Below are 452,332 nucleotides of genomic sequence, written 5' to 3'. Positions count from 1 at the left end.
AGCCGGCGATCCAGGTGAAGGTATAGGCGTCGAAGACGTTTGCCTCGTTGCTGCTGCCCTTAGGTGTCACCTTGAAGGGCTTGCCGAAGGGCCTGACTAGGCTCGAAAGGACGGTCGGCAGCATGCGGAAGGTCGAGAAGGTACCGACGGCAGTGGAGACTAGCGGAAGGTAGCGCGTCGGGGTGAGCCAGAACATCAGCAGGAAATAGGCCGCGAGCAGGGGCCCCTGGTTCGAGACGTAGTCGGCGACGTCGGTGAAATAGAGCGGCAGGGCGCCGAACCACAGATAGATTATGGGAATGAGAAGCACGATGAAACGGACCAGATATTGCACGAGCCATGACATGGGGAGGAACATGACGCGCTGAAAGAGCGAGAGGCCCGGCCCGCGCAAGGGGCCGTTGTGCAGGTAGAGCGTCTGGATGCCGCCCTGGCACCAGCGCTCGCGCTGAACGAAATAGCCAGTGAGATTCTCGGCCGCCAGACCCATCGAAAGCCGCTCGTTGAGATAGCGCGTCTTGAAACCCCTGTTGAGCATCGACAGCGTCGTCAGCAGATCCTCGGTGATCGACTCGGTTGGAAAACCGCCGATGGCGTCTACCGCCTTGCGCCTTGCGATCGAACAGGAGCCGCAGCAGAAACTCACGTCCCAGCCGTCGCGGCTCGGCGCGATCTCGTCGAAAAACAGGCGCTGCTCATCGGGCCATAGGTTCTCCAGTCCGAGATTGGACTGGATCGGATCGACGTTGAAGAAGTGCTGCGGTGTCTGCACGATGCCGATCGTGTCGTCCATGAAGAAGGGCAAGGTGCGCCGGAGGAAGCTGCGATAGGGTACGAAATCGGCATCGAAGACGGCGATGAAATCGCCTGAGCTGACGCGCAATCCGTTGTTCATGTTGCCGGCCTTGGCATGCGCGTTGTCGCTGCGCGTCACATGGATCGCCCCCCGCCCCTCGCAGAACGTCCTGAGCCAGTCGCGCCGGCCGTCGTCGAGCACATAGACCTTCAGCTTGTCCTTGGGGTGATCTAGCGCAAGCGCTCCGACGATCGTCCGTTCGAGAACGTCGAGCGGCTCGTTATAGGTCGGTATGAAGACGTCGACGGTGGGGAGCTCCCGTTCATCTCGCTCAAAAAATTGCCGCTCGAGTCGATCCCCCTCGGCGCTGCGGTCGACGTAGCGGCTCATCAGGATGAGGAAGAGCACGACCTCCGAAAAGGCGAGGAACTCGACGATGAACACGAACCAGACCCAATAAAAATTGGCGCCGTCGTTCGGGTAGGGAAGAACGGTCTCGGTGAAGCGCCAGAGCATGTAACGCAGCGCGATGGCGGCGACGAATGCGCAGGTGACAACGCGCGACCAGCTCCTGTGGCGCGACCAGTTGAACGGGCCGAGGAGAAAAAAGGCGATCACGAGCAAGGTCGGCGCCAGCGCTAGAAGAGACTGAACCACAAGCTTTGAACCCACTGCGCCAGGTGAAGGCTACGCTTGGAGAAACGGACCTGCGCCGTCCGGCCAACCTGACAGAAATTCGCAAAATCGGTGTTGAGTGACGACGGCGCGAGCGTGACGCGGATGCGCGCATTTCGCTCCTCCGTCTCCGGCTCGTTGGCCGCCAGCGAGTCCTTTTCCACCACGGCGGACGATCCCTTGACCGCCTGTACGCGGCCCCGGAACACATCGCCGCGACCGAAGAGCCGGACCTCCGCCTCGCGGCCGGGATAGATCTCGTCATAATCGACTTCAGGGACCAGAATATCGACGAACAACTCGCGGCAATCGAGGATGCGCATCATCTCGTTGTTCAGAACGACATTTGAACCGCTGACGACATTCCGGCTCCACACGACGCCATCGAAGGGCGACGGGATCGTCGCGGCTTCCAGACTGAGAACCCGCCTCTCCTCCTCGGCTATCTGCTGTTCCGTCTGTTTTGCCCGTGCCTCGTTCTCCGCGATTCGCGTATCGAGATCGTGGATGCGGACGATCACCTCGTCCTGGCGCTGCCGGGAGTACGGCACGTCGTTCTGACCGTCGCCAACGAGGAATATCCCCTGACGCACGGCGTTGAGGCGTTGCTGCAGCAATTCCACCGTCAAATTGCTGATCTCGAGCTCGCCGCCGGCGGCCGCACCGGCGGCTTCCGCCGCCTCCACCATCTTGCGGGTGAATATCCCCTTGGACTCGAGGTCCTGCCGCCGGACGAGGTCGACCCTTGCCACGACGTCCTGCGCGCGAGACACCTCGACCCTTTTCTGCAGGATCTGGACCTCGCGCTCCAGGCTGGCGATGGTCGCGTTCCTGAAGATGTCGAGCCGCCCGGCAAGATCATCCCGCAACCGCGCGAGTTCATCCCGCTCCCGCCGCAGCGCCGCCACGCGCTCGACGGCGGTTCGATGATCGGTGCGCAGCGACGCCAGGATCGCCCTGTTGACCCGCTGGTTACGGATCGTCGCGAGCGTTTCACCCTCTGCCACCGGCGTTCCGATTCGAGGCGCCGGCTTCTCGATCTCGCCGTCGATCGGCGCATTTATGACGGCAAGGCGTGCATTTACTGTCCCATCCAGGCTGCTGTAGCCAGTCAACCCGGGCAGCAGGACGGCAATTGCAAGCGCCAGGAGGAGGATGCCGACGGTAATACGTGTGAGCCGATGATTGAGGATCATGTCCTATTACTCACTGAAGACAGCCGGTCCGGCTGATACGCTGCCGCAACTATTCCGCGATGCCGGTGCCCGGACTCGAGGCCGCCTCGCCGCATCCTGTCACGATTGAATGGTATTCTCTGCTGAGCAACCCTCAAATTTGCATGTTTCGGTGGTGAACTGCGCAAAACTTCGGCGAGCGACGGAGAGTACCCGCATTACTCTAAGGTTTAAGGATAGCGCGCCGGCGTTTTTCTGCGATAGGTCGGGAAGGCCGCTGAGCTTTGCCTCGCAAGAACGACGGAGATTGAAATGGGACAAGCCGTACGAATCCCCACGAACGAGCGTCAAAGGTTGCTCGCAGTCCGTTCGCTCAATTCAATCGGCAGCGCTCCCACGCCCGAACTCGCGACCTTGGCCGAGCTTGCCAAAGGCATCTTCGACGTCTCCTACGCCGCCATCAACATCATCGACGAAGACTGGCAGCGGATCGGCGGTCAGGCGGGCTTGAGGATCGGCGAATGCTCGCGCGAGATGTCCATATGCACGCGGGTCGTCTTCGCAGACGAACTCCTCATTGTCCCGGACCTGGCGGAAGACCGTGAGCTGAAGACGAGACCATATGTGGTCGGAAGCCCGCACTTCCGCTTTTACGCCGGCGCGCCCGTCTATCTCGAGAACCTGCCCGTCGGCAGCTTCTGCATCCTCGATATCCGGCCCAGGCATCTTTCCGACGGGCAGGCGCAGAACCTGCGCCGATTTGCGGCTGTCGCCAGTGCGCTTTTGAGCTTGCAGAAGGCAAATCTCGTGATGGGGCTCGCCCATAACCAACTACAGAATGCGGCCATTACCGATCCGTTGACCGGCCTGTTCAACCGCTCGGCCCTGTCGTCGATCGTCGACGGGGCTCTCCACAACGCCATCGCCGCGGGTCAGACCTTCGGCGCTCTTTATCTCGACATGGATGGTTTCAAGGCGATCAACGACGAGCTTGGCCATCACGCCGGCGACGAGGTTTTGTACGAAGCCGCCAACCGAATTCGCTCGGTCATCAGAGCAGGCGATATCGCGATCCGCATGGGCGGCGACGAATTCGCCGTTTTCATTCCAAATCCGCCCAACGCACCGGCCCTGGCAGCGGTCTCGCAGCGGCTGGTAGCGGCCTTTCGCGAACCCTTCCAGGTCGACGGCAAGGCGGTCCTTGCACGCATCAGCATCGGCGGCGCCCTTGCCCCGCTCAACGGGCAGCGACGAGCGGAGCTGCTGAACAGCTGCGACAAGGCTCTCTACTCGGCAAAGCGTGACGGCCGCGACCGGTTCGTCATCCTCGACGCCTGACGGAGACAACGACAATGAGAGCTGCATGGTACGAGAAGAATGGCGCCGCCCGCGATGTCCTTGAGGTCGGCGGGCTTCCCGACCCGCTTCCCGGCCCCGGAGAGGTCCGCGTCCGCATACATGCGTCCGGCGTCAATCCGTCCGATGTGAAGGCGCGGGCGGGACGGCCGCTCATTGCCCCGCGAATGATCCCGCACAGTGATGGCGCAGGCATTATCGACGCCGTGGGAACTGGCGTCGCAGGCGAGCGCATCGGCGAGCGGGTATGGACCTGGAATGCCGCATGGCAACGTTCGAACGGTACGGCTGCCGAATATGTCGTCCTTCCACAGGATCAGGCGGTTCACCTGCCCGATAGCACATCTTTCGAGGAGGGCGCCTGCCTCGGCATTCCGGCGCTGACGGCACTTCGCGCGGTGACCACGGACGGAGGCGTATTCGGAAAAACCGTGCTGGTGACCGGAGGCGCGGGCGCAGTCGGCGCTTACGCCATTCAGTTCGCGAGGCTTTATGGCGCGGCGCGTATCATCACGACCGTCAGTTCGTCGGAAAAGGCCGAAATCTGCACGAGGCTCGGAGCCGACCACACGATCAACTACAGAACGGAAGAGGTCGTCGACCGGATAGGGGGCATTACCCACGGGCGCGGCGTCGACCGAGTCATAGAGGTGGACGCCGCCACGAATGTCGCGATGCTGCCAGGCATCATAGCGCGGGACGGTCTTTGCGTGATCTACGGCTCCAGTAAGCCCGAAGTCTCATTCGAGTTCTTTCCGATGATACTCGCCGGCGCTGCGGCGCGGTTCTTCATCGTCTATGAGATGGCGCCGGAAGCGCGCACCGAGACCGTCAGCGCGCTTCAAGGGCAGCTCGCATCCGGGCTTCTCAGGCATCATATCGCCGGAACATACGCGCTGGATGACATCGCCGCGGCCCACGAGGCGGTCGAAAGCGGAAAAACCATCGGCAACGTCGTCGTTTCTCTCGGTCAGTAGGTCGCGACAGGGCCCGATGTAAACCACCGCCCCGGAGACCGGGAGGTGCGTCCGGGTCGGGGCTGACGTCCGAACCGTTCGGCTCGAACCTGAGCGCGTAGTGGAAGTGCTCCGAGAGCCTCTCGCCCGCAATTCCTAAAATTTGGCGCATTAAGTCGCGGCCGGCATTGAGCCTGGGCGCGACATTGGCTCGTCCGCGACGATGCTAGCTTCACAGTTCAAGCCGCTGAAAGGCTTCCGATTTTTCTGTTCATGAAGCGAGCACTAATTCGGCGCGAAAAAATACCCGTCGATCGCGCAGAACGAAGTTGACAGAGGGCAAATCTATGTCCAACATATACATACGATGTCTTCTAATAGAAGACAAGAGGTTATACGGAATTTTTGAGAAAATGTCGGTTCGCCCCTTATCATCGGTGCTCAAGACCCTCGCAGCGTTCGAGTGTATCGCCGCGGCACCGGAGCCGTTGCGCCTCGTCGACATCGCGCGCCAACTCGGCGAAGCGCGGGGTGCGGCGCATCAGCGCCTCGTCACTCTGGTGGAAGCCGGATGGATCGAGCAGACGCCCGACGGCCGCTATCGTTTGACGCTTCGCATCGTCGGACACGCGGCCATGGCGCTCGAACAATCCAATCTTGGCGTGCGCTTTGCCGGCGTCCTGGAAGAGATGGTCACGGAGAGCGGTGAGACCGCCTCGCTCGCCGTTCTCGACGGAAAATCCGCTGTCATCGTTCGGCGGGTCGAGTCGCGTGGCGTCCTTCGCGCGGACCTTCGGATCGGAACGCAGCTCCGCCTCGATCGCACCGCCTTCGGTCGGGTGCTCGTATCGTTCTCGCGTCCGGAAATAGTCGACCGGCTGAGGGCGCAGGGCGTCGAACTGCCGGATGACGAGACCATCACCGGGGTGCGCAAGTGCGGCTACGCCATTTCGGAGGTCGAGGGGCCACGGACCGTATCGGCGGTCGCCGCCCCGATCATCGATGCGCAGGGCGAATGCATCGGCGCGCTCGCGCTTTCCGGCCCGTTCACAGGTTTCGATACTGACAAGTGCGCCCGGATCGTCGTCGCAGCAGCGGCGGCAAGCGCCGCGCGCCTGCGAGGAGAACAATGAAATGAGCGCCCTGAAGAAACCCGCGCCGGAGTCGGAGGCTCACCGCATCGCGCGGCTGATGCGTTCCCCGGCCGACATCATGAAGCCAGAAAAGCTCGCCGCCATCCAGCCTTCGCGCATCAGCGCCTCACGCGCGCTGATGAGCCGCGCCGTTCGCCAGCGCTGGCAGATCCTATGCAAGCGCTTCGACATCGACGCCAAGGGCAACGGCGTCGCCGAATACCGCATCGACATCGGCGGCTGGCGCTTCAGCTTTCCCGTCTATTCATTCGAGCCCTCGCCGCACGGCCGTACGGGCCGCATCATCGGCCGGGCCTGGGATATGATGGGCGCTCTGGTTGAAGGCGACATGAGCGAGCGGGATTTCGAAACGACCCGAGCCGAGCTTCCGAAGCTCTATGAGGGCCGCGCCACACCCGCAACGCTGATCTGGTGCCGCTCCAACCGCAGCGGCCGCTTCTTCGAAGGCGCAAAGGCAGCGCTCCAGGCCGGCCGCCAGCCCAACGTCGCCGAGCTCGCCCAGACCTGCTACCTGATGCGCAATACCGGCCTCGACGGCAACGGGACCTTCGGGACCAAATCCTTCCTCGCCTATGAGGGCGATCACCCGCTGCGCTGGTCGCTCGCCGCCCAGATGCTCTGCGCTTATATGATGCGCGTCTTTGCCCAGGATCTCCTTGCCCATCTCGTCCGGCTCGAAGCCCCTGCCGCCCCGCAGATGGCGATCGAGCTTCGCCGCTTCCTCGGGGTCGGCAACGGCTCGGCGCTTGGCCTGATGCTCTTCGTCAACAATCACCCGCGCCTGATCGAGCGATGGCTGTTCATCCGCGAGGAGGCGATCGCACGTGCCAAGGCGCTCACACCGGACGAAGCGGGCTCGGAGATTGCCAAACTGCTGAGCCTTGTCGACAAGGCGATAACCTTCCGGTCCGAGGACCGCGTGCAGTACGAGAACGTCACGCGCTCCGATGTCGTGGCGCGGGAACTCGGCGTGATCCGCGACGCCGTTGCGAATTTGCTTGCCCGCTGGCAGAGCGGCAGCCGTTTCGAAAGCGAGCCCTTTGCCGAGCTTGCTGCGTCCCTCGAGTGCCGCGTCCATGCGGAAGCCATGGAAACCCTCCATTCCCTCCTCATAGAGCTCGTCGCCGAAGAGGCCGACCAGCTCGTGGAAGGCCTCGTCATCGATGAAGAGCTGACGGGCCGGCCGGAAATGCCGGTCGCCCGGCTGCGCGAGATCCTGAGAAATGACTACGCCTGGGCTTTCGGACTCGACCTCGATATCGAGTCCGCAAAGCGATACGTCTGGTACAAATCGGTGTCCGCCGAGGAGCCGCGCCGCGGCCCCGCTGCGGAAGTCGGCTACAACGTCGTCAATCTCGGCCTCGACCTGCCACGGCTCGTGGTTGCCCTCGACCGCGACCTCGCCGCCGCCGATCCGACCCTCAGCACGGCCCGCTTCCTGCTTGCGCATCCCCAACACCGGGCGATCGCCACGCGCGTGCAGGCGCTTGCCGGCACCGGCCTCCACTCGCCGCATGCCGACATCATGAGCGGAGCCTTCACCCCGGCTCATATCACCCGCCTTCTCAATGTCGGCATCCACGGCATCGACAAGACCCGCGATTTCCTCGACCGCAACCTGCGCGGCGTTCTGTTCCACGGCGCGCCTGTTCCGGAAGACATTGCCGCCGGCAGCGCCGACGACCTGTGGTTCTACCCTTCGGAGCCGAGCCTATGAGTTCCTGCCAGTCCAACCTTCCTTCGAATCTCACTGTCAGCCTTCGCGAACTGCGGATGGTCTTCGAGCGGTTGATACAGGTCACGCGGCTCGACGCGGGCCTCGTGCCCTCGCTCAGGGATTGCGCCCTTTATTCCGCAGCGCTCGGCCTCGGCGGCTTCGGCCGCCTGGCTCACAACCTCGAGGCGGTGCGTTCGGCAAATCCGCATGCGCTGAGGCTGACAGCGGACGCCGAGCGCCTAACTGTCGACTGCGGCGGGCAGCACGCGTGGATCGCCGCCGATGCGGTGCTCGATCTCGCAGCGGAGCGTCTGCGCACGCAGGGTTCGGGGACGGTCGAGGTCCGTAGCGCCACCGAAATCGGCGAACTGAGGGTTGTCGAGGCTCTTGCGCAGCGTTTTCGACTGCAAGCTGAGGTCGCCATCGACGAGACAGCCGGCTCTGCCGAGATCGTCGTCTCGCCCGCCCCGAAGGGAATGGATGTGACGGTTCTCGAAAGAATCCGGCGCAACGGGCTGACCGTCGATGCGGCTCTCTGGTGGCAGCTGTTCCACCGGTCCGCCGAAGCGCTCGCGCCGGATTCCTACGTGTCGCGCCGCCACGCCGGTCCGATCATCGTCGAGGCCGACGGCAAGGTCATCGGCCGGCAGGACGAGGACGAGACGGACCTCTCACTGCTGATCGCCGGCGCCGCACAGCACGGCACGACCGCAATCAATAACTGAGCTGGAAACGACGATGATCATCGATGCACTTCAATGCGGACATTTTAACCGCGAGTCCTTCGAGGCGCTGCGGCGGGGCGGCTACAGCGCGGTGACGCCGACGCTCGGTTTCTGGGAAGGGACGATGGAGTCTCTCGACTCGCTTGCCCGCTGGCGAGATATGGAGCGTGACAACGCGGACCTCATCCTTATCGCCAGAACGGCCGCCGATATCGAGCGCGCCGAAAGGGAGGGAAAGCTGGCGGTCGTGCTCGGCTACCAGAATTCCAACCTCTTCGAGGATCGCATCGCCTTCGTCGAATTCTTCGCCGAACTCGGCGTGCGCGTCGTGCAGCTGACCTACAACAACCAGAACGAACTCGGCGGCTCCTGCTACGAGGAGAACGACAGCGGGCTTGCCCGCTTCGGCCGCGATGTCGTGCGGGAAATGAACCGCGTCGGCATGCTGGTCGATCTCTCCCATGTCGGCGACCGGACCACGCTCGACGCCATCGAGTGGTCGGAAAAGCCCGTTGCGATCACCCATGCCAATGCCGCTTCGCTCTTCGCGCATAAGCGTAACAAGTCCGACAAGGTGATCAAAGCCCTTTCCGAGCGCGGCGGGGTCATCGGTTGCGTCGCCTATCGCAACATAACGCCCGATGCTGCCTGCGCCACCGTCGACGGCTGGTGTGAGATGGTTGCCCGCACCGTCGACATCGCCGGCATCGACCATGTCGGCATCGGCACCGACATTTCGCACAACCACACCCCGCGCGACTACGACTGGATGCGCAAGGGCCGCTGGACCCGCTCGGTCCAGTACGGTGCCGGCTCGCCTCAACGGCCTGGCGCCGTGGCGAAGCCGGAATGGCTGCTCAAGCCGGAAAACCTACAGGACGTGGCCCCGGCCCTGCTGCGCGTCGGCTTCAATCAGGAGGAGGCGAACAAGATCCTCCGGGGCAACTGGCTCCGCCTCTACGCGGAGGTCTTCCGGCCGAACTGACCGGATCCAAAATCCGAATTCAAAGAACAAGAAGAGCCGCCGCTTTAGGCGAGCGGCCACGGGAATAGCAGACAGACGACCATTCGACATCAAGGAGAACCACGAATGGAAATGTTCAAGAAAGCATCAGCCACGCCGCTATCGCGGCGCAAAGTTCTCGGCGCCGGGCTTTTCGGGGCCGCAATGCTGGCCTCACCTTCCATCCGGCGCGCCAGCGCGGAGGAAAACGTCCTCTACGTCAACACCTGGGGCGGCGACTGGGAGGCATCCGTCAAAAAGTTCCTGTTCGAGCCCTTCACGAAGGATACGGGAATAGAGATCCGTACCGTCTCGCCGATTTCCTTCGCCAAGCTCGCAGCGCAGAAGACGACGGGCGTCTACGAATTCGACGTGACAACGCTCGGCGTCGCCGATGTCGCGCGCGCCAATGGCGCCGGCCTCCTCGAGACGCTGGAGGGTCACGTCGACACCTCCAAGCTTTGGGAAGGCGCCATCTACCAAAATGGGCTGGCAACGCATGGCTTTGCCACGCAGATGGCCTACAATGCCGCTAAATTCCCGGAAGGCCTGAAGAACTGGTCCGACTTCTTCAATGTCGAGAAGTTTCCGGGTAACCGCAGCCTGCAGCGTCACGCCGCCCGCGTCCTTGCGATCGCGCTGCTTGCCGATGGCGTTCCAGCCGACCAGCTCTTTCCCTATGACCTCGACCGCGCCTTCGCCTCGCTCGACCGGATCAAGGACCACGTCCGCGTCTGGTGGACGGCAGGGCCGCAGGCGCGCCAGATTCTGACCGACGGCGAGGTGGACATGGCGGGGCTCTGGGACAGCGACGCTTTCGGCGCCAAGGAGGCTTCTAAGGATCCGATCGAGATCGTCTGGGACCAGGCCGTCGTCGACAAGGCCTGCTGGATCGTCGCCAAAGACAGCCCGCGTGCCGAAAACGGCTTCAAGCTGATCAGCCATATCGGCCAGAATGCGGAGGGACTGGCGAAGTTCTGCATTGCCGACCAGAACGGCCCGATGAACCCGAAATCCTTCGATTTCATTCCCGCCGAGGTCGCGGCCAGAATGCCGACCCATCCGGAGCATCTGGCCCGCGCCGTCATGCTGGACGGGGCGAAGCTGCTGCCCCAGCTCGACGAGCTTTCCACCCGCTTCGAAAGCTGGGTCGGCATCTAAGCCGCGCTCCGGTCCCGGTAAGTGCGGCCGGAGAATGCAATCTATCGGATAGGGTGCCGGCAATGCCTGCGCCGGTACCCGCCGTCCGCGACGGAGACCCTATCCGAGGGTAAAGGAGCAATGTCATGAAACTCCGGACGTCCCCGGTCCTCGTGGAAGGGCCCATGCCGCTGATGGCTCCGGCGGTGATCTTCCTTGCGCTCTTCTTTCTCGTTCCGCTTGGCTACGTGGTCTGGATGAGCCTATCGCAACCGGTGATCGGATTGCAGAATTTCGGCCGGCTGCTGAATTCCAGTCTGTTCGCCGCGGTCCTTTACAACACGTTCAAGACGGCGCTCCTGGTAACGCTGCTGAGCCTTCTCTTCGCCTATCCGCTCGCCTATGCCGCGGCGAACGGCTCGAAGCGCTTTGCGACCTTCCTGCTGACGGTCGTCGCGCTCTCCTTCTGGACCAGCTATCTGGTGCGCACCTATGCCTGGATGGTCATCCTCGGCAATCAGGGGCCGGTGACGGCGCTCCTCTCTTGGTTCGGTTGGGACCCCACACCGAAGATCCTGTTCACCACCTTCAGTGCCACCCTCGCCATGACCCACGCCCTTATTCCTTTCATGACCATGTCGCTCTTCGCCGTGATGAAACGGATCGACCCGCTCTATGTCCGCGCTGCGGAAAATCTCGGCGCGCACCCGTTTCGCGCCTTCGTCTCCGTCTATCTGCCGCTGAGCGCGCCCGGCATCGTCAATGGCTGCACGCTCGTCTTCATCACCTGTCTCGGCTTCTATGTCATGCCCGTCCTGCTCGGGAGCCCACGCGACCAGATGATCGCCGGCATCATCGGAGACCAGATCGAGCAGACCCTCGACTTCGGCCTCGGCTCGGCGATTTCGATGATGCTTCTGGCGCTGACGCTCGCGGTCTATGCGCTCTACAACCGCTTCTTCGGCCTCGACCGCCTTTGGGCAGGAGGTGACCGATGAACGTCTGGGTCCGTTCTCTGGCAATTCTGATCGCCACCTTCGTCGCGGCGCCGATGTTCATCGTCATTCCGATGTCGTTCAGCTCGGCGGCGTCGCTCGCCTTCCCGCCGCCCGGCTACACGCTCCAGAACTACGTCAACTTCTTCTCCGACCCGAACTGGACGCAGCCGTTGACCAACAGCCTGCTGATCGGCCTCGGCACGGTCTGCGTGACGATGACCGTCGCCGTTCCGGCCTCCTTCGCCCTGGTGCGGCACGTGTTCATCGGGCGCACGGTCTTTAACCTTCTGATCATGCTGCCGATGATCGTGCCCACCATCGTCATGGCGCTCGGCTACTACATCTATTTCGGGCAGCTCCGGCTGGTTCAGAGCTATCTCGGCGTGATTCTCGCCCACAGCTGCATCGCCCTGCCGATGTCGACGCTGATCCTGACCGCGGCGCTCAAGGGCTTCGACCGCTCGGTGGAGCGCGCCGCGATGAACCTCGGAGCTTCGCCGTTTGCGACCTTCCGGCTGATCACCTTTCCGATCCTGCGGCCGGCCTTCACCGTCGCCGGGCTCTTCGCCTTCATCGCATCCTTCGATGAGGCCGTCATCGCCCTCTTCATCTCCGGCCGCGACAAGGCGACCTTGCCGCGGCAGATGTTCAACGCCGTCCGCCAGGAGGCGGATCCGACCATCTCCGCTGCCTCGTCCTTCCTGTTCCTGCTCGTTCTCGCCGGCGTCTGCATCTGGCTCACGCCGCAACTCGTGCGCCGCCGCACCCGCGTGCTGGACCAGACCGACGGCAACGGCGCAGCCGAGCCGGCCGCCGCGGCATCCTGATTTTGGAGCATAGCCATGATTGCCCGTTCCCTCACCCTTCGCAACATCACCAAGACCTATGACGGCAGGCATATGGCTGCCGACGACGTTTCGCTCGACATCAAGGCCGGCGAGTTCGTCTCCTTCCTCGGCCCCTCCGGCTCCGGCAAGACGACGACGCTGATGATGATCGCCGGCTTCCAGCACCCGACAAGCGGCGAGATCCGCCTCGGCGAACGCGCGATCGACAACCTGCCGCCGCACAAGCGCAATATCGGCATGGTCTTTCAGAACTATGCGCTCTTCCCGCACATGACGGTCGCCGACAATGTGGGATTTCCGCTGCGCATGCGCGGCGTCGCCAAGCAAGACAAGGAGCGCCGTTGCCGCGAGGCACTGGCCAAGGTCGGGCTTCAGGGTTTCGAAGGGCGCGTGCCCGCCGAACTCTCCGGCGGGCAGCAGCAGCGCGTGGCGCTTGCCCGTGCTCTCGTCTTCGAACCGGACATCATTCTGCTCGACGAGCCGCTCGGCGCCCTTGACAAGGCGCTGCGCGAGCACATGCAGGTGGAACTGAAGCGCATCCACAAGGACCTCGGCGTCACCATGGTCTATGTCACCCACGACCAGTCGGAGGCCATGACCATGTCAGACCGGATCGCCGTCTTCAATCAGGGCCGGATCGAACAGGTCGGCACGCCGAACGAGATCTACCGCGCGCCGAAGACCCGCTTCGTCGCATCCTTCATCGGCGACAGCAACCTCATCGAGGGCTCCTCGCTGGGCAACGGAAGGTTCGACACGCCGGTCGGGATGGTCGAGGCGCGGAGCCGCCAAGCGGACCGCAACCGCCGGGCCGATCTGCTGCTGAGACCTGAAATGATCCGCATCGCCGAAACCTCACAGGACGGACGCCAGCCGCTGAAGATCGACAGCACGATCAACTACGGCGACAACCTGCTCGTCATCGGAAAGCTCGGCACGCAGCCAATCCGCATGCGGGTCCCCGGCGCCGATGCGCGCAGGCTCGAAGGCATTTCCGAATGCCACGTGACCTGGCGCGCCGAGGATGTCCACGTGATCGCCTGATCCGAACTCCGGTTGCCGATGGAGCCGCACATGAACGACCGTCCGAATTCCCTCCACGCTCTCGACAAGCAGAGCCTCGTCCACCCCTACACGAACCTGGCCGTGCATCAGGAAACCGGGCCGCACGTGATCACCGGCGGCGACGGCATCTATGTCGTCGACGACGAAGGAAAACGCTACATCGAGGGATTGGCAGGCCTGTTCTGCGCCGGTCTCGGCTTCAGCGAGCAGCGCCTCGTCGAAGCCGCGACGCGTCAGCTCAAAACGATGCCCTTCTATCATTCCTTCGCCCATAAATCGACGGAGCCGGGCATCAGGCTTGCGGAGAAGCTCCTGTCGATCGCGCCGGTCTCGATGTCGAAAGTGTTCTTCGCCGGCTCCGGGTCGGAGGCGAACGACACGGCGATCAAGCTCATCTGGTACTACAACAACGCTCTCGGGCGTCCCGAGAAGAAGAAGATCATCTCGCGCCGCAAGGCCTATCATGGCGTCACCGTCGCGACCGCGAGCCTCACCGGCCTGCCGTTCAACCACCGCGATTTCGATCTGCCGATCGCCAACATTCTCCATACCGATTGCCCGCACTACTGGCGCTTCGCCGAGACCGGGGAAACGGAGGAAGACTTCGCCACGCGGATGGCCAACAATCTCGAAGCGATAATCCTCGAAGAGGGTCCGGAAACGATCGCCGCCTTTTTCGCCGAGCCCGTCATGGTTTCAGGCGGCGTCATCACCCCGCCGAAAACCTATTTCGAAAAGGTCCAGGCGGTTCTCCGCAAATACGATATCCTGCTCATCGCCGACGAGGTGATCTGCGGTTTTGGCCGCACAGGCAACATGTTCGGCTCAGAAACCTACGGGTTAAAGCCGGACATGATCAGCTGCGCCAAGCAGCTGTCGGCGGCCTACATGCCGATCTCCGCCCTGATGATCAACGAGAAGATCGCTGACGCACTTGTCGACCAGAGCCGGAAGATCGGCACTTTCTCGCACGGTTTCACCTATGGCGGCCATCCGGTTGCAGCCGCCGTGGCGCTCGAAGCGCTGACGATCTACGAGGAGATCGACATCGTCGGCCATGTACGCTCCGTCGCCCCCGCTTTCCAGGATCGCGTGCGTAAGCTCGGCGAGCATCCGCTGATCGGGGAAGCGCGCGGCGTCGGCCTCGTCGCCGGCCTCGAATTCGTCAAGGATAAAGTGACCAGGGAGAATTTCCCGCCGGCTTGGCAGGTGGCAAACCAGGCCGGCAAGTTCGCGACCGCCCGCGGCGTCCTGACACGCGGCCTCGGCGACATGGTGAGCCTCTGCCCCGCGATGATCATCGATGACGAGCAGGTCGACGACCTGATGACGCGCATGGGGCTGGCGCTTGACGATACGCTGGCCTGGGCACGCGCGCAGGGACATGTCGGCTGAGGAAAGAGCATGAATCCGGAAACCACTGCAGTCCCCTATGAGCGCCTCGGCATACTGATCGATGGCCGCTGGATATACGAGGCAGAGCGGAGCACCGAGGTGGTGGATCCCGCGACGGGCCAGACGATTGTCCGGCTGCCTTTTGCGGCCGATGGCGAGATTGCCAAAGCCGTGGCCTCGTCGCAGAGCGCTTTCGAGAGCTGGAAGGATCGCTCGCCGCTCGAGCGGGGCCGGATCCTGCGCCGCTTCGCAGACCTCGCGCGCAAGCATGCCGACGAGATCGCCCGTAACATGACGCGCGACCAGGGCAAGCCGCTCAGCGAGGCGATCGGCGAGATCCGTTTCGCCGCCGACCATGCCGATTGGCATGCGGAGGAAGCGCGCCGCATCTACGGGCGGGTCATTCCCGCCCGCGATCCGCGCGTGCAGCAGATGGTCCTTCGCGAGCCGGTCGGGGTCTGCATCGCCTTCACGCCTTGGAATTTCCCCTTCAGCCAGGCGCTGCGCAAGGTCGTGGCGGCGCTTGCGAGCGGCTGCACCATTATCCTCAAGGGACCGGGGGAATCCCCCTCCTCCACGGTCGCGATCGGCCGGCTGATGCAAGAGGCCGGGCTGCCGGACGGCTGTCTCAACATCCTCTGGGGCGACCCGGCCCACCTGTCGGAGACGCTGCTGGCGGCGCCGGAAGTCAGAAAAATCTCCTTCACCGGTTCGGTCGAGGTCGGGAAGCATCTCGCGAGCCTTGCAGGCAGGCACATGAAACGGTCCACGATGGAGCTCGGGGGGCATGCACCGGTGATCCTCTTCGACGACGCCGACATCGAGGCGGCAGCCGATGCGCTTGCCGGCCAGAAGGTGCGTAATGCCGGCCAGGTCTGCATCTCTCCGACGCGGTTTTACGTGCAGGCGAAAGGGCACGACCGTTTCCTGGCACGCTTTGCCGAGAAGATCGCATCGACAAGGGTCGGCAACGGTTTCCAGGAGAGCGTACAGATGGGCCCGCTCTGCCACGGCCGACGCGTCGCTGCCATGGAAGGTTTCGTCCAGGACGCGCGCGAGCAGGGTGCCGAGATCGTCACCGGCGGCGAACGCGTCGGGAACGCGGGCTTTTTCTATGCGCCAACCGTGGTCGCCGCCGGCACCGACGAACTGCGCCTGATGAAGGAGGAGCCCTTCGGACCGATCGCCGTCGTCACGCCCTTCGGCGATTTCGACGAGGTGATCCGGCGCGCCAACAGTCTGCCCTTCGGTCTGGCGTCCTATGTGTTCACAGGCTCGAGCAGCCGCGCACAGAATGCCGCACGCGCTCTTGCAGCCGGAATGGTGAGCGTCAACCATTTCGGCCTGGCGTTGCCGGAGACTCCCTTCGGCGGAATCAACGACAGCGGCTACGGGAGCGAGGGAGGCTCCGAGACATTCGACGGGTATCTGAACACGAAGTTCGTCACGCGTTTCGACCAAATCCCGCAGTGAGCTATCCGACAAGAGAAACGAGCGAGGAAGAGCATGTTTGAAGTCATCGATACCGGCGCCGATCCGTCGGATGTTCCGGTCAGCGAAGCGGTTCACGCCGGCGGTCTTTTCTGGTCCGTTCACGTCTCGGAGGACCCGGTCACCGGCGAGCCGGTCTTTGGCGACATCGAGACGCAGGCACGCCGCACGCTTCAGAACCTCGAAATCGCGATCAAGGCCGCCGGCGGGTCCCTCGCAAATGTCGTGCAGATGCAGGTGTTTCTCACCGAAAGAGCCGACGCTCCCGGCATGAACAGGATCTATACCGAGTTCTTCAGGGAGCCCTATCCGGTGCGCGCGACCGTGGTCGTCAAGGAGCTCATCACCCCGGGCCTGCGCATCGAGGTCCTCGCCCATGCGGTGCTCGAGGGTGCTTGATCGCAGCGCACGGTCCGAATTCAGCAAGGCGGGAGGAACACGAATGTTCGAGAAAATCGAAACCGGAATTGCTGCATCCCGCGCTCCCTTGAGCGGTACCGTGAAGGTGGGCCGGATCGTGAGATCGGCTCACATAGCAAAGAACCCGGAAACCGGCGAACTCGTCACCGGGGACATCGAGTGCCAGGCGCGACAGGTATTCTCCAACCTCCGACAGGCGCTTGAAGCCGCCGGAAGCACGCTAGCCGCTGTCGTGCAGATACAGGTCTATCTCATCGACAGGGCCGATGCCCCGGGCATGAACAAGATATACCGCGAATTCTTCGCGCCTCCATTTCCCGTGCGGGCGACAGTCGTCACGGAGCTCCTTTCACCCGGCATCCGCCTGGAAATTCTCGCCACTGCGGTTTGCTCCCTGGATTGAGCAGTTCAAAGCGATAGCCCAAGCCGGCAGCACTCGTTGCTGCTGCAGCGCGGTCCCTCGCCGCATCTGAAATTCTTGTGATCCGCGCCCCTGCCCGGTTCGGTGCGCGACCATTCTCAACAAGTTTCCATAATTCAAGCAGCGCGTCTTGACGGGCAAACGTATGTGGTGCTTACTGGTAATACCAGTTGGGACCATTTGCATGAACCCTGTGCTATCCGACAGTGCCGACGAACTTGCGGGAACGGAAAAGGTTCTCTCCTTTTTCCGGGAGCAGCTGTTGTCCGGTGCGCTCAAGGTGGGAGACAGGCTGTTGGGCGAGAGGGAGCTTTGCCTGGCCCTCGGCGTATCGCGACCGGTGCTGAGGGAGGCTTTGCGGTCGCTCGCCAATCTCGGCTTTCTCGACATCCGCCATGGCAAGGGCGCCTTCGTGCGCAAGGCCGACGTGGGCGTCTTCGGCGATTTCCTGACGTTCTGCCTCGCCCAGCAGCCCGACATGCTCGACGACATCATGCAGGCCCGTGTCGCGATCGAGTGCCAGGCCATCCGTCTTGCCTGCATCCGCGCGACGGATAGCGACCTCTCACGCATCGGCGGCCTGCTGACCCGGCTGATGGACACGCTCCACAACGCCGAAGACGGGGGTGCTGCGGACTTCGCCTTTCATATGGCGATCGTCGAGGCCAGCCGCAGTCCCGCGCTCGTCACGGTCTACCGCTCGATATCCGACCTTCTGAAGCGCAGCCATGTCCAGAGGCGCGCCGAAACGAGCGACGCGCCGGGCATCACCGACTATCTCGTGGAAGCCCATCGGGAGGTCTTCCTGTCCATTCTCGCGCGCGACCCGGACAAGGCCGACAGGATGCTGCGCGAGCATTTCGCCATCGGCGACGAGCTTCGGCGCAAAAGCTACATAGCTGCCTTCACCAGGAAGGGAGCGCCGCAGGAAGAGGAAAAAGAAGCAGACAGCTAGTTTTATCCAGGGAGGAGGAGAGCATGCTGAACTTTCTGAAACATGGCCGGGTGGCCGGCGCCATGCTGGGAGCCGCATTGTTGGCCGGAGCCGCTTCCGCGACTGAATTGCGCTATGCGCATGTCGGCGCTGAGGGAGACATCCAGACGGTCTATGCGGCACAGGCAGCGGAGGGCATTGCGGCCGCGACCGGCGGCGAAATCACCGTCACAGTCTATCCCGCCAGCCAGCTCGGCGGGGTCGCGGAAATGGTGGATGGCGTGCGCATGGGCTCGATCTCCATGGGCCATCATGATTTCGCCTCCCTGGCCCGACTGGTGCCTGAGGTCGCGGTCTTCAACGCGCCTTTCATCTATCGCGACGGCGCCCATGCGCTCGCTGCGACGGATCCGCAGTCGTCGCCGGCCCTCCAGGCGATCAACGAGAAGCTCATCGCGCAGGGCGTGCGGATCGTCGGGCGCATCTATCGGGGCGACCGCCACATCTCCTCAAACTTCCCGGTAAAGACACCGGCGGACCTTGCCGGCAAGCCTTTCCGAGCGGTCCCGCTCGAACTGTGGGTTTCCATGGTCAAGGGCTTCGGCGCGATCCCCACCCCGGTCGAAGTTGCCGAACTTCCGACCGCGCTGATGACGGGCGTGGTGGTCGGCCAGGAAAATCCACTGACCATGATCGCCTCCAACAATCTCAACGAGGTGCAATCGCATCTGTCGATGACGGGTCACATGCGCGCCGTGCTCGCCGTCTTCATCAATGAGGAAGTCTGGCAGGGATTGAGCGAAGAGCAGCGCACGGCTTTGACGAAAGTCCTCGACGAGGAGGCCCAGAAATCGCTGAAGATGGCGACGGAATCCGAGGCTGATCTGGTCAAGGAACTCAAGGGCCGCGGCATGACCGTCATCACGGAGGCCGAAGGACTCGACGTGGCGGCCTTCAGGGAAAAGGTCGGCGCCCAGATCCGGCAGGACTTCCCGAATTTCGCTCCGCTCATCGAGCAGATTGAAGCGGTGAAGTAACCGACGAGCTGCAGGGGCAAGCCATTGTCCCTTGTCCCTGCAACGCCTGCATTTTTCAGTAAGAATGGGAGGGGAGAAGATGCGTCTGCCCGAACGTGTCCTGACGATTGTCGTGGTTGCCGTGATGGCGGGTCTGGTCATCGTTCCGACGGCTCAGGTCATCATGCGCAGCGTCTTCGGGCTGCCCTTCATCGGCGCGGAGGAACTGACGCGCTTCCTGCTCATCTGCCTGGTGTTCCTCGCCTATCCCCTCGTGGTCGGGCATGGCGAGAATATCGTCATGGGCGAGTTCAAGGCTGCAATGTCGAGGAAGGCGCGCGCAATCGTGAATGTCGCGATTTCGATCTGCGCGATCGGCGTCACGGGGTTCATCGGCTGGGTCACGGCCATGAATATCACCCGGAACCTGACCAACGCCACGCCGACCCTCGGCATCCCATTCTGGATATTTCTGGGCGCTACGCTTTTCGGTTTCGCGGGTGCGGCGCTCGTTCATCTTCTGCATCTGCGCAAGCCGCCGCAGGCGGACAAGAACGTCGCAGTCTGAGAGGTCGTTTCATGGGTTTTCTGGTCGTTGCGGCCTTCCTCGGTCTGTTCATGCTTGGCTTCCCGGTGGTTTACGCCATCCTGCTGCCGTCAATTCTCTACGTACTTGTCGAAGGCTTGCCGTTCGGGCTGCTTGCCCAGCGGATCACCTATGCGCTGGATTCGTTTCCGCTGGTGGCCGTGCCTCTCTTCATCTTCGTCGGCAACCTCATGAACCTTTCCGGCATTACCGATCGCATCTTCCGCTTCGCCTATACGCTCGTCGGGCGAATGCCGGGTGGCCTGGCGCAGGTCAACGTCTTCGGAAGCCTGATCTTTTCCGGAATGTCCGGGGCGGCGCTGGCTGATATCGGGGGCCTGGGGCGCATAGAGATCGATGCCATGAAGAAGCGCGGCTTCGATCCATCCTTCGCCGGCGCGGTAACTGCCGCTTCCGCGACGCTCGGGCCGATCTTCCCGCCTTCCATCCCGCTGATCGTCTACGGCTCGGTCACGAGCGTCTCGATCGTCCAGCTCCTCGTAGCCGGCATCATGCCCGCCGTGCTGTGCACCGCGCTGCTAATGCTCACCGTGCTGATCGTCGCCATCCGACACGGCCATGCACGTGCGGAGCGCTGGCCGACGGCAGGCGAGCTGGTCGGCACATTGGTGCCGGCGCTCCCGGCCATTCTTGCTCCGGCGCTCATGGTCGGCGGCATGACGGCCGGCGCCTTCACACCGACCGAGGCGGCCGCGATAACGGCCGTCTATGTCATCTTCATCAGCGGCGTCCTGTACCGCGAACTGACGCTGGCGCATCTGTGGCATTCGGCGGTTCTGACGGCTCGCAGCTCCAGCGCCATCCTCATCATCGTCGCCTCTGCCGCGCTATTCGGCTGGATTCTGGCGGTCGAGCAGGTGCCTCAGACCTTTGCCGCAGCGCTGCTTGGCTGGTCGAAGGACCCGCTGATGCTGCTGATCATCGCAAATCTGATCTTCTTCGTCGCCGGGATGTTCCTCGACTCGACGACCGCAACGCTGCTTCTCGTTCCCATCATCGCCCCGCCGCTCGTGATGGCCGGTGTCGACCCGGTTCAACTCGGCATCGTGACGATCTTCAACCTGATGCTCGGACTGCTGACGCCGCCTATGGGTTTGTCGCTGTTCCTCGTGTCGGATATCGCCAAAGTCTCGATCCGGCAGTTGCTGCGGGCACTTGTGCCTTTCTACATTCCGCTGGTTTCCACGCTTGTCATCCTCACCCTAGCGAAGGACTTCACGCTGTGGCTGCCCCGTCTGATCGCCCAGTAATCTTTTCTCCAGGAGACACCAATATGCGTATCGTCATCGGTTCCGACCATGCTGGCTTCCACCTCAAGGCCACGATCATCGACCATGTCACCTCGCTCGGCCACGAGGTGTACGACGCAGGCTCATACGATGCGAACCCCGTAGACTTCCCCGACATCGCAAAGATGGTCACTTCTTCGATCGTCGAGGGCAAGGCGGATCGCGGGCTGATGGTCTGCGGCACCGGCGTCGGCGCCTCGATCGCGGCAAACAAGGTGAAAGGTATCCGCGCAGCGGTCTGCCATGACGTGCATTCCGCCCATCAGTCGGTGGAGCATGACGACGTCAACGTCATGTGCATCGGCGCCCAGATCGTCGGCGCATGGTTGGCCAGGGATCTCGTTGCAGCCTACCTCGCTGCCGAATTCTCCACCGACGAGGACTTCCGGCGCCGCGTGCGCAAGCTTGCCGAAATGGACGAGCAGCGCTGAGCATCCGCCGGCCGGTTCCGCGCCGTTCGGCGAAACGCGCGCATCTATTCTTCCTTGCTGACCTCGCCGTCCACGAGGTGGATTCGCCGGTCCATTCGAGCAGCCATGTCCAGGTCGTGCGTCACCGCGACGACCGTCTTGCCGCGCTCGCGGACAAGTCCGTCGAGAATTGCGAATACCTGCTCCGAACTCCTGCTGTCGAGGCTTCCGGTCGGCTCGTCTGCCAGGATCAGCGGCGGATCGTTGGCAAGCGCCCGTGCGACCGCCACGCGCTGGCGCTGGCCGCCCGAGAGCTGATCCGGCCGCTTGTCGAGATGATCGGCGAGGCCGAGCGAGGACAGCAAGTCGGTCGCCCGCGCCCGCATCTCGTCGCGCCCGAGGCGGGCGAGCTTGCGCATGGGAATCTCGACGTTCTCGCGCGCGGTAAATTCCGGCAGGAGGAAATGGAACTGGAAGACGAACCCCATGGTAGCGAGGCGGGTCTCCGCCCGCTCCTTCTCGCTCATGGGCTCGGTATCGCGGCCGCGGACGCGCAGCCTACCCTCCGTCGGCCGGTCGAGCAGCCCCAGGAGATAGAGCAGCGACGACTTTCCCGACCCCGAAGGGCCGGTAACGGCCACGAACTCGCCTTCCTCGATGATGAGATCGATGTCCTTCACCAGCGTTACCGGAACCGTCTCATGCAATATACGCGTGAGGCCGCGAGCCTCGATCAGCGGACTCATGTCGCGCCCCTTATGATGTCCACCGGATTGACGCGTGCTGCGCGGCGGGCGGGGAGGTAGCCGGCGACCGCTGCCGAGGACAGGGCGAAGGCTGTCGCTACGGCGTAGTGAAGAATGCTCCACGCGATCGGCAACCTGGTCATTTCCTGGCCGGTTGCCGCAATTTCGAACCGCACCCGGGAAAGCGCGTAGGTGATCGCAAAACCGAGCGCCCAGCCGAGAAGTGAACCCGCGATGCCGATCGCCAGCCCCTCCATCACGAACAGACGGCGCATGTCGGTTTGCGAAAAGCCGAGCGACTTCATGATGGCGATGTCGCGCGCCTTCTCGTGCGTGATGGTGGACACGATGTTGAAAATGCCGAAACCCGCCACCAGCATGATCGCGGCGACGACCGTGTACATGATGACGTTGCGCACGACGAGCGCTTCGAGAATGGACTCGTTCGCCTCCTGCCATGCGACCGTCTTGTAGCCGAGTTCGGCCTCCACTCGGCGCGCGATGGTGGGCGCGGCGTTCGGATCGTCGAGCTTGATGCGGATCTCGTTGATTGCATTCGGTCGGTTGGACAGGATCTGGGCGTTCTTCAGCAGAACATAAGCCTCGCCTTCGTCGCGCGCCGTGGTGCCGGTATGAAACAGGCCGACGATCTTGAAGTTGCGGGCAAGGCCTTCCGACGACACGGCGGTAATCGTGTCGCCGAGACCGGCACCCAACCTCGAGGCCATCGTATCGCCGATAACGACGTTGTTGCCGCCGGCCGCAAGCGCGGCGAAGCTGCCGGACTCGAAATCCTCGACGATGGGCGAGACCTTCACCTCCTTCTCCGGCTCGATGCCGATCACCACGGCGCCGACTTCGCGGCCGGAGTAGCGGATCACGCCCTGCACGTTCAGGACGGCGGCCAGCCGCCCGGGCATCCATTCTTCGAGCCAGGAGACCGCTTTCGTCGGATTGATGATGCCGCGCCGATCGTCCCTCGGCCTCAGCCCGGATATGGCGACGGCTTCGAAGAGGTCTTCCGCCGGCTGCCGCCGCGCCGAGCGCTGCTCATCGGTCACATCGACATGCGGCATCGTGTCGACGAGCTGGCGAACGAAATCGTCCTGCCCGCCCTGCATCAGCGCCGCCATGGCGATCGAGAAGCCGACGCCGACAGCGACACCGATAACCGCAACGAGCGTCTGGCGGCCGCGGCCGGCGACGTGCGTCAAGGCGATGTCGAAGATCAGGCGCATGGCGTTCAATTCGTCGCTGTTTGCACCACATCCACCCGAGTCCCGTCGGCAAAATCGGGGGACAAGGGCGAGATTATGCGTGCGGTTTCTTCAAGGCCGGAAAGGACCTCTACACCGTCCGTGCCACGGATGCCGGTTTCGATCTCGCGCAGTTTCGCCGTTCCCCCTTCAACCACCGCGACTCTGGTCCCACTGACCGCTGCCGCGGGGATGACCAGAGCATTGCGCGACAGGCGAACCACCACGTTTACGTCGGTCGACATGCCGATTCTGAGCGGCGTGTCCTCCGGCAGGCGAAGGCGGACGCGGTAAGTCTTCGTAACAGGATCGCCTTTCGGCGTAATGCTGTCGACAACCGCCTCGAGCGCGCGCTCTGGAAAGGCATCCGACCGAAGATAGGCATTTTGGCCGACTTCGACCCGCGGAATGTCCTCCTCGTTCACCTCGGCCTCCACGATCAGCGGTCGCGGCTCTCCGACCCAGAAGAGAACTGTCCCAGGCTCGGCGACCTCGCCGATCTCACCGTCTTGCCGAAGCACCCGCCCGTCACTGGGCGCACGCAGCACGTAGGCGGCAAGCCGCGCCTCTTGTCCCGCGATCAACGCCTCCAATTGAGCGACGTCGGTGCGTGCCCTGTCCACGGTCTGCTCGCTTATCGTGTTTCTTTCTGCCAAGGCGAGCTTGCGGCGGTATTCTTCCTGGGCAAGCGACAGGCGCGCCTGCAGCTCGCTCAGAATCGCCCGCGCCTCCGTATCGTCCAGGCGCGCGAGCACGGCACCCTTTTCCACTCGTTCGCCCTCGCAGTTACACTGCTCGACGATCCGCTCGCGCACTGTCGAAGTGACCTTTGCCCAGACGCGCGGCTCCACGACCCCGCTGGCATAGACGATCTCCGCCGCATCGCCGCGCTTCGGCGTCACGATCGAAACGGGGACCGCCCGGGTCGCATGCCAGAAGGCAACCGCACCGACTGCGGCGGCTATCGCAATACCTGCCGCGTAGCGCCTCATCTGCTGCATCAGCCGCACGAACTACTCCTGAAATTCACCCGCAATCTATTGTTATGTTAGCATTAGACCGACCGTCGGTCTATAATTGCGAGCAGGACTTCGCGCAGCCTGCCAACACGTGTAGAACGTATTTCCCCGGTTCAGGACAAATCGATGCCACGAGTGAAGAAATCACCTGACGTCAGAACGAATGAGCTCATCGGTTGCGCTGAACGCCTCTTCTTCGAGCAGGGATACGAAAACACGACCGTTAACGACGTGATCCGGGAGGCGAATGTTTCCAAGGGGGCGTTCTATCACTACTTCGTTTCGAAGGAGGCACTGCTGGAGGCAGTCGCCGCGCGCATGGCACGCCACAGCCTGAAGGAACTGCAAACGGTATTCGAGGATCCCTCTCTCGATGCCGTCGGCCAGCTGAATGCCCTTTTCGCGGGTTCGCGGCGCCTGAAAGTGGAAATGGCGCCGCAGTTGAAGAATACATTCAACGCGTTTTTCAAGCCGGAGAACATCGTCCTCTATCATCGCATCGACGCAGCGGTCAGCGCGGTGACACTCCCCTTTCTGACCGAACTTCTGAGGCGCGGTCACAGGGAGGGGAGCCTCGACGCGCCCGATCCTGAAGCCCTCGCACCGATGCTGCTGTATTTGCGGCTTGGCGTCGCCAAGACGATGCATCGGGCCCTGCAGCAGACCGAAGCCGGGGACCTGGACGGTGCGGCGCGGACGTTGGATGGCTGGATGCGCACCTACGGGATGGCCGTCGAGAGGTTGCTGAAGATCCCTGAAGGGACGATCGAGGTAACGGAACCGGGCTTTTCGCGCGCATTTCTGGAAGCTTCCGTCTAGCTCCTTGAAGCTGCACACCTCCGGGCGGAAAACCGCTGCGCACTTTTCTTTGGAATTGCTCAGATATCCCCGATATTCACCGGTGGTAGCCCTGATGGGTCAGTGGAGCCGAAGCATTATGCGTGCTAGTCCTTCGTCAGCCGTCTCGAACGGGGGAAGACGGTCAGAGGCCTGGCGCTTCAGCGACTGGCCTCGCCGGGGCGGGGGCACCGCACGCAATTCGAGGCTCTGACGAAATCAGGGCTCACCGAGTGAAAGGCCCCGACCGGTGTCGGTCAGGGCCCCATTCATTTCCCACCAGCTCAATAAGACAGCACGGACACGGCAATACGTTCTCCCGCACAGCTCATTACAAGCCATAGCGATGCAAGAAGATGTGTCGGTGCAAGTGGGATATTACACAAACGTATTACTATAACCAGTAACAAATTGGGGGTATTCGCGTTAAAACGTCGCCGAATACCATCTGTTCTAAGGCGAGCCGGAGCTACCCTCCCCGAACGGATGAGCGCCAGACGAGATCGGGCCGAAAGCGGACCGAATGGTGGACCGGCTCCTGCCCGCTCTCGTTGACGAGCCACGCCACGGCCTCACGGGCTATCATCTCGACTGGTTGCGCGAAGGTCGTCAGGTCATAGGAGGACCAGGAGGCCTGCTCTATATCGTCGAAACCCGCGACACAGAGCTGATCGGGAATGGAGACCCGGAACTGGTGCCGCGCGGCATCCATGAAGCCGCAGGCGAGTAGATCGGTGGCACAGAAGACCGCATCGGGGCGCTCACCCAGCGTCAGCAGCCGCTGCGCCAGAACGCGGCCGCTCTCGTAATTTGTCGGCCCGTGGCGCTCGACCAGAACCGGAAGCCCCATCGCTTTCGCCGCCGCCACGAAACCGTGCTCGCGCGCCATCAGACTCGGGGTACCGGCCTGCGAATTTGCGAAGGCAAGACGCTGGCAGCCGGCCCGGATGAATGCGGTGACCACCCGCCCCGCCGCCTCCGCGTCATCGAGATTGATGCGAAGCGGGCCTTGCTGGTCGTCGTCCCGGTTGATGAGGACGAGGCGCTGGCCGTTCTTGAGGCAGAGTTGCGTAATCGACCGGTCGGGCATGCCGGACAGGATGATCGATGCATCGGCGCGGTACCGGATTGCCTGTCGCAAGGCGAGATCGACGCTTCCGTCGGAGCGGTCGGTGTTGATCAGCATGGCGATCTTGCCGGCATTCTGCAATTGCTGCGTCATCGCGCGGATCAGGTTGGCACGGTAGGGCGTGCTCATTTCGGATACGATGAGGCAGACGATGCCACTTTCGTTGCGCATCAGTCCGCGCGCGAGATGATTGACGTGATAGCCGAGCGCTTCCGCCGCCTCCACCACCCTCCGCCGTGTTTCGGACGAGACGCTCGCGCCGGGCGTAAAGGTACGGGAGACGGCTGAACGTGAGACTCCCGCCCGCTCTGCGACTTCCTGGGCGCTGACAAACGGCTTCTGCGGCATCACGATCTCTCCTCGACCTTGCACGAAGAATTGCACTATTTTGCAAATGCGTGCAACGCAGTCATATCGCGCAATATCGAACAATTTCATTGACACTCCCCGTATCCTCGTGCAGCATTTGCACGCGCTTGCAAAAAGCGTCCGGCACGGAGGCGCCGGCACAATCTGGGAGGAAACCGATGGGTTTGGTTAAACTGGCCGCGGCAGCGCTCGCCGCGGGCGCGACGTTCTTTGCCTTTTCCGCGCGGGCCGATGGAAATCTCAATCTGATCTGCTCGGCCGACGTGGTAATCTGCGAGCAGATGAAGGGCGCCTTCGAAAAGAAGACCGACATCTCCGTCAACATGGTTCGCCTGTCTTCGGGCGAAACCTACGCCAAGATCCGGGCCGAGGCGCGCAACCCCAAGACGGACATCTGGTGGGCGGGCACCGGCGACCCGCATCTGCAGGCCGCCTCCGAGGGACTGACGCTCGAATACAAGTCGCCGATGCTCGGTGAGCTGCATGAATGGGCCGTCAAGCAGGCCGAGAGCGCCGGCTATCGGACGGTCGGCGTCTATGCCGGCGCGCTCGGCTGGGGCTACAACACAGAGATCTTCAAGCAGAAGAACCTAAAGGAGCCGAAGTGCTGGGCGGACCTGCTCGATCCGTCCTTCAAGGGTGAAGTCCAGATTGCCAATCCCAATTCTTCCGGCACCGCCTATACGGCGCTCGCAACGCTCGTTCAGATCATGGGCGAGGACGAGGCTTTCGACTATCTGAAGAAGCTGAACGCAAACGTGTCGCAATACACGAAGTCCGGCTCCGCACCGGTGAAGGCCGCGGCGCGGGGGGAAACCGCAATCGGCATCGTGTTCATGCACGATGCGGTGGCGCAGACAGTGGAAGGCTTCCCGGTGAAGTCCGTGGCGCCCTGCGAAGGCACCGGCTACGAAATCGGTTCGATGTCGATCATCAAGGGCGCAAAAAACCTCGACAACGCCAAGAAATGGTATGACTGGGCGCTCTCCGCCGACGTGCAGTCCAGTATGAAGGAGGCGAAATCGTTTCAGCTTCCTTCCAACAAGACGGCCAAGGTGCCGGAAGAGGCGCCGAAGTTCGAGGACATCAAGCTGATCGATTACGACTTCAAGACCTACGGCGATCCGGCCAAGCGCAAAGAGCTCCTGGAGCGCTGGGATCGGGAGATCGGCGCAGCCGCGAACTGATCGCCAACGCGCCTTCCAGAGGGGATTCGAGCCGCCGGGAAACGGCCGGCTCGAATCCACAATCTCGGCCAGATGAGCTGTTCCCGTCGCGCTCTGTCCAACAGAAACGATCTCGCCTGAATTCAGGGCAACTCATCGCGACACGGCGGCACGGACAAGCCTATCCATGAAAACTCACAACCGCAGACTGGATATCGCGCTGGCTCTCGGGCTTGCCGCTTTCGTGCTCCTTCCCTGGTACAGGATCGACGGCGGCTTCTTCGGTTTCGGCTGGCTTTGGGTCTTTCCGGAAGATCGGGCCGCAGCGCCGGGTCTCGTTCAGATAACTTCCTTCGGTAAATGGTGGTTGATGCTTCCGGCTCTGACCATGATGGTTGCCGCGGCTGCCCGCTTCATCTCCGATCCAGCGCGGCGAGGAAGCCTTCTTGCCTGGGCAGGCGCCGGCGGTATCGTCGTCCTTGCCCTTCAGGGTCTCGCTATCGGCTTTTCCGGCTGGAACTGGACGATCAGCGAAGCGCTGTTCGGCGCGCTTGCGGAGGGCCAGCCCTCCATGGGAGCGGGAGCTGTGCTTGCGGCGCTCGTCTTCGTCCTCCTTTTCGCCTTCGGGCTCGCCGAACGCGGCGTGATGAAGGGCGACGCGTTCGTCGTCTCGGCCATCTCGCTCCTTGTCTTTCTCGTCGCCGTCTTCGTCTTCTATCCTGTCGGGAGCATGCTGGTCGGCGCCCTCCAGGATTTCGACGGCTCCTTCAATCCGGACGGCTTCACTCGCAACATCATCGATCCATCGATCTGGAGTCTCGACTGCGTCATCGGCGGCGGGCGTTGCGGGGTTGCCTGGCGAACTTTCTGGCTGGCGGTGATGACGGCCGGCGGCTCGACCATCCTCGGCCTTGCCTTCGCACTGGTCGCGACCCGTACAGGCTTCCGTTACAAACGGAGCCTCAGGCTGTTGACGGTGCTGCCGATCATCACGCCTCCCTTCGTGGTCGGCCTGGCGCTGACCCTGCTCTTCGGTCGGTCCGGCGTCGTCACCGAAGCCCTGTCCACCCTGACCGGCGTCGAGCCCGGCCGCTGGCTCTACGGCCTCACCGGCATCTGGATTGCGCAGGTCCTGTCCTTTACGCCGATCTCCTTCCTTGTGCTGATCGGCGTCGTCGAGGGCGTAAGCCCGTCGATGGAGGAGGCCTCGCAGACGCTGAGGGCAGACCGCTGGCGCACCTTCTGGCGCGTCTCGCTGCCGCTGATGAAGCCGGGTCTCGCCAATGCATTCCTCATCGGCTTCATCGAAAGCATGGCCGATTTCGGAAATCCCCTGGTGCTAGGCGGCAGCCATGGCGTGCTTTCGACGGAAATCTTCTTCGCCGTCGTCGGCTCGCAGAACGACCCCTCCCGGGCCGCCGTGCTCGCCATCATTCTCCTGTGTTTCACGCTCACGGCCTTTCTGGCGCAGCGTTTTTGGCTTTCGGGAAGGAACTTTGCGACGGTCACCGGCAAGGGCGACAGCGGCGCCCACGCCGCGCTGCCCCGCACTGTTTCGATCGCGGTCCATGCCCTGGTGATCCCATGGGCGCTCTTCACGCTCGTCGTTTACGGCATGATCCTCGTCGGCGGCTTCGTGAAGACCTGGGGGCTGGACAACTCGTTGACGCTCGCCCATTACATCAAGGCTTTCTCCGTCGAAATACGCGACGGCGGCATCGCCTGGACGGGCGTTGCCTGGAACTCCTTCTGGACGACGATGGAGATCGCCCTCATATCGGCACCGCTGACGGCAGCCGTCGGCCTCCTCACAGCCTATCTGATCGTCCGTCAGCGGTTCGCCGGCCGCGAACTCTTCGAGTTCGCCCTGATGATGAGCTTCGCCATTCCGGGGACGGTCATCGGCATCAGCTACATCATGGCCTTCAACCTGCCGCCGCTCGAAATGACCGGCAGCGCGCTGATCCTCGTTGCTTGTTTCGTCTTCCGCAACATGCCCGTCGGCGTGCGCGGCGGGGTGGCGGCGATGAGCCAGCTCGACCGAAGCCTGGACGAGGCATCTCTGACGCTCCGGGCCGACAGCTTCCGTACCATCCGCAAGGTCATTCTGCCGCTTCTGCGGCCGGCGATCACGGCCGCCCTCGTCTATTCCTTCGTGCGCGCGATCACTTCGATCAGCGCCGTCATCTTCTTGGTCAGCGCCGAGTACAACATGGCGACGGCCTATATCGTCGGGCTGGTCGAGAACGGCGAATACGGCGTGGCGATCGCCTATTCCTCCATGCTGATCGTGGTGATGATAGCGGTCATCGCCGGCTTCCAGCTTGTCGTCGGCGAACGCAGGCTTCGGCGCGAAAACCGCGTCCAGGCCGTTGCCCGCGCGCCCGTGCCCCTTCCCCAGGAGAAAACCGCATGACCGTCGTGGCTCCCGGTTCCGTCGTCTTTCGGAACATATGCAAGCAATTTGGTGCCTTCACCGCCATTCCCGACCTTTCGCTGACCATCGAGCCAGGCACGCTCGTCACGTTGCTCGGGCCCTCCGGCTGCGGCAAGACGACGACGCTTCGGATGCTCGCCGGCCTCGAACATCCGACATCCGGCCGCATCCTGATCGGCGGCAAGGACGTGACGATGCTGCCCGCGAACGAGCGCGACGTCTCGATGGTCTTCCAGTCCTATGCCCTATTTCCGCACATGAACGCCCTCGACAACGTGGCCTACGGCCTGGAGTCGTCAGGTATGAGGCGCAAGGAAGCGCGCGAAAGAGCCGAGGAAGGACTGGCCCTCGTGGGCCTGCCCGGCATGGGTCAGCGCCTGCCCGCCGAGCTCTCCGGCGGGCAGCAGCAGCGCGTCGCGGTCGCCCGTGCACTGGTGCTGGAGCCCCAGGTTCTTCTCCTCGACGAGCCGCTTTCAAATCTCGATGCAAGGCTGAGGCGCCGCGTCCGGACCGAAATCCGTGAATTGCAGCAGCGGCTCGGTTTCACCGCTGTCTATGTCACGCACGATCAGGACGAAGCCCTTGCCGTCTCCGACCGCATCATCGTGATGCATGACGGAAACATAGCCCAGGAGGGCGCCCCGCGCGAACTCTACGAAACGCCGGCCTCCGCCTTCATCGCCGACTTCATGGGCGAAGCCAACGTCGTTGCCTGCGACGTGATCGACGTAGACGGTCACGAGGCCACGATCCGCGTGGAACGGCTGACGCATCGCGTGAACGGCCGCGGAATGCGCCCCGGACCGGCGAAGCTCGCGGTGCGCCCGAACGCGATCACGCTGGAGCCGTCCGCGGCCGGCAGTTTTTCAGGCGAAATTACCCATACGGCCTATCTCGGCGATCATGTGGAATACGAGGTCAAGACGGCAGCCGGGACGCTCTTCGTGGTCGACCCGGCGGTGGAGCGGGCACTTGCGCCCCAAACGAATGTGGCAATCGCCTTCAAGGAGCGCGGCATTGCCCTCATCAACGGTTAGCCCCGGCAATTTGCAACCAAGGATTCCCTAATGACATCTCACGTCGTCCCCGGGCTCGAAGCCCGCCTGGCATTGGCCGAAACCATCGGGCGCGAGGCGGGCGCGATGGCGCTCGATTTTTTCGCTCGGCGCGAAACGCTGATCATCGAAACGAAGCGCGACCCGCAGGACCTGGTTTCCATCGCCGACCGCGAAGTCGAAAATCTCATCCGCGATCGAATCGCGGAGGCGTACCCGGAAGATGGCGTGCTCGGCGAAGAGTATGGCCTCGTTCCCGGCCGCTCAGGCTTCACATGGGCGGTCGATCCGATCGACGGCACGAGCCCATTCGTCAACGGCATGCCCAACTGGTGCGTCTCCATCGCCCTCATTCATGCCGGCATACCGGTTGTGGGGGTCATCGCCGCACCATGCCATGGTGAACTCTACGCGGCAGCACTCGGCCTCGGCGCACGGTTAAACGGCAAGGCGCTCACACTCGATGGCTCGCGCACCATTCGCAACCACGTGACCGGGCTCGGCGCCAACAACTATGTCAAGCCGGCCTTCGTCGGACAGATGGTCGAAAACCTGCTGGAGGCCGGCGGCACCTTCATGCGCAACGGTTCCGGCGCACTCATGCTTGCCTATGTGGCCGCCGGACGTCTGGTCGGCTATTACGAACCCTACATGCACGCCTGGGATTGCCTCGCCGGCTATTGCCTCGTCCAGGAAGCGGGCGGCTGGTACCTGCCCTTCCCCACTGAGGGAGAGAGTTTGATCCGCGGCTCGATCGTCCTTGCCGCCGCGCCCGGCGCAGTCGAGGACCTGAGGAAGCTCGCGGGCATCTGACACTCGCTCCGACGCTGACTTGGAATTGCAGCCTGAACGCCGCGGCTGCAACTTTGAGTTCGCCACGTTCCTCAGCCGCTAAGCCTGCTCCTTGACCCGGGATTCGGCGTCCCCTATTTCAACTCCATGGATATGACTGACCAGCCGCGGGCGCATTCGAAGTTAAATTCGACAAGGCTGGCGCTTCAGAGATTGGAACGCGGGCGGGATCCGTGGGCGCTGCGCTGGCAGGCGCTGCTTGCCATCATCGACCTCAGCATCCTCGCCTTTTTCATCCTCGGCCCCTATCTGAGAGCAGGTCCGTCCTATCTCATCATCGACTACATCATCGCCGCATGGATCGGCTGCGAACTCATCGCAAGAGCGTTTGCCGCGCCTTCGATCGGGCGTTTCCTCCGGCGGCCGATGACCTGGGTCGATGTGATCATTCTCGGCACGCTTCTCTTCCCCGACCTGCTGTTCAACTTCGCATTCCTCAGGGTGATGCGCATCTGGGCGATCGGCAAGAGTCCGCTCCTGCTGGAAGGTCTTCGCCGCGCCGGGTGGTCGCATCTGCAGGATGTCTTCCGTGCCTGCCTGAACTTTCTCGTGTTCCTCTTCGTTGTCACGGGCTTCGTTTACACGACGTTCTTCTATCACCGGGAAGGCGGCGAGGGTTTCGTCGATGCTCTCTATTTCACGGTGGCCACCATCACCACGACGGGCTTCGGAGACATCACCCTGCCGGGCACGCTCGGCAAGCTCACCTCCGTCATCACGATGATCGTCGGTATATCGCTCTTCGTCAGGCTAGCCCAGGCCGTCGTCAGGCCCTACAAGGTCAGTTTCCCCTGCCCTCAATGCGGCTTGCAGAGGCACGACACCGATGCCGTCCACTGCAAGGCCTGCGGTCATCTGCTCAACATACCCGATGAGGGTGACTGAGACGTTTCGAGGCGTGAGGCTTTCACTGTTTCAGTGAAAGCCTCTAACGCTAAAATACTGCGCATCTCCGCATGGAAAACCGCAGCACCTATCCATCCGTCTTGGCTGTCGCGACCGGCTCCGTGGTCAGATGAAAATCAACCAGCTCCTTTTCAGTAAGGTAATAGAGCCGGTCCGGCGGTGTTTCGAGAGCGTTGATCCAGAGGCCGGGGCCGACTCCCATCGTATCGAGATGGCGGGCGACTCTGGCCGTGGTGGATTGTGCGAAGGACATGGCCTGTGCCGGTGTCGGCCGTTCCTCGCCGCCGCTGAAAACCTGGTGCACGCCGATCAGCGCGTCCTTTTCCGCCACACGCGCCACGCCCCCGGCAAATACGATCGGGCAGGAAGACGCGCAGAGCGCCTTCGCTGCCACTTTGGTATCGAGCTTCTTCTCGCGGATCAGTTTCGACATCGCGAGCGCATCGTCCACCGAACCGCCCGGCGAGTTGAAGGTCACGGTCCTGACATATTCGCCGCGCGCTTCGATCTCTTCGGCGAAACGCGAACCGGCGCCGAGGTCGATCGTACCCTCGGCGAGCAGGACGCCGCCGGGTCGAAGATCGAACTTCATCGGCTGGCGCAGTACTTCGTCGGAGCTTCCGGGTTGGACTGGCGGCCCGTTGGGCGCAGCCTCGGTTACTGCCGGAGGCAGGACCGGCCGATCCTCGAGCATCGGATCGAAACGGGGCAGTCCGTCGTTCATCGCAGCGATCTCGCGCATGTCGATAAGCAGGAAGACCCCCGCGGCCGCCAGCATTGCGAAGAAGGCGCCGCGCATCAACACACCGTCGTCAATCCGAACCAGCGCCTTGAATGCTTCATCGATCCTCATGCGACCGATCCTTTGCACGCGTCCTCGGGTCGAGGCTGGTGATGTTGTTCGGCTCCTCCGCTTCTGCCTGAGCGGCTATGTCGCCGAGTTGCCCGCCGTTCGCCGTCACGGCACGCTGCACTTCCAGGGCCTGCAGAAGCTCGGCCGCCGTGATGCGCTCGGCAAAGGGCAGCTTCTCCTCCTGCTTTCGGATGGCGCTGTGAACCGCGGCCAGAATGAAGACCAGCACGCCCGGCAGCAGGTCGATGGAAATGGCCCCCGCCCAGGCGGGAATGAAATCGGTCGCATAGCGCAATACCGCCTCCGCGGATGAAAGCGGAACGAAACGCCGCTCCGCCACCGGCGCACGCGCAAGTATTTCGTCAGCCGCTTCGGAGAGAACCTTGGATTGCGCCGCCACCGAGGCTCGCACAGTCTCCATCACCCGGTCCTGGCGATTGACGAGATCGGCATCCCCGCCGTCGGCCACGGGTGCGATGAAGCCGAGCGACAGGTCGTCTGCGGCGCGGCGGATCGAAGGCGCGATCGAAGTCTGTCCGAGCGACGTTATGACGCCTGTGAGCGCCACCACTTCCGAGGAGAACTGATCGGCACGCGGTGCGACCGCACCCGGCGCGGAGACCAGCGTCCGCATCGTTTCGAGCCGCTTCTGTCCCTGATTGAAAAGCACCGTCACATGTTCGCGGGAGGCGTTTATGCCATTCTCCAGATCCTTCATCTGCGCCGACATCTGCGACAGAAGCTGCACCACGCTTCCGGACCCGGTCGTGCCGGTGAGCGCTCCCGATTGCCGCTCCGAGGCGGCAAGCTGAGCGAAGCGTTCGGATGCGCGCTGGATGTCGGGCAGCAGGCTCTGGGCCGCAAGCGCGTTCTGATGCGCCTGGTCGAGGTCGGCGGTATAATCCTCCACCGTTTCCGCGAGATGCTGTTCGAGCGCGGCGGAACCTGCCAGCGCCGCCGCATTGAGCCAGCTCGACATGGCGATGATCATGGCCGCACCCAGAGCCATCACGCCCAGCATGGCGGCCCGGCCCGTATGGGTGGTCACATGCGGATAGAAGCGGGCCATATAGGACCAGAAGGCGTAGATGCCGACGGAAACCGAGGCCGAGTAGATGATCGCCGCGAAGAAGACCGACGTCGGGGAGCCGTCGAGAATGCTGCGGACGCCGAGATAGGTATAGACGCCCGAGGCAAGCGCCAGCACCGCAAGTGCAAAACGCGTCATGGTTTCCACGGCCGCAACGCCGTCATGCAAACGTTGGGATGCGCCGAGGGCCATGAGCACCATCTCCTCAGAGGAATGTATTCCTTAACAGAGAATGAAGAAACGGGCGGAATAAAGGCTGCCCATGCGGCGAAGAGCCGGGATGCCAGGAGATCCGCCGCAGGTGGCGTCATCGAACGAGATAGGTCTCCACCGCGCCGATGCCTCGCAGCTCCAAGGCGCAACGACGCTCGAGCGTCCACGGACCGCGCAGCGCGCGCCTGGTTGCCTCAGAGATCTGTATTACGTCGGCGACCCCCTGGGATTCGAGCCTGCTCGCTATGTTCACCGTTTCTCCCCACACGTCGTAGACGAACCGGAGCCGCCCGATCAGCCCGGCTACGACGGGCCCCGTATGGATTCCGATCCGAACCCGAAAACGGTCAGGCCCGGCTTCCATGTCCTGCAAGGATCGAAGCATGGACTTTCCGAGAGCCACGATCCTGTCGGCATGATCCGGCGCCGGCTCCGGGATCCCGCAGGCGGCCATATAGGCGTCTCCTATGGTCTTGATCTTCTCGACACGGTGCTGCTCGGTCAGCAGATCGAACCTCCTGAACATTCCGTCCAGGCGCCTGACCAGATCGGACGCAGTCAACCTTGCTGCAATGGGCGAAAAGCCGACGATATCCGCAAAGAGAATGGAGACCTCTTCGAAGCGGTCGGCGATGATCTCTTCGCCATCCTGCAACCGTGCAACGATCTGGTCGGGCAGGATCGCGCGAATGAGGGAATCCGCCCGCAGCTTTTCCGTTTTTATCTGCTGGAGGTAGCGGTGCTCCCGGTCGAGCCAGCGCTTCTTCTCGAGCGTCGAGTTGATCCGTGCGCGCAGAAGTATCGGATTGAAGGGCTTCGTCAGATAGTCGTCGGCGCCGGCCTCGATGCAGCGGGCTACCGCCGTGACATCACTCAAGCCCGATATCATGATGACCGGGACGTGCTGCCATCGCTCCTCGGACTTCAATCGCGACAGCATCTCGATGCCGTTCATGTCCGGCATCAGAATGTCGAGCAGGATGAGGTCGAACTCGTCCTCGGCCAATTTGGCCAGGGCGGACAGGCCGGATTCGGCGGTGACCACGCGGTGACCTTCGCGGCGCAGCCGCCGGGACAGGAGATCACGATTGCTGGCCACGTCGTCGACGACGAGGATCCTGCCCCCCTGTTCCGGCCATGCGACCTCTTGCGCCTTGAACAGAAGTCGCTCGAGCCCTGCCGCGTCGATTTCGGCGCATTCCCCCGGTTGAAGCATCTCGACCGTTTCCCCGCGCGAAAGACTGGCGATGGCGTCGACCTGCCTCAGGAGCTCTGCCGCCGCTGACAGTATCACATGGAGGTCTTCCTTCAGCGCATGCTCCGGCGCATCGCTTGCCTCTTCGAGGATCATTTCGGAATAGCCTATGATGGCGTTGAGCGGCGTGCGCAGGTCGTGGCGGAGTCTTGCCTCCGCCTCCGCTTCTCCTTCCTCCAGAGCGCAGGCCGTGCCCTCGAGAAGGCGATCGATAAAGCCGTTCAGTTGCCGTGCTGCAGCACCGATCCGGTCGAGATCGCTCTTTATGTGGATCAAACCAAGATCCCGCGCCTGCTCGACCAGCAGTTCCTGGAAACCCAGGATTGCCCGCGCCGGACCGGCCAATCGCTGGGCCACGTGAGCGGCGATCGCCTGGTGCTGGAAGTCGTTGCCGGCGGTCATCTTCCCACCTATATCGCGAGCAGCTGCTCGATCTTGCGAACGAGCTGGGGCAAGTCGACCGGCTTGCTGTCGTAATCGTCGCAGCCGGCTTCAAGCGCCATCTCCCGGTCGCTTGCCATTGCATGCGCCGTCAGAGCGATGACCGGTATTCGGGATGTCAACGGATTGGCCTTGATCCGTCGTGTCGCTTCCCAGCCGTCCATCACCGGCAGGCTCATATCCATGAGGATCAGGTCCGGCTTTTCGGATGCGGCAAGTTCGACGCCGGCCTTTCCGTTTTCAGCTATTAGCACGTCGAAGCCCCGGCGGGACAGCCGCCGCGAAAGCATGTCGCGGTTCATTTCATTGTCTTCCACCAGAAGGATTCTCGTCATTTGCGGCTCTCCTCCTGCCTATGTTCAGCCGTCCGCGAGGGCTTTGCCGACCGAAGCGCCCGATCCGATCTGACGTTCGAGTGCCGCGACCAGCTGGGAGCGGCTGTTTGCGCCCTTGTTCACGACAGCGACCGCCCGGTCGCGCAACCATTTCAGCTCGCTTGCGGAGAGGTCTTTCGACGTGACCACCACCACCGGAATGTTCTGCAGCTCCGGAATCCTCTGCATTTCGCTGAGCGTCTGGAATCCATCCATTTCCGGCATCAGAAGGTCGAGCAGGACGAGACGCGGCAGAATCCGCTTCATCATTTCCAGTCCGCGGATGCCGTCGCCCGCTTCATGTACGGTCCACTTTCTCTTAACCAGAATGCGCCGGAGAAACTCGCGGGAGGCCTGGTCGTCGTCGACGACCAGAACGTCGTGCTTGCCGCCCCCGAATGTCTCGATCGTCCGGACCAGCTTGTCGGTATCGATCGGCTTCGTCAGATATTCGACCGCGCCGAGCGAAAGACCCAGTTCGCGATCCGCCAGGATCGTCGCCAGGATCACCGGGATCGTGCATAATTCGGGATCGTTCTTCAGGGCGCGCAGGACCGACCAGCCGTCCTGATGCGGCATGATGATGTCGAGAATGATCGCGTCTGGCCGGTGCTTGCGTGCGGCGGCCAATCCTTCCTGTCCGTTCGATGCCTCGATCGAAGCGAGGCCCGCTTCTGCCAGCGCCTTTGCGATAAGGCTGCGGGCAGCCGGCTCGTCGTCGATGATGAGTGCGGTGCGGCCCGACCCGACCTGCGGTACGGGTTCGGCCGGCGATCCCTCGGCCTCTCTCTCGCACTGCGCCGGAACCTCCATGGTGAACACGGAACCCTTGCCGACTTCGCTTTCGACGGTGACGACGCCACCGATCATGCGGCAGAAGCTGCGCGTGATGCTCAAGCCCAGGCCCGTGCCGCCGTAGTTTCGGGTGGTGGAGGCATCGGCCTGGGTGAAGGCATTGAAAAGCCGCTCCTGCTGCTCCGGCGACATGCCTATGCCGGTGTCGGAGACCTGGAACACAAGCCAATCGCGGTCCCCTCTTTGCTCCCGCCGGACCTTCAGGGTCACCCGCCCGCCATTCGTGAACTTCGCCGCATTGCTGAGCAGGTTGAAAAGGTTCTGGCGCAGCTTGGTCTGGTCGGAATGCATCTCGCCGAGATCGGCCTCGAAGTCCTGCGTGAATTCGTTTCCGTTCCTGGCCATCAACGGCGCGACTGTCGCGGCAACGTCACGGAGCAAGTCGGCAACGCTGAAGGTCTCGAGGAAAACCTCCATCTTGTTCGCCTCGATCTTCGACAGGTCGAGGATGTCGTTGATGAGCGAAAGAAGATGGCGACCCGCGGACGCTATCTTGTCGAGGTCCGGGACAAGCTCCTCATCCTCATGATCGCGTGCCTCCTCTATCAGCATCTCGCTGTAGCCGATGATCGCATTGAGCGGCGTGCGCAACTCGTGGCTCATGGAGGCGAGGAACTGGCTCTTGGCCTCGTTTGCCGACTCCGCGTGGCTCTTTGCGCGCTCGAGTTCGACCTGCCGCTGTTTGAGCTCGGTGATGTCGGTGTAGACGGCGACCGTTCCGCCGTCCGGAATCTTGCGTTTGCTGATGCGGACCCACTTGTCGCCGAACCGTTTCTCGTCGACGAGACCGGCTGGGTCCCGATGCAGCCTTACGCGCTCGTCGACCCACTCTTGCGGCGACTTGCCTTCGAGATCCACCTGGCCCATCTCGAGGTTCTGCTCCACGATTTCGCGGAAGCTCCTGCCGCGAAGCGTATTCGGCTTGTGGCTCGGGAAGATTTCGCAATATTTGCTGTTGGCGACCAGGATCCTGTCCTCGGAGTCATAGAGGACGAAGCCATCCGATATCACCTCGAGCGCGGCTGCGATCGTCCGGCGCTGCCGCTCCGCTTCGTCTTCGAGTTTTTTCTTTTCGATCGCGCTTTCCCGGAAAAGCGAAAGCGTCCTTGCCATTGCTCCCAGTTCATCGCCGCCCTCTTCGGGGATATCGACGTCGTAACGTCCCTCCGTCAGGTCGCCGATGACGCGATTGAGGCGCCGCAGCGGGCCGACGATCGAGCGCAGGACGAGAAGCGTGAGCAGCGAACCGATCAACACCACGCCGCCCACCAGGATGGCCGCGGTCGTGGCTGTCTTCTCGGTTTGCACGACAACCTCGTTGCGGGCCGCTTCCGCCTCGGCCTTTACCTGTTCCACGAGCCTGTTGAGATCCGCATCGACCTTGCCGCTGTGGGTGCGCGCCTTTGCCAGCAACGCGTTACCGACGATGCGGTTGTCCTGGGTGTAGCTGTCGGCTGCCTGCAGAGCCGTTTCGACATAGGCGTCGACTTCCGTACGAATCGCCTCCACCGCCTCGGGCGCGTGCTTTGCAAGGCCCGCCAACTGCTCCTGCAACCGTTCGCGGGCCTCATCGGCGTTGCGCTGGGAGTTCATCAGCAGACTGACGGAGAGATCGGTCAACCAATATCTGAGATCGCCGAATGCCACATGGGCCGATGCTGCCGATGCCGCCCGGTCGAAAAGCTCCCTTGTTTCGGCCATGCGCTCGGCGCTGCGATAAAGCGCCTGCGTGAGAAATAGGGATGAAAGGACAAGGCTGATCAGGCCGGCCGCTGTGAGCGCGGCCACGCGGGCAGAGATCGGCAGATCGGTGATCCGGCTGTCGAGCCTTTTCGCGGGCCGGGCGGCCTCTGTCGACCGGAGCTCATGCCCGAGCGCACTCATTTGAACAGGACGATGCTGATGGCACCGCCCAGATCGCCCGCCTTGCCGCCTTCCTTCGGATAGCCGGTGACGTCAATTTCACCCTTGGGCGAACCGTGACAGGAAAGGCAGGACTCCGTGTAATATTCCGGCAGCAGCATCCGGAAAGCCGGCCGGCCGTTCACCTGCGTCACTTCCGTATAGAGTTCACCCTTCGGCCTCTGCGGATCCGAGAAGACCTCGTTGATGACTCGCGCCTCCCAGGCATCGGGAAGCGACTTGCGGTTGCGCACCAGAACCTCCGGCGCCGTAACGCGGACCAGCGCCTCATTGCCCGCCTTGACAGCAAATTTCTCGTTCATCAGACGCGCGAAAATGGCCGGCACGAAACCTTTGAACCCGATCCCGGGGCGGTTTATGTCGTCCTGCTGCTCATTCACGACTTCCCGCATCGCCTCGACCTGCGCCTGCAGAAGCTTGCGGTCGCGATCGCCGAGATCATCCGAGATCAACGGATGGCCGGTGCGCTCGCCATAAAGGGCGATCGCTTCGGCCGTGAAACGCTCACCGTCGAGTTTCTTGTCTCCGAGGGCCGGGTCATTGATGAGCGACTGGTAATTCGAAAGGACGTTTCGAGCGGCACGCAACAGCTCGGCAAGCCGCGTCCCGGTCGCGACATCATCAGCCTCCTCGGCAGCAAGCGAAGGTGCGAAGAGCGCGCAACCGCACAACAGCGTGACGATGCAGTTTCGCGCCAGGGCTGCAAGAGCTTCCATTTTCTTACCCCCCAGAAGGAAGCGCAAGCAGAGATGATACCACAAGAGGGCACGTGGAAGGAGTCATCAGGAGTCATCGCTCTCGCGCTTTCGCGCTCAAGCCTTCATTCCACTGGCGTGAATCACAGGATGTCGATGCGGGCAGCCGCATAAGCGGGCAGGTCGAGACTGTCGCTTTGGTGCGCTATCGCCTCCGGTTCTCCCGCGCCATCGCGCAGCCAGGTCTCATCGAGAAGCGTGAGCCTACGCGCGCCGGCCTCGGGAAGCATCACTCGCTGCAGATCGGGTGTGAGATTGGCAAGCAACAAGGTGGTCGTTCGATTCAACGTCGCACCAAGGCCGGCAACGCATTCGGGCGCGGATGTTTCGACCGCGATCCGCAACCCGTCCGACAGCTGCGCGAGCCAGTTGAGAACATGAAACAGCGGCCTCGCCCGACCGGCTTCGACGGGCTCCCCGGCGCCGGCGATCAGCCCGGATGGTCCGGCAAGCGTCGAAAGCGTCAATAGCTCGGGCTCCGCATCGGCAACCGTCGCGGCATAGGCAAGCGTCCAGGCAGCGCCGAAGAGAGCGTTATGTCGGGGGTCCCTCGCCGCCATGGCGATCCGCTTGCCGAACGGATTGTCCTTCGTCGCACTGCCATAGGGGTTCTGGCGCATGGCGATCGTGGAAGGACCGATGCGATAGGGCTTCGCGCCATAGATCGCGCGCACGGACCGGGTTACGTCCCGCAACGCCTCGAAGGTCTGCATCACGCTCGTGTCGTCGGCCGCATGGACGATCGGGTTGGTGCAGTGGGTGACGTAGGAAAGTCCTTCGGCGGGCACCCGCTTACGGTTGAGCTCGGTGAAATAGCTGAACATGCCGCCGCCGAGCGGTACGCCTGGAAACGCTTTGCGAGCGGCCGCATAGATGTCTTCGAGCGGCGGGCATTCCGGCCAGACGCTACCGGGTGGGGTCGACTGCCGGTCGACCGAGGGAGAGACGGCCAGGCTTGCGAGCTCGATGCCGCTCTGGCGCACAAGCTGCGCGATCTCGCCGAGTTCCTCATCGAGGGGTCGCTTGCATGGAACGAAACATTCGAGCGTCACCGCGCAGCCCGACGCGTCGGCCACGCCTCGGAAGTGCCGAAGGTCAGCCAGGCCGTGACCGGCATCCGGGTCGAAATGGCAGACGAGATGCCGTGCGCCCACCTGCTTCAGAAGCCCCGCATTGCGTAGCTCTTCGGCGGCAGCGTCGGGACGCAGGCCGATGCCCATCTGAGGCAGCCTCCCTGCGTTGTGCCTGAGGGAGAGACGGATATTTTCCTGCCCTCGCTCTTCAAACGCAAGCGCCTCCCCCGACGTGCGGATCGACAGCATCACGCTCTGGTGGACCGTCTCTCTCGCCTGCAGCAGATAGGGCCAAGGCAGTTCCAGCGGGCGCACGTAGGTCTTGTAGGAACCGTCGGTCCAGTTCCGCTGGTCCTCCATCTCCAACACGTCGCCGGCGAAGCGGCACTCGGCCTCGATGCCCGGCGAAACTTCGTGGGTAATCGCCGCGATGTCCTTGAACGGCTGCCAGGGCTCGATGAGGTCCGGGAAGACCGATCGTTCGACCGTGCCGTCTCCATGCTCGACCTCGACCGGCCGCCCTGCCACACCGACGATCGGATGCAGGACTGCGAAGCCGGCGCGTGCCGTTTCGAAATCGCGGTCCGGCGTGAAACGCGCGTCGAATACGAGGCGGTCGGGATTCAGGTTAATGGTCGCGCTGCAATCGAGAAGAGCCCCGTCCGGCGACCGGAACCTGGCGGAGTACCGAACGACTGTCCCGGTCTGGCCCTCCTCCACCGTCAGATCGCCGATTTCGGCCTCGCAGGTGCCCCAATCCCGGTCCCGGACGAGAAAGGAGATGGCCCTGAGCACCTCCTTGCCGGCAAGACGGATCGTGCGCAGATTGCCGCCGGCGAAATCGGCGCTCAAGCGGCCTGCCTCGATCCTGCGCGCCTCGGGCTCCTTCTCGTCGGTACCTAAAAGGAGAAAGACACGGGAGACCGTCATCCGAGAACCTCCGCGAGTGAAACGGTCCGTCCTTCCGCCGCGCTCAGATAGGAGGCCTCCACCAGGGCGAAGGTCTCGAGATTGTCGCGGCCGGACGTATCCGGCTCGCGTCCGGCACGCAAGGCTTCGATCCAATGCTGCTGGATGAGCGCGACGCTCTCCTGGATGTTGTGCCAGGGAGGCGACGCCCAGGAAAGGGCGGGCGGTTCCACATTCGTCAATTTCGTAGCGCCCTTCGAGTGAACGGCAAGGTGATAGCCCTGCGTCAGCCGCAAGGTGCCCTTGCTCCCGTCCACCTCCATGAGGGTCTCGGGGAAAGGCTCGACCGGCAGCTTGGTCGCGTAGCTGCAGTCGACGAGCGATGTGATCCCCCCGTCATGGTCCAGGAGCATCGTTGCGACGTCCTCGCCGGCAATCGCCGGATTGACCCGGCGCGTGCGCGCGGTCACCGCCGTCGCATCGCCGAAGATGTAGCGCGCGACATCGAGCGCATGAATGCCGAGATCCTCGATGATGAAGCGCTTGCCCGTGGCGAGATAGGGCTGGCCCGAAAAGACGTCGTAGCCCGACCGGAAGCTTACCCGCCCCCAGAACACCTCGCCGATCGCGCCGCTGTCGATCGCCGCCTTTACCGCCCGTATCGGCGACTGCCAGCGGAAATTCTCGTGAACCATGAACGCCACGCCTGATTTCGCGCAAGCCGAGACCATTGCCTTGGCGTCTTCCATGGTGGGCGCGATCGGCTTCTGGCAGATCGTCGCGACCCCGTGTCGTGCGGCCATTTCCACCAGCCCCCGGTGACTTCGGACGGTCGTGGCGATGTCGACGAAATCGAAGCCGCCATCGGCAAAAAGATCCTCGGCCGAGGTGTAGCGCCGCTGGATGCCGAACGCGTCGCCGACGGCCTTCAGCCGCTCCGGATCGCAATCGCAGATGGCAACGATGCGCGCCCCTTCCGCGTCACGCCAGCCATGCATCTGGTTGACTGCGAAGAACCCGCAGCCGATCAGCGCGCCTTTGAGATCACCCATATGGTCGTCCCTCTAAGCTCAAAATGCCCCTCCCCAACCCTCACCCTTTTTTCGCAAGCTGCGTCAGCGTGACCTGTTGCTGCAGCCGGCGTTGCGCCTGATCCACCACGACGGCGACGATGATCACGATCCCCTTGATGACCATCTGCCAGAAGGACGAGATGCCCATCATCACGAGACCGTCGGAAAGAATGCCGATAACGAAGGCGCCGATGATGGTGCCGCCGATCGTCCCGCGGCCGCCGGACATCGACGTGCCTCCGAGAACCGCTGCGGCAATGGCATTGAGCTCGAAGGAATTGCCCGTCGCCGGGTGCGAGGCCATCAGTTCCGACGAGATGACCAGTCCGACGATCGCCGCGCAGAAGCCGGAGAACATGTAGACGAACATCTTCACCCGATCGACCCGGATGCCGGACATGCGGGCGGCACGCTCGTTGCCGCCGACGGCGAAAATGTGCCGGCCGATCGGCGTATACCTGGCGACGTACGCGGCGGCAAGCGCCACGGCGATGAGGATCCAGATCGAAACCGGCAGGCCGAGAAGCCGGCCGGAACCGAGGAAGGCGAAGCCCGTCGTCGCGAGTTCCGGCTTGCCGACGAGGTTGGGGAATGTCTGGCCGCCCGATGAAAGCAGCGCAAAACCACGCGCGACATAAAGCGTGCCGAGCGTGGCGATGAAGGGTGCGACGTTGAGCTTGGTGATCAGGAGCCCGTTCACCGCGCCGATGACGATCCCGACGGCGAGCGTGATGAGGCAGACCTCGACGACGTTGAAATAGACCGTGTAGCCGAACTGCAGATCGATGCCGTTGAGGATGAGCCCGCCGGCTACCATGCCGCAGAGCCCGACGATCGAACCGACGGAAAGATCGATGCCGCCGGTGATGATGACGAAGGTCATGCCCATTGCGAGGAAGGCGTTGAGCGCCACATGCTTCGACATCAGGATCAGATTGGCGGTCGAAAGAAAGTTCGGCGCGAAGATCGAGAAGAAGGCGATAACCGCGAAGAGGGCGATGAACGTCCTGAGCTTCATCAATGTGAGCAGCAGCGAGCCGCTCGTCGCGTCGGTTGCGTTGGTGGTCGTAGTTGCCGTCGTCATCAGGCGTGTTCCCTTGTCGTTTTATGGCCCTCGGCCGAAGCCTTTACGATCATCTCTTCCGTCGCGTCCGCGCGGTCGATGACCGTGACCAGCCGTCCGTTGCTCATGACGGCGATGCGGTCGGAGAGCGCCATGACCTCCTCGAGGTCGGAGGTGGAAAAGAGGATGGCGAGCCCCTCGCCGGCAAGCCGGCGCATGGTGCGGAAGACATCCGCCTTGGCGCCGACATCTATTCCGCGGCTGGGTTCGTCCATCAGCAGCACCTTCGGTTTCGTCATCAGGGCCTTGCCGATGACGACCTTCTGCTGGTTGCCGCCGGACATCGAGGTCACCTCGAAGTCCGGGTTGGGCGCCTTGATGGAAAGATCGCGGATGGCCGCCGCGATCGAGGCTTGCTCCCGCGCGCCGACAATATGGAAGCCGAAGCGGACGAAACGGTCGAGGCTCGCAAGCGTCAGGTTGCTGGCGATCGAAAGCGCCTGGACGAGACCCTCGCGCTGGCGATCTTCCGGTATGAGCGCCAATCCTGCGCTGATCCTCCCGGAAGTATCGCTGGCGTCGACCTCCGTCCCGCCGACGAAGACCCGCCCCGAGGAATGCGGGTGCTGGCCCATGACGCATTCGAAGAATTCGCTTCGGCCGGCCCCCATCAGCCCGTAGATGCCCAACACCTCGCCGGCACGTACCGAGATCGAGACATGATCAACCGCGAGCCCGCCGGTCCGGCGCGGTAGGCAGATCTCCTCGGCGCGGAACGCCTCCTCCCCGAGGCGGTGGTCGACCGATTTGGCGAAGTCCTTCGCATCCGAGCCGATCATCGACCGGACGATCCACTTGGTATCGATGTCCTTGACCATGGCATGGCCGGTGATTTGTCCATCCCTGAGCACGGTGATGTAGTCGCCGATCCGCATCAGCTCTTCGAGCCGGTGAGAAATGTAGACGATCGCCACCCCTTGCGCCTTCAGCTCCCGGATGACCTTGAAAAGGACATCCACCTCCGCCGCCGAAAGGGCTGATGTCGGCTCATCGAGAATAAGGATGCGGGTATCGAGCGAGATCGCCTTGGCGATCTCCACCAGCTGCTGCTGGCCGATCGGCAGGTCTTCGACGAGCGTCTCGGCATCGATCCCGGCATCGAGCCTGTCGAGGAACCCGGTAGCCCTCTCGACCTGCGCGCGATGATCGATGCCGCGAATGCCCCGGGTCAGCTCCCGCGTCGCGAAGATGTTCTCGGCAACCGAGAGATTGCCGAACAGATTGAGCTCCTGGAAGACCATGCCGATGCCGTGGCGCTGCGCGTCGGCCGGCGAATGGAACTCCACGTGCTGGCCGTCGAGCAGGATGCGCCCGAGTGACGGCTTCTCGACGCCGGCGATGATCCGCATCAGGGTCGACTTGCCGGCACCGTTTTCCCCGACGAGCACATTCACGGCGCCGCGCCGGAGCGAAAGGTTCGCATGGCGCACCGCAACTATACCCGAGTAGACCTTCGTCACGTCTTCGAGGCGCAGGACGCAGCTATCGTCGTCAGCTGGGTGCATGATCACTCGCCCACCGTCAGCTGAGCCGGAACGAACAGCGGCAATTGGCCCTTGGCGGGCAGCGGATAGGCGCCGACTGCGTCGAGCTTCTTACCGACAAGTCCGTCGCGGGACAGCTTTTCCAGAACCAGTCCGTTGACATGCGTGTTGAAGGCTTTGCCGAACTGCGCCCATTCGATCTGGTTCTTGAATTCGTTGAAGTTGACGAAGTCGAGGCTGTCGCGGATCGCCGTGCCGCGGATCGCCGGGCCGATCTGCACGCGCGCATCCGCCTCGCCGTCGCCGTTGGCGTCGACCTCCACATAGGCCGAGCGCGACTTCGTCTCGGCCTTAACGATTGTGCCGGAAAGACGCGCCGCAAAAGTCCAGGGGGCACTTCCCTGCTTTTCCTTGTGGCCGTATTTGGCACCCGCCGCCTGAGGATCGCTCTCGGCGAGAGCCGCCACCTCGGCGAACGGACCGGCCTTCCTGTCGAGATAGGGAAGCACCTTGGCGTCCCAGATCTCGGCGACCATGCGATTGGGATTGAAGCCGCCGGAGGCAGCCTCCGCGGCCTCTTCGGCAGTCGGCGTCTTGATGATCTTGCAGCCCGAGAGTGCCATCACGCCCGCAACCACAAGTGCGGCCGCGACCTTAAACTTCGGCATCGAAATTCACTCCATGACAGGACAGGCGCGCAGCGGATCGGCCGCGTGCCGAGCGCATCGGCCCGAAAAGCAGAATCGATTTTCGGAAAGCACGATGCGTGGATACAAAGGCTTAGCGGGTGCGGACGGTGTCCGCTCCCGCTCCAACTCCTTGGAACCGATCAATCGGCCAGCGCGAAGGTCTCGAGCTGGTCGGCGTTTTCGCTGTTGATCAGCACGCAGTCCATGAGCTGTTTTTCTTCCGCCGGCGCCTTGCCGGTGGTGATGTATTCGTGCGCCTGTTGCACTGCCATCTGCGCCTGGGCGTAAGCCGGCTGCAGAACGGTGGCCTTGATGCCGCCGGACTTAATGGAGTCGCGAACGTCGTTCGAGCCGTCGAAGCCGACGACGATCACGTCCTTGCGGCCGGCCGCCTGCAATGCGGCGATCGCGCCCATGGCCATCGTGTCGTTGCCGGAGATAACGCCCTTGATGTCGGGATTGGCCTGAAGGATCGTCTCCATCTTGCTGTAGCCCTCGGTCTGGCTCCAGTTCGCCGACTGCTGCGCCACCATCTTCATCTCCGGATATTCGTCGATGACGTCGTGGTAGCCCTTCGAGCGGATGCCGGCATTGAGATCGGCTTCGCGGCCGAGCAGCTCGACATAATTGCCGGATTCGCCCATCAGCTTCACGAATTCCTCGGCACCGAGCTGCGCGCCCTGATAGTTGTTGGAGACGATCTGCGAGACGGCGACCCCGGTCGCGTTGATCTCACGGTCGATCAGGAAGGACGGCACGCCCGCATCCTTCGCCTTCTGGACGGCCGCGATGGAGGCTTCAGACCCGGCATTGTCGAGAATGATCGCCTTGGCGCCGCGGCCGATCGCGGTGTCGATCAGCTGCGATTGCTTGTTCGCATCGTCGTCATGCACGAGGACCAGCGTTTCGTAGCCGAGCTCCTTCGCCTTGGCCTCGGCGCCCACCGCTTCAGCCTTGAAGAAGGGGTTGTCGTGCGACGGCGTGATAATGGCGATGAGATCGGCCGCGTAGGCCGGAATGGCGGAGCTCGCCGCCAGTACCGCCGCGAAAGCGGCGATGGTCATTCTGCGTGTCAGTTTCATCTGCTTTTCCTCCCAGGTTGAAAAACGTCGGAGCTGTCCTCACAGGCTCCGGTATTCCGTTCGCACGATCAGGTGATGCGGCGGATGCTGTCGGCGATCTCCTGCGGCTCGAAGACGCGTTTCCAGTCCTCGCGCATGAGCATCGGCTTGCCGAATTCGATGGCCTTGTTGCAGGCGTCGGAGAAGACGCCGGGCGTCTCTTCGAAAATCACTGCGCCGAGCACGTTCATGTGGCCGAGCAGGAAGTCGCGGGCTGCCTCTTTCGGCACCCCGCGCTTGACGCATTCCTCCATGGCCTCGCGCATGACGACCAGCAGCGACGCGCAGACCGTTTCCGAAAGGCCCGGCTCCAAAAGCGCAATCTGCTCGACCGTCACCCGGTGCGAGCGCATGACCGGCGCCCAGATGATCTTGGCGATCTCCTCGCCGAGCGCATAGGCCTCTTCCGGCCCCTGCATCAGCGCGGATACGATGTGCTGCTTGGCGGCGACACCGCCGAAGAAGTCGCGCTTGGCCGCCGGGTCCGTCTCGTCGTTGAAGATCGGCGGATGGCAGGGATGGGTGACGAAATAGGTAAGATCGCCGCGCTCCGGCAGATGACCGGCATAGGGTGCCGCCGCATCGAGAACGATGACCATCGTGCCGGGCTTCAGTTTATCCACAATCGCGGAAGCAACCTTGCCGATCGCCGTATCCGGCACCGCCAGAATGACCACCTCGGCACCATCCAGCGCCTCATCGGCGGCAACGTCCTGAAGCCCGAGCTCGTCGGCCAGCCGCGCCTTGCCCGCCTCGCTCACTTCCACATGGCGCACGTCGAAGCGCGAGCCTTTGAGGTTCTTGGCCAGGCGGCAGCCCATCTTCCCGCCGGCGCCGAACAGGGCAATCGATGTCATTTGCAACTCCTCAGCTATCTTGATGATCCGAATAGCGGAACTGGTATGATGAGTCAATGAGCATATCACTACGCGTAGAGTCCGCCGTTGCTGGCGACCGCGCAGGTCGGTGCAGTTGACAAGTCACGATTATCGGATTACGACTGACGAAATTCAAAATTCGTCACTCATCATCAGGAGACAGGATGAGCGATCTCGCAGACAACACCGTCGACGCAGTCCGCCAGGAAAACGTGACGCGTATTCTTGAGGCCGCCGAGCGGCTGTTCCGCCATTACGGCTACGCCAAGACAAACGTCGCCGATATCGCGCGCGAGCTCGATATGTCGCCGGCCAACATCTATCGTTTCTTCGCGTCGAAGACGGAGATCCATCAGGCGCTTTGCTCGCGCATGCTCGGCGCAAGCTACCAGCAGGCGCTGGAAATCGCGCGTCTGCCGCTTAGCGCTTCCGAGCGGCTGAGGCGCTACGGGCTGGGGCAGCACAAGCTCACGGTCGAGACAATGCTCGACGAACAGAAAGTCCATGAGATGGTCGTCGTGGCTATCGAGCGCGACTGGCACGTCATCGAGAAACATATCAGCCGTCTGGACGACCTCCTCGCAGGCATTATCCGCGAGGGGATCGAAGCCGGAGAGTTCGCCGAACAGGACCCCGCCATCGCCGCCAGATGCTTCGGCGCCAGCCTCGTCACCCTTTGCCACCCGCAGATCGTCGCCCAGTGTCTCGCCAAGGAAAACCGCGCGACACCCGAGGAACTGATCGAGTTCGCGATCCGGGCGCTGAAAAAATAAGGCATGCCGCCCCAAAAGTGTGGACCGGTTTCGGGCGAAGCCATGCACAAAAACGCCGCGCCGCCGCAGAGTGGCCAAGGAGAGTATGAGCGATGTTTTCAGGAAGTGCCCTCAACCGACCGTTCGTCGCCCGTCTCCTCACCGCGATCCTGCTCGGCGCCGTTCTCTCCGGCTGCTCGCAGGAGAAAGTCGAGACGAAGGAGACCATACGCCCGGTCAAGGTCGTGGAGATTGCCGCGGCCGGCGAGCCGCGGGAGCTTCACTATTCCGGCTCGGTTAGAGCGCGCACGGAAATGAACCTCGGTTTCCGCGTCGGCGGCAAGATAACCGAACGGCTCGTCAATATCGGCGACCGGGTTAAGCCTGGTGACATTCTCGCCCGCATCGACGCCACCGACTATCGGCTCGCGGTCACGAGCGCCGAGGCAAACCTGCTTGCTGCCGAAAAGCAGGTGCAGACGACGGCGCTTGCGAAACTCCGGGCCGAACAGCTCTTCACCAAATCGTTTTCCTCCCAGGCTCAGCTCGATCAGGCAACGCTTCTTTACGATCAAGCGGTATCGACGCGAGACGCCGCGGCCTCGTCGCTGAGCCAGGCGAAGAACCAGGTAAGCTATACGGACCTCAAGGCCGATCAGAACGGCATCGTCACGGCCGTAAACGCCGATATCGGCCAGGTCGTCGGCACCGGAACGCCCGTCGTAACCGTCGCAGTCGACGGCGAGAAGGAAGTCGAAATCGCAGTGCCGGAAATAGATGTTGCCGAATTCAAGCCCGGCAAACCGGTCGGGGTGCGCTTCTGGTCGAACGACATGCTTGTGCTCGACGGACATGTGCGCGAAGTCTCCGGCAGCGCCGACCAGCGCTCGCGCACCTTTTCCGTACGCGTCAGCCTGCCGAACGACGAGCGCGTGCTTCTCGGCATGACGGCGACGGTCGAGGCGGCTGCAGCAAGCTCGGCGCCGCTCGTTTCGATACCCCTGAGCGCGCTGTCGAAGAAGGATGGCCAGAATATCGTCTGGATCGTTGATCGTGACTTCTCGACCGTCCATGCACGCCCGATCAAGCTCGCCGATTTCGCCGACAACGGTGTGCGCGTCGTCGACGGCCTCGGCGCCGGCGACCTCGTCGTTGCCGCAGGCACACAGTTCATGGCCGAGGATCTCAAGGTGAAACTGCAGGCGGGCGAACAGCAATCCGCCGAGCAGCAGTCCGCTCGGGCCGAAACGCCCGAAATTCTCCGCTAACCTCCACCGATAGAACGGGACGACGGCCATGCACGCCTCCACCGAGGACAAGAAACCGTTCAATCTTTCGCGCTGGGCGATCGGGCATCCGAGCATCGCGCGCTTCCTGCTTGCGCTGATCATCATCACCGGTGGGCTTGGGCTCCTGCGCATGGGGCAACGCGAGGATCCGGAATTCACGTTCCGCGTCATGGTGGTGCAAGCCGTATGGCCGGGAGCTTCCATCCAGGAAATGGAAGACCAGGTCGTCAACAAGATCGAGCGCAAGCTGCAGGAAACGCCGCATCTCGATTTCGTCCGCTCCTATACGCGCGCCGGCAGTGCCATCATCACGGTCCAGATCGAGGGCGACACCAACGCAGACGAGGTCGCCGACGCATTCTACCAGGTGCGCAAGAAGGTGGGCGACATCGCCAACGAACTGCCCGAAGGCGTGCTCGGCCCCTATTTCAACGACGAGTTCGGCGACACCTTCATCACCCTGCATTCGATCAGCGGCGACGGCTTCAGCTATCCGGAACTGAAGCGCTTCGCGATCGAGGGACGCGACATGCTGCTGACGACACCGGGCGTCGAGAAGGTAGTGATCCTCGGGGACCAGCCCGAGAAAATCTATATAGACCTTTCCTCCAAGGTCCTCGCAGAGCGCGGCCTGACATTCAACGACCTGCGCAATGCGATCGCCGGTCAGAACAATGTCGATTATGCCGGCTCTGTCGACACCGGCACGCGCTCGGTGCGCATCTCAGTCGAAGGAGACGTCACCAAGGTCGAGGACATCCGCGAGCTGCGGCTGAGGGCGGGAGACCGGACCATCCGGCTTGGCGACATCGCGACCGTTACCTCCGGGCTGGAAGATCCCTATGCAAGGAAATTCCGATTCAACGGCCACGACAGCGTCCAGATCGGCGTCGTCATGGCAAAGGGCTTCAACGTCACGGACGTCGGCAAGGCAGTCGAGGCGACCTACGATCGCTTTGAGTCAGCCCTCCCCTACGGCGTGTCGGTCGATCAGGTCTCCAATCAGCCGGAGGTCGTGACCGAAGCGATAACCGAGTTCAGCCACGCGCTCATCGAAGCGCTGATCATCGTCCTCATCGTCTCCTTCCTGTCGATCGGCTGGCGCTCCGGTCTCGTGATCGCGATTGCCATTCCGCTCGTGCTCGCGGCCACTTTTGCGATCATGTACGAGCTCGGCATCGACCTCCAGCGCATCTCGCTCGGGGCGCTGATCATCGCCCTTGGCCTGCTTGTCGACGACGCGATGATCGTGGTCGAGATGATGGAGCGGAAACTCGAAGAGGGGCTGGAAAAGATCGACGCGGCGAGCTTCGCCTATTCCTCGACCGCTTTTCCCATGCTGACCGGCACTCTGATCACCACCGCCGGCTTCATCCCTGTCGGCTTCGCGGAATCGACCGCCGGCGAATATGTCCGCTCGCTCTTCTACGTCGTCGGCATCGCCCTGGTGGTCTCCTGGTTCGTGGCGGTCTATTTCACGCCCTGGCTCGGCTACATGATCCTGAAGCAGCGCCACCACGCCGGCACCCATCACGACGTCTTCGATACGCGCTTCTATCGCCGCCTGAGGACGACTGTCGGCTGGGCAGTGCGCCACCGCGTCGTCGTGCTCCTGATGACCCTTGCCATCTTCGTAACGAGCCTTTGGGCATTCCAGTTCATTCCGAAGAATTTCTTCCCGCAGTCCTCGCGCCCGGAAATCCTGGTCGATCTCTGGCTGCCTGAGGGAACGAGCATCAAGGAGGTCGAAAAGCAGGCGAAGGCGCTCGAGGAGCGGATGATGGACGATGAGGACAAGCGTTTCATCGCCACCTATATCGGCGAAGGCGCCCCGCGCTTCTTCCTGCCGCTCGACCAGCAGCTTCGCAATCCGAATTTCGCGCAGCTCCTCGTCATGGCGAAGGACGAGCCGGCCCGCGAGCGGCTGATCGCCAAGTTGAGAACGATACTCGCCGAGGACTTCCCCTCGATCCGCGCCAAGGTCGACCGATTGTTCCTGGGACCACCGACCGGCTGGCCGGTGCAGATGCGGGTGATGGGACCCGACCGCGAGGAAGTGCGTCGAATCGCCGACCAGGTGAAGACCAAATTCCAGGAAAACCCGATGCTCGGCGCGATTCATGACGACTGGCTGGAACCTGTGCCGGCGATGAAGCTGGTGATCGACCAGGACCGCGCCCGCGCCCTCGGCATCACGTCGCAGCGCATCCGCCAGATGTTGCAGGCGGCAATGTCCGGCGTCCCGCTCGACAGCTCCCGCGATGGCGAGGAAACGGTCTCCATCGTGGCGCGGGAGCCCGGCGGCAATCGCCACCTGCTCTCTGCCGTGCAATCAGTCTATGTGCCCACCGATTTCGGTGGCTTCGTCCCGGTCTCGCAGATTGCCAAGGTGGTTCCCGTCATGGAACAGGGTATCGAGTGGCGGCGCGACCGGCTTCCTACGATCACCGTGCGCGGAACGCTGCCTGACGGCGTGCAGCCGAACGACGTGGCGATGCAGCTCTTTGACAAGCTCAAGGGACTGAGGGACGGCCTTGCACCCGGCTACAAGGTGGAGATCCAGGGCGGCGCCGAAGACAGCGCCGAGAGCCAGGCCTCGATCGCCGCCAAGGCGCCGATCATGCTGGTGGTGATCGTCATTCTCCTGATGGTGCAACTCCAGCATTTCGGCAAGGCGATGCTGGTGCTCGCAACCGGTCCGCTCGGGATTATCGGTGCGGCGGCGGCCCTGCTCATCAGCGGAGCACCCTTCGGCTTCGTCGCCATTCTGGGGGTCATCGCGCTGCTCGGCATCATCATCCGCAATTCGATCATCCTGGTGGACCAGATCGACCAGGACATCGCGGCCGGGATGGAGCGTTCCGAGGCGATCATCGGCGCGGCGGTGCGCCGCTTTCGACCGATCATACTGACGGCGCTCACAGCGGTGCTGGCATTGATCCCGATCTCCCGCGGCGTCTTCTGGGGACCTCTCGCCTATGCGATGATGGGCGGCATACTGGTTGCCACCGTTCTGACGATCCTCGTGCTGCCGGCCGGCTATGCGCTCTTCTTCGGCAAGGAGCCGAAATCGCGCAAATCGGACCCGGAGCCTGCAGCCGCGCAGGACAATGCGGACGAACAGGAGCACTACTCGACCCCGCTTGCGGCAGAGTAAGCGGAGTCCGGTTATTAGCCGATTCTGCGCGAGCACGCAGATCGGCTACTCTTGCCCAATTCTGTCGAGATCAGAATAATGTGATAATGTGATCGGGTTCGATCTACATAAAAGGACACAGAGAGGCAGGAGCAGAATGAGCACGATCATGTTCCCGCAGAAGGACTTGCGCGAAGAGACCGCAGCCCTGCGCGCACAGATTCTCGACAGGCTGTCGAAATTACCCTGGGACGGGCTTTCCTTCGCGCATCCCGTTCCAGGCCTGTCGCTCTATCGCATCGTCGAGCCGGCGGGCCCCTTTTCGAGCGTATACGAGCCGAGCCTCTCCTTCATCATCAAGGGCAGCAAGAATGTCCGCGTCGGCAACGAGACGCTCGTCTACGATGAAGGCTGCTTCTTCCTGACCGCCATCGGGGTTCCCGTAACTGCGCAGATCTGCGCAGCGAGCGAAGGGGAGCCCTATGTCGCAGCCGCCTTGCGGCTGGACATGGAAAAAGTGCGGCGCATCATTGCTGATCACGACATACACCCGACCGACATTCCCGAACGCGACCTTGGTGTGGCTGTCGGTACCGCGACGCGCGAGCTCTTCGACGCCCTGTTCCGGCTGATTTCGCTTGCGAGCTCGCCGGACGACATTCCGTTCCTGGCCGGCCATATCCAGAACGAGATCCTCTATCGGCTTCTCACCGGCGAGCAGGGCGCGCGGCTGCGGCGCTTCGCGCTCGCGGGCACGCACAGCAACCGCGTCGCCAAGGCGGTCCTATGGTTGAAGGAAAACTACACCAAACCGCTTCGCGTGGAAGAACTCGCCGAGATCGCCAATATGGGCGTCTCCACGCTGCACCATCACTTCCGTGCGATGACCGCAATGAGCCCGCTGCAGTTCCAGAAGCATCTGCGACTGCATCACGCACGGGAACTAATGCTTTCCAAGTCGCTCGATGCGGCGACGGCGGCGCTGCAGGTCGGCTACGAGAGCCCGACTCAGTTCAACCGGGAGTATCGCCGGGCATTCGGCCATCCGCCGCTGCGCGACATCCGGGCGATTCTGAATTCCAACGATTCGACCAGGCGGAACTCCGCAGGCTGATTGCTGTCCCACCCGGCGGGATGATCACGATCCCGTTAACCTGGCAGTAATGGGCAATAATTCGGCAGGATTGAATCTATCAGCTCGGCGAATGGTCTTCTAAGCTCCAGGTCTCGTTCATGGTCTTAGATCAGGTTGCCCTGAATCATGACCGTGATCGAATCCAATAGTTTGAGCGGAATGTGGGCGGAAGACCTTTCCACATCCGCGCCATCGGCAGTCCGGCATGTGGCAGCGGCGTCCCGCATCCACGCGCCGAAACGCGAGGAGAGCACCATGGTGACTGTTAAGATCAACGGCGTCGAACACAAGATAGAGGCCGAGGCGGATATGCCGCTTCTCTGGGCGATCCGCGACCTTGTCGGGTTGACGGGCACGAAGTTCGGCTGCGGCATGGCGCAATGCGGCGCCTGCACGGTTTATGTCGACGGTTCACCCACTCGGTCCTGTCAAACCTTCATCGGCGACATCGAAGGCGCCGAGGTGACGACGGTCGAGGGCCTGAAGGGCAAGGTTGCCGAGACGGTACAGGCCGTCTGGGCCGATCTCGACGTTCCGCAATGCGGCTACTGTCAGTCCGGCCAGATCATGTCCGCAACGGACCTTCTGGCCAACAATCCCAAACCAACCGACGCGGACATCGACGCCGCCATGTCCGGCAATCTCTGTCGGTGCGCCACCTATCATCGTATCCGCGCGGGCATTCACGAAGCCGCGAAGCGTCTGGAGGCCTGACATGATACCGAAACTGATGCAATCGATCACCCTTCCCGTCGCCCGGGCCGAAACGTCGCGGCGGCAATTCCTGCTCGGTGCGCTTGCGGCCGGCACCGGCGTCGCAATCGGGTACCGGATCCTGTCCGCGTCGCCGGCACTGGCGGGCGAGGCGGCAACGGAGAGCGGCTCACACGCATTTTCCCCATACCTGACCATCGGCGGGGACGGAAAGGTCACCGTTCTCTCGTCTCAGTTCGAGATGGGCCAGGGCTCCTATAACGGCATTGCCACGCTGGTGGCGGAGGAACTCGACGCGGATTGGTCCGCGATCGACGTCATCGGAGCCGCCGGCAATATCAAGGCTTACGGCAATATCGCCTTCGGCGGCACGATGCAGGGCACGGGAGGGTCGACCTCCATGTCCACCTCCTGGGAGCGCTATCGCAGGGCAGGTGCCGCCGCCCGGGCGATGCTGGTTGCTGCCGCTGCAGCGGAATGGGGCGTCGACGCGGCCGAGATCGCGGTCGAGAACGGCGTTCTTTCGCATCCATCCGGCAAGAGCGGCGGTTTCGGCGCGTTTGCAGCCAAGGCGGCCACCATGCCGGTGCCGGCCGACGTGAAGCTCAAGGAGCCGGGAGACTGGAAACTTATCGGCAATGCCGAACTGAAGCGCTTCGACAGTGCCCGCAAGGCAAACGGAACCGAGCAATACACCATCGACGTCAAGCTCCCCGGAATGCTGACAGCGGTGATGATCCACCCGCCTCTCTTCGGCGCCAAGGCGAAGTCCTTCGATGCTTCCGCCGCCCGTGCGATCAAGGGCGTGGTCGACGTGGTGGAAACGCCCCGCGGCATCGCCGTGGTCGGCGAGCATATGTGGGCCGCGATCAAAGGCCGCGAGGCAGTCACGGTTGAGTGGGACGAGACGGGCGCCGAAAAGCGCGGAACGCCCGAGCTGATGTCCACCTATCGCGATCTTGCCGGCAAGACGCCGGCCGCATTCGCGCGCAAGGACGGGGATACCGACGCCGCATTCACATCGGCGGCAAAAGTCATCGAAGCGACGTTCGAGTTCCCCTATCTCGCGCATGCTGCCCTGGAACCCCTGAACGCGGTCGCGCGCAGGAACGACGACGGCACTATCGAGATCTGGGGCGGGCACCAGCTCCCCGACGTGTACCAGAACCTCGCCAGCGAGATTGCCGGAGTGCCGGTCGAAAAGGTCCGGCTCAACGTCATGAAGACCGGCGGCAGCTTCGGGCGGCGTGCGGTTTTCGACGGCGATGTCGTGGTAGAGGCCGTCCATGTGGCGAAGGCCCTCGGTTTCCGTGCACCGGTCAAGGTGCAGTGGACGCGGGAGGAAGACACCCGCGCGGGCCGGTATCGTCCGGCCTATGTGCATCGGCTGAAGGCCGGGATCGACGAGGCCGGGAAGCTCGTCGCCTGGAGCGATCACATCGTCGGCCAGTCGATCATGGCGAAAACGGCCTGGGACGGCATGGTCCAGAACGGGGTCGACCCGACCTCGGTGGAGGGCGCCAACAACCTCCCCTATGCCATTGCGAATCAGACCGTCGGCCTCACGACCACCGACGTCCGCGTCCCGGTTCTCTGGTGGCGCTCCGTCGGCTCGACACACACCGCATTCGCAGCCGAAGCTTTTCTGGACGAGGTTGCCGAGGCTGCGGGACGGGATCCGCTCGAGTTCCGACTGTCGATGCTGAAGCCGGACTCGCGCCATGCGACCGTTCTCAAGCTCGCAGCGGAGAAGGCCGAATGGCAGAAGCCGTTGCCCAAAGGCCGCTTCCGGGGCGTCGCCGTCGCCGAGAGCTTCGGTTCGGTTGTGGCACAGATCGCCGAGGTATCCGTCGATGGCGACGGTATCAAGGTCGAGCGCGTCGTGGCTGCCGTCGATTGTGGTCTCGCGATCAATCCGGATCAGGTCCGGGCTCAGGTCGAGGGCGGTATCGGCTTCGGGCTGAGCGCCATCCTGGGTGAGGAAATCACGCTGACCGACGGCAAGGTCGATCAGGGGAACTTCGACATGTACACACCACTCAGGATCGATGCGATGCCGAAGGTGGAGGTTCATATCGTCGCCTCCGCCAATCCGCCTTCGGGGATCGGCGAGCCCGGCGTTCCGCCGATCGGCCCTGCGGTTGCCAATGCCGCCTTCAAGGCGCTCGGCAAGCGGATCCGCGTCATGCCCTTCGCGAAATCGCTCAACGCCTGAGCGCGTGCCGGCCGCCTACTGCATGTTTCCTTTAATCGTGGCCGGTTAAAGGGCAAAAACAGCGCTTTGCGCGTCTGACAAGACGCGCGGCGCTGCAGGCGGCCGGCATTCTTCCCCAGCGGACCGGGGCAGAAACAGAATTGCCGTTTGGCATGTATTTCTCGGAACCATCCGCGGCGCAGAGTGTTAGGCGCCGTCGCTTTACCCAAAGCGGCTTGTCCAGAAGAACGGGTCGGCTCTTGTCCCCTCCGCTATGCCGGAATCGACCCGGGCGGCGTCCCTCCCTCCTCCCCTCCCCGGGGGCGCCGCCGTCGCTGCGGAAAGTGCCTCCTCCGCAGCGACGTCATGCAGCGGCAGCAGACAATGCGTCGTTCTGCCGTCGCGACATGCTCAGCCGAAGAAGAGAGACACGACCATGATCGCCGAAACCAGCCCGACGGCAGCGATGAACACGATCAGGTCGACCATTGGGTGATGGCGCAAACCGCGTCGCATGGCGAACTCCTCCACCCGTTGCGGGTCAAGCAGAACGCCTGCGATGAGGAATTGTTCATCCGAGGCAGTGGCGATGGTCAATGCCCGCCCTTGCGCCTCGCGTCGTGACTGTGGTGGCGGTCAGGCTCGCCTCCGCCGCCGGAAACCTTGCTGCGCGTGCGGCGCTCGGAGTCGGCTGGCGGCTTTGGTATTTCCAACGGCTCCTTTGCATTTTCGTGCCAGGCTCCCGGACCGCCCTGGCGGATGCTTGCTGGCGTCTTCTTGGATGTGGACATGCGCTCTGCCTCATCTGTCGTGTTGGTAGCCTTGATGGGTCGTATTGACCTTCGTGTTGCCCTGCTGGCCCTTCTTCTCGGGGTTCTCGGCCACGTCCGGCTTCTTCGACTCGGCCAACACGGTTCCAGGCTCTCCTGTTCCCTTGTCGCTGCGATTGTCCGGAGGGATTGGCGGTGGTCGGCTGCTCATTGGGGATCTCCTCACGCATGTGTCGTCGCGTTTCGATACCGACGTCTTGCTGGCACCCGGTCTAACCGGTCAGACCGGAGGATGTTCCTGGCCGCGCGCCGCCGCTGCGCCATGCAGGGATGCGCCCAACGCCAGGCCGATACCCATGGCCATATAGGCCGCCGCCAGGTCGGACTTCGGCAGGGCGAGTTCCCAGCCGGGCGTAAGACGCTTCGGTACCAGCCCATAGTCGACAAGGGCTGCCAGCACGGTGGTGCCGAAGGCGGCGGCCATCACCCGCTGCGGCGAAGGCCGCGCGCTTCGTCCGACCATGGCGGAGAACGGCAGCGCCCACCAGAGTGAGGCAAGCATATGCGTCACGAAGCCGGTGCCGGTGTGCGCGAGGTCGAGACGCGACTGCGAACCGGCTCGACGGCCGTGTATCCAGTGGCTCGTCGCGTTGATCGGCCGCCAGGGACTTTCGTTCCGGCGCTCGGCCGAGACGGTCAGCGCCGCCACCGCGGCAAGACCGGCGAATAATCCGCTTACAGCAATGAGTGATCCACGCGCCATCGGTTTCTCCTCTCGTGGTGACGGGCCGACGGATGAACCGGCGGTCCGCCTGTTTGTTCCGACCCGCCGAAGGTCGGCGGAGGTGCCGCTACTCGGCCGGTTGCGGAATGCTTCCCGCTACTGACGCCCCTTTATGGCCGGCAAGGCTACGCTGGCCCGTCGCTATGGTCGCAACGGTCGCTGTCCCGGCCGCCACGGATACCCAGAAGCCGTTCTGCGCACCGAAATTGTCTACGACCCAACCGGAGACGAATGCACCGAGCGCCATGCCGATGCCGATCCCGGTCATCACCCAGGTGACACCTTCCGTAAGCATCGACTCCGGTACGCGGCGCTCGATCAGGCCGAAAGCAGTGATGAAGGTCGGCGAAATGGCGATGCCGCTTACGAAAACCGCCAAGGCCAGGAGAGGCACGGTGTCGGCGAAGAGGAGGGGCACCGACGTGACGGCAATGATGCTTACGGCGATCAGAAGCTGCTTGTGCAGAGCCATGGTCGGGTTAAGGGCCCCAAGCGCCAGGCCCACCAGGAACGACCCGACCGCATAGACGCCGATGACGAGGCTCGCTGCCTGCGGCTGGCCGAGCTCTTTCGTGATCGCTACGGCGCTTACTTCCGCAGTCGCGAAGATCGAGCCCACGAAGATGAGGGCAAGCGTGATGATCTGCACCGGTCGTTGGCGGATCGCCGACGCTCGCGAGACCCCGGGCTCCAATGGGCGCACCTTCGGCTCCGTCGAGCGCTGAACGATAAAAGCTGCCGTCCCGAGGGCAAGGAAGATCGTGCTGATCAGCATGCCGGCTTCAGGAAACAGAGCTACCGCCAAACCCACCGACAGCGACGCGCCGGCAATATAGACCAGCTCGTCTGCCGAAGACTCGAAGGCGAAGGCGGTGTTCAGCTCCGGACGGTTGCGAAACATCTCGGTCCAGCGGGCACGGACCAGGGCGGGTATGCTCGGCATCGCGGCGGCGAGGAAAGCCGAGGCGAACAGCGTCCATGCCGGCCAGTCCCGATTGGCTGCAAGGATCAACGCCAGGAACGCAAGAACCGATACGATCGTCGTCGGAACGACCACGGCCGGTTGGCCGACGCGATCGACCAGACGCGATATCTGCGGGGCAACGAGCGCATTGGTGAGAGCGAAAGTCGCCGACACCGCGCCTGCAAGCCAGTATTCGCCGTGGGTCTGGGACAGCATCGCGACGATACCGATCGGGGCCATCGCTATCGGAAGGCGTGCGAAGAAGCCGGCTGCCGAAAAGCCCTTGGCTCCTGGAGCTCGGAATATTTCTCCGTATGGATTGGACATGAGACGCTCCTTGAAAATTTGTGCAGAATGACATACGCGGCGTATGGAATCTAATTAGTTGCATACGCCGCGTATGTCAAATAAAATACGCAACGTATGCAAACAGGAGACATGATGAACAAGCCCCGTAGGGAAATGATCGCCGAGACCCGCGCAAAACTGATCGCGGCCGCCCGGCGCGCCTTCGGCACCGTCGGGTTTGCGGAATCGTCTATGGACGATTTCACCGCCGAAGCCGGGTTGACCCGCGGCGCGCTCTATCATCACTTCGGCGACAAAAAGGGGCTTCTGCAGGCAGTGATCAGGGAGATCGACGCCGAGATGACGGCACGCCTGAACAAGGTCTCGTCGGAAGCACCGACACGCTGGCAAGGATTCGTCGACGAGTGCGTCGCCTATATCCGCATGGCACTCGAGCCGGAGATCCAGCGCATCATGTTCCGTGACGGCCCTGCCGTACTCGGGGACATATCGCAATGGCAAATGACCGAAGGTTGCATTGCAGCGCTGGGGGGAAGCCTGGACCGGCTCAAGGCCGATGGTGAGGTCATCGATATCGACACCGAAGCGGCCGCCCGTCTGATCAATGGCGCGAGCAGCCACGCAGCGCTGTGGATCGCCAATTCCGACGACCCGCAGGAAACCTCGCACAAGGCCGTGGAAGGCTTCCGGGCCCTGCTCGACGGTCTGAGGACAGCGAAGGATTGATGCGTCGCAACCGGTGACGCTCAAGATTCACGACGCTTGCCATTCGTGATATTGGTTTAGAAACGCACCACCAGCCCCAGGATCGGTCCCTGCTCGACCACGTCGAAGACAAAGCCGTCATCGCTGTAGTCGACGCCCAGCGCGCGGTAGCCGGCGACGGCGGAAATCGTGTCGCTGAACCGGTAACCGATCGCCGCGGCGACATCCCAGTCGAGATCCGCGCCACCGGCGCCCACCAGCCCCCATCCGGTCAGATAGATCTCCGGAGTGATCGAGTAGGTTCCGCGAAAACCTGCCATCCCGTCCGCCCAGGTGGCATCATCCGTTCTCGACCGTCCGTCGAGAAGGCCGCCGCTGAAGGAGAGCTCGCTCTCGACGGACCACACGCGCAGGCCGCCGACAATGTCGAGCCGAGAAGAGCCATCATCGTAAATCGCGTAACCGGCCCCAAGCAGTCCCGCGAATGTTTCGGTCGCAAGCTCGACATCGTCCGCAAGGATACCCCTCGGCGTCCCGCCCTGACCCGACAGTTTGATGTACATCGCGTCACCGAAGATGCTGTAGGGTCCGTTGCGCGCCTCTGCCGTGGCCATCAGAGCGAAATCCAGATGATCGAAGACGTCGCTGAAACTCGCGTCTACATCGACGGCGGGCAGACCGAACTGCTCGATATCGCCCGAAAGGCCGGCGGCCCAGAAATAGGGGGCAAAGGAAAACGTCCAGCCGCTCTCCGTCGTGGTTTCCTGCGCCTGCGGCGTCATCGGCGAATATATGTCCGCCGCCAACGCGCTGCTTCCGAGCAGGAAGCTTGCGGCAAATGCCAGATTTCGAACGAGCCAAGGCCTCATGTTATCCTCCAATAATATTTGCCGGCACAGCCAGGCTTGATTGCGGCTCCTATGGCGCTGCTCTTTGAGAGCGTTCGTCACTGGCGAGGGTTTCATCCAGCCGGACTTTCTTGGGCGGCGTGCCGCGGCCTTCTATTATGGTGACCGGCGCGGTGATCGTGGCAGCCGCGACGGTGCCGACATTCTTGGCCGTGCCGGCGACGACGGCGGTGATCCCCTCGCCCAAAGTGATCTCGGAGTCGGTCAGCGTCTGCCCCTTGATGATCCGCTGCCCGATCAGCTGCACGATCTCGGGGCTCTCGGCGAACTTGCCGTGGTGCAAGCCGTCATCCGTCTCGACCTTGGTGAGGTCGATCGCAGTAATGCCGGCTGTCTCCAGCTGCGTGCGATAGGGTTCGGCACTTGGGTCGATCGCGCCGAGCCGCGAGACATCTCCCGAGATCAGTCGCGAAAGCGCCAGCGCCCGGTCGTCCTGCGAGACGAAGATCGTAAATTTCGGCCGTGCATCGCCCATGTCGGTCCACTGCTTGGCGAAGACGTCGAGGTCGATGTCGGGCGAAGCGAGGATCACATTCTCGATCTTCGGCGCGATCTTCCCGTCGCGGATTCCCATCTGCCGCAGCGCCTCCATCGTGAGCCAGGTTCCCATAGAATGGGCAAGGATGGTGACGTCCTTGACGTTCGGGGCATTTGCCAGCGTGCGCAGCGTATCCTCGAGCGCGGTGCGCGAATAGTTGGTGCTCTCTTTGTCGTAATTATAGTCGAACACCCGCGCACGCGAGGGCCAGGTGAACAGCATAGGTGTCGCCTGCGCACCGGAATCATGGACGATCTGGGCCAGCCGGAAGACGCCGTCCTCGTAGCGGTTGTTGAAGCCATGCACGAAAAGAAGCACATGGCCGCCCTTGTTATGGGCGCGGAACCAGGTGCGCGCCTCGTCTTCGGACGCCATTTCGCGCACGCGCGTGACGGCGAAGTCGGTTTCCGGATTGGGCGGCAGCTTGCGCGGCCATTGCACCGTGCCCGGCGCGCGGCGCGAGTCCGGCGGAATCGAAACCGCCACATCGGTCATCGAAAGCGTCGGGCTGCGCTCTCCCGAAAACAGGGTCGCCGGGTCGCCCGAGGGCTGGCGCGTGGTCGCCACCAGCATGTCGACCTGCGAGGTGTTCGACGGCTGCGCCAGAGCCACCGGAGTCATCACGCCTTTCGCATGGCCTCCGCAGCCCGCCAGAAGAACGAGCGCGACAAGCGCGGAAGCAGTCGATATTCCTGCTTTCGGGATACGGAACCGGTCCCCAGAAGACCTCACGTCACTAGCCAATGCCACGCCTCACAATTTTAGCGCCGCTCGCGCTACGCTTCTTGGCACCGATCCCCGCGTGTGCGGCTATCCGTGCATTGATGCATAGAGGAACGGCCTCGATTCGCCCAGGCGACACGGCCGCAACCTCCCGTACAAACCTAAAAACTCCATCACAGGTGGAGCTTGCCCTCCCACACATCGAGATCTTCCTGCCCGAGGCTCAGATACCCGCCCGTCGCTTCGATCTGGAGATTGTCGTTGAGCAGCATTCTGAAGCCGGAGTGGAGCGAGAACGCCCAGGGGAAGGCGTTACTTCCGACAGATCGCCCCTCAGTATCTTTCCCGTCGTTCGGCCGCTCGAACTCGTATTGCGCGCCAAGCTCCGCGAAGACCGGAAAGAGCCCCTGCAGGAACATGGTACGGCAGCGGCGGAGCTTGGCGCTAGACACGTGCCCTCCAAACCTTAACGGACGCGCCTGACACATCGGAAACCGACATGGCTGGTACTCGTGTCGATTTCCTGGGCGTGCCTTGCCGCGGGACGGTACCGTCGGCAGTAGTCCGGCGCGCAGAGATGCGATCCGCCCTTGAGCACCCGGCGCGGGACCTTCACTCTCGCCGCCGGATCGATGCTCGCATCGGCATCCGCATTGCGGGGATTGCTCGGAATGCAGCAAGGCTTGGCGGCCGCTTCCGGGTGACGCACGGACCAGTAATCCGTAGTCCACTCCCACACATTCCCAATCATGTCGTAGAGGCCGTAGCCGTTCGGCGGATAGGACCTGACCGGCGACGTCCGCGCGAAGCCGTCGTCCATCGAATTCTCGACCGGAAAACTTCCCTGCCAGGTATTGGCCATGTGATTTCCGCCCGGCGCAAGCTCGTCGCCCCAGGCAAATTCAGCTTGGTCGAGACCACCGCGCGCGGCGCGCTCCCACTCGGCCTCCGTCGGGAGCTCCTTGCCGACCCATTCGGCATAGGCCCTTGCGTCGCTGTAAGCGACATGGACGACCGGATGGTCCAGGACCGCTCCGATGCTGCTCTTGCGCCCGAGCGGGTGCCGCCAGTTGGCACCCAACGTGAATATCCACCACTGCGATATGTCCGTTCCTTGCAGCGGGCGCTTCGGGGGTGTGAAGACGAGGGAGCCCGCCCTTAGATTGGACGGCGGGGCGCCCGGATAGTCTTCCGCGCGCGGCTTTCTTTCCGCGAAGGTCACATGCCCCGTCGCATTTACGAATTCGAGAAATTGGCGGTTCGTTACCGGTGTTTCGTCGATCCAAAACCCGTCGACGGTTACCGGGTGCACGGGCGATTCCTCCGGATAATGGTCGTTCGACCCCATCATGAAGGTCGCACCGGGAACCCAGACCATCTCCGCCGCGAGTTCAAGGTCAACCACGCTGTTCAAAGAAGGCTTCATCGGCAATCTCCCCTGCAACCAGTTCCCGCGTCTACCATGAAGGGGCAGCGCCATGCCAGTTCACTCCCGGGCATCTTGTACCAGGCTCGCAGTCTTGTCCGCATTCACCTGCTCGGTGAGCGGGCCGTCGGCGGAATAAAATTGGCTGATGTTGCCGCCGTACTGCACCGTTTGCCTTCCCGATTGCCACGGCTCCGCTTTTCGACGCTATCGAACCACCGATTCGAATCCGAATCCGTTTTCTCAGTCCTGGACGACCGCCCAGTCATCGCTCGGATTGAACGTGCGGATGGCGGCGGCAGTCTTCTCGGTGTCCTCGCCGAGATTCGCTTGGTAGACGATGCCGTTGCGATTCATCACCAAGGTCTTCACTCCGGTGACGCCGTATCTCACCGGCCCGGCAACCAGGCCGGACCCGGCGATCATGTTGCCGTTGATCACATAGTGGAATTTCCCCCTTCGCCGCCGCTCCGCCATCCCGGCGCGGTGCGTCAACGCGCCGCTGGACATTGCCGGCCCGCTCGCGGTCGGCCCGAACGCGGCTCGCATCGACCTTGCTCTTGCGGATGTCGTCGACGGAAACCTTTGCGGGCCTGCCGGCCATGTCCCGACGGTCACGGCTCACATCCTTCGCGCGGTTGGCGATGTTGTTGTTGCGGTTGGCCTTGAACGCGTTCCTGAACTTGGCGCGGTCGATATTGGCGAACTGGTTCTTGTCGAACTTGATCTTGGACCGATCGACGTTCTTCCAGTCGACGTCGTTCATTATGAACTTGTCCCGGTCGATATCGATGTCGTTGAAGCAATTGTCGATGTCGACGTCGCCGTCCCAGTGCCCGCCCGACGCCCCCAGTCGTCCCAGTCGACCGCCGCCCATATGGCAACACCGGTGATCGCAGCGGCAAAGTAGGGTGCCGGTGGATGATAGTAGTTCGGATAGGGATCGGGGTAATAGGCGATTGGCGCCGGCGCATAGCCGGCTCATATGAGACTGAACGGGCGTTGTGTGGTGGCGGCAGCGCCTGCCTGCCTTTAAAGAAATCGGGACAACCTTTGATGTCGTTACGGAGGTCCCGATCGATCAGGACAGACAATTCCTCCCAAACTTGCCCGCCGCCCTGCGGCGGGTTTTTTTATGCGCCGCGCCGAGCTCGAGAGCCTGCAAGGATATCCATTCGCTTGGCACCGTGGTCACGGGTCCGGACGAGATGGGAGGGCTCGAGACCTTGCAATCTGAGTATCCAGTGGAGGCGTGGCAAGGCAATCTTGCAACGGGCCGCTTCGAGCTTGGTGCCCTGGCGCGGCACACCACCCATGGAATTGCAGGCGACCGGCCCTGCGGTCTAGGACCCATTCTCGGCGCTTACGAATCTGCCTCATGCCCCCGCGTCGCATATATCATGTGCGCTACGGCACGGAACGGTGGGCAATTCAGCTCCGTGTCGCGGGCGTCAGGGTCCAGAATTCGTCCTCCCGTTTCGTTCTTCGCCGCCGGCGAAACCCGGCTGAGTGCGGATGGGAGAACGGGCCAAATCCGCGGGGTATTCCTGCTGCCCCGGCTTGCCGTCGAACGAGCCGCCGGATAACCACGCCACGGCTTACAGCGCGGTCATCGGAGGCCACCGTCCACGCCTGCCCCCGTGCTTGTCACAGGATTGGAGTCGGTGGGAAGCCTTGCAGTATCGCGACCGACGGGGCGCAGCCGGCGCTCATTGGCAAAACTTCGCATCCTGACGGATTGCTTGAAACACCCGCGGTTTGCGAGTAAAATTACAGCAGCAATTCAAAGCGTTACAGAACCGTTCGATCTGAAGCGAACGGAGTTGCAACGTAAGCTGCACGCGAGTGGTGACGCTTTGTCAAACTTCACATGTGGAGGTTGTCATGCCCAACACTCTGATGGCAGGAAGAAGAAGCCAGGACTGGGCAAATCTGGTCTTGGCAGCGTGCCTGTTCCTCTCTCCCTGGGTCATCGGCTTTGCGGCTGAAGCCGCGCCGACGTGGAACGCCTGGATCGCCGGCATCGTGCTCGGTGCCCTGGCGGTCGCAACCCTTTCGGCCTTCGCCGAATGGGAGGAATGGGCCAATATGATAATCGGCCTGTGGTTGATCGTTTCTCCCTGGCTGCTCGGCTTCATGGGAAATGTGAATGCGATGTGGACCCACGTCATTCTCGGCGTGCTCGTCGCCGCAATCGCGGCCTGGGCGGTCTGGGACTATCGTCACCACTCGCACGCCTGATGCACTGCCGGGAAATTGTGTAACGGTTTTCCGTCCGGAAGTGCGTCGGATCAAATGTCGGAGCATTTCAGTGTTTCCATGAAATGCTCTAGTTCACGATGACTCTAGGTCGGGTCGACCTAGAGTCATGAACGTGAACGATTCGAATAGGTTCAAAGTGCGCCGCAACGGTTGAATGCGGCGCGCAGGAATGCAGCGGGCTGTATTATCCCACAGCGCGTTCCTGCACCACCGCGTCGATGTCCGGCATGCCGAGTTCGCGGCGTGAGCGCTCTGTCTCGATGGCGAGATCGAGCACTCGCTGCAGGTCCGCGGCATGGCGGAAACCCGGCTCGACGGTGCGGCCGGCCTTCACCGCCTCGACGAAGCGCTGGTAGTTGGTGGGCACGGTGCCGGCCTCGACGGTGCGCCACACGGCCTTTTCGACATCGGGCCCCATGCAGCCGCGCAGGCTCGAGCCATCAGGCGTATGGATTACTTCCAGGGCTCCCCTGTCGCCGTGAAGCCTGAGCCTCAGCTCGTTGAGATGGCCTGTCGCCCACCGGCTGGCATGAATCACGGCCATCGCGCCGTTTTCGAACTCCGCCGTCATGGCGAAGCTGTCATTGGCGTCGAGGTCGTACTCGCCGATACGGTTGTCCGGCGCCTTGTCGAATGCCTTCAGGCGAGCGAATACCCGCTCGACCGAGCTGTTGGCCCCGTAGCCGGCGAAGTCCAGAATGTGGATGCCGACATCGCCAAGCACGCCATTCGATCCGTGTTTCGTCGACAACCGCCACAGCCATTTCGACTCGCTTGCCCAATCGCCCCAGGCCCGCGACACCAGCCAGCTCTGGAGATAGGAAGCCTCCAGATGCCGCACCCGGCCGATTTCACCGGCGACCACGAGTTCACGCGCCTTCTGCAGCGGAGCGACGTTGCGATAGGTCAGATTGACCATCGTGACGAGGCCGGCCCGCTCGGCCGCGGCCGCCATCTCGGCGGCCTTCTCATAGTTTTCGGCCAGCGGCTTTTCGCACAGCACATGCTTGCCGGCGGCGATGAGCGCCAGGGTCGTCGGGTGATGCGCCTTGTCGGGCGTCACGTTGGTGGCCGCGTCGAATTCTCCCCAGGCAATCGCATCATCGAGAGAGGTGAAGGTGTTTTCGATGCCGTGCGTGACGGCAAATGCCTTGGCACGGGACGGGTCCACGTCGACGGCGCCGACCATTTCGACGCCTTCGATCTCACCAAAGGCTTTCGCATGGCTGTTGGCCATGCCGCCGGTTCCGAGAATAAGCAAACGCATGGGGGTCCCTTTCATCGATATCCGGCCTCGCCGGCCCGATGCAGTCTCGGGCCGCGCTCGACGATCGGCTCCAGCGCCTTCTCCACCGGGACGTTCGGCGCATCGTGAATGGCCTTATACGTGCCCTGCGGGTTATACGCCCATTTCACTGCGTTCCGCAGCACCTTGTGCACGGTCGCGTCGTGATAGGTCGGGTAAGTCTCATGCCCGGGGCGGAAGTAAAAGATATTGCCCGCGCCGCGCCGCCAGGTGAGGCCCGAGCGGAAGACCTCGCCGCCGGCAAACCAGGAGATGAACACCGTCTCGAGCGGCTCCGGCACCGAGAATTGCTCGCCATACATCTCCTCGTTCTCGATGACGAAGTTCTCACCGAGCCCTTCGGCGATCGGGTGGCGCGGATTGACCACCCAGACGCGTTCGCGCTCGCCCGCCTCGCGCCATTTGAGCGCGCACGGCGTGCCCATCAGCCGCTTGAACACCTTGGAGAAATGGCCGGAATGAAGCACTATGAGCCCCATGCCTTCCCAAACGCGTTTGGCGACGCGCTCTACGACCGCGTCGTCGACGGCGCCATGATCCTTGTGGCCCCACCACAGCAGCACGTCGGCGGCGGCGAGCCGTGTCTCGCTCAGCCCGTGTTCCGGCTCCTGCAGCGTCGCCGTCGTCGCATCGATCCCCGGCTCGGAATCGAGTGCGGCTGCGATCGTGTTGTGCATGCCGTCCGGGTAAATCTCCCGAACCACCGCATTCGTCTGCTCGTGGATGTTTTCACCCCACACGATGGCATTTATAGACAAGGTCATTCTCCTCGTGATTTGGGGCACCCGCTGCCGGATGCCGACTGTCCGTGATTTGAAGTGTTGGCGCGGGGCCGGGCCGGGAAAACCGCGCGGGTCCCCGCCCTTTCCTGCCCTAACGTTTGAGGCTTTGGAATGATCCGAAATCCCTCGGATCAGCCTTGGTTTCGAGACTTTCCGAGCGAAATCGCGTGGCTGCGTTCTAGGCCGCACCCCGCATTTCCATCCGTCCGAGCGCCCGGCCGCCCGCATCGAAGCGGTGAACCTGGCCGGCGGCCGGCGAGATCCTGATCGTCTGTCCGGGCTCATGCTTGGCGATGCCGCTCTCGCGGACGATCACCGGCTCGCCGGTCCCGATGTCGAGATAAATATAGCTGTCGGAACCGAGCATCTCCGAATGGATGACGGTTCCACTCCACTCACCTCCCTGTTCATCGATCTCCAGGTGTTCAGCGCGGATGCCTATCGTGTCCGCCTTGTATGGCTCTGCGAAGGCGCCGGAAAGAAAATTCATCTTCGGCGAACCGATGAAGCCGGCGACGAACACTGAATTCGGCGTCTCGTAAAGCTCCAGTGGCGTGCCGATCTGCTCGACGAGACCGTCCCTCAGGACGCATATCCTGTCGGCGAGCGTCATCGCCTCGACCTGATCGTGAGTCACATAGATCATCGTCGTCTTGTGCATGCTGCGGTGAAGCTTGGCGATTTCGAGCCGGGTGGCTACACGCAGCGCCGCGTCGAGGTTCGAAAGCGGCTCGTCGAACAGAAAGACCTTGGGATCGCGAACGATCGCACGGCCGATTGCCACGCGCTGGCGCTGCCCGCCCGAAAGCTGGCGCGGCAGGCGTTCGAGATAGGGCGTGAGCTGCAGCATTTCCGCGGCCGCCTCAACCCGCTTGCGGCACTGCTGCTTGTCCTTGCCTGCAAGCTGCATGCCGAAGGCCATGTTCTCGTAGACTGTCATATGCGGATAGAGCGCATAGGACTGAAAGACCATGGCGATGCCGCGGCGCGAAGGCGTCAGCTGATTGACGACCTGGCCGTCGAAGGCAAGCGTTCCGGAGGTGATTTCCTCGAGCCCGGCGATCAGTCTCAGGAGGGTCGACTTGCCGCAGCCGGAAGGGCCGACGAAGACCATGAACTCGCCCGACTTGATTTCCATGCTGACGCCCTTGATCACATCGAAGGCGCCGAAGGACTTGCGGATATCGCGCAATTGAAGCTCTGCCATCTTGTTCTCCTATCCTTTGACGCCGCCGGCCGTGAGGCCGGAAATGATCCGCCGCTGAAAGATGAGCACGAGGACCACGAGAGGCACGGTGACGATCACGGATGCTGCCATGATGTTGCCCCAGGGAATCTCGAACTGGCTGCCGCCTGAAAGCAGAGCGATCGCAACCGGCACGGTGCGCTGCGTGTTCGACGAGGTGAATGTCAGCGCGAAGAGGAACTCGTTCCACGCCGCGATGAAGGCGAGAAGCCCCGTCGTCACCAGCGCCGGCCACATCAGCGGCATGAAGACGCGGGTGATCACCACCCAGGGAGAAGCGCCGTCGACGATCGCCGCCTCTTCGATCTCGATCGGCAGATCCCGCATGAAGGTGGTCAGCACCCATACGGTGAACGGCAGCGTGAAGATCATGTAGGAAAAGATGAGCGCGAGCGGCGTATTGAAGATCCCGACGAAGCGGATGAGCTCGAAGAGACCTGCAAGAACCGCGATCTGCGGGAACATCGAGACCGACAGGATCGTCAGGAGAAGCAGCCCGCGGCCGCGGAAGCGTACCCGGGCAAGCGCATAGGCGGCGGTTACGGCAAGAAGCAGCGATATGGCGACCACGAGCGTGGCCACGAGGAGCGAATTGCCGAGATTGCGCACGAAGGTCCCGTGCGAAAAGATGTCGGCATAATTGGCGAGCGAAATATCGGTCGGCCAGTATTCGACGCGAAACAGCGCCGTGCCGGACTTCAGGCTCGTGAGGATCGCGTAATAAAAGGGAAAGACGGCGACGAGGATGATGACGGCAACCAGCGCGTAGAACGCGGCCCGCTTTGCGATCGCGACGGCCATCAGCGTTCTCCTCCGCTCAAATTGAGGCGACCGAGCCACATGTAGAGGATCGTGATCGTCGCGATGATCAGGAACAGCATGGTCGAGGCCGCCGCGCCATAGGCGAACTTGTCGAAATCGAAAAGGTTTTCGCGCGCCATGACCGACATGGTCTTGGTCTGTGCGTTGTTGGGCGTCAGAACGTAGATGAGGTCGAAAATGCGCAGCGCGTCGAGCATGCGGAAGATGACCGCGACCATGAGCGCCGGCCGGATCAGCGGCAGGGTGATCCGCCAGAAGACACGTACCGGATGGACGCCGTCGATTTTGGCGGCTTCGTAAATATCGCCCGGCACCATTTGCAGCCCGGCTAGGATCAGGAGCGCCATGAAGGGCGTCGTCTTCCAGACGTCCACGATCAATACCGCGATCATGGCGGTATCGGGACTGGCGGTCCAGGCGATCTTCTCGCCGATCAGGCCGAGGCCGATGAGCATGTCGTTGAGGATGCCGAACTGGTCGTTGAGCATCCAGGCCCACATTTTCGCGGAGACGATGGTCGGGATCGCCCAGGGGATCAGGATCGCGGCACGGACAAGTCCGCGACCGGGAAACTGCGCGTTGAGCACCAACGCGACGATAAGGCCCAGCGCCGTTTCGATACTGACCGAAAGAACCGTGAATTTGAGCGTGTTCCAGACCGCATTCCACCAGGCGGGGTCCGCAAGCAGGCCCCTGTAAATCGTCCGCCCGCTCTTCAGGGTGATCCATGAGAGATAATTGGCGAAGCCGACGAATTCGGCGCCCGACAGATTGGTCAGCGAGGCGTTGGTGAAGCTGAAATAGATGGTTCTGATGAGCGGCCAGCCGGCGACGAGCCCCAGGACGAGGAAGGTTGGCGCGAGAAAGAGCCAGGCCGAACGGACCCGTTGCGCCTGCAGGTCCGAGCCTATCCTGCCGCCATGCGCAAGCGCAGCCGGCCGATCCGCGAGGGAGAGATCAGTCATGACGTGAGCCTACCGGTTGGCGCGGGTCCGCCCGTGCCGTTTGATCTTGACCCGGACGGCAGAGCTGCCATCCGGGTCTCGCGATTTTACCAGGCGTCGCCCTTGAGTTCGGTCAGTTCGACTTCGAGAAGCTCGAGGTTCTCCGCCGCCGTTCCGTTACCCGAAAGCGTGTTGTGCACGGCGCTCCAGAACTTGGAGGACACTTCGTTGTACTTCACCTTTGCCACGGCCGAGGGGCGCGGCACGGCGCTCTGGAAGATAGGCTTCCAATGCGGCATGAACGGCTGGGCGGCCGCGACTTCCGCATCGTCGTAAAGCGCCGCGATCGTCGGCAGGTTCGAAAGCTCGATGGCGCGCACCTTCTGGGTTTCGGCCGAGCCCAGGAACTTGACGAAGGCGATTGCCGCCTCCTGCTCGTCGGAGTATTTCGAGACCGCGAGGTTCCATCCGCCGAGGGTCGAGGACGGCTGATCGCCGTCGGTGGCGGCCGGGAGCGGGGCCACTTCGAACTTGCCCTTTACGGCGCTGTCGTCGCCGTTGCCAAGAGCGTAGGCATAGGGCCAGTTACGCATGAAGACGGCGTTGCCGGTCTGCCAGACGCCGCGTGATTCCTCCTCCTGATAGGCAAGCACGCCCTTGGGCGCGATCGCGCCGATCCATTCCTTGACTTTCTCGACGGCCGCCGCCGCCTTTTCGTTGTTGACGGAGATCGTGCCGTCGGGCTCGATGATCTGACCGCCGCCGGACGACTTGATCCACTCGAGCGCGTTGCAGGTGAGCCCCTCATAGGCATTGCCCTGAAAGACGAAGCCCCAGATATCGGCACTGCCGGCAGCACGCTCCTTGTCCTGAACTTCCTTCGCCGTCGCAGCCAGCTCATCCCAGGTCTTGGGTGGCGTCTTGCCGTATTTGTCGAGCAGGTCTTTGCGGTAATAAAGCGCCGGCGCGTCGGTATAGAAGGGCAAAGCGACCAGCTTGCCATTGACCGTCTGGGACTGGATGATCGAGGGGAAGTGCTCGCCGACCACATCCTTCGTCGCCTCGGTCAGGTCGACGAACTGCTCGGCGAGCTGCGGAGCCCAGATGACGTCCGTCTGGTAGACGTCGACATCCTTGTTGCCGGCGGCAAGCCAGAGTCGATACTGGCTGAACTGCTCGCTGCTCGAAGCCGGCATGGTCACCAGGTTGACCTTGTGACCCGTCTCCTTCTCGAATTTGGCGATCTGGTCCCGCAGAAAGCTCAGATTCTTGCCGGTCGAATTGGCCGCCATGGACAATTCGGCGGCGGCAGCAAGGTCGATTGCGCCGACGATCGCAGCGCAGGAAATCAGCGTCCTGACAAAAGGCTTCACGTTCATTGGTCCCTCCAAAACTCCCCCCGGTTCCGCAGGCTCCTCAGCAATTCGAAAACGGTTTGGGTGGGCAGAAGCTGTCAGAAGGCCAATCTGCTGTCAAGCCGTGGTTGCGCCGGAAGTATGCGCCGTAGCCATCGCGGGTTTTATGTCGTATATTCCGAATGTTAGTCGAAACTCGGCGCGTCGGCCCCACAACCTGACCCGGTGGCGAACCTGATTGCGAGAATACTTCATCCACAGGAATTTAAAACGATTTGGCTTGTACCCGGATAGCTCTGTCGATCAGGCCCTGGCAGTGCCCGCGACGCAAACGCGTGGATTGTGACTGCCGGCGAACCGCGTATAGTCCGGCGCGAATGTCTGCAGCGCTGCGCATCGCTTCGACGCGCAAAATTGAGCGAATGCAGCTTCTCGATTTGCTGCGTGACTTGCTTCGGAAGCGATCCCCGGACAATACGCAGAAGGGGCGCGGGGAAGAACAGTGAAGCTCAAGGAATTCGCCAAACAGTTGGGGCTCTCTCCAACGACGGTAAGCCGTGCACTGAGCGGCTATCCGGAGGTCAGCGAGAAGACCCGCAAGCGCGTTGCCGAGGAGGCCGTGCGCCTCGGTTACCGGCCGAACATCAACGCCGTGCGGCTCGTCACGGGCCGCGCAGGCGCGATCGGCGTCGTTATGGGTCGCAACGAATTCCAGTTCTCCGAATTCATGAGCGGCATGGCCGAACGGCTGGACAGCGAGGATATCGACATTCTCGTGAGCCCGGTTGCCGACCATGATATGAAAGCCGAGCTCCAGCTCTATAGCCGGCTGGCGACGAGCGGACGGGTCGACGCCGTGATCATCCATTCACCGAAGCCGAACGACGAGCGCATCCTGCTGCTCCACAAGCTCGGCATTCCCTTTCTGGTCCATGGCCGCTCCGAGACCAACGTGCCGCACGCCTGGCTCGACATCGACAACGAAGGCGCGATCCGCCGCGCCACCTCGCACCTTCTAGACCTCGGCCATAGGCGGATCGCACTCATCAACGGCCGCGATGGTCTCACTTTCACGCTCCACCGCGACAAGGGCTATCGCGAGGCGCTGGAACAGCGTGGGCTGCCCTTCGATCCGCGCCTCGTCACGCATGGCCAGTTCACCGACGAGATCGGTTTTCGCTCGGCCCGTTCCTTCCTCGAGCAGTCCCCCCGCCCGACGGCCTTCGTCGCCGGCTCGATGATGACGGCGCTCGGCGTCTATCGCGCCGTGCGTTCGGTCGGCCTTGTGGTCGGAAAGGACATCTCCGTCATCGCACATGACGATGTCTTTCCCTATCTCACGGCCGACAACATGGTCCCGTCCCTTTCGACGAGCCGGTCGCCCCTGCGCGCCGCCGGCGCGCGCTCGGCCGACCTCACCCTGCAACTGCTTACCGGACGGCCGGCCACGGAAATTCACGAGCTCTGGCCGGTCGAGCTCATCCTGCGCGAGTCGACCGGTCCGGCGCCTGAAGCATGACCATCCTTCTCCGTCGGGGCTCTACTCGCGTCCCTTCAACCGGAACAGCAGGTCCTCATGTACGGCCGTGAGGTGGAAGACCAGGAAACCGGCCGCCTCCTCGAAAACGCCCGCGCGGCAGAGGCGGATCAGCTCGGCGTGCTCTTCCATCGCTCGGGTCATCGCTGCGACGCTTGAGAGCTGGACGCGCGTGTAGCGGTCGCTCGTCTGCAGCAGCGACGCGACGATCTGCTGCGTCCGGGGCATCTCGGCGCGCCGGTAGAGGGCCAGGTGCAGTTCGGCATTGAGCTGGCCGTAGGAATCGATTTCCCCTGCGGCCGTCGCCTTGAGGAATCGGTTTTGAACCTCCTCCACCCGCGCGAAATCGTTGTTATCGAGAAGCGGCGCAGATTTGCGGAAGAGCCGCGGTTCCAGAAGCGCCCGCAGCTCGAAAACGTCGTTGATCTCGGCGAGCGACAGTTCGGAGACGATCGCCCCCTTCTGCGGCACGATCCTGACCAGCCCTTCGGCTTCGAGCTGAAAGAGGACCTCGCGCACCGGAATGCGGCTGACGCCGTAGGTTTCGGCCAACGCATCCTGCCGCAGCTGACTGCCGGCCGGATAGCGCCCGGAGAGAATCGCCTGCCGGATTTCCTCGATTAATGCCCCGGAGAGGGTGCGATGTTTGAGTTGTGACACCATGGACGCTCGCTACAGGAATACCGCCAAAAATGATATTGACTCCAAGAATGTATAAAATCTACTTTATACGTAAGCCAAGGGAACAGTCATGAACCAGTCAATCGCGCCGCCGCTTTATGCGCGCGCCATCGTCTCTCTCTCCGAAGCCATGCTCGCCCTCGAAAAGCGCGCGGTTGCCGGATTGATGTGCGTGCTTCTCGCGCTCATCCTCCTGAACGTCGTCACCCGCTACAGCGGACATCCGCTCTATTGGGTCGATGAAGCGGCCGTATACGCCATGGTCTGGCTCGCCTTCTTCGGAGGCTCGGCGCTGACGCGTCTCAGACTTGATTTCGCCGTGACGCTGCTCACGGATTACCTGCCGCCCGCGGCGGCGCGCTGGATGCGCGCGGCATCGACACTGCTCGTCCTCCTCTTCGCCCTGGCGCTTGCGGCATTCTGCTGGATGTGGATGGACCCCGTCGGCATCATCCGCGCCGGCTTCGACGCGAAGGCTTTCGCGGCCGAGAGCTTCAACTTCCTCTATACCGAGCGCAGTCAGACGCTGAATTGGCCGATCTGGGCGATCAGCCTCGTCATCCCCCTCTTCGCCGTGACGATGACCGTCCATTGCGCCGCCAATCTCGTCGAAGACCTGGGTCTGTCGCCTCAGCGTGAGCGGCGCGAACTTTCGAGCGCCGAGGGAGTGAACTGATGGTCACCACTGCCGCCTTCCTTGCCTTCATGCTCGTCGGCGTTCCGATCGGCGTCTGCCTCTGCCTCGGCAGCATCGTCTATATTTTCGCTTCCGGAAATCCCCTGCTGTTCCAGAGCTTTCCGACGCAGCTCTTCGGCGGCGTCGACAATTATGGGCTGATCTCCATTCCGCTCTTCGTGCTGATCGGCGAGATCATGAACGGCGGCGGCATCACCCGGCGCATCATCGACATGACGATGGCTTTCGTCGGCGCGATGCGCGGCGGGCTTGCCTATGTCAACCTGCTCGCCAACATGTTCGTCGCCTCGATACTCGGCTCGGCCACGGCGCAGGTTGCCGTCATGGCGCAGATGATGGTGCCGGAGATGGAGAAGAAGGGCTATGACAAGACCTTCGCCGCCGGGCTCACCGCCTATTCGGGCATGCTCGGTCCCATCATCCCCCCGTCGATCATGTTCGTCGTCTACAGCGTGCTCGCGCAGGTTCCGGTAAGCGATATGCTGGCCGCAGGAATTGTGCCCGGAATTCTGCTGACCGTAGCCTTCTGCCTCGTCATCGCGGCGATGGGTTTCGTCTACAACTATCCGCGCGGCGAGCGCATGAAGCTCAAGGAGCGCGTCCGTATCGTGCTGGATGCGCTGCCGACGCTTCTCATCCCCTTCGTCATCGTCGGCTCGATCCTCTCCGGCCTCGCCAACGCGACGGAGGCCGCAGCAGTCGGGGCCGTTGCAGCGGTGCTCGTCGGTCGCTTCTGGATCGGCGAGCTCAAATTCTCCGATCTTCCTCGAATGATGCTGAGGGCCGGCATCTATTCGGCCGTGGTCCTCTTCCTCGTTGCGGCCGCCGCGGTCTTCTCCTGGGTACTCGTCTACGGCATGGTGCCGCAGCAGGTTGCCGGCTGGGTTCAGACCGTCGCCTCGGATCCGGTCACCTTCATGCTGCTCGTCAACGTCATCCTGCTCATCATCGGCACGGTGATCGACGGCGCCCCCGGGCTCATCATGACGGTGCCCATCCTCCTGCCGATCGCGACCGAGGTCTACGGCATCGACCCGATCCATTTCGGCGTCGTCGTGGTCGTCAACCTCGTCCTCGGCTTCCTCTCGCCGCCGGTCGGGCTCTGCTTCTTCGTGGCGGCCGCGGTGACCGGCGCAAAGCCCGGCAAGATGTTCCTGGTGACGCTGCCGTTCTTCTTCGTCTCCTGCCTCATGCTCGTGCTCCTGTCGCTCATTCCCTCGCTCTCGACCTTCTTCGCCCGATAACCATAACGAACCAGCCAGAGGATCTTCCATGACATTCTCCCGCAGAACCTTCCTTGGCGGCGTTGCCGCCGGCGCAGCCCTCTCGCTCGCCACGCCGTCGCTCGTGCGCGCGCAGGAAACGCGCACCCTGCGCCTCGGCATCGTCACGCCGCCGGGACACCCCTGGAACAATGCCGCACTCAAGGTGGGCGAAGCCCTCAAGGCCGAGACGAACGGCCGCCTGTCGATCTCGGTCTTTCCGGCCGGCCAGCTCGGCAACGAGGCGGCGATGCTGCAGCAGATGCAGAGCGGCGCGCTCGATCTCGGCTGGATCATGACCGCCGAACTCGGCTCGCGCATTCCCGCCGTTGCCGCGATCAACGCGCCCTGGGTCGTCGATTCCACCGCCAAGGTCGCCAAGCTCGTGCGCGAACCGGTCGCCATGAAGCTCCTCGACGTTCTTCCGGCCGAGACCGGAACGGTCGGCCTTGCCTGGGGCATCACCACCATGCGCGTCGTCTTCTCGGCCAAGGAGATCGCCGGGCTCGACGACATCAACGGCATGAAGCTGCGCATCAATACGACGCCCGCCTATCGCGATTTCTACCAGCTCCTCGGCGCAGCGCCGACGCCGATCCCGACGCCGGCGGTTTTCGACGCCATGTCGAACGGCCAAGTGGACGGTCTGGAGGCGGACCTCGACTTCTCCTGGAACCAGCGCTTCGACAAGGTGTCCAAGACCATGCTGAAGATGAACGCCATCTTCATGCCCTGCGTGGCGCTGGCTTCCGGCCGCGTATGGCAGACCCTTCCCGAAGCCGACCGGGAGATCATCGCCCGCCTCACCAAGGCAGCGCTCGACGAGCAGATCGACGCAACCGTCGCCAACGAACCGGCCCTCCTCGAAAAGTTTGCCCGCGCAGGCATTCCGATCAAGGATGTCACCGTCGCCGACGCCGGACGGATCATCGCCGAATACGACAAGATCTGGCTGCCGAAGGCACCGGTTCTCGCCGAGCTTCGCAAGGTCGGCGCAACGCTCTGACGCTCCTGGATGGGGAACGCGGCCTCGCCGCCTTCCCCATCCGGTTTGCGGACATCGGCGCCGCAAATCGCCTCAATCTGCTTGCGCCCCGGCGCGCCGCAGGCCAAGAGAGCCTGAGGAGCTCCTCGGTGGTCCACAGATGGAAAGAAAAGAAATCGCAATTATCGGCGGCGGCCCCGCCGGTCTGATGGCCGCGGAAGTCTTGTCGCGCTCGGACCATGCGGTGACCGTCTACGAGGCTATGCCAACAGCCGCGCGCAAATTCCTGCTCGCGGGAAAATCCGGCCTGAACATAACCCATTCCGAAGACTACCAGGACTTCGCGACGCGCTTCGGCGATGCTTCGGCAAGGCTGCGCCCGGCCCTCGATGCCTTTACCCCTCGGGACGTGCGCGTCTGGGCAGCCGGACTGGGTGCGGAAACCTTCGTCGGCTCTTCCGGCCGCGTGTTTCCTAGGGCTATGAAGGCCTCGCCGCTATTGCGCGCCTGGCTCCGCCGGCTGGAGGCTCAGGGCGTCCGGCTTATTACCCGCCATCGCTGGTCGGGTCTTGCGGAGAACGGCTACATATTCGATACGCCGGAAGGGAAGACGGTCGTCCGTTGCGATGCGGCTCTCCTGGCGCTTGGCGGCGCAAGCTGGCCACGGCTCGGCTCCGACGCCGCCTGGGTGCCGTTGCTGCGGGCGCGAGGCGTCTCTTTCAGCGATTTCCGCCCCGCTAATTGCGGTTTCGACGTCGCCTGGAGCGAGATTTTCCGCGAGCGTTTTGCCGGCTTCCCGCTGAAAGGCGTCACCGCAACATCCTATGCGGGTACGGTACCGGGCGAATTCGTGGTGAGCCGCCACGGCATCGAAGGCAGCCTCGTCTACGCCCATGCGGCAAGCCTGCGCGGCCGGCTGGACCGAGATGGCAAGGCGGCGCTCCTGCTCGACCTTACGCCCGGCCGCACGGCCGAGAGGCTCGCGCGGGATCTCGGGCGGCAGGACCGCAAGGCGAGTTTCTCCAACCGCTTGCGAAAGGGCGCAGGGCTTGATCCGGTCAAGGCGGCATTGCTGCGGGAACTCTCGCCGGCGGCGGCCAGAGCCGCTCCGGAGCAACTCGCTGCTGAGATCAAGGCCTTGCCCGTTCCGGTGCTCGCAACACGGCCGATCGCCGAAGCGATCTCATCGGCCGGCGGCATCCGCCTGGACGCCATCGATGACCGCTACATGCTGAAGGCGCTCCCCGGCCTCTTCGCCGCCGGAGAAATGCTCGATTGGGAGGCGCCGACAGGCGGCTATCTCCTCACCGCATGCCTCGCCATGGGCCGCGCTGCGGCGCGTGGCGTCGAGGCATGGCTCGCCGATAGTCTGCGGTAACGTTGTGAATCACAGACGGTTTTGTCAGCACGTCCTCACATCCGTCAGCGCTCAGCTTTTCGGCCTGATCGAGAACATGGCACCGGCGGCGACAATGAAGAGCCCGATGATTGCGAGTTGCAGCGTGCTTGGGATGCCGACGAGGATCAGCACATTGTTGACGAGCGTGATCAGCAGCACCCCGAGAAGTGTTCCGAGCACCGTACCCGACCCTCCGGTGACGCGCGCGCCACCGAGGACGACCGCAGCGATGACGTCCAGCTCCGACCCCGCCAGATCGAAAGGGTTGGCGAGCCGATTGCTCGACACGTGCATGATACCCGCGATCCCGGCGAGCAGACCGGCATAGGAGAAGACGAACACGTGGACGGTGCGCAGGTTGTATCCGAGACGCGAGGCGATGCTGGCGTTTCCACCCACCGCATAGATGGCCCGACCGATAAGGGTACGCTTGAGGATGTACCAGGTGGCGAGTGCGGCGACGACCAGAACGAGGAAATAGGCGGGCAAAGTCGAGACTGCACCATTCGCCCCCTCATACCGGAAAAGCGCGAGCTTCCCGAAAGCGTCCATGGATTCGGGGATGTTCATGAACAGGGCCGTTCCGATGAACGTCAGCAGAAACCCGCGGATCGCGTATTGCGTGCCGATCGTCACGATCAGTGAGGGCGCCTGCAATGCGTGGACCAGCAAGCCGTTGCAGATGCCGAGGATCGCGCCGCCGGCGGCTGCGATGCCAAGGATAGGCCAGATGGACAGATCCGGCGCATAATTCGTGACCAGCATGGTGATGACGTACATCACCAGCGCAGCAATGGCCGTGAACGATACGTCGAGCCCGCCAGATGCCAGCACGACGAGAACGCCAAGCGCGAAGAGGCCGCGCACGACGGTGGAGCGTGCCATGTCGAACAGGTTGGAAACCTGCCAGAAGTCGGGATTGATCGTGCCCACGACGATGCAGACGATCACGACGAGAAGGAAGGTAACGGCCGGAGGGTGGCGGATAAACCAGCGCATGGTCCGGATTGCTGCGGGCACTTCCTCGCTCCCGCTGACGGGGGTCGCTGCGACATCGGCCATGTTATTGAACTCCCTGGCCGTCTTCGGCCATCATCGACTTGTAGATTGCGTCCTCCTCAAGCCCTTCGGCCGGAAAGATATCGGCGACCCGGCCTTTGCGCATCACCATCACGCGATCGCAGTTCTGTAGAATCTCGGGCAGGTCGTCGCTGATGATGACGACGCTCATGCCGTCTCCTGCAAGGCGCTGAATGATGCGGAATATCGTGTCCTTCGATCCGACGTCGACGCCGACGGTCGGGCCGTGCAGGATGAGCAGGCTCGGCTCGATCGTCAGCCAGCGGCCGATCAGGACCCTCTGCTGGTTGCCGCCCGAAAGGGACATGACGGGATTGTCGATATCCGGAGTCGCCACCTGCAGATCGTCGACCGTTTTCTGTGCCAGAGCCTTCGCCCGGCGGCTGTCGAGCAGGCCGAGAGCCCCCCGCAGTCGGTCGAGGACCGCCATGACGATATTCTCGCGGATGGATTTCCCAAGGAAAAGCCCTTCGGACAGGCGGTCCTCCGGAACATAGCCGATGCCGGCCTCGATCGCCGAGGCGGGCGACGACAGATCCACCCGCCTACCTGCGAGCAGGACCGAGCCCCGCCGCGCCGGTTCCACGCCGGCCAGCGAAAGCGCAAGCTCGTTCCGCCCGGAATCGAGAAGTCCCGTAATTCCGAATATCTCGCCCTTGGAAACCGTGAAGCTGACATCGTCGAAGCCGGCACCTCCGAGCCGCTCCACCGAGAGCAGCGTCTCGTCACCATGCGAATCCACGCGATAACGCGTGTCGTCGAGTTTCTTGCCCGTCATCCAGAAGCCGAGTTCGGTCTTCGACTGGGTGGCGACGTCGCATTCGGCAACCTTCAGGCCGTCGCGCATGATGATCGCCTGCCCGCCGATCGCCTTGCATTCGTCGAGCTTGTGCGTGACGAAGAGGACAGACACGCCCTTGGCGTGCAGGCCGTGTACGACGCGAATGAGGTTGTCCACTTCGCGCCGCGTCAATGCGGTCGTCGGCTCATCCATGATGACCAGACCGGCATCGGACGCGATCGCGCGAGCAATGGCGATGAGCTGGCGCGTTGCGATGGGGAGTTCTTCGACGGGGGTCGACAGAAAAGCGGGTTCCGTCGGCAGTCCGACGTCCTTCAGGGCACGGACGGCCGTCTCCCGCAGGCCCTTGAGGTCGAGACGCCGCGCGAGGCTGCCGTTCGAGGCAACCAGCTGCTGCGTCAGCGCGACGTTCTCCTCGACGCTCAGATTGGGAAGAAGCGACAGGTCCTGATAAACCGTCTCGATGCCGGCTGCCAAGGCGCCGATCGGCGTCAGCCCCTCGACCTTTTTACCGTTGATCGCAAGCTCACCGCCATCTGCCGGCTGGGCGCCGGAAATGATCTTGATGAGCGTGCTCTTGCCGCATCCGTTCTCGCCCATGAGATGATAGGTACGGCCGCGCTCGATCGTGAAGCTCACCCCCTTGAGCGCGCGAACGCCGCCGAAGCGCTTCTCCAGGTCGCGAACTTCCAGGAAGGGCGTCGCATCGCTCCGCGCCTTTGCGGAGGGCATCTTCTTCTCGGCAATGATAGTCGACTGCATTGGCATGGTCCGGAGTTGCGGTCTGTTCGCCGGCAGGGCCATCCCTGCCGGCGGATGCGGCTGCAGCCGCGGATCCGTTCGATGCGTGATCAGAACGGGTACTGGCTGTAGTTGGACTCATCGACGTCGACCCAGGCTTCGCCGACGACGATGATGCCGTCGCCAGGGCCCTTCTTCACGGACACCTTGTTGTAACCCGGCACCCCGAGATCCATACCGTCCGTGATTTCCTTGCCTTCGATCACGAGCTGGGCAACCTTGTTCATGACGTAGCCGGCATCCTTCGGGTCCCAGAAGGAGATGCTCTGTACGGCACCCGATTCGAGATACTTGGCCGTGTCCTTCGGCAGACCGAGGCCGACGACGCAAACCTTGCCGACGAGGCCGGCTTCCTCGACCGCGCGGCCGATTCCGATCACGTCAATGGCCGAACCGCCCTGGAAGCCCTTGATGTCGGGATACTTGCGAAGGATTTCGCGTGCCTTTTCGTAGGCTTTGTTGGCGTCGTTGAAGGACTCGTTTTTCTCCGAAACGAGTTCCATTTCCGGATATTTCTTGGCGTTCTCCGCACCCCCGTCGGCCCACTGCACGTGCGTGAGGCTGCCCAGGGATCCCACGAATGAGGTCCACTTGCCGGATTTGCCCATGCAGTCGGCGAGCTTCTCGTTGAAGCGCGCGCCAAAGACCTTGTTATCGAAGGCTTCGATATCGACCTGCGTGTTCTTCAGGCTATCGGCTTCGTGCGTGATGATCTTGATGCCGCGGTTCATCGCCCGCTTGAAGACGCCTTCGAGAGCGGAAGGGTCCATCGGCACGACGGCGATTGCGTTAACGTTCTTCGCGACGAGGTCTTCGATGAGGCGAAGCTGTTGGGCCGCGTCGGCCTTGGCCGGTCCGATCTGGCTCGTCGAAACAGCTGGGTTGTCCTTGCCATAGGCAACGACACCTTCCTCCATGCGCGTGAACCAATTCTCACCGGTCACCTTGACGACGGTCACGACGGAGGGGGCGTCCTGTGCGACCGCAAGCTGGGCAGCGCAAAGCGCGCCCAAGGCGACCGTGCAGGCGGCAATCTTCTTGTAGACAGACATGAGTGTCTCCTCATCACTTGTTGTTTGCCCGACCAGAAATCGACGGCGGGGGGCATTGCGCCGTTTAGGGACCTCGGGATCAGCGTCGCGGCGAAAGAAATGCGCGGAGATCGACGCGCGACGTTGCCAGGAACACGATCAGAAGCAGTCCCCAGGCGCAGTCGCGGAAGAAATTCGAGATATCGAGGAAATTGAACAGGCTGGACAGCATCTGAAGCGCCGTCGCGGAGAGGACGACGCAGACCGTGCGTCCATATCCACCGTCAGGCCGTACACCCGCCATCACGACGATCAGAATGGCGATGAGAACGTAGGAGCTGCCATAGTCCCATTTCACGCTGGAGGTGCGGGCGGCGATGATGATTCCAGCGATCGAAGCAAGCACTCCGCAGACGGTATAGGTCAGAAGAAGCATCCGGCGCTGCGGAATGCCGGCATAACGGGCGGCCTTGGCATTGCTGCCCATCAGGTAGAGCTTGAAACCGAATGGCGTGAAGCGGAGCACGACCCCGATCAGGACCGCGATGGCGACGAAGAGCGTGAAGCACATCGGCACACCGAGTACCGGGGTGTTGCCGAAATTGTCGAGGGGCTCGACGTAGCCGAGGGTGATCGCTGAACCGTTGGTGAAAGCGACGGCGAGACCTGTGAAAAATAGCTGCGTGCCGAGCGTGGCGATGATCGGCGTAAGGCCGGCGAATGCGATCAAGGCACCGTTCAGCAAACCGCCGGCGAGACCGATGATCAGCGCGACCACCGCGAACAGCCACGAGAAAGCGAGTGGCGCTTCATCGGCCGAAACCCAATCGCGCACCAGCAGGTAGGAACCTACCCCGGCAAGATTGGCGAGAGCGATGCCGGAAAGATCGATGCCGCCGCCTCCGGCGATCATGGCGAGCATGACGCCGAGAGCCAGCAGCGCAAGCTCCGGAACCTGAGCGGACATTGACTGAAAATTGTAGAGGCTGAGAAAGGTGTCTCCGGCGAACACCACGGCGAGCGCTACCACGAGAACATTGGTTGCCACAAGAAAGTTGAATTGCCGGTCGGCAAACACGCTTTTCATTTCAGCCTTCTCCCACACCGCATTTCAGGGGTGTCTCACGCCCCGCCGACTTCCCGCCGCCCCAAGCCGATCGCCGGAGCGACGACAGGAGGATAACGTCAAGTCTTTGATAAGAAGAAGAAATTGCGACACCATCCGCTTCCATCCTTCTCAAGTTTTCGGCAATCTAACGTGAATGTTGACATTTGTCGAGCCATGTTTGAATTATGTAGGAAATTCGCAGTACGGCATGATCCGGCTGTTCGCCAGGGAGGTGTTCTCCATCAAGATTTTCCAGCCGGCCTGGCATCCGAACTGCGCCGGCAGACCCCGGTCTGCTCCGGCAGACGATGTTAGATTCAACGTAGTGTTGCGCTGGGCCATATCGCCAGCGACGGACAAAAGAGGACTGCCATGCAGCGTTTCATCAACAATCCCGACGAAGTCGTCGAGGATACCGTCAAGGGTTTCGTCAAGGCGCATGCCGACATCGTTCGCCTCGGCGAAAATCCGCGCGTCATCGTCGCCAGGGGCGCGCCGGTTGCCGGCAAGGTGGGCGTCGTGACCGGCGGCGGCTCCGGCCATGAACCTGCCTTCATCGGCTACACCGGCCGCAACATGCTGGACGCGGTCGCCGTCGGCGAACTCTTCTCCTCGCCGACGGCCAAGAGCTTTCACGACGCGATGCACGAAGCGAACGGCGGCAAGGGCGTCGTCTGCCTCTACGGCAACTATGCCGGCGACAACATGAACGTGAAGATGGCGGTGAAGCTCGCGGCCAAGGCAGGGATCGAAGTCGCGACGGTCGTGGCCAATGACGACGTCTGCTCCGCGCCGCCCGAAGAGCGCGAGAAGCGGCGCGGCGTCGCCGGAGAAATCTTCATGTGGAAGATCGGCGGGGCCAAGGCGGCCGCCGGCGCGAACCTCGAAGAGGTCCGTGCGGTTGCCCAGAAGGCGATCGACAATTGCCGCTCGATCGGGGTCGGGCTCGGCCCCTGCACCCTCCCCGCGGTCGGGCATCCGAACTTCCGGATCGAGCCGGGCACGATGGAAGTCGGCATCGGCCATCACGGTGAGCCCGGCGTGCGCGTCGAAGCGCTGAAGACCGCCGAAGAGGTCGCGGTCGACATGTGCAAGATCGTGCTGGACGATCACGACCTGCCGGAGGGCACGGAAGTGGCTGTGCTCGTCTCCGGTCTCGGCGCAACGCCGCTCAACGAACTCTACATCCTGAACGACACGATCGAGCGCGAGATCACCGCCCGGAGCCTCAAGATCTACCGCACCTTCGTCGGTAACTACTTCACTTCGCTTGAAATGGTCGGAGCGACGCTCACGGTCATGGCGCTCGACGACGAACTCAAGGCGCTCCTCGATGTCGAGGTCCGCTGCACCGCCGTTCTCTGAGGAAATGGACATGCAGACGTTTGATAATGCAAAAGCCGGCGACATCGTCCTCACGCTTGCCGACCGGATCATCGAAAACCGCGCCTATCTGAGCGAGATCGACGGCAAGATCGGCGATGGCGATCACGGGGTGAACATGGCCAAGGGCTTTGGCCTTGCCGCAGAACGCCTGAAGGGCAAAGACGCCTCGCTCGCAGTGGCGCTCGATACGCTCGGCACCGTGCTGATGACGGAGATCGGCGGCTCGATGGGGCCGCTCTACGGCGTGATGTTCACCGAATTCGCCGAAAAGATCGAGGACGCCGATGCAATCGACGCCGCCGCCTATAGCCGCATGCTTCATGCGGGGCTCGAAGGCATCCGGTCGATCGGCTCCGCCAAGGTGGGCGACAAGACGCTGCTCGACACCTTGGTGCCTGCGGTCGACGCCTTCGATGCGGCGACTGCCAGCGGCAAGCCCTTCGCCGATGCGCTCGACGCACTCGTATCGGCGGCGGAGGCCGGCCGCGATTCGACGCGCGACCTGGTTGCGAAGATCGGCCGGGCGAGCCGCCTCGGCGAACGCTCGCTCGGCGTGTTGGACGCCGGCGCCACCTCCTGCGCGATCATCCTCAGGGAGTTGTCGCACGGGGCTCGCGCCCGGCTCACCTGAAGCCGCAGTCTCGCGATTGCGCGCAAAGGGGGTAGCGGCACCCGGCCCCCATTGCAAAAGCACGGCGTTGCTTCCATCCTCGCGGTCCGAAAACAGAAGAAGTACAGGACTGCATGGCGACCAAGACACCTTCGGCACGCAAGGGCGCCGCCAATCGAAGCGGTACGATCGATGCTTCGGACGCGATCCCCTTGCGCTACGGTGACGACCCCTATGTCTGGGCTTGCTGGCTTTATTACGAAGACGGCATGACGCAGGGCGAGATCGCCGAGGCCATGGGTGTGTCGCGGGCGACGGTAAACAGCTATCTCGCCGATGCCCGCGAAAAAGGCATCGTCAACATTTCGATCGAGCCGGCGCGGCTGGCATCGCTCACCATCGCCCAGGAATTGAAGCGGCATTTCGGCCTGACCGACTGTCTCGTGGTCCCGAGCGACGACAATGCAGGTTCGTTGATCGATCGCCTCGGAGCGGCCGCGGCGCAGGCGCTTCCAAAACTCCTGAAATCCGGCGATACGCTCGCCGTTGCCTGGGGCCGCACCGTGCTTTCGGTCGGCGAGCACGCCGGGATCGCTTCCCTTCAGGACATGACGGTGGTTCAGGCGACCGGCGGCACCACGGCCTCTTTTGCCTATACGCCGGAGCTTTGTGCCTCGGCGGTCGCGCGTGCAATTTCGGCCCGCTGCGTCAACATCACCGCGCCGGCCGTGGTCAAATCGCCCGAGCTCCTGCATATGCTTCTGGATGAACCTCTGGTTCAGGAGCAGTTCGCGACACTGGCGAGGGCAAACCGGGTGCTTTTCGGCATCTCCTCGCTTCGGCCGAATTCCACCATTCATACCAGCGGTTTCTTCGAATCGGTCTCGCTGCAGGACTATCTGGCAGCCGGCGCCGTCGGCGTCGTTGCGGGCCGTTTCATCGATGAACGCGGCCGTCCGGTCGCCGGCCCGCTCGACGATCGCACAGTCGGAATCTCGCTGGACCTGCTCCGCAAGATAGGCACGCGCATTGCGGTCGCCGGCGGCTTCGACAAGGTTCCGGCCCTGCTCGCGGCGTTACGCGGCGGCTATGTCAACGTGCTCATCACGGACGCGGCGACCGGTCACGGTATCTTGCGGGCCGACGGCGTCACGGCACTCGACGCCAAGCTTTCGCACCGGCCGAAGCTTGTCCAGACACCGAGCTCCTATCGCACCCACGTCAAGAAATTCCTCAACAACCCGAACGAAGTCGTCGAAGAGATGCTCGACGGAGTCGTCAGGGCGCATGAGAAATATCTGCAGCCGATCAACGGATCGCACCGGGCGCTCGTCGCGCGCAACGGCCCCAGGCCCGGAAAAGTCGGCTTGGTCATCGGCGGGGGTACGGGGCACGAGCCGTGCTTCCTCGGTTATGTCGGCAAGGGCCTCGCCGATGCGGTCGCCGTCGGCAACATCTTTTCCTCGCCGCCGCCCGATCCGATCGTGCAATGCGCCGAGGCCGCGTCCGGAGGCGAAGGCGTGCTCTTCGTCTACGGCAACTATGCCGGCGACGTGATGAACTTCGAGATGGCGGCTGAAATCGCCGAAGAAAAGGGCATCAAGGTAAAAACTGTCCTAACGACCGACGACGTCGCCTCCTCGCCGGTCGAAGACCGCGAGGGCCGGCGCGGCGTTGCCGGCAATTTCTTCATCTTCAAGATCGCGGGCGCGGCCTGCGATCGCGGCCTGTCGCTGGAAGCGTGCGAAGCCGTCACGCGCAAGGCGAACCTGCGCACCTATACGGTGGGCGTCGCGCTCGAACCCGGCTCGATGCCGCAGACGCGCCGGCACAATTTCGAGATCGGCCCGGACGACATGGAGGTCGGCATGGGCATCCACGGCGAACCGGGCGTGACGCGCGAGCGCATCCGATCGGCGGACGAGATTACCGACAGCATCATGGACCGCATCTTCAAGGAGATGAGGACGGCACCCGGCGAGCGCGTCGCCGTGCTCGTCAATTCCTTCGGAGCGACGCCCCTGATGGAGCTCTATATCCTGTTCCGGCGGGTCCAACAGCGACTGGCGGCAAAGGACATTCTGATCGAAGCGAACTGGATCGGACATTATTGCACCTCGCTGGACATGGCCGGCGCTTCGATCACCATACTCCATCTTGATCAGGAGCTGTCCGATCTGCTTCATCATCCTTGCGAAACGGCCTTTCTGAAGGTCAACTAGAACTGGGCGAAAGCCCTGGCGGGTGGCTGCGGATCCACTCAAAGACCGCGGGAGGAAAATGATGCCGGAAAGCGCGGTGCGCCGCTTAATCGAAATGTTCGAGGCGATCTCCAGCGTCATCGAGGCGGAGAGGGACCATCTGTCCGAACTTGACGGCGCGATCGGCGACGCCGATCACGGGATCACCATGGCGATCGGCTTTTCTGCCGTGACCGGCGAACTGGCGAGGACGGATGCAGGCAGCGCCGGGCTCAGCGGTGTCCTGACGGCGGCGGCAAGCTCCTTCCTGAATGCCGTCGGAGCTTCGACGGGACCGCTTTACGCCACCGCCTTCCGCCGTGCGGCCCAGGCCCTGAAAGAACGCGATACACTGGACCTCGAGGCTTGCTCCCTCCTCATCCAGGCGGTTGCCTCCGGCATAGGCGAGCGCGGCAAAGGGCAGCGCGGCGACAAGACGATGCTCGACGTCTGGCTTCCCGCCGCCGACGCAGCGGCGCAGGCGGTCGCAGCCGGCAAATCCGCCGCCGCATTCTGGTCGGATGTGACCGCAGCCGCCGAGAACGGCGCCAGCGCGACGCGTTCCATGGTGGCGACGAAAGGCCGTGCGGCCCGGGTCGGAGAGCGCTCGCTCGGCCACATGGATCCCGGCGCAGCCTCGGCCGTCCTGATCATTCGTGCTATGGCCCAAACCCTGCGCGACGGCTAGAGCGGGATGAGGAAAAGTGTGTGCGGTTTTCCGCTCGCATCCCGCGTCTCAATTCTTGGAATCGATCACGTTCATGTTTTTAGGTCGACCCGACCTAAAACATCGTGATCTAGAGCGTTTCATCACACGGTTTACCGGGAAGTGCTCTAACTAACCCGCTTCCGGTGCCGGCGGGGCCTCACCCGTCGTCAACATCTGCATCAGCGCGAGTTCGCTCCTCACGCCCTGCCTATAAAGGTGGAACAGCATCTTTCCCAATTCCGCACCGTGTTCACTTTCCGGCTCCAACTCCCTGGAAGAGCAGGCATAAACGTGAACACGTCGCAACATCAAGATTTCGTCGTCGTCAATGGCGAGATCCGAGAAGCGCACCGACATTTTCCTTTGACCCTCTAATCAAAGTGGCTTTGTTGATGATGACTTAATATCGGTGCGGATACGGCGCGAATCCAGACCCCCCATCATTCTTCAGTGAAGAGAGTTACGCGATCGCCAACGCCCTCCACCACTTGCCTTTTGCTCTGCCTCCCATAGTTGAAATAGAAGACTGCATCTTTCAACGAATGGGGCAGACAACATGTCGTTACTGATCAGCATCCTGATCACCTTTCTCGTCGTCATTCTGGTTCTTTATCTCGTCAACCGCCTTCCCCTCGACGGGCGCACCAAGCAAATCGTCCAGGCCATCGTCATCATTATCGGCATCCTGTCGCTGCTGCGGTATCTTGCCGTGTTCTGATCTCCGCACGTGCGGCGGCCCCCTGTACTTCCCTGGTGGCGGCAAAGATGTGAACCCGGCCTTGCGTATCTGCCGGGAACCTTGGCCCGGCTTCCCCATTAGGGGCCGAGTGAACAGTCTGGTTCGTGCAACGAACGGAGGCGGCCATGATGCGAGCAGCTGTTTTCCTGGCATTAGCGGCGGCGGTGGCCGTTGCGCGGCACGAGACCGCGATTGCGCAGGAATCGCCGCGTATGCTCGACACCGAAAGCGGGCCCGTCAGCGTCGAAGTCCTCGCGGGCGGCCTCGAGCATCCCTGGGGCGCTGCCCTTCTGCCGGATGGCGACATGCTGGTGACGGAGCGCCCCGGCAGGCTGCGCACCGTGTCGGCCGAGGGAGCTGTCGGCGAACCGATCGAAGGGGTCCCGGATGTCTTCGCCCAAGGCCAGGGTGGGCTCCTCGATGTTGCACTCGATTCGGATTTCGCTACGAACAGGACTGTCTATCTGTCCTTTGCCGAGGAACGCGAAGGCGGTGCGGCCACCTCGGTCGGCCGTGGCCGGCTGAACGACGACGCCACCGCACTTTCGGATTTCAAGATAATCTTCCGGCAGGAGCCGGCGGCTTCAGGCGAGAATCATTTCGGCTCGAGGTTGGCCTTCGCGCCGGACGGCAAACTTTTCATCACGCTCGGCGAACGCTTCGACATGCAGGAGGCCCAGAATCCAGCCAACCATCTCGGCACGATCGTCCGCGTCAATCCCGATGGCTCCATACCGGGCGACAACCCCTTCGTCGGCCGCGAGGGCGCCGACGAGATTTGGTCCTACGGCCACCGCAACGTTCAGAGCGCCGCCATCCATCCGGAAACCGACGTGCTTTGGACGGCAGAGATGGGACCGATGGGGGGAGACGAGTTGAACATACCCGAGGCCGGCAAAAACTATGGCTGGCCCGTGGTGAGCTGGGGCAGGCATTATTCGGGCGAACGAATTCCCGACCCGCCGAGCCGGCCCGAATTCGCAGGCTCCATCCATAGCTGGACGCCCGTGATCTCACCCTCGGGAATGATATTCTATACGGGCGACCTGTTTGCGGACTGGCGGGGCGACCTTTTGATCGGCGGCCTGTCGGCAGGCGGTATCGTCAGAGTGCAGACGGACGGCCAGAAGGTGACCGGCGAGGAAGTTCTTTCGCTCGAGGCACGGGTTCGCGATCTCCTCCAGGCCTCCGATGGCTCGGTGCTCGCGCTGATCGACGCCGCATCCGGCAGGATTCTGCGCTTGAGGCCCGCCAACTAGGTCCGTGATTGCGTGCGCGGGTGAAGGAAACCGCTCGTTACGTCAGGGGCATTTGCCTCGGCGAGCTGAGAAAGGAATTGCTCCATAAGCGCGGAGTCGCCGAAGCGGCGCATGGAGCGCTCACTTGCGAGCGAAAATTCGGGGTCCACCTCGGTCAGCCGCGCCATTGTGCGCTGCGCTCCCTCAACGTCTCCCCGCTGGCTCAGAACCGCCGTCCGTATCAGCAGGCAATCCGCCTCCTGCGGGGCGCGGATCAGGCATTCCCGCAAGACCTCGTCCGCCTCATCGAGACGACCGGCAGCATAGAGCGCCTGCCCGTAGACATAGGTATAATATTCCGGTGCCATGGGATGCAGCCGGCGCGCCCGCTCGGCGTTTTGCACTGCCTCCTCATAGCTGCCGAACCGGACCTGCGCCTTTGCCAGCGACATCAGGCTGTCCGGGTCGTTCGGATTGAGTTCGACGGCCCTTTGCGCCGCCTGCATGGCGCCGGGATAGTCGCCGGTTGCCGAAAGGCCGAAGCTGAGGACCTGGTAGCCGGCAGCGAGGTTCGGATCGAGGCGGACAGCCTGGCGTGCCTCGCTGAGGCCGGTTTCCGCATCGGTCGTCGTCGCCCTGCCGCTGAGGTTCTGCACGAAGTCGACGATATAGGTCATCCCCAGATTCGCGCGCGCCGCGGCGTAACCGGGGTCGAGCTCGAGGGCACGATGAAGCAGCGTACGGGCAGCGATCAGTGCCTCCGCATCCTTCGAGCCGTGCTTGTAGCGGTCACGCGCCTGGAGGACGAGGTCGTAGGCCTGGAGGTTTTCGGTCGGTCGTTCCGCCGCATTCGAGACCTCCGACTCGCGCACATAGGAAACCAGATGCGAGACGATTTCGGCCGTCAGCTCGGTCTGGACGGCAAATATGTCCTCGACCCGGCGGTCGTAACTGCGCGACCAGAGATGCGCACCGCTGCGCGCATCGATCAGCTGCGCCACCACGCGAAGCTGGTCCCCGGCGCGCCGGGCACTGCCTTCGACCACATAGCCGGCACCCAGCCTTTCGCCGATGAGGCGGATGTCTTCTGCCTGGCCGCGCAGGGCGAAGGTCGAATTGCGGGCAATCACCTGAAGCTCGGGGTTTCGCGCCAGATTGGCGATTATATCCTCGGTAAGCCCGTCGGCGAAATAGCTCTGCTCGGCGTCGCCGCTCATATTGTCGAAGGGCAGCACCGCAACCGTCGGCCTTGCATCGGCGAGTTCGCCGCCCGCCAGGCGCGCGAGGCTGCCGGCCAGGTCGGCGCCGACGGCTCTTACCTCCGGCGCCTGCGTTGCGGCAGCGGCGAGGACGAGTGCCGCGGCCCCGATGGCGTAGGGCAAGGCCGCGCGCCGGCCACGAGCGATCCGCCCAAGCCAGCCGCGACGGTTCTTTTCGTCCGCATCGAGCCGCACCGCGTAGACGGCGAACGGCTCGGGAATGTTCTTCGCCTGCCTCCGGCCGATGCTGTAGAAGAGCTTGCTGCGGTTCCGGTCGGCGCTGCGGACCACCGCCTCGCTCACGAAAATGCCGCCCGGCTCGGCCATGGCTTCGAGCCGCGACGCGACGTTCACGCCGTCGCCGAACATGTCGCCGTCGGCTTCTATGACGTCGCCGAGGTTGATGCCGAGGCGCATGTCGAAGGGCTGCTCGGAAAATCCGTTCTGGATTTCGATCGCGGCATCGAGCGCCTCGTTGACGCTCGGAAACGTCGCGAGAAAACCGTCCCCTGTCGTCTTGAAGGTGCGGCCGCCGTGCTTCTCGACCGAAGGTATGATCAGTCCGCTGAAAGTCGCCCGCAGGGCGGCATAGGTCGAGGATTCATCCTCGGACATCAGACGGGTATAGCCGACGATGTCGCCAGCGACGATTGCTGCGAGTTTACGTTCCATCACGAGCCTCGACAGTCTTCACGCGCATCTTTATTGGACCAATCCCACCCGTCCACTCAAAACTCCGTGTCCGCCGCATCGCCTGCGGAGTGCATGCTGCGGCGACGCGTGCGTTCCAACTCGCCGTTGACAAGGAACCGGGTGCTTGGCGTAAGGAGGTATGGCTACGAAGAAGGACGCGAACGGTCGCTCATACACTGCACATGATTGCGGCCTTTGGGTGGCGACAATTCCATTGCAGTCGGGTACCCGCGCGGAGTTAGAGCGCTTTAGTGTTTCATCAAGACACTCAACGCTCTAACCTCTTGAAATGGCGCACTTCCGGACGGAAAACCGTTACATGCTTTTTCTGGAAGTGCTCTCGCGCCACGCGAGGACCGGCGCTACGGCTTCGCGAAGGGCTGCGAGATCCGCCTCTTCGACCTTCCGGAAGGGGCGTCTGGAGGGGCCTCCGGGAAGGCCCATGATGCCGAGCAGCGCCTTGGACCCCGGCATGACGCCGACCTTGATCAGCACCTGGATCACGCGGTTCGCCATGGCCTGCAGCCGCCGGGCCTCCTCGATCCGCCCGGCCGCTGCGCAGTCCCTGAGCGCGACGAACAGATCGCCCATGAAATTATATGTCGTGCCTATCGCACCCTGTGCGCCCATCGCGAAACCAGCCAGGCACATTTCATCATAACCGTTGTATACGATGGCGTCGGGTACTGCATGACGGATGCGTTCGAGCTGGAACATGTCGCTCGACGTATGCTTGATGCCGATGATGTTGGGATGCGAGAGAAGCTCGACCAGTTCGGGCAAGGTGAAGCCGCTGGTGCGGGCGGGGAAGTTATAGACGATGAGAGGCAGGGCCGAAGCATCGGCGAGCTCCCGATAATGCGCCATGACTTCGGGCCGGGAGAAATCGTAGTAGAAGGGCGGGATCGCCGAGATCGCCTGGTAACCCGATTTGGCCGCATGCTGCGAAAGCCTGAGCGCATCTCTCGTCGCGATCGTGCCGACATGAGCGATCAGCGTCAGGCGGCCGGACGCTGCGGCCGCAACGTCGGAGAGGTAGTCCGCGCGCTCGTCGAGCGACTGCAACATCGCTTCGCCCGAGCTGCCGCCGACATAGACCCCATCGATGCCGAGACGGACCTGGAAATCGACGAGCGCCCCGATGGCCTGCCGGTCAATGCTTTCGTCTTCGGAGAACGGGGTAAGGAGGGCCGAATAGATCCCTTCGAGTTTCATCTTATGATCGCTTTCACTGGCTCGTGGAAAAAAGCTCGGGCAGTTGGCGGCGGGCAGCGGTGCCAAGCTCGATCACCGCTTCACCGGGGGCGGACCTATAGGGCCAGAGCAATTCCGGCCCGATTGGGCACCAGCGGCCGGCAGCAGCCATCGCCTTGTCGAGCGCGGCGTTGGACAGGCCATGGCGCACGGCAAGCGGCAGGACATGCTCGTTCATGAAGCCGACGATGCGGGCCTCGAAGGCAAGAGCGCCTGCCGGATCCTCCCGAAGCTGATGCCACCACCTGCCGGCCCCGGCGGGGCTCAGGCAGGCGACATTGGAATAGGAGCCGCGGCCGCCCCCGAGGCAGCCGCTCGCCATGAAATGTCCGGGAATGAAGACGGCGAGATCCGGCAGCTTGCGACGAAGCTCCCCGTACCAGACTTCGTCGCCGCCCGGCAGTTTGGCGCCGATGAGCATAGGGAGACGGGCCTTTAGCCTTGCGATCTCGTCAAGGTTCAGCCGGCGCTTGGCATGAGGCGGGTTATAGAGGATCAGCGGAGTGTCGGGCGCAGTTGCCGCCATACCGGCGAGGAAGACCTCCGCCTCGTCATAGCTCGGCGCCCACCAGTCCGGCAGGGTGATCTGAACGGCATCAGGTCGCAGAGAGGCGACGCGGGCCAGGCGTTCGCGCGCGACACGCGCATTCGAATGCGACACGCCGATCTGGAACGGCAGGGCGACGGAATGGCAAAACTCGGAGACCAACTGGCTCAGCCGGTCGAATTCACGCTCCGTCTGGCTGTGGAATTCGCCCGCGGTGCCGTTGGTGTAGACGCCCTGAATTCCGCTTTCGAGAAGCGCGGAAAGCTGCTCGTCCAAAGCGGACCATTCGATTTCCCCTCGTCGGTCCACCGGCAGGAGCACTGCTCCCCAGATGCCTTCGGGCGGCCTGGCTTGCAGGCTCATCGGGCGGCTCCGAGCATCTGGTCGGGGATGAAGGTGACGAGCGCCGGAAAGATGGTGATCAGCACCAGGACGACGACGAGCGGAATGAGAAGAGGCAGGATACCGCGTGCGAGCACGCCGAAGGGGATGTCGGCGACCTTGGACACGACGAAGAGCGCCACGCCCATGGGCGGCGTCAAAATGCCGATCATCAGGTTGAACACGACCATGACGCCGAAGTGGACGGGATCCACACCGAATTGGAGCGCGGTCGGGACCAGCACCGGTACGATGAGCAGCAGGATTGCCAGGGCCTCGATAAAGGTCCCGAGCGCAAGCAGCATGAGATTGACGAGGATCAGGAATGTCAGCGGGTCGTCCGCATATGTGAGAAAGAACGTGGCGACGTGCTGGGGTACCTGCTCTCGCGCGATCACATAGCCGAATAGCGACACGCCCATGATGAGAAGGCCGACGGCGGCCGTATGGCTGACAGTCTCGCGCAGTACGGTCACGAGTTTGGCGAAGGTGATTTCACGGTAGACGACGACACCGAGGAACAGCGCATAGCTGGCCGCGACCACCGCAGCCTCGGTCGGCGAGAACACCCCCGCAAAGATGCCGCCGATGATGATGAAGGGCGTGATGAGCGGAAGCAGCGCGTGCCAGAAGGTGGACCACACCCGGCGAAAGCCGGCGCGCTGCGCGGTCGCATAGTTGCGGCGCCAGGCGATCACGTAGACCATGATCATGAGCGAGGCCGCGCAAAGAAGTCCCGGTACGATCCCGCCGAGGAAAAGGCCTCCGATCGAGGTATTGGCGATCACGCCATAGACAACGAGGGGAATGGAAGGCGGGATGAGCGGGCCTATGATTGCCGATGCGGCGGTGATCGAACCGGAAAACTGCTCGTCATAGCCGGCGTCGCGCATGGCCTTGATCTCAAGCTGACCAAGGCCGGCGGCATCGGCGACGGCTGAGCCGGACATGCCGGAAAACAGCACGCTCGCCATGATGTTCACATGGCCGAGCCCGCCCCTGATATGGCCGACAAGCGCCTTGGCGAAGTCGAAAATGCGCTCGGTCACGCCCGAGAGATTCATCAATTGTGCGGTGAGGATGAAAAAGGGGACCGCAAGCAGCGGAAAGCTGTTGAGGCCGGCGATCATGCGCTGGCCGGCAAAGTTCAGGCCCGTCCCCTGCCAGAGCATGTAGGCGAGCGCAGCCACGATCAGCGTGAATCCAACCGGCATGCCGGCGATCAGAAGGGCAAACCATCCCCCGAAGAGCGTCGCCATCTAGAGATACCTTTCGAAAGGGGCATCGACCGACGGGCTGCGGGCGCCGAAAAGCAGCCGGACATCCCGCGCCATGACAAGCATGATCCGGACAGCCGCCAACAGGCCGAATACGGGCAAGGCGCCGTAAAGCCACGACTCCGGCACGCCGATCGCGATCGACATCACCTTGTGGGCGCGCATGGCCCCGAAGAAACCGTAGTAAACGAGAACGAGCAGCGCGGTGAGCACCAGGACGTCCAGAACGAGCCGCAGAAAGAGCTGCGCCCGCTCCGGGAGCATCCGTGGCACGATATCCATGGTGATGTGCGTCCGTGAGGTTACGCCCTCCGCGGCGCCAAGCGCCACCAGCCAGACGAAGGCATAACGCGCAGCCTCCTCTGTCCAGAACATCGGATCATGGAAGACGAAACGGGTGACGATCTGCAGTGCGATCACGACGAAGGCGAAGACCAGCAGTATCGCGGCCAGTGTCTCTTCGATGTGGGCAAAGCTTCGCCAGCGGCTTGGATTGGCCATTGCTGAACTCCCCGGAATGGAGGGTGCGGCCACCTATGGCCGCGCCCGCGGGTGGTTAACGGAGATCGAGCAGCGTCTTCACCGTGTCGGCACCGAATTTTGCATCGAGATCGGCATAGACGGGCTTCATCGCTTCCTGGAACGCTGCCTTGTCGGGTTCGACCACAGTGATGCCGCGCTCGCGAAAATCGCTGACGAGGTTCGCTTCCTTGTCGCTGACGAGCTTGTCGTTGAGCGCGCCACCCGCCTCGAATGCCTCCATCACGACCTTCTGGTCGGCGGGCTCGAGCGCATTCCACGTGTCTTCCGACATGAGGATGACCTGGTCCTGCACCAGATGACCGGTCAAGGAGACATGGGACTGCACCTCGGTGAACTTCATCGAGTCGATGATGGGTAGCGGGTTTTCCTGGCCGTCCACCTGATTGGTCTGGAGTGCAAGATAGACCTCGGCGAATGCGACCGGCGTGGGGCTCGCGCCCATCGCCTTCGCCCATGTAAGAAGCGGCGCGGAGTTCGGGACGCGCAGCTTCATGCCCGCGAAATCGGCAGGCTTTTCGATCGGTTTCTTTGCCGTCGTGTGCCGCGTCCCGAAGTACCAGGAGTCGACCATGCGCCACTTGTGCTCGGTCCGCATCTCGTCGACGATCCCCTTACCCCAGTCGGAGGCGATGATCTTCTGAAGGTGATCGAAGTCGCCGACGACATAGGCGGTGCTCGCCAACACGGCCCGCGGAACCCAGGCGTCCATACCGCCGAACGGATTCAGCGTGAAGTCCAGCTCACCGAGCGTCACCTGCTCCATCATCTCGGTGAATGTACCGAGCTGAGAATTCGGGAAGATTTCCAGCGTCAGCCGGCCGCCCGATTTTTCCTTGATGATGCGCGCGGCCTCGGTGACGCCCTCGAATTGCGGGTCCCCGGCCGTACCCTGCATCCCCAGGCGCAATGTGCGCGCCTCTTGAGCCATGGCTTGCGACGCCATCAGCAGCCCCGCAAGCGCGATCGAAATCAGTCCCGTTTTCATTGTTGCTCCTCCCATTATCGGCCCGATGCTACGGGCTCGTTTGCCTGTATTTGCGCGCCGCACTCTCCAGGTGCTCGCGCATGACCCGTCCGGCACGCTCCGGATCGCGGGCGCGGATGGCCTCCACGATCACCACGTGCTCCTCGAAACTCTCCCTGTTGGAAATCTCCGGCCTGGTCGGTAGAGGCCTTTGGCCGATCAGCCAGTCCACAAACGCGTCGTGGACCGCGACGAAAATGGGATTCGACACCATCTGGGTCAGCGTGCGGTGAAAGGCGACATCGGTGGCAGCAAAGGCGCGAGCCTTGCCGATAGCGGCCTCATTGCGCGCCAGCGCGGCGTCGATCGCCTCGATCTGCTCTGCTGTCGCATGGGCCGCGAGATGGCGCGCGCATCCCTCCTCCAGGAACAGGCGCGCCTGCTCGAAATTGGCCACACCCTCGGGGTGGCCGAGCAGCATGCGCGCGGCGCCTGCAAGCGAAGACAGGAAGTGATCCGGCGTCGGCCGCGTGACTTTGGCACGCTCGCCCGTGCTGACCTTCACCAGCCCCATGCGCTCCAGCGCATAAAGCGCCTCGCGGATCGAGGGCCGCCCGACCCCGAACAATTCCATCAGGTCTCGCTCGGAAGGAAGCGTCGCCCCCAGAGGATAGATCTCGTCGCGGATCATCTCCTCCAGTTTCAACCGGACTTCGTCGGAAAGCTTCTTGCGAACGGCGAGTGTGCTCATGGTGTGATTGTTAAGGTGTTATACCACGAGAGTCAAGAGCACGTCGGCTGCCCGGAACGCATTCGCCGCGCAACGGCAGCTCGCCGCCGCCGTCGGGACGGCGCATGTCGAGCCTCTGTGCTCAACTGGACTTAATGTCGACGAAGAAAATATCCGATCGCGAGCCCGAGGCCGGCAAGAACCAGGACGGTTTGCAAAGGACGTCGAGGCTCAGGGCTGTCCGGGCGTTCTGCCGCGTCCCGTGCATCCTGCGTATCGACGACCCTGGTATGCGGGCGATCGAAGCCGGAGGCGACCTGCTCATGCCAACGGCCGGCGGGATCCTGGAACTCGATGGCCTCGGTAGAGCCGGGAAGCTCATGATGGCGCGCCGCGATCTCGGCTGCGGCCAGTGCATCGTCATGGGTGGGGAAGGTCTCGGAGAAGACGTCGTCGACCTTGTAGGCCCAGCCCCCATCGTGTTCCACAATTTCATATCGTATCGTCGCCATGGCGATGCTCCCGTTTGAAGGAGGAAAACATCCGGCCCCCATTCTTGGTTCCCCAATAATCGGCATCCGCGAAGGCCCCCACCGTGGCGAGGCACCCGGCCGCTCCGATCGCCGGTTATTCCGACCGACCGATTTGCAAAGTATGCCCCTTGCTTGATAAAGCGCAACGATCGTAACATGCGCGGACGTGCCCTTCTGCGTGTAATACAAACTGCCGCTGCGACCTTTGCGCGTCCGACTGGACGCGTGGCGCTGCAGGCATAAATCTCGGGACGGCCTCAGTGGCACGCGAAGCACTATGGGAGAAATAGATGAAACATGAACGGATTACCCTGCGCGGAGCGCAGATCGCCGCCCTTTCGGCAGCACTGTTTTTCTCGGGCAGCGCCGCGGCGCAGCAGAAATTCGTGACGATCGGCACCGGCGGCGTCACCGGCGTCTACTATGCCGCGGGCGGCGCCATCTGTCGGCTTCTGAACAAGGACCGCAAGACGCACGGCATCCGCTGTTCGGTCGAATCCACCGGCGGATCGGCGTTCAACGTGAACACGATCAAGGAGGGCGAGCTCGACTTCGGCATGGCGCAGTCCGACGTCCAGTACAACGCCATGAAGGGTGAGGAATCGTTCAAGGAGGGCGGCGCACATGCCGACCTCAGGGCGGTCTTCTCGATTCATCCGGAGCCGTTCACCGTACTGGCGCATCCAAATGCCGGCGTAACGAAGTTCGAGGACCTCAAGGGCAAGCGCTTCAATGTCGGCAATCCGGGTTCTGGAACGCGCGCTTCCATGGAACGCCTGCTCGGCGCCATGGGCTGGACGCTCGCCGACTTCTCGCTCGCATCCGAACTCAAGGCGGACGAGCATGGCCCGGCGCTTTGCGACGGCAAGATCGACGGCTTCTTCTACGGCGTGGGGCATCCCTCCGCCAATATTCAGGATCCGACGACGACCTGCGCGGCGAAGCTGGTGCCGCTCACCGGCGAAGTCGTCGACAAGCTGGTCGCCGACAATCCCTATTACGCCAAGGCGACCATTCCGGGCGGCCTCTACAACAACAATCCGGAAGACACGGAAACCTTCGGCGTTCTGGCGACACTGGTCACCTCCGCCAATGTTCCGGAAGAGAGCGTCTACGCGTTGACGAAAGCGGTTTTCGAGAATTTCGACGAGTTCAAGTCGCTGCACCCGGCTTTCGCCAATCTCGAGCCCGCCAAGATGATCAAGGACGGCCTCTCTGCACCACTGCATCCGGGTGCGGAAAAATACTACAAGGAAAAGGGCTGGTTGAAGTAAGCTTCGCGTTCTGACGTTTACCGGCGGGCCGAAAGGCGGCTCGCCGGCAATATCGGCATGGGAGGGTGTCACGAGCGAACTTCAAGAACGGAAGGTCGATGTCGACCTCGAGCAACTGGTCGCCGAAGCGGATACCGGCGGACGCAACGCCAAAGGATTGACCGGGCAGATCTTGCTCTGCACCGCTGTGGCATGGTCGCTGTTCCAGCTCTGGTACGCGTCTCCCCTGCCCTTCGTCTTCGGCTTCGGCATCCTCAACGATACCGAAGCTCGCGCCATCCATCTCGGTTTCGCGCTGTTCCTGACCTTCCTTGCCTATCCCGCGCTGAAAAGTTCGCCGCGCGACCGGGTGCCGCTCGCCGATTGGGTGCTCGCGGCGCTCGGCGCCTTCGCGGGCGCCTATCTGTTCCTCTTTTATGGCGAGCTTGCCGGACGGCCCGGCCAGCCCTCGACGCTCGATCTCGTCACCGGCACCGCTGGCATCCTGCTCCTGCTCGAGGCCACGCGCCGCGCGCTCGGTCTGCCGATGGTGTTCGTCGCCGGCGTCTTCATCTTCTATACCTTCGCGGGGCAGTACATGCCCGACGTCATCCAGCATCGCGGCGCTTCGCTGGTGAAGTTCATCAACCATCAATGGCTGACGACGGAGGGTGTTTTCGGCATTGCGCTCGGCGTGTCGACGAGTTTCGTTTTCCTCTTCGTCCTGTTCGGAACGCTGCTCGAGAAGGCCGGTGCCGGCAACTGGATGATGCAGATCTCCATCGCGCTGCTCGGACATCTGCGCGGCGGCCCGGCCAAGGTGGCGGTCGTCTCGTCGGCCTTGAACGGCGTCGTTTCCGGCTCGTCGGTCTCCAACGTCGTGTCGGGCGGCATCTTCACCATTCCGCTGATGAAACGCACCGGGCTTTCCGGCGTGAAGGCCGGCGCGATCGAAGCCACGGCCTCGATCAACGGCCAGATCATGCCGCCCGTCATGGGCGCGGCCGCATTCCTGATGGTCGAATATGTCGGCATTCCCTACTCGGAAATCGTCAAGCATGCGCTGCTGCCGGCGGTCTTCTCCTACATAGCGCTTCTCTACATGGTGCATCTGGAGGCGGTGAAGCTGAACATGCAGCCGATCCCCCAGCGTCCGACTCCGATGCGCGAGCGGTGGCTTCGCATGGGCCTCGGACTTGCCGGCAGCGTGCTGGCAATCTGCCTTCTCTATTACGGAATCGTCGCCATTCGGGCCGCATTCGGAGAAAGCGCGCCTCTGCTGCTCGCGATTGCCGGCGTGGCGCTCTACATCGCGACGATCTGGTACTCGTCGCGCTATCCGGACCTGGAGCTCGACGATCCAGACGCGCCGATCCTGGAACTGCCGCGGGCATGGGATGTGACGCGGACCGGGCTGGATTTCCTCATCCCGATCGTCGTCCTGCTCTGGTGCCTGATGGTCGAGCAGCTTTCGCCCGGGCTTTCGGCCTTCTGGGCAACGCTGACGATCATCGCCATCGTCGCCACCCGCAAGCCGCTGATGGCGATCTTCCGGAAGGAGGATGTTGCTGGTTCGGTCCGCGCCGCCGCCTGGGACCTGACCGACGGCCTGGCGCTCGGTGCCCGCAACATGATCGGCATCGCGGTCGCCACTGCCACCGCCGGTATCGTCGTCGGAACGATCACGCTCACGGGCCTCGGCCTGATGATGACGGAGCTCGTCGAGTTCATTTCGGGCGGCAACGTCATCATGATGCTGATCCTCATCGCCGCGATCAGCCTGGTGCTCGGCATGGGAATTCCGACCACCGCCAATTACATCCTGGTGGCCACCCTCATGGCGCCGGTCGTCGTCGAGCTCGGCTCGCAGGCGGGCCTCGCCATCCCGCTCATCGCAGTCCACCTCTTCGTTTTCTATTTCGGAATCATGGCTGACATCACGCCGCCGGTCGGGCTGGCTGCCTTCGCCGCGGCGGCAATCTCCAAAGAAGATCCGATCGCCACGGGCTTTCAGGGGGCGCTCTATTCGCTGCGCACCGCGATCCTGCCGTTCGTTTTCATCTTCAACCCGGCGATCCTGTTGATCGGCGTCGACAGCTGGGCGCATACGATCTGGGTGGCGGCCATATCGCTCGCTGCCATCCTCATTTTCTCGGCCGCGACGATGAACTGGTTCGTGACAAAGAGCCGGTTGTGGGAGAGCGCGGTGCTGCTGCTCGTCTGCTTCACGCTGTTCCGTCCCGATTGGTGGCTCAACCAGATCTCGCCGCCCTATGAAGAACTGCCCGCCTCAGAATTCCTGCGAGCTGTCGAGGAGGCTCCGGCGAAAAGCCGGATCAACTTCGTGGTCCAGGGCTTCGATTTGATGGGCGACGAGGTCCGCAAGACCGTCAACGTGCCGCTCGGCGAGCCCGGCGAACCGCTTCAACGGCTGCAATCGATCGGGCTCACGGTCACACCGGCGGGCGAGAGTCTGATGATCAGCAATGTCGACTTCGGCTCCTATGCCAAGCGCATCGGCCTCGATGTCGGCTTTGACATCGTCGCAGTGCTGAGAAAAGCCGAGCAACCGTCAAGCGCCATCCCGGTGGGTATCGCGCTGGCTGTGACCGCGGGAATTGCCGGCTTACAGTTCGCGCGCAAAAGGGCCGATCGCAGCGAAGCCGGCCTGACGGGGGCCGCGCGCAAATGAGCGGCAGTCATGCCGCCGAGGATTCCCGCACGACAAGTTGCGGCGGGGCGATCGCGTGCGGCTGGGGCTCCTTGCCCTCCATCGCTGCGATCAGCAGGTCGATCGCCGCTTCCGCGACCTGATCCAGGTGCAGGTTGACAGCCGTCAATTGCGGCGTCGCGAGTTTTGCCCGCATCCCGTCGTATCGCGTCGCTAGTCGCAGCCCCTGCGGAACGGGACGGTCGAGCAACCGGGCGGCATCGAGCACGCCCCTGGCGAAAGCGTCGACAGGCACGCATAACGCGTCGATATCCGGATTGTTTCGCAGGAGCCTTTCGGCAGCCGCGGCCGCTTCGGGTTCGCCGCCGCTTTCGTCGACACGCAACGCAACCGGTGAATATCCTCTCTCCGCGGTGAAAGCCGCATAGGCTGCTTCGGTCTCGATATAGGAATTGCGCCGCTGCTCGCCGGTGATCAGGCCGACGCGGCGGCTGTTTGCGCCAAGGTGCTCCAGCATCAGCCGGGCCGTCGCTGTGCTCTGGATATCCACCGACGGAATGTCCTCCCTCCCCGGCGCCCGTCCGATCGAGACAACGGGTACGCCGCGGGAAGAGAAGAATTCCAGTAAGCGGTCTTCGACCATGGGTTCGACGATTATGGCGCCGTCGACTTCCAGCGCGTCGAGGTTGGAGTCGGGCTCCAAAGGCGGCACCAGGCAGAGGGCGAGATGCCGCGAAAGCGCCGTAACGGCCGCGGCGGCGGCGATCTCCATCAGAAAACCCAGCCTCGCCGGGCCCGCAGCGACCGCAAAGGGCATTGACGATGCCAGGGCGATGATCCCCGCCCCGCCCGTCCGGAGCCTGCGGGCCCGGGGATTGGCCCGGTAGCCCATCTTGTCGGCCAGCGCTACGATTCTGGCTTTCGTCTCGGGGTCGACATAGCGCCGTCCGCTGAAGGCGTGGGAAACCGTGGTCGGCGATACGCCCGCCGCCTTCGCCAATTCCACGATCGTCGATCTTGTCATCCGAACACCCCATCCATGAACCGGCCCGGATGATGGCATTGCGACGCGGCTTTTACAAATCGATTTGCTAGCGAGAAAAGATTGTGCTACCACGCACTATGCAAAACGATTTGCATCGCCAGCGGGAGAGAGGCTGGCGTGGAGGAGATCAAATGACCGGGAACAAAATCGATTCTATCGATCCGACGGACGAAGTGCTGCCGCCGCGCAGCCTGGTTCTGTTCGGTCTTCAGCATGTGCTGGTGATGGCTGCTTCGCCGATTACCGCCGTATTTCTCGTAAGCAAGGCGCTCGGGTTTTCCGACGCGCTGACGGTATCGCTGATCAGCGCGACATTTCTGATCTGCGGACTGGGCACCATCCTGCAGAGTTTCGGGCCGGCTGGCTTCGGCGCGCGGCTGCCGTTCATCATGGTGCCGGGTGGCGCTCCGATCGCGATCTTTCTGGCCATCGCCCAGCAGACCGACGTGCAGACGGCCGTCGGCGCGGTGATCCTCACCGCAGGCTTCTACTTCCTGACGCTGCCGGTATTCCGGCGGCTGCTGCGCTATTTTCCGCCCATCGTGGTCGGGACGATGCTCCTTCTCGTATCGGTAAACCTCGTGCGCATCTACGGCGGCACGATTACCGGCAAGCAGGGGAGCGAGGGCTTCGCCGATCCGATGAATGTCGGGCTTGCCCTTGCGACGATCGCGCTGACGGTGATCTTCGCGAGAGTCTTCACGGGCACGCTTCAGCGGATCTCGGTGATGCTCGGCCTCATCGCGGGTTCGGCCATCGCCATCGGAGCCGGGTATATGGACCTTTCCGGCATCTTCGACGGACCGGTGATTGCCATGCCCCAGCTTCTTCCGTTCGGAATGCCAAAGTTCGACTTTTTCGCCGCCCTTCCGCTGATCGTGTTTTCGATCATATCGATGGCCGAAGCGACGGGGCAGACCATCGCCACGGCCGAGATCGTCGGGCGTCGGGGCGACGCTCACGCGATCGTGCCCGCAACCATCCGCGGTGACGCCGTCGCCTCGCTCGTCGGCGGCCTGTTCGGAACCTCGCTTATCATCACCAGCGGTGAAAACGTGGGTATCGTCCGGGCAACCAACGTCAAGTCCCGCTACGTCACCGCAACGGCCGGCGTGATCCTCGTCCTCATCGCCCTGTTTGCGCCGGTCGGCCGTTTGGCGAATGCCCTGCCCGGCCCCGTCGTCGGTGGAACGGCCGTGATCGTGTTCTCGATCATCGGCGTGATCGGGATCGATCTTCTGCGTCGCGTCGATCTGCGCGAGCACGGCCCGATGTTCACTCTGGCAACTGCGCTTTCCATGGGGCTACTGCCGATCCTGGTCCCGGGCGTCTACAGCCAGTTTCCGCAATGGAGCCAGATGATCCTGGCGAACGGCCTTGCCGCCGGCACCATCACGGCGGTGATTGTGAACGCTATTTTTCAACACCTGCCTCTAGAGCAATTCCAGGAAAAGTGCGCAGCGGTTTTTCGTCCGGAATAGCGACAAAACAAAGGGTCAGAGCATTTCCGCGGTTCAAAGCGGGAATGCTCTCGGGCGCCGCCGAAAAGGCCGCAGCCAGCGTCGAAGCTGAAATTTAAGGGAATACAAAAGTGACGGAATTGCGCGACAAGTTACCCGGCAGCGGTGATTTCCTGCTTCACCCCGGCAAGGTTCTCCTGCCGGACGGGCCTCGATCCGGAATGGGGGTGGTGGTCCGGGACGGACGCTTCACGGACATCGGTGCCGCAGGGCTTGTCGGCAGCCGGAACCCGGATCTGACACCGATCGAGCTGCCGCATCATCTGGTGATGCCTGGCTTCATCGATACACACACCCATCTGACCCAGTCGCTCGGCAAATCGCTTGTCTTCGGCGAGCCTTCCGAGATCTTTCGCCGGATATGGGTGCCGCTCGAAGGCAGCCTCGACGAACGGATGGTTTATCTTTCCGCAAAGCTTGCGGCGCTCGAGTGCCTGCGCGGCGGCTTTACCGCCGCCGTCGATGCGGGCACGCGTTCAGCCGGCCACATCAATGCGCTGATACGGGCGGCGCGGCAAACCGGCCTGCGCAGCGTCATAGGCCTGATCTGCAACGACCTCGGCGGAGCCGCCGTCGTCCCCGAACGCGCGACGATCCTCAAAAATGCGGCCAGGCACCTGGCCGCATTCGAGGGCGACCCTCTCGTTCATGCCTCGCTCGCCATTTCCATTCCGGAGGCGGCCAGCGACCATATGCTGGCCGACGTTTCCCGGATGGCACGTGAGGCGGGAGCGGTATTCCAGACCCATGTCAACGAACACCTCGTCGCCGTCGAGCGCTCGCTGGTCGCAAACGGCCGCCGCCCGCTGGAGCATCTCGCCCATCTCGGCGCCCTCGGCCCGCATGTGTTGATCGCCCATTCCACGCTGGTGACGCCGCACGAGCTGAACCTTTTGCGCGACAGCGGCACGGCCGTCGCCTACAATCCGGTCGCGAGCCTCTGGAAGGGCAATGCCATCGCGCCCGCCCTGCAGATGGCCGCACTCGGCATCCGCTTCGGACTGGGAACGGACGGGACGCGCGCCGACGGCTTCCGTCTGATGGATGCCGCCGAAGGCTTGCAACGCGCCGGCTTCGGCCTTGCGACAGGCGACTCCTCTTGCGGCGGCGGCTGGCTCTGGGTCGAGCGGGCAACCGCTCAGGCTGCGGACGCCGCGGCTCTCGCCGGGGTGACCGGTGCGATCCGCGAGGGGCTTGCCGCCGATTTCCTTCTGGTCGACCTGGATCGTCCTGAATTCACCCCCTCCCACGATCTCATGTGGGAGCTCGTGCGCTACGGCAATCGCGACCAGATCGACGCGGTCTTCACCGCCGGGCAGCTCCGTCTCTGGCAGGGCTGGCCCGTCGGATGGGATGCACGGGCGCTTCTTGCAGAGGTGCGCGAGGTCACGGCCGATGCCATCGCAAGGGCGCCGATCCAGCGCGTCCACAAGCCATCGGCCGAGCATCGGGCGCTGGGGCATTTCGCATGACCCTCGGCCTTTTTGCAATCCTGAGCGCCGTCACGCTCGTCTCGTCGTTCATCCAGGGTGCGCTCGGCATCGGTTTCGCACTTATCGTGGCACCCGTCGTCGGCATCCTGAAGCCCGATCTCCTGCCGGTGACGCTGCTTCTTTTGATGCTGCCGCTCAACTTCCACGTCGCCTGGCGGGAACGGTCGGCGGTCGACTGGTCCGGCGCGAAATGGATCACGCTCGGCAGGTTCGCTGGCACCTTTGCCGGCGTGTGGCTGCTCGCCGCGCTCTCGACCCAGCAGCTCGACCTGGCCGTCGGCTGGTTCACGGTCATTGCCGCTGCCGCCGCGCTCTTCGCGCCGCCCTTCGAACCGGGCCGCCCGAGCGCGCTCGGCGTCGGATTGTTCACCGGTGTGACCGAAACGGCGACCGGCATTGGCGGACCGCCGCTCGCTCTCCTTTACCAGCATGCCCAGGGGCCGATACTCAGGGCAACCGTGGCGGTGTGCTTCTTCGTAGGCGAAATCATGTCGCTCGTGATACTCGCCTTTGCAGGGCGTCTCGGAGCGGACCAGCTACTGGCTGCGCTCTACCTCGCCCCGGCGGTTCTCCTCGGAAGCGCTCTGTCGCGGCTGACGCACGACCATATTCGCGGCCGCGCCCTGCGCTTGAGCGTGCTTACCTTCGCGCTGGCCAGCGGGGCTTTTCTGATCGTGAGATAGGCGCACGCCTGATGCCGTCAGGCCGTGAAACCCTGATCGCAAAGCTCTCTGAGGGCGGCGGGCGAGAAACTGTCGAGCGCAAGCTCCGGCAACAGGTCGTTATCGGCCGCGAGGTTGCGGTTCATTGCAGCGGAAAACAGGCTCGTTCCCGCTTCGTGCAGAACAGCGGGCTGGCCGGCGATCCGTCCAAGCAGACTGGTGGGGACGAGACCGAAGGGCACGTCCTCATAGATGTACCGGCTTTCGGCTGTCGCCGGGCCGAAACCGCCCCGCCCTTCGAGGTGCATCTGCTGGTTCATGTCCGAGACCGTGCCGATCGGCACATGGAAGGACAGGGAGAAATGTTCGCGTACGGTTCTGACCGACAGACCGAAGCTTTCGGCGATCTTCAGACGCTCCGCGTCGAGCGCTTCGATCAATTGTCCGACAGCCGGGGTCACATGCTCGCCCTGCCCCCATTTCTCGCCCTTCTCCATGCGGGTCAGGTTGAGAAGCGCGATGCCCAGGTGGTTCTGCGGGTTGAGGTTGGAAAGCGAGATGGCCAGAAGCCCGTCGCGCTCGACGAAGCGGTCGCCGAAGAGTTCGGTGCATAGCGCCTTCCCCTCGGCTGCGGCAGCCTTCGGCAAAGTGGCGACGTCGATTTTCTGGCGGACCGTATTAACGGAAACGCTTGCGCCGTCCGGCTGCTGGCGGCCGGTCAGAAGGGTCGTGCCCCAGACGATGATGGGAAGGGAAACGCCCCGTTCGGCCAGCCGCTTCGAAAGATAGAGCGCGCCGAAGGAGCTGTGCGAGCTGACGATCACGGGCTGGTCGGACTTCAGGTGCGGCAGCGCGGCATCGAACGCCGCGCGATGACCATTGGCCGGCAGGGCGACGATGACCGCGTCCACATCGGCGACCGCCTCGCGTCCGTCATGGGCAACCGCCACCGGGCCGGAAAACTCGACGGCGCCTGTCGCCGTCAGCGGCTCCCCCGCGGCCAGTTTGCGCGTGCGCGCACCCGAAGGAGACCACAGAACAGGGTGATGACCGGCTTTTGCCAGGAAAGCCGCCATGCCGAAGGCGATCGCCCCGGCGCCGAGAATACCAATACGCATCGTGGTTCTGTCTTCCTTTCTCATATGGCGTCGTGTTTGCCGCCTTGCCCGCAAGGTCGCCCAACGCCGCTCTTCGCGAAAGCATTCAGCCGGGGAACCGCAGATTTTTCACTGGATAGCACCGAAAAGAAAAATTGTCCTTTGTCACTGGCGCTTAAGATACGTTTTATGCAGTATGAGGCAGCTATAATGCACTGGGCGCATGATCGTCATGGAGATACGGGAACTCGAGGCCTTTCTTGCGGTGATGTCCACCGGCAGCATCACCGCCGCCGCCCGGCTGCTCGATCGCTCCCAGTCCCAGGTCACGCGCCTCATCCAGGACCTCGAAATTTCCGTCGGCTTCGCGCTCTTCGACCGCAACGGTCCGAAGATCGCACCGAGCGAAAAGGGGATCGCCTTCCATGCGGAAGCCGAGCGATTCCTGAGCGGCATCGGCCATTTGCGGGAGCGGGCAAGGACGATCGCGGAAAAGGAGCCACAGCCGATCGAGATCGTGGCGATCCCGGCTTTCGCCAGCGGGATCATCCCCTTGGCGCTCGCGGCGTTGCCGGAAAAACTGCTACCGCGAAAAATCCATCTGCGCAGCCTGCCGGCAGAGGCGGCGGTGCAATCGGTGTTGGCCCGCACGGCAGATTTCTGCGTCACGTCTCTGCCGGCCGACCAGCCGGGACTGGAAGTGCACGGGGTGTTTCAGGGACCTTGCGTTGCCGCCGTGGCGGTAGATGATCCTCTTGCCGCCTGCGAAGTGATTTCGATCGCCGATCTTGCCGGACGCAACATCATCACGATGGCCAATCCGTTCCGCCTGCGCCGCCGCGTGGACATAGCGTTGGAAGCCGCGAATATCCGCCCGGCCAGGATCATCGCGACCAGCGTTTCGGTCAATGCGGTACAGATCGCATCGACGGGGCTCGGCGTCGCAATCGTCGAGCCTGCGACAGCCTACGGCTTGAAGCTGGCCAATGTCGCGGTCCGTCCGCTCGACGTCGACATTCCCTTCCCGTGGGCGATCTTTTCGGCCGCCGCGCGTCCGTTGTCAGACAGCTCACGCGAACTGATCCAGGCGATCATCCAGATCGCTTCCGCCTGCATCCCGGGGTTTACCGCTCACGACCCGCGCAACGCCAATAGCGCCGCTGAAATGACCTTGGGAGGAGACCAGGCCGACGCACGCTAGCGGCGCGAACCGCTCTGCCAATGCCAAGAAAGTATCCACTGCATAACAACGAAACTTAGAACCAAAAGAGGAGAATGACATGAAAGACTTCACCGCAACCCGCCGCTCCACGTTGAAATTTCTGGCCGCCGGCACGGGCGTCCTGGCAGCGCCGGCAATCATTCGCCCGGCATTTTCCCAGTCCAAGGTCGTGAACATCACCACCTATGACAAGTTCGTTCCGCAGTCCTTTATCGACCAGTTTCAGAAAGATACGGGCATTGAAGTGCGCATTCGCCTGACCGACGACCAGGGCAAGCAGTACAACGTGCTGTCCGCCGAAGGCGAGACGCCCTCGACGGACATCGTCACGGTCACCGGCCATCGTCTGTCGCAGTTCATCGGCTCCAAGCTGCTCACGCCGCTCGACACCGGCAGGCTGAAGAACTGGGACAAGCTTGCCTCAGCTTACAAGGGCGCGCCGCAGCTTACCGTCGACGGTTCGGTCTACGGGGTGCCGCTTTTGGCGGGCTTCGAGGGCCTCGCCCGCAACACGGATTATACCAAGGCCTCCGACAGCTGGGCCATCATGTTCGATCAGGAATACAAGGGCCTGACGTCCTACATCATTTCCGACTTCCTCCAGATCACCATGCGCTATCAGGGCAATGACGGCGACTTCGTCACCTATGAAGGCAAGCCGGAGGAGGCGCAGGCCGCAACCAACAAGGCGCGCGACTACCTGATCCAGAACAAGGACATGGTTCGCAAATACTACGACGCCGGCTCCGAGGTTCAGCAGATGTTCGTCAACGAGGACATCTATGTCGCCCATAGCTGGTCCGGCCCCGCGGCGAAGCTGATCATGGACGGACATCCGATCGAAATATCGGTTCCGAAGGAGGGGACCTATGGTTTCCTCTACTCCTTCAACGTGGTGAAGAATGGCCCGAATACGGATGCGGCCTATACCTTCCTCGACGCTATCCTCTCGTCTCCGGAAATCGGCGCTGCGATGAGCCGCCAGTCGGGCTTCGCCTCCGCATTCGACGGCGTGGACAAGGTGCTGAACGACAAGGAGCGTGCGGCAATGACCCTGCCGCAGGAACAGACCGAGCGCATCCAGTTCTTCAGCTCCGTCAACCGCGACATGAAAAACGAGATGGTCGACAAGGCGGTCGCCGAGATCAAGGCCGCCTGATCGATCGCCGAGGCCCATCTGACACGGCCGGTCCCTTGGGACCGGCCGTGAGCAAGAGCATTTCCTGAGCCTGGAACGACGACAATGGTAGATACGACCACAATGCAAGCCCGATCCGCCGGTTCTCGACGGGTGCCCCGTTATGCCGGATGGATCGGCAAGGCCGTCGGTTCGGGTCTCTATCGTCACACCATCGGACGCCTTGCGGACAGCCGCCGTGCCCGGCTGGCGCTGCTTGCCGGCGTCCCTCTCTTCTGGATCGCGGCGCTGCACATCGGGCCGATCTTCCAGATGGGGCGGATCAGCTTCATGGCGGACTATCCGCAGGCACCGGACGGAGGCTCCCCCTACACGCTGGCCAACTACGAACTGTTCTTCTCCGACCAGCTCTATTTCATGCCCTTCATCCGCAGCCTCATCTTCGCGGCAGTCGTCACGATCTCGACCCTCGTGATCGTTTATCCGGTCGCCTACTATGTTGCGAAGATCGTTCAGCCGAAGAACCGCATGCGCGCGTTGCTGCTCCTGCTCATCCCCTTCTGGGCGGGAGAACTGATCCGCACCTTTTCGGTCATCATGCTTCTCGCCAATCGCGGCGCGGTCAACGTGGCGCTGCGCGAACTCGGCTTCATCGATCGGCCGATCCCGATGCTCTACACGTCGTTCTCGCTGAGCTTCGGCGTCATCTATCTGCTGGCGCTCTACATGTTGCTGCCGCTCTATTCGGCCATCGAGAAGATACCGACACCGCTCATTCATGCGGCGGCCGACCTCGGCGCCGGCCCGTTCCAGCGCTTCCGCCGCGTGATCCTGCCCTTGTCGAAGGACGGCATCGTCTCCGGCTGCAGCCTCGTATATCTCACCTCCGTCGGGGTCTTCGCGGCGCCGCTCCTGCTCGGCGGTCCGAATACGGTCATCTTCCCCGAAGTGATCGCGACGCTCTTCCACTCCTCGAACGACAAATGGCCCGAGGGTGCTGCCTTCGCCATGCTGCTGCTCGCGGTTTCGCTTTCGACCGTCGGCCTGTTCATGCGGGTGATCGGCGGCCGTTCCGTCCGGCTGATGTAAGGAGGCCACGATGCGACCATACTTCGCCGATCTCCCGAAAACCGCCCTCGGTGCCGCCTATTGGCTGTTTGCGGTCTATCTCCTGCTGCCGCTGGCGCTGATGACGGCCATGAGCTTCAAGGATGCGAGCTTCGTCGCCTTTCCGATCACGGACTGGACACTCAACTGGTATGCCCAGGTGCTCAACGACAAGCAGTTCATCGAAGCCTCGCTCTATTCGATAGGGATCGCGCTCGCGACCACCGCGGCGGCGACGGTCATAGGCGTCTGGATTGCGCTTCTGGTCTCGACCGAAGCGATTTGGGGCAAGGCGATCATCTTCGCACTCGCCTGCCTGCCGGCAGTCGTTCCGGGCCTCATCAATGCAATCTCGATGCGGATCTTCATCCGCACCGTCGACATCCCGACCGGCACGGCGGCGATCATCCTGTCGCATGCAGTCCATGCGGTGCCCTTCGTGGTGATCATGGTGCTCACGCGCCTGCGCTCCATGCCGGCCAATCTGGTCGACGCGGCTCGCGATCTCGGCGCCGATCGGTTCGTGGCCTTCCTCAGGGTCACGATCCCGTACCTCATGCCGGCACTCCTCGGCGGCATGATCTTCTGCGTGCTTACCAGTATCGACGACTTCGTCCGCACCTTCTTCCTCGGCGGCTACAAGCCCACGCTCCCGATGCTGATCTTCGCGAAGGTGCAGGGCGGCATGTCGCCGGAAATCAACGCCATGGCGACGATCGTGCTGGTCGTGACAGCCGCTGTCGGCGCTTACGCCGAGCACCTCACCCGCCGTTCAAGGAACTGACGCATGCAGCCTGTGGTCCACTTCAAAAACGTCAACAAATATTACGGCGGATTGTCTGCGGTCGATGACCTGGACCTCGCCGTAGAATCCGGACAATTCGTGACGCTGCTCGGCCCCTCCGGTTGCGGCAAGTCTACGACGCTCAGGATGCTCGGCGGCTTCGAACAGCCCTCGTCGGGGGAGATCTATCTGGAAGGCAAGCCGATCACCCATCTGCCGCCGAACAGACGCAACGTCAACATCGTCTTCCAGGACTATGCGCTCTTTCCGCACCTCAACGTCGGCCGCAACATCGCCTTCGGACTGGAGTTGAAAGGGCTGTCTTCGGACGCGATCCACAAGCGGACCATGGAACTGCTGGCTCTCGTCAAGCTCCAGGATTTCGCCGACCGCATGCCCGACCAGCTTTCGGGCGGCCAGCGTCAGCGCGTCGCGCTGATGCGCGCGCTGGCCCCCGACCCGAACGTGCTTCTGCTCGACGAGCCCCTTTCGGCGCTCGACGCCAAGCTGCGCCAGCAGATGCAGATCGAACTGAAAACCATCCAGCGGACCACCGGCAAGACCTTCATCTTCGTCACCCATGATCAGGAGGAGGCGCTGACCATGTCCGACGTCATCGTGGTGATGAACAAAGGCAGGATCGAGCAGATGGGCGGCCCGAACGAGCTCTATTCCCGCCCGCGCAGCCGCTTCGTCGCCAACTTCATCGGCCAGAGCAACTTCCTCGAAGGCAAGCTGCTTTCCCACGATGGAACGACCGCGGCCATCGACTGGAACGGAAGCATCATCCACGCCGACCTCAACGGGACGAAGCTGCCATTCGGCAGCGGCGCGACCGTCGCGCTTCGTCCCGAGGCGCTCTACTGCATGGCGGAACAGCCGAAGGACCGGTTCGCACTGAGGGGGCGCATCGTCCAGCGCGTCTTCAAAGGTGCGCACACCTCCCTCACGATCGAACTCGAAAATGGCGCGGAGCTGGCTTTGCAGCTCGACCCGGTAGCGCTTTCGCACCTGGAGAGGGACGAGGTGTGGGTGGGCTGGCGCGAGCGCGACGCGGTCGTTCTGGCCGACTGACGCGCCTGAATTTGGCGCGGTCATTTCAGGGGCCGCCGGCAGCGGCGGTCCCGAAAGCGGATTTCAGGAGCAAAGGCTATTATGACGAATGAACAGGATGGGCGGCTCGCGGAACTGAATGCGAGGGTCAAACAGGACCTGGACTATCTCAACTACCCGGCCGCCAACTGGTCGAAGCCGGTCACGACGGCTGACGGACAGCCGGTGAGCGACGTCGTCATCATCGGCGGCGGCATGTGCGGCATGGTCGCCTGGCTTGCCCTGACCCGGGCGGGCATCGCCAATCTGCGCATCGTCGACCGTGCCCCCAAGGGCCAGGAAGGCCCCTGGGTCACCTTTGCCCGCATGGAAACCCTGCGCTCGCCGAAAAACCTGCTGGGCCCGGCGCTCGGCATGGCCTCGCTCACCTTCCGCGCCTGGTACACCGCTTGCTTCGGCGAGGCGGCGTGGGAAACGCTGTTCCGCATTCCCCGCCCGATGTGGATGGACTACCTGAAATGGTATCGCGAGGTCCTGTCCATTCCCGTCGAGAACGACACGTATGTCACCCGCGTCCACCCTCGCGAGGATGGCCTCCTGGAGCTGGAAATCGCCGGCGGCAGCAAGCCTTCCATCGTCACGCGCAAGCTGGTTCTGGCCACCGGCCGCGAAGGCCTGGGCGAGCCGGTCGTTCCGGATTTCGTCAAGGGCATGAAGCGCCACACGTCCTGGGCCCACTCCGCCGACGACATCGATTTCGAGGCACTCAAGGGAAAGCGCGTCGTCGTCATCGGCGTCGGCGCATCCGCTGTCGACAATGCGGCCGAGGCGCTGGAGTCCGACGCGGGCGAGGTCCGCCTGCTCGCGCGCCGCAAGGAGATGCCGACCGTCAACAAGCTGATGGGCATCGGCTCCTACGGGGTGACTGCCGGGTTCGCCAGGATCGGCCCGGAATGGCGCTGGCGGATCATGGACTATTCCGTCAAGCAGCAGACGCCGGCCCCGCACAATTCGACGCTGCGCGTCAGCCGCCATCCCAACGCCTTCTTCCACTTCGACTGCGCCATCGGCTCGATGCGCGAGGAAGGCGGGGAAGTCGTGATCACCACCGAGAAGGGCCGCATCTTCAGGACCGACTTCGTCATCCTCGGAACCGGCTTCACGGTCGATCCGCTCAGCCGCGACGAGCTCGCGCCCTATCAGGACAGGATCGCCTGCTGGGACGACCGCTACACGCCGCCGGCCGGCGAAGAGAATGCCGGCCTCGGCCGCTTCCCCTGGCTCGATGACGATTTCTCCTTCACCGAGAAGGAGCCCGGCACCGCACCATGGCTCAAGGACATCCACTGCTTCAACTACGGCGCCTCGATCAGTATCGGCAAGGTGAGCGGCGACATTCCGGCGATCAGCGAGGGCGCGCTCTGGCTTGCGCGCGGGATCGCCGCCTCGCTCTTCATCCGAGACGTCGATTACCACTGGGAAGCGCTGCTCGCCTACGAAAAGCCGGAACTCGACGGCTCGGAGTGGACGGACGCCGACGCCCCCGAACCCGCGCACAGAACCGCTTGATTTGAACTCCTGCCCAAGCTGAAGGATTACGATGACCGTTCCCCCGAAAACCGATGTGATCGACGCCGTCCTCGGGCTGGATTCGTCCTCGCCCGTCCTCGCATTGCGCGAGCGGCGCGCCAAGCTCAAGCATTTCACGCAGAGCAGTCATGACGCCGCGCTTCTTCCCGCCGAGCCGGGTAATTTTTCCTACGCCATGAGGGCGGCTCTCGCGGCGCGCATCGCCGGCCTCTGGAAGTCGGCGGAGCTCCAGGACCATTACAAGGCGCAGCTTGAGGAGAAGGGATCGACACCCGACCTCCAATCGATCGCCGATCCGGCCTTCAGGCCCGAGGGCGACAAGCGGCTCGCAACGATGCTTGCGCATGTCGATCTGGTGACGCTCAAGCCGAAGGAGGCGACGCGCGCGAATATCGAAGCGCTCTACGCCGTCGGTCTCGACGACCGCGATATCGTAACCCTCGCGGGTCTCATCGCCTTCGTGAACTATCAGGTGCTGGTCGTGGCCGGCCTCAAGATGCTGAGGGACAACTGACATGTCGGAAGCCGTACACGAATTCACCCTGGAGCCGCTCGACTGGCAGCCCTATGTCAAGCCCGTAAAGCTCGACGAGGCAACGCCGGAGCAGCTCGAAGCGCTAACAGTGACGCCCTCGAACACCAAGATTTCGAACTATGTCCTGGTTCTGGCCAACGAAGCCGAGATGCTCGCCGAACGTACGCCGCTCTTCAACGACATCATGTATAGCGAAGGCGGGCTCTCGCGCGGTGGGCGCGAAATCGGCGCGCTGGCGGCTTCCTTCGTCAACCGCTGCATTTACTGCGCCTCGGTGCATGCCAACCGCTACATCCAGCTGGAAAAGCGGCCGGAGGTGGTGGACGAAATCTTCAGGCGCGGCCTCGACGCCGACCTGCCGGATTTCGAGCAGGCACTCTTCAATTTCGGCGTCGATCTGACGGCGCACCCGGACAATGTCGGCGTCTACCAGTTCTACCACCTGCGCGAGATCGGGCTCGACGACCTGGAGATCCTCGATCTGATCCATTCGATCGCGATCTTCGGCTGGGCGAACCGCCTGATGCACACGCTCGGCGAACCGCATCTGAAGGAGTGAAGCTGTTATACGCGATTGCCCCTCATCCCGCTGCCGCGGCCTTCTCCCCGCAAGCGGGGCGAAGGGATTCGCGGCACCCGCTCGCGGCCTCTCCGCAACCGGTTCGTCGGGGGCTGAGTGCATGCCGCGTGAGGGATAGGCAACGAGAAACAAGCGTGAGATCAAGCCTTCAGTTGCCTGGCCACATTGCCGAGGAGACGACCGTCAGCATTGGCCACAAGGCACTCTCCGCAAGTTCGGCAGGCGCATCGTCCGAGAGCAGCACCAGCAAGACGTGCGCCGAAGCACGTTGCGATGCCTGGGTATTGCTCTAACCCGCAGCTTTCGTAAGCGAGGCAATGGCCGCATCGACGGCATCGCCGAGGCGCTCCACGATCTGGCCGACATCTTCCCGGTTAAGGATGAAGGGCGGCGCCAGGAGGACGTGGTCGCCGCGTTGCCCGTCGATCGTGCCGCCCATCGGATAAACCATCAGGCCCCGTGCCATGGCTTCCTTCTTGATCCGGGCATTGAGCTTCAGGCCGGGATCGAAGGGGGACTTCGTCGCCCTGTCGGCGACAAGCTCGACGGCACGGAAGAGGCCGCGGCCGCGAATGTCGCCGACGTGGTGGTGATTGCCGAGCCGCTCGACCAGGCATCTTTCGAGATAATCGCCCATCGACACGACGTTTTCGAGCAGCCCGTCCCGGCGGATCACTTCCTGCACGGCAAGGCCGGCCGCCGCTGCCATTGGGTGGCCCATATAGGTATGGCCGTGCTGGAAGAAACCCGACCCTTCGGAGAAGGCCCGGAAGATCGCGGAGGACAGCAGTACCGCGCCGACCGGCTGATAGCCGCCTCCGAGCCCTTTGGCGATGGTCATGAGATCCGGGACGACGCCGTCCTGTTCGCAGGCATGCAGCGTCCCGGTGCGGCCCATGCCGCACATCACCTCGTCGAGGATCAGCAGCACGCCGTATTTGTCGCAGATCGCCCGAACGCGCTTCAGGTAGTCGGCGACGGGCGGGACCGCGCCGGCCGTGGCGCCCACCACCGTCTCGGCGACGAAGGCGATCACCTGATCGGCGCCCAATTCGAGGATCTTGGCCTCGAGCTGACCCGCGGCACGCGCGGCATAGTCCGTGTCGCTCTCGCCGGCCTGCTGCAGCCGGTAGGCAAAGCATGGATCGATGTGGTGCGTTTCGACGAGCAACGGCCGGAATTGAGCGCGCCGCCACTCGTTGCCCCCGGCCGCCAAGGCGCCAAGCGTGTTGCCGTGATAGCTCTGGCGCCGGGCGATGATGTGGCGGCGTTGCGGCTCCCCCTTCTCCACGAAATATTGCCGGGCCATTTTCAGCGCCGCCTCGACCGCTTCCGATCCGCCGCTCACCAGATAGACGTGATCGAGCCCATCGGGCGCATCGGCGACGAGGCGGTCGGCAAGCCGTTCCGCCGCCTCCGTGGTGAAGAAGCCGGTATGGGCATAGGCCATACGGTCGAGCTGCGCGTGGAGGGCGGCGAGCACATCCGGATGAGCGTGACCGAGGCAGGAGACGGCGGCTCCCCCGGAGGCGTCGATATAGGCCCTGCCCTCGGCATCGAAGAGCTTGATGCCTTCGCCGCGGACGGCGACCGGCAGCTTCGCGTGGATGGCGCGGTGGAGAAGATGGGTCATGGCGCTCTCTTGGAGTTGCGGGATTGGAGATGAGTGTTCAGCGCCACGAGCTGCCCGTCGAAGCGCTCCAGAGCCGCGAGCGTCGCTTCGCCGCCCCGGCCTGCGATGAGCGCGCCGAGCACTTCGGCGACGGCAAAGGCGGGCGCCATGGCGTGCAGGAAGGAAGGACTTTCGGTCGGCACGACGATGATCGCTTCGGCGATCTGCGCAAGCGGCGCCACTTCGCTGTCGGTCACCGCGACGACCGGTACGCCGTTGTCCCGAGCATATTCGGCAATTTCGATCGTCGCCCGTGTATAGGGAAGAACGCTGGCCACGAGCAGCACGTCTGCGCTCGTGGCACGTCCGACGGCATCCGCGCCGGTGCCGCCGATGCCGTCCAGCATCACGGATTTTTCGCCGACCAGCGAAAGAATATAGTGGAACTGCCAGGCGACCGCGTGGCTCGAGCGCAGCCCGAGGCAGTAGACCCGCCGAGCACGGGCAAGCCGCGTGGCCGCTGCAACGATGCGGTCGAGCACAGCCGGTTCTGCGAGCCGCGAAATCTGCGTCCCGATCGTGCGCAACATATCGGCTGCGAGCGCGTGGTCGCCCCTCAGCTTCTGGCTTCGGGCCTGCTCGCCGGCCTTTCCGGCAAATCCGGCATCACCCTCCCGCAACGCCTCGGCATAACGTTCGCGGATGGCATCGTAACCATCGAAACCGAGTTGCTTGGCAAGGCGGGTCATCGTCGCGGGTTGCACCCCCGCCTGGCGCGCCTGCTCGCGCATGGAGAGAAGAGCGACGTCGCGGGGATGGTCGACGATATAGCGGGCGGCCGTCCGCAATTGCGACGAAAGCCCGTCGAAGGCGGTGATGATCGCGTCGCTGAGCGGCCCCTTGTCCATGCTTCATTTAACAACGATCTCATGACCATTGCAACGAATGTTTCAGTGTGCAACTTTATGATTTCTGAAAATCATACTCGATGGTGCCCACATGAATGCAGGCGATGCTTTGCAGGGGATTTCGATCGCGGTCGCGCCGAATGGCGGGCGCCGGACGAAGGCCGACCATCCGGCCATACCGCTGACCCCGGAAGAACTGGCGTTTACCGCACGCGACTGCCTCGATGCCGGCGCGGCGATGATCCACGTTCACGTGCGCAAGGGGGACGGAAGCCATCTTCTCGATGCCGACGCCTACCGCGCCGCGACCGCAGCGATCCGGGCTGCCGTGGGCGATCGCATGGTGATTCAGATCACCAGCGAGGCGCTGGGCATCTATTCGCCGGGCGAGCAGATCGCCGTCGTGAAGGCGGTCCGGCCCGAGGCCGTGTCTCTGGCGCTCAGAGAGTTGGTCCCGGACGAAACGCACGAGGCTGCCTTTGCGGATCTTCTGTCGTGGGCGGCCCGGGAGAAGGTCACGCCGCAGATCATCCTCTACGATCCGGAGGAGGCGGTGCGATTGGACGGCATGCGGCGACGAGGTCTGCTTTCCCGCGACGACATTCCCGTACTTTACGTACTCGGCCGTTATACGCCGGGCCAGAGGTCCCTCCCCCGTGACCTGCTGCCTTTCCTGGCGCCGGACATGCCCGCCTTCACCCATTGGAGCGTCTGCGCCTTCGGCCGTCACGAGGCGGCCTGCGCCACAGTCGCGGCGCTCCTCGGCGGCCATGTCCGCGTCGGCTTCGAAAACAATCTCTGGCTTCCGGAAGGAACCGCCGCCGGCTCCAACGCCGACCTCGTCCGCACGGTTACGGCTGCGCTTCTGCCGCTGTCGGTCCCGTTACTCCAGGGGCCGGCGCTCGCAGAGATGTTTGCCCGTATCGGTTCTGCGGGCATGCCGGAAGACTGACCCGCCCTCATCTTTCCGTCGCCGGGTTTTGGAACCGGTGAACGCCGGTTTCGTTCTCCCATGATGACAGCGCCTCGCGCCTCATCCGGCGCGCAAGGTGCCTGTAACACTTGGAGTGCTACGTGCTTATCCTCAATCGCCAAATTTACGGAAGCATGCAGCCGTATGGGAGTGCACCATGTTGACCCATGATGATCGCAACATGCCCGAAAGGCGGGCCACAGCCGCATTTCCGATAGGTCTCATACTGCTCGCGATATGTGCCATCTTCGCCTATCTGGCGATCGGCGGCGCCATGCTGGAAGGTGAAACCGAAACGGTCGTCTACACACCGCCGATCGCCGACGCCCCGGAACCTCGTTGAAAGGGAGTTCTTCAATGACGCCCGATCCGATCGGCCCCGGCCCCGGGCCGGGAATAATTCCGCCGAACCCGGTTCCGCCACTCGGCATTCCCGATCCGCCGCCAAACGAGCCCCAGCCCGACAAGGGTCCCGAGGACGACTCGCAGAACCCGCCCGGCGAAAAGGACCCGCCCCGGACCGACGTGCTCCCCCGGTGAGGCTTGACTTTTATGAATCAGAATGAGAACATAACGTGAACATTCTGGAGAGTCTCTCATGACCCATGCAGAGGAAGTTATCGAGCGCGCCATGGCCGCCGTCGCCCAGGCAAGACGCCGGCGGGAGCGCGAACAGGAGTGGCGCAGAAAAACCTTCGGACGGATTCAGGTCGGTATACCGCTCCCGCCCCTCAAGCGCGGCGTGCAGCTTTCGCTGCAGCTCGACCGCCCCAGTACGCAATGAGGCCTGAAGCCGATCGGCCCATTCGGTAAGGGCGACGAGGAAAACCGTGGCACGGTTTTCCTCGCGGTTGCCTTAGGCGGCAGCCAGTGCCGGCCGTTCCCTGGGGAAGGGCTTGAAGGTCAGTGCGATCAGGAAAGCACCGATGCCGAGACCCCAGGCGCCGATATAGAGCCAGCCGTAGCTGGCAAAAACGTCGTAGATCAGTCCCCCGGCAACCGGGCCGATTGCCATGCCGAGGCTGCCGGCCATTGCCGTGCCGCCGATGACGGTGCCCATCATGCGCAGCGGGAAATTCTCGCGGGCGATCACGGCGTAAAGCGGCATGACGCCCGCATAGATGAAGCCGAACACGGCAGCCACCGCGTAGAAGGCGCCGAGATCGCGCACGAAGAAATAGGCGAGCGCACCGAAGGCCTGCAGCAGCAGCCCCGATACCAGAATGCGCTTGGCGCCGTAGCGGTCTCCGAGGATGCCGAAGGCCACACGGCCGCCCATTCCCGCCAGACCCTCGAGGCTGTAGATGGAAACGGCGGCCATTATCGGGATCCCGCAGCTCACGGCGTAGCTCACCGTGTGGAAGATCGGCCCGGAATGGGTGGCGCAGCAAAAGAAGTTCGTCAGCAGCAATATGACGAATTGCGGCGATCTCAGCGCCTGTCCAAGGGACATGTCCGGCTGTCCTTCGCTTGCGGAGACGGCATTCGGATCTTCGAGGACCGGCGGGCGGCGCAGCAGCAACGCAGCCGGAATCATCGTGACGGCGGCAAGGGCGGCTATGATCTGCAGCGATGTCCGCCAGTCGTAGATCGTAACCAGCCACCCGGCCAACGGCGACATGGTCATGGGCGCCATTCCCATGCCGGCCGACACCAGAGATACGGCAAGGCTGCGATGCGTATCGAACCAGCCTGTCACGCAAGCCATCATCGGTGCGAATATCGCCGCACAGGCCCCGCCGACGACCACCCCGAAGACGAGTTGGAATGCGATCAGCGATGTCACGAGGCTGGAAAGCGCCAGGCTCGCCGCAAGAAGCGCGGAACCGATCAGCACGACCGGGCGCGGGCCCCAGCGGTCCGAAGCGCTACCCCAGACCATACTTGCCAGGGCCATTGCGATGAAGCCCACCGTCATGGCACTCGATATACCGGTCACCGACCATCCGGTATCGCGCGAGATGGGCACAAGGAAAACCGGCAATGAAAACATGGCACCGATTGCAATGCAGCCGAGCAGGCCGCCGGCAGCAACGATCACCCAGCGATAATGCGCATCGATCATTTCTCGTGTCTCCGCTCAGGGCAATCCGGCGCGGCATTCATTTTCAGTCCACGCAAGGATTGCCGATCAAATCAAGGGCATTCTCCCGTCTGCGGCTGTGCCGCGCATACAATAGGACGAACGGCGCCTGAAGGCGCCGACATGGGAGTGGAAATTTTTGCACGCTGCATTGCGCTGGATGCGGTTGAATTCATGCGGCGCTCAGCGGAATTCTCGAATGCCCCCTCCTCGCAAGCGGCAAGGTTCCGGACCTATTCTGCGCGATGAGATGCGAGGAGCGACCCGCTTGTTCCTTCTCCCCGTGAAAACGTGTCAAAACGGGGAGAAGGTGCCGGCAGGCGGATGAGGGGCGGAGGCGCCCCGTCAGGCCGCCGTTTCCGTGTCGACCACCTCGAAATCATGCGTGATGGTCGCCGTCTTTGCGAGCATCGCGGATGCGGAGCAATATTTCTCGATGGAGAGGGCAACCGCGCGCTCGACCTTCTTGGCGGCCAGACCACGGCCCTTGACGATGAAATGCATGTGGATGCGGGTGAATACGCGCGGGTCCTGATCCGCCCGATCGGCGTCCATCTCGACCACGCAATCCTCGACGGCCTCGCGGCCCTTCTCTAGGATGTGGACGACGTCGAAAGCCGAGCAGCCGCCGGTGCCGATCAGCACCATTTCCATGGGGCTCGGCCCCGGTGTCGGGCTATCCGGGCCGGTGGCCGTGCCGAACACGACCTTGTGGCCGCTTCCGGATTCTCCGACGAATGTCCTGCCTTCGACCCATTTGATGCGTGCCTTCATCCGATTTTCCTTCCTGTCGTAATGCGTTCATCATAGTTCGAATGACGCAAAACGCTCCCGATTTCCACCCGCCGCCAAACCACTCAGCGCGCACCCCACGTGTCGGTCAGCCGGTAGCCCTCGGGCCACGGGTCCGACGGGTCGAGCATGTGCTGATGGGTGCCGGTAATCCAGGCGCGGCCCGAGATTTCCGGCAGCACGGCCGGCCGGCCGCCAACTTCGGTGGTGCCCAGGATGCGGCCGGAGAAGGTGGAGCCGATCAGCGAAACCGCCGTCAGCCGGTCCGAGAGCCCCATCTGGCCGCGCGCATGCAGCACGGCCATGCGTGCCGAGAGTGCCGTCCCGGTCGGCGAACGGTCGACCTTGCCGGGCTGGATCGCGACCGCAGCACCCGCCCGCAGGCCTTCCGCCGTGCGTTCCACGGGACCGGCAAAGAGGCAGAAGGAGAAATGCCGCCAATCGGGGTTTTCCGGATGATGGAAACCGAGCTGGGCATTGGCCGCATTGGTGATCCTCACGCCGAGCCGGGCGATGTCGTGCGCCTCATCCGGCTTCAGGGTGAAGCCCATTGCGGCAGCATCCACGATCACGAAACTGTCGCCCCCATAGGCGGTGTCGACTGTGAGGGTCCCGAGCCCCTCGACCTCCAGTTTCGCGTCCAGCCGCTCGGCAAAGCTCGGCAGGTTCTCGACGAAGATGCGTTCGGCCTTGCCGTCACGGCACTCCGCGCGCACGCGAACGAGACCGCCGGGCGCTTCGAGCGTGATCTCCGTCACCGGCTCCTTCATCGGCAGGATGCCGCTGTCGAGCAGCACAGTTGAAACGCAGATCGAGTTGGAGCCGGACATGGGCGGCGTATCTTCCGGCTCCATGATGATGAAGGCAGCATCCGCGTCGGGATGCTTCGGCGGCACCAGGAGATTGACATGGCGGAAGACGCCGCCGCGCGGTTCGTTCAGGACGAAGTTGCGCAGGGTCTGATCGCGGGCGATCCAGCGGCTCTGTTCCCAGACAGTATCGCCCGGCGGAGGCGCGACACCACCGACGATCACGTCGCCCACTTCACCCTCGGCATGGGCTGAAATGACATGAATGGTCTTGGTGCTGCGCATCGCGAATTCCTCGTTTCAAAAGCCAGCGCGTTTACGAACTCCGCCGCGCTTCAGGAAAGCCATTCCGGCAGCCGGGGCGGGACGCGCCCGGACAAGGCCGCCGAAACGCAATCGGCAAGACTGCCGAAGCGTATTGTGCGGCCTGAAAGACCGGGACCGTAATGGGCATATTTGCCGGAATTGGTCATGACCGCCCGAGTACGCGTCGGGAACACGGGCTCGGAGATCGAACACCAACAGAGGTCCGGCAGCAGCTGGACGCCGCTCTCCTGAAGCCGCGCGAGAATGCCTTCGCCGCGCGCCTCCGCAATAACCTCATGGCCGGCCGTGACGATCACTGCCACGTCCGGATGCCGCTTGCGGCCGCCCAGCGCCTCGGCCAGCGCCCGACACTCGGCAAGAGACGCATGCGGGCTACCGATCGCCACGAGTTCGACTTCGTCCGGCCCCTCGTTCAAGGCGGACCAAGCGGCCGTCAGTTCGTCGCGGGTAATGGTCGCATGATCCGCGTCCTCAGCCGCCGCACCGCCGGCCTCCGGCGTCACGCCCTCCACATGCAGCATCGGCGCGGCCGACGTGGTGCCGAAGGCGGCGCAAAGCGCCTTCAAGTCGTCGCGCGAAGGCTCCGCCGGGGCGAGCCCGCGGATGAGCGGGATGCGATCTGGGGCCGCCCGCCCAGCGAGATAGCCGATCAGCGGCCAGAAAGCGTCGTCGGCGCCCGCGGGCAGTTCGACGTCTATGATGCGCCGTGCCTTGCGGTGTTCGTCGAGATAGACGCCGGAGAGCGGCGCGCGTCCGGTGAGCGCGATGCAAAGGTCGAGGAAATCCGGGTGCTTTGCCGTCAGCGCACCGAGCACGCTGTTGGCGAAGATCACGGCATTGGACTCCGCCCAGGCGACGGCTTCGCCGGCTCCAGGCGCGCTGTCGAGCAGATAGGGCGAACAGGTAAAGGTCGGCCGGCAGCCCATGCGGACATAGGCGTCGGCGAGCCGCGCCGCAGGGTCGCCGAAGGACGGCGCCACACCTTGCCTCTGCCAGTTGGCATGGTCCACGGAAATGGCGTTCATCGTCGCCGGGATCCGCACCTTAGCCCCCATCTCCACCATCTTCTCGGCAAAGGTCAGGTTCGCGGGGCTGGCATAGATGCAGCCGTCGATATGAGCCTGCGTCACATCCACGAGCCCCTTTGCCCCCTGCTGTGCCGCCATGGCGGAAATGATGCGCATGGCCTGCGCAACCGCGACGCCTTCCGCTCCGTCTAGCATGGCGCGGTCGCCATCGGTGAGGTCGAGCGCGGCCGTCGCCGGCGAAACGACGGGGATCGTCAGCCCCTCAGCTTCAATCGTCCTGTCGCCGATCCGCGCCGTCTTCGCACGAGCGAGCGCCGCGAAGGCTTCCGGCGCAAGACGCAGTACCGGCAGCGGGCTGGCGAACATCTCGGAAGCGATCAGCGCGCCGAGGGTCAGCACATCTTCCGGTTCGGAAAATACGAGTGCGGCCGGCCCCCGGCCGGTCAGCACGAGGTCGAGCAGCACGCCCGAGCCCGTGCAGGAACCGCGGCTCGACGGCATCATCAGGATGGAGCCGGTGAGCGGGACGCCATGCAGCGGGTGGTGCACGTCGATCACGCAGCCCGTCGCGGGGTCGACCCCGCCCCAGAAACTTAGCGCCTCCCCTGTCGCGATGACCGGGCCTTCGGCCGATCCCTGAAGGATGCTGCAGGCGGGATCGAGGCCGCTCATTTTACGACGAAGCCGTGGGCGAAGGGATCGCGGTCATCGATGAAGATGGTGTTGATGCCGGTCATCCGCGCCCAGCCGGCGATCGACGGGATGATCGCGTCGCGATCGGCGACCTTCGCCGCTGCTTCGACGCGGCCCTTGAAAAGCGACCCGATGATCGACTCGTGGACGAATTCGTCGCCGACCTTCAGCTTGCCCTTGGCGGCAAGCTGCGCGATTCGGGCCGATGTGCCGGTGCCGCAAGGCGAGCGGTCGATGGCCTTCTCGCCGTAGAACACCGCGTTGCGGGCATGGGCCTCCGGCTGCGTCGGCCTGCCCGTCCACTCGATGTGGCTCAAGCCCCGGATCTCCGGGTGCTCGGGATGGACGAACTCGTATTTGCCATTCAGTGCGGCCCTGAGCTTGGGGCTCCAGCCGACCAGTTCTCCCGCCGTATGGTCGGCCATGTCGCGGAAGTTCTTCTGCGGCTCGACGATGGCGTAGAAATTGCCGCCGTAGGCGACATCCACCACGATCTCGCCGAGCCCCTCGACCTCCGCCGTCAGCCCTTCCGCATAAAGGAAGCTCGGCACGTTGGTAAGGCGCACTTCCTCGACGAAGCGGCCCTCCTGGCGGTAGGTGATGTCCACCTTGCCAGCGGGAGCATCGATCGACAGCTTGCCGGGCTCGCGCGGGGTGATCAGGCCGTTCTCGATGCCCATGGTGATGGTTCCGATGGTGCCGTGACCGCACATCGGCAGACAGCCGGAGGTCTCTATGAAGAGCACCGCCACGTCGCAGTCGGGCCGGGTCGGCGGGTAGAGGATCGAACCCGACATCATGTCGTGGCCGCGCGGCTCGAACATGAGGCCGGTTCGGATCCAGTCGAACTCCTTCAGGAAATGCGCGCGTTTTTCCAGCATGTTCGCGCCTTCGAGACGCGGGCCCCCGCCCGAAACGAGGCGGACGGGATTTCCGCAGGTGTGGCCGTCGATGCAGGAGAATGTGTGGGTGGCCATGGTCGAAACCTCTGTCAGAATCTTTGCGGCGAAAAGGGTGCAATGTCGATGGCCGGAGGCCGGCCGGTCAAGAGATCGGCGACGATCCTTGCGGTGCCCGCCGATTGGGTGAGCCCGAGATGGCCGTGACCGAAGGCGAAGATCACCCGCGTCGTCGCGCGGGCGTGGCCGATAGCCGGCAGGCTGTCGGGCAGCGACGGCCGGAAGCCCATCCACTGCACCCCGCCTTCCGGTTTCAAACCGGGCAGGAAGGCCTGCGCCTTCTTCAGCATCGCTTCGGAGCGGCGGAAGTTCGGCGGCAGATCCAGCCCGCCGAGTTCGACCGCACCGCCGACACGGATACCGGTCGACAGCCGTGTCACGACGAAGCCATGACCGCCGAAGGTGACCTGCGTTCGCAGGTCGAACGCGTCGGCGGGAAGCGTCGTATTGTAGCCGCGCTCGGTTTCGAGCGGAATGCTTTCGCCGAGCGTGCGCGCAACCCGGTGCGAGAAAGCGCCTGCCGAGAGCACGACCTGCGCCGCCCGCCGCGTCTTGCCGTCGGCGCTCAGGACTTCGACCCCGCCATCGACGGGCTTCAGCGCCGTGACCTCCGCGCGCTCGATCACCCCGCCGATCTTGCGGAAATGGTCGGCAAGCGCAAGCGTGTAGAGCTTCGGATCGGCGATCGAGTACCAGCCGGGCGTGAAGGTAGCATGCGTGAAGCGCGCCGCCAGACCCGGCTGGATCTCGGCAATGCCTGCGGCATCGAGATGGCGGAACTCGATCCCGTGATCCGCGCGCGCCTTCCAGCCGGCAAGCGACGCCTTGAATTCCGCCTCTCTCTCATAGACTTGGAGGTTGCCTTCCTTGCGCAGCATGGGCGCCGTGCCGGTTGCACCGAGGAACGGCTCGAGCTCCGCTTTCGACAGGTCCATCAGCGCGGTCTGGGCCGCGGTCGAATGCGCCACGCGCCCCGGCTGACAAGCGCGCCAGAAGCGGAACATCCATGGCGCGATCTTTAGCGCATAGGCGGGCGGCACGGTCAGCGGCCCGAGCGGATCCAGGAGCCATTTCGGCGCCGTTTTGAGGATGCCGGGCGAGGCAAGCGGAAGGATATCGGTGAAGGCGAATGCCCCGGCATTGCCGGCGGAGGCGCCGGCCGCCGGCCCCTCGCGGTCGAGCACGGTGACCGACAGGCCGCTGGCCACGGCGGCAATTGCAGCCGAGAGGCCGACGACCCCCGCGCCGATCACGATGACGTCCGGTTCGGCCATTTATCGTACGCTCGCCAGAAACTTCTGCGTTTCGGGGTTCTGCGGCGAGGCGAAAATCTGATCGGGCGAACCGATCTCGGCCATGATCCCCTGATGGAAGAAGGCCACGCGATCCGACACGTCGCGGGCAAAGGTCATTTCGTGGGTAACGCAGATCATCGTCATTCCCTCTTCCGCCAGCATCTTGAGGGTGTCGAGCACCTCGCCGACCAGCATCGGATCGAGCGCCGAAGTCACCTCGTCGAACAGCATATATTCCGGCGACATGGCAAGCGCCCGGGCGATCGCCATGCGCTGCTGCTGGCCGCCCGACATGCGGTTCGGATAGACCTTGAGCTTCTCGCCGAGACCGACATGGGTCAACTGCTTCACCGCGATCTCTTCGGCCTTGTCCTTCGAGAGGCCAAGCACCTTGCGTGGGGCGAGCATGACGTTTTCGAGCACGGTCAGATGCGGGAAGGCGTTCCATTGCTGGAACACGATCCCGACCTTGCGGCGCAGCCTGTTGAGATCGGTGCCTTTGGCATGGACATCGGTCCCGTCGATCACGATCCGGCCGGAGTCGATCGGCTCCAGCCCGTTGATGCAGGTGAGCAGCGTCGACTTACCGGAGCCGGAGCCGCCGATGATGGTGACCACCTCGCCCTTTTCGACGGTCAGGTCGATACCCTTGAGAACCTCCAGAGAGCTGAAGGATTTGCGGACGTTTTCGATCTCAATCATTGGGGGACCACCGTTTTTCGAGATACCCGCCAAGCCGGGCGACGGGGAAGCTGAGGAGGAAGTAGATGGCGCCGCAGATCAGCAGAATGAAGAGCGGCTCCTGCAGACGCGTGACCAGTATCTGCGAGGCACGCAGGAGCTCGACTAGGCCGAGCCAGAGCACCAGTGCGGAGTCCTTCATCACGCCGAGCGTCAGGCCTATCCAGGACGGAAGCGAGACCCGGGTGGCAAGCGGCGCCACGATGTAGCGCATGTCCTGCCACCAGGTCATGCCGAGGGAGCGCGCCGCACGGCGGGTCGTCACCGGCACCGAAGAAATTCCGCCGCGCACGATCTCCGCGCAGAACGCCGCCGTGTAGAGCGAGAGCACCACGCCGGAGGTCGTGAAGGCGCCCCAGCCGAGCTTGGCGATCGACTGGAAGGCATTGCCGAGCACGAGCTGGATCAGGAGCGGTACCGAGCGGAACGCGTCGAGCAGCAAGGTGAGCGGCGCCGACCAATAGGGTCCGATCTGGAACCGGATCACTCCGAAGAGGATGCCGAGAACGGTGCCGGCGGTGACGGCGACGGCGGTTACCGCCAGCGTCATTCCGGCGCCTTGCGCAAGAAAGGCGAGATCGTTCCAGGTGAGGGCAGTATCAAACATCTCTCACCCCTCTCAGTAGCGGAACATGCGCCAGGCGAAGGCCCGGGCTGCAAGCGTGACCGCCTTGGCGATCAGGTAGTAGATCACCGCAGCGAGCGCGAAGAATTCGAATGTGCGGAAGGAGCGGGCATTCAGCTCCTGCGTGATGCCGGCAAGGTCGGTGTTCATGCCGACGGTGACGCCGAGCGACGTCATCAGGATCGCCCAGACCATCTGGTTGGTCGCAGGCAGGAAGGCCACGCGCAGCATCTGCGGCAGAACGATCAGCCGGAACGCCTGCAGCGAGGTCATGCCGAGCGACCGGCCAGCACGGGCCTGCGTATCCGGAATGGCCTTGAGCGCGCCGCGGAAATTCTCGGCAAGATAGCCCGCATTGTTGAAGGCGATCCCGACCAGAAGCGCCGTATAGGGACTCAGGTGGATCCCGAAATTGCCGAGGCCGAAATGGGCCATGTAGATCTGGAACAGCGCCGGCGTGTTTCGCGCGACCTCGACCCAGGTCGTGGCGATGCCGCCAAGGATACGGCTGCCGGACAGGCGGAACACGGTGAGCGCGATCGCGCAGGCGACGCCGATGACCATCGACAGCACCGCGACCTGCAGCGTGACCACCGCGCCGTCCAGCATCTGCGGCAGCGCCCTCAGCGCCTGGTTCCAGTGGAAGGTGTAGTTGAACATTCCCGTCTCACCCCTCGGAATGCAGCGACGGCGCGGGTTGCCCCGCACCGTCAGACGATCCTCGGATCAGCGGTAAACGCCGTTCACCGCCAGGGACGGAGCCTCGCCACCGACCCACTTCTCGTAGAGTTCGGCATAGCGGCCGGTGCGGACCTGCTGATTGACGAACAGGTTGAGGTAGTTGAGGAAGCCGTATTCCTCGCGGTTGGTGAAGAGGGCCACGTAGTCGATGTCGAAGGGCGCCTTGTCGACCACGGAGATGCCGGGGAACTTGCCGCCCTTGACGTTGGACTGGGCGACCGTCGAGGTAGAGACGGTGGCGTCGAGCTGGCCCTGGCTCAGCGCCAGGAAAACGTCGGCCTGCGTCTGATAGGGGCGGAACTCGCCCTCGCCCCAGGCCTTGACCTGGTTTTCGAGTGCGATCGCCTCATAGGTGCCGGCGGTGGCGCCGACCACCTTGCCCTTCATGTCTTCAAAGGACTTGATGCCGGACTTCTCGTTGGCGGTTACCGCCATTTCGAAGGCGAAGTAGGGGACCGTCATGCCGACGGTCTTGGCGCGCTCGAGCGTATCGGAGGTGGAGGCGACACCGACATCGACGCGGCCGGACATCAGCGCCGGGATGCGCTCGGGAAACGGCGTCTCCACGATCTCGGCGGTGACGCCGAGCGCCTTAGCCAGATCGTTGCAGTAATCCACGTCGAAGCCGATCGGTTCGTTGTTTTCGTCGCGCGAGCCCATGGGCGGGAAGTCGAGCACCACGGCGCAGCGCAGCGTTCCCGAAGCGATGATGTCGTCCAGCTTGTCGGCATGGGCGGGGCTCGTCAGAGCGGTGGCGGCAACGAGGCCGAAGGCGAGGACCGAGGTCTTCATTATTGTTCTCTCCCTTGAGTTGGCCGAACGGTGTGACGGCGCGCGCACTATTCCGCGTCGGAGAGCACAAATCAATTTAAAAATACAATTAGTATACAAAAAGTATATAACAGGGCGCCTTTTGGCAATGGAAAGGGGCTTTCCCTTGTGGGAAAGCCCCTTTTATTGCGCGGCCGGCAGGCTGGATCAGCCGAGGAAGTCCTCGGGCAGCAGGTCTTCCGGCATGTTCTGGTAAGCGACAGGACGCAGGAAACGTCGAATCGACATGGTGCCGACGCTGGTTGCGCCGAAGTTGGTCGAGGCTGGATAGGGGCCTCCATGCACCATCGAATCCACGACTTCAACCCCGGTCGGGAAGCCGTTGACCAGCACCCGGCCCGCCTTGCGCTCGAGCACCGGACGCAGACGGCGCGCCGTCTCCAGATCGCCCGCATCCATATGGATGGTTGCGGTCAGCTGGCCCTGGAAGCCGCGCGCGAGCTCTTCCATTTCGGCCGGCGATCCCACCCGGACCACCAGTCCAAGCGGACCGAACACCTCTTCGCCGAGCGCGTGGTCGGCCAGGAACTGCGCGCCCGTCGTCTCGAAGAGATTGGGCGATGCCTCACGGCCGGACGACTCGGTCGCAAGCAGCGGTTTGACGGCGTTGCGCGTCGCAAAGCGCGCCTGACCGTCGCGGTAGGCCTTGGCGATACCGTCCGTCAGCATGGTTTGCGGTGCCACCTTGGCAAGCGCCTCGACGGCGGCGGTGGTAAAGCGGTCGGCGTCCGCACCTTCGGTGACGACGGCGATGCCGGGATTGGTGCAGAACTGCCCGGCGCCCATGGTGAGCGAACCGGCCCAGCCCTGCCCCAGCGTTTCCGCCCGTGCCTTCAGAGCTTCGGGCAGCAGGAACATCGGGTTGACCGAACCGAGTTCGCCGAAGAACGGGATCGGTTCGGGGCGCGCTGCGCAAAGATCGAACAGGGCACGCCCGCCGGCGAGCGAACCGGTGAAGCCTACGGCCTTGATATGGGGATGCTGCACCAGCGCATGACCGACGTCGCGGCTGCCGCCCTGGATCAGCGAGAATACGCCGGGATGAACACCCGTCTTGCGGATCGCTGCGTCGACGGCCTCGGCGACGATCTCGCCGGTGCCGGGATGCGCCGAATGACCCTTTACCACTACCGGGCAGCCGGCTGCGAGCGCCGCGGCCGTATCGCCACCAGCGGTCGAAAAGGCCAGCGGGAAATTCGAGGCGCCGAAGACGGCGACCGGACCGACGGGGCGCTGGATCAACCGGATCTCCTGACGGGGTGCCGGCTGGCGATCCGGCAGCGCCGCATCGACGCGCCGGTCAAGATAATCACCCGTTTCGATATGATCGGCAAAGAGCCTGAGCTGGCCGGTCGTGCGGCCCCGTTCGCCGTTGAGCCGCGCCTCGGGCAGGCCGGTTTCCTGGCTGCCGATCTCGGTAATCGCCTCCGCCCGGGCCTCGATCTCGTCGGCGATGGCGCGCAGGAAGGCGGCGCGCTCCTTGCGCGAGGAATAGCCATAGGTCCAGAAGGCTTCCTCGGCCGCCTCGCAGGCCCTGTTCACCAGCTCTACGGTGCCGACGGCAAAATCATGCGCCGGACCATGCGCCGGAGCCGAAGCGAAGGTGCCTGCCCCATCGAGCCATTCGCCCGCGACGAGGTGTTTTCCTTTGGGGGTGAAAATCATCTGACTTTCCTTTCTCTGGATCACGATGATCCTGGTCGATTCGGCACAAGATCATAAAACGCGTCGATTCCCGTAGCGAAGCGGGATTGCCGGCGGAAATTCGCATACACTCTCCTCGCCCGTTGCGGAACCGTATACCTTCCGGCGAACAGACGAATTGCACTTGCCGGGGGTTTGTATACTCTATGTATGCAGAACATCAACCGCCTGCCCCTGAATCAGGCCTTAGCATGAGAGAGACGACATGAGCGAGACAACCACCCTGACGACCACCGCGCTTCAGGAGCGCGTCGAGGCGATCTTCCGCAAGGGCGGCCTTAACGTGGTCCAGGCGGGCGCTCTCGCCCGGGTGATCGTCGCCGGCGAGCGCGATGCCTGCAAGTCGCACGGCATATACCGGATCGAGGGCGCGTTGCGCACGGTCAAGGCTGGCAAGGTCAAGCCGGACGCCGAGCCGGAAATCGTCGCGCAGGAAGCCTCGGCGATCGTCAAGGTGAATGCCGGGGGCGGTTTCGCCAATCCCGCCTTCGAACTCGGTCTGCCGGTGCTTGCCGAGCGTGCCCGCAAGCACGGCATCGCCGCACTCGCCATCAACGACTGCACGCATTTTTCGGCGCTCTGGCCGGAAGCGGAGGCGCTCACGGGACAAGGGCTTGCCGGACTCGTCATGTGCCCGAGCTATGCCACGGTCGCACCGACCGGCGGCAACAAGCCGTTGCTCGGCACCAATCCCTTCGCCTTCGGCTGGCCGCGCGCGGGCAAGCCGCCCTACGTCTTCGACTTCGCGACATCGGTGGCGGCACGGGGCGAGATCGAGCTGCACCGCCGGGCGGGCAAACCGCTGCCCGAAGGCTGGGCCATCGATGCGCAAGGCAATCCGACCACCGACCCGGAGGCGGCGCTCGCGGGCGCCATGCTGCCCTTCGGCGGACACAAGGGCTCGGCCATCGGCACGATGATCGAGCTGCTGGCGGGCATCATGATCGGCGACCTGACCAGCCCCGAAGTGCTCGACTATCTAGGCACCACGACGCTCGCCCCCTTCCACGGCGAACTCATCGTCGCCTTCTCCCCGCAGGCTTTCGCCGCCGGTCGTCCAGGCGACCCGTTCGCCCGGGCGGAGCTGCTGTTCGAAGCGATCGTCGGCCAGGGCGCCCGCCTGCCTTCGCAGCGCCGCTTTGCCGCCCGAGCGAAGTCGGAGGCCGAGGGCATCACGCTGAGCGCGGCCGAGATCGAGCAGCTCGATCGGCTGCTTGCGCTCGGGCTCGACGCCGTGGCGTGATCCCCAGCGGGCACTCTTTCACCCTCCTGTATAAGCACAGGAGGGATGCGGGGAATTCAGACGTGAAGTGGCTGGAACGGGCACGCCGATGGGCAAGGGGCATCAAGCGAGACGTCGTGGTCCTGTGGCTGGCGGCGCGTGACCGCCGTGTGCCCTGGTATGCGAAGCTGGCGGCGGGCGCGGTCGCGGCCTATGCATTGTCGCCGATCGACCTGATACCCGACTTCATCCCGATCCTCGGCTATCTCGACGACCTGGTCCTCGTTCCGGTCGGCATTATCGTCGTGCTGAAGCTCATCCCGGCCGATGTCCTTGCGGACCTGCGCGCCGCAGCAATGAAACACACCGAGCGGCCGGTGAGCCGGGCCGGGCTGGTGGCGGTCATTTCAATATGGGTCCTGCTGGCAGCTCTGCTCTTGTGGGTGGCGCTTGGCGCCCCTGCCGCCGTGCGGTAAAAGGAAGAGGCCCTCCTGACGGAGAGCCTCCTCCGTCTCCGGCCCGATCAGGCCTTGTACTTTTCGACGGCGCCCGGGAGCTTGCTCCACTCGGCATACCAGGTGTTGAAGAGCTTGAACTGCGCCTCGACATAGCCGCGCTGGCTTTCGGTCAGCGCGTCGGTCTCGTTGAAGTGAAGCGTGTATTCCTTGTCTCCGTTCAGCACCATCATGTGCTTGAAATAGAGGACGAGGTCCGGCCCTTCATCGAAGGAGGAAAGCACGGCAAGCGCCTGCTCCAGCTCCTGCGCACGCTGGCGTGCATCGACATCGCCGGCGGCTGCGGCCTGCGACAGGTTGCAGAGGTGAATCACTTCCTTCGGCAGTACGTTGCCGATTCCCGTGATGGCGCCGGTCGCGCCGCAGTTCACGAAACCGTGGAAGACGGCCGTATCGACGCCGATCATCAGCGAGACGCCGTCGTCACGGCTGGTGATGTGCTCGGCCGCGTAGCGCATGTCGGCATTGCCGCCGAATTCCTTGAAGCCGACGAGGTTCGGATGCTCCGCACGCAGCGCGAAGAAGAGGTCGGCCCGGGTGGCGAATCCGTAATAGGGGCTGTTGTAGATCACCGAGGGCAGGTCCGGCGCGGCAGCCAGGATTGCCTTGAAATGCGCCTTCTGCGCCACGATCGAGGGACCGCGCGACAGCACCCGCGGGATTACCATCAGGCCCTGCGCTCCGACCTTCTGGGCATGCGCCGCATGCGCGACGGCCAAGGCGGTGTTGACGGCACCGGTGCCGACGATGACGGGGACGCCCGCCTTTACCAGACGCTCCACGCCTTCCATGCGCTGCGCGTCGGTCAGGAGCGGCCAGTCGCCCATCGAACCGCAATAGACGACTGCCGACATGCCATCGGCAATCAACGCCTTGCCCTTGCGGACGAGGGCATCGAAGTCGGGCGTGCGGTCTTCCCTGCAAGGGGTCATCAGGGCTGGGATCACGCCCGAAAAAATCTTGGCCTTCATTTCAAACTCCTTTTGGGCTGTCGGATGGCAGAGACATGACGCCATAGCCGGCAACCCTGTCTGTGCTTCGGGATGAAAATACCATTTGTATTTTATTTGTCGACAAAAATTATCCTGAGATCACAGGGCAATTTCGAGCCGGTCGTTACGGGCAAAAAGCTTCTGGATCTGCTGGACGATCTGTTCGGCATGAGCGCGCGCCAGCCGATCGGCTGCCTCGGCGTCCCGGGCGGCGATGACGGCGATCATATCCTCGTGCTCGTCGACGAAGCGCTGCGGCAGCCGGTCGTCATAGGACTGATAATAGAGTCTGAGGATCCGCCGCCCCTCGTCGAGAAGCCTGTTGAACAGGCCGATGAAATAGGGATTGCGGCCTGCTTCGGCGATGGCCGAATGGAAGGCAGCATTGGTAGCGATCATCGCCAGCGCATCCTGCGCCTGGACCGCTGCGGCGAATTCCGCCTGACGGGCGCGGATCACCTCGAGATCCTCCGGTCGGTGGTGTTCGGCCGCCAGGCGCGTCGTGACGCGATACATCAGCACCAGCGCGTCGAAGAAGGTGTGCAGGTTCAGGAAATCGATATTCGACACCATCGTCGATCTGTTGGGCAGCGTAGCGATCAGCCCCTCTCCCGCCAACCGCACCAGCGCTTCACGGATCGGCGTGCGCGACATCTTGAACCGTTCGGCAAGCTGCACCTCGTCGATCGGACAGCCCGGCGGCAGAACCAGATCGAGAATTTCGTCCCGCAAGAGGTCATAGACCATCTTCACGCCGGAACCGCGCTTGCGTTCGGGAGCTAAATTGGTGTCCGTATCCTTGTTGGTCATGCGGTCTCCTTCTTGTCGACAAAAGAAATACTTCTCCGCGACGGTGGGATCAACGGGCTCCTCCGCACGTTTCGCGGATTTCAGGCCGTTTTACCGACAATCTTTCAGGTTTCCGGCAGGGTGAAGACGGCGCAGGGCGATGCGATGCCGCGCAGCGCGTGTTCGCCCAGCGACACCAGCGGGGTTCTGGTCTCGGCGGCAAGCGCGCCCGAAATCAGCACAGATCGCCCGAGCGGCCGACACAGCCCCTCCAGCCGGCTCACCAGGTTGACGGCGGGACCGATGGCGGTGAAGTCCAGCCTATCGATCGATCCGACATTGCCCCACAGTATCTCGCCAAGATGCAGCGCCGCGCCGAAGCGCAACGGCGGCAGTTGCTGTTCATGGCGCAGACCCTCGAGATGCGCCATGCCTGCGCGGGCGGCAACGACCGCGCGCAGCGCCCGGTCGCAGGCCTCCGCCGGCAAATCGTTGACCGGAAAGATCGCCAGCACGCCATCGCCGATGAATTTGAGCACCTCGCCGCCGAAGGCGTGTATCGCTCCTGCAAGCCGGTCGAACCAGTCGTTGAGCGCCGCGATCACGCGGGCCGGCTCATGTTCCTCGGAAAGGCCGGTGAAGTTGCGCAAGTCGGCATAGAGCAGCGCCGCCCGGATGCTCTCTCCGGTGCCGCGGCTCAGCGCCCCGGCCTGCACGCGGGCAGCACTGCGGCGGCCGAGATAGGCTTCGAGCAGCGCCGAGCGGGTCGCCCGCTCGGCCAGGACGGCCAAGGGCGCCGCTGCGAAGCGGGCGGTCTGGCGCAACCGCGTGACTTCGGCCGGATCGAACTGCCGCGTCCCGGCCCAGCCCAGCACCACCTTCTCTGCCGTCCGGCCGACCAAGTCCTCCTGCACCGAACCCAACCCCGCAAGCCAGTCGCGCCCGGCATGGTCGACCGGCCCTTCGGCAAAGCCGAGCGCCTCGATGACCGCGCCGTCCTCCGCCCGCCAAAGCCAGGTGCGCCGCGCGATGATCGGATGCGGCACCGCCAGCGTCAGGGCACCGCCGGCCAGCGGAAGGCCGTCGGCGAGGAGCCGGGTTCCAAGCTCTGCCAGGAACGGGTCGGGGCCGGACGAGGTACCGGCCTCGTCCAGAAGCCATGCGAGGGGTGCGGGCAGGTTCATGCGTTGATCATAGAGCAGTTGCAGGAAATGTGTGAACCGATCTCGTCTCGCGGCACCGGTCCGAAAATCGCCCCGGCTCCGCAGGCAGTGGCGCGGGCGCTCCCGTCGGGATATGATCGTTCCCGCCGGATCCGGCGCCCGGCCGTCCTTCTCGCCGGCGCTCGATGGCAACCGAAGGGGAGTCCGATGCAAGAAGCTCTCGTCGTCCGCCGCGAAACGCATGTCTCGGCACCGCCCGCGGCAGTGTTCGCCCTGCTTACCGACCCGGAGAAGATCCTGCGCTGGATGGGAACGGAGGCCGATGTCGAGCCGAAGCCCGAGGGGCTTTATCTCGTCAATGTAACCGGGGCCCGCTTCGCCCGCGGCTCCTTCCGCGAGGTGGTGCCGGTGCACCGCCTGGCTTACAGCTTCGGGTGGGACGACAGCGATGTCGTGCCGCCTGGCTCGAGCCTGGTCGAGATCGACCTGATCGAGCAGCCGGATGGAACGCTGGTTCGGCTGACCCACTCGGGCCTGCCCAATGCCGAGCAATGTGCCGGCCATGCCGAAGGTTGGGCCCACTATCTCGATCGGCTTTCGGAAGTTGCCGCGGGACGCGACCCGGGGCCCGACCCGTGGCACGGCCGGACCGGGTGAGCCTTGGCCCCGCCGCTGGCCAAGGAGCTTCCGCTTCGTCCTTCTCGCGCGGAACTTTGCGGAGCCTGACGTGTTTGCCGGTAGCCGCCGGCAACAAGGCGGTCCACAATGTGTCGCGAGTGTTCGAATGCCATCGAGAAGGAACAGCACCGAGGAAAGGTCGTCCGCCGCTCGAACCATGCCGAGACTCGAGCGCAACATAAACGCCATCCTGAAGCGGCGCGAGGAAGACGAACGCGGGCGAAGGGCGCACGACAGGGTCGCCCAGGCGATCACGAACTTCGCAGGCTCCATGACTTTCGTCGGTTTGCACGTCCTGGCGTTCGGCGCCTGGATCGCTCTAAACCTAGAGCTGGTTCCCGGCGTACCGGTGTTCGACCCGACCTTCGCCGTCCTCGCCATGGTTGCTTCGGTGGAGGCGATCTTCATTTCCACCTTCGTTCTGATCAGCCAGAACCGGATGGCTGAAAGGGACGACGAGCGCTCCGACCTCAATCTGCAGATCTCGCTCCTTGCCGAGCAGGAGGCGACGCAACTGCTCACGCTTCTTCGTGAGATAGCCGACCGGCTGGGCGTGAAGGTGGACGGTGAAGAGGACATCCGTGAACTCACCAAGGAGATCACGCCCGAAGAGGTCCTCAATCGGCTCGAGGACCAGAAGGTCCGATCGGGCGATTAGAAACACACCCATTTGCCGCAGGAACAATCGGCCGGGCCCGTCATTTGACGACTGACAGCAAAAGGAGACCGAGATGGAGGAGTCACAAGCCATTTCCCGTCCGCAACGCGCTTCCGACTATCCCGGTCGCCAGATGGACTGCATCGCCGCTCTGCGGCCGGCCGTTTCGGACCTGGCGGCGACATCCCAGGAAAGCATCGTGGCGGCGATGGGCGGGGAGCTGACCGACGATCTGCTGGCGCTCGCCCGTCGGGCCGAGGCGGCCGGTTGGGCGTTCGAGGAGGCATCGGCAGCGATCGAGGAGCTTGCGCGCGAATATGAGGGCGCGAAAGGAACCATCTTCGATTGAATCCGGTTGGACCCGGCGATCTGCTTCCATGGTCAGGAGATAGAGGCCGTTGGCAAAACTCGGCGTTTTGACCTTCCACCGCTGCATCAATTATGGATCGTTCTGGCAGGCGCGATCTCTTGTCCACGGACTTCGTTCGCTCGGCACCGACCCCATTGTCCTCGATCATCATTCCGCCCGTGTCACCCGGGCCGAGTGGCGCTGCGCGATGCAGCCGCTCCTGCCGGAGAGGACCTCGCGCGCGGACATTCCGCTCTACGCTTCCAAGATCAGAAAATTTCAGAGCGCCCTGGCGTCGGTGCCGATGAGTCCCCCCTTCACGCTGGACGCCCCGGCCGGCGCCGAAGAATGCGATATCGTCGTCGTGGGCAGCGACGAGGTCTGGAACTTGCGGCATCCCTGGTACGGCGGTTGCTCGCTTTTCTACGGGGAGGGGCTCTCGGCCAAGAGAACCGTTTCCTACGCGGCGACGTTCGGAAACCACCCCGCGGCCAATGGCCTCGAACCATACTGGGCTGAAAGGCTGCGGAAGTTCGATGGAATTTCAGTCCGCGACGACAATTCGAGGGCGATCATCGAAAAGGATGTCGGACGCGAGGCGACGCTCGTCCTCGACCCGTGCCTTCAGTTCCCCGAGACGATTTCCTTCGGCCCGAATACTCTGGCTTCGCGCCCCTACATAGCCGTCTACGGACATTCGTTCCCGTCCTGGTTTCAGCACGCGGTTCGCCATTGGGCGAAGACGCGCTCGCTGCCTCTCGTCAGCATAGGCTATCGCAACGAATGGGCGGACGAGCAGTGGCTCGATGCCGGCCCCTACGAGTTCGCCGCCTGCATGGCGGGTGCCGAGGCCGTCGCGACGAATTTCTTTCACGGCTGCATATTCTCCCTCCTCAACGCCAAGCCATTCGTCACGGTCCTTTCCGACTATCGTTCCAACAAGATCGCCGATCTGGCGCACACCGCCGGCGCGGAACGGCACGTGGTGTCGCAGGAGACGCCGCAAACCGGCTACGAGACACTTCTCGCAGAAGCCCCGAGCCCGGCCATCGCGCGAAGGCTCGCCGAACTCCGCCGGCAATCACGGACCTATCTGACAGATGTCCTCGCCTGAGCGCCCCTCACCCGCCTCGGCCAGCGCCTTGCTCTCGCCGGGGCAGATGGCGAAATCCGGGCTTTGCATCGGTTGCGGCACGTGCATGGCGCAATCGGGCGGCAGCGCCGCGATGCGTCTCGACCGCTACGGCCAACTCAAACCGGCCGCTACCTATCGCCCCGACGGGTTCGCCGAGCTGTGCCCCTTTTCGCCCCACGCCCGAAGCGAAGACCAGATCGCCGAGGCGCGCTTCGGATCGGCGCGATTTTACGACCCGCGGATCGGCCGCTTCGAGGCAGCCTATGTCGGCCATGTCAGCGAAGGCAGCTTTCGAGCGGACGGCAGCTCCGGCGGCATGGCCAGTTGGACCGCCGCGGAGCTTCTGAAGAGGAACCTCGTCGACGCGGTGGCGCATGTGGTTCCCTGTTCAGGCGCCGGCGAACGTCTTTTCCAGTATCAGGTCTCGCGGACCGCGGATGACCTGCGCAAGGGGGCCAAGTCGCGCTATTATCCGGTGGAGCTCTCCGGCGTCATCGCCGAAATGAAGCGGCATTCCGGCCGCTACGCAGTCGTCGGGATTCCCTGCTTCATCAAGGCGATCCATCTCCTCTGCCTCAACGACCCGGTGCTTGAAGAGCGCCTTGCCTTCACCCTCGGCCTCTTCTGCGGACACATGAAGAGCACCCGCTTCGTGGAAAGTTTCGCCTGGCAGATGGACACGGAAATGAACGCCGTGGCGGGCGTCGACTACCGCCTGAAGGATTCCGCAAGACCGGCAAACTGGTACACGGCCCATCTGCGGCTCAAGGACGGAAGCACGAGAAGCAAGGATTGGTGGCATCTGGTCGACGGCGATTGGGGAGCCGGGTTCTTCCAGAATTCCGCCTGCAATTTCTGCGACGACGTGGTGGCCGAAACCGCCGACATTTCCTTCGGCGACGCCTGGGTCGAGCCCTATTCGTCCGACGGCCGGGGAACGAATGTGGTCGTCGTTCGCTCACCCCTGCTGCAGGCGCTCGTGGCCGACGCGATCGACGAGGGAAGGCTCGAACTGAGCGCGGTCGACAGTGCCTTCGTCGTGGAGACGCAGGCTGCCGGTTTCAGGCAAAGGCGGGAGGGGCTGGCCTTCCGGCTGGCCTGGCCGCGTTACGGCATAAGACCGAGGAAACGCGTTGCGCCGAAGTGGAGCGGCTTGCCCCCACGGCGGATGCTGGTCTACTGGCTGCGCAGCGCGATAAGCGCAAACAGCCACGGTGTCTTCTGGCTTGCCAGAGCCCTGAACATGCCGGCCGCCTATCTCCGCTGGGCGTCGGCGATGCTCGCTCTCTACCAGGGCGTGACCTATTCACGCGGCTGGATCGGCAGGCTCGTCGACGCCATCGCGAGGCCCGGGCGCAAGGGCTCGAAGGACGACGGGGCGGGCGCATAGCGCGCCGTCATTTCGGCACAGAATTCGGCAAATTCCTCCGGAACGAGGGGCGCGCTCGTGTGGTGCGGGGCAAGCCCCCGGTGCTCGGGCGTGAAGCAGTAGGTGACGGTGACGTCGAAATCCTCGAGCGCCTCCATCTGGCGGTCGAACCAGTCGAGCGCGTTCGGCCGGAAGCGGTCGGCCCATGAGAGCCCGGTGCGCAGATATGTGACGCCGAGGCGCTTCATCCAGGCGACGGCATCGTCGAGGCGCGGGTCCTCGAAATGGAACCATTGTACGAGCCCGATCTCCGGCGTGTGGCGGGCAAACTCCTCGAACGCCAGTTTCGGCGAACCGTCCTCGCGCAGAAGACCCATGTAGAAATGCCGGTAATAGGACGAGCCCTCGGCCTCCCGGTGTCGCGTCGTCGCCGGCCAGGCCCGCGGCAGGTCGTAGAGGCTATACCATTGGATCCGATCCGCCCGGCCCTTCAGGAGTTCGGCGGTTCGCTTCAGTCCCCAAAGCTGCACCTCCTCGGCGCCGAAGGTGGATACGCCGACCTCGCTTACCCAGACCGGCAGTTCGGTGACGCTCTTCAGTTCATCAAGCTTCTGCGGCCATTCATGGATCTGCCAGAGGTTCCAGTCGAGCGGGAAACCATGGGCCGCAACGGCGTCGACATGGTCGAGCACGCCCTGCGATTTCATCAGAGCGAGGAAGTTCGGATCAATCGGCGAAATTCCGCCGAGCACGCGCGTGAGCCCGGGATTGACCTCCCGGATCGCAGCCGCCGCCAGCTTTGCCATATGGGCAAAGCGGCTCCAGTCCGGATCGATCTCCGGATCCCAATGCGACTTGTTGTTGGGCTCGTTCCAGATCATGGCGGCTTCGATCATGAGTACCTCCGAATTGCCGGAAACGCCGGCCGGCCTCCCGCGTTTGCGGCACCGGCGGACGGGCCGGCCGGCTACGACACGTTTTCGTTCAGCGTCAGGATTTTCGCGCCCCAATCGCCCATCACCAGCACCGAGACGGAGGCAGGCGCGATATCGAAGCGCGGCCAGGCGTCGGCGGAAAGGCCGAGGATATGAAAGACCAGGGTTTTGATGACGTCCGCGTGGCTGACCAGAGCGACCTTCTCCTGGCCGTGCCGCTGCGCAAGTGCCGCGACAAGTCCCACCGCCCGGCATTGCACGTCCAGCATCGTCTCGCCGCCGGGGGCACGCACGAGGCTGCGCATCGCGTTCCATCGGCGCCAGAGCGGGTCCGTATCGAGGACGTCAAAGGTCTTGCCCGACCAGTCGCCGAAATCCACCTCGTCGAGCGCTTCCGTGGTCACGACCTCCGCGACTTCCGACGCCGCGGCGATCGCCGCGGCCGTTTCCTGCGTGCGCTTGCGCGGGCTCGCATAGATCGAGCCTATGCCTTCGCCGGCCAGACGCGCCGCGAGCCGCTGAGCCTGCTCGCGGCCCGCGGTGCCGAGCGGCACGTCGCCGGTCCGCCCGGCAAGAAAGCAGCCGACCCTGTCATGGGCGGCATGGCGCACCAGAAGGAAAGTGGTCGTCACTCGGCCGCCCCCAGGAGTGCGTCGGTATCGCCGGCGATGAATTCCTCCAGGCGTCTGCGCGCTTCGGCATCGGTGAACTGCTGCGGCGGCGATTTCATGAAGTAGCTCGAAGGGGCAATCAGCGGACCGGCGATGCCGCGGTCGATTGCGAGTTTGGCGCAGCGAACCGCATCGATGACGACTCCTGCGGAATTCGGCGAGTCCCAGACTTCGAGCTTCAGTTCGACGTTGAGGGGAACGTTGCCGAATGTCGTGCCCTCGACGCGAATATAGGCGAACTTGCGGTCGGCAAGCCAAGGGACGTGATCGCTCGGGCCGACGTGGATGTCGCCGGCCGCGAGCGGAATATCCATCTGGCTGACAACCGATTGGGTCTTGGAAATCTTCTTCGATTCGAGCCGCTCCCGCTCGAGCATGTTGAGAAAGTCGGTATTGCCGCCGAAATTGAGCTGGTAGGTCCGATCTATGCGCACCCCCCGGTCGCGAAAGAGGTTGGCAAGCAACCGGTGCACGATGGTCGCGCCAACCTGGCTCTTTATATCGTCGCCGATGAGCGGCAGGCCGCGCTCGGCGAATTTGCGCTGCCACGACTTGTCCGAGGCGATGAAAACCGGAATGCAGTTGACGAAACCGCAGCCGGCGGCAAGCGCCTGCTCCGCATACCAGCGCGTGGCGACTTCGGAACCGACCGGAAGATAGGAGACGAGCACGTCCGTCCCGGTCTGCCGCAGGACCTCCGCGACATCGGCGGCGGACGCATCGGATTCCTCGATCTCCTCGCGCAGATAGCGGCCGATGCCGTCGAGCGTCCTGCCGCGCTCGACGACCACGCCGGTGGCCGGAACATCCGCAAAGCGGAACGTGTTGTTGGGAGCGGCGTAGATGGCTTCGGCGACATCGCGCCCGACCTTCGAAGCGGCGACGTCGAAGGCCGCGGAGACCTCGATATCGCCGACGTGGTATCCGCCGAGATTGGTATGCATCAGCCCCGGAACCGGCTCGTCCTCCTTCGCGTCGCGATAGAATGTCAGCCCTTGGACGAGGGAGGACGCGCAATTGCCGACACCGACCAGCCCGACCCGAATGGAGTTCGATCGCATCTCACCACTACTCCTGCGCAGTATCTACAATGCTTGCCAAACCCGCGCGCAACCGATTGGTTCCTTCTTCTTTCTCCCGTTTCTCGCGCATCGCGGATCGAATTCAGCCGCAGCGCGTTGAGGGGGCGAACAGGAAAGTGAGCGAAACTTCATGCTCGTATACGGTGACGCAAAGCGCCTGGAGCACGCCGACATGCTATGCGCAGAGATCGCCTCGCGCCTGCATGCGGCCCGACACCAGCCGGCGGGCATCGAGCGCCACACCGAACTCGTCGCCATCCTGCTCAGGGCCGGGGAACTGGTGCAGGGGCTTGCCGATCTGGAACTGGCGCAGATGGGAGCCGACGAAATCTCCTCATCGCGCCAGACGGGCGAGTGCCTCCTCCTCGATCTTGCCGGGCTCGTCGCCCGGTCCTGGCGCCAGGGCTTCGCCGGCCCGGTGGCCGTGCCGGCCCGTGTCGCAAGGTCGCTGGCAAACAGCCAGGCACCGCTTTCCCTCAGCATTCGCGAGCCGGAAGGCTACGCCTTCTATGCTCTTTACCCGGAGAGCTATCTCGAGGCCGCGGCAGGCTCCGGGCTTCCTGCCGACACGGTGGTGATCGGCCTGCGCAGCATCGGGACCACGCTCTCGGCGATTGTCGCGGCTTCCATCGGTGCCGCGCCTCCGGTCACGCTGCGGCCGATCGGCGATCCGTTCCAAAGGCGGCTTGCAGTCGCGTCGCAACTTGCGGAAAGGCTGCTGCGCGACCGGGCGGCGAATTTCGCGATCGTGGACGAAGGACCCGGCCTTTCCGGCAGCTCGTTCGGATGCGTCGCGGATTGGCTGGAGGATCACGGCGTCAGCGGCAGGCGCATTCACTTCTTCCCCGGCCACAAGGGCGGGCTTGGACCGCAATCCTGCGGCCGTCATCGCGAGCGCTGGGCGGCGAGGCCGCGCCATGTCATCGACGTCGACGATCTCCTGATCAGGCCGTCCCACTCTGCGCGCCACCTCGCCGATTGGATCGCCCATCTCGTCGGCCGGCTCGAGAAGCCGCTCGAAGACGTCTCAGCCGGCATGTGGCGCCAGACGCTTCCCGGCGATCGCTGGCCTCCCGTGGACGGCAGGTTCGAACGCCGGAAATTTCTGGCGCACACCGCCGACGGTCCGTGGCTCGTCAAGTTTGCGGGACTCGGCGACGCTGGGCAGCGCAAGCTCGTCAAGGCGCGCCTTCTCGCCGAGGCAGGCTTCACGCCCCCGGTCGCCGGATTGTGCCATGGCTTTCTGGTTCAGAAATGGGTTTCCGCAAGGCCGATGGCGCCGCCGGAATTCCGCCGGCCGGCCTTCATCGCGCATCTCGGCCGATACCTGTCCTTCCGGGCGCACAGCCTGCCGCCGCCAGCGGCGCAAGGGGCATCCATGGCCAAACTTTGCGAGATGGCAGTGATCAACACAGAAGAGGCATTGGGCAGAGCGGCAGCGTCGCGGCTGAAGACCAGGTTCGGCGATGCGGAGCGATACAATTCGACGATCCTGCCGGTCGATACGGACAACCGGCTTCACCGGTGGGAATGGCTGGTCGAAGGAGAGCGACACATTCTCAAGACCGACGCGCTCGACCACAGCAGTGCCCATGACCTCATCGGCTGTCAGGACATCGGCTGGGACATTGCCGGAGCGAGCATAGAATTCGACCTCACGCGGGAGGAGCGGGCGGAGCTGCGTGCGGCCGTATCCGAAGGCTGGTCGCGCAGTCCGAATGCCGGGCTGATGGAGCTCTTGGAAATCTGCTATCTCGCTTTCCAGCTGGGCCTGTGGATGTCGGCAAAGTCCGCGACCGCCCCCGAGGAAGTCCCCCGGCTGGAGGCCGCAGCCGCGCGCTATGCGAGGCTCCTTCGGCGCCGGATCGACGGGGATTAGGATGGAGTCGCAGCGCACCGCACGCCACCCTACCGCCCATAAATCCTGTCCAGCACATCCGCCACCGTGACCAGATACTCGTTGTCGGGATCGAAGCGCTCCCCTGCGGCCAGCCTCTCGGCCCAGCCGGCCGCCGCGCGTCCACCCCAGGCGTCGGGGGGAACCGCAAGCACCTCGCCTTGCGTGCCGCGATAGCGTTCGGCCGTGAAGTCCAGATACGATCCGTTGACGTTTCTCAGGCTGGCGCCGCCTTCGGTGCCGTAGAAGTCGGCGCTGATCACCGCATCGCATCCGGCCTGCAGATGCCAAGAGCAGGCGATCCGGGCGAGAACGCCGTTTGCCAGTTCGACTGTGGCGACCGCGTAATCCTCAACCTCGTCGCCGTCGCGGCGGATGGGCAGACCTTTAGCGAAGAGCCTGCTCTCCACCCGCACGACGTCCGGGAACCCGAGGACCCAGAGAAGGAGGTCGACCAGGTGCACGCCGAGATCTATGACGCAGCCGCCACCGGAAAGCGCCTTGTCGTAGAACCACGGCTTGCTTGGCCCGTAGGCGTTGTGAAAGGTGAGGTCCACGGCGAACACCGTGCCGAGTTCGCCCGACGCGATCAGGTCGCGGATCTGCCGCATGCCCTCGGTGTAGCGATAGGAGAGATCGACGCTCAAAAACCTGTCGACATGCCGGGCGGTTTCGACCACCGCCGCGGTTTCGTCGCGCGTGCGGCCGAGCGGCTTCTGGCAGAAAACCGCCACGCCCTGCTCCAGAGCCACGATCGATTGGGCGGCGTGGAGCGCGCTCGGCGAGGCGATCACGATGCCGTCGAGCTCCTGGTCGAGCAGCGCCTCGAGCGAGTTCACGACCGATGCCTCGGGGGTCAGCTCGCGGGCCGCCGCCGCCATTTCCGGCGAAGGATCGAAGATCGCGACGGTTTCGACGGATCCGGTTTCGACCACCGCCTTCATCCGGTGGAAGCCAATTCTTCCGACGCCGAGAAAGCCGACGCGGGGGCGGATGACGGCCTTCGGGCTCGTTGAAAGCTGCATTGCGTCACTCATGACAGATCACCAGCGCTTTGATGAAACCTTCCGGCCGGTCGCGCGTCATGTCGAGCGCGGCGCTGAGTTCTTCGAGCGGGAACCGATGGGTGTAGAGCCGCGAGGGAGAGAACCGACCCGCTGCGGTCGCTTCGATCGCCTCGTTCATGCCGCGCATGTAGACGGCAGGATCGCGTTCATGCGCGTTGATCACGTCGAGGCCGCGCCAGTTCCAGAGCTGCATGTTCACCTGTCGCGGGCCATCCTGGTGATAGCCTGCGACGACGAGCCTGCCGCGCTCCTTCGTCAGTTCGCCGGCAAGATCGAGCGGCCATTGCTTGCCGACCGCCTCGATGACGCAATCGCAGAAACGCCCGCCGGTCAGCTGCTTCACCTCTTCGATGATCCGCGAGTGATCGTCCATGGGGATCACTTCGCTGGCACCGGCCTGCTTGGCCGCAGCGAGCGAAGACGGCCTGCGCGATATCGCTATCACCCGCGCGCCGGCAGCGCTTGCGAGCTCGGTCAGAAGAATCCCGAGAAAGCCGATGCCGACGATCGCCACGGTCTCTCCCGATCTGATCGCGCTGCGCCGGAAGATGTTGAAGGCACAGCCGAGCGGTTCGCCTGGAAAGGGCTGATCTGCAAGAGACGCCGGCAAGCGCGTGATCGCGCTCTGATCGGCGATATCGTGCGTGGCATAGGCATGGTAGGAAAGCGCCGCCACGCGATCGCCCGGCGCGAAACCGTGCACGTCCTCGCCGACCGCGTCGATAATTCCCCAGCCCTCGTGTCCGAGCGCGCCGGGTTCCGTCGGAAACTGCATCCATTCCGGACCCGCCCAGGGAACGAGATTGGAGGCGCATACGCCGCAGCCTTCGAGCCTTATCCGCACCTGGCCGCGACCCGGTTGCGGCAACGGCAACGTTGCTATGCGCACCGTGCCCGGCCCGGTGACGATAGCGGCGGACATCGTGTCCGTCCGCTGAGATATGCTGATGTTCATGTCAGCTCCTTCCCTCGGTGAAGACCTGTCCGGCAGCCCGAAAAGGGTGTCGCGAGGTCCGCCGGACCCGCCCCTGCCCCCCAAAGAAAGCTCTGAGCAATATTCAAGAGCCTTCCGCCCTTAACTTGATGTTGCAGCTTTTGTTCCTGATGCCCGCAGTTCGCGTGGAACACTCCCGCGAAAGAGAGGTTTGTACCTTGGCACGGGCGACGCCCCGCGGGGGATCAAAGAAGAACATCAAAGAAGAAGAAGTCAAAGAAGAAGGAACATTTGCGACGCAGGTTTGTTGGAGGTTTGTCTCTATCTCTGATTGGTCATCATCAGGTGCATTATGACAAAAGTACTTGTTACCGGCGGCTGCGGCTTCATAGGGCGGCATGTTGTCGAAGAGCTTCTTTCAAGGAACTACGACCTGCGCGTCCTCGATGCGTTGAACGATCAGGTCCATGCGGATGCGCAGGTCACGCTGCCACCGGAAGTAGACATGCGGCGCGCCGACATATGCGACGCAGACGCGGTGAAAAGCGCGCTGAAGGACGTCGATCACGTCATTCATCTCGCCGCGGAAGTCGGCGTCGGCCAGTCGATGTATGAGATTTCCCGCTATGTCGGCGTGAACGACCTGGGCACCGCCGTCCTTCTCGAGGCGATGATCGGCACGACGATCCGGCGGATCGTCGTCGCCTCTTCCATGAGCGTTTACGGCGAAGGCTTGTACGAGACTACGGCAGGCGAGCGCCGTGCGCATATCCGGCGATCCCCCGCCGAGATCAAAGCCGGCGCCTGGAACCCGTCCGGTCCTGACGGCGAACGCCTGAGGCCGATCGCCACCGACGAGAACAAGCCCGTCGATCTCGCTTCGATCTACGCGCTCACCAAATATGCGCAGGAGCGTCAGGTCCTTATATTCGGGGAAGCCTATGGCACGGACGCGGTGGCGCTGCGGCTCTTCAACGTCTACGGCGCCGGCCAGGCACTTTCCAACCCCTATACCGGCGTGCTTGCCAACTTCGCTTCCCGGCTTGCCAACGGGCAGTCGCCGATGGTCTTCGAGGACGGCCGGCAGAAACGCGACTTCGTGCATGTCCGCGACGTGGCGCGTGCCTTCCGGCTGGCGCTCGAACAGCCGCACGCCGCCGGCCACGTCATCAATATAGGCAGCGGCAACGCCTACGCCATTGCGGACATCGCCTCGCTGCTTGCCGAAGCGATGGGTGTCCCCGAAATCGAGCCGGAGATCATGAACAAGGCCCGCTCCGGGGATATCCGCAATTGCTTCGCCGATATCGCCAAGGCACGCGACCTTCTCGGCTTCGAACCGACCCACCGGCTCGAGGATTCGCTTGCGGATTTCGCCCAATGGGTCCGCAGCGCCGGCGCGATCGACCGCGGTGCCGAGATGAAACGCCATCTGGAAGCACGGGGGCTGGTCCTATGAGCCGCCGGACCGTCGGCACGGACCGGCATCTGGCGGCGCCCGCTCTTTCCGGCAAGGCGGCGCCGATCCTGGTCGTAGGCGGCAGCGGCTTTCTCGGCTGCAATCTCGCCGACAGCTTTCTGCGCGACGGCGAGCACGTGATCGTTCTCGACAATCTCAGCCGTCCCGGCGTCGAGCGAAACCTCGAATGGCTGGTGGACGGCCACGGCCGCGCCGTCGAGGCCTTGATCGCCGATATCCGCGACCTCGGCGCGATCGAAGCTGCCTTCAGAGACGCCAAGGCCGTGTTTCACTTTGCGGCGCAGACGGCGGTAACCACCAGCCTCGAGCAGCCGACGGACGATTTCGAGACGAACGCCCGCGGCACGCTCAACGTGCTCGAAGCCACACGCCTGGCAGGGCGCCGTGCGCCAGTCATCTTCGCCAGCACAAACAAGGTCTATGGCGCGCTCGGGCACATGGAGATGCAGGACATGCGGGGCCGCTACACGCCGGCCGACGAGGCGACGCGCGAGCATGGCGTCGGCGAGACCCAGCCGCTCGATTTCTGTACGCCCTATGGCTGCTCGAAGGGCGTGGCCGACCAGTATGTGCTGGATTATGCCCGCTCCTTTGGCTTGCCTACAGCCGTGCTCCGGATGAGCTGCGTCTATGGACCGAGGCAGTTCGGCACCGAGGACCAGGGCTGGGTCGCCCATTTCCTCATTCGCGCGCTCGCCGGCGAGCCGATTTCGATCTATGGCGACGGCAAGCAGGTCCGCGACATTCTTCATGTCACCGATGCGGTCGCGGCCTATAGGGCGCTCCTGAACTCGATCGACCGCCTGAAGGGGCGCGCTTTCAATCTTGGAGGCGGACCCCGCAACGCCGTCAGCATTGTCGACGTGCTGAACGAGATCGAGCTTTTGACCGGCCGCAAGCTCGCGACGACAAAAAGCGATTGGCGCGCCGGCGACCAATTGTACTTCGTCGCCGATACGCGCGCGATCGCCGATGCGCTCGGCTGGAAGGCCGGAATGCCCTGGCGCGAGGGCTTGCGCGACCTCTACTCCTGGCTTCACGACGATCGGGGCGCGGTCAGCGGGATCCGGCGCCAACCGCGGAGGGTCACCGCATGAGCCTTCCCCCCCTTTCCGCCGCTGGATTTGACGACCGTCACAACGTCTCCGGGCCACTGCCGCGGCGGGTATTGATGACGGTCGATGCCGTGGGCGGCGTCTGGCGCTATGCTATGGATCTCGCTGTCGCCATGCGGCGTTCCGGCGTGGAGACGCTGATCGTCGGTCTCGGCCCGCAACCTTCCCCGGAGCAACGGCGCGAGGCGAACAGCATCGGCCGGCTCGAATGGCTCTCGGCACCGCTCGACTGGACGGTCGAAGACGAGAGCGAGCTCGACCACGTGCCGCAGCTCCTGTCCGAACTTGCGCTCAGGCATTCCGTCGATCTCCTCCATCTCAACCTGCCGTCCCAAGCCGCGCGAATAACGGCGGAGGTCCCCGTCGTCACCGTCTCGCATTCCTGCGTCGCCACCTGGTTCGCTGCGGTGCGCGGTTCCGGTTTGCCGGAAGCCTGGGCCTGGCAGAAACGCTTGAACCGGCTGGGATTCGACCGCGCCGACCTGGTGCTCGCGCCGAGCCGAAGCCATGCCGCGGCCCTGACGCGTACTTACGGTGAAATCCACGATCTCGCAGTGGTCTATAATACGAGCCGGAATCCATGCTTCGTCAGCGCCAAGGAAAACTTCGTTTTTGGCGCCGGTCGCTGGTGGGACGAAGGCAAGAATGGCGCCGTGCTCGACAGGGCGGCCGCCGACATAGACTGGCCGGTCGTGATGGCCGGTGCCTGCGAAGGGCCGAACGGGCAGCACCTGGCGATCATGCATGCCGATCACGAAGGCGAACTCAGCCACGACCGGACGATGACGCTGATGTCGAGGGCCGCGATCGTCGTCTCTCCATCGGTCTACGAACCCTTCGGCCTGGTGGCGCTGGAGGCGGCGCGTGCAGGCGCTGCACTGATTCTCGCCGACATCGAAACCTATCGCGAGCTCTGGGAGGGTGCCGCCCTTTTTGCCGGCCCCGGCCATCCCGCCGCCTTTGCTGAAGCCGTCAACCGGCTGACGGAGGATGCAAAGCTCAGGGACGACCTTGGCCGGCGGGCGCGGCTGCGCTCGGCCGATTTCACCGTCGAGGCCCAACGCGAAGCGGTGCTCGCCGCCTACCGGCGCGTGATGAGCGGGTCCGATCGATTGACGGCAGCGGAGTGAGCGGATGCGATTTCTCTTCTACACCCACTCCTTGGTGTCCGACTGGAACCACGGCAATGCGCATTTTCTGCGCGGCATCATGCGCGAACTCATACGGCGCGGCCACGAGGCCGTAGCGCTCGAGCCCGGCGATTCCTGGAGCCGGCGCAATCTCATCGCGGATCAGGGTAACGGAGCGATCGCAGCCTTCCGCAAGACCTTCCCGGATTTGCGGGTCGGGATCTACGGGACCGATTTCGAGCATGAAGCGGCGGCCCGCGAGGCCGACATGGTCATCGTGCATGAGTGGACCGATCCCGCTCTGGTCGCCGAACTCGGCCGCATTCGCCTGAAAGGCGGCCGCTTCACGCTGGCTTTCCACGATACCCATCACCGCGCCGTCAGCGCCGAGCGGGACATCGCCCGGCTCGACCTTTCCGGTTACGACTTCGTTCTGGCCTTCGGTGAGGCGCTGCGGGAGCGTTATCTGCAGGCGGGTTGGGGAAGGCATGTCCATACCTGGCACGAGGCTGCGGATACCTCGCTGTTCCACCCGATGCCGGAAGTGGAAAAGCGGGGCGAACTCATCTGGATCGGCAATTGGGGCGACGACGAGCGCAGCAGCGAGATCATGTCCTTCCTGGTCGAACCGGCGAAAAAGCTGAAGCTCACGACGACCGTCCGCGGCGTGCGATATCCCAAGACCGCGCTCAGGGCTTTGCGTGCCGCAAAAATCGAATACGGAGGCTGGCTCGCCAATGCCGCCGTTCCGCGGGCTTTCGCCGAGCATCGGGTCACGGTGCACATTCCGCGCCGGCCCTATGTCGAGGCCCTGCCGGGAATCCCGACAATCCGCGTCTTCGAGGCGCTTGCCTGCGGCATTCCGCTGATTTCGGCGCCATGGACCGATGCCGAAGGGCTTTTCCGGCCGGGCAAGGATTTTTGCCTTGCCAAGGACGGCAAGGAGATGACGCGCCTTCTGCGCCAGCTACTCGCCGAACCGGACTTCCCCGCGGAGATGACCGCCTCCGGATTGGAGACGATCCGTGCGCGCCACACCTGCAGCCATCGCGTCGACGAGCTGCTCGCCATCGTGGCCTCCTACAGGCCGCGCTCCAGCGCGCGACGGATCATTTCGGAGGAGGTCGAGGTATGAGACTGGCATTTTACGGATCGAGTCTCGTTTCGGCCTATTGGAACGGCGCGGCCACCTACTATCGCGGCCTGCTCCGTGCGCTTGCCGAACGCGGTTATCAGATCACCTTCTACGAGCCTGACGTCTACGATCGGCAGAAGCACCGCGACATCGACCCGCCCTCCTGGTGCAGGGTCGTCGTCTATGACGGGACCGTCGAGGCGTTGAAGCGAGTGGCGCAGGAAGCAGCCAAGGCGGAGATCGTCGTCAAGGCGAGCGGCGTCGGCTTCGAGGACGAGCTGCTGCTTGCCAAGGTGATGGCCGCGGCAGACCCGGCGGCGTTGAAAATCTTCTGGGATGTCGATGCACCAGCCACTCTGGCCGAGCTCAGGGCCGCACCCGACCACCCGCTTCGCCGCGCGCTTTCCTCCCTGGATCTCGTGCTGACCTATGGCGGCGGCGATCCCGTGGTCGACGCCTATCGCGCGTTGGGTGCCCGCGATTGCGTTCCGATCTACAACGCCGTCGATCCCGAGACGCACCATCCGGTGCCGCCGGATCCGCGCTTTGCCGCCGATCTCGCCTTCCTCGGCAACCGCCTGCCGGACCGGGAGGAGCGCGTGGAGGCCTTCTTCCTCGAGCCGGCGCAAAAGCTCTGGCAGCGGCGTTTCCTGCTCGGCGGATCCGGGTGGCACGACAAGTCTCTGTCCCCGAATGTCGCCTATATCGGGCACGTCCCGACCGCCGACCACAATGCCTTCAACACGACGCCGAATGCCGTCCTGAATATTTCACGCGCCAGCATGGCCGAAAACGGCTTCTCGCCGGCAACCCGCGTCTTCGAGGCCGCGGGCGCCGGCGCCTGCCTGATCACCGACTACTGGGAGGGCATCGAGCTCTTCCTGAAGCCCGGAGAAGAAGTGCTGGTCGCCAGAGACGGCCGCGACGTCGCCGAACTGATGCAGAAGCTGACGGCCGCCGGCGCCAGGGGAATCGGCGAGCGGGCGCTCCTCCGCGTTCTCGCCGAGCATACCTATGCGCATCGTGCCGAGGAGGTAGATCGCGTCCTGCGGCAGGCGCGCCGAATGGAGGCTGCCGAATGAAGCGACCGCTCGACATCGTCATTCTCGGTCTCTCGCTTTCCTCCTCGTGGGGCAACGGTCATGCGACGACCTATCGCGCTTTGCTTCGCGCCCTCGACGCTGCCGGTCACAAGGTGACGTTCCTGGAACGGGACGTGCCCTGGTATGCGAGCAACCGCGATCTGGCCGCCCCGGATTTCTGCGACCTCGTGTTCTACACGGACCCGGACGAACTCGTCTCAAGGCATGCGCACAGGCTTGCCGGCGCGGACGCCGTCGTCATCGGCTCCTATGTGCCTGATGGCGTGGAGGTCATCGACGCAGTCGCGGATCTCGGACCGAAACGCCTGTGCTTCTACGACATCGACACGCCCGTGACGCTCGCCAAGCTCGAGCGCGGCGACGAGGAGTTTCTCGCGCGAAGACAGGTTGCGACATTCGACATTTATTTTTCCTTCTCCGGCGGCCGAACGCTCGACCGGCTGCGGGACGAGTTCGCCGCGCGGCGGTCGGTACCCCTCTATTGCGCCGTCGACCTCGACGCCTATCGCAATACCGGCGCGGCTACGGAGTGGGACCTCGGCTATCTCGGCACCTTCAGCCCCGACAGGCAACCCGCGCTCGAACGCCTGTTGATCGAGCCGGCGCGGCGCTTGCCGGACATGCGCTTCGTCGTGGCCGGGCCGAGCTATCCTGACGACATCGACTGGCCGGCAAACGTCGAGCGCATCGAACATCTGCCGCCCGGAAAACATGCCGAGTTCTACAGCCGCCAGCGATTCACCCTGAATGTCACGCGGGCCGACATGGTGGCAGCCGGCTGGTCCCCGAGCGTTCGCCTCTTCGAGGCCGCCGCGTGCCGCACGCCGCTCGTCAGCGACTGGTGGGAGGGGATCGAAAGCTTCTTCCCGGCCGGCGAGGCCGTGATCATCGCGCAGAACAGCGCCGATGTCGTCACGGCATTGACGAGGCTCGGCGAAGAACAACGCAAAGCACTTGCCGATTGCGCCTATCGACGCGTCGCCGCCGCGCACAGTTCCGCGGCGCGCGCACGGACCTTTGTCGAGGCAATCGAAAGCGTCGCCGCCAGGACCGGTCTCGCCACCAGGCGTTCCGAGCGGCGGCTTCCGGTTTAACCCGAAAGGAGGACGGCCGATGGCTAAAGGAAACAAAGCAAGCCGAGGAAAGATCATCCTGGTTGCGGGCGGGGCCGGCTTTGTCGGATCGCACCTTTGTACAGCACTTCTAGGCGCCGGCAACCGGGTGATCTGCCTCGACAGCTATCTCACCGGCTCCCCTGCCAATCTCATCGGCCTGCAGGCGAACCCCTATTTCGCCATGGTGGAACAGGACGTCTGCGATGAAATCGACATCGATGAACCGGTCGACCAGATCTACAATCTGGCCTGCCCCGCCTCGCCGCCGTCCTACCAGGCCGATCCCATCCACACGATGATGACCAGCGTGACGGGGACGGGAAATCTCCTGCGGCTCGCCGAAAGGCACGGGGCCACGTTTCTGCAGGCCTCCACAAGCGAGATCTACGGCGATCCCGAGGAGCATCCGCAGCAGGAGAACTACTGGGGCCACGTCAATTGCACCGGGCCGCGGGCCTGCTACGACGAGGGCAAACGCGCGGCCGAAGCCCTGTGCTTCGACAGTCTGAGGGCGGGAAGCGTCGACACGCGGGTCGCTCGCATCTTCAACACCTACGGTCCGCATATGCGCCCCAATGACGGCCGGATCGTTTCGAACTTCATCGTCCAGGCGCTGAGGAACGAGCCGCTCACCGTTTACGGCAGTGGCGAGCAGACGCGCTCCTTCTGCTACGTCTCCGATCTCGTGGACGGACTGATCCGGCTGATGAACCGCAAGGAGAACCCTGCCGTACCGGTGAACCTCGGCAATCCCGGAGAATTCACCGTCATCGAACTGGCGGAGTTGGTCCTCTCCAGGATCGAGACGGCCTCGACGATCGTCCATGAGCCGCTGCCGGCGGACGATCCGCAGCGTCGCCGTCCCGATATCGCGCGCGCCAGGAAGCTTCTCGGCTGGGAGCCGAAAGTTCCTCTGGAGGACGGGCTGACGCATACGATCGCCTGGTTCCAGAGCGCACTTGCCGGAAGCCGCGCTGAACGCCGGTCCGGCCGCACCCGGCGCCAGCCGCAACTTTCCGTCGTCACTCAGGATCTGTGATCATGGTTCAGCAGACGAAAGACCGAACGGTCATCGCGCAAGAGATTGCGGCGCTCGGTCCCTGGTTCCACAACATGCGGATCGGGGGCATCGAGACAGCGCCCGGTCACTTCCTCGGCGACTATCCCGCAGTGAAGTGGAAGGCCTTCAGGCATGTCGTGCCGGAGGACCTCGAAGGAAGGAGCGTCCTCGACATCGGCTGCAATGCGGGGTTCTACGCGCAGGAGATGAAACGTCGCAATGCCGGACGCGTACTCGGCATCGACTCGGACCCGCACTATCTGCGGCAGGCGAAGTTTGCCGCGGAGCAGGCGGGGGTCGACATCGAATACAGGCTGATGTCGGTCTATGACGCGGCACGGCTGCGCGAGAGGTTCGACCTGGTCATCTTCATGGGCGTTCTCTATCACCTGCGCCATCCGCTGCTGGCGCTCGACCTCCTCTACGAGTACGTTGTCGGCGACCAGATGCTCTTCCAGTGCATGCAGCGCGGGTCGGATTCCGTTGCAAGCCTCAAGGGTGATTACGATTTCCGGGAGTGGGAGATCTTCGACCGGCCCGACTATCCGAAGCTGTTCTTCGTCGAACACCGCTTCGCGGATGACCCCACCAACTGGTTCATCCCCAACCGCGCCGGCGTCGAGGCGATGCTGCGAAGCGCTGGCTTCGTCATCGAAGCCAATCCCGAGCGGGAAGTCTATCTCCTGCGGCGCGGCGAGCGCCCGTATCTGGACGAGCCCACCCTGAGGATCCTCGGAGGTTCGGCAGATGCCGGGAACAAGGCGCGATTGGATTGAATGACGGTTGCGACTGAGGAAACCGAGCCTCTGGCCTGGAGGCCAGGGGAATTCACTGCTCCGTTGAACTTCACGACCCGTCCCTGCCGGACCTCATCCGAAGTGGCGAAGCTGCGCCGCTTCCTTCTCGAGCAGGTCGGCCACCTCCTGAAGCGTCATATGCGTCACGCAGAGATGGATCGCACATTCGAGAAAGCGCGTCGACGAGCGCCGCAAATACATGGCTTCCTCGCGAGCGGCCAGTTCCGATAGAGGATCTTTCGATGGGCGTCGACGGTCAGGCATTTGGAGACTCCTTCGATTCGCTTGTTTGAAGAACCGCTTTCACGGCGAGAGAAGCCCGCCGGCGTAAATCAAGGCGCCTATCACGATGGCCATGGCTATCATGGCCAGGCTCAGCCCCAGCCGTTGCTTGTTCGCTCCGGCGGTCTCCGCCGCTGCAAGCGGCCGCATCGCGTCGTTGTACTCGGTAGAGGTATCGGCCGGCCTCCCCTCCGTCTGCCCGGCCCTGGCGGTTCTGACCGCTTCACTGCCGGGAGGCATACCGCCTGCTTCGTCGTCGGTCTCGAGCGGCGCCGCCGCGGGGTCGAAGCCGCGCTTCTTGTCACCCGTCCTTCCATGCTGGATGTCGCCGCGCACCTGCGCTGAATTGCTTGCCTGCTTGGACATGGTCGCTCCTTTCCGGTTGGCGACTCAACCGGCTTTCACGGCATTTGTTCCCTGCTCCTCCTCGGCGTTACGGCCCGGTTCGACCGTGATCGACGCCTCCTGCTACCGCGACGTGAAGCGTTCCGGACGGAAGGTGGCGAGCATCGGATGCTCAGCACCCATTGCGACCTCGTAAGCCAGAAGCTCACCGACGATCAGGCCGAGCGTCGCACCGCTGTGGCTGAAGGCGAGGTAATAGCCGGGAATGGCCTTGAGCGCCCCCAGCACCGGTTCACCATCACCCGGAATCGGCTTGCCGCCGACGCCGATGGAGGCGATCTCGAGCTTAGGATTGCCCTCCATCACCTTCGATCCCTCCGCCAGCAGGGCATCTACGACCGCCGCATCGATGTCGCGACCACCGTCCTCGCGCATCTTGACGCCTTCATCCGCCGCCCAATCGGCATCCAGCGAGAAGGTGCCGCCCGGCGCGGGGCGGACGGCGACACGCGGCGTGTTCAAGACGGCACGCAAAGGATGGGCAAGCGGCTTCGTCTGCACCAGAAGCGCGACCGGCGTTGCATCCTCGATGATCTGCCCGGCTTGCGCCACCATCTTCGGCACGGCTGGGCCGGTGGCGAGCAGGACGGCATCCGCCGGGAAACGGTTGCCCGCCCCCGTCTCGGCGCCGACCGCCCTACCGCCTTCGACAACGACCCTTGCCGCCCCCTGATCGGTCACGAGCGTGCCGCCGAGCTTGGCAAACTCTTCGATAAGCAGATTGATCAGGATCGGCAGATCGACCCACCCTTCGCCCGGATTGAAGATCGCGCCCGGAGGCGTGATCGCGCGCGCGTCGAGACCCGGCGTAACTGCCGCGACTTCGTCCGCGGCGAGGCGCCTTGCATCATAGCCGAGCGAGACTTCATGGCGATAGGCTGCGTCGATGCCGTTGGTCGCGTCATCTGCATCCCAGGTCAGACCGCCGTCGAAGCGAAGCCAGTCCGCATCGGGGAAGCGCGCCGAGAGGGTGCGATAGCGATCGATGCCCGCCATGCGCAGCCGATGATAGGGTTCGGAGCGCATGCGCGACGAGTTCAGCCACGAGAGCGAGCGGCCGGAAGCGCCGCTGGCCGGCGGACCGTCGTTCAGGATGGTCACGCGAATGCCGCGCCGAGCAAGCTGCGCGCCCGTCGAGACGCCGAAAATGCCGGCGCCGATGATGACCGCCGAAGTGATGATGTTATCCGTCATGGTTACTTGTCTTTCGATCCGTTTGACAGGTCAGGTGGTGCGGGGATGGGCTGGCATCGTCGTCTCCTCCCCTTTTTTCGTTCAGAGCACTTCGGCAAGAAAGCGCTGAAGACGTGGGCTCTGCGGATTATCGAAGATCGCCGCGGGCGTGCCTGCCTCAACGATGCGCCCCTCGTCCATGAAAACGACCTGGTCGGCGACACGCCGGGCAGAGCCCATCTCGTGCGTGACGACGACCATGGTCATGCCGCCTTTGCCGAGATCGGCCATGAGATTGAGGACACCCTTGACGAGCTCGGGGTCGAGCGCGCTCGTCACCTCGTCGAACAGGATGACCTCCGGTTCCATGGCCAGCGCGCGGGCTATGGCGACGCGCTGCTGCTGCCCGCCTGAGAGGCCGCCGGGGCGATGATGCTGGCGGCTGGCGAGACCGACATCGGCAAGCCGCACTTTGGCGATGCGCTCGGCTTCGACCTTTGGCAGGCCCTTTATCTTTGTCAGCGACAACATGACGTTTTCGAGAGCCGTGTGATCCGGAAAGAGATTGAAGTGCTGGAAGACCATGCCCACCCGGCGGCGGAGCCGCTCCGGCTTCATCGCGAGAATGCTGTCGCCGTCGAGCAGGATGTCGCCGCGCTTCGGCTCTACCAGACGGTTGAGGCAGCGCAGAAGCGTCGACTTGCCCGAACCGGAAGGGCCGATGATGCAGGTGACGCTGCCGGGCCTCACCGAGAGGTCGACGCCCTTCAGCACGTCGAGCTCGCCATAGGCCATGCCGAGGTCGCGGACTTCCAAGCTGCCGCCCTTGAAGGCGATCGGCCTGGCGCGATCGGCGCGATCGAGTTCGCTGACTTCCTCCAGCCCGCTCGTAATGGCCGCCGATTGCTGCTTGCCAAGCCTGAGACGGCTGTCGATGGCGTTGACGAAGTGCGTCAGCGGCACCGTGACGACGAGATAGAAGACGCCCGCGAGAAGGAGCGGCGAGAGATTGCCGGTCACCACGGCCTGGTCCTGGCCAACGCGGAAAATCTCGCGTTCGGAAGCGAGCAGGCCGAGGAAATAGACGAGGCTCGAATCTTTCACATTGCCGATGAACTGGTTTACCAGCGCTGGGAGTACCCGGCGCACGCCCTGCGGCACGACGATGAGGCGCATGCCCTGGCCGTAGCTCATACTGAGCGCCCGGCACGCTTCCATCTGGCCGCGTTCGACGCTCTGGATGCCTGAACGGAAGATCTCGCCTATATAGGCGCCCGCTATGAGGCTGAGCGCGAGAATTCCGAGAGGATAGGGCGACGGGCCGAACAGTTCGCGGCCGATGCGCGCAAAGCCCTGGCCGATCAGCAGGATGGTGACGATGGCCGGCAGACCACGGAAGATGTCCGTATAGATGCGGGCCGGGATGCGCAGCCAGGGCGACCGCGAAATGCCCATGATGGCGAGCAACATGCCTATGATGACGCCGAGCACTGTCGAGGCGGCCGCCAGGATGAGCGTGTTTTTCAGACCGACCGTGATCATGGTCGGCAGGACTTCAGCCATCGCGCCCCAATCGAGGAAGCTGCGGCGAAGGTTTTCAAGCCAGTTCATCAGGCGGCCCCCTGAAGCAAAGGCCGGTCCGACCGACGACGATCGGACCGGAAAGCGGGATTAGGGCTTGGGGAGATAATCGGCTGGCATCGGCGTGCCGGGGAACCATTTTTCGTGCAGAGTCTTCCAGGTCCCATCCTGCATGGCGGCCTGCAAAGCCTTGTTCAGGGCCTCCCGCAGGGCATCGTTGCCCTTGCGGATGACGAAACCGGCCGGCGCGTCGAAGCTCGGAATATTCACCGCCACTTTCAGGTCCTGATATCGGCCCGCATAGTCTTTTGCCGCCTCGTAGTCGAGGAAATGCGCATCGATCGTGCCGTTGTTGAGTCCGGATACGGCAGAGTTATTGTCCGGGAATTTAACGAGATCGGTACTCGTGAAGTTCTTCTGTGCGTAGATTTCCTGGAGCGTGCCTTGCACGACCCCAAGCCGCTTGCCCTTCAGACCTTCGGCGCCGGTGATATCCTCGTCCGCGGTGAGCACGGAAAGGTAGCCCGCCAGATAGCCGTCGGAAAAGTCGACCGTTTGCTTGCGCTTCTCTGTCGTTCCGATCGCGGCCGCAGCCACGTCGAAACGGCCGTTGGCGACCGAGGGCATGAGGGCCGAGAAATCCTGTCCGGTGAAGATCACCTGTTCCTTCTCGAAGCCGATCCGCCTGGCCACGTCGAGGAGGAGTTCGATGTCGAAGCCGGTGAAATTGCCGTCGGCGGTGGAGAACGCATAGGGCTTGGCATCACCCATCGTACCGACGCTGATGACTGTGGGGTCGGTCAGACCATATGGATTGTCCTGAGCGGTGGCTGGCGGCAGGGCACCTGCCGCAAGGCCAAAGACTATCGCAGCGATGGCCACGCCCACTCCGGCGAGCGGCACTTGCAAGACTTGGAATGAGTTCATCGGTTTTTCTCCTCTGGTGGTGTCCGTTGCAATGTAGAAAGGGCAAGGTCCCTCCCAGGACGGCGGGATGACCCGCGTCCCGGCACCTGCCATCGCATCCCGGTAACGGAAGTCTCTTTCGTCTCGAGACCGGTCTCATTTTTGTTTGAGACCGGTCTCTTTGCTCATCGAAATTGTTATCTTCGTGTTTGCCAGTCGTCAATATCTCTTGTAAGGCTAGCACTCATGGACCAGAATCCGCCCCGATCCACCTCCGTCACCGTTGCCGATGTCGCGCGTCGGGCCGGCGTCTCGAAGGCGACGGCAGCACGCGTTCTGGGCGGCTATGGAACGGTCAGCGACCGCGTGCGCGAAGCCGTGACCGCCGCGGCCCGGGCGCTCGATTACCGGCCGAACGAGCTTGCCCGAAGCATGACGACAGGCCGCTCCGGTACGATCGGCGTCGTGGTAGGGGATATAGAGAACCCCTTCTTCAGCCTGGCCGTACGGGGAATCACCGACGTCGCCCGGCAGGCCGGCTTTACCGTCATCCTCATAAATTCGGGCGAGGACGTTACAGCCGAGAAAGCCGCGATCCGTACACTGCTTGCCAAACGGGTGGACGGCCTGATCGTGTCACCCGCCAAGGAAAGCGAACTCGACCACCTGCAAGAAGTGGCCCGCTCGGGTCGGCCGCTGGCTTTGCTCGACCGTGGCAGCGAGGCACTCGCCGTCGATACCGTGATTGCCGACGACAGAAACGCTGCCGAGGCCGTCACCCGCCGGCTCCTCGCACTCGGCCATCGCCGCATCGCTTATATTACCGCCTGCGACACATCCGACCATCTTTTCCGCACGCCGACCGACATCAATACCGGCTCGGTACGGCGACGGATCGAAGGGTTCCTGGATATTTGCCGAGAGGCGGGTCTGGCCGAGATGGAAAGATGGGTGCATGTGGGCGCGTCCTCGCCGGAGCACACGCGCCGTATCGCGACCGACATGTTGCGGGCGAGTGGGCGCCCAACGGCAATCATCGCCTCGGATAGTGTGATCGGACTTGAGGTCTTCAAGGCAAGCTGCGCGATCGGCCTTGCGATCCCCAGCGACCTGTCGCTCGTCTCTTTTCATGATGCGGACTGGACGTCCGTCACATCGCCGCCTGTCACGGTAGTACGGCAACCCGTCTACCGTCTGGGCGAGAGGGCTGCGCAACTGCTCGTCGAGCGACTGAACGGGGAGGGAATGGAGGCCCGCCGCGTCGTTCTGCAAACAGAAATAGTTGAGCGTGCCTCCGTCGCTGAAGCGCCGGCGTGATCCTTCGACGCTCGGCTGGAGAAGCTCCGCTCTCAACGGAGCGCGGAAATTCCCCAGGGAGGGCTACTCCCGGACCGACTGCTGCAGGCGATCCTTGGCTGCGTCATGCGCTTCCAGCGCCGCATCGCCGGCCTTGTCGAGGATTTCCTGCCCGGCCTCCATGACTTGCGCCACTCCGGCATTCGCCCTGGCCGCCAGATTGGACCGCACATCTTCCGCCATTTCGCCTATCGCCTCGTCCTCGGCCTCGCTATGGGGCAGCGCCGCCCCTATCGCTGCACCGACGGCAAAGGCGAGCGCTCCGCCGACAAGCGGCTGGTCGCGGAAGTGCCTCAGGATGGCCGCGTTGAGATGCGCGCCCTGTTCTTCGAGCGACCGGCCGGCGTCCTGCATGCTGCCGGCGAGAGATCTGCCGGCTTCCGTTACCGAATCGGACATCCGGCCCGCCGCGGCGCTCATCTGCCTCCACGTTCGGGACGCCCAGCCGGACGCCTCGTCGAAAAGGGCGCCGGTCTCGTCCCTGATATCTTCGATCTGCTTGCCTGCCGCGTCGGTAAAGCCGCGATAGACCTTTCCGGCGGGGTCGACGAAGTGGCCGGCCCGCCGGCCGGCTTCGTCCGTGAGGGCGCGGAAGCGGCTGCCGCTTTCATCCGTGAAGTGACTGTAGCGCTCTCCGAAGCTCGCCTCCACCGGACCCACTCGCCGGACGGAGCCCCTCACGGGTGCAAGCGGATAATCATCCGCGCCGTCATTCCCCTCCCCGTGTCGCGGCGCGCGCGAGGCGGGGTTGGCGATCAGCCAGGCGAGGCTCACTCCCATCAGGGCAACCGGGATCGGGTTTGACTTGAGCGCTACGCCGAGATTGCTCAGATATTCGGACCCGCCGCTCGTTTTTGCATATTCGAGCAGTTCGTCCATCAGTTCTCCCGGCGACATGCGCTCCTGAATTTCGTGGAGCTTTTCCTCAATTCGCTGGCGATCGGCCTCGATCTCTCGCTGCAGTTCGGCAGCGGAGTGCGTGTGTACGGAATCGTTCATTGCAGTCTCTCCTTCACCACGTTCGCGTCGCGCTGCAGGGAGGCGGCCGTCCGATCGAATTGGATGCTGCTGCCCTTGAGCGCTGAGAGGCCGCGCGAAATCATGGCCCAGGCAAGCAAGGCGACGACCACGCCGACGATGGCCGCTGACAACGCATCGGCATTCGCTTCGGTCATGCCCTGAGCCACGAGGAAGGCGCCAAGACCCTGGACGACGGCACTCAGCAGCACGCCGACGGCGCCTATGGCAAAGATCAGCCCGACGAGCAGCGTCTCGAGGCTGCCGACCGCTCGATTCAGATTCTCGGATGCCTCGGCTTTCGCGAGGTCGATTTCCTTCCGGAAAAGACCGGATATATCCGCCACCAGACCGGTCATCAGTTCCGTCAGGGGGCGCTCGTCCCGATGATTAGCCATTATAGGGTTCCTTCTCGCTTGATTGACGGGTCCGTCCCGAAGCATCCCGTCCGTCCCGGCGTGGAGGCGAAGCGGTGAGGAACCGACTTGCGGCCAGTCCTGCGATTGCGGCCATGCCGAGGAAGGCGAGTGGCTGCTTTCGGCCGAAATCTTCGACCATTCCGGCGATCTCACCAAGATTGCGGCCCTCGGCCTTGCGCGCGAAGCCCTGGAGCGACGTGCCGATCTGCTTTGCATAGCGGCCGATGGCCCGTTGATCCGATTGTTCTAGCTCGTTTCCGACCTTCTCGAGTGCCGCAGCAACACCGCTCAACTGCCGTGCAGCGACGTTCTTCTCATCCTCCACGGCGCGGCCGACCGCCGCCTTTGCCTGCTCCGTCTGTTCACTGGCGAACTCTTTGAACTCGTTCACGTCTTCGCGCACGGCGTTCTCAAGGCTGCGGTCACCCGCCTCGCCCTGTCCGCCCGTGTCACCAGCTTGCACGCCGCTTACGCGCTCGATGCCTTGCGCGGCCGTCAAAGGCCTGCCCAAGGGATCGCCGGACCCACGGCCGCTTGTGTCATTGGTCATTGTCGGCTCCTCCCATGCATAACGGGGATCGTTATCGTCTACGCAATCAAACGAGCCATTTAGAACCTTGTTCCCTGCAAAGCGCCGCAGGCCCTTTCCTCGCGTGCTTCGCTCGTTCAGGAAGCCTCCCGTGGCAGTCGTCTCGCCGCCCGGCGATCAGCGGGGCCGGTTCTCCGGCGACTGCTCGTAAAGTTCCTCGACCTTCTGCTTCTGCGCCTGCTTTTCGGCACGCGAGAGCGGCCTCTGCTTCAAGATGGCATAGGCGACCGCACCGCCGAGTATGAAGGCGCCACCGCCGGTGACAAAAAGCCAGAAATAGTTCGTCAACATCGTCGTATCTCCTCAAATGCAGCCAACCGTGTCGGCCGCCGAAGGTTCCGGACGGTCCTGCTTCCGCGACATGCCCCGGCCTGCGCCGGAGCTCTCATTACGCCGGAACCGAGTGACCGCTCGCGGGTTTGACCACGTCGACGAACCAAGCCAAGGAGGAGATCATGGCCAGGAACAGGAGCTGGAGCCACGACGTCTACGAGAGCTATCCCGAGTCGGACCGGCGCCGGCGCGGCAGATCCTACGAGGACGAGAGGCGCCGCGCCCTGACTGCCGGTCCGCGGCTTACGGATTACGGGAGCCCGGAGTATTTTGCCGGTGCCGAGCCGGGCCGTTCCGGCACATATCGCGGGCAAGATGACAGCTGGGAACGGGAACGCGCATACGGCCCAGGTTACTTCGGCGGTGGAGGCTATTACCGCGACGACGACTATGGCGAGGGGTATCCCTATCGCGGTAGGGGCTACGGGGAGCGCGGCTTTCTCGAACGCGCCAGCGACGAAGTCGCATCCTGGTTGGGCGACGAGGAGGCCGAGCGCAGACGCGAGCTGGATCAGCATCGCGGCAAAGGTCCCAAGGGCTACACCCGTTCGGACGCCCGCATCCAGGAAGACGTGAGCGATCGCCTCAGCGACGAAGGAATGCTCGACGCCTCCGATATCGCGGTCTCGGTCACCAATGGCGCAGTCCAGCTGAGCGGTTTGGTCGATACCAAATGGGCCAAACGCCGCGCCGAGGACTGCGCCGAAGCCGTCTCCGGCGTGAAGCATGTCCAGAACAACCTTCGCATCCGCCCATCGGGAGGATCACCCGGCTGGAATGCCGGCAACACCGACCGCAACATCGCCTGAGAGGCAGGCATCCGGGGAAAACGGCTCTTCCAGGAAAAGTGTGTACCGACTGTACGGCCTAGGAAACCTGTCGGAGGACTGCAATCTCTCCTCCTCCTCATCTCTGTGCTTTGTCACAGAGATGAGGGCAGCGCCGCGTCTGCGGCGCGGGAAGAGTTCCTTCAGCCCAAGGACTTGGTCTGGCTGGATTCCTGAGACGAGTGTTTAGCCCTGGGACATAACTGACGGGTGTTCGGGTCGACGGCAGGCCCACCTGGCAGGCCCACCTCGAACCCCTCGGGAACGCTCACTGGGATGTCATGGACTGAACCTGGAGCAAATGGGTTCTGACCGTCGGATAAGTGGACTCGGCAAAGGCTTTCAGCGCGCCGGCCTCCCCTTGCTCCGCGTAATTCTTGAGAAGCTCCAGAGCATCTTCATGCGCAGTAACCTGGGAGGACAGGTAGGCCGGGTCGAAGGCGGCACCGCTGAGCGCCCGCAGCGCGGCAAGCTTCTCCTCGCCGGCCTTGTCGAGCGACTGGGAAAATTCCACGCCATCCTTTCGTGCGGCTTCTGTCAGTTCCTTGCCGGCTCGCGCGTGATCCGCAAGCATCCGCTCGGCGAATTCCAGTACCTCGCGCCCTTTGCCGCGTTGCCGCGCGAGTTTTGCCGCCTCCATCTCGAAGAGGTTCGACATCGACATTCTCCGCGCGAATTCCTGGGGCTGCAAGGGCTCGCCCCGGGCGGACACGGCCAAGAAAGGCGCGAGGCACAACACTATCGCGGCGAGGGTGGCGTTGAGGGTTCTCATCGGGGATACCTCCGAAGGCCACCTAACCTGCGGCCTGAGTGAATCGTTCCGCACAGCACGAGAAATACCGGCTCGCCCACCAACCCTCATTTAACGAATTGCGGCACCCGGTCTCCGCTCTGCAGCTCGGCGTCCTCGCCAATGGTATTTCCCATTGCCGCAGATGCGAGGTCTCGGGCCTTAATATGGGGGATGTCGCCGCTGAGCGACTGCAGCCTTTCCTTGATCGCGGCCTACTGCAAGGAACTTTCTTGGGGCCATCCGGTTGTAAGAATCGAGAGGCCGCACGACGGCCGATAGGAGCGGTCACCCGCGTGACCGACAAAGCTTATGCAAACGGCATTGTTCATCGCTATCCCGGCCCTCCCGCTGGGAACGGCGCTCGTGCTTCTGTGGTTCGGTCCGCTGTGGCGCCAGCAAGCGAGCCCATGGAACCGCTCGTCGATCTGGTGCCCCGGATCGACCATCCTGGACCGCCAGGTGCCGTGGCGCAGCCTCGATCGGATTTGATGCGGGCGGGGCCGGCGAACAGCGGGACCATCGTCGGCGTCGCTGCGCGAAGGCCGTTCCTCCGCAATTGCTCGGCTGGCGCCTTCGCCGCTGACACATGCCGTTACAAAAGTCCCGCCCGGCCGACACATCGTCAATACACGCAGTCATTCAAATAGCCGCACTGGCATCGAGGACGGGCCTCGGCCAATGCGGGAAAGGATGACCACTATGAAAACGTCTCGGATCTTGGCGGCCGCGCTGCTGGTCGTTGGAAGTGGGTTGGCATTGCAAGCGGCTAAGGCTCAACAAGCGGGACTTCACCGCACCGATCTATTGCAGCACGATCTCGGCCAGCCGGGCCGCGAAACAGTGCAGGTGCGCGTCGATTTCGATCCCGGTGCAGTCTCCATCAAGCACTCCCATCCGGGCGAAGAGGTGGCCTATGTGCTCGAAGGCTCGCTGGAATATCAGCTCGAGGGGAGAGCGCCGGTCACGCTTCATGCCGGCGACGCCTTGTTCATTCCGGCCGGGGTGGCTCATCTCGCGAAAAACGTCGGCAACGGCAAGGCATCGGAGCTCGCGACATATATCGTCGAAAAAGGCTCCCCGCTTGTCGTTCCGGGCAAGTGAGCGTCCGTCATGGATGCTGAGAACCTCAGAGAAAGCGGCGCGACAAACGGCGGCTCCGTGCTCTCCCGCCGGTCTCTGCTCCTGAACGGAGCCACGGCGGCGGCCCTCGCGACGTTTCGCCCTTCGGCGGCAGTCGCCCAAGCGGGCACCGCGGTGCCATTCAAGGATGGCGACATCCGCCCGTTCCGAGTGGACGTTCCGGCGGCAGAAGTCGCCGATCTGCGCCGCCGGCTGGCCGCGACACGCTGGCCCGACCCGGAAACGGTCGAGGACCGGTCCCAGGGCGTGCAGCTTGCGAAGCTTCAGGCACTGCTGGGCTACTGGGAAACGGCCTATGATTGGCGTAAGGCCGAAGCAAAACTCAATGCCTTGCCGCAGTTCCTGACAGATATCGACCGCCTGGACATTCACTTCATCCATGTCCGCTCGCCTCATGCGAACGCATTGCCTCTCATCATGACCCACGGCTGGCCGGGTTCGATCTTCGAGTTGCTGAAGGTCGTCGGCCCGCTGACCGATCCGACGGCACATGGAGGGACCGCGGACGACGCCTTCCATCTCGTGCTTCCGTCCCTCCCCGGCTTCGGCTTTTCCGAAAAGCCGAAAGGCACCGGCTGGAACCCGGAGCGGGTCGCGCGCGCCTGGGACGTCCTGATGAAGCGTCTCGGCTATACGCGCTACGTATCGCAGGGCGGAGACTGGGGTGCCATCATTTCTGACGCGATGGGCCGCCAGGCTCCATCGGGCCTGCTCTGCATCCATGTGAACAGGGTCGAGCGCTCAACTACCATTCCGCCGGAAATTGCCAAAGCGCTGAGAAGCGGAGATCCTGCACCTGCGAATTTGACCGCGGAGGAACGGGCGGTGTTCGACGAGGCCAGAGCCTTCCTCAAGACGGGCTTCGGATATGCGGCGATCATGGGAACGCGTCCGCAAACAGTCGGCTATGGTCTTGCCGACTCGCCCGCCGGGCTGGCTGCATGGTTCTATGACAAGCTCGCGGACTGGGTGTTCACCCGCGGCGAACCGGAACGCGTATTGAGCCGCGACGAGATCCTGGACAACATCACGCTTTATTGGCTGACGAACACGGCGACCTCGAGCGGGCGGATCTACTGGGAGAACAATGCAGTCGGCAACAAGCTGGCCGAGATCGTAATCCCGGCGGCAGTGACGGTTTTCCCCGGCGAGGTCTACAGGCCGCCGAAGAGCTGGGCGGCGCGGGCGTACCGCAATCTCATCTACTACAACCGCGTGGACAGAGGCGGACATTTCGCCGCCTGGGAAGAGCCGGATCTCTTCAGCGCCGAGCTGCGTGCCGCTTTCCGGTCCTTGCGTTGACCCCTGCATTACGCCACAGGCACGAGCCGATGAATACTGCTGTCACGGCATTCTCGTTCTGATAAGAAATGGCGGTCAAAGGGGTGTCTTGCCATGGAGCACATAGATCACATCCTGATCGTCGATGACGATCGGGAAATCCGCGAGCTTGTGTCCGCTTACCTGAAGAAGAACGGTCTGCGGGTGACCGCCGTTGCCGACGGGCGGCAGATGCGGACCTTCCTCGAGGCGAATACGGTCGATCTGATCATCCTCGATCTCATGATGCCGGGCGACGACGGCCTCGTCTTGAGCCGCGAGCTGCGTGTCGGCAAACACAAGGCGACGCCTATCGTCATGCTGACCGCCCGCTCGGACGAGATGGACCGTATCATCGGGCTGGAAATGGGCGCCGACGACTATATCGCCAAACCCTTCTCGGCGCGCGAACTGCTCGCCCGCATCAAGGCGGTCCTGCGGCGCGCCCGGATGCTGCCAGCGAACCTGCAGGTCTCGGAGGCAGGTCAGCTGTTGCGTTTCGGTCAATGGAAGCTGGACACGACGGCAAGGCATCTCATCGATGCGGATGGTACTGCGATTGCACTCAGCGGCGCCGAATACCGGCTGCTGCGCGTCTTCGTCGACCACCCGCAGCGCGTCCTCAACCGCGATCAGCTCCTCAACCTCACACAGGGGCGCGAGGCCGAGCTCTTCGACCGATCGATCGATCTCCTGGTCAGCCGGGTACGCCAGCGCCTCGGCGACGATGCCCGGGAACCGACCTATATCAAGACCGTCCGCAGCGAAGGCTATGTTTTCTCGGTGCCGGTCGAGATCATGGAGCCCCGCTGATGGCGGCGCGGTCGATTCTCCATGGTATTCACCTATGGCCGCGCACACTCAGGGCGCGGCTTTTCGTTATCCTTCTCGCCGGCCTGACGATCGCCCACGCCATGTCGTTTGCGGCGCTGTTTTCGGAACGCTACATCGCCGCCAGATCGGTGATGTTCAATACGCTCGAAACCGACGTCGCGACGTCGATCGCCATTCTCGACCGGCTCCCCGCGACCGAACGCGCCGCCTGGCTGGGCCGGCTCGAGCGCGGGTCCTACCGCTTCGTCCTGGGGCGGGGCCTTCCGGGCAGTCGCGTGCTCAATGAGGCCGACGCCGAGGTCGCCGACAAGGTCCGGGCTGCAATCGGCGCGAAATACCCGATCGAGGTCGAATCCGTTCCCGGCGGCGTCCGCCGTCTTCAGGCCCACCTTCGCTTGAGTGATGGCGAGCCGCTGACGATAGACATCACGCCAAGGGGCGTCATGCCGGTTGCCGACTGGCTGCCTTACGTCCTCGTCGCTCAGCTTTCCCTTCTGGTCCTGTGCAGCTGGTTTGCCGTGCGCCAGGCCACCCGCCCGCTCGCCGATCTGGCGAAGGCCGCCGACACGCTCGATCCGAACAGCAGGACGCCGCGCCTCAGCGAGACCGGACCGAGGGAAGTCGCCTATGCGGCGACGGCATTCAATGCGATGCGGGATCGCATCGCGCAGTATCTGGAGGAGCGCGTGCAGATACTGGCCGCGATTTCGCATGACCTGCAAACACCGATCACACGGATGAAACTCCGCGCGGAAATGGCCGAAGCGTCCATCGAAAGAGACAAGCTGATCACGGACCTCGACGAGGTCGAACGTCTCGTCAAGGAGGGCGTTGCCTATGCGCGCAGCGCCCACGGCAAGGACGAAAAGGCTTCCCGCATAGATCTCGCCTCGTTCATCGAGAGTTTGGCGTATGATTATCAGGACACCGGCAAGGCCGTCACGGTCGCCGAATTGGGTGACGGCGCAATCGTGACCCGGCCGCACGCCTTGAGACGGATTCTCACCAACCTGATCGACAATGCGCTGAAATTCGGCGGCAGCGCCGAGATCGAGGTTCAGCGCCGCCCCGAGGGCACCGTGACCATAAAGGTCCTCGATCGCGGTCCCGGCATTCCGGAAGACCAGCTCGAAGCGGTTCTGCAGCCCTTCTTCCGCCTGGAGCAATCACGCAGCCGGGATACGGGCGGGACCGGGCTCGGCCTCGCAATCGCCCAACAGCTCGCGACGGTCATCGGCGGCTCCCTGACCTTGCGCAACCGCGACGGTGGCGGCCTTGCCGCGGAGCTCTCCCTAGAGAGTTTCACTGTTTCAATGAAACGGTGAAACTCTTTAGCCCTTTGAAACGACGCACCTGCGGACGGAAATCCGTTACACACTTTACCTGGAAGTGCTCGGAGCACTGCCTGAGGAACTATCGACCCCGGCCGGATCCGCAAGACCGGCGGCTTACCAAAACGAACGGGGCGGTCTCGGCCGCCCCGCTATGCACCATCGTTTCAGCCTGCAGTGTCTCAGGCTGGCTGCGCCTCGCCGGTCTGCTCCCGGACAATGTAATCGGCGTACCAGATGGACCAGTCCTCGTCCCTGTGTCCGAGCTGCTTCTCGTACTCGCCGTGGGCCGCTTCGGCGCGGCGGAACGCGGCTGCGAGATCGGCAGCCGAACTGAACGCCGTGCCGTCCGGGTCGACGCGCCCGGGCAATCGCGCGGTGACCTCCTGGAACAGCCAGCCATTGCCGTCCGGATCGCGGAACGATGCGTAGGAACGATAGCTGCGGCGCTCGGGATCACGGCCGCCGGCACGATGCGTCCCGAACAGATAGGGCTCGTCGCTGCCGGCATTCACGTCGCCCGCATGGAATACCTCGCTGATGTCGACGCCGCGACCGCGCAACTCCTCGCGGGCGGCCTCGATGTCGGAGACGATGAGGTACAGTCCCTGCGCAGAACCGGGCTCCGCATCGGTCACATGCCTTCCGAAGATGACCGAGGCACCGGATCCGGGCGGGGTAAATTGTATCACGCGGTAGCCGTCGGCACCGGCAAAGTCGGCGTCGAGCCTCCAGCCGAGGCTCGCGTAGAATTCCTTAGCGCGGTCCACATCCGATACGGGCACGACGATAACTTCGAGCTTCATATCGACCGGCCGGGCTCTTTCGCTGTTGATTGCGGTGGTCATGTCATTCTCCTCTTGTTTGGGAGGCGCAAGGCGCCATGGCCTTCTCCGTTGACGATGCGGGACGGAAGCTTCATGCCTCGTCCGACTGTCGAGAGACATATGCCGCCCCGTACGTGTATGGGATGTTTCGCAAGGGGCTGAAATTGTAAGCCAATCCTCACGGACCGCCTGCGGATACAGTTCGATACGAAGACATTGCTCCGCAGGCGAAGGCGATCAGAGGCGATCGACGTCGACGACCGCCTGGGCAAAGGCCTGTGGGGCTTCCTGCGGCAGGTTGTGACCGATGCCGCCCGAGATCAGCCGGTGCTCGTACTTGCCGGAGAACTTCTTGGCATAGGCCGCGGGCTCCGGATGCGGAGCGCCGTTGGCATCGCCCTCCAATGTGATCGTCGGAACATCGATCACCGGCAGTTCGGCAAGCCTGTTTTCCAGCCCATCATATTTGCTCTCGCCGTCGGCAAGACTGATCCGCCAGCGGTAATTATTGACGGTGATATCGACATGATCCGGGTTGTCCAAGGCCGCAGCGCTTCGATCGAAGGTGGCGTCGTCAAAATTCCACTTCGGCGATGCGAGCTGCCAGATGAGTTTCGCGAAGTCCTTCCGGTACTGTTCATAGCCCGCGCGCCCGCGCTCCGTGGCGAAGTAGAACTGGTACCACCAGGCAAGCTCCGCCTTCGGCGGCAAAGGCTTTTTATTGGTTTCACGGCTGCCGATCAGATAGCCGCTCACCGAAACCAATGCCTTGCAGCGCTCCGGCCAGAGTGCGGCGATGATATTGGCGGTTCGCGCGCCCCAATCGCAGCCGGCGATGACGGCCTTCTCGATGCCGAGCGCATCCATCAGGGCGACGATGTCGGCGGCGATCGCCGCCTGCTGGCCGTTGCGCGGTGTATCGGGGGAGAGAAAACGCGTCGTGCCGTAGCCGCGCAGATAAGGAACGACGACCCGGTAGCCCGCCTTCGCGAGCAGGGGCGCCACATCGACATAGGTGTGGATGTCATAGGGCCAGCCATGCAGCAGGATGACCACAGGCGCATCGCTCGCGCCCGCCTCCGCATACCCGATGTTGAGGACCCCCGCGTCAATCTGCTTTATCGCAGCGAAAGATGTATTCGTCCCCGGCGTTGTCGCCGGAATGCGAGCCTCACTCGTTGATTTTGCGAGGGCGGCGCGTCCGACGCCGAAATGCGCCGCAGCGACGGTCAATGCCGCCACTCCCATGAACCGCCGCCGCCGCAGATTGAATTCCCCTGTCATCGAACTTCTCCTGTGTGAACCACAGCTGCGGAATGCGATGGTGATGTATCTCGATTGTGAGCCCGCCCGACTGCAATTGAAAGCCCGTGTACAGTTCACGGGCGCCGATACAGTAGGCTACAATTCACTCGCGCCAGACCTCACGGCACCGACGCGCTCTCGCGGGCGTTCCGGCGGATCGTCTGAGGCGGCTGCCCGAGCGTGCGGAGAAAGGCCCGGCGCATGCGATCGGCAATGGCGAAACCGGTTTCCTCCGCAATCACGTCCATCGAGTGCCGGCCCTGCTCCATCATCAGCCGAGCCGCCTCGACTCGGAGAGTCTCCACCGCCTTGGCAGGCGACTGCCCTGTTTCGGCACGGAAGGCGCGGCTGAATTGGCGGGCGCTCAGGCCCGCCGCATCGGCCAGTTCCTCCACCGACAATCCCCGCCGGAGGTTCGCCTTGGCGTAATCGATCGACCTTTGGATACGGTCGGACTTCGGCTCCAGCTCGAGCAATGCCGAGAACTGCGATTGGCCGCCGGCACGCCGGTGATAGACGACCAGCTTGCGGGCGACCGAGCGGGCGACGCCCTGGCCGTGGTCCTTCTCGATCATCGCGAGTGCGAGATCGATGCTCGCCGTCATTCCGGCCGATGTCCACACGCTTCCGTCGACGATGAAGATCCGGTCCTCCTCGACTTTAACGGCCGGGAAGCGATCCTGCAGCTGGCGCGCAAAGGCCCAATGCGTCGTCGCCCGGCGGCCGTCCAGGAGTCCGGATTCGGCAAGGACGAAGGCGCCGGTGCACGGCGCCGCCACCCGCCTTGCGGTCTCGAAGGAACGACGCGCGAACTCCACCAGACTTGGTGTCATCGGCTCGATCTGCACGCCGGCGCCGAACATCACGGTGTCGTAAGCGGTATGATCGAAAGTCTTCGTAAGGACACCGAAGCCGGCGGACGACTTGACCTCGCCGCCGGCTTCGGAAAGCAGTTCTATCTCGTAGACCGTCTCGCCAAGGGCGAGGTTCGCCATCTCGAAGGCGGTTACTGCCGCAAAACCCATGAGCTGGAATCGTGGAAAAACGACAAAGCCGATTCTATGCATAGCCGACTTCCTTGCTGGAATTCTCCTGCGCACGATATTCCCGCAGGAGATAAACCGCTACACGGACTTCTCGACCCGCCACAGTATGGGCAGCGCTATGCAGCCGCAGCCCGATACCGCGCGGCGGGAACACTGAGAGAGAGGTTCGGGACGAGCTTCTGGCGCGCCGCTTCATAGGCCTCCCAATCAGCAGCGTCGGGAAGCGATGGAATGGTGATCGGTTCACCGAGGTCGAAGCCTGCGAGCGCGGCGTCGACCATATCCTCGGCGGGCATGACGATCTCGTTCGGCAAATGCTCGACAGGTGTGCCGGCAATTCCCCAGAAGTTGGTGGCCGTCGCGCCAGGGAGAACGGCCTGTATGCGGATGTTCCTCCCTTCAAGCTCCTTTTGAAGCGACAGCGTGAAGGCGAGGACGAACGCTTTGCTTGCTCCGTAGACGCCGTTCAGCACTTCCGGCGCGATCCCGACGATCGAAGCAATATTTATGATCGCACCCGCGCCGCGTGCGACGAAGCCAGGCACGGCGGCATAGGTCAGCCGCGTCAGCGCGTTGACGTTGAGCGCGATCATCTCCTCCATCTTGTCGACATCCGAGGCGAGCAATGGCCCGGTCGCACCGATGCCGGCATTGTTGACCAGCATGGTGATGCTGGCATCGGTGCGTAGCACCTTCTCGATGCGTGCGGCGTCGGTCCTCTTGCCAAGGTCCGCTGCCACGACTTCGACGGAGCGCCCGGTTTCGTCGGTAAGGCGCCTGGCCAGTTCGTCGAGGCGGGTCTGGTTGCGGGCGACGAGGATCAGATCATATCCCCTGCGCGCCAAGCGATCGGCATAGATCGCACCGATGCCGGAGGAAGCGCCGGTAACGAGCGCGGTGCCTTTTGAATGCTGGGTCATGTGAGGCTCCAATCGGTTGGTTTGAGTCTCGATAGTAGGGTGAAACCGCAATGTCTCAAATGACGTATATCCGTCAATTTAGGACATCGAACAGGATGGACGGAATGTCCGTCGTCAACGCCGCGCGGCTGCCGCCGGAGGTACCGGGGCGGCGGAGAGCGCGGCACTCGTGACGGTTCACGTGGATCCGTATCCCAGGCGCAGGTGCCAGTGCCACGATGGCAAAGCCGGTTACGGGAATGCGCATGAACTCTCCTCTCTTCTTCATCCGAATGTAAAAACGAATGCTTCGACGCCGGGCTCGAGAAAGCGGATCTCGAACGTCCGTTCCCGCACCTCGCCCGACTGCCGTACGAGCTGATAGAGGCGCGTCTCTCCCACCGTTCCATAGCCGTCGGAATCGATGTCCGAACCGTGATCCGGGCCCGGTGCAGCACCGTCGACCTTCACCTGAAAGCGTACCCTCCTGCCGTTTTCCCCAGGGCCGAGGACAAGGTGCAGATCGCGCGCGCTGAACCTGTAGGTGATTGCGCCCCCGGCCCGATTGAGTGTCGCCTGCTCTGCTCCAACCGTCCAGTTGCCGGCGAGGCTCCATTGATTGAGTCGAGGCTTGCCGGCGGTATACTCGTGCGCCGCATCGGCTGCGACACGCTCCGGCGACACGAAGTTCGAAGCACGCATGTAGCCGACATAATCCTCGCCGGACTGGAGATTGGCGAGATCGGGCGCGGCTTCGGCACCCGTCGCATCCGGCTGCACGAAACCACTGCCGCCGCGGCGGCTCCCCGCCGCTTCCGCCAGCAGCTCCTGTATGACGCGCTCCGACCGCGCATAATCGCCCTCGCCGAAGTGATGGTGTCTGATCCGTCCTTCTGCATCGATGAAATAGTGCGCGGGCCAGTAGCTGTTGCCGAAGGCGCGCCAGATCGCGAAATCGTTGTCGATCGCAACGGGATAGCGGATATGGAAATCCGCCACTGCGCTCTTGACGTTGTCAATGCGCTTTTCGAAGGCGAATTCGGGTGCATGCACGCCGATCACCACCAGCCCCTGGTCCCGGTACTTCTCGGCCCAGGCGCGGACATAGGGGATCGTACGGATGCAGTTGATGCAGGAGTAGGTCCAGAAATCGACGAGCACGACCTTGCCGCGCAGCTGTTCCACGCTCAAGGGCTTCGAATTCACCCATTCGACCGCGCCGTCCAGCGGCGGGAACATGCCTTCCACCGGCAAGTCGCTTCGGTAGGCCGGCCCCTCGCCGTCAGCCGCCGTTGGCGCGCTCGCCCTCTCTTCGACGGAGTCGCCCCGCACATGGTCGAGGAGCGACTGCTCGAGGGCCGCGGTGCTTGCATAGGAGAGGCGCGCAAGCTGCCCCGTATCGAGGCCAAGCACGATTGCGGCAACGCCTGCAAGCACGGCAATGCCGAGGCCCTGCCGGAGCCGCTCGCCAAGGCCGAGTGAGCGCTTCATCGCCGCAAACACTCTCCCTCCGGCAAGAACGGCCAAGGCCAGCGAAGTCGCCGCACCGGCAGCATAGGCCGCCAGCAGAAGCGTGGTCTCGACATTGGCACCCTGCAGGGCGGCGCCGGTCAGCACCAGGCCCAGAATTGGGCCCGCGCAGGGCGCCCAAAGAAGTCCGGTTGCAACACCGAGAAGGAGCGACGCTCCGACGCTCGGCGGCTGACCAGCCACTTTTTGTGAGAGCCGGCTGCCGAGTGCCACGGCCGGACGAGTGAACAGGGCCGCGGCCCGCGTCGAAAGCAGGGTCACGCCGAAACCGGCTAGCACTGCGATCGCCGCATACCGCCCCGCCACATTCGCCTGTACCGCCCAATCACCGCCAACCGCGGCGAGTGTGGCCACGCCCGCGAATGTGAGAACCATGCCGATGAGCATCGGAAGAACGCTCCTGGCGAAGGGCTGGCCGGCCCGCGAAAACACGAAGGGCAAGACCGGGAGGATGCAGGGGCTGAGGATTGTCAGCACACCTGCGAGATAAGCTATCGTGAAAAGGATCATTTTCGTCCCTCTGCATTGGACCTGCGCCTCTTGCGGCGGCGGTCGCGCTTGACACGCGGAGCATGGGACCAGAGCGAGGTATCCCGATTGTGTCTCGTAACAAGGGGATCTGTATCGAATTGCAGAAGGCCGCACGGGCCTTCTGCAGCGTCATGCCACCCGACGAGGAAGACTACTGCAGAAGCTTCAGCAGTTCGCTGGCAGCGGAAGTGGACGAAGACGGGTTCTGGCCGGTGACCAGCCTGCCGTCCACAACCGTGAAGTCGGCCCAATCCTCGGCCTTCTCGTAGCGCCCGCCGAGGCGCTTCAGTTCGTCTTCGACCAGGAAGGGCACGACATCGGTCAGTTGAACGGCCTCCTCTTCGGAATTGGTGAAGCCCGTGACGCGCCTTCCCTTGACGATGGGCTCGCCGAGATGAGTGACCTGCGTCAGGACAGCCGGGCCATGGCAGACGGCGGCGACCGGCTTGCCCGCGTCGTAGAAGCCTTCGATAAGGGCGATGGAATTCCTGTCATTGACGAGGTCCCACATCGGACCGTGTCCGCCCGGATAGAACACCGCGTCGTAGTCCTCCTGTTTGACTTCACCTAGCTTCAAAGTATTTGCCAATGCTTTCCTGGCGGCGGGGTCGTCCTTGAACCGCCCCATCGCTGCAGTCTGGCTGGCTGGCTCGTCGCTCTTGGGATCGATCGGCGGCTGGCCGCCCTTGGGCGAAGCGAGCGTGACTTCTGCCCCGGCGTCCTTGAACACGTAATAGGGCGCAGCAAACTCCTCCAGCCAGAAGCCGGTCGGCTTGCCCGTGTTGCCGAGCCGGTCATGCGAAGTCAGAACCATCAGGATCTTCATGGTCATTCTCCTTCGTTGAGGCGTTTCCAAACGCAGGATCGCGCGGATACGCAGCCTATTCTCGAGCCGTGACCGTATGTTGGCGAGGCTCCCGCAGGATGGCCGGCCAGTACAGCTTTGCCATCATTGCGTATTGCCGTTTTGGGGTGAATACTCGCTCTACAGCACTCACTATCCCGGAGATCGGCAGAATATGGACCGCATCGATGCAATGAAAGTTTTCGTCGCGGCGATCGACGAGGGCAGCCTCGCCGGGGCGGCCCGCCGCCTGAAGCGCTCGCCGACGGCGGTGAGTCGCGCCTTGAGCTTCCTGGAAGCACATGTGGGCGTCGAGCTTCTGCATCGGACGACCCGCACCCTCAAACTGAGCGAAGCAGGCCAACGCTATGCGGCCGCCTGCCGACGGGTACTGACCGATCTCGAGGAAGCGGACATGCTCGCAGGAGGGGAACGCTCCGCCCCCCGCGGGATGTTGACGATTTCCTCGCCACCAATCCTCGGGGAGGAGATACTTCGCCCCATCCTGGATGATTTCCTCGATCTCTACCCGACCGTTTCGGTCCGCCTTCTTCTCCTCGATCGCTTCGTCAACCTGGTGGACGAAGGCGTCGACATTGCGCTGCGCATCGGTCAACTGGCGGATTCGTCGCTCATCTCCACCCGGCTCGGCGGCGATGTGCGGCGCGTGGTGGTCGCCTCGCCTCGCTACCTCGCCAATCACCCCCGCATCGAAGAACCGGCCGACCTCGCCAAGCACCAAATCCTGGCCTTCACCAATTTCGGCCTGGAGTCCTGGAGCTTCACACCGGCGAAGGGCTCGTCCGTCCCCAGAACGATCCAGTTTACGCCGAGGTGCATAGTCAACAGCGTGCGCGCCGCCGCCGCGTCGGCGGCTGCCGGCCGCGGCCTGACGCGGCTTTATTCCTATCACGTCGCGGAATATGTAAGAGACGGGCGCCTCGAAATCGTGCTCGCCGATGCCGAGCATCCGCCCCTGCCGGCGCATCTCATCGCACCGCAGGGCCGCATGTCGGTCCCCAAGGTCCGCGCATTTGTCGATTTTGCGGCGCCGCGTCTGCGCTCCGAATTTGCGCGCATGGCAGCGGAGGCTGGCACGCTTACCTGATTGTGCCGATATTCGGTTGAGTGTCGATCAAGTAGCGGCAATTCTCCCAAGCGACGCATCGATCTAATTTCGATTGCACCAACTCCGAGGGCGGAGGGCGGACGCGGGAAGCGGCCGCTGCGATCGAGAAAGGATCACATCATGCGTAACGAACAGAAAGTCGTCGTCATCACCGGCGCCTCGCAAGGCATCGGCGCCGGACTGGTTCGCGCCTATCGTGACCGGAACTACCGCGTCGTCGCGACCTCCCGGTCCATCAAGCCGAGCGCCGACCCGGATATCCATACCGTCGCCGGCGACATCAGCAAGACGGAGACCGCCGACCGGATCGTGCGCGAGGGGATCGAGCGCTTCGGCCGCATCGACTCTCTGGTGAACAATGCCGGCGTCTTCCTCGCCAAGCCGTTCGTCGAGATGACCCAGGAGGATTACGACCACAATCTTGGGGTGAACGTCGCCGGCTTCTTCCACATCACCCAGCGAGCCGCGGCGGAAATGCTGAAGCAGGGTTCGGGTCATATTGTCAGCATCACCACCAGCCTTGTCGATCAGCCGATGGTGGGCATGCCCTCCGCGCTCGCGTCGCTCACCAAGGGTGGCCTGAACGCGGTGACCCGGTCGCTGGCGATGGAGTTTTCCAGAAGCGGCGTTCGCGTCAACGCGGTTTCCCCCGGGGTAATCAAGACCCCTATGCATCCGGCTGAGACGCATTCGACGCTCGCCGGCCTGCACCCGGTCGGCCGGATGGGCGAAATTCGCGACGTCGTGGATGCCGTCCTCTACCTCGAAAACGCGGGATTCATCACCGGCGAGATCCTCCATGTCGACGGCGGTCAGAACGCCGGACGCTGGTAAACGGCATATCGCCCCCGCGACGAAACACTAAACCAAAGCCGCAAAGGAGACTGCGATGCCTATCGTCACCGTACAGGTTACCCGCGAGGGAAGCGCACCCGGCCGCAACTCGGTCACCGCAGAGGAGAAGGCCGCGATCATCAAGGGCGTCAGCGAAGTGCTCCTCGATGTTCTGAACAAGCCGCTTGAATCCACCTATGTGGTTATCGAGGAAGTCGATCTCGATAACTGGGGTTGGGGTGGCCTCCCGACAGTGCAATTCCGCCGGCAACGCGCCGAGGCGGCCCGATCCTGAAGCCGGCAAGATCTACCCGCCGCTCGCGGTACGCTTCACTGTTTCCAACCAGTGAAGCGTGCCGGCGTCTTTATCGGCTATGCCCGGCCGCGATAATTCATCGGCACGACCGACGGTGCCGAAAGCTGTTCCACTTCGAGCGTCAGGCGATCGCGAAGCGGAGACCGGATGCAAACCGGGTCCGTTGCGCTCGCGTCGCCGGCAAGCGCCATCGCCTGGCAGCGGCAGCCGCCGAAATCCACCTTCTTGCGCTCGCAGCTCCGACAGAGCTCCGGCATCCAGTCCTCGCCGCGATAGGCATTGAACGCATTGCTCTCGTACCAGATGCTGGAAAGCGAGTTTTCGCGCACGTTCTCGAAAGAGAGGCTCGGAATGGTTTCGGCGGCATGGCATGGAAGCACCCGCCCGGACGGCGTGACGTTCAAGCCGACGCGGCCCCAGCCGCCCATGCAGGCCTTCGGATACTTCGAATAATAATCGGCGGGCACATAGTCGATCACCAATATGCCCTGATATTTCTCGCGTGCTTCGGCAACCGTTCGCGTAGCGCGTTCGACCTGCTCGCGGGTCGGCATGAGAACCTCTTTGTTGCGCTCGGCCCAACCGTGAAACTGCACGGTGGCGACTTCGATGCGGCGCGCCTTCAGCCGGATAGCCAGCTCGATCATCTCATCGATCTCGCCCATGTTCTGCCTGTGGCAGACGGCGTTCAGCGTCAACGGTATAGCGGCATCGGCCGCCCAGCCTGCAACCGCCATTTTCCGTTCATAGCCGCCTTTGTACCCGCCGATCCGATCGGCGCTTTCGGGAGAAACGCCCTGGATGGAAAGTTGGATGTGGTCGAGTCCGGCATCGGCGAGGCTGTTCATCCTCGCCTCCGTCAGTCCCACACCGGAGGTGATCAGGTTGGTGTAAAGGCCGAGCGAACTCGCCGCCTGCGTCAATTCGACGAGGTCACGGCGCGCGGCAGGCTCCCCGCCGGACAGGTGCAGATGCAGGACGCCGAGATCGGCGGCTTGCGCGAAGACGCCCGTCCATTCCTCTGTCGACAGTTCTTCCTTGGCTTGCGTCAGGGCGATCGGATTGGAGCAATAGGGGCAGGCGAGCGGACAGCGATGCGTCAGTTCCGCCAGCATGGCCATCGGCGGAAGAATGCGCGGCAAGGTGCGGGCAGTTTCGGCTGGCCGGGCGATAGTGTCGCTCATTGGACGATCTCCAGCATGCGCCGGACGGAGAGCTCCTGGACGAAAGTCCTGACATCCTCGGCGATCTCTTCGACGGGGGCGTCGAACTTCTCGGCAAAGTCGGCGGCGATCCGGTCGAGGTTCCGTTCGCCATCGAGAGCCTGAACGATGGCGACGGCGATGTCGTCCACGGCCATGGCGCGCTCCGGAGCCAGAAGCACGGTCTGGCCGCGGACCGGATCCTCATGCAGCCGGACCCCTCGTGCCAGCTTGACGACGCTCGATCCTGAAATCACGGGCGCGTCGGCCGTCATTCCGCCGCCTCCCGCGCTCTCGGCTCGCGGATCACCCCCTCCCGGCCGTCCCAGGCCCCCGGCGGAATGCGCCCCGGCGTGACATAGGCCGAATAAAGTGCATCGAGCTGGGCCCAGAGAGCATCCGTCTTGAAGGTGAGAGCCTGAGCGGCCGCGTCCTGCTTTTCCCGCGTGTCGGCATGGTCGAGGACATAGGCGAGGCCGAACTCGACATCCCGGGGCGCCTCCGCCAGCCTCTGGCGGAAGTAGGCGAGCGCCGCGTCATCGGCGAAGGCGTAATGCTCCAGCAGCCCGGCAATGCGCTCCGAGTGGATCTTCGGCGCAAAAAGCTCCGTCAGCGAGGAGGCCACCGCCTCGAGCAGCGGCTTCTCACGCACAAAGGAAACATAAGCGTCCACGGCAAACCGGGTCGACGGCAGTACGCCCCTTGCGGAGCCGACATAGGCTGGATCGAGTCCCACGGCCTCGGCGAGACGCAGCCAGCGCCGGATGCCGCCGCCCTCCTCGACGCCGCCGTCGTGATCTTCGATGCGGGAGCGCCAGGCCCGGCGCATATCCGGGTCGTCGCAACGCGACAGAAAGGCCGCATCCTTCATGGGGATGCGGCTCTGGTAATAATAGCGGTTGATCACCCAGGCGCGGACCTGCGTCGTCGTGCAACCGCCTCCATGGAGCATCGCATGAAACGGGTGCTTATCATGGTAGCGCTCCTTGCCGATCTCCAGCAGGCGGGCATGGAAAGCTTGTCTGTCAGTTGCCGTCGTCACAGCCGGACCTCCATGCCGTCATAGCCGATCTCGAAACCGCGGGCCTCGACGCGCTCGCGCTCGCTGCCGGCCCGCCAGATCGGGTTGGTGTTGTTGATATGGACATAGATCTTTCTGCGGATGTTCAAGAGATCGAGCGCGTCGAGGCTGCCGCCTTCCCCGTCGATCGGCATGTGGCCCATGCGACGGCCTGTCTTGCGGCCGGTCCCGGTCAGGATCATCTCGTCATCGGAAAAGAGCGTGCCGTCGAAGAAGACAGCATCGGCATCGCGCAGGCGCGCGGCGAGGCTATCCGTCACCACCGCGCAGCCCGGAACATAATAGACCCGCCTGCCGGCGGCCTCCAGTTCGACTCCGACCGTGTGCTCGCCCTCGATGCCCAGCTCGGGCTCGCCGTCCTCAAGAAAGAGCGGCACCTTGCCCGGAACGGCGAAGAGCCGCGCTACGAGGCCCGACAGCGGAGAGAACGCCTCATCGATTTCGATGGTCTTTCTTGACACCAGTTCCGGATCGAGGACCTGGAAGACCGGATTGTCGGAGACGATCCGGCCGACTGCGCCGGTCGAAAATAGGGTGAATGCCTGCTTCTCCCGCAAAACGAGAAGCCCTGCCAGATGGTCGATGTCGCCATTCGTCAGCACCACACTCTCGATGGGGCTGTGACGCAGCCGGCGTGGCTGAAGCGGGCAATTGTCTTGAACCTGCTGGCGGATGTCCGGGGAGGCGTTGAAGACGGTCCAGCTCTCGCCGTCGAGGCTCACCGCAAGCGACGACTGGGTTTGCGGTCTGAGGCCGGAGGCCGGATCGCGCGCCATCGCGCAGTTGCGACAGCCGCAATTCCATTGCGGGAGACCGCCGCCGGCGGCGGCCCCCAAGACGATGATGCGAAGATCGGACGTTTTGTTCACCGGGATACCTGATGCCTTACCGATCCTCGTCAAGCTGGCCTTCAGAAGAGGATCGGTTCATCCCCGTCCGCAGGAGCATAGCGGGTGATTTCCATAGCGCAGCTGACTTCGATGAATTTCGGTTTATGCCAGGCCATACTTCCTCCATTCGCCCGTGGGGTCGTTGTGCTCGCTCCCGTTCCGGCAGGCGCCCTTGCGGTCGGGGCGGGCATGAAACCAGGCAGGACCTGTAGCAGTCCTGCCCGGGTCAAGGCGCCGGAGCGGCAGTTCGCTGCTCCGGCAGAGCCCGGCGGCGCCGTGGCCGGGCTTTAGGCATCGTAAAATCTCCTCTTGGGCGCATGGTAGCAAGCGATGTGGTGCCCCACAATTACGACCTAGGTGTCGGTCGACGCCGCTTTCCGCCCACATGAAGCTCGCATCTAGCCAAATGCGTTGGCCGGATAAGGCTTACTGACCACAGGCAGATAGCGCGCGCCGGATGCCAGCACGAACCGCTCGAAAGCCTGCATGGCCGGGGTGGCGACACGGTCCAGGCGCGACACGGTGAACCACTGCCGGCGGATCGGCGTGTCGATCACATCGAGGATCATGAGCCTGCCGAGCTTTACCTCCTGTTCTATCGTATGCGCCGAGATGAAGGCGATACCGAGACCGGCAATGACGGCCTGCTTGATTGTCTCGTTCGAAGCGATCTCTGTGCCGAGCTCCTCGAGCTCGTGCGGTGTGTCGCTCAGGAAGATTTCGAGCGATATCCGGGTTCCCGATCCTTTTTCGCGCACCAGGAACTGTTCCTGCGCGATCCGCTCCCGTGAAATCTCCAGCACCCCTGCGAGCGGGTGACCGGCCGGGGCGATGAAGACCAGAGGATGATCGCCGAACACCTGCGCCCTCACCTCGAAATCGCGCGGCGGCCGCCCCATCAGAGCGATGTCGATCTCGTGGTCCCGCAGCTTGGCGATGATTTCGGCACGGTTGCCGATGAAGAGATTTATCTCCACGGCGGGGACCTGATCGCGAAAGGCAGCAATCAGCTGCGGCGCGAAATATTTGCCGGTCGACACGACCCCGAGGCGCAACCGCCCGGTTCTGAGTCCCTTGATGGCGTCGATCGAATCCTCGAGGGCGATGAGGCTGTCCTCGATCGCCCGCGCAGCCTCGAGAAAGGCGAGGCCGTAAGCCGTGGGCACCATGCCGCCGCGCGTGCGGTCGAAGAGCGCAATGCCGGCGTCCCTTTCCAGATGCTGGATCTGCAGGGTGAGCGCCGGTCCAGTCAGTCCCAATGCTTCGGCGGCAAGGTTGATCTTCCCCAACCGGCAAACGGCTTCGACGGTGCGGAGCTGGCGAAAGGTCACATTGCGCATGCACCAAAGTAAGGAAATTTAACTTATGAAGTCAAATGAATAAATTTTACAAACTCCCCTTTTGCGCCATCCTTCCCTCGACAGCGTGTGGAGGAGACATCATGTCAGGCGCGACTCTCGAAGCTTACCTCGCTTCATGCACGGCCCGCGGCGACGATCTTTCACGGGACGTCGCCGCCGTGATCCAGAGGCTGGCGAAGGCCGCCCTCGACATCCGCAAGCTCGTCAACCAGGGAGCGCTCGGTACCGCTTTCAACGGCACCCACGGCGGCAGCAACACGGATGGCGATCTGCAGAAGGATCTCGACATCCTGTGCGACGACCAATTCCTGACGTGTCTGCAAGGCGCCCCCGTCGCATGCTACGCCTCGGAAGAACTGGAAAATCCGGTTCTGCTCGACCCGTCGGCGCACCTCGCAGTTGCCATCGACCCGCTCGACGGCTCTTCGAACATCGATAACAACGTTTCCATCGGCACGATCTTCTCGGTGCTTCCCGCCGCCAAGGGGCCGGACGTGGACCCCTCCCAGTCCTTCCTGCAACCTGGAAACCGGCAACTGGCGGCGGGCTTCTTTATCTACGGACCGCAGACCGCTCTGGTCCTGTCGCTCGGCAAGGGGACGGAGATCTTCATCTTCTCCAGCAGGCTCGGATGTTTCGTCGAGGCCTACAAGTCGGCCATCATCCCGGAGCGCGCGCACGAATTCGCCATCAACATGTCGAACTACCGGCACTGGGAAGAAGCGATCCGGCTCTATGTCGACGACTGCCTGGCAGGCTCCGAGGGCCCGCGCGAGCGGGATTTCAACATGCGCTGGATCGCCTCGCTCGTCGCGGAAACCTATCGCATCCTCATCCGCGGCGGGATCTTTCTCTATCCCGCCGACGGCCGGAAGGGATATAGCCAGGGCCGGCTGCGGCTCGTCTACGAGGCCAACCCGATCGCCTTCATCATCGAGAATGCCGGCGGCGCGGCCACCACGTCCATCGACCGCATTCTCGATCTCGTTCCGGAAAATCTGCACCAGCGCGTGCCTCTGGTTTTCGGTTCGCGCCGCGAGGTGGCGCGCATCACCCGCTATCACGTCGACCCGAACATGATTGGCGAACGCGCTCCGCTCTTCGGCAAGCGCGGTCTGTTCCGGGCCTGAGGAGAAAAATATGTCGGCCAAATTCCCCATCATCTCCATCACGGGTTCGTCCGGCGCCGGAACCACGACCGTCAAGGACACCTTCGAGAAGATATTCAAGCGCGAGAACATTTCGGCGTCCTTCATCGAAGGCGATGCCTTTCATCGCTTCGACCGGGAAACCATGCGCAGCAAGATAGCGGAGGAGAAAGCCCGAGGCGTCGACTTCACGCATTTCTCCGCCGAGGCGAACGAACTGGAAATCCTTGAAAGCGTCTTCGCCGAATATGGCCGGCGCGGGGTCGGCCGCACCCGTCACTACGTGCACGACGAGGCCGAGGCCGCGAAGTTCGGTTCGGACCCCGGCACGTTCACCGACTGGGAAGAATTCCGCGACAGCGATCTCCTCTTCTACGAGGGGCTGCATGGCTGCGCCGTCACCGACACGGTCAATCTCGCCCAGCATTGCGACCTGAAGATCGGCGTCGTGCCCGTGATCAATCTCGAATGGATCCAGAAGATCCATCGCGACAAGGCGACCCGCGGCTACTCCACCGAGGCCGTGACCGACACCATCCTGCGGCGCATGCCCGACTACGTGAACTATATCTGCCCGCAATTCTCCCTGACGGACATCAATTTCCAGCGCGTACCGATCGTCGACACATCCAATCCCTTTATCGCCCGCTGGATACCGACGCCGGCCGAATCCATCCTGGTCATCCGCTTCGCCAAGCCGCAAAGCATCGATTTCCCCTACCTGCTGTCGATGCTGCACAACAGCTACATGTCGCGCGCCAATTCCATCGTGGTGCCGGGCGATAAGCTCGATCTCGCCATGCAGCTGATCTTCACCCCGCTCATCCACAAGCTGCTCGAGCGCAAGCACCGCATGTCGTGAGGAGGACATCATGAATGTTTCGCAGCAGATCGGACCGCGCGCCGCCGCCTCGGAGCGCAGCATGGCCGATGCCATCCGGTTTCTTTCCATGGATGCCGTCGAGAAGGCCAATTCCGGTCACCCCGGCATGCCGATGGGCATGGCCGACGCGGTGACGGTCCTCTTCAACCGCTTCATCAGGATCGATCCGTCACACCCCAACTGGCCGGACCGCGACCGTTTCGTGCTTTCGGCCGGCCATGGCTCGATGCTGCTCTATTCGCTCCATCACCTCATCGGCTTCGCCGATATGCCGATGGCCGAGCTTTCATCCTTTCGAAAGCTCGGCTCGAAAACGGCCGGCCACCCCGAATATGGCCATGCCCTCGGTATCGAGACCACCACCGGCCCGCTGGGCCAGGGGATCTCGACCGCTGTCGGCATGGCGATCGCCGAACAGATGATGGCCGCCCGCTTCGGCAGTGCGCTCTGCAACCACTTCACTTACGTGGTCGCGGGGGACGGCTGCCTGCAGGAGGGTATCAGCCACGAGGCGATCGACCTTGCCGGACATTTGAAATTGCGCAAGCTCGTCGTGCTGTGGGACGACAACCGGATATCGATCGACGGCTCGACCGATCTCTCCACCTCGATGAACCAGCTTGCGCGTTTCCGCGCCGCCGGCTGGGATGCGCAAGCAGTCGACGGCCACGACCCCGACGCGGTGGCAAAAGCCATCGAACGGGCGCGCCGGACCCGAAAGCCGTCGCTGATCGCCTGCCGCACCCGCATCGGCAAGGGTGCCGCCAGCATGGAGGGCTCGCACAAGACCCACGGCGCGGCGCTCGGCGAAAAGGAGATCGCTGCCACACGCGAAAAACTCGGCTGGCCGCATCCGCCCTTCTTCGTTCCGCCCGAGATCAAGGCCGCCTGGGAAAAGGTGGCGACGCGGGGCCGCACGGCCCGCGAGGCGTGGGAAATCCGCCTTGACGCTTCGCGCGCGAAAAAGCGCTACGAGCAGACCGCAGAGCGGCAGCTCGACGGCGAGGTCGGCGATCTGCTTGCAAGATTCCGGGCCGCGCATCGCACAAGGGCTACGAAGGTCGCCACGCGTCAGGCCTCGCAGATGGCTCTGGAGGTCATCAACGGCGCCACCGCTTTGACCATCGGCGGCTCGGCCGACCTGACCGGCTCGAACCTGACGCTGACCTCGCAGACCCAGCCCATCTCGCCGGGTAATTTCAAGGGCCGCTACCTGCATTACGGCATCCGCGAGCACGGCATGGCGGCCGCCATGAACGGCATCGCGCTCCATGGTGGCTTCATCCCCTATGGGGGCACTTTCCTGGTCTTTTCCGACTATGCCCGCGGTGCGATGCGCCTTTCGGCCCTGATGGGCCTGCCGGTCATCTATGTGCTGACCCATGATTCCATCGGGCTCGGCGAAGACGGCCCGACGCACCAGCCGGTCGAGCATCTGGCCATGCTGCGCGCCACGCCCAACCTCAACGTCTGCCGGCCGGCCGACATCATCGAGACGGCGGAATGCTGGGAGATCGCGCTTGGCGAGAAGAACACGCCGAGCGTCCTCGCCCTTTCACGGCAGGCCCTGCCGATGCTGCGCCGGACGGACGGGAACGAGAACCTGTCGGCGCTCGGGGCCTATGTCCTTAGGGAGGCGCGCGGCGACCGGGACATCACGCTTCTCGCCACGGGATCCGAAGTCGAGATCGCCGTCGCCGCAGCGGAGCGCCTGCAGGCCGAAGAAGGCATAGCAGCGGCGGTGGTCTCCATGCCGTGCTGGGAGAAGTTCGAGGCTCAGGACGCGGCCTACCATAGGCAGGTCCTCGGAGATGGACCGCGCATCGCCATCGAGGCGGCGGGCCGCCTCGGCTGGGACCGTTGGATGGGCCCCGACAGTGCTTTCGTCGGGATGACAGGCTTCGGTGCCTCGGCACCGGCCGGAGACCTCTACCGCCATTTCGGCATTACCGCCGACCATGTCGTCGCAGAAGCCCTGGAGCTTCTCCGCCGGGCATGCCCGGAAACGCCGCCCATAGGTGCCCGGACCGGCAAACCGGTCGCCCACATCGTCAGATCATCCGAGGAGGCATGACAATGGCCCGCATCACGCTTCGCCAATTGCTCGATCACGCCGCCGAACGCAGCTATGGCGTGCCGGCATTCAACATCAACAACATGGAACAGGGGCTTGCGATCATGGAGGCGGCGCGAGCCTCAGATGCTCCCGTGATCCTCCAGGTCTCGCGTGGCGCCCGCTCCTACGCAAACGACGTCATGCTCGCCAAGATGATGGAAGCTCTGGAAGAGATGTATCCGGACATTCCGCTCTGCATCCACCAGGATCACGGCAACAATGTCGCGACCTGCCTCACGGCGATCCAGCACGGATTCACCTCGGTCATGATGGACGGCTCGCTGAAGGAGGATGCCAAGACCCCTGCCGACTACGACTATAACGTCTCGATCACGGCAGAGGTAAGCCGCCTCGCGCACATGGTCGGCGCCTCGGTCGAAGGCGAGCTCGGCTGCCTCGGATCGCTCGAGACCGGCCATGGCGAGGCTGAGGACGGCCACGGCTTCGAAGGCGCGCTCGACCGTTCGCAACTGCTTACCGATCCGGACGAAGCCGCCCGCTTCGTCGCCGAGACCGGCGTCGATGCACTGGCCGTCGCCATCGGCACCTCGCACGGGGCATACAAGTTTACCCGCAAGCCGACCGGCGAAGTCCTCGCCATGGACGTGATCGAGAAGATCCATGAGCGGCTGCCGGACACCCATATCGTTATGCACGGCTCCTCCTCCGTGCCGCAGGAATGGCAGGACGTTTTCAACGCCCATGGCGGCCAGATGCGCGAGACCTACGGCGTCCCCGTCGAGGAGATCGTACGTGGCATCCGCTTCGGCGTGCGCAAGGTCAATATCGACACCGACCTGCGCCTTGCCGCGGCCGCTGCCTTTCGCCGCGTCGCCGACACGAGCCGCAGCGAATTCGACCCGCGCAAATTCCTGAAACCTGCCATGGACGCCATGTCCGCGGTCTGCAAGGCCCGCTTCGAGGCCTTCGGCACCGCCGGGAACGCATCCCGCATCAAGGTCGTGCCGATGTCGGAGATGGCCCGCCGCTACGCAAGCGGCTCCCTGAAACCCCAGTCTGCGCGGTCGGAAGCCGCCTGATCGCATCCATTCAGAGGAAAGGACCCCCTACTATGAACGCCGACGCAAAGACAGAGATCAAGGGCCGCGAACGTTACAAGGCCGGCGTGCTGAAATACGCCCAGATGGGCTATTGGAACGGAGATTACGAGCCGAAGGACACCGACCTGATCGCGCTCTTCCGGATCACGCCGCAGGACGGCGTCGATCCGATCGAAGCGGCCGCCGCCGTTGCCGGCGAAAGCTCGACGGCGACATGGACGGTCGTCTGGACCGATCGCCTGACGGCCTGCGATCAATACCGCGCCAAGGCCTACCGGGTCGATCCGGTGCCGGGAACGCCGGGGCAGTTTTTCTGCTATGTCGCCTACGACCTCATCCTCTTCGAGGAAGGGTCGATCGCGAACCTGACGGCATCGATCATCGGCAACGTCTTCTCGTTCAAGCCGCTGAAGGCGGCAAGGCTCGAGGATATGCGCCTGCCCGTCGCCTATGTGAAGACCTTCAGGGGCCCGCCGACCGGGATCGTCGTCGAGCGCGAACGGCTCGACAAGTTCGGCAAGCCGCTGCTGGGTGCCACGACCAAGCCGAAGCTCGGCCTGTCTGGCAAGAACTATGGCCGCGTCGTCTATGAGGGGCTGAAGGGCGGTCTCGACTTCATGAAGGACGACGAGAACATCAATTCGCAGCCCTTCATGCATTGGCGTGACCGCTACCTCTACTGCATGGAGGCCGTGAATCACGCTTCCGCCGTCACCGGCGAGGTGAAGGGCCACTATCTCAACATCACTGCCGGCACGATGGAGGAAATGTACCGGCGCGCCGAATTCGCCAAGGAACTCGGCTCGGTCATCGTCATGGTCGATCTCATCGTCGGATGGACTGCGATCCAGTCAATATCAGAATGGTGCCGGCAGAACGACATGATCCTGCACATGCACCGGGCCGGTCACGGCACCTATACGCGGCAGAAGAACCATGGCATCTCCTTCCGCGTGATCGCCAAATGGCTGCGGCTGGCCGGCGTCGACCACCTGCATGCGGGCACGGCCGTCGGCAAGCTCGAGGGCGACCCGCCAACGGTGCAGGGCTACTACAATGTCTGCCGCGAAATGAAGAACGAGGTCGACCTTCCGCGCGGTCTGTTCTTCGAGCAGGACTGGGCGGACCTCAAGAAGGTCATGCCCGTCGCCTCGGGCGGCATCCATGCCGGCCAGATGCACCAGCTTCTCGATCTTTTCGGCGACGATGTCGTACTGCAATTCGGCGGCGGCACGATCGGGCATCCGATGGGCATCCAGGCAGGGGCCACCGCCAATCGCGTCGCGCTGGAAGCCATGGTGCTTGCCCGCAACGAGGGCCGCGACATCGCCCACGAAGGTCCCGAGATCCTGCGGGCGGCGGCGAAGTGGTGCAAACCGCTGGAAGCGGCCCTCGATACCTGGGGCAATATCAGCTTCAACTACACCCCGACCGATACGTCGGATTTCGTGCCGAGCGTAACCGCGGCCTGACAGACCTGAACCTGACGGACAAGAAGAGAAGGAGAGACGACATGCGTATCACCCAGGGATGCTTCTCGTTCCTGCCGGACCTGACCGACGAGCAGATCACGGCGCAGGTGGAATATTGCCTTGGAAAGGGTTGGGCTATCGGCGTCGAATATACCGACGACCCGCATCCGCGAAACACCTATTGGGAAATGTGGGGCAACCCGATGTTCGACCTCAAGGACGCCAAAGGCGTGATGATGGAGGTGGAGGATTGCCGCAAGGCCCATCCGCAGGACTATATCCGCCTCAACGCCTTCGATTCCAGCCGCGGGCTGGAGACGGTGACGATGTCGTTCATCGTCAACCGTCCCGAAAACGAGCCGAGCCTCAGGATGGCCCGGACGGAGAGCAACGGCCGCAGCCAGCACTATATGTGGGAAACGCAGCGATAGGAGGAGCGACAATGCTGATGCCGGATGCTCCATCGAACACCGAAAGCCTGCCGACCTCGGTCGACCTCGCTGAGGAATACCAAGCCTCCGGCGTCGCCGAAATCCTCGACGAACTGGACCTGGAACTCGTGGGCCTAAAACCCGTGAAGCAGCGTATCCGCGAGACGGCGGCACTGCTTCTCGTCGAGCGGGCCCGCCGTGCAATGGGCCTCAGCCATGAGCCGCCATCGCTGCATATGAGCTTCACCGGCAACCCCGGCACCGGCAAGACGACGGTGGCGCTACGCATGGCCAACCTGCTGCACAGGCTCGGCTATATCCGCAAGGGCCATCTGGTCTCGGTGACGCGCGACGATCTGGTCGGGCAATATATCGGCCACACCGCACCCAAGACCAAGGAGATCCTGAAGAAGGCAATGGGGGGCGTGCTCTTCATCGACGAGGCCTATTACCTCTACCGTCCCGACAACGAACGCGATTACGGCCAGGAGGCAATCGAGATCCTGCTGCAGGTGATGGAGAACAATCGCGACGACCTGGTCGTGATTCTCGCCGGCTACGCCGACCGCATGGACCGGTTTTTCGAGAGCAATCCCGGCTTCCGATCGCGCATCGCCCACCACATAGACTTCCCCGACTATGATAACGGGGAGCTTCTGTCGATCGCCGAGAGCATGCTCAGCCGGCAGGGGTACCGCTTCGACAGCAAGGCGTCCGCGGTGATGAGCGACTACATCGCGCGCCGCCGGCGCCAGCCGCATTTCGCCAATGCGCGCTCCATCCGAAACGCGCTCGACCGGGCCCGGCTGCGGCAGGCGAACCGCCTCTTCGAGGAAAGCGCCGGACCGGTCGATGCCGAACAACTGTCGACCATCACGGCTCGGGACATTGCCGCGAGCCGCGTGTTCGCCACGGTCGAACCCAGTCATACGGAGACCTCGCCATGAATGAGAAGACCATCATAGCGCCTTCGGTTCTGTCGGCTGACTTCTCGCGGCTCGGCGAAGAGGTCGAGGCCGTGTGCCGGGCCGGTGCGGACTGGATCCATCTCGACGTGATGGACGGCCACTTCGTGCCCAACATCACCTTCGGCCCCCCGGTCATCAAGGCGCTGCGGGACCGCACGGACAAGGTGTTCGATTGCCATCTGATGATCGAACCACCCACGCCCTATCTCGGCGCTTTCGCCTGTGCAGGCTGCGACATCATCACCGTGCACGCCGAAGCGACCACGCATCTCGACCGCTCGCTGCAGGCCATCCGCGACGTCGGGTGCAAAGCGGGGGTATCGCTCAACCCCTCGACGCCGGAGAGCGTCATCGAATATGTGCTGGACCGGCTGGACCTCGTCCTCCTGATGACGGTCAATCCGGGCTTCGGCGGCCAGGATTTCATCCCGGCCGTGGTCGACAAGGTGCGGCGGGTGAAGTCGATGATCGGCGGCCGTCCGATCCACATAGAGATCGACGGCGGCGTGACGCCGGAGACCGCGCCGCTCGTTGCCGCGGCCGGGGCCGATGTGCTGGTTGCCGGCTCGGCGGTCTTCAAGGGCGGCAGCGAGGAGCACTACGCCAGGAACATCGCGGCTATCCGCGGCGCCTCCGATGGCGCCATCAGGAAGGCAGCGTGAGCCATGGCCGCTACACCACCCCTTTGTGATTTCGGTTGGCCCGCCATCGACGCCAGACTTCCGGGCGTCGATGCCTTCACCCACTCCATATTCGGCCAGGCCGGGCCGAAAGGGCTGGTCGTTGCCTTTATCTGCAATCACTGCCCCTATGTGAAAGCGGTCATCGCCCGGATCGTCCGGGACGCGATCGACCTCAGGGCTCATGGAATCGGCTTCGTTGCTGTTAACTCCAACGACGCTGGCAATTACCGGCAGGACTCGTTCGAAAACATGAAGCGCTTCGCTTCGCAAAATGCCCTGCCCTTTCCTTATCTCCACGACGAAGACCAATCCGTCGCCAGGGCCTACCGCGCCGTCTGCACGCCCGATTTCTTCGGCTTCAACAAGGACATGAAGCTGCAATACCGCGGACGGCTGGACGCCTCGCGCAAGGAGATCGGTCCTGCCGATCTCAGACGCGATCTCTACGAGGCCATGGTCATGGTCGCGCTGTTCGGCAAGGGACCGGCCGAGCAGCAGCCTTCCATAGGCTGTACCATCAAATGGAAGGTTTCGGCTTTTCAGGTTTGATGGACGTTCACCATCGATGCACGACGGCCGAGTAGGCTTCTTGATACTTCCGGCCCTCGTCTTCACTGACCGCACGGGTCTATGAACCCTATCGAGGGACTGCATCGGTCCCTCCTTCCACCTCATCCCTGTGCTTGTCACAGGGATCCAGCGGCGCCGCGTCTGCGCCGCGGGAAAGTCTTTTCAGCCCAACGACTTGGCCTGGCTGGATTCCTGTGACAAGCACAGGAATGAGGATCGAATGCTACGTCGGCAGACGTGGTGCCACAGGCTAAGGCCTGTTGCGAAAAGCGCGCGATTTCCGTCCTCAGTGCTCAGATGCGAACGCAGAAACGCCTCAGCCCCCGCCCGTCGAAATGCCTCTCCAATAAGAGGCGACGGGCGGGGTCCGAGGGAGGAGACGGTCGGCTGGTGGAGCGGTGTCCCCAATGTGCAACGGGTCAGGCCGGCAGGGCGCCGGTCTGTTTGGCGATATGCGTGGCGATCGCGTCCATCAGCGGCGGAGACAGACAATCATAGGGCTGCAGGCCGAGCTCGGTCAGCCTTGCGCGTATCTCCGGCATGCTGTCCGGGTTCACTCCGCTTTCGATGATCGAAGAAACGAAGGCTGCGAATTCGGGCGGCGACCAGCCCGTTTCGTCGCTGAGTTCGGTATGGACGAAATCGAGGCCGTAGAAGGGATGCTTGGTGTTTTCAATCCGGCCATACATGTGCGTGCCGCAATCGCGGCAGGCGTAACGCTGGATCGTCGCGCTCGGATCGACGACCTGCAGTTTTTCCGCACCTGAGGTGACGTTCACGTTGTCGCGGCCGACCACGGCGATCTGCGCGAAGATGGCACCCTCGGGTTTCCAGCACTTGGTGCAGCCGCAGGCATGGTTGTGCGCCGTCTGGGATCCGATCCGCACGGTCACCGGATTTGAGGCGCATTTGCATTTCAGCGTACCGCCGGCAAAGCCCGGACTGGCAGGCGGGAAGCCGTTGTCGATGGACGGATGTAGCTTGAGCATTGGTTCCTCCTCGGCTTTGAACGTCCTTCGTTCACAAGCAGGATCAGTGCAAATCCGGCTCGCGGCAATATAGCGGAAAGTGTCGGTTTTCGGCGGCGAACATCCGAACAAGGGCAGGGCTCAGCCTTTCGACCGGAGCATGGCGCGGGCCGGATTATAGCCCCAGAGGGCAGCGAGCATGAACAGGACGAAGCACGCGCCGACCCAGGCGAGAGCCGTCAGGTTGAGTTCGCCGTAAAGCGCGAAACGTATCAGTTCCACCGCGTAGGTAAACGGATTGAGAGCGCAGATGTCGCGCAGCAGCGGCGAACTCTCGGCCATCTTCCACAGCGGATAAAGTGCCGAGGAAAGGAAGAACATCGGAAAGATCACGAAGTTCATGACGCCGGCGAAGTTCTCAAGTTGCCGGACGGTCGAGGATATCAGCAGGCCGAAGGCCCCGAGCATCAATCCGCTGATGACCAGGGCGGGCAGCACCGCGACATAGCCGACGGGCGGCACGGTGATGCCGGTCAGCGCAGCAATGGCCAGGAACACTGCCACCTGCAGGATGGAGACGATCACACCGGCGAGAAGCTTCGAGAACAGCAGCCACCAGCGCGGCAGGGGCGAGGTCAGCAGGAGACGCATGGATCCCATCTCCTGGTCATAGACCAGCGCCAGCGATGATTGCATGCCGTTGAAGAGCTGGATCATGCCGCAGAGCCCCGGAAGGATGTAGACTTCATATGTAATATAGGTCTGGTAGGGCGGGATGATCGACACGCCGAGCGCCGCGCGGAAGCCAGCGGCAAAGACGATCAGCCAGACGAGCGGGCGCACGAGTGCCGCCAGAAACCGCCCGCGCTGGCGGACGAAGCGCAGATTTTCGCGGGTGACGATTGCGGAAAGCGCGACCAGCCATGCCTTCATGCCGGAACCTCCCGGCCCTCGGCCGTCATCGACAGGAACGCCTTGGCGAGCCCCTGGCCGCCCGCGAGTTCCGCGGCGGTGCCGTCGCTCAGCACCTTGCCGCGATGCAGAACGACGACCTGGTCCTCCGGCCGGATCTCGTCGACCAGATGCGTCGCCCAGAGGACCGCAAGCCCGCTCTCGGCAAGCAGATGCACATGGTCGGTGATCGCCTGCCGGGAGGCGGCGTCCAGTCCGACCGTCGGCTCGTCGAGCAGCAATATCTGCGGCTTGTGGATCAAGGCCCGCGCGATCTCCATGCGCCGCCGGTGACCGCCGTTGAGCGCACGCACCTGCTCGTCGGCCCGCTCGGCCATGCCGAGCTGCGTCAGCGCCGCCTCGATCGCCACAGCGGCCTGCCGCCCCGACAAGCCATGAAGCCCGGCGAAATAGCGCAGGTTGCGGCGCACCGACATGTCAAGATCGAGGGTAGGCTGCTGGAACACCACCCCGATGCGCGCGAGCGCCGCACGCGGCTCGCGCGCAATGTCGAAGCCGGCCACGCCGATCGTGCCGGCCCTTGTCGCGAGCAGCCGCGTCAGAAGAGCGAAGAGCGTCGATTTGCCGGCGCCGTTCGGCCCGAGCAGCGCGCAGAACCGGCCGGTCCTGACGGAGAAGCTGACATCGTCCAGCGCCCGGGACTTTCCGTAGCTGTAGCTGACATGGCTGATCTCGAGCCCGATCATGATGCCCTTCCCGGCGCCGCCGCAAACTCTTCTAAAATCGTCGCCGGTTTCCCGGCAAGGCGGAGGCAGCGCCGGGCGAGCCGCCGCGCCTCGGCCTCCGAATGGGTCACGAGAATGACGGCAGGGGCCGTTTCCGCGATCAGCGCCTCGGTCAGGGCCAGCATGTCCTCGGCCATCGCAGGATCGAGCGACACATAGGGCTCGTCCAGGACGAGAAGCTCCGGCCGGCCGGCAAAGGCCCGCGCCAGCGCCAGCCGCCGCTGCTGGCCGAGCGACAGCTGGCCGGGAAAGAGTCCGGCCCTGTCGGCAATGCCGGTCCGCTCCAGCGCTGAGAGTGCAGCTTGCGCCCCGAGTTGCGGATGCACCAATGTCAGGTTCTCGATGACGCTTCTCCACGGCAGAAGGACAGGCTCCTGGAAAACCATGGCAATGTTTTCCGGCCGGGTGATCTCGCCCTCGAAAGCGGTGTCGATGCCGGCGACGAGACGAAGCAGCGTCGACTTGCCGACGCCCGACGGACCGAGAATGGCGACCGTCTCGCCGATCTCCATCTCGAAGCGGATGTCGCGCAGGACCTCCTCTTTGCCGAATGCCTTTCGTCTGACATCGATCCTGATCACGCCGTCCTCCAGCGCCGCACCCGGCGTTCGGCCGGCTGCAGGAAGAAAGCCTCCACCAGCAGCATCACGCCGATGAAGGAAAGCGCATAGACAAGCACCATGGCGACGTTGAAAAGCTGGAAATAGAAATGGATCTGGAATCCGATCCCGCTGGAGCGGCCGAGAAACTCGACCACCAGCACGATCTTCCATATCACCGCGATGCCGGACCGGGCTGCAGCGGCAATGAAGGGCGCAAGCTGCGGCATGATCACGTGTCGCAGCCGCGCCAGCGGACGCATGCGGTAAACCGCCGCCATGGAGTCGAGGTCCGGGTCGAGCGCCCTCGCGCCCTCGCGCAGAAGCGTTGCGACATTCGGGATCTTGTTGAGCACCACCGCGGTAATGGCGGCCGTCTCGTTGAGGCCGATCCAGATGTAGCACAACACGATGAGCACGAGTGCCGGCAGGTTCAGAAACACGACGAGCCATGGGTCGAGCCATCGATCGACCGCGGCAACGCGTCCCATCAGAAAGCCGATCGCCACGCCGATCACCATAGCCGGCACGAATGCGCAGATCACGCGCCAGAGCGTCATGCCCAGGTGATAGGGCAAGGCGCCGGAACTGACCGCTTGCACGAAGGGTTCCCAGAGCGCCCAGGGCTGGGGCAGGACCGACGCGTCGTCCGTGAAGGCGGCGGCCGCTATCCACAAGAGCAACAGCAGCCCCAGCGACAATGCGCGCACCAAGGCAGGATGTTGCAGCGTCTTATTCAAGGTGCAGGAACAATCCACTGGGCAGGCTTGTCGCCTTGCCGACGAGCTCTTCTCCACCAAGTTCCGCCATCAGCCGCAGAAACCGGTCGGCGGCCGCCTCGTCGATCGGCTTGCCGCTCGGAATGCCGGCGCGATAGCCGTCGCGCAGGGCAATGAATTCAGCATCGTCGGCCGCATTCATCTTGTCCCGCAACTCCTCCCACACCTCGTCGTTCTCGCGCAGCAGATCCTTGGCCGCGCGCGAGGCCTTGTAAAGCCCCTTCACGATTTCCGGATGGGTCGCGGCATATTCGCCCTTCAACACGTAACCGAGGAGCGGCGTATCGGGATCGAGCTTGAGCGCCGCCGCAGCATCCGAGACGGAGACCAGTTCATGCATGCCCTTGGCCCTCATCTTCGCGAGGAAGTGCCAGAAATTGATCGTACCCGCCGTCTCGCCCGAAAGCGCCGACTTGAAGATCAAAGGCGGAGCGCCGAACACCTGCTCGGTTTCGGCTGCAAGGTCCATGTCATGCTGCTGCCTGGCATAGGCGCGCAGGATCAGCCAACTCTTGTCGAGCGGACCTCCGGCAATGCCGATCTTCTTGCCGGCAAGATCCGGCAGCGCCTTGATGCCGCTGTCGTCCTTGACCATCAGGCCGCCGACTGCCCGCGAATAGGGGATGAAAACATAGTCCTTGCCGGAGGCACGCTGGTTGGCCACCCAGATCCAGTCGGCCACCATCGTGTCGGCCTCGCCGCCCTCGAAGGCGACGCGCGTCGCGCCGTTGTCCGCATAGTCCTGGACCGTCAGCTCAAAACCGTTCTTGCGGTCGAATTCATGAGTCTTGATGGTAGATATTTCCCAGTTGACGGTTCCCGATGCCAGCATTACCGCCCGCAATTGCGGCAGCTCCTCGGCTGCGGCCGCTGCCGGTCCGAATGCGAACAGGCAAGCGGCCACGATCAGTCTCAAAGTCTTCATTTCTTCCTCCCCGGAACCGCCGCCCTCGGGCTCCCTGTCCCGCGGACTTCTCGGGCGACCGTTTCACTGTATGGAAATCGATACTTTCTGGCTGTCGCCGGAGGTTTCCGGAATCTTCACCTCGTAGCTGCCCGGCTTGACGGCGATGAAGGACACGGTTGCCGTCCCGGCCTCGTCGAATTCCAGACTGTCGATCGCCATTGGGCGAACTTCTATGCCGTTGACAACGATCTCGTTCATCCAGATCGCACGAAAGAACGGCGCACCGGTAATCGCCAGCTCCGCCGATCCGTCCGCCGTGATCTGCATTTCGTAGTATGCGCCGGACTGAAGCGTAATGGCACCCTTGCCGAGCGGCTTTCCGGACGCGAGCGTGATCTCGATCGGCTCGCCGCGGTTGCATTTGGCAAGCAGGCCGGCAAAGCCGAGGTCGCTGCAAAGCGGCGCGGCAACGGCCGGGCTCGCCAGAGAGAGCGCGGCGAGCGCCGCAAGAACCGATTTATGCACGATGAACTCCTCCCCGTTGATATTTGCAAATTGCACCGTTCAATCCGGCGCGACCACGACCCCCCAGGGCTGCTCGCCCACCTGAACCGAGCGGATCACCTTTTCCGCCTCCACGTCGATGATGCTGACATCATTGGAATTGCCGTTGGTGGTGATCAGGAATTCCTCGCCCGGCGTGAATGCCATCTGCCAGACCCGCTGTCCGACAAGGAGGTAATCGAGCACCTCGTCGGTCCTCCCGTCGATCACTGCGACGCGGTTTGCGGGTCCAAGCGCCACGAAGATGCGCGAGCCGTCCTTGGTGGCCTTGACGCCGACCGGCTGCAGCCATTCCGGCAGAACGCCCGGCACTTCGAAAGTGATCTTCTTGGTGATTTTCGGCTCGGCCGCCGACACGTCGATCACCGAAACCGTGCCGCCGATCTCGGCGCTGACGTAGAGCTTCTTGCCGTCTGCCGTGAATTCCGCATAGCGCGGCCGCTGGTCCACCAGCACGTTGTGCACGATCTTGTAGGTCGAGGCGTCGATGAAATGCGCCATATTGGTGGTTTCGGACGTATTGATGATCGTCTTGGCATCCGGGCTGACCGCGACGCCTTCCGGCTCGACCCCGACGGGCACCTCGGCCAGTACCTGGCGCGTCTTGACGTCCACGACGGTCACGAGATTGTCGTCCTCATTGGCGATGTAGAGCGGATTGCCCGAAGGATCGAGGGCGAAAAGCTCCGGATCCGGGCCTGACGGCAACGTGTGCAGTTCCTTATAGGTCTCGGGATCGAAAACCCGAACAGTGTCGTCATCCGACGCGCAGACGTAGAGTTCCTTGCCGTCCGGACTGATGGTGATGCCGCGCGGCCTGTTTCCGGCCGGAAACGTGGCGATCACTTCCCAGCTTTCACTGTCGAGCACGGTTATGTTGTTGCCGCGCTCGTTGCTCACGAAGACCTTGTTGGCCTCGGCCGAACCGGCAGACAGCAGAACGGCAGACACAATCGCCAGTGCGGGTCTGAGCATCTTATCCTCCAAATGCGTGACAGGCTGTCTCGGGCGCATCGATACCCAGCGTGTCGAGCGGCGAATGCTGGTGCAGGTAGCCGTCCTGTGGCGATACGGAAACGGTCACCCGGCCCTCGGTCAAAAGGACCGGCTGCCGCAACTGCCCGTTCCAGGTGCGGAAGGTCAATTTCTGGCCCTTGAACGCAGCCAGTTCGAAATCCTTGGAAAGGGCGTAGGCCCGCACGGTCCCGGGATCGGCCTTGCCGGACCGCGTCACCGCCTCCCCGATCACCCGCATCGCAAGCCATGCCTGGTAATCTTCCTCGCGCATGTAGCGGCCGGTGAGTTTTTCGAAGCGCCGCTGGAACTGGGTCGCACCCCAGGCCTCGTGAGCAGGATGCCAGGAGACCGGACGCAGGCCCGCAGAGCCGGCAACCGGCCTCGGGTCCCAGCTGTGATAGGGCAGATAGGGCGCGAAAACGCCCGCCTCGTCGGCCGCAACGATCACGTCGTATTCCTCGGCCTCCTGGGTGAAGACGGGAATCTGCTTTTGCACCATGACATGACCGGTATCCGTGCGCCGGCTGCCGCCGGTGTCGACGAACTCCCGCTCCTCGACGATCTCAGCACCGAACTTGGCGGCCGATTTGCGATAGCTGTCGGCAAGCAGCTTGTCTTCGGGATGAGAGCCATGGATCAGCAGGATACGCGGCCATTTCTTCCACATAAGAAACTGAACGATGCTGTCGCTGAGCATCGAACGGCTCGGCGAGACGTGCAGCACATTGGCCCGGCAGTCGGCATCGCGCAGCCCGTCGTCGCGAGCGCCTGCATTGAAAAGCAGAACTTCCGGTCCGGCCTTGTCGGAGATGGCCTTCAGTATGTCGCCTTCGGCGATCACCGCGATGAACCCGATGCCTTCCGCCTTCAGCCCATCGAGCGCCGCCACTGCCTCTTCCGGCGCAACCGCCTGCGTTTTCAAGGTGTAGTCCATGCCGGTGAAAGCGCCGGTGGTCCGGTTGTCCTCGTTGCCCAGCATGGCGCCGGCAAAGCCCAGATCGGCGGGCGGCGCATCGAGCCGCGAGATCGGCGGACCGACGACACGATCGATTCGCAGCACAGCCGTCTTCACCTCCGCCGCCTGCAAGGGAGACGTGAGCAGCACCGTCGCCCAGAAAACGGCAAGCAAAAGCTTTAGGTTAGGCATTGCCGGAACGACCTCCCAATCCTCCTGACACTCCCTCGGAATGGAGACTAACAGCGCAATATGGGTCGCAAAACCGATACTTAAGGAGCGTAGTTTAGCGACATGCGTGTGCTAGGCTGAATTTCATGCGGCACGTCCTAACAGTCCTTGTCTCCATCGTTGTCCTGGCACTGTTGCCGGCGCTCGCTCGTGCCGCGCTGGACAAGCCGCTGGCGCCGGGCGCCAAGGTAGCATTCCTCGGCATGACCTTCATCGATCTGTCGACGGAGGGCGCCTATAACGGAGTGCGCGCCGACGAGACCGCGCGGCTCGAGCTCATGGAAAGCGCCGCGCGCGACCGCTTCGTTCAGGAAGGCTTCGTCATTCTCACGAACGAGCCAGTGGCAGCCGAACTCGCCAGCACGGTCAATCCTGCCGACTGCAACGGCTGCGACCTGAGCATGGGCGAGCGGCTTGGCGCCGACTACGTGCTGGTCGGCGAAGTGCGGAAGATCTCCAACCTTATCCTATCGGTGGAGCTCGTGCTGCGCGACGTGGATTCCGGCGAGATGCTCCGCGGCCTTGCCGTCGACATCCGCTCGAATACCGACGACAGCTGGCTGCGTGGCATCCGCTACATCCTGAAAAACCACTTCTTCAAATCCTGAAGGATGCCCGATCAAGACCTTTGAGGTTCGGGATTACCCGCCGCGGCTTGTTTGATCTCCTCATCCCTGTGCTCGTCACAGGGATCCAGCCAGACCAAGTCCTTGGGCTGAAAGAACTCTTCCCGCGCCACGGAAGCGGAGAGATTGCAGTCCTCCGATACGTTACCTCATTTCACCGGCCGCCGGGCTCCGGATCGATGCGCTCCGTGGGGTAGCCGGCGGCCGTCCAGCCATCGGTGCCCTGCGGATACCAGAAGACACGTGTGTAGCCATATTCCAGGGCGCGCTTTCCGGCATTCCAGGACATCCAGCAGCCGTCGAGGCAAAAGAACAGCACCGGCTGGTCCTTGTCGCCACCGGTCGCCTTTTCCAGGCCCGCGCGAAAGTAGGCGTGCATGGCGTCGGCCAGCTGGCCATAGCCGACATTCGGCAGCCATAGGGCAGATGGAATGGACAGGCGCGGCTTTTCGTTCCAGACCGTCCCCTCCGGGAGATTGGTCGGCTTCGGCGGCCGCGGCAGGACGTCGATGAAAGCGACCTGACCGGTCTTCCACAATGCATGGGCAGCTTCGGTCGACACGACCGTCGCACCGGAAAGCGTCGCCGGCACCTCGGCGCGGTACTCGCTCTCGCGGTAGCCGGCAGGCTCCTCGGCGGCCGCCGCCGGGAAGGCGGCAAGCAGGAGCAGGACCAGCGAATGGAGCCGCAGGCGGGTCATTGCTGCGCCTCGAGCGGGCCGGTTCCCATGTCGTTCAGGAGCGGCACGCCGGCATCGGCGAGGATCGCGTTGATCTCGGACTGATTTCGACGAATGAGAGAATTGAGCTTGCGCTCCCAGACCTTCTCGCCTTGCCGCACGCCCATCGTGATGCGGTAGAAGAGCTTTGGCGGCGTGGTCTCCGACAGAAGAGGGGTCGCCTTCAGCTTCGGGTGGCTTGCCTTGACGAGCGGACCGCCGATCGGCCCCCAGAGGATGGCTGCGTCGAGGGCGCCGGATTCCAGGTCGGCGAGCATGTCGTCGGCCGGATCCTCGTAGCGCCGGTCGACCATCAAATGATAGCCTTTGGCCTTGGGCAGCAGTCCGTTTCTCGCCATATGCGTCGCCGGCGGCGTTCCCGCGACGATGCCGATCCGCTTGTCCTTGAGAAGAGGGTCGGCAAGCGTCGTGACACCGCCCAGGGGACCTTCCGAGGCAACGATCAGCACATAGGACGATGTATAGTAATGGTTGGTGTTCAGGACCAGCTCATCGCCCTGGGCAAAACCGATGACCACGTCGCAGGCATTAGCCTGCAGGGTCTTGCGCACGAAGCCCGTCGCCATCGGAAACCAGGTGTACTCCACCGGCAAACCGAGCTTGGATGCCATCAGTTCGGCGATCCTGTTCTCGTAGCCCTTACCCGAACGATCCGACATCGGCAGATTGGCCGGATCGGCACAGACTCGAAACGCCGTCTTCGAAACAAGATCCGATGTCTGGGCCGCCGCCTGCTGAGAGCCGGCGGCCGCCATGAGAGCGCCGGCGGCTACCAGGAGGCTACTCGTGACCGAGACAAGCCGTTTCAGCTTCCTTGATCGCATCGGATTTCGCTTCCTTCTTGGCCGGACGTCCCCGCGGCAGCGCATCGGCTCCGCGCGCTTTCAGATAGACGTAGATGTCGTCGAGATAACACATCACGTTGACGTTCTCGCCGAAGGCAGGCATCACCGAGTTCTCGGCCGCGTTCACCTTCTTGCGCCCGTTCGTGACGACATCGACGAAATCGTAGTAGTCCATGTTGATCGCGGAGGTCTTCAAGGCCGGCGCATAGCTCGACCCCTCGCCCTCCGGGCCATGACAGACGTGACATTCCGAGTGGTAGCGGCGAAAGCCCGAATAGGTGAGCCAGTCGACCGCGCCGTCCTCGGCGATCTTGAAAGTGGGAACGTCGTCGGCGGTGTAGTAGCGCCCGTTTTCGTCGCGCACAGCGGTGATGTTGTCCTTTGGCGCATCTTCTGCGCCTGCGGCGCTCGCCATAAACGTCAAAAAGGCGAGGATCATCGGTACTGCTGGTCTTGATCTGGTCATCTTGCGTCCTTTTGGGGGCTGGTATGAGTTGGCGCGGGCTTTATGAGCCCGCGCCAACTCCCGGGCGAAGTTTTGCCCCTTACTCCGGCAGCTTGAACACGGTGAGCGTGCCGCCGAGTGCGGTGTAGTTGCTGAGGGCCGAGTAGCCGCCGACGGCTCCCAGACCTTCAGTCGGGTTGGTCAGGCCCGCTGCCAGACCGATACCGGCCCAGCCGCCGACACCGGAGAGCACGGCCACGTACTGCTTGCCTTCACGGGCATAGGTCATCACGTTGCCGATCACCCCGGAAGGCGTCTTGAAGCGATAGAGCTCCTTGCCGGTTGCCGCGTCGACCGCCTTCAGATAGCCCTCGAGCGTTCCGTAGAAGACCACATCGCCGGCTGTCGCCAGAGCGCCGGACCAGACCGAGAACGGCTCCGGCAGAGACCACTTGATCTTGCCTTCCTTGTTGTCCCAGGCAATGAAATTGCCCATGCCGCCGTGGCTGTCCTTCGGCGGGTACATCGAAAGCGTGGCCCCGACATAGGGCTGGCCGGCGGTGTAGCTTACCCGGAACGGCTCGTAGTCCATGCAGACGTGGTTGGTGGGCACATAGAACAGCTCGGTCTTCGGCGAATAGGCCGCAGGCTGCTGGTCCTTGGTGCCGAGTGCCGCCGGGCAGACGCCGGTGGTGTTGGTGTCTTCGCCGTTTTGCTCGGTCGAATACTGTGCCACGACCTGAGGCCGACCGTATTTGTCAGACTTCGGATCCATGACCACTTCAGTTGCCCAGTTGACCGTGGGGTCGTATTTCTCGGCCACGAGCAGCTCGCCAGTGACGCGGTCCATCGTATAGCCGAAGCCGTTCCGGTCGAAGTGGGTTAGCAGCTTGCGGTCCTTACCGTCGATCTGCTGTTCGGTCAGGATCATCTCGTTGACCCCGTCATAGTCCCATTCGTCATGGGGCGTCATCTGATAGAGCCATTTGGCCATGCCGGTATCGACATCACGCGCGAAGATGGTCATCGACCACCGATTGTCGCCCGGCCGCTGGGTCGGGTTCCAGGTCGAAGGGTTGCCGGTTCCGTAATATACCAGATTTTCTTCCGGATCGTAGGAGTACCAGCCCCAGGTCGTGCCGCCGCCGATCTTCCACTGATCTCCTTCCCAGGTGGTGAGGCCGGAGTCCTTGCCGACCGGCTTGCCCAGATGGGTGGTCTTTTCAGGATCGATCAGCGTATCGCTGTCCGGCCCCATGGAGTAACCACGCCACAGGACCTTCCCGTCTGCCATCGAATAGGCCGTCACGTGACCGCGGACGCCGAACTCGCCGCCGGAAATGCCGACGAGAATTTTGTCCTTCACCGGCATGACGGTGGCGGTATTCGTCTCGCCCTTGGTAGCATCGCCGTTTTTGACGCTCCAGATGACCTTGCCGGTCTTGGCGTCCAGCGCCACGACCGTCGTATCGGCCTGATGCAGGAAGATCTTGTTATCCGCATAGGCCACGCCGCGATTGACGGTGTCGCAACACATCACCGGGATCACGTTCGGATCCTGTTTCGGCTCGTATTTCCAGACGATCTGGCCATCCTTGCTGAGATCCAGCGCGTAGACCGTGTTCGGGAACGGCGTATGGACGTACATCAAGTCGCCGATGACGAGCGGCGAACCTTCGTGACCACGCAGAACGCCGGTCGAGAAGGTCCAGGCAACCTGAAGTTTGCCTACGTTGTCCTTGTTGATCTGGTCGAGCTTGGAGTAGCGCAGGTTGGCATAGTCGCCGGTCTGGATGGCCCATTGATTGGGGTCATCGATGAGCTTTTGCAAATCATCGTTGGCGAAAGCGACCTGTGCACCGCCGCCTATCGACATAATGGCAAGCATTGTAAGAAGTCGTTTCATTTCATCCTCCTCTTGGGTGCTGCCGATAGGGCCGTTGAACCCGCTCGCTCCGGGAAAACCTCGCGGTCTCCTCATCTCCCGGTATCGGCTTGCGACTCTGCCCCTGCCGCTGGAGAAAGCTCCGTCTGCTGCAGGGGTACCTTGCTTCTGTCCTTGTTTTCGCCTCCTCCTCTTCGGTCAGGGAAAGGTTGCCAGATAAGCGATTATATCGGCGCGCTCCTGATCCTTGCGCAGACCCGCAAAGGTCATCTTGGTGCCGGGTAGGAAGCCCTTCGGACTCGTCAGAAACTCAGCGATCTTCTCCGGCGTCCAGGTAAGCCCTGCCTCGGCCGCCTTGCTCATCGCCGGCGAGTAGGCGTAGCCTTCGGCTTTGCCGGCCGACCGGCCGATTATCCCGTTCAGCAAGGGTCCGGTCTTCGATTTGGCATCCGGACCGACGGCGTGACAGGCCTGACACTTGCGGAAGACTTTCTCGCCTGCACCGGGATCTCCGACCGATGGATCCAGAGCAAGAGCCGGCGCAGCAGCGCCAAGAGTTCCACCGAACAGGACGAAAGCGGTCAGCAGGGCACCAAGTCTAAAAGCCATTCTTTCCTCTCCCTTACGCGGCGTTCAGCCGCTCTGCATGCCAGCGCACGTGGTCCTCGCCGAAGCTCGCCACGAAGTAATAGCTGTGATCGTAACCCGCCTGCAGCCGGACGACCCCGGCCTGCCGCCGCTCCGCCAGCAAGCGGGCCATCGCCTCGGGCTGCAGCTCGTCCAGAAACTGGTCCGCCGCGCCCTGATCGATCAGGATATCGCCATGCCAGCCGAGCTCGCCGAGAAGCAGGCAGGCGTCATAGCTGCCCCAGTCGGCCTCGTCGTCGCCGAGATAAGCCGAGAACTGCTTGCGCCCCCAGTCCGACCGGGTCGGATTCACGATCGGCGCGAAGGCTGACACGGAGCGGAACAGTTCGGGGTTGCGAAAGGCGATCGTCAGCGCGCCGTGGCCGCCCATCGAATGCCCGGTGATGCCGTTGACGCCGTTGAGCGGCAACTGATCCTGCAGAAGGGCGGGCAATTCGGTGACGATGTAGTCATACATACGATAGTGCGGCGACCAGGGCTTCTGCGTCGCATTGACATAGAAGCCGGCACCCTGTCCGAGATCGTAGGCCTCGTCGTCGGCCACGCCGTCGCCGCGCGGCGACGTGTCGGGGAAAACCAGCGCCAGCCCGTGCTCGGCCGCGTGCCGCTGCAGGCCCGCCTTGATCATGGCATTCTCATGGGTGCATGTCAGGCCCGAGAGATACCACAGGAGCGGCACCGAACGCGTCCGCGCCTGCGGCGGCATGTAGAGGCCGAATGTCATCTCGACGCCGCAAACCTCGGAGGCGTGGCGGTAGACCGACTGGGTTCCGCCGAAACATTGGCTTTGCGTTACGAGTTCCATCTTCGCGCTCAATAGAGGACCACGCTTCGAATGCTCTCGCCGGAATGCATGAGCTCGAAACCCTTGTTGATGTCCTCGAGCGGCATGGTGTGGGTGATCATCGGATCGATCTCGATCTTGCCCTCCATGTACCAGTCGACGATCTTCGGCACGTCGGTGCGGCCGCGCGCGCCGCCAAACGCGGTGCCCATCCAGGTGCGGCCGGTGACGAGCTGGAACGGCCTGGTCGAAATCTCCTGGCCGGCGCCGGCGACGCCGATGATCACCGATTTGCCCCAGCCGCGATGCGAGGCTTCGAGCGCCTGGCGCATGACCTTGGTGTTGCCGGTGCAGTCGAAGGTGTAGTCGGCGCCGCCGATCTGGTCGGCACCGCGCTTCGTCAGGTTGACGAGATAAGGGACGATGTCGTCGCCGACCTCCTTCGGATTGACGAAGTGGGTCATGCCGAACTTTTCGCCCCAGGGCTTCTTGTCGTTGTTGAGGTCGACGCCGATGATCATGTCGGCGCCGGCAAGGCGAAGCCCCTGGATGACGTTGAGGCCGATGCCGCCGAGACCGAAGACGATGGCGGTGGCGCCGATCTCGACCTTGGCGGTGTTGATCACCGCGCCGATGCCGGTGGTGACGCCGCAGCCGATATAGCAGATCTTGTCGAAGGGGGCGTCCGGATTGACCTTGGCGAGCGCGATCTCCGGCAGCACGGTGAAGTTCGAAAAGGTCGAGCAGCCCATATAATGGTGGATCTTGTCGCCGTTGATCGAGAACCGCGAGCTGCCGTCCGGCATCAGCCCTTGCCCCTGGGTGGCGCGGATGGCGGTGCACAGATTGGTCTTGCGGCTGAGGCAGGAGGGGCAGGAGCGGCATTCCGGCGTATAGAGCGGGATGACGTGGTCGCCCTTCTTCACCGAGGTGACGCCGGGGCCGACATCGACGACGATGCCGGCGCCCTCATGACCGAGGATCGCCGGGAACAGCCCCTCCGGATCGGCCCCCGACAGCGTGAAATCGTCGGTATGGCAGATGCCGGTCGCCTTCACCTCGACCAGCACCTCGCCGGCCCGCGGGCCTTCGAGCTCGACTTCGGTCACGACAAGGGGTTTTCCGGCCTGAACGGCCAGAGCAGCGCGAGTGCGCATGGATGCCTCCGGTACTACGTTATGTAAGCGGCCTTGTGAGGCCTTGTGCACAGATTACAGACGGGCCAAAGCACAAAGACAATTGCGACCTTAGTGTGTAAAACGCGACCTATGGCTTCTCCCCCGGTCCCCCTATACTGACACCGGTGAGAACACGGAGACATCAAGGATGAGAGTCGCCTGTCATGCGCTTCGCCGGATGCGCGGTTTGCCGCTCAACCTGGCGCTAGGGCTGGCGCTTTGCCTGACGCAAGCCCCCGGCATCGCAGGAGCAATGGATTTTTCCGATCCCGATTGGCCCTGTATCCAGCGCAAGGTCGAGAACCTGTCGGCGAGCCTGATGTGGCCCGCGCCGGTGACCCGCGTGGCGCTTTCGCCCGAAGCAAACGATCTCGTGGAAGCATTGTCGCTTCGCCGGGTCAGCCTGGAAGAGGCCGACGCGCATGTCAGGGCTTTCGTGGAGCGGAACAAGCAGGCCGACGGTCAACTTCTCGGCAACATCTTCTACGGCGTGTTCGACAATATTGCCGAGACCCGACAGCGGCTGATCGCCGGGATAGCCCGCTATTCCCGCAGCCAGATCGCGCTCTCGTCGCGCATCGAGGGCGCGCGCGTCGAGATGGCGAAGCTCTCGCGCGAGAAAAGCCCCGATTTCGACCGTATCGACAAGCTGGAGGAACAGATCGACTGGGACGAGCGCATTTATCGCGATCGCTCGCAGGCGCTCACCTATGTCTGCGAAACTCCGGTGCTTCTGGAAAAACGCGCCTATGCCATCGCACAGATGCTGCTGAAGCATGTGCCTGATTGACGCTTGAACGCATCGGATCTGCGCATCGTGCCTCCCGAGAGGGTCAATTCCGCTTTTGTAACCCCGCTAGCGCTTTGAAACTCCGTACTTCCGCACGGGAAACCGTCACACTTTCGCGGGAGTGCTCTAAGGATCCCATTCCATCTCCGTATAGGCAGCCGTGGCGTTTTGCGGGTTCAAGAGTTCGAACAGGCGCCATCGGCCCGATTCGCTTTGACCGATGACCTCGTTTGCTTCCCCGAGCGCCAGGCCGTCGTCGAGCGCTTTCTTCGTATCGGACTCCAGAACACGGAGGTAGCGTTCGAGCGGCGCGGCGGCCTGCGGCCAGTCGAGCAGCGGCCCTCCATGGCCCGGCACGACCTTCGGCGCGCCGAGGCCCTTCATTTCGGAAAGAACGGCGAGCCAGCCGCGCAACGAACCGTCGAGGGCCGGCGTGTGCATGTCGAACAGAAGATCGCCGGCGAAAAGGATACCGGACGTCCGGTCGAAGACAGTGAAGTCGGTAGAGGTGTGCGCCGTTGGCCAGGCGCGCAGCTCCAGCACCCTGCCGCCGAGGTCGATCGCCTCCTGCTGCGCTATCGTCCGATCCGGCGCGACTATGCGGCTGCCCAGGAAGGCCGCCTCGCCGATCCGACGGGCGTAGCTTGCGCGATAGTCTTCGGCGCGGTCGGAGAGCGCACGCGGCAAATTCGCCTGGCCGAGCACTGCCGCGCCTGCCTCGCGGAGCGGCTCGGCGCCGAAGACGTGGTCCGGATGCATATGCGTCAGGACCAGATGGCTGATCGGCAGGCGACTTCGTTCGCGGATCGCCAGATAGATCTCTTCTCCGAGCTTGCGCGCGCCGCCGGAATCGATCACGGCGATGCTGCGCGACCCTACGACGAAGCCGAAGTTGGACACGTCGCCGCCGTTTTCCGCATCCGGCTCCGCCACCCGGCCGCGATGCAGGAAGACCCCTGGGGCCGCCTGGCTGAAGGAAAGAGCCGACTTGGGCCTCGGGGCACAAAATGGCGGCTTCTCGGTCCAGTCGTCCGGCTTGCGTATGACGGAGTGCAACGCATGCTCGCACCCCGCTTTCGTCTCCGCCGCAAAGCCGGGCAGCAATGCCGCCCGGCACATCTCGCTCGGCCGCGCGTCAGGAACGGCTGCAGCAAGGATGCACATCGTCACGAATGCTTCGAACACCTCGAGCCCCCGGCATTTCGAAAAAGTGGGCGATACACGAACTCGGCGATCTACAAGATTGCGGCCGCCGGTCGCGCCAGACAACATATCCGAAAGGCTCGCTTCTGCTCCCGGGCATCTCGTTCTATGCTATAAGATACTCGCAGCCTGTCCAAAAGGGGGCTTTGAACCATGAAGCTCATTCTCGCGCTTATTCCCGTCACGCTGACTGCAAGCCTCGCACTTGCCGAGCCGGAGAAGCCGAACAACCCGCTAGCAGACGGCACGACCTGGCGCGATTTGAAGGGCGACGTCGTCGGCGAGGCGGCCATTCTCGACGGCTCCGCCCTGTTCTCCGTCACCGCGCCCTACCGCGCCAACGACGCCGCGACGGTGCCGGTCACGATCGAGCAGACGGACGCGGCGGCGGACCCGATCGAATCCCTCAAGCTGGTGATCGACGAGAACCCGGCGCCGGTGGCCGCCGAAATCCGCTTCGGCCCCGCAATGGCACCGCTGAAATTCGAAACCCGCGTGCGCGTCAACCAATATTCGAACATCCGCGCGATCGCCGAAACGCCGCGGGGCATTTTCATGAATGGCCGCTTCGTCAAGGCATCCGGCGGCTGCTCGGCGCCCGCCACAAAGGACCCGGTCGCCGCGCTGAAGGACATGGGAGAGATGCGGCTGAAGCTCTTCGACGGCAAGGGGGACGTACAGAAGGCCCGCCGCGAGGCGCAGATCATGATCCGCCATCCGAACTATTCCGGTCTCCAGCGGGACCAGATCACCCAGCTCTTCGTCAGTGCGAAATTCATCACCGAATTGGTCGTGAAGCAGGGAGACGAGCTTCTGTTCGCGCTCGACGGCGGGATATCGATCAGTGAAAATCCCGTGTTCCGCTTCAGCTATACCGACAATGGTGCCCCGGACTTCACGGTCCATGCGGTCGATACGGACGGCAACGTCTTCGACCGCGTCCTGCCGAAGACGCCGCCCGCCTGAATGGGAGCTGAATTAGCCTGAGGCCACGCACTTCCCGACGAAAGACCGCTACACACTTTTCCTGGAGGTGCTTTTAGAAACACAGCATCTCCGCCTCCGCCTGGGCGCGTCTCAGATCCGCGACCATGGTGCGTGGCACGACCGCCGACTTGAACATGGCCAGCTGTTCGCCGCTCCCCTGCTGGAGAGACAGCACCGTTTCAGCCTGGACATATTTGTCATAGGGCAGGATGGATGCGATCACATCGATCGAGCAGGCGCATTTGCCCAATACTTCCCGACTCTGGCCGTTGGCGGCCATGCAGCCGAACACATAGTCGGCCCGGGCCTCGGTGGGGTAATCGTTGAGGCGCTCGGACATGCTCTGCCCGCTTGCGGGGATTGCCGCCATCGCGATTGCGAGCGCTGCCAGGGCGGCGCGCATCATGGCCGGCCCTCCGCAGCTTCTTTCAAGGTGATCGCGTGGGAATAGCCGGCCCCGCCCGACGCCGAAGGAACGGTGGCCACCAGCGAATAATACCAGCCGGGAATCTCTTCCGACACGGTGACGGCGAGCGACAATTGCGAGATCCGCCCCATTTGCGCGCGCGCCTTGTCGTGTTCGAAAGGCCGGATCGTCACCTCGCGCGCGGTGATCTCCCGGTTCCGGTAGCGGAGCGATACCGGCTCGATCTGCGCATCGCGCAGCAGGGCTTCCTTGACGCGGTTGCGCATGTAGAAGGGACTGCCGCCGGATTGTGCCGCAAGATCGGAAAGCACGCTTTCGAGAAAATACATGATGAGCGGATTGCCGACGGAGGTTGGATAGTTGCCGAGCCCCCGGGACTGGCTGCCCTGATAGAGCGTCATCGCGACATTGTCACCAACCCTGAGACCGACCGTGAAGCTGCCGGCTCTCTGCCCCGCATCGGCCCCCGACACGACCTTGTCGTAAACGAGCGAGCTCTGCTCCTCTTCGGAACCCTCCTTCGCCGCGCCCAGCCCTTTCAACGCCGCCGAATGGAAGAGGAGCTCGTAGGTCTCCGCAGCGACGACGGGTCCGTGCCCCGGCCCCAGCAGGAATAGAGCGATCAGGAGAAAAATACGCATCGCAGATCCACCGTCCGATTGTGGCCCGTTCCGAGGCTCCGTTTACCGGCTTCGAGCCTAGCAGCGGCCCCGGCAATGTCATCGGAGACCTTTGTCTGTGTTTGTCTCACGCCACGCGGGCCCGGGTCTTCCAGTCGATCAGCGCCCTGAGCCGCACCAGCTGCACCGGCTTGGTGAGCACGGCGAAGGACATTTCGTTACAGAGCTGCAGGAATTGCCGCTGCCGGTTGGCGGAAATGATAATCGCCGGTATTTCGGCTCCTGCGAGCGCGCGCAGCGTATGGATGGTTTCTATGCCGTTGTCCTCATCGTTCAGCTGATAATCGACCAGCAAGATGTCGGGGGCCGTGCCTATTTCCTGCATCAGCGCCGCCGCATCCGCTGTCGAGTCCGCAGCCAGAACGCTGGCTCCCCAGCTTTCCAGAACCTGCGTCATCGCGTGCAGCTCGTCCGCATCGTTCTCGACGATCATCACGATCAGATCGAGGCTGCCGTCGAGCATCGACTCCATCCTCGGGTCCTCGCTGACGCTGGCATGGCCGGGCGCGGCCAGCGGCACTTCGATCGAGAAGACGGAGCCCCGGCCGGGCTGCGACGCCAGCCGGATGGGGTGATCGAGATGCCGGCATGCCCGCTCGACGATCGACAGGCCAAGTCCCATGCCCGGGCCTTTCGCCGCGCCACTTGCCCGGGTGAACTCCTTGAATATCCGTGTCCGGTCTTCCTCGGATATTCCGACGCCGGTATCCCACACTTCTATCCGCACGGCGTCGCCCGTCAGCCGGCAACCTACCAGCACACGACCGCGATCCGTATATTGAATGGCGTTCACGACTAGGTTCTGGACGCAGCGCATCAGGTAGCGCTGATCGCTGCTGACCCAGCGTGAGGAAGGCACGATCCGAAGGTCGATCCCCCCTTCCGTTGCCAAGGGCGCCAGATCCTCGGCCACCCCCTGCAGCAGGTTGCCGAGATTGAACGAGGTAACGTTGAACTCGGCTCCCGAACTGTCGAGGCGCGAAATGTCGAGAAGCGCCTGCAGGAGCGATTCGATCGAGGTGAAGGATCGCTTCAGGCGCCTGACCACTTCCTCCGTACCCGGCTGCCCCACCTTGTCCGTCAGCATCGACAGATAGAGTTTCGCGGCGTTGATCGGCTGAAGGAGATCATGACTGGCCGCCGCCAGAAAGCGGGTCTTGGATGTGTGGGCTGCCTCGGCAGACTCCTTTGCGTGCCGAAGCGCCGCCTCGATCTTGGTCTGCTCGTCGGCGTGTATCTGCAGCAGGCGATTGGCCTCGGTCAATTCGGCCGTGCGCTCCTGCACCCGTTGCTCCAGAAGCGCGGAGGCCTGTGTCTCCGCCGTCACGTCCATGATCGAAACGATGAAACCGTCATCGGGCAGGGAATGGATGCGGATGTCGAGGCTCATGCCGTCGCGCCGGCGGAAGCGCTCCTGCACCGCCTCGCCGCGGCGCACCGCCTTGAACCAGCCGGCGACCCGGGACCGGCGCCCTTCGCGGTCGAGAATCTCGTGACGCTCGACATGTTCTACGATGCGCTGGAAGGGACTTCCCTTTTTCAGGAGCGAAAGCGGCACGCCGAGAAGCTCACCGAAGCGCTCGTTGCGAACCAGCAACTCGCCGCCTGACGAAAACGTGCAGATGCCGAGCGACATGTGATCGAAGGCCGCCTGCAGCAGATGGGACTGCTGGTCGATCAGGCGGTTCTTCTCGCGCCGGTTCTCCCGCACGATGTCGGTGATCTCGGTCTGCAGGACCGTGATGTTGCCGGAACTGGTCTGCCGGTAGGAAATCTGGAACCAGCGATCGTTCCGCAGCACCATTACGAAGGACGAAAAGCGCTGGCCGGATCCCTGCTCCCTCGCCACCGGCTGAGGCCGGCCCGCCAACCCATTGTCTTCCCGGTTCAGATACTTGCTTGCGTTGACCGCCGCGAGATAGTCGTCGAAACCGAGGCCGGGCTTGATCAGCGGCTCCACATCGGGCAGCAAATTGCGGAATTGGGCATTACAGGCCTGCAGCCGCTCTTCGGAAAAGAGTGCGAAGCCGTCTTCCATCGCCACCATGGCATCGGCGAGGTTTCTCTGGATCCGCTCCTGCGCCTGGTAGGCGACCTCGAGCTCGCTCGAGGCCCGGTCGAGCGTATCGAGGGCCTTTTCGAGATCCTTGGTCTTTTCCCAGACCTCCGCCTGAAGGGCGATGGCGGATTCGAAGAGCGAATAGGCGGAGCCACCGACCTCGTGGCCGCGCTCGGCCCGGTTGACCAGCGCCTCGATGATCCTTGCCTGCTTAGCGATCTGAAGTTCGTAGGGCTCGGTCGGATCGATCATAGCGGCGCACCCGCCTTCGGCCGGAAAAAGGCGACGCCGACAAAGGTCTGGTTCACGTGCACGCCGAGATGCTGTTCTCCATAGGTGTTGAAGCCTACGACCCGGCGCTGCCGCAACTGCTCGGAAACCTCGCTGTCCAGACCCTTGCGCTCGATCTCGAGCTTGCGCAGATAGCAATCGAATCCGAGGATGAAATCCGGCGCCTCACCGTCATGGCCGCTGACCGCCAGCCCCGTCTCGAGCGTTCGGATGATTTCCTTGCCGCGGCCGAGGCGCAACAGCAAGCCATCGTCGATCGCCGATAGGAAGGTGAGCCCGTGCTCGCCTTGAATCTGCTGGATCGCCCGCACGTGATAGAGATTGCCGTTGCGCACCAGTACCGGATTTTCGGCGAAGACCATCGGCGACAATTCGCCGACCGGCACCTTGACCAGCCGGGCATATTCCTCCGCCGCCGGCGAGCCGTTGATCTCCAGGACCAGCCGCTCCTCCGGGACAGCGCGGGTAACCACCATGCGCTTGTCGGTGGGCTGAAAATGGTCGAAGCCGAGACCGCTGAACTCCAGATCGGTTTCGAGCAGCAGGAGGAGCGCGGCATTGCTGTGGAATTCACCGTTTCGAAGCACCTGGGTGCGCTGGAACCGCAGCCCGTCGCCGGCCGAACCGCCAAAGACGGGAATGTCCTTCAGCCCCGCCCCCAGGGCCGCCACCAGAATATCCTCCTGCTTGGACAGTCCGTCGGCAAAGATCAGCGCCAGCCGCTTCCGGCCAGGCGTCACGCGAAACTGCGTGGCGAGCCGCTCCGTCTGCGAAACGACATCGGCGATCGAAACCGGGGAAATCGGTTGGAACAGAATCGAGGCCACCCGAAAATGATGCCGCTGGAAGGCGACCGCCAGCAGAGTATCGTTTTCATAGCCGCGCGGCGTGATCTGGCCGGCTGTGGTGCAGCCGAAGACGACCGTGTTCGGCAGCGACTTTCTGAGCGCAGCGGCAAGGTCGTCCGGCTGCAGCCGGTTCGGCACGAACAGAAAGATGAAGCTCGGCCTCGCCGTGGCGAGCTGCCTTCTGATTTCGGCGAGGGCCGTGAACGCATCGTCGGCGCGTGATGTCGCGAGCCGCACCGCCTCGGCGGGTTTGCGGTCAAGATCGTCGACAGCCGTCATGCACCGTCACCTTCCAACTCCCATCCCGGCAGGCCGGACACACCTCACTGCAGGCTGTGGCGGATCGATACTTCGCGTACCAGCATCGCCGCCTGGGTGCGATTGTGGACGCCCAGCCGGCGCAGAAGCGCTGTGATATGCGCCTTGACGGTCGCCTCGGCCAGCTGCATCTCGTAGGCGATCAGCTTGTTCGGCATGCCTTCGCAGATCAGGCTCAGAATGCGGGTCTGCTGCTGCGACAGATGGGCGATCTTGCGCGAGATCGTCTCCACCGACTGGTCCGTGGCCGTCGCGCGCGCCGGCACAGCATAGCCCGGCGGCACATAGGTCTTGCCGTTCCAGATATCCTGCATCGCTTCCTGGAAATTATGACGGTCGATGTCCTTTGGGATGAACCCCGCGGCTCCGGCGGCGATGACCGATTGAACCACGTCCTTCGACGTGAAGGCCGAGATCACGATAACCGGAATATCGGGCATCTTTTCCTTGATTTTCAGAAAACCGCTTAAACCGGACGCATCGGGCAGGTTCAGATCCAGCATGATCAGATCGGGCGAGAAGCGCATCCTGAGCTGCTGCAGCGCTTCGCTCAACGAGGTCGCCGTTCTGATCCGGCGCGTATTGAAGGTGCTTTCCATCGTCGCGGCCAGAGCATCGCAATAGAGCGGATGATCATCGATCACCAGGGCCGACTTTATCGAAAGCGAATGAACGGGCAAGGCTGTCCGCGGCATGGCTCTCCTCCCGAGATACTTCCAAGCCAACAGAGCGACTCAAAGCCACTCCGAGTTCACCGAGAATATCTCTCTCTCCCAGGCCGTCGTACTCTCCCCAGCACGACGCGAATCGTTGTCGCACAGTTTTCCACCCCGGGCAATTCCGAGATTTGCCATGCGACGCTATACTGTCGGCGATACGCTTACGAGATTCAAGCGCCTCGTTCCGGGTGGGCCCAGGAACTCAGACGGGGCGGCTCGCATCCGCAACCCTGCATCGCCACTTCTTGACGCGAAGCGCCGGATGTTGCTCGGACCATTCGGCGATGTACACCGCAGACTGGAACATGCATTGATTCAACGACCTCAGGTCCTGAAACTGCAGCGTTTCCTCCCGGCACTTTTCGGGTGCCATTGAAAGGCATACGGTCAGTACGAGCGTCACCGGCTCCATGACTTCTCCCGTTTCGGATAAAGTTTACGCGCGGGCTAATGTAGCCGTCAACGCGTGAATGTGCCAGCCGCCGGCCAAAAGCGCTGGGCATGCACGGCGCGGGGATCATCGTGATCGAGGACACCAGCGGAGCATCCGTTGCTGTAAGGCGCGCGTTTCTTTCAGATGATCGCGAAACAGATTCTTGAAATCGCGGAACTTCCCGAATCCGAGGTGACCCGCCAGACGCACGACCGTGGCAGTGGACACACCGCACTCATTCGCTATCGAAGTCGCCGTGCCGAAGGCGATGATCTCGGGATGGTCGAGTATGGCGCGCATGACGCGCTTGCGTCCGCCGGGAAAGACCACCTGCTTCTTGGCGATCATGGCCTTGAGTTCGCGAAGGTTGGAGGGAGGCATTTTTCCGCATCGGCAGCTCATTGCCTTGCAATCGGCTTTTTCCTCGTCGGCCGTCGCGGGCGGCAAAGCCATCAACGGACACTCTCGATCAACCGCACCCACTCCGCCGCACGGCCTGCGGCCTCGATCAGGACGGATTTCGGTGCCTTGTACCACTCTGCGCGCGCGAGTTGGCGGCGCTCGCGAATATGCGTGACTGCGGCAGCGAGCGTAGCGAATTCCGAAGGGAGCGTCAGGTGCAGAAACAGCGCCATGACGATCACCGAACGCGACCGTCCTCCCCGGCAATTGACGAGGACGTTGCCCCGGTCCCGCCTCGGATAAGACGGCTTGTCTGGCAATATCTGCTCCAGCGCCGCACGCAGAATGTAATAGGCCGCGATCATCTGCGTGTCCGGGTTGCCGGCGCCGTCGATCAAGCCGATCTTGTAATAGCGCATCTCCCCCGGTCCGTAGGCGCTGCCTTCGTGATCGGATACCAGGTCCGCCTGCCGCACATAGTTGAAATCCAGGTTGACCGCGCAATTGACCACGGTGGTGACGCCGTTCCGGCGCAGGAGATCGAGATCGCTCGCGCCTTCCTTTCCGCTAATGAAGAGATCGACGCCATAAAGCGGATGCTTCTCGTAGATCAGGCTGAGCTTCGGAAGTTCGGCGGCGATCGATTGCGGGTCTGTTTCAAAATGCATACTTTTTCTCCGGCGCCGACATCAGGTCGTCGCGCTGTGTCCGACTGCGTTGAAACGCCTGCTACTGTCCGGCCTTTGCGATCCGGGACGCCGAGATCGATCGGGCGACCCGCTCGAGGGTTGGATAATCCGCCCCCCTTCCGGTGGCGATATAGCCCGGGCACATGAAATCCGCGGCATCGACCGCCACCTTGCCGAGGGTGAGCGGCTCGTATCGCCCGCCGGCATTCTTGAGGATGAGCGTTGCGGCGGCGACGTCCCAGGCGTTGACGCCGAAGCCGGCTGCGGCGTCCGCCCATCCGGCCGCCACATGGGCGATGCTGAGTGCCGCGCTTCCGGGCCGGCGCAGCGTCGAAAAGGTTTCGGTCAATGCTCCGAAATTGGCAAGCGCCGCCTCGCGGCCGTCGAGCCGGAAATCACGCGCAACCGGGTAGCCCGTGATGAGAGTGGCGCGCTTTTCGTCACCGGCGGCGCGCGAAGCGAGTGCCTTGCCGTTCAGCTCCGCGTTTTCGAGATCCGCCGAGAACATGAGGTCCGCCACCGGGTCGTAGACGGCGCCGGCGAGCACGGCCCCATCCCTGACCACGGCGACCGACACGCACCAGAAGGCAATCCCGCGAGCGAAATTCGCCGTCCCGTCGATCGGGTCGACATACCAATGGAACTCGCCGTCGCCCGTCTGGCCGCCCTCCTCGCCCATGACCGACGAGTTCGGCTCGTGCTCGAATATATAAGCGCGAATGATCGCCTCCGCCCGCCGGTCGTGGACAGTCACGATGTCGTGCAGATCGACCTTGTAGTCCACCGCCATTTCGGTGCGGAACGCCTCGAGGAGGGGCGCGCGAACCGCAAGGGCTGCTCCCCGCGCAGTCTCCGCAAGGCGCTGCGAGAGAGCGACGGCATGGCGATCGGCGATAATCGGCCCGGGAGGCGGACTCTGCTGCATTGGATATCCCAGTCTGTTGGAGGAAAGCCCGGCGCGATGCCCGCGCCGGAACAGTCACTTGCTGTAATTGGCGCGCCAGAAGTCCTGCCACTCCTCGCGTCGGTCGAAATCGCTGAGGCCGGTGGATGAATCGTACCCGAAGAGCCGATCGGACACGGCCATCAATCCGGACGGCTCGTCGGCGGGCATTTTGATGTCGGTGTTGGTCGGCAGCTTGCCGTCCTTCATCTGCGGGGCGATGCCTTCCTCCGTGAGGATATAGTGGACGAAGAGCCTGGCGGCGTTCGGGCTCGCAGTCTTGGAGGCAATCAGCCCGAGCTTGACGTAGGTCCAGCCGACCCAGGGGTCGAGATCCTTGCAGATGCCGAGCTTGTAGCCCTTTGCTTCGTTGTCGCGGAACTTGGCCGAACTCAGGAGACCGAAGAACGGCGCCTTCTGCCCCGGCGCGCCCACGGCCTCGGCCACGGGGTCGTCGCCGTCCGTCGCAAGCGGCGCGTTCTCAGCCAACGCCTTGATCCAGGCGGCGGATGCGCTTTTCTCTTCCGTCTGCAAATCCTGGCCGAAATGCGCCTTGTAGGCGGCGGCGACCTTGTCGTCGCCATGCGCCTCCATCTGGTTGAACCAGTCGGTATAGGTGCTCTTCGTCAGCGGGTCGACGAGCGCGACCTTGCCCTTCCACTTCGGCTCCGTCAGTTCCCATATGTTGGAAACCGGGCATTTGTCATAGGCTTCGGTGTTGTAGGCCCAAACATTGGCATTGGTCGAAATCGCCAGCGGATTTCGAAACTCCGCCGGTATCTTGGCAGCCATGTCCTCCGGCAGATAACTCTGCACGAATTCCTCCGGCAGGAGCTGCGCCAAGGCTGCCGGTGCATCGGTGATCAGGACAACGTCGCCCTGCACATTGTCCGCCTGCGCCTCACGGATGATCATTTCAAGTTGGCTGTTCGCCGACACCTTCATGCCGGTCGCCTTCAACCCGTACTTGGCGCTGAAATTTTCCGCCATCTCGACGATCTTGCCGGTGCTGTCATAGATAGTGATCGGTTTTTCGTTTTTTGCCGCCGCGATCACGCGATCGAGGTCGAACCCGTCTGCTGCAGCAGCCGTTGTCGAAATCACTCCGGCTGCGACTCCGAGCGCGGCCACCGCCGTCCGCCCTATTCTGTGAATATGCATTCTCATCATTTCCTCCCGCTTCTGGCCTTTATTTCTGATAGTTCACGCGCCAGAAATCCTGCCACGTCTCACGCGCGTCCCAGTCGTCGAGGCTGGTCTCCATGCTGTAGGGCAGAAGCTGATCGAGAACGGTCGCGATTCCCGACGGTTCGTCCGACGGCAGAGCCACTTCCCTGTTGGTCGACATCTTGCCGTCCACGGCCTGGGGAGCGATCCCTTCGGCGGTCAAGACGTAGTGGATGAAGAGGCGCGCAGCATTTGGGCTGTCCGTGCCCTTGGTGATCAGCCCGACGCCCGGATAGAGCCAGCCGACCCATGGCTTCAGGTCCTTGCAGAGGCCGAGCTTCATGCCCTTTTCCGCATTGTCGCGGAACTTCGCGGAGCTCATCAGTCCCATGAAGGGTTCCGATTGGCCGGGCGCCCCGACCGCATCGGCCGCGGCGGCGTCCGCATCGGTCAGGAGCGGCGCGTTGGCGGCAAGCGCCTTGACCCAGGCCGCGGTCGCGCTTGCTTCCTCGGTCTGGATGTCCTTGCCGTAGAGCGCCTTATAGGCGGCAGCGACCTCTGTGTCGCCGTGCTTGGCCATTTGGTTGAACCAGTCGACATAGGATGCCTTCCCGAGCGGATCCTGCATGGCGACCTTGCCCTTCCACTTGGGCTCGGTCAGCTGCCAGATATTCGTGACCGGGCACTTGTCGAAGAGTTCGGTATTGTAGGCCCAGACATTGGCGCTGGTAACCACCGTCAACGGGTCCTGGTACTGCGCCGGGATGTTCGCCGCGAGATCCGGGGGCAGCCAGCTCTCGGCAAATCCCTGCGGGATGAGCTGCGCCATGGCGGCCGGAGCGTCGCTGATGATGGAGACGTCGCCCTGAATGTTGTTGGCCCGGGCCTCGCGGATGATCATCTCGAGCTGGGCCGACGCCTTCACCTTCGAGCCCTCCGCGCCGACGTCGTATCTGTCGGCGAAGTTCTTGGCCATCTCGACGATCTTGCCGGTGCTGTCATAGACGGTGATCGGCTTTTCCTTGCGGGCCGCCTCGACGAGGGCGTCGATATCGAAAGGCTCCTCCGCCCGTGTTCCGGTACCAAGCACGTAAAGCATCGCAGTCGCGCAAAGCAAAAATCTGCCGCTTCTCACACTCCGCTTCATATTGTTTCTCCCTCCGCAGGTTTTTCCTGATGTTGTCGTTGTCAGTTGTAGGCTAGGCCTCTCAGTCGCGCGTCCGCCTCCGCAATCCGGCGGCCATCTGTATCGAAGACATGCAACGCCTCCGGCGGCGCGAAGAAGAACACTCTGGCGCCCTGCTCGATCCGCGGCAGAACATGGGTCGTCAGGAACAGGGTGTGGCTCTCGCTCCTGAGCTCCAGGATCCAGTTGCCCCCCGTCGGCAGAACGCCGGTCACGGTCGTCTCCCCGGAGAAGCTGCCCTTCGGCACGTCCTCGATCCGCGTTGCATAGCCGATCGCCTCCGGGCGGATTCCGACGGAGCCTACCCCCGCGAGGTGCGGACAACGGGCGGCAAGATAGGCGTCCGCCTTGTCGGCCACGTCGGACGTGCCCGTCTGACCGAAGGTCAATATGTTTATCGGGGGGCTGCCGACAAACTCTGCGACGAACCGGTTCGCCGGACGATCGTAGATGTCGTTCGGCGTGCCCATCTGCTGCAGAGTCCCCTCATTCATGACCGCGATGGTCGTCGCGAGCGTCATCGCCTCCCATTGATCATGGGTGACGAAGACGATGGTCGTCTTGAATTCCTTATGTAGCCGCTTGAGCTCCGCCCGCATCTCCAGGCGCAACCGCGCATCGAGATTGGAGAGCGGCTCGTCGAGGAGCAGCACGCCGGGGTTGATCGCCAGCATGCGGGCAAGAGCCACTCGCTGCTGCTGGCCGCCGGACAGTTGCGACGGATAACGGTCCCGGTATTTGGCGATATCGAGCGCCTGCATGATGCGCTCGACGCGCTCCTCCCTTTCGGCTTTGGGGAGCTTCCGCAGTCTGAGGCCGAAGTCCGTGTTGCGCTCGATCGTCAGATGCGGCCACAAGGCATAACTTTGGAAGACGAGGCCCATCTCCCGCTTCTCCGGCGGTACAAAGACCCCGCCGGCCACGCAGTCGACCACACATTCGCCGATCCTGATTTCGCCGCCCGACAGATTCTCGAGTCCGGCAATCATTCTGAGCGTCGTGGTCTTCCCGCAGCCCGAGGGGCCGAGAAGGCACATGAATTCGCCGTCGCGGATCTCGAGGTCGAGGTTGGACACGGCGTTCGCGGAATTCACGCCGTAGTTCTTCTGCGCACCGCGCAGGTTGATCGTGGGCATCAGCTTCCAAGTCCTTCTGCAAGATTTGTGCGGGTCAGCTTCTGGGCGATGAGCGTGCCGCAATAGGCGATGGCAGCGATGATGAGCACCACGGCGTTCGCGGCCTGCGTGTAGTGATAGTCGACCAGCCGCAACGAATAGGTGGTCAGCACATCCGTGCTCGGCACCGCCAGGATGACGAATAAGCTGAGCCCCTTGATCCCGGAGATGAACGGCAGCAGCACGCCGGTCACGAGCGAGCCCTTCTGGATCGGAATGACGATCGAGATCATCCGCCTGAGCCAGCCGGCTCCCGCGACCTGGGCTGCCTCCTCCGGGTCCTTGCCGAGCTGCGTCATGGCCGAGATGCCGGCGCGCGAGGCGTAGGGCATCTGGTCGGCGATGAGCGCCAGCACGAGGATGATGACCGTGCCATAGAGCGCCGGCAATGGGCCGCGGGGAACCGCGAACAGCGACAGATAGGCAGCAGCAAAGGCGATGCCGGGCACCAGATAAGGCAGGAAGGTCACCTGCCGAAGATAGACCGACAGGAGGCGCACCGGCGTGCGGATGACCACGTAGCCGACCAGCAGGCCGAGAATGCCGGAGGTTACCGAGGCGATCCCGACGATCGTCAGCGTGTTCCTTGCAGCGTCCCAGAGGTCGGGGCTCAAAAGGATGCCGGTCTTCAGGGCAATCGTGTCGAGATCACGACCGATCCAGTAGTCCAGCGTGAAGTTGTCGAGCGTAAACCTCGCAGGCATCTTCATGACCGTCGACAGCAACAAAGTGAGGAGTGGCAAGCCCACGCTCAACAGAAAGACCGTGGCGGCGAATCCCGCCGCCGGCAGGCGCATGCGGCCAAGCCGGCTCTGCCGGTTCATCGACCCTTTCGAACCAATCGTGACGAACCGGCGAGCCTCGCGCACCAGCCGCGCATCGATCCACAGAGTGATGATGCCTATCAGCATGATCGAGCCGGCGATTACCCCGGCGACGCCCGTCTGGCGCGAGGCGATGCTGCGGAAGAGCGACGTCGAAAGAACTTCGAACTTGACCGGCAGGCCAAGCACATAGGGCACGCCGAATTCTCCCAGGCACTTGGCGAAGATGAGCACCATCGAGGAGAGCAATGCCGGGCGCATCAGGGGCAGGATGATCTGCAGCGCCACCTGGTGGCGCTTGGCACCGAGGATGCGTGCCGAATCCTCGAGCTGGGAATCGAAGCGCCTGAGCGCCGAGCCGAACAGGAGAATGACGAAGGGCGTGTAGTGCAGCGCGAGGATGATGGTGATCGGAAACCGGCCATAGGCGAGCCAGTCGGGCGGTGTCAGCCCCGTCGCTTCCAGCCATCCGGGCTGGCCGCCGACCGTACGGTTCTTGAAGAGCGTCGTCCAGGCGAGCGCGAAGGTCCAGGCCGGCAGCATGTAGGGCACGATCAGCGCGGTCGCGAACCAGCGGCGCCCGAACATGTCCGTTCGGCTTATGAGCCAGGCAAGCACAGTGCCGACCAGCAGCGAGAGCGATATGGCGCCCACGGCAACGGAGAGCGTGTTGAAAAGCGGGCGCCAGAACAGGTCCGCCGACACCGGCGAGAACAGCGCTCTGTCGAGATAATAGAGCGTGAGATCGCCGACATCCTTGCTCAGGCGCCGCTCGTGCCCGAACTGCACGCGAACGGCGTCGAGCACGATGGAAATGATCGGAACGACGATCAGGTACGTGAACAGCAGCGCCGTCAGAACACCGATCAGGGTCGTGGGTTCACGCAGGGCAACCTTCAGCCGATAGCGCCATGCCTGCCAGGCCGAAGGCGCGGCAGACCGGGTTTCAGCCGCCGCCGCCTTTGCCGGTTCACTTAGAAGAGCCATTATTCCTCCCATGGCCGCTTATGCTTATTTCGCCGGCATCGATGTCCGCCACCGCGCGCTGAAGCCGAAAGCTCTCGCCTGTTGTACGGCACCGGCAGCCCGCCTCCGTTCCTCCCGGGCCATGCCGTTGCTGTGACGTCGCCGGCAGCAGCGTCGCGGCGTCTCCTCTCACTGAGACAAACCGCGATCTCGTCCGGCCCGTTGGCGGAATAAAAATTCCAAAATCCGCGTCTTTATGGAACGTATGATCGATTCAGACCGTCCGTTTGTCAACAGAAAAATGCACACGTGAGCAATCATCTATCATCTTGTATTTGCTACGTCTTTTTGATACGCACACGTGTTCAGTTGCGTTACCGGTCCGGAACAGGCCCGGTGTGGCTGCCGGGGTCCAGGAAAGACAGCTGGGAATGAGAGCCGACCGGCCGCGGCCCGCGCAATTTTCCGCTTGGAACTTTTCGCGGTTCATGGCCTCTGGTAGAGGGCTGATCGATGCCGAAAGGAGGACGGATGGCGAGGACTTTTGTGACGGCCGAGGAGGTCGCAAAGCGTGCGGGCGTCTCGCGCTCGGCGGTATCGCGTACCTTCACCCCCGGTGCCAGCGTCTCGAAGACGGTCCGGCGCAAGGTCCTAAAGGCTGCCCGCGAGCTGGGCTATCGCGTCAATCGGCTGGCCCAGGTCTTGAACAATGACCGCTCCAACCTGATCGGCGTCGTCGGCGCCAATCTCTCCTCGCCCTTCATTTCCAAGCAGCTGGACCTGCTGAGCATCGGGCTCTTGCGCCAGGGCAAGCAATGCCTCCTTCTGAATGCCGCCGACGCCCGCCAGGACATAGCCCCTCTGATCGAGCTTCTGTTCGAGTTTCGCGCCCAGGCGATCGTCGTTCTCTCCGGCGAGCCGCCCGCCTCGATCGTCGATGAATGCATCGCCAATGGCGTGCGTCTCATCCTCATCAACCAGCGTCTCGACCGCACGGATACGAACATGGTGCTGAGCGACGATTCCCACGGCGCCGACCTCGCGGCACTGCGGCTGATAGAGTCGAGGTGCAAAAAGGTCGCCGTCGTCACGAGCGGCAGCCAGACCCCCGCCCAGTTGCGCCGGGCGAAAGCGTTCACGCAGCGAATGCAGGCCGAGGGGGTGGACGTCGTCGCCTGGTCGGGCGGTCCGACGAGCTACGAGTCCGGGGTGCAGGCGGGGCGTGAGCTTCTGGTCGACAAGGCGATCGACGGCGCCTTCTGCGTGACCGACCTTTTGGCGCTCGGCTTCCTCGATGCGGCGCGGCTGGAAATGAACCGGCGGGTACCGCAGGACGTCTCGATCGTCGGCTTCGACGACATCCCGCAGGCCGGTTGGAAAAGCTACGGGCTCACGACGGTTGCCCAATCCTTTCAGGCCCTGACGGAAAAGGTACTTTCAGCTCTGGACAGCGACGAACCGGAAACCCGGATGCAAGTCGTGCCGGTGACCTTGGTGGAGCGGCAGACGGCGCGCTAGGTGTCGAAAACCCACTTCAGGACGGAAAACCGCTGTACACTTTTCCGGCTTCAGACGGGCTGGCGGATGCGGCTCTCGATCAGGAGGCCCCTGTCGTCGAGGATCGGGTGGGCGACCGAGGCGACATGGGCATTGATCCGCTTCAGGTCGCGCAGCATGTCGAGATGCAGCGAACTCGTCTGCATGCTGTCCAGCCGCCCTTCGCGCAGGCGCTGCAGATGGCATTCCGCCGATTGCTTCTCGAGCCGGCGCACCTCTTCCTTCACCTCCACGAGACGCCGCGCCAGCTCCGCGTCGCCAGTCGCGAAAACAGCCTGAGCCATGCGCATGTTGTCGAGCGTGATCGCGAAGAGCCTTACGAGTTCGCCCTGACCGTCCTCCGAAAAGCGCAGGCCGAGGCTGATCTTTTTTGCGATCTCGGGATGCAGCCCCTTCTCAATGATATCGCCGATATGCTCGAGGTTGATGGCATAGTCTACGATATGCCGGGCCCGGCGGTGGTCGTCTTCCGTCATATCGTCCTTGCCGACCCGCGACACGTAGAGCTTGATCTCATGCTGGATCCGGTCCACCCGCCCTTCGAGCATGCTGATATCGGCAAGCATTGAGAGGTCGTTCCCTTTGAGCGCGTCCAGGGCCCGCACCAGCATGCCCTCGATCAGGTCGCCCACCGCCATGACCTCGCGCCCGGCACCGGCAAGTGCGGCGACGGGTCTCGCGAGGGCCTCCATGTCCAGATAGCGTGGCCCGATGTCGCTCTCGGTCTCCTGCGGGATGAGGCTGGCCGTGAGCCGGTAAAGGAGAGGCGACACTGGAAAGGCGATCATCGCCACGGCCAGGTTGAACAGAAGATGGGCATCGACGGCGAGCTTTTGCGGCGAAAGCCGTGCTAGCTCCATGAATTCCGCACAATAGCCGGCCAGCGGCAGGGCGATGACGCAAGCAATAGCCCGGACGATGAGGTTGCCGATCGTTACGCGCCGCGCGCCTGCGGAAGCGCCGAGCGTCGCAAGCACCGGCGGCACGGCCCCGCCGAGGTTGGCGCCGAGGACAAGAACGACGACGAGCGCGGTCGAAATGCCGCCCGCAGAGGCCAGCGACAGGATGAGCACCACGATGGCGAGACTGGAGGAGGCGAGAACCGCAAGTGCGGCGGCGAAGAACAAAGCCACCGGCCAGGCATTGTCGAGCATCGCGAGGAAGGCGCCGAGTGCCGGCGACTGCAGAAGCGGATCGGTCGCGTTTGCGAGCAGATGCAATGACAACAGCATGAGGCCGATGCCAACGACAGCGCTGCCGGCACCGCTGCGCGCGCTGGACCGCGTTCGTCCGAGGGCAACTCCGGCGAGAATAAGCAGCGGCGACAGCCAGCCGAGGCCGAGCGCCACGATCCAGGCCGTGGCGGCCGTCCCGACATTGGCGCCCAGCAACACGACCTGTGCCATCGCCGGCGCGATCAGCTCCTTTTCCACGAAAGAGGCGACCATGAGTGCGGTCGCAGTCGAACTCTGAAGGGCCACTGTGGCGACGAATCCTGCAGCGAACGAACGCAGCCCGCCGCGCGTGCCGGCGGCGAGGCCGGTTCTCAGCCGCGCGCCCCAGGCCCTCGACATGCCGTCCTTGACCTGTGCCAGTCCGTAGAGCAGCAGCGCGACCGCGCCGAAAAGATTGATCCCGACAATGGCCGATTCCATGAGCCCACCTTAGCTGCCTGCCAACGCGGTTGACGCGACGGTGCGCCTCTCTTCCCGCGCGGCATAGCCCATCCGACTGCCACTCACGTGGGGGCGTCCTGCCGTACGGGATTCGAGACAACGACGATCTGCGCCTCACCATTTTCCGCGCGGTCCAGAAACAGACTCAACGCTCCCAGGAATATGGCGACGAAGCCTTTCACCGAACTGTGTCGGGTCCTCGGCTCGCATCCGAACCGTTCGGCCAGAAAGCGATAGAGGGGCAGCCGCGATTTTTCGATATGCGGCAAAGCGAGTGATGCCCCCTGCCGAAGACAGTACCAATCGGCGACGAGCTCGATCATCGGCAGGCTTCTCAGCTCGGCGATGTCGATCGCCGAAGCGTGCACCAAAGCGGAAAGCATCGGCGCGCCGCCGGCGGTCTCTTCGGTGAAGAGGCACGCGATCTCCTCGAGCGTGAGGTCTGCCACGCGCTCGACGACTGCCGGCGGCCATTCCTCGGGAAAATAGCGGTGACTGACCAGTGCCCGCTTGTGTGCCCTGAGAAAGGCTCCGTAAGTGGAGACCGAAAAGGCGGCCTCCGGCTCTTCGCCGTGCAGCGCGACTTCTCGTTCATAGGCGCTGCGGAGCCGATGGTCGGCAGGCAGTCCGGACAGCTCCACCGTCTCCACGACGACGCTCCCCTCTCCCGGATGCGCGATCTTGAGAGCCGGCGGAAAGGCGACGAGCGACGGGACCGCGATATTGGTCAGCGACCGGTCTCCGCTGCCGCGGCGCGTGACGCCTTCCACATGAAGATGCCCGCTGAAATGGAGCGACAGTCCGGCCGCAAGCAACGCCCGCTCGACATCTTTTCTGGGTGTACGCCGGGCGATGTTGGTCTCGCCGAACAGCGCTGCCTCTGCGCCAGTCGCACCATCGAAAGGGTCGAGCACCGGATAGTGCGAAAAGGCAAGCAGAGTTTTCCCGAGCCTCCGTGCCCGTGCGCAGACGTCGGCGATCCAGGAGACGACAAAGGGCTTGCAGCGGATCATCGCGTTCCAGCCGCCCGAGGTGCTGTCGATGAAAGCCGCTTCCTCACCCCATTCAAACGTCCCGTTCACAGGCTCGAAGACATTGGCATCGATCATCAGCAGCCAGAGGCCGGGCTCGGGTTCGACCAGATAGGATGCGTCCATCAGCTCGTAGTGGTTGCTGCCGTCCGGTGAGGCCACCCCGTATCGACGGTCTTCGACCGCATCGGAGGTGCCGAACGGGGTCTCCCAATGGAGATATTCGGACCTGCGGAAATAGCCGAAGGCCGCCATCGGATCGAGGCCCGCCGGATAGCCTTCGCAATACATGCGGTCACTGACGGCAGCGCCGCTGCCCGCGCTGTTCGCATCGCTGGTGACGAGAATGCCCCGGCCGTCGCGGCCGAGGAATTGCTTTGTGTGATGCCTGCCCCGCGGCCCGAAGATGTCGTGATTGCCGGGAAGCGCATAGAACGAGATGTCGAACGCATCGGCATGCTCACGGAGAATGTCCCGCAGAGCGCTCGTGGTGGCGCGCTGGCCGTCGTCCGTATAGTCCCCGAGCAGCACGACGTGTCGGATGCCGCGCCGGCGCACCTCGGCAAGGGCCGCCAGAAACGCTTCCGCGCTTTCGTTGAAGACGCGTGTGGATTGCCGGGTATCCGCCCAGCTGCGCATGGTGATTTCCCGACCCTCAACTTCCACTCTGGCGAAGCCGAAATCCGCTTTGAGATCGTGGAAATGCGCGTCGGCGATTACGGCGACGGCCGGCCGGGTGCGCTTCAACATGGCCTCTCCTTCTGCCGTTCGCGCTCGATCATGTCGATCCAGACGGAGGCTCTCCTTGCTGCCTCGTAGAGCATCGGCTTGGGCGTCTCGAACCATTCGTCCGGCATCAATTGCCTGCGCGCGCGGATCGCCGCCACGGCATGGTCAAGCGTCGGGTAAAGGTTCGGTTGCTGCTTGTGCAGGAAGAGTGCGACGAGCGAGACGGAACGGCTTCGTCCGCCGCGGCAGTTGACGAGAATGTTTCCGCCGTCCCGGAACGGATAGGTGGGCCGCTTCGGCATCGACTGGCGAAGCGCACCGTCGAGTACGTAATAGGCTCCCAGAATCATGGTGTCTGGGCTGCCCTCGTCATCGATCATGCCGATCTTGTAGTAGCGTATTGCCGCGAACCCGGACGCCCTGCGCTCGCCACCCGCCTTGTCGGAAGGCACCTCGACATAGTTGATGTCGAGGTTGATGGCACAATTGACGACGGCGGTGATGCCGTTTCGTCGCAGAAGCCCCAGGTCGCGCGCGCCTTCGCTGCCGCCGATGTAGAGAGCGGAGCCGTGCGGCCCCAATCCCTCGGCAATCAGGCTGATGGCCGGTCGGGTATGGACAGGTGCATCCATGCAGTCTCCTTTTCGCGGCCACGCCGCGTCAGTCTCCAAGACGATCGGCCGGTTCCGCGCGCTGGTCAGGCTGGAGCAATCTGCCGGTCCGCCGGCATCGCACATGCGGCCAAGGGTATGTTCGAGGCACGGCTCGTGTCCGATGCAAGGCCGGGCGCCACGGCAAGAGCCGGGCCGCCGGCGTCCAGGCTGCCGATCTCGAGATATGGGCAGACGACTCCGCCCGCCTCGCTCACGAGCAGTAGGCCGGCAAGGCAATCCCAGGAATTCATGTGCAGTTCAATATAGCCGTCCAAGCGGCCATCAGCGACGTAAGCGAGCGCCAATGCGCCGGAACCGGCGCGGCGAACATTGGCGCCCATGCCGAGCAGCGCTTCCATGACGCCGAGATAGGCCGTGTTCGGAACGCGCATCGACCAACCCATTTCCAGCGACGCAGCATCGAAGCGGATTGTTTGAGCGACCCGGATGGGAACCCCATTACGCGTCGCGCCCGCGCCTCGGCGCGCGAAGTAGAGTTCGTCCAGCGCCGGATTGTAGATCGCGGCGATCTCGGTCGACCCGCTTTGGACAAAGGCGATCGAGATGCAGAAATGCGGGATGCCCCGCGCGAAGTTCGCGGTGCCGTCGATGGGATCGACGACCCAGACCCGATCGCTTATCGCTCCCCCACCCTCTTCGCCAAAGAAGCCGTCTCCCGGAAAATGCGCGGCAAGCGCCTCGCGTATATGGGCCTCGGAGGCCTCATCCACCTCGGTCAGGAAGTCCTGAGGCCCCTTCATGGAAATATTCTGCCTCGCCTCGCCCTGAAATCCTTTCAGGATCAATGCGCCGGCAGAGCGAATGACCTCGCGACAAAGTTCTGCTCGACCATCGAGGTCATCGGAAAAAGACTGTCGACTCACTGACGCTTCCACTTCATTGCACACGCGCGCAATATTGCACACGTGTTCATTGCGTTCAAGACCCCTGAGCAGAGCCACTGCCGCAAGAGTTGGCGTCCAGGCAGGAGCGCGTGGCTCCGCAAGTTCAGTGGTCCGGCAGAGGATGCCACCCCATGCCAATCCATCGAGCGCGGTAACGCGATCGCGTTCCGGTGCCATGCATTCCATTGCGGCAAACCATCCAGAAAAATTTGTAAATTTAAATTTGCAAATCCCTGCAACACATGTAGAAAATACAACATGTAAGATAACAACAATCGGATTTTCAGCGTCTCCCCATGCTTGTGATTCTCGCCGATGATCTGACGGGTGCTCTTGATTCAGCTGCCCCGTTTGCGGGCCGCGGGCTTCGTACGGAAGTCGCTCTCGCGCTGGACTCCGTGGATGCTGCACTGGCGGACGCACCGGACATTCTCGTCGTCAACGTGAAGTCCCGCGAGGTTTCCGCGGATGAGGCGCGCAAGGCGACATCAGACGTCCTGAAGCACATCCCTGAAAGTGCGCGGATTTTTAAGAAAGTCGACTCACGGTTGAAGGGCAATATCGAAGCTGAGCTCGACGCCACCCCTTTTGCCTGCGCGGTCGTCGCGCCGGCTATCCCCGATTTCGGCCGCATCGTGGTGGACGGCCATGTCCGGGGGTTCGGCGTGGAAGCGCCGATCCCGGTCGCCGAAAGGTTTGGCCGACATGCGGGTCGGACATTGATACCGGATACGATGTCTCGCACAGACATGCTCGCCGCCTTGGCAAGCGCCGAGGCGGCCGGCTGCGACCTCATGATCGGCGCGAGAGGGCTTGCCGATGCACTTGCCCATCTAATGACGGATAGCGAAACGCTGCCGCTGATACCGCTACCCCGGCAACCTATACTGATCGTCGTCGGATCGCGCGACCCGATCACGGTCGAGCAGGTCGACGTGCTGCGGGAAAACCATTCCACCGAATATGTCCCGGCAGCCGGAGGCAGGGTGCAGCAGCCCAGCGCCCCCGCAACCGGGACGGTGACCATCATTCAGGCGACCGAGGGCGTAACGCCGCTCGGCCCGGCCGAAGTCTCCGCCAACCTAGCCGATAGCGTCGTTCCGGCTTTCACCGGCGGGGCCGCGACCCTGCTTCTTACAGGTGGTGCGACAGCCGAGGCAGTGCTGGAACGGATGGGCGTTTCCCGATTCCGCCTTCTGGGCGAATGCATGCCCGGGATCGCGCTGGCCTTTGCCGATGGCCGCTATATCATCACGAAGTCCGGCGGCTTCGGCGGGCCGGACACGCTGAGCGACATCGCAAGGCAAATAATGGGGGAGGCGAGATAGACGATGGGACTGCAGGAAGGGACCCCCCGCAAGGGCCTGCCCGACATCGTGTTCGAAAGAATGCACCGAGCGATCAAGTCCGGCGCCTACAAGCCGGACGAGCGTCTGCCGACGGAGCATGAGCTGGCGACGGAGTTCGAGGTATCCCGGCCCATCGTGCGGGAGGCATTAAAGCGCCTCCGGGACCAGGGGCTCATCTATTCCCGGCGCGGCGCGGGCAGTTTCGTGAGAGCCGTGGGCCTTCGCGAGCCGCTCGGCTTCGGTCAACTGGAAAACGTCGCCGATCTCCTGAACTGCTATGAATTCCGCCTGACGCTGGAACCCGCAGCCGCAGCCGCGGCGGCGCTCCGGCACGACGAGACGAGCCTCGCATCGATCCGCCGGGCACTCGAACTGCTGCGCGACGCCACCAACCGGCAGTCCCACCGGGAAGATGCCGACTTCCAGTTCCATCTTGCGATCGCCCGTGCGGCCCAGAACAGCTACTTCTCGACCGCCATGGAGGCACTGAAGGAGCACATCGCCGTGGGCATGAAGTTCCATGGCATCTCGGTGAAGCGCGAGGCAAGCGGCCTATCCAGGGTTTTCGCCGAACACGAGGCGATCGCAGATGCCATTGCCGCCGGCAGTGCCGAAGAGGCCCGCATGCTGATGCTGAAGCACCTGACGGGGTCGCGCGACCGCCTGTTCCTCGCGTCGCAGTAGAGGCCAGGGCGGCCCGAGGAGAAGGAGAGAAATACCCCCGTCCCGCGCTGCTTGAATTAAGGCCCCTCCTCTTCTCCTCATCTTTGTGCTTGTCACAGAGATGAGAACCGCGCCGCATCTGCGGCGCGGGGAAGAGTTCTTTCAGCCCAAGGACTTGGTCTGGCTGGATCCCTGTGACGAACACAGGGATGAGCCGCGGCGGGTATCCCGAATCTCAACAGGTCTTAGAACGCCGCCCGGTAGATCTCCAGCACATCGGCCTCGCTCATGTCGACCGGATTGTTGTCCATCAGCCGCCGGATCGCATGCGCATCCGCGGCAAAGCGCGGCAGGTCGGCCGCCTTCGCGCCATTGACGGCCAGAGACATCTCTATGCCGAGGCCGGCGCAGAAATCTTTCGCGGCCGACAGCAGATCACGTTGCGAGAGACCCTGCCCGAGCCCGAGGGCATCCGCGACTTCCGCCGTCTTTGCCGCAGCGGACGGCTGGTTGAAGGCGAGCACATGCGGAAAGATGATCGCATTGGCGAGACCGTGCGGCAGATGCAAGAGCGTGCCGAGCGGATAGGAGATGGCGTGCCCGGCCGCGGTGTTGACGGGGCCGAGGCATATGCCGCCGTAATAGGAAGCCAGCATCATGCCCTCGCGCGCCTCGGTATCTTCGCCGTCGCGCACGGCACGGGCGAGATATTTGCCGACGAGGTTGAACCCCATGCGGGCGAAGCCGTCGATCATCGTATGGGCTTTGCGGTTGGTGAAGGCCTCGACGCAATGGGCCATGGCATCCACGCCGGTCGCCGCGGTGACCGCAGGCGGCACGCTGTAGGTGAGTTCCGGATCGAGCACGGCGAGGTCGGCGATCATGTGCGGGCTTTCGACCGCGATCTTGCTGCCCTTGCCCGGGTCGGTGATCAGCGAACGGATCCCGGCCTCAGAACCCGTGCCGGCGGTCGTCGCGACCTGCGCAAGGCGCGTGTTGCGGCCGGCCACGCGATTGGGTCCGGCGACATCGGCGAGCGATTGCCCGGAGTCCCAGAGTACCGCGACCAGCTTGGCTACATCCATCACCGAGCCGCCGCCAAGACCGACGATCAGATCCGGGCGAGCGTTCCGCGCGGCTTCAAGCGCCGCCTCGAGCGTCGTGATATCCGGTTCGCCGGGGATGGCGTCGAATAAGGTGACCTTGCCCGAGAGCTTCAGGCTGTCGGCAAAGCCGGACGTGACCGGCGTCGCAATGACCAGGGTGGAGCCGGTCTGACCGGCCCACGCGCCGACTTCGCCGCGGCTTCCGGCGCCGACGACGAGCCGGCGCGGCTGATGGATCGTAATCATGACGCTGCCTTTCTGCTTGCCTGACCGGCCACGAGCTTGCGCGCATAGGCGATCGCGGAATTCAGGTTGCCGTGATTGGCGATACCCTTTCCGGCAATATCGAAGGCAGTCCCGTGATCGACGGAGGTGCGGTCGATCGGAAGATCTACGGATACGTTGACCGCCGTATCGAAGGCGACCAGCTTGATCGGGATATGACCCTGGTCGTGATATTGCGCGACGACCAGATCGAAGCCTCCCGAATAGGCGCGATGGAACACGGTATCGGCAGAGATCGGCCCCTGCACGTCGATGCCTTCTTCACGCGCGGCCGCCACCGCAGGCCCGATCTGATCATCGTCTTCCGTGCCGAACAGGCCGTTCTCGCCGCAATGCGGGTTGATGCCGGCGACCGCGATGCGCGGGTGCTCGTAGCCGATGCGCTTCAGGTGCGCGTTGCCGGCGCGGATCGTGGCAAGGACCCGCTCGGTGGTGGCGCGGCCGATCGCCTCCTTGAGCGACACATGGGTCGAGACGTGAATGACCTTGAGGCGCTCGGAGGCAAGCAGCATATAGGCGGCGCTCGATCCGGTCAGGCTGCGCAGCATGCCGGTATGGCCGTCGTAATGGTGGCCTGCCATATTGAGTGCTTCCTTGTTGATCGGCGCCGTGACGATGCAGCCGATGTTGCCGGCCTCGGCATCGCGTACCGCGCGCTCGATGAACCGGAAGGCTGCGTCGCCTGCCACTGCCGAAAGGCTACCCCAGGGGAGCGGCGCGCCCTCGACCGTAAGGTCGACGACATAGGGCTGAAGATCGACCGAGAGACCAAGCGCCTCCCTTGCAGCCTCGAGCGTCGCGAGGTTGCCGTAGATACGGGTCGCCTCCCGGTCAGCAGCCGACATCTCAGCAAGCGATCGGACCGTGATCTCCGGTCCGACGCCACAGGGATCGCCCATGGTGATGCCGATAATCTTGCTCATCAGTTTCTCCCCTCGTCGGCCCACCCGGGCGGCAGACGGACATATTTGATTGCCCGCCGATGGTAGGTGTAGGCGACGTGCAGGCTGCCGTCGTCCCCTTCCAGGAGCCACGGATAAGACATCTCCTTGTTGTGTCCATCGGTCGAATTGTTGGAAAGGCAGGTCCCCGGTCCGTCCTCGATCGCGGTACGATCGGGGAAGGTCCGGCCGTCGTCGGCCGACAGGCAGACGCTCACCGGCGCCCGCGGCACGCCCCAGATCGGCACGCAGCCGCCTGAAGGATCGGCATCGGGCCGGCCGTCGTCGTCTCCGAGCTCGTCGTAAAGCGATGCGCGCCGGTCGGCCGAAAGGGCCGCATTCACCGGATTGCAGATCATCGCCAGCCGGCCGTCCCTGAGCCTGACGACCGCGATGGAGGAATTGTTGTTCGGCACGTCGGTCGGCGCCGGCAGGCTCCACGTCCGCCCGCCGTCTACGCTCTCGACGCGATAGACCTGGTCCGCTTGGCGGCGGCGGAAGAAAGCGGCGTAGCCGGTGTCGCCGACGCGCACCGGGCTCATGTGCACGCAACCGATCGAGCCGTTGAGATCGGCGAGCTGCCAGCTTCGGCCGCCATCGATCGAGACGCCGACGGCCGCATTGTCGTGGCTGCCGTTCCACTTCTGGCCGGGGCGCTGGATGCAGCGAAAGATCGGCAGAAGCCAGGCCCCGTCATCTCTGATGACCAGCGGCGCGCGGATAAAGCAGCCGCGCGGCAGGTCGAGATAGCGCCCCTCGGAAGCGGCAAGCCTCGTCGGATCAGCGGCATCCCTCTCGATTGCGGCCATACGGATGCGGCATTCGTCCTGGTTGCCCGAAGGCTGCGACGTGTGGAAAAGCCAGAGCCGCCCGTCGGGCGCCGTGAACAGCACCGGGTTCTGCTCTGAGTGCTCGGCATCGAAGCTCAGCCGCTGCGGCTCGCCCCATTGCGCGGCGCCTGGCGCGAGCACCGACGCGAAGATCGAAATGTCGGATTTTCCCTCGAGCGTCCCACCGAACCAGGCACAGACGAGACTTCCGTCCTCGAGCCTGTGCAGAAAGGCTGCGTGGTTCTGCACCATGGGCGAGGGCAGGAGCGATTCCAATCGCCCTCCCCCGGTCTCCCGGAGCTTGCCGGTCATTGCGTTTGCGATTTCGTCAGGCGTCATGAAAGCCTCCTCATGCATTGGACAATCGCGGAATTTCGAAAGTTGTCAAGTTTTCTATTTGTCTGCAGCGCGTTCAAGCCCGGGCGTATGTGCTACCAACATATTGTTTTTGCTACTTAGTTTCGAGATCAAAATTTTTCATCCCGGAATATCGGCGAAAACAATTTGACAAACTTGCTGAGAAATCGGATGGTCTGGACAATTCGGCGGCAGAAGGGCGCTTAGCGGCGAGGAGGCTGATTGCCGCTAATACCTGCATGGAGAGAGGCGCACGAAGGTCGCCGCGCCACACACGAGATCCTAGAGGGAGGAGAATGCAAATGAAAAGAACACTGATTATGGGAGCCCTCATGCTGGGCTCCGCGCTCGCCCCGGCCTTCGCGGCATCCGGGCCGGTCAAGATCGTTCTGCCGGAGGAGGCGGACCTGCTTGAACCCTGCATGGCCACGCGCTCGAATATCGGCCGCATCATCATGCAAAACGTCAGCGAGACTCTGACCGAGCTCGACGTTCGCGAGGGCAAGGGCCTGATGCCTCGTCTGGCGGAAAGCTGGGAGCAGAAGGAGGATGGCAGCTGGCGCTTCAATCTGCGCAAGGGCGTGAAGTTCTCCGACGGCACGGACTTCAACGCCAAGGACGTCAAGTACAGCTTCGACCGCGTGATGAGCGACAAGAATGCCTGCGAGTCGCGCCGCTATTTCGGCGGCATGAACATCAAGATCGACGTCGTCGACGACACGACCGTAGATTTCACGGTCGATCCGGTCCAGCCGATCCTGCCGCTGCTCCTGTCGTTGCTGACGATCGTGCCGGAAGAGACGCCGATGGAATTCGTGCGCGAGCCCGTCGGCACCGGCCCCTACAAGCTGACCGACTGGACGCCCGGACAGCAGATCGTGCTTTCCGCCCGGGACGACTACTGGGGCGAAAAGCCCGAGGTCACCGAGGCCACCTATCTGTTCCGCGCCGATCCTGCGGTCCGCGCCGCGATGGTCCAGACGGGTGAAGCCGACCTTTCCCCGTCGATCTCGCAGACCGAGGCGACCAACCCGGCCACCGACTTCTCTTATCTCGACAGCGAAACCGTCTATCTGCGCATCGACCACAATATCGAGCCGTTGAACGACGTCCGCATCCGTCGCGCTCTGAACCTTGCGATCGACCGCGAAGCCTTCCTCGGTACGCTGGTGCCTGACAGTGCCGTCCTCGCCACCGCGATCGTTCCGCCGCCGACGCTCGGCTGGAACCCCGACGTGAAGGTCTTCCCCTACGATCCCGAGCAGGCCAAGAAGCTCATCGAGGAGGCCAAGGCCGATGGCGTCAAGGTAGACACGCCGATCACCATCATCGCGCGCACGGCGAACTTTCCGAACGTGACCGAGATCATGGAGGCCATCCAGGCGCAGTTGCAGGAGGTCGGGCTCAAGGTCGAGCTCAAATTCGTAGAAGTCGCCGAGCACGAAGTCTATTATTCGAAGCCTTTCAAGGAAGGGCGCGGTCCCCAGCTGGTTGCGGCGATGCACGACAACTCGAAGGGTGACCCCTCCTTCTCGATGTTCTTCAAATACGACTCCGAAGGCACGCAGTCGGGCTTCTCCGATCCGAAGGTCGACGACCTGATCGCCCGTGCCTCGGCAGCCGTCGGCGACGAACGCGCCAAGCTCTGGTCCGAGGTCATCGCCTATGTCCATGACGAGGTGGTGGCAGACGTGCTGCTGTTCCACATGGTCGGTTTCTCGCGGGTGTCCGAGCGATTGGACTTCAAGCCCACGATGGCGACGAATTCCATGCTGCAGCTCTCCGAGATCAAGATCAAATGATCTGAACCGCGGACGAGCGGCCATTCGAAATGAAGACCTTCCGGCGGCGGGACCCCCGCCGCCTCATGCAAAATCGAGGGCTGCCATGCTCAGATTCATCCGCCAACGTGCGCTCGCAAGCCTGATCTCGCTCATCGGCCTGATCGTCATGGTATTCTTCCTGTCCCGGATGACCGGCGACCCGGCGGCCCTGTTTCTGCCCGTCGAAGCCTCCGCCGAGATGAAGGAGCAGTTCCGCGAGCTGCACGGACTGAACGATCCGATCCTCGTCCAGTTCGCGCGCTATGTGGGCGATGTCGTCACCGGCGACCTCGGCGAATCCCTGCGCAAGGCCCGCCCTGCGCTCGATGTCGTCCTCGAAGCCTTCACCTGGACACTCTGGCTTGCCGTCATCACGATGACGCTCGTCACGGGAGCGGCGATCGTCGTCGGCTCGCTGGGCGCCTTCCGCTCCGGCGGCTTCTTCGACCGGCTGTCCTCGATGGTCTCGCTCATCGGTGCGTCCGTCCCGGATTTCTGGCTGGCGATCGTCGCCATCGTCATCTTCTCGATCAACTTCGCGATCCTGCCGACATCCGGCACCGGATCGGTCGTGCACTGGATCCTGCCGATCGCGGTTCTCTTCGTCCGCCCCTTCGGCATCATCGTCCAGGTGGTTCGCGGTTCCATGGTCAGCGCGCTTTCCTCAGCCTATGTGAAGACCGCGCGGGCCAAGGGCGTGAAGTCCGGGCCGATCATCTTCATCCACGCACTGCGCAATGCGATGCTGCCCGTCATCACCGTGGTCGGCGACCAGGCGGCGAGCCTGCTGAACGGTGCGGTCGTGGTCGAGACTATCTTCGGCTTTCCCGGCGTCGGCAAGCTCATGATCGATTCCATCCTGCAGCGCGATTTCAACGTGGTGCTGGCGGCGATCCTCGTCACGGCCATTGCGATCTTCCTCATGAATGTGCTGATCGACCTCGCCTATGCGCTGCTCGATCCGCGCATCCGGCATTGAGGAGACAACCGACCATGACCCTGGCATCCACCGACAATGTCATCATCGCAGAGCCGTCCTTCCCGGTCCGCATGATGCGCATGCTGCTGGCGGACAAGTTCGCGCTTTGCGCGGCGATCTTCCTTCTCGTCATTCTCACCATAGCCATCATCGGCCCGCCCTGGCTGGGCGACCTCGCCACGAAGCAGAACCTGCGCGGCCGCAACCTGCCGCCATTCGACTGGACCCGCACCTGGGTCTGGTGGATGGGGGCCGACGCGCTCGGCCGTCCGCTCTTCGCCCGCATCATCGTGGCCGCTCAGAACACCCTGATGGTCGCCGCCGGCGCCGTGATCCTCTCCTCGGTGATCGGCACCGTTCTCGGCCTCATCGCCGGCTTTTCCTCGCCACGCATGAGCCAGATCATCATGCGTCTCGCCGACGTGATCATGTCCTTCCCGTCTCTGCTGATCGCGGTGATCGTACTCTATGTGCTCGGCTCCTCGATCCTCAACCTCATGCTGGTGCTCGCCATCACCCGCATTCCGGTCTATCTGCGCACCACGCGCGCCGAAGTGCTCGAGATCCGCGAACGCATGTTCGTGCAGGCTGCCCGGGTCATGGGCGCCTCCAGCAAGCGCATCCTCTTCCGGCACATCCTGCCGGTCGTGCTGCCGACGCTGACGACGCTCGCCACGCTCGATTTCGCCTATGTCATGCTGGCGGAGAGCGCGCTGTCCTTCCTCGGCATCGGCATCCAGCCGCCGGAAATCACCTGGGGCCTGATGATCTCGCAGGGCCGGCAATATCTCACCAATGCCTGGTGGCTCTCCTTCTGGCCCGGCCTTGCCATCATTCTCACCACCATGTCGCTCAACCTGCTGTCGAACTGGATGCGGATCGCGCTCGATCCGGTACAGCGCTGGCGTCTCGAAATGAAGGGCGGCAAAAATGGCTGAACATCTGCTCGAGGTCCGTAACCTCTCCGTCGAATTCCACACCGCGGCCGGCGTGGTCCATGCGGTGAAGTCGATCTCCTATCACCTTGACAAAGGCGAAACGCTGGCGATCCTCGGCGAAAGCGGTTCCGGCAAGTCCGTCTCCTCCTCGGCGATCATGAACCTCATCGACATGCCGCCGGGCCGCATCAGCGCCGGCGAAATCCTGCTCGACGGCAGGGACCTGCTGACGATGCCTGCCGAGGAACGGCGCGAGGTCAACGGCCGCCGGGTCGCCATGATCTTTCAGGATCCGCTCAGCCATCTCAATCCGGTCTACAGCGTCGGCTGGCAGATCTCCGAAGCCATGACAACTCACGGGCTCGCCGGCAGCAAGGCGCGCGAAGAGGCGCTGCGGCTCCTTCGCCGCGTCGGAATCCCCGAGCCCGAGCGGGCAATGCGCAAATATCCGCACGAATTCTCCGGCGGTCAGCGCCAGCGCGTCATGATCGCCATGGCGCTGGCGCTCCGGCCGGACCTCCTGATCGCCGACGAACCGACCACCGCGCTCGACGTGACCGTGCAGGCCGAAGTGCTGAAGCTTCTGAAGGAGCTGCAGCGCGAAACGGGCATGGCGGTGCTGATCATCACCCACGATCTCGGCGTCGTCTCCGAGATCGCCGACCGGGTCGTCGTGATGGAAAAGGGCGCCATCGTCGAAGCGGGAACCGTGCGCGAGATCTACAAGAACCCGCAGCATCCCTATACGCAGAAGCTCATCGCCGCCGCCCCGGGCAAGGGCGCGATGCACGAACCCGGCGCGCGCGCCGAACCCCTGCTCAGCGTGCGCGACGTGCGCAAGACCTACGGCTCCTTCGAAGCGCTGAAGGGCATCTCCTTCGATCTGATGCCCGGCGAGACCATGGCTGTCGTCGGAGAGAGCGGCTCCGGCAAATCGACGCTTGCCCGGGCCCTTTTGCGTCTCGACGAGCCGGATGGCGGCACGGCGCTCTGGAAGGGCCGCGACCTGTTCACGCTGTCGCCGGCAGAGCTCTACAAGCTCAGGCGCGACCTCCAGATGGTGTTCCAGGACCCGACCCAGTCGCTCAACCCGCGCATGACGGTCTACCAGCTGATCTCCGAGGCATGGGTCATCCATCCGGACATCCTGCCCAAGGCAAAGTGGCGTGAACGCGTCGCGGAGCTCCTGGTGCAGGTCGGTCTTTCGGCCGAGCACATGAGCCGCTATCCGCACCAGTTTTCAGGCGGCCAGCGGCAGCGCATCGCCATTGCCCGGGCGCTTGCGCTCGAGCCGCAGCTGATCATCTGCGACGAGGCCGTTTCCGCGCTCGACGTCTCCGTCCAGGCGCAGGTGATCGAGCTTCTCGACAGGCTGCGCCGCGAGATGGGGATCGCCTTCATCTTCATCGCCCATGACCTGCCGGTCGTTCGCGATTTCGCCGATTACGTCATGGTCATGCAGCAGGGAGAGGTCGTCGAGCTCGGCACCGTCCGCGAGGTCTTCGATACGCCGCGGCAGGCCTATACCCGCGCCCTTCTCGCGGCCAGCCTCAGTCCCGATCCGGATGCAAAGGCCGGCCACCTCGCATCGGTGCCGGCCGAGGTTGCCGACACTCTTATCCCAAAGCGGAGTCGCTGATGTCCAAGAAAGCCTTCGTCGCCCTCGTCACCTGCTTCAACGAGGACGAAACCATCAATTACGAGGCGACCCGCGCCCAGGTACGCCGGCAGGTCGCCGCCGGCAACAATATCATGTGCGCCGGCACCAATGGCGACTTCACCGCGCTCACGCACGAGGAGAAGATCCGCCTCACCGAGGAAGTGGTCGACGAGGTCGGCGGCCGCGTCGATGTCATCGTCAATGCCGGCATGCCCGCGACTTTCGAGACGCTGCAGCTTGCGCGCGCCTTCGACCGCATCGGCGTCAGCGGCATCGCCGTCATCACCCCCTTCTTCATCGCCTGTACGCAGGACGGCCTGATCCGGCACTTCTCGACGGTCGCCGATGCCGTGGAGACCCCCGTCTATCTCTATGACATTCCCTCCCGCACCCAGAACCATATCGAGCCGGAGACGGCGTTGAAGCTTTCCGCGCACGGCAATATCGCCGGGATCAAGGATTCCGGCGGTGCGCAGGATACGCTCGAGGCCTATCTGCAGGTAGCGCGCGACGTGCCGGGCTTCGAAGTCTATTCCGGCCCCGACCATCTGGTTCTCTGGTCGCTGCAGAACGGTGCGGCCGGCTGCATTTCCGGCCTCGGCAATGCCATGCCGGAGGTGCTCGCCGGCATTCTCAGCGCGTTCAACAGCGGGAACATTGCGGAGGCGGAACGCCAGCAGGCAATCTACACCGCCTTCCGCACCGAGCTTTACGCCCTCGGCTTCCCGCCGGCCCTCGTCAAGCGCTCGCTCTACCTGCAGGATCCCTCCGTCGGCGCCTCCCGCCAGCCGGCACTGCTTCCGAGCGAGGAGCAGGACGCAAAAATCCGGGAAATTCTGGTGCGGCACCGGCTGCTGTGAGAGCGGTTCCCCACCCCATTCATCTCGAAAGGTCTCGTTTACCGGACCGGTACAGGACCCACCCGGCAATCAGCATCAAGGCTCCCCAGAGAAGAAAGCCTGTGTCCCAGTAGACCCACTGATCGCGCGGCACGGTCTCGTTGACATGATGCAGGCCGAGAATCTGGTGGTTGACGGTGCCCTCGATCAGGTTGAAGCCGCCAAACCCGATGAGGAAGGTACCGGCAATAAGCTTTGCCGACCAAAGCAGGGGTCTCCGCCGCCCCCTGCGCCACAGAACGATCAGGCCCAGCACGACGAAAACGTATGTGCCCATATGGAAGAGGCCGTCAAAGAACGTATTCAGTCTCAGGTTTTCCAGGCTGTCCGGTGGAAAGCCTGCGCTGCTCAGCATGTGATGCCACTGCAGCACCTGATGCAGAACGATGCCGTCGAAGAAGCCCCCGAGACCGAGGCCGAGGAGGATTCCGGCTGCAGCGGGAAACTCTGCGTTTTCTTTTGCGGTGTCGTCCAATGCCTGTACTCCGCTGAGCAACCGCTCACAGAATGAATTCTTTCGAATTATTTATTAATTGATCAGTTTGATGAAATGTACTTTTCATTCCCTCTAAGCTGTCTTAATATTCTCCACGTCAGTAGAAGCGGTCAGCCGCGTTAGTATCTCACGATACAACATCCGGTCGGGAATTGCTGACATGCGATCGCGCAGACCGCAGCCCGACGGATCTTTCTGACCTCGCCTTCAGCAAAGTTGACGTCGAACTCCGGGGCGCTTCGCTCATGGACAATCCGTGAATTGGATTGACGGCAACTCTGGAGAGACTGATGATTATCGACATTAGCTGCTACCCGACCAAGATTGTGGATCTGGCCTGGCGGCACGATGGCGAGCCTTTTACAGGTGAGCGCCTCCTCAAGATGATGGACGGCCCTTATTATGTGAACGGGAAGCCGCGCCGCATCGACAAAGCTTTCATCCAGCCCCCGCAGGGCAACACCATTTACACCGACGGTTACGGCGATCTCACCGGCAAGGCGGCGATCCGGGACTACATGTCCTACACCGTCGAGCTCGTTCAGAAATATCCGGACCGCTTCCTCGGCTGCTTCGTCTACAATCCCCGCTACGGCACGCAGAACGGCGCCGAAGAAATCGAGCACCACGCCAAGGAATACGGCTTCAAGATGGTGCAGCTTCAGGCGAACATGCATGCCTACCGTCCCGACCGGGCGCTCGACTGGCTGCGGCCCGCGATGCGGAAATGCGCCGACCTCGGCCTCATCGTGAAGGTGCATACCGGCGACGGACCGTACAGCATCCCGACCGAATTCTATCCGATCATCCGAGAGTTTCCGTCGGTCAATTTCGTCCTCGGCCATTTCGGCGTGCAGACGGGCGGCGTCTATGTCTTCGAGCCGTTCCAGATGGCGATGGATGCGCCGAACATCTATGTCGAATCCGGCTGGTGCCTGCAGTCGCGCATCGTCGAATTCGCCAAGGAACTGCCCAAGCACAAGATCCTGTTCGGCACCGACACGCCCCCGAACGAGCCGGGTATGTGGCTGCGCCTTCTCGAGGTGCTGTGCCACGAGCCGCCCCAGGGGCTGAACCTCGACGAGGATACGCTCGAGGACTACCTCGGCAACAACATCGCCCGGATGATCGGTCTCGATCCGACGCCGCCGCCACGCAGCGTGGAGGAGGCGCAGGCGCGCCTCAACGGCACCCATGCCAGCCTTCAGCCGGCATGAGCCTTCCGCACGCGCGTTTCATGAAATCGGAGAAATAGCATGATCATCGATACCCACCTCCACCCGACCAATCTGGTCGACGAGGCATGGCGCCACACCGGCACGCCCTTCAACGGCGAGCGCATGCTGAAGCTGATGGACGGACCCTATATGATCAACGGCAAGCCTCGCCGGATCGACATGGGCTTCATCCAGCCGCCGCCCGGCAATACAGGCTATCGCGACGGCAACCGCATGGGCCGCGAAGGCATCCGCGATTACATGGCGTATATCGCCGAACTTTGCCAGAAATACCCGGACCGCTTCATCGGCAACTTCAACTACAATCCCCGCTGGGGGCCGGAAAACGGCGCGGCCGAGCTCGAATTCCATGTCAAGGAATACGGCTTCAAGATGCTGAAGCTGCATGCCAACATGCATGGTTACCGGCCCGACCGGGCCCTCGACTGGCTGCGCCCGGCGATGAAGAAGTGTGCGGAACTGGGAGTGGTCGTGCTCATCCACACTGGTGATGGGCCCTACACCATTCCGACGATGTTCTATCCGATCATTCGCGAGTTCCCGATGGTCAATTTCATTATCGGGCATTTCGGGATCCAGACCGGGGGCAACTACTCGTTCGAGTCCTTCTGGATGGCGATGGACACACCCAACGTCTACTGCGAGTCCGGTTGGTGCTTCCAATCCCGCATCGTCGAATTCGCGAAAGAGCTGCCGAAACACAAGATCGTCTTCGGTACGGACTCGCCGCCGAACGAGCCCGGCATGTGGCTGCGAGAGCTCGAGGTTCTCTGCCACGAACCGCCCCACGGCCTCGGCCTTTCCGAAGACGATCTCGAGGGCTATCTCGGCAACAACATCGCCAAGCTCGTCGGCATCGACCCGACCCCTCCGCCACGCAATCTCGAGGAAGCTCAGGCGCGCCTGACCGATACCTATGCGGGTCTGAGACGTGAGGAGCGCCAGCCTACTCCCGCCTGATCGGCCCTGGCCGATCCAAAAGTCAGAGCGGGATTCGGGCGGAACATCGCCCGCATTTTCCTCATCCCGCTCCAGGGCAGCGGCTCCCTCCAAGGCCGCTGCCCGCTCATGTGAAGTAAACGACACCGCGAAGGGCAGTATTATGGAGTTCGGCAGCCAGGACGTCCGCTACTTTCTCCGGGAATACCAGAAGGCGTATCCCGAAGACGTACTCACCATCGAAGACCGTATCACGGACGATCAGGACGCGTCGGCGTTCATCTGGAAGCTCAACCAGCAAGGCCGGGCGCCGCTCCTGCATTTCCGCAACGTCGAAGGCGTCGGCGGCGAAGTGATTGCCAACACCTTCGGATCGCGCGAGCGGATCGCCCGGATGTTCGGGACCTCCCAGGACCGGCTGCACGAAGCCTATCAGGCACGCTCGCGGCAAGCCCTGCCGCCGCGGCTGGTCGACGGCGGACCGGTCACCGAATGCGTGGAGGAGCACGACATCGACCTCGGCACCCTGCCGATGCTGAAGCACTTCGCGACCGACAGGGCGAAATACATCACCAGCGGCATAATCATCGCCGAGCATCCCGAAACCGGCGCCGGCAATCTCAGCTATCACCGCGCGATGATCCATTCGAAGAACGAGCTGGCGACGAGCCTGCATTCGCGCGGACATCTGTGGCGGCTGCTCAACATGGCCAAGGACCGCGGCGAGAAACTGAAGGTCGCCATGGTCATCGGCGCACATCCCCTCTTCATGATCGCAGCCTCGGCGCGCCTGGCGTTCGGTGAAGACGAGCGCGACGTCGCCGGCGGCCTCATCGGCGAGCCGCTCAAGGTGGTACGGACGCCGAAATACGGCATCCGGGTTCCGGCCTATGCCGAAATCGTCCTGGAAGGGGTGATCGAGCCCGAAGCGCAGGTTGCCGAGGGGCCCTTCGGAGAGTTCACCGGCTACTCGTCCGACCGGTCGACGAACAATCTGTTTCGCGTCGAGACCTTCCTGCGCCGCAAGGACGCAATCCTGGTCAGCGTTGCCGGCGGCAACTCGTCCGAACACCTCAATCTCGGCCGTGTTCCGCGTGAGGCGGAGATGGTGGAAAAGCTGAAGCAACGCTTCCCGAGCGTGACGGCGGTGCACTATCCGGCATCCGGCACGCATTTTCATGCCTATGTCGCCCTCAACCAGACGAGGCCCGGCGAGGCCCGCCAGATCATGCTCGGGCTGCTCGGCTGGGACGCCTATCTGAAGACGGTCATCGCAGTCGATGCCGATGTCGACATCACGCGGGACTCCGACGTGCTTTGGGCCATGTCCGCCCATTTCCAGCCGCACAAGGATGTCGTCATCATCGAAGGACTGCCCGGCAACGCGCTCGATCCTTCGGCATCCGGTATCGGTACGACGTCCCGTATGGGCCTCGACGCGACCCGCGGGCCTGATTTTCACGGCGTGCTCGCCAGGATCGACGAGGCCGCCTTCGACCGCGCTTCGGCGATTCTCGCGAAACTCGGCCGTCCTTGGACTGAATAGCGGCGCTTGGAGGTGAGAGCGATGAAGGCGGACCGGGAACAGAGAAAGCGGATCATCGTCGGCATCAGCGGCGCCTCCGGCGTGATATACGGCATCCGGCTCCTGGAGATCCTGCGGGATCTGGACATCGAGACGCATCTGGTGATGAGCCGTGCCGCCCAGATCACGCTGGCGATGGAAACGGACTTCAAGGTCGCCGACGTCGAAGCCCTCGCCGCCTGCGTCCATTCCAACAAGGACATCGGCGCTTCGTGCTCCAGCGGTTCTTTCCGCACGCTCGGGATGATCGTTGCACCCTGCTCGATCAAGACCCTGTCGGAAATCGCGACCGGCGTAACCTCCGGCTTACTGTCCCGGGCGGCGGATGTAACACTGAAGGAACGCCGCCGGCTGGTTCTCATGCTGCGCGAGACGCCATTGCATATCGGCCATATTCGTTCGATGGCCCAGGCGACGGAGGCGGGGGCGATCATCTGTCCCCCCGTCCCGGCCTTCTATGCCCGTCCGCAGACGCTCGACGAGATGGTCAATCACACCGTAGCCCGCGTCCTCGATCTGTTCGATATCGATACAGGGCTCGCACATCGATGGAGCGGGCGGCGCGCTGCCGTCCCTGACACTCGACGTGAAGATGTCGAGGTGAAGATGAGGTGAGGAATACCGCCCGTTCATCGGCCGGAGGAGGGTCGGGGTTCGGCGGAAGGCTCTTGGAAAAACAATGGGAGGAGCGAAATGAATACGGACTCGAAGTGCGATGCTATCGAAGCAATGTTTCCCGCGCCGAAACTGGCGGCGCTCGGCCTGCAGCATGTCCTGGTGATGTATGCCGGTGCCATCGCGGTTCCCCTGATCATCGGCAGCGCGCTGAATCTCTCCAAGGATCAGATCGCCATGCTGATCAGCGCGGATCTTTTCTGCTGCGGTATCGTCACCCTCATCCAGTGTCTCGGCATCTGGAACGTCGGCGCGCGCCTGCCGATCATGATGGGCATCGGCTTTACTGCGGTTCCCCCGATCATCGCCACGGGCACGGATCCGGACCTCGGAATGCCCGGCGTTCTTGGTGCGGTGATCGCATCCGGCGTGTTCACACTTCTGGCCGCCCCCTATTTCAGCCGCTGGGTTCGCTTCTTCCCCGCGGTGGTGACCGGAACGGTGATGCTGGTCATCGGCTTGTCGCTGATGCGGGTCGGAGTAAACTGGGCGGCGGGCGGACAGCCCATGATAAAAGGGCCCGACGGGCTCATTCCCAATCCGGCCTACGGTGAGCCCTTCGCTCTCGCGGTCGCTGCGATCGTGCTGGTCTCCATTCTCCTGATGACCCGCTTTCTCAAGGGATTTCTCGCAAACCTCGCCGTTCTGTTCGGCATAGGGATCGGATTTGCGATCGCTGTCGCTTTCGGAAAGGTAGATTTCCAGGGGGTCGCCGATGCGAGCTGGGTCACGGTGGTGACGCCGTTCGCCTTCGGCATGCCGATATTCGACCTGTGGGCGACGGTTGCGCTCTGCACGGTCATGATCGTCATGATGATCGAAGCGACCGGTCAGATCCTGGCCGTCGGCGACATGGCAGGCCGCACGATCAGCGAGGCCGACCTGGCGCGCGGACTGCGCACGGATGGCCTCGGGAACATTATCGGCGGAATCTTCAACACCTTCACATACACCACATATGCCCAGAATGTGGGCCTGCTCCAGATCACCGGTGTGATGAGCCGCTGGGCGGTTGCCGCGGGCGGCGTGGTGCTGATCCTTCTGGGCTGCCTGCCGAAGATCGCATTCATTACCGCGTCGATACCGAGCTATGTCGTCGGGGGCGCCGCGATCGTGATGTTCGGCATGGTCTCGGCGACGGGCGTCAAGATCCTCGCCCGCGTCAACTTCGTGGACAACCGCCGCAACCTCTACATCGTCGCCGTCAGCGTCGGCCTCGCGATGATCCCGGTGGTCGCGGACAAGATCTTCGCCCAGCTGCCGGAGTTCATCGACCGGTTCTTCCACAGCGGCGTTCTCGTCGGAACCTTCTCGGCGGTGCTGCTCAACCTGCTCTTCAACGGCGTTCCTCCGCGCGAGGAGGTGCAGCCGGATTTGCTCGGTGAGGGCGCCATGCGGCATCCCGGCTAGGCGCAGCCGGAAGTGAATGCACAACATGCACCGCCCCCGGCCAGGCCGGGGGCGGTGCGGTTTTATGCAAGGTCCATCAAAGGCGGGTGGCGACACCCCCCTCTGCCCGGCAAGGCAAAGGGGGTGCTCCTCGCCTTTTTCGATCCGGCTGCGTCCACTGGGATTCGCTAATCCCGCTCAAACACGACAAATCCGCCGAAACCTCCCAGCCTCGGCGGGTTCTCGTCATTCCCCCGGATCAATTGTCCGTATCGCCCGCCGAGGCGAGGCAACGCTCCAGTCCTCTTTCCAGCGCCGCCCGGTCGAGGTTGCGACCGATGAAGACCAGCTTCGTATAAGGCATGTCCTTCCCCCAGACATGGTCCGGACGGAAGTCCATCAGCTTGTGCACCGCCTGGAGCACGAAGAAACGAGGATCGCCGGCAATCGCTATGATGCCTTTGGTTCGGAAGATGTCGTCGCCTTCCTCCCGAAGCAGGCCCGAGAGGTAGTCCGTCAGGCGGCCCTGGTCGAAAGGCCGGTCGAAGACGAAGGATTCCGAGCTGACCGTCGCGTCATGCAGGTGATGGTGATGGTGGTGATGATCGTGGTGGTGATGATGATCGAGGTCGAGCAGCTTGGCCCGTTCGGCCACGTAGGACGGCGCGAAGCCGGAAATGCCGAGAATGCTCGACAGATCCACCCTGCCGTAGCTCGAGCGCACGATTTCGGCCGTCTGGTTGAGCTTGCGCATGCCGCGCTCGAGCGGAGCGATCTCTACTTCCGACACGAGGTCGATCTTGTTGATGATGATGCGGTCGGCGGCGACGATCTGGTCGACAGCCTGGTTGTCGCGCCCATCGAGCACGGGATCGTCAATATGCTGGCCGATGTGCTTGGCATCGACCAGCGTCACGATGCCGTCCAACGTTACGTGCTTGCCGATTTCGTCATCGATGAAGAAAGCCGTCGCGACGGGGGTCGGATCGGCAAGCCCGCTGGTCTCGACAAGGATGTGGTCGAACTTGTCCTTTCGGGCAAGCAGCTTCTGCAGAACCTCGATCAGGTCGTTGCGCACATCGACGAAGCAGCAGATGCAGCCGTTCTTCATCTGGTAGATTTCTTCCTCGGAGGCGAGCACGAGATCCGAGTCCACATCCACCTCGCCGAACTCGTTCTCGATCACCGCGATGCGGTGACCGTGCCGTTCCGTCAATATGTGGTTGAGAAGCGTTGTCTTTCCGGCGCCGAGGAAGCCGGTCAGGATGGTCACGGGAATTTTGCTGTCCTGAAGATGGTTGGTCTGCATCACTGCCTCGTTTCGTTGGCTTTGGACTTGAGAGCGTTCAACACCTGCTCGGGCGTTATCGGGTAGTGGTGGAAGCGGACGCCGATGGCGTCGTAGATGGCGTTGGCGATGGCGGGCCCGATCGCGATGATCGGATCCTCGCCGACGCCCTTGGCACCGTAGGGACCGCCGGGATCCGGCGCCGTCTCGAGGATGATGGTGCGGATGGACGGCATGTCCATCGACAGGGGCATCTTGTAATCGACGAAGCTCGGATTGAGGGAACGGCCATCGGTAAGGTCGATGACGTAATCCTCGCTGAGGGTGTGGCCGATGCCCTGCTGAATGCCGCCCTCGATCTGTCCGGCCGCGGCGATCGGATGGATGACCCTGCCGATCTCATGTACCGGAACGACCTCGAGAACGGCGACCTCGCCGGTCTCGGTGTCCACGTCGACTTCGGCGAAATGGGCGGCGAAGGAGTAGGACTTCGTCGGCATGTAGGTGCCTACGCCGACCAGTTGCACCGCCGGCATCCCCCGTTGCGGCCCGACGGCCTCGGAAAGCCGGATGCTGCGGTTGGAGCCGTTGGTAACGACCACGAAACCGTCCCGGATCGCGAGATTCTCGGGCTCGGCCTTGAGCATGGGCGCGGCGTGTTCGAGCACTTGTCTGCGCACGTCGGCGGCCGCGAGCTGAGCCGCCCGTCCGCCGAGATAGGTCGTGTGGCTGGCGAAGGCACCTATATCCCAGGGGACGATATCGGTGTCCCCTTGAACGACCGAGACGGCTTCGAAGGGCACGCCGAGTTCCTCGGCGACGATCTGCGAAAGGGCTGTATGCGCGCCGGTGCCGAGGCCGGCGGTGCCGGTGATCAGTGTCACCGTTCCGTCCTCGTTCATCTTCACGATTGCGTTGCCCTGTTCCTTGATGCCCGGATAGGCACTGGATCCGTGCATTTCGCAGCCGATCCCGATCCCGCGGCGCTTGACGGTTTCCGGCTTCTCCCGCCTGCGCAATTCGTGCCAGTTCGTCTCCTCCATGACGCGGCGGATGCAATCCCCGAGGCCGTGTCCGACGATCGGATGCCCGGAGGGTGCGATGTCGCCCTCGCGCACCGCGTTCATCAACTTGAACTCGGCCGGGTCGAAGCCGAGCTTCTCGGCCGCCTCGTCCATCATGAGGTCGAGCGCATAGTAGGTCTGAACCACACCATAGCCGCGAAAGGCGCCGGCGATCGGCGAATTGGTATAGATGCAGCGGCCTTCCAGCCGGACATTCTCGCAACGGTAGAGCGAGGTCAGCGCTGCGGTGCCGACATTGGTGACGCCTGGACCGTGCGAGCCGTAGGCGCCGGAGTTGAAGGTGACCCTGGCTTCGCGTGCGACGATCCGGCCGTCTTTGGTGAAGCCCTGCTTCAGCCATATCTTGCCGGGGTGTCGCGAGCGGCCGCCGAGGAACGTTTCCTTGCGGCTGAACTCCATCTTGACCGGACGCCCCGTCTGTCGCGCGAGCAGGGCGCAGAGGAACTCGTTCTGAAACAGATCCTGCTTCGCGCCGAAGCCGCCGCCCATGTGATCGACGATAACGCGTACCTTGTTCAGCGGCACGCCGAGCACTTCGGCAAGCGTGCCGCGGACCATGAATGCGCTCTGGGTCGAGGTCCACATGGTGAGCTTGCCGTTGCCGTCCCACTGGCTGACACAGACATTGGGCTCCATATAGGCCGGTGTCGGGCGGCCGAGATCGTATTCGCGCTCGAGGATCAGATCCGCTTCGGCGAAACCCCTGTCGACGTCGCCGCGGGTGACGAAGACCGGCGGCAACACCTGGTTCCGGTCGACACCATTCTCATGGATCGGCGGAGCGCCGGGCACCGATGCGGCTTCGATGGTGAAGAGGCCGGGCAAGGGCTCGTACTCGACCTCGATGAGCGCGACCGCGCGCTCAGCGATTTCCTCGCTGACGGCAGCGACTGCGGCGACGCCCTCGCCCCAATATCGCACCCTGTCATCCAGGATGTACTGATCCTTGGTAACGGATGCCGAGCGCGGATGCGGTGAGCCCGCATGCAAAACGCGCGGCACGTCCTCGTGCGTCAGCACCGCCTTGACGCCCTTGAGCGCCAGCGCCTTGCTCGTGTCGATGCTCCTGATGCGCGCATGCGCGATGTTGCTGCGCTTCATCTTGGCGTGGAGCATGCCGGGCAAGGCGACGTCGCCTGCATATCTGGCCGTCCCCGTGACCTTCTCCAGAGTATCGGAACGCTTGACGCTCTTGCCCACGACGGTGAAGTCCCGGTCGGACAGGTCTCTGTCGATCCTTTCATATGTGTTCATAGCGTCCCCGCCTTTCTCAGTTCCTCGGCCGTGGCCCGAACAGCGTCGATGATCTTGGTGTAGCCGGTGCAGCGGCAGATATTGCCGGCCAGAGCGAAGCGGATTTCGTCCTCGCTCGGGTCCGGGTTTTCGTCGAGCAGCGCCTTGGCCATCATGATGATGCCCGGCGTGCAGAAGCCGCACTGCGCACCGCCGTGCTCCATGAATTTCTGTTGCAGGAGGTGCGGCTGGTCATAGGCCGGCTGCAGGCCTTCGATGGTCTCGATTGTCGCACCTTCGGCCTCGATGGCGAGCACCAGACAGGCATTGACCGGCCTTCCGTCCATGATGACCGTGCAGGCACCGCAGTCGCCGACGTCGCAGCCTTTCTTGGTTCCGGTGAGACTGCCTTCGTTGCGTAGCGCATCGAGCAGCGTGCGGTTGGGAACGACCGCGAGTTCACGGGTCTCGCCATTGACCGTCATCGAGACGAGCCGGTTCATTGGGCACCTCCCATGGCGTAACCGATTGCCCGGCGCGTCAGCACGCCGACCATGTCGCGGCGGTAGGCCGCACTTGCCCGCACATTGCCGATGGGAGTGGCTTCTTGCATTGCGCTTTCCGCAGCTTCGGCCAGCAGTGCCGCGTCGATCCTGCGTCCCCTGATAAGGTCCTCGGTCCTGCGGGCGCGGATCACGGTCGGCGCCACGGCGCCGAGCGCGATGCGGATGTCCGAACATTGTCCGGCGACATGCTCGATGCTGACGGCAACGCCGACGGTCGCGAGTTCCATCGCCTTGCGGCGGCCGTGCTTGATGTAGGCGCGGCCGCTCGTCGGGCGGGGCGCCGGCAGGGATATGCCGGTTACGATATCTCCGGGCGAAAGAACCGTCCGGCCGGGACCGGTGAAGAAGTCCTCGAGCAGAATCGTCCGCTCGGTGCCTCCATTATAGACGGACAGGCTGGCGCCGTCGGCGATCAGGGGCGGGATCGTGTCGGCCGAGGGGGAGGCGCGACAGATGTTGCCGACAATGGTTGCCCGGTTGCGCACCTGTACCGAGCCGAGGAGGCTTACCGCCTTGGCGAGGTTCGGATAGTTGCCGATGACGTGCGGCGAGGTCTCTATCTCCCGGACCGTCACCAGCGCGCCAAAGCGAAGCCCGGCGGCCGGATCATACGTAAAATCCCTCAGGTTCGGGATCTTCTTGATGTTGACGAGATGAAGGACGCTGCGAAGCTCCTCCTTCATCTCGACGAGCAGATCGGTGCCGCCCGCGATGATGCTGGCATCCTTGCCGAGCCGCCTCAGCAGATCGCTGGCCTCCGCCAGGCTCGCCGGCTCGTAATATTCGAACGGTTTCATGCATTCCTCCTCCCAAAAACAGCGGTACGCCGCCGCGTTCCGCACTTGATTCAATCGATACCGGCGTCACCATCCTCCCGTTGTGCGCTTTCGCCGGACGCGGCGTTGGCCTGAACGGAGCGAAACGCCTGCATGGCCGCGGCGCGATCGGCCACCAGTTCACGTTCCAAGGCCCGAAGGTGCTCCATATTGAGGCGGGCGGCCCTTTCGCCGTCTCCGCTCGCTATCGCTTCGACGATCTCGGAATGCGCGTGATTGCCGCAGAATCGCGGCTCGGTATCCGGCCTCGACCAGGAGAGCAGCGGCTGGCGGTTGATGAGATCGCGTATCACCCCCGTCAGCACGTCGTTGCCGGCCATTTCCGCCAGAAGCAGATGGAACCGCCGGGACAGATGCCGGGCTTCTTCCATGCGGCCCTCTTCATAGGCGTTGCGTTCGTCCTCCACGAACGACCGCAGGCGCGCACGCTCCGTCTCGCCGATCGTGCCGGCGAGCTTCTCGACCGTCGCTGTCTCGATCACGATGCGCGCGTCGAATATCTGCCGCGCTTCGTCGGGCGAACACATGGCGATGGACGCTCCCTTGTTGGGGCTGAGTTCCACCAGCCCCGCATGCGCCAGCCGCATGAGCCCGTTGCGTATGGCAGACCTGCTGGCGCCGGAGGCGATCGCCAGCTCGCGCTCGATCAGTCTGGCGCCGGGGGCCACCCGATGATGCATTATCGCCTCGACGATGACCTGGACGACACGTTGCTCGGCCTCCGGCCCGCTCATCGCGGCCCCGGCAGGGGGACCGTATCTAGCACTCCTGAGAAAGGGCGACGCGGCCATCCGAAACACTCCAGATTAGATTGTCAACAATCTATACTTGGGTGACTGGATGTCAACGTTATGTATTATCGCGCGATTTCAACGCGTTAATGTATGGATTAATAGTGTTTTATTCGCGAAACGCACGCTTTCCTCGTGGCTTCTGGCGAACCACCATACACAAATTTGCTAAAATTAAATCACTTCCGGAATTTCTGCAGATCGCTTCCCCGCAGAAACACCTGATTTGTAGTCTATAATACATTTTTCCTGGCAGGTGCCAACGCGTATGAATGGTAATATATTATGTTGTTTCTATTGATGTCGCGCTCTACACTGACGGATTCGGCGCCGTGGGAACATTCATGAGAAAACCGAAACAATATATATCTATTATGAAATTGCCTCAATAATCGCCGCTTCTTAGTCTCCATCCAGCTGGAATGGCCCAGACTGAACGGGTCAGACGGAATGGAATGGAGTCACTCGATGCATACGGTTCTCGGAACCCGTCATGGCGGCGCCCGCAGTGCACTTCTCCTGCGTGGCTGCCGGATTGCCGGCGAAGCCGCGGCAGGCGATGAACGCGATATCCTCGTCGGGGAAGACGGGCGCATCGCCAGCATCGGCCATCGCCTGGAAGTGGGCCCGGATGTGATCGGCGTCGATCTCCGCGGCGCGCTCGTCTCGCCGGGCTTCGTCGACGTCCACCAGCATCTGGACAAGACAGGCGTCCTCAAATTCACGCCCAATCCCTCGGGAACCTTGCAGGGAGCGCGGGAGGCATTCGCCAGATATGCCCGCCAGGCGCCGGAAGACGACGTGACGCGACGTGCGGCGCGGACCATGGAACGCTGCCTTGCCCGCGGCACCACGGCGATCCGCAGCCACATCAATGTCGACAAGGATGCCGGCTTCAACGGCATCAACGCCTTGGCCCGGCTGAGATCCGAATGGGCGGACCGGCTGACGCTGCAGCTCGTCGCTTTCATGACGCCGCATCCCAATCAGGATATCGAATGGCTGGAGAAGAACATCGATGCCGCGGTCGAACAGGCCGACGCGGTCGGGGGCACCCCGGCGGTCGCCGAGGACCCGATGCGGTATCTCGACATCCTCTTCGCCGCGGCCGAGCGGCATGGCCGACCCATCGATCTGCATCTCGACGAACACCTGAACCCCGAACGGCCGCTTTTCGACGCCGTGTTCGAGCGGGTCCGGAGATTTGGCCTGCAGGGGCGCACCGTCCTCGGGCACGCATCCGTCCTGAGCGCGCTGCCGAGGAAGGAATTCGAGCGCATACGCGACCAGATGATCGATCTCGACATCGCGGTCGTGACACTGCCTGCGGCCAATCTCTACCTGCAGGGCCGCAGCCACGACATGTTGCCGCCCCGCGGTCTGACGCGCGTCGCCGAACTGATCCGCGCGGGGGTGGCCATCGCGACCGCATCCGACAATATCCAGGACCCGTTCGTGCCGACCGGCTCGGGCGACATGCTCGAGATCGCGCGCTGGACGCTGCTTGCCGGGCATCTGCGGGGCGACGAGCTCGCCACCGCCTATGACATGATCACCGCAATACCGGCACGCATGATGAATCTGACCGACTACGGCATCCGCGAGGGCGCCTGGGCGGACCTTGTCGTCACCGATTGCGAGGATGTCAGCGCTCTCGTCGGCGGGAGTCCCGACTGCATCCAGGTGCTCGCGAAAGGCCGGCCGGTCGCAGCACCCGCATCGCCTGCAATGGAGGCCATACGCGCATTGGAAGATGTCCCCTGAACGGCAGCAAGCCGTCGGACGGGCATGATGAGGAGAGGAAGGGAGGAGCATCATGATGATTACCAGAAGAGGCTGTTTGGGGTCGGCGGTCGCAATGGCCGCGCTCATTGCCGCGGGGCCGGCTTTCGCCGAGGGCGCACCGTTCAAGATGGGACTGCTGGTTCCCGGCAGTGTTTCGGAAGAAGGATGGAACAGGATAGGCTTCAACGCACTCAAGGGCGTGGAGGCGGAGCTTGGTGCCGAGGTCAGCTATGTCGAGCTGCAGCAGAACCCGGCATCCTTCGAGAAAGCCTTCCGTGACTTCGCCAGCCAGGGCTACAACGTCATTCTCGGGCACGGCTTCGAGTTTCAGGATGCCGCTCTCGAGGTCGCGCCGGAATATCCCGATACGGTCTTTCTCATTTCCTCGAGCTATATATTCGAGGGAAATGTCATCGGCCTCAACACGGATACGAGCCAGCCCTTCTACCTGATGGGCGTGATCGCGGCCAAGACGGGCAAGAAGGCGGGTCTCGTCGGAGGGATGGAGATCCCGCCGATCAAGGAGGCCTTCGAGGGCTTCACCAACGGTGTGCGAAGCGTCGCGCCGGACTTCCCCGTCAGCGAGGTCTATATCGGCAACTTCACCGATGCGACCGCGACCAAGGAGGCGAGCCTCAGCCTGATCTCGCAAGGGGCCGACTTCGTGCTGCCGAATGCTTCAGGGGCGACGGTGGGCGGTTTCCAGGCCGCCGCGGAATCCGGTGCCGACGTCAAGACCTTCAGCATCTTCAGCGACTACACCTCGGTCGCTCCCAAGAACATCCTCGGGCTTTACGTCGCCGACTATGCCCGGGGCGTCATCCGCATCGTCGGAGACATCAGGAACGGCAAAAAGCCGACGACCAATGTCGAGTTCGGCCTGAAAGATGCCGACGTCATGAAGTTCACCTACAATGATCAGGCTGCAAATCCGGTGACGGAGGACGTGCGCAAATACGTCGATGAGGTGAAGGGCAAGATCGCCGCCGGAGAAATCAAGACCCGGCAGAAATAACGCCCGCAGGCGCGAGAAGGATGGGGCACTGCCCGACAGGTTGGGCCGGTCCGGCGCCGTTCGGCGTGTGCCCCATTCTGCCACGATAACCGCTTCGATCGATTGTTCGATGGAAAGCTTCAGGCTTTTCCTAATCCGAAGGCAGCAAACTCATGGCAAACAGTGAAAGTGGACAGCCGCTGGCGGTCGTCCCCCAGGCCTATGGCGCCCTTTGGCGAGGCCTGCTCGGTCCTTTACGCACGATTATCCAGCCGGCCGCCGCTGTTGTTCTGGCTCTCGCATGCGGCGCGGCGCTCCTTGCCTTCAACGGTTACGAAGCACGCGCCGTGATCGATGTGATGGTGCTTGGCGTCTTCCAGGACACCCGCTCGATCGCCGAAATTCTCCTGAAAGCAACGCCGCTGATCCTGATCGGCGTCGGCCTTTGCGTCCCCTTCCGCTGCAGCATCTGGAACATCGGCGCCGAGGGGCAATTCTATGCCGGCGCCATCGCCGCAACCGCCGTCGGCGTTTCCTTCGACGGGTTGACCGCGTGGATCTACGTCCCGCTGGTCATGATTGCAGGCGCTCTTGCAGGTGCGGCATGGGCGGCGATCGCCGGACTTCTGAAGGTCTATTTCCGGGCCAGCGAGATCGTGACGACGATCATGCTGAATTACATCGCCATTATCATGACGAGCTATCTCGTGACCGGCCCGCTGCGGGATGCGGCTGCGGCCTATCCGCAATCGGCCCGGCTGGTCCAGGAGGCATGGATGCCGCGCATCCTGCCGCCGACCCGCCTCCATATCGGCATCCTCGTCGCCCTGGCGGTGGCCGTCGTGATGTACATCTTTCTGTTCCGCAGCACCCGGGGCTATGCGCTGAGGGTGGTCGGCATCAGCCCGGACGCCGCGCGCTATGCCGGGATCAGCGTTCCCAGGAACATCATGCTGTCGATCTGCCTGAGCGGCAGCATGGCCGGGCTCGCAGGGGCCTTCGAGATCGCCGGCGTCACCCGGCGGCTCTTTCAGTCGATCTCTCCGGGCTATGGCTTCGAAGGCATCGCGGTCGCTCTTCTCGCAAACAACAATCCGATCGGAGCGGTCTTCTCCGGCCTCTTGTTTGCAATTCTGCGAAGCGGCTCCGAGCTCATGCAGATCACGGCACAGGTGCCTCAGGTTCTCGTGCTCGTGATTCAGGGCATCGTCATTCTCTCGGTCGTGGGATTTGCCGTGTTGCGGATCCCGTCGTCGCGCCCTTCCGAATAGGTGGACCCATGGAAGATGTAGCTAGCCTGAGCTTTCTCGCCGCGACCATTGCAGCCTCATGGCGGCTGGCAGCGCCGCTGATGTTCGCATCGATCGGCGAAGTGTTTTCCGAGCGCGCCGGTGTCCTCAATATCGGCCTCGAAGGCGTGATGCTTGCGGGTGCCTTTGCGGGTTTCGCCGCCGCCTTCACCAGCGGAAGCATCCTGCTCGGTGTCGCCGCGGCGGTCGCGGCAGGTGTTCTCGTCGGCCTGTTGTTTGCGTTCTTCACCATCACGATCAAGGCGGACCAGATCGTGGTGGGCGCCGCCATCAACCTGCTCGGCCTCGGCCTGACGGCCTTTCTGTTCCGCGCCTATTTTTCCTCGGCCGGTAAGGGCATCGAAATCGCCAAGCCTGTCGATCTGCCGTGGCTGAGCGATCTGCCGTTCTTCGGCGAAGCGTTCTTCCGGCAGAACGCCTTTGTCTACAGCACGCTTCCGGTGGCCGCGCTTGCCGTCTTCGTGCTCTACAGGACGTCGTTCGGACTGACGCTTCGCGCCGTCGGCGAGCATCCCAAGGCTGTCGACGTTTCGGGCCGCAGCGTAGCGCTCTACCGCTACGGCGCGGTGCTTATCTGCTCGGCGCTCGCGGCGCTCGGCGGCGCCTTCCTGACGCTCGCCCACTCCAACCAGTTCGTCGAAGGCATTTCCTCGGGCCGCGGCTTCATCGCCCTTGCCGTGGTCGTCTTTGCGAGATGGTCGCCCATCGGCGCCTTCATCGTCTCGCTGCTCTTCGGGGTGTTCTATGCGCTGCAGCTGCAATTGCAGGCGCAGCCGGTGCTCTTCCTCCCCTATCAGCTCTTCCAGGCTCTGCCCTACGTCATGACGATCGCGGCGCTGATACTTGTCCGAAACCGGGTCGACACACCGAGCATGCTCGGCGTCGCCTACAAGAAAAGCTGAGGGGGAGAAATGGCGGGCAAACAACTGCTTTTGATGGATGGAATCCATAAACGATTCGGACCGCTCATCGTCAGCGCGGGCGTGACCCTCGACGTCGAGGAGATCGAGATTCACGCGCTGCTTGGCGAAAACGGCGCCGGCAAGACCGTTCTGATGAGCATTCTTTGCGGTGTTCTCTCGCCCAATGAAGGGCAGATCGTCTTCAAGGGACGGCCACTCAAGCTAGGCTCCCCCCGCGAAGCCATCAAACATCGCATCGGCATGGTCCACCAGCACTTCATGCTGGTCCCCAACCTCACGGTCGCGGAAAACTACGTGCTGGGACAGGGCTCGCCCTTCAGCATGATCCGCGACATGAGGGCGGTACATGCGCGCATTCTGGAGCTCAGCGACCGCTACGGTCTCGACGTCGCGCCCGACGCGCTCGTCTCCAGCCTGTCGGTTGGCGAACGGCAGCGGGTCGAGATCTTGAAGGTGCTCTACCACGGCATCGAACTGCTGATTCTGGACGAGCCGACCGCGGTCCTGACGCCTCAGGAAACCGACCGTCTCCTGCGTCTGCTTCGCCAACTCGTCGCAGACGGAAAGACGGTCATCTTCATTTCGCACAAACTGGACGAGGTGATGCGCGTCAGTGATCGCGTCAGCGTCATGCGCGATGCCAAGGTCGTCCGTACGGTGAAAACGTCCGAGACGACCGCGCGCGAGCTGGCGCGCATGATGGTCGGCAGAGACGTTCTGATGGATTTGCCGCGGGCACCTCTCGAGCCCGGCCGTGTCGTGCTGTCGGTCGAGCATCTCAGCTGCGACGGCGAAGCCGGGCTTCCGGCACTGCGAGACGTATCTTTCGAGGTCAGGGCCAATGAAATTGTCGGGATCGCAGGCGTCTCCGGCAATGGCCAGAGCGAGCTGGCGCTGGCCCTGACGGGGCTTCTTCCGGTTGCGTCCGGCAGCGTCACGCTCGACGGGACCCAGCTGGCGGGCCTGTCGTCCTACGAGATCAATCAATTGCCTATGGCGCATATCCCCGAGGACCGCCACAGGATGGGCATCGTGCTGCCGCTGCCACTGACGGAGAATGTGATCCTTCAGCGGTTCGGCAAGCCGCCCTTCTCGTCTCGTGGATTGCTCGACCTGAACGAGATCACGAGGCAGACCCGCGATCTCATGCGCCGATTCAAGGTCAAGGCGTCGGGACCGGGCGACCGCATCCGGAATTTGTCGGGCGGCAATCAGCAGAAGCTCGTCGTCGGGCGCGAGTTGGACCGCCGGTTCGATTTCCTGCTGATCAATCAGCTTACGCGCGGTATCGACATCGGAGCGACCGAGCTGGTGATGCACAAGATTCTCGAGCAGCGCAGCGCCGGCAAGGCCATTCTGCTGATATCCACGGAGCTCGAGGAATTGCTCACGCTCTCCGACCGCATCCTCGTCATGTATGAAGGCCGCCTCGTCGGCGAGATTCCGCCCGACCGCAGCCGTCTGGAAGAGATCGGGCTGCTGATGGCCGGCAAATCTCCGCTATCGGCAGCTTGAGGAACCGGTCTAAGGCGATCGCGGGTATATCCATTGTTTTTGCGCCCGAAAAAGGGGAACTTGGCTCAAGCGGAACGGGAACAGCAGCGCTGCTGCCTGGCGCGAGACAGAGAAGTACCGATGAATGTGACACTTCGCCAGTTGCAGGCCTTCATTGCCGTGGCCGAACTCGGGCGTTTCCATCTGGCGGCCGATCACCTCGGACTTACGCAGTCGGCGATCAGCATCCTGATCAAGGATCTGGAGGTTGCCCTCAAGCATCGGCTGTTCGACCGGCACACACGCATGGTCAGCCTGACGACGGCCGGAGCGGAATTTTTGCCGCAGGCCCGCAAAGTCATGTCGGACCTCGAGATCGCGGTTGCGAATGTTCACGAACTGGCGAGCCTGCAGCGCGGCCGGGTCACGATCGCGGCCGCAATCGTGCTTGCTGCGACCTTGCTGCCGCCGGTCATCGCGCGCTTCGTGAAGCGCTATCCCGACATATCGGTACAGGTGCGGGACATGCCGGAGGAGGAGATCCGCTCCGCATTGAAGCGGAACGAGGCGGATCTCGGCATCGGCACCGTTTCCGCCGACGATCCGGAGATCCAGGCCAGCGTGCTGATGCGGGACCAGCTCACCTTGATTTGCCGCTCCGACCACAGATTCGCAAAGGCGCGGCAGGTGAGCTGGGCAAGCCTTGCAGGCGAAGGCCTGATCGGACTGGCAAAGGACAATCCCCTGCGCGGGCTCGTCGATCGCGCGCTGATCGCCTCCGGTGTCGAGGTCAAGACGAGATACGAGGTGCGTTTCTCGACGACGGCGATCAGCATGGTGGCGGAAGGCCTGGGTATAGCGATCCTTCCGGAAAACTCCCGCCAGCTCACGACCAATGTGGACGTTCGGATCGTCGAGCTGGTCGATCCGGTCATCAGCCGCAACATCTCCATTCTGCAATACCGCCAACCGATGCTCTCGCCGGCGGCGGCAAAAATGAAGGAATTTCTCATGGGAGCGAGCCGCAAGCTCTCGTGATTTAGGGCACTTCCCCGTCTTCGAGACAGTCCGGCGGCAGGATGCCGGATTGAGGGTGATGACTCCGCCCACGGCATCATTATGTCCGCCGATGAACTTGGTCGCGATCTCGACGACGACGTCGACCCCGAAATCACGCGGGCGGCAGACCGCCGGCGACGCTAAGGTATTCGCAGATCACCACGATGCCGCGCGCGTGCGCCAACTCCGGCGAGCGCCTCGACATAGAGCACCTTCGTTTCTTCCGTAAGCGCATTCTCGACACCGCCATCAAGACGGCCGAACAGCCGGCGGCCGCGCCAGCAGCTCCGGCCGCTTCCGACATGCCGGTAGAGCCGAAGCGGCCTGCTGCCAGCCCGCTGCCGGCCGGCACCTACATTCCGCTATCGCGGGCTGGCGAGACAGCCAAAACCCACCAATTGCCGCCCGCCTATTGGGAAACGCTGGAAGAAGTCAGCTTTCGAACGCGCGACGACAAGGGTTAGCGGATTCCGCAGGAGCGGCTTGTGGCCAAGGCGCTGAACCTGCTTTTCGCAAATACAATTTCCCGGTCGTTCGTGAGGGGGGGGAATAGTTGCCAAGCCATCATGCTTGCGTGCAATCATGTAGGCAGGATCGCTCCGACCGTTTGCTGCGTTTCCCGATCGGTCTATATGTGGTAGTGTTCAATCCTACTTAGCACGATCCGAAACGGGAGATTCCCATGCGCAGCACGCAACAATTCAGCGTCACGTTGCCGAATGAAATGGCACAGATGGTCAAGACGAAGGTTTCGTCGGGCGAGTATGCCAGCGAGAGCGAGGTTATCCGCGACGGGCTGCGCGCCTTGCAGGCGCGCGACAAGGCCCTTGAAAGCTGGCTGCGCACGGAAGGCGTTGCCGCCTACGACAAGCTAAAGGCCAACCCGAGCCGGGCGCTCAGCGTTGACCAGGTACGCCAGCATCTTGCCAGCAAGCGTAAGCGATCTGACCCGGCGTGACGCACACCGTTCATTTCACCCCGGAGGCTCGCGACCAGCTCGCCACGCTGGAAGTCGATATTTCCGGGGCAGCGTCGCCCGCCGTGGCGGCGCGCTATGTCGATTTCCATCGTGGACTATTGCGGGAAGCTGCAAACCTTTCCGCACCGAGGCACGCGCCGCGACGATCTTCGGCCAGGCTTGCGAACGCTTGGGTTTCGCCGGCGTGTGACGATTCTGTTTGAGGTAGCGGACGGCACCGTGAATATCATCGGCGTCTATTACGGCGGCCAAGACTACGAAGCACCTTTGCGGGACGGGGATTTGACGGAGATCGAGCATGACGACGACGAATCCTAGCCGCGCCGCGTGTCGCCAGCGTCGTCATGGGGGAAACACCCTGGCGAGCTGGTATGAGCCTCATGGCGTTCGACAGCCTAGAAGCGTGGCAGCGCGTAGCCACATGGTGTCGACCGCGTTCGCCGGGATCGGGGATTTCGAGCGGTCCTTGATCGTAGAGCGCACCAGCGCCGGCCGGATCGCGGCGAAGGCGCGAGGCGTGCGGTTCGGTCCCTCCCCTGCCCTGTCCGCCGCGCAGATCGAAAACGCCCGGAAGCTCATCAAAGACGAGGAAAAGCCGGTGGCCGAGGTCGCTCGGCTCTTGGGTGTGCATCGTGCGACCCTTTATCGGGCGTTAGCCGATGCGCCCGCCGAGGCTTGATGCTTGCCGACTCAGACGAAAGGACACTCCGAATGCAGATGATTCCACGGAACCCGCGCGACGGCATCTATCCAGCTACCGACGACTATGTGCATGCGATGGAGGTGAGCGGCGCGGCACGGTTTCTATTTGTCAGTGGCACTATGGGGCTTGATCCCAAAGGGAAGGCTCCAGACAGCCTGGAAGAACAGCTATCGCTGATCTGGTCCAATATCCGGCGCATCCTCGCCGAAGCAAACATGACGACCGACAATATTGTGCGGTTGACGAGCTACTTGCGCGATGCCTCTTATGCCGAGGCGAACCAGAATGTCCGCATTGCGGCTTTGGGCAATCGTCGTATCCCGACAACTGCGATCGTGGCCGAAACCCTTGTCCCGGAATGGTTGGTCGAGATCGAGGTGGTAGCTGCCGCATGAGATCGCTGGCCGGCCCGCTCTTTCACATAGGGCCGTAGCTATTTGGCTGCCCGCAACGCATCCTCTCAGGCGGGAAGGCGAAATAACCGAGGTCGAAGCCTTCCGGCGCGTCCGCCGATGCGCCGATCTGCCAGGTGCCGTTCAGCGGCCTGACCGTTGAGGAAGAGCATATTCAAGCCGGAAAACGTTCAGGCGGCCATCGAAGCCGTCCGCCCCTGGGCGGTCGATTCCCTCACCCACACGAACCAGCCGCTTCCCGGAGGCGGCTTTCGCAAGGATATCGACAAGATCGCGGCTTTCGTGGAGGCGGCAAGAGCGGCCTGAGCCCCCACCTCCATAAAGAACAGATCCGTGATCATCCGGTCGCGTCGCTTCGCCGTTGCTCTTGAAGAGGACGGCGCATCGACTAGATCATAGATGTTGTCCGGCCCCGGAGGTTCACAATGGAGGCTCACAACGCTTCATGACATCCCGATCCAAAGGAGCGTCGTTCATGAAGATAGCCCAGATCGCACCGCTGTTCGAACGTGTCCCGCCGAAGCTCTACGGCGGAACCGAGCGCGTCGTTCACCACCTGACGGAAGAGCTCGTCCGGCAGGGCCATGAGGTCACGCTCTTCGCGAGCGGCGACTCGATGACCTCGGCAAGGCTCATCCCCTGCTCGGATATGGCGCTGAGATTGAACCCTGCGGTTCAGGATCCTATCCCCTATCACATGCTGATGCTGGAGGAAGTGCGCCGGCAGGCCAACGGCTTCGACGTCCTGCACTTCCACATCGATCTCCTGCATTTTCCCCTCGTTCGCAGCCTCGCAGGAAAGACGGTGACGACGCTGCACGGCCGCCTCGATCTGCCCGATCTCCAGCCCTTCTACGCCGCATTCCCGGATGTTCCTCTGATTTCGATCTCCGACGACCAGCGAAAACCGATGCCGCCGGTCAATTGGGTCGCGACGGTCCATCATGGTTTGGCTCCTGACGTCCTTCCCTTCACCGGCCAGCCGAGGGGCGATTATCTCGCCTTCCTTGGCCGCATCTCGCCCGAAAAGCGGCCCGACCGCGCGATCGAAATCGCTGCCCGGGTCGGCATGCCGCTGAAAATCGCCGCCAAGGTCGACAAAGCGGACGAGGCCTACTGGCTGAACGAGATCGAGCCGCTTGTCCGGCGCTATCCGAATGTCGAATTCATCGGCGAAATCGACGAATGTCAGAAGGGCGAGTTCCTCGGAAATGCACGCGCCCTCCTCTTCCCGATCGATTGGCCCGAACCATTCGGGCTGGTGATGATCGAGGCGATGGCCTGCGGCACGCCGGTGGTCGCCTTCCGCTGCGGCGCGGTGCCGGAGGTGATCGACCACGCCGTGTCCGGCTTCATCGTCGACAGCATGGAGGAGGCCGTGAAGGCGGTCCACGATCTCGACCGGCTCGATCGCCACACGGTCCGGGCGACCTTCGACAGACGCTTCACCGCCCGACGCATGGCAGATGACTATCTGGATCTCTATCGCGCCCTGGCAGGCGGCGCCCAAAGGGTCATGCCGATCCATGCGGCGAACGAAAGCGGTGCCGGCCCCGGCTCTGCCAGGGTCGCCTGATACCGGATCACGGATGAGTTCTGATCGACCTGAACGCATCGTGATCTACTCGAGGAGCGAGAGCGGGATGCGGGCGGAAAACGGCACGCACCACCCTCACCCTGCTCCTATGCAACGGAGACCGATCCGATGGGAACCAACCTCTCCGGGGGGCCGGCCGAAGCCGCTCCCGACGTGACATCTGCGGACGACCTGGGACCCGCAGCGGTCTCGCGTTACGAGCGAAGCTCCAGATCGCTGAAACACGGCGATACCTTCGCAGTGTTCGACCACAACGGCGATGCGTTTTCCTCTCCTTCCAATCCGGAGGGGATCTTCCACCGCGACACCCGCCATCTGTCGGAGTTCGTGCTGACATTGAACGGCGCCCGGTCGCTGTTGCTGAGTTCCACGCTCAGGGACGACAATGCCACGCTCGACTGCGATCTCACCAACCCGGCTCTCGTGCTCGATCCCGGTGGCGAGGTCTTGAAGCATGACCTTATTCACGTGCGGCGTACCCGGTTCCTCTGGCAGGAGGCCTGCTACGAACGCCTGGTCCTCCGAAACTTCGATGAAGTGCCGAGAAGGCTGCAGGTCGAATTGTCCTTCGCCGCCGACTTCGCCGACCTTTTCGAGGTGCGTGGCACCCCCAGGCGACGCCGCGGCACCCATCACAGCGCGCTGGTCGGCAACGCCCGGGTCGTCCTGGCCTATGACGGCCTCGACGGCCAGACCCGCAGCACGACGCTCCGCTTCGATCCGGAGCCGCAGAGGCTCACCGGACGGGAGGCGAGCTTTGTCGTCGAGCTCGCACCGCATCAGGCGCAATCGATATTCATCGAAATCGTCTGCAACAGTCTCGAAGACAATCCGCACCCTCCGGCCTTCACCTTCTTTCTGGCGTTGCGCGATGCCAGGAGGGCGTTGCGCTATTCCGCCTCCCGCGCCGCCGCGGTCGTGACCTCCAACGCCGTGTTCAACGAGGCGGTGAGACGCAGCGTCACCGACCTCTACATGTTGCTTACGGAGACACCCGAAGGTCCCTACCCTTACGCCGGCATCCCCTGGTTCAGCACCGTCTTCGGCCGCGACGCTCTCATTACCGCGCTCGAAACACTGTGGCTGGACCCGGAAATCGCGAAAGGCGTGCTCAGGCATCTTGCCGCCAACCAGGCGACCGATTTCGACCCCGCCGCCGATGCGGAGCCGGGCAAGATCCTGCATGAGATGCGCTACGGCGAAATGGCGGAACTCGGCGAGGTGCCCTTCCGGCGCTATTACGGCAGCATCGACTCGACCCCTCTCTTCATCATGCTTGCCGGCGCCTATCTCGATCGCACCGGCGATCTCGATACCGTGCGGAACCTCTGGCCGAACGTGGTGGCGGCGCTTGACTGGATCGACCGTTTCGGCGACCGCGACGGCGACGGCTTCGTCGAATATGGAAGCCGCACCGCAAAGGGCCTGGTGAACCAGTGCTGGAAGGACAGCCACGATTCGATCTTCCATGCCGGGGGCAATCTGGCCTCGGGGCCGATCGCGACCGCCGAGGTACAGGCCTATGTCTTCGGCGCCTGGCAGGCGGCCGCGCGGCTGTCGCGCAAGCTCGGCCATGTCGAGGATGCGCTGAGGCTCGAACGACGGGCCGAAGAGCTGCGCATCCGGTTCGACACGGCCTTTTTCGACGATGAGCTTGGAACCTATTCGCTGGCCCTCGACGGGGAAAAGAACCCCTGCCGCGTCCGCTCCTCCAATGCAGGCCATGCGCTCTTTACCGGCATCGCCCTGCCGGAGCGCGCCGGCAGGGTAGTGTCGACGCTGATGGCGCAATCCTCCTTCTGCGGCTGGGGCGTGCGCACGATCGCCGCCTCGGAGGCGCGTTACAATCCGATGAGCTACCATAACGGCTCCGTCTGGCCGCACGACAATGCGCTGATCGCGGCAGGCTTCGTGCGCTACGGCTTTCAAGCCGAGGCGGCGAGCATCTTCGAAGGGCTGTTCGCGGCCTCCACCTACACCGACCTCAGACGTCTGCCGGAGCTATTTTGCGGCTTCGCGCGCCAGCGCGCCCGCGGGCCGACCTTCTATCCGGTTTCCTGCGTCCCGCAGGCCTGGGCGGCGGCTGCCCCCCTCTATCTGCTCCAGTCGATGATCGGACTCGGCTTCGATGCCGGCAGGATGCATGTCACCCTGAACGAGCCGACGCTCCCGCCCTTCCTGGACGAGGTCGTGCTGAAACGGCTGCGGGTCGGTTCGGGCATGGTCGACATAGCCCTGAGACGGTCGAGATCCCAGGTCGTGGTCGACGTCCTGGAGCGGAGGGGCGGAGTGAAGGTGCTGACGACGCATTGAGTTAGAACGTCGCCGGAGCACTGGAGGCTGCTCCCGGCCCGCCAGATCTACACTAATGCATTAGTGTATTGCACCCTGTTTCCCGCCATGCTACATCCGCGTGGAAGATCCACCTGTCGGGAATATCCAAGCCAATGACATCCACACTTCGTAGCGCACGGTGGTTTGCCCCCGATGACCTGCGCTCTTCCGGTCACCGCTCCCGCCTGATGCAGATGGGCTACGACGCCAAGGACTGGGGCGAGAAGCCGATCATCGCCATCCTGAACACATGGTCGGATCTCAATCCGTGCCACGCTCATTTCAAGCACCGGATCGACGACGTGAAACGCGGCGTGCTGCAGGCCGGCGGGTTTCCCGTCGAACTGCCGGTGCAGTCGCTCTCGGAAAGCTCGCTCAAGCCGACGACGATGCTCTATCGAAACTTCCTGGCCATGGAGGCGGAGGAATTGCTGCGCGGCCACCCGATCGACGGGGCCGTACTGATGGGCGGGTGCGACAAGACCACGCCTGCCCTCGTCATGGGTGCGATCAGCGCCGGCCTCCCGATGATCTTCCTGCCGGCCGGCCCGATGCTGCGCGGGCACTACAAGGGCGAGCATCTCGGCTCCGGCTCGGATGCATGGAAGTATTGGGACGAGCGCCGCGCGGGAACGATAACGGATGAGCAATGGATCGGCGTGGAGGAGGGGATCGCCCGCTCCTACGGCCATTGCATGACCTTCGGAACGGCAAGCACGATGACGGCGATCGCCGAGTCGCTCGGTTTGACGCTTCCCGGCGCCAGCTCGATCCCCGCAGCCGACGCCAACCACATCCGTATGAGCACGCGATGCGGCAGGCGGATCGTCGAGATGGTTCACGAGAAGCTGGGACCTGAGAAGATCATCACCGAGAAGTCGGTCGCAAATGCGAGTGCCGTAGCAATGGCGACCGGCTGTTCGACCAATGCCGTGGTGCATCTCATCGCCATGGCGCGACGGGCCGGGGTGCCGCTGACGCTCGAAGATCTCGACAGGATCAGCCGCACGACGCCCGTCATCGCCAATATCAGGCCTTCCGGCAAGCAGTACCTCATGGAGGATTTCTATTATGCCGGCGGCCTGCGCGCGCTGATGGCGGAGATGAAGGAGCTGTTGCATCTCGACGCGATGACGGTGAGCGGATTTCCGTTGGGGGCGACGCTCGAAGGGGCGGAGGTGCACAATTCCGACGTCATCCGGCCGCTTTCCAACCCGATCTATCATGAAGGCTCGCTGGCCGTCCTGAAGGGCAATCTGGCGCCGGATGGCTGCGTCGTGAAGCCGTCCGCCTGCGAGGAGCGGCTGCGGGTCCATGAGGGGCCGGCGCTCGTCTTCGACAGCTATCCGGAGATGAAGGCCGCCATCGACGACGAGGATCTCGACGTCACGCCCGACCACGTGCTCATCCTCAGAAATGCGGGGCCCAAGGGCGGGCCCGGCATGCCGGAATGGGGTATGCTGCCGATCCCGAAAAAGATCCTGAAGCAGGGCTATCGCGATATGCTGCGCATCTCCGACGCCCGCATGAGCGGGACGAGCTACGGCGCCTGCATCCTGCACGTGGCGCCGGAGTCCCATGTCGGCGGGCCCCTTTCGCTCGTCAGGACCGGAGACATCATCCGCGTCGACGTGCCGAACCGGACGATCGACATGCTGGTCGACGAGGAGATATTGGCGATGCGGCGGGCCGCATGGACGCGCCCCGCCGACAAATACGAACGAGGCTATGGCTGGATGTTCTCGAAGCACATCAAGCAGGCCAATGAAGGCTGCGACTTCGACTTTCTCGAAACCGCCTTCGGAACAGCCGTGGGCGAGCCCGACATTTTCTGATTTCACGAACTTCCCAGGGAGGAAACATGACCACCTATGTTCTGTCCGACGAGACACGCAGGAAATTCGAAGGCGTAAGCTGCGCCACCTTGTGCACCGCCCTCTTCAAGCGCGGCCTGCGCAACCAGTTCATCCAGGACGTTCGTCCGGTCGCGCCGAAGGCGAAGAACATGGTCGGCCAGGCCTTTACCCTTCGATACATCCCGGCTCGAGAAGACCTGAACCAGCTTTCCGCCTTTCAAAATCCCGAACACCCGCAGCGCGCGGCCGTGGAGAAGTGCCCACCCGGTTTCGTCATGGTGATGGATAGCCGGAAGGATCCGCGGGCGGCTTCCGCGGGTTCGATCCTGGTTTCGCGGCTGATGGTGCGCGGCGTCGCCGGCGTCGTCACCGACGGCGGTTTCCGGGACAGCCCGGAAATCGGCGAGCTCGACATCCCCGCCTATCACAGCCGTCCTTCCGCGCCGACGAACCTGACGCTGCACCAGGCGCTCGACATCAACGTTCCGGTCGGCTGCGGCGACGTCGCCGTCTGGCCGGGAGACGTCGTCGTCGGAGATCGCGAAGGCGTGGTCGTCGTCCCCGCGCATCTTGCCGACGAGATCGCCGCCGAAGCCGTCGAGATGACGGCCTTCGAAGACTTCGTCACCGAGGAAGTCCTGAAGGGCCGCTCCATCATCGGCCTCTATCCCGCCACCAAGGATGAGACGAAGACGGAATTCGCAGCCTGGCGCCGGACCAAGGGACGCTAGGCATGACGATGCTCCGGGACATAACCATCCTTCAGGCCGCCGAACTGCCGGAAAAGACCGATCTGGAACTGAAGGAAACCTTCAATACCGTCCGGCTGCCGAAGGATGCCTCGGCGATCGGGCCGTTTCTTGCCGAATACGGAGCACGGATTCGCGGCATCGCCGTCAGGCACGCCCATATCGATGCGGCCATGCTCGACCGCCTGCCGGCGCTGGAGATCATCTCCAGCTACAGCGCCGGTCTCGACGGCATCGATGTCGAGACCGCGCATGCCCGTGGCGTCGTCGTCCGCAACACGTCGAAGATCCTTGCCGAGGATGTCGCCGATCTTGCGCTTGCACTGAGCATTTCGGCCACGCGCGGCCTCATGCGCGGCCACGATTTCGTGCGCGAGGGCAAGTGGGGCGGGAGCGCCTTCCCGCTCGGCCGCTCGCTGAGATCGCTGAAGACGGGGATCGTCGGGCTTGGACATATCGGCTCGGCGGTCGCCGCCCGGCTGAGCGTGATGGGAGCGCCAACCGCCTATTACGGCCCGAGACGCAAGCCTGTCGACCTTCCGTATTTCGACGGCATCGAGGCGCTCGCGGCCTGGGCCGATCTCCTGATCGTCACCTGTTCTGCGAGTCCCGAGACGATCGGCCTCGTCAATGCCGCCGTGCTCGCGAGCCTTGGCCCGGAAGGCTATCTGGTGAACGTCTCGCGCGGCACGATCGTCGACGAACAGGCGCTCATCACGGCGCTGGCCGGAAACGGGATCGCCGGCGCGGCCCTCGACGTCTTCGAGAAGGAGCCTTTCGTCCCGGAAGCGCTCCGCACCGATCCGCGCGTCGTCCTGTCCCCGCACATGGGCAGCGGTACGCGCGAGACGCGGCAACAGATGGGCGACAGCATGGTCGCCGCATTGGTGGAGCATTTCGAGAGCCGAAACGGGTAATCGTTCGCAAAAACCCCTCCCCAACCCCTCCCCACAGGTGGGAGGGGCTCTGGCGCCCGTTGCACCCGATTGCCATTCCCCAGAACCTTGAGACTGTCGCGACGGTCAGAGAGGCGACGAGGCCACGGCCGGTTAGCCCCTCCCACCTGTGGGGAGGGGTTGGGGAGGGGCATTCGTTCCTTGCGTTGCGCGCTCGCGGCCCCGCCCCTATCCTCGCCTCCTCCCCTCGCGGTGAAAGAGCAACGCGATCGCCCCGAGGATGATCGCTCCGCCGATCACGACCTCCAGCCGGATCGGCTCGCCGAAGAGCACGAGGCCAAGGATGAGGGCGATCGGCAGCCGGATGAAATCCACGATAACCAGCAGCGAAGCGTCGGCGAGCTTCATTGCCCTCGCGAAGGATAGCTGGGCGAAAAGGCCGCCGATGCCCTGCAGCGTCATCAGCGCGAGGCTGAACAGCGAAGGCGTCTGCCAGAAAGGCAGAGCCATGACGAAAGCCACGGGTACCGTCACGAGCAGGTTCAGCCAGGCGATGCTGAGCGGGTCCTCGCGTTCGGCCGAAACCTTCATCAACAGCGCGACGATGGCGAGGCCGACCGCTGACGCCAGCGCCCAGGCCGCGCCTGACTGGAAGGTTGCGGCGCCCGGCCTGACGACGATCAGAATACCGGCGAAGCCGGCAACGAGGCTGAGGACCCGGGCGGCCGAGAACCGCTCACCGAGGAAAAGTACCGACCCGAGCGCGACGAAGAGAGGCATGGTGAAGGCGATCGCGGTCGCGGAGGCCAAAGGTATCTCGGTGACGGCAATGAAGGCCGCGACGAGCGCAAGAAGCTTGATGACGGCCCTGATCGCATGGACGGAGAAATGCATCGCCCGGGCGCTGGATTGCGCGATGCCGAGCGGAAAGCCGCGGCGGCGCAGCAGCAGATAGAGCGCGATCAGGCTGGCAAGGTTACGGAAGAAGACGATGCCGATCGGGTGGACCTCCCCGGCCACGAAGCGCACGACCACGCCGTCCATTGCCGCGACCAGGGAATTTGCCCCCATCAACAGGGCTCCTGCGACGACAGCAGGCAGGGCGATCTTCTTCATGCCGCGTCGGCGGCTGTCTGCCACTTCGGCTTCGGAGCCGCATTGATGAGCTGGCGCGTATAGGCATGTTGCGGATTGCGGAAGATCTCTTCCGTCGTCGCATGCTCGACGATCTCGCCGCTCTTCATGACGATGATGCGATCGGCAAAGTGACGAACGATCGGCAGATCATGGGTTATGAAGATGTAGGCGAGGCCCAGCCGGTCACGCAATTCCGCCAGAAGATCGATGACCTGCACCTGCACCGAGACGTCGAGCGCCGAGACGGCCTCGTCGCAGACGACGAGCTCCGGATCGCAGGCAAGCGCCCGGGCAATGGCGATGCGCTGCCGCTGGCCCCCTGAGAACTGGTGCGGATAGCGTTTGGCGTGCTCGGGGTTCAGGCCGACGAGCCCCAGCAATTCGGTGACACGGTCGCGCCAGCGCGTCTTCTCCAGAATGTCCTTGTGGATGCGCCACGGCTCCGAGACGATGTCGAACACCGTCATGCGCGGGTTCATCGAACTATAGGGGTCCTGGAACACCATCTGCACCTTCCGGCGGAAGGCCAGCAGTTGCTTGCGGTCCATCTTCAGGACGTCGCGTCCGTGAAACAGCGCCTCGCCGCCGGAAGCCTCGTTCAGGCCCAGAAGCACGCGTGCGACGGTCGACTTGCCGGAGCCGCTCTCGCCAACGATCCCGATCGTCTCGCCGGCTGCCACGTCGAAGCTCAGGTTCTTGACCGCATGCAATCGCGCCGGCTTCGCAAAAATCCCGGACGAGAGCGTATAGAACTTGTCGATGTTCTTCACTTCCAGGATCGGTTTCCCGGCCGGCCTCGCCGGCCTCGGCGGCGCTCTATCATCGGCATGTGGGAGGGCGTTGATCAACGTCCGCGTATAGCTGTGGGCGGGATTTTCGAAGACGGCGCGGGCTTCCCCCTCCTCCACGATGCGGCCGGACTTCATGACGATCACCCGGTCGGCCATGTTCGCGGCCACCTCGAGGTCATGGGTGATCATGATGATGGCAAGGCCGTCTTCGGCCTGCAGCTTCTTCAAAAGCTCGAGGATCTGCGCCTGCACGCTCACGTCGAGCGCCGTCGTCGGCTCGTCGGCAATCAGGATTTCCGGCCTGAGCGCGATCGCCATGCCGATCATGATGCGCTGGCGCTGGCCGCCGGAAAACTGGTGCGGATACTGATCGATGCGCTTCTCCGGCTCCGGGATGCCCACGCGCCCCAATATCTCGACCGCCCTCTGCCGAGCCTCGGCGCCGCTCGCCACTCCGTGGACAGTGAAGACCTCCTCCAGCTGCCAGCCGATCGTATAGACGGGGTTCAGATGCGACAGCGGGTCCTGGAAGATCATCGCGATCCTGCGGCCGTTGAGGTCCCGCCGCTCCCCCTCGGAAAGCGAGGAGAGATCGCGTCCGCGATAGGCGACCGTCCCGGCGCAGATATCGCCCGGAGGCGTGTCGATGAGCCCCATGACCGCACTGGCGCTGACCGACTTGCCGGAGCCGGACTCGCCCAGGATCACGAGCGTCTCGCCGGCGTCGACATGAAAGCTGACCCCGCTCGTCGCACGGAAGGCACCGCCGAGCGACAGGAAATCCACGGTCAGATCCTTGACCTCGAGGAGGTGTGGGCCGGTCATTTGCGTTTCTCCGGAATGCCCTTCTTGGAGCGGGCGAGTTCGATCCGCCAGCGCTGCTGCGGATCGGCATAGGTGCGCCACCAGCTCGACAGGATATTGAGCGAAAGCGTCGTCAAGAGGATCGCGAGTCCGGGCCAGAAGGCGATCCACCAGGCGGTCGAGAGATAGCCGCGGCCGGTGGCGACCATGGCGCCCCAGGTGAACTCAGGCGCCTGGATGCCGAGGCCGAGGAAGCTCAGCGACGACTCGGCAAGAACAACGGTTGCGAAGTCGATGGCGCCGATCGTGACCAGCGTCGGCAGCACGATCGGCGCGATGTGACGGAAAAGGATGCGCGTGTGGTTGGCGCCGAGCGCGACGGCGGCGCTGACGAACATCCGCTCTCTCACCTCAAGCACTTCCGCACGCGTTGTGCGCAGATAGATCGGCACGCGGGTGATTGCGAGCACCAGTATCAGATTGGTGACGGAAGGGCCAAGGCTGAAGAGGACGATCAGCGCCAAAAGCAGCGAAGGAAAGCTCATCACGATGTCAGCACCGCGCATGATCATCGTGCCGGCGGCGCCTCGCGAATAGCCGGCAATCAAGCCGAGCATGCCGCCGATCACGACCGAGCAGAACACCGCAAAGAACGCGATGCCGATCGTGGCCTGCGCACCCACCACGAGCCGCGCGAGCAGGCTGCGGCCGAGCGTGTCGGCGCCGAGCACGTAAGTCCAACCCTGGGACAGGCTGAACGGCGCCATGTTCCGGGCGCGGAAATTGGGTTTGTCGATGAGGTCGCCCATCAGCCACGGACCGAAGACGGCGCACGCGACCACGAGCAGCAGGAAGATCACGGCGGCGAGCGCCAGCCAGTCCCGGCTGATGAGGCGCAGTATCTGAAAACGCGAGACTTTCGTCTCGGGGGTATCGGCGGAAGTCGTCATGGCCGTCGCGCTCATCTCGTTTCAAACCTTATGCGTGGATCGAGCCGCGCATAGACGAGGTCTATCGCGATGTTCAGAACGAAAATGGCAATCGCCGTCACCAGCACCGTCGCCTGGATGAGCGCGAAGTCGCGCCGCACGATCGCGTCGATCATGAGCTTGCCGATCCCCGGCCAGCCGAAGATGGTTTCCACGACGACGGCGCCGTTGACGAGGCTTGCGGCAAGGTCGCCGGCGACGGTGATGACCGGGAGCAGCGAGTTGCGCAGGGCGTGGCGGAAGACGATCCGGGACCGGTTCACGCCCTTGGCCCGCGCCGTCTTCACATAGGGCGAGGCAAGCGCACCCATCATCGTGCCGCGAACGACCTGGACCAGCAGGCCGAAGGGTCTGAGGGTCAGAACGAAGATCGGCATGATCCAATGCAGCGCCGTTCCCGTCCCGGAGGTCGGAAGCAGGCCCAGTCCGACGGAGAAGACAAGGATCGCCACGATCGCAACCCAGAAATCCGGGGCGCTGGCGCCCGCAAGCGACGCGGTGCTCGCGATCTTGTCGAACAGGCTGTTCGGGCGTGCCGCGGCAAGCGACCCGACGACGACGGCGAGACAGAGAGAAAGAACGATCGCGATCACGGCGAGCTTCAGCGTTTGCGGAAAGGCCTCGAGCGCGACTTCCATGGCCGGCCGGTTGCGGCTCAGCGCGTCCCCGAAATCGAATCGGGCGAGATCGACAAGGTAACGGCCGAATTGCACGACAAGAGGATCGTTGAAGCCGTGCGCCTCCGAGAAGGCCTGACGCTGCGCTTCGGAAGAATCGAGCGGCAGATAGAGATAGGCCGGATCGCCGGTAAGCCTCGAGAGGAAGAAGACGAGCACCAGAAGCCCGATCACCGCGATCAGGCTCTGGCCGGCGCGTCTGAGAATGAAAGCGAACACGGCGTTTCCTTTCCACCGTAATCAAGGAGGGCGCCGCGACGTGAGACACGCCGCGGCGGCAGGTCGGGTTCGTCAGTCCTTGAAATGGATCTCGGAGAGCGCGATCTCGCTGTTCGTCTTGAGATCCGGCTTCCAGTCGAGGCGCGAGCCGACGCGGACATAGCCGATCATGTGGTACATCGGCACGTCTGCGACGATCTCGTCGTGCACCTTCGCGAAGACCTCCTGAAACAGCTTTTCACGCTCGTCGCCGGTCGCGGCCATGGCTTTCTTCAACACGACGTCGAGGTCGGGATCGGCGATCGTCGAATATTGTCCCTCGCTCAGATACATGACCGGAGCGGTAAACCCGGCGTCGCCCGTATTGTTGTCGTGCTGCTGCTGGAAAAGCGTCGGCCCGCGTCCCTCCGGGAAGGGCTTGTCGAGATAGCGCACCCAGTCGGCCGCTTCGAGCTGGCGTATCGAGACGTTGAGCCCGATCTCCTGCCACATGGATCGCATCGCTTCGAGGCTTTCGGCCGAGTTCGGGAAGAAGCCGTTGCGCCCGATCAGCACGATCTCCTTGTCGACCGGAGCGCCTGCGGCCTTGGCTTCCTCGACCAGCTTCATCGCCTCTTCGGGATTGTAGGTCCATGGCTTGATATCGGGATTGTGGCCGCGCACGCCCGGAACGACCATTTGCGAGGCCCGCAGGACGTCCTTGCCGAACAGCGCTTCGCCCATGCCGTCCCAGTCGATAGCCATGTTGAGCGCCTTGCGGATGCGGACATCATCGAGCGGCGGGATCTGCGCATCGATGCGCATGCGGGTCGTCTCGGAGTTCAGATAGGCAAAGTCAGACTCGGCATTGGTGGCGTCCTGCACGGCGATGGATGGGGTCATGTCCGCTTCGCCGGATTCGACCATGGCCGCCCGGATGGCCGACTCGCTGCGCCAGACATAGGTTGCGCGCGTGACGTCCGGCTTGGCGCCCCAGTAAGCATCGTGACGCTTCAGGACGATCTGCTCGTTGGACTTGCTTTCGACCACATAGGGTCCCGTGCCGACGGGATCGTTGCTTTCCTTGTCGAACGGCATGTTGGGGGAGACGATCTGCACGGTGCCGAGCAGCGTCGGCATGATCGGCACCGGGCTGTCGGAGGAGATCTCCACCGTCTGCGCATCGACCGCCTTCGGCGTCAGCTTGACGTCGCCGAATTTCGAGCGGCTGTCGCAGGTGAGGCCGGGGTTCATCAGGCGGTTGATGGACTTGACCACCGCTTCGGCATCGAACGCCGCGCCGTCCTGAAACTTGACGCCGCTCTTGAGATGCACACGCCAGGTCAGATCGTCCACCTGCTCCCATTTTTCAGCAAGCCAGGGGCCGACGGTGCCCTTCTCCGTGTCGATGACGGTCAGGGTCTCGGTAATGTTGGAATTGATGATGCGGCCGATATCCGACCTGATGGAGCGACAGGGATCGAGGTTGGCCGGCTGCTCCGGCAATACGATCTTCACCTCGCCTTCGGCGGCCATCGCGACGCCGGAAAAGAGCGTCGCGGTCAAGAGCGCCACGGCGCAGGTACAATAGCGGATGGTCATTTCTTTCTCCTCCTCGGTAAAGACCAGGACGTTGCGGCGGGCCGTTTTCGGCCTCGTAGTCCTCCGGCACCGCATCCGCACTAGCGCACTAATGTATTAGTGTGTCCACACAAAAGTGTCAACTCAGGCTGAAGCCGCCGCCGCTGCCTTTCCGGAGCGCCTCAGGCAGGCGGCTTCCGCCGCCTTCAAGGCCTCCACCGCGGCGCCGACGGGGCCAAGCTTCGCAGCACTCAGATTGGAGATCATGGGCATCAGCCGGCCCGTGTCGGCGATCCCCGCCAGCCGCATGCCGTCATGAAGCACCTGCAAGCCGCCAAGGTCCGTGCGAACTCTCTCGAACTCCAGAAACGGCTGGCTGAGCTCCAATGCCTCGGCGCCGCGCCCGGCCTTGTAGAGCGTAAGGAGCTCCATCGCGGCCGAAGGGGCAATGCAGACCGCGCCCGAAGTATAGGTCGTCAGTGCGCGGCGGCCGAGATGATCGTGGATCGGCGTTTCGCCCATGCCGCTCGCCATCCGGTCTTTTCCGATCGCCCCTATGACGGCATCGAGATAGGCGTCCTGCGCCGGATCGGCCCGCTCCACCGCATATTTGACGAAATCGACGGCGCCTTCGGAGACGAGGCGGGCAAGCTCGTCCGGATCGACATAATTCTCCCGCTTCAGATAGAGCACGAGGCCATGGCCGAGAATCGCCGCGAGGCGGCGCACGCCATTGGCGACACCGGCGGGATCTGCCGGGAATTGGGTCGGGAGCAGCATCACGTTCTTGAAACCCAGGTCGCGGGCGATCGGCGCCTGCGCCATGGCCTTGCCGAAATCCGGACCGATCGACGTTATGAGACCGGTCTGCGGCGCAGCAGCCGCGATCACCGCCTCCATGCCCGCGCGATAGTCGTCCAGGCCGAAATGATAGAGGTTGGCATTTCCGCCATAGAGGAGAATGCGCACCCCGCCTGCCTCGATATGACGAATGATCGCCGCGTTGGCGTCGGCGTTCACCGTCAGATCCGCATTCAGCGCGATGGGCGGGACCGCCACCACCGAAGCTGCGTAATCACGGGCACCAAGTCGAGTTTGCATGAGAACCTCCTCCATAAGTCGGTTTTCATTACAACATGGCCAACGATTTGTAAAATATATTTACCTATCAGGAGTCGATTGTACCGTCCGTCATCCTTCGGCGCGCGTTGATGATGTGCGTTTCCATCGCCACCCGCGCCCATACGGCATCTTTCGTGCGGATCGCTTCGACGATCTCGGCATGTTCGGCAATGACCCGGCGGGCACGTGCCTGCGATCCGGACCGGGTGAGGGCAAGCGAAACGTTCATGAAGCTGGTCAGCGAAACCTCCGGGCCCTCCAGCGCCTTGGCGAAAAACTCGTTTCCCGTCCCCTCGCAGATCGCAAGATGGAAACACCTGTCGCTTTCCGGCAGGAAGGCCCCGCGGCCGACCTCATGGGCGAAGGCCTCATGGGCCTCGATAATGGCGGCAAGCTGCTTTTCCGTGCGCCGCTCCGCTGCCAGTGCTGCCGCCTGGCCTTCCACGTAGAAACGAAGCTCCTGATAGCGCAGGAAGCGCGAAATATCCTCCAGGTCGGCCAGGTTCGGCAGATCTTGCGAGGGCCTGCTCAAGACATAGGTGCCGCTGCCGCGCCGCGCTTCCACGAGGCCGTCGACCCGCAGGCGCGCAAGCGCCTCGCGGACGACCGGCCGCGAGACGCCGAAGCGTTCGGCGAGTTCGTTCTCCGTCGGCAGACGTGCGCCCGGTTGAAAGATGCCGTTCAATATGTCGTGCAGGATGCGCCCGTAGACCTGATCGGCATAGCTCGACGGGCGGGCTTCGGCTAGGCTTTCGAGGATGGGCGACTTCTCGGGCACGGCGATCCTTCCTGTCCTGCCGGGGAGGCCGGCCGGCGAGATCCACTTCACACTAACACATTAATGCATTATTACAGGATCGGGAACCGTCCTGGAGGATTGGATTTTTGACATCGGAAGCTCCGGCTGCCAAACATCGCAGCGGCCTTGACCGCACCCGGCAGATCGCGCCGCAAATCGTGGAATATCTTCGCGAGAGGATCCTCGCGCTCGACCTCGCCCCCGGTACGGCGCTCTCGCGTGTCGAACTGCAGAAACAGTTCGGTCTCAGCCAGACGCCGGTGCGTGACGCGCTGATGCGCCTGGAGGAGGAGGGCCTCGTCACCGTCTACCCGCAATATGCGACGCTGGTCTCCAAAATCGATATCAATCTGGCCCGCCAGACCCACCTCATGCGCCGTGCGGTCGAGCAGGAAGCCGTCTTCAATCTGGCGGAAAAGGCCAACAGGGGACAGATCGCAGACCGGCTGCGAGTGGCGAACACCAAGCTGAAAGCCCTCGCTTCGAAGGAACATGCGGAGTTTCTCGCGGCCGACCGTGCGTTTCACTTCATCATCTTCGAGGAAGCGGGGCTGGAGCACATCTGGCCGATCATCCGCCGCCACAGCGGCCATATCGATCGTCTGCGGCGCCTCAATCTCGTCAATGTCGGCACCAAACGTGTGGTGGACACCCACGACATGATCATCGAAGGGATCGAAAAGGGTGCGCCGGTCGAGGCAGCGCAAGCGATGAAGACCCACCTCTCCGGCACGTTGTCGATGATCGACGACATCGCGGCGCGTTATCCGGATTACATAGAACTCGGGTAGGCTGCCCGGGAGCCGCGCGCGGACACCTAATCGGTAGGTTCGCGGACGACGTTTCCGCGGCTCTCCCCGGCGCGGCGCTCGGCGGCGTCCTCGGCGCCGCCGCCTTCTCCAACACCTCGGCGGAATGGCTTCAGATCGTCGTCGTCCTGTTCCTGATCTCGACAATATTCCAATACGGCTTCGGCCGGCGGGAAAGGACCTTTGCGGTAGCTACCTGGTGGTTTTTCCCGGCACAGTTCGTCGTCAGCTTTCTTTCCGGCCTGATCGGAGCCATCGGGCCGATCCTGAACACGCTCTATCTCAATGCCGACATCACCAAGGAAAAGATGGTAGGGACCAAGACCGCGATCTCCTTACCCATGCATCTCGCCAAGCTCGGCACATATGCGGCACTCGGTGCGTTGACAGGCAAGCTGCTGTTGTTCGGCATCGCCGCCGGGCTGGGAGCGCTTCTCTCCAACTGGCTCGCCAAGCGGGTGCTGACGAACATGAGCGAGCTGAATTTCCGCGTGACCGTGGTCGGCTTCATGGCGCTGAGCGGAGCGGTCATGATCTGGGAGCAAAGAGAGACGCTCCTGCGGATATTTCCGGGGAGCACTTGATCCCGCCCGGGATCTGGCCCGCCAACCAGGCCACCGCCCGATGCCAGCCGGACTTCTCCGGCTGGAATCTTGCCGATCAGGAAAGGTGGTGGCGTTCCTGGAGGCCATAGACGGGCGTCGATATGCCTTCGCAGCGCGCTTTCAACTGCAGCGAAAGATATTGGGAATAGTGCCGCGACTGATGCAGGTTGCCGCCGTGGAACCAGAGCGCCTCCTGCTGCGTCGGCTTCCACATGTTGCGCTGCTCGCCCTCCCATGGACCCGGGTCTTTCGGCGTATCGGAGCCGAGGCCCCAGACCTTGCCGACCTTGTCGGCGACCTCCTTCGAGATGAGGTCGGCCGCCCAGCCGTTCATCGAACCGTAGCCTGTGGCGTAGACGACGAGATCGGCCGGAAGCGCCGTGCCGTCCTTCAGCACCACGGCATCCTCGGTCAGGTGGCTGACGTGGGAGCCGGATTTCAGCTTGATGCTGCCATCGATGACGAGGTCGCAGGCGCCTACGTCGATATAGTAGCCGGAGCCGCGGCGCAGATATTTCATGAATAGGCCGGAGCCGTCGGCGCCCCAGTCGAGCATGAAGCCCGCCTTTTCGAGATCGGCGTAGAACTTGGCGTCCCGCTCGCGCATCTTCTCGTACAGCGGGATCTGGAACTCGTGCATGATTCGGTAGGGGAGCGAGGCGAAGATCAGGTCGGCCTTGCGCGTCGTCACGCCGGCGGCAAGCGCCCGCTCGGAATAAAGATCGCCGAGCCCGATCTCCATCAGCGTGTCCGATCGGACGATGTGCGTCGACGATCGCTGCACCATGGTCACATCCGCGCCGCCTTCCCAAAGTGCGGCGCAGATATCATGCGCGGAATTGTTGGAGCCGATGACGACCACCTTCTTGCCGCGATAGGCGTCGGGACCGGGATGCTGCGAAGAATGCTGCTGCTCGCCCTTGAAGATGTCCTGGCCTTCGAGCTTCGGCACGTTCGGCTTGCCCGACATGCCGGTTGCGAGAACGAGCTGTTTCGGCCTGAGGACGACCTCCTCGCCGTTCCGTTCGACGATCACCGTCCATTCCTCGGTCGCCTCGTCGTATCGCGCCGACTTGCACGTTGTGGAGCTCCAATAATTGAGTTCCATCACCCTGGTATACATCTCCAGCCAGTCGCCGATCTTGTCCTTCGGCGCAAAGACCGGCCAGTTTTCCGGGAAGGGGATATAGGGCAGATGGTCGTACCAGACCGGGTCGTGCAGGCAGAGCGATTTGTAGCGCTTGCGCCAGCTGTCGCCGGGGCGTTCGTTCTTCTCGATGATGATCGTCGGCACGCCGAGCTGCCGCAAGCGCGCGCCGAGCGCGATCCCGCCTTGGCCGCCGCCGATGATGACGGCATAGGGCTGCGTCGTGTAGCCGAGTTCGGCTGCTTCCGCTTCGCGCTTTTCCTTCCAGGTCTTACGGTCCGGGTCATGACCGTGTTCGGCGCCGAGCGGCCGCCTGAGCCCCTTCGGTTCCTCATGTCCCTTGAGCTCCGTCATCGTCGTCAGAAGCGTCCAGATCAGCCCGTTCCTGAGACGGATATGGCCGTGGCCACGCGCCACCTCCGTCTCGAACTCGAACCAACCTTCGGTAACGCCGTCGCCGGCGCTCGCCGGTTCCTTCTCGTCCTGGCGCAGCCGCGCCGGCTTGATCGCAGCGAGTTGCGTCGTCAGCATGTCGCGGATCTGATCCTGCCCCTCCATCGTCTTGAGATTCCAGGTGAAGGCGACGAGGTCGCGCCAATAGCAGTCGGCCTGAAACAGATTGACGGCCGCATCGATGTCGCCCTGTTCAAGGGCCTTTCCGAGTTTGGCGAGCACGGTATCGACGCGGGTGCCGGGACTTTCTTCAAGCATGGGTATCCTCCTCTTCGCTTGGATGGCACACGGGCGGCTCCTCAACCGCCCGCAGACGCTAGTCGTCGAACCACCTTCTGCAATGACCGTGCCAGGGCAGAAAACCGAGTGTTTTCAAGAGGCAGAGAACGTGGAGGTGTCGCATGATGCGACGCGGCTGCAACATGTGTGGCGCCGCGCCTGTTGCACGGCCGCCTGCCGCGACGGATTGCGCCTCAATGGCGGTGCGGTTTGAGGCGGTAGCGCTTGATCTGCCGGTGCACCGTCGAGCGATCGAGCCCCAGCCGGCGGGCAGCCTCGGAAATGTTCCAGTCGCAAGCGGCGAGCGTCAGGCTCAAGGTCGCGCTCGCCTCGTTTCCGCCGACAGTGTCCGCATTCGCCAGGAGGTGGTCCGGCAGGTCGCCGAGCTCCACGACGCCGTTCTCGGCAAGTGCCGCGGCGACCGCGATGACGTTGTCGAGCTCGCGGATGTTTCCCGGCCAATCGTGGGCCTTGAGGGCAGAAAGCGCGGCCGGAGACAATATCAATTCGCCATCGCCGTGCCGCTTCAGGAGTTGCTCCAGAACCCAGTCGAAGTCCGGCCGGTCCCGGAGCGCCGGAAGGGTGAGCGTCGCGGCATTGAGCCGGTAATAGAGGTCCTCGCGGAACGCCCCTTTCGCGACGAGCGTCTGCAGCGGCCGGTGCGATGCCGAAACGACCCGGATCCGAACCTTCCGCGGCGCCGTTCCGCCGACCGGCAGCACCTCGCCTTCGGCAAGCACGCGCAACAGCCGGCTTTGCAAGGCAAGCGGCATGTCGCCGATTTCGTCGAGGAAGAGCGTTCCGCCGTCCGCTCGCTCGATCAGGCCCTTGCGGCCCTTTGCCGAAGCACCGGTGAAAGCTCCCGGCAAGTAGCCGAAAAGCTCGCTTTCGATCAGCTGCTCCGGGATTGCCGCACAATTGATGGCGACGAACGGGCCCTCGAGACCGCTGCCCTCGTGGATGGCCCGCGCGAGATGTTCCTTGCCCGTTCCGGTCTCGCCCTGAATGAGGATCGGCAATCGCGTCCGCGCAAGCTTTGCCGCCTTTGCCTGCAGCGCCGCGATCACGGGCGCGTCGCCGCCGAGCCGCCGCAAGGCCGGTGGAATTTGCGCGCGCGAAACGAGCGGTGCGCGGACCTTCGAGTGCGGCTCGATCGCATGGGCGAAGAGCGCGTTTCCGTCCCGCGCGAAGACGAGCCGCTCCCGGGTCGGGCGCCGGCGGGTAAGGTCAGAAAGATTGTCGACCTCGATGTCGAAGAAGCGCGACACCGGCTCGCCGATCAGTTGCTTCGGATCGCGCCAGTCGAGGCCTGTCGAACGCGCAAGGATTTTCGCTCCCGCATGCGTCATGCCGGCGATGCGGCCGAGACCGTCGATCGAGATCGCCGCCTCCGGATCGACGTCGAGGAATTCGGGTGAGCGCGAGAATCGCAGGACCCATTGATTACGCGCTTGCGCCATGAGATTGGCAAGCTCGATGCGCCTTACGGTCGCGCTCACCAGGTGCAGTGCCAGGTTCTGGCTCGCCTTGAGGATCGGCGAACTCAGAAGCGAGATGTCGAGCACGGCGGAGAGTTCGCCCTGGATGTCGTAGATCGGCGCGGCCGTGCAGGAGAGCGGCGTGTGGGTGTTGTCGAAGTGGTCGGTCTGGTGGATCGTCAGCGCCTCTCCCGTTTCCAGGCACGCGCCCACCGCACAGGTCCCGGCGCGCCACTCGGACCACTCCGAACCCAAATAGAGCCCCGCCTTGCGCAGGCTGTTGCCGAAGAGGGGATCGCCGAGGAACTCGACCGTCACGCCTTCGCGGTCGGAAAGCAGCAGCACGTAGTTCTGCCCCGCCACCTGGCGGAACAGGTTTTCGAGCCCCGAACGGGCGATGGCGATCAGATCCTCCGATTGCTGGCGGTGTTCCCTAAGCCGCGTTTCCGGAACGATATAGGCTTCACAACTCTGCGCCGGATCGAGCCGGTGATGCTCCAGGCAGCGCAGCCACGATTTCACGACCGTCTCGTCGCGGCGCACGGGAAGACCACGGCTGACGCGTTCGATTTCGCGGATGTGCTCGGAATGTGAAACCATCAACGCCTCCCAACGGACCGCGCTTGCTCCTCCGGCAGAGTGTGCGCATGGCGGGGGCGAAAGTAAAGGAAGCGGCGGCTCGATGCACTACCGATGAAGTTGCGCATGAGTCCCATGAAGCGATTGTGATCGTTCCGTCGCGGTAGGAGCCCCGTCGAGCAGGCGATCGACGATCATGCGGCCGATCGGAATTGCCGAGGTCGCAGCCGGCGACGGCGCGTTGCAGACGTGGAGCATCCTTTCGGTCTGTTTGAAGAGGAAGTCGTGGACGAGGCTGCCGTCGGCCATGACCGCCTGCGCCCGGATGCCGGCCTGCGGGACTGCGAGGTCGTCGATCGTGAGCGACGGGCAGTATTTCCGGCACTCCCGCAGATAGCGGAACCGCGATGCCGAATTGGCGAATTCCGTGATCGCCGAACGCCAGTTCTTCGCCGCCATTTTCCAGAAGCCGGGAAACGCCGCCATGTTCGCCACATCGGCCGCTTTGAAGCTGCCCTTCGGGTAGCCCTCGCGGGCAAAGCCCAGCACCGCATTGGGGCCGACGGTCATGCCTCCGTCGATCGTCCGGGTCAGGTGAATTCCGAGGAAAGGCAGGTCCGGGTCGGGAATGGGGTAGATGAGGCGCCTGGTCATACCGGCCTTCGATGCCGGCAACACGTAATATTCGCCCCGGAACGGAACGATGCGGTGGTCGATGCTGAGGCCGGCCATGAGCGCGATGCGGTCGGACTGCAGGCCGGTGCAGGCGATCAGCCTGCGCGCTTCGATGCGGCCGGATGCACTTGCGATCCGCACGCCGCCGTCCTCTTCGGCAATGGCAGTGGCCTCGACCCCGCGCCGGATTTCGCCGCCCCGGGCTTCGATGCGCTCGGCCATCGCCAGGCAAACGGCCGAATAATCGACGATCCCCGTCGCATGGACGAGAAGCGCACCGAGGCCGGCGATGTTAGGCTCGTCCGATCGCAGTTGCGACTTCGACAGGCGAGTGTATTCGATCCCATTCTGCTGCGCTCTTTCTTCCAGGCTCTCCATGCGCTCGATCTCGGCATCGTTCGTCGCGACCAGCAATTTGCCGCAGGTTTCGAACGATATGCCGTTCCCGGTGCAGAATTCTTTCGTGGCCTCCGCTCCCTCGCGGCACAGCTTCGCTTTCAGGGATCCCGGTGCATAGTAAATCCCGGCGTGGATCACACCGCTGTTGTGGCCCGTCTGATGCCGCGCAAGCTCCCGCTCCTTATCCAGAAGCACGATCCTGGCGCCGCCCATCCTTTCCTGCAGCGCCATAGCGGTCGCAAGACCGACGATGCCGCCTCCGATGATGCAATAGTCGTACAAACCGCACCCTCCCGCCCGATCCTGCCGGCATTGGGGGAACATAATGCATCAGACGTCAAGGTGGAAAACCGGCGAGACTGCTGTCGTCAACTTACTCGGTTGCCGGTCGGGAAGCGCGCACGCGCGGCAGCACCGTGCGCCCGAAGACGTCGATGAATTCGAGCTGATTGCGCCCGACATTGTGGAGGTAGATCTCGTCGAAGCCTGCCGCGATATCCTCTTCGATCCAGGCGAGGTGCCGCCCCGGATCGGAAGAAATGCGGACATAGGCGTCGAGGTCCTCCGGGCGGACACCGCTCGTCGCGGTTTCTATGTCGCCCGGCGTCCTCAGGGTTTCCGACTGAAAGGCGCTGAGCGCATTGCTCCGCCACTGGTCGAAGGCGTTCCGCCGCGCCTCCTCGTCGCTTCGGGCATAGGACACATGGACCTGAAGACAGAGCGGCTTGCCGTCGCCGCCGCCGCGCTTGAAGGCCTGGGCGATCGCCGCGAGCTTTTCCGGCGACTGATTGACGGTGATGAGGCCGTCGGCCCATTCGCCGGCACCTTCCGCCGTTTCGGGCGTCAAAGCCGCTGCGATCAGCGCAGGCGAAGTTTCGGGAAGCGTATAAAGCCGGGCCTCGGAGACGGCAATGGGCGCGTCCCTCGTCACCGTCCGGCCGGCAAAAAGCTCGCGGATGACGTCGACCGCCTCGCGCAGCCTGGCGTTTCGTTCCGCCTTTCCGGGCCAGGCCCCGCCGACGACGTGTTCGTTCAGTGCCTCGCCCGTGCCGAGCGCAAGCCAGGCAAGGCGCCGCGGAAACATCTGGGCAAGGGTTGCGGCGGCCTGGGCCGTTATCACCGGGTGATAGCGCCAGCCGCAAGGAACCGTGACGAGGCCGAAGCTCCGCTCGGTTGCCTGGAGGGCGGCACCCAGCCAGGCCCAGGCAAAGCCGCTTTGCCCCTGGCGTTCGCTCCAGGGCGCCAGATGGTCGGAGGACATGGTGCAATCGAACCCGGCCTCTTCCGCCGCCCGCGCCCAGTTCAACAGGTCGAGCGGGGTGAACTGCTCGTGCGATGCGTGATAGCCGATGCTCGCCATCTCAATCCTTCTTTCCCGAATGAAGCCAGACGTAGCCGAACGGACCGAGCCCTATCGCCAGACGCTGCCCGGAAAGCTCGACCTCACGCTCGCCGAGAATATCATTGAGCCTGGCGTCGATTGCGCCGGGCAGTTCGAGCTCCGCCCGCCGCTTGCCGTCCGAAAGATTGTGCAGCACCACGAATAGTTCGGTGCCGTCGGAATAGGCCAGCGCGAACAGTGCCGGGTCTCCGGTGTGCAGCATGACCGGGCGTCCCCTGTTGAAGAGCTCGTGCCGGCGCCGCGCCAGGATCATCGCCCGCACGCGGTTCAGAAGCGACCCCGGGTCCTCACGCTGAGCTTCGACATTGACCCGCTTGAAGGAGAATGGGCCGTCTGTCACCGGCGGCTGGACGAGTTTGGCGCGCTGGGCGGTGGAGAAGCCGGCATTGGTACCCGCATTCCACTGCATGGGCACGCGGACCGGCTCCCGGCCCGGTCGGGAAAGGTCCTCGCCAAGGCCGATCTCGTCGCCGTAGAGAATGAGCGGCACGCCCGGGGAAGACAGAAGCAGACTGAAGGCGAGTTCTATTCTCGCCCGGTTTCCGCCCAGCATCGGCGCAAGGCGGCGCCTGATGCCGCGTCCGTAGATCCGCATCTCCTCATCCGGGGCGAAGGCTGCAAAGGTTTCCTCTCGAATGTCTTCCGGCAGGCGATCGAGGTTGAGTTCGTCGAGATTGCGAAGGAAGTTCGCCCAGCCGCGATGGGGAGGCGGCTCCGGCATGATCGAAAGCGCCTGGCCGATGGGGTCGGCCTTCTGCCCCGCGAGGCTCGCGGCGAAAGCCGCACACAACACGAAATTGAACAGAAGGTCGAGCTTTCCGTCGCCGAAATAGGACCGCAGCTTTTCCGGCGCCAGGTCCGCTTCGCCGAGCAGAAGGCCGGACTGGCGCCTCCCGTCGACCAGCTTGCGCATTTCCCTGAGAAAGCCCTGGGGGTCCCGGGGGTCCGCGTGCTCTATGCCGGTTTCGCCGATTACGAATGGCGCGGCATCCACCCGGAATCCGTCGACGCCCAATGTCAGCCAATAGTCGACCACACGGAGCAATTCGTCTCGCACCGCCGGATTGGCGATGTTCAGGTCCGGCTGGAAATGGCGGAACTTGTGGAAGTAATAGGCCTGGGCGAGATCGTCATAGGTCCAGACGCTGCTTTCCTCGCCGGGAAACGCCGTCTTGTTGTCCGGAGCGACCGGCGGCGGGCTTTCCGACCAGACGTAATAGTCGCGGAAGCGGCACCTCGGGTCGCGCCGCGCCGCCTGGAACCACGGATGCTCACTGGATGTGTGGTTGGCGACGAGATCGACGACGACGCGAATGCCCTGTTCGCCGGCGGCGTGCAGAAAATCCAGGAAGTCGTCCAGCGTTCCGAGAACTGGATCGATGGAATAATAGTCGCTGACGTCGTAGCCGTTATCGGCAAAGGGGGACCTGAAGAAGGGCGAGAGCCAGACACAGTCGATGCCCAGATAGTGCAGATAAGACACGCGCTCCTTGAGACCTATGAAGTCGCCGATCCCGTCGCCATTTCCGTCCGAAAATCTGCGCACGTCGATTCCATAGATGACCGAGCTCGAGAACCACGGCGCCTCTTTCATCGTCCGCTCCCTTGAAGGTTCCGCTCCGCATAGGCCGCGGTCGCCACCGCGCTGCGCGATGCTGTGCCGCTGTCGAGGCGGGTAAATTGCACGACCACGGGAATATCCGCGTAGATGACTGCGCCGAAATCCTCGTCCAGCGACAGCGCCTCGGGAAAGATCAGGTCGTTGAAGCGGATGCGGCGGACCCGCCTCGCGGCGACCTCCACCTCATAAGGTCCGACAGCCGGACGATCCGCATAATGGATATGAATGCGCAGCCTGGCCGGGCTGTCGCAACAGTTGAGCACCGCGATCTCGTCGCGGCTCGTGAATTCGGGTTCCGGACCGTTGCTTTCAAGGGGAATGCGCCCCCCGGCTATCGTCCATCGCCTCTTGCCGATCGCCTGCATGCGCCCTCCTAGGCCACGATGTTTTTAGGTCGGGTCGACCTAAAAACATGAACGTGATCGATTCCAAAAAATTAGAGCGGGATGCGGGCGGAAAACCGCGCACACTTTTCCTCATCCCGCTCTAGCACCCGAAAAGCCCGCGCAGATACCGCGTGAGAAACCGTCCGCCCGGATCCATTTCCTGTCGGAGCGCGAGAAAACGATCCCACATCGGGTAAAGGGGTCTGAGCTCGGCTGCGCGAAGGCTGTGCTTCTTCGCCCAATGCGGCCGCCCGCCGTGATCGCGCATGATCCGTTCGAGGTCGAGAAAGAAGTCCCAATAGGGGAGCGTCGCATTTTGATGAAGCGATATGCTCACGGAATTCCGCCCATACGCCTCGCTGAGCCAGCTGTCGTCGGCCTTGATGTAGCGAAAAAGCAGACGCCAGCCGACGGAGCGGCGCCATCTTTCCTTGATCCGCGCGCGCAGCTTTCCGAGGCATTCCGGCCCCGCTTCGGCGGGCATGGAATATTCCATCTCCTCGAAACGATGCGGAAGGTCGCTGTGCTGGGGAATGACCTCGTGCGGCGGGCCGGTTTCGTCCTTTGCCAGCCGTGCGAAGGCGCCGTAATCCTTCTCCTCGCCGGGCGGGTTGAGGCAACGGATCTTCACCTCGTCGGAGCGGGGGTACCAGTAGAAATCGAAGTTCCGGTTTTCGCGGGAGAGCTTATCGAGCACCTCCATGCAGGACTCGAAGGCAAGGCACCATTCCTGGCGGTGCAGATCGTGCAACGGCTCGAGCTTCAGAGTGGTCCAGGTGAGAATGCCGAGTGTCCCGAAGGAGACGCGCAGGGCCTGCACGAAGTCCGGCTCCTCTTCCACGTCGAACGTCCTTATCTCACCCCCGGCGGTGACCAGGCGGCCGCCCACGAGCATCATCGACAAGTTGGGGAAATCCCGTCCGGACCCATGCGTTCCGGTTCCGATCGCACCGCCGACGGTCTGGGTGGCCACGTCGCCGAAGTTGGAGAGCGTCATGCCGGCTGCCTGCAGCTCCTTGCTGAGTTCGGTCAGCTGCGAGCCGGCGCCGACCGTGGCGCGGTGGTGTTGCGCATCATGCTCGCGTAAGCCGCAGATGTGGGCCATCGAGACCAGGATGTCGTCGGTCACGTAAATCTCGCTCGACGAATGCGCCGAGCCGACCGGCCGTATGCTGCGGCCCTGCCGCGCGGCTGCGCGCACGAGCGCCACCACGGTTTCCTCGTCCTCCGGCACCTCCAGACGCGACGGACGAAAGCGCAGGCCGCCCGACCAGTTGTGAAAATCCTGACCGAGGTTCTGAGAGGTAGCACTCCACGGTGTGTTCGGCATGCTACTCCTGGCAATAGGCGATTGTGCTCAAGAGAGCGTGGGGCGGTTGCCGGGAATCGAGCCGCGTCTGCTGCACGACGATCGGCGTGTCGGATTCGATCAGCGAGGCATAGGGCGTATCCCGCGGCACGCGCTCCGGATCGTCGAGATCGTTGAAACGCAGGTGGGCCGTCCGGCGGGCCGCAACGGTAAGACGGTACGGGCCTGCGGGCTCCCGGTCGGAAAAGAACAGCGTGATCTCCACCTTGGCCGGCGTGTCACCGGTATTCAGGATGCAGGCGCTGTCATGGGAGACGAGCGCTGGGGAGACGAGCGCGGGATCGTAGCTCGCGCTCGAAGAAGGGATGTAGCCGTCGGCGATTGCCCATCGCCTGCTGCCTATAGCATGCGTCATTCTCGGGTCCTCGAAGCCCATACTTCCGGTTCGAACCGAAGAAGGCATGCTTTGTTCCCGTCGGCGGGAATGCGCTCTACGGAATTCCCGGCAATTCGCCGGTGTTCTCGTCCGGCGCCGCCTCATGCGGCGGCTGCGGCTCCTCGTCGGTTACCTTCCTGCCGACGGAGGAATTCCTGAGGTTTTCCTCGATCTTCTCGTGCCCCGGCGTTTCCGGAAGCGCGGCGCGGAAGTTCCGGGCGTAGTCCGCCGGCATTTTCGGCGGCATCAGCGGCTCGTAGCGGTCGACCAGCGCCTGGATGACCACCGGCCCATCCACGGCGAAGGCCTGATCCATGATCCCGTCCAGTTCGCCGAAGGACCGGACGGTGAAGCCCCGGCCGCCCATGGCCTCCGCCGCCGCGGCGAAATCGATCGGCGGCAATTCGCAGGCGAGTTGCGGATTGCCGAGAAACATCATCTGCTCCCAGGCGATCTGGTTCAGCATGTCGTTTCGGATCACCAGGAGCTTCAAAGGAATCCGGTACCCGACGGCTGTCGCAAATTCGCCGAGCTGCATCGCGAAGCCGCCGTCGCCGACGACCGCATAGACCGGGCGGTCCGGCATCGCGATACCCGCCGCGATAGCATAGGGCAGGCCCGAAGCCATCGAGGCGAGGGCGCCGGAGACCGCGAACATGTGGTCCGCACCGAGATCGACATGACGGGCCGCAAGCTCGGTGTTCTGTCCGGAATCGGTGACGACGATACCGTTCTTCGCGATGCGCCGGCCGAAAGCCGCGACCGCCGCCTGCGGTTTCAAGGGAGAACTCCTGTCGCCTTCCATCGCCCGCAGTTCCCGGCGCCAGTTTCGCGTCTGCTCTTGCGCCCGCTCGAGGAACGACCTGTCCTGCTTGCGTTTGAGCCGCTTGTTGAGCATGCGGAGGGTCTCGCCTGCCTCGCCGACCAGCCCGACCTCGACGGGGTAGCGCAGACCGATGCGCTGCGGGTCACGGTCGATCTGGATTCCGGCTGCCGTGTTCGGCCTGGGGATAATATTCGATATAGGGGAAGGTCGAGCCGACGATGAGCAGCGTGTCGCATTGCTGCATGATCTCCTGCGACGGCGCGGTGCCGAGTATGCCGATGCCGCCGGTGGTCAGCGGATCATCGTCGGGCAGCACCGCCTTGCCGAGAAGAGCCTTTGCCACCGGCGCGCCCAGCAGTTCCGCCGTCTCGCGCAGAGCCTCCTTCGCCTCGAGTGCGCCGCGCCCCGCAAGAATTGCCACCTTCCTGCCCGCATTCAGGAGATCCGCCGCTCTCGAAAGATCGCTTTCTAGCGGCACGGGCTGGCCGGCGAAATACCGGCTCGGCATGTGCCCCGGCCGGTTGCGGCGGGACCGCCCGCCATCAGCCATCCGCTCCTGCACGTCGTTGGCGATCGAAAGATGCGCCACGCCGCGCTTGGAAAGCGCCGACCGGCAGGCAAGGTTCGCGAGGTTTTCCATGTGGGCTGCGTCGTTCACCTGCGCGTTGTAGACGGCGACGTTTTCGAAGACGCGGGTGAGATCGACGTCCTGCTGGGAGAATGTCTCGATCAGGTCATGATACTGCATGCCGGTGATCGCGAGCACCGGCATCTGGTCCAGCTTCGCATCGTAGAGGCCGGTCAGCAGATTTGTGCCGCCCGGGCCCGATGTGGCGAGGCAGACGCCGAGTCTGCCGGTGAATTTGGCATAGGCGCATGCCATGAAGGCGGCCGATTGCTCGTGGCGCACGGAAACGAACCGGATGCGATCCTGCCGCCTCCTGAGCGCCTCCATGATGCCGTTGATGCCGTCTCCGGGCAGGCCGAAGACGACGTCGACCTTCCATTCGATAAGCGTGTCGATGAGGATGTCGGAAGCGTTCGGCATATTTGCCCCTCCTCCGGTCAGCGTAAGGGTGATTGGCAGGTTCGCTTGAAGGCTCGGAACCTTCTAATCTCGTCCTGCCGGGAAATGTTCCGCCATGGCAAAGCTCCGCCGACCTGATCGCCGCGAAGGCTTTGTTCGGCAACAATGCTGCTCCTGGAACAAATCACGGTTGAAAGGGATTCATTTCCAGTCGCCACGTACGGGATAGGAAGCTTGGACTGGAAAAGCGCGTTCACCGGAAATCCGGCCGGCCGATGGCGTCGGACAAGCCGGCCGATAATCAAGGAGGCGGAGAATGTCTGGCGCAGCGCGCCCGCACGGCATCTGTCCTTCCTGGTGGACGCAGCCGCCTATTATGCTTGTCTCGACAGTACGTTCGATCAGGCGGAAGAGCAGATCTGGATCACCGGATGGGACTTCGATCCGCGCATCAAGCTCAGACCGGACGACCCCCACGCGGAATCGCTCGGCAGCAGGCTCGAGCGCCTCGCTGCGCAAAAGCCGAAACTGAAGATCCGCATTCTCGTCTGGGCGATGGGACCGATCTACTCGGGAAAGTCGCTCAGGCTCTTTCGCAGGCAGCAATGGGCGGCCCATCCGCAGATCGAACTTCGCTTCGCGAGCCACCGGGCGTTGCGCGGATCGCATCACCAGAAGCTCGTCTGCATCGACGACAGCATCGCCTTTGCCGGGGGCATCGACCTGACGGCGCGCCGCTGGGACACGCCGGAGCACGCGGCCGAGAACGAGTTGCGGCGCGATCCGGACGGAAAACCCTATGATCCGGTGCATGACATCCAGGTGGTGCTCGAAGGCGAGGCGAGCCGCGCCATCGGCGATCTCTGCAGATCCCGCTGGAAAGCCTCTACGGGCGAGGAAATCGAGGCGCCGCCCGCGAGGGCGCTTGCATGGCCGAACGGCACGGTGCCCGTGCTCGAGGATTGCCCGGTCGCAATCGCCCGCACGGAGCCGGGCTCCGGCAAAAGGCGCGGCCGGCAGGAGGCACTGCAGCTGACGCTCGATGCCTTGCGCAGTGCGCAAAGTCACATCTACATCGAAAACCAGTATTTCGCATCGGGAAGAATTGGGCAGTTGCTCTGCGACCGGCTGCAGGAGCCTGACGGCCCGGAAGTGGTGGTCATCACCACCCGCAGCTCGCATGGGCTTTTGGAACGCATCGTCATGGGAGGAAACCGCGACCGTCTCGTTCGGCGGCTCAAGCGGGCCGACCGCTACGGCAGGCTCAGGGTCGCCTACCCGGTCGTTCCCGCCGCCGACGGATCCGAGCAGGAGGTGATTATCCATTCCAAGGTGGTCGCGATCGACGATCGTTTTTTCCGCGTCGGCTCGTCGAACTTCAACCACCGCTCGGCAAGCCTCGACACCGAATGCGACGTCGCCGTAGAAGCCGCCAACGAAGGACAGCGCGCCGCCATTGCCAGAGTCCGCAACGGCCTGATCGCAGAACATCTCGACATTGAAGTGGACGCCGTTGAAAAGGCACTGAGGGAAACGAACTCGCTCGTCGCCGCCTTGGACAGGTTGAACACGCGCCGGCGCGGCATACGCGCCTTCGATGGAATCGATGACGACGGCGCGACCAGTCTCGTCTGGGGCACGGAGATCGTCGATCCGCAAAGGCCGATCCGACCCTTTTATCGCACGCACAAGCTCGTAAGGCGCTGGATCGGTCAGCTTTTCGCCTTGCTCACCAGGCTTTTTTCCTCATCCCGACGGGCGACGAACTCAGCGACCGAAAGCGAGATCAAGCCGAGCGGCAGCGGCAGGAAGAAATAGATCGCCCGAAAGGCGATCAGAGCGCCCAGGCTAGCCGAACTGCCAAGCAGAAATGCGATCGTCGCCTCGAGTACGCCGATTCCGCCGGGGACATGGCTGACGATGGCGGTCACGCCGGCCCCGACATAGGCCATGGCCGTGTCGATGAAACTCACCTCCTCGAAGGCGCTGAGCAGCTGATGCAACGCTGCGCTGACGCAGAGGAAGTTGGCGACTCCGACGACGACCTGCAAGGCGGCAATCCCCACCGAAGGCATTTCGAAAGTCCAGCGAAAGATGCGAACCGAGCCCCGCAGAAAATAAGCGAGCAGGACGTAACCGGCCGCGGCCGCTATGCAGGCAGTGCCGAGCAGGAAAGCGCCGGTCGTGGAAAATCCGGTAAGCCGCGCGGCACCCGAAGGCACGATCAGAAAACAAAGCCCGGCCAATGCGACAAGGCCGAGGCCGACGGTGACGCCGCAGAACAGAATGACCTTCGCCACCTCTTCGGCGCTCAACCCCCAGCGGGAGTAGAACCGGTAGCGGACGGCACCGCTGCTCAAGGCCGCGCCGCCGACATTGTGGCCGATCGAAAGGCTGGTGAAGGAGGCGATGGCGATTTGCGGATAGGCGAGCTTCCGCCCGACATAGCGGATAGCGAGGGTGTCGAAGAGGGTCAGGCAGAAATAGGAAAGAAAGACGAAACCAATGCCCACAACGAGATTCCGGGCCGGAATCCGCATGATCGAACCAGCGATTTCATGAAAGCTATGTTGGCTGAGGGTGCGATAGATCAACCAGCCCGCCACGCAGATACCGGCAGCGATGAACAGTCTCGCTAGAATTTTCCTGGACATCGGCCCTCCCTTGCGCACCCACCGGAACGAAAAGCAGGTGCTGCGTGTTCCGAAGGCGATGCGACAGCGGATACGTTTCCTCACCTACAACGTTCACAGCTGCTTCGGCACCGACCGCAGGCTCGATCCCGCGCGTATCGCCGCGGTCATCGCCGAATGCCAGCCCGACGTCATCGCATTGCAGGAAGTCGACGTCGGCCGCGCCCGCACCGGCGGAATAGACCAGGCCCATATGATCGCCACGCATCTCAACATGGAAGCCGAGTTCCATCCGGCTCTCCACCTGGAGGACGAGAAATACGGAGACGCCGTTCTGACGGCCTTGCCTATGCGGCTGATCAAGGCAGCACCCCTCCCCTCGTCCGGCGAGCCGCGGGGCGCGCTCTGGGTGGAGATCGACGTCGCCGCAGTCAAGCTTCAGGTGATCGTGACGCATCTCGGATTGCGCGGCGCCGAGCGCCTGCGCCAGGCGACCGCCCTTCTAGGCCCCGGCTGGCTCGGAGGAATGGCCCAGGGAGACGCTCACGTGGTCCTGGCAGGCGATCTCAACGCCACGGGGCGTTCGACCGCCTACAGGCTCCTGGCCCGACAGCTCAGCGACGCGCAACTGCTGACCGGCGCCAAGCCTCGGCCGACCTTTCCATCGCGATTGCCGCTGCTGCGCATCGATCACGTGCTGATCGGGAAAGGCATAGAAGTGGCTTCCTGCAGGGTGCACGGCAGCACCCTGGCGCGAAGCGCTTCGGATCATCTTCCGCTGCTTGCCGAACTGGACGTCGTGATGCGGGGCAAGCAGGAACCCTCGTGAGAACCACAGCGCCGCGCATCTTGTCGGAGGCGCGGCGCTTTCGGCGGGTCCCGCAGGTCCGGCTGAAGCCGCTTCAGTGCTTGGCCGTCACGTCCCGCTGGTCTCGCTCCAGGAATTTTCGCGTGATCTCACCGGCGTTCTGAGCCAACCACTCCGCCATCGCGATTTCCTGCTGCAGGATGCTCTCGCAGGCCCGCTTTGTCTCCTGATCGCCCGCCTGTTCGGCTGCGGCGATGAGAATCCTGTAGCTGGCGATTTCCATATGCTCGAATGTATAGCTGGCCAGCGTGCCCTTGACGACTTCGTCACTGACGAAGAGGCCGCTCAGGCCTTGCCCGAAGGCAACGATCTTGCCGCTGATATCCTTGATGCTCGAGGTTCCACCGTCGAGCCGTTCGAGGCAGCGCTCGAGCATGGCCGCCTGGTCCTTCGTCTCCTGCAGGTGGCGGTCGATCCTGGTCTTGAGTTCGGGATAGTTTTCCAGCCGGCTCGACTGGCTGGTGAGCATCGTGATCGCCTGCTCTTCCATCGCATGTGCATCCCTGAGCCAAGCCACAAGGTGTTCGTTCGCAGTAGCCATCGGATATTCCTTTCTTTTCGCGCGTCCTCCAACCGGCGGCTTCCCGAAATGTTCCTGCAGAACGGCGCGTGGTCGCGTCACCTGCGTGCTTCGGAACAATTCGACGCCTGGGTGATTGGAGACCGGAAAACCGCAGGTTTCGCGGTTCGGTCTCGACAATCGTCGGAAGGTTCACATGTCCAAGGTCCTGGCTGCAGCAGTGATCGTCGTCCTGGTGGTGATTGCGGCGCTCTGGATGATGTTTCCTCTCGACCAGTCGGCCGAATCGGGGCAACCGCCGCCGCATGCGATCGACCAGTCGGAGTAGCACATGCAGGAAGAGCTCAAGATATACCGTCTGTCGCCGCTCGCCGAGCCCGACGATCCGAACTGGCAGAATGCCAGCTACCAGGGCGAGGTCGTGGTGGCGGCAAGATCGAGCGGCGATGCCCGCATCGTCGCGAGCGAGGCGGAACTCGATTTCCTCGAGATCGACGCCAAGCCGGCGGAAGGGGTGACGACCGACATGGCCAGCGCATTTCGCAGCGAGAAGCTCTACACCGTGGTCGAGGAGGGGCCGGCCCCGGACGGCACGGAACGCGGCGTGCTGCGCGGCGAGGTGAGCGTCGACAACATCATCTCGACGCAGCTTTAACTCAAGGATTCACGAGCCTCACAGACCGAACGGGAACGTGTCCGGCACGCCCGCTTTTATGTGTTGCGCGCCGAGCGGTTCGACTGGCGTCGTCTGATCGAACCAGACGAAGGCGTCGAACTGCCGGGGCAGCGAAGCGTGGGCATAATGGCTGAAGCGCTCCGTGTCCGGCCGGTAGATCACCCCGATGAAGCGCTCGAGCATCGGCTTGAGGAGACCGTCGCGCAAACGCGCGTGGCGCGCGAAGTCGATGAGGCAGCGCCCTACCCCTGAGTCGTGCATCACGCGCTCGTAGCTTCCATCGAGCGACGGCCGGATCGGCTTCACCTCCATATCGCCGTCCCAATCGTTTGCGGCAGCCACATGGCCGCCATGCGTGCCGAAGCCGATCAGCGCTGCCTGATCGCCAAACCGCTCACGGCAGAGCTGACCGATGTTCAACTCCTCGCGGGCCGTGCCCATGTCGGTATGGCGGGCATCGCCGATATGGGAATTGTGCGCCCACACGACCGCTTTCGAGCGGGCGCCGCGTGCATTCAACAGATGCTCGAGCGTCTCGAACATGTGGGTGTCGCGCATGTTCCAGGAGTCGGCTCCGGCATAATACATGACGCGGTAATACCGCTCGGCCGAGGCGACGAGGCGCGCGTTCTGCACCGCATCGAGAAGCTCGTCGCCGCTGTCGCGCCCGGCTTCGAGCTGCCTCTCCAGGAGTTCGCGGCATTGCTTGGCGACGGCCTCTTCGCATTTGCGGAAGCCGGCGGTCATGGTCGCACGGCCATAGGTCGACGGCTCGTTCTGCCAGGGGGTCAGGCAACCGTAGCGCTCGCGGGCGACCGCGGCGGCCTCGGGGTCGGTCTCATCGAGATACCGGAGAACCGCGGAAATGGAGCCACGCATGTTATAGATGTCGAGGCCGTAAAAACCGGCCCGGTCGGAAAGGCTCCTGCGGCCGTTATGTTCGCGCATCCACTCGACGAAATCCATCACTTCGCGGTTGCGCCACATCCAGGTCGGGAACCGCTGGAACGGCGCGTCGAGACGCATGCCTTGAGTTCGATGTCGGACATAACGGTCGACTGCCGCCGCATCCGGCCAATCCGCCTCGACCGCCACGATCGTGAACCCGTGCTCCTCGATCAGGCGGCGCGTGATGGCTGCGCGGGCGCGGTAGAATTCCGACGTGCCGTGGCTCGCCTCTCCGAGCAGCACGACCCGCCGCCCGGCAAAGCGATCGAAAAGCGGCCCGAATGCAGGATCGTCGAGATCGGGCAGCGGCTCGGCCGCCTCTGCAACCAACTCGGGCAAGGTGGGCGCCGGTCTGAGCCTTGCCCGAACCCGCTCCTCATGCCAGCCGTGTTCGCCGACGAGCGGCACGAATCTGACCCCGCCGAGGTCCTGCTCCTCGAATGTCGTGGCGTTGACCCGCGTGACCTTCATCAGGCGCTGCTCCTCAGGGGGGCCGACGGGTATGACGAGATGGCCGCCGAGGTCGAGCTGCTCCTTCAGCGCATACGGTATCTCGGGACCTCCGGCGGCGACCAGTATGGCGTCGAAGGGTCCTGCCTCGGGCCAGCCGGCCGTGCCGTCGCCGACACGCACATCGATATTCCCGTAACGGAGCTCGGCAAATCGTCGCTCGGCAACCTCGGCGAGGCCGGCATGGCGCTCGATCGTATAGACATATGCCGCGATCCGGCTGAGCACCGCCGCCGCATAACCGGATCCGGTCCCGATCTCGAGCACCGTATCGCCCGGCTGGACTTCGGCGCGTTCGATCATCAGCGCCACGATATAGGGCTGCGAGATGGTCTGGCCATGGCTGATCGAAAGGGCCGAATCCTCATAGGCGAATTCCTCGAAGCCGGGATCGACGAATGCCTCCCGCGGGACGACGCCCATCGCCTCCACGACATGTCTGTCCCTTATCCCCCGTCGCGAGAGATGCGACGTGATCATCCGTTCGCGGGCACGGGAAAAATCAATCATGGCGGAAGCCTTCCTTGCGTCTCGTCGCAACCGCCGCGCCAGATCGTTTCATTGTTTCGCCAAGGGGCGCAGTGATCTGGCTCCTTCGGCGGCCGGGTTGCTTTTGCGGACCCGAACGGCAGTGTTCAGCCGTGCCGCGGCAGCGGCACCTGCGCTACAGCGCCGGGCGGCTGAGGCGTTCGCGTTCGCGTTCGATCTCGTCGAGGCTATAGGGACTGGAGGCGGTGTCGAACCGGGTCCAACCATCCTCCGTATAGGCGCGGCGCCGGACCGATATGTCGACGGCGTCGCGATTTCTCAAAATCCCGTCCGCCTGTGCGACCAGGGGCTCCTCGGTCCTGACCACCACCAGCGTGCCGCCTCGGCGTACGCCTTCGGCGTAAAGATGCGCATCCTCCTCCTCGATCCCGGAATCGGTGAGCGATCCGATGATGCCGCCGGCCGCCCCTCCGGCGAGAGCGCCGGCCGCCGCGCCTGCGGCAGTCGACGCCAGCCACCCAGCCGCGACCACGCGTCCGACCCCAGGTATGGCCATCAGGCCCAGGCCGGTCAAAAGCCCCAGCGTGCCGCCGCCCACGGCGCCCAGACCGGCACCTGCTCCGGCACCGCTTGCTGCAGCGGAGCCGTCGCCCGAATAGCGGTCGCCCGCATTGTTGGCGACGATGCTTATATTTTCGGAAGGAAACCCTGCCGCTTCGAGATCGCTTACGGCGCCTCGGGCTTCGCCGTAATCGTCAAACAGCCCTGCCACGGTTCTCATTGCCTTCTTCCTTTGTTTGACGTTAAAGCGCGACTACGTTGCCCTGAAAATCGAGAGTGACGGAAACGGATTTGCCGTCCTTCATCGCGGTTGCCGCCTGATACCCTTGTCGTCGAGCTTCAGCTCCTTGACGTCCGTGTAGCCCGCCTCCTGCATCCGTTCCCGTGCCTGGTCTTCGGTGAAGCTGTTCTTGCCGGGGACAGGCGCCGTCGGGTTTTGCGTGTCGGGAGTGGCGATGGCCGGGGTGTTGCCGGCCGTCTGCGCGAAGGCCGGCACTGCCGCAGCGCTCAGCAGCACCGCAACGCCGAAGACGATGTTCTTCATGGCCTTTCCTCTCTCGGGGGCCTCATTCGGCCAACCAAACCGTCCGGGCCAGATTTGGTTCCGCCGGCAGTCGCTGGAACAATGGAAGGAAAGCGGACCGGCGCCGCCGGCTCGAAGCCCGGACGGAACTTTATCGCCCTTCCCCGGTTGCATCCGCTCTGCTGCCGGTTTCGGTACAGCGCTGGAGGATGCGAGATGGCTACGAACGTAAAGGACGGCAAGACCGCCAAGAGCTCGAAAGGGACGCATGGCGGGAATCGTGCAGGCGATCAGGCGAAGAAGGACGACGTTAGGAAAAGCAGCCAGGCGGCCGGCAAGGATCCGAACCGGGGCAGCCGCTGAACGGCTGCGCCACGACGACCGCAACGCAGGAACTGAACGGAAGGAGTGATTATGCTGAAGTGGGCACTGATTTTCTTCGTTGTTTCACTGATAGCCGGGTTCCTCGGGTTCTCCGGCGTCTCGGCCGCGACGGCGGGGATCGCGAAGATACTTTTCTACATTGCGGTTATATTCTTCCTCGTTTTCCTCGTACTGGCACTGGCCGTGGGAGGTGCCGTGACCTAAAGCACTTCCAGGGTCATTGTGTAACGGTTTTCATTGTGCGTAATCGCAGAATATAACGGCGTTTCGCTGCTTCAATGAAGCAGCGAAACGCCTTGGGCGAACGCGACAGTGCTCCGGTCAATGCAAGCTCTTGGAGTGACTGCGCAGGAGTGATCTTGCCTCCATCGCCGAACTCGGCCGCATGGCTGCAACATATTGCTCGGTCAACTCCAACATGGCGAGCGCTATTTCCTGCCATGACCAGCCCGCTTCCTCGGCCAGCGCCGTAAGGACCAGGAACTCGTCCTCCATTGCGCGCTGACACTCAAGCTCCCGGCTGTTTTGCTGGGTGTGGATCGTAGGGCTGATGACAGGCATATGCTCCTCCCTCAGCGGCGCATCAATAGACGCGCGCAGTCGCTGTAGCGCTTTGATTTGCCTAGTAATTTTGCCCTTCGCTTCCGCTCCGGGCGCTCATGCGGTAGCTGGCAGACAAACGCCATGACGTGGCCAGCGGTTCCATCACGTTCGCGCCTTGGTGCATCCCAGCTAAAGTAACGGACGCAAAGTGCGCGGGCTTGAGGGGATGCAATCCCCGCCTTGCGCAAGCGGAACTTCCGAAAGACTGGCGTGTTGTCAGGGAAGTCTCGTTCATTTGGATGACCAGCATGACGTCAGTGCCCCCGCGCTCCCCTTCGGAACACCCGTCCGAGCCGCTCGCGCTGCCGCGTCTCGTCGACGAGGAAGCCGAAGCATTCGTTGCCGAGGCGATTGCCGAGCTGGGTCGGTCGCAAATTCCGTTCCTGATCGCGGGTACCTTCGCCGTCAGCGCCCATACCGGCATTTCGAGGCCGACCAAGGATCTCGACGTCTTCTGCAAGCCGGGCGACTACACCCGCATCCTCAATCATTTCAAGTCGCTTGGATATGCCGTCGAAATCGAGGACGATCGATGGCTGGGTAAGGTCTTCAAGGGGAAATCCTTCTTCGACGTCATCTTCTCCTCGCCGAACGGAACCATGATCGTCACCGACGCCTGGTTCGCCAATGCTCTGTTGATAGAGATCGGTGCCTCCACCTGTGCGATCGTCGCGCCGACGGAACTCGTCTGGTCCAAGGCCTTCATCCAGCTTCGCCACCGCTACGACGGCGCCGACGTCGCGCACCTGATCCTGAAGGCACATGACCGAATCGATTGGGCAAGATTGCTCGGATACATGGAAGCGCACTGGGAGGTCCTGCTCATCCACCTGCTGAACTTCCGATGGATCTATCCCTCCGAGCGCGACAAGGTCCCGCTCTGGCTGATGGACGAGCTCTTGAGCAGGCTGGCGGCGCAGAGAGACCTTCCACTGCCCCTGACGAAGATCTGTCGCGGCCGGATGTACTCGCGCCCCGACTACGAAATCGATGTGAAGGAATGGGGTTTCGCCGATGTCGGCGGCGACTCCGACATCAGCGCAGAAACTGAGGATACGGAGTCATGAGCAAGTTGAAGGTGGCTGCCGTGGCGGACCTGCATGTGAAGGAGGACCGATCGGTCTCCTATACGGACCTCTTTGCGGAAATTTCGCGCGCCGCGGACGTGCTGGTGATCGCTGGCGACCTGACGGATCTCGGCAAGCCTGCGGAGGCGGAGCTTCTCGCCGCCGATCTGAAGTCCTGCACGATCCCGGTCGTCGCGGTGCTCGGAAACCATGATCATCAATGCGATGCGGTGGAGGAGGTTTCGTCGATCCTTGTCAGGGCGGGTGTGCATCTTCTCGACGGTCAGAGTGTCGAAATTTCGGGCGTCGGCTTCTGCGGAACCAAAGGTTTCATCGGCGGCTTCGGCCGGCATATGCTGGGCGCCTTCGGCGAAGCGGCGATAAAGACCATGGTCAAGACAAGCGTCGACGAGGCCATGCGGCTGGAAAACGCCTTGAGGGCTACCAGGGCGGAGCGCGCGCTCGTGGTTTTGCATTACGCGCCGATCCCTGAAACCGTTGCCGGAGAACCGAAGGAGATCTATCCGTTTCTTGGGTCGTCGCGGCTCGCGGAGACGATCGACCGCTTCAAGGTGAGCGCCGTCGTTCACGGCCATGCGCACCAGGGCGCCTATCAGGGGCAGACGCCCGGCGGCGCCCCCGTCTTCAACGTCGCCGCCCATGTGGAGAAACCGACGGGCAGGCCTTACGCCATACTCGAGCTCTGAGGCACTTCAGGAGCACTTCAGGAAAAGTGTGTAGCGGTTTTTCGTCCGGCGCTGCGCAGCATCAGAGGGGTCTTGTCACGGCCTCAGGACGACCTTGATACAGCCGTCCATTCTTTCCGCGAAAGTCTTGTAGAGTTCGGGGCCGTCGTCGAGCCCGCCGCGGTGGGTCACCACGAAGGACGGATCGATCTCGCCCTTCCGGATGCGGTCCAGGAGCGAAGGCAAATAACGCTGAACGGGGGTCTGGGCCATCCGGAGCGTCAGGCCGCGGTTGATCGCCGAACCGAGCGGTACCTTGTCGAGATAGCCGCCATAGACACCGACGACGGAAACCGTGCCGAAATTCCTGCAGCAATGGATCGCCTGTCGCAACACATGCGGCCGGTCCGTTCCCATGAAGGTCGCCACCTTCACGCGGTCGACGAGCGAATCGAGGCTTGCCCGGCTGTCGGCCTCTGTGCCCACGGCGTCGATGCAGGCGTCTGCGCCCCGGCCGTGGGTGAGCTCCATGATGCGGTCGTAGATATCCTCAGCCATGTAGTCGAGCGTCATGGCGCCGGCGGACTCGGCAAGCCTCAGGCGCTCCGCGATCGTATCGATGGCGATGACGCGTTCGGCGCCGAGCAGGAATGCCGACCGGATCGCCATCTGTCCGACTGGGCCGCAGCCCCAGATCGCAATCGTCTGCCCGGGTTCGATGTTGCAGAACTCCGCCGCCATGTAGCCCGTGGGGAAAATATCGGAGAGGAAGAGCGCCTGCTCGTCCGTGAGTTCGTCGGGAACCTTGATCGGCCCGACATCTGCGTGCGGCACGCGCAGATACTCCGCCTGTCCGCCGCTATAGCCGCCGAGGAGATGGGAGTAGCCAAAGAGGCCCGCCGGCGAATTGCCCCAGAGCTTCGCCGCCTTTTCCCGGTCGGGATTGGTTCGCTCGCAGGCGGAATAGAAGCCTTTCCGGCAGAAGAAGCACTCGCCGCAGGCGATGGTGAACGGAACGACCACCCGGTCGCCGACCTGCAGTCCGGTCGCGCCCTTGCCGACCTCCACGACCTCGCCCATGGTTTCATGGCCGAGGATGTCGCCATTCTCCATCGATGGAATGAGGCCGTGAAAAATATGAACGTCCGATCCGCAAATCGCACAGGCGGTGACCTTGATGACGGCGTCGCGGTCATCTTCGATCTTCGGATCGGGCACGCTCTCGCAACGGATATCGCCTTTGCCGTGCCATGTCAGGGCTTTCACGTCGGAGCTCCTTGTCGATCGCTGAAAGAAAAAGAAAAGGACGGGGCGCGCTGCTCGTCCTTTCACGTTCCTCCAAACACGGAGCTTGTGCAGGTGTTCCCTGGAGCCGGGCGATCACACGACGAGCACGAAATCTCCCGCGGTCAGGCTCGGATGCGTCGAAAGCACCGCGAACTGCACGGCCGTGTGACCGGAAAGGCTGCCGTCGGCGTCGTAGTAGAGCGCACCGCTCGTCGTGTCGTAGATGATCTTCTGGTTCGCGTTCTGCGCCGCCGTGGCATCGGCCGCCGCGTAGAACTGCGTCGCCGCCAGCGTCCCGCCACTCAGCGTGGTGAAGACGCTCTTCGACAGGAAGAGCCTGTCTCCGGCGGTAAAATCCAGAACCGTGTCGACATTCGTGGAACCGAGAGCGAAGTCGAACTGGAAAATGTCCGCACCCGCACCACCGAAGAGGATGTCGCTTCCGCCGCCGCCTGAAAGGAGGTTCGCGTTCGCATCGCCGCTCAGGCTGTCGTTGCCGGTCCCGCCCCAGATGTTCTCGACGTTGCGAATCGTGTCCTCGGCCACGCCCCCGACCGTAACGGTCGTGTAGGTAGCGCCGTCGAGTGTGACGGAGACCGATGCGGTCTTGTCGCGGTAGCTCGCCGTGTCGGAGGCCGCCCCGCCGTCGAGAATGTCCGCTCCGCCGCCGCCCGTGAGGAGGTCTTTGCCGTCATTGCCGTTGAGGGTGTTGGCGAGGCCGTCTCCGGTCAGCGTATCGTTGCCCTTGCCGCCGAACACATTCTCGATATTGCGGATGGTGTCTTCGGCGACGCCGCCGACGAAGACGAAGCTGTCGGTGCCTCCCAAGAGCGCCACCTCGACAGACGCCGTCTTCTCCCGGTAATCGGCCGTATCCACGCCCGCGCCGCCGTCTATGAAGTCGGCGCCGAGAGCTCCCCGGAACATATTGCTTGCGGCATCGCCGACAAGCGTGTCGGCACCGGACCCCGAGAGAATATTCTCCACACCGCGGATGGTGTCTTCGGCTGTGCCGCCGACGAGAACGGCTGCGCTCGCCGTGCCGTTCAGCGTGACGGAGATCGCATCGGTTTTCTCCAGGTAGTCCGCGGTGTCGACGCCATTGCCGCCGTCCAGCACGTCTTTGCCGAGACCCCCTCTCAGCGTGTCGGCGCCGTCATTGCCGGCCAGCACGTTGGCCAGGCCGTCTCCGGTGAGCGTATCGGCGGCCGAGCCGCCTGCGATGTTCTCGAAGTTGCGGATCGTATCTTCGATCACGCCGCCCACCTTGACGGCTACAGGGGTGGCGCCGTCGAGGGTCACAACAACCGATTGCGTCTTGTCCCGGTAATCGGCCGTGTCTGCCCCGGCACCGCCGTCCAGACTGTCGGCGCCAGCGCCGCCACGTATCGCATTGTTGCCGGCGTCGCCGGTCAGCACGTCGGCACCGGCACCGCTGAAGATGTTCTCGATATTGCGGATCGTATCCTCGGCAACGCCGCCGACCGTCGCAATAGCGTCGGCTGCGCCCGCCAGCGTCAGGACGACACCTGCCGTCTTGTCGCTGAAGTCGGCCGTATCGGACCCCGCGCTGCCGTCGATGGTATCCTGCCCACCGCCGCCCTTGAGAATGTCGCCGCCGCCGCCGCCCAGGAGGACATTGGCCTGCGAGTCGCCGGTCAGCACGTCCGCGATGGCGCTGCCCGTGACATTCTCGATATTGCGCAGTGTGTCCTCCACAGCGTTGCCAACGATCACCTTCGCGTCGTTGGCGCCGTTTAGCGTCACCGCGATCCCCTTGGCGGAAGCCGAATAGTCGACCGTGTCGTTGCCCGCCCCGCCATCGAAGACGTTCTGGAGCCCGTCGCCTGCGAACACGTCATTGCCCGAGCCGCCGATGACGTTCTCGATGTTGCGCAGAGTATCCTCCGCGACGCCGCCGACGAAGACCGTCGCCGCGTTCGGCCCGGCCAGTGTCACGACTAGCGATGCCGTCTTATCACTGTAGTCAGCCGTGTCGCTGCCGTCACCTCCGTCCAGCACGTCGGCGCCGAGGCCGCCGCGGAAGGTATTCGCCGCGGCGTCACCGGTAAACTGGTCGTTGCCGGATCCGCCGGTGATGTTCTCGATGTTCCGAACCGTATCCTCGGCCGTTCCGCCGACGGCCGCAATGGCGTCGACTGCACCGTTCAGGGCAAGCACGACGGATTGGACCTTGTCGCTGAAGTCTGCGGTGTCACTGCCGCCGCCGCCGTCCAGCACGTCGGCACCCAGGCCGCCGCGAAACGCATTTGCAGCCGCATCGCCGATGATCGTGTCGCCGCCCGAGCCGCCCACGATGTTCTCGATCTTCGCGATCAGATCCTCGGCAATGCCGCCGACCGTTACGGTAACGGGATTGCCGCCGTTCAGCGCCACGGCGATCGCCGCCGCCTTGTCGCTGTAGTCGGCGGTGTCGCTGTCTTCGCCGCCGTCAAGGGTGTCTGCGCCGCCTCCTCCCTTGAGCCAGTCGTTACCGCGCGCACCCGAGAGCTTGTTTGCCGCCGCATCGCCGCTGAGCGTGTCGTCCGCCGTCCCGCCGACGATGTTCTCGACATTGCGGATCGTGTCCTCGGCGACGCCGCCGACGAAAACCGTAGCCGCATTCGCGCCGCTGAGCTGTACGACGACTGAAGATGTCTTTTCGCGGAGATCGAAGGTATCGATCCCGGTGCCGCCGTCGGCCGTGTCGTTGCCGGCGCCGCCGGACAGCGAGTCGTCATCGGCACCGCCATTGAGAATGTCGTTCCCTGCTTCACCGCGGAGAATGTTGGCTCGGTCGTCACCGGTCAGGATGTCGTTGCCCGAACCGCCATAGACGTTTTCGAAGTTGCTGATCGTGTCCTCGGCGATACCGTTCACGAAGACCGTTGCGAGTGTCGCCCCCGCCAGGGTGACCACGACGGAAGTCGTCTTGTCGGTATAGTCGGCCGTATCGTTCCCGGCGCCGCCGTCGAGGACGTCGTTTCCACCGCCGCCCCTGATGAGGTTGTTCTGCGCGTCGCCCGTAATAGTGTCGTTTCCGGAGCCCCCGTAAACGTTCTCGACGTTGCTGAGAGTGTCGTCGGCCACGCCATTGACGAAGACCGTCGCGGCGGTCGCACCCGTTAACGTGACTACGACGGAAGTCGTCTTTTCGCTATAGTCGACCGTGTCGACGCCCGCGCCGCCGTTGATCACGTCGGCGCCTCCAAGTCCCTGAATGAAATCGTCACCGCCGAACCCGCTAATCACGTCGTCTAGATCAGTGCCTATGAGGACATTGTTTCCGGCTGTGCCGTTGATGACTGCCATGGGAATTCCTCCCTAAAATCTCCCCGGCGGAGCGACCAGGATGTTGCTCCAACGCTTAGAGGATTGCTGACGTAAAAGAGCCGAGCATTGGTGATGTTGCGCGCTCCCCTGAGTGCGCGAGGCTCGCGCGGTCATTCATTTGGTACCGGCGCGGGATGAGAAATATGTGCGGCTTGTCGCGCGGTTCCCGCTCAATTCAATATAGATTTCGTGCTGAGCTTGGGGCGTCGACTCGAAACATCGTGATTTCGACAATTCCTTTTCTACGCAAGACAATCTCGCGGATACTGGCACCGCAGACGCGTGTTGGAAATATAGCAAATGATATAGTGCAGGTGGGACGCTGCGCCGATCGGGCGCTCTGCGGCAGCGAGCAGTCGTCAGGCGCGTCGATGTTTCGGACGCCGGCAGCGAACTGTCGCCACCACCGCTCTTGCCCTGGAGACGAGCATATAGGGTTCACTATATTTCGGCCTACATGCTTTGGTGCGACGATGCGTTCGTGAAGGGTTGCAACTTCACGGACGACAAAGCCGAACAACGACGCGTCCTCAGTAAACCGTCGCCTTTTATAGGAAAGGGGCCACCTATGCTTACACAAAGGAGAATTGTTTCCGTATGCGCACTGGGAGTATCCTTCCTGCTGGTGCTTCCGCTTGTATCGATTACTGTATTCGACGGATCTTCCGACAAGGCCTTCGCGGACAGCCGCGATGTCGGCCACAAGAAGGGCGACAAAGGAAAACAGGATAGCGGCGGTTGACCGGCACCGACTTATCGCAAGCTCCATGCCAGCTCGGAGGCTCAAATGCCTCCGTTTTTTTTCGAGCGGCTCAAGATCTCAAGGGATTGGTGTACTGAACATGAAGCGCAGCAAGCGTGGCGCGATTGCTGATGTCCAATTTGCGAAAGATGTTGTGCAGGTGGATTCCGACCGTACCTTCGGAGGTTCCGAGCCTCGACGCGATCATGCGGTTGGAGAGACCGCCGCAAATCAGCGCTGATATCTCGCGTTCTCGCGGTGTAAGCAGACTGAACCTCTCCAGCGTCGCGTCGTTACTGACCTGAGACGCATTTGCCATCAGATCGGCCGGCAGCCACTTCCCGCCCATGGCGACCCGCCGCATGCAGTCGAGCAGCGCTTCCGGCGCATATTCCTTCAGGAGAAGCCCAGAGAGCCCCATCTTCAGCGCTTCCGCGATCTGCGGACCGCTGATCGTCGCGGTCAGGAAGATCACCCTCGTCAGCCGCCGCGTGCCGCGGATCGCCCTCAGGATTTCCAATCCGCCCATGCCCGGCATGGCCACGTCGAGGACGGCAATGTCCGGCTGGAGGCGGGATATGAGCGAAATCGCTTCGACGCCACTTGCCGTTGCTCCGACGACGTCGAAGTCCGGCGCTGCGGCGATGATGTCCTGCAATCCTCGCAGGAGCAACGGGTGGTCGTCGACGAGCAACACCGAATGCATCACCTGACCTCCAGCTTCAGCGGTAGCGCGATCTTGAGCCCGAGGCCCGGAGAATTCCGGCAGACCGCCAGCTTTCCGCCAAGCTCCGCCACCCGCTGCGACAGCGAAAGGGGATTCATCTCGAGTTCACCCGGTATTCCCGTGCCGTTATCGGTGATCTCCAGGTTCAGGAGCTCCGCGGTCCTGGCAAAAGCTATCCGCAACAGCGTCGCTCGTCCGTGGCGCACCGCATTGCTCGCGGCTTCGGAGATCAATTGCATTATCTCGTAAAGCATCCATTTGGGCACCACGAGCGGCGCGGGTCCGTGCGACACGTCGATTGCGCAATTCCACTGCGTTCTCAACAGGTCGAGAAATTCCGGAAGTTCCTGCTCGAGCTTGGCGAGATTGCCTTCCTCTCCCGGTCGGTTCTCATCCACGAATTTGCGGACACATTGCTGCTGTTCGAGGATGAGCGACCCAACCTCGGTCAGCTGCGTCTTCGCGCCATCCGGGATTCCTTCTTCGATCAGTTTCAGTTTGAGACGCGCCGCAGTGAGGTTCTGAAGCACGCTGTCATGCAGATCGCGGGCAAGGCGCATGCGCCCCTCCGAACGGGCGGCCTGGATAAGAGCGACACGCTCGAGCTCCGTCCCGACGCGGGTGGCGATGATCTGAGACAGATCTTTCGTGTCGTCGGCGGCGTTGGCGAAGCTGACCACGAAAACGCAGCCGCGATATCGAACACTGGAGAAGGCGGCGGAAAATACCTTGAGATCCGATTGCTCGGTGTTTGCGTGGATTTGGGGCAAATCGGCGAAGAGGCCATTCAGCGCCTCTCCGCTCCTGCGACCGCGTCCCTCGTAGTGATCGGGATCGTGACGACGCCAGAAGTCGGTGTGCCTGAGGTCGGCCAGTTGGAGCGTACCGTTGGCCCAGTATGCTACGCACCCCGATTCGAATTCCTGCTCGCGCCAGATGACGAGCAGATGCGCATCGCCAAGAACGCCGGAAGCATGTTCCAACAGGATGCTCAGCCACGACACCCGGTCCTCGCCGATTGCGCCCGGCGGCCACTGCGCGAGTTGCGCAAGGCGCTGCCGGCTTCGTTCGCGATAGGCTCCGAAATAGCCGAGCGTCGCGGCGACGAGCACGAAATAGATGGACCGCATGATGAAGACGTTGAGTTCCGCGTCGCCGTCGAGAAGGTCGGGAAGGCCGACCACGAGTTGGACGAGAAGGGCGATCAGTGCTCCGAGCGCGGCACCCTTCAAACCCCAGCGCATCGTCATCGCCAGGATGACGAACGGAAGTATAGAAAAGAACGGGCTCGCCAGTTCGTTCGTCAGAAACGTCAGCCAGCCGACGACCGCCGCGTCGATACCATGGATCAGAAGGTGCACCGGGCTGATGAACGAGTACCGCAGCGGGAAGATCACCAGCGCAATTGCGAGGAGAAGGTAGAGGCCGAGAACGACGCGAGACTCGTAAAGAAGCGAGTTCGGCCGAGTGGGATCGAGATAGATCGCCAGGATAGCGAACGCTGCCGTGATCACGCGACCGAGGCAGATTAGGCGTTCCGGATCGGTGCGCAACAGCCACTCGCGCGCCAGCCCGGCAAATTCCCTGGCGGGGCGGTGAGCGCGCGCAGGCGCGTCATTCCGGGTCGGCTGCGTGATCGCCATGCGCAACTCTGCCTTCGCGCGATCGCGGAAGTGAAAATTTATATTAGTATGTCGCGATCTTCACTGCGAATGCGGCGAAAGTCAACGATCCGATGCCGCCTAAGCGCGCCTGAAGAGACGCGCGACGCTGGAGCGGCCTCGGCCGACGGGCGCGCGCGACTTGCCGAGGACCAGCGCGGCGACGGCAATGCCTAGCACGCAGACAGCGGCTGTCGTTGCGACCGGGACCCGGCGGGACGAGCGTAGCCCGCCGTCTATGCCCCCGGGCTCTGCCGGTGCCCTGAACAGATTGCCATGGCTCCTCGCCACGCGCGGCGCGCGGCTCAGATAGCGCGATGTCAGCTTCGCCATGAGCCGCGGGGTCATGTTCGGCGCGACGAAATGCGCAAACCGCGTCAGGTCGGCGACGAGGCCGACGGTCAGCGAATTGCGCGGGCGTTCCGCCAGGCGCACGGTCGCCCGGGCAGCGCGGCGCGCATTGTAGACGGGCGGGGGAACGCTGAGCCTGCGACCGGTGTAATTGGCGCCGTGCCCGACCCCGGGTGTGTCCATGAAGGTCGGGTAGACGTCGCAGATGTGAATGTCGCGTTCGTCCGCGAGCTCCGCCCGTAGAGCTTCGGAAAAGCCCCTCAGGCCGAATTTGCTGGCGCTGTAGGCCGCGGCAAAGGGTGCAGAGGCGAAGCCGCCGAGCGAGATCATGTTGATGAAAATGCCGTGTCCCTGCTTGCGGAAGATCGGAACCGCCGCATGCGCGTCGTTGAGATGGCCGATCAGGTTGGTGCGGATGACCTGTTCATGCGCTTCGATCGGCGTTTCCTCGAAGCGGCCGACGGCGCCGACGCCAACATTGCTGAACCAGACGTCTATCTTGCCGAAGCTCATCGCCTTCCTGGCCAGGTCCTTGACCGCCTCGGCATCCGTCACGTCGGTCGGGGCGACGAGAACCTCCGCCCCGAGTTCCCGGCAGGTTCTGGCCACCTCGTGAAGCGCGGCCGCATCGCGGGCCGCCAGCACGAGCTTCGACCTGCGCCGAGCAAAGGCCTCGGCGGTCGCCTGTCCAACCCCCGACGAGGCCCCGGTGATGACGACCACTGCATCTTCGAGAGAATTCAACATACTGCTCCTCCATCTGCAGTCGGCAACCGCATCGCAAGCATCGCCCCCGCCGCGTGTGGAACCGCGAGCTACAGAAGATGTTCCGGCGCCGGCCGGCTAACGCTTCGTCTTGCCGGCGTCAGAAACCTTGCCGCGATGCGGATCCTTTAGGTTCTCGCCGACGGCGTCCCGGTCGCGTTCCGGATCATCCTTGGCGGGAAGGTATCCTCTCGGGCGCGTCTCCTTCGGTCCTTCCCACCGCGGCGACTGCTCGGTGGTGCCGGGCGCGCCTTCCTTTGGCGTTTTCATCGTCATTCTCCATTAAGCTGCGAGGCGAACCGATCACTGGGCATCTGGATCGCACTCATTCCTGGTCTTTCATGTCGGGTAGGGGATTGCGCTGGTCGGCATCCTCCAGGTCGGACTTGACGATGTATTCATCCCTCTTCAGGCGCGCCGCCTCCCGCGCGGCCTTGGCGTTCGGGATATCGTCCGGTTCGATCGGGGGTTTGTCGGCCCCGGGGCGCAGGTCGCTGTCATTCTCGACAGGCCGTTCCACAGTCTTCACATCAAGGGGGGCGGCCGATGGGCGCTTGGCTCTCTCCATCTTACTCTCCTGCTTTTTTTGGGTCAGGAGGGCAACGTGAAGCCGTAGGCGAAGTTCCATCGGCGGTCTTCTCAATCCTCCCATGGCCCGGAACAAAGCCAGTCTGCTCGAGTTAGGGCCGCGTACTCGCCGGGACAGCCCAGCGATGCCGATCGCCATTCTAGAAGGAGTCTTGCGAAGGAGTTCGTGACCATGGAAAAATTTCCGCACCCTCCCTTTCCCCGCCAAACCCAGGAAATGCCCGGCACTACCGATCGGATGCAGCCGCTGCCCGATCACGGGGAAAACTCCTACCAGGGTTCCGGACGCCTGAAGGACAAGAGAGCCATCATCACCGGCGGGGACAGCGGCATCGGCAGGGCCGTGGCGATCGCCTATGCGCGCGAGGGAGCGGACGTCCTTATCAGCTATCTGAGCGAGCATGACGACGCGATGGCCACCAAGGCTCTGGTGGAGGAAGCAGGTCGCAAGGCCGTGCTTGCCGCCGGCGACATCCAGTCGTCCGACCATTGCCGCAGGATCGTCGAAACGGCCGTTCGGGAACTCGGCGGCATCGACATTCTCGTCAACAATGCAGCCCATCAGGCGACCTTCAAGAACATCGAAGACATCAGCGACGAGGAGTGGGAGCTGACATTCCGCGTCAACATGCACGCCATGTTCTACCTGACCAAGGCAGCAGTGCCGCACATGAAGAAGGGCAGCGCGATCATCAACACCGCTTCCATCAATGCCGACGTTCCCAATCCGATCCTACTCGCCTATGCGACCACCAAGGGCGCGATCCACAATTTCAGCGCCGGTCTCGCGCAGATGCTGGCCGAACGCGGGATAAGGGTGAATGTCGTGGCCCCGGGCCCGATCTGGACGCCGCTGATCCCCTCCACCATGCCCGAGGATACCGTCGCCAATTTCGGCAAACAGGTGCCGATGAAGCGACCGGGCCAGCCCGTGGAACTCGCCTCGGCCTATGTCATGCTGGCGGATCCGATGTCGAGCTACGTGTCGGGCGCAACGATTGCCGTGACCGGCGGCAAGCCTTTCCTTTGACCGGACGCCGGCCTTTGATTCACCGCCATGAAGTGGTGCCGTCGCGCCGATAAGCCTCCACCGAAATCAAGAATGAAACGTACATTTCATTGTTGATTTTCTTCAGAACCTGTATTCCATTTACACACGGATTCTGAAGTCCAGCTGAGGGAGGTTTATCCATGAAACATCTATTGTCCGCCGCGGCCCTGGCTCTCGTTGCCGGCAGCGCCCATGCCGAGAACGTCGGCATCACCATCGCCCGTTCCGACAGCGCGTTCCTCACCATTCTGCGAAACGGCATGCAGGACCAGGCAGCCAAGCTCGATGGCGTCACCGTCCAGGTTGAAGACGCGCAGAACGACACGAGCCGGCAGCTCGACCAGGTGCAGAACTTCGTCTCTTCCGGGGTCGATGCGATCATCGTCGTCGCGGTCGACGGCGACAGCACGCCGGCGCTGACGAAGATGGCGACCGACGCGGGGATTCCGATCGTCTATGCGAACCATCCGCCGGCCGATGTCGACAAACTGCCCGAGACGGCGGCCTTCGTCGGCTCCAACGAGATCGATTCCGGCACGCTCGAGACGAAGGAAGTCTGCCGGCTGCTCGGCGGCAAGGGTGCTGCCTATGTCCTCATGGGACCGCTCAACAATCACTCCTCGCTTACGCGCACGAAGGACATTCATGACGTCATCGCCACCGACGAATGCAAGGGCATGAGTGTCATCGAGGAGCAGAGCGCCAATTGGGACCGGCTCGAAGCCGCCAACATCATGACGAACTGGCTTTCGACGGGACGGGAATTCGATGCCGTCATCGCCAATAACGACGAGATGGCGATCGGCGCGATCCAGGCAATGAAGGCGGCGGGGGTCGACATGTCGAAGGTCGTAGTGGGCGGCATCGACGCGACGCCGGACGGCCTGGCCGCCATGGCCGCGGGCGACCTGGACGTAACCGTCTTTCAGAACGCCATCGCTCAAGGGGCGGCCGCAATGGACGCCGCGGTCGCGCTTTCGCGCGACCAGAAGACCGCACGGCAGATCTGGGTCCCCTTCGAACTGGTGACGCCGGAGAACATGAAGGACTACGCTACCGCAAATCAGTAAAGCGGTCGTTTGGAGGCACGATAGGGATGCCATGTTTGATGCCCCTCATCCGCCTGACGGCACCATCTCCCCGTCTTGACGCGTCAAAACGGGGAGAAGGGACAAGTGGCACGCCCTGAACATGCCTCGAATGCGAACGGACATCGCGGCCACACCCGGCGGTGAAGGCTTGCGGAACGCGGCCGCGAGTCCCTTTCGCCCCGCTTGCGGGGAGAAGGTGGCCAGCAGGCCGGATGAGGGGCGGGTTACAGAGGCAACGTTCGAACGAGGTCGGCCATTCCCCGCCGCGCTGACGCCCATCCTCTAGGCAACGCAGCCCACCATTCGTGAATTTCATTCACAGGCATTGCGACTGGCGAGGTGCTTATCGCAGCCGCCCGGCTGCAGCATATTGCACTGCGAAAACATCAACCATCGCCAACGTCTTCTAGCCCGTATCGCCTTCGCGAACGGCGGGCGGAAAGGATTTTGCCATGCCTTTGGCCATCTTCGCATTGACGATCGCGGCCTACGCGATCGGAACCACCGAATTCGTGATCGTCGGTCTCCTGCCGACGGTCGCTACCGACCTCGCAATCACGCTGCCGCTTGCCGGCCTCATCGTCAGCGTCTACGCGCTCGGCGTCACCTTCGGCGCGCCGGTCCTGACGGCGCTGACCGGGCGGATCGAACGCAAGCCCCTGCTTCTCGGCCTGATGGCGCTCTTCATCGGCGGCAACACCGTGGCGGCCCTGTCGCCGAACTATGAAGTGCTGCTCGTCGCACGGGTGCTTTCGGCCTTCGCCCACGGCGTCTTCTTCTCGGTCGGCTCGACGATCGCCGCCGATCTCGTACCGGAGAACCGCCGCGCCTCTGCGATCGCCATGATGTTCATGGGGCTCACGGTCGCGATCGTCACCGGCGTGCCGATCGGCACCTATATCGGCCAGGTCTTTGGCTGGCGGGCGACCTTCTGGGGCGTCTCCGGCCTCGGCGTCGTCGCCTTTGCCGGTATCGCCACCCTGCTCCCGGGCACGCTCGCCAAGGCCGCTCCGGCGAGCCTTCTCGACCAGGTGCGGGTGCTCGGCTCCGGCCGTCTGCTGATCGTTTTCGCCATGACCGCGCTCGGCTATGGCGGCACCTTCGTCGCCTTCACCTTCCTGGCGCCGATCCTGCAGGAGGTCACCGGTTTCTCCGAACGGAGCGTCAGTCTGATCCTCGTGCTCTATGGCGTCGCCATCGCCATCGGCAACATCGCCGGCGGGCGGATCGCCAACACCAATCCCGTCAAGGCGCTGATCGGCCTCTTCCTTCTGCAGGCGCTCGTGCTGGTGATCTTCTCGTTCACCGCCGTTTCGCCGGTCCTGACGCTCGTGACGCTCGCCGCTCTCGGTTTTCTCTCCTTCGCCAACGTGCCGGGCCTGCAGCTCTATGTGGTGCAGCTTGCGATGGAGCACCGCCCCGGTGCCGTCGACGTGGCCTCGGCGCTCAACATTGCCGCCTTCAATCTCGGGATCGCGCTCGGCGCCTGGCTCGGCGGCATGGTGGTCGACTCTCCCTTCGGACTTTCCGCCACCCCATGGGTGGGCGCTATCCTCGTCTCCGGTGCGCTTCTGCTGACGCTTTGGAGCGGCGTTCTCGACCGGCGCGGCGCGGTATCAGGCGAACCCGCCACTGTCACAGGCTGAGATTTGCAGCAGACGGGCGCTGCCGCCGGCCTTGCGGCGGCGCCCAATTCGTCATTGCATCGGCAACAGCCGATCCGTATAAAGCCGGAACTCACCCTGGACCCGGTGTAACTCCGGTGGCTCTTCTGGCCGCCGATCCGCCAGACAACGCAACAGCATCAACCCTTGACGAGCCGGTTCCCGCCGGCCTGGTGTGCTACTCTTGCGAAGAAAATCATGAAAACGACGATTACCAGCTATAAACGCGAATGGTTCTCCAACATCCGCGGTGACGTCCGGGCATTGTCGTGGCGCTTGCGCTGATACCGGAGGCGATCGGCTTCTCGGTTATTGCAGGCGTCGATCCGAAGGTCGGCCTGTTCGCCTCCTTCGCCATTGCCTGCGTTTCCGCCTTCGCCGGCGGCCGCCCGGGCATGATCTCGGCGGCGACCGCCGCCACCGCCGTCCTGATGGTCACGCTCGTCAAGGAACACGGCCTCGAATATCTTTTTGCCGCCACCCTGCTGATGGGGCTCATCCAGATCGCCGCAGGCTTCCTGAAGCTCGGCCGGGTGATGCGCTTCGTCTCCCGTTCGGTCATCACCGGCTTCGTCAATGCGCTTGCGATCTTGATCTTCATGGCGCAGCTTCCGGAACTCATCGGTGTGCCGCATGTCACCTATGCGATGATCGCGGCAGGGCTCGGGATCATCTACCTCTTTCCCTATGTCACGAAGGCGGTTCCCTCGCCGCTCGTCGCGATCGCCGTGCTGACCGCGGTCGCCTTCTGGACCGGAATGGACGTCCGCACCGTCGGCGACCTCGGCGCATTGCCGTCGAGCCTGCCGATCTTCGCGCTGCCGCAGGTGCCGCTCACCTTCGAGACGCTGCAGATCATCTTCCCCTACTCGGTGGCGCTTGCCGCCGTAGGGCTGCTCGAATCCCTTTTGACCGCTCAGATCGTCGACGACATGACGGACACGACGAGCAACAAGAGCCAGGAATGCATCGGCCAAGGCGCAAGCAACATCGCCTCCGGCCTCATCGGCGGGATGGGCGGCTGCGCCATGATCGGCCAGTCGGTGATCAACGTGACCTCCGGCGGACGCGGGCGGCTCTCGACCTTCGTCGCCGGCGCCTTCCTTCTCTTCCTCATCCTCGTCCTCGACGACCTCGTCCGCATCATTCCGATGGCCGCACTCGTCGCCGTGATGATCATGGTCTCGGTCGGCACCTTGCATAAGAAATGTTGTAAAGGATTCGGTATGCCTTTGGCCGGGCGGCCGCCCGGCCAAAGGCGCCGACCGTCGGATCGCCGGCACCAGAACCTTTGGGGGTTACGGAGAAGCAGGATCGCGGTCGGTTCCTCATCGTGGCCCGAATGGTTGCTGGAACAACCTGGTTCGTATGCAAGGCAGGGACGACAAGGATGACCGAGATTAGCATGAAAGCGGCCGGTATTGATACCGGGAAGATATGGCTTGATGTCGCCACCTACCCGGTGAGCGACAAACAGAAAGTGCCCAACAACGCCGACGGCTGGCAGACTCTGGCTGACTGGCTCGAGCGGCAGGGGATCGGACGGGTCGGGATCGAAGCGTCCGGCGGATATGAGCGCGACGTGATTGCGTATCTGCATCAGAGAGGCTTTGAGGTCGTCCTGCTGCAGCCGCGGCAAGTGCGCGCTTTCGGCCTCTATAAGCTGCGCCGAGCCAAGAACGACCAGCTCGACGCCGCGCTGATCGCCGAGTGCGCTGCCCGTTCGGATGCGCGATGCCATGCGCCGGATAGCCGGCTGATCGCGTTTGGCGAATGGCTGCTGTTCATCGAGCAGATCGAAGCCGATATAGCCTGCCTCAAGACCCGCCGCGAGCGTTTCACCGACAGGCGGATCCTCGAGGAGATCGATCGTTCCATCGGTGAGCTCAAGAGCCGTTGCAAAGCCCAGCTCGCGCTGTTGCAGGCCGCTGTCCGCGAGCATGACGATCTCGCCCGGAAGCTTGATCTGATCGAAAGCATCGACGGCATCGGCATCTGTACGGCACTCACCCTGGTCATTCTGATGCCCGAACTCGGCAGGGTCGACCGTGAGGAGATCGCCGCGCTGACCGGCGTGGCGCCTTTTGACGACCAGAGCGGCAAGCGTGAAGGCGAGCGCCATATCGCCGGCGGACGGGCGCGCGTCCGCAGGGCCCTGTTCAATGCCGCCTTACCGGCGTCGCAGCGCTGGAACGAGACGCTGGTTGAGCTCTACGACCGTCTCACCGCAAAAGGCAAATCCCACAAAGCGGCGCTCATCGCCTGCGTCCGCAAACTCATCATCTTCGCCAACACCGTCGTCAAGCGCCAAACCCCATGGACGAAAAGCGCGCCACAACAAAATTCTTGCGCTTAGTCTAATGGTTGCGCTTCTCCTGGCGCTCCATCCTCGACCTGCGCCGCAATCCCCTGCCCTCCTCCGTCGTGATGTTGGCAACGGTCGTCACCACCGTCGGCACCCACGATCTCGCAAAGGGCGTCCTGGTCGGGGTGCTTCTGTCGGGGGTGTTCTTCGCCGGAAAGGTCGCCCGCCTCTTCCATGTCCGCTCGATGCTCGACGAGAGCGGAGAGGTGCGTACCTATCATGTCGACGGCCAGATCTTCTTCGCCTCGACCGAGGGGTTCATCGCCGCCTTCGACTTTGCGGAACCGCTGGACAAGGTTGTCATCGATGTCGGCGAGGCGCATCTGTGGGACATCACCGCAGTCGGCGCACTGGACAAGGTGGTGCTCAAATATCGCCGCCACGGTGTCACCGTCGAGGTGATCGGCCTCAACGAGGCAAGCGCTCATATGCTCGACCGCTTCGCCGTGCACGACAAGAGCGAAGGCACGGCGCTCACCGCAACACATTGAATCCATGAGACCCGGGTCGATCGATCGACCCAGGTCTCGCCCACATGGACACGGTTGCCGTGCCGGCGAGCACGGCTCGACTTTCCGCTGCCCGATCTCCGCGCGATTTCCGCCAACTCAGTCCTTCCGGCCCCGCCTCTCCAGGACGAACAGTTCACGGAAACGCTGCAGAACCCGATGATTCAGGACGGGTCGACCTGAAATCATGGACGTGATCGACTCCTGTAGTTGGAGTGGGATGCGCGCGGAAAACCGCTGCGCACCTTTGCTCTGGATCAGCTAGCCCTGGCTTTGCAAGGCCACTCCCGCGCGGGCGCGTTCTTCGGCAAAGTAGTCACGCGTCAGTTGGGCGATGACCGGGGACAGGAGCAGCAACGAGATCAGGTTGGGAATAGCCATCAGTGCGTTCAAGGTGTCGGCCACCAGCCAGGCAAAGTCGAGGCTGAGCGTGGCGCCGAAGAACACTGCGACGGTCCACACGATGCGGAACGGTATCGCGCTCACGGTTCCGATCAGGTATTCCCAGCACTTCTCGGCATAGTAGGCCCAGCCGAGGATCGTCGTGAAGGCGAACAATGCCAGTGAGATGGTCACGAGATAATTCCCGTAGCCGGGCAGCGCCGCCTCGAACGCCGCAGAACTCAGAACCGCTCCGGTTTCGCCCGATGCCCAGACGCCCGACACCATGATCGCCAGACCCGTCAGGGTGCAGACGATGATCGTGTCGATGAACGTGCCCATCATGCCGATGACGCCGGAGAAAACGGGATTGGCGGTCGAGCCGGCAGCCTGTGCGATACCGGCGGTACCGAGACCCGCCTCGTTCGAGAAGATGCCGCGCGCCACACCCATGCGGATCGCCATCAGCACAGTGGAGCCGAGGAAGCCGCCGGTGGCCGCCGTCGGGCTGAATGCCTGGGTGAAGATGGTGGCGATGGCCTGCGGAATGTTACCGGCAAAGACGACGAGGACGGCAGCCACGCAGACGAGATAGAAGATCGCCATGAAGGGCACGACCTTCTCGGCCACCGCGCCGATTCGCTTGATGCCGCCCAGGATCACCGCACCCGTCAAGACGGTCATCACGATGCCGCTGATCCACGTCTCGATGCCGAAGGCGTTCTCGACCGCACTGGCGATACCGTTGGCCTGGACCATGTTGCCGATACCGAAACCCGCCAGTCCGCCGAAGATGGCAAAGGCTGTGCCCAGCCACTGCCAGTGCTTTCCGAGTCCATTCTTGATGGCGAACATCGGTCCGCCGGCGTGTTCGCCTTTGTCGTCGACCTCGCGGTATTTCACCGCTACGACGACCTCGGCGTATTTCGTCGCCATTCCGACGAAGGCGGTGACCCACATCCAGAACAGCGCACCGGGTCCGCCCACCGCGATAGCGGTAGCGACGCCGGCGATGTTGCCCGTGCCGATGGTGGCCGACAGCGCCGTCATCAGCGCGGCGTAGGGCGTAATCTCGCCTTCGGCGGCCCTCCCCGGCCTGCGGCTTTTCAAGATCATGCGGAAGCCATAGGCCACTTTGCGGATCGGCATGAAGCCCAGGCGAAGCTGAAGATACAGACCGGTGCCAATGATCAGCACGATCATAGGCACGCCCCAAACGATGCCGTTGAGCCAGTTAAAGAATTGGTTGAGTGCTTCCACGAGACTGCTTTCCTCCCTGGTGCCATGTCTTTCCGCGAGCCTGAGCACGCCTGCGGCCTGACTAACTTCACCGGCGAATATTGCAAGCCGTCTTGTTCATGGGCCACAGGCACCTCGAACTCATTCCGCTCGAGGATGGCCCGGGTGTCCCCCGTCTGCGAACACGCAGGCGGTACCCGTGGAGCCGGTTCGTCAGGCGCGATGGATACATGCCGGCCCCCTTGGGACCGCGATCATACATAGAAGTCGACGTTGGTGAATTTCATAGTTCGAATGCTTCTATTTATGAAATTGATGATGGCCGGCAGATCGGCATGGGAAAGCGGCGCGGCCGGCACGAAACTGTCAGTACTCGGCGCGCGAACATACATAGCCATTCAGCCGTCAGTCGGCCCTTAGGAAAGGGCCGACACCCGGCATCGCCGGCTTCCGCATGGGTGCCGGCGTCTCTTCTCGTGGCAATCGCAGGCAGGTGGAACCCGCGGAACAAGTCGGGGCGGAATGTCGCATCCCGTTCTCGGCGCCGTGCGCACCTCAATCGTCGATGCGGAAGCCCACCTTCATCACCACCTGGTAATGCGCGACCTTGCCATTCACGATCTGGCCGCGAATTTGGTCCACTTCGAACCAGTCGAGATTGCGGGTGGTTTTCGAAGCACGCGAAATCGCCCCTTCGATGGCCTCGTCTATCGAGTTCGGCGAACTGCCGATCAGCTCGATCTTCTTGTAGACGTGCTCGCTCACGGTTTCCTCCTGAAGGATTCTGGTTTGATTCCAGGCTCGCCGGATCTCCTTGTTGGCGCGGCAAGGGACGGCAGCAGATCGCCGCCAGGGACAATCATGCCCCCGTTCGGCGCGAACCGCCAGCGTTCGAGGAAAATCGGCGTGCCACGCTGGGCCGCTGGCCGCCATCGGGATCAAAATGCTCTATGACGCTCGCGGAGATGCCGACACTTGATGAACGGTTGGGGCTTCGCTCAATCTGGAACAGATCGTCATGGTAAAAGTTCGGGCGGAGACGAGGGCAAATTGATGAAACAGAAACTTTTGGCGCAAGACGCGAGCGAACGTACCTTCATTCTCGTACTCGAGGAGGGCGACGAAGCATTCTCGGCTATTTCGGCCTTCGCAGCCCAAACGGACATCTCGGGCGCCTCGGTGACGGCGATCGGCGCCTTCAGCAGTGCCACGGTGGGCTTCTTCCGTATCGAAAGCAGAGATTACCGGAAGATCCCCGTAGCGGAGCAATCGGAAGTTCTGAGCGCGATCGGCGATATTGCCCGCGACGAAGCCGGCCGCCCGAGCCTGCATTTGCATGCGGTTCTGGGATTGGAAGACGGGTCGACACGTGGCGGGCACCTTCTCGAGGGTTACGTCCGTCCGACCCTGGAGGTCATCATCCGCGAAAGCCCGACTGGATTGTGCCGGCGCAAGCGACCGGAACTCGGGATCGCGCTCATCGAGCTCGACGCTGAATGAGGCTCAGCTTTTCGCACTCGAATTCGGGTTGCGCTTGTCTTCCCGGCTGACCTCGCCTTTTGAGGCTTTGGAACCGCCGCCCCATTCTTTCGCCTTGCGGGCCTCGTCGCCGCCTACGTGACCCGGTTGGTTCTTCTTGGCGGTGCCGCTTTCGCCCTTGGTCTTGGGACGGTCCGGTTTGTGTTCCATCTCGGTGCTCCAATGCTTGTTTCTGGCCGGCACGCGCCGGCAACCTTCGACACGGCGACCGAACAAGCGAGAAACCGATCGGTTCCTCGCAAAGCATGCCGCGATCTCCCGACTGCGGACTCTCTACCTGGACGCACATCGTATCCGGCAGGACGGGCCGCAATTTTCACCAGGGCCGCCAGCCGCTTGACCAGTAACGGCCCTTCAGATCGCTCAGCCGGTCCTCGATATCGGCGATCAGGTCCTCGATGCGCGAGGAGCTCCGCGAATGCCAATAGGGCCGGCTGGTCCCTGCAATGAGCAGCCCCAGAAGACCGACCACGACGAGTGCCGTCCAGGCGGGATGTTCCCTTGCCATCTCGCCGGCCCTGCGGCCGGTGTCCGCGATGGCCCTGCCGGAATAGATGCCGAGATCGGAGAGCTTTTCGGTCAGCGCATTGACCTGCTCGCGCAACGATCTGACTTCCTCTTCCATGCTTGCCTGGTCCGGAACGCCCACCGATCCGTTCTTCGTATCGACCACGCCGCGCGGTATGGTGGATCCGAGTCGCTTTTCCTGTGCCATATGCTCATCCTCCGTGTCTGGGTCCCAACTTGTCAGAGACAGCAACCCGGAAACGGCGGCCGGGGGCCCGGAGTTCCTTTTGAGGTCGAATTTGGATCTGATGACGCCTGAGCAGGCGGATTAGGCAACAACGGATTTAGAGCGGGATGAGGAAAAGTGTGTGCGGTTTTCCGCCCGCATCCCGCGTCACGTTCATGTTTTTAGGTCGACCCGACCTAGCTAAAAACATCGTGATCCAATGCCTGTTGAGATTCATCTTGAGTTTATAACGGCTGCTGCGAGATGATGATGGCGTTGGTGCTCTGGTGGGTTTGTCGGCACGTAGGGCGGTACGGACAAGATTGCCGAGCGCGTCGGTCAGCGCGGGGAGGACTGCAATCTCACCTCCTCATCTCTGTGCTTGTCACAAAAGATCCAGCAGCGCCGCGTCTGCGGCGCGGGGAAGAGTTCTTCCAGCCCAAGGACTTGGGCTGGCTGGATCCCTGTGACAAGTTTTTAGCCCGGGGACATAACTGACGGGTGTTCGGGGTGATGGCTGACACGTCATACTGGCATGGATTTGGCTTCGGAGGGCTATTCCATGCCGTGGCGAGAGGTATCGACGATGGGAGAGCGGCGGGAGTTTGTGCGACTTCCGCTTGAGGAGGGTGTGAACCGGCGGGAATTGTGCCGGCGGTTCGGGATCAGCCCGGATATCCGCTATAAATGGCTTGCGCGGTGGGAAGCCGGCGACGGGGAGTTGGCGGATCGCTCACGGCGCCCGCATATAAGCCCGATGCGTTGCAACGAGGCGGTAGAGGCCGAGGTGCTTGCGATGCGCGATGCGCATCGGGCTTGGGGGACGTGGGCGGATGATTACATGCTGACAGGTAAACATGATACCCTGCCCTACTTCGACGCTTCGCGCGGCCGGCCGCTTCTACAAATGCCGTTAGGCATCCATCCGGCCATGCAGGATGCGGATGATGTCGATCCGGTCGCCGCGATCCCGAAAATAGACGATGTGCGATCCTGCCGGGTATTTGAGATAACCCGGTCGCACATCGACATTGCGGCCTTTCTTCGTCCCTGCGGCCAGTCCCTCAAATGCAGTGTAAAGCTGGTCTTGGTAGGTCTCCGCCTGTTCCAGAGACCAGCGGCGAGCCGTGTAGCGCCATATCTTCCGAAGATCGGCCTTGGCGGCAGGAGCGAGCCGGAAAGGCAGCTCAGTCGCCATATTCGGCGCGCATTTCGGCTTTGAACGCTTCGTTGTCGAATGGCTCTGGCTCGCCGGATTCTTCGCCCTCGATCAAAGCCGCTTCCAGCGCCCTTACCTTCGCCTCGTGTTCTTCCAAAAGCCGAAGTCCAGCCCGCACAACGTCGCTGGCGGAGCCGTAGCGGCCGGTTTGCACCTGGCTGTCGATGAAACCGGCGAAGTGATCGCCAAGGGAAATAGATGTGCTTCTAGCAGCCATGGACATATCTCCTTGTTGAAGCGCAATATACCAGCAGTTGCCATTTTTTGGCAAGATCGGTCTAATGATGCTTACATGCAGCTATGTAAGCATCATGTCTGCCCGCTAACTCGCCACCCTCTCGAACGACTGGGAAATTGTACTTCGCGAAAAGCAGGTTCAGCGCCTGGGCCACAAGCCTCTCCTGCGGAATCCGCTTGCCCTTGTCGTCGCGGGTTCGGAAGCTGACTTCTTCCAGCGTCTCCCAATAGGCCGGCGGCAAATGGTGGGTTTTGGCCGTCTTGCCCGCGACGGCGGAATGTAGGTTCCCGCCGGCTGCGGGCTGCTGGCGCGGCCGCCGGCTGCTCGGCCGCCTTGATGGTGGTCGCTAGGAGGGAAGGCTCGCGACTCATGCTTTCATCCTTTCGTGCTTACTTGTAATCATGCTTGCCTGTTCCGAAAGGAAGCTGAACAGGCCGGCGACTTCCTGGGCGGCACTTCCCTGCGGCTCCAACTCCTGTGGCGTCTGCCCCAAAGGCTGGTGCGTCCTCGTAGGATTTCGGGCGGGACACATGGATGGGCGCGACTGGTACGTTGAACCGATCCGTGTTCGCTGCGGCGTCGTCCGCCGCACTGCCCCCGGCGACCGCGACAGCCACTATGGTGTTTTCTTCGCTGCCCATCACATCGCGACAATCAACTTGACCAACAATCAATCGGTCAGTGATGTATCCGAACAGACGTCCGTTATGTCTCCGGGCTAAACAACAAGCACAGGGATGAGGTAATCAAACAAGCGCCGCGGGTATCCCAAATCTCAACGGGCCTTAGTGCGTTGGGAAGTGATCTACCTGCGCCCGGCATCTCCCGAAGGCCGCGAGCAGACGAGGAAGAACCTGCGGTAGAAGAACGTCCTCAGCCTGTTTCTGAGATCGGCATTCCTGCGCTGGGCCGCCGCGATCGGGCGGCGGGATGGCAACTCTATGTTCTCGAATCCCGCCTCTTCGATCAAAGGGAGAAGTCTTTCGACGGTGAGGCCGTCGCCGAAGGGCAAACGCTCCATGATCGTCGCATGGCGTTCGCTCATGGCCCCGTCGTAATGCGGGTCGTGGCCGATGATCTGCTCGAGGGCAGCCACCGCGATTGACGCCAGACGGCCGAGCGGCGTCGGTTTCGACCAGTCTCCGTCGAAGACGAGCAGCCTGCCGCCCGGCTTCAGCAGGCGGAACCATTCGGCGAAAGCCTGCTCCGGCTCTGTCAGCGTCCAGACGAGATGCCGGCAGACCACGGCATCATAGGTCTCGTCCGGCTCCATCGTGCGCTCGGCATCGGCCAGAATGAAACGGACCCTGTCGTTCCCTGCGTGCTTGCGCCGCGCGACGGCGAGCATGGCCTCGGAGAAATCGAGCGCCGTTACCTCGTGGCCGAGCGAAAGGAGCACGTTGGTCACCTCCCCCGTCCCGCAGGCGAGTTCGAGAACCTTCAGCGGCCTCGCTCCCAGCGCATTGCGCATCGCTGCCGCCCAGGCGTCGAGCTCCGGCCCCGGCGGGATGCGATGGCCGAAGGCGAGGTCGAACGTTTGCGACCGCTTCGACCAGTATTCGCGGATATCTTCCTTCAGGTCGTGGTTGCGCATGTCCATGGGTCAGGCTCCGACGGCGGCGATTGCGGCAAGCGGACGCGGGCGTCTTGCGCGATAGCGGATGGAGCAGCTTCCGTCGAACTCGTGCTCGACCTCGACCTCGATCCCGAAGACTGCGCGGATGCGCTCGACCGTCAGTACCTCCCGCGGGCGCCCGAGCGCCACCAGCCGGCCGGCCTGCATCACCGCGATCCTGTCGCAGAACATAGCGGCGTGGTTGAGGTCATGGAGCGCTGCGACCACCGTCAGGTCCTGGCGGCGAACGAGGTCGAGCAGGCTGATCTGATGGCCGATGTCGAGATGGTTGGTCGGCTCGTCGAGGAGCAGGATCTTCGATTGCTGCGCCAGCGCCCGAGCAATGTGCAGCCTTTGCCGCTCGCCGCCGGAGAGCGTGTGCCAGAGGCGATCGGCAAGATGCGCCATGTCCACATTTGCGAGCGCAGCCCCGACGATCGCATCGTCCTCCGGCGACCAGGGCGAAAGCGGCCCGAGATAGGGCGTGCGGCCGAGCTCGACCGCTTGGCGCGCGGTGATCCGCTCGCCGGTCTCGGCCTGCTGCTCGACCAGAGCGAGCCTTTGCGCGACCGTGCGGCGGCCGAGCGTCCCGATCGGACAACCGTCCAGAAGCACCTCCCCCCTCTTCGGCTTGCGGATGCCTGAGATGAGCGACATCAGGCTCGTCTTGCCGGAACCGTTCGGGCCGATGATCCCGAGGAACTCTCCCGTCTCGACCGTGAGGGAGACATCCTTCAGGATCTCCACCCCGCCGGCCGCCCATGAAACCCCGCGCGCCGAAAGCGTCATGCGCGGTCCCTCCTTTGTCCGAGTATCAACGCGAAGGCCGGGGCGCCGACGAGCGCCGTGATCACGCCGATCGGCAGGACCTGCCCGGGAATGAGAACGCGCGACAGGATGTCCGCGAGGATCATGAACACGGCGCCGATGAGCCCCGCTGCCGGAAGCAGGACACCGTGGCGGACGCCGACGAGCATGCGGGCCGCATGGGGGATGACCAGTCCGACGAAACCGATCGACCCGACGATGGATACCATCACCGCCGTCATCATCGCCGAGACGCCGACGAGCGCGAAATAGGTTCGCCTGACCGAGATGCCGAGCGAGGCAGCCGATTCCGACCCGAAGGTAAACGCGTCCAGGGGACGGGCATGCCAGAGACATACGACGAGACCGAGAAGCGTCGCCGGCACGGCGAGCCAGGCATCCGGCCAGCGCACGCCCGAAAGGTTGCCGAGCAGCCAGAACATGATGCCGCGCGCCTGCTCGGCCGTCGCCGCCTTTGTGACGATGAAGGAGGTCAGCGCGTTGAAGAGCTGTGATCCCGCCACACCTGCCAGGATGATCGCCGCGGTGCCGCGGCCGGCCTTCACCGCCAGCAGGCTCACCAGGGCAAAAGCGACCAGCGCGCCAATGAAGGCGCCGAGCGGCAGCGTCAGCAGACCGGCGCCCACCCCAAGGATGGCGACGCTGACCGCGCCCGTCGAGGCGCCGGCGGAGATGCCGAGAATGTAGGGATCGGCGAGTGGATTGCGCAGCAGCGATTGCAGCACGGCCCCGGAGAGCGCGAGCGACGCCCCGCAGGAAGCGGCCACGACCGCCCGGCTCAGCCGGTAGCTCCAGATGATGCCCTCGTCGATCGGTGCCAGCGGATAGCCGGCGTTCCACAGCCGGTTCGCGACCGTCTGCGCAACGGTCTTGAACGGGATCGCCGTTTCGCCGATCGCAGCGCCCATCCAGAGTGCTGCGAAGAGGATGACGAGCGCGGCGAGAGCCGTGCCGACGCGTCCCGTCCCCGTTCGCCCGGCCAGGGTCAGCACGCGGCTCACTTGCCCAACCCACCCTTGGAGGCCAGCCCCGCCTTGGAGGCAAGTCCGGCCTCGGCGATGGCATCCGCCAGCGCTTCGATGCCCTCGATCGTGCGGATCGTCGGGTTCATCGCCTGCGCATCCATGGCGAACACATAGCCTTTGGCGACTGCCGGCATGAGGCTCGCCACGGGATCGGTCTTCAGGAATTCGAGTTTGGCGTCGAGGCTGTCGAGCGGGTAACGTCGACGTTCCATGGAGCCGGCAACGATCATGGTCGGCTCGGCTTTGGCGATGGTTTCCCAGCCGACCGTCGGCCATTCGTCTTCTGTGTCGATGATGTTTTCGATCCCGAGCGCCGCCATTATGTAGCCGGGTGCGCCATTCCTGCCGGCGACATAGGGGTCGGCATCGGCAGCGCTGGAGAACCAGAAGACGGCCGAGAGCTTGTCCCCGGCCGAGGCGACCTTGGCGCGCGCCGCCTCTTCTCGGCTTTTCAGCTCGGCGACGACCTTCTCGCCCTTATCCTGAACATTGTAGATATGCGCCAGCTCGCGAATTTCCCGATAGACGAGGTCCATGGTGAAGACCTGCCGGCGCACGCCGTCGCTCGCCGCCGAATTCTCCTTGCCGGTGCAATCCGATGGCGATGTGTAGACCGGAATGCCGAGCTCCTCGAACTGCTCCGGCCTCGCGACCACGCCTTCCGGGCCGACCTGCCACTGAAACTGCACCGCCACCATGTCCGGCTTCTTGGCAAGTACGCTTTCGAAGCTCGGATCGTTGTCTGCCAGGCGCTCGACCTTGGCGTTGACCTCCTCGTAACCTTCAAGGACGGGGCCGACCCAGAGGGCGGTGCCGGCGACCTTGTCCGCAAGGCCGAGCAGATAGAGGATCTCGGTGCTGCTCTGGCCGATCGCGACGGTGCGCGTCGGCGTCTTGTCGAACGTGATCTGCCGTCCGCAATTCTCGAGTGTCAGCGGATAGGTAGTCTCGGTAGCGAAGGCGGGATGGCCGAGAGCCGCTGCGCCTGCGGAAAAGGTGATGAGACCGGCAATGAGCGGTCGTTTCAGAAAGTTGTTCATGAATAGTCCCCGAATGTGAGGCCGCTATGCGGCCGTGATCGTCAGCCTGCCGATAGGGTTCGATCGAACGAGTGACGGCTGGACCTCGGGGAAACTGATGAAAGCGTGCGCCGTAAGGCGCGAAAGATGGTCATGGCTTGCTCCTGTTCCGGGCATCCCCGCCCGTGACGTTGGATCGAATTTGACGGCAGGTCTCCTGGCTCACGGACAGAAGTCGCTCATCTGCCTTCCCGCGCAGTACGCGCAGTGGCTGGCGCCTAGGCGCCACCAGGATGAACGACGATCCGCTTACAGTTGCGGGGGCAGCCACGGTCTTGGTCCCTCTTGGGTCGTCCGCACCGTGTTCCCTATTAATCCCCTCCACCTCACGGGTAGGGGAACCGTCGGTCCCAGTTAATGTGGAACGCAGCCGCCGGTCAAGGTGGAAGGCAACGGTTATGTCCCACACGCGATCCGGTTAATGCTACGGCGATATTTCATTACGACAATTTCAATATGTTATATCATTACATTCGTCAACAGCAGATGCTCTGCGCTGTACCGGCAACAGGCTTGCAAGGCGGGGGGAGTTCACCTTCTCGTCAGCATACGATGGGGCGTCCTGAGGCTTGTGGCGGCCTTCGCCCTGTTGCCTTCATGCTTCAGAGCTTGGCGATCAGTTCGCTTGTGGCGAGGGCGCGTAAACGCCGCGCGTCGGCGACGCGCGGCGCTAGGCGTTCAGGCTCGAATTCAGCGGCGGCAGCTATCGGCCGCGCGTTCCCTTGCCGCGGCGGCGATATTCGACCGAGCCGCTCCTCTCGTCGAGCCACGTTTGCGTTGGAATGTAAGGCTCCACCCGTTTCCGCTGGCCTGCCAGCCGTCGGCCACCGATTCCGAGCGGCCGGCCGTGGCGCCCCGGCTTGCGGAGCGCGCCTTCAATCTGGATGCAATTTCTGAAGGGTCAACCACGACCACCAGCATGAAACCGATCGGTGCGAGCACGTATGGGGGAATGCCTGTCGGTACGCTCGCGAAAACGGCAATCGACACGGCCGCGATAATGCACATCAGGTTCGTCAACGGGTGAGTGAGCGTCCTGAGACACGTTTCAGAAACAGTGTTGTTCCGTCCGTAGTCCGACAATGCCATGGGAGAGATCCATCCGGTTGAGTTGTTCCCCTGCCGAGATCACGATGACTTTAGGCCCCGTCGACCCAAAATCATGGAACGTGATCGTGCAAGGAGCCAGAGCGGAATGCCGGCGGCAGACCGCAGACACTGTCCGCTCCAGGCTCCAGCGGCAGCGAATGCTGCAATATGTACCCTGAGACACAGCTGGCAACGGGCCTAAGACCTTTGCCCTTACGGGGTCGGACCAAGGTCCTATAGATGGGCGCGGATGGCACTCTAGCTTCTTGCCTTCCCACCTATACAAGGACCTAAACCTTTTCAGCGACACTTGAGGCGGGGCCTCGCCGCTTGGCGGGGTCCCGCTTGCGTCCCCGACCGAAGGCCGGCGGGGAATCGTTTCGCAGACATGCGAGTGCCCGCGCAGGGGATGACGCGGGCACTGCAACAGGTTGGGGTCCTGAATGTCGCTGGGGGACAGAAGCGACACCTGTTAATTCTTCAGACGAAAATTTGTTCCGCAGCCGCGGGCGCGAAAAAAGCGACGTCGGCACGCCGCCGTCCTCCGCGCAAGCTATCCGGCAGCTGCTACGGCGAAACGGTGCCGATAGTCCCCCGGCGACAGCCCGACGATGCGGTGGAACAGCTTGCGGAAGGCGGCCGCGTCCTCGTAACCGACGGACCAGGCGATCTGTTCGACCGAGCGTCTGGTGAACTCCAGGAGCTCACGCGCCTTGCCGACGCGCAGATGCTGCGCATATTCGATCGGCTTCATTCCTGTCGCCGCCTTGAAACGGCGCAGGAACGTGCGCTCCTCCATCGCCACCACTTTGGCCATCTCCGCGACGCTGACGGCGCGGGCCTCGCGGGCCTGCAGCCAATGCTGCACCTTGAGAATCGCCTCGTCGCCATGATTGAGACGCGGCGAAAAGCTGGAATAGTGCCGCTGCTCGCGTCCGGCCGGATCGATGAGCAGGAAGCGCCCGGTCTCGACCGTTACCGTCGGACCGAACAGGCGGTCCACGAGGCGCATGCCGAGGTCGGTCCACGCCATGAGGCCGCCGGCGGTGATGATGTCGCCGTCCTCGATGACGATCTTGTCCGGATCGAGCCGGACGTCGGGGAAACGGTCGCGGAAGGCGTTGGCGAACAGCCAGTGCGTCGTCGCCGGGCGGCCCTTGAGCAGGCCAGTCGCCGCAAGCACGAAGGTCCCGCCGCAAGTCGATGCCAACGTCGCCCCCTGGGCATGCCGGTCGAGCAGCCAGCGCGCATAGGGCGCTGCCTCCTCTGCCTCCATCGGTCCCGTCAACCTGCCGGGAACAAGCAGGATCTCCGGAGCCTGCCGGGACCCGAGTTCGGGATGGGTGTCGAAACATCGCGCAAGACAGCCGTCGTCCTGAAGCCGCCAGTGACTGACCCGCGCCACCGGTCCGCCGCGCTCGGCGGAGAATTGACCCGCTATGCCGATGAGATCCGTCATGCCGTGGACCATCGCCATCTGGCAACCCGGATAAAGCATGAGGCCGATCTCGGCCCTCGATGGCAGTGCTTGTCCCTTCGCCATGGCGCCCTCTTTGTCGGTTTCGGCCCGCCTAATGTCCGATCCGCCAATCCCGATCATTTCGCAATCGGCCTAATTCTTCAAGCACGGGGCGCGGCAAGTACAGCACGCCACCCGGCAGTCCTCCAACCCGCTGAAAGGATTAAGAAAATGGCTACGATCACCACCAAGGACGGCACCCGCATCTTCTACAAGGACTGGGGCTCGCGCAATGCTCAACCCATCCTCTTCTCCCATGGCTGGCCGCTCACGGCCGACGTATGGGATGCGCAGATGGTCTTCTTTGCAAACAAGGGCTACCGCGTCATCGCTCACGACCGCCGCAGCCACGGCCGCTCGGACCAGGTGTGGGACAACAACACCATGGACCAGTACGCCGACGACCTTGCCGAATTGATCGAGGCGCTGGACTTGCGGAACGTGATCCTTGTCGGGCATTCGACAGGCGGCGGCGAGGTTACCCGTTACGTCGGCCGGCACGGCACCGGGCGCGTGGCGAAGGTGGCGCTGATCGGCGCGGTGCCGCCGCTCATGCTGAAAACCGAGGCCAACCCCGGCGGCCTGCCGATCGACGTCTTCGATGGCATTCGCAAGGGCACCTACGACGACCGCTCGCAATTCTTCAGGGATCTGACGATCCCCTTTTACGGCTACAACCGCGAGGGTGCCGCCATCTCCGAGGGAATCCGCGAGAGCTTCTGGCTGCAGGGCATGATGGGCGGCCTCAAGGGCCAGCTCGACAGCATCCGCGCCTTCTCCGAAAGCGACTTCAATGCCGACCTGGCGAAATTCGACAAGCCGACCCTGGTGCTCCACGGAGACGACGACCAGATCGTGCCGATTGGCGCCTCGGCGCTTTCGACCGTCGAGATTGTCCGGCACGCCGTGCTGAGGGTCTACGAGGGTGGCGATCACGGTTTGGCGCAGACCCAACAGGACCGCTTCAACGCCGATCTGCTCGAGTTCATCGAAACCTGACCACCGGCAGCGTCTCGCACTATCAGTAAGCCCCTTCGAGGCGCAGCGGCTGTGCCGCCGCCCTCCCCGCTCCTTCCCGGCCCACAGGAGATGCACCATGATCCCCGGTTCTTCCATCGAGACCCTCCTCGCCCTGCACGTCGCCGTCAGTCTGATCGGCATTGCGAGCGGCCTCGTCGCCCTCCCGGCGCTCGGCGCCGGCCGCTGGCTCGGCCATTGGCACGCGGTCTTTCTCGCGACCACCGCGGCGACCAGCATCACCGGCTTCCTCTTCCCTTTCAGCGGGATCACGCCCGCATTGGTAGTCGGAGCGATTTCCGTCCTCACCCTCGCCATCGCTCTTGCCGCACTCTATGCCTTTACGCTCCGCGGCCGGGCGAGGCCGACCTATGCCGTGAGCGCGACTTTCGCGCTCTATCTCAACCTTTTCGTTCTTGTCGTGCAGAGCTTCCTGAAGGTTCCGGCACTGCAATCGATGGCGCCGACGCAAACCGAGGCTCCCTTCGTCGTCGCGCAGGCCCTTTTGCTGGCGGCAAGTATGGCGCTCGGCGCAGCCGCGATCATCGGCTCGCGACAGGTGGCCCTGCCGCTGCCGCTGCCGGCGCGGGCTGGAGCGGGATGAGGAAAGTGTGTGCGGTTTTCCACCAGGAACGATCAGAAGCGCGCCGTATCGATACGGCGCGCTTCCTGCTGTCGGTCAATGCTCGTTGGCCGGCGCTCCGTGTGCGGTGACGATCGCCTGGGCTTCCTTGCCGTAGAGTTCCTCGAAATGATCGAAGCTCTTGGAAAAATGGCCGATTCCCTGGGTGGCGGATCTGAGCGAGCGCGCCAGATCGTCGAGCGCGCTGCCGGGCAGAAGGGCGCGGAAGATGTCCCAGCCTTTCGCCGCTTCGTCCCGATCGAAGCCGAGCACCTGGCCCTTCAACGAGGCAACGATCGGCACGAGACTGCCCGAATAGACCGACGGGACATGGATTTCGACTCGAAAGACCGGCTGCATCAAGACGGAGGCGGCCTGCGACAGCGCCTGCCGGACGCCAAGCTTGCCGGCCGTGCGGAACGCATATTCAGAGCTGTCGACCGAATGGTGCTGGCCATCGGTGAGCAGCACGCCGACGTCGATGACCTTGAAGCCGAGGGGGCCCTTCTCCATCGCCTCGCGCGCGCCAGCCTCGACCGCAGGAATGTAATTGCGCGGCACCGCACCGCCCTTGACCGTCTCGGCAAAGGAAAATCCGTCGCCTCGCCCGTTCGGGTGGACGCTGAGCTTCACATCTGCGAATTGCCCGGCCCCGCCGGTCTGCTTGCGATGGCGGTAATGAACGTCCGAGGATTTTGAAACGGTCTCCCGGTAGATCGGGCTCGGGGGCCGGTCGCTCACCTCGACATGGAAGACGTCCGACAACGTCCTGCAGACTTCGCGCAGATGCACCGGGCCTTGAGCACAAACGAGCTGCGCCCCTGTCCCCTCCTCCTGCATCACCTTCAGGCCGCGATCGGTCTCGGCGAGTTTCGCAAGGGTCTCGGAGAGCTTGGTCTCGTCGCGTTCGCTCGCCGGCACCAGTATCCGTTCGAGCATGGGGGTCGGCGGGATCGTCCAGTCGGGCGGAGCGAGGGCCGCACCGGCCGTCAACAGCGACGGGACCGGCAGGTGGTCAGATTTGACCGCTCCGAAGAGCTGGCCCGCCTCGGTCACGCCCGAGCCGATGGGCCGGCCGCTTGCGGGATCCTGCAGAGCGCCGAGACTTGCGCCGCCGAGCGTCGCCCCCTGCTTCACTCCGTTCTGGAGAGCGCGGGCAAGAACCGTCTTGCCGACGCTCTGGCGGTAATGGGCATGGAAACTGACCGCGAGGAGCGTCGCCTCGTCGACGCCGGCACCCGCGGCTAGGCGCTTTCTCAGCGCTTCAGCGCGCGGCGCCTCGTGGCGGAGAGCCTTCATCAGCCGCATCAGGCCGTTGCCGTGGCTGGCCGAGCCGAGGAGCACCGGAATGATCTTGTTTTCGTTCAGAACCCGTGTCGAGATCGAATAGATCGCGTCGCTGGCCGGCTCGCGGTCCTCGATGAGTTCTTCCAGCAGCCAATCGTCGAATTCCGAAAGATGCTCGAGAAGCTCCGCGCGTGCCTCGTGTTCGCGCTCGACCGCGCTTTCGGGTATCTCGAAGAGGGAGGAAGGCTGTCCCTCGCGATAGCGCCAGGCCCGCTCCGAAATCAGATCGCAGCTGCCGATGATCCTGTCGCCGTCGCGGATGGGAATCTGCCGCAGGATGAGCGGGCGGCCGCAGAAATCCTGCAGGGCGGCGACGATGTCCCTTATGCGCCCTCGCGGCTCGTCCATGCGATTGATGAAGAGGATGCAGGGCGTGCCGGACGCCTCGATCATGCGCAAGTAAGGGGCGGCGAGAACCGCCTCGTCCAGTATCGGCGAAACACAGAGAACACATGCGTCGCTCGCGAGCAACGCATGCTGCGCATGCGCTAGGGCCTCGTTATTGCCGGGGACGTCGAGCGCGCACCAGGCCTCGCCGCCGAATTCGAATTCAGTGAGGCCCAGTCCATATGGCGTAACTGATTTTTTCGGCTCGCCTCCCAGCGAGCCCACCCTCTCCACGAGCGTGGATTTTCCGATCTGCGAAGGACCGAGTACAGTAAAGCAGCGCATCGGCGTTCCTCCCTCTGCCAGGATGACACTGCCGACAGGATGCCCCTCGACGAGCCAAAGCGCCAGAGATTGGTGCTTTTTCTTGCAAAAATTGCGCGTTAGCAGGAGTTGACGCGGTCTATGCGGGCGCGCTCGGGGCGAACTCCGCGATGAGCTCGTGGCGATCTCCGGGATAGGTGAGCAGCACGCTGGTGACCGGTACGCCGCCGCTCCAGGTCCGGCGCTCGATGACGAGACAGGCCGCACCGACCGCAACTTCGAGCGCCTGTGCCGTCGGGCGGCTTGCCGCGACGGCCCTGATGCGATGTTCCGCGGTGCTCCAGGGCACCTTGCCGAGCAGCCACGAGCCCGGGGCGGCGGTCTCGAACGTCTCGGTTTCGGCTTCCGGCACCGCCGAAAGATTGATCAACCGCTCCTCGAGGCAGAAAACGCGGCCGCCGGCAAAATGGCGGCAGGTGACATCGAGAAGCCGCGACGATAGAGGCAGATCGATGCGCCCCTCATCGCCGGCACGCATCTTGCGCACCGCTCGCTCGCCGAGACGGTAGGCGTAGTCGAGCCCAAGGGACTGCACCTCCCGCTTGACGTCGTGAATCTCCATCACCGCGGATTGGACCTGCGGAAAGCTGACATAGCTTCCGGACTTGCGACGCCGCTCGATCAGTCCCCGCTTCACGAGTTCGCTCAGGGCCTTGTTCACGGTCATTCGCGAACAGCCGTATTGCTCCGTGAGTTCGTGCTCGAAAGGAATGCGGTACCCCGGCGGCCAGTCGCCGGAAAGAATGTGGCCCTCGACCTCGCTCAGAATTCTTTGATGCAGCGAGAGGGGCTGTTCCTGGCGTTTTTCTTCGGTGTAGGCACGATTGCTGGAAATGGCGGGACCCTCGCTCGTAAACGACCCCGTACCTTACCCATTTCGCGCCAAGACGACAGCCCTCCCGCATGTTTCCTGACGCGTCGCCGCTTCAAGCGAAGGACTTGCGGCAGAGGCGTTTCAATAGAAGAGGTGCCACGGCGCCAAGAATGCACGCGCCCACTCCTGATCCCGTTCGCCGTCACCCGCGGCGTTCTCCCGGTCGGGACGGTCGCTCGCCGGCTCCTTGCTCGCCGCAGGTTTGCGGGCCACGCCGGTGCGCGGGGGTGGGACGAGGTAGCCGAGGGTCATTCCGCCGAGATAGAACATGCCTTATCCTTCTCTTATCCGACCTGCCGGGCTCGATCCTGTCACAATCCGGTCCGCTGTCAATAGTCTACTAAAATCATGATCTACTATGGGCGCCGCATCTGTTGCAACGTCTGGAGGAGATTTGCGCATCCGCTCGGATGCGCGACGCTCCGCGAACGCAAATGCCGGCCGGATCGGCCCCGGCTGGACTGCCGCTGAGTTGTCCGCGGACAACCAATGAGCAGGCGGATGACAAAGCTGCAGCGCCCCTGCAGCACAACCGAGCTTTTTGTTAAGCGTTTGTAAAATGGCAACGAATCGGCGCATAGTATAACTGCGCAGATCAGCTCCCTTTGGTGAATTTTGCGCAGTTTTTGGAGAGTAGGAATGTTGCAGCAGAGAATCCAGAGTCTTGAGGAGCAGGAGCATTTGCCGTCGCTCTTGTCTGCCGACGCTCAGGAACTCGCACACCAGTTGCAGGAGCATCAAAAGAAGATCTTCTCTCCGTCGGCGCAAAAGTCGATGCGACTCTTCAGTCCGGCAGAGGCAGCGGCCTTCATCGGAATCGGCGAAGGCTATCTGCGCCAGATCGCCTCAGAAGGCCATGGACCGCAGCCGCTGTCAAACGGCCGCCGCATGTATGCGATGGAGGACATCGACCGTATCCGCCGGGTTCTCGACGAAGGCAGCAAGACCGGCAAATATATTCCGCATCGCCGACCGGGCGAAAAGCTGCAGGTCGTCTCCGTCATGAATTTTAAAGGCGGTTCAGGCAAGACAACGACATCCGCTCACCTGGCACAGTATCTCGCCTTGCGCGGCTATCGGGTGCTGGCGATCGATCTCGATCCACAGGCCTCCCTCTCCGCCCTCTTCGGCCACCAGCCGGAACTGGACGTCGGCGAAGGGGAAACACTCTACGGCGCCATACGCTACGAGGCACCCCGGCCGGTCGCGGAGGTGGTGCGATCGACCTATACCGCCAATCTTCACCTCATCCCGGGCAATCTCGAGCTCATGGAATTCGAGCACGAGACTCCGAAGGCGATGGTCGCGGGCTCCAGCGAGACCATGTTCTTCGCGCGGATCGGCGAGGTACTTTCCGAGATCGAGAGCTTCTACGACATTGTGGTCATCGACTGCCCGCCGCAGCTCGGCTTTCTGACCATGTCGGCGCTCTGCGCAGCGACCTCCGTGCTCATCACCGTGCACCCGCAAATGCTCGACGTCATGTCGATGTCCCAGTTCCTGTCGATGACGAGCGAGCTCATGGCCGTTGTCGAGAACGCCGGCGGGCGCACCAGCTATGACTGGATGCGCTATCTGGTCACGCGCTTCGAACCCAACGACGGACCGCAGAGCCAGATGACCGGTTTCATGCGCGCGATCTTCGGCAACCGCATGCTGCAGAACGCGATGGTGAAATCGACCGCGATTTCCGACGCCGGCGTGACCAAGCAGACGCTCTATGAGGTGGAGCGCTCGCAATTCATACGCGGTACCTACGACCGGGCGATGGACTCGCTCTCGCTCGTCAATGCGGAGATTGAAGAGATGATTCGCAGGGTCTGGGGAAGGAAGTAACCGATGGCGCGCAAGAACCTGATCGGCATTTCCGACAGCCCCCTCGCCTCCGAAGACGGGGAGCGTCCGGCCGTCGGTCGCCCGATCGCGGGCCTTGCGCCCACCCAACGCTTCAATGGTCTTGTCGGCGGCATCACCAGATCCCTCTCAAACATCACCCAGAAGGTCGAGCGAGCGGAGGAATTGGAGCGCCAGCTTGCCGAGGGGCACGCGATCGTCGAACTGGACCCGGAGCTGATCGATTCCTCTTTCATCATCGATAGGCTGGGTGTCGCCCCCGAGGTTCAGGCCTTGCTGGTTCAGCAGATCCGGGACCACGGACAACAGGTTCCGATCCTCGTGCGGCCGCATCCGGCGGAGAGCGGCCGATACCAGGTTGCCTACGGCCACAGGCGGCTTGCGGCATTGCGCGAGATCGGCACCAAGGTCAAGGCGGTCATCCGGAACTTGAACGACGAGCAGCTCGTCATTTCCCAGGGGCAGGAAAACAACGCCCGCACCGACCTCTCCTTCATAGAGCGAGCGTTGTTCGCAACGCGTCTTGAAGATCGCGGCTTCTCGCGGGAAACGATCATGTCTGCCCTCGGAGTCGACAAGGCGGCGCTCTCCAAGATGATCGCCGTCGTCCGCCGATTGCCGTTGGACATCATCGAAGCCATCGGTGCCGCGCCGGGCTTCGGCAGGAGGCGATGGATGGAACTTGCCGATCTCATCGACCGCGATGACCGGCGTCCGAAGGCATTGGATTTCATCGATGCGGCCGAATTCAAGGCGCTGGAGAGCGATCAGCGTTTCGAAAAGCTGTTTGCCTTGCTGAGCCTCGCCAGGAAGCCCTCAAAGGCGGAAACCTGGATTGCTCCGGACAGGAGCCGCGCCGTGCGTATTCGTGAAACGGATGCGGAAACGACGCTGGCCTTCAGCAAGAAGGCGGCACCGGGCTTTGCAGAATTCGTGAGGCGGAGGCTCGAAGCGCTCTACCTCGAATATCAACGGGAAACAGGAGACTAAACAGAGCAAAAGAAAAAGGCTTCCGAACGACTAGCGCTGCGGAAACCCTTCTCTCGTGTAGCAACTAGAGAATCCCACTTCCGCGAATCAGTGTCAAGCATTTTTGACGTCGTTTCGGCGAACGGACTTCTTTTGCCTTGGAAAAGGTGAAGAAAATGGAACGTGGAAGTGTGACGACGCCCTTTGGGCGGCGGGCGATGACGCTTGGCATGCTCGCAAGTCAGATCGCCGCCGGTAACGTCCCGCCGGACCGGTCGGTGGACAAGTGGAAATTGTTCCGCTCTCTCTGTGAAGCGAAGGCGGCTATCGGCGTGTCCGATCGTTCGCTTGCGGTATTGAACGCCCTTTTGAGCTTCTATCCAGGAGCCGAGCTCTCGGGCGAAAATGGCCTTGTCGTTTTCCCCTCCAATGCGCAGCTCTCGCTCCGTACCCACGGAATGGCGGGCACCACGCTCCGCCGGCATCTTGCATGCCTCGTGGAATCGGGTCTGATCCTGCGGCGCGACAGCCCCAATGGTAAGCGTTACGCTCGAAGGAGCCGCAATGGCGCCGTAGGCGAAGCCTTCGGATTCGACCTCTCCCCACTCTTAGCCCGGGCCGACGAGTTCAAAGCCGCCGCTGCCGAACTTGCCGCCGCCAAACAGTATCACCGTCTGATGCGCGAAAGACTGAGCCTCTGCCGGCGCGACATCGCCAAGCTGCTCGAGCTTCTTCGTGAGTCTGGCGTGCCAGCCGGCTGGGAGCAGCAGCAACGGCGATATGAAGAATTGTCTGCGCCTCTCTCGCGCAAGGCATCGGTAAGCGAGGTCGAGACCCTTTATGACGCTATGGCGGAACTTCGTGCCGATCTGTCCAATCAATTGGAAAAACTACTTAATTCCGAAAAAATGGACGCCAATGATCGCCATAACGGGCAGCACATACAGAATTCACATCCAGATTCTCAATTTGAATCTGAACCTCGCTTAGGAAATGGGTCCGGGAAATTTTCGGCAAGCGCCCAAAGCTGCAACGCGGACCCTGTGACACCGAAGGCGAAGCTCTCGCAGGTTTCGACCCATGTCGATGCTCAGACGCCGGTCAGCCCGGTGCCTCCATCTCTGCCCATCTCCCGCCTCGCCCGGGAAATTCCCCTGCCCGTCCTCCTATCCGCTTGCCCGCAGATCACCGATTACGGACCACAAGGCCGAATAACGACCTGGAAGGATCTGCTCACCGCTGCAGTCGTCGTCAGGACCATGCTGAACGTGAGCACGGATGCCTATGACGATGCATGCACGGTTCTTGGCCAGGAAAATGCTGCGGCCGTCATCGCCTGCATCCTGGAGAGAGCCGATTGCATAAGTTCGCCCGGCGGCTATCTTCGGGTTCTTACCGCGAGAGCACGGCGCCAGGCTTTCTCGGTTGCTCCGATGGTCGCTGCACTGAGGCGCGCGCGAGGCCCAAGCATGCCGCTTGCGAGTTGACGCCTCTGGCTGGGCGAAGGCGGGGATCTCGAGCGCACTGCAGGATTTGTCGGTCGCAAGGCGCGTCAGGCTTGTGACGCGGACTGCTCGCGGTTGCCTTGACGCTCCAGATAGGGGAAACTCGTTTAGGCTGCGGACTCGCACTTGTTTTGATTTACCGCCTTGGTGTCTGTTTCTTAACAATTTTGCTTCTATCGTAACGTATTGGTAAAAAAGGTGGTAAAGCAGCAATGCGGAAGCTAAATCGCCAATAAGTTCCGTCACGCGGACGCCCTCCTTTCCAGGCGTCGTGACCGCAACAACGACTACCAGCCACCTCCCCTATTCTCCAGTCGATTGAACTTCGTGCGGGCGGCCAGACAATCCGGGTGCATGGCGATCGACGATATGCAGGCGCCGATCCGTTCTTCCGTTTCCGCGGTTGACAGCTGTCAACAATGCGAACTTGCCGCTCACTCGCGCCAGTGTTCCGCGACCCATGGGCTCGGGAGAATATAGTGCCGGAGGTAGCGGAATGGGCTCTTTTCTCTTCTGTCCGGAGAGAAGAGCCCGCGAATATGATCGCTCGGCGTCGCCACCCGCCCCTTGTAACCGAACTGCCCGTCTATCGCATGCTGCGGCAGCAGACCGCGCGGGAAAATAACCACGCGTGCATCTGCCGGCAGCCGTGGCGGCAGGAAGTAGTTCAAGGGGAATGGCCGCCGACAGTCCTGGCGGAAATGCAGAACGAAACGCCGCGGGAAGAATTTCGCCCCTCCTGGTACGTTGCGCGTCACGAAGCGCTGCTCGAATTCGTATTCGTCCGCCACCTTTTGCGGATCGGCGCGGAACTTCTCCTGCAATGGGACCAGCTTGCCGACCGGGAAGCGGAACAGTGACGTCTGCCCGAGACGCTCAAGCGGCGTAGTCTGATTGCGGGCCATAACGACATCGTCGGGACCGCCGATCTCGAAAAACGCGTTGAGCGATCGGACGATCACCAGATCGAGGTCGAGAAAGAGCACCGGTCCCTTGAGGCTGCCGAGTTCCGGCCCCCACAAGCGCGCCTTGGGCCAGATCCCCTTGGTATTCACTGGCATCGTTTCGACGTCGAGGGGCGGGAGGTCCTCGCACAGTATTTCCGAGCGGAGGCCTTCGCTATTGTCGGTAAAACAAGTGAAGGTGAAAGGCGGCGTGATGTTGCGGGCGACCATAGCGAAGAGACGGTTCACGAACGGCGCGCCGTATTTCGTTCCCCAATTTATACAGATTACCTGCTTGACGCCGCCGGAAGCGGCGAGAATATCGGATACCATTCGGCTTGCCTGTTCCTTGTGTTTAACGGCGCATCCGCACGGCTGAGTTTTGCCGAGGGGCGATTTGCTCCGGCCCGGAACGCTCCCGCTGCGCAGACAGCCCCTTCCTCCTGGAGATCCCGGGAGGCGTCGGGAGACCGGAGATCAAGGGCGCTCCACGGTGCCGGGCCCGGAGTTGACAGCTGTCAACTACACGAAGTCGTTCGGTCTTAGGCCGGTATTAAGATCAACGCCACCGGCGCGCAAGCGTCGTTATGGACGCCGTGCGGGGAGCAGATGTGAGCGGAGCACAATAGGGGTGGAAAACCTTCGAATAGCTGTGCCGGGACGAAAGCGCGTGCTACCTTCCGTTTAGCCGCCAACGCGTTGCATTTAAAATGAGATATGAGATTCCTGATCCGCTCGATCCGGCGCTGCTGCCGGTCCTGATTGCCGCCGAAGACGGGCTCGCGCGGCTCGATGAGCGAGCCGGTCGCCATGCCGTCGCCGAGGGCTTTCGGGAGCGCGGCCAGTTTTTCGATGCGGCGGCGGCCCTTTGGATCGCCGGTGAACTCGTGCATGTCGAGGATCTGGTACTACACGACTCGCATATGGACTCGCGAGCTCCGTCGCACGAGCTGACCATCGCGCACGCGGTTCTGAGGGCGCGGCGACGATTGGATTTGGCCGATGCCGACTGGGCCTTGTCGCAGCCTGGGCTGAGCGCGTTGCGCGGCGACGCGGTGCCGGTCGTCAGGCATGACTCTCTCGACCCTCCGGCTCTCCGGGACGATCTGGGCGAAACGGATGCGCCTGACGCGGCGGACGGCCCGATGGATGGCTCCCTTTCCGACGCATTCGCGGAGATCGATGCGGCGATCGCCCGGTCCGCGCGGCTGCTGGACATTCATGCTGGAAGCGCGGTCATGGCAGAACAGCCGGTCATCGAAACGCAGTCGTCGAGAGTGGAGCCGACGGGCCAACTCGGCCTGCTCTTCGATGACGACTGGGATGAGACCGCCCGCCTCGATGCGTGGCGCGCCGTGCTGCCGGTTGCCGACCAACTGCCCTCCGCGCTTGGGGCTGCCGTTCTTTTCGATGCCTGGGAGCGCATCGAGCCGCTGCGCCGGCAGCACTGGCTCGGCTCGCTTCTCGTCGGCGCCTATCTCCGGTTTCGCGGCAAGGTCGGTTCGCACGTGCTCGCCTATAATACGGGCTTAAAGACGATCCGCCACGAGCGTCGACGCTCAAAGGACCGGCTGACGCGTCTCACCGGTTTCCTGGAGGCGATGTCCGCGGCGGCCGAACTCGGCATGAAGGAACTCGACCGTCTGTCACTCGCCAGGACACAGATGGAGATGCGGATCCGAGACCGCCGATCGAACAGCAATCTCCCGGGCCTGATCGATCTCGTCCTCTCGCGGCCGATCGTCTCCGCCCCTCTGATCGCCCGCCATCTCGGGGTCACGCCTCGCGGCGCCCTCAATCTCGTGCGCGAACTCGGGGTTCGTGAAATGACGGGCAGGGGGCGCTACCGCGGCTGGGGCGTACTCTGAAAGAGCGAGGGAAAACGGTCGCTTCAGCTCCGCCGCAAATTGAGCTCGCTCGTCACCACGCGCTTTCCTGTCGCCGGATCCACGTCGACGGTACTGAGGCGCATTCCGTTCTCGCCGCGTTTTTGCACGACGAGCGTCGCCTTGCGATCGCCATTGACTTCCCTTGCCCAGGTGACGGTGAGATTGATGGCGTTGCCGCTGCGGCTCCCGGACAAGGCGGAGCGCCCGCCTCTCGGGCCGACATAGATGCCGGTATAGCGCGCTCCGTCGGTTCTCAGGTCTGCGCTGATCGAGCGCGACACTACGAGCAGGCCGCGGCAGGTGCCTCTCATAGCGAGGGCGGTGCCGGTCGCATCCGAGCTGAAATTGCACGAAACGTTGATCGGTCCTCGGTCGATGCGAAGCAGCACCGTACCGCCGCCGGTCCATCGGCCCTCGAGCGAATTGAGAAAGGCGGCCTCGTCGGCAGGGGCCGCGCTCGTCTCCAAGGGAAGTATTCCCCCGACAAGCACGAGCCCCGCAAGCACGAACCGGGATATCTTCCGTCGCATCATCGTCATAGGCCTCCCGTTCTGGAGCGGAATGAGGAAAGGCACGCGGTCTCGCGCGGACGCTCGTGGCGCGACCGGTCCGAATGAAACGGCGGATCGCTGCGAAGGTTCCGGCGTACCGCTATCCCAACAGTATCACCGATCGGTCGATGCGGGGCAGAAACCGGCTGACTTCGGGAACGGTCGCCGGAGGTCAGGCAAATTTTCTTGCACCGGCGACGCAGGCGACGATGGCGATCGTCGCGGCGAGCATGCTCCAGCTCACGGTTTCGCCGAGCAATGTCGAAGCCAGCGCCAGACCGAAGAAGGGCTGCAGCAATTGTAACTGGCCAACCGCCACTATCCCGCCCAGCGCCAGGCCGCGATACCAGAAGATGAAACCGATGAGCATGCTGAAGACGGAGACGTATCCGAAGCCGAGCCAGGAAGCCGCGCTCAGGCCCGCAAGACTCGAGGGCATGGTGGCGAGCATCAGGGCCGTCATGACCGGAAGGGAGAGGACGAGAGCCCAGGAAATGACCTGCCAGCCGCCAAGCCTGCGCGACAGCTTCGCACCCTCCGCGTAACCCAGCCCGCACGCGATAATGGCAGCGAGCATCAGGAGATCCCCGATCGGCGAGGCGGAAAAGCCCTGCCGTGCCGCGAAGCCGACGACGATCGCGCTGCCTAGGCCCGAAAACACCCAAAAGGTCCGGCGTGGGCGCTCGCCGCCGCGAAGCACGCCGAAAATCGCGGTCGCAAGCGGCAGAAGGCCGATGAAGACGATGGAATGGGCGGAGGTCACGTGACGCAGCGCAAGCGCCGTCAAAAGCGGGAAACCGACCACGACCCCGAGCGAGATCACGGCCAGCGATGCGAGGTCTCCCCGGGCAGGCCGTCTTTCGCGGAAGGCGAAGAGCAGACACAAGGCGAGAATTCCCGCAATCGTTGCCCGTGCTACGGTCAGGAAGATAGGGTCGAAGTCCATCACCGCGACCCGGGTCGCCGGCAACGAGCCGCTGAAGATCACGACGCCGATCAAACCGCTCATCCAGCCGCTCGCTGCCTTGTTCATACCGATGCTCCTTTTTCTCCGGTATCGGGCCGGATCGCTGGCTGTTCCAGAGACAGTAAGGTACAGTTGAGAGGAACTGTCATGGAGAAAGAGCCAGTACGGATGCAGCTGAAAGCGACGAGTGCCGCGGGCGAAAGCCTGATCGCCAGGGTGATGGGCACGGTGAAGCACCGGATAGCCGCGCGGAGTTTGACGCCCGGCGCGAGGCTCCCGTCCATCCGTTCCTTCGCTTTGGCCATGAAAGTGTCCAAATCTACGGTGGTAGAGGCCTATGAGCGCCTTCAGGCCGAAGGTGTGATCCGCTCGCGGCCGGGTTCGGGCTTCTTCGTAGCGGCGCCGCTTGCGCCGCTCACGCTTGCCGAGATCGGCCCGCGCGTGGACCGGGCTGTCGATCCCCTGTGGATCTCGCGCCAGGCCTTGGAGCCGGGGGAGGGGGTACTGAGGCCGGGCTGCGGCTGGCTGCCGCCGCACTGGATGCCGGAGGAAGGATTGCGGCGGGCATTGCGGGGCATCGCACGCGGCGCCGCCGCCACGCTTGTCGACTATGGTGCGCCGCTCGGATTGCTGCCGCTGCGTCAGCTTCTGGCACGGCGCGTGGCGCAGCACGGCATCGAGGCGTCGCCCGATCAGATATTGCTCACCGAATCCGGCACCCAGGCGATTGATCTGCTTTGCCGTTTCCTGCTGAAGCCGGGGGATGCGGTGCTCGTCGACGATCCGTGCTATTTCAATTTCCACGCACTCCTCAGGGCGCATCAGGCAAGAATCTTCGGTGTTCCCTATACACCCAGCGGGCCGGACATCGGCCGCTTCGCCGAAGCGCTCGCAGAGCACAAACCGCGGCTCTACATCACCAATTCTGCCCTTCACAATCCGACCGGCGCAATGCTGTCGCCGCTTGTCGGCCATCGTCTGCTCAAGCTTGCGGAGCAGGCTGGGCTGACGATCATCGAGGACGATATCTTCGCCGATTTCGAAGAGACGCCGGCGCCGCGCCTTGCGGCTTTCGATGGGCTCGAACGCGTGGTGCACATAGGCAGTTTCTCGAAAACGCTTTCGGCGGCGGTGCGCTGCGGCTTCATCGTGGCTCCTCGGGACTGGGTGGAGGCGTTGACCGACCTCAAGATCGCCACGTGCTTCGGCGCCGCCGGCTTCTCGTCCGAACTGGTGCTGACGCTCCTGAAAAACGGCAGCTATCGCAAGCACATGGAGACGGTGCGCCAGCGCCTGGCAGGGGCCATGGCCGAGACTGCCCAAAGACTCGCGCGGATCGGGATCACGCCCTGGATCGAGCCGCAGGCGGGGATGTTCCTCTGGTGCCGGCTGCCGGATGGCATCGATGCCGCGAGGCTCGCGAGGCAAGCGCTCGCCAGAGGCATCGTGCTCGCGCCGGGAAACGTCTTCAGTCATGCCCAGACGGCCAGCGGCTTCTTGCGCTTCAATGTCGCCCAGTCGGAAGACGAGCGGCTTTTCCGGGAGCTTGCAGCGCTCACGGCCGCTGCCTAGATCACGATCATTTTAGCCCGCAAACCCCGCCACCGTCGCCGAAAGCCGCACAGACATCACAGTGGTGCCGAGGGGGCAGAAACGCGTGGTCAGGTTCGTGAGCCAGGCCGGGGATTCCTCGACCAGCGCGGCCTACAGCTGCTTGTCCACGCCTGTCAGATCAGCGCGGACCGGCGCTGCGGCCCGAGCGCCTGCACGACGTCCTTCTGCTTGTCGAAGGCTACCTTGAATACGGTTACGGACGAGAATTCCGGCGACGACGTCAGCTTTTCGATAATTGGTTCCTGCAGGCGCAGGTCGGGCACCAGCTCGCCCAAACGTCGACGACGATCGCCGTGCCCGCCTGCTGGGCCGCTTCGAAGGCTTTGGTTTCGAATGACTTCAGATCGCCGGCGAACGCCAACCGCCGGTTGCCCCGCGCCTCCTTGAATGACACGCTATACAAACCGGTCGTCAAATGAAACCTGCGTGGCCGGGCGCCGTTAGCCGGTCATCGCCCTGAAGTGGCCGAGCATCCGCGCCGCGTCGGGTTCAAGCCCGGTGAACAGCCGAAACGCGCCGACCGCCTGGAACACCGCCATGCCGCCGCCGTCGAGCGTTTTGCAGCCACGCCGCCGGGCCTCCCTGAGAAGCGCCGTTTCCAGCGGAAAATAGACGATCTCGGCGACCCAATGGCTTCGCGAAAGAAGCTCGGCGTCGAGCGGCAATCCGGGATATTTCGCCATGCCGGTCGGCGTGGCGTGGATGAGGCCGGCGGCATTTTTCATTTCCGAGGGAAGGTCGTTGCCGGCCGCCACCTCGGCTCTCGGAAAGAGAGGGGAGAGCATCCGGGCGAGCGCCTGCGCCCGGCCGGCCTCGCGGTCGAACACGACGAGCCGCTGCAAGCCAAGCGAGAGCGCGGCATAGGCCGTGGCGACCCCGGCGCCGCCGGCGCCGAGCTGCACGGCGGAGGAGAGGTCGGCATCCGGGAGGCCGCGCCGGAAGCCTTCGGCAAAGCCCCACCAGTCCGTATTGTGGCCGTAGCGCCGTCCGCTTCTGAGGACCACCGTGTTGACGGCGCCGAGTTGCCGCGCCTCGGGGGCGAGCTCGTCGAGATAGGGAATGACCGCCTGCTTGCAGGGATGGGTGATATTGAGTCCGGCAAACCCTCGCCGCTCGGCGTCGGCGAGCAAGCGCGACAGGTCCTTCTCGCTCGCCCCTAGCATGTTGAGATCGATCAGGTCGTAGTCGTAGCGAATGCCCTGCGCCGCGCCTTCTGCCATATGCATGGCCGGCGTCAGCGAAGCCTGGATGCCGGTGCCGATCAGGCCCGCCTTCAAGGATCTCACAAGCGTTTCGGTCATATGTCGGGTTCCGGGTGTTTCGGTTTCTGGCAGCTGCGCGCCGGCCCGCCGTTGCGGGCGGACCGGCATGAGGTCTGGTCACTGGCCGCGGGCGGTGCCGATTTCCTTGAAGAGCGCCTCGACCGTCTCCTGGCCGATATCGGCACTGAACTTCTCGATCATCGGCTTGACGGCATCGCGCAGCTTCTGCGTTTCCTCGGGGCTCAATTCGCTGACTTCCATTCCCGTCTTGCGGATCTCCTCGAGTGCTGCGGCATCCTGCTCGCGCGAGACCTTGCGCTGGAAGTCGCGCGCTTCGACAGCCGCCTGCTGCAGAACGGTCTTTTCCTCGTCATTGAGCCCGTCCCAGAACTTCTTGCTGACGAGGACGATCTGCGGATTGTACTGATGACGGGTGAGCGTCATGTACTTCTGCACCTCGTAGAATTTCGCGTTGATGATGTTGGCGGAGGGATTCTCCTGGCCGTCTACCGTTCCCGTCTCGAGCGCAGTATAGAGCTCGGTATAGGGGAGCGGCACCGCATTGGCGCCGAGCGCGTTAAAAAGCCCGACCGGGATCGGCGACTGAATGGTGCGGATCTTCAGGCCCTTTATGTCTTCGAGCTTGGTCACCGGATGCCGGTTGTTGGTCAGGTTGCGGAAACCGAGCTCCCAATAGGCGAGGCCGACGAGCCCGGTGGCGGGCAGGCGTTCCATCAAGCTGGTGCCGAAGGGACCATCCATCACCTTGTCCGCCTCCTCGCCGCTGTCGAACAGGAAGGGGAGGTCGACCGCGCCGAACTCCTTGACGTTGCTCGCCAGAATGCCGGCGTTCAGCACTGTCATCTCGATGACGCCGCCCTGCAGCGCCGAGACGGTCTGGACGTCGCCGCCGAGCGTCCCGCCCGGGAAGAGCTTGACCTCGATCTTGCCGCCGCTCTTCTCCTTCACGAGCTCGGCGAATTTCTCCATGCCGGTCACTTGCGGATGACCCTTGTTGTTCGCCGAGGCGAATTTGACCGTCTGATCGCGGATCTCCGCCAGGGCCGGCCCCGCCGTCATGAGTGCCAGTGGCACGGCCAGGCCCAATGCCAGTTTGGTCAGTCTGTCGAACATGTTTTCCTCCCAGGTTGGACCGGTGTCGTGCCGGCCTTGTTGACAGTCGAAAATCGCGCCTCAGCGTCCGAACCAGGAGACCGGAACGGTCACCAGTTCAGGGAACAGGACGAGCAGGAAAAGAACGATCAGTTCCGCGAAGAGGAAGGGCATCACGCCCTTCATCAGATCCTCCATCGAAAGCTTCGACACGCCGCAGATGACGTTCAGAACGGTGCCGACCGGTGGGGTGATCAGGCCGATCGAGTTGTTGATGATGAAGAGCACGCCGAAATAGACCGGATCGATGCCCGCCTGCTTGATGACCGGCATCAGGACCGGCGTCATGATCAGGATCGTCGGCGTCATGTCCATCGCGGTGCCGACGATCACGATCAAAACCATGATCGCGATAAGCAGAGCCGTCTGGTTGCCCATCAGGGGCTCGAGGAGTGCGGCGAGCGCGCCGGGAACGTCGGCAACGGTGATCAGCCAGGCCGAAACCGCCGCGCAGGCTACGAGGAACATCACGACGGCGCTGATCTTCGCGGCCGAGACGAAAACGTGGAAGAGTTGCGCCGGCGCCAACTCGCGATAGACGACCATCGAAACGAAGAGCGAATAGACGGCGGCGATGACACCCGCCTCGGTCGGCGTGAAGACGCCGAACTTCAGTCCGACGATGATGATGACGGGCAGGAAAAGCGCCCAGAGGCTGTCGACGAAGGCCCTGAGGCGCAGCCTGCGGCTCTGCCGCGGCGGCAGTTCGAACTGCTCCTTGCGGGCGACGATCAGCCAGGTGATCGAAAGCGCCGCGGCGATCATCAGTCCCGGGAATATGCCGGCGAGGAAGAGCTTGGTGATGGAGACGCCGCCGACCACCCCGAAGAGGATGAAGCCGATCGAGGGCGGTATGATCGGGCCGATGATCGAGGCGGAGGCGATGAGCCCGCCGGCGCGCGCCGGGTCGTGGCCGCTTTTCAGCATCATCGGCAGAAGCAGCGCGCCGAGTGCGGCTGCATCGGCGACCGCCGAGCCGGAAAGACTGGAGAGAATGCAGGCCGCGAAGATCGCGACGAAGCCGAGCCCGCCGCGGATATGGCCGACCATGGCCATGGCAAGCGCGACGATGCGGCGGGAGAGGCCGCCCGTATTCATGACCTCGCCGGCAAGCAGGAAGAAGGGAACTGCCATCAGCGGGAAGCTGTCGGCTCCGTTCAGCACGTTCTGCGCCACGATCTGGGCATCGAACAGGCCGAGATAGAGCATCAGCGCCACGCCGCTCAGAATGAGGGCGAAGGCGATCGGCACGCCGAGCGCCATGGGTCCGAGAAGGGCGCCGAGGAAGATCGATACGGTCATCGTCGCCTCCTCAATGCTTCGCCGAAAGCGGACCGAGCGCGGGGGCAGGGAGGTCGTCGAGCGCTGCTTCGTCCTCGCTCTCGCGTACGAGATCGGTCGTGGTCACGTCGATGCGGCCGGTCGCGATCGCGAACACATCGGCGAGCAGGATCAGGAAGGCCGGAACGCCGAAGGCGAGGCCCGCTCCGTAGAAGAAGGCCATGGAGATGCCGGTCGCCGGCGCGCCGACATGGAGGTTGATCAGTGTCTGGGTCCAGCTGCCGCTAATCACCAGCCAGGTCGCATAGAGCATAAGCGCGTGGCCGCAGAGCACGGCCGCCTTCGCGGCGCGCGGCGGCAGGCGCTTGATGAGCGAATCGACGCCGAGATGGCCATGCTCGCGCATGGCGACCACGGCGCCGAGAAAGGTGAGCCAGACGAAGAACATCCGCGACAGCTCCTCCGACACCGTTATTCCCTGGTTGAAGGCATAGCGCAGCACGACATTGCCGAAGACGAGAACGACCATGCCGGCAAGCAGCAGCGCGATCGTCACCCTCAAGGCGAAGAAATAGAAATCGATGATGCGGCCCATCCGCTCCTCCCAAGCGACAAGCGAGCGACAGCGCAAGGCGCAGACCTGTCGCAGGCTTCTCCTCCCCAGCCAGGCGGTCGCCCGGAGCCTTCCGCCACGCTCCTCCGTGGCGTTCGGCATGTCTCGTTGCAAAAATGTACTAACTAGTTCGGAAAATCAATCCCCGCGAGGTTGAAAGGGCGAGGCAAGGTGATATGTGTTGATCCATCGTTCGGGAGGTCCGTGGTTCGACTGCTGCCTCGCTTCGGCAAGTGGATCGGTAAACGGCTTGAGGGAGAGCGGGGGCAGCGCGGTGAACATGGCGGAGCGGCAGGCAAACGGCAGGAAGAACGATCCGCAGCGGACGCAGGACGACATCCTCGAAGTCGCGACGGAGGAATTCTCCACCCATGGCCTCGCAGGCGCGCGCGTCGATCAGATCGCCGAGCGCACCCGCACCTCGAAGCGGATGATCTATTATTACTTCGGCAGCAAGGAAGCGCTGTATCTCGCCGTCCTCGAGCGGTCCTATCGCAAGATCCGCACGCTGGAGGCCGATCTGGAGCTTGCGAACCTGCCCCCAGAAGAGGCACTTCGCACACTGATCGCGACCACCTTCGACCATGACGAGGCCAATCCGGACTTTGTCCGCCTGGTCAGCATCGAAAACATCCATCACGCCGCGCACATGCTGCGCTCCGATGCGATCCGGGACCTCAACGTCTCGGTGATCCAGATGATCGAGGCGATCATCGAGCGCGGCCTTGGTGACGGGACCTTCCGCCGCAAGGCCGACCCGATCGACGTGCACATGCTGATCAGCGCCTTCTGCTTCTTCCGCGTCTCGAACCGCTACACCTTCGGCACGATCTTCCGCCGCGACCTGTCGGAGCCCGAGACGATCGCGCGGCATCGCACGATGATCGCCGATGCCGTGGTGAGCTATCTGAAGAGCGACGAGCCCAGCGCGGCGCGTCGGTAGATCCTCTCCGTTTCATTTCCGCGACAAGCAGGGGAACGAGGGCGAAAGCATCCGCTCGTAGCGTTCTCGGGATTGACACGCACCGCTTTCGTAATGTTATTACGTCATCGAGTAATGTAATAACATAGCGATTCCGGGAAGATGCATTACCAACGGCTTTTCATAGGCCCAGCCGTGCCGACGGACTGCCCGGACGAGAACTGTTTCAAAACAAAGAAAGGACCCCCCGATGATATTGTCCCCAACCCGGGCCCGCCTGATGGCAGCAGTGGCGTCCGCTTTCGTCTTGGCCACACCCGGCGCACGCGCGGATGATCACGAGACGAAGGAAGCCTGGCGCCTGTTCGTCGCCGATCACACGCAGCCGGTCGTGCGCGCCATCGACTTTGCGGACGGCAAGGAATTGGGCCGCTATGACATCAAGGGATATGCGGCCCTGACGGTCAGCGCATCCGGGCAGACGGTCTTCGCCGCGCAATCGGAACAGGACATCGTACACATCATCAAGACTGGCATCGGGTTCTCGGATCACGGGGAGCATCGCGACGTGGAAGTCTCCGATGCCGCGCTTCTTCCGGTGGCGATCGAGGGCAAGCGCCCCGCCCATGTGGTGCCGCATGACGATCACGCGATCATTTTCTACGATCGCGGCGGCAAGGCGGACATCATCGACGAAGCCGCGCTTCTCGAAGGCAAGGCGCAGGTCAGGGCCATCGATACGACCAAGCCGCACCACGGTGTCGCCGTGAGCATGGGGCGCCATGTGCTCGTTTCGGTGCCGGACACGGAAATCGAGCCGAAGCCGGACGAACTGCCGCCGCGAGTCGGCTTGCGTGTGATCGACGAAAAGGGCGGTCAGATCGGCGAGATCAGCAAATGCACCGACCTGCATGGCGAGGCCACATCAGCCCGTCTCGTCGCCTTTGGCTGCAAGGAAGGGGTGCTCGTCGCCCGTCCCGGCGGTATCGACGGGCCAAAGCTCACAATGCTCCCCTACCCCTCCGATTTCCCGAAGGGTTACACGGGCACCCTGCTCGGAGGCAAGGCGATGCAGTTCTTCCTCGGCAATTACGGCGAGGACAAAGTCGTGCTCATCGATCCGGACAGCAGCGAGCCGTATCGGCTGATCACGCTGCCGACCCGGCGCGTCGACTTTCTCCTGGATCCTGCAACCCCGGCCAATGCCTACATCCTGACGGAAGACGGCGACCTCCATGTGGTGGACGTGATCAAGGGGGAAATCCTCCGCAAGGGCAGGGTCACCGAGCCATACAGCAAGGACGGCCATTGGCGCGATCCGCGCCCGCGCCTGGCGGCAGCCGACGGCCAGATCGTCATCACCGACCCGCGACACTCGCTCATCCGGGTGATCGATGCAGAGACTCTCAAGGAGACCCGTACGATCCCCATCGAAGGCCAACCCTTTGCGATCGTCGCCGTCGGCGGATCCGGCGCCTCGCACTAAGTTCGAGCGCGCTTTAAAGGTAGGCTCATTGCAGGTGCCTCAGCTTGTCGGGATTCCGCACGACATAGATCGCAGCGACCTTGCCGCCCTCGATCTCGAGGGCGGTGGTCTGGATTTCGCCGTCGGCCTCCATCGTGATGAAGCCGGGCAGTCCGTTGACGAAACCGACGCGCAGCAGTTTCGAGCCGTGCGCCCGGAAAAGCGCCGCCAGCTTCTCATGGACCTTCATCACGGCGTCAAAGCCGATGATCGGCATGATCGCTGCCGAGCGCTTGCCGCCGCCGTCAGCATGGATGCTGACATCGGCCGCGAGCATGGCGCCGAACGCGTTCATGTCGCCGCTGCGCGAGGCCTTGAAGAAGGCCTCCGCAAGCTCGAGGCCGCGCTCCTTCTCGACGTGAAAGCGAGGCCTTGCCTCCCGGACATGCGTGCGTGCGCGGGCGGCAAGCTGCCGGCAGGCCGCGGCGTCGCGCTGGATGGTCGCTGCAACCTCCTCGAAACCGAGCCCGAACACGTCGTGCAACAGGAACGCTGCCCGCTCGAGAGGGGACAACCGCTCCAGCGCCAGCATCAGCGGCAAGGTGACGTCTTCCACTTCCTCCTCCTCCACGACGGGATCGGGAAGCCAAGGCCCCACATAGGTCTCGCGCTGGCGCCGTGCCGATTTCAGCTGATCGAGGCAGAGCCGGGTTACGGTGCGGCGCAGGAAGGCCTCCGGTTCGCGCACTTCGGCGCGGTCGGCCCCCATCCAGCGGATGAAGGCCTCCTGCACCATATCCTCGGCATCGGCAACCGAGCCGAGCATGCGATAGGCGACGCGCATCAGCTTCGGACGCAGCGGGTCGAAACTCGCTGCCGCATCCGCTTGCGTAGCCTGTGTCATCAGGCGACCGCCTTCTCGGCGATTGCCTTCGCGGCTGCCGGTTCGACCCACAGGCCGAAGCCCACGGCGAGGCGGTTCCATCCGTTGATGACATTGATCATGAGCGTGAGCTTCACCTGCTCCTCCTCCGTGAACTCGGCCTTCAGCGCCTCATAGGCGGCGGCGTGAGCATGGCCCTCCGACAGCCGCGTCAGAGCTTCGGTCCAGGCAAGCGCCGCCCGCTCGCGGTCGGTATAGCACGGCGCCTCGCGCCATGCCGAGAGCAGGTAGATCCGCTGCTCGCTCTCGCCCTTTACCCGGGCTTCCGCCGTGTGCATGTTGATGCAGTTGGCGCAACCGTTGATCTGCGAGGCCCGGATTTTCACGAGCTCGATAAGGCTCGACTCGAGGCTCGAAGCGACGGCGGTAGAGATGCTGAACCAGCTCTTCATCAGCGAAGGGGCGGCGGCAAAGGGATCAAGTCTGGCAGTCATGGTCGGTCTCCTTTTTGTTGGTTCCGACACCATGACGAGACAGCGGCCGCCGGTGTGACATGGATGCAAAATTTTTTGTCGAGGCGTGGGGCGGAAATTCACCAGGCCGGTTGGCGAGAGCATCGATATGACGTTCGTGTCGAGGAGATAGCCACTCACAGACCGACATCCCGGGAACGTTACGTTCGAACTCGCCGCCTGGGAACTTCTGCAGATGCGAAGCGAGGCTGGGCCGGGTCCTGTTCAGGGCCTTGCGCGCGATCTCCGCTGCCGCAAGCGGAACGAGAACTGCGACAGGCTATCCGTGGCGGGTAATCGTCACGAACTCGCCTCTGATCGCTTCGTCGACATAGTCCGACAGGCCGGCCTTTGCATCTTTAAGGCTTACGGTCGACATAAGTCCCTCCCATGCAAGTAGTCACATGTGACTATATACGCGCCGGCGAGGCGAGAAATTCGGGGTTTCGGGTCCGACCCCGTTTCTTTGTGCGGGGCCAGGCTGGGAGGATCAATCTGGCGGCCTGCTGCCGGTGGTGATCGGCCGCGCCCTGGTGCGGTTCGTGATGGTGGAGGGACTCGTGCGGCATCACGGTTGCGTTGCCAAGCCACTTGTTCAGTCCTTATACTCCTCGCGCTATGGAGAAGACCTTCGTCGCGGCGCGAGAGGAACGGCCTGGGGAAGCTTGGCTTTCGCGGTTTGCTGCCGGTCGAACCGAGGCGGAGAGCTGGTATTTCGGGCGGGCCCAACGAGCATCGGGTCCGAGCGCCAAGGAATGTCGCGAGGCCCTATGGCAGTACATGCCTGAACTCGTTCCTCACTACGAGCACGCCTGCGCTCTCGTTGGAGATGATGAGGTTGCTCATCGGATGCTCAGTCACTTTCGACCCGCGCCGGATGCTTTTGGCTGCAGTCAATCTGTCTGGCTCGGCGAAGGGGGCCCGGCACTGATCCGCAATTTCGACTATCCGCCGAGTATCGTCTCCGATCGTTTCGAAATGACCGAGTGGTCCGGGTTAAAGGTGATCGCGAAGGCGCAACGCCCTTGGGGAGGCTGCGTCGATGGGATGAATGAGCAAGGACTGGCCGCAAGCGTTACTCTTGGGGGCGGACGTTCTCAGGGCAGAGGGTTCTCGATCATTCTCGTGATCCGCTATGTGCTGGAGACCTGTCACCAGGTCGAGCAGGCTGTCAAAGCTTTATGCCGAATACCTGTGGCGCTCGCGCAGAACGTCACCGTACTGGATAGTGCCGGCAACTATGCCACTCTATTCCTCGGACCGGGCCAACGGCCGATCATTACGCGCCTGAGGGCATGCGCAAATCATCAGCGGGCGGCACGACCGTCATCATTCTCGGTGGCTCGGCAGCAATTTATTCTGAGAGCACTAGAGGATCCTTCCATGTCGCTGGAGAAGCTGACGGACGGCTTCCTTCGGCCGCCGCTTTATTCCGTGAGCGGGGCCCATCCCACCCTCTACACAGCCGTCTATCGCCCTGCAAAAGGCAGAGTAGATTATATCTGGCCGGGGAAACGCTGGTCTCAGCGTTTCGAGGATTTCCAAATAGGCGAATACACGCACAACTTTACCCGCCGATTTCCCGTTCAGTAAGCCGGCGCGTGGGGGCATGCGCCCGGTGCAACCAGACTGATCCGGTTCAATCCTCCTCGACGAAGACCTGCTCGCGCTTTTTCTTGACGCTCGGCAGGAAGACGACGACAAGCACGGCGAGGGCGATGAGGAGCAGGGTCGCGCTGATCGGTCGAGTGACGAAGGTCGTCGGGTCGCCGCGTGAGAGGATCATGGCCCGCCTAAGGTTTTCCTCGAGCAGGGGGCCGAGCACGAAGCCGAGGAGCAGCGGCGCCGGTTCGCAGCGCAGCTTCAGGAGCAGGTAGCCGACAAGGCCGAAGAAGGCGACGGCGTAGAGGTCGTAGACGTTGGAGTTGACGCTGTACACCCCGATCGAGCAGAAGGCCATGATGATCGGGAAGAGCACGAAATAGGGGATCTTCAGGAGCTTCACCCAGAGGCCGATCAAAGGCAGGTTCAGGACCACCAGCATCAGGTTGCCGATCCACATCGAAGCGATGATTCCCCAGAAGAGCGCCGGCTGCTCCACCGCCACGTTCGGGCCGGGCACGATGCCCTGGATGATCATCGCACCGATCATCAGCGCCATCACAGGGTTTGCCGGAATGCCAAGGGTGAGCAATGGGATGAACGAGGTTTGCGCACCGGCATTGTTGGCGCTTTCAGGTCCGGCGACACCCGCGACGGCGCCGCGGCCGAATTCCTCCGGCCGGTCGGAGAGGCGCTTTTCCACCGTGTAGGAGGCGAAGGCGGCGAGGATCGCGCCGCCGCCGGGAAGTACGCCGAGCGCCGAGCCGATGGCCGTGCCGCGCAGGACCGGCGCGACCATCTGCCTGAAGTCCTCGCGCGTCGGCATCAGATCGGTGACCTTCGCCATCAGCACTTCGCGCGTCTTCTCGCTTTCGAGATTGCGGAGGATCTCGGCGATACCGAAGACGCCGACCGCCAGCGCCACGAAATTGAGACCGTCGGAATATTCCCGAATGCCGAGGGTGAAGCGCGGCGTGCCGGTATAGATATCGGTGCCCACGAGGCCGAGCAGCAGGCCGAGCGCCACCATCGCAAGCGCCTTGATGACCGATCCGTGCGCAAGCGCAACCGAGGAGACGAGGCCCACGATCATCAGCGAGAAATATTCCGCCGCGCCGAATTCGAGCGCGATCTCCGTCAAAGGCGGCGCGAAGAGTGCGACCAGGAATGTCGAGACCGTGCCGGCGAAGAACGAGCCGAGCGCTGCGATCGCGAGCGCCGTTCCGGCGCGGCCCTTGCGCGCCATCTGATAGCCGTCGATGGCGGTCACGGCAGAAGAGGATTCGCCGGGCATGTTGATCAGGATCGCGGTGGTCGATCCGCCATATTGAGCGCCGTAATAGATGCCGGCGAGCATGATCAGCGAGGAGACCGGCTCAAGCTGGAAGGTAATCGGCAGCAGCATGGCGATGGTCGCCGTGGCGCCGATGCCGGGCAGCACGCCGATCAGGGTGCCGAGGAGTACGCCGATCAGACAGAAGAGCAGGTTCGCCGGCGAGGCGGCCGTGGCGAAGCCGAGGGCAAGATTGCTGAAGAGTTCCATCGTCGCCGCCTCCTAGAACCGGGTCCACGGGCCGAACCGCTCGAATGGCAGGTTGAGACCGTAGCTGAAGACGCCGACCGAAAAGATGGTCAAGGCAAGCGAGAGGGCGATCGCCCAGAGCGGCTTCATCCGGCTGGAAGCAAAACAGGCGATCAGCGCCGTGAAGAAGAGGGAGGGGACGAAGCCGAGGCCGCGCACCGTCAGCCCGAAGAAGATCGGCGCCGGCAGGATGAAGAAGATGCCCCGGATGGCGATCGGCCCCATCGGCTCGCTGTGAACGCGCGCCGACTGAATGAGGATGATCAGGCCGAGCAGGATCAGCACGGCGGAGAGAACCAGCGGGAAATAGCCGGGGCCCATGCGAAAGGCGGTGCCGAGCTCGAGCCCGAACGACTGCCAGGCGAAGAACAGCCCGACTGCCGTCAGAATGCCGCCGCACAGCGCATTGGTCGTATCGAAGGAGATGGATTTCATTGGGTCCCCGTTATTTTCGCGAGCGCCGATCCTCTTCCGATGAAAAGTGCCGCGCCCGGTCTTTGCCGTACATCTTCGCATGTTCTGACGGCTGATGCATGTCGTCCGTAAGTGGGCAGCCGACGCATCGCCTGTTGACAGCTGTCAACGCCCGTGCGTGCGCATCCTCGCTGCACGCCCGCACGGGCCGAGAGTCTGACGCGCGATCAGTCGGCGTACTGGCCGGCCGCCTCGATCACCGGCTTCCAGCGGGCGATCTCGCTTTCGAGCTTGGCTTTCAGCGCCGCCGGCGTCGCGTCGGCGTCGCTTGACGGCTCGGTGCCGAGTTCACCGAAGCGGGCGACGACGTTCTCGTCCTTGAGCGCCTTCTGCAACGACTTCGACAGCCGGTCGGTGACTTCGGCCGGCGTGCCTTTCGGCGCATAGATGCCGTGCCAAATGCCGACCTGGAAGCCGGAAAGGCCCGCTTCCTCGGCGGTCGGCAGATCGGGGAAGATCTTGAGGCGCTGCGGCGAGGTCACCGCATAGGCCTTGATCGTGCCGCCCTGGATCTGCTTCGTCGTGTTCGTCGTCTGGTCGCACATGATGTCGACCTGGCCGCCGAGCAGGTCGGTCATTGCCGGGCCGGTGCCTTTGTAGGGCACGGTCGTCAGTGGCGTTTCGATCGCGCTCATGAACATCATGCCGCAAAGATGCGACGCCGCGCCGATGCCGGCATTGGCGACCGTCACCGTGTCCTTGTTCGCCTTGACGTGTTCGATCAGGCCCTTGAGGTCGGTCGGCTCGAAATCCTTGCGGGCAACGATGGTCATCGGAACTTCGGTGACGAGGCCGACATATTCGAAGGCATTCAGCGTGTCATAGGCGAGCTTGCGATAGAGCGTCGCGCTGGTGGCCATGCCGATATGGTGCAGAAGCAACGTGTAGCCGTCCGGATCGGCCTGGGCGACGCGGCCCGCGCCGAGCGTCCCGCCGGCGCCGCCGACATTCTCGACGATGATCTGCTGGCCGAGATCCTTCGACATGGACTCGGCGACGAGGCGGGCAACCGTATCGGTCGGGCCGCCCGCCGAGAACGGCACCACCATGGTGATCGTGCGCTCCGGATAGGTCTGGGCGCTCGCCGAAGCGGCAAACAGGGAAACGGCGGCGGCTGCGCCCAGAAGTGCGTTCAGAATTTTCATCTTTTCCTCCCGGATGAAAGTCATCGACCAGCCGGCATGGTTCCTCCCGCCGGGTCTGGGTTCACCCATTAGCAAACGGGATTTTAGCACAGACAACCGTTGGCGGACGCCGTTTCATGCATTTACAGCGCATAGGCGCGGCAAATGGGTGGATTCGGAAACAAAACCGCTCGTCGATGGGTGGATTTCCGGACATCGGGCGACGGGGGGAGGTTTTTGCTGCGAGCCGCCGACGTTCGGCTGCGAATCGTCAAAGCCCTGTGCGGCGCCTGAGATAAAGGATCTCCGCCTCCGTGAGCGGCCGGCTCGCCCTCTTCGGCAGATCGCCCAGCCTGATCTCGCCGATCGAAACGCGCAGGAGACGCAGGCACTCGAAGCCGAGCACGTCGAGCATGCGGCGGATCTGGCGGTTGCGCCCTTCGTCAAGCTCCACCTCGATCCAGCTGTTCCTGTCTCCGCTTTTCAGGAGTTCGACCCGCACCGCGCGCAGCAGTTCGCCACCCTCCGTAACGCCTTCCACCATCCGTGCGGCCATGGCCTCGCCGAAAATGCCGCGCACCTGAACATGGTATACCTTGCCGAGATGGGTCTTCGGATCGAGCAGACGCTGCGCCAGCACCGTGTCGTTGGTGAAGAGGAGAAGTCCCTCGCTTGCCTTGTCGAGCCTGCCGACCGGCGAGAGGGACGGAACGTCGACCTCATCGAGACAGCTGAAGACCGTCGGCCGGCCCTCCGGATCGTCGCGGGTGGTCACGAGGCCGCGCGGCTTGTTCAGCATGAGATAGACCCTGGCCTGGGCGGCAATGACGGTTCCGTCGACGGCGATCCTGTCCGCTTCGATATCGACCCAGTGGGAGAGATCGGTGATCTTCCGGCCGGCGACGCTGACACGCCCTTCGGCGATCAGCTTTTCGGCCTGCGTCCTCGAGCAGTAGCCGAGCTTAGAGAGCGCCCGGGCGAGCGTCACGCGCTTGCCGGGCAGTTCGCCGGCTTTCTCGTCTCCGACCCGCCTTTTCGCCGTAGGGCGGCGCTGTTTCACCGTTTCCGTCTCCGCTGTTGGACCGTGCCTCCTCTGACATAAATGGCGGTGCTAGGCCAGAGATCCGGCACAGGCATCGGCTCCCTTTTCGCTGGTGGCGCGCCTCTTCTTCCCTTGCCTGCCGGTCGTCGCCGGCCCATAAAAAGCGCCTATGGAAGCGGCGGCATTGCGGAGGAGCTGGAGATGAGCGTGACGGGAGCTTGGGATTTCTGGGTGGATCGCGGCGGTACCTTCACCGACGTGGTCGGCCGCGATCCGGCGGGCGCCTTGCACGCGCTGAAGGTCCTTTCGGAAAATCCCGGTGCCTATCGCGATGCGGCGGTCCACGGCATCCGGCAGCATCTCGGCCTCGGCTCCGGCGATCCGGTCCCGGCGGGCTTGGTCGGCGAGGTCAGGATGGGCACCACGGTCGCCACCAATGCGTTGCTGGAGCGCAAGGGCGAGCGGTTGGCGCTCGTCACGACGCGCGGGTTCCGCGATGCGCTCAGGATCGGCTATCAGGAACGCAAGAAGATCTTCGCTACCGAGATCATCAAGCCCGAGGCACTCTATTCGGATATCGTAGAGCTCGACGAGCGGGTGCTCGCCGACGGCACGATCGAGCGGCCGCTCGACGAGGCGGCGGTGCGTCTGGCGCTAGAAGGGCTGAAAGCCGCTGGCTACGGGGCGGTCGCCATCGTCCTGATGCACGCTTACAAATATCCCGCCCACGAGGCGAGCGTCGCCAAGATCGCGCGCTCCATCGGGTTCGAGCAGGTATCCGTCAGCCACGAGGTCTCGCCGCTCGTCAAATATGTCGGCCGTGGCGACACGACCGTGATCGACGCCTATCTCTCGCCCGTGCTCGGCCGCTATGTGGCGCAGGTTTCGGAAGAGCTGGACGTCGCCCGATCCGGCGCCCGGCTCATGTTCATGATGTCGTCCGGCGGGCTCACGGCAGCGGAGATGTTCCAGGGCAAGGATGCGATCCTCTCCGGACCCGCGGGCGGCGTCGTCGGTCTGGCGCGGACGGGCGAGGCGGCCGGATTCGGCCGCGTGATCGGCTTCGACATGGGCGGAACCTCGACCGACGTCGCCCATTTTGACGGCGAGTACGAGCGCGCCTTCGAGACGGAGGTTGCGGGAGTGCGGGTGCGCGCGCCGATGATGCTGATCCACACGGTTGCCGCCGGCGGCGGCTCGGTCCTCCATTTCGACGGCGAGCGCTTCCGTGTCGGTCCGGATTCGGCCGGCGCCAATCCCGGTCCCGCCTGTTACCGCAACGGCGGACCTCTTGCCGTCACCGATGCCAACGTCATGCTCGGTAAGCTGTTGCCGGAACATTTTCCGGCGATCTTCGGCCCGGAGCAGAACCTGCCGCTCGACGTGGAGACCGTGCGTGACCGTTTCGTCGTGCTAGCGGCCGAGATCGGCGACGGACGGAGCCCCGAGGACGTCGCCGACGGCTTCATCCGCATCGCGGTCGCCAACATGGTCGAGGCGATCAAGAAGATTTCCGTAAGCCGCGGCTATGACGTGACGCGCTATGCGCTCAACTGCTTCGGCGGCGCCGGCGGGCAACACGCCTGCCTGGTCGCCGATGCGCTCGGCATGAAGAGTATTCTCCTGCATCCGATGTCCGGGCTGCTCTCGGCCTACGGTATGGGCCTTGCCGACATTCGCGCCACGCGGCAGAAGGCGCTCGGGGCCGCTCTCGACGAGGCCGCACCAAGCGCACTTGCCGCACTTGGCCACGAACTGCAATCGGAATGCCTGGCGGAACTGGAAGCGCAAGGGATCGCCCGTGAGCGGATACGCACGCATCTGCGCGCGCATATCCGCTATGCGGGAACCGACACGGTCCTGCCGGTGGAAGCGACCTTCCCGGATGAGGACGACCAGGCGCGGCTCCGCGGTGAATTCGAGCGTCTGCACAGGCGCCGCTTCGGATTCGTCGCCGAAAACAAGGCGTTGGTGATCGATGCGGTCGAGGTCGAAACGGTCGGCGGCGGGGCTGCGGAAATGGAAGCGGAAGGCCTTGCCGTGACGGCCGGACATGTCGTTGCGAACCGGTGGACCCGCTTCTATTCGCAAGGCACGTTTCACGACGCTCCGGTGGCGCTGCGTTCCGAAATCGGGCCAGGCCAGAAGTTCACCGGTCCGGCAATCATCATCGAGGCAAACCAGACGATCATTGTCGAGGACGGCTGGCAGGCGGAGTTAACGGCGAAAGACCATATCGTCCTGAGACGCATCAAGGCGCTGCCCGAGCGCACTGCGATCGGCACGAAGGCCGACCCGGTCATGCTGGAGATCTTCAACAATCTCTTCATGTCGGTCGCCGAGCAGATGGGCGTGACGCTGCAGAACACCGCCTATTCGGTCAATATCAAGGAGCGGCTCGACTTCTCCTGCGCGGTCTTCGACAACAAGGGAAATCTGGTCGCCAACGCGCCGCACATGCCGGTGCATCTGGGCTCCATGGACGCTTCGGTCGCCACCGCGATCCGCGAGAACCCGGTGATCCATCCGGGCGATGTCTTCCTGATCAATGCGCCCTATAACGGCGGCACGCATCTGCCGGACCTGACGGTCTGCACGCCGGTCTTCGACGATGAGGGCCGCGAGATCCGCTTCTGGGTCGCAAGCCGCGGTCACCATGCGGATATCGGCGGTATCTCGCCGGGCTCGATGTCGCCGCTGGCCACCAATATCGAAGAGGAAGGCGTCTATATCGACAACTTCAAGCTCATCGACCGCGGCCGCTTCCGCGAGGAGGAACTGGAGGGGCTCTTGAACGGAGCGCGCTATCCGGTGCGCAACATCCTCCAGAACGTCAACGACCTCAAGGCACAGGTCGCGGCCAACGAGAAGGGCGTGGCGGAACTCAGGAAGATGATCGCGCAATTCGGGGAGGACGTGGTCGAGGCCTATATGGGGCACGTCCAGGACAATGCGGCCGAAAGTGTGCGCCGCGTGCTCGACCGATTGCCGGACGGCGAATTCTCCTACGAGATGGACCAGGGCTGCCGGATCGCGGTGAAGATCTCCATCGACCGCGGGAGCCGGGAAGCAACGGTCGATTTCACCGGAACGTCGCAGCAGCGTTCGGATAATTTCAACGCGCCGGAACCGGTGACGCGTGCCGCCGTGCTCTATGTCTTCCGGGTGCTGGTCGAGGCCGACATCCCGATGAATGCCGGTTGCCTGAGGCCTATCCGCATCGTCATACCGCAAGGCACCATGCTTTCGCCGCGCTACCCGGCGGCGGTCGTCGCCGGCAATGTAGAGGTGAGCCAGGCGGTCACCAACTGCCTCTTCGGCGCGGTCGAGGCGCAGGCCGCCGCGCAGGGAACAATGAACAACCTGACTTTCGGCAACGCCGACTACCAGTATTACGAGACGATCTGCTCCGGCGCGCCGGCCGGCCCCGGCTATGACGGAGCCGATGCGGTTCACACGCACATGACCAATTCGCGCCTGACCGACCCGGAAATCCTGGAGACTCGCTTCCCGGTCGTGCTCGAAGACTTCCACATCCGCAAGGGCTCGGGCGGGCGCGGCAAGTGGTCGGCGGGCGACGGTACACAGAGGACGATCCGCGCGCGCGAGCGGCTGGACTTCGCGATCCTTTCCGGCCACCGCCGCGTCCGGCCCTTCGGCCTGAAGGGCGGCGAGGAGGGGGAAAACGGCCGCAACTTTGTTCGCCGCAATGACGGCCGCATCGAAGAGCTGCCGGGCTCGGCCCATACGGTGCTCGAGGCCGGCGAGGCTTTCACGGTCGTGACGCCGACGGGCGGCGGTTATGGGAAGGCCTCTTAACGCCAAGGCTACGCGGATTGCCCCTTCTCCCCCGCCTGCGCGCGGCAGCGGGATAAGGGCAGACATCGAGCGTCCGCTCAAAGTGCCGCAAGGCAACGTTCGACGCGGCTCCAGGTGAGCCGGGCGGCTTCGGAATCGTAATCGGCAAGGGTGGCGTCGGTATAAATATGCCCGGCACCGGGATAGATGAAGACTTCCAGGGCGACCGGCGTCCGTTCGGCGTCAGCACGCCAGGCGGCGACTTCGTCTGCCGGTTCGAAGATATCCGGATCGGCGAGATGGACCTGCACCGGAAGCCCACGTCGTGCATTTGCCGGAATTTCGGCGATGCTGTGTAGAAAGAGAATTCCGGCCGTCTCCGGCCGCTTCGGCCACAGGCTGGCGGCAACAGCAGCGCCCATGGAAAAACCGCCGAGAACGGCATCGGCAGGCAGATCCGCGACCGCCCGCTCGGCGCGCTCGCAAAGGGTGCTCCAGCCGATCTCTTCCTTCAGGGCAAAGCCCTCCTCTATCGAGGAAGCAACCCGGCCTTCGTATAGGTCGGGCGTGAACACCTGGTGACCGGCCACGGTCAGGCGCTCGGCGACGCCCCGCTCGAACGGGCGCTGGCCGTAGACGGAATGGAAGAGGATCACTGTCGTCATGGCAGGGCTCCCTGGGGTTTGGTCGCAGGATGCACTTGAGCACGCCGAGCCAAGGACGGCAACAGGCGCAACCATGACCTGCAATCCGTTTCGAAGAACGATGGCGGCGCCCCCGAGGGAGGAGAAAGGGCGCCGCCTGTCGGTCGACTCTTCGGTGAGGGGGAGGGAATGGCGAGCCGACCCTCTTACGCTTCCAGTCGCTTCGGGCAAAAGCGACCGCGTCTAACGTCTCGCCCGGCGGATGGTTCCGAGAAAATTGCGACATGTGAGGGCACGTTCGGCGCCGTGGATGGGAGAAGAGCGGGAATGCTCAAGGCGAGGGTCGCAGAGCGATGCAGATGGGGCTGGGGCGGCGTCGCTCTGCGACCCTCGCGCGCCCGGGCGGCAGTTGGGGCTTTTCCGTTATCCCGTGAACGCGCAACCACCGGCATAGGTTATGGGAACTCGGCACGCAACGGTCCTAGGACCTATGGCCGGAAGTATCAGACTAAGGTCTTAGGGCAATTCCAGGAAAAGTGCGTAGCTTCAAAGATCTAGACGGGAACGGCGGTGGAGTATTTGACGCTCTTCAAGGCGAAGTGAGAAGACGAGTTCGCCACTGCCTCGTGGGTGAGAATGCCGCGCATCAGCAGGCGCTCGTAGTCGGCGACATCGGCAACGAGGACCCGCAGCAGGTAATCCCAGTCGCCCGACATGGAATAGCATTCGAGAACTTCCTCGTGGCTTTCCACGAAACGTTCGAAATTTCGGCGCGCAACCGGATCATGGGACTTCATGCGCACCTGGCAGAAGACGTTCAATCCGCGTCCAACCAGGTCGGGATTGACGAGGCTCACGGTCTTAACCAGCACCCCCGCCGTCTCCAGCGCCTTGATGCGCCGCCAGCAGGACGCCGGCGAGGCACCGACCGCCTCCGCCAGGGCTGCATGGCTGATGTCGCCTCGGTCCTGGAGGATCCCTAGAATCTTTCGGTCGATCGCATCGAGATTGAATGAATTCATCATAAATCCCTCGAAAGCGAAACAGCTTCATCAAACTCTAGCCAAAAAAGGATCAGATTGAAACCGTTTTGCGCGTCTAGCGGCGTAGTCTTGATCTCGGAGGACTGGAGGAGACCCTGATGGCTCAGGCCGCACTCAAAAAGGACCGGCGCAACGCACCGGACGAGAGCATCGACTGGAAGAAGGTCGTGCAACTTGTGCTCCTGTCGCGCGCGCTCGACGAGATGGAGGAGCAGCGCCTCGTCCCTGAGAAGAAGGTTCTCTACCAGTTCTCGGCACGTGGCCATGACATGGCGCAGATTCTCCTGGGGCTTCACCTTACGGGCAGGCACGATGCGGCATGCGGCTATTATCGCTCGCGCCCGCTGCTGCTGGCGCTCGGCGTCGATCCGGCGGACGCGCTCGGCTCGGCGATGGGGCGCGCGGGCGGATATTCCGACGGCCGGGATATCGGCGTCGTCTTCAACTATCCCAACCCGCACGGCCCCTCGGCCCTGCCGATGTGCGGAGGGGTCGGCACCCAGTATACCCCGACGGCCGGCTGGGCGCAGGCGATCACCTATTTCAGCGAAGTTCTCGGAAAAGAGGAATATCAAAAGGATATTGCCGTCGTGCTGGGCGGTGACGGTTCGGTTGCCTCCAACGGCTTCTGGTCCGCTCTGACGATCGCGACGACGCAGGACCTGCCGCTGCTTCTCTATATCGAAGACAACGGCTTCGGCATCTCCGTTCCCTCGAGCTTCCAGACGCCCGAAGGCAATATTGCCGGCAATCTCGCGGGCTGGAAAAACTTGACCGTGCTCGACGGCGACGGCTCGGATCCGGAAGAGGCCGCCCGGCTGACGAAAGGCGCCGTGGAACTGGTGCGCGAAGGACGGATGCCGGTGCTGCTCAGACTCGAGGTGCCCCGCCTCGAAGGGCACAGCTTCCAGGATACCCAGACCTACAAGAGCGAGGAGCTCGTCAGGAGCGAATGGGCACACGATCCGCTGCCGCGGCTGAGGGACTATCTCGTCCCCGCCATGTTGAGCGCCGAGGAATGGAACGAAGCTGCGAGAGACGCGAAGGCTGCCGCCGAACGGGCGCGCGTCGAGGCCGAATCCCGGCCGGTCGCCGACCCTGAAACCGTCACAAGCCATGTCTTCTTCGAAGGCCAGATGCAGGTCATGGGCGGACAGCACCCTGCCGGCTACCGTCCGCCGGAAACGACGGAGACCGCTACGGGCGACGGCCAGAGGATCAACATGGTGACGGCGATCCGCCGCACGCTCGATCACGAGATGTCGATGAACGAGCGGGTCGTCCTCTTCGGCGAGGATATCGGCCCGAAGGGCGGCGTTCATGCCGTGACCCTCGGGCTGCAGGAGAAATACGGTGCCGCCCGCGTCTTCGACACGTCGCTCTCGGAGGAGGGCATCATCGGCCGGGCGGTCGGAATGGCGCTGGCGGGCCTCGTGCCGGTGCCGGAAATCCAGTTCCGCAAATATGCCGAGCCCGCGATCGAGCAGCTCAACGATTGCGGCACGATCCGCTGGCGGACCAGCAACCGCTTCGCCGCGCCGATCGTCGTGCGTATGGCGGGGGGATTCTTCAAATGCGGCGATCCGTGGCACAGCCAGACGAACGAGGTCGCCTTCGTCCACCAGCCCGGCTGGAAGATCGCCGTTCCCTCCAACGCCGAGGACGCCGTCGGGCTCCTGCGCACCGCCTTGCGCGGCAACGATCCGGTGATCTTCTTCGAGCACCGGGCCATGCTCGACCATCCCTGGGCGCGGCGGCCCTATCCCGGCGATGCCTTCGCCCTGCCCTTCGGCAAGGCGAAATTCACGCGCGAAGGCCGCGACATCACCATCGTCACCTGGGGCGCCATGGTGCCGCGTTGCGAAGAGGCGGCAGAAGGGATCTCAGCCGACGTGATCGATCTGAGAACCCTGATGCCCTGGGACAGGAAAGCGGTCATCGCATCCGTGCGCCGCACCCGCCGGTGCCTCATCGTCCACGAGGACCTCGCGACGGCGGGTTTCGGCGCGGAGATTGCCGCAGCCGTCGCCGACGAAGCCTTCATCGATCTCGACGCGCCGATCTCGCGCCTCACCATGCCGGATATTCCCAGCCCCCATAATCCCGTCCTGCTCGACTGGGCGGTTCCTTCGACGGAACGCATACGCCAGAAGATCACCGACCTTCTGGAGTTCTGAAGATGGGCAACCTCATCGACATCCAGGCTCCGCTGGAGCAGGAGGGGACCAAAGCGGTCGTCCGCAACTGGCTCAGGAAGATCGGCGATCCGGTCAAATCGGGCGATCCGCTGGTCGAGCTCGAGACCGACAAGGTGACCCAGGAGGTGTCGGCGCCCGCCGACGGGGTGCTCGCGGAAATCCTGATGCGGAATGGCGACGATGCCACGCCCGGCGCCGTTCTCGGCCGGATCGGCAGCGAGGCTGCCGGGGCGGGACACGCGCCGCACTACTCGCCGGCCGTGCGGCATGCCGCGGAAGAATATGGCGTCGATCCGGCCACCGTCACCGGCACCGGCCGGGGTGGCCGCGTCACGCGCGCCGACATGGACAGGGCGTTTACCGCCCGGCAGGAAGGGCCTGCTTCGGTCGCGGCCGAGGCTGGCGACAGGGGAGCCGCCCCCAAGTCGCGCAGGATACCGCATACCGGCATGCGCGCCGCGATCGCCGAACATATGCTCAACTCCGTCACGACGGCGCCGCATGTGACGGCCGTGTTCGAGGCCGATTTCTCGGCGGTGATGCGCCATCGGGACGAGTACGGCAAGAGGCTTGCGGCGGACGGCACCAAGCGCTCCTATACGGCCTATGTGGTTTCGGCCTGCGTGGCGGCGATGCGCGCGGTCCCCGAGGTCAACAGCCGCTGGCACGAGGATGCGCTCGAAACGTTCGACGACATCAATATCGGCGTAGGGATTTCCCTCGGGGACAAGGGCCTCGTCGTGCCGGTGATCCATCGGGCGCAGGATTTGTCGCTTGCCGAGATTGCGGCCCGGCTGCAGGACCTGACGACGCGTGCGCGCTCGAACGCGCTCTCCCGCGCGGACGTGACGGGCGGCACCTTCACCATCTCCAATCATGGCGTCTCCGGATCGCTGCTCGCGGCGCCGATCATCATCAACCAGCCGCAATCAGCGATCCTCGGCGTGGGCAAGCTCGACAAGCGGGTGGTCGTCCGCGAGGTGGACGGCGCCGACACGCTCCAGATCCGTCCGATGGCCTATGTGTCGCTGACTATCGATCATCGTGCACTGGACGGCCACCAGACGAATGCGTGGCTGGCGCATTTCGTCCGCGTGATCGAGACCTGGCCTACTGATCGTGGCCGATTACATGCCGCAGATTAAAGTGCCACGCCTATTCTTGCGCGTCTGAAAAGACGCGCGGCGCTGTAGATGCCCCTCCCGGCCCCCAAATCATCGCCCAAAACGGCGATTGAAATCGATTACATTTTCTGGCTTCATGTGCCGGCAAGATTTGGGAGGATCTTATGAAGAAATTTTTCGCATTTGCGCTGGGCACGGTCGCGTCCATCGTCCTGTCGGCATCCGCTCACGCCGAGACCTTTAAAATCGGTCTCTCCAACGGCTGGGTCGGCAGCGAGTGGCGTACCCAGATGATCGACGAGGCAAAGGCCGCGGCTGCGGAATGGAAGGAAAAAGGCGTCGACGTCGAGGTCTCCGTCCAGAGCGCCAATGTCGACGTGCCCGGGCAGATCGCGCATATCCGCAACTTCATCGCGGAAGGGGTGAACGCCATCATCGTCAACCCCAACAGCCCGACCGCCTTCGATCCGATCTTCGCCCAGGCGAAGGAAGCCGGCATCCTGGTGATCGCCACCGATGCGGAAGTCTCTTCGCCGGATGCCATCTATGTCGGCATCGACCAGACCGCCTGGGGTGCCGCGGGCGCCAAATGGCTCGCCGAAACGCTCGGCGGCAAGGGCAAGGTGGTTGCGATCAACGGCGTAGCCGGCCATCCCGCAAACGAGATGCGCGTCGCCGGCTACAAGAGCGTCTTCAAGGATCATGCGGACATCCAGGTCGTCAACGAGGTCAATGCCAACTGGGACCAAGCCCAGGGCCAGCAGGCGATGCAGAACATCCTTGCCACCTATCCGGACATCAACGGCGTGCTGGTGCAGGACGGCATGGCGGCCGGCGCCTGGAAATCGATCATGGACGCCGGCAAGGCCGGCCAGATCGCGGCGACCGGCGAAATCCGCAAGGACTTCATCGACCTCTGGATCAAGGAAAAGCTGAATTCGGGCGCGACCGTAAACCCGCCCGGCGTCATGGCGAGCGCCCTCAACGTCGCCGTCCTGATGCTGCAGGGCAAGGAACTGAAGGAGCCGGCAAAGGCCGGACAATACGGCAACGCGCTCTACCTGCCGATCCCCTTCATCGACTCGAAGAACGTGGCGGAAGCCGCAAAGCAGCTCGAGGGCAAGCCCGGCTATTATTCCTATACGAGCTCGCTTTCAATCGAAGAGGCGGAAGCGCTGTTCAAGTGAGCCTTTCGGCAGGGCTCACGGTGCCGCGAGTCCTGGTGGGCGAGCGGTACCCGGCAGCGGCGTCATGGGTTTGACGCATTCATTCTTCCTCATCCCTGTGCCTGTCACAGGGATCCAGCAGCGCCGCGTCGGCGGCGCGGGAGAATCCTTTCGGCCCAAGGATCCGGGGTTGGCTGGATTCCTGTGACGAGCACAGGAATGAGGAACGGGAGGAGAGACCTCCCCAAACCGAAGCGAACGGACGAGTTTCCATGTCGAAGTTGAAACTGAGCGGCGTGAGCAAGGCTTACGGCGCGACCCTGGCGCTCCGCCGCGGCGACCTTGAGCTCATGGCCGGCGAGGTCCATGTCCTGATGGGTTCCAACGGCTCGGGAAAAAGCACCCTCTGCAAGATCATTGCGGGCAGCGTGCGGCCCGATGGCGGCAAGATCCTCGTCGACGACCAGCCGGTGACGATCAGCGGACCGCGCTCGGCGCGATCCCACGGCATAGGCATCTTCTATCAGGAACTCAGCCTCGCCGCGCGCCGCTCGGTCGAGGAGAACATCTCGCTTGGCAAGCTGCCGGTCAAATCGCGGGTCTTCATCGACCGTTCGGAACTCCGGCAGCGCGCGGCGCGCTATATCGGCCTTTTCGACGGCGTCTGCGGCGAAGGGTTTTCCGCCGACACACTCGTCGGCAACCTGCGCCCCGACCAGCGTCAGCTCGTCGAGATCATGAAGGCGCTGGCGAGCGAGGCGCCGCTCCTCATCTTCGACGAGCCGACCTCGGCGCTCGACCGAGCCCAGGTGGAGCGCTTCTTCGAAATCCTGCGCGATCTCAAACGTCGCGGGCGCGGCATCATCTTCATTTCGCACCGCATGGACGAGATCAAGGCGATGGGCGACCGCGTCACCATCATTCGCGACGGCGAGACCATCACCACGCTCAATCTGGGCGAAACCGATCCGGCGACCGTCATCCGGTTGATGGTCGGCGGTGCCGGCGACATGCCGGCATCGCAATCGTCGGTGCCGGCGGTGGTGGAGGGAGAGGGAGGCACAGCGCTGACGGTGCGCGATCTTTCCGGCCGCGGTTTCCGTAATGTGAGTTTCGAGGTTGGCCGCGGCGAGATTCTCGGCTTCGGCGGGCTGCACGGCCAGGGCCAATCGGCGGTGCTCAGAGCGATCTTCGGCGCCGGTTCGATCGCCTCGGGCGAAATCCTGATCGGCGATAGCCGTTTCGACGCTTCGAACCCGCGTGACGCGATCCGGCGCGGCTGCGCCTATGTCTCCGGCGACCGCAGCCGCGACGGCGTGATCAGCGGAAGGCCGATCATCGAGAACGTCACGCCGATCCATTATCTGCGCGACCGGCTGATGATCGCTCGTCCGGGCAAGTTGCGCGCCAAGGTAGCGCCGGCGCTCGACAGCCTGCACACCAAATTCGCGAGCCTCTTCCACCCGATCGGTTCGCTTTCGGGCGGCAACCAGCAGAAGGTGATCATCGCCCGCTGGCTGATCGACCGCCCCGACGTGCTGCTGCTCGACGACCCGACCAAGGGCATCGACCTGTCGGCCAAGGCGGACCTCTTCGCGCTGATCCGGCAACTGGCCGCGGAGGGGCTCGGCATCGTCCTCTATTCGTCGGAGGATGCCGAACTGCTCGGCAACGCCAACCGCATTCTCGTCTTCAACGGCGGATCGGTCAGCCGGGAGCTCACCGGGGCGGACCGCACCCGCTACAATCTGTACCAAGCCGCTTACGAGGCCGCGTGATGGCAGAGACCGCAACCGTCCCGACATACCGGCGCGCCGGCGGCATCGGCAGGCTGCTGGAGCGCTATCCTTTCCTGCCCGCGCTCGTGATCGTCGCAGCGCTCCTTCTCCTCAACGGCTTCTTTTCGCCGAACAGCTTGACATTCCGGGCTCTGACCGGGCTGCTCAGCACCTATATGGCGCTGATCCTGCTCGCGATCGCGCAGACCTACGTCGTCTATGCCGGCGACATCGACCTCTCGGCCGGCGCGATCCTCTCGCTGGTCAACGTCGCGATCGTGGTCCTGATGGAGCGCTGGGGAGGGGGCGCCGGCGCGGTGTTCCTGGCACTGGCCATCGGTCTCCTCCTCGGGCTCGCCTGCGGGCTCGTGAACGGCCTCGTGGTCGCGGCTCTGCGGCTGCAGGCGATCGTCGCGACCTTCGCGACCAGCATCTTCTTCACGGGCCTTGCGCTCTACATCCTGCCGGTTGCCGGCACGCCCGCGCCGGCGCTCTTCTGGCGCACCTATGGCGGGAGGCTTTTCGGCGTTCCCTTCGTCTTCTACATCCTGGCGGCCCTCGTCATCCTCCTCGCCGTGATGAGCCGCACCAGGCTGGTCACGCAACTGCTTGCCGTCGGCGACGACCAGCAGGCGGCCTATCAGACCGGGCTGCCTGTCATAACGACCCGGATCAAGGGCTATGTGCTCTGCGGCCTCTTCTCCGCGCTCGCCGCCTTCTGCATTACCGGCGATACCGCAAGCGGCGATCCGCTGGTCGGCGGCAAGATGACGCTCTACAGCGTCGCCGCGGTCGTGCTCGGCGGCAGCGCGCTCTCCGGCGGCTGGGGCACCGTCGTTGGCTCGCTGCTCGGGGCGCTGACGATCGGGCTCATCAACTCGGTCGTCTTCTTCATGGGCACGCCGTCCGAGTGGCAGAACTTCGTGCAGGGCCTTGCGATCCTCCTCGTCCTGATGGCGGGCGTGCTTGCCGGCAGGAGGGCGCGCTCATGAGCCGGGTGGTGTCCTTCGTCCGTCAGCCGATCGTCGTCGCGCTCGTGCTCATCGTGCTTCTCCTCTATCTCGGCGAGGCGCTGTCGCCGGGCTTTGCGACCGGCGGTCAGATCCTGCGGCTCCTGATCGTCGCCTCGCTGCTCGGCATCGTCGCGGCCGGACAGAACGTCGTCATACTCGGCGGACGCGAAGGAATCGATCTCTCGGTCGGCGGCGTCGTCTCGCTCGCGGCAATCCTCGCGGGCAACGTCATGAACGGCGCCGATGGCGGCATCCTGCCGGCCGTCGCCGCCTGTCTCGCGGCCGGCGCCTTCTTCGGCCTCTTGAACGGGCTCGGCGTCACGCTCCTCAGAATCCCGCCGCTGGTGATGACGCTCGGAATGCTGGGGGTGCTGCAGGGGCTTCTCGTCGTCATCCGGATGGGAATTCCCTCCGGCCAGGCCGCGCCCGCGCTCTCGCGCTTCGTCACGCAACCGCTCGCCTATGGCATTCCCGGCATCATCTGGCTGTGGATCGTGATCGGCATCCTCCTGGCGCTCATGCTCAACCGCACCGTCTTCGGCCACCGCATCTATGCAATCGGCTCGAACGAGCACGCGGCCTACATGGCGGGCGTGCCGGTCAAGCTGGTCCGCATCGCGCTCTTCATGATCTCCGGCATGTTCGCCGCGACCGCCGGACTCTGCCTGCTCGGCTATTCCGGCACGTCCTTCGCCAATGTCGGCGAGCAGTACATGCTCCCCTCGATCATCGCGGTCGTCTTCGGCGGCACATCGCTTGCCGGGGGCAAGGGCGGCTACACCGGAACCATGGCGGGCGCGGTCCTGCTGGTCATCCTGCAGAGCATCCTGACGACGATCAACATCGAGGAGTCCGGACGCCAGATGGTGTTCGGCGCGACGCTGCTCCTGCTCATGATGTTCTATGGACGCGGCCGGGCGATGCGCGCATGAGGGACCGCCGAGGATGAGGGACCGGCCGAAGATCAAGGACATCGCCGAGAAGGCGGGCGTGTCGGTGGCCACCGTCTCGCGCGCCCTTGCCGCTTCGACGCTGGTGACCGCCGAGACGCGCCAGCGCGTGCTCGACCTGGCGCGCGAGCTCGATTACCGTCCGAATGTCAGCGCCCGAAATCTGCGCACCCGCAGGTCCATGACGGTGCTGATGGTCGTGCGCGATGTCGGCAATCCCTTCTACCTCGACATCCTCAAGGGCGTCGAGGCTACGGCGCGCGAAGCCGGCTATGCCGTGCTGATGGGCAATACGGAGAACGACCCGGCCCGCGAGACCGAGTATTTCAACATGCTGCGCGACGGACATGCCGACGGCATGATCCTGATGACCGGCAAGCTGCCGTCCGCCGGCGATTGGAACCATCTGCCCGTGGTGGTGGCGCTGGAAATGATCGAGGGCTCGGGCCTGCCGCATGTGCAGGTCGACAATGTCGCCGCGGCCCGCGGTGCCGTCGAGCACCTGATTTCGCTCGGCCATCGGAGGATCGCTCATATCTCCGGCCCCGTTCCCGAGCCGATGAGCGTCTATCGGCGGGAGGGGTTTCGCCTGGCGATGCGCGATGCCGGGCTGACGATTCCAGCCGGCTACGAGGTGCGGGGCGACTTCCTGATCGAAAGCGGCGAGGAATGCTGCCGCTCGCTCTTCTCTCTTTCAGATCCGCCGACGGCGCTTTTCGTCGCCAATGACGAAATGGCCTATGGCGCCGTCCACGAATTGAGACGAATCGGACGCGACGTGCCGGGCGACGTGTCGGTCGTCGGCTTCGACGATCTCTATCTGAGCAAGGCCTTCTATCCGCCGCTGACGACGGTCGGCCAGCCGCGCTCCGAGATCGGCCGCACCGCCATGGCGGTGCTCCTTGGAATTCTGGCGGGCGGCTCGGAGGGAGCCGAAACGATCGTGCTGCCCACGGTCCTGAAGGTCCGAGGCAGCACGGCGCCGCCACTTATCTGAAAGCGCATGCGGGCGGCTGGAGGCGGTCGCCGTTGGATACCGGGGAGGAAAGAATGACCACATTACCGAAACAGATTTTGCGAGTCGGCTTCGTCGGCACCGGCTTCATCGCTCATTTCCACCTGAAATCGCTCATCGGGGTACGCAATGTCGAGGTGACCGGCGTCTACAGCCGCAATCCCGAAAACCGCGCGCGCTTCGCAAGCGAAGTCGAGGCGCTCGATCTCGGCGAGTGCCGCGCGCATGAGAGTCTCGAATCGCTCCTGTCCGCCGGCGATGTCGACGCGGTTTGGATTCTGTCGCCGAACTACACGCGGCTCGACGTCATGCGGACGCTCCACCGGGAGGCCAAGGCGGGACGCAGCAAGATCTTCGCGGTCGCCTGCGAGAAGCCGCTTGCGCGCACTGTGGTGGAGGCACGCGAGATGCTGCACCTGGCCGAGGATGCCGGTCTCAACCATGGCTATCTCGAAAACCAGGTCTTCTGCACGCCGGTGCTGCGCGGCAAGGAGATCATCTGGCGGCGCGCCGCCTCGACCACCGGCCGGCCCTACCTCGCACGCGCTGCGGAAGAACATGCCGGTCCGCACGAGCCCTGGTTCTGGCAGGGCGACAAGCAGGGCGGCGGGGTGCTTTCCGATATGATGTGCCACAGCGTCGAGGTGGCGCGCCACCTGCTCACGGCGCCCGGCGCGCTTCGCAACTCGCTGAAGGTCAAGTCGGTGAACGGCACGGTGGCGAACCTCAAATGGACGCGGGCGGGCTATGCCGATGAGCTGCGCCGCCGCTTCGGTGAGGATGTCGACTACCGCCGGCGCCCATCGGAGGATTTCGCCCGGGCGACCGTGACGCTGGAGGACGAGGAGGGCAACGAACTGATGATCGAGGCAACGACCTCCTGGGCCTATGTCGGCGCCGGCCTGCGCATCCAGCTCGAGCTTCTCGGGCCCGAATATGCGCTGGAGTACAATTCGCTCGGCACCGGCTTGAAGATATTCCTGTCGCGGGCCGTGCAGGGCACCGAAGGCGAGGACCTCGTCGAAAAACAGAATGCCGAGCAGGGCCTGATGCCGGTGCTTGAGGACGAGGCCGGTGTCTACGGCTATACTGACGAAAACCGCCACATGGTCGAATGCTTCCGCAAGGGGATAAAGCCGCTCGAAACCTTCGAGGACGGCCTGGCGGTCGTCGAAATCCTCATGGGCCTCTACCGCTCCGCCGAGATCGGCGCCACGCTGCATTTTCCCGCGCCGGAGCTGGAAGACTATGTGCCCGTCGTGGCGCGGACGGGGGCGTAGTTCTTTCGCTTCAACCCGGTCTGGAACCTTCCTGCCGGAGCGCGGTTTGCTTCGGCATGCCGAAAGATGCAAATCAGCCGACCGTTCTCATTACCGGCTCGAGCGGTTTCCTGGGCCAGGCGATCGCGCATCGCGTGAGCGACAGGTATCGCGTCATCGGGCTCGACCTGTCCTCTCCGAAGGGCGAGTCCGAGACCGAAGAGACGATCAAACTCGACATCACCTCCGACGAAAGCGTGAGAGAGGCGATCGGGACGGCGGGTAAGCGTAGCGGCGGGCGCCTTGCTTCCGTCATTCATCTTGCCGCCTATTACGACACCACCGGCAAGGACAACCCCAAATACGATGCCGTCAATGTCGAGGGCACGCGCCGGCTTCTGGAGGCGCTGCGGGGCCTTCCCACCGAACAGTTCATCTATGCAAGCACGCTGCTGGTGCAGGCACCCAGTCCGGCCAAGGGTGCGCGGATCAACGAGGATGATCCGCTGGAACCCGCCTGGGCCTACCCCAAGTCGAAGGCCGAGACCGAGGCGGTAATCGCCAAACATCGCGGCGCGATCAGGACCGTGACTCTTCGCCTCGCCGGCGTCTATGACGAGGACTGCCGAGCCGCTTTCATCGCCCAGCAGATCGCCCGCATCTTCGAGCGGCTCCCGACCGCCTATCTGTTCAGCGGCGATCTGGACGCGGGCCAGCCCTATCTGCACAAGGACGATCTGGTCGAGGCTTTCGCGCGCACCGTCGACCACCGCAACGAATTGCCCGATGATTGCGTGTTCCTGATCGGCGAGGAGGAAACGCTCTCCTATGGCGACTTGCAGAAGCGTATCGGCCGGCTGATACACCGCGAGGACTGGCGCACGCTCACCCTGCCCAAGAGCCTTGCCAAGCCGGGGGCATGGATGCAGACCGAGGTGCTCGACGAGGAGTCGGAGATCAAGCCGTGGATGATCGAGAATTCGGACGATCATTACGAGATCGACATCTCCCGTGCCCGCAAAGAGCTCGGCTGGGAGCCGAGACACAGCCTAGCTGCGACGTTGCCGGAAATGATCCGGCGGCTCAAGCAAGACCCGACCGCCTGGTACGCGAAGAACAAGCTGGAGCCCTCCGTGGTCGCCGCCTCGGATCCGGAAATCGAGCAGGCGGAGAAACGCCTGGCGGAGCCGCTGGAGCGCGGCGACGCTGAAGTCGAAGCTGCCGTGGAAAAACACCGGCTGCGCACGCTCTGGGCGCCGCTCGCAAATGTCGCTCTCGGCCTGTGGCTCGTCTCCTCGCCGGCGACGCTCGGCCTTTTCGATCCCGTCAGCGTGCCGCTGCCGCCGGCGCTCGGCCACGAGATCGCGGAGCCCGCAATACGCAATGCCCGTCTCGGGATAAGCGAGATCCTGTCCGGATTGCTCGTTGCGGCATTCGCGCTTTTCGGCATGTACCGGCGCTGGTCCCATGCGCAATGGATCACGGCCGCGCTCGGCGTCTGGATCATGCTCGCCCCGCTTGTCTTCTGGACGACGAGTGCTGCGGCCTACGCCATCGATACGCTTGCCGGCATGCTGATCGTGGCCTTTGCGGTGATGATTCCGCCGACGCCCGGAACAAGGCTGCGGGCGCTCGCGGCCGACGACGACCGGCCGCTCGGCTGGAGCTATTCGCCGTCCTCCTTCACCCAGCGCATGCCGATCGTCGCGCTCGCCTTCGTCGGCCTCTTCGTCTCGCGCTATCTCGCCGCCTATCAGATGGGCCATGTCGACGGGCTCTGGGACCCGTTCTTCGGCCCGGGCGAGGCCCCCGTCCGCAACGGCAGCGAGGCGGTCGTGACGTCCTGGGTTTCCAAGGGCTTTCCGATCGCCGATGCCGGCCTGGGCGCCTTCGCCTATGCGCTTGACATTCTGGCCGGCGCGATCGGAGACAGCCGCCGCTGGCGCACCATGCCCTGGATGGTGCTCCTCTTCGGCCTGCTGATCGTGCCCCTCGGCGCCGTCAGCGTCTCCTTCATCATCATCCAGCCGCCGCTTATCGGCGCACTCTGCACGCTCTGCATCATCCAGGCGGCCGTCACCGTCGTGCTCATCCCCTATTCGATCGACGAGGTGCTCGCGACCATCCAGTATCTCTGGCGCGTAAGAAAGGCGGGCGAGCCCTTCTGGCGGACGTTCTGGATGGGCGGCCCGGCGATTTCGGAGGACCAGACGCCGGCGCCCGACCTCAACCGTCCGGCCTCCGAGTTGTTGAAGGAATTCATCGTCGGCGGCGTCAACTTTCCCTGGACGTTGGTCGCGAGCACATTGCTGGGCGTGGTCCTGATGACGACGCCCTTGGTTTTCGGCAGCGTCCCGCCGCTCTATCACAGCGACCACATTCTCGGCTGCGTCGTGATCCTGGTTGCCGTCACCGCCATGGCGGAGGTCGTCCGTCCGGTGCGTTTCCTGAATGTGCTGCTCGGCGCCTGGGTGGCGGCTTCGCCCTTCCTGCTTGCCGGCGGCAGCACGGTCGCCACCTTCGCCAATCTCGCGATCGGCCTGGCATTGATCGCGCTCAGCCTTCCGCGCGGCACGCGCAGCGAAGAACATTATGGGGGCTGGGACCGGGCGATCGTCTGAACGGACGGGCACTCCTCAAGACGCGATTGCGTCAGCTCATCTGCGCAAGCACCATGACGAGCAGGAAGCCGGCGGCATTGGCGATCGCGGAGGATTGCTGGAACTGGTGCGACTCCGCTTCCGGCACGAGGTCGGTAACCGTCAGGTAGAACATCCCGCCCGCTCCCGTCGCGAAAAGAAAACCGGTGACCGGCTGGGCCAGGCCTTTCAGGAGGAACCACCCTGCCACGGCGGAAACGAAAAGGGAGAGTCCGATGAGGGAGGTCCATCCGAGTGTCCGGCGCTTCGCGTTCTTCCGCTCCTCGTCGAGCGTCAATTCGCCGATGCTCATTCCTTCGCTGAAATTGTCGATGCAGATCGCGAGACCCACGATCAGCGCCACCTTAGGCTCGAAGGTCGCGCCGACACCGATCGTCATGCCTTCGATCAGCTCTTCCGCACTCGTGCCGCCGGCGAGCACCGCGACATTGCTCCCGCGCGGCCTGCGCCGCCGATGCAGGCGATCGACCTCGGCCTTCTGATCCGCTTCCGGTCCGGCCATTTTCCAGCGGTTGACGTAGAGGTCGAGAATATAGACGAGTCCCAGGCCGAGCAGAAATCCGGCAACGGCAAGCGGAAGACCTGCAAGTTCCATGGAGGTGGGCATCATCTCGAAAGCGAAGGTGCCCGTGAGGACGCCGGCCGCGAAGCCGACGGCGATCGAGAGCACGAGGCTGGACGGCCTGAGCGAGATCGCCACCAGGCCGCCTAGGGGCGATGCTACGGCCGCCGCCGCGGCAATTCCCAGGATGATCAGGAGATCATTATTCATCGCTGCCCAGGGTGGTCATCAGCGGGGGGAGGTGCGCGAGTACCCCCTTGTGATCGCATGCCGAAGGCGGCGCCGAGAACGAGGGGACACACCCGCAGTCCCGAAAGGCGGATGTGGTTTGCGCATCGACCGCGCTCCTTGCCAGAGCTCCAACCTGCCCCCTGGCCAAAAGTTCCGGGCGGCCGTGCGCAAGTGCGTAGCTGTCTCAATCAAACAGTGAAACGCTCTATCGTGCCGCCAGATCCAGGAACTGAGTGACCGCCGACAGGAAGGCCGAACGGCCCGCTTCGCTGCGGTCGAGATGCACGAAGTGGGTAGCGTGTGGAAGCTCGACGAGGCTTGCTTGCGGCGCCTCCCGCGCAATCGCCGCTGCATCCTCCGGACGGCTCCAGAAATCGTATTGCGAGCGGATGACGAGCACCGGCATCGTCAATGCCTCCGCACTCCACTGCTTGCGGCCGAACGCCAGTTCAAAACTGTCGGCCATCGCGCCGCTAGGGGAGCGGAAACTCGGCGGCGTTCTCTCCGCGGAGGTGGGATCGGAGGACAGCGCCATGTCGGCATAGGCGCGGGCGACAGCGGGGTCGCGCCACTCGGATTTATCGGGAACGGGGATGCTCTTGTCCCAGGCCGCAAACAGACTTTCCGCTGTGTTGAGCCGATAGGCGCCAAGCGCAGCCATGTTTAAACTGCCCGGACGATCGGGAGCCTCGAGCGGCGAGCCTCGCCCGAGCGTCGGATGCCGGTCGGAGGCACCGTAAAGGCTGTTGTAGAGGATGAGTCGTTCCACGCGAGCCGAATGGCGGGCGGCAAAGGCGGCGGCCCATTGTCCTCCCGTCGCCCAGCCGAGAATGCTGACCTTGCCGTCGCCGCTCCATTCCGCAACCGCCTCGACGGCGGCGGCGACGTCGGAGACCGCTTCATCGGTTCGCATAAGAGGCGTGCCTCCACCGGGCAGTGCATCCATTTCGTGCGGCCGGCTTGAGGCACCATAGCCGCGGAGATCGACGAGGTAGACCGAATGGCCCTCCGCAGCCAGCTCGGCCGCGATCGAGCCGCCCGGCACCGCGAGATCGAACGAGGCGACCGATGGCACGCGCGCGCCATGGATCAGCAGAACGGCCGACACCGCTTGCTGCCGTTCGGCAGGTCGCACTTCGCGCACGAAAAGCCTTTCGCCTCCGGCAAGCGTCACAAAGCGGTCGGTGCGCACCAGTCGATCGTCACCTGCAAAAACCGGCGCGGCGAACACAGTTGAGATGAGGGCGAGGAAAATCGCGTTGGGTCTTGTCATGTCAATACTCCCGACAATCTGAACGCCGCCAAATATTGCCCGCCCCCGCATTCAAATCGATGATGAATATGGGAAACTTTGATATCATCTGCATATGGAACTTCGTCACCTACGTCATTTCGTCGCCGTGGCCGAAACCCTGCATATGGGGCGCGCCGCGCAGCGGCTCGGCATGGCGCAGCCGCCGTTGAGCCAGTCCATCGCCCGGCTGGAAAGGGAGCTCGGCGTTAAACTTTTCGAGCGCGCACACCGCCGGCTTGCACTGACCCGGGCGGGCGCGTCGCTGCTTCCCGAGGCGCGACGGACGCTTCAAGATGCGGAGGCGGCACGGGCGGTTGCCCGCGGCGCGGGTACCGGGACCGCCGGCGACGTCCGGATCGGTTTCGTCTCCGCTGCGTTGTACGAGCTGCTGCCGTCGCTGGTGGTCTCGCTGCGGCAGGAGTTTCCGATGATCCGGCCCGTGCTCACTGAAATGGCGACGAATGAGCAGGTGGCCGCGCTTGCGGAGGGAACGATCGATTTCGGCATATGCCATCCGCCGCTCGGCAGCTCGGAACGACTGGATATCATCCCAGTCGCCGACGAGACGCTCATTGCCGCCATACCGGAGGACGGGCGTACTGGTCCGGTCACCATCGCCGAGCTTGCCCGAATGGGATTGGTGCTCTTCCCCGCCGCCCAGGGCCCTTCCTTGCACGCCTGCATTCTCAACGCCTTCGCGGAAGCCGGGCACGACGTTTCGATTCAGCAGCCGGCGACGCGTGCGCTGACCATGCTTTCTCTCGTTGCCGCAGGGGTCGGTGCCGCTCTTCTACCACGCTCTACAGGGCGCATATCGTTCAAGGGCGTTCGCTTCGCTCCCATCCAAGGTCTGCAGCTGCCCGCCTTGCCTGTTGCCGCGATAGCGCGGCGCCGCCCGCGTCCCTTGATCGTCGACACGGTGCTCGGCGTGTTCAACCACAGCTTGGAAGCAGGTACCGGCGAAGAGGACCGGATTGGCGCAAACAAGCTCACGACGGCTTGATCTGCTGATAGGTACATTGGCGCGGGTCCTTGTCCGGCCGCCAGCGCATGAGTTTCGTACCGTGACGGAAGCGCCGGTTGCTAACATGGTCGAACCGGACTTCGACGACCAGTTCCGGGCGAACCGGCTCCCATTCGCCGCTGCGCTCGCTGCTCCAGCGGCTGGGCCCGCCCGGCGCTTTGCCGGTGAAGCCCGGCGGCTCCCGCAATGCTTCGAGCTGGTTGGTCAAGGCGGGCCGCTCCTTGTCCGAGATCGTCGCGGTAAAGCCCACATGGTTCAGCAGACCCTCGGTGTCGTAAAGGCCGAGCAGAAGCGAGCCCACCAACGAGCTGTCGCTCTCGTAACGGAAGCCGCCGACGACGCAATCGGCCGTCTTCAGCCGTTTGACCTTCACCATTGCCCTTTCGCCGCATTCGTATGCGCCGTCGCGCCGCTTTGCGACGACCCCGTCGGTTGCACCCGCCTCCCATGAGGTGAGCCACCGCTCGGCCTCCTCGATGTCGAGCGTGAAGGGCGAAGACTCCAGCATCCCAGTAACGGCATTCTTCTTGGCGAAGGCTTCGAGGCAGGCGCGGCGGGTCTGGAGGGGTTCACCGGTCAGGATCGTTCCGTCCGTGCCGGCCAGCATGTCGAACAGGATGAGCTTGGCCGGCGTCTCCTGCGAGAGCTTCTGCACGCGACTTGCCGCCGGATGCAGGCGCATCTGCAGGGCGTCGAAGGAGAGGCGCCCGTCGACCTCGATCACCAGTTCGCCGTCGAGGACGAACATGTCCGGCTCCAGCCGGCGCAAGAGGGCGACGATCTCCGGGAAGAAGCGCCCGAGCGGCTTGCCGGATTTCGCCCTTATATCGACTTCGTCGCCGGACTTGAACGCAAGGCAGCGAAAGCCGTCCCACTTCGGCTCATACTGCCATGCGTCGCCGCCCGGAAGCTCGGTCGCGGATCGGGCCTCCATCGGCGCCGTGCTGACGGGCAGGGGAAAGCCGCCCGCCTTCTTTGCCGCGCTTGACGGAGCGGCCTTCTTCGTCGGCTTTCCATGTGCGGACGACGCCATCGTCGACTCCGTCTAAGCCATCGGCCTATTTCAGCTTGACCGAGGGCTCTCTTCCCCAGACGCGCAGTTTACCGATCTCCGTGAGAAAGGCGGCCGCACTCGCAGCGTCGGTGAGTTCGATCGTTCCCTCATCGAGCAGTTCCGCAATGCCGGCCCTTTCGAGAAGGGGAACGGCGGCGCCGGCATAGCCGATATATTTGCAATGGGCGAAGGCGTCGGCCACGAAATCGCGCGCTGTGGCGACGTCGATCAGATCCGCGGCGGCCTCTGCGGAAGGAAGCAGGACCACCGCGTCGTAAAGTACCGACGGGCCGCCGTCGAGCATCTGGTGGGCGGCGATGCGTTTTCCGTCGGAGGCGGTGAAGCCGCCGACTTTCGGCGCGATTAGCTCGAAGGCCGCCTTCTCCTTCTCGACCGCGGCTATCAAGGCGTCGAGAAGCGCGGCGTCCGCTCCGTCCGTCGCCAAAATCCCGAGCTTGCGGCCCTCGAAACGCTTCGGCCCACGCTGGATGATGCTGAGGGCCGGCGACGGGTCGAGGTCCTGGCGGGTGGCAACGGCCGCATCCGCCGGTTTCGGCATCGTCTCCAGGCCGAGGGCGTGGCCGACCTTTTTCCCCAAGGTTTCATCGATGTTGAGAAGATGCGCGACCATCCGCTCGCGGATCACCGGCGTCTCCACCTTGCTCAATTCGAAGGTCAGGGCGTCGGCGATGTGGCGCTGCTCGGGCGGCGTCTGGCTGATGAAGAACTGCCGGGCCTGGCTGTAATGGTCGGCAAAGCTCTCGGCGCGGATGCGCAGCTTCGGGCCCTGCTCCTCGGAAGGAAAATGGCGGAAGCCTTTCATGGGCGACTCGCGCGGGCCCTCGCCCCAGGAATTGGGCTGGTAGTTCACGCGCCCGACGGGGTTGCGCATGGCCATGTGGCCGTCCTGCTGAAAGTGCTGGAAGGGGCATTTCGGCGCGTTGATCGGCAGATGGGTGAAGTTCGGGCTGCCGAGCCGCTTCAGCTGCGTGTCCAGATAGGAGAAGTTGCGCCCCTGCAGCAATGGATCGTCGCTGAAGTCGATGCCCGGCGGCACGTTCTGCGTCATGAAGGCGACCTGCTCGGTTTCGGCGAAGAAATTCTCCGGCATGCGATCAAGGACCAGCCGGCCCACAGGTTTCGTCGGCAGCACTTCCTCCGGAATGATCTTGGTCGGATCGAGGATGTCGAAATCGAACTTGTCGGCGAAGTCCTGATCGAAAAGCTGCACATGCAGGTCCCATTCCGGGAAGTTGCCGGACTGGATGGCTTGCCACATGTCGCGCCGGTGGAAGTCAGGATCGGCGCCGTTGATCTTCACGGCCTCGTTCCACACGACCGACTGCAGCCCGAGCTTCGGCTTCCAATGGAATTTGACGAAAGTGGACTCGTCCTTGGCATTGACGAAACGAAACGTATGGACGCCGAAGCCTTCCATGAACCGGAAGGAGCGCGGGATCGCCCGGTCCGACATGACCCACATGATCATGTGCATGCTTTCCGGCGTCAGGCTGATGAAGTCCCAGAAATTGTCGTGGGCGGACTGCGCCTGGGGAAACTCCCGGTCCGGTTCGGGCTTTACCGAGTGTATGACGTCGGGAAACTTGATTGCGTCCTGGATGAAGAAGACCGGGATGTTGTTGCCGACGAGGTCCCAATTGCCCTCCTTGGTGTAGATCTTGACCGCGAAACCGCGAACGTCGCGGGCGAGGTCGAAGGAGCCCTTGCTTCCGGCGACCGTCGAGAAACGCACGAAGGCGGGGGTTCGCTCGCCCGGGCGCTGGAACAGATCCGCCCGGGTGTAGGCTGCAAGCGATTCGTAGGTCTCGAAGAAGCCATGCACCCCGTAGCCGCGGGCGTGCACGACACGCTCGGGAATGCGCTCGTGATCGAAGTGGAAGATCTTCTCGCGGAAGTGGAAATCCTCGATCAGCGTCGGGCCGCGTTCGCCGGCGCGCAGGCTGTTCTGGTCGTCGGCGACGGGGCCGCCCTGGGCGGTCGTCAGGACGGGCGTGTCGCCTTCGGCGATCTGGTGAAGTTCTCCACCGTTGCCGCGTGTCGCTTTCTGGTCATGAATGGTGGCCGGTTTCGTATTGTTCGGCGCAGAGGGTTTCTTGGCCATGGCAGCACTCCTTGGTCGGGGGCGGATGGGCACGAAACCTTGGCGAGGGAGGTTGGTTCCTTACGACGCGAAATTTACACGGCTCAACCTGACCGCCGCCGGGGCGAAGGGCGATCACCAGATCACGATGATTTCAGGTCGTAGCGGATTGGTAGCGCGTCGGCGCGCCAGACGATGCGGCGCGGACGGAATCGCCAATAGCGCTCGGCGCCCTCGGGAGGCACGCCGTCCGGAGCTTCGGTCAGGAGCTCGGCCTCGCCGGTCATCTGCAGGAGGCCGCCCGTGGAGAAGTCCGGGAAAGTGAGCCCGGCGCGCGGATTGACCGCGATGTTGCCGAGCGTGTTGAAGAAGCGGTTGCCGACGAAATCCGGGATCGTCAGCCAGCCGTCTTCGCCGACATGTACGAATCCCGCACGACCGCCGCGATGGGAGACGTCGAGCTGCCGGCCTCCGGCGAGATCGGCATAGGTTGCGACGAAGAACGTGTCCGCCTGCGTCACCAGAGCACGCGCGGCGGCGTCGAGCCCGAAGCTCGAAACGGGCGGCACGGCAGGCGGTTCGGACGGGTCGCGCAGGAAATGGACCTGCCGGAGCTGGATGTATTTCGGACAGTTGCCGAAGCTCTGGTCGACGCCGAGATCGAAGCCGCCGGCATGCCGCTTAAGCGTGCCGTTCAGCCGGTTGCGCCGGCGGGTGCCGAGATCGATTCCGAGGAGCGCGAGGGGAGCGCCGTCCTCCATGCCCGCCTCGGCGGGGTCCGTCGGCTCCCGCGGGAGCTCGACGGTCAGTCTTTTTTCGTCCGGCGCGTGGAGGAAGCCGGGTTCGCCCGCCCTGAGCGTCGCCCAGGCGTCACCGTCGCGGTCAACCGAGCCCAGCACGACCATCGGCAGAAGCGGATAGAATTCCCGGTGCTGGTCGATCAGGTGGTCGCGCATGACGCGGCGCCCGACCTCGTCCATGCGCGTTTCCACACCCAACCGCTTCTGCAGGGCGATTTCGCCCTCGTGCCAAGGCGAATGTGCGAGGATGGGAGCCTCCATGACGATTGTTCCCTTGGTTGCGTGAATGTTGGGCATCTGTGAGCTCGTTCGCATACCCGCAAGCGGACGTCGGCGGTAACACCCGCCCCCTGCCCAAGCTCCCTCATTCCTGTGCCTGTCACAGGAATCCAGCCAGGCCAAGTCTTTGGCCTGAAGGACTCCTCGCACCGCAGACGCGGCGCTGCTGGATCCCTGTGACAAGCACAGGGATGAGGGTAGAGGGCGGTTGCAGTCCTTCGATACTCTTCAAGCACGTGCCGTGCGAGATGGCATCCCGCAAGCGGACGTCGTCATAACGCGTCGCTAAGCCGCCAGCCCCACCGGCGTCTTTTCGAACTCGACGAATCCCGGCAATGCCTCGGTGCGGGCGAGCCAGGCGCGGATCTCCGGATAGGGCTGGAGATCGACGTCGCCTTCGGGGGCGCGCGCTACGTAGCTGTAGAGCGCGACATCGGCGATCGTTGGCCGGTCTGCGGCAATCCAGCCTCTGCCTTCCAGCTCCTGCTCGATCAGCGCCAGGATCGCATGCGAACGGGGGATCACCTCTTCCGGTCGGTAGGGTGCCTTGAACACGTTGATGAGCCGCGCCTGGGCCGGACCATGGGCGATCTGGCCGGCAGCCACCGAAAGCCAGCGCTGAACGGCAGCCGCCCCGGCGGCGTCTTCCGGCAGCCAGTCCGTGCGGCCGGTCTTCTTTGCCAGATAGACGAGAATGGCGTTGGAATCCGAGATGATCGTGCCGGCGTCGTCGAGCACCGGAACCTGACCGAAGGAATTGAGCTTCAGGAAATCCGCTTGCTTGTGCTCTCTCCTGGCGAAATCGACGACCACCAGCTCATGCTCGATACCGAGCAGCGAGAGGAACAGGCGGGCGCGGTGCGCGTGGCCGGAGAGGGGATGGTGATAGAGCTTCATGTCGGCCTCGTTGAATCGATGGAACGACCTCAAGATGATTGTTATCCGCGGAGTTGATAAGCTCTGATGAAAACACTAGACCATTTCACGTGGCGCAATAATCGAGGGGAAGTCGATGGATCGCTGGCAGGCGATGCGGATCTTCGTGCAGGTGGTCGAAAGCGGCGGGTTCGCGCCGGCCGCCAAGGTGCTGCATATGAGTCCGCCATCGGTCACCCGGGCCGTGGCGAAGCTGGAGGACCTGATCGGGACACGGCTTCTGGTCCGCACCACGCGCTCGCTGAAACTGACTGCGGCGGGCGAAGGTTATGTGGCCGATTGCCGGCGTATCCTCGGGGAAATCGCCGAGGCGGAAGCCAATGCGGCTGGCAGTTTCACCGCTCCGGCGGGGTTGCTCACGGTAACGGCGCCCGCGCTCTTCGGGCGCATCTACGTGCTCCCCGTCATCCTCGAATTCCTCGACCACTATCCGGCTATGCAGGTAAAGACCATCTTCGTCGACCGCGTGACCAACCTGGTCGACGAAGGGCTGGATGTGGCGATCCGCATTGCCTCGCTCCCGGCCTCCGGGCTCGTTGCGCGCCGGATCGGCTCGGTCCGGCAGGTGCTTTGCGGCTCGCCGGATTATTTCGCCCGCTTCGGCGAGCCCGGCAGCCCGCAGGAGCTTGCCCGTCATCGGATCATCGGGCGCGAGGGCCTCTTCGGCCACTCGGAATGGCTCTTCGGACGCGACAACAATATCCGCGTTCCGATCAGCCCTCGTCTCATCTGCAACACCAATGACGCGGTCCTTGCCGCGGCTGTGGCGGGCTGGGGATTGTCCCGGTTTCAGTCCTACCAGGTGGCACCCGATGTGAGGGCCGGCAGGCTCAAGGTCGTCCTTGCCGACTACGAGCGCGAGCCGGTGCCGATCCACATCGTGCATGCGGAAGGCCGCATGGTCTCGGCAAGGGTGCGCGCCTTCGTGGACTTCGCCGCCGGGCGTTTTCGGCGCCATGCGGGTCTTGGCACCGAGCTTTGAAGACCTTTACCGGTCGTCGCCGCGCACTCGCAGCAGCACGCTTTCGAGCGCATCCGTCAGCGCCCGGTGGCCGCCACCGCGGTCGAAATCCGTCAGAACCTGCTCGTTCAATCCGCCCTTGGTCGAAAATTCGCGGGCGAGTTCTTCGAGCGGCGTCCCCTCGTCCCTGACCGCCCTCTGCGCGAGGCTGGCAAAGAGCGGCGCGATATAGGCGCGTGCCTTGTCGCGGTGGAGACCCTTCTCGGCGAACCAGGCGGTCGTCCGGTCGAGAATGCCGAGATAGGTCGCCATCAGAGCGCTTCCGACGGCAAGCAGATCGTGTTCCTCCCTGGTTTCGCATTCGACCGCTGTTCCGAGTGCCGCGAAGATCGCGGCAACGGCGCGGTTCGGCGGATAGATCGCCGTCACGCCCTCGCGCTCGGCGACGAAGGGCAGGGGGATTGCCTGGGTGAGCTCCACCTCCTCGCCGATCCAGCCGAGAAGCGTGGAACGATCGGTGGCGGCGATGACGCTGACGATCTTCTGGCCTTTGCGGAACTTGAGCTTGGGGATCACGTCCTCGGCGATTTGAGGACGCACGGCGAGGAACAGCACGTCGGCCGCGTCCACCGCTTCCTGATTGTCCTTGACGATCCGAACGAGCGGGAAGCGGCCGGCAAGCCGGGCAGCAATCTCCCGGTTGCGCGGGGAGACGAGAATCCCGGCGACGTCGAGCCCGGAGCCGACGATGCCCGTCACCATCGCTTCGGTGATGGCGCCGGTGCCGATGAAGCCAATACGCATCGCTGTTCACTCCCTTGATTCGTGAATGGCGACATTAGATCAATTCCGGAAAACTGCGTCACGAACGCAGCCGTTTTCCCTCACCGTCGAACACCAGAACCGAAACCGGATCGAAGCGGGCTGTCAGGCGGTCGCCGGTCTTGAGTCCGCGGCCGTTCTTCGTTTCGACGACGATCAGCTCGCCATTGCCGTGGCGGGCATAGGCGAACGTCTCGCCGCCGAGATGTTCCAGCATGTCGATGGTGAGGTCCAGCGCTGCAGGACCGGCTTCATTGAAATGCTCTGGCCGGATGCCGATCGTCACCGCAGTTCCCGCCGCCGCCTGCAGGCGGACGGGGATCTTCGCGTCTCCATAGTCCGGTAGGCGCGCATAGGCCTGGTCCTTGTCGATTTCGATCACGCCTTTCAGGAAATTCATCTTCGGCGATCCGATGAAGCCGGCGACGAAAAGGTTGGCCGGGTCGTCATAGAGGTCGAGGGGCGAGCCCACCTGTTCGACCACGCCGGCGCGCATGACGACGATCTTGTCGGCGAGCGTCATCGCCTCGACCTGATCATGCGTCACGTAGACGATGGTGGTGGCGAGCTGCTTGTGCAGCCGCGCGATCTCGATGCGCATATGCACGCGCAGCTCCGCATCGAGGTTGGAAAGCGGCTCGTCGAAGAGAAAGATCTTCGGATGGCGGACGATCGCCCGGCCGATCGCCACGCGCTGGCGCTGGCCGCCCGAAAGCTGCTTCGGCTTGCGGTCGAGCAGCGCCCTGAGTTCCAGGATATGGGCGGCCTCGTTCACCCGCTTCTCGATCTCGGCCCTGGGAACGCCGGCGAAGCGGAGCGCGAAGCCCATATTCTCGCGGACCGTCATATGCGGATAAAGCGCATAGGACTGGAACACCATGGCGATCCCGCGCTTGGACGGGTCGACATCGTTCATCCGGACATCGTCGATCGTCAGGTCGCCGGAGGTGATCTCCTCGAGCCCGGCGATCATCCGGAGCAGGGTGGACTTGCCGCAGCCGGACGGTCCGACGAAGACGACAAACTCGCCGGACTTTATGTCGAGATCGACGCCCTTGATGACCTCGAGACCGCCATAGGATTTACGGACATCGCTGAGTTGGAGTTCGCTCATGCGCTCGCCGCTCCGTCCGCCAGGGCGACGAGGTCGAGCTTCGCCGCGCCGAGCCGCGACGAAGCGACCGAGACGACGATGGCGCCGGCGGCGCCCGTGGACTCCAGCCAGAAACCGGCGGAACCGCCCTGGAGGACGATGCGGGCCGGTCCGACGAGGCGCGCCGGACCATGAATCTCGATGTCGACCGCATCGTTCAGGAAAGGCAGGACGTTGCCGGCCTGGTCGAGCGCGCGCAGGATGACGCGAACGCTGTCGCGGCCTTCGGCACGGAGCGTCTTGCTGTCCGCCTCGACCTGAAGCGTCGTAGGTACGGGGTCGGCGGCCATGCGGAGATCGGCGACCGGCTTGCCGGCGATGAAGCCGGTAAATTCCGCGCTCTCCCACTTCATGCCCCAGACTCCGAGCTCGTCCTTGGTGAAGTGGCGGTGGTCGATGACGACCGGTGGATGCGGCAGGTGCGGGAAATTCTCGCGATCCGGGCCGACGCGCTTGGTAAGCGAGCCGTATTTCAATTCGATCTCGTCGCAATTCGTCAGCACGATCAAGGGTAGCACGCCGCCGATGTTGCGCTCACCGCGCGCCCAGAAGGTCACCGGCTTCATCACGATTTCCTCGGAGGGATCGCACTGGCTGGCATAGACATAGGCCGCGAATTTCGGCTCGCGGAACATGTCCATGACGCCATGATAGCAGATCCGGTCGCCGGAGCCGAAATCCTTGTGGGTGTTGTAGTCGAACATGCACCAGCCGATCGCACCGGAGATGCCGGGATCGCCATAGGCCGCATTCAGCACCTCCAGATGCCGGCGAACATGCTCGGCCTGGCGCTGCTCCTGGTCATAGATCTTCGTCGGATACATGTGGCCGCCGAATTCGGTGATGAGATAGGGCACCTTGCGGGGAAGCCCGGTGCATTCCTGCTGCGGGCGAAGCGCCGTGCGCGGCCGGTTCGCGCCCGGCAGTTCCTCGTTGCCGAGGATGAAGTCGTTCATCGTGTAGACGTCTTCCAAAAATTCGCTGTCGGTGATGTAGCGCACGCCGCCCGTCTGCCGTGTCGGGTCGAGCTCGCGGGCGAGGCGATTGGTCTCGGCATAGAAGTCGTGCGAATCCTGCGACTCGTTGATGCGCACACCCCAGATGACGATCGACGGGTGGTTCCAGTCGCGCTCGATCATGCGGCGGACGTTCCGGATCGCCTCCTGTTTCCATTCCTCCCCACCGATATGCTGCCAGCCGGGAATTTCCTCGAAGAGGAGGAGCCCGATGCGGTCGCAATGGTCGAGGAACCATTTCGACTGCGGGTAGTGTGAGGTGCGCACGAGATTGCAGTGAAGCCTGTGCTTCATGATCTCCGCGTCGCGCTCCTGAGCGGTGCGCCCCATGGCGTAGCCGACATAGGGAAAAGACTGGTGACGGTTCAGCCCGCGGATCTTCAGCGGGCGGCCATTGAGCCGGAAGCCTTCGGTCGTGAACTCCGCCGTGCGGAAGCCGAAATGCGCGGCGAAGCGGTCGGAGCCGTGACCGGTCCTGAGCTCGACTTCGATCACGTAGAGCACCGGATCATCGATATCCCAAAGGGAAAGGCCCCTGAGGCCGTCCATTTCAAAGGCGAGGCTCTGGCCGGTCGTCTCGCCGGCGACCTCGGCCAGCACTTCGCCGGCCGCATTCTTGAGGAGCGCCGAGATCGTGCCGGAGAAGGATAGCCCTTGCGGATTGGAAAGGTCACACCGGAGGGAGACGGCCTTGGTGTCGGAGAGCACGTCGCGGGTTTCGATCTTGATATTGGCGATCGAAACCGGATCGGTGACCTTCAGCCAGACGTCGCGATAGATACCGGCATAGGTCAGATAGTCGATCCGGCCGCCGAAAGGCGGGATCTCCGGATTTTCGCTGCCGTCGATCTTCACCGTGATGAGATTGTCGCCTTCCAGGAGCCTGTCCGTCAGGCGCGCCTCGAAAGGCGTGTAGCCGTCCCTATGCGCGGCGATCTCTTCGCCGTTGAGATACACGACCGCATCGGCCATTGCCGCGTCGAAGACGAGCGAGACCTCGCGCCCGGAGAAGTCCGGGTGCCAGGCAAGAACCCTCTGGTAGGTGAAGGCGCGCTGGTAGCATCTCTCGTCGAAATAGTTGAACGGCAGTTCGACGGCATTGTGCGGCAGGCTGATCGGCTGACCCGCCCGGAGCGTTCCGGCGTCGGCGGCGTCGAAGCCTTCGGAGAAGACCCATGAATCATTGAAGGAAGTAACAGAGCGCATCATCGTTCCTATTTGACTGAGCCCAGCATGCCCTGGACGAACTGGCGTTGCATGAAGAAGAAAACGGCAAGCGTCGGCAGTGTCGCGAGAATCGTCCCGACCATGACCACGCCGTAATCGGGGTAGTAGGCGGAGGCGAGCGACGAGATGACCAGCGTGATCGTCTTGGTCTCATTGGTCTGGAGCACGATCAGCGGCCAGAGATAGTTGTTCCATGCGGTCATGAAGACGATGACGAAGGCGGCCGCATAGGTCGAACGCATGACCGGCACGTAGATGAATAGGAATATCTGCCATTCCTTGAGCCCGTCGACCTTGGCCGCGTCGCGCAGCTCGGACGGGAAGGCCTTGGTGCTCTGCCGGAAATAGAAGATCACGAAGGCGGAGCCGATCGAGGGCAGGACGACGGCGAGATGCGTGTTGATGAGACCTGCCTTCCCCATCATGACGAAGAGCGGGATCATCAGCGCGGCGAAGGGGATCATCAGGGTCAGCAACATCGCCCGGTAGACGCGCTCGCGTCTTCGCGAGCGGAACATCTCGAAACCGTAACCGGCGAGCGAGGAGACGGCGAGCGTGAGCACGGTCGCAACGATCGCGATCTTGGCCGAGTTCCAGAAGACGAGCGGCACGTTCACCAGCGTGAAGAAGTTGGCGACATTGGTTGCAAAGGCTGCGCCCGGCAGGAGCTTGCCCTTGATGATGTCGATCGACGAATTGGTTGCGCCGAGCACCATCCAGATGAACGGAAAGACGGAGAGGAAGGCCATCAGGCCGAGGAAGCCATAGGTGGCTGCCATCGCCGCGAAACGTCCAAATCCGTTCATCGGTCACGCTCCCTTGCTGCGAAGAACTGCACGAAGGCGAGGAGCGCGACGAGGACGACGATGACATAGGAGACCGTCGCCGCATAACCCAGGTTCGGCATGAAGCGGAAGGTCAGGTTGTAGATGTAAAGCGACAGGGTGAGCGTGGCATTGGACGGGCCGCCCTTGCCCTCGGTCAGGTTATAGACCTCGTCGAAAAGCTGCAGCGTGCCGATCGTCGAAATGACTGTCGTGAAGAGGATGACCGGCTTCAGCAGAGGGATGGTGAGGTGGGTGAAGCGCGCCCAGGCCGGAACGCCGTCGATGCGCGCCACCTCGTAGATCGACTTGTCGATGTTCTGAAGTGCCGCAAGATAGAAGATCATATTGTAGCCGGTCCAGCGCCAGGTGATGGCAAGAATGACGAGGACTTTCGCCCAGATGGGATGCGTCAGCCACGGAATGGGCGAGGCGGCGAGACCGATCGCCTGGAGCGTCGAATTGACGATCCCGTCGGTTGCGAACATGCCCTTGAAGAGCACCGAATAGGCGACCAGCGAACTGACGCAGGGCAGGAAGATCGCCGTGCGGAAAACCCCTCGGCCGACGAGCCGGGGATTGTTGAGGAGCGACGCCAGGATCAGCGCGAGCAGGATCATGATCGGCACCTGCACGACGAAATAGGTCATCGTGTTGGTGAGCGCCTTGATGAAGACCGGATCGTTCCAGAGCCGCACGATGTTTGCGAAGCCCGCGAACTTCAGCGTCATGCCGCGGCCGGACTGGAACGACATCCAGAGCGACCACGCGATGGGATAGACCATGAAAAGGGTGATCAGCCCCAGCGCCGGGGCGACGAACAGCCAGCCATTGACGTCGTAATATCGGCCGATACCGCGGCGCGCTCGAACCATGTTCCCCTCCTGGAAGGCCGGACAGCCGGAAATTGGCCGCGGCAAGAGCCGCGGCCGGAAACGGCGGGCGCATGCCCGCCGCCATCCACCGCATCACTGGATCTGTGCGCTGACCTCGGCCTCGATCGCCTGCAGCACCTCGTCGACCGGTGTTCCCTGCGTCACGGCCGGGAGTTGCGCAGTGACGGCGAGATCCGCCTCGTTGGTGAAGATGCCGTAATTGACCGAGGGGACTTTCGCCAGCCAGTCGGAGAAGTTCTGCCAGACCTTCTCGCCGCCGAAGAAGGGGTCGGCCGCCTCATAGGCTGCGCCGCCGCGGGCGGCGAGCAGCGAGCCGACTGCACCCCGGTCCTGCAGGATCTTCTGATAGAAATCGATGTCCTTGGCGTAGATCTCGTTCAGGAAGTCGATGGCTTCCGCCTTTTCTTCGGAGCTTTCGAGCACGTACCAGCTCGAGCCGCCGAGATTGGAGGCATGGGTTGCGCCTTCGATCGAGAGCGCCGGGATGGGTGCTACTCCCCAGTTGCCGGACTGGTCCGGCTGCGCCTTGACGGTGCCGGTGATCCAGACGCCCGTGACGACGGTCGCGACGTCGCCGGAGGTGAAGGTGCCCACCCAGTCGGACCAGCCGTTGGCGGGCTTGTAGATATTCGCCTGCATGATCTTGCCGATGGTTTCGAGCGCCGCCTTCAACGCCGCATTGCCGGCGATGTTCGGCTTGCCTTCCTTGTCGAAATACCATTGCCCGGCCGATTGCATGATGATGCGCACGAGACCGGCGTCATTCGGGTCGAGGCCCATCATCTTCTTGCCGGTCTTCTCTTCGACCTGCTTTCCGATCTCGATGAAGCGGTCCCAGGTGAGATCCTGCATGTCTTCCGGCTTGAAGCCGGCGGCTTCCAGATAATCCTTGCGGTAATAAAGACCCGTGACGCCGGAATCGAAAGGCATTCCGTAGACCTGCCCGTCGAGGGTCATGAGCTCGACCTTGTAGGGGGCGAAACCCGAATAATCGACGGTGCCGGACAGAGGCGCGAAGGCGCCCGGGAAGGATTGAAGATATTTCTGAGCGCCGTAATCCTCGATGAGCACGATGTCGGGGAGCGCGTCGGCGGTGCCTGACGAAAGCCCGGTCTGCAGCTTCTGCTCGACGTCGAGCTTGGCGAAATCGACGATGTTGAAGGTGACGTCCGGATGCGTTTTCGTATAGCGGGCGCCCGCCTCCTTCATGATCGCGACGTTGAAATTCGGGTCCCAGCACCAGATGGTGATTTCCTTGGCCTGCGCCGCGGTCACCCCCAGGAAGCTTGCGCCCGCGAGAGCCAGCCCGGCGATACGCGGCAGATAGGCACGCGTCTGAATGTCCATTGTTCCCTCCCGAAATCGTGTTCCCCGAGACAGTCCTCTCTGTCCCGGCGGGAGTATTTCTCAAAACTCGGGTAGACGCAATTATTTTCAGTAAATTTTTACCTCGCTTTTATGAGCGGCGACGGCGCTTTCGGCCGTCTAGCCTGCACAAGCCATCTTGCTAGCATCGCATGCGTCTCCTATATTGGGGGAAAGGAGTATTGAGGCATGGGTGCCCCACAGCTTTCGGTCCGAAGTGCAAAAGCGCGTGATCTGGCGCGCCGACTTGCACGGCGAGAGAACCGCTCCATCGCTGACATCGTCGAGCGTGCTCTTGAGTTATATGAAACCAGAGAAGCTGGCCGAGAGCCTGCGAGTGCTTTCTATGCGCGCTTGTTCGAGAGTTGCGGCACGGACATCGACCTCGAGGGTGTGATCAGAGAGAGCCGCAAGGCTCATCCGGGTCCTGACCTTTGATTTTCGTAGACACCAACGTCATTTCGGAAACGCTGCGCAAGACACCTTCCGAAGCCGTCATCGCTTGGCTCGTGCGCTATGATGCAGAGCTTGCACTCCCGACGGTTACGATCGCCGAAATCGCCTATGGCATCCAGAAAATTGTGCCGGATCAGCGCGCCGGCCGTCTGCAGCATGGCCTCGATGGTTGGCGGCAGCGCTTCGCCGACCGGATATACGGTCTGACGGAAGAAGCGGCGATGGAATACGGTGAAATCATGGGTACGGCATCGAGGCACGGCCACGTCATGTCGGCGCCGGATGGGATGATTGCCGCTATAGCCAGAGTGAACGGCGGGCGATTGGCCACGCGCAACCTGGCGGATTTCGCCACGGCAGGGCTCGAATTGATTTCACCCTGGGATTTTTAGAACCGGCTCGGCCGATACGATATCATCTGCCTTGTTCGCGGTCTCGGCCGGCGCCGGCGTGCTGCCGCGCCAGACGATTTCCGTCCCGAAAACCACCTTCTTGGCGACCTCGCGGCCCGAAAGCCGCTCGAGCAGCAGGTCGACGGCGGTTTCGCCGATCAGTTCCGCCGGGATCTTCACCGTGGAAAGCGGCGGCCCGAGAAACTGCGCGACCGGGATGTCGTTGAAGCTGGCGACCGCGATATCTTCGGGAATCCTGAGCCCCGTCTCGTGGATGGCCCTGTAGGCGCCGAGCGCCATATTGTCGTTGCAGGTGATGAGGATCTTCGGCGGATTGGGCTTCGACAGCATCGCCTTGGCAAGCTTGTAGCCGCTGTCCGGCGTCATCGGCTCGACCATGCACAATTCCGGATCATAAAGCCCGGCCCTGGTCATCCAGTCGATATAGGTGCGGCAACGGCGCTCCGAATGGATGTTGTCGGGCCCGTAGAAAGCGTCGATCCAGCCGATGAAGCCGATGCGCCGGTAGCCCATGGCATGCACCGCCTCCAGGAGCCGGGTCATCGCCAGCGAGACGTCGCTGAGCACGGTGTCTTCCATGTCTCCGGCGGGTGCGTAATCGGCAAAGACGAGGTGGCGGCTGTGGCGGCGCAGCCATTCGAGCTCATCGCCGTAATAGTGGCCGACGGCCACCACGCCCGAGGCGCCCTCCAGGATCGTCGCTTCCGGAGGGTTGCCGGTGAGAAAGACCTTGACGACTTCGCTCTTCAGCGCCTGGCAGCGGCTCTCGATGCCAAGCCGGACGCCGACATAATAGGGATCGGCGAGTTCCTGGGCGGGATCGAGGAAGTGCACGAGCGCGATCTTCAGCCCGACGCCGACCGCTTGTGCGGCGGCACGACTGCGATTGCGTGGCGTCGCATAGTTGAGCGCTTCCGCCGTTTCGATAATCGCCTGGCGTTTCCTGGTGGAGATAGACAGTGTCGGATCGTAGTTGAGGACGCGCGAGACGGTTGCCGACGATACGCCGACGGCCGACGCGATTTCCTTGATTGTGACCATTCGGTGCCATCCGTCCTTCTGCCGTGCCGCGCTGGAGTACTCCGTTTAGTAAATTTTTATCGCGGCTTTTTCAATCGCAAGCCGCAGCCAACGTGGTCACGGATTCGTTGGTCCTCGCATTGCGGCCCGTGGCAGGTACGCTCGCATACATGCCGGTGGTGCGGAACTCGGTCGGGCTCGCGCCGAAGACGCGGCGGAATACCTTGGCGAAATAGTTGGGGTCCTCGAAGCCGGACAGGATGGCGACTTCCTTGACCGGCAGATCCGCGGTCTTGGTCAGCAGCTTTACGGCCCTCTGCAGGCGCTTCTGCAGCACGAATTCCGCCGGCGGCATGCCTTCGCTGGCGGCAAAGGCCCGGGAGAAATGGGCGCGGCTCAGGCCCGAAATGCGCGCGAGCTCCTCGACCGGAAGTGGCTTGTCGAGATTGCCCAGGATGTGATCGATCACGTGCTGCATCTTCCGGTATTCTTCACTAAGGACCGGATGCGATCCGAAGACATCGTCATAGAGCGCCATCGCCGCCTCATAGGCGATCGCCGAGGCGCTGCCCGGTGTCTCGCCGCCGGCGATGAGGCGCAGGCTGCAGTCGGCAAGATGTTCCACGGTATCCGGCTGCAACCTTATGATGGGACCGGTGACGGCGAGAATGGCGCGGTGGATCCTCAGCGCTTCCTCGCCGTTCATGGAGATCCAGAAGAATTCCCAGCGCCCGCCTTCCTCCAGCCAATAGCGGTGATTGTGGGGGACGAGCAGGAGCAGCGTCTCGCCCGGACGCACGCGGTGGGTGCGGTTTTCATATCGCAGGTTGCCGGCGCCGCCGATCGTGTGCTGCAGGACGGTGAAGGGCGTCTGACCGCGCTTGCGGCCGTCCCAATCGTAGCTTGCATCGGTCCTGATCTCGTAGCCGGTACTTGTCGGCATCGTGTGCAGGCTCTGGCGTCCCCGCGGCAGTGAGACCGTCCGCATCGCCGGTCCCCGATCGATCAGTTGCTGCAGCACAGAATTACCCATGAAAGCACAATACCTCTCTAGTCGCGCACCCGATTATACACATAATGCCCCCAGATCGCGCAAGACATACGGTTATCGCGGCGTTTGACGAGGGGTTGGCGAGGAGGATGCCGCATTGCCGATCCCGGTCAGGCCAATGAACTGATTTTACCCTTTTAGCGCGTAGGTCGCAGTCTGAGGAGGAATAGCACGGCCATGGCCAGCTTCAAGATCGCCATCATCGGCGCCGGCAGCATCGGCTTCACCAAGAAGCTCTTCACCGACATTCTTTCCGTGCCGGAGCTCCGGGACGTCGAGTTCGCGTTGACGGATCTGAGCGAGCACAACCTCGCCATGATCAAGTCTATCCTCGACCGGATCGTCGAGGCGAACGAACTGCCCACGCGGGTGACGGCGACGACCGACCGCCGCAAGGCGCTGGAAGGTGCGCGCTACATCATCAGCTGCGTGCGCGTCGGCGGCCTCGAGGCCTATGCCGACGATATTCGCATTCCATTGAAGTACGGCGTCGACCAATGCGTCGGCGACACGATCTGCGCCGGCGGCATCCTCTACGGCCAGCGCAACATTCCGGTGATCCTGGATTTCTGCAAGGACATCCGCGAGGTGGCTGAGCCCGGCGCCAAGTTCCTCAACTATGCCAACCCGATGGCGATGAACACCTGGGCGGCGATCGAATACGGCAAGGTCGACACGGTCGGTCTCTGCCACGGCGTCCAGCACGGGGCCGAGCAGATCGCCGAGATTCTCGGCGCCAGGGACGGGGAGCTCGACTACATCTGCTCCGGCATCAACCACCAGACATGGTTCGTCGATGTCCGTCTCAACGGCCGCAAGGTCGGCAAGGACGAACTCGTCGCCGCCTTCGAGGCACATCCCGTCTTTTCCAAGCAGGAGAAGCTCCGGATCGACGTATTGAAGCGCTTCGGCGTCTATTCGACCGAAAGCAACGGACATCTGTCCGAATACCTGCCCTGGTACCGCAAGCGTCCGGACGAGATCTCCAGATGGATCGACATGTCGGACTGGATCCACGGGGAGACCGGCGGGTATCTCCGCTATTCGACCGAGACCCGCAACTGGTTCGAGACCGAATATCCGCGCTTCCTCGAAGAGGCGGGCCGGCCGCTGGAAACGATCAGGCGCTCGAACGAACATGCGAGCCGCATCCTCGAAGCGCTCGAGACGGGTCGGGTCTATCGCGGCCACTTCAACGTCAAGAACAACGGCGTGATCACCAACCTGCCGGCAGATGCGATCATCGAATCCCCTGGCTTCGTCGATCGGTTCGGCATCAACATGGTGGCAGGCATCACGTTGCCGGAGGCCTGTGCGGCCACCTGCATCTCGTCGGTCAACGTCCAACGCATGTCCGTTCATGCGGCGATCACCGGCGACATCGATCTCCTGAAGCTCGCCGTGCTGCACGACCCGCTGGTCGGCGCCATCTGCACGCCGGAGGAAGTCTGGCAGATGGTCGACGAAATGGTGGTCGCGCAGGCCAAATGGCTGCCGCAATATGCCCATGCAATCGACGCGGCCAAGGAAAGGCTCGCCCGCGCCACGGTCGCCACCCGGGAGTGGAAGGGCGCCGCGCGTCGCGAGGTGCGCTCGATCGAGGAGATCCGCGCGGAGAAGGAAGCGGCGAAGCTGCGCGCTGCGGGGTAGAAGAGTGGCTACCTCTGCCCGGAATTGCCCCTCACCCTAACCCTCTCCCCGCAGGCGGGGAGAGGGGACTTAGGCGGGCGCTGCGAGTCTCCTTCTCCCCGCTGGCGGGGAGAAGGAGACCGGCAGGCCGGATGAGGGGCAATCCCCGGTCGGGGCGGATAGCAGGGCAAATCGCCCGCAATCGAGATGACGCGCGAGGTCACCTGCGTGAGGAGATGCGGGTGCCACGAAGGAAGAGGAGCGCCGGCCGCCCCGGCTCGGCGAAGACAGGAGGGAGAACCTGGGACAATGAAAACGCATCGACTGAATATGACCGCGAGCCTGCTGATCGGCATATCTGCCTTTGCCGTGCAGGCCTTCGCATCCGAGCCGACCGTGGTGCCCGAGCAGCCGCCCTTTCCGGCACAGGGCAAAATCACCTATGTGTCGCGCGATTCCATTCTCGAGTTCAAGGCGCTGCCCGAATACAGGGAGCCCGAATGGGTCACGGAGAAATTCGTCAAGGCCGGCAAGCTGCCGCCGGTGGCCGAGCGGCTTCCGAAGGAGCCGATGGTTTTCAAGGCCGGCAACATGCCGGACGGCATGGGCGTCTATGGCGATGTCATGCGCCACGTCATCGGTGGCCGGCCGGAAGGCTGGAACTACAGCGCCGGCCAGACTCAAGGATGGGGCGGCATCGACATCGGCATGTTCGAGTGCCTGACGCGCACCGCGCCGCTCTTCCAGGTCGAGGCCGACGATATGGAGCCGCTGCCGAATCTGGCGAAAAGCTGGGACTGGTCGGAGGACGGCCGCAAGCTGACCATGCATCTGATCGAGGGCGCGAAATGGTCGGACGGCGATCCCTTCGACGCCGATGACGTCATGTTCTACTGGGAGGACAATGTCCTCGACTCGAGCGTTTCGCCGTTGAACGGCGCGACGCCCGAAACCTTCGGCGAGGGCACGACGCTCAAGAAGATCGACCAGTATACGGTCGAATGGACCTTCAAGGAGGCCTTCCCGCGCCAGCATCTTTTCGCAATGGCCTACGGTACCTTCTGCCCCGGCCCGTCGCATATCCTCAAGACCAAGCATCCGAAATATGCCGGCACGACCTATAACGAATACAAGAACGGCTTCCCCGCCGAATATATGAACCTTCCGGTGATGGGTGCATGGGTGCCGGTCGCCTATCGTCCTGACGACATCATCGTGCTGCGCCGCAATCCTTATTACTGGAAGGTCGACGAGGCCGGCAATCAGTTGCCCTACCTCAACGAGCTCCACTACAAGCTCTCGACCTGGGCCGACCGCGACGTGCAGGCGATCGCGGGTTCGGGCGATATCTCGAACCTCGAACAGCCGGAAAACTTCGTGGAGTCGCTGAAGCGCGCCGCCAATGAGAGCGCCCCGGCGCGGCTCGCCTTCGGCCCGCGCGTCATCGGCTACAACATGCACATGAACTTCTCCGGCAATGGCTGGGGAGACCCGGACGAACGCGCGAAGGCGGTGCGGGAGCTCAACCGCAATCTGGACTTCCGTAAGGCCGTCACCATGGCGGTCGACCGCAAGAAGCTTGGGGAGGCTCTGGTGAAGGGCCCCTTCACGGCGATCTATCCGGGCGGGCTTTCCTCCGGCACGAGCTTCTACGACCGGAACTCCACCATCTACTACCCCCACGATCTCGAAGGCGCCAAGGTGCTTCTCGAAAAGGTGGGGCTCAAAGACACGGACGGCAACGGCTTCGTCAATTTCCCGGCCGGCAAGCTTGGCGGCCGCGACGTCGAAATCGTGCTGCTCGTCAATTCCGACTACAGCACCGACCGTAATCTTGCCGAAGGCATGGTTGGGCAGATGGAGAAGCTCGGGCTCCGGGTCGTCCTCAATGCGCTCGACGGCAAGCAGCGCGACGCCGCCAATTATGCCGGCCGCTTCGACTGGATGATTCATCGCAACACGGCGGAATTTGCATCCGTGGTGCAGAATACGCCTCAGCTCGCCCCGACCGGCCCGCGCACCAGCTGGCATCACCGCGCTCCGGAAGGCGGTGAAGTCGATGTCATGCCCCACGAGCAGGAGCTCGTCGACATCGTCAACAAGTTCATCGCCAGCAACGACAATGACGAGCGAACGGAGCTGATGAAGCAGTACCAGAAGGTGGCCACCACCAATGTCGATACCGTCGGCCTGACGGAGTATCCGGGCGCGCTGATCATCAACAAGCGCTTCTCGAACATTCCTCCTGGCGCGCCGATCTTCATGTTCAACTGGGCGGAAGACACGATCATCCGCGAACGGGTCTTCGTTGCCGCCGACAAGCAGGGCGACTACGAACTCTATCCCGAGCAGCTTCCCGGCAAGCCCGGCGAAAGCGGCCCGATCAACTGAAGCTGAACCGCCTCCGCCGGCTCCGAGGAAAGGAGCCGGCGAGGGTGCAAGCCCTTCACGCCGCCGCGAGCCGATGCAGGCATGGCTCTCGCGGAACTCGAGACAGAAGGAAACGGCATGTTCAGATTTCTGCTTGTCCGAATAGCCTCTGCCATTCCGGTGCTGCTCGTCCTGAGCGTGGTGACCTTCGGCATCATCCAGGCACCGCCGGGAGATTACAGCGACTACATCCGCTCGCAGCTCATCAATCAGGGCGGCGCCTCTTTCGAGGAGGCGGATGCCCAGGCACAGGCCTATCGCAAGGAGCATGGCCTCGATAAGCCGCTGCCGATCCAGTACGTCAACTGGATAACGGGCATCGTGACGCGCGGCGATTTCGGCCACAGCCTCTACTACAACAAGCCGGTAGCCGACGTGGTCGGCGAGCGCCTGCCGCGAACGCTGGCGTTGGCGCTCGTATGCCACATTCTGGCGTCGGTGATCGGCATCGCTTTCGGGATCATCGCGGCGACGCGGCAATATTCCTGGATCGACAGCCTGCTTTCGACGGTATCGTTCCTCGGCATGACGGTGCCGCGCTTCCTCATGGCGCTGATCATCGTCTATATCCTCGTCTTCCATTTCAATGTGAGCGAGATCAACAGCTTCCATTCCGCCCGCTACGGCGGGGCGCCCTGGTCCTGGGACAAGTTCGTCGACCTCATCAAGCATGTCTGGCCGGTCGTGGCGATCGCCACCTTCGGCGGGCTCGCCTACAATATGCGGGTGATGCGGGGCAATCTCCTCGATACGCTGAACGCGCAATATGTCGAAACCGCACGCGCCAAGGGCCTGAGCGAGGGCGCGGTCGTCATGCGCCATGCGGTGCCGAACGCTTTGCACCCGCTCATCATGTATCAGGGCGTCGTGCTTCCCTACATGCTGACCGGCGAGATCGAGACGGCGATCATCTTCGCGCTGCCGACCGTCGGGCCGGCGATCGTCGGCTCCATGTGGGTGGGCGACGTCTATGTGACGGCGACCTTCATGCTGGTCCTCTCCGCGACGCTGATCGTCGGCAACATCATCGCCGACATGATGCTCGCCGCGCTCGATCCGCGCGTGCGCATGGGAGGGGGGGTATACGCATGACCATCGAAGCCGAAAGCACTCTTCCGGTGGCGATCGAGCCCGAGGAAAAGCACCACCACGAGAGCTACTCCGCTCTCGTCTGGCGCCGGTTGAAGCGTTCCTGGACCGGCCTGCTCGGCCTTGTCCTCGTCTGCCTCCTGATCCTGATGGCGGTCTTCGCCGAGTTCCTGTCGCCCGTCGATCCGAAGGCGACGGACGTAGCCTTCGCTCAGCCGCAGACGATCAGCTTCCGGGACAAGGAGGGGAATTTCGTCTTTCCGCCGAGGAGCTATCCGGTGCGGGAGACGGAGGAGCTCGATCCCGTTACCTTCCAGCCGATCATCGGACCGGATTACGACAACCCGCAGGTCCTCGGCTTCTTCGTCAAGGGCGCACCCTACAGGCTCTTCGGGCTGATCCCGGCCGAGCGGCATCTGTTCGGTGCCGTCGACGGTACGCCGGTGCATCTGCTCGGCACCGACAAGTTCGGCCGCGACGTGCTGTCCCGCATCCTCTACGGCTCGCGCATCTCGCTGATGATCGCGCTCACCGTCGTCTTCATCGTCACCGTGGTCGGGACCACCGTCGGCATGGTGTCCGGCTATTTCGGCGGGCGCTTCGATGCCTGGGTGCAGCGTTTCGTCGAACTTGTGCTCGCCTTCCCGCAATTGCCGCTCTATTTGGCGCTCGCCTCACTGATCCCGGTCACCGCGCCGACCAATGTCTTCCTCGCCTTCGTCATCATCGTGATGTCGGCGCTCGGCTGGGCGCAGATGTCGCGCGAGGTGCGCGGCAAGACCCTGGCGCTTGCGCGGATCGAATATGTGCGGGCGGCGATCGCCATCGGCGCCACGGACCGGCGCATCATATTCCAGCACATCTTCCCGAATGTGATGAGCCACGTCATCGTCGCGGTGACGCTCGCCATCCCGCATGTGGTGCTGCTCGAGTCCTTCCTTGGTTTCCTCGGCTTTGCGGTCAAGCCGCCGCTGATCTCCTGGGGGCTGATGCTGCAGGACACGGCGAATTATTCCGCGATTGGTTCCTATCCCTGGATTCTCTCGCCGGTCGCCTTCGTGCTCGTCACCGTTTTCGCCTTCAATGCGCTGGGCGACGGCCTGCGCGACGCAATCGACCCCTATTGAGGAGCATGCCGATGGTAACGATCGAAAGCATTGTCCCGGCACCAGAGGAACGGCGCGACCGCGATATGAAAGATGAGAGGCCGGTGATCGATGCCCGAAAGGTGGCGGTATCCTTCAAGGTCGAGAACGGCACGGTCCAGGCGGTGAAGGATGTTTCCTTCCAGCTTTACCGCGGCGAGACGGTGGCGATCGTCGGCGAATCCGGCTCCGGCAAGTCGGTGACCGCGCGCACCGTCATGGGGCTTTTGTCGAAGCGCGCTACGATCGCGCCGCAGGCGCGCATCGAATATGACGGCAGGGACGTGTTGAAATTCTCGAAGAGAGAGCGCCGGGCGCTGCGCGGCGACCGCATCTCGATGATCTTCCAGGAGCCGATGAGCTCGCTGAACCCGGTCTACACGATCGGCAGCCAGATCATCGAGGCGATCCGGGCGCATCGCCGCGTCAGCCGGCGCGCCGCCGCCGAGCGGGCGCTGGAGCTCTTGCGTCATGTCCAGATCCCCGACCCGGAAGCACGGCTCAACCAGTATCCGCATCAGCTTTCCGGCGGCCAGCGTCAGCGCGTGATGATCGCCATGGCTCTTGCCAACGATCCGGACGTGCTGATTGCCGACGAGCCGACGACGGCGCTCGACGTGACGGTGCAGGCGCAGATTCTCAACCTCATCCGCAAGCTGCAGCAGGAGCTCGGCATGGCGGTGATCCTGATCACGCATGACCTGACGGTGGTCCGCCAATTCTCCGATTACGTCTATGTCATGCAGCTCGGCGAAGTGAAGGAACACAACACGACCGAGGCGCTCTTTGCCGATCCGCAGCACGCCTATACGCGGCGGCTGCTTTCCTCCGAACCCTCCGGTTCGGCCAATCCGCTGCCGGACGACGCGCCAATCCTGCTCGACGGCCGCAATGTCCGTGTCTCCTTTACCTTGAAGAAAGGCGGGTTCTTCAGGCCGGAATTTAAGGAGCTCGTCGCGGTCGACGGGCTCAGCCTCAATCTTCGCCGGCACGAGACCCTCGGGCTCGTCGGCGAGTCCGGTTCCGGCAAGACCACTTTCGGCCAGGCGCTGATCCGGCTTCTCAACACCGATGGCGGCGAGATCTATTTCGAAGGCGAGCCGATCCACGACAAGGACCGCAAGGGCATGCGGCCGCTTCGTTCGAAGATCCAGATCGTCTTTCAGGATCCCTTCTCCTCGCTCAACCCGCGAATGTCGGTCGGCCAGATCATAGAGGAGGGTCTGATCGTCAACGGCATCGGCGAAAACCGAAAGGACAGGCTGAAACGGGTCGAGGACGCGCTTGTCAGCGCCGGCATGCCGTCGAACATCCTTTCGCGCTTCCCGCACGAATTTTCCGGTGGCCAGCGCCAGCGCATCGCGATCGCCCGCGCCGTCGCGCTGGAACCGGAATTCATCCTGCTCGACGAGCCGACCTCGGCGCTCGACCTCTCGGTGCAGGCGCAGATCATCGAACTCCTGCGCCGGCTGCAGGACGAGCGCGGCCTGAGCTATCTCTTCATCTCCCACGACCTGAAAGTCGTGCGCGCGCTCTGCCACCGCGTGGTCGTCATGCAGGACGGCAAGATCGTCGAAGAGGGGCCGGTGAGCGAAATCCTCAACAATCCCAAGACTGCCTACACGGAGCGGCTGGTAAAGGCCGCCTTCGAAGTGGCCGCGTGAGTTCAAACAGAGGCTATCCCATGACGAGACAACCCAGGATTACTTTCATCGGTGCCGGTTCCACCGTTTTCATGAAAAACATCATCGGCGACATATTGCAGCGCCCGGCGCTTTCGGCCGCGACCATCGCCCTGATGGACGTCAACCCCGAGCGGCTCGCCGAAAGCGAGATCGTCGCCGGCAAACTGGCGCGCACACTTGGCGCCGATGCCAGGATCGAAACCCATTCGAACCAGCGCAAGGCTCTGGAAGGAGCGGACTTCGTCGTCGTCGCCTTCCAGATCGGCGGTTACGAGCCCTGCACGGTCACCGACTTCGAAGTGCCTAAGAAATACGGGCTGCGTCAGACGATCGCCGACACGCTGGGCGTCGGCGGCATCATGCGCGGGCTCCGCACCGTGCCGCATCTCTGGAAAATCTGCGAGGACATGCTCGAGGTCTGCCCCGAGGCGATCCTTCTGCAATATGTGAATCCCATGGCGATAAACACCTGGGCGATCGCCGAGAAATATCCGGCGATCAAGCAGGTGGGCCTCTGCCATTCGGTGCAGGGCACGGCCTTCGAGCTTGCCCGGGACCTCGACATTCCACTCGACGAAATCCGCTACCGCGCCGCCGGCATCAACCACATGGCGTTTTATCTCAAGTTCGAGCACCGCCAGAAGGACGGCAGCTATCGCGATCTCTATCCGGACCTGATCCGCGGCTACCGCGAGGGCCGCTTCCCCAAGCCCAGCCACTGGAACCCGCGCTGCCCCAACAAGGTGCGCTACGAGATGCTGACGCGGCTCGGTTATTTCGTCACCGAGAGCTCGGAGCATTTCGCCGAGTACACGCCCTACTTCATCAAGGACGGGCGCCCCGATCTGATCGAGAAATTCGGCATTCCGCTCGATGAATATCCGAAGCGCTGCGTCGAGCAGATCGAGCGCTGGAAGGGGCAGGCGGCCGCCTTCAAGGAGGCGGAGACGATCGAAGTCGCGGAGAGCCGCGAATATGCCTCCTCGATCATGAATTCGGTCTGGACCGGCGAACCTTCGGTCATCTACGGCAACCTCAGGAACAATGGCTGCATCACCTCGCTGCCGGAAAACTGTGCGGCGGAAGTGCCCTGCCTCGTCGATTCATCCGGCATCCAACCGACCTATATCGGCGCCCTGCCGCCGCAGCTCACGGCCCTGATCCGCACCAACATCAACGTCCAGGAATTGACTGTCCAGGCGCTCGTCACCGAGAACCGCGAGCATCTCTATCACGCGGCGATGATGGATCCGCATACCGCCGCCGAGCTCGATCTCGACCAGATCTGGTCGCTCGTGGACGATCTGCTCGCGGCGCACCGCGACTGGATCCCCGAATGGGCCCGTGTGACGAAGAAGGTAGCGGCCGCCTGATTTCTTCTCCCGGTCAGGCGACCAAAACGGCCCCGGAACCGCTCGGTTCCGGGGCCGAATTGTTATGCGGATGGGCGCAACCGCCGCACTCGAGATGCTGGGTTTCAGGGTGAAGACCTAAGACCGGGCGCAAGCCTGTAGTCCAATAGACGTGGTCTGGGAGATGTGGGACAGCGGCTATACGGAGCGCAAGCAGGCAACAGTCATGTTTTGCGAAAGGCAGCGCTTTCCGAAACTGGTCTTGGCGGCTTCAAGCCTGCTTTCGACAATGCCTGACTCAAAGGCCGTAACCCACAGTAAGGAAGCTTTAATGATTGAACGATTCCGTAACGTCCTGATCCGCGCGACAGTTGGCGGCCTCGCTTTCAGCGCCATCGCAGTGCCCGGCGCGATGGCCGAGGAGACCAAGGAGCAGGCTCAGGCCGAGTTCGTGAAGCGTGGAACGCTCTCGTGCGACGTCGCAGCAGGCATCGGTCTGGTGCTGGGTTCGTCGAAGGCGCTGGAGTGCGTTTTCGAAGCGGACGGTTTGAAGGCACCACAAAAATATACGGGTACGATCGACAAGCTGGGCCTTGATATCGGCATAACGGCGGAAAGCCAGCTGGTTTGGGCAGTTTACGCGAAGCCAAAAACCAAGCTCAAGGGTGCTCTTGCCGGCAACTATTCCGGCCTTTCCGCCGAATTCGCAGCAGGATTGGGCCTGGGGGCGAAATCCCTGGTCGGCGCGAAAAAGGAGATCGCGCTGCAGCCGCTGAAGATCGAGGGTCAGACCGGACTGAACGTCGCTGTTGGAATTGCCAGTGTTAAGTTGACGCCGGCGAAATAGACGGCACGAGCGGCTTCGCCGCATTCGTCACAGCGCCGCGCGTCTCATCGGACGCGCGGCGCTGTCGCGCTTTTATCTGCTGCCCGTTTCCTTTAGAGCGTTTCAGTGTTTCAAAGAGACACTGAAACGCTCTAAGTCTTTGAAGTTAAGCACTTCACGACGGAAAACCCCTGCACAGTTTTCCTGGAGGTGCTCTAATCGGAGACGATGAGGAACCGTGCGGCAGATCTCCAAAGGTGATCGGATGCAGGCGAATGGCGAAAATTCGGCAGAGCAGGGCTCGAGGATCATCCGGCCAATTTTGGATGAAACGCCGCTCAGGGCCGCAAGCTTTATCGTCACCATCTACGGCGACGTGGTGGAGCCGCGCGGCGGCGCGATCTGGATCGGCAACCTGATCGAGATCTGCGCGGGCGTCGGTATCAGCGAGACGCTTGTGAGAACCGCCGTGTCCCGTCTCGTCGCCGCCGGCCAGCTCGCCGGAGAGCGGGAGGGACGGCGCAGCTTCTATCGGCTGACGGATGCCGCACGCGCGGAATTCGCCGCGGCGGCGCGGGTGATCTTCGGACCGCCGGAGGAAGCGAGCTGGCACTTCGTGCAGCTGATGGGTTCGTCGGCCGAGGAGCGGATGCAGATGCTCGAGCGCTCCGGCCATGCGCGGCTGGGCCCCCGGCTCGCGGTCGGCGTGCGGCCGTTCCCGAGCGCGATCATGCCCGCAGTGGTCTTCCGCGCGGAGCCTGCCCAGGGTGCGAGCGAGTTGAAGGCCTTTGCCTCGGGCTGTTGGGACCTCGGACCTCACGCGCAGGCGTACCGGCGGTTTCTCGCCTGCTTCGGCAAGCTCGCCGTTCTTCCGGATACCGCTAGGGCGATTGCTCCCGCCGAGTGCCTTTCTGCACGCCTCCTCATGGTACACCAGTTCCGCTTCGTTACGCTCCGCGAGCCGCGCCTGCCGGCCGAGATTCTGCCCGCTGATTGGCCAGGCGACGAAGCCCGCCGCCTGTTTGCCCGCCTGTACCGCAGCCTGTCTCCCCAGGCGGACCTGCATGTCGCGCGGAACTGCGTCACGCTTACGGGTCCGCTGCCGAAGGCGACCGGGGCGACGGAGCATCGGCTTCGAATGCTGTGCGGTGAAGCTGCGCCTGGGAAATCCGGCAACCCCGTTTAACCTGCCGCGCTCCTTCGTTCCTCATTCCTGTCACGAGTACGAAGATGGATAATAATACCCGCCCGATCTCACTCGCTAAATGTCACAGAAAAATGTGTAAATGACGTTGAAGTGTGACATGTCCTGCGCTAAATTCGGATCGGTCAAAAGGAACTGCATCGACATCACTCCCGAACGCCTCCGGCGGAGGAGAGAGCAGCATGTATGCTCAAATGGTGAAGACGGATGCCCCTCGGGTCAAAAGCCCCGACGAAATGGACCCGCAAGAGCGCGCTTTCCAGGAGCGGATCGACGCGGGTCAGAAGATCGAGCCGAAGGAATGGATGCCCGAAGGCTACCGCAAGACGCTCATCCGCCAGATCAGCCAGCACGCCCATTCCGAGATCGTCGGCCAGCTTCCCGAAGGCAACTGGATCACCCGCGCCCCGACGCTGGAGCGCAAGGCGATCCTGCTCGCCAAGGTTCAGGACGAGGCGGGGCATGGTCTCTATCTCTACTGCGCCGCCGAGACGCTGGGGGTGAGCCGCGACGCGCTTTACGAGCAGCTCCATACCGGCAAGGCCAAGTATTCGTCGATCTTCAATTATCCGACGCTCAGCTGGGCGGATATCGGCGCCATCGGCTGGCTGGTCGACGGCGCGGCGATCATGAACCAGGTGCCGCTGCAGCGCTGCTCCTACGGCCCCTATTCGCGCGCGATGATCCGCATCTGCAAGGAGGAGAGCTTCCATCAGCGGCAGGGCTACGACATCCTGATCAAGATGATGAAGGGCACGCCTGACCAGAGGGCCATGGTGCAGGACGCACTGAACCGCTGGTGGTGGCCGTCGCTGATGATGTTCGGCCCGTCGGACGACGCCTCGGTCCACTCGGCCCAGTCGATGGCGTGGAAGATCAAGCAGAACTCCAACGACGAACTCAGACAGAAATTCGTCAACCAGACGGTTCCACAGGCCGAATATCTCGGGCTGACCGTCCCCGATCCGGATCTGAAGTGGAACGAGGAAAAAGGTGGCTACGATTTCGGCGAGCCGGACTGGAACGAATTTTTCGAGGTGATCGCCGGCAATGGCCCTTGTAATGCCGAGCGTCTCGGCGCGCGCAGGAAGGCCTGGGAGGACGGCGCCTGGTTCCGGGACGGCCTGACGGCGCATGCCGAAAAGGCCGCACTTCGCGCGCAGCCGGTCGCCGCCGAATGAACATCGGGAGCGAGACGTTATGTCCAGCGAATGGCCCCTCTGGGAAGTCTTCATCCGCGGCCAGCACGGCCTGAACCATCGCCATGTCGGCAGCCTGCACGCACCGGATGCCGAAATGGCGATCAATAACGCCCGCGACGTCTATACCCGCCGCAACGAGGGCGTCAGCATCTGGGTGGTGCGTTCGAGCGACATAGCGGCAAGCGCGCCCTCGGAAAAAGGCCCGTTGTTCGAGCCTGCGAATGCGAAGGTCTACCGGCACCCGACTTTCTTCGACATTCCGGATGAGGCGGGGCACATGTGATGGTTCAGGCAACCGCGATGCAGGCGGTCGTCGACAGGGCCGCTCTTTTCGATTTCCTGCTCGGCATGGGCGACAATGCGTTGATCCTCGGCCATCGTCTTTCGGAATGGTGCGGCCACGCCCCGGCTCTCGAAGAGGACATCGCGCTCGCCAACACGGCACTCGACCTCATCGGCCAGACGCAGCTCTGGCTCGGCTTTGCAGGCGAGGTCGAAGGAAAGGGCCGCAGCGCGGACGATCTTGCCTATCTCCGCGACGCGCGCGACTTCCGCAACCTGCTGCTCACCGAGCGGCCGAACGGCGATTACGGCGGGACGCTGATGCGTCAGTTTCTGTTCGATGCATGGCACTATCTCGCGCTGAAAGGCCTTCGCAGCTCCTGCGAGCCGCGCATCGCCGCGATCGCCGAGAAGGCGTCGAAGGAGGTGGCCTACCATCTCGAACGGAGCCGCGATCTCGTGATCCGCCTCGGTGACGGAACGGCGGAAAGCCACGCCCGTATGCAGGAGGCGCTGGTCGATATCTGGCCCTATACCGGCGAGATGTTCGTGAGCGAGGCGCACGACCTCGTCCTTGCGGCTGCCGGCGTCGCGCCGGAGCCGGAGAGCTTGAAGGCCGAATGGCATGCGCTGGCCGCTGAGACACTTCGCGCGGCGACGCTCGAAAAACCGGAGGACCGCTATATGCACAAGGGCGGCAAGCGCGGCCTCCATACGGAGCATCTCGGCTATGTGCTCGCCGAGATGCAGTTCCTGCAGCGCGCCTATCCCGGCGCCAGCTGGTAGGAGGCTCATATGGCAACGGCGATACGCCCCTCGATCGCGGATGTATGGCATTGGCTCTCGCAAGTGCCGGATCCGGAAATTCCGGTCATCTCCGTGACCGACCTCGGCATCGTCCGCAACGTCGACTGGGATGGCGAAACGCTGGTGGTGACGGTGACGCCGACCTATTCGGGCTGTCCCGCCACGGCGGTCATCAACCTCGATATCGAGCGGCGGCTCAAGGAGAACGGCATCGAGAGTGTCAGGCTCGAACGCCAGCTCTCGCCCGCCTGGACCACCGACTGGATTAGCGCCGAGGGCCGCGAAAAGCTTGAAAGCTATGGCATTGCGGCCCCCGTCGACGGCAGCGGGGCGGAGGGCAGGCTGTTGAAACGGATCGAAGGCCTCTCGGGCGGTGCGGCGCTGACGGTCTCCTGTCCGCGCTGTGGCTCCGCCCGGACCGATAAGGTCAGCCAGTTCGGATCGACGCCCTGCAAAGCGAGCTATCGCTGCCGGGACTGTCTGGAGCCCTTCGATTATTTCAAATGCATCTGACGTAATGCGAGGCGGGAAGAACGCTCAAATGGCACGTTTTTATCCTCTTCAGATCACCGAAGTCCGGCGCGATACGCGCGATGCCGTGGTGGTGACGCTCGAGCCGCGCGAGGAGGACCGCGCCGCCTTCGATTTCACGCAAGGGCAATATCTGACGTTCCGCCGCCTCTTCGGCGGCGAGGAGCTGCGCCGTTCGTATTCGATCTGCGCCGGTCTTGACGAAGGCGCCCTGAAGGTCGGCATCAAGCGCGTCGATGACGGCTGCTTCTCCAGCTGGGCAAATGAGGAGCTCGAGCCCGGAGACACGCTGGAAGCCATGCCGCCGATGGGCGCCTTCTTTACGCCTATCGAGCCGGAGGCCGCCAAACACTATCTCGGCTTTGCAGGCGGCAGCGGCATCACGCCGGTGCTCTCGCTCATAAAGACGGTGCTCGCGCGCGAGCCGCGGTCCGCGTTCACGCTTGTCTACGCCAACCGCCACTTCAGCTCGATCATGTTCCGCGAGGAACTGGACGACCTCAAGAATCTCTATCTGGGGCGGCTTTCCGTTCTGCACGTCCTCGAGAGCGAAGCCCAGGAGATCGACCTGTTCAGCGGGCGGCTCGATCGGGAAAAATGCACTGCCCTCTTCCGGAGCTGGATCGACGTAACGTCGGCCGATACCGCCTTCATCTGCGGGCCGGAACCGATGATGCTTGGCGTTGCCGCAGCACTTCGCGCGCATGGCCTTGGCGACGACCGGATCAAGTTCGAGCTGTTCGCCGCCTCCCAGCCCGGCCGCGCCCGGCGCAAGGTCGAAACCGCCGCCGGCGCCGACAGCCGGGCGCGCTGCGAGGCGACCGTCACACTCGACGGCGCCACGCGCAGCTTCACATTTCCGAAAGAGGGGATGAGCCTCCTCGAAGCGGCGCTCGAAAACAGGATGGACGCGCCATTCGCCTGCAAGGCGGGGGTCTGCTCCTCGTGCCGCGCCAAGGTGCTGGAAGGCGAGGTGGAGATGGAGAGCAACAATGCGCTCGAGGACTACGAGGTGGAGCAGGGCTATGTGCTGACCTGCCAATCCTATCCGCTCAGCGACCGGATCGTCGTCAGCTACGATCAGTGACCGCCGATGCCGAGCCGACGCTGAAGCTGAACTGACGGGAGGACCATCCGATGAACGTAGTGGCGGACCGGCCGCGCCGGCTCGAAAGCTATATCGCCGGCGCCTGGATGCGCGGATCGAAGGACGGCGTGACCCTTTGCGACGCTGCGACCGGCGCGCCGGTGGCGCTCGTCGATTCCAGCGGCATCGATTTCGCTGCTGCGCTTGCCTATGGACGCGAAAAGGGCGGGCCGGCGCTCCGCCGCATGTCGTTCCACGAACGGGCGATGATGCTGAAGGCGCTTGCCCAGGCACTGATGGAGCGCAAGGAGGAATTCTATGCGCTGTCCACCGCCACCGGCGCCACGCGCCCGGACAGCTGGATCGATATCGAAGGCGGCATCGGCACGCTTTTCTCCTACGCCTCGAAGGGCAGGCGGGAACTGCCGAACAGCCATGTGCTCCTCGACGGCGACGTCGAGGCGCTGTCGCGCGATGGCACCTTTTCCGCCCAGCATATCCTGACGCCGCGTCAGGGCATCGCGGTGCACATCAATGCCTTCAACTTTCCCTGCTGGGGCATGCTCGAAAAGCTCGCGCCGACGCTGCTGGCGGGGATGCCTGCGATCGTCAAGCCTGCGAGCCAAACCGCCTATCTCGCCGAGCTGGTGGTACGGCGGATCGTCGACACCGGTTTGCTTCCGGAAGGGGCGCTCCAGCTCGTCTGCGGCTCCCCGGGCAATCTTCTGGATCATGTCGGCGACCAGGACGTGGTGACCTTCACCGGCTCGGCCACGACCGGGCGCAAGCTCAAGACCCATCCCGCGATCGTCGGTAATTCGGTGCGCTTCACCATGGAGGCCGACAGCCTCAATGCGGCGGTTCTCGGGCTCGATGCGGCCCCTGGAGCGGAGGAGTTCGGTCTTTTCGTCCGCGAAGTCGCCCGCGAGATGACGTCGAAGGCCGGGCAGAAATGCACGGCCATTCGCAGGGTGATCGCCCCGCGGGCCCATTGCGACGCGCTGATCACCGCTCTCGGCGAGCGGCTTGCCAAGGTTCCGCTCGGCGATCCCGCCGACGAGAACGTGCGGATGGGGCCGCTCGCAAGCCGTGATCAGCGCGAAGAGGTGAGGGCGCGCATCCTCGATCTCACCACGGATGCAGAGATCGTTGCGGGCGATCCGGCAAGACCGCAGCTTGTCTCCGGCGATGCGGAGGCGGGGGCTTTCCTCAATCCCGTTCTTCTCTATTGCGATAGTCCCGACGCAGCGCGGTCGGTTCACGACGTCGAGGCCTTCGGCCCCGTGAGCACGGTCATGCCCTATGATACGGCGGAAGAGGCGGTTGACCTCGTCAGGCGCGGAAGGGGGAGCCTCGTCACCTCCGTCTTCACCAATGATCCCGATATTGCGCGGGAGCTGGTGATCGGCATGGCGCCGTTCCACGGCCGCGTGATGATCGGCAACCGCCTGAGCGCGAAATCGTCGACCGGGCACGGCTCGCCCTTGCCGGGTCTCGTCCATGGCGGCCCCGGCCGGGCCGGCGGCGGCGAGGAACTGGGCGGCATGCGGGGGGTCAGGCACTACATGCAGCGCACGGCCGTCCAGGGCGCGCCGGGCCTCGTCGCTGCCGTCACCGGCCGCTGGATGGAGGGTGCGCCGGCGCGGTCCCCGGGCGAGCACCCGTTCCGCAAGTCGCTCGCCGAGCTGCGGGTCGGCGACCAGATCGTCACGGAGACGCGCACCGTTACGCTCGAAGACATCGAGCACTTCGCCGAATTTACCGGCGATACCTTCTACGCGCATATGGACGAGGAGGCCGCACGCGCCAATCCGTTCTTCGACGGCCGGGTCGCGCATGGCTATCTCGTCGTCTCTCTGGCCGCCGGTCTCTTCGTCGATCCCGCCCCGGGGCCGGTGCTCGCAAATTACGGCGTCGACGGGCTGCGGTTCCTGACGCCCGTCTATCCCGGCGATGCGCTTCAGGTCCGGCTCACCTGCAAGGAGATCAGTCCGCGAATAAACTCCGACTATGGGGAGGTGCGATGGGACTGCCGCGTCACCAACCAGACTGGCGCAACCGTCGCCCAATATGATGTATTGACGATGGTGGCGAAGACCGGAAGCGGGGAAGAATGATGACGGAGCAGGAGACGCGGCATCTGGTGATGACCGTTCTGATGACGCCGGACATGGCGAATTTCAGCGGCAAGGTGCATGGCGGCGCGCTTTTGAACCTGCTCGACCGGGTGGCCTTCTCCTGCGCGTCGCGCTTTTCCAAGCAGTATGCGGTGACGCTCTCCGTGGACCAGGTGATCTTCAAGGAGCCGATCCATGTCGGCGAACTCGTCACCTTCCGCGCGGCCATCAACTATGCCGGCCGCACCTCGATGGAGGTCGGAATAAGGGTGGAGGCGGAAAACATCCGGGCGGGCACGCGGCGGCACACCAATTCCTGCTATTTCACGATGGTCGCCGTCGACGATGCGGGCCGGCCCGTCACGGTTCCGGAGTACCACCCGGAGACGGCAACCGAAAAACGCCGCCACCAGGCGGCCGAGCTGCGCCGCACACTTCGGCGGGAATTCGCCCATCGGCTGAAGACGGTCGCCGAAACGGGGCGGGATGTTGGGGAGTAGGACTGCTCGTCTGGCTCCGACACCGCCCGCTCGTCACCGACCCCTGAATTCCGGGTTGCGTTTGTCGAGGAAGGCTGTCACGCCCTCTGCATAGTCGGCGCTGCGGCCGGCTTCGCGCTGCAGGTCGCGTTCGAGGTCGAGCTGTTCGTCGAAGGAATGGGTGGCGGCGGCCTGGATCGCGCGCTTGGTCAGACCGAGCCCCCTGGTCGGCCCGGCAGCGAGCCGAACGGCGAGCGCGGAGGCCTCGTCCATCAGCGCCGCGTCGTCGACGGCGCGCCAGATCAGGCCCCAGCTCGCTGCCGTCTCCGCGTCCAGCGGTTCGGCCGTCATCGCCAGCGCCTTGGCGCGCGCTTCGCCGACGAGCCGCGGCAGGCTCCAGGTTCCGCCGGAATCGGGCACCAGTCCGATTTTCGCGAAGGCCTGGATGAAGCGGGCGGAACGGGCGGCAAGCGTGATGTCGCAGGCAAACGCGATGTTGGCGCCGGCCCCCGCGGCAACTCCGTTGACGGCGCAGACGACCGGTTTCTCCAGGCTTCGGATCAGCCTCAGGAGCGGGTTGTAAAAGGTTTCGATCGTGCGACCGAGGTCCGGTGCGCCGCCCTTGCGGGGATCGCGGTCGCCGAGGTCCTGGCCCGCGGAAAAGCCGCGCCCCGCTCCCGTCAGCATCACGGCACGCACATCGTCGTCCGAACGGGCGCGCTCGAAGCCGGCGCGCAGTGCGAGATGCATTTCCTCGTTGAAGGCGTTGAGCTTGTCGGGCCGGTTGAGCGTCAGGCGCAAGACGCCGGCCTCAAGCGCCGACAGTACGGTGTCGGAATCGGGCATGTTTCCTCCCTGCACCCTCTGGGCCTCGCCAATAAAAGCCTTGCATGGACCGATCGGCCGGTCAATCATGCCCCGCACGGAGGACGAGCATCGTGCCCCTCAGCATCGTGCATAGAGGCGGGATCGCCGTCGTCGCCACCGGCAATCCCCTGCGCTACGTTTTTCACGCCGAGCGCGCCGCACGGCGCCCACCGGCGCTTGCCGGCATCGAGCCGCGCCCGATCCGTTCGGCGGCGGTGATCGGCGGCGGCACCATGGGAACCGGCATCGCCGCGGCGCTGCTTCACGCCGGTCTTCCGCTCGTCCTGGTCGAGCGTGACGAGGCGGCGGTGGAACGGGCGCTTGCCAGGCTGCGCACAATCTTCGACGGGGCGGTGAAACGCGGGCGCATCTCCGCCGGGCTTGCGGCCGAGCGCCTTGCAGGCGTCACGGGCTCGACGGATTATACAGCGATCGCGGAGGCGGATCTGATCATCGAGGCGGTCTTCGAGGATTTGGACGTGAAGCGCGATGTCTTTCGAAGGCTCGCCGCCGTCTGTCGCGCTGACGCCATTCTCGCGACGAACACATCCTATCTCGATCCCGAACGGATCGCCGCGGACATCGGGAGCCGGGAGCGGTTTCTCGGGCTGCATTTCTTCAGCCCGGCGCAGGTGATGAAGCTTCTCGAAATCGTGCCCACGCAAGCGACGGCGCCCGACGTGCTGGCGACCGGTTTCGCGCTGGCGCGGATGCTCAACAAAATCCCCGTACGCGCGGGTATCTCGGACGGTTTCATCGGCAACCGGATTCTCAAGGTGACGCGGGCCCAGGCCGAGCGGCTGCTGCTCAGCGGCGCGACACCGGCCGCCGTCGATGCCGCCATGCGCGCCTTCGGGCTGCCGATGGGACCATTCGAGGCGCAAGACCTCGGCGGGCTGGATATCGCCGCCTTCCAGCGCCGTGCCGCCCGTGCCCGCGGCGAGACGACTTTTGCGCCGGTTGCCGATCGCCTCTCGGCGATCGAGCGCTTCGGGCAGAAGAGCGGCGGCGGCTGGTACGACTACGCGCCGGGCGACCGCACGCCATGGCCTTCCGCGACGGTCGCCCGCATCATCGCGGAGGAGGCTCGGGGCTGGCCCCGGCGCGATTGGGACGAGGCGTCCATCGTCGGCTGCATCCTCTGGCCGATGGTGAACGAGGCTGCGCGGATTCTCGAAGACGGAACGGCTCTGAGGGCTTCCGATATCGATCTCGTGGAGATCCACGGCTACGGCTTTCCGCGCTGGCGGGGCGGGCTGATGCATCATGCCGAGGCGCACGGCCTTCACAAGGTCGCGGGGGCGCTGAGTGGGCTTGCGGAGGCGGGGCTCGCCGATCCCCCTTGCGACCCGCTGCTCCGGGCTGCCTCGCGAGGCAGCTTCCTTTGACGGGCGCCCCCCGGGGCCACGGGGCGGGCATTTTGTCTCGGCAGGCCGAGCCGGGTTGCGCAAACGGTCACGTTTTCCTAGGAGGACCGTTTCGGATTTAAGAACAGACAGGTCCTGCCTTGATCGAGACCCCATACTACCTCATCGACAAAGCCAAGCTTACCCGCAACATGGAAAGGATCGCCCATGTGCGCGAGAAATCCGGCGCCAAGGCTTTGCTGGCGCTGAAGTGCTTCGCCACCTGGTCGGTTTTCGACCTCATGCGCGACTTTATGGACGGCACCACGTCGTCCTCGCTCTTCGAGGTGAGGCTCGGCCGCGAGCGGTTCGGCAAGGAAACCCATGCCTATAGTGTCGCCTATGGTGACAACGAGATCGACGAAGTGGTCTCTCACGCCGACAAGATCATCTTCAACTCGATCTCGCAGTTGGAGCGTTTTGCCGACAAGGCGGCGGGCATCGCGCGCGGACTGCGGCTCAACCCTCAGGTGAGTTCCTCGAGCTTCGATCTCGCCGATCCCGCGCGTCCCTTCAGCCGCCTCGGCGAGTGGGACGTGCCGAAGGTCGAGCGCGTCATGGACCGGATCAACGGCTTCATGATCCACAACAATTGCGAGAACAAGGATTTCGGCCTCTTCGACCGGATGCTCGGCGAGATCGAGGAAAGGTTCGGCGCGCTCATCGCCCGCGTCGATTGGGTCAGCCTCGGCGGCGGCATCCACTTCACCGGGGACGACTATCCGGTCGACGCCTTTTCGGCGCGCCTCAGGGCATTTTCCGACCGCTACGGCGTTCAGATCTATCTGGAGCCGGGCGAAGCTTCGATCACGAAGAGCACGACGCTGGAAGTGACGGTGCTCGACACGCTCTACAACGGCAAGAATCTCGCCATCGTCGACAGTTCGATCGAGGCGCATATGCTGGACTTGTTGATCTATCGCGAGACCGCCAAGGTTTTGCCGAACGAGGGGTCGCATAGCTACATGATCTGCGGCAAGTCCTGCCTCGCCGGCGACGTCTTCGGCGAGTTCCGCTTCGCCGAAGAGCTTAAGGTCGGCGACCGCATCTCGTTTCAGGACGCCGCCGGTTACACGATGGTCAAGAAGAACTGGTTCAACGGCGTGAAGATGCCGGCGATCGCCATCAGGGAACTTGACGGAAGCGTCAGGACCGTCCGCGAATTCACCTACGCGGACTACGAGCAGAGCCTCTCCTGAGGCTTCACGCAAGCAAGACGGGTAGAAGGAGATATCCCCCGAAATGAAAAAGAACGTTCTCATCATCGGCGCCGGTGGCGTGGCACAGGTCGTGGCGCACAAATGCGCCCAGAACAGCGATGTATTGGGAGATATTCATATTGCCTCACGCACGGTCGACAAGTGCCGCAAGATCGTCGAGTCCGTACGCGAAAAGAAGAGCCTGAAGACCGAGGTGAAGCTGGAGGCGCATGCGCTCGACGCGCTCGACGTCGAGGCGACGAAGGCGCTGATCGTCAGCACCGGCTCTCAGATCGTAATCAATGTCGGCTCCGCCTTCGTCAACATGTCGGTGCTGCGCGCCTGCATGGACACGGGTGTGGCCTATATGGACACGGCGATCCATGAGGAGCCGAACAAGATCTGCGAAACGCCGCCGTGGTACGGGAACTATGAATGGAAGCGCGCCGCCGAGTGCAAGGAGAAGGGCATCACCGCCATTCTCGGCGTCGGCTTCGACCCGGGCGTGGTCAATGCCTATGCCCGCCTCGCCAAGGACGAATATTTCGACAAGATCACGGATGTCGACATCGTCGATATCAATGCCGGCAACCACGGCAAGTATTTCGCCACCAATTTTGATCCGGAGATCAACTTCCGCGAATTTACCGGCGTGGTCTATTCCTGGCAGAAGGGTGCCTGGCAGACGAACCGGATGTTCGAGGTCGGCAAGGAGTTCGACCTGCCCGTCGTGGGCAAGCGCCAGGCCTATATGACCGGACATGACGAGGTTCACTCGCTGTCGAAGAACATGGACGGGGCCGATGTGCGCTTCTGGATGGGGTTCGGCGACCATTACATCAACGTCTTCACGGTTCTGAAGAACCTGGGCCTCCTGTCCGAGCAGCCGGTCAAGACCGCCGAGGGCCTCGAAGTCGTGCCGCTGAAGGTGGTGAAGGCGGTCCTGCCCGACCCGGCGTCGCTCGCGCCCGGCTACGAGGGCAAGACCTGCATCGGCGATTTCGTCAAGGGCCTCAAGGACGGCCGGGAACGCGAGGTGTTCATCTACAACGTCGCCGACCACAGGCAAGCCTATGAAGAAGTGGGCTCGCAGGGCATCTCCTACACGGCCGGCGTTCCGCCGGTGGCGGCCGCCATGCTGATCGCCAGCGGCGAGTGGGACGCCAGGCAGATGGCGAATGTGGAAGAACTGCCCCCGCGGCCGTTCCTCGATATCCTCAACCGGATCGGCCTGCCGACCCGCATCAAGGATGAACAGGGCGATCGGCCGCTCAGTTTCTCCTGACGATCGGGACGAGGAAAAGTATGTGTGGTTTTCCGCCCGCATCCCGCTCTAACTAAAATCATTGTGATCTGAAGCTTAAACGCCAGCACCCCCCCTCATCCGGCCTGCCGGCCACCTTCTCCCCGCAGGCGGGGCGAAGGGGACTCGCGGCAGCGTCGTACTCGTCCCCTCTCCCCGCGCGCGGGGAGAGCGTTAGGGTGAGGGGCAAGCTGCTGCCACCTTCGTCGCCCACACCACTCGCGAAAATCATACTCATCTGGTGAGAAAACCTTTTCTCAGCTTGACTCTCGCATTGAGAAAAGGTTTTCTCATGTGACTCTCGGGAGGAGGCGAAACTGAATTCACAGCGCAGCAAGGGGCATCGGGTCACCATTCACGATCTGGCGAGGGTCGCCGGCGTGAGCGTTTCGACCGTTTCGAAGGCTCTCAACGACAATGGTCGCATGGCTGCCGACACGCGCGAGCGGATCAAGAATCTCGCGGCGGAGATCGGCTTCCGGCCGAACGCGCTAGCGCGGGGGCTCTTGAGCAACCGCAGTTTCACCGTAGGCCTTCTGACGAACGACACCTATGGGCGCTTCACGCTGCCGGTCATGGCCGGGGTTTCGGAAGCACTGGTGGATCATGGAGTATCGGTCTTCCTGTGCGCCATAGAGGACGACCCGGCGCTTGGGAAAATTCATGTCGACGCCATGCTGGACAAGCAGGTGGACGGCATCATCGCGACAGGCAAGCGGGTCGACAGGTCTCTCCCGGTCGATCTCGCCGGCCTGCCGGTGCCGGTCGTCTATGCTTTCACCAAGGGCGAGCCCGGCAGCGTGACGCTGACTTCCGACGACGGTCACGGTGCGAGGCTGGCGGCGGAACGGCTGAAGAAGATGGGCCGCAAGCGGTTGTTGCACATCACGGGCCCGCTGGAATTCACCTCCGCGGTCGAGCGCGCCGAGGCATTTCGGGCCGTTGCGGGCGGTGGGGCGCCGGTCCTGCATGGAGTCTGGTCGGAGGCCTGGGGTCACGAGGCGATCGACCGCATCTGGAATACGGGCGGCGAAAGGCCCGACGGCATCTTCTGCGGCAACGACCAGATCGCCCGGGGCGTGGTCGATGCGCTGCGCGAACGCGGCGTGAGGGTGCCGGAGGATGTCTCCGTCATCGGTTTCGACAATTGGGAGATCATGGCGGCGCAGACGCGGCCGCCGCTGACGACCGTCGACATGAACCTGAAGGAGCTTGGGCGGGAGGCCGGGCTGATGGTGCTCGCGCTTGCGGAGGGCCGGACGATCGAGCCCGGCCTGCGCAAGCTGCCCTGCAGGCTTGTCGTACGGGACTCCTGCGGAGGCGGGGGACGACAGAACTGATTGAGGAGATGGGGTTCACCCGAGGTGGCCCCGCATTTGGGAGGAATGCGAAATGTTCAAGAAACTGATGGCAGCGACGGCCCTCATATCGGCCAGCATGATTTCGGCCGCTTCGGCCGAGACGATCAGCATGTGGGTCCGCTCGGGTATCGGCGACTCGTTCAAGGAAGTCGTCAAGGCCTACAATGCAGGTCACGAGAACAAGGTGGAGCTCACCGAAGTGCCTTTTGCCGAGCTCGTGCAGAAATATGCCACTGCGATTGCCGGCGGCCAGGCGCCAGACGCGCTTTCGCTCGACCTGATCTACACGCCGGCTTTCGCCGCCGCCGGTCAGTTGGAAGACCTCACCGACTGGTCGAAGGCGCTGCCCTACTTCAATTCGCTCTCGCCCTCGCATGTCAAGCTCGGCACCTATGAGGACAAGATCTACGGCCTGCCGCTCACGGTCGAGACCTCGATCTTCGCCTGGAACAAGGACCTCTACGAAAAGGCCGGCCTCGACCCCGAAAAGGCGCCGAAGACCTGGCAGGAGATCACCGCCAATGCCGAGAAAATCCGCGCGCTCGGCGGCGACACCTACGGCTTCTACTTCTCCGGCGGCGGCTGCGGCGGCTGCATGATCTTCACCTTCACGCCGCTGACCTGGGGCGCGGGCGCCGACATCCTTTCGGCCGACGGCAAGACCGCGACGCTCGATACGCCGCAGATGCGCAAGGCCGTCGACATCTACCGCAACATGGTCGAGAAGGACCTCGTTCCTGCGGGTGCCGCGAGCGACAACGGCGTGAATTTCCTCAGCTTCACCAATGGCAAGATCGGCCAGCAGAGCCTCGGCGCGTTCGCCATAGGCACGCTGGTGACGCAGCATCCGGAGATCGATTTCGGTGTGACGCTGATCCCCGGCGTCGACGGCAAGCCGTCCTCCTTTGCCGGCGGCGACAACTTCGTCGTCACCAAGGGAACGCCGAGGCTCGAAGAGGTCAAGGAATTCCTCGAATATACCTATTCGCCGGAGGGCCAGAAGATCATGGCGAAATTCGGCAGCCTGCCCACCCGCGGCGACATCGCCAATGAGGTGCTCGAGGGCCTCGACCCGCGCCTGAAGGTCGGCATGGAGGCGATCGCCGTCGCCCAGACGCCTTATACGCTGCAGTTCAACGATCTGATCAACAGCGCCAACGGGCCTTGGGCGACCTTCACCAATGCCGCGATCTACGGCGACGATGTCGACGGGGCGTTCTCGAACGCACAAGACGAGATGCAGTCGATCATCGACGCGGGGCAGTGAGGCTGGCACGAAAAGGTGTGCTGCTTCGTGAATGGCGGATGGGGGACACCCCCCTCTGCCCTGCCGGGCATCTCCCCCACAAGGGGGAGATCGGCAAGAAGCAGGGCCTGCGCCAACCCGCGAACATGAATATGCCGAGAGGGTGTTTCCCCCCTGCCGCCGATGCCTCGAAACCCTTGAAAGCGCATCCATGACGACGTCAGCACTCACATCCGCCACCCGCCGGCGACGCCCGAAGCGGCAAGCCGGATGGCGCGGCCTCATCTATATCGCGCCCGCCATGGCGCTCGTCACGCTCTTCTTCGTGCTGCCGGTGCTGTTCACGCTGTGGATGAGCCTGCACAAATGGCCGCTGCTCGGCGAGCCGGCCTGGATCGGCCTGCGCAACTATACGCGGATGTTCACCGATGCGCGGTTCTTCAACGCGCTCGGTTTCACCGCCCACTATACCCTGATCGTCACGATAGCGATTTTCGCGGTCGCCTTCCCGCTGGCGATTTTCGTGGAGAAACAGAGGCCGTTGGTCTCGCTCTACCGGACCATCGTCTTTCTGCCTGTCGTGGTGGGGCTCGCGTCCGCCTCATTGCTCTGGGTGTGGCTCGCCAATGTCGACAGCGGGCTCTTCGCGCCGCTCTTCGATATGCTGGGCCTGACCTCCGGACGGATCAACCTGCTCGCCAAGTTCGATACCGCGTTTCTGACGATCATCGTCATGGTCGTCTGGAAGATCGCCGGCTTCACCATGATCATCCTGCTGACCGGGCTGCAGGCCATCCCGGCCGAACTGACAGAGGCCGCGCGCATCGATGGCGCCGGCCGCTGGCAACGCTTCCGCCACCTGACGCTGCCCCTGATGCGCCGGACCATGGCGCTGGCGCTCATCCTTTCGGTCACCGGCTCGATCCTCGCCTTCGACCAGTTCTACATCATGACCAGCGGCGGTCCGCAGAACAAGATGATCTCCGTCGTCTACTATATCTTCAACCAGTCCTTCGTGTCCTTCAATCTCGGCTACGGCGCGGCACTGTCGATCGCGCTCCTCCTGATCCTGGTGACGCTCAGCGTCGTCCAACTCTGGCTGCTCAAGGTGGGGGATGAACGCCCATGAGGACGCGCCGCGAAATCCGCGCCCGCAAGGCGCTCCGGGACAGGATCGTCTATCACGGCATCGGCATCGGCACGGCCTTCTTCTTCCTGGCGCCCTTTGCCGTTTCCTTTCTTGCCTCCTTCCGGCCGAACAGCGAATCCGGCAGGCCGCCGCTGCCGCCATGGCCGATCTCGGGGCTGAGTTTCGACGCCTACCGGGCGCTCGACAGCTTCGGTGCCGGCATCTGGCAGCACATGTTCAATTCGCTCATCGTGTCGATCGGAACGGTCGTCCTGACCGTCGCGGTCAGCGTGCTCGCCGGCTACGGCTTCTCCCGCTACCGCTTCCCGTTCAAGAACGCGCTCTTCGTACTGATCATCGCGACGTTGATGATCCCGTTCCAATCGATCCTGACGCCGCTTTTCATCATTCTGGCGCGGCTCGGGCTCAACAATTCGCTCGTCGGGCTGATGCTCGTCTATGTGACGCTGCAGCTTCCCTTTTCCGTCTTCATGATGCGCAACGCCTTCGATGCCGTGCCGAAGGAGATCGAGGAAGCGGCGCGCATCGACGGCGCCCGCGACCTGAAACTTCTCGTCCGGGTGCTGCTGCCGCTGGTCATGCCCGGGATTGCGACCGTGTCGATCTTCGCCTTCCTCAATGCCTGGAACGAATTTTTTGCCGCGCTCGTCCTCCTGTCCAGCAACGACAATTACACGCTTCCCGTTCTGATGACCGCCGTGCGCGCCGGCCGTCTCGGCGCGATCAACTGGGGCGCGGTGCAGGCCGGCGTCGCGGTGATGGTCGTTCCCTGCCTCTTCGTCTTCCTTCTTCTGCAACGCTATTACATGCGCGGGCTGATGGCCGGCGCGGTGAAATGATCCGAGAGAAAGCGACCTCATGACAAAGACCGTGAAAGACCGCCAGTTCCGCCCCGTTGCCGTTCCCGATGTCGAACTCGGCGGATTCTGGGGCAAATGGCAGGATGCCGTCTGCCGATCCACCGCCGAAACCCTGCTCGACCGCTGCGTCGAGGCGGGGATGATCAAGGCGATCGACGTCAGTCAGCCGAGCCCGGGGATCGTCATCCCCATCCAACCCTGGGGCGGTACCACGCAGATGTTCTGGGACTCAGACCTCGGCAAGTCGATCGAGACGATCGCCTATTCGCTCTACCGCCGCCCCAATCCGGAACTCGAGGCGCGCGCCGACCGGATCATCGACATGTACGAGAAGCTGCAGGACGAGGACGGATATCTCAATGCCTGGTTCCAGCGCGTGCAGCCCGACAGGCGCTGGACCAATCTGCGCGACCACCACGAGCTCTATTGCGCCGGCCATCTGATCGAGGCTGCCGTCGCCTATTACCAGGCGACCGGCAAGCGCAAGCTTCTCGACATCATGTGCCGCTTTGCGGACTACATGATCACGGTCTTCGGGCGCGGCGAAGGGCAGATCCCTGGTTATTGCGGCCATGAGGAGATCGAGCTCGCGCTCGTCAAGCTTGCGCGCGTGACGGGCGAGAAGAAGTATCTCGACCTTTCGAAGTTCTTCATCGACGAGCGCGGCACCGAGCCGCATTTCTTCACCGAGGAAGCCAGACGCGACGGCCGCGATCCGGAAAGCTTCATCCAGAAGACCTATGAATACGGCCAGGCGCACCAGCCGGTGCGCGAACAGACGAAGGTCGTCGGCCACGCCGTACGCGCGATGTACCTCTATTCCGGCATGGCCGATATCGCGACCGAATACAGGGACGACAGCCTGACGGCGGCCTTGGAAACGTTGTGGGACGACCTCACCACGAAGCAGATGTACATCACCGGCGGCATAGGTCCGGCAGCCTCGAACGAGGGTTTCACCTGCTATTACGACCTGCCCAACGACACGGCCTATGCCGAGACCTGCGCCTCCGTCGGCCTCGTCTTCTGGGCGAGCCGCATGCTCGGCCGCGGCCCGGACCGCCGCTATGCCGACATCATGGAGCAGGCGCTCTATAACGGCGCCTTGCCGGGCCTTTCCATCGACGGCAGGACTTTCTTCTACGACAATCCGCTCGAAAGCACCGGCAGGCACCACCGATGGAAGTGGCATCATTGCCCCTGCTGCCCGCCCAATATCGCGCGGCTCGTGACCTCGATCGGTTCCTATATGTATGCGGTCGCGGAGGACGAGATCGCCGTCCATCTCTACGGCGAAAGCACGGCGCGGCTGAAACTCGCGAGCGGCGCCGAGGTCGAGCTCAGGCAAGAGACCAACTATCCCTGGGAGGGGGCGATCGCCTTCACGACGAAGCTCGACAGGCCGGCGAAATTCGAGCTGTCCTTGCGCATACCGGAATGGGCGGCGGGCGCGACGCTCAGCGTCAACGGTACGATGCTCGATCTCTCGGCGCATCTGACCGGCGGCTATGCCCGCATCGAACGCGAATGGTCGGACGGCGACCGCGTGGCGCTTTACCTGCCGCTGGCGCTTCGGCCGCAATATGCCAATCCGAAGGTGCGGCAGGACGTCGGCCGCGTGGCGCTGATGCGCGGTCCGCTCGTCTACTGCGTCGAGGCCACGGACAATGGCGAGGACCTGAACGCGATCGTGCTTCCCCGCGAACTGCCGGCTGCCGAGGCGGTCGTGCTCGACGATCTGAACGGTGCGGTCGCCATCGACATTTCCGTCGAGCGCGAGGAAACGGAGGACTGGGGCAATGCGCTTTACAGGGAGGCACCAGCCGGGCGCCGCCCGCACAAAGCGCGCTTCGTGCCCTATCATCTCTGGGACAACCGGGCGCCGGGCGAGATGCTCGTCTGGGTCCAGGCGGACAAGTAGGCGACATCCAGGATGGCGAACGGCATCAGCAACAAGAGTGTCGTGCTCAGCGACATACGCAAGAGTTATGGCGGCCTGGAGGTTATCCATGGCATCGACCTGACGATCGAGGAAGGCGATTTCGTCGTCTTCGTCGGCCCGTCAGGCTGCGGGAAATCCACCCTGCTGCGCATGATCGCGGGGCTCGAAGAGGTGACCGAAGGGGAGATCGCCATCAAGGGCAGGGACGTGACAGACCTCGACCCCTCCGAGCGCGGCATCGCCATGGTCTTCCAGTCCTACGCGCTCTACCCGCATATGAGCGTCAGCGAAAATCTCGGCTTCGGGCTCAAGATGACCCGAACCGACCCGGCCGAAATCGCGCGCCGCGTCGCGCAGGTCTCGGCCATCCTCAAGATCGACCATCTGCTCGAGCGACGGCCCGGCCAGCTTTCCGGAGGCCAGCGCCAGCGCGTGGCGATCGGCCGGGCGATCGTGCGCAAGCCCGACGTCTTCCTGTTCGACGAGCCGCTTTCCAACCTCGATGCGGAACTGCGCGTCTCGATGCGCATCGAGATTGCCCGCCTGCACCGCGAGCTCGGCAACACGATGGTCTATGTCACCCACGATCAGACGGAAGCGATGACGCTGGCCGATCAGATCGTCGTGCTTCGGGACGGCCGGATCGAGCAGGCCGGCAGCCCCCGCGACGTTTACGAGGACCCGGCCAACATGTTCGTGGCAGGCTTCATCGGTTCGCCGCGGATGAATTTCCTCGATGCGGAATGGCAGGGGGACGGTACGATCCGGGTCGGCGAGACCACACTCGAGGCAGCGATCGACGGCGGCAGTCTGAAGCACGGCGAGCGCCTGCTTCTCGGCATACGGCCTGAACATATCGCGGTGGCGGAGCCGGGGCCGGAACGGATCGCTGCCCAGGTCGAGTTCTCGGAGTATCTCGGCGGAACGCGCTACCTCTATTGCCAGCTCGAAGACGGCCAGAGCCTCGTCGTCGAACAGCGCGAGGGCCCGAACTGGCAGGCGGGGGAAAAACTTTCTTTCGCCGTGCCCGATGACCGAAGGCGGTTCTTCGCCGAAGACGGGCGGCGTTTGCGGTAGAGGGATCAGGCCGCGTTCTCATGCCGTCGCCTCGCGAGCTTGCTTGCACGGGATAGTGCCCGCATCATCAGCGAATGCGATCTGAATGGGCTGCTGCGATGGCGATCAATATCAACGACCCCCAGGCGGATGCTTTGACGCGCACGTTCGCCCGTATGGCCGGTCTCAGCATAAGAGAGGCGATCGTCACCGCCATGAAGGAGGCTATCGACCGCCGTCGCAATTGGGAAAAGCCATTGGAGACGGCAAGACGGCTTCGAGAGAAGCACGGGATCGTCATTGGTGGGGCGGCAAGTAAGCCACTTCAGCGCGAAGCTTACGACGAGATGTGGGATGACTTGGTCCAATGGTGAGCGCTCCGTCCTCCGAAGAGGCATAGCCTTGAACCGATTCGGCATCATGTGTTAACATGTACACAACCGAATACAGGATAACATTATGCCCGTCAGCACCACTATGACCATTCGGGTCAGCCTCGAGCTAAAGAAGAAGCTCGATCGGATCGCTAGCGCCACTTCGCGTAGCCGCTCCTTCCTCGCGGGCGAAGCGGTAGCTGCCTATGTGGACCGGGAGCTTGAAATCATCGACGGGATCAAGCGCGGTATGGCCGATGCCGAAGCTGGCCGCCTCGTTCCGCATGAAGAGGCCATGGCTGAAATTTTCGACGTGATCCGGAAGGCCGAGACCGGTAAGGGCGACAAAGTTTGAGGCGGCCTGTTCAGTGGTCGCGTGCAGCTCTGGACGACCTCAAGGATCAGGTTCTCTTCATTGCACGGGAAGATCCGGACTCAGCGGCAAGAGTGGCGGGACGGGTTCGCGACACGGCTGCAGCACTTGGCGAGATGGCGACCGGGAGGCCGGGGCGGGTGATCGGCACGTACGAGAAGTCCGTCACCCGCTTGCCCTATGTAATCGCATATGCACTGATGAATCACGGCGGCCGCCAAAGCGTCATGATCCTGCGCGTCATCCACACCGTGCGGGAATGGACAGCCGAGGAGTGGCCGCCCTAAAGCACTTCCAGGATAGGTCTTCTTTGCCTCTCCCTCACCCCTCGCCGACGGCGAATGTCGGCGCCTCCGGCGGTTCGGAGCCGCGATAGTGGCTTGGCGGCAGGCCGATCACACGCTTGAAGGCGCGGCTGAACGAGGCCTCCGAGTCATAGCCGAGGCGGCGTGCAACCACGGAGATGCGCATGCGGTCGCGGGTCAGCCATTGCCGTGCCTGGTGCATGCGCACTTGCGTGAGATAGCGGGCCGGCGTCTCGCCGACCACGGCGGCGAACTGCTGCGCGAAGCCGGAGCGCGAGGCGCCCATGAGCTTGGCGAGGGAATCCACGGTCCAGGTCTTTTCCGGATCGAGGTGCATGGCCGCGATCACGCGGCCGAGCCCGGGGTGGCGGACCGCCGCCACCCAGCCGTTCGTATTGCCGCATCCGTGCTCCACCCAGGAGCGGATGATGAGCGCCGCGAGCACGTCGGCGAGCCGCGCCAGCACGCCGCCGGAGCCGACGCGGCTGGCGCCGACTTCCCGCGCCATGGCGTCGAGCATATGCGGGATCGCCGGCTCGCTGGCCGTCAGGGCGTCGATGCGCATTACGTCGGGCATCATGCGCAGCAACGGATGCATGGCATCCATGTTGAACCGCAGACTGCCGCAGAAAAGGATGGTGGTTTTGCCGCGCCCGCCGCCGCAGACGTCGTAGACGCAATGGCATACCTCCTCGACCGAATAGGCTTCGAGCGGCGACAGCTTCTCGCCGGGCGCGCTCGCCAGCGCATGCGCGCCGCCACGCGGCAGAAGCACGGCATCGCCGCGCTTCAGTTCGATCCAGTCTCCGTCGGCCACCCGCAGCCAGCAGTCTCCGCAGATGAAGTGGAAGCGCGCCGCCTCCTGCGCCGGAAATGAAATTCCCCAGGGGGCGGTCAATTCGCAACGGACGTAGTCGACGCCGTCGAGGCGCAGTCCGCGCAGGAGTTCGCTGAGAAAATCCTCCGAAGCGGAAGACGATGTTTTGGACGAATGATCAAGCATTGCGGAATTTCTAGCATGGAATGTCCAGGGCGTCACGCCTTATCTAAGCCGGACCCTCTCAAGGAGACCGCTCTTATGACAGATACAGCGACCACTCTGGACGCCACGTTCATACCGGAAAGCGAGGAGCGAATCGATCCGGCATGGGCCGGGGTCGGCTCCCTCGCGCTCGGCGTGTTCGGCCTCGTCACCGCAGAATTCCTCCCCGTCAGCATTCTGACGCCGATGGCCGCCGATCTCGGTATCAGCACGGGCACGGCCGGCCAGGCGGTGACGGCGACCGCCGTCGTCGGCGCGGTTGCCGGGCTGACGATCGCCATCGCCACGCGCCGGTTCGACCGCCGGCTCGTGCTTTGGGGCTTCACCCTGGCGCTGATCGCCTCCAGCCTGCTTGCGGCTTTCGCCACCAATCTCGCCATGCTCCTTGCCGCACGCGTCGTCCTCGGCATCGGGCTCGGCGGCTTCTGGTCGATGATGGCGGCAATCGCCTTGCGTCTCGTGCCGATGTCGCTCGTGCCGCGTGCCATGTCGATCGTCTTCACCGGCGTCTCGGTGGCGACGGTCTGCGCGGCGCCCATAGGCGCCTATATCGGCGATCTCTGGGGCTGGCGCGCCGCATTCCTGATGGCTGCGGCGGTCGGTGCCGTAACGCTGATCGTGCAGATGGCGACCATACCGCGGCTGCCGCCGCAATCGGCGCCGAGCCTGAAGCTCCTCTTCGATCTGATGCGCATGCCGAGCATCCGCATCGGGATCATCACCGTCCTGCTTTTCGTCTCGGGCCACTTCGCCGGCTTCACCTATGTGCGCCCGTTCCTCGAAAACGTCCCGGAATTCGGCATCGAGGCGATCTCGCTGATCCTGCTGGCTTACGGCACCGGCGGCTTCTTCGGCAATCTCGCCGGCGGGCTCATCATCGAACGCAGCATCACGGCGGCCGTGAGCCTCGGAACGCTGCTCATCGCAGCGATGGCGTTCACCCTCGTGACCTTCGGTTCGTTCGATGTCGTGTCGGCCGTGGCGGTGACCCTCTGGGGCTTCGCATTCGGGGCGCTGCCCGTCGCCGTCCAGACCTGGATGGTGCGAGCCGCCCCCGACCATGCGGAAAGCACGGGCGGCCTCATCGTCGCGACCTTCCAGGTCGGCATCGCCAGCGGCGCTGTCCTCGGCGGGCTCTTCGTGGACAGCTTCGGCCCGCTCGGCGCCATCACCTATTGCGCTGTCGCGACCCTCGCGAGCGGGCTCTATGTCGTGGCCTCGCGGCGCAGCATAGAGGTCTGACTGCCGTCCGGTCGCGGCATCGTCTCAACGCCGTTCGGGGAAGAGCGCTTTAAGCCCTTCCGGTGACGGCGTGGCGATGCCGCGCTCGGTGATAAGGCCGGTGATCAGGCGTGCGGGCGTCACGTCGAAGGCGGGATTTGCCGCGGGACTGCCCTCCGGCGAGATGCGCACGCTGGCGATGGAGCCGTCGGACGCGCGTCCCTGCACGAAGCTCACCTCGTCGCCGGGCCGTTCCTCGATCGGAATTTCCTTGACCCCGTCATGGACCGTCCAGTCGATCGTCGGCGACGGCAGAGCGACATAGAAGGGCACGCCGTTATCCCGTGCGGCGAGCGCCTTGAGGTAGGTGCCGATCTTGTTGCAGACGTCGCCATTGGCCGTGGTGCGGTCGGTGCCGACGATCACCAAGTCCACGTCGCCGTGCTGCATGAGATGGCCGCCGGCATTGTCGACGATCAGCGTGTGCGGCACGCCATGGCTGCTCATCTCCCAGGCGGTGAGATAGGCGCCCTGGTTGCGCGGCCGCGTCTCGTCGACATAGACGTGCACCGGTATGCCTTCCTCGACCGCCATGTAGATCGGCGCCGTCGCGGTGCCGTAATCGACGGTCGCCAGCCAGCCGGCATTGCAGTGGGTGAGGATGCGAACCGGCTCGTCCGGCTTCTTCTTGGCGGCGATTTGGCGGATGACCTTGAGGCCGTTCGCGCCGATGGCGCGGTTGAGTTCGATGTCCTCTTCCGCGATTTCCGTGGCGCGCTGGTAGGCGGCGTCCGCGCGTCCTGCTTCCGGCAGCGGGCGCAGATGGTCCCGCATCGCGTCGAGCGCCCAACGCAGGTTGATGGCGGTCGGCCGCGTTTGGTGAAGCTCGTCCCAGACGGCATCAAGATGCGCATCCGATGGGTCCTTCGTCATGGCGATGGCAACGCCGTAGGCGGCGGTGACGCCGATCAGCGGCGCGCCGCGCACCCACATGTCGCGAATGGCGAGGGCCACGTCGGCGACAGTCTTCAGCGTCACGACACGCAAGTCGTGCGGCAGCCAGCGCTGGTCGATGATGTCGACGGAGCGGCCATCCTCGTTGAGCCAGATCGTATGGTAATGACGGTCTCCGACTTTCACGCGAGTGTCTCCTTCTGAAGCCGCTCCGCCGTGGCGCGGATGTCCCTGAGGCTGTGGATGCGATGCCGATTGACGGCGAGATGACGTCCGAGCTTCAACGCCTTGCTTTCGCAGGCGGCGCGGCGGTCGGGATCGGCAATCGTTTCGAAATCGGCATTGTGGGCGAGGCCGAGAATGCGGCGGTGGATCTCAATTCCGGCAAAGCCCAGCATCTCGCGCCAGATATCGTCGATGACGATGTTGAGCGCCTGCTCGGCGCCGAGCGGGTCGTTCCTGTCCTCGAAAACGCGCGCCTGGTAGAGGATGCCCATGCGCTCGGTCCGCCAGAGCTGGGCAAATTCGGAGCGGAACGTTTCCCAGATCGTTTCGATCGTCTCGAGCAGATAGGCGCGCATGCCGTCGCGCGCGCCGGTGGTGCTCTCCTGGCCGCTCTGCGAGAAGTAGCTCATCCAGAAATTGGCGAGAAGCATCCCGACGTCGAAGCTGATCGGTCCGTAGAAGGCGAATTCCGGGTCTATGACGCGGGTCTCGGCGTCCGTGACCATCACCGAACCGGTATGCAGGTCGCCGTGGCAGAGCGTTTCGGCCTTGGCGGAGAAGAGATGCTTCAGCCGCTGCGCCTCGACCTTGAGGTCGCGGTCGGAGCGGAGCTCCATCACGATCGGGTCGAGCTGCGGCGCGGTGTGGCGGTTGAGATCGGCTTCGAAATAAGGGTCGGAGAAAACGAGATTTTCGGTGATGTCGCACAGTTCGACATTGTCTGCAAAGAGTGCCAGGTCCGCTTTTTTGTCGCGCGTCGCCATGGAAAGGTCCGAGCCGCGGAAAAGCGTGCGGGCGGCGAAGAGGCCGAGATCGCAACCTATATTGGGCAGTTCGCGCCCATCGATCAGCGCGCGGCGCAGGATGACGTGCGGTGTCAGATACTCCATGACGATCAGCGCCTGCGTCTCGTCGAAGAAGAAAATCTCCGGCACCATACCGGGAGCACGCGCAGCCTGGCGCACCAGCGCGTGGTATTCGAAGAAGGAGCGTTTCAGAGGCAGCGGCCAGCTCTCGCCGACAAGGCGAACATAGGGCAGGGCCTGCTTGACGACCGCCGTGCCTTTGCTGCCCGTGACGATGAACACGAGGTTGAGGTTGCCGTCGCCGATCTCCTTGACGGTCCAGTGCGAAACGTCCCCGCCGATCTTCTCCCTGAGAGCGGAATTGCCGCCGAGCCGATGCGGCAATGACTCGGCGCTGAGCGCCTCGAAGACTTGCTTGTCCATATCGTCCTCCTCCTGCGGATGGCGCGGCCTCCACCGCCCGCCGCCATGGCACAGCTAAGGCACCATTCTGTCAAATGTCAATGACCTTGACATTTGATGAAAGCCTATCCTAACGTGCAGCGTCGGGAGGAGACAATGAGCGGACAGGCAGTGTTTCGCATCGAGGGCGTGCGCAAATCCTTTGGACCCGTGCAGGTTCTCCAAGGGGTGGATCTCGATCTTGAGGCCGGCGCGGTAACGATTTTGATGGGCGCCAACGGCGCCGGAAAATCCACCCTCGTGCGCATTCTCTCCGGCGTCTATGCGCGCGACTCCGGCGCGATCACGCTTGCGGATGCGGCTTTCGAGCCGGTGACGCCTGCCGAGGCGATCCGCGCCGGCGTCGTCACCGTGCACCAGAACATCAATGATGGGGTCGTCGCCGACCTCGACGTCGCAACCAATCTGACGTTCGACCGGCTGAACGGACGTGGCTCGCGGTTCTTCTTCAATCCGCGGCGCGTCCGGCGCGAGGCGGCTGCGGTCGCCGCCCATATGGGGCTCTCCATCGATCTTGCCGCCAACGTCAACGACCTGACCCTTGCCGACCGGCAGATGGTGGCGATTGCCCGGGCGATGTCGCATGAGCCGAAGGTGCTTATCCTCGACGAGCCGACGTCCTCCCTCTCGAGCGCCGAAGCGGAACGCCTCTTCGATCTCGTCGACCGGCTAAAGGCACGCGGCGTCGCCATTCTCTATATCTCGCACCGCATGTCGGATATCCGCCGCCTCGCCGACCGCATCGTCTCGCTTCGCGATGGCCGGATCACGGGCCGTTTCGACGGGCCCGATCTCGACTATGAGGGCGCCGTCGACGCGATGCTGGGCCGCAAGGTTTCGGCGGGCAAAATCGCGGTGCACAAGGCCGGCGGGCCGATCTTCAAGGTGCGCGGCCTGAAGCTGTCCGACCATGCGCGGCCTTTCGATTTCGATCTCCTTGACGGCGAGATCGTCGCGGTCACCGGCCTAGTGGGGGTCGGCAAGACGGCGCTTGCCGAAACGCTGTTTGGTGCGCGCTCCCCGCTGGCCGGCGAAATGACCCTTGACGGATTGCGCTATGCGCCGAAGGCAACCGGTCAGGCGATTGCGCGCGGCGTTTTCCTCGTCGCGAAGGACCGCGCCGAAAGCGGCATCGTGCCCGATTTCAACATCTACGAGAACATCAGCCTGCCGTTTCTGGGCAAGCTCTCCCGCTGCGGCATATCCAGCCGCAGGGCCGAAAGGGCCAAGGCGCGCGGGCAGATCACCTCGCTCGGCGTGATCTGCCGAAACGAACGCGACGAGATGCAGACACTTTCGGGCGGAAACCAGCAGAAGGTGATGGTCGGGCGCTGGCTCTGCGAGCCTTCGCGATTGCTCATCCTCGACGAGCCGTTCCAGGGCGTCGACATCGCCGCGCGCCGGGACATCGGCAACAAGCTGCGCATCTCGGCCGCGGGCCGTTCCACCATCCTCTTCCTTACCGAACTCGACGAAGCGTTCGAGGTCGCCGACCGCATCCTCGTCATGTCGGAGCAGACCATCGTCGGCGAACATCGAAACACTGAAGTCGATGTCGAGCGCCTGCTGTCGGAGATCGCCGGTCAATCCCATCAGCAGGTCATGCATCATGAGCAGTGAACAGAGCAAACCCGCCGCGGCCCCCGTACTTCCGGGCACGTGGGGCATCAGGGAGACCGCGATCAAGTACGGCTTCCTCATGCTGCTCGCCGGCATGGTTCTTTATTTCTCGCTCGTAACCGGAGGTTTTGCCTCCCCTCAAAGCGCAGTCTTCATTCTGCAATCCGTGTCGATCACCGGCATTCTCGCCCTCGGCGTGACGGCGACGCTTGTCGTCGGGGGGTTCGACCTCTCGATTGGCTCGGTCGCCACCACGGCGATGATGGCTTCCTCCTATGTTATGGTGGTGATGGGAGGCGACGCGCTTACGGCAGCGCTCGTATGCCTCGCCGTCGGCGCGCTCGTCGGCCTGATCAACGGCTTCATCATCGTCTACATGCGCGTTCCGGACCTTCTGGCTACCCTCGGCATGATGTTCCTGCTGCTCGGCCTTCAGCGCATCCCGACCGAGGGCCGCTCGATTGCCGCGGGCATGACGCTGCCCGACGGTTCGGTCGCGACCGGCACTTTCAGTCCGGCTTTCCTGGCGCTCGGGCGCCACCGCTTCGATCTCGTCCTGCCCAACCTCGTGCCGGTCTCGGTCGTGGTGCTCGTGGTGCTCGCCATAGCGATCTGGTTCTTCCTCGAATACACCCGCTTCGGCCGCATAATGTATGCGGTCGGGTCCAACGAGCGCGCGGCCGCGCTCGCAGGGGCGCCGGTCAATGCCTACAAGATTTCGGCCTACGTCATTTCCGGCGTCTTCGCCTCTATCGGCGGCATTCTGCTTGCAGCACGCCTCGGCCGCGGCGATATCGCCTCCGGAAACAACCTGCTGCTCGACGCCGTCGCCGCCGCGCTGATCGGTTTTGCCGTGCTGGGTGCGGCCAAGCCGAACGCTTTCGGAACGGCCGTCGGCGCGCTTTTCGTCGGGATCCTACTGCAGGGCCTGACGATGATGAATGCGCCTTACTACACGCAGGATTTCATCAAGGGCGCCGTGCTCGTCGTCGCCCTGATCTTTACCTTTGCGCTCTCGAAAAGAGGCAAACGCTGAGGAGACCTCGGCGGACCATCAAAGTTCATCAGTGGAGGAGACTGACATGGACATAACTCGAAGAACCCTGGGCAGATGGACGCTCGCGCTTATGGGCGCGGCTGCCTCTGCCGTGCCGTCCCTTGCCGCCGACATGCCGAAGCCGTTCGACAAGCCCGGCGACGTGAAGATCGCGCTCGTGCGTTATCTTTCGACCGGCGACTTCTTTCAGTCCTATCTCGCAGGCGTCGAGGCGCAGGCCAAGGCGCTCGGCGTTGAGCTTCAGATCTTCGACAGCCGTCAGGACGCCGCGCTCCAGGCCGATATGGTCGATCAGGCGATAGCGCTCGGAGTGGATGGCATCATTATCCAGCACGGCCTGACGGAATCCATGAAGGAAGCTGCCCAGCGCGCGGTCGATGCCGGCATCAAGGTCGTCGCCTTCGACGTGAATGTCGAGAATGAGAAGATTCCGCAGATCGAACAGTCCGACCGCGACCTCGCCCGTCTCGCCCTCGAACAGGCGATCAAGGAGAACGGCGAGAGCTTCAAGGCCGGTTACGTCTACGTCGCCGGGATCGCCCCGCTCGACCGCCGCGACGAGACCTGGAAGGAATTCAAGAAGAAATATTCCGGCATCGAGGAAGCTGCCCAGTTCGGCACCATGGACAACCCGATCGCCAATTCCGTCGCCAACCAGGCCCGTTCCGTGATTTCAGCCAACCCGGACATCACGGTGATGTTCGCCCCCTATGACGAATTCGCCAAGGGTGTGAAGATCGCGGTCGACGAGGCGGGCCTCTCCTCCAGCGTGAAGATCTACTCAGCCGACATCTCGACCTCGGACATCGCCGCCATGCGGGAGGTGGGCTCGGCCTGGGTGGCGACCGCGGCGACCAATCCCGCCGTCGTCGGCCAGGTCTCGGTGCGTTCGCTCGCCATGCTGCTTGCCGGCGAGAATCCCGGCCGGCAGGTGATCGTGCCCCCGACGCTGATCACCCAGAAGGACCTCAGCGATCAGGACATCAAGAACATGGAAGAACTCGGCGTGAAGCTGCCGCAATTCGCGCATGCCGACGTCGCCATGCCGGCCTGGATGCCGAAGCCCTGATTACGTGCGCCGCGCGTCCCGATGGACGCTCGGCGCGCATATTCAATGATCGCGGCTCCAGCGGTCCATGATCCGTCGCGCCATCGAGGCGGTAACGACGAGATGCGAAGCAAACCCGCCCTTCAGAGCCGCCATCAGCGGCTCGAACTTGCTTTCCTCCTGCACCACCAGCATGCGCTTCCGGATCGCGCGGATGGAGTCGAGGTCTGCCGAGATGCAGCGTCGGTTGTGCGCGCAGTCCATCCACTGGCCGTCGAGATCGATCAGCTGTCCGGCGATGACGCCGGCTGCCCCCCTTTTGCCCATCGCATGCAGGTCCTTCGCCGAAAGGGCACCGCATTTGACGAGGTGGCTATCCTCCTCGATGCCCCCGACGGAGTAGAGCGCGAGCTTGCAGTCCGAAATCGTGGCAAGTTGCTCCCTGATGACGGGCTCGCGGCGCAACTCCTCGGCGAGCCGCTCGGATGAGAGGACGAGGGGCGCATAGAAATTGATGCCTTCCGCATTGAGACGGCGGGCGATTTCCGTGGTGCACTGATCCGGGCGGTAGGAGTAGGGAGCGCCGAGATTGCCGCAGAGCTGCACGACCGACACGCCCCGAAGATCGGCAAACGGCATGACGTCCGCTATGTGATATACGGTGCGGCCCCAGGCGACACCGATCCTGTCGCCCTTGTTGATGAGCTCCAGGAAAACCGAGGCCGCCACCACGGGCATCTCGACGGCCGGGTCCATGGCCTGCCGGTCCTCGGGGAGGATCCAGACACTCGTCAGTCCTGCGGCGTCCTCCAGCTCGCGGGCAAGGACGTCGTCGGAGAAGAGTTCCGTCGACGTGGTGATGGTGACTATCCCCATCTCGCGGGCCTTGCGCAGATACATGGCGATGGAAGCACGCGAGATTTCAAGACGTTGGGCGACTTCATCCTGGCGCAGGCCATGCGTATAGTAGAGCCAGGCGGCCTTGTGGATGATCTGATCGTTGGCGCGGATCGGCATGGAGTTCTTTCGGACGGAAACCCTGACATAATTCATCACATGTGACAAATGTCAAGCATCGCTGCTTCGACCCATGAGGCCGGGCCGTCTCCCCCCGCGCTACCGCTATCTCCACGCCTCCGTCTTCCGTATCCACTCCCTTGTCCTTCCTTCCGGATCGGCATTCAGCGTGATGTCAGTCACCACGGCGGCGCTGTCGGCGCCATGCGCGAAGACGCCTTCGATCCGCTCCGTATTGAGGCCGCCGATGGCGACGAGCGGGAGCGGGTGAACGCGCTCGCGCCACCATGAAAGCCGCTCCAGCCCCTGCGGCGCCCACTTCATCTTCTTGAGGATCGTCGGATAGATCGGCCCGAGCGCGACGTAGTCCGGTTCGGCTGCGAGCGCCTTCGCCAGTTCCGCCTCGTCATGGGTGCTGACGCCGAGCTTGAGCCCGGCGGCACGGATGGCGGCAAGATCGGCCTCCGCCAGATCCTCCTGACCGAGATGGATGAAATCGCAGGCTTCCTCTATCGCCAGCTGCCAGTAGTCGTTGACGATCAGCTGGCATGCATGGGCGGAGCAGACTGCCCTGGCGACCCGTATCTGGTGGCGGATGTCTTCCTCGTTCCGGTCCTTGATGCGGAGCTGCACGAGTTTGACGCCGAGCGGCACCAGCCGTTCGATCCATTGGGCGCTGTCGACGATGAGATAGAAGGGATCGAGCTTCACGAGAAGACTGCCTTTCCGATAACGGGGGTGGATGGAACGGCCATGTCGCGCGGCTCCAGCATGCCGGCGCCGTGAGCCGCGTGGCCGGCATCGATCGCCTTGGTGAAGGCTTCGGCCATGGCGGCGGGATAGGCAGCGCCGGCAACGGCCGTGTTGAGCAGGACCGCGTCGTAGCCGAGTTCCATGACCGTCGTCGCGTGGGACGGGCGGCCGATGCCGGCGTCGACGATCAGCGGCACGTCGGGAAATTCCGCGCGCATGGCGCGCAAGCCCTGCACATTCTGCGGTCCCATGGCGCTGCCGATCGGCGCGCACCAGGGCATCAGCACTTGGCAGCCCGCCTCCAGCAGCCTTTCGGCGACGACGAGGTCGTCCGTCGTGTAGGGGAAGACCTGGAAACCTTCCCCGGTGAGGATGCGAGCCCCCTCCACGAGGCCGAAGACGTCCGGCTGCAATGTGTCCTGGTGGCCGATCACTTCCAGCTTGATCCAGTCGGTGCCGAACACCTCGCGCGCCATCCTGGCGGTCAGCACGGCCTCCGAGACGGAATGGCAGCCGGCCGTGTTGGGCAGCACGCGCACGCCGAGTTCGCGGATCAGCTCGAAGAAGGCGCCGCCCTGGCGCCCGCCGGCCGTCTCGCGGCGGAGCGAGACCGTGACGATATCGGTGCCCGACCGCCGCACCGCTTCGGCGAGCACGGCCGGCGAGGGATAGCGGGCGGTTCCGAGCAGGAGCCGCGATCGGACCTCGGTTTCATAGAATAGCGGCATCGTCAGCCTCCCTGCATGGGCGACAGGATTTCGATACGGTCGCTGTCCTCAAGCCGGTGACCGGCGCGGTCGGCCTTCCGGACGAGTTCGCCGTTTACGGCGGTCGCCAGCCAGTCGCCCTCGAATTCGAGGCGCTGCAGGAGTTCGGCGAGCGTCGCGGCCTGAAGCTCATGTTCCTCGCCGTTGATGGTCAGCTTCATCGGATATCTCCTCTAAGATTCTCTTCGCCAAGGGCCAGTGCCGCCACCTCCCCGGCCATGGCCGGGGAGAGGAGGAAGCCGTGCCGATAGAGGCCGTTGACGGTAATCCTGTTTTCACGGCGCCAGGCCCGCGGCAGGTTGTCGGTAAAAGCGGGGCGCACGCCCGTGCCGGTTTCGACCAGGCGCGCTTCGGCGAAAGCCGGATGGAGCGAATAGGCGGCGTTCAGCAGTTCCATCAGCGAGCGGGTGGTGATCGGACCGGCGTCGTCGCTCTCGATCATCGTCGCGCCGCACATGAAGAGCCCGCCGCCGCGCGGCACGATATAGAGCGGGATGCGGGGATGCAGCATGCGCACGGGGCGCGAGAGCGTCACCTCGTCCGTCTGCAGATAGGCCATCTCGCCGCGAACGCCGCGAAGTCCGTCGAACTCGCCGATCCTCGACGCGCCGGTGCAATCGACGGTGAGCGCGAAACCGCGATCGTCCATGTCCTCGCCGGCGAAGGCGGCGCCGCGTGCCGCCAGCCCTTGCCGGAGCGCCGAGAGTGCCCGGCGGGGGTCGAGATGCGCCTCCTGCGGAAAGAACAGCGCCTCCCGGAAACGGCCGGCGAGAGCCGGCTCAAGCGCTGCGATCTCCTCCGCATCGAGCCAGCGGAAGCCGGAGGTGCGCGAGGCGAAGCGCTTGAGTTCGGCTCCGTCACGGGGTTGCGCCACGACGAGCGTGCCGTTGCGATGGACGGAACCGGCGGGGAGGGCGGCTTCCCACCAGTCGGCGGCGCCGATTCCCAGCGTCAGGACGGTTTCCTCGGCGCTTTCGCGCTCGCACCAGGGAGCGAGCATGCCGCCCGCATACCAGGAAGCGGCCCCGGTGAAGCCGGCGGCATTTTCGATGATCGTTACTTCGGCGCCGCGCGCGAGAAGTTCATGGGCGGCGGTGAGGCCGGCGACGCCGGCCCCTCTGATCAGCACGCGCATCTCATTCTCCAGCGGGCGCGGCATTGCTTTCATCGAGCGGCATGTAAAGGTCGCCACCGTCGCGATATTTGGCCGCCATTGCCTCGAGCCCCTCCTTCTGCGCCTCGGCGCGGATATCGTGGGAAATCCGCATCGAACAGAATTTCGGCCCGCACATGGAGCAGAAATGCGCGACCTTGTGCGCCTCCTTGGGCAGCGTCTCGTCGTGGAAGTTGCGCGCGGTTTCGGGGTCGAGCGAGAGGTTGAACTGGTCCTCCCAGCGGAACTCGAAGCGGGCGCGCGACAGCGCGTCGTCGCGGGTTCGGGCGGCCGGGTGCCCCTTGGCGAGATCGGCGGCGTGGGCGGCGATCTTGTAGGTGATGACGCCGGTCTTGACGTCGTTGCGGTCGGGCAGGCCCAGATGTTCCTTCGGCGTCACGTAGCAGAGCATGGCGGTGCCGAACCAGCCGATCATCGCCGCGCCGATGCCTGACGTGATGTGGTCGTAGCCGGGCGCGATATCGGTGGTGAGCGGCCCGAGCGTATAGAAGGGCGCTTCGCCGCAGACGGCGAGCTGCTTGTCCATGTTCTCCTTGATCTTGTGCATAGGCACATGGCCCGGCCCTTCGATCATCACCTGGCAATCCTTGGCCCAGGCGATCTTCGTCAGTTCGCCGAGCGTTTCGAGCTCGGCGAACTGGGCCCTGTCGTTGGCGTCGGCGATCGAGCCGGGACGCAGGCCGTCGCCGAGCGAGAAGGAGACGTCATAGGCGCGGCAGATGTCGCAGATATCCTCGAAATGCTCGTAGAGGAAGCTTTCGCGATGGTGATGCAGGCACCATTTTGCCATGATCGACCCGCCGCGCGAGACGATGCCGGTGACGCGATCCACGGTGAGCGGAATATAGTGAAGCCTGACGCCGGCATGGATGGTGAAATAGTCGACGCCCTGTTCCGCCTGCTCGATCAGCGTGTCGCGGAAGACCTCCCAGGAAAGGTCTTCGGCGATGCCGTTTACCTTTTCCAGCGCCTGGTAGAGCGGTACCGTGCCGATCGGTACCGGCGAATTGCGGATGATCCATTCGCGGATGTTGTGAATGTTGCGGCCGGTGGAAAGGTCCATGACCGTATCGGCGCCCCAGCGCGTCGCCCAGACCATCTTCTCCACCTCTTCGGCCATCGAGGAGGTGACGGCGGAATTGCCGATATTCGCGTTGATCTTCACCAGAAAGTTGCGGCCGATGATCATCGGCTCGGCTTCCGGATGGTTGATGTTGGCCGGAATGATCGCCCGGCCGGCGGCCACCTCCTGGCGGACGAATTCCGGCGTCACGAAGTCGGGGACCGATGCACCGAAACTTTCGCCGTCTCGGGCGAGCGCCTCCTTCGCGGCCTTCCGGCCGAGGTTTTCGCGAATGGCGATGAACTCCATCTCCGGCGTGACGATGCCGGCGCGGGCATAGGCGAGCTGGGTCACCGCTTTTCCCGGCTTGGCCCTGAGCGGCCGATTGCGAACCGGGAATTCCGGCGTCAGCCTTTCGCCGGTCGCAAAGCCGTTGTCCTCGGCCTTCACTGCACGGCCGTCGTAGCTTTCGACATCGCCGCGCTTGAGAACCCAGTCGCTGCGAAGGCGTGGCAGGCCCGCGTCGATGCGGATATCGGCGTTTTCGACCGTGTAGGGACCGGAGGAGTCGTAAACGGTGACCGGCGGCTCGCCGGAGGTCGGATGGAGCGCGATCTCGCGCATCGGCACGCGGATGTCGGGATGGATATCGCCCGGCTTGTAGACCTTGCGGGACGCGGGAAGCGGTCCCTGGGTGACCGAGGGCGCCGCGGCGAGAGGTTTGACTAGATTCATCTTGAGGCTCCAAAGTTTTCGCGTTGGAGACCCAGTTCTGAAGCCGGAAGGATGAAAAGACGTTTGGCCGACGGATCGCGGGTACACGGAATCCCGGCTGTCGCACGTCTGCACCGTCCCTACGCCAGTATGAACTGGATCAGGTTCAACGGGTCACTGCGCGCTCTAGCAGTATCTCAGCCCCTTGCCGGGACCCCCCTGGTGAATGGCGCAATTAGGAACGGTTATCGGCGCGGCGTCAAGATGGTTTTTGAATGGCCGCCTCCGGCGCGGTCCGGTCCCGGGCGAGGATGTCGGGCGCGTCAGTTATCTGCTCTGGATTGTCCTCCCGCCATGCTTGCAAATGCAGCTCCTTGCATCTAATCACCCGTCACGAATGGGGCGCGGTGAAGCAGGTAGCGGAAGGACGATTGTCGTGGGGCAAGCTGAGGCAGGGACAAGAAGAAAAAAGAGACGCAAGGCGCTTTGGGCCGCAGTTGCGGTGATAGCAATCACGGCCGCCGGCATGGCCGGCTACAAGACCATCGTAGAAAATCGCGTGAGCAGGATGATCGCCGAGCGCGGTGGCAAGGCGGGCAGCGTCGAAGCGGATTTCCTTGGGCGAATTCATCTGCGCGACGTGGCCTTGCCGCTGAAGGACGGGTCGGACGTTCGTATCGCCGCGGTTGACGGCCGGCCCAGTATCTTTTTCCTCCAGGGCATGCTCGAAGTAAGCGGCCTTGAACTCAAGACTGCTTTCGGCACGGTCTCTGTCCCGCGCGCGGTCGTCGAAGAAGCAGATTTTGATCGCGGCACCTTGGAGCAGATGTTCGGCGGGAAGAGCGAACTCTCGATCTCCAAGCGAGTAGAACTTTTCACGGCAAGGCGTATCTCCGCCCCGGAGATCGTCTTCGCGCAGATCGTTGCCGGGACCGAGCAGAAGCTGATCTACAGGAACGTGGTCTCGGAAGGCATCGCCGATGGGCGTATCGCCCGCTATTCGGCGAGCGGCGGCAGCTTCGAAGTCGGCGTGGACCGTTCGGGGGGAGAGGGCGGCAGGAAGAATAGGGTGGCGGGTTCCATCGGAGCCGTGACGGCGCAGGATATCGATGCCGCCTATCTGGCGCGGCTCTATACCGAAAAAGCCGGCCCGGACGACAACGAGGCAAAGCCTGTCTATGGGCCGATTTCGGTAAAGGACATCGCCTTCTCGGATGGCGAGGCGAGCTTCGGCTATGACGAGGTTCGCAGCAGCGGCTTCAGCATGCGAATGCCGGCCGAGCCGCTGGTCGAGACGCTCGAAAAGCTGAAATCGGTCTCGGCGCCGGATCAATTGCCGCCGGCGGAACGCCAAGCCTATTTCAATCGGGTCTTGTCGATTATCGACATGACGAGGAAGGCCGACATGGAAATGCTCGGCCTTACGATCGACGCGCCGATGAAGGACGGTGACGAAGGCGAGAGGATCAAGGTTTCGATAGACCGCCTCGCCCTTGAGGTCGATGGACGGAAGCTTGACGGCACGCTGAATGGCCTCTCGATGGGAGAGGGCGCGGACTACATCAAGGTCTCCGAAGCGAGCATTTCGGGATTTTCCTGGAATTCGACCTTGGAGGGTCTGCAGAGGATGGTCGCGCTCGACGAGCGGCAGCGCGAGAATTTTCCCTTTACGACACTGTTGCCGGAATTCGGTACGGTCCGGCTGGCGGGTCTGGATGCCGATCTGCCCGATACAGAAACCGAAGGCGCTGAGAGCGACGCACAGGATTCGGTGCCGAGGCGCGTCCGCTTCTCGCTCAAGGATTACGAGTTGGCGCTCACGAAGCCCCGCAACGGCATTCCGACCGACATCCGCATCAGATATCAGGATCTGACCCTGCCGATCCCGGAGCATATGCACGACGAGCCGTTCGCGCAGCTTCGCAACCTCGGTTTCAATGAGGTGGTCCTGTCGTCCAACATCGAAGCCGCCTGGGACGAGCCGAGCCAGACTCTGGTCATCGGGGATATCTCCACACGTGGAAAAGATATCGGCGGCTTTTCCCTCTCCGGCCTGCTGGGGGGCGTGAGCGGCGACTTCTTTTCCGGCGACGAGGCGAAGATGCGGGCAGCGCTGTTCGGCCTCACCGCCCGTGAAGCAAAGCTGAAGATCGAGGACAAAGGTCTCGCCGCCAAGGCCATACGGGCCTATGCCGAGCAAAACGACATGACGGAGGATCAGGCGCGCGGCATGCTCACGATGACGGCTTCGGTGGCGTTGCAGCAGTTTGCCGCGCAGGAGCCTCGGTTGCAGGACGTGCTGGACGCAGCTTCGCAGTTCATTGCCAAACCGGGGATGTTCACGTTGACGGTCAAATCCAAATCCGCAAACGGAATCGGTGCGCTCGAATTCGCGGTTGCTTCGCAAAATCCGCTCCTGCTTCTCGACAGGGTCGACTTCGAGGCGACGGCGGAATAGGCGGTCTTCTCGCCGCATGCCGGGCGAAGACGAGTTGCAGCGCCGGGCAAGTGATCGCCCCTCCCCACAGGCGGGAGGGGCTTAAACCTGCCGCACCGTCACCGACTTTGTCGCTGCCGCAGGCTCAAGTTTTCGATATGGCATTGGGACGCCCCGGGCCTGCCCGTTCGACATAATCTGCCCGGTTGATCCCATGGCGCTGCAGCTTGTCGTAAAAAGTCTTGCGGGGGATGCCGAGGGCTTGCAGGGTCTCTTTGACGTCGCCGCAATGCGCCGTGAGCGCCTGCTTGAGGATATCGGCCTCGTAGCGTTCCAATCTTTCCGGCAGGGTCGCTCCGCTTGAGGCGGGCGCTGCGGCCGGAACTCCCAGGTTTCCCTCCACCCCCAGCGCCACCCGTTCGGCGAAGTGCGAAAGCTCGCGCACATTGCCGGGCCAGGAATGCGTCGCCAGGTACGCGCGCATGGCAGCCGAGATCGCGGGCACTTCGCGGCCGAAGCGTTCCGAGGCGCGGGCCAGGAAATGGGAGAAGAGGAGGGGGATGTCGTCGCGCCGTTCGCGCAGGGGCGGGATCGAGAGCGTCACGACGTTCAGCCGGTAATAGAGATCCTCGCGGAAATCGCCGCGCGCGGCCGGGTCGCCGAGATCGACCTTGGCTGCGGCGACGACGCGGATGTCGACGGGGCGGGTCAGATTGGTGCCGAGCGGCGTGATCTCGCGGGCTTCCAGCACGCGCAGCATCTTCACCTGAGTTGCCGGCGGCATGGCCTCGATCTCGTCGAGGAAGAGCGTGCCGCCGCTCGCATGCTCGATCCGGCCGATCCGCTTCTTGACGGCGCCGGTAAAGGCGCCGGGCTCGTGGCCGAAGAGCTCGCTTTCGATCACCGTTTCCGGCAGAGCGCCGCAATTCAGCGCGACGAAATTGCCGGTCCTGCGGCGGCTCCATTGGTGCAGCAGCGTGGCGACGACCTCCTTGCCGCTGCCCGTCTCGCCGGCAACCAACACGTCGACATCGGTGTCGGCGATGTGTTTCAAGGTCTGGCGAAGCCGCTCCATGACCGGCGTCTGGCCGATCAGCGGCAGGCCTTCGGAGGCGGCTTCGGCCGCGCGGCGCAGCGACCGGTTCTCCATCACGAGCCGCCGCTTCTCCTCTGCGCGCCGGGCGCTCTGGACAAGACGATCGGCGGCAAACGGCTTGGCGATGAAGTCATAGGCGCCGTCCTGGATCGCCTGCACCGCCATCGGTATGTCGCCGTGCCCCGTAACAAGGATCATCGGCAGGTCCGGATCGAGCGCCAGGATCTTGCGGAAAAGGGCAAGCCCGTCCATGCCGGGCATGCGGATATCGCTGATGACGATGCCCGCGAAGTCGGCGGAAAGTCCGGCGAGCGCTTCGGTCGCGCTGGCGAAGGACGAGACGGTGAAGCCCGCAAGCTCGAGCGTCTGCTGCATTGCCTTGCGCAAGTCGCGGTCGTCATCGATCAGGAACACGGATGGGGCGGCGCTCATCGCTCAGGCCTTCTTGAGATTGACGGCAAATGTCGTTCCGGAGGGGCCGCTCTCGACCTCGATCGTGCCGCCATAGTCGGAGACGATCTCCTTGGAGATCGCGAGACCGAGGCCCAGCCCGTCTTCCTTCGAAGTGTTGAACGGCGTGAACAGCTCTTCGCGGACATCGGCCGCAATCCCCGGGCCATTGTCGGCGACGGTCAGCGCGATGCCGCCGGCCGCCTCCTCGCAGCGCACCTGGATCGCGCCGTCCTCGCTGTCGCCGATCGCTTCCAGTGCATTCTG

Annotated in this window: 420 protein-coding genes, 9 pseudogenes, 2 riboswitches and 1 other annotated feature (2 of these 432 only partly in view); of the genes and pseudogenes, 205 read left to right on the top strand and 224 right to left on the bottom strand. The window is 63.4% G+C overall.

What is annotated here, in order from left to right; all coding sequences use genetic code 11:
* Window positions 1-1,453, bottom strand: partial view of a glycosyltransferase gene (locus PZL22_RS05755; RefSeq protein WP_003525831.1) — the 5' portion only. The gene continues 542 nt to the left of window position 1, outside the view; the window shows 1,453 of its 1,995 coding nt (coding positions 1-1,453); the start codon lies at window positions 1,451-1,453; the stop codon falls past the left edge of the window.
* Window positions 1,435-2,667 (bottom strand): HlyD family secretion protein, encoded by a 1,233-nt coding sequence (locus PZL22_RS05750; RefSeq protein ID WP_003525830.1) that lies wholly within the window; start codon window positions 2,665-2,667, stop codon window positions 1,435-1,437. Before PZL22_RS05750 ends, PZL22_RS05755 begins: the two co-directional genes overlap by 19 nt.
* A gap of 291 nt (window positions 2,668-2,958) precedes the next feature.
* On the opposite strand from PZL22_RS05750, the gene PZL22_RS05745 reads away from it, so the two are divergent.
* From PZL22_RS05745 to rpiB, 19 genes are all read left to right on the top strand, one after another.
* Complete coding sequence (locus PZL22_RS05745) at window positions 2,959-3,984, top strand: sensor domain-containing diguanylate cyclase (protein ID WP_033048188.1); 1,026 nt, start codon at window positions 2,959-2,961, stop codon at window positions 3,982-3,984.
* 14 nt (window positions 3,985-3,998) lie between these two features.
* Window positions 3,999-4,979, top strand: coding sequence for an NADPH:quinone reductase (locus PZL22_RS05740; protein WP_127515811.1), 981 nt, complete (start codon window positions 3,999-4,001; stop codon window positions 4,977-4,979).
* Window positions 4,980-5,371: 392 nt separating this feature from the next.
* On the top strand, window positions 5,372-6,091 hold the full coding sequence (locus tag PZL22_RS05735; RefSeq protein ID WP_003525827.1) for an IclR family transcriptional regulator: 720 nt from the start codon (window positions 5,372-5,374) through the stop codon (window positions 6,089-6,091).
* A gap of 1 nt (window position 6,092) precedes the next feature.
* Window positions 6,093-7,829, top strand: coding sequence for a hypothetical protein (locus PZL22_RS05730; RefSeq protein WP_003525826.1), 1,737 nt, complete (start codon window positions 6,093-6,095; stop codon window positions 7,827-7,829).
* On the top strand, window positions 7,826-8,554 hold the full coding sequence (locus PZL22_RS05725) for a hypothetical protein (protein WP_003525825.1): 729 nt from the start codon (window positions 7,826-7,828) through the stop codon (window positions 8,552-8,554). Before PZL22_RS05730 ends, PZL22_RS05725 begins: the two co-directional genes overlap by 4 nt.
* Window positions 8,555-8,567: 13 nt before the next feature.
* Entirely contained in the window at window positions 8,568-9,539 is a 972-nt protein-coding gene (locus PZL22_RS05720; RefSeq protein ID WP_003525823.1) for a membrane dipeptidase, read from the top strand.
* A 105-nt stretch (window positions 9,540-9,644) separates the two neighbouring features.
* Entirely contained in the window at window positions 9,645-10,718 is a 1,074-nt protein-coding gene (locus PZL22_RS05715; RefSeq protein WP_003525822.1) for an extracellular solute-binding protein, read from the top strand.
* A gap of 125 nt (window positions 10,719-10,843) precedes the next feature.
* A complete protein-coding gene (locus PZL22_RS05710) occupies window positions 10,844-11,695 on the top strand; it encodes an ABC transporter permease (RefSeq protein ID WP_284718260.1) in 852 nt (283 codons plus the stop codon).
* Entirely contained in the window at window positions 11,692-12,522 is an 831-nt protein-coding gene (locus PZL22_RS05705; RefSeq protein WP_003525820.1) for an ABC transporter permease, read from the top strand. The genes PZL22_RS05710 and PZL22_RS05705 overlap by 4 nt, the downstream gene beginning before the upstream one ends.
* A 15-nt stretch (window positions 12,523-12,537) precedes the next feature.
* A complete protein-coding gene (locus PZL22_RS05700) occupies window positions 12,538-13,587 on the top strand; it encodes an ABC transporter ATP-binding protein (protein WP_003525819.1) in 1,050 nt (349 codons plus the stop codon).
* A 30-nt stretch (window positions 13,588-13,617) separates the two neighbouring features.
* Window positions 13,618-15,003: an aspartate aminotransferase family protein gene (locus PZL22_RS05695; protein WP_003525818.1), complete on the top strand. Its 1,386-nt coding sequence runs from the start codon at window positions 13,618-13,620 to the stop codon at window positions 15,001-15,003.
* A 9-nt stretch (window positions 15,004-15,012) separates the two neighbouring features.
* Window positions 15,013-16,476 carry an NAD-dependent succinate-semialdehyde dehydrogenase gene (locus PZL22_RS05690; protein WP_003525817.1) on the top strand — a complete coding sequence of 488 codons (1,464 nt, stop codon included), beginning with the start codon at window positions 15,013-15,015 and terminating at the stop codon, window positions 16,474-16,476.
* 33 nt (window positions 16,477-16,509) lie between these two features.
* Complete coding sequence (locus tag PZL22_RS05685) at window positions 16,510-16,893, top strand: RidA family protein (RefSeq protein WP_003525816.1); 384 nt, start codon at window positions 16,510-16,512, stop codon at window positions 16,891-16,893.
* A gap of 43 nt (window positions 16,894-16,936) precedes the next feature.
* Window positions 16,937-17,317, top strand: a complete 381-nt coding sequence (locus PZL22_RS05680) for a RidA family protein (RefSeq protein ID WP_013850010.1) — start codon at window positions 16,937-16,939, stop codon at window positions 17,315-17,317.
* A gap of 202 nt (window positions 17,318-17,519) precedes the next feature.
* Window positions 17,520-18,290 (top strand): FadR/GntR family transcriptional regulator, encoded by a 771-nt coding sequence (locus tag PZL22_RS05675; protein ID WP_003525813.1) that lies wholly within the window; start codon window positions 17,520-17,522, stop codon window positions 18,288-18,290.
* A 23-nt stretch (window positions 18,291-18,313) separates the two neighbouring features.
* Entirely contained in the window at window positions 18,314-19,306 is a 993-nt protein-coding gene (locus PZL22_RS05670) for a TRAP transporter substrate-binding protein (protein ID WP_003525811.1), read from the top strand.
* Window positions 19,307-19,385: 79 nt separating this feature from the next.
* Window positions 19,386-19,853: a TRAP transporter small permease gene (locus PZL22_RS05665; RefSeq protein WP_003525807.1), complete on the top strand. Its 468-nt coding sequence runs from the start codon at window positions 19,386-19,388 to the stop codon at window positions 19,851-19,853.
* A gap of 11 nt (window positions 19,854-19,864) precedes the next feature.
* A complete protein-coding gene (locus tag PZL22_RS05660; protein ID WP_003525806.1) occupies window positions 19,865-21,142 on the top strand; it encodes a TRAP transporter large permease in 1,278 nt (425 codons plus the stop codon).
* Window positions 21,143-21,165: 23 nt separating this feature from the next.
* Window positions 21,166-21,612, top strand: a complete 447-nt coding sequence (gene rpiB, locus PZL22_RS05655; protein ID WP_284718259.1) for a ribose 5-phosphate isomerase B — start codon at window positions 21,166-21,168, stop codon at window positions 21,610-21,612.
* Between the two features lie 44 nt (window positions 21,613-21,656).
* On the opposite strand, the gene PZL22_RS05650 is transcribed toward rpiB, so the two are convergent.
* From PZL22_RS05650 to PZL22_RS05640, 3 genes are read right to left on the bottom strand one after another with little or no spacing between them, the layout of a single operon-like run.
* Entirely contained in the window at window positions 21,657-22,337 is a 681-nt protein-coding gene (locus tag PZL22_RS05650; RefSeq protein WP_003525804.1) for an ABC transporter ATP-binding protein, read from the bottom strand.
* Entirely contained in the window at window positions 22,334-23,575 is a 1,242-nt protein-coding gene (locus PZL22_RS05645) for an ABC transporter permease (protein ID WP_003525803.1), read from the bottom strand. The genes PZL22_RS05650 and PZL22_RS05645 overlap by 4 nt, the downstream gene beginning before the upstream one ends.
* A gap of 5 nt (window positions 23,576-23,580) precedes the next feature.
* Complete coding sequence (locus PZL22_RS05640) at window positions 23,581-24,603, bottom strand: efflux RND transporter periplasmic adaptor subunit (RefSeq protein WP_033048185.1); 1,023 nt, start codon at window positions 24,601-24,603, stop codon at window positions 23,581-23,583.
* 135 nt (window positions 24,604-24,738) lie between these two features.
* On the opposite strand from PZL22_RS05640, the gene PZL22_RS05635 reads away from it, so the two are divergent.
* Window positions 24,739-25,431: a TetR/AcrR family transcriptional regulator gene (locus PZL22_RS05635; RefSeq protein ID WP_003525801.1), complete on the top strand. Its 693-nt coding sequence runs from the start codon at window positions 24,739-24,741 to the stop codon at window positions 25,429-25,431.
* Window positions 25,432-25,918: 487 nt separating this feature from the next.
* Here PZL22_RS05635 and PZL22_RS05630 read toward each other — a convergent pair whose 3' ends face one another.
* Window positions 25,919-26,926, bottom strand: coding sequence for a LacI family DNA-binding transcriptional regulator (locus PZL22_RS05630; RefSeq protein ID WP_033048184.1), 1,008 nt, complete (start codon window positions 26,924-26,926; stop codon window positions 25,919-25,921).
* 179 nt (window positions 26,927-27,105) lie between these two features.
* On the opposite strand from PZL22_RS05630, the gene PZL22_RS05625 reads away from it, so the two are divergent.
* The 5 genes from PZL22_RS05625 (at window position 27,106) to PZL22_RS05605 (ending at window position 33,342) form a co-directional block, all read left to right on the top strand.
* On the top strand, window positions 27,106-28,134 hold the full coding sequence (locus tag PZL22_RS05625) for an ABC transporter substrate-binding protein (protein WP_003525799.1): 1,029 nt from the start codon (window positions 27,106-27,108) through the stop codon (window positions 28,132-28,134).
* A gap of 166 nt (window positions 28,135-28,300) precedes the next feature.
* Entirely contained in the window at window positions 28,301-30,529 is a 2,229-nt protein-coding gene (locus PZL22_RS05620; protein WP_003525798.1) for an ABC transporter permease, read from the top strand.
* Entirely contained in the window at window positions 30,526-31,587 is a 1,062-nt protein-coding gene (locus PZL22_RS05615; protein WP_003525797.1) for an ABC transporter ATP-binding protein, read from the top strand. The genes PZL22_RS05620 and PZL22_RS05615 overlap by 4 nt, the downstream gene beginning before the upstream one ends.
* Before the next feature lie 30 nt (window positions 31,588-31,617).
* Window positions 31,618-32,418, top strand: coding sequence for an inositol monophosphatase family protein (locus tag PZL22_RS05610; RefSeq protein WP_003525796.1), 801 nt, complete (start codon window positions 31,618-31,620; stop codon window positions 32,416-32,418).
* Window positions 32,419-32,544: 126 nt separating this feature from the next.
* Complete coding sequence (locus PZL22_RS05605; RefSeq protein WP_033048183.1) at window positions 32,545-33,342, top strand: potassium channel family protein; 798 nt, start codon at window positions 32,545-32,547, stop codon at window positions 33,340-33,342.
* An 88-nt stretch (window positions 33,343-33,430) separates the two neighbouring features.
* On the opposite strand, the gene PZL22_RS05600 is transcribed toward PZL22_RS05605, so the two are convergent.
* The 13 genes from PZL22_RS05600 to PZL22_RS05540 all read right to left on the bottom strand — a co-directional run bounded on the left by PZL22_RS05600 (window position 33,431) and on the right by PZL22_RS05540 (window position 49,451).
* Window positions 33,431-34,216 (bottom strand): COG3904 family protein, encoded by a 786-nt coding sequence (locus PZL22_RS05600; RefSeq protein ID WP_284718258.1) that lies wholly within the window; start codon window positions 34,214-34,216, stop codon window positions 33,431-33,433.
* Window positions 34,203-35,498 (bottom strand): hypothetical protein, encoded by a 1,296-nt coding sequence (locus tag PZL22_RS05595; protein ID WP_033048204.1) that lies wholly within the window; start codon window positions 35,496-35,498, stop codon window positions 34,203-34,205. The genes PZL22_RS05600 and PZL22_RS05595 overlap by 14 nt, the downstream gene beginning before the upstream one ends.
* Before the next feature lie 115 nt (window positions 35,499-35,613).
* Window positions 35,614-37,176, bottom strand: a complete 1,563-nt coding sequence (locus PZL22_RS05590) for an adenylate/guanylate cyclase domain-containing protein (RefSeq protein WP_003525791.1) — start codon at window positions 37,174-37,176, stop codon at window positions 35,614-35,616.
* An 8-nt stretch (window positions 37,177-37,184) separates the two neighbouring features.
* On the bottom strand, window positions 37,185-37,550 hold the full coding sequence (locus PZL22_RS05585; protein WP_127614249.1) for a response regulator: 366 nt from the start codon (window positions 37,548-37,550) through the stop codon (window positions 37,185-37,187).
* 24 nt (window positions 37,551-37,574) lie between these two features.
* Window positions 37,575-40,328 carry an ATP-binding response regulator gene (locus tag PZL22_RS05580; RefSeq protein WP_003525789.1) on the bottom strand — a complete coding sequence of 918 codons (2,754 nt, stop codon included), beginning with the start codon at window positions 40,326-40,328 and terminating at the stop codon, window positions 37,575-37,577.
* The gene (locus PZL22_RS05575) at window positions 40,325-41,083 is read right to left on the bottom strand and encodes a Tll0287-like domain-containing protein (RefSeq protein WP_003525786.1); all 759 of its coding nucleotides are present in this window, start codon (window positions 41,081-41,083) and stop codon (window positions 40,325-40,327) included. The genes PZL22_RS05580 and PZL22_RS05575 overlap by 4 nt, the downstream gene beginning before the upstream one ends.
* A 122-nt stretch (window positions 41,084-41,205) precedes the next feature.
* Window positions 41,206-43,125, bottom strand: a complete 1,920-nt coding sequence (gene apnL, locus PZL22_RS05570) for a D-apionate lactonase (RefSeq protein ID WP_284718257.1) — start codon at window positions 43,123-43,125, stop codon at window positions 41,206-41,208.
* Window positions 43,122-44,156, bottom strand: coding sequence for a Gfo/Idh/MocA family protein (locus PZL22_RS05565; protein WP_284718256.1), 1,035 nt, complete (start codon window positions 44,154-44,156; stop codon window positions 43,122-43,124). Before PZL22_RS05565 ends, apnL begins: the two co-directional genes overlap by 4 nt.
* 40 nt (window positions 44,157-44,196) lie before the next feature.
* The gene (locus tag PZL22_RS05560; RefSeq protein ID WP_284718255.1) at window positions 44,197-45,261 is read right to left on the bottom strand and encodes an ABC transporter permease; all 1,065 of its coding nucleotides are present in this window, start codon (window positions 45,259-45,261) and stop codon (window positions 44,197-44,199) included.
* Window positions 45,261-46,805, bottom strand: a complete 1,545-nt coding sequence (locus PZL22_RS05555; protein ID WP_284718254.1) for a sugar ABC transporter ATP-binding protein — start codon at window positions 46,803-46,805, stop codon at window positions 45,261-45,263. Before PZL22_RS05555 ends, PZL22_RS05560 begins: the two co-directional genes overlap by 1 nt.
* Window positions 46,806-46,807: 2 nt before the next feature.
* A complete protein-coding gene (locus PZL22_RS05550; protein WP_284718253.1) occupies window positions 46,808-47,452 on the bottom strand; it encodes a DUF2291 family protein in 645 nt (214 codons plus the stop codon).
* Window positions 47,453-47,613: 161 nt separating this feature from the next.
* The gene (locus PZL22_RS05545; RefSeq protein ID WP_014527519.1) at window positions 47,614-48,555 is read right to left on the bottom strand and encodes a D-ribose ABC transporter substrate-binding protein; all 942 of its coding nucleotides are present in this window, start codon (window positions 48,553-48,555) and stop codon (window positions 47,614-47,616) included.
* 68 nt (window positions 48,556-48,623) lie between these two features.
* Window positions 48,624-49,451, bottom strand: coding sequence for a phosphogluconate dehydrogenase C-terminal domain-containing protein (locus PZL22_RS05540; protein ID WP_284718252.1), 828 nt, complete (start codon window positions 49,449-49,451; stop codon window positions 48,624-48,626).
* Between the two features lie 185 nt (window positions 49,452-49,636).
* Between PZL22_RS05540 and PZL22_RS05535 the strand changes: the two genes are divergently transcribed.
* The 6 genes from PZL22_RS05535 to PZL22_RS05510 all read left to right on the top strand — a co-directional run bounded on the left by PZL22_RS05535 (window position 49,637) and on the right by PZL22_RS05510 (window position 58,713).
* Entirely contained in the window at window positions 49,637-50,245 is a 609-nt protein-coding gene (locus PZL22_RS05535) for a TetR/AcrR family transcriptional regulator (protein WP_284718251.1), read from the top strand.
* Window positions 50,246-50,337: 92 nt separating this feature from the next.
* Complete coding sequence (locus PZL22_RS05530; protein WP_003525772.1) at window positions 50,338-51,492, top strand: efflux RND transporter periplasmic adaptor subunit; 1,155 nt, start codon at window positions 50,338-50,340, stop codon at window positions 51,490-51,492.
* Between the two features lie 28 nt (window positions 51,493-51,520).
* Complete coding sequence (locus tag PZL22_RS05525) at window positions 51,521-54,670, top strand: efflux RND transporter permease subunit (RefSeq protein ID WP_003525771.1); 3,150 nt, start codon at window positions 51,521-51,523, stop codon at window positions 54,668-54,670.
* Window positions 54,671-54,806: 136 nt separating this feature from the next.
* Window positions 54,807-55,763: an AraC family transcriptional regulator gene (locus PZL22_RS05520; RefSeq protein ID WP_003525770.1), complete on the top strand. Its 957-nt coding sequence runs from the start codon at window positions 54,807-54,809 to the stop codon at window positions 55,761-55,763.
* 276 nt (window positions 55,764-56,039) lie between these two features.
* Window positions 56,040-56,498, top strand: a complete 459-nt coding sequence (locus tag PZL22_RS05515) for a (2Fe-2S)-binding protein (RefSeq protein ID WP_003525768.1) — start codon at window positions 56,040-56,042, stop codon at window positions 56,496-56,498.
* A gap of 1 nt (window position 56,499) precedes the next feature.
* Window positions 56,500-58,713 carry a xanthine dehydrogenase family protein molybdopterin-binding subunit gene (locus tag PZL22_RS05510; RefSeq protein WP_284718250.1) on the top strand — a complete coding sequence of 738 codons (2,214 nt, stop codon included), beginning with the start codon at window positions 56,500-56,502 and terminating at the stop codon, window positions 58,711-58,713.
* Window positions 58,714-59,103: 390 nt separating this feature from the next.
* Here the strand turns inward: PZL22_RS05510 and PZL22_RS05505 are convergent, their stop codons facing one another.
* The 5 genes from PZL22_RS05505 to PZL22_RS05485 form a co-directional block, all read right to left on the bottom strand.
* The gene (locus PZL22_RS05505; RefSeq protein ID WP_003525766.1) at window positions 59,104-59,289 is read right to left on the bottom strand and encodes a hypothetical protein; all 186 of its coding nucleotides are present in this window, start codon (window positions 59,287-59,289) and stop codon (window positions 59,104-59,106) included.
* Window positions 59,286-59,483 (bottom strand): hypothetical protein, encoded by a 198-nt coding sequence (locus PZL22_RS05500; protein WP_003525765.1) that lies wholly within the window; start codon window positions 59,481-59,483, stop codon window positions 59,286-59,288. Before PZL22_RS05500 ends, PZL22_RS05505 begins: the two co-directional genes overlap by 4 nt.
* 10 nt (window positions 59,484-59,493) lie before the next feature.
* Entirely contained in the window at window positions 59,494-59,673 is a 180-nt protein-coding gene (locus PZL22_RS05495; RefSeq protein WP_033048180.1) for a hypothetical protein, read from the bottom strand.
* A 69-nt stretch (window positions 59,674-59,742) separates the two neighbouring features.
* Window positions 59,743-60,225: a hypothetical protein gene (locus tag PZL22_RS05490; protein ID WP_003525763.1), complete on the bottom strand. Its 483-nt coding sequence runs from the start codon at window positions 60,223-60,225 to the stop codon at window positions 59,743-59,745.
* Between the two features lie 88 nt (window positions 60,226-60,313).
* A complete protein-coding gene (locus PZL22_RS05485; protein ID WP_284718249.1) occupies window positions 60,314-61,537 on the bottom strand; it encodes an MFS transporter in 1,224 nt (407 codons plus the stop codon).
* A gap of 114 nt (window positions 61,538-61,651) precedes the next feature.
* Between PZL22_RS05485 and PZL22_RS05480 the strand changes: the two genes are divergently transcribed.
* Complete coding sequence (locus tag PZL22_RS05480; protein ID WP_003525761.1) at window positions 61,652-62,245, top strand: TetR/AcrR family transcriptional regulator; 594 nt, start codon at window positions 61,652-61,654, stop codon at window positions 62,243-62,245.
* 56 nt (window positions 62,246-62,301) lie between these two features.
* Here PZL22_RS05480 and PZL22_RS05475 read toward each other — a convergent pair whose 3' ends face one another.
* From PZL22_RS05475 to PZL22_RS05455, 5 genes and pseudogenes are all read right to left on the bottom strand, one after another.
* A complete protein-coding gene (locus PZL22_RS05475) occupies window positions 62,302-63,093 on the bottom strand; it encodes a hypothetical protein (protein ID WP_003525758.1) in 792 nt (263 codons plus the stop codon).
* A 49-nt stretch (window positions 63,094-63,142) separates the two neighbouring features.
* Entirely contained in the window at window positions 63,143-64,414 is a 1,272-nt protein-coding gene (locus tag PZL22_RS05470) for an alpha/beta hydrolase (RefSeq protein ID WP_033048178.1), read from the bottom strand.
* A 152-nt stretch (window positions 64,415-64,566) separates the two neighbouring features.
* Entirely contained in the window at window positions 64,567-64,845 is a 279-nt protein-coding gene (locus PZL22_RS05465) for a hypothetical protein (RefSeq protein ID WP_003525755.1), read from the bottom strand.
* A 14-nt stretch (window positions 64,846-64,859) separates the two neighbouring features.
* Entirely contained in the window at window positions 64,860-65,819 is a 960-nt protein-coding gene (locus tag PZL22_RS05460) for a formylglycine-generating enzyme family protein (protein WP_003525753.1), read from the bottom strand.
* 243 nt (window positions 65,820-66,062) lie between these two features.
* Window positions 66,063-66,275, bottom strand: a pseudogene (locus PZL22_RS05455) (DUF2950 family protein); the annotation flags it as partial.
* A 1,428-nt stretch (window positions 66,276-67,703) separates the two neighbouring features.
* On the opposite strand from PZL22_RS05455, the gene PZL22_RS05450 reads away from it, so the two are divergent.
* Window positions 67,704-68,060 (top strand): SPW repeat protein, encoded by a 357-nt coding sequence (locus PZL22_RS05450; protein ID WP_003525746.1) that lies wholly within the window; start codon window positions 67,704-67,706, stop codon window positions 68,058-68,060.
* A gap of 205 nt (window positions 68,061-68,265) precedes the next feature.
* Here the strand turns inward: PZL22_RS05450 and PZL22_RS05445 are convergent, their stop codons facing one another.
* The 6 genes from PZL22_RS05445 to PZL22_RS05420 all read right to left on the bottom strand — a co-directional run bounded on the left by PZL22_RS05445 (window position 68,266) and on the right by PZL22_RS05420 (window position 74,560).
* The gene (locus PZL22_RS05445) at window positions 68,266-69,348 is read right to left on the bottom strand and encodes a Gfo/Idh/MocA family protein (protein WP_003525741.1); all 1,083 of its coding nucleotides are present in this window, start codon (window positions 69,346-69,348) and stop codon (window positions 68,266-68,268) included.
* 11 nt (window positions 69,349-69,359) lie between these two features.
* Window positions 69,360-70,145 (bottom strand): ThuA domain-containing protein, encoded by a 786-nt coding sequence (locus tag PZL22_RS05440; protein ID WP_003525739.1) that lies wholly within the window; start codon window positions 70,143-70,145, stop codon window positions 69,360-69,362.
* A 202-nt stretch (window positions 70,146-70,347) separates the two neighbouring features.
* Window positions 70,348-71,376 (bottom strand): ABC transporter ATP-binding protein, encoded by a 1,029-nt coding sequence (locus PZL22_RS05435; RefSeq protein ID WP_003525738.1) that lies wholly within the window; start codon window positions 71,374-71,376, stop codon window positions 70,348-70,350.
* A 9-nt stretch (window positions 71,377-71,385) separates the two neighbouring features.
* Window positions 71,386-72,216: a carbohydrate ABC transporter permease gene (locus PZL22_RS05430; RefSeq protein WP_003525737.1), complete on the bottom strand. Its 831-nt coding sequence runs from the start codon at window positions 72,214-72,216 to the stop codon at window positions 71,386-71,388.
* Window positions 72,216-73,202, bottom strand: coding sequence for a carbohydrate ABC transporter permease (locus PZL22_RS05425; protein WP_003525736.1), 987 nt, complete (start codon window positions 73,200-73,202; stop codon window positions 72,216-72,218). Before PZL22_RS05425 ends, PZL22_RS05430 begins: the two co-directional genes overlap by 1 nt.
* 86 nt (window positions 73,203-73,288) lie before the next feature.
* On the bottom strand, window positions 73,289-74,560 hold the full coding sequence (locus tag PZL22_RS05420; protein WP_003525735.1) for an ABC transporter substrate-binding protein: 1,272 nt from the start codon (window positions 74,558-74,560) through the stop codon (window positions 73,289-73,291).
* 478 nt (window positions 74,561-75,038) lie between these two features.
* Here PZL22_RS05420 and PZL22_RS05415 point away from each other — a divergent pair, with 478 nt between their 5' ends.
* Window positions 75,039-76,055: a substrate-binding domain-containing protein gene (locus PZL22_RS05415; RefSeq protein ID WP_003525733.1), complete on the top strand. Its 1,017-nt coding sequence runs from the start codon at window positions 75,039-75,041 to the stop codon at window positions 76,053-76,055.
* A gap of 21 nt (window positions 76,056-76,076) precedes the next feature.
* Here the strand turns inward: PZL22_RS05415 and PZL22_RS05410 are convergent, their stop codons facing one another.
* Window positions 76,077-76,736 (bottom strand): GntR family transcriptional regulator, encoded by a 660-nt coding sequence (locus PZL22_RS05410; protein WP_003525731.1) that lies wholly within the window; start codon window positions 76,734-76,736, stop codon window positions 76,077-76,079.
* A gap of 88 nt (window positions 76,737-76,824) precedes the next feature.
* On the opposite strand from PZL22_RS05410, the gene PZL22_RS05405 reads away from it, so the two are divergent.
* The 4 genes from PZL22_RS05405 (at window position 76,825) to PZL22_RS05390 (ending at window position 81,076) form a co-directional block, all read left to right on the top strand.
* Complete coding sequence (locus tag PZL22_RS05405) at window positions 76,825-77,430, top strand: TRAP transporter small permease (RefSeq protein WP_003525729.1); 606 nt, start codon at window positions 76,825-76,827, stop codon at window positions 77,428-77,430.
* Window positions 77,430-78,695 (top strand): TRAP transporter large permease, encoded by a 1,266-nt coding sequence (locus tag PZL22_RS05400; protein WP_003525728.1) that lies wholly within the window; start codon window positions 77,430-77,432, stop codon window positions 78,693-78,695. The genes PZL22_RS05405 and PZL22_RS05400 overlap by 1 nt, the downstream gene beginning before the upstream one ends.
* 28 nt (window positions 78,696-78,723) lie before the next feature.
* Window positions 78,724-79,719: a TRAP transporter substrate-binding protein gene (locus tag PZL22_RS05395; protein ID WP_003525727.1), complete on the top strand. Its 996-nt coding sequence runs from the start codon at window positions 78,724-78,726 to the stop codon at window positions 79,717-79,719.
* A gap of 139 nt (window positions 79,720-79,858) precedes the next feature.
* Window positions 79,859-81,076, top strand: coding sequence for a TIGR03862 family flavoprotein (locus PZL22_RS05390; RefSeq protein ID WP_284718248.1), 1,218 nt, complete (start codon window positions 79,859-79,861; stop codon window positions 81,074-81,076).
* A 51-nt stretch (window positions 81,077-81,127) separates the two neighbouring features.
* On the opposite strand, the gene PZL22_RS05385 is transcribed toward PZL22_RS05390, so the two are convergent.
* The 4 genes from PZL22_RS05385 to PZL22_RS05370 form a co-directional block, all read right to left on the bottom strand.
* A complete protein-coding gene (locus tag PZL22_RS05385; protein ID WP_284718247.1) occupies window positions 81,128-82,159 on the bottom strand; it encodes an ABC transporter permease in 1,032 nt (343 codons plus the stop codon).
* A 1-nt stretch (window position 82,160) separates the two neighbouring features.
* Complete coding sequence (locus PZL22_RS05380; RefSeq protein ID WP_003525724.1) at window positions 82,161-83,741, bottom strand: sugar ABC transporter ATP-binding protein; 1,581 nt, start codon at window positions 83,739-83,741, stop codon at window positions 82,161-82,163.
* A gap of 89 nt (window positions 83,742-83,830) precedes the next feature.
* Window positions 83,831-84,832 carry a substrate-binding domain-containing protein gene (locus PZL22_RS05375; RefSeq protein WP_284718246.1) on the bottom strand — a complete coding sequence of 334 codons (1,002 nt, stop codon included), beginning with the start codon at window positions 84,830-84,832 and terminating at the stop codon, window positions 83,831-83,833.
* A 79-nt stretch (window positions 84,833-84,911) separates the two neighbouring features.
* Entirely contained in the window at window positions 84,912-85,898 is a 987-nt protein-coding gene (locus tag PZL22_RS05370; RefSeq protein WP_003525722.1) for an ABC transporter permease, read from the bottom strand.
* Window positions 85,899-86,291: 393 nt separating this feature from the next.
* Here PZL22_RS05370 and PZL22_RS05365 point away from each other — a divergent pair, with 393 nt between their 5' ends.
* The 4 genes from PZL22_RS05365 (at window position 86,292) to dhaL (PZL22_RS05350) (ending at window position 90,843) form a co-directional block, all read left to right on the top strand.
* Window positions 86,292-87,284 (top strand): dihydroxyacetone kinase subunit DhaK, encoded by a 993-nt coding sequence (locus PZL22_RS05365; RefSeq protein ID WP_284718245.1) that lies wholly within the window; start codon window positions 86,292-86,294, stop codon window positions 87,282-87,284.
* Window positions 87,285-87,294: 10 nt separating this feature from the next.
* On the top strand, window positions 87,295-87,936 hold the full coding sequence (dhaL, locus tag PZL22_RS05360) for a dihydroxyacetone kinase subunit DhaL (RefSeq protein WP_284718244.1): 642 nt from the start codon (window positions 87,295-87,297) through the stop codon (window positions 87,934-87,936).
* Window positions 87,937-88,049: 113 nt separating this feature from the next.
* A complete protein-coding gene (locus PZL22_RS05355; protein WP_003525719.1) occupies window positions 88,050-90,137 on the top strand; it encodes a bifunctional sugar-binding transcriptional regulator/dihydroxyacetone kinase subunit DhaK in 2,088 nt (695 codons plus the stop codon).
* Window positions 90,138-90,198: 61 nt separating this feature from the next.
* Window positions 90,199-90,843: a dihydroxyacetone kinase subunit DhaL gene (gene dhaL, locus PZL22_RS05350; protein WP_003525718.1), complete on the top strand. Its 645-nt coding sequence runs from the start codon at window positions 90,199-90,201 to the stop codon at window positions 90,841-90,843.
* Between the two features lie 150 nt (window positions 90,844-90,993).
* On the opposite strand, the gene PZL22_RS05345 is transcribed toward dhaL (PZL22_RS05350), so the two are convergent.
* Window positions 90,994-91,221 (bottom strand): hypothetical protein, encoded by a 228-nt coding sequence (locus PZL22_RS05345; RefSeq protein WP_003525717.1) that lies wholly within the window; start codon window positions 91,219-91,221, stop codon window positions 90,994-90,996.
* A gap of 199 nt (window positions 91,222-91,420) precedes the next feature.
* Here PZL22_RS05345 and PZL22_RS05340 point away from each other — a divergent pair, with 199 nt between their 5' ends.
* Together PZL22_RS05340 and PZL22_RS05335 are read left to right on the top strand one after the other, a co-directional pair.
* Entirely contained in the window at window positions 91,421-91,582 is a 162-nt protein-coding gene (locus PZL22_RS05340) for a Thivi_2564 family membrane protein (protein ID WP_003525715.1), read from the top strand.
* Window positions 91,583-91,728: 146 nt separating this feature from the next.
* Window positions 91,729-92,862, top strand: a complete 1,134-nt coding sequence (locus PZL22_RS05335) for a PQQ-dependent sugar dehydrogenase (RefSeq protein WP_003525714.1) — start codon at window positions 91,729-91,731, stop codon at window positions 92,860-92,862.
* Here the strand turns inward: PZL22_RS05335 and PZL22_RS05330 are convergent.
* The 8 genes from PZL22_RS05330 to PZL22_RS05295 form a co-directional block, all read right to left on the bottom strand.
* A complete protein-coding gene (locus PZL22_RS05330) occupies window positions 92,859-94,772 on the bottom strand; it encodes an adenylate/guanylate cyclase domain-containing protein (protein WP_003525713.1) in 1,914 nt (637 codons plus the stop codon). The two genes, PZL22_RS05335 and PZL22_RS05330, sit on opposite strands and share 4 nt — an antisense overlap.
* A gap of 336 nt (window positions 94,773-95,108) precedes the next feature.
* Complete coding sequence (locus PZL22_RS05325; RefSeq protein ID WP_003525712.1) at window positions 95,109-96,008, bottom strand: N-acetylneuraminate lyase; 900 nt, start codon at window positions 96,006-96,008, stop codon at window positions 95,109-95,111.
* Between the two features lie 13 nt (window positions 96,009-96,021).
* Window positions 96,022-96,957 carry a dihydrodipicolinate synthase family protein gene (locus PZL22_RS05320; RefSeq protein ID WP_003525711.1) on the bottom strand — a complete coding sequence of 312 codons (936 nt, stop codon included), beginning with the start codon at window positions 96,955-96,957 and terminating at the stop codon, window positions 96,022-96,024.
* Entirely contained in the window at window positions 96,954-98,234 is a 1,281-nt protein-coding gene (locus PZL22_RS05315; RefSeq protein WP_003525710.1) for a TRAP transporter large permease, read from the bottom strand. Before PZL22_RS05315 ends, PZL22_RS05320 begins: the two co-directional genes overlap by 4 nt.
* A complete protein-coding gene (locus tag PZL22_RS05310) occupies window positions 98,235-98,753 on the bottom strand; it encodes a TRAP transporter small permease (RefSeq protein WP_003525709.1) in 519 nt (172 codons plus the stop codon). It abuts the gene before it with no gap.
* Between the two features lie 55 nt (window positions 98,754-98,808).
* The gene (locus tag PZL22_RS05305; protein ID WP_003525703.1) at window positions 98,809-99,780 is read right to left on the bottom strand and encodes a sialic acid TRAP transporter substrate-binding protein SiaP; all 972 of its coding nucleotides are present in this window, start codon (window positions 99,778-99,780) and stop codon (window positions 98,809-98,811) included.
* Between the two features lie 28 nt (window positions 99,781-99,808).
* Window positions 99,809-100,510, bottom strand: coding sequence for a transcriptional regulator NanR (locus PZL22_RS05300; RefSeq protein WP_003525702.1), 702 nt, complete (start codon window positions 100,508-100,510; stop codon window positions 99,809-99,811).
* Between the two features lie 131 nt (window positions 100,511-100,641).
* The gene (locus PZL22_RS05295; RefSeq protein ID WP_003525701.1) at window positions 100,642-101,001 is read right to left on the bottom strand and encodes a DUF2188 domain-containing protein; all 360 of its coding nucleotides are present in this window, start codon (window positions 100,999-101,001) and stop codon (window positions 100,642-100,644) included.
* A 311-nt stretch (window positions 101,002-101,312) separates the two neighbouring features.
* Between PZL22_RS05295 and PZL22_RS05290 the strand changes: the two genes are divergently transcribed.
* Both PZL22_RS05290 and PZL22_RS05285 read left to right on the top strand, forming a co-directional pair.
* On the top strand, window positions 101,313-102,296 hold the full coding sequence (locus PZL22_RS05290) for a TAXI family TRAP transporter solute-binding subunit (protein WP_003525700.1): 984 nt from the start codon (window positions 101,313-101,315) through the stop codon (window positions 102,294-102,296).
* A 157-nt stretch (window positions 102,297-102,453) separates the two neighbouring features.
* The gene (locus PZL22_RS05285) at window positions 102,454-104,967 is read left to right on the top strand and encodes a TRAP transporter permease (protein WP_003525699.1); all 2,514 of its coding nucleotides are present in this window, start codon (window positions 102,454-102,456) and stop codon (window positions 104,965-104,967) included.
* A gap of 7 nt (window positions 104,968-104,974) precedes the next feature.
* On the opposite strand, the gene PZL22_RS05280 is transcribed toward PZL22_RS05285, so the two are convergent.
* Complete coding sequence (locus tag PZL22_RS05280) at window positions 104,975-105,970, bottom strand: substrate-binding domain-containing protein (protein ID WP_003525698.1); 996 nt, start codon at window positions 105,968-105,970, stop codon at window positions 104,975-104,977.
* Window positions 105,971-106,122: 152 nt separating this feature from the next.
* Between PZL22_RS05280 and PZL22_RS05275 the strand changes: the two genes are divergently transcribed.
* The 3 genes from PZL22_RS05275 (at window position 106,123) to PZL22_RS05265 (ending at window position 109,687) form a co-directional block, all read left to right on the top strand.
* Window positions 106,123-107,472, top strand: coding sequence for a uracil-xanthine permease family protein (locus tag PZL22_RS05275; protein WP_284718243.1), 1,350 nt, complete (start codon window positions 106,123-106,125; stop codon window positions 107,470-107,472).
* Window positions 107,473-107,582: 110 nt separating this feature from the next.
* Window positions 107,583-108,983, top strand: coding sequence for an amidohydrolase (locus PZL22_RS05270; protein ID WP_010975176.1), 1,401 nt, complete (start codon window positions 107,583-107,585; stop codon window positions 108,981-108,983).
* Window positions 108,980-109,687 carry a sulfite exporter TauE/SafE family protein gene (locus tag PZL22_RS05265; protein ID WP_127515802.1) on the top strand — a complete coding sequence of 236 codons (708 nt, stop codon included), beginning with the start codon at window positions 108,980-108,982 and terminating at the stop codon, window positions 109,685-109,687. The genes PZL22_RS05270 and PZL22_RS05265 overlap by 4 nt, the downstream gene beginning before the upstream one ends.
* Before the next feature lie 17 nt (window positions 109,688-109,704).
* Here the strand turns inward: PZL22_RS05265 and PZL22_RS05260 are convergent, their stop codons facing one another.
* Complete coding sequence (locus PZL22_RS05260; protein ID WP_003525694.1) at window positions 109,705-110,784, bottom strand: NAD/NADP octopine/nopaline dehydrogenase family protein; 1,080 nt, start codon at window positions 110,782-110,784, stop codon at window positions 109,705-109,707.
* A 202-nt stretch (window positions 110,785-110,986) separates the two neighbouring features.
* On the opposite strand from PZL22_RS05260, the gene PZL22_RS05255 reads away from it, so the two are divergent.
* The 8 genes from PZL22_RS05255 to PZL22_RS05220 all read left to right on the top strand — a co-directional run bounded on the left by PZL22_RS05255 (window position 110,987) and on the right by PZL22_RS05220 (window position 118,751).
* A complete protein-coding gene (locus PZL22_RS05255; protein ID WP_003525693.1) occupies window positions 110,987-111,964 on the top strand; it encodes a LysR family transcriptional regulator in 978 nt (325 codons plus the stop codon).
* 79 nt (window positions 111,965-112,043) lie between these two features.
* Window positions 112,044-113,144, top strand: coding sequence for an extracellular solute-binding protein (locus PZL22_RS05250; protein WP_003525692.1), 1,101 nt, complete (start codon window positions 112,044-112,046; stop codon window positions 113,142-113,144).
* A gap of 84 nt (window positions 113,145-113,228) precedes the next feature.
* Window positions 113,229-114,212, top strand: a complete 984-nt coding sequence (locus tag PZL22_RS05245) for an ABC transporter permease (protein ID WP_010975171.1) — start codon at window positions 113,229-113,231, stop codon at window positions 114,210-114,212.
* A gap of 10 nt (window positions 114,213-114,222) precedes the next feature.
* On the top strand, window positions 114,223-115,014 hold the full coding sequence (locus tag PZL22_RS05240; RefSeq protein ID WP_284718242.1) for an ABC transporter permease: 792 nt from the start codon (window positions 114,223-114,225) through the stop codon (window positions 115,012-115,014).
* Between the two features lie 3 nt (window positions 115,015-115,017).
* Window positions 115,018-116,088, top strand: a complete 1,071-nt coding sequence (locus PZL22_RS05235; RefSeq protein WP_003525689.1) for an ABC transporter ATP-binding protein — start codon at window positions 115,018-115,020, stop codon at window positions 116,086-116,088.
* 81 nt (window positions 116,089-116,169) lie between these two features.
* Window positions 116,170-117,636, top strand: coding sequence for an NAD(P)-binding domain-containing protein (locus PZL22_RS05230; protein ID WP_284718241.1), 1,467 nt, complete (start codon window positions 116,170-116,172; stop codon window positions 117,634-117,636).
* 31 nt (window positions 117,637-117,667) lie between these two features.
* Entirely contained in the window at window positions 117,668-118,171 is a 504-nt protein-coding gene (locus PZL22_RS05225; RefSeq protein ID WP_284718240.1) for a CMD domain protein, read from the top strand.
* A 1-nt stretch (window position 118,172) separates the two neighbouring features.
* On the top strand, window positions 118,173-118,751 hold the full coding sequence (locus PZL22_RS05220) for a peroxidase-related enzyme (RefSeq protein ID WP_284718239.1): 579 nt from the start codon (window positions 118,173-118,175) through the stop codon (window positions 118,749-118,751).
* Window positions 118,752-119,061: 310 nt separating this feature from the next.
* On the opposite strand, the gene PZL22_RS05215 is transcribed toward PZL22_RS05220, so the two are convergent.
* Window positions 119,062-120,405, bottom strand: a complete 1,344-nt coding sequence (locus PZL22_RS05215) for an aspartate aminotransferase family protein (protein WP_003525678.1) — start codon at window positions 120,403-120,405, stop codon at window positions 119,062-119,064.
* Complete coding sequence (locus PZL22_RS05210; protein ID WP_284718238.1) at window positions 120,402-121,292, bottom strand: MurR/RpiR family transcriptional regulator; 891 nt, start codon at window positions 121,290-121,292, stop codon at window positions 120,402-120,404. The genes PZL22_RS05215 and PZL22_RS05210 overlap by 4 nt, the downstream gene beginning before the upstream one ends.
* A 91-nt stretch (window positions 121,293-121,383) precedes the next feature.
* Between PZL22_RS05210 and PZL22_RS05205 the strand changes: the two genes are divergently transcribed.
* The 4 genes from PZL22_RS05205 to PZL22_RS05195 all read left to right on the top strand — a co-directional run bounded on the left by PZL22_RS05205 (window position 121,384) and on the right by PZL22_RS05195 (window position 123,049).
* A complete protein-coding gene (locus tag PZL22_RS05205; protein ID WP_284718237.1) occupies window positions 121,384-122,244 on the top strand; it encodes a beta-keto acid cleavage family enzyme in 861 nt (286 codons plus the stop codon).
* Window positions 122,245-122,422: 178 nt separating this feature from the next.
* The gene (locus tag PZL22_RS05200) at window positions 122,423-122,608 is read left to right on the top strand and encodes a membrane protein (protein ID WP_003525673.1); all 186 of its coding nucleotides are present in this window, start codon (window positions 122,423-122,425) and stop codon (window positions 122,606-122,608) included.
* A gap of 14 nt (window positions 122,609-122,622) precedes the next feature.
* Window positions 122,623-122,805 (top strand): hypothetical protein, encoded by a 183-nt coding sequence (locus PZL22_RS31355; protein ID WP_003525672.1) that lies wholly within the window; start codon window positions 122,623-122,625, stop codon window positions 122,803-122,805.
* A 58-nt stretch (window positions 122,806-122,863) separates the two neighbouring features.
* Window positions 122,864-123,049 (top strand): hypothetical protein, encoded by a 186-nt coding sequence (locus PZL22_RS05195; RefSeq protein WP_003525670.1) that lies wholly within the window; start codon window positions 122,864-122,866, stop codon window positions 123,047-123,049.
* A 72-nt stretch (window positions 123,050-123,121) separates the two neighbouring features.
* On the opposite strand, the gene PZL22_RS05190 is transcribed toward PZL22_RS05195, so the two are convergent.
* From PZL22_RS05190 to PZL22_RS05140, 11 genes are all read right to left on the bottom strand, one after another.
* A complete protein-coding gene (locus tag PZL22_RS05190; protein WP_284718236.1) occupies window positions 123,122-124,330 on the bottom strand; it encodes an MFS transporter in 1,209 nt (402 codons plus the stop codon).
* A 363-nt stretch (window positions 124,331-124,693) separates the two neighbouring features.
* A complete protein-coding gene (locus PZL22_RS05185) occupies window positions 124,694-125,122 on the bottom strand; it encodes an OsmC family protein (RefSeq protein WP_284718235.1) in 429 nt (142 codons plus the stop codon).
* A gap of 83 nt (window positions 125,123-125,205) precedes the next feature.
* Window positions 125,206-126,234, bottom strand: coding sequence for a trans-3-hydroxy-L-proline dehydratase (locus tag PZL22_RS05180; protein ID WP_284718234.1), 1,029 nt, complete (start codon window positions 126,232-126,234; stop codon window positions 125,206-125,208).
* A 50-nt stretch (window positions 126,235-126,284) separates the two neighbouring features.
* Window positions 126,285-127,976 carry a cis-3-hydroxy-L-proline dehydratase gene (gene lhpI, locus PZL22_RS05175; RefSeq protein WP_284718233.1) on the bottom strand — a complete coding sequence of 564 codons (1,692 nt, stop codon included), beginning with the start codon at window positions 127,974-127,976 and terminating at the stop codon, window positions 126,285-126,287.
* A complete protein-coding gene (locus tag PZL22_RS05170; protein WP_284718232.1) occupies window positions 127,973-128,974 on the bottom strand; it encodes a 4-hydroxyproline epimerase in 1,002 nt (333 codons plus the stop codon). The genes lhpI and PZL22_RS05170 overlap by 4 nt, the downstream gene beginning before the upstream one ends.
* 14 nt (window positions 128,975-128,988) lie before the next feature.
* Entirely contained in the window at window positions 128,989-130,230 is a 1,242-nt protein-coding gene (locus PZL22_RS05165) for an NAD(P)/FAD-dependent oxidoreductase (protein ID WP_284718231.1), read from the bottom strand.
* Window positions 130,231-130,953, bottom strand: a complete 723-nt coding sequence (locus PZL22_RS05160) for an amino acid ABC transporter ATP-binding protein (RefSeq protein ID WP_018097994.1) — start codon at window positions 130,951-130,953, stop codon at window positions 130,231-130,233.
* The gene (locus PZL22_RS05155) at window positions 130,946-131,599 is read right to left on the bottom strand and encodes an amino acid ABC transporter permease (protein WP_284718230.1); all 654 of its coding nucleotides are present in this window, start codon (window positions 131,597-131,599) and stop codon (window positions 130,946-130,948) included. The genes PZL22_RS05160 and PZL22_RS05155 overlap by 8 nt, the downstream gene beginning before the upstream one ends.
* A gap of 12 nt (window positions 131,600-131,611) precedes the next feature.
* Window positions 131,612-132,277: an amino acid ABC transporter permease gene (locus PZL22_RS05150; protein WP_010975155.1), complete on the bottom strand. Its 666-nt coding sequence runs from the start codon at window positions 132,275-132,277 to the stop codon at window positions 131,612-131,614.
* 66 nt (window positions 132,278-132,343) lie between these two features.
* Window positions 132,344-133,150, bottom strand: coding sequence for an ABC transporter substrate-binding protein (locus PZL22_RS05145; RefSeq protein WP_003528598.1), 807 nt, complete (start codon window positions 133,148-133,150; stop codon window positions 132,344-132,346).
* 186 nt (window positions 133,151-133,336) lie between these two features.
* On the bottom strand, window positions 133,337-134,854 hold the full coding sequence (locus tag PZL22_RS05140; RefSeq protein ID WP_003528599.1) for an aldehyde dehydrogenase (NADP(+)): 1,518 nt from the start codon (window positions 134,852-134,854) through the stop codon (window positions 133,337-133,339).
* 244 nt (window positions 134,855-135,098) lie between these two features.
* Between PZL22_RS05140 and PZL22_RS05135 the strand changes: the two genes are divergently transcribed.
* Both PZL22_RS05135 and PZL22_RS05130 read left to right on the top strand, forming a co-directional pair.
* A complete protein-coding gene (locus PZL22_RS05135; protein WP_003528600.1) occupies window positions 135,099-136,136 on the top strand; it encodes an Ldh family oxidoreductase in 1,038 nt (345 codons plus the stop codon).
* 62 nt (window positions 136,137-136,198) lie between these two features.
* Window positions 136,199-136,591 (top strand): YkvA family protein, encoded by a 393-nt coding sequence (locus PZL22_RS05130; RefSeq protein ID WP_127614327.1) that lies wholly within the window; start codon window positions 136,199-136,201, stop codon window positions 136,589-136,591.
* 47 nt (window positions 136,592-136,638) lie between these two features.
* Here PZL22_RS05130 and PZL22_RS05125 read toward each other — a convergent pair whose 3' ends face one another.
* The 3 genes from PZL22_RS05125 to PZL22_RS05115 all read right to left on the bottom strand — a co-directional run bounded on the left by PZL22_RS05125 (window position 136,639) and on the right by PZL22_RS05115 (window position 139,595).
* Window positions 136,639-137,601, bottom strand: a complete 963-nt coding sequence (locus tag PZL22_RS05125) for a dihydrodipicolinate synthase family protein (protein WP_127614329.1) — start codon at window positions 137,599-137,601, stop codon at window positions 136,639-136,641.
* A 120-nt stretch (window positions 137,602-137,721) separates the two neighbouring features.
* Entirely contained in the window at window positions 137,722-138,432 is a 711-nt protein-coding gene (locus PZL22_RS05120; protein WP_127614331.1) for a GntR family transcriptional regulator, read from the bottom strand.
* A 104-nt stretch (window positions 138,433-138,536) separates the two neighbouring features.
* The gene (locus PZL22_RS05115) at window positions 138,537-139,595 is read right to left on the bottom strand and encodes an adenylate/guanylate cyclase domain-containing protein (RefSeq protein ID WP_284718229.1); all 1,059 of its coding nucleotides are present in this window, start codon (window positions 139,593-139,595) and stop codon (window positions 138,537-138,539) included.
* A 186-nt stretch (window positions 139,596-139,781) separates the two neighbouring features.
* Between PZL22_RS05115 and PZL22_RS05110 the strand changes: the two genes are divergently transcribed.
* The 5 genes from PZL22_RS05110 to PZL22_RS05090 all read left to right on the top strand — a co-directional run bounded on the left by PZL22_RS05110 (window position 139,782) and on the right by PZL22_RS05090 (window position 143,784).
* Entirely contained in the window at window positions 139,782-140,231 is a 450-nt protein-coding gene (locus PZL22_RS05110) for an SRPBCC family protein (protein ID WP_003528608.1), read from the top strand.
* A gap of 127 nt (window positions 140,232-140,358) precedes the next feature.
* Window positions 140,359-140,910: a DUF1003 domain-containing protein gene (locus PZL22_RS05105; RefSeq protein WP_248446166.1), complete on the top strand. Its 552-nt coding sequence runs from the start codon at window positions 140,359-140,361 to the stop codon at window positions 140,908-140,910.
* Window positions 140,911-140,983: 73 nt separating this feature from the next.
* Window positions 140,984-141,259, top strand: coding sequence for a hypothetical protein (locus PZL22_RS05100; protein WP_284718228.1), 276 nt, complete (start codon window positions 140,984-140,986; stop codon window positions 141,257-141,259).
* A gap of 49 nt (window positions 141,260-141,308) precedes the next feature.
* Entirely contained in the window at window positions 141,309-142,373 is a 1,065-nt protein-coding gene (locus PZL22_RS05095) for a polysaccharide pyruvyl transferase family protein (protein WP_284718227.1), read from the top strand.
* A complete protein-coding gene (locus PZL22_RS05090; protein ID WP_164828989.1) occupies window positions 142,360-143,784 on the top strand; it encodes a Coenzyme F420 hydrogenase/dehydrogenase, beta subunit C-terminal domain in 1,425 nt (474 codons plus the stop codon). The genes PZL22_RS05095 and PZL22_RS05090 overlap by 14 nt, the downstream gene beginning before the upstream one ends.
* Here the strand turns inward: PZL22_RS05090 and PZL22_RS05085 are convergent.
* The 3 genes from PZL22_RS05085 to PZL22_RS05075 all read right to left on the bottom strand — a co-directional run bounded on the left by PZL22_RS05085 (window position 143,697) and on the right by PZL22_RS05075 (window position 146,430).
* Entirely contained in the window at window positions 143,697-144,659 is a 963-nt protein-coding gene (locus PZL22_RS05085; protein WP_003528627.1) for a glycoside hydrolase 5 family protein, read from the bottom strand. The genes PZL22_RS05090 and PZL22_RS05085 overlap by 88 nt on opposite strands.
* A 71-nt stretch (window positions 144,660-144,730) precedes the next feature.
* Window positions 144,731-145,330: a histidine phosphatase family protein gene (locus PZL22_RS05080; RefSeq protein WP_284718226.1), complete on the bottom strand. Its 600-nt coding sequence runs from the start codon at window positions 145,328-145,330 to the stop codon at window positions 144,731-144,733.
* Window positions 145,327-146,430, bottom strand: a complete 1,104-nt coding sequence (locus PZL22_RS05075; protein ID WP_284718225.1) for an inositol-3-phosphate synthase — start codon at window positions 146,428-146,430, stop codon at window positions 145,327-145,329. The genes PZL22_RS05080 and PZL22_RS05075 overlap by 4 nt, the downstream gene beginning before the upstream one ends.
* A gap of 151 nt (window positions 146,431-146,581) precedes the next feature.
* Between PZL22_RS05075 and PZL22_RS05070 the strand changes: the two genes are divergently transcribed.
* Window positions 146,582-148,330, top strand: a complete 1,749-nt coding sequence (locus tag PZL22_RS05070) for a protein kinase family protein (RefSeq protein ID WP_284718224.1) — start codon at window positions 146,582-146,584, stop codon at window positions 148,328-148,330.
* A 29-nt stretch (window positions 148,331-148,359) separates the two neighbouring features.
* Here PZL22_RS05070 and PZL22_RS05065 read toward each other — a convergent pair whose 3' ends face one another.
* Complete coding sequence (locus PZL22_RS05065) at window positions 148,360-149,385, bottom strand: Gfo/Idh/MocA family protein (protein WP_284718223.1); 1,026 nt, start codon at window positions 149,383-149,385, stop codon at window positions 148,360-148,362.
* On the bottom strand, window positions 149,378-150,370 hold the full coding sequence (locus PZL22_RS05060) for an MDR/zinc-dependent alcohol dehydrogenase-like family protein (RefSeq protein ID WP_284718222.1): 993 nt from the start codon (window positions 150,368-150,370) through the stop codon (window positions 149,378-149,380). The genes PZL22_RS05065 and PZL22_RS05060 overlap by 8 nt, the downstream gene beginning before the upstream one ends.
* A 331-nt stretch (window positions 150,371-150,701) precedes the next feature.
* On the opposite strand from PZL22_RS05060, the gene PZL22_RS05055 reads away from it, so the two are divergent.
* The 8 genes from PZL22_RS05055 to PZL22_RS05020 are packed head-to-tail and all read left to right on the top strand — an operon-like array spanning window position 150,702 to window position 159,263.
* The gene (locus PZL22_RS05055; protein ID WP_284718221.1) at window positions 150,702-151,808 is read left to right on the top strand and encodes an NAD-dependent epimerase/dehydratase family protein; all 1,107 of its coding nucleotides are present in this window, start codon (window positions 150,702-150,704) and stop codon (window positions 151,806-151,808) included.
* Window positions 151,805-152,926 (top strand): NAD-dependent epimerase/dehydratase family protein, encoded by a 1,122-nt coding sequence (locus PZL22_RS05050; protein ID WP_003528637.1) that lies wholly within the window; start codon window positions 151,805-151,807, stop codon window positions 152,924-152,926. The genes PZL22_RS05055 and PZL22_RS05050 overlap by 4 nt, the downstream gene beginning before the upstream one ends.
* Complete coding sequence (locus PZL22_RS05045) at window positions 152,923-154,074, top strand: glycosyltransferase family 4 protein (protein WP_284718220.1); 1,152 nt, start codon at window positions 152,923-152,925, stop codon at window positions 154,072-154,074. The genes PZL22_RS05050 and PZL22_RS05045 overlap by 4 nt, the downstream gene beginning before the upstream one ends.
* A 4-nt stretch (window positions 154,075-154,078) precedes the next feature.
* Entirely contained in the window at window positions 154,079-155,209 is a 1,131-nt protein-coding gene (locus tag PZL22_RS05040; RefSeq protein WP_284718219.1) for a CgeB family protein, read from the top strand.
* On the top strand, window positions 155,206-156,291 hold the full coding sequence (locus tag PZL22_RS05035; protein WP_003528640.1) for a CgeB family protein: 1,086 nt from the start codon (window positions 155,206-155,208) through the stop codon (window positions 156,289-156,291). The genes PZL22_RS05040 and PZL22_RS05035 overlap by 4 nt, the downstream gene beginning before the upstream one ends.
* Window positions 156,288-157,406 (top strand): CgeB family protein, encoded by a 1,119-nt coding sequence (locus tag PZL22_RS05030; RefSeq protein WP_284718218.1) that lies wholly within the window; start codon window positions 156,288-156,290, stop codon window positions 157,404-157,406. Before PZL22_RS05035 ends, PZL22_RS05030 begins: the two co-directional genes overlap by 4 nt.
* A gap of 19 nt (window positions 157,407-157,425) precedes the next feature.
* A complete protein-coding gene (locus PZL22_RS05025) occupies window positions 157,426-158,466 on the top strand; it encodes a UDP-glucuronic acid decarboxylase family protein (protein ID WP_003528642.1) in 1,041 nt (346 codons plus the stop codon).
* A 2-nt stretch (window positions 158,467-158,468) separates the two neighbouring features.
* A complete protein-coding gene (locus PZL22_RS05020; RefSeq protein ID WP_284718217.1) occupies window positions 158,469-159,263 on the top strand; it encodes a TIGR04290 family methyltransferase in 795 nt (264 codons plus the stop codon).
* Window positions 159,264-159,356: 93 nt separating this feature from the next.
* On the opposite strand, the gene PZL22_RS05015 is transcribed toward PZL22_RS05020, so the two are convergent.
* From PZL22_RS05015 to PZL22_RS04995, 5 genes are all read right to left on the bottom strand, one after another.
* Window positions 159,357-159,548, bottom strand: coding sequence for a hypothetical protein (locus PZL22_RS05015; protein WP_033048606.1), 192 nt, complete (start codon window positions 159,546-159,548; stop codon window positions 159,357-159,359).
* 39 nt (window positions 159,549-159,587) lie between these two features.
* A complete protein-coding gene (locus PZL22_RS05010; protein WP_284718216.1) occupies window positions 159,588-159,932 on the bottom strand; it encodes a hypothetical protein in 345 nt (114 codons plus the stop codon).
* Window positions 159,933-160,034: 102 nt separating this feature from the next.
* The gene (locus tag PZL22_RS05005) at window positions 160,035-161,165 is read right to left on the bottom strand and encodes an NAD(P)/FAD-dependent oxidoreductase (RefSeq protein WP_003528648.1); all 1,131 of its coding nucleotides are present in this window, start codon (window positions 161,163-161,165) and stop codon (window positions 160,035-160,037) included.
* A gap of 81 nt (window positions 161,166-161,246) precedes the next feature.
* Complete coding sequence (locus tag PZL22_RS05000) at window positions 161,247-162,755, bottom strand: amino acid ABC transporter permease/ATP-binding protein (RefSeq protein WP_284718215.1); 1,509 nt, start codon at window positions 162,753-162,755, stop codon at window positions 161,247-161,249.
* Between the two features lie 60 nt (window positions 162,756-162,815).
* Window positions 162,816-163,652 (bottom strand): ABC transporter substrate-binding protein, encoded by an 837-nt coding sequence (locus PZL22_RS04995; protein ID WP_003528652.1) that lies wholly within the window; start codon window positions 163,650-163,652, stop codon window positions 162,816-162,818.
* Window positions 163,653-163,877: 225 nt separating this feature from the next.
* Here PZL22_RS04995 and PZL22_RS04990 point away from each other — a divergent pair, with 225 nt between their 5' ends.
* The gene (locus PZL22_RS04990) at window positions 163,878-164,948 is read left to right on the top strand and encodes a LacI family DNA-binding transcriptional regulator (RefSeq protein ID WP_284718214.1); all 1,071 of its coding nucleotides are present in this window, start codon (window positions 163,878-163,880) and stop codon (window positions 164,946-164,948) included.
* 63 nt (window positions 164,949-165,011) lie between these two features.
* Here the strand turns inward: PZL22_RS04990 and PZL22_RS04985 are convergent, their stop codons facing one another.
* The 4 genes from PZL22_RS04985 to PZL22_RS04970 form a co-directional block, all read right to left on the bottom strand.
* Window positions 165,012-165,986, bottom strand: a complete 975-nt coding sequence (locus tag PZL22_RS04985; protein ID WP_003528657.1) for a DUF3618 domain-containing protein — start codon at window positions 165,984-165,986, stop codon at window positions 165,012-165,014.
* A complete protein-coding gene (locus PZL22_RS04980; protein WP_003528659.1) occupies window positions 165,983-166,402 on the bottom strand; it encodes a phage holin family protein in 420 nt (139 codons plus the stop codon). The genes PZL22_RS04985 and PZL22_RS04980 overlap by 4 nt, the downstream gene beginning before the upstream one ends.
* Window positions 166,395-166,973 (bottom strand): hypothetical protein, encoded by a 579-nt coding sequence (locus tag PZL22_RS04975; RefSeq protein WP_003528660.1) that lies wholly within the window; start codon window positions 166,971-166,973, stop codon window positions 166,395-166,397. Before PZL22_RS04975 ends, PZL22_RS04980 begins: the two co-directional genes overlap by 8 nt.
* Window positions 166,974-167,129: 156 nt before the next feature.
* Window positions 167,130-167,303: a hypothetical protein gene (locus PZL22_RS04970; protein ID WP_003528661.1), complete on the bottom strand. Its 174-nt coding sequence runs from the start codon at window positions 167,301-167,303 to the stop codon at window positions 167,130-167,132.
* A 164-nt stretch (window positions 167,304-167,467) separates the two neighbouring features.
* On the opposite strand from PZL22_RS04970, the gene PZL22_RS04965 reads away from it, so the two are divergent.
* Window positions 167,468-168,154, top strand: coding sequence for a BON domain-containing protein (locus PZL22_RS04965; RefSeq protein ID WP_284718213.1), 687 nt, complete (start codon window positions 167,468-167,470; stop codon window positions 168,152-168,154).
* Window positions 168,155-168,440: 286 nt separating this feature from the next.
* Here the strand turns inward: PZL22_RS04965 and PZL22_RS04960 are convergent, their stop codons facing one another.
* On the bottom strand, window positions 168,441-168,944 hold the full coding sequence (locus tag PZL22_RS04960; RefSeq protein ID WP_010975118.1) for a DUF4142 domain-containing protein: 504 nt from the start codon (window positions 168,942-168,944) through the stop codon (window positions 168,441-168,443).
* A gap of 330 nt (window positions 168,945-169,274) precedes the next feature.
* Here PZL22_RS04960 and PZL22_RS04955 point away from each other — a divergent pair, with 330 nt between their 5' ends.
* From PZL22_RS04955 to PZL22_RS04935, 5 genes are all read left to right on the top strand, one after another.
* Window positions 169,275-169,454 (top strand): hypothetical protein, encoded by a 180-nt coding sequence (locus PZL22_RS04955; RefSeq protein ID WP_080573364.1) that lies wholly within the window; start codon window positions 169,275-169,277, stop codon window positions 169,452-169,454.
* A 210-nt stretch (window positions 169,455-169,664) separates the two neighbouring features.
* Entirely contained in the window at window positions 169,665-170,066 is a 402-nt protein-coding gene (locus PZL22_RS04950) for a cupin domain-containing protein (RefSeq protein ID WP_284718492.1), read from the top strand.
* Between the two features lie 9 nt (window positions 170,067-170,075).
* Window positions 170,076-171,407 (top strand): epoxide hydrolase family protein, encoded by a 1,332-nt coding sequence (locus tag PZL22_RS04945; RefSeq protein WP_284718212.1) that lies wholly within the window; start codon window positions 170,076-170,078, stop codon window positions 171,405-171,407.
* 93 nt (window positions 171,408-171,500) lie between these two features.
* The gene (locus PZL22_RS04940) at window positions 171,501-172,238 is read left to right on the top strand and encodes a response regulator (protein ID WP_003528683.1); all 738 of its coding nucleotides are present in this window, start codon (window positions 171,501-171,503) and stop codon (window positions 172,236-172,238) included.
* Entirely contained in the window at window positions 172,238-173,584 is a 1,347-nt protein-coding gene (locus PZL22_RS04935) for an ATP-binding protein (RefSeq protein WP_003528685.1), read from the top strand. The genes PZL22_RS04940 and PZL22_RS04935 overlap by 1 nt, the downstream gene beginning before the upstream one ends.
* A 188-nt stretch (window positions 173,585-173,772) precedes the next feature.
* Here the strand turns inward: PZL22_RS04935 and PZL22_RS04930 are convergent, their stop codons facing one another.
* From PZL22_RS04930 to PZL22_RS04900, 7 genes are all read right to left on the bottom strand, one after another.
* On the bottom strand, window positions 173,773-174,438 hold the full coding sequence (locus PZL22_RS04930; RefSeq protein ID WP_003528687.1) for a VOC family protein: 666 nt from the start codon (window positions 174,436-174,438) through the stop codon (window positions 173,773-173,775).
* A 216-nt stretch (window positions 174,439-174,654) separates the two neighbouring features.
* Window positions 174,655-175,701, bottom strand: a complete 1,047-nt coding sequence (locus PZL22_RS04925; protein WP_003528690.1) for an alpha/beta fold hydrolase — start codon at window positions 175,699-175,701, stop codon at window positions 174,655-174,657.
* 140 nt (window positions 175,702-175,841) lie between these two features.
* Window positions 175,842-176,789, bottom strand: coding sequence for a GlxA family transcriptional regulator (locus tag PZL22_RS04920; RefSeq protein WP_284718211.1), 948 nt, complete (start codon window positions 176,787-176,789; stop codon window positions 175,842-175,844).
* Window positions 176,790-176,884: 95 nt separating this feature from the next.
* Window positions 176,885-177,688, bottom strand: coding sequence for an SDR family NAD(P)-dependent oxidoreductase (locus PZL22_RS04915; protein ID WP_284718210.1), 804 nt, complete (start codon window positions 177,686-177,688; stop codon window positions 176,885-176,887).
* 73 nt (window positions 177,689-177,761) lie between these two features.
* Window positions 177,762-177,935 (bottom strand): hypothetical protein, encoded by a 174-nt coding sequence (locus PZL22_RS04910; protein WP_284718209.1) that lies wholly within the window; start codon window positions 177,933-177,935, stop codon window positions 177,762-177,764.
* Between the two features lie 17 nt (window positions 177,936-177,952).
* Window positions 177,953-179,707 carry a cytochrome c biogenesis protein DipZ gene (locus tag PZL22_RS04905; RefSeq protein WP_284718208.1) on the bottom strand — a complete coding sequence of 585 codons (1,755 nt, stop codon included), beginning with the start codon at window positions 179,705-179,707 and terminating at the stop codon, window positions 177,953-177,955.
* 172 nt (window positions 179,708-179,879) lie between these two features.
* Window positions 179,880-180,554 (bottom strand): type 1 glutamine amidotransferase domain-containing protein, encoded by a 675-nt coding sequence (locus PZL22_RS04900; RefSeq protein ID WP_014527572.1) that lies wholly within the window; start codon window positions 180,552-180,554, stop codon window positions 179,880-179,882.
* A gap of 193 nt (window positions 180,555-180,747) precedes the next feature.
* Between PZL22_RS04900 and PZL22_RS04895 the strand changes: the two genes are divergently transcribed.
* The 3 genes from PZL22_RS04895 to PZL22_RS04885 all read left to right on the top strand — a co-directional run bounded on the left by PZL22_RS04895 (window position 180,748) and on the right by PZL22_RS04885 (window position 182,830).
* Entirely contained in the window at window positions 180,748-181,680 is a 933-nt protein-coding gene (locus PZL22_RS04895; protein WP_013850120.1) for a LysR family transcriptional regulator, read from the top strand.
* A gap of 141 nt (window positions 181,681-181,821) precedes the next feature.
* Entirely contained in the window at window positions 181,822-182,535 is a 714-nt protein-coding gene (locus PZL22_RS04890) for an SDR family NAD(P)-dependent oxidoreductase (protein ID WP_284718207.1), read from the top strand.
* A gap of 55 nt (window positions 182,536-182,590) precedes the next feature.
* Entirely contained in the window at window positions 182,591-182,830 is a 240-nt protein-coding gene (locus tag PZL22_RS04885) for a tautomerase family protein (protein WP_284718206.1), read from the top strand.
* Between the two features lie 77 nt (window positions 182,831-182,907).
* Here PZL22_RS04885 and pqqE read toward each other — a convergent pair whose 3' ends face one another.
* From pqqE to PZL22_RS04855, 6 genes are all read right to left on the bottom strand, one after another.
* Entirely contained in the window at window positions 182,908-184,035 is a 1,128-nt protein-coding gene (gene pqqE, locus PZL22_RS04880) for a pyrroloquinoline quinone biosynthesis protein PqqE (RefSeq protein WP_284718205.1), read from the bottom strand.
* Complete coding sequence (pqqD, locus tag PZL22_RS04875; protein WP_003528708.1) at window positions 184,032-184,328, bottom strand: pyrroloquinoline quinone biosynthesis peptide chaperone PqqD; 297 nt, start codon at window positions 184,326-184,328, stop codon at window positions 184,032-184,034. Before pqqD ends, pqqE begins: the two co-directional genes overlap by 4 nt.
* The gene (pqqC, locus tag PZL22_RS04870) at window positions 184,325-185,095 is read right to left on the bottom strand and encodes a pyrroloquinoline-quinone synthase PqqC (protein WP_284718204.1); all 771 of its coding nucleotides are present in this window, start codon (window positions 185,093-185,095) and stop codon (window positions 184,325-184,327) included. Before pqqC ends, pqqD begins: the two co-directional genes overlap by 4 nt.
* Window positions 185,092-186,003 (bottom strand): pyrroloquinoline quinone biosynthesis protein PqqB, encoded by a 912-nt coding sequence (gene pqqB / locus PZL22_RS04865; RefSeq protein WP_284718203.1) that lies wholly within the window; start codon window positions 186,001-186,003, stop codon window positions 185,092-185,094. Before pqqB ends, pqqC begins: the two co-directional genes overlap by 4 nt.
* Before the next feature lie 41 nt (window positions 186,004-186,044).
* Window positions 186,045-186,140, bottom strand: coding sequence for a pyrroloquinoline quinone precursor peptide PqqA (pqqA, locus tag PZL22_RS04860; protein WP_003528714.1), 96 nt, complete (start codon window positions 186,138-186,140; stop codon window positions 186,045-186,047).
* Window positions 186,141-186,422: 282 nt separating this feature from the next.
* Complete coding sequence (locus PZL22_RS04855; RefSeq protein ID WP_284718202.1) at window positions 186,423-187,364, bottom strand: LysR family transcriptional regulator; 942 nt, start codon at window positions 187,362-187,364, stop codon at window positions 186,423-186,425.
* A gap of 101 nt (window positions 187,365-187,465) precedes the next feature.
* Here PZL22_RS04855 and PZL22_RS04850 point away from each other — a divergent pair, with 101 nt between their 5' ends.
* Genes PZL22_RS04850 through PZL22_RS04810 form a run of 9 tightly spaced genes read left to right on the top strand, consistent with a single transcriptional unit; the run spans window position 187,466 to window position 196,696 of the window.
* The gene (locus PZL22_RS04850) at window positions 187,466-188,515 is read left to right on the top strand and encodes a class 1 fructose-bisphosphatase (RefSeq protein WP_284718201.1); all 1,050 of its coding nucleotides are present in this window, start codon (window positions 187,466-187,468) and stop codon (window positions 188,513-188,515) included.
* Window positions 188,516-188,525: 10 nt separating this feature from the next.
* A complete protein-coding gene (locus PZL22_RS04845) occupies window positions 188,526-189,395 on the top strand; it encodes a phosphoribulokinase (protein WP_003528721.1) in 870 nt (289 codons plus the stop codon).
* 10 nt (window positions 189,396-189,405) lie between these two features.
* A complete protein-coding gene (tkt, locus tag PZL22_RS04840; RefSeq protein ID WP_284718200.1) occupies window positions 189,406-191,490 on the top strand; it encodes a transketolase in 2,085 nt (694 codons plus the stop codon).
* Between the two features lie 2 nt (window positions 191,491-191,492).
* The gene (fba, locus tag PZL22_RS04835; RefSeq protein WP_127614357.1) at window positions 191,493-192,572 is read left to right on the top strand and encodes a class II fructose-bisphosphate aldolase; all 1,080 of its coding nucleotides are present in this window, start codon (window positions 191,493-191,495) and stop codon (window positions 192,570-192,572) included.
* Between the two features lie 32 nt (window positions 192,573-192,604).
* Entirely contained in the window at window positions 192,605-194,065 is a 1,461-nt protein-coding gene (locus PZL22_RS04830) for a form I ribulose bisphosphate carboxylase large subunit (protein WP_003528724.1), read from the top strand.
* A gap of 41 nt (window positions 194,066-194,106) precedes the next feature.
* Window positions 194,107-194,496 (top strand): ribulose bisphosphate carboxylase small subunit, encoded by a 390-nt coding sequence (locus PZL22_RS04825; RefSeq protein WP_003528725.1) that lies wholly within the window; start codon window positions 194,107-194,109, stop codon window positions 194,494-194,496.
* A gap of 11 nt (window positions 194,497-194,507) precedes the next feature.
* Window positions 194,508-195,443: a CbbX protein gene (gene cbbX / locus PZL22_RS04820; RefSeq protein WP_003528726.1), complete on the top strand. Its 936-nt coding sequence runs from the start codon at window positions 194,508-194,510 to the stop codon at window positions 195,441-195,443.
* Window positions 195,440-196,126, top strand: coding sequence for a ribulose-phosphate 3-epimerase (rpe, locus tag PZL22_RS04815; RefSeq protein ID WP_003528728.1), 687 nt, complete (start codon window positions 195,440-195,442; stop codon window positions 196,124-196,126). Before cbbX ends, rpe begins: the two co-directional genes overlap by 4 nt.
* A gap of 3 nt (window positions 196,127-196,129) precedes the next feature.
* Entirely contained in the window at window positions 196,130-196,696 is a 567-nt protein-coding gene (locus tag PZL22_RS04810) for a thioredoxin family protein (protein ID WP_284718199.1), read from the top strand.
* 440 nt (window positions 196,697-197,136) lie between these two features.
* On the opposite strand, the gene gfa is transcribed toward PZL22_RS04810, so the two are convergent.
* The 9 genes from gfa to PZL22_RS04765 all read right to left on the bottom strand — a co-directional run bounded on the left by gfa (window position 197,137) and on the right by PZL22_RS04765 (window position 204,395).
* Entirely contained in the window at window positions 197,137-197,706 is a 570-nt protein-coding gene (gene gfa, locus PZL22_RS04805; RefSeq protein WP_003528732.1) for an S-(hydroxymethyl)glutathione synthase, read from the bottom strand.
* A 120-nt stretch (window positions 197,707-197,826) separates the two neighbouring features.
* Window positions 197,827-198,618 (bottom strand): lanthanide ABC transporter permease protein PedC, encoded by a 792-nt coding sequence (locus tag PZL22_RS04800; RefSeq protein WP_003528734.1) that lies wholly within the window; start codon window positions 198,616-198,618, stop codon window positions 197,827-197,829.
* Window positions 198,615-199,343, bottom strand: a complete 729-nt coding sequence (locus PZL22_RS04795; RefSeq protein WP_003528736.1) for a lanthanide ABC transporter ATP-binding protein PedB/LutE — start codon at window positions 199,341-199,343, stop codon at window positions 198,615-198,617. The genes PZL22_RS04800 and PZL22_RS04795 overlap by 4 nt, the downstream gene beginning before the upstream one ends.
* On the bottom strand, window positions 199,340-199,963 hold the full coding sequence (locus PZL22_RS04790) for an ABC transporter ATP-binding protein (RefSeq protein WP_003528738.1): 624 nt from the start codon (window positions 199,961-199,963) through the stop codon (window positions 199,340-199,342). The genes PZL22_RS04795 and PZL22_RS04790 overlap by 4 nt, the downstream gene beginning before the upstream one ends.
* Window positions 199,960-200,721, bottom strand: coding sequence for an ABC transporter permease (locus PZL22_RS04785; protein ID WP_033048607.1), 762 nt, complete (start codon window positions 200,719-200,721; stop codon window positions 199,960-199,962). The genes PZL22_RS04790 and PZL22_RS04785 overlap by 4 nt, the downstream gene beginning before the upstream one ends.
* The gene (locus PZL22_RS04780; protein WP_284718198.1) at window positions 200,714-201,685 is read right to left on the bottom strand and encodes an ABC transporter substrate-binding protein; all 972 of its coding nucleotides are present in this window, start codon (window positions 201,683-201,685) and stop codon (window positions 200,714-200,716) included. Before PZL22_RS04780 ends, PZL22_RS04785 begins: the two co-directional genes overlap by 8 nt.
* A 63-nt stretch (window positions 201,686-201,748) precedes the next feature.
* A complete protein-coding gene (locus PZL22_RS04775) occupies window positions 201,749-202,192 on the bottom strand; it encodes a cupredoxin domain-containing protein (RefSeq protein ID WP_033048611.1) in 444 nt (147 codons plus the stop codon).
* A 39-nt stretch (window positions 202,193-202,231) separates the two neighbouring features.
* Complete coding sequence (locus PZL22_RS04770) at window positions 202,232-203,206, bottom strand: YVTN family beta-propeller repeat protein (RefSeq protein ID WP_003528747.1); 975 nt, start codon at window positions 203,204-203,206, stop codon at window positions 202,232-202,234.
* Between the two features lies 1 nt (window position 203,207).
* Window positions 203,208-204,395 (bottom strand): lanthanide ABC transporter ABC transporter substrate-binding protein PedA1, encoded by a 1,188-nt coding sequence (locus PZL22_RS04765; protein WP_284718197.1) that lies wholly within the window; start codon window positions 204,393-204,395, stop codon window positions 203,208-203,210.
* Window positions 204,396-204,520: 125 nt separating this feature from the next.
* Here PZL22_RS04765 and PZL22_RS04760 point away from each other — a divergent pair, with 125 nt between their 5' ends.
* A complete protein-coding gene (locus PZL22_RS04760) occupies window positions 204,521-205,042 on the top strand; it encodes a DUF3280 domain-containing protein (RefSeq protein ID WP_003528752.1) in 522 nt (173 codons plus the stop codon).
* A 172-nt stretch (window positions 205,043-205,214) separates the two neighbouring features.
* On the opposite strand, the gene PZL22_RS04755 is transcribed toward PZL22_RS04760, so the two are convergent.
* From PZL22_RS04755 to PZL22_RS04725, 7 genes are all read right to left on the bottom strand, one after another.
* Window positions 205,215-205,760 carry a PQQ-dependent catabolism-associated CXXCW motif protein gene (locus PZL22_RS04755; protein ID WP_284718196.1) on the bottom strand — a complete coding sequence of 182 codons (546 nt, stop codon included), beginning with the start codon at window positions 205,758-205,760 and terminating at the stop codon, window positions 205,215-205,217.
* Complete coding sequence (locus tag PZL22_RS04750; RefSeq protein ID WP_013850137.1) at window positions 205,757-206,623, bottom strand: substrate-binding domain-containing protein; 867 nt, start codon at window positions 206,621-206,623, stop codon at window positions 205,757-205,759. The genes PZL22_RS04755 and PZL22_RS04750 overlap by 4 nt, the downstream gene beginning before the upstream one ends.
* Entirely contained in the window at window positions 206,580-207,110 is a 531-nt protein-coding gene (locus PZL22_RS04745; RefSeq protein WP_033048608.1) for a c-type cytochrome, methanol metabolism-related, read from the bottom strand. Before PZL22_RS04745 ends, PZL22_RS04750 begins: the two co-directional genes overlap by 44 nt.
* Window positions 207,111-207,189: 79 nt before the next feature.
* Entirely contained in the window at window positions 207,190-208,995 is a 1,806-nt protein-coding gene (gene xoxF5 / locus PZL22_RS04740) for a lanthanide-dependent methanol dehydrogenase XoxF5 (RefSeq protein ID WP_127614367.1), read from the bottom strand.
* 177 nt (window positions 208,996-209,172) lie between these two features.
* Window positions 209,173-209,583, bottom strand: a complete 411-nt coding sequence (locus PZL22_RS04735) for a c-type cytochrome (protein ID WP_003528774.1) — start codon at window positions 209,581-209,583, stop codon at window positions 209,173-209,175.
* 13 nt (window positions 209,584-209,596) lie between these two features.
* Complete coding sequence (gene fghA / locus PZL22_RS04730; RefSeq protein WP_003528775.1) at window positions 209,597-210,427, bottom strand: S-formylglutathione hydrolase; 831 nt, start codon at window positions 210,425-210,427, stop codon at window positions 209,597-209,599.
* Window positions 210,428-210,435: 8 nt separating this feature from the next.
* Window positions 210,436-211,563 (bottom strand): S-(hydroxymethyl)glutathione dehydrogenase/class III alcohol dehydrogenase, encoded by a 1,128-nt coding sequence (locus tag PZL22_RS04725; protein WP_010975081.1) that lies wholly within the window; start codon window positions 211,561-211,563, stop codon window positions 210,436-210,438.
* Window positions 211,564-211,732: 169 nt separating this feature from the next.
* Between PZL22_RS04725 and PZL22_RS04720 the strand changes: the two genes are divergently transcribed.
* The gene (locus tag PZL22_RS04720) at window positions 211,733-212,374 is read left to right on the top strand and encodes a hypothetical protein (protein WP_003537957.1); all 642 of its coding nucleotides are present in this window, start codon (window positions 211,733-211,735) and stop codon (window positions 212,372-212,374) included.
* A 126-nt stretch (window positions 212,375-212,500) separates the two neighbouring features.
* Here PZL22_RS04720 and PZL22_RS04715 read toward each other — a convergent pair whose 3' ends face one another.
* Window positions 212,501-213,559: a quinoprotein relay system zinc metallohydrolase 2 gene (locus tag PZL22_RS04715; protein ID WP_284718195.1), complete on the bottom strand. Its 1,059-nt coding sequence runs from the start codon at window positions 213,557-213,559 to the stop codon at window positions 212,501-212,503.
* A 171-nt stretch (window positions 213,560-213,730) separates the two neighbouring features.
* Between PZL22_RS04715 and PZL22_RS04710 the strand changes: the two genes are divergently transcribed.
* Window positions 213,731-214,543 (top strand): quinoprotein dehydrogenase-associated SoxYZ-like carrier, encoded by an 813-nt coding sequence (locus PZL22_RS04710; RefSeq protein ID WP_127613942.1) that lies wholly within the window; start codon window positions 213,731-213,733, stop codon window positions 214,541-214,543.
* Window positions 214,544-214,616: 73 nt separating this feature from the next.
* On the opposite strand, the gene PZL22_RS04705 is transcribed toward PZL22_RS04710, so the two are convergent.
* From PZL22_RS04705 to PZL22_RS04645, 13 genes are all read right to left on the bottom strand, one after another.
* A complete protein-coding gene (locus tag PZL22_RS04705; RefSeq protein WP_003532090.1) occupies window positions 214,617-214,970 on the bottom strand; it encodes a hypothetical protein in 354 nt (117 codons plus the stop codon).
* Complete coding sequence (locus PZL22_RS04700) at window positions 214,967-215,632, bottom strand: hypothetical protein (protein WP_003532088.1); 666 nt, start codon at window positions 215,630-215,632, stop codon at window positions 214,967-214,969. The genes PZL22_RS04705 and PZL22_RS04700 overlap by 4 nt, the downstream gene beginning before the upstream one ends.
* A gap of 106 nt (window positions 215,633-215,738) precedes the next feature.
* Complete coding sequence (locus tag PZL22_RS04695) at window positions 215,739-217,982, bottom strand: PAS domain-containing hybrid sensor histidine kinase/response regulator (RefSeq protein ID WP_284718194.1); 2,244 nt, start codon at window positions 217,980-217,982, stop codon at window positions 215,739-215,741.
* Window positions 217,979-219,148 (bottom strand): FIST signal transduction protein, encoded by a 1,170-nt coding sequence (locus PZL22_RS04690; RefSeq protein WP_003532084.1) that lies wholly within the window; start codon window positions 219,146-219,148, stop codon window positions 217,979-217,981. Before PZL22_RS04690 ends, PZL22_RS04695 begins: the two co-directional genes overlap by 4 nt.
* 44 nt (window positions 219,149-219,192) lie before the next feature.
* Window positions 219,193-219,882 (bottom strand): response regulator, encoded by a 690-nt coding sequence (locus PZL22_RS04685; RefSeq protein ID WP_003532082.1) that lies wholly within the window; start codon window positions 219,880-219,882, stop codon window positions 219,193-219,195.
* A 226-nt stretch (window positions 219,883-220,108) separates the two neighbouring features.
* Window positions 220,109-220,318, bottom strand: coding sequence for a hypothetical protein (locus PZL22_RS04680; protein WP_003532080.1), 210 nt, complete (start codon window positions 220,316-220,318; stop codon window positions 220,109-220,111).
* A 105-nt stretch (window positions 220,319-220,423) separates the two neighbouring features.
* On the bottom strand, window positions 220,424-220,792 hold the full coding sequence (locus PZL22_RS04675) for a MurR/RpiR family transcriptional regulator (protein ID WP_284718491.1): 369 nt from the start codon (window positions 220,790-220,792) through the stop codon (window positions 220,424-220,426).
* Complete coding sequence (locus PZL22_RS04670; protein ID WP_003532076.1) at window positions 220,792-221,409, bottom strand: dual specificity protein phosphatase family protein; 618 nt, start codon at window positions 221,407-221,409, stop codon at window positions 220,792-220,794. Before PZL22_RS04670 ends, PZL22_RS04675 begins: the two co-directional genes overlap by 1 nt.
* Window positions 221,410-221,470: 61 nt before the next feature.
* Window positions 221,471-222,355, bottom strand: coding sequence for an inositol monophosphatase family protein (locus PZL22_RS04665; protein ID WP_127613940.1), 885 nt, complete (start codon window positions 222,353-222,355; stop codon window positions 221,471-221,473).
* A gap of 54 nt (window positions 222,356-222,409) precedes the next feature.
* Window positions 222,410-223,540: an ABC transporter substrate-binding protein gene (locus PZL22_RS04660; RefSeq protein ID WP_033048927.1), complete on the bottom strand. Its 1,131-nt coding sequence runs from the start codon at window positions 223,538-223,540 to the stop codon at window positions 222,410-222,412.
* 22 nt (window positions 223,541-223,562) lie between these two features.
* The gene (locus PZL22_RS04655) at window positions 223,563-224,687 is read right to left on the bottom strand and encodes an ABC transporter substrate-binding protein (protein WP_003532070.1); all 1,125 of its coding nucleotides are present in this window, start codon (window positions 224,685-224,687) and stop codon (window positions 223,563-223,565) included.
* 41 nt (window positions 224,688-224,728) lie between these two features.
* Window positions 224,729-225,862 carry an ABC transporter ATP-binding protein gene (locus PZL22_RS04650; RefSeq protein ID WP_003532068.1) on the bottom strand — a complete coding sequence of 378 codons (1,134 nt, stop codon included), beginning with the start codon at window positions 225,860-225,862 and terminating at the stop codon, window positions 224,729-224,731.
* A complete protein-coding gene (locus PZL22_RS04645; RefSeq protein ID WP_015008681.1) occupies window positions 225,862-227,712 on the bottom strand; it encodes an ABC transporter permease in 1,851 nt (616 codons plus the stop codon). Before PZL22_RS04645 ends, PZL22_RS04650 begins: the two co-directional genes overlap by 1 nt.
* A 510-nt stretch (window positions 227,713-228,222) precedes the next feature.
* Between PZL22_RS04645 and PZL22_RS04640 the strand changes: the two genes are divergently transcribed.
* Window positions 228,223-229,209: a LacI family DNA-binding transcriptional regulator gene (locus PZL22_RS04640; RefSeq protein WP_003532065.1), complete on the top strand. Its 987-nt coding sequence runs from the start codon at window positions 228,223-228,225 to the stop codon at window positions 229,207-229,209.
* Between the two features lie 50 nt (window positions 229,210-229,259).
* Here the strand turns inward: PZL22_RS04640 and PZL22_RS04635 are convergent, their stop codons facing one another.
* The 4 genes from PZL22_RS04635 to PZL22_RS04620 all read right to left on the bottom strand — a co-directional run bounded on the left by PZL22_RS04635 (window position 229,260) and on the right by PZL22_RS04620 (window position 234,221).
* Window positions 229,260-230,903 carry a Na/Pi cotransporter family protein gene (locus PZL22_RS04635; protein ID WP_284718193.1) on the bottom strand — a complete coding sequence of 548 codons (1,644 nt, stop codon included), beginning with the start codon at window positions 230,901-230,903 and terminating at the stop codon, window positions 229,260-229,262.
* Between the two features lie 83 nt (window positions 230,904-230,986).
* A complete protein-coding gene (locus PZL22_RS04630) occupies window positions 230,987-232,705 on the bottom strand; it encodes a metallophosphoesterase family protein (RefSeq protein WP_284718192.1) in 1,719 nt (572 codons plus the stop codon).
* Complete coding sequence (locus PZL22_RS04625; protein ID WP_284718191.1) at window positions 232,699-233,316, bottom strand: dual specificity protein phosphatase family protein; 618 nt, start codon at window positions 233,314-233,316, stop codon at window positions 232,699-232,701. The genes PZL22_RS04630 and PZL22_RS04625 overlap by 7 nt, the downstream gene beginning before the upstream one ends.
* Window positions 233,317-233,381: 65 nt before the next feature.
* Entirely contained in the window at window positions 233,382-234,221 is an 840-nt protein-coding gene (locus PZL22_RS04620) for an inositol monophosphatase family protein (RefSeq protein WP_010975064.1), read from the bottom strand.
* Between the two features lie 317 nt (window positions 234,222-234,538).
* Here PZL22_RS04620 and PZL22_RS04615 point away from each other — a divergent pair, with 317 nt between their 5' ends.
* Together PZL22_RS04615 and PZL22_RS04610 are read left to right on the top strand one after the other, a co-directional pair.
* Window positions 234,539-235,570 carry a four-carbon acid sugar kinase family protein gene (locus PZL22_RS04615; RefSeq protein ID WP_127517191.1) on the top strand — a complete coding sequence of 344 codons (1,032 nt, stop codon included), beginning with the start codon at window positions 234,539-234,541 and terminating at the stop codon, window positions 235,568-235,570.
* A gap of 3 nt (window positions 235,571-235,573) precedes the next feature.
* A complete protein-coding gene (locus PZL22_RS04610; protein WP_003532059.1) occupies window positions 235,574-236,275 on the top strand; it encodes a FadR/GntR family transcriptional regulator in 702 nt (233 codons plus the stop codon).
* Between the two features lie 224 nt (window positions 236,276-236,499).
* Here PZL22_RS04610 and PZL22_RS04605 read toward each other — a convergent pair whose 3' ends face one another.
* Genes PZL22_RS04605 through PZL22_RS04595 form a run of 3 tightly spaced genes read right to left on the bottom strand, consistent with a single transcriptional unit; the run spans window position 236,500 to window position 239,755 of the window.
* Complete coding sequence (locus PZL22_RS04605) at window positions 236,500-237,606, bottom strand: iron-containing alcohol dehydrogenase family protein (RefSeq protein WP_003532058.1); 1,107 nt, start codon at window positions 237,604-237,606, stop codon at window positions 236,500-236,502.
* The gene (pdxA, locus tag PZL22_RS04600) at window positions 237,603-238,568 is read right to left on the bottom strand and encodes a 4-hydroxythreonine-4-phosphate dehydrogenase PdxA (RefSeq protein ID WP_003532057.1); all 966 of its coding nucleotides are present in this window, start codon (window positions 238,566-238,568) and stop codon (window positions 237,603-237,605) included. Before pdxA ends, PZL22_RS04605 begins: the two co-directional genes overlap by 4 nt.
* Complete coding sequence (locus tag PZL22_RS04595) at window positions 238,568-239,755, bottom strand: sialidase family protein (RefSeq protein ID WP_284718190.1); 1,188 nt, start codon at window positions 239,753-239,755, stop codon at window positions 238,568-238,570. Before PZL22_RS04595 ends, pdxA begins: the two co-directional genes overlap by 1 nt.
* 320 nt (window positions 239,756-240,075) lie before the next feature.
* Here PZL22_RS04595 and PZL22_RS04590 point away from each other — a divergent pair, with 320 nt between their 5' ends.
* The 5 genes from PZL22_RS04590 (at window position 240,076) to PZL22_RS04570 (ending at window position 246,033) form a co-directional block, all read left to right on the top strand.
* On the top strand, window positions 240,076-241,575 hold the full coding sequence (locus PZL22_RS04590; protein ID WP_013850154.1) for an ABC transporter substrate-binding protein: 1,500 nt from the start codon (window positions 240,076-240,078) through the stop codon (window positions 241,573-241,575).
* 85 nt (window positions 241,576-241,660) lie between these two features.
* Window positions 241,661-242,575 carry an ABC transporter permease gene (locus PZL22_RS04585; RefSeq protein ID WP_003532054.1) on the top strand — a complete coding sequence of 305 codons (915 nt, stop codon included), beginning with the start codon at window positions 241,661-241,663 and terminating at the stop codon, window positions 242,573-242,575.
* Window positions 242,576-242,589: 14 nt separating this feature from the next.
* Entirely contained in the window at window positions 242,590-243,513 is a 924-nt protein-coding gene (locus tag PZL22_RS04580) for an ABC transporter permease (protein WP_003532053.1), read from the top strand.
* Window positions 243,506-245,152, top strand: coding sequence for an ABC transporter ATP-binding protein (locus tag PZL22_RS04575; protein ID WP_284718189.1), 1,647 nt, complete (start codon window positions 243,506-243,508; stop codon window positions 245,150-245,152). Before PZL22_RS04580 ends, PZL22_RS04575 begins: the two co-directional genes overlap by 8 nt.
* Entirely contained in the window at window positions 245,152-246,033 is an 882-nt protein-coding gene (locus PZL22_RS04570; protein WP_003532051.1) for a dihydrodipicolinate synthase family protein, read from the top strand. The genes PZL22_RS04575 and PZL22_RS04570 overlap by 1 nt, the downstream gene beginning before the upstream one ends.
* A gap of 19 nt (window positions 246,034-246,052) precedes the next feature.
* On the opposite strand, the gene PZL22_RS04565 is transcribed toward PZL22_RS04570, so the two are convergent.
* Window positions 246,053-246,547: a DUF2243 domain-containing protein gene (locus PZL22_RS04565; protein WP_014530829.1), complete on the bottom strand. Its 495-nt coding sequence runs from the start codon at window positions 246,545-246,547 to the stop codon at window positions 246,053-246,055.
* A 311-nt stretch (window positions 246,548-246,858) separates the two neighbouring features.
* Between PZL22_RS04565 and PZL22_RS04560 the strand changes: the two genes are divergently transcribed.
* From PZL22_RS04560 to PZL22_RS04540, 5 genes are all read left to right on the top strand, one after another.
* On the top strand, window positions 246,859-247,785 hold the full coding sequence (locus PZL22_RS04560; protein WP_003532049.1) for an amidohydrolase family protein: 927 nt from the start codon (window positions 246,859-246,861) through the stop codon (window positions 247,783-247,785).
* Between the two features lie 39 nt (window positions 247,786-247,824).
* Window positions 247,825-248,766: an amidohydrolase family protein gene (locus PZL22_RS04555; RefSeq protein ID WP_003532048.1), complete on the top strand. Its 942-nt coding sequence runs from the start codon at window positions 247,825-247,827 to the stop codon at window positions 248,764-248,766.
* 142 nt (window positions 248,767-248,908) lie between these two features.
* On the top strand, window positions 248,909-250,291 hold the full coding sequence (locus tag PZL22_RS04550; RefSeq protein ID WP_127613921.1) for a UbiD family decarboxylase: 1,383 nt from the start codon (window positions 248,909-248,911) through the stop codon (window positions 250,289-250,291).
* 21 nt (window positions 250,292-250,312) lie between these two features.
* Window positions 250,313-250,945 (top strand): UbiX family flavin prenyltransferase, encoded by a 633-nt coding sequence (locus tag PZL22_RS04545; RefSeq protein ID WP_003532046.1) that lies wholly within the window; start codon window positions 250,313-250,315, stop codon window positions 250,943-250,945.
* A 78-nt stretch (window positions 250,946-251,023) separates the two neighbouring features.
* Window positions 251,024-252,415, top strand: coding sequence for a nucleobase:cation symporter-2 family protein (locus PZL22_RS04540; protein WP_003532045.1), 1,392 nt, complete (start codon window positions 251,024-251,026; stop codon window positions 252,413-252,415).
* Between the two features lie 238 nt (window positions 252,416-252,653).
* Here the strand turns inward: PZL22_RS04540 and PZL22_RS04535 are convergent, their stop codons facing one another.
* From PZL22_RS04535 to PZL22_RS04515, 5 genes are read right to left on the bottom strand one after another with little or no spacing between them, the layout of a single operon-like run.
* Window positions 252,654-253,703 (bottom strand): CobW family GTP-binding protein, encoded by a 1,050-nt coding sequence (locus PZL22_RS04535; protein ID WP_003532044.1) that lies wholly within the window; start codon window positions 253,701-253,703, stop codon window positions 252,654-252,656.
* Window positions 253,703-256,021 carry a xanthine dehydrogenase family protein molybdopterin-binding subunit gene (locus PZL22_RS04530; protein WP_003532043.1) on the bottom strand — a complete coding sequence of 773 codons (2,319 nt, stop codon included), beginning with the start codon at window positions 256,019-256,021 and terminating at the stop codon, window positions 253,703-253,705. Before PZL22_RS04530 ends, PZL22_RS04535 begins: the two co-directional genes overlap by 1 nt.
* Window positions 256,018-256,503 (bottom strand): (2Fe-2S)-binding protein, encoded by a 486-nt coding sequence (locus PZL22_RS04525; protein ID WP_003532041.1) that lies wholly within the window; start codon window positions 256,501-256,503, stop codon window positions 256,018-256,020. The genes PZL22_RS04530 and PZL22_RS04525 overlap by 4 nt, the downstream gene beginning before the upstream one ends.
* A complete protein-coding gene (locus tag PZL22_RS04520; RefSeq protein WP_003532039.1) occupies window positions 256,500-257,363 on the bottom strand; it encodes an FAD binding domain-containing protein in 864 nt (287 codons plus the stop codon). Before PZL22_RS04520 ends, PZL22_RS04525 begins: the two co-directional genes overlap by 4 nt.
* A 50-nt stretch (window positions 257,364-257,413) precedes the next feature.
* Window positions 257,414-258,193 (bottom strand): GntR family transcriptional regulator, encoded by a 780-nt coding sequence (locus PZL22_RS04515; protein ID WP_284718188.1) that lies wholly within the window; start codon window positions 258,191-258,193, stop codon window positions 257,414-257,416.
* A gap of 468 nt (window positions 258,194-258,661) precedes the next feature.
* Here PZL22_RS04515 and PZL22_RS04510 point away from each other — a divergent pair, with 468 nt between their 5' ends.
* The 18 genes and pseudogenes from PZL22_RS04510 to PZL22_RS04430 all read left to right on the top strand — a co-directional run bounded on the left by PZL22_RS04510 (window position 258,662) and on the right by PZL22_RS04430 (window position 275,306).
* Window positions 258,662-259,957, top strand: coding sequence for an amidohydrolase family protein (locus PZL22_RS04510; RefSeq protein ID WP_284718187.1), 1,296 nt, complete (start codon window positions 258,662-258,664; stop codon window positions 259,955-259,957).
* Window positions 259,958-260,009: 52 nt separating this feature from the next.
* Complete coding sequence (locus PZL22_RS04505; RefSeq protein WP_017273132.1) at window positions 260,010-260,993, top strand: BMP family protein; 984 nt, start codon at window positions 260,010-260,012, stop codon at window positions 260,991-260,993.
* A 152-nt stretch (window positions 260,994-261,145) separates the two neighbouring features.
* Entirely contained in the window at window positions 261,146-262,243 is a 1,098-nt protein-coding gene (locus PZL22_RS04500) for an ABC transporter permease (RefSeq protein ID WP_284718186.1), read from the top strand.
* Window positions 262,244-262,251: 8 nt separating this feature from the next.
* Window positions 262,252-263,184, top strand: a complete 933-nt coding sequence (locus tag PZL22_RS04495) for an ABC transporter permease (protein ID WP_003536791.1) — start codon at window positions 262,252-262,254, stop codon at window positions 263,182-263,184.
* A gap of 9 nt (window positions 263,185-263,193) precedes the next feature.
* Window positions 263,194-264,720, top strand: coding sequence for an ABC transporter ATP-binding protein (locus PZL22_RS04490; protein WP_284718185.1), 1,527 nt, complete (start codon window positions 263,194-263,196; stop codon window positions 264,718-264,720).
* A 120-nt stretch (window positions 264,721-264,840) separates the two neighbouring features.
* Entirely contained in the window at window positions 264,841-265,737 is an 897-nt protein-coding gene (locus PZL22_RS04485) for a LysR family transcriptional regulator (RefSeq protein WP_013850166.1), read from the top strand.
* Window positions 265,738-265,922: 185 nt separating this feature from the next.
* Complete coding sequence (locus PZL22_RS04480; RefSeq protein ID WP_003536794.1) at window positions 265,923-266,222, top strand: hypothetical protein; 300 nt, start codon at window positions 265,923-265,925, stop codon at window positions 266,220-266,222.
* Window positions 266,223-266,440: 218 nt separating this feature from the next.
* Complete coding sequence (locus PZL22_RS04475; RefSeq protein WP_003536795.1) at window positions 266,441-266,716, top strand: type II toxin-antitoxin system ParD family antitoxin; 276 nt, start codon at window positions 266,441-266,443, stop codon at window positions 266,714-266,716.
* Window positions 266,713-267,055, top strand: a pseudogene (locus PZL22_RS04470) (type II toxin-antitoxin system RelE/ParE family toxin). Before PZL22_RS04475 ends, PZL22_RS04470 begins: the two are co-directional and overlap by 4 nt.
* 26 nt (window positions 267,056-267,081) lie before the next feature.
* Window positions 267,082-267,207, top strand: coding sequence for a hypothetical protein (locus PZL22_RS31565; protein WP_244422812.1), 126 nt, complete (start codon window positions 267,082-267,084; stop codon window positions 267,205-267,207).
* On the top strand, window positions 267,204-267,416 hold the full coding sequence (locus PZL22_RS04465) for a helix-turn-helix domain-containing protein (protein ID WP_231198589.1): 213 nt from the start codon (window positions 267,204-267,206) through the stop codon (window positions 267,414-267,416). The genes PZL22_RS31565 and PZL22_RS04465 overlap by 4 nt, the downstream gene beginning before the upstream one ends.
* A 32-nt stretch (window positions 267,417-267,448) precedes the next feature.
* Complete coding sequence (locus PZL22_RS04460) at window positions 267,449-267,835, top strand: RidA family protein (RefSeq protein ID WP_003536798.1); 387 nt, start codon at window positions 267,449-267,451, stop codon at window positions 267,833-267,835.
* A gap of 156 nt (window positions 267,836-267,991) precedes the next feature.
* Window positions 267,992-268,159 carry a hypothetical protein gene (locus PZL22_RS04455; protein ID WP_003536799.1) on the top strand — a complete coding sequence of 56 codons (168 nt, stop codon included), beginning with the start codon at window positions 267,992-267,994 and terminating at the stop codon, window positions 268,157-268,159.
* Between the two features lie 169 nt (window positions 268,160-268,328).
* Complete coding sequence (locus PZL22_RS04450; protein WP_127517186.1) at window positions 268,329-269,429, top strand: glycosyltransferase family 4 protein; 1,101 nt, start codon at window positions 268,329-268,331, stop codon at window positions 269,427-269,429.
* 129 nt (window positions 269,430-269,558) lie between these two features.
* Window positions 269,559-271,763, top strand: coding sequence for an amylo-alpha-1,6-glucosidase (locus PZL22_RS04445; protein WP_003536802.1), 2,205 nt, complete (start codon window positions 269,559-269,561; stop codon window positions 271,761-271,763).
* Window positions 271,764-271,897: 134 nt separating this feature from the next.
* Window positions 271,898-273,619, top strand: a complete 1,722-nt coding sequence (gene araD / locus PZL22_RS04440) for an L-arabinonate dehydratase (RefSeq protein ID WP_080573614.1) — start codon at window positions 271,898-271,900, stop codon at window positions 273,617-273,619.
* Window positions 273,620-273,645: 26 nt separating this feature from the next.
* On the top strand, window positions 273,646-274,371 hold the full coding sequence (locus PZL22_RS04435) for a ribonuclease activity regulator RraA (RefSeq protein ID WP_003536805.1): 726 nt from the start codon (window positions 273,646-273,648) through the stop codon (window positions 274,369-274,371).
* A gap of 2 nt (window positions 274,372-274,373) precedes the next feature.
* The gene (locus PZL22_RS04430; RefSeq protein ID WP_003536807.1) at window positions 274,374-275,306 is read left to right on the top strand and encodes a 2-hydroxyacid dehydrogenase; all 933 of its coding nucleotides are present in this window, start codon (window positions 274,374-274,376) and stop codon (window positions 275,304-275,306) included.
* A gap of 207 nt (window positions 275,307-275,513) precedes the next feature.
* Here the strand turns inward: PZL22_RS04430 and PZL22_RS04425 are convergent, their stop codons facing one another.
* The 7 genes from PZL22_RS04425 to PZL22_RS04395 form a co-directional block, all read right to left on the bottom strand.
* Window positions 275,514-276,401, bottom strand: coding sequence for a DMT family transporter (locus PZL22_RS04425; protein ID WP_003532187.1), 888 nt, complete (start codon window positions 276,399-276,401; stop codon window positions 275,514-275,516).
* On the bottom strand, window positions 276,398-278,038 hold the full coding sequence (locus tag PZL22_RS04420) for an ABC transporter ATP-binding protein (RefSeq protein WP_284718184.1): 1,641 nt from the start codon (window positions 278,036-278,038) through the stop codon (window positions 276,398-276,400). The genes PZL22_RS04425 and PZL22_RS04420 overlap by 4 nt, the downstream gene beginning before the upstream one ends.
* Window positions 278,035-278,982, bottom strand: a complete 948-nt coding sequence (locus PZL22_RS04415; RefSeq protein WP_003532184.1) for an ABC transporter permease — start codon at window positions 278,980-278,982, stop codon at window positions 278,035-278,037. Before PZL22_RS04415 ends, PZL22_RS04420 begins: the two co-directional genes overlap by 4 nt.
* Window positions 278,979-279,902, bottom strand: a complete 924-nt coding sequence (locus PZL22_RS04410) for an ABC transporter permease (protein ID WP_003532182.1) — start codon at window positions 279,900-279,902, stop codon at window positions 278,979-278,981. The genes PZL22_RS04415 and PZL22_RS04410 overlap by 4 nt, the downstream gene beginning before the upstream one ends.
* A 72-nt stretch (window positions 279,903-279,974) precedes the next feature.
* Window positions 279,975-281,483, bottom strand: coding sequence for an ABC transporter substrate-binding protein (locus PZL22_RS04405; RefSeq protein ID WP_284718183.1), 1,509 nt, complete (start codon window positions 281,481-281,483; stop codon window positions 279,975-279,977).
* 123 nt (window positions 281,484-281,606) lie between these two features.
* Window positions 281,607-282,578, bottom strand: a complete 972-nt coding sequence (locus tag PZL22_RS04400) for a dihydrodipicolinate synthase family protein (protein WP_284718182.1) — start codon at window positions 282,576-282,578, stop codon at window positions 281,607-281,609.
* Window positions 282,579-282,630: 52 nt separating this feature from the next.
* On the bottom strand, window positions 282,631-283,362 hold the full coding sequence (locus tag PZL22_RS04395) for a FadR/GntR family transcriptional regulator (RefSeq protein ID WP_284718181.1): 732 nt from the start codon (window positions 283,360-283,362) through the stop codon (window positions 282,631-282,633).
* Window positions 283,363-283,469: 107 nt separating this feature from the next.
* On the opposite strand from PZL22_RS04395, the gene PZL22_RS04390 reads away from it, so the two are divergent.
* Together PZL22_RS04390 and PZL22_RS04385 are read left to right on the top strand one after the other, a co-directional pair.
* The gene (locus PZL22_RS04390; RefSeq protein ID WP_003532175.1) at window positions 283,470-284,174 is read left to right on the top strand and encodes a GntR family transcriptional regulator; all 705 of its coding nucleotides are present in this window, start codon (window positions 283,470-283,472) and stop codon (window positions 284,172-284,174) included.
* Between the two features lie 29 nt (window positions 284,175-284,203).
* Entirely contained in the window at window positions 284,204-284,776 is a 573-nt protein-coding gene (locus PZL22_RS04385) for a sulfite exporter TauE/SafE family protein (RefSeq protein WP_284718490.1), read from the top strand.
* A gap of 76 nt (window positions 284,777-284,852) precedes the next feature.
* Here PZL22_RS04385 and PZL22_RS04380 read toward each other — a convergent pair whose 3' ends face one another.
* The 9 genes and pseudogenes from PZL22_RS04380 to PZL22_RS04340 form a co-directional block, all read right to left on the bottom strand.
* Window positions 284,853-286,655, bottom strand: coding sequence for an NAD(P)/FAD-dependent oxidoreductase (locus tag PZL22_RS04380; protein WP_284718180.1), 1,803 nt, complete (start codon window positions 286,653-286,655; stop codon window positions 284,853-284,855).
* A gap of 215 nt (window positions 286,656-286,870) precedes the next feature.
* On the bottom strand, window positions 286,871-288,754 hold the full coding sequence (locus tag PZL22_RS04375; protein WP_284718179.1) for a sigma-54-dependent Fis family transcriptional regulator: 1,884 nt from the start codon (window positions 288,752-288,754) through the stop codon (window positions 286,871-286,873).
* Window positions 288,755-288,841: 87 nt separating this feature from the next.
* Window positions 288,842-290,089, bottom strand: a complete 1,248-nt coding sequence (gene lhgO / locus PZL22_RS04370) for an L-2-hydroxyglutarate dehydrogenase (RefSeq protein ID WP_003532167.1) — start codon at window positions 290,087-290,089, stop codon at window positions 288,842-288,844.
* A 91-nt stretch (window positions 290,090-290,180) separates the two neighbouring features.
* Window positions 290,181-291,167, bottom strand: a complete 987-nt coding sequence (locus PZL22_RS04365; protein ID WP_003532165.1) for a TIGR03885 family FMN-dependent LLM class oxidoreductase — start codon at window positions 291,165-291,167, stop codon at window positions 290,181-290,183.
* A gap of 1 nt (window position 291,168) precedes the next feature.
* Window positions 291,169-292,803: an alpha-amylase family protein gene (locus PZL22_RS04360; RefSeq protein ID WP_284718178.1), complete on the bottom strand. Its 1,635-nt coding sequence runs from the start codon at window positions 292,801-292,803 to the stop codon at window positions 291,169-291,171.
* A complete protein-coding gene (locus tag PZL22_RS04355; RefSeq protein WP_284718177.1) occupies window positions 292,800-293,195 on the bottom strand; it encodes a sensory rhodopsin transducer in 396 nt (131 codons plus the stop codon). The genes PZL22_RS04360 and PZL22_RS04355 overlap by 4 nt, the downstream gene beginning before the upstream one ends.
* 121 nt (window positions 293,196-293,316) lie before the next feature.
* On the bottom strand, window positions 293,317-294,546 hold the full coding sequence (locus PZL22_RS04350; protein WP_284718176.1) for a D-arabinono-1,4-lactone oxidase: 1,230 nt from the start codon (window positions 294,544-294,546) through the stop codon (window positions 293,317-293,319).
* A 1-nt stretch (window position 294,547) separates the two neighbouring features.
* Window positions 294,548-294,940 (bottom strand): sensory rhodopsin transducer, encoded by a 393-nt coding sequence (locus PZL22_RS04345; RefSeq protein ID WP_284718175.1) that lies wholly within the window; start codon window positions 294,938-294,940, stop codon window positions 294,548-294,550.
* Window positions 294,941-295,016: 76 nt separating this feature from the next.
* Window positions 295,017-296,835 (bottom strand): annotated as a pseudogene (locus tag PZL22_RS04340) (thiamine pyrophosphate-binding protein).
* 144 nt (window positions 296,836-296,979) lie between these two features.
* Here PZL22_RS04340 and PZL22_RS04335 point away from each other — a divergent pair.
* Window positions 296,980-298,632: a phospholipase D-like domain-containing protein gene (locus PZL22_RS04335; RefSeq protein WP_003532152.1), complete on the top strand. Its 1,653-nt coding sequence runs from the start codon at window positions 296,980-296,982 to the stop codon at window positions 298,630-298,632.
* Here the strand turns inward: PZL22_RS04335 and PZL22_RS04330 are convergent.
* Window positions 298,527-299,468 carry a putative bifunctional lysylphosphatidylglycerol flippase/synthetase gene (locus tag PZL22_RS04330; protein WP_284718174.1) on the bottom strand — a complete coding sequence of 314 codons (942 nt, stop codon included), beginning with the start codon at window positions 299,466-299,468 and terminating at the stop codon, window positions 298,527-298,529. The two genes, PZL22_RS04335 and PZL22_RS04330, sit on opposite strands and share 106 nt — an antisense overlap.
* Before the next feature lie 10 nt (window positions 299,469-299,478).
* On the opposite strand from PZL22_RS04330, the gene PZL22_RS04325 reads away from it, so the two are divergent.
* Window positions 299,479-300,276, top strand: coding sequence for an endonuclease/exonuclease/phosphatase family protein (locus PZL22_RS04325; RefSeq protein WP_033048932.1), 798 nt, complete (start codon window positions 299,479-299,481; stop codon window positions 300,274-300,276).
* Between the two features lie 73 nt (window positions 300,277-300,349).
* Here PZL22_RS04325 and PZL22_RS04320 read toward each other — a convergent pair whose 3' ends face one another.
* Window positions 300,350-300,856, bottom strand: coding sequence for a ferritin-like domain-containing protein (locus PZL22_RS04320; RefSeq protein WP_003532145.1), 507 nt, complete (start codon window positions 300,854-300,856; stop codon window positions 300,350-300,352).
* Between the two features lie 175 nt (window positions 300,857-301,031).
* On the opposite strand from PZL22_RS04320, the gene PZL22_RS04315 reads away from it, so the two are divergent.
* Together PZL22_RS04315 and PZL22_RS04310 are read left to right on the top strand one after the other, a co-directional pair.
* The gene (locus tag PZL22_RS04315; protein ID WP_014527637.1) at window positions 301,032-301,163 is read left to right on the top strand and encodes a hypothetical protein; all 132 of its coding nucleotides are present in this window, start codon (window positions 301,032-301,034) and stop codon (window positions 301,161-301,163) included.
* Between the two features lie 3 nt (window positions 301,164-301,166).
* The gene (locus PZL22_RS04310) at window positions 301,167-301,490 is read left to right on the top strand and encodes a hypothetical protein (RefSeq protein ID WP_003532141.1); all 324 of its coding nucleotides are present in this window, start codon (window positions 301,167-301,169) and stop codon (window positions 301,488-301,490) included.
* Between the two features lie 18 nt (window positions 301,491-301,508).
* On the opposite strand, the gene PZL22_RS04305 is transcribed toward PZL22_RS04310, so the two are convergent.
* From PZL22_RS04305 to PZL22_RS04295, 3 genes and pseudogenes are all read right to left on the bottom strand, one after another.
* A complete protein-coding gene (locus tag PZL22_RS04305; protein ID WP_284718173.1) occupies window positions 301,509-303,479 on the bottom strand; it encodes a protein-L-isoaspartate(D-aspartate) O-methyltransferase in 1,971 nt (656 codons plus the stop codon).
* Window positions 303,480-303,633: 154 nt separating this feature from the next.
* Complete coding sequence (locus tag PZL22_RS04300; protein WP_003532138.1) at window positions 303,634-304,239, bottom strand: general stress protein; 606 nt, start codon at window positions 304,237-304,239, stop codon at window positions 303,634-303,636.
* 22 nt (window positions 304,240-304,261) lie between these two features.
* Window positions 304,262-304,563 (bottom strand): annotated as a pseudogene (locus PZL22_RS04295) (PepSY domain-containing protein).
* A 195-nt stretch (window positions 304,564-304,758) separates the two neighbouring features.
* Here PZL22_RS04295 and PZL22_RS04290 point away from each other — a divergent pair.
* A complete protein-coding gene (locus PZL22_RS04290) occupies window positions 304,759-304,905 on the top strand; it encodes a hypothetical protein (protein ID WP_003532136.1) in 147 nt (48 codons plus the stop codon).
* A gap of 51 nt (window positions 304,906-304,956) precedes the next feature.
* Window positions 304,957-305,130: a DUF1328 domain-containing protein gene (locus PZL22_RS04285; RefSeq protein ID WP_284718172.1), complete on the top strand. Its 174-nt coding sequence runs from the start codon at window positions 304,957-304,959 to the stop codon at window positions 305,128-305,130.
* Window positions 305,131-305,247: 117 nt separating this feature from the next.
* On the opposite strand, the gene PZL22_RS04280 is transcribed toward PZL22_RS04285, so the two are convergent.
* A complete protein-coding gene (locus tag PZL22_RS04280; RefSeq protein ID WP_003532132.1) occupies window positions 305,248-305,487 on the bottom strand; it encodes a hypothetical protein in 240 nt (79 codons plus the stop codon).
* Window positions 305,488-305,777: 290 nt separating this feature from the next.
* On the opposite strand from PZL22_RS04280, the gene PZL22_RS04275 reads away from it, so the two are divergent.
* Together PZL22_RS04275 and PZL22_RS04270 are read left to right on the top strand one after the other, a co-directional pair.
* Window positions 305,778-306,596: a hypothetical protein gene (locus PZL22_RS04275; RefSeq protein ID WP_033048936.1), complete on the top strand. Its 819-nt coding sequence runs from the start codon at window positions 305,778-305,780 to the stop codon at window positions 306,594-306,596.
* Complete coding sequence (locus PZL22_RS04270; protein WP_003532130.1) at window positions 306,593-307,303, top strand: metallophosphoesterase family protein; 711 nt, start codon at window positions 306,593-306,595, stop codon at window positions 307,301-307,303. The genes PZL22_RS04275 and PZL22_RS04270 overlap by 4 nt, the downstream gene beginning before the upstream one ends.
* Window positions 307,304-307,378: 75 nt before the next feature.
* Here the strand turns inward: PZL22_RS04270 and PZL22_RS04265 are convergent, their stop codons facing one another.
* From PZL22_RS04265 to PZL22_RS04235, 7 genes are all read right to left on the bottom strand, one after another.
* Window positions 307,379-308,548 (bottom strand): zinc-dependent alcohol dehydrogenase, encoded by a 1,170-nt coding sequence (locus PZL22_RS04265; protein ID WP_127613900.1) that lies wholly within the window; start codon window positions 308,546-308,548, stop codon window positions 307,379-307,381.
* A 114-nt stretch (window positions 308,549-308,662) separates the two neighbouring features.
* The gene (locus PZL22_RS04260) at window positions 308,663-311,881 is read right to left on the bottom strand and encodes a beta strand repeat-containing protein (RefSeq protein ID WP_003532128.1); all 3,219 of its coding nucleotides are present in this window, start codon (window positions 311,879-311,881) and stop codon (window positions 308,663-308,665) included.
* A gap of 833 nt (window positions 311,882-312,714) precedes the next feature.
* The gene (locus PZL22_RS04255; protein ID WP_003532125.1) at window positions 312,715-313,350 is read right to left on the bottom strand and encodes a response regulator; all 636 of its coding nucleotides are present in this window, start codon (window positions 313,348-313,350) and stop codon (window positions 312,715-312,717) included.
* Window positions 313,350-315,014, bottom strand: a complete 1,665-nt coding sequence (locus PZL22_RS04250) for a sensor histidine kinase (RefSeq protein ID WP_003532122.1) — start codon at window positions 315,012-315,014, stop codon at window positions 313,350-313,352. The genes PZL22_RS04255 and PZL22_RS04250 overlap by 1 nt, the downstream gene beginning before the upstream one ends.
* Window positions 315,015-315,113: 99 nt before the next feature.
* On the bottom strand, window positions 315,114-316,130 hold the full coding sequence (locus PZL22_RS04245) for an SDR family oxidoreductase (protein WP_284718171.1): 1,017 nt from the start codon (window positions 316,128-316,130) through the stop codon (window positions 315,114-315,116).
* 96 nt (window positions 316,131-316,226) lie between these two features.
* Window positions 316,227-316,418, bottom strand: a complete 192-nt coding sequence (locus PZL22_RS04240) for a hypothetical protein (RefSeq protein WP_003532118.1) — start codon at window positions 316,416-316,418, stop codon at window positions 316,227-316,229.
* Between the two features lie 55 nt (window positions 316,419-316,473).
* Window positions 316,474-316,716: a hypothetical protein gene (locus tag PZL22_RS04235; RefSeq protein ID WP_013850199.1), complete on the bottom strand. Its 243-nt coding sequence runs from the start codon at window positions 316,714-316,716 to the stop codon at window positions 316,474-316,476.
* Window positions 316,717-316,908: 192 nt separating this feature from the next.
* On the opposite strand from PZL22_RS04235, the gene PZL22_RS04230 reads away from it, so the two are divergent.
* The 6 genes and pseudogenes from PZL22_RS04230 to PZL22_RS04205 form a co-directional block, all read left to right on the top strand.
* On the top strand, window positions 316,909-317,766 hold the full coding sequence (locus tag PZL22_RS04230; RefSeq protein WP_003532113.1) for an SDR family oxidoreductase: 858 nt from the start codon (window positions 316,909-316,911) through the stop codon (window positions 317,764-317,766).
* A gap of 161 nt (window positions 317,767-317,927) precedes the next feature.
* Window positions 317,928-318,857, top strand: coding sequence for a substrate-binding domain-containing protein (locus tag PZL22_RS04225; RefSeq protein WP_284718170.1), 930 nt, complete (start codon window positions 317,928-317,930; stop codon window positions 318,855-318,857).
* 473 nt (window positions 318,858-319,330) lie between these two features.
* Complete coding sequence (locus PZL22_RS04220) at window positions 319,331-320,524, top strand: MFS transporter (RefSeq protein WP_003532107.1); 1,194 nt, start codon at window positions 319,331-319,333, stop codon at window positions 320,522-320,524.
* Between the two features lie 95 nt (window positions 320,525-320,619).
* Window positions 320,620-320,674, top strand: a sequence feature (sul1 is cis-regulatory element that is thought to sense ions involved in sulfur or methionine metabolism; They are found in Alphaproteobacteria).
* Between the two features lie 66 nt (window positions 320,675-320,740).
* A pseudogene (locus tag PZL22_RS04215) lies at window positions 320,741-321,738 on the top strand (SulP family inorganic anion transporter); the annotation flags it as partial.
* A gap of 194 nt (window positions 321,739-321,932) precedes the next feature.
* Window positions 321,933-322,898 carry an IS110 family RNA-guided transposase gene (locus PZL22_RS04210; protein ID WP_284718169.1) on the top strand — a complete coding sequence of 322 codons (966 nt, stop codon included), beginning with the start codon at window positions 321,933-321,935 and terminating at the stop codon, window positions 322,896-322,898.
* Window positions 322,899-322,912: 14 nt separating this feature from the next.
* Window positions 322,913-323,398, top strand: a pseudogene (locus tag PZL22_RS04205) (STAS domain-containing protein); the annotation flags it as partial.
* Window positions 323,399-323,677: 279 nt separating this feature from the next.
* Here PZL22_RS04205 and PZL22_RS04200 read toward each other — a convergent pair.
* Together PZL22_RS04200 and PZL22_RS04195 are read right to left on the bottom strand one after the other, a co-directional pair.
* The gene (locus tag PZL22_RS04200; RefSeq protein WP_003527829.1) at window positions 323,678-325,057 is read right to left on the bottom strand and encodes an alanine/glycine:cation symporter family protein; all 1,380 of its coding nucleotides are present in this window, start codon (window positions 325,055-325,057) and stop codon (window positions 323,678-323,680) included.
* A gap of 534 nt (window positions 325,058-325,591) precedes the next feature.
* On the bottom strand, window positions 325,592-325,801 hold the full coding sequence (locus tag PZL22_RS04195) for a dodecin (RefSeq protein WP_003527838.1): 210 nt from the start codon (window positions 325,799-325,801) through the stop codon (window positions 325,592-325,594).
* A gap of 288 nt (window positions 325,802-326,089) precedes the next feature.
* Between PZL22_RS04195 and PZL22_RS04190 the strand changes: the two genes are divergently transcribed.
* Complete coding sequence (locus PZL22_RS04190; protein WP_003527841.1) at window positions 326,090-326,536, top strand: PPC domain-containing DNA-binding protein; 447 nt, start codon at window positions 326,090-326,092, stop codon at window positions 326,534-326,536.
* 3 nt (window positions 326,537-326,539) lie between these two features.
* Here PZL22_RS04190 and PZL22_RS04185 read toward each other — a convergent pair whose 3' ends face one another.
* Window positions 326,540-326,725: a hypothetical protein gene (locus PZL22_RS04185; protein ID WP_010974989.1), complete on the bottom strand. Its 186-nt coding sequence runs from the start codon at window positions 326,723-326,725 to the stop codon at window positions 326,540-326,542.
* Between the two features lie 166 nt (window positions 326,726-326,891).
* Window positions 326,892-327,290: a hypothetical protein gene (locus PZL22_RS04180; RefSeq protein WP_003527845.1), complete on the bottom strand. Its 399-nt coding sequence runs from the start codon at window positions 327,288-327,290 to the stop codon at window positions 326,892-326,894.
* A gap of 580 nt (window positions 327,291-327,870) precedes the next feature.
* On the opposite strand from PZL22_RS04180, the pseudogene PZL22_RS04175 reads away from it, so the two are divergent.
* A pseudogene (locus PZL22_RS04175) lies at window positions 327,871-328,131 on the top strand (helix-turn-helix domain-containing protein); the annotation flags it as partial.
* A gap of 90 nt (window positions 328,132-328,221) precedes the next feature.
* On the opposite strand, the gene PZL22_RS04170 reads toward PZL22_RS04175, so the two are convergent.
* Window positions 328,222-328,506, bottom strand: coding sequence for a type II toxin-antitoxin system RelE/ParE family toxin (locus tag PZL22_RS04170; RefSeq protein ID WP_284718168.1), 285 nt, complete (start codon window positions 328,504-328,506; stop codon window positions 328,222-328,224).
* Window positions 328,496-328,744: a type II toxin-antitoxin system ParD family antitoxin gene (locus PZL22_RS04165; protein WP_003527850.1), complete on the bottom strand. Its 249-nt coding sequence runs from the start codon at window positions 328,742-328,744 to the stop codon at window positions 328,496-328,498. The genes PZL22_RS04170 and PZL22_RS04165 overlap by 11 nt, the downstream gene beginning before the upstream one ends.
* A 617-nt stretch (window positions 328,745-329,361) precedes the next feature.
* Between PZL22_RS04165 and PZL22_RS04160 the strand changes: the two are divergent.
* Window positions 329,362-329,487, top strand: a pseudogene (locus tag PZL22_RS04160) (IS481-like element ISRm20 family transposase); the annotation flags it as partial.
* 83 nt (window positions 329,488-329,570) lie between these two features.
* On the opposite strand, the gene PZL22_RS04155 reads toward PZL22_RS04160, so the two are convergent.
* The 5 genes from PZL22_RS04155 to PZL22_RS04135 all read right to left on the bottom strand — a co-directional run bounded on the left by PZL22_RS04155 (window position 329,571) and on the right by PZL22_RS04135 (window position 335,944).
* Window positions 329,571-330,365 carry a class I SAM-dependent methyltransferase gene (locus PZL22_RS04155; RefSeq protein ID WP_003527860.1) on the bottom strand — a complete coding sequence of 265 codons (795 nt, stop codon included), beginning with the start codon at window positions 330,363-330,365 and terminating at the stop codon, window positions 329,571-329,573.
* A gap of 3 nt (window positions 330,366-330,368) precedes the next feature.
* Window positions 330,369-331,169, bottom strand: a complete 801-nt coding sequence (locus tag PZL22_RS04150; protein ID WP_003527862.1) for an ABC transporter ATP-binding protein — start codon at window positions 331,167-331,169, stop codon at window positions 330,369-330,371.
* A complete protein-coding gene (locus tag PZL22_RS04145; protein WP_003527864.1) occupies window positions 331,166-332,209 on the bottom strand; it encodes a FecCD family ABC transporter permease in 1,044 nt (347 codons plus the stop codon). The genes PZL22_RS04150 and PZL22_RS04145 overlap by 4 nt, the downstream gene beginning before the upstream one ends.
* Window positions 332,206-333,273, bottom strand: a complete 1,068-nt coding sequence (locus tag PZL22_RS04140; protein ID WP_127613890.1) for an ABC transporter substrate-binding protein — start codon at window positions 333,271-333,273, stop codon at window positions 332,206-332,208. Before PZL22_RS04140 ends, PZL22_RS04145 begins: the two co-directional genes overlap by 4 nt.
* Window positions 333,274-333,442: 169 nt before the next feature.
* Window positions 333,443-333,673: riboswitch (cobalamin riboswitch) on the bottom strand.
* Between the two features lie 1,281 nt (window positions 333,674-334,954).
* On the bottom strand, window positions 334,955-335,944 hold the full coding sequence (locus tag PZL22_RS04135; protein ID WP_033048522.1) for a GlxA family transcriptional regulator: 990 nt from the start codon (window positions 335,942-335,944) through the stop codon (window positions 334,955-334,957).
* Window positions 335,945-336,091: 147 nt separating this feature from the next.
* On the opposite strand from PZL22_RS04135, the gene PZL22_RS04130 reads away from it, so the two are divergent.
* Together PZL22_RS04130 and PZL22_RS04125 are read left to right on the top strand one after the other, a co-directional pair.
* Window positions 336,092-336,919, top strand: a complete 828-nt coding sequence (locus PZL22_RS04130) for an alpha/beta fold hydrolase (RefSeq protein WP_003527872.1) — start codon at window positions 336,092-336,094, stop codon at window positions 336,917-336,919.
* A gap of 97 nt (window positions 336,920-337,016) precedes the next feature.
* Window positions 337,017-337,541: a hypothetical protein gene (locus PZL22_RS04125; RefSeq protein ID WP_003527874.1), complete on the top strand. Its 525-nt coding sequence runs from the start codon at window positions 337,017-337,019 to the stop codon at window positions 337,539-337,541.
* Between the two features lie 75 nt (window positions 337,542-337,616).
* On the opposite strand, the gene PZL22_RS04120 is transcribed toward PZL22_RS04125, so the two are convergent.
* The 3 genes from PZL22_RS04120 to PZL22_RS04110 form a co-directional block, all read right to left on the bottom strand.
* Entirely contained in the window at window positions 337,617-339,578 is a 1,962-nt protein-coding gene (locus PZL22_RS04120) for an elongation factor G (RefSeq protein WP_284718167.1), read from the bottom strand.
* Window positions 339,579-339,696: 118 nt separating this feature from the next.
* Complete coding sequence (gene hutC / locus PZL22_RS04115) at window positions 339,697-340,383, bottom strand: histidine utilization transcriptional repressor HutC (RefSeq protein ID WP_234835674.1); 687 nt, start codon at window positions 340,381-340,383, stop codon at window positions 339,697-339,699.
* A 189-nt stretch (window positions 340,384-340,572) separates the two neighbouring features.
* Entirely contained in the window at window positions 340,573-340,761 is a 189-nt protein-coding gene (locus PZL22_RS04110) for a hypothetical protein (RefSeq protein WP_003527881.1), read from the bottom strand.
* 372 nt (window positions 340,762-341,133) lie between these two features.
* Between PZL22_RS04110 and repA the strand changes: the two genes are divergently transcribed.
* From repA to repC, 3 genes are all read left to right on the top strand, one after another.
* A complete protein-coding gene (gene repA, locus PZL22_RS04105) occupies window positions 341,134-342,327 on the top strand; it encodes a plasmid partitioning protein RepA (protein ID WP_411755827.1) in 1,194 nt (397 codons plus the stop codon).
* A 3-nt stretch (window positions 342,328-342,330) separates the two neighbouring features.
* Window positions 342,331-343,335, top strand: a complete 1,005-nt coding sequence (repB, locus tag PZL22_RS04100; RefSeq protein WP_003527885.1) for a plasmid partitioning protein RepB — start codon at window positions 342,331-342,333, stop codon at window positions 343,333-343,335.
* Window positions 343,336-343,490: 155 nt separating this feature from the next.
* Window positions 343,491-344,801 carry a plasmid replication protein RepC gene (gene repC, locus PZL22_RS04095; RefSeq protein WP_003527887.1) on the top strand — a complete coding sequence of 437 codons (1,311 nt, stop codon included), beginning with the start codon at window positions 343,491-343,493 and terminating at the stop codon, window positions 344,799-344,801.
* Between the two features lie 452 nt (window positions 344,802-345,253).
* Here repC and PZL22_RS04090 read toward each other — a convergent pair whose 3' ends face one another.
* On the bottom strand, window positions 345,254-346,096 hold the full coding sequence (locus PZL22_RS04090) for a hypothetical protein (protein WP_003527890.1): 843 nt from the start codon (window positions 346,094-346,096) through the stop codon (window positions 345,254-345,256).
* Between the two features lie 377 nt (window positions 346,097-346,473).
* On the opposite strand from PZL22_RS04090, the gene PZL22_RS04085 reads away from it, so the two are divergent.
* On the top strand, window positions 346,474-347,631 hold the full coding sequence (locus PZL22_RS04085; protein ID WP_003527892.1) for an RHE_PE00001 family protein: 1,158 nt from the start codon (window positions 346,474-346,476) through the stop codon (window positions 347,629-347,631).
* 23 nt (window positions 347,632-347,654) lie between these two features.
* Here the strand turns inward: PZL22_RS04085 and PZL22_RS04080 are convergent, their stop codons facing one another.
* Window positions 347,655-348,185 (bottom strand): hypothetical protein, encoded by a 531-nt coding sequence (locus PZL22_RS04080; RefSeq protein WP_284718166.1) that lies wholly within the window; start codon window positions 348,183-348,185, stop codon window positions 347,655-347,657.
* A 190-nt stretch (window positions 348,186-348,375) separates the two neighbouring features.
* A complete protein-coding gene (locus PZL22_RS04075; protein WP_003527897.1) occupies window positions 348,376-349,236 on the bottom strand; it encodes a DMT family transporter in 861 nt (286 codons plus the stop codon).
* Window positions 349,237-349,317: 81 nt separating this feature from the next.
* Here PZL22_RS04075 and PZL22_RS04070 point away from each other — a divergent pair, with 81 nt between their 5' ends.
* The gene (locus PZL22_RS04070; RefSeq protein ID WP_284718165.1) at window positions 349,318-350,742 is read left to right on the top strand and encodes an aminotransferase-like domain-containing protein; all 1,425 of its coding nucleotides are present in this window, start codon (window positions 349,318-349,320) and stop codon (window positions 350,740-350,742) included.
* Between the two features lie 155 nt (window positions 350,743-350,897).
* On the opposite strand, the gene PZL22_RS04065 is transcribed toward PZL22_RS04070, so the two are convergent.
* From PZL22_RS04065 to PZL22_RS04045, 5 genes are all read right to left on the bottom strand, one after another.
* Window positions 350,898-351,047, bottom strand: a complete 150-nt coding sequence (locus PZL22_RS04065) for a hypothetical protein (protein WP_284718164.1) — start codon at window positions 351,045-351,047, stop codon at window positions 350,898-350,900.
* A 177-nt stretch (window positions 351,048-351,224) separates the two neighbouring features.
* Window positions 351,225-352,085 carry a shikimate dehydrogenase gene (locus PZL22_RS04060; protein ID WP_003527903.1) on the bottom strand — a complete coding sequence of 287 codons (861 nt, stop codon included), beginning with the start codon at window positions 352,083-352,085 and terminating at the stop codon, window positions 351,225-351,227.
* A 78-nt stretch (window positions 352,086-352,163) separates the two neighbouring features.
* Entirely contained in the window at window positions 352,164-353,180 is a 1,017-nt protein-coding gene (locus PZL22_RS04055; protein WP_003527904.1) for a TRAP transporter substrate-binding protein, read from the bottom strand.
* 60 nt (window positions 353,181-353,240) lie between these two features.
* The gene (locus tag PZL22_RS04050) at window positions 353,241-354,521 is read right to left on the bottom strand and encodes a TRAP transporter large permease subunit (RefSeq protein WP_003527905.1); all 1,281 of its coding nucleotides are present in this window, start codon (window positions 354,519-354,521) and stop codon (window positions 353,241-353,243) included.
* A 10-nt stretch (window positions 354,522-354,531) separates the two neighbouring features.
* A complete protein-coding gene (locus PZL22_RS04045; protein WP_284718163.1) occupies window positions 354,532-355,095 on the bottom strand; it encodes a TRAP transporter small permease in 564 nt (187 codons plus the stop codon).
* Between the two features lie 298 nt (window positions 355,096-355,393).
* Between PZL22_RS04045 and PZL22_RS04040 the strand changes: the two genes are divergently transcribed.
* Window positions 355,394-356,056 carry a TetR/AcrR family transcriptional regulator gene (locus tag PZL22_RS04040; protein ID WP_003527907.1) on the top strand — a complete coding sequence of 221 codons (663 nt, stop codon included), beginning with the start codon at window positions 355,394-355,396 and terminating at the stop codon, window positions 356,054-356,056.
* A gap of 229 nt (window positions 356,057-356,285) precedes the next feature.
* Window positions 356,286-357,521 carry a zinc metallochaperone AztD gene (gene aztD / locus PZL22_RS04035; RefSeq protein WP_003527908.1) on the top strand — a complete coding sequence of 412 codons (1,236 nt, stop codon included), beginning with the start codon at window positions 356,286-356,288 and terminating at the stop codon, window positions 357,519-357,521.
* A 25-nt stretch (window positions 357,522-357,546) separates the two neighbouring features.
* Here aztD and PZL22_RS04030 read toward each other — a convergent pair whose 3' ends face one another.
* The 3 genes and pseudogenes from PZL22_RS04030 to PZL22_RS04020 form a co-directional block, all read right to left on the bottom strand.
* Window positions 357,547-358,404 (bottom strand): sigma-70 family RNA polymerase sigma factor, encoded by an 858-nt coding sequence (locus PZL22_RS04030; protein WP_003527909.1) that lies wholly within the window; start codon window positions 358,402-358,404, stop codon window positions 357,547-357,549.
* Window positions 358,404-358,877, bottom strand: a complete 474-nt coding sequence (locus PZL22_RS04025) for a carboxymuconolactone decarboxylase family protein (protein WP_003527910.1) — start codon at window positions 358,875-358,877, stop codon at window positions 358,404-358,406. Before PZL22_RS04025 ends, PZL22_RS04030 begins: the two co-directional genes overlap by 1 nt.
* 178 nt (window positions 358,878-359,055) lie before the next feature.
* A pseudogene (locus tag PZL22_RS04020) lies at window positions 359,056-359,274 on the bottom strand (type II toxin-antitoxin system Phd/YefM family antitoxin); the annotation flags it as partial.
* Window positions 359,275-359,513: 239 nt separating this feature from the next.
* Here PZL22_RS04020 and PZL22_RS04015 point away from each other — a divergent pair.
* A complete protein-coding gene (locus PZL22_RS04015) occupies window positions 359,514-360,488 on the top strand; it encodes a C45 family peptidase (RefSeq protein ID WP_127613878.1) in 975 nt (324 codons plus the stop codon).
* A 46-nt stretch (window positions 360,489-360,534) separates the two neighbouring features.
* Here PZL22_RS04015 and PZL22_RS04010 read toward each other — a convergent pair whose 3' ends face one another.
* From PZL22_RS04010 to PZL22_RS03995, 4 genes are all read right to left on the bottom strand, one after another.
* The gene (locus PZL22_RS04010) at window positions 360,535-362,040 is read right to left on the bottom strand and encodes a tripartite tricarboxylate transporter permease (protein ID WP_003527915.1); all 1,506 of its coding nucleotides are present in this window, start codon (window positions 362,038-362,040) and stop codon (window positions 360,535-360,537) included.
* A gap of 12 nt (window positions 362,041-362,052) precedes the next feature.
* On the bottom strand, window positions 362,053-362,514 hold the full coding sequence (locus PZL22_RS04005; RefSeq protein ID WP_003527917.1) for a tripartite tricarboxylate transporter TctB family protein: 462 nt from the start codon (window positions 362,512-362,514) through the stop codon (window positions 362,053-362,055).
* Between the two features lie 206 nt (window positions 362,515-362,720).
* On the bottom strand, window positions 362,721-363,698 hold the full coding sequence (locus PZL22_RS04000; RefSeq protein WP_033048526.1) for a tripartite tricarboxylate transporter substrate binding protein BugD: 978 nt from the start codon (window positions 363,696-363,698) through the stop codon (window positions 362,721-362,723).
* Between the two features lie 250 nt (window positions 363,699-363,948).
* Complete coding sequence (locus PZL22_RS03995; protein WP_003527920.1) at window positions 363,949-364,737, bottom strand: pseudouridine synthase; 789 nt, start codon at window positions 364,735-364,737, stop codon at window positions 363,949-363,951.
* A gap of 183 nt (window positions 364,738-364,920) precedes the next feature.
* Between PZL22_RS03995 and PZL22_RS03990 the strand changes: the two genes are divergently transcribed.
* Complete coding sequence (locus tag PZL22_RS03990; RefSeq protein WP_127613876.1) at window positions 364,921-368,538, top strand: hydantoinase B/oxoprolinase family protein; 3,618 nt, start codon at window positions 364,921-364,923, stop codon at window positions 368,536-368,538.
* A 77-nt stretch (window positions 368,539-368,615) separates the two neighbouring features.
* On the opposite strand, the gene PZL22_RS03985 is transcribed toward PZL22_RS03990, so the two are convergent.
* Entirely contained in the window at window positions 368,616-369,182 is a 567-nt protein-coding gene (locus PZL22_RS03985; protein WP_003527923.1) for a dienelactone hydrolase family protein, read from the bottom strand.
* Window positions 369,183-369,715: 533 nt separating this feature from the next.
* Window positions 369,716-370,186 (bottom strand): Lrp/AsnC family transcriptional regulator, encoded by a 471-nt coding sequence (locus PZL22_RS03980; RefSeq protein ID WP_010974948.1) that lies wholly within the window; start codon window positions 370,184-370,186, stop codon window positions 369,716-369,718.
* 116 nt (window positions 370,187-370,302) lie between these two features.
* Here PZL22_RS03980 and PZL22_RS03975 point away from each other — a divergent pair, with 116 nt between their 5' ends.
* The 9 genes from PZL22_RS03975 (at window position 370,303) to PZL22_RS03935 (ending at window position 383,328) form a co-directional block, all read left to right on the top strand.
* Window positions 370,303-372,381, top strand: coding sequence for an alpha-ketoacid dehydrogenase subunit alpha/beta (locus tag PZL22_RS03975; protein WP_284718162.1), 2,079 nt, complete (start codon window positions 370,303-370,305; stop codon window positions 372,379-372,381).
* A 2-nt stretch (window positions 372,382-372,383) separates the two neighbouring features.
* Entirely contained in the window at window positions 372,384-373,547 is a 1,164-nt protein-coding gene (locus PZL22_RS03970) for a dihydrolipoamide acetyltransferase family protein (RefSeq protein WP_003527929.1), read from the top strand.
* A 143-nt stretch (window positions 373,548-373,690) separates the two neighbouring features.
* Entirely contained in the window at window positions 373,691-374,713 is a 1,023-nt protein-coding gene (locus tag PZL22_RS03965) for an ABC transporter substrate-binding protein (RefSeq protein ID WP_003527931.1), read from the top strand.
* A gap of 251 nt (window positions 374,714-374,964) precedes the next feature.
* Window positions 374,965-376,470, top strand: coding sequence for a sugar ABC transporter ATP-binding protein (locus PZL22_RS03960; RefSeq protein WP_127613872.1), 1,506 nt, complete (start codon window positions 374,965-374,967; stop codon window positions 376,468-376,470).
* Window positions 376,470-377,462 (top strand): ABC transporter permease, encoded by a 993-nt coding sequence (locus PZL22_RS03955; RefSeq protein ID WP_003527943.1) that lies wholly within the window; start codon window positions 376,470-376,472, stop codon window positions 377,460-377,462. The genes PZL22_RS03960 and PZL22_RS03955 overlap by 1 nt, the downstream gene beginning before the upstream one ends.
* Complete coding sequence (locus PZL22_RS03950; protein ID WP_003527945.1) at window positions 377,459-378,415, top strand: ABC transporter permease; 957 nt, start codon at window positions 377,459-377,461, stop codon at window positions 378,413-378,415. The genes PZL22_RS03955 and PZL22_RS03950 overlap by 4 nt, the downstream gene beginning before the upstream one ends.
* Before the next feature lie 13 nt (window positions 378,416-378,428).
* Window positions 378,429-379,430 carry a LacI family DNA-binding transcriptional regulator gene (locus PZL22_RS03945; protein WP_003527947.1) on the top strand — a complete coding sequence of 334 codons (1,002 nt, stop codon included), beginning with the start codon at window positions 378,429-378,431 and terminating at the stop codon, window positions 379,428-379,430.
* Window positions 379,431-379,483: 53 nt separating this feature from the next.
* Complete coding sequence (locus PZL22_RS03940) at window positions 379,484-380,728, top strand: Gfo/Idh/MocA family protein (RefSeq protein ID WP_284718161.1); 1,245 nt, start codon at window positions 379,484-379,486, stop codon at window positions 380,726-380,728.
* 56 nt (window positions 380,729-380,784) lie between these two features.
* Window positions 380,785-383,328, top strand: a complete 2,544-nt coding sequence (locus PZL22_RS03935) for an NAD-dependent epimerase/dehydratase family protein (RefSeq protein ID WP_003527951.1) — start codon at window positions 380,785-380,787, stop codon at window positions 383,326-383,328.
* A gap of 31 nt (window positions 383,329-383,359) precedes the next feature.
* Here PZL22_RS03935 and PZL22_RS03930 read toward each other — a convergent pair whose 3' ends face one another.
* A complete protein-coding gene (locus tag PZL22_RS03930; protein WP_003527953.1) occupies window positions 383,360-384,139 on the bottom strand; it encodes a ZIP family metal transporter in 780 nt (259 codons plus the stop codon).
* Between the two features lie 226 nt (window positions 384,140-384,365).
* On the bottom strand, window positions 384,366-385,433 hold the full coding sequence (locus tag PZL22_RS03925) for an alpha/beta fold hydrolase (RefSeq protein WP_003527954.1): 1,068 nt from the start codon (window positions 385,431-385,433) through the stop codon (window positions 384,366-384,368).
* 94 nt (window positions 385,434-385,527) lie between these two features.
* Between PZL22_RS03925 and PZL22_RS03920 the strand changes: the two genes are divergently transcribed.
* Window positions 385,528-386,457: a LysR family transcriptional regulator gene (locus PZL22_RS03920; protein WP_003527956.1), complete on the top strand. Its 930-nt coding sequence runs from the start codon at window positions 385,528-385,530 to the stop codon at window positions 386,455-386,457.
* Here the strand turns inward: PZL22_RS03920 and PZL22_RS03915 are convergent.
* From PZL22_RS03915 to PZL22_RS03900, 4 genes are all read right to left on the bottom strand, one after another.
* On the bottom strand, window positions 386,444-387,511 hold the full coding sequence (locus PZL22_RS03915) for an ATP-dependent DNA ligase (RefSeq protein WP_127613869.1): 1,068 nt from the start codon (window positions 387,509-387,511) through the stop codon (window positions 386,444-386,446). The two genes, PZL22_RS03920 and PZL22_RS03915, sit on opposite strands and share 14 nt — an antisense overlap.
* Before the next feature lie 25 nt (window positions 387,512-387,536).
* The gene (gene katE, locus PZL22_RS03910) at window positions 387,537-389,654 is read right to left on the bottom strand and encodes a catalase (RefSeq protein ID WP_003527960.1); all 2,118 of its coding nucleotides are present in this window, start codon (window positions 389,652-389,654) and stop codon (window positions 387,537-387,539) included.
* A gap of 122 nt (window positions 389,655-389,776) precedes the next feature.
* Window positions 389,777-390,730, bottom strand: a complete 954-nt coding sequence (locus PZL22_RS03905) for a pyridoxamine 5'-phosphate oxidase family protein (RefSeq protein WP_003527963.1) — start codon at window positions 390,728-390,730, stop codon at window positions 389,777-389,779.
* 267 nt (window positions 390,731-390,997) lie between these two features.
* Window positions 390,998-391,609 (bottom strand): glutathione S-transferase family protein, encoded by a 612-nt coding sequence (locus tag PZL22_RS03900; protein WP_003527965.1) that lies wholly within the window; start codon window positions 391,607-391,609, stop codon window positions 390,998-391,000.
* Between the two features lie 115 nt (window positions 391,610-391,724).
* Here PZL22_RS03900 and PZL22_RS03895 point away from each other — a divergent pair, with 115 nt between their 5' ends.
* Window positions 391,725-392,630 carry a LysR family transcriptional regulator gene (locus PZL22_RS03895; RefSeq protein ID WP_003527967.1) on the top strand — a complete coding sequence of 302 codons (906 nt, stop codon included), beginning with the start codon at window positions 391,725-391,727 and terminating at the stop codon, window positions 392,628-392,630.
* 6 nt (window positions 392,631-392,636) lie between these two features.
* Here PZL22_RS03895 and PZL22_RS03890 read toward each other — a convergent pair whose 3' ends face one another.
* The 6 genes from PZL22_RS03890 to PZL22_RS03865 all read right to left on the bottom strand — a co-directional run bounded on the left by PZL22_RS03890 (window position 392,637) and on the right by PZL22_RS03865 (window position 399,894).
* Window positions 392,637-393,413, bottom strand: a complete 777-nt coding sequence (locus PZL22_RS03890) for a pyrroline-5-carboxylate reductase (protein WP_284718160.1) — start codon at window positions 393,411-393,413, stop codon at window positions 392,637-392,639.
* Between the two features lie 58 nt (window positions 393,414-393,471).
* Window positions 393,472-394,545 carry an ABC transporter ATP-binding protein gene (locus PZL22_RS03885; RefSeq protein ID WP_284718159.1) on the bottom strand — a complete coding sequence of 358 codons (1,074 nt, stop codon included), beginning with the start codon at window positions 394,543-394,545 and terminating at the stop codon, window positions 393,472-393,474.
* Window positions 394,542-396,806, bottom strand: a complete 2,265-nt coding sequence (locus tag PZL22_RS03880) for a glycoside hydrolase family 2 protein (protein ID WP_284718158.1) — start codon at window positions 396,804-396,806, stop codon at window positions 394,542-394,544. The genes PZL22_RS03885 and PZL22_RS03880 overlap by 4 nt, the downstream gene beginning before the upstream one ends.
* 8 nt (window positions 396,807-396,814) lie before the next feature.
* On the bottom strand, window positions 396,815-397,633 hold the full coding sequence (locus tag PZL22_RS03875; protein ID WP_010974928.1) for a carbohydrate ABC transporter permease: 819 nt from the start codon (window positions 397,631-397,633) through the stop codon (window positions 396,815-396,817).
* On the bottom strand, window positions 397,630-398,526 hold the full coding sequence (locus PZL22_RS03870; protein ID WP_284718157.1) for a carbohydrate ABC transporter permease: 897 nt from the start codon (window positions 398,524-398,526) through the stop codon (window positions 397,630-397,632). Before PZL22_RS03870 ends, PZL22_RS03875 begins: the two co-directional genes overlap by 4 nt.
* Window positions 398,527-398,619: 93 nt before the next feature.
* Window positions 398,620-399,894, bottom strand: coding sequence for an ABC transporter substrate-binding protein (locus PZL22_RS03865; RefSeq protein WP_003527981.1), 1,275 nt, complete (start codon window positions 399,892-399,894; stop codon window positions 398,620-398,622).
* A 207-nt stretch (window positions 399,895-400,101) separates the two neighbouring features.
* Here PZL22_RS03865 and PZL22_RS03860 point away from each other — a divergent pair, with 207 nt between their 5' ends.
* Window positions 400,102-400,350, top strand: coding sequence for a type II toxin-antitoxin system VapB family antitoxin (locus PZL22_RS03860; RefSeq protein ID WP_003527982.1), 249 nt, complete (start codon window positions 400,102-400,104; stop codon window positions 400,348-400,350).
* A complete protein-coding gene (locus PZL22_RS03855; protein WP_003527983.1) occupies window positions 400,347-400,760 on the top strand; it encodes a type II toxin-antitoxin system VapC family toxin in 414 nt (137 codons plus the stop codon). Before PZL22_RS03860 ends, PZL22_RS03855 begins: the two co-directional genes overlap by 4 nt.
* On the opposite strand, the gene PZL22_RS03850 is transcribed toward PZL22_RS03855, so the two are convergent.
* Complete coding sequence (locus PZL22_RS03850) at window positions 400,743-401,822, bottom strand: LacI family DNA-binding transcriptional regulator (protein ID WP_003527984.1); 1,080 nt, start codon at window positions 401,820-401,822, stop codon at window positions 400,743-400,745. The two genes, PZL22_RS03855 and PZL22_RS03850, sit on opposite strands and share 18 nt — an antisense overlap.
* 70 nt (window positions 401,823-401,892) lie before the next feature.
* Window positions 401,893-402,834 (bottom strand): AraC family transcriptional regulator, encoded by a 942-nt coding sequence (locus PZL22_RS03845; protein WP_003527986.1) that lies wholly within the window; start codon window positions 402,832-402,834, stop codon window positions 401,893-401,895.
* A gap of 195 nt (window positions 402,835-403,029) precedes the next feature.
* Between PZL22_RS03845 and melA (PZL22_RS03840) the strand changes: the two genes are divergently transcribed.
* The 15 genes from melA (PZL22_RS03840) (at window position 403,030) to PZL22_RS03770 (ending at window position 420,738) form a co-directional block, all read left to right on the top strand.
* Window positions 403,030-404,502, top strand: coding sequence for an alpha-glucosidase/alpha-galactosidase (gene melA / locus PZL22_RS03840; protein ID WP_003527988.1), 1,473 nt, complete (start codon window positions 403,030-403,032; stop codon window positions 404,500-404,502).
* 288 nt (window positions 404,503-404,790) lie between these two features.
* Window positions 404,791-406,872, top strand: coding sequence for an ABC transporter substrate-binding protein (locus tag PZL22_RS03835; RefSeq protein ID WP_013850255.1), 2,082 nt, complete (start codon window positions 404,791-404,793; stop codon window positions 406,870-406,872).
* A gap of 117 nt (window positions 406,873-406,989) precedes the next feature.
* Window positions 406,990-408,003 carry an ABC transporter permease gene (locus PZL22_RS03830; protein ID WP_003527990.1) on the top strand — a complete coding sequence of 338 codons (1,014 nt, stop codon included), beginning with the start codon at window positions 406,990-406,992 and terminating at the stop codon, window positions 408,001-408,003.
* Entirely contained in the window at window positions 408,000-409,127 is a 1,128-nt protein-coding gene (locus PZL22_RS03825) for an ABC transporter permease (protein ID WP_003527991.1), read from the top strand. The genes PZL22_RS03830 and PZL22_RS03825 overlap by 4 nt, the downstream gene beginning before the upstream one ends.
* Window positions 409,128-409,138: 11 nt before the next feature.
* Window positions 409,139-410,809, top strand: a complete 1,671-nt coding sequence (locus PZL22_RS03820; RefSeq protein WP_003527992.1) for an ABC transporter ATP-binding protein — start codon at window positions 409,139-409,141, stop codon at window positions 410,807-410,809.
* 20 nt (window positions 410,810-410,829) lie between these two features.
* Window positions 410,830-412,203, top strand: a complete 1,374-nt coding sequence (gene melA / locus PZL22_RS03815; RefSeq protein WP_003527993.1) for an alpha-glucosidase/alpha-galactosidase — start codon at window positions 410,830-410,832, stop codon at window positions 412,201-412,203.
* Between the two features lie 163 nt (window positions 412,204-412,366).
* Window positions 412,367-413,029: a DUF992 domain-containing protein gene (locus PZL22_RS03810; protein ID WP_033048521.1), complete on the top strand. Its 663-nt coding sequence runs from the start codon at window positions 412,367-412,369 to the stop codon at window positions 413,027-413,029.
* Window positions 413,030-413,273: 244 nt separating this feature from the next.
* Window positions 413,274-414,194, top strand: coding sequence for a phenylacetic acid degradation operon negative regulatory protein PaaX (paaX, locus tag PZL22_RS03805; RefSeq protein ID WP_003527995.1), 921 nt, complete (start codon window positions 413,274-413,276; stop codon window positions 414,192-414,194).
* A 200-nt stretch (window positions 414,195-414,394) separates the two neighbouring features.
* Entirely contained in the window at window positions 414,395-415,393 is a 999-nt protein-coding gene (gene paaA, locus PZL22_RS03800) for a 1,2-phenylacetyl-CoA epoxidase subunit PaaA (RefSeq protein WP_003527996.1), read from the top strand.
* Window positions 415,394-415,412: 19 nt separating this feature from the next.
* Complete coding sequence (gene paaB / locus PZL22_RS03795) at window positions 415,413-415,697, top strand: 1,2-phenylacetyl-CoA epoxidase subunit PaaB (RefSeq protein ID WP_003527997.1); 285 nt, start codon at window positions 415,413-415,415, stop codon at window positions 415,695-415,697.
* Entirely contained in the window at window positions 415,697-416,482 is a 786-nt protein-coding gene (paaC, locus tag PZL22_RS03790; protein ID WP_003527998.1) for a 1,2-phenylacetyl-CoA epoxidase subunit PaaC, read from the top strand. The genes paaB and paaC overlap by 1 nt, the downstream gene beginning before the upstream one ends.
* Window positions 416,483-416,491: 9 nt before the next feature.
* A complete protein-coding gene (paaD, locus tag PZL22_RS03785) occupies window positions 416,492-417,016 on the top strand; it encodes a 1,2-phenylacetyl-CoA epoxidase subunit PaaD (protein WP_014530066.1) in 525 nt (174 codons plus the stop codon).
* A gap of 28 nt (window positions 417,017-417,044) precedes the next feature.
* Window positions 417,045-418,121, top strand: coding sequence for a 1,2-phenylacetyl-CoA epoxidase subunit PaaE (gene paaE / locus PZL22_RS03780; protein WP_003528000.1), 1,077 nt, complete (start codon window positions 417,045-417,047; stop codon window positions 418,119-418,121).
* 50 nt (window positions 418,122-418,171) lie between these two features.
* A complete protein-coding gene (gene paaZ, locus PZL22_RS03775) occupies window positions 418,172-420,238 on the top strand; it encodes a phenylacetic acid degradation bifunctional protein PaaZ (protein WP_248448021.1) in 2,067 nt (688 codons plus the stop codon).
* Window positions 420,238-420,738, top strand: coding sequence for an acyl-CoA thioesterase (locus tag PZL22_RS03770; protein WP_003528002.1), 501 nt, complete (start codon window positions 420,238-420,240; stop codon window positions 420,736-420,738). The genes paaZ and PZL22_RS03770 overlap by 1 nt, the downstream gene beginning before the upstream one ends.
* Window positions 420,739-420,771: 33 nt before the next feature.
* Here PZL22_RS03770 and paaG read toward each other — a convergent pair whose 3' ends face one another.
* Complete coding sequence (gene paaG, locus PZL22_RS03765; RefSeq protein ID WP_003528003.1) at window positions 420,772-421,563, bottom strand: 2-(1,2-epoxy-1,2-dihydrophenyl)acetyl-CoA isomerase PaaG; 792 nt, start codon at window positions 421,561-421,563, stop codon at window positions 420,772-420,774.
* A gap of 92 nt (window positions 421,564-421,655) precedes the next feature.
* On the opposite strand from paaG, the gene PZL22_RS03760 reads away from it, so the two are divergent.
* From PZL22_RS03760 to PZL22_RS03705, 12 genes are all read left to right on the top strand, one after another.
* On the top strand, window positions 421,656-422,972 hold the full coding sequence (locus PZL22_RS03760) for a 3-hydroxyacyl-CoA dehydrogenase family protein (protein ID WP_284718156.1): 1,317 nt from the start codon (window positions 421,656-421,658) through the stop codon (window positions 422,970-422,972).
* 119 nt (window positions 422,973-423,091) lie between these two features.
* Window positions 423,092-424,189 (top strand): carboxynorspermidine decarboxylase, encoded by a 1,098-nt coding sequence (gene nspC, locus PZL22_RS03755; protein WP_284718155.1) that lies wholly within the window; start codon window positions 423,092-423,094, stop codon window positions 424,187-424,189.
* Between the two features lie 43 nt (window positions 424,190-424,232).
* Window positions 424,233-425,474, top strand: a complete 1,242-nt coding sequence (locus PZL22_RS03750; protein WP_003528009.1) for a saccharopine dehydrogenase family protein — start codon at window positions 424,233-424,235, stop codon at window positions 425,472-425,474.
* A gap of 398 nt (window positions 425,475-425,872) precedes the next feature.
* A complete protein-coding gene (locus tag PZL22_RS03745; RefSeq protein ID WP_003529383.1) occupies window positions 425,873-426,832 on the top strand; it encodes a LacI family DNA-binding transcriptional regulator in 960 nt (319 codons plus the stop codon).
* 52 nt (window positions 426,833-426,884) lie between these two features.
* Window positions 426,885-428,120 carry an ABC transporter substrate-binding protein gene (locus PZL22_RS03740; RefSeq protein WP_003529386.1) on the top strand — a complete coding sequence of 412 codons (1,236 nt, stop codon included), beginning with the start codon at window positions 426,885-426,887 and terminating at the stop codon, window positions 428,118-428,120.
* A gap of 190 nt (window positions 428,121-428,310) precedes the next feature.
* Window positions 428,311-429,228, top strand: a complete 918-nt coding sequence (locus tag PZL22_RS03735; protein WP_003529388.1) for a carbohydrate ABC transporter permease — start codon at window positions 428,311-428,313, stop codon at window positions 429,226-429,228.
* The gene (locus PZL22_RS03730; protein WP_003529391.1) at window positions 429,225-430,088 is read left to right on the top strand and encodes a carbohydrate ABC transporter permease; all 864 of its coding nucleotides are present in this window, start codon (window positions 429,225-429,227) and stop codon (window positions 430,086-430,088) included. Before PZL22_RS03735 ends, PZL22_RS03730 begins: the two co-directional genes overlap by 4 nt.
* Window positions 430,089-430,107: 19 nt before the next feature.
* Window positions 430,108-432,030 carry a glycoside hydrolase family 127 protein gene (locus PZL22_RS03725; protein WP_003529393.1) on the top strand — a complete coding sequence of 641 codons (1,923 nt, stop codon included), beginning with the start codon at window positions 430,108-430,110 and terminating at the stop codon, window positions 432,028-432,030.
* 12 nt (window positions 432,031-432,042) lie between these two features.
* Window positions 432,043-433,128, top strand: a complete 1,086-nt coding sequence (locus tag PZL22_RS03720; RefSeq protein ID WP_003529395.1) for an ABC transporter ATP-binding protein — start codon at window positions 432,043-432,045, stop codon at window positions 433,126-433,128.
* Window positions 433,129-433,226: 98 nt separating this feature from the next.
* Window positions 433,227-433,481 carry a type II toxin-antitoxin system VapB family antitoxin gene (locus PZL22_RS03715; protein ID WP_003529397.1) on the top strand — a complete coding sequence of 85 codons (255 nt, stop codon included), beginning with the start codon at window positions 433,227-433,229 and terminating at the stop codon, window positions 433,479-433,481.
* A gap of 85 nt (window positions 433,482-433,566) precedes the next feature.
* A complete protein-coding gene (locus PZL22_RS03710) occupies window positions 433,567-433,836 on the top strand; it encodes a CopG family ribbon-helix-helix protein (protein ID WP_003529399.1) in 270 nt (89 codons plus the stop codon).
* A complete protein-coding gene (locus tag PZL22_RS03705) occupies window positions 433,833-434,141 on the top strand; it encodes a type II toxin-antitoxin system RelE/ParE family toxin (protein WP_284718154.1) in 309 nt (102 codons plus the stop codon). The genes PZL22_RS03710 and PZL22_RS03705 overlap by 4 nt, the downstream gene beginning before the upstream one ends.
* 34 nt (window positions 434,142-434,175) lie before the next feature.
* Here PZL22_RS03705 and PZL22_RS03700 read toward each other — a convergent pair whose 3' ends face one another.
* Window positions 434,176-435,162, bottom strand: a complete 987-nt coding sequence (locus PZL22_RS03700) for an AraC family transcriptional regulator (RefSeq protein ID WP_003529403.1) — start codon at window positions 435,160-435,162, stop codon at window positions 434,176-434,178.
* Window positions 435,163-435,237: 75 nt separating this feature from the next.
* Between PZL22_RS03700 and PZL22_RS03695 the strand changes: the two genes are divergently transcribed.
* Window positions 435,238-436,443 (top strand): MFS transporter, encoded by a 1,206-nt coding sequence (locus tag PZL22_RS03695; protein WP_003529405.1) that lies wholly within the window; start codon window positions 435,238-435,240, stop codon window positions 436,441-436,443.
* 24 nt (window positions 436,444-436,467) lie between these two features.
* Here the strand turns inward: PZL22_RS03695 and mtnA are convergent, their stop codons facing one another.
* Both mtnA and mtnK read right to left on the bottom strand, forming a co-directional pair.
* The gene (mtnA, locus tag PZL22_RS03690) at window positions 436,468-437,562 is read right to left on the bottom strand and encodes an S-methyl-5-thioribose-1-phosphate isomerase (protein ID WP_284718153.1); all 1,095 of its coding nucleotides are present in this window, start codon (window positions 437,560-437,562) and stop codon (window positions 436,468-436,470) included.
* Window positions 437,559-438,830, bottom strand: coding sequence for an S-methyl-5-thioribose kinase (gene mtnK / locus PZL22_RS03685; RefSeq protein ID WP_003529407.1), 1,272 nt, complete (start codon window positions 438,828-438,830; stop codon window positions 437,559-437,561). Before mtnK ends, mtnA begins: the two co-directional genes overlap by 4 nt.
* Window positions 438,831-438,965: 135 nt before the next feature.
* Between mtnK and PZL22_RS03680 the strand changes: the two genes are divergently transcribed.
* Genes PZL22_RS03680 through PZL22_RS03670 form a run of 3 tightly spaced genes read left to right on the top strand, consistent with a single transcriptional unit; the run spans window position 438,966 to window position 442,615 of the window.
* Window positions 438,966-440,489 (top strand): sugar ABC transporter ATP-binding protein, encoded by a 1,524-nt coding sequence (locus PZL22_RS03680; RefSeq protein WP_003529408.1) that lies wholly within the window; start codon window positions 438,966-438,968, stop codon window positions 440,487-440,489.
* The gene (locus PZL22_RS03675) at window positions 440,479-441,525 is read left to right on the top strand and encodes an ABC transporter permease (protein WP_003529409.1); all 1,047 of its coding nucleotides are present in this window, start codon (window positions 440,479-440,481) and stop codon (window positions 441,523-441,525) included. The genes PZL22_RS03680 and PZL22_RS03675 overlap by 11 nt, the downstream gene beginning before the upstream one ends.
* Window positions 441,526-441,571: 46 nt before the next feature.
* Window positions 441,572-442,615 (top strand): substrate-binding domain-containing protein, encoded by a 1,044-nt coding sequence (locus PZL22_RS03670; RefSeq protein ID WP_033048645.1) that lies wholly within the window; start codon window positions 441,572-441,574, stop codon window positions 442,613-442,615.
* 42 nt (window positions 442,616-442,657) lie between these two features.
* Here the strand turns inward: PZL22_RS03670 and PZL22_RS03665 are convergent, their stop codons facing one another.
* From PZL22_RS03665 to thiC, 6 genes are all read right to left on the bottom strand, one after another.
* Entirely contained in the window at window positions 442,658-443,647 is a 990-nt protein-coding gene (locus tag PZL22_RS03665; protein ID WP_127613861.1) for a sugar-binding transcriptional regulator, read from the bottom strand.
* Between the two features lie 69 nt (window positions 443,648-443,716).
* Entirely contained in the window at window positions 443,717-444,322 is a 606-nt protein-coding gene (locus tag PZL22_RS03660) for a thiamine phosphate synthase (RefSeq protein WP_003529412.1), read from the bottom strand.
* The gene (locus PZL22_RS03655; RefSeq protein ID WP_284718152.1) at window positions 444,319-445,092 is read right to left on the bottom strand and encodes a thiazole synthase; all 774 of its coding nucleotides are present in this window, start codon (window positions 445,090-445,092) and stop codon (window positions 444,319-444,321) included. Before PZL22_RS03655 ends, PZL22_RS03660 begins: the two co-directional genes overlap by 4 nt.
* Window positions 445,093-445,094: 2 nt before the next feature.
* Entirely contained in the window at window positions 445,095-445,292 is a 198-nt protein-coding gene (gene thiS / locus PZL22_RS03650; protein WP_003529414.1) for a sulfur carrier protein ThiS, read from the bottom strand.
* A complete protein-coding gene (gene thiO, locus PZL22_RS03645; protein WP_033048647.1) occupies window positions 445,289-446,266 on the bottom strand; it encodes a glycine oxidase ThiO in 978 nt (325 codons plus the stop codon). The genes thiS and thiO overlap by 4 nt, the downstream gene beginning before the upstream one ends.
* Before the next feature lies 1 nt (window position 446,267).
* Window positions 446,268-448,103: a phosphomethylpyrimidine synthase ThiC gene (thiC, locus tag PZL22_RS03640; protein WP_284718151.1), complete on the bottom strand. Its 1,836-nt coding sequence runs from the start codon at window positions 448,101-448,103 to the stop codon at window positions 446,268-446,270.
* 98 nt (window positions 448,104-448,201) lie between these two features.
* A riboswitch (TPP riboswitch) is annotated at window positions 448,202-448,313 on the bottom strand.
* Between the two features lie 205 nt (window positions 448,314-448,518).
* On the opposite strand from thiC, the gene PZL22_RS03635 reads away from it, so the two are divergent.
* Window positions 448,519-450,540 carry an aq_1923 C-terminal domain gene (locus PZL22_RS03635; protein ID WP_003529419.1) on the top strand — a complete coding sequence of 674 codons (2,022 nt, stop codon included), beginning with the start codon at window positions 448,519-448,521 and terminating at the stop codon, window positions 450,538-450,540.
* 124 nt (window positions 450,541-450,664) lie between these two features.
* Here the strand turns inward: PZL22_RS03635 and dctD are convergent, their stop codons facing one another.
* Both dctD and PZL22_RS03625 read right to left on the bottom strand, forming a co-directional pair.
* A complete protein-coding gene (dctD, locus tag PZL22_RS03630; protein ID WP_003529421.1) occupies window positions 450,665-452,047 on the bottom strand; it encodes a C4-dicarboxylate transport transcriptional regulatory protein DctD in 1,383 nt (460 codons plus the stop codon).
* A gap of 3 nt (window positions 452,048-452,050) precedes the next feature.
* Window positions 452,051-452,332, bottom strand: the end of a protein-coding gene (locus tag PZL22_RS03625) for a sensor histidine kinase (protein WP_003529423.1). Its footprint extends 1,584 nt past the window's final position; only the last 282 of its 1,866 coding nucleotides appear in the window; its start codon lies off the right edge, out of view; the stop codon is at window positions 452,051-452,053.

The sequence above is a fragment of the Ensifer meliloti genome, assembly GCF_030064585.1.
Lineage (GTDB): Bacteria > Pseudomonadota > Alphaproteobacteria > Rhizobiales > Rhizobiaceae > Sinorhizobium > Sinorhizobium meliloti.
This window is presented reverse-complemented; position numbering and strand designations above follow the sequence as displayed.

Bases quoted from the DNA above. Each gene is read 5' to 3' on its own strand.
- PZL22_RS05750 (WP_003525830.1), bottom strand. From the start codon at position 2,667: ATGATCCTCAATCATCGGCTCACACGTATTACCGTCGGCATCCTCCTC.
- PZL22_RS05745 (WP_033048188.1), top strand. From the start codon at position 2,959: ATGGGACAAGCCGTACGAATCCCCACGAACGAGCGTCAAAGGTTGCTC.
- PZL22_RS05740 (WP_127515811.1), top strand. From the start codon at position 3,999: ATGAGAGCTGCATGGTACGAGAAGAATGGCGCCGCCCGCGATGTCCTT.
- PZL22_RS05735 (WP_003525827.1), top strand. From the start codon at position 5,372: ATGTCGGTTCGCCCCTTATCATCGGTGCTCAAGACCCTCGCAGCGTTC.
- PZL22_RS05730 (WP_003525826.1), top strand. From the start codon at position 6,093: ATGAGCGCCCTGAAGAAACCCGCGCCGGAGTCGGAGGCTCACCGCATC.
- PZL22_RS05725 (WP_003525825.1), top strand. From the start codon at position 7,826: ATGAGTTCCTGCCAGTCCAACCTTCCTTCGAATCTCACTGTCAGCCTT.
- PZL22_RS05720 (WP_003525823.1), top strand. From the start codon at position 8,568: ATGATCATCGATGCACTTCAATGCGGACATTTTAACCGCGAGTCCTTC.
- PZL22_RS05715 (WP_003525822.1), top strand. From the start codon at position 9,645: ATGGAAATGTTCAAGAAAGCATCAGCCACGCCGCTATCGCGGCGCAAA.
- PZL22_RS05710 (WP_284718260.1), top strand. From the start codon at position 10,844: ATGAAACTCCGGACGTCCCCGGTCCTCGTGGAAGGGCCCATGCCGCTG.
- PZL22_RS05705 (WP_003525820.1), top strand. From the start codon at position 11,692: ATGAACGTCTGGGTCCGTTCTCTGGCAATTCTGATCGCCACCTTCGTC.
- PZL22_RS05700 (WP_003525819.1), top strand. From the start codon at position 12,538: ATGATTGCCCGTTCCCTCACCCTTCGCAACATCACCAAGACCTATGAC.
- PZL22_RS05695 (WP_003525818.1), top strand. From the start codon at position 13,618: ATGAACGACCGTCCGAATTCCCTCCACGCTCTCGACAAGCAGAGCCTC.
- PZL22_RS05690 (WP_003525817.1), top strand. From the start codon at position 15,013: ATGAATCCGGAAACCACTGCAGTCCCCTATGAGCGCCTCGGCATACTG.
- PZL22_RS05685 (WP_003525816.1), top strand. From the start codon at position 16,510: ATGTTTGAAGTCATCGATACCGGCGCCGATCCGTCGGATGTTCCGGTC.
- PZL22_RS05680 (WP_013850010.1), top strand. From the start codon at position 16,937: ATGTTCGAGAAAATCGAAACCGGAATTGCTGCATCCCGCGCTCCCTTG.
- PZL22_RS05675 (WP_003525813.1), top strand. From the start codon at position 17,520: ATGAACCCTGTGCTATCCGACAGTGCCGACGAACTTGCGGGAACGGAA.
- PZL22_RS05670 (WP_003525811.1), top strand. From the start codon at position 18,314: ATGCTGAACTTTCTGAAACATGGCCGGGTGGCCGGCGCCATGCTGGGA.
- PZL22_RS05665 (WP_003525807.1), top strand. From the start codon at position 19,386: ATGCGTCTGCCCGAACGTGTCCTGACGATTGTCGTGGTTGCCGTGATG.
- PZL22_RS05660 (WP_003525806.1), top strand. From the start codon at position 19,865: ATGGGTTTTCTGGTCGTTGCGGCCTTCCTCGGTCTGTTCATGCTTGGC.
- rpiB (WP_284718259.1), top strand. From the start codon at position 21,166: ATGCGTATCGTCATCGGTTCCGACCATGCTGGCTTCCACCTCAAGGCC.
- PZL22_RS05650 (WP_003525804.1), bottom strand. From the start codon at position 22,337: ATGAGTCCGCTGATCGAGGCTCGCGGCCTCACGCGTATATTGCATGAG.
- PZL22_RS05645 (WP_003525803.1), bottom strand. From the start codon at position 23,575: ATGCGCCTGATCTTCGACATCGCCTTGACGCACGTCGCCGGCCGCGGC.
- PZL22_RS05635 (WP_003525801.1), top strand. From the start codon at position 24,739: ATGCCACGAGTGAAGAAATCACCTGACGTCAGAACGAATGAGCTCATC.
- PZL22_RS05630 (WP_033048184.1), bottom strand. From the start codon at position 26,926: ATGCCGCAGAAGCCGTTTGTCAGCGCCCAGGAAGTCGCAGAGCGGGCG.
- PZL22_RS05625 (WP_003525799.1), top strand. From the start codon at position 27,106: ATGGGTTTGGTTAAACTGGCCGCGGCAGCGCTCGCCGCGGGCGCGACG.
- PZL22_RS05620 (WP_003525798.1), top strand. From the start codon at position 28,301: ATGAAAACTCACAACCGCAGACTGGATATCGCGCTGGCTCTCGGGCTT.
- PZL22_RS05615 (WP_003525797.1), top strand. From the start codon at position 30,526: ATGACCGTCGTGGCTCCCGGTTCCGTCGTCTTTCGGAACATATGCAAG.
- PZL22_RS05610 (WP_003525796.1), top strand. From the start codon at position 31,618: ATGACATCTCACGTCGTCCCCGGGCTCGAAGCCCGCCTGGCATTGGCC.
- PZL22_RS05605 (WP_033048183.1), top strand. From the start codon at position 32,545: ATGGATATGACTGACCAGCCGCGGGCGCATTCGAAGTTAAATTCGACA.
- PZL22_RS05600 (WP_284718258.1), bottom strand. From the start codon at position 34,216: ATGAGGATCGATGAAGCATTCAAGGCGCTGGTTCGGATTGACGACGGT.
- PZL22_RS05595 (WP_033048204.1), bottom strand. From the start codon at position 35,498: ATGGCCCTCGGCGCATCCCAACGTTTGCATGACGGCGTTGCGGCCGTG.
- PZL22_RS05590 (WP_003525791.1), bottom strand. From the start codon at position 37,176: ATGACCGCCGGCAACGACTTCCAGCACCAGGCGATCGCCGCTCACGTG.
- PZL22_RS05585 (WP_127614249.1), bottom strand. From the start codon at position 37,550: ATGACGAGAATCCTTCTGGTGGAAGACAATGAAATGAACCGCGACATG.
- PZL22_RS05580 (WP_003525789.1), bottom strand. From the start codon at position 40,328: ATGAGTGCGCTCGGGCATGAGCTCCGGTCGACAGAGGCCGCCCGGCCC.
- PZL22_RS05575 (WP_003525786.1), bottom strand. From the start codon at position 41,083: ATGGAAGCTCTTGCAGCCCTGGCGCGAAACTGCATCGTCACGCTGTTG.
- apnL (WP_284718257.1), bottom strand. From the start codon at position 43,125: ATGACGGTCTCCCGTGTCTTTCTCCTTTTAGGTACCGACGAGAAGGAG.
- PZL22_RS05565 (WP_284718256.1), bottom strand. From the start codon at position 44,156: ATGGGTGATCTCAAAGGCGCGCTGATCGGCTGCGGGTTCTTCGCAGTC.
- PZL22_RS05560 (WP_284718255.1), bottom strand. From the start codon at position 45,261: ATGACGACGGCAACTACGACCACCAACGCAACCGACGCGACGAGCGGC.
- PZL22_RS05555 (WP_284718254.1), bottom strand. From the start codon at position 46,805: ATGCACCCAGCTGACGACGATAGCTGCGTCCTGCGCCTCGAAGACGTG.
- PZL22_RS05550 (WP_284718253.1), bottom strand. From the start codon at position 47,452: ATGCCGAAGTTTAAGGTCGCGGCCGCACTTGTGGTTGCGGGCGTGATG.
- PZL22_RS05545 (WP_014527519.1), bottom strand. From the start codon at position 48,555: ATGAAACTGACACGCAGAATGACCATCGCCGCTTTCGCGGCGGTACTG.
- PZL22_RS05540 (WP_284718252.1), bottom strand. From the start codon at position 49,451: ATGACATCGATTGCCCTGTTCGGCGCCGGCGGGAAGATGGGCTGCCGC.
- PZL22_RS05535 (WP_284718251.1), top strand. From the start codon at position 49,637: ATGAGCGATCTCGCAGACAACACCGTCGACGCAGTCCGCCAGGAAAAC.
- PZL22_RS05530 (WP_003525772.1), top strand. From the start codon at position 50,338: ATGTTTTCAGGAAGTGCCCTCAACCGACCGTTCGTCGCCCGTCTCCTC.
- PZL22_RS05525 (WP_003525771.1), top strand. From the start codon at position 51,521: ATGCACGCCTCCACCGAGGACAAGAAACCGTTCAATCTTTCGCGCTGG.
- PZL22_RS05520 (WP_003525770.1), top strand. From the start codon at position 54,807: ATGAGCACGATCATGTTCCCGCAGAAGGACTTGCGCGAAGAGACCGCA.
- PZL22_RS05515 (WP_003525768.1), top strand. From the start codon at position 56,040: ATGGTGACTGTTAAGATCAACGGCGTCGAACACAAGATAGAGGCCGAG.
- PZL22_RS05510 (WP_284718250.1), top strand. From the start codon at position 56,500: ATGATACCGAAACTGATGCAATCGATCACCCTTCCCGTCGCCCGGGCC.
- PZL22_RS05500 (WP_003525765.1), bottom strand. From the start codon at position 59,483: ATGTCCACATCCAAGAAGACGCCAGCAAGCATCCGCCAGGGCGGTCCG.
- PZL22_RS05495 (WP_033048180.1), bottom strand. From the start codon at position 59,673: ATGAGCAGCCGACCACCGCCAATCCCTCCGGACAATCGCAGCGACAAG.
- PZL22_RS05490 (WP_003525763.1), bottom strand. From the start codon at position 60,225: ATGGCGCGTGGATCACTCATTGCTGTAAGCGGATTATTCGCCGGTCTT.
- PZL22_RS05485 (WP_284718249.1), bottom strand. From the start codon at position 61,537: ATGTCCAATCCATACGGAGAAATATTCCGAGCTCCAGGAGCCAAGGGC.
- PZL22_RS05480 (WP_003525761.1), top strand. From the start codon at position 61,652: ATGAACAAGCCCCGTAGGGAAATGATCGCCGAGACCCGCGCAAAACTG.
- PZL22_RS05475 (WP_003525758.1), bottom strand. From the start codon at position 63,093: ATGAGGCCTTGGCTCGTTCGAAATCTGGCATTTGCCGCAAGCTTCCTG.
- PZL22_RS05460 (WP_003525753.1), bottom strand. From the start codon at position 65,819: ATGAAGCCTTCTTTGAACAGCGTGGTTGACCTTGAACTCGCGGCGGAG.
- PZL22_RS05450 (WP_003525746.1), top strand. From the start codon at position 67,704: ATGCCCAACACTCTGATGGCAGGAAGAAGAAGCCAGGACTGGGCAAAT.
- PZL22_RS05445 (WP_003525741.1), bottom strand. From the start codon at position 69,348: ATGCGTTTGCTTATTCTCGGAACCGGCGGCATGGCCAACAGCCATGCG.
- PZL22_RS05435 (WP_003525738.1), bottom strand. From the start codon at position 71,376: ATGGCAGAGCTTCAATTGCGCGATATCCGCAAGTCCTTCGGCGCCTTC.
- PZL22_RS05430 (WP_003525737.1), bottom strand. From the start codon at position 72,216: ATGGCCGTCGCGATCGCAAAGCGGGCCGCGTTCTACGCGCTGGTTGCC.
- PZL22_RS05425 (WP_003525736.1), bottom strand. From the start codon at position 73,202: ATGACTGATCTCTCCCTCGCGGATCGGCCGGCTGCGCTTGCGCATGGC.
- PZL22_RS05420 (WP_003525735.1), bottom strand. From the start codon at position 74,560: ATGAACGTGAAGCCTTTTGTCAGGACGCTGATTTCCTGCGCTGCGATC.
- PZL22_RS05410 (WP_003525731.1), bottom strand. From the start codon at position 76,736: ATGGTGTCACAACTCAAACATCGCACCCTCTCCGGGGCATTAATCGAG.
- PZL22_RS05405 (WP_003525729.1), top strand. From the start codon at position 76,825: ATGAACCAGTCAATCGCGCCGCCGCTTTATGCGCGCGCCATCGTCTCT.
- PZL22_RS05400 (WP_003525728.1), top strand. From the start codon at position 77,430: ATGGTCACCACTGCCGCCTTCCTTGCCTTCATGCTCGTCGGCGTTCCG.
- PZL22_RS05395 (WP_003525727.1), top strand. From the start codon at position 78,724: ATGACATTCTCCCGCAGAACCTTCCTTGGCGGCGTTGCCGCCGGCGCA.
- PZL22_RS05390 (WP_284718248.1), top strand. From the start codon at position 79,859: ATGGAAAGAAAAGAAATCGCAATTATCGGCGGCGGCCCCGCCGGTCTG.
- PZL22_RS05385 (WP_284718247.1), bottom strand. From the start codon at position 82,159: ATGGCCGATGTCGCAGCGACCCCCGTCAGCGGGAGCGAGGAAGTGCCC.
- PZL22_RS05380 (WP_003525724.1), bottom strand. From the start codon at position 83,741: ATGCAGTCGACTATCATTGCCGAGAAGAAGATGCCCTCCGCAAAGGCG.
- PZL22_RS05375 (WP_284718246.1), bottom strand. From the start codon at position 84,832: ATGTCTGTCTACAAGAAGATTGCCGCCTGCACGGTCGCCTTGGGCGCG.
- PZL22_RS05370 (WP_003525722.1), bottom strand. From the start codon at position 85,898: ATGAAAAGCGTGTTTGCCGACCGGCAATTCAACTTTCTTGTGGCAACC.
- PZL22_RS05365 (WP_284718245.1), top strand. From the start codon at position 86,292: ATGCAGCGTTTCATCAACAATCCCGACGAAGTCGTCGAGGATACCGTC.
- dhaL (WP_284718244.1), top strand. From the start codon at position 87,295: ATGCAGACGTTTGATAATGCAAAAGCCGGCGACATCGTCCTCACGCTT.
- PZL22_RS05355 (WP_003525719.1), top strand. From the start codon at position 88,050: ATGGCGACCAAGACACCTTCGGCACGCAAGGGCGCCGCCAATCGAAGC.
- dhaL (WP_003525718.1), top strand. From the start codon at position 90,199: ATGCCGGAAAGCGCGGTGCGCCGCTTAATCGAAATGTTCGAGGCGATC.
- PZL22_RS05345 (WP_003525717.1), bottom strand. From the start codon at position 91,221: ATGTCGGTGCGCTTCTCGGATCTCGCCATTGACGACGACGAAATCTTG.
- PZL22_RS05340 (WP_003525715.1), top strand. From the start codon at position 91,421: ATGTCGTTACTGATCAGCATCCTGATCACCTTTCTCGTCGTCATTCTG.
- PZL22_RS05335 (WP_003525714.1), top strand. From the start codon at position 91,729: ATGATGCGAGCAGCTGTTTTCCTGGCATTAGCGGCGGCGGTGGCCGTT.
- PZL22_RS05330 (WP_003525713.1), bottom strand. From the start codon at position 94,772: ATGGAACGTAAACTCGCAGCAATCGTCGCTGGCGACATCGTCGGCTAT.
- PZL22_RS05325 (WP_003525712.1), bottom strand. From the start codon at position 96,008: ATGAAACTCGAAGGGATCTATTCGGCCCTCCTTACCCCGTTCTCCGAA.
- PZL22_RS05320 (WP_003525711.1), bottom strand. From the start codon at position 96,957: ATGAGCCTGCAAGCCAGGCCGCCCGAAGGCATCTGGGGAGCAGTGCTC.
- PZL22_RS05315 (WP_003525710.1), bottom strand. From the start codon at position 98,234: ATGGCGACGCTCTTCGGGGGATGGTTTGCCCTTCTGATCGCCGGCATG.
- PZL22_RS05310 (WP_003525709.1), bottom strand. From the start codon at position 98,753: ATGGCCAATCCAAGCCGCTGGCGAAGCTTTGCCCACATCGAAGAGACA.
- PZL22_RS05305 (WP_003525703.1), bottom strand. From the start codon at position 99,780: ATGAAAACGGGACTGATTTCGATCGCGCTTGCGGGGCTGCTGATGGCG.
- PZL22_RS05300 (WP_003525702.1), bottom strand. From the start codon at position 100,510: ATGAGCACACTCGCCGTTCGCAAGAAGCTTTCCGACGAAGTCCGGTTG.
- PZL22_RS05295 (WP_003525701.1), bottom strand. From the start codon at position 101,001: ATGGCGACGATACGATATGAAATTGTGGAACACGATGGGGGCTGGGCC.
- PZL22_RS05290 (WP_003525700.1), top strand. From the start codon at position 101,313: ATGAAACATGAACGGATTACCCTGCGCGGAGCGCAGATCGCCGCCCTT.
- PZL22_RS05280 (WP_003525698.1), bottom strand. From the start codon at position 105,970: ATGACAAGATCGACGATCGTGGAATTGGCGAAGGCGGCGGGCGTATCG.
- PZL22_RS05275 (WP_284718243.1), top strand. From the start codon at position 106,123: ATGACCGGGAACAAAATCGATTCTATCGATCCGACGGACGAAGTGCTG.
- PZL22_RS05265 (WP_127515802.1), top strand. From the start codon at position 108,980: ATGACCCTCGGCCTTTTTGCAATCCTGAGCGCCGTCACGCTCGTCTCG.
- PZL22_RS05260 (WP_003525694.1), bottom strand. From the start codon at position 110,784: ATGCGTATTGGTATTCTCGGCGCCGGGGCGATCGCCTTCGGCATGGCG.
- PZL22_RS05255 (WP_003525693.1), top strand. From the start codon at position 110,987: ATGATCGTCATGGAGATACGGGAACTCGAGGCCTTTCTTGCGGTGATG.
- PZL22_RS05250 (WP_003525692.1), top strand. From the start codon at position 112,044: ATGAAAGACTTCACCGCAACCCGCCGCTCCACGTTGAAATTTCTGGCC.
- PZL22_RS05245 (WP_010975171.1), top strand. From the start codon at position 113,229: ATGGTAGATACGACCACAATGCAAGCCCGATCCGCCGGTTCTCGACGG.
- PZL22_RS05240 (WP_284718242.1), top strand. From the start codon at position 114,223: ATGCGACCATACTTCGCCGATCTCCCGAAAACCGCCCTCGGTGCCGCC.
- PZL22_RS05235 (WP_003525689.1), top strand. From the start codon at position 115,018: ATGCAGCCTGTGGTCCACTTCAAAAACGTCAACAAATATTACGGCGGA.
- PZL22_RS05230 (WP_284718241.1), top strand. From the start codon at position 116,170: ATGACGAATGAACAGGATGGGCGGCTCGCGGAACTGAATGCGAGGGTC.
- PZL22_RS05225 (WP_284718240.1), top strand. From the start codon at position 117,668: ATGACCGTTCCCCCGAAAACCGATGTGATCGACGCCGTCCTCGGGCTG.
- PZL22_RS05220 (WP_284718239.1), top strand. From the start codon at position 118,173: ATGTCGGAAGCCGTACACGAATTCACCCTGGAGCCGCTCGACTGGCAG.
- PZL22_RS05215 (WP_003525678.1), bottom strand. From the start codon at position 120,405: ATGACCCATCTTCTCCACCGCGCCATCCACGCGAAGCTGCCGGTCGCC.
- PZL22_RS05210 (WP_284718238.1), bottom strand. From the start codon at position 121,292: ATGGACAAGGGGCCGCTCAGCGACGCGATCATCACCGCCTTCGACGGG.
- PZL22_RS05205 (WP_284718237.1), top strand. From the start codon at position 121,384: ATGAATGCAGGCGATGCTTTGCAGGGGATTTCGATCGCGGTCGCGCCG.
- PZL22_RS05200 (WP_003525673.1), top strand. From the start codon at position 122,423: ATGTTGACCCATGATGATCGCAACATGCCCGAAAGGCGGGCCACAGCC.
- PZL22_RS31355 (WP_003525672.1), top strand. From the start codon at position 122,623: ATGACGCCCGATCCGATCGGCCCCGGCCCCGGGCCGGGAATAATTCCG.
- PZL22_RS05195 (WP_003525670.1), top strand. From the start codon at position 122,864: ATGACCCATGCAGAGGAAGTTATCGAGCGCGCCATGGCCGCCGTCGCC.
- PZL22_RS05190 (WP_284718236.1), bottom strand. From the start codon at position 124,330: ATGATCGATGCGCATTATCGCTGGGTGATCGTTGCTGCCGGCGGCCTG.
- PZL22_RS05185 (WP_284718235.1), bottom strand. From the start codon at position 125,122: ATGAAGGCACGCATCAAATGGGTCGAAGGCAGGACATTCGTCGGAGAA.
- PZL22_RS05180 (WP_284718234.1), bottom strand. From the start codon at position 126,234: ATGCGCAGCACCAAGACCATTCATGTCATTTCAGCCCATGCCGAGGGT.
- lhpI (WP_284718233.1), bottom strand. From the start codon at position 127,976: ATGAGCGGCCTCGATCCCGCCTGCAGCATCCTTCAGGGATCGGCCGAA.
- PZL22_RS05170 (WP_284718232.1), bottom strand. From the start codon at position 128,974: ATGGCCACCCACACATTCTCCTGCATCGACGGCCACACCTGCGGAAAT.
- PZL22_RS05165 (WP_284718231.1), bottom strand. From the start codon at position 130,230: ATGGCCGAACCGGACGTCATCGTGATCGGCGCGGGGGTCGTCGGCCTC.
- PZL22_RS05160 (WP_018097994.1), bottom strand. From the start codon at position 130,953: ATGATTGAGATCGAAAACGTCCGCAAATCCTTCAGCTCTCTGGAGGTT.
- PZL22_RS05155 (WP_284718230.1), bottom strand. From the start codon at position 131,599: ATGTTTGATACTGCCCTCACCTGGAACGATCTCGCCTTTCTTGCGCAA.
- PZL22_RS05150 (WP_010975155.1), bottom strand. From the start codon at position 132,277: ATGTTCAACTACACCTTCCACTGGAACCAGGCGCTGAGGGCGCTGCCG.
- PZL22_RS05145 (WP_003528598.1), bottom strand. From the start codon at position 133,150: ATGAAGACCTCGGTCCTCGCCTTCGGCCTCGTTGCCGCCACCGCTCTG.
- PZL22_RS05140 (WP_003528599.1), bottom strand. From the start codon at position 134,854: ATGATTTTCACCCCCAAAGGAAAACACCTCGTCGCGGGCGAATGGCTC.
- PZL22_RS05135 (WP_003528600.1), top strand. From the start codon at position 135,099: ATGAGCGAGACAACCACCCTGACGACCACCGCGCTTCAGGAGCGCGTC.
- PZL22_RS05125 (WP_127614329.1), bottom strand. From the start codon at position 137,601: ATGAAGGCCAAGATTTTTTCGGGCGTGATCCCAGCCCTGATGACCCCT.
- PZL22_RS05120 (WP_127614331.1), bottom strand. From the start codon at position 138,432: ATGACCAACAAGGATACGGACACCAATTTAGCTCCCGAACGCAAGCGC.
- PZL22_RS05115 (WP_284718229.1), bottom strand. From the start codon at position 139,595: ATGAACCTGCCCGCACCCCTCGCATGGCTTCTGGACGAGGCCGGTACC.
- PZL22_RS05110 (WP_003528608.1), top strand. From the start codon at position 139,782: ATGCAAGAAGCTCTCGTCGTCCGCCGCGAAACGCATGTCTCGGCACCG.
- PZL22_RS05105 (WP_248446166.1), top strand. From the start codon at position 140,359: ATGCCATCGAGAAGGAACAGCACCGAGGAAAGGTCGTCCGCCGCTCGA.
- PZL22_RS05100 (WP_284718228.1), top strand. From the start codon at position 140,984: ATGGAGGAGTCACAAGCCATTTCCCGTCCGCAACGCGCTTCCGACTAT.
- PZL22_RS05090 (WP_164828989.1), top strand. From the start codon at position 142,360: ATGTCCTCGCCTGAGCGCCCCTCACCCGCCTCGGCCAGCGCCTTGCTC.
- PZL22_RS05085 (WP_003528627.1), bottom strand. From the start codon at position 144,659: ATGATCGAAGCCGCCATGATCTGGAACGAGCCCAACAACAAGTCGCAT.
- PZL22_RS05075 (WP_284718225.1), bottom strand. From the start codon at position 146,430: ATGCGATCGAACTCCATTCGGGTCGGGCTGGTCGGTGTCGGCAATTGC.
- PZL22_RS05070 (WP_284718224.1), top strand. From the start codon at position 146,582: ATGCTCGTATACGGTGACGCAAAGCGCCTGGAGCACGCCGACATGCTA.
- PZL22_RS05065 (WP_284718223.1), bottom strand. From the start codon at position 149,385: ATGAGTGACGCAATGCAGCTTTCAACGAGCCCGAAGGCCGTCATCCGC.
- PZL22_RS05060 (WP_284718222.1), bottom strand. From the start codon at position 150,370: ATGAACATCAGCATATCTCAGCGGACGGACACGATGTCCGCCGCTATC.
- PZL22_RS05055 (WP_284718221.1), top strand. From the start codon at position 150,702: ATGACAAAAGTACTTGTTACCGGCGGCTGCGGCTTCATAGGGCGGCAT.
- PZL22_RS05050 (WP_003528637.1), top strand. From the start codon at position 151,805: ATGAGCCGCCGGACCGTCGGCACGGACCGGCATCTGGCGGCGCCCGCT.
- PZL22_RS05045 (WP_284718220.1), top strand. From the start codon at position 152,923: ATGAGCCTTCCCCCCCTTTCCGCCGCTGGATTTGACGACCGTCACAAC.
- PZL22_RS05040 (WP_284718219.1), top strand. From the start codon at position 154,079: ATGCGATTTCTCTTCTACACCCACTCCTTGGTGTCCGACTGGAACCAC.
- PZL22_RS05035 (WP_003528640.1), top strand. From the start codon at position 155,206: ATGAGACTGGCATTTTACGGATCGAGTCTCGTTTCGGCCTATTGGAAC.
- PZL22_RS05030 (WP_284718218.1), top strand. From the start codon at position 156,288: ATGAAGCGACCGCTCGACATCGTCATTCTCGGTCTCTCGCTTTCCTCC.
- PZL22_RS05025 (WP_003528642.1), top strand. From the start codon at position 157,426: ATGGCTAAAGGAAACAAAGCAAGCCGAGGAAAGATCATCCTGGTTGCG.
- PZL22_RS05020 (WP_284718217.1), top strand. From the start codon at position 158,469: ATGGTTCAGCAGACGAAAGACCGAACGGTCATCGCGCAAGAGATTGCG.
- PZL22_RS05015 (WP_033048606.1), bottom strand. From the start codon at position 159,548: ATGCCTGACCGTCGACGCCCATCGAAAGATCCTCTATCGGAACTGGCC.
- PZL22_RS05010 (WP_284718216.1), bottom strand. From the start codon at position 159,932: ATGTCCAAGCAGGCAAGCAATTCAGCGCAGGTGCGCGGCGACATCCAG.
- PZL22_RS05005 (WP_003528648.1), bottom strand. From the start codon at position 161,165: ATGACGGATAACATCATCACTTCGGCGGTCATCATCGGCGCCGGCATT.
- PZL22_RS05000 (WP_284718215.1), bottom strand. From the start codon at position 162,755: ATGAACTGGCTTGAAAACCTTCGCCGCAGCTTCCTCGATTGGGGCGCG.
- PZL22_RS04995 (WP_003528652.1), bottom strand. From the start codon at position 163,652: ATGAACTCATTCCAAGTCTTGCAAGTGCCGCTCGCCGGAGTGGGCGTG.
- PZL22_RS04990 (WP_284718214.1), top strand. From the start codon at position 163,878: ATGGACCAGAATCCGCCCCGATCCACCTCCGTCACCGTTGCCGATGTC.
- PZL22_RS04985 (WP_003528657.1), bottom strand. From the start codon at position 165,986: ATGAACGATTCCGTACACACGCACTCCGCTGCCGAACTGCAGCGAGAG.
- PZL22_RS04980 (WP_003528659.1), bottom strand. From the start codon at position 166,402: ATGGCTAATCATCGGGACGAGCGCCCCCTGACGGAACTGATGACCGGT.
- PZL22_RS04975 (WP_003528660.1), bottom strand. From the start codon at position 166,973: ATGACCAATGACACAAGCGGCCGTGGGTCCGGCGATCCCTTGGGCAGG.
- PZL22_RS04970 (WP_003528661.1), bottom strand. From the start codon at position 167,303: ATGTTGACGAACTATTTCTGGCTTTTTGTCACCGGCGGTGGCGCCTTC.
- PZL22_RS04965 (WP_284718213.1), top strand. From the start codon at position 167,468: ATGGCCAGGAACAGGAGCTGGAGCCACGACGTCTACGAGAGCTATCCC.
- PZL22_RS04960 (WP_010975118.1), bottom strand. From the start codon at position 168,944: ATGAGAACCCTCAACGCCACCCTCGCCGCGATAGTGTTGTGCCTCGCG.
- PZL22_RS04955 (WP_080573364.1), top strand. From the start codon at position 169,275: ATGCAAACGGCATTGTTCATCGCTATCCCGGCCCTCCCGCTGGGAACG.
- PZL22_RS04950 (WP_284718492.1), top strand. From the start codon at position 169,665: ATGAAAACGTCTCGGATCTTGGCGGCCGCGCTGCTGGTCGTTGGAAGT.
- PZL22_RS04945 (WP_284718212.1), top strand. From the start codon at position 170,076: ATGGATGCTGAGAACCTCAGAGAAAGCGGCGCGACAAACGGCGGCTCC.
- PZL22_RS04940 (WP_003528683.1), top strand. From the start codon at position 171,501: ATGGAGCACATAGATCACATCCTGATCGTCGATGACGATCGGGAAATC.
- PZL22_RS04935 (WP_003528685.1), top strand. From the start codon at position 172,238: ATGGCGGCGCGGTCGATTCTCCATGGTATTCACCTATGGCCGCGCACA.
- PZL22_RS04930 (WP_003528687.1), bottom strand. From the start codon at position 174,438: ATGACCACCGCAATCAACAGCGAAAGAGCCCGGCCGGTCGATATGAAG.
- PZL22_RS04925 (WP_003528690.1), bottom strand. From the start codon at position 175,701: ATGACAGGGGAATTCAATCTGCGGCGGCGGCGGTTCATGGGAGTGGCG.
- PZL22_RS04920 (WP_284718211.1), bottom strand. From the start codon at position 176,789: ATGCATAGAATCGGCTTTGTCGTTTTTCCACGATTCCAGCTCATGGGT.
- PZL22_RS04915 (WP_284718210.1), bottom strand. From the start codon at position 177,688: ATGACCCAGCATTCAAAAGGCACCGCGCTCGTTACCGGCGCTTCCTCC.
- PZL22_RS04910 (WP_284718209.1), bottom strand. From the start codon at position 177,935: ATGCGCATTCCCGTAACCGGCTTTGCCATCGTGGCACTGGCACCTGCG.
- PZL22_RS04905 (WP_284718208.1), bottom strand. From the start codon at position 179,707: ATGATCCTTTTCACGATAGCTTATCTCGCAGGTGTGCTGACAATCCTC.
- PZL22_RS04900 (WP_014527572.1), bottom strand. From the start codon at position 180,554: ATGAAGATCCTGATGGTTCTGACTTCGCATGACCGGCTCGGCAACACG.
- PZL22_RS04895 (WP_013850120.1), top strand. From the start codon at position 180,748: ATGGACCGCATCGATGCAATGAAAGTTTTCGTCGCGGCGATCGACGAG.
- PZL22_RS04890 (WP_284718207.1), top strand. From the start codon at position 181,822: ATGCGTAACGAACAGAAAGTCGTCGTCATCACCGGCGCCTCGCAAGGC.
- PZL22_RS04885 (WP_284718206.1), top strand. From the start codon at position 182,591: ATGCCTATCGTCACCGTACAGGTTACCCGCGAGGGAAGCGCACCCGGC.
- pqqE (WP_284718205.1), bottom strand. From the start codon at position 184,035: ATGAGCGACACTATCGCCCGGCCAGCCGAAACTGCCCGCACCTTGCCG.
- pqqD (WP_003528708.1), bottom strand. From the start codon at position 184,328: ATGACGGCCGACGCGCCCGTGATTTCAGGATCGAGCGTCGTCAAGCTG.
- pqqA (WP_003528714.1), bottom strand. From the start codon at position 186,140: ATGGCCTGGCATAAACCGAAATTCATCGAAGTCAGCTGCGCTATGGAA.
- PZL22_RS04855 (WP_284718202.1), bottom strand. From the start codon at position 187,364: ATGCGCAATGTGACCTTTCGCCAGCTCCGCACCGTCGAAGCCGTTTGC.
- PZL22_RS04850 (WP_284718201.1), top strand. From the start codon at position 187,466: ATGTCAGGCGCGACTCTCGAAGCTTACCTCGCTTCATGCACGGCCCGC.
- PZL22_RS04845 (WP_003528721.1), top strand. From the start codon at position 188,526: ATGTCGGCCAAATTCCCCATCATCTCCATCACGGGTTCGTCCGGCGCC.
- tkt (WP_284718200.1), top strand. From the start codon at position 189,406: ATGAATGTTTCGCAGCAGATCGGACCGCGCGCCGCCGCCTCGGAGCGC.
- fba (WP_127614357.1), top strand. From the start codon at position 191,493: ATGGCCCGCATCACGCTTCGCCAATTGCTCGATCACGCCGCCGAACGC.
- PZL22_RS04830 (WP_003528724.1), top strand. From the start codon at position 192,605: ATGAACGCCGACGCAAAGACAGAGATCAAGGGCCGCGAACGTTACAAG.
- PZL22_RS04825 (WP_003528725.1), top strand. From the start codon at position 194,107: ATGCGTATCACCCAGGGATGCTTCTCGTTCCTGCCGGACCTGACCGAC.
- cbbX (WP_003528726.1), top strand. From the start codon at position 194,508: ATGCTGATGCCGGATGCTCCATCGAACACCGAAAGCCTGCCGACCTCG.
- rpe (WP_003528728.1), top strand. From the start codon at position 195,440: ATGAATGAGAAGACCATCATAGCGCCTTCGGTTCTGTCGGCTGACTTC.
- PZL22_RS04810 (WP_284718199.1), top strand. From the start codon at position 196,130: ATGGCCGCTACACCACCCCTTTGTGATTTCGGTTGGCCCGCCATCGAC.
- gfa (WP_003528732.1), bottom strand. From the start codon at position 197,706: ATGCTCAAGCTACATCCGTCCATCGACAACGGCTTCCCGCCTGCCAGT.
- PZL22_RS04800 (WP_003528734.1), bottom strand. From the start codon at position 198,618: ATGAAGGCATGGCTGGTCGCGCTTTCCGCAATCGTCACCCGCGAAAAT.
- PZL22_RS04795 (WP_003528736.1), bottom strand. From the start codon at position 199,343: ATGATCGGGCTCGAGATCAGCCATGTCAGCTACAGCTACGGAAAGTCC.
- PZL22_RS04780 (WP_284718198.1), bottom strand. From the start codon at position 201,685: ATGAAGACTTTGAGACTGATCGTGGCCGCTTGCCTGTTCGCATTCGGA.
- PZL22_RS04770 (WP_003528747.1), bottom strand. From the start codon at position 203,206: ATGCTCAGACCCGCACTGGCGATTGTGTCTGCCGTTCTGCTGTCTGCC.
- PZL22_RS04765 (WP_284718197.1), bottom strand. From the start codon at position 204,395: ATGCCTAACCTAAAGCTTTTGCTTGCCGTTTTCTGGGCGACGGTGCTG.
- PZL22_RS04760 (WP_003528752.1), top strand. From the start codon at position 204,521: ATGCGGCACGTCCTAACAGTCCTTGTCTCCATCGTTGTCCTGGCACTG.
- PZL22_RS04755 (WP_284718196.1), bottom strand. From the start codon at position 205,760: ATGACCCGCCTGCGGCTCCATTCGCTGGTCCTGCTCCTGCTTGCCGCC.
- PZL22_RS04750 (WP_013850137.1), bottom strand. From the start codon at position 206,623: ATGCGATCAAGGAAGCTGAAACGGCTTGTCTCGGTCACGAGTAGCCTC.
- PZL22_RS04745 (WP_033048608.1), bottom strand. From the start codon at position 207,110: ATGACCAGATCAAGACCAGCAGTACCGATGATCCTCGCCTTTTTGACG.
- xoxF5 (WP_127614367.1), bottom strand. From the start codon at position 208,995: ATGAAACGACTTCTTACAATGCTTGCCATTATGTCGATAGGCGGCGGT.
- PZL22_RS04735 (WP_003528774.1), bottom strand. From the start codon at position 209,583: ATGGCTTTTAGACTTGGTGCCCTGCTGACCGCTTTCGTCCTGTTCGGT.
- fghA (WP_003528775.1), bottom strand. From the start codon at position 210,427: ATGGAACTCGTAACGCAAAGCCAATGTTTCGGCGGAACCCAGTCGGTC.
- PZL22_RS04725 (WP_010975081.1), bottom strand. From the start codon at position 211,563: ATGCGCACTCGCGCTGCTCTGGCCGTTCAGGCCGGAAAACCCCTTGTC.
- PZL22_RS04720 (WP_003537957.1), top strand. From the start codon at position 211,733: ATGAGAGTCGCCTGTCATGCGCTTCGCCGGATGCGCGGTTTGCCGCTC.
- PZL22_RS04710 (WP_127613942.1), top strand. From the start codon at position 213,731: ATGAAGCTCATTCTCGCGCTTATTCCCGTCACGCTGACTGCAAGCCTC.
- PZL22_RS04705 (WP_003532090.1), bottom strand. From the start codon at position 214,970: ATGATGCGCGCCGCCCTGGCAGCGCTCGCAATCGCGATGGCGGCAATC.
- PZL22_RS04700 (WP_003532088.1), bottom strand. From the start codon at position 215,632: ATGCGTATTTTTCTCCTGATCGCTCTATTCCTGCTGGGGCCGGGGCAC.
- PZL22_RS04695 (WP_284718194.1), bottom strand. From the start codon at position 217,982: ATGATCGATCCGACCGAGCCCTACGAACTTCAGATCGCTAAGCAGGCA.
- PZL22_RS04690 (WP_003532084.1), bottom strand. From the start codon at position 219,148: ATGACGGCTGTCGACGATCTTGACCGCAAACCCGCCGAGGCGGTGCGG.
- PZL22_RS04685 (WP_003532082.1), bottom strand. From the start codon at position 219,882: ATGCCGCGGACAGCCTTGCCCGTTCATTCGCTTTCGATAAAGTCGGCC.
- PZL22_RS04680 (WP_003532080.1), bottom strand. From the start codon at position 220,318: ATGGAGCCGGTGACGCTCGTACTGACCGTATGCCTTTCAATGGCACCC.
- PZL22_RS04675 (WP_284718491.1), bottom strand. From the start codon at position 220,792: ATGGCTTTGCCGCCCGCGACGGCCGACGAGGAAAAAGCCGATTGCAAG.
- PZL22_RS04670 (WP_003532076.1), bottom strand. From the start codon at position 221,409: ATGCATTTTGAAACAGACCCGCAATCGATCGCCGCCGAACTTCCGAAG.
- PZL22_RS04665 (WP_127613940.1), bottom strand. From the start codon at position 222,355: ATGCAGCAGAGTCCGCCTCCCGGGCCGATTATCGCCGATCGCCATGCC.
- PZL22_RS04660 (WP_033048927.1), bottom strand. From the start codon at position 223,540: ATGAGAATGCATATTCACAGAATAGGGCGGACGGCGGTGGCCGCGCTC.
- PZL22_RS04655 (WP_003532070.1), bottom strand. From the start codon at position 224,687: ATGAAGCGGAGTGTGAGAAGCGGCAGATTTTTGCTTTGCGCGACTGCG.
- PZL22_RS04650 (WP_003532068.1), bottom strand. From the start codon at position 225,862: ATGCCCACGATCAACCTGCGCGGTGCGCAGAAGAACTACGGCGTGAAT.
- PZL22_RS04645 (WP_015008681.1), bottom strand. From the start codon at position 227,712: ATGGCTCTTCTAAGTGAACCGGCAAAGGCGGCGGCGGCTGAAACCCGG.
- PZL22_RS04640 (WP_003532065.1), top strand. From the start codon at position 228,223: ATGGCGAGGACTTTTGTGACGGCCGAGGAGGTCGCAAAGCGTGCGGGC.
- PZL22_RS04635 (WP_284718193.1), bottom strand. From the start codon at position 230,903: ATGGAATCGGCCATTGTCGGGATCAATCTTTTCGGCGCGGTCGCGCTG.
- PZL22_RS04630 (WP_284718192.1), bottom strand. From the start codon at position 232,705: ATGTTGAAGCGCACCCGGCCGGCCGTCGCCGTAATCGCCGACGCGCAT.
- PZL22_RS04625 (WP_284718191.1), bottom strand. From the start codon at position 233,316: ATGGATGCACCTGTCCATACCCGACCGGCCATCAGCCTGATTGCCGAG.
- PZL22_RS04615 (WP_127517191.1), top strand. From the start codon at position 234,539: ATGCTTGTGATTCTCGCCGATGATCTGACGGGTGCTCTTGATTCAGCT.
- PZL22_RS04610 (WP_003532059.1), top strand. From the start codon at position 235,574: ATGGGACTGCAGGAAGGGACCCCCCGCAAGGGCCTGCCCGACATCGTG.
- PZL22_RS04605 (WP_003532058.1), bottom strand. From the start codon at position 237,606: ATGATTACGATCCATCAGCCGCGCCGGCTCGTCGTCGGCGCCGGAAGC.
- pdxA (WP_003532057.1), bottom strand. From the start codon at position 238,568: ATGAGCAAGATTATCGGCATCACCATGGGCGATCCCTGTGGCGTCGGA.
- PZL22_RS04595 (WP_284718190.1), bottom strand. From the start codon at position 239,755: ATGACGCCTGACGAAATCGCAAACGCAATGACCGGCAAGCTCCGGGAG.
- PZL22_RS04590 (WP_013850154.1), top strand. From the start codon at position 240,076: ATGAAAAGAACACTGATTATGGGAGCCCTCATGCTGGGCTCCGCGCTC.
- PZL22_RS04585 (WP_003532054.1), top strand. From the start codon at position 241,661: ATGCTCAGATTCATCCGCCAACGTGCGCTCGCAAGCCTGATCTCGCTC.
- PZL22_RS04580 (WP_003532053.1), top strand. From the start codon at position 242,590: ATGACCCTGGCATCCACCGACAATGTCATCATCGCAGAGCCGTCCTTC.
- PZL22_RS04575 (WP_284718189.1), top strand. From the start codon at position 243,506: ATGGCTGAACATCTGCTCGAGGTCCGTAACCTCTCCGTCGAATTCCAC.
- PZL22_RS04570 (WP_003532051.1), top strand. From the start codon at position 245,152: ATGTCCAAGAAAGCCTTCGTCGCCCTCGTCACCTGCTTCAACGAGGAC.
- PZL22_RS04560 (WP_003532049.1), top strand. From the start codon at position 246,859: ATGATTATCGACATTAGCTGCTACCCGACCAAGATTGTGGATCTGGCC.
- PZL22_RS04555 (WP_003532048.1), top strand. From the start codon at position 247,825: ATGATCATCGATACCCACCTCCACCCGACCAATCTGGTCGACGAGGCA.
- PZL22_RS04550 (WP_127613921.1), top strand. From the start codon at position 248,909: ATGGAGTTCGGCAGCCAGGACGTCCGCTACTTTCTCCGGGAATACCAG.
- PZL22_RS04545 (WP_003532046.1), top strand. From the start codon at position 250,313: ATGAAGGCGGACCGGGAACAGAGAAAGCGGATCATCGTCGGCATCAGC.
- PZL22_RS04540 (WP_003532045.1), top strand. From the start codon at position 251,024: ATGAATACGGACTCGAAGTGCGATGCTATCGAAGCAATGTTTCCCGCG.
- PZL22_RS04535 (WP_003532044.1), bottom strand. From the start codon at position 253,703: ATGCAGACCAACCATCTTCAGGACAGCAAAATTCCCGTGACCATCCTG.
- PZL22_RS04530 (WP_003532043.1), bottom strand. From the start codon at position 256,021: ATGAACACATATGAAAGGATCGACAGAGACCTGTCCGACCGGGACTTC.
- PZL22_RS04525 (WP_003532041.1), bottom strand. From the start codon at position 256,503: ATGAACCGGCTCGTCTCGATGACGGTCAATGGCGAGACCCGTGAACTC.
- PZL22_RS04520 (WP_003532039.1), bottom strand. From the start codon at position 257,363: ATGAAACCGTTCGAATATTACGAGCCGGCGAGCCTGGCGGAGGCCAGC.
- PZL22_RS04515 (WP_284718188.1), bottom strand. From the start codon at position 258,193: ATGGCCGCGTCGCCCTTTCTCAGGAGTGCTAGATACGGTCCCCCTGCC.
- PZL22_RS04510 (WP_284718187.1), top strand. From the start codon at position 258,662: ATGCATACGGTTCTCGGAACCCGTCATGGCGGCGCCCGCAGTGCACTT.
- PZL22_RS04505 (WP_017273132.1), top strand. From the start codon at position 260,010: ATGATGATTACCAGAAGAGGCTGTTTGGGGTCGGCGGTCGCAATGGCC.
- PZL22_RS04500 (WP_284718186.1), top strand. From the start codon at position 261,146: ATGGCAAACAGTGAAAGTGGACAGCCGCTGGCGGTCGTCCCCCAGGCC.
- PZL22_RS04495 (WP_003536791.1), top strand. From the start codon at position 262,252: ATGGAAGATGTAGCTAGCCTGAGCTTTCTCGCCGCGACCATTGCAGCC.
- PZL22_RS04490 (WP_284718185.1), top strand. From the start codon at position 263,194: ATGGCGGGCAAACAACTGCTTTTGATGGATGGAATCCATAAACGATTC.
- PZL22_RS04485 (WP_013850166.1), top strand. From the start codon at position 264,841: ATGAATGTGACACTTCGCCAGTTGCAGGCCTTCATTGCCGTGGCCGAA.
- PZL22_RS04480 (WP_003536794.1), top strand. From the start codon at position 265,923: ATGCCGCGCGCGTGCGCCAACTCCGGCGAGCGCCTCGACATAGAGCAC.
- PZL22_RS04475 (WP_003536795.1), top strand. From the start codon at position 266,441: ATGCGCAGCACGCAACAATTCAGCGTCACGTTGCCGAATGAAATGGCA.
- PZL22_RS31565 (WP_244422812.1), top strand. From the start codon at position 267,082: ATGGGGGAAACACCCTGGCGAGCTGGTATGAGCCTCATGGCGTTCGAC.
- PZL22_RS04460 (WP_003536798.1), top strand. From the start codon at position 267,449: ATGCAGATGATTCCACGGAACCCGCGCGACGGCATCTATCCAGCTACC.
- PZL22_RS04450 (WP_127517186.1), top strand. From the start codon at position 268,329: ATGAAGATAGCCCAGATCGCACCGCTGTTCGAACGTGTCCCGCCGAAG.
- PZL22_RS04445 (WP_003536802.1), top strand. From the start codon at position 269,559: ATGGGAACCAACCTCTCCGGGGGGCCGGCCGAAGCCGCTCCCGACGTG.
- araD (WP_080573614.1), top strand. From the start codon at position 271,898: ATGACATCCACACTTCGTAGCGCACGGTGGTTTGCCCCCGATGACCTG.
- PZL22_RS04435 (WP_003536805.1), top strand. From the start codon at position 273,646: ATGACCACCTATGTTCTGTCCGACGAGACACGCAGGAAATTCGAAGGC.
- PZL22_RS04430 (WP_003536807.1), top strand. From the start codon at position 274,374: ATGACGATGCTCCGGGACATAACCATCCTTCAGGCCGCCGAACTGCCG.
- PZL22_RS04425 (WP_003532187.1), bottom strand. From the start codon at position 276,401: ATGAAGAAGATCGCCCTGCCTGCTGTCGTCGCAGGAGCCCTGTTGATG.
- PZL22_RS04420 (WP_284718184.1), bottom strand. From the start codon at position 278,038: ATGACCGGCCCACACCTCCTCGAGGTCAAGGATCTGACCGTGGATTTC.
- PZL22_RS04415 (WP_003532184.1), bottom strand. From the start codon at position 278,982: ATGAGCGCGACGGCCATGACGACTTCCGCCGATACCCCCGAGACGAAA.
- PZL22_RS04405 (WP_284718183.1), bottom strand. From the start codon at position 281,483: ATGACCATCCGCTATTGTACCTGCGCCGTGGCGCTCTTGACCGCGACG.
- PZL22_RS04400 (WP_284718182.1), bottom strand. From the start codon at position 282,578: ATGGAGGAGGTTCTCATGCAAACTCGACTTGGTGCCCGTGATTACGCA.
- PZL22_RS04380 (WP_284718180.1), bottom strand. From the start codon at position 286,655: ATGCTTGAAGAAAGTCCCGGCACCCGCGTCGATACCGTGCTCGCCAAA.
- PZL22_RS04375 (WP_284718179.1), bottom strand. From the start codon at position 288,754: ATGGTTTCACATTCCGAGCACATCCGCGAAATCGAACGCGTCAGCCGT.
- PZL22_RS04365 (WP_003532165.1), bottom strand. From the start codon at position 291,167: ATGGCGAGCATCGGCTATCACGCATCGCACGAGCAGTTCACCCCGCTC.
- PZL22_RS04360 (WP_284718178.1), bottom strand. From the start codon at position 292,803: ATGAAAGAGGCGCCGTGGTTCTCGAGCTCGGTCATCTATGGAATCGAC.
- PZL22_RS04355 (WP_284718177.1), bottom strand. From the start codon at position 293,195: ATGCAGGCGATCGGCAAGAGGCGATGGACGATAGCCGGGGGGCGCATT.
- PZL22_RS04350 (WP_284718176.1), bottom strand. From the start codon at position 294,546: ATGCCGAACACACCGTGGAGTGCTACCTCTCAGAACCTCGGTCAGGAT.
- PZL22_RS04345 (WP_284718175.1), bottom strand. From the start codon at position 294,940: ATGACGCATGCTATAGGCAGCAGGCGATGGGCAATCGCCGACGGCTAC.
- PZL22_RS04335 (WP_003532152.1), top strand. From the start codon at position 296,980: ATGCTGCTCCTGGAACAAATCACGGTTGAAAGGGATTCATTTCCAGTC.
- PZL22_RS04330 (WP_284718174.1), bottom strand. From the start codon at position 299,468: ATGTCCAGGAAAATTCTAGCGAGACTGTTCATCGCTGCCGGTATCTGC.
- PZL22_RS04320 (WP_003532145.1), bottom strand. From the start codon at position 300,856: ATGGCTACTGCGAACGAACACCTTGTGGCTTGGCTCAGGGATGCACAT.
- PZL22_RS04315 (WP_014527637.1), top strand. From the start codon at position 301,032: ATGTCCAAGGTCCTGGCTGCAGCAGTGATCGTCGTCCTGGTGGTGATT.
- PZL22_RS04310 (WP_003532141.1), top strand. From the start codon at position 301,167: ATGCAGGAAGAGCTCAAGATATACCGTCTGTCGCCGCTCGCCGAGCCC.
- PZL22_RS04305 (WP_284718173.1), bottom strand. From the start codon at position 303,479: ATGATTGATTTTTCCCGTGCCCGCGAACGGATGATCACGTCGCATCTC.
- PZL22_RS04300 (WP_003532138.1), bottom strand. From the start codon at position 304,239: ATGAGAACCGTGGCAGGGCTGTTTGACGATTACGGCGAAGCCCGAGGC.
- PZL22_RS04290 (WP_003532136.1), top strand. From the start codon at position 304,759: ATGGCTACGAACGTAAAGGACGGCAAGACCGCCAAGAGCTCGAAAGGG.
- PZL22_RS04285 (WP_284718172.1), top strand. From the start codon at position 304,957: ATGCTGAAGTGGGCACTGATTTTCTTCGTTGTTTCACTGATAGCCGGG.
- PZL22_RS04280 (WP_003532132.1), bottom strand. From the start codon at position 305,487: ATGCCTGTCATCAGCCCTACGATCCACACCCAGCAAAACAGCCGGGAG.
- PZL22_RS04275 (WP_033048936.1), top strand. From the start codon at position 305,778: ATGACGTCAGTGCCCCCGCGCTCCCCTTCGGAACACCCGTCCGAGCCG.
- PZL22_RS04270 (WP_003532130.1), top strand. From the start codon at position 306,593: ATGAGCAAGTTGAAGGTGGCTGCCGTGGCGGACCTGCATGTGAAGGAG.
- PZL22_RS04260 (WP_003532128.1), bottom strand. From the start codon at position 311,881: ATGGCAGTCATCAACGGCACAGCCGGAAACAATGTCCTCATAGGCACT.
- PZL22_RS04255 (WP_003532125.1), bottom strand. From the start codon at position 313,350: ATGCATTCGGTGTTGCTCGTCGACGACCACCCGTTGCTCCTGCGAGGA.
- PZL22_RS04250 (WP_003532122.1), bottom strand. From the start codon at position 315,014: ATGGCGATCACGCAGCCGACCCGGAATGACGCGCCTGCGCGCGCTCAC.
- PZL22_RS04245 (WP_284718171.1), bottom strand. From the start codon at position 316,130: ATGTTGAATTCTCTCGAAGATGCAGTGGTCGTCATCACCGGGGCCTCG.
- PZL22_RS04240 (WP_003532118.1), bottom strand. From the start codon at position 316,418: ATGAAAACGCCAAAGGAAGGCGCGCCCGGCACCACCGAGCAGTCGCCG.
- PZL22_RS04235 (WP_013850199.1), bottom strand. From the start codon at position 316,716: ATGGAGAGAGCCAAGCGCCCATCGGCCGCCCCCCTTGATGTGAAGACT.
- PZL22_RS04230 (WP_003532113.1), top strand. From the start codon at position 316,909: ATGGAAAAATTTCCGCACCCTCCCTTTCCCCGCCAAACCCAGGAAATG.
- PZL22_RS04225 (WP_284718170.1), top strand. From the start codon at position 317,928: ATGAAACATCTATTGTCCGCCGCGGCCCTGGCTCTCGTTGCCGGCAGC.
- PZL22_RS04220 (WP_003532107.1), top strand. From the start codon at position 319,331: ATGCCTTTGGCCATCTTCGCATTGACGATCGCGGCCTACGCGATCGGA.
- PZL22_RS04210 (WP_284718169.1), top strand. From the start codon at position 321,933: ATGACCGAGATTAGCATGAAAGCGGCCGGTATTGATACCGGGAAGATA.
- PZL22_RS04190 (WP_003527841.1), top strand. From the start codon at position 326,090: ATGAAACAGAAACTTTTGGCGCAAGACGCGAGCGAACGTACCTTCATT.
- PZL22_RS04185 (WP_010974989.1), bottom strand. From the start codon at position 326,725: ATGGAACACAAACCGGACCGTCCCAAGACCAAGGGCGAAAGCGGCACC.
- PZL22_RS04180 (WP_003527845.1), bottom strand. From the start codon at position 327,290: ATGGCACAGGAAAAGCGACTCGGATCCACCATACCGCGCGGCGTGGTC.
- PZL22_RS04170 (WP_284718168.1), bottom strand. From the start codon at position 328,506: ATGGCGACTGAGCTGCCTTTCCGGCTCGCTCCTGCCGCCAAGGCCGAT.
- PZL22_RS04165 (WP_003527850.1), bottom strand. From the start codon at position 328,744: ATGGCTGCTAGAAGCACATCTATTTCCCTTGGCGATCACTTCGCCGGT.
- PZL22_RS04155 (WP_003527860.1), bottom strand. From the start codon at position 330,365: ATGGACATGCGCAACCACGACCTGAAGGAAGATATCCGCGAATACTGG.
- PZL22_RS04150 (WP_003527862.1), bottom strand. From the start codon at position 331,169: ATGACGCTTTCGGCGCGCGGGGTTTCATGGGCGGCCGGCGGGGTGGAG.
- PZL22_RS04140 (WP_127613890.1), bottom strand. From the start codon at position 333,273: ATGAACAACTTTCTGAAACGACCGCTCATTGCCGGTCTCATCACCTTT.
- PZL22_RS04135 (WP_033048522.1), bottom strand. From the start codon at position 335,944: ATGGCGAAGGGACAAGCACTGCCATCGAGGGCCGAGATCGGCCTCATG.
- PZL22_RS04130 (WP_003527872.1), top strand. From the start codon at position 336,092: ATGGCTACGATCACCACCAAGGACGGCACCCGCATCTTCTACAAGGAC.
- PZL22_RS04125 (WP_003527874.1), top strand. From the start codon at position 337,017: ATGATCCCCGGTTCTTCCATCGAGACCCTCCTCGCCCTGCACGTCGCC.
- PZL22_RS04120 (WP_284718167.1), bottom strand. From the start codon at position 339,578: ATGCGCTGCTTTACTGTACTCGGTCCTTCGCAGATCGGAAAATCCACG.
- PZL22_RS04110 (WP_003527881.1), bottom strand. From the start codon at position 340,761: ATGTTCTATCTCGGCGGAATGACCCTCGGCTACCTCGTCCCACCCCCG.
- repB (WP_003527885.1), top strand. From the start codon at position 342,331: ATGGCGCGCAAGAACCTGATCGGCATTTCCGACAGCCCCCTCGCCTCC.
- repC (WP_003527887.1), top strand. From the start codon at position 343,491: ATGGAACGTGGAAGTGTGACGACGCCCTTTGGGCGGCGGGCGATGACG.
- PZL22_RS04090 (WP_003527890.1), bottom strand. From the start codon at position 346,096: ATGGTATCCGATATTCTCGCCGCTTCCGGCGGCGTCAAGCAGGTAATC.
- PZL22_RS04085 (WP_003527892.1), top strand. From the start codon at position 346,474: ATGAGATATGAGATTCCTGATCCGCTCGATCCGGCGCTGCTGCCGGTC.
- PZL22_RS04080 (WP_284718166.1), bottom strand. From the start codon at position 348,185: ATGATGCGACGGAAGATATCCCGGTTCGTGCTTGCGGGGCTCGTGCTT.
- PZL22_RS04075 (WP_003527897.1), bottom strand. From the start codon at position 349,236: ATGAACAAGGCAGCGAGCGGCTGGATGAGCGGTTTGATCGGCGTCGTG.
- PZL22_RS04070 (WP_284718165.1), top strand. From the start codon at position 349,318: ATGGAGAAAGAGCCAGTACGGATGCAGCTGAAAGCGACGAGTGCCGCG.
- PZL22_RS04060 (WP_003527903.1), bottom strand. From the start codon at position 352,085: ATGACCGAAACGCTTGTGAGATCCTTGAAGGCGGGCCTGATCGGCACC.
- PZL22_RS04055 (WP_003527904.1), bottom strand. From the start codon at position 353,180: ATGTTCGACAGACTGACCAAACTGGCATTGGGCCTGGCCGTGCCACTG.
- PZL22_RS04050 (WP_003527905.1), bottom strand. From the start codon at position 354,521: ATGACCGTATCGATCTTCCTCGGCGCCCTTCTCGGACCCATGGCGCTC.
- PZL22_RS04045 (WP_284718163.1), bottom strand. From the start codon at position 355,095: ATGGGCCGCATCATCGATTTCTATTTCTTCGCCTTGAGGGTGACGATC.
- PZL22_RS04040 (WP_003527907.1), top strand. From the start codon at position 355,394: ATGGCGGAGCGGCAGGCAAACGGCAGGAAGAACGATCCGCAGCGGACG.
- aztD (WP_003527908.1), top strand. From the start codon at position 356,286: ATGATATTGTCCCCAACCCGGGCCCGCCTGATGGCAGCAGTGGCGTCC.
- PZL22_RS04030 (WP_003527909.1), bottom strand. From the start codon at position 358,404: ATGACACAGGCTACGCAAGCGGATGCGGCAGCGAGTTTCGACCCGCTG.
- PZL22_RS04025 (WP_003527910.1), bottom strand. From the start codon at position 358,877: ATGACTGCCAGACTTGATCCCTTTGCCGCCGCCCCTTCGCTGATGAAG.
- PZL22_RS04015 (WP_127613878.1), top strand. From the start codon at position 359,514: ATGGAGAAGACCTTCGTCGCGGCGCGAGAGGAACGGCCTGGGGAAGCT.
- PZL22_RS04010 (WP_003527915.1), bottom strand. From the start codon at position 362,040: ATGGAACTCTTCAGCAATCTTGCCCTCGGCTTCGCCACGGCCGCCTCG.
- PZL22_RS04005 (WP_003527917.1), bottom strand. From the start codon at position 362,514: ATGAAATCCATCTCCTTCGATACGACCAATGCGCTGTGCGGCGGCATT.
- PZL22_RS04000 (WP_033048526.1), bottom strand. From the start codon at position 363,698: ATGAAAATTCTGAACGCACTTCTGGGCGCAGCCGCCGCCGTTTCCCTG.
- PZL22_RS03990 (WP_127613876.1), top strand. From the start codon at position 364,921: ATGAGCGTGACGGGAGCTTGGGATTTCTGGGTGGATCGCGGCGGTACC.
- PZL22_RS03985 (WP_003527923.1), bottom strand. From the start codon at position 369,182: ATGACGACAGTGATCCTCTTCCATTCCGTCTACGGCCAGCGCCCGTTC.
- PZL22_RS03980 (WP_010974948.1), bottom strand. From the start codon at position 370,186: ATGATGAATTCATTCAATCTCGATGCGATCGACCGAAAGATTCTAGGG.
- PZL22_RS03975 (WP_284718162.1), top strand. From the start codon at position 370,303: ATGGCTCAGGCCGCACTCAAAAAGGACCGGCGCAACGCACCGGACGAG.
- PZL22_RS03970 (WP_003527929.1), top strand. From the start codon at position 372,384: ATGGGCAACCTCATCGACATCCAGGCTCCGCTGGAGCAGGAGGGGACC.
- PZL22_RS03965 (WP_003527931.1), top strand. From the start codon at position 373,691: ATGAAGAAATTTTTCGCATTTGCGCTGGGCACGGTCGCGTCCATCGTC.
- PZL22_RS03960 (WP_127613872.1), top strand. From the start codon at position 374,965: ATGTCGAAGTTGAAACTGAGCGGCGTGAGCAAGGCTTACGGCGCGACC.
- PZL22_RS03955 (WP_003527943.1), top strand. From the start codon at position 376,470: ATGGCAGAGACCGCAACCGTCCCGACATACCGGCGCGCCGGCGGCATC.
- PZL22_RS03950 (WP_003527945.1), top strand. From the start codon at position 377,459: ATGAGCCGGGTGGTGTCCTTCGTCCGTCAGCCGATCGTCGTCGCGCTC.
- PZL22_RS03945 (WP_003527947.1), top strand. From the start codon at position 378,429: ATGAGGGACCGGCCGAAGATCAAGGACATCGCCGAGAAGGCGGGCGTG.
- PZL22_RS03940 (WP_284718161.1), top strand. From the start codon at position 379,484: ATGACCACATTACCGAAACAGATTTTGCGAGTCGGCTTCGTCGGCACC.
- PZL22_RS03935 (WP_003527951.1), top strand. From the start codon at position 380,785: ATGCCGAAAGATGCAAATCAGCCGACCGTTCTCATTACCGGCTCGAGC.
- PZL22_RS03930 (WP_003527953.1), bottom strand. From the start codon at position 384,139: ATGAATAATGATCTCCTGATCATCCTGGGAATTGCCGCGGCGGCGGCC.
- PZL22_RS03925 (WP_003527954.1), bottom strand. From the start codon at position 385,433: ATGACAAGACCCAACGCGATTTTCCTCGCCCTCATCTCAACTGTGTTC.
- PZL22_RS03920 (WP_003527956.1), top strand. From the start codon at position 385,528: ATGGAACTTCGTCACCTACGTCATTTCGTCGCCGTGGCCGAAACCCTG.
- PZL22_RS03915 (WP_127613869.1), bottom strand. From the start codon at position 387,511: ATGGCGTCGTCCGCACATGGAAAGCCGACGAAGAAGGCCGCTCCGTCA.
- katE (WP_003527960.1), bottom strand. From the start codon at position 389,654: ATGGCCAAGAAACCCTCTGCGCCGAACAATACGAAACCGGCCACCATT.
- PZL22_RS03905 (WP_003527963.1), bottom strand. From the start codon at position 390,730: ATGCCCAACATTCACGCAACCAAGGGAACAATCGTCATGGAGGCTCCC.
- PZL22_RS03900 (WP_003527965.1), bottom strand. From the start codon at position 391,609: ATGAAGCTCTATCACCATCCCCTCTCCGGCCACGCGCACCGCGCCCGC.
- PZL22_RS03895 (WP_003527967.1), top strand. From the start codon at position 391,725: ATGGATCGCTGGCAGGCGATGCGGATCTTCGTGCAGGTGGTCGAAAGC.
- PZL22_RS03890 (WP_284718160.1), bottom strand. From the start codon at position 393,413: ATGCGTATTGGCTTCATCGGCACCGGCGCCATCACCGAAGCGATGGTG.
- PZL22_RS03885 (WP_284718159.1), bottom strand. From the start codon at position 394,545: ATGAGCGAACTCCAACTCAGCGATGTCCGTAAATCCTATGGCGGTCTC.
- PZL22_RS03880 (WP_284718158.1), bottom strand. From the start codon at position 396,806: ATGCGCTCTGTTACTTCCTTCAATGATTCATGGGTCTTCTCCGAAGGC.
- PZL22_RS03875 (WP_010974928.1), bottom strand. From the start codon at position 397,633: ATGAACGGATTTGGACGTTTCGCGGCGATGGCAGCCACCTATGGCTTC.
- PZL22_RS03870 (WP_284718157.1), bottom strand. From the start codon at position 398,526: ATGGTTCGAGCGCGCCGCGGTATCGGCCGATATTACGACGTCAATGGC.
- PZL22_RS03865 (WP_003527981.1), bottom strand. From the start codon at position 399,894: ATGGACATTCAGACGCGTGCCTATCTGCCGCGTATCGCCGGGCTGGCT.
- PZL22_RS03860 (WP_003527982.1), top strand. From the start codon at position 400,102: ATGGGTGCCCCACAGCTTTCGGTCCGAAGTGCAAAAGCGCGTGATCTG.
- PZL22_RS03850 (WP_003527984.1), bottom strand. From the start codon at position 401,822: ATGGTCACAATCAAGGAAATCGCGTCGGCCGTCGGCGTATCGTCGGCA.
- PZL22_RS03845 (WP_003527986.1), bottom strand. From the start codon at position 402,834: ATGGGTAATTCTGTGCTGCAGCAACTGATCGATCGGGGACCGGCGATG.
- melA (WP_003527988.1), top strand. From the start codon at position 403,030: ATGGCCAGCTTCAAGATCGCCATCATCGGCGCCGGCAGCATCGGCTTC.
- PZL22_RS03835 (WP_013850255.1), top strand. From the start codon at position 404,791: ATGAAAACGCATCGACTGAATATGACCGCGAGCCTGCTGATCGGCATA.
- PZL22_RS03830 (WP_003527990.1), top strand. From the start codon at position 406,990: ATGTTCAGATTTCTGCTTGTCCGAATAGCCTCTGCCATTCCGGTGCTG.
- PZL22_RS03825 (WP_003527991.1), top strand. From the start codon at position 408,000: ATGACCATCGAAGCCGAAAGCACTCTTCCGGTGGCGATCGAGCCCGAG.
- PZL22_RS03820 (WP_003527992.1), top strand. From the start codon at position 409,139: ATGGTAACGATCGAAAGCATTGTCCCGGCACCAGAGGAACGGCGCGAC.
- melA (WP_003527993.1), top strand. From the start codon at position 410,830: ATGACGAGACAACCCAGGATTACTTTCATCGGTGCCGGTTCCACCGTT.
- PZL22_RS03810 (WP_033048521.1), top strand. From the start codon at position 412,367: ATGTGGGACAGCGGCTATACGGAGCGCAAGCAGGCAACAGTCATGTTT.
- paaX (WP_003527995.1), top strand. From the start codon at position 413,274: ATGCAGGCGAATGGCGAAAATTCGGCAGAGCAGGGCTCGAGGATCATC.
- paaA (WP_003527996.1), top strand. From the start codon at position 414,395: ATGTATGCTCAAATGGTGAAGACGGATGCCCCTCGGGTCAAAAGCCCC.
- paaB (WP_003527997.1), top strand. From the start codon at position 415,413: ATGTCCAGCGAATGGCCCCTCTGGGAAGTCTTCATCCGCGGCCAGCAC.
- paaC (WP_003527998.1), top strand. From the start codon at position 415,697: ATGGTTCAGGCAACCGCGATGCAGGCGGTCGTCGACAGGGCCGCTCTT.
- paaD (WP_014530066.1), top strand. From the start codon at position 416,492: ATGGCAACGGCGATACGCCCCTCGATCGCGGATGTATGGCATTGGCTC.
- paaE (WP_003528000.1), top strand. From the start codon at position 417,045: ATGGCACGTTTTTATCCTCTTCAGATCACCGAAGTCCGGCGCGATACG.
- paaZ (WP_248448021.1), top strand. From the start codon at position 418,172: ATGAACGTAGTGGCGGACCGGCCGCGCCGGCTCGAAAGCTATATCGCC.
- PZL22_RS03770 (WP_003528002.1), top strand. From the start codon at position 420,238: ATGACGGAGCAGGAGACGCGGCATCTGGTGATGACCGTTCTGATGACG.
- paaG (WP_003528003.1), bottom strand. From the start codon at position 421,563: ATGCCCGATTCCGACACCGTACTGTCGGCGCTTGAGGCCGGCGTCTTG.
- PZL22_RS03750 (WP_003528009.1), top strand. From the start codon at position 424,233: ATGAAAAAGAACGTTCTCATCATCGGCGCCGGTGGCGTGGCACAGGTC.
- PZL22_RS03740 (WP_003529386.1), top strand. From the start codon at position 426,885: ATGTTCAAGAAACTGATGGCAGCGACGGCCCTCATATCGGCCAGCATG.
- PZL22_RS03735 (WP_003529388.1), top strand. From the start codon at position 428,311: ATGACGACGTCAGCACTCACATCCGCCACCCGCCGGCGACGCCCGAAG.
- PZL22_RS03730 (WP_003529391.1), top strand. From the start codon at position 429,225: ATGAGGACGCGCCGCGAAATCCGCGCCCGCAAGGCGCTCCGGGACAGG.
- PZL22_RS03725 (WP_003529393.1), top strand. From the start codon at position 430,108: ATGACAAAGACCGTGAAAGACCGCCAGTTCCGCCCCGTTGCCGTTCCC.
- PZL22_RS03720 (WP_003529395.1), top strand. From the start codon at position 432,043: ATGGCGAACGGCATCAGCAACAAGAGTGTCGTGCTCAGCGACATACGC.
- PZL22_RS03715 (WP_003529397.1), top strand. From the start codon at position 433,227: ATGGCGATCAATATCAACGACCCCCAGGCGGATGCTTTGACGCGCACG.
- PZL22_RS03710 (WP_003529399.1), top strand. From the start codon at position 433,567: ATGCCCGTCAGCACCACTATGACCATTCGGGTCAGCCTCGAGCTAAAG.
- PZL22_RS03700 (WP_003529403.1), bottom strand. From the start codon at position 435,162: ATGCTTGATCATTCGTCCAAAACATCGTCTTCCGCTTCGGAGGATTTT.
- PZL22_RS03695 (WP_003529405.1), top strand. From the start codon at position 435,238: ATGACAGATACAGCGACCACTCTGGACGCCACGTTCATACCGGAAAGC.
- mtnK (WP_003529407.1), bottom strand. From the start codon at position 438,830: ATGGACAAGCAAGTCTTCGAGGCGCTCAGCGCCGAGTCATTGCCGCAT.
- PZL22_RS03680 (WP_003529408.1), top strand. From the start codon at position 438,966: ATGAGCGGACAGGCAGTGTTTCGCATCGAGGGCGTGCGCAAATCCTTT.
- PZL22_RS03675 (WP_003529409.1), top strand. From the start codon at position 440,479: ATGAGCAGTGAACAGAGCAAACCCGCCGCGGCCCCCGTACTTCCGGGC.
- PZL22_RS03670 (WP_033048645.1), top strand. From the start codon at position 441,572: ATGGACATAACTCGAAGAACCCTGGGCAGATGGACGCTCGCGCTTATG.
- PZL22_RS03665 (WP_127613861.1), bottom strand. From the start codon at position 443,647: ATGAATTATGTCAGGGTTTCCGTCCGAAAGAACTCCATGCCGATCCGC.
- PZL22_RS03655 (WP_284718152.1), bottom strand. From the start codon at position 445,092: ATGCCGCTATTCTATGAAACCGAGGTCCGATCGCGGCTCCTGCTCGGA.
- thiS (WP_003529414.1), bottom strand. From the start codon at position 445,292: ATGAAGCTGACCATCAACGGCGAGGAACATGAGCTTCAGGCCGCGACG.
- thiO (WP_033048647.1), bottom strand. From the start codon at position 446,266: ATGCGCGTGCTGATCAGAGGGGCCGGCGTCGCCGGCCTCACCGCCGCC.
- thiC (WP_284718151.1), bottom strand. From the start codon at position 448,103: ATGAATCTAGTCAAACCTCTCGCCGCGGCGCCCTCGGTCACCCAGGGA.
- dctD (WP_003529421.1), bottom strand. From the start codon at position 452,047: ATGAGCGCCGCCCCATCCGTGTTCCTGATCGATGACGACCGCGACTTG.